The organism is Paenibacillus aurantiacus (assembly GCF_042431225.1).
GTDB classification, from domain to species: domain Bacteria; phylum Bacillota; class Bacilli; order Paenibacillales; family Paenibacillaceae; genus Paenibacillus_Z; species Paenibacillus_Z aurantiacus.
Map to the genome: position 1 here is coordinate 115,343 of NZ_JBHMDO010000033.1, position 453,579 is coordinate 568,921.

The window sequence follows — 453,579 nt, forward strand, 5'->3', positions numbered from 1 at the left end:
ATGCTTGTTGTTCTTCGTGATCGCGATCGCGTCCCAGCCGAGCGGGCTGCGCGGACCGTAGGTCGTCTTCGCCGGATCGACGCCCGGAGCGACCACCTTGTACGCGAACAGCTGACTTTCTTCACCGCCCGCTTTCTTGAGCGCCCCGTTGGCGTTGCCCAAATCCCAATACGCGGCCGGCGTCGAGAAGACAATGCCGTTGGCGATCTTTTGCTCCCACGTCTGCGTCTTGCTGACTGCCCATTCTTTGTCGATCAAGCCGTCGCGGTACAGCTTATTCATATATAGCATCATTTCGCGGTACTTCGGATCCTTGACGTCGAATCTCAGGGTGCCGTTGTCTTCGTAGTAGGTTTTCATGCCCCACATGCCTTTGAACGTGCCGAGTACCGCGCCCATATTCTCCCCGTTCAACGTAAGCGGAATCGACGTTTTGCCGTCCACCGTCGGATATTTCTCCTTGTAGCTCCGCAGCAGCGCTTCGAATTCCTCGGTCGTGAACGGCTGGCCGCCCTCGGCTTTGTCCGGCGCGAGCTCCTTCAGGATGTCCTTGCGCATTTGAACGCCGAACACCGGATCGTTGTCGAGGCCGTACCAGTTGGACAGATAGTAGTTTTTACCGTCCGTATGACGGGTTTGCTTCAAAATATCGCCGTACTGGCTCTTCACGTCCGGCCCGTATTGGTCGAGCAGCTCGTTCAGCGGAATGATCGCGCCAGCCGCGATGTACTTGTTCACGAGGTCGCCGCCGCGGCTCATCAGAATGATGTCCGGCAGATCGCCGCTTGCGAGCATCAGGTTCAGCTTCTCCGCCGGATTGCCGGTTGGCTGTTGGATTTCGACCTTTACGCCCGTCTTCTTCATAATTTCTTGGGCGACCGGATTCGTGAATGCTTCACCCGTATTCTGATCGAAGAACGTCAGCGTAATCGGCTCGGATGGCTTCGTGTCTTTGGCGCCGCCGTTGGCCGCTCCGTCACTGGCCGCACCATTATTTGCCGCGTTCGCGTTCCCTCCGTTCGTTCCCGCGTTATTGCCTGCATTATTGCCGCATGCCGCCAGCATTGAGCCGGCCAACGCCAGCGATACCACTGCGGATAGTACCCGTATTTTGGTCATGTGCGTGATCCCCCTTGTTCGTAATCGTGCAAAAGCCCACTTCAGGCGTTATAAAGGCATGATTCCTCTTCGATCTTCGATCATTCACGCTTATGGTCCGTCCGTTGGCCGCTCGGCCGGCATTCCCCCTCTCAACCATTTCGCGATGGTCACCGCCTCAGCTTTTCACGGCGCCGAGCGTCATGCCTTTCACGAAATAACGTTGGAGGAACGGATACACCAGCACGATTGGCAGCGTCGCCACCATTGTCGCCGCCATTCGGATCGTGTCGGACGAGACGGCCAGCCGCTTGGCGGAGTCCGCCATCTTCTGCGCGTCGGACACCATGCTGCCGGTCTGGTACTGATTCAGGATTTTGACGAGCACCGCCTGAAGCGTCTTTAGATCCGGGTTGTACGTGAACACATACGAGTCGAACCAGGCGTTCCAGTGGCCGATTGCCGTGAACAGCGCGATTGTCGCGAGTACCGGCATCGACAGCGGCAGGATAATCCGGAAGTAGATATGGAGGTCGTTCGCGCCGTCGATCTTGGCCGATTCGACCAGCTCGCCCGGCAGCCCTTCGATGAACGTCCGGATCAGAATCATATAGAAGACATTCATCAGTCCGGGCAGGATGAACACCCAGAACGTATCGATCAGGTTAAGCCCTTTGAGAATCATATAGTACGGAATGAGGCCGCCGCTGAAATACATCGTGAAGATGAAGTACAGCGTCACCGGCTTGCGCAGCACGAGCTCCCGGTTGCTGAGCGGATACGCCAGCAGGCTGATGACCAGCACCGTCAGCGGCGTCCCGACGAGCGTTCGGGCCACGGTCACGAAGACCGAATGCAGAATCTCGTGATCGGTCAAAATTTCGCGGTAACTGGTGAAAGACAGCTCCCTCGGCCAGAAATAGATCCCGCCCTTAATCGTATCGGACGCGCTGTTGACCGACAAGACCAGCACGTTCCAGAACGGGTAGAACGTGGCGAACAACACCGCGATCAAGAAGGCGTACACGATGCCGGCATACGCGGCATCCCCCCAGCTTCTGCTTCTCATGAACCTCTTCCTTTCGTTCGCGGGCCAGTCTTAGAAGAGCGACTGATCGTTGACTTTCTTCGCGATTTGGTTGACCGTCAGCACCAAGATGAAGGCGACGATCGATTTGAACAAGCCGACGGCCGATGCATAAGAGAACATGCTGTTCTGCAAGCCGTACCGGTACGTGTACGTGTCGATCACGTCCGAGTATTGGAGCACCAGGTCGTTCTGCAGCAGATACTGCTGGTCGAAGCCCGCGTTCAGCACCCCGCCGACCGCCAAGATGAGCAGGATAACGATCGTCGGCTTCAGCGCCGGCAGCGTGACGTAGAGCATCTGCTTCAAGCGGGAAGCCCCGTCGACTTTGGCCGCTTCGTACAGCTCGGGATTGATCGACGCGATCGCCGCCAAATACATGATCGCGTTGAAGCCCATGTCCTTCCAGGTGTTCGACGATGCGATGATCCACCAGAAGTAGTGGCCGTTTTGGAAGAAGGCGATCGGCTCGTCGGTCAGATGCAGCAGCATGAGCACCTTATTGACCAAGCCTTCCGAGGACAACAGCGTGATAATGATGTTCGCCGCGATGACCCAGGAAATGAAGTGAGGCAAATACGAGACGGTCTGGAACAGCTTCTTGAACGCCCCGCTCTTCACCTCGTTGATCGCCAGCGCCAGCAGAATCGGCGCCGGGAAGCCGAACAGCAAGCTGAGCAAGCTCTGCGCGAGCGTGTTGCGCATGATGATCCAGAAGTCGCCGTTCGTGAAGAAGTACTCGAACCATTGCAAGCCGACGAATTCGCTCCGGAAGAACGATTCCAAGAACGGACCGCCCGGCTGGTAATTGATGAAGGCCATGTACAGCCCGAACAGCGGACCGTACGAGAATAATAACGTGCAGACGAATGCGGGCAGGATCATCAGCCATAGCATTTTTTGCTGCCGCAGCCGCTTCCCGATTCCCCCGGCTTTGTCGCGCTTCGGCAGCTTCGCCTTCGCTCTTACCGCTGCTGTATTCATTGCCGCCCCTCCTGTGTGATGTATTTACGCTGGATTGATTCTCATTATAGGGGAGGCAAGAAGACGGCTTCTATGCAAACATCCGCCGAATCATGCTCCGATCCGCCGGAGTTTCGCGCCGGGCATTGTTGAAATACCGCACGCGCACTACAATAATAGAACAAACCAATACCTGATTACCGGCTGGAGGAGGCTGCATAAAGGATGTATACAATCTTGATCGTGGATGACGAGCGATTGGAATTGGAAGCGTTCTCGGAGAACGTACCGTGGGCGTCCATGGGCATTCGGGTCGTCGGAACGGCGAAGAACGGACGCGAGGCGCTCGAGCTGACGCAGCGGCTGAATCCGGATATTATTTTGACCGATGTCCGCATGCCGATCATGGACGGCCTCGAGTTCGCCAAGCGCGCCAAGCAGCATGACAAGAAGGTGAAGATCGTCTTCCTTAGCGGGCATGACGAATTCCAATATATTAAGACGGCGCTCGCGGTCGAAGCGTCTGGCTACCTGCTGAAGCCGATCGACATGGAGGAGCTAGCGCAATTGATGGAGAAGGTGAAAGCCAAATGCGAGGAAGCAAAGCTGACGGCGCAATCCGAGGAGCTGGCCAAAGACAAGCTGCTGCGGCTGCTTCTGACCGAGGATTCGCCGGAGCACCGCAGTAAGCTAGCTGAGCAGCTGCACCAACTGGAACGTGCCGGTCTGCCCCATTTCGCGAGCTACAGGGCCGCCTACCTATCCGTCAACAATTGCGGGGATTCCGACGAAGCGGGCGAACCGGTCAGCGATCCGATTCAGAGCAGCGTGCGCGAATCGCTCTATCGGTGTTTGCGCGCGCTCGGCTATACCGGACGCTGTCTGGATTGGGAGGCCGGTGCCTTCGCCGCGCTTTATCGGATCGAGCCTGGCGGCGATGATGAAGCCATGTGGGAACGGCTTCAACAGCTGCTCGCGGAGGATTTTCCGATTCGGCTCACGATCGGATTGTCCCGAATGGGCGAACGACTGGAGGACGCCTATGCCTTGTTCCGCGAAGCGCGGCTAGCCGGTGAACACGTCTTCTATGAAGGAAGCGGATCGCTGCTTGTTGCGGAACGTCTGCGCGAACCGGCTACCGGGGAGATCGACGCCGAAGAGACGAAAGCGCTCTTATGCAAGCTGATCGGGCATCAGCAATCCGAAGAGACGGAAGTCGCGATCTCCCGATTCTTCCAGAAGCTGCGCGAATGCCGCGCGCATCGGCATTTGGTCCGGACGGCTGCCGTCAGATTGGCGGCAGGCGTGCTGAAGCATTTCGGCGCGGCCATGAAGGAGCTCTCCCTTCCGCTTACGAACAGCGAATGGACGATCATGAACGATTGCCAGACGATGGCGGAGATCGAGGCTCACGTGCAGGACATCTGCCATCGACTTGTCATGGCGTTGTCGGAGAAGGATAAGGATCGGCATCAACATGTCGTGCGACATATCCGCTCGATTATTGAGGCATCGTTCCATAAGCCGCTCACCGTCGAGGATATCGCCCGCGAAGTCTACCTGTCGCCCAATTACATCCGAACCTTGTTCAAAGAGAAGACCGGGCAGACCATACTGGAGGTCATCACCCGCAAGCGGATGGAGCACGCCTCCGCCCTGCTTGCCGACAAGTCGCTCAAAATCCATGAGGTTGCCATCCGCGTCGGGTACGAGAACGTGTCGTACTTCTGCTCGATCTTCCAGAAGACGACCGGGCACACGCCGAATGGCTACCGCAAGCAAATTTGTTGATCCGGAGGGAACTCGCCGTGCCGCACGCCATCATCGCCGCCTTAACGAAACCTTTCCGGCATATGCGACTTCGGAACAAGCTGTTCGCGCTTCTTGGCCTGGTTTCGCTCGGACCGATCCTGCTGTTCGCCGCCTACTCGTATGAGACGATGCGAAGCGAACTAACGCGTCAGATGTATGATTCCATGGCCGGGACGACCGGTCAAGTGAGCGCGAATTTGAAGATGAAGCTGGACGCATACTCGAAGATCTCGTCCTCGCTTTATCTGGACCGGCGGCTCCAAACGATGCTGACGAACGATTACTCGAGCGGCAGCGGGTATTTGGAAGCCTACGAGTACATCAACAATACGTTCAACAATTTGCTCGCGACCAATTCCGACCTATCGAATGTCGTTATTTATTCGACCAATCCGACGCTACCGGCTGATCAGGTATTCATCCGGCGGGCCGATGACGTCATGAAACGGAACGCGTGGTATGCAGCGGTCGAGAAAGCCTACGGCTCCGTCACGTTCACCGTAATGGGCGAGACGAACCCGTCGAACGAAGCGGTCGCCCAAGGGATCGAGGAGCGCAAGCCGAACCGGATCGTGCTCGCCAGACAGCTCGATAACAACAGCCTGAATTATCCGTACGGCATCCTGACATTGGAGATCCCCGAAGCCGATATTTTCGCCCTGATGGAGAAGGAGAACGCGAACAAAGAGGTGTTCATTGTCGCGGCCGACGGCACGATTATCTCTGGCAAAGACAAAGCACTGCTGGGCCGTAATCTCTACGACGGGCTGCACGGCAATGATCAAGGGGATGAACGAACAGGAAGCTTCTTCGGCACGTATAACGGCGAGCGCGTCTATGTCGTCTATAACTCGATCGACAACGGCTGGAAGACCGTCTCCATCGTCTCCTATGACAGTTTGATGAGCAACGTGAAACGCGCCTTCTCCCGCATATCGGCAGTCGGACTCGTCACAGGTCTGATCGCTATTGTCCTCATCTACGCGATGGCCCGGATGTTCACCAAACGGATCGAGCGGCTGCTCCAGATGACGCGACGTATAGAACGGGAAGACTTCGACGTGCAGACGGGAAATCCGTCGCACGACGAGCTGGGACAGCTCTCCTTTGCCATGGGCAAGATGGCCGGCCGGATGAAGGCGCTCATCAATGAGGTGTATAAGAAAGAAATTTCCAAGAGAGAAGCCGAGATGAACATGCTGCAGGCGCAGATCAACCCCCATTTTCTGTACAACACGCTCGCCTCCATCTCGGCGCTGGCCATCCGCAGCCAGGATACGCGCATCCAAGACATGGTCGGCCATCTGGCCAAGTTCTACCGGATTTCGCTGAACAAAGGCAAACGCATCATTACGTTCGGGGAAGAGATACGCCTGACGAAATCGTACATCGCCATTCAGCAGCTCCGGTTCCAAGGATTGCTTCATATTCACGAACAGATCGATGAAGCGTCGTTCCCCTACCCCGTCGTCAAGCTGATGCTCCAGCCATTCATCGAGAACATTATTCATCATGCGATCTGGGACGACGAGGCCGGCATCAACATTATTTTGAAGGCGCGCATCGAGGACGAGGAGCTGGTCATTCACGTCATTGACGACGGCATGGGGATGCGGCCTGAGCAGCTCGCAATTCTCCAGCCCGAATGGGACGGCGAGAGCAGCTCCGGCTATGGCATCCGTAACGTCGACGCCCGCATCAAGCTGGCGTTCGGCGAATCGTACGGCATTCGGATCTTCAGCCGGTTCGGCATCGGAACGACGGTGCAGATCCGGATTCCGCTCAGCGGTCTGAAATAAATGGATTGGGGGCGTTCCGCGTGTCACGAGAGATGACGCCGGGACGCCTTTTTTATTCGAAACAAAAAAAGGCGTCCCATGATAGGAGGCTCCACACCATGCAACTAAGTAAATGACCTAATGCCGCTTCGACATTTACACCTAAGTCGAGAACTGCAAAAAGCGCTACAGGGTCGGTTCCTGTAACGCTGCGTTCTTCCACTATAGAAGTTCCTCTCATGCAACCTGCATGCAGAACCCCGTTCGTCTGCTCCTTCTCTTACTCCACCTTCCCCGTGTAGCCTAGCTTCTCCAGCAGCCGATCAAGCAGCACGGCCGTCTCCGCGCGCGTGGCGGCTTGCCGCGGGCGCAGCTCGCCTGCAGCGCTGCCCTGCAGGAGTCCGGCTTGCACGACGATCTGAATCGCTGGTATCGCCCATTCGGCTGCTTCATGGCCGTCCTTGTATTTGTTCAGCACCGCATCCGCTTCCATGGTCTCGAAGGCAGAAGGTTGGACGATCGTCAACGCCTTGACGAGCATGACCGCCATCTCCTGTCTCGTGATGTCGGCGTTCGGGCGGAATTGTCCTTCTGCCGTCCCTTGCGCGAGCCCGGCCGCAGCCGCCGTGTGGATGTCGGCAGCGAACCAAGCTTCAGTATCGACGTCCTTGAACAAGCCGTTCCCCGTCGAGAGACCCCCGACGCCAAGCGTCCGTACGAGCATCGAGACGAATTCCGCCCGCGTAATCGGCGCATTCGGCATGTAGTCATCAACTGTCTTCCCCTCCACGATGAGACGACCAGCCAACCGGTCGATCGCCTTCCCCGCCCAATGTCCAGCTGTGTCAGCGAAGCTCCTCGCCCCGCTAACAACGGCATACATACCTTCGCCTTGGTAAGGAAACGTCGCTTCATAGGCCCCATTCTCGCGCAAATGAAGCTTGCCGGGAATCGGAGACAACTCGCCGTTAGTTGTGAAGCGGACAATCGTGGCCGATTGGATCGGAACCAGGTTACCGTCCGCAGCGAACGAGTAAGTGACGAGGTGCTCGAACGACTGGCGAAGCTGATCCGCGTCAACGGCTTCCTCGGCCGCTCCGATGCGGATAACAGCCGATCCTTGCAGCTGATAATCCGACGGCAGCGCTTGCTTCAGAGAGGAGAGCGCATGTGCCTCCGGATTCCCAAAGCTAATCTGAATGCGATCCTTCTCGTCCGCCGCCGATTGCAGCTGGATGAACGGAATCGTGTACGCGCCGAAACGGCTCTCGAAGCGAATGGCGGCCTGCTTGCCAGCGGATTCGATCGCTTGCTCCGCTAGGTCTCGGTCCAACCGAATCGTAACGGCTGACGCATCGCCTGTATTGGGTAGTTGTATCGCAAACCTCGTGGTCCCCTTCGCCGACTGCTTGATCAGCGCGAGCGCTTGTTCCGTGTTGATATCAACGGCGGCCGTGCCGTCTTCCGCAGGCAGCAGCTTCGCTGCTGCGGAGAGATCTCCGTCCGTCGCCTGGCCCGTTGTCGCCGGCGGATTCGGCGCGGATACGCCTCCTCCGGGGGTAGGACCGGAATTCGATCCGCCATCCGCGGCCGGCGTCAACTTATACAATTTCGACTCGGCCGCGCCGAGCGCAGCGGTTAACGTACCTTTCACGCTCCATGATGCCCCGCTCCACAGCTCCGTTGCCTGATAGGTCTTGTTCTCGTCGAGACCTGCCCGCGCAAGCAAAATCCTCTTCTCGGCGCCTTCTCCCCCATAATTGAATACAGCCAGATAATACGTGCCGTCATCGTTCAGCACGAAGCCGTCCGCCGCCTTAGCGCCCGTGTTGCCTTCGATTGCGCGGAACGCTTTGCCTTTCTTCGCTACTGCAAGGACCGCTTCGTTCTTATAAAGCACCTCCATATACGCCTTCGCCTTTGAATCGTTCACGTCGTCGGACCCGAGGAATACCGTGCCCGAGATGACGGCCGAATTGACGCGGCTGCGCGCTTCTTCAAGCGTGCCTGCCCGCGCGAGCGCCATATGGTCCGGGTCCGTGTACGGGTAGATCGTACCGTTCTGCCACCAGCCGTAAGTTAACGCATTCAGCTGGTACTCGGTATCTCCGATGGTGCCGAACGTATCGGTCGCGATCCGTCGGCTGTGCGCATATTGGCTTGGGAACATCGGCGCGATCGAAGCGCTGACGAACATGGAGTCGCCTACGGCGTCCGTCACGTAGGCCATGCCTATATTGTACGCTTGCGTGCCCGTTTGCACCGCAGCATCGTAATGCTTGCCTTCGAGCGCCCCATGCGTAAGGAAATCCAGCTTGATATATTCGAACCCGAGACGCTTGAACTTGCCGAGGAAATAGTCCATCCGCTCTTGAGCGCCGGGATGCGTCGGGTCGACCGCGTAAGCCCCATCCAGCGTCGGGAGCAGATTGCCATCTTGATCGCGCAGCAAAATATCGCCGTACTCATACGAGGAACCGTCTACAGGCTGATCCATGTTATTGCCCCAGTAGACGAACGGTCCCCAGTAAATGCCGGCCTTCTGGCCGTTCGCGCGGATTGCGGCCACCGCGTCAGCCAGCTGCTGATCGGTCAAATTATCCCAGTACGAGTCCATATTGATATACGCGACACCCTCGTTATTCATCGCCGTCAGCTCGTTCTTGTAATAATTCGACGTATCGATGACATGCTGATAAGTGAGCGAGCTGCCGTGAGCGCCCCAGCTGTTCCATCCGACGGGGACGCCTTGCGGCACGCCGGAGGCGAACGCAAGCGGCGGCGCGATCACCGCGTTCGCCTTGCCGTAGGCCTCCAAACCATCTCGATAGTCGGCATAATAACCAACGAAGATGGTCGGAGACGACAGCGTCTGCCCCCTTACTATCCCGTGCGGCTGCGAATCATGCGTCTTCGCGGACGATGCGCCGCCGTACACGCGCAGCGAGTTCAACTTGTTCGCTTCGCCGATGAAATCGATGCCGGTCTTCCATGTATCGTGCGTGACCGAACCGAGAATCAGACCGTTCCTGGTCGCGTTGTCGTAGACGGTCGTCACCTCATAGCTCGTATCGGACGCATTCACCGGCACCGCTTGATATCGAACCCACATGTCGTTGTCATAAGGAACGGACAAGACACGGCCATCGCCATAGCTGCCGACGTCGACGCCGCCCCTCGTGTTCGTGACGACAGGGGCGAAGTAATTCGATGCAAGCTCCGCATCCCCCTTGGCCTCCGTATACGTCAGGAAGAATGGTTTACCAGCATATAAACGGTATACTTGATTGAGTGTAGGCTTACCTGTCTCCTGACTGCTGAAGGTAACTTGAATGCCGTCGCCGAAGCCGTCCGCAAGCGGCTTCGCCTGGTCCATATCGAAGCGATGCTCGGCATAGCAGCTGCTCGCCAACTCGCCGAACTTGCTGTAGACGCCTTTCGTCATGGATTTGCCGTTCCAGCTATAGGCTGCAAGGCCGCTATTCAAATCGTAAAGGATCGCGTAGTCGCCTTGCTCGATCAGAACGAAACTCGCATATTCCTTGACCGTGATCGCGCCGAACGTCTTCGATTTCAAGGGTTCGCCGCTTGGCGCTTGCGGATCGGCCGCGGCTTGCTCGCAGCCCGCGACGACTTCGCCGGCAAAAGGCTCTACCGTGATTTTGTCCAGGTCGGGCGCATAGCCGCCGCCGTCCGCGAACAGGATGCTGTTATCGCCAGCCTGCAGCGTCACGTTGATCTTCTGCGTGCCGACCGTGTCCCAGTCCGCCGTCTTTGCGAACAGGATGCTCTGCGCCGGACCTTCGTTCACGCTGACTGCGAACGACCGCGGATCGCCGGAAATATAATGCACGGTCATCTCGTAAGCCCCCGCTTCGGGGACGCGGATCCCGTTCACGCGAACGCTCGCGCCTTGATACAGGTTGCCGACCTTCTTGCCGTCCGAGCATGCGGCACAATCGTTGACGGAGGCATTGCCGGCGAGCGTGTTCGATGCGGCTTCGCCTTCATAGCTTTGGGCCGCCGGGACAATCGTGACGCGGTCGATATCTGGCGAGTATCCATTCCCGTCATCGAACGTGATCGCGTTCGCGCCTGCCGTCAGCTGCAGCATGACTGTCTGCGAACCGAGCGTGTTCCAGTCCGCCGTTTTCTTGAACTCCACATGCTTCGCAGCGCCGCCGTTCACGCTAATATCCGCGCTGCGCGGATCACCCGAGATATAGTCGACGATCGCGTAATAAGAGCCGGACTCCGCTACCTCGATTCCGTTCATCCGAAGCGTGCTGCCCTGGTACAAGCCGCCGACCTTCTTGCCGCCGGAGCAGGCAGCGCAGTCCGATACAGACGCGTTGCCGGTCATCGTATGGCCTGCGGCTTCCGCCTCATAGGCGGTTCCGGCGCCCACGGTTGCGGACGCGCCGACTTCGTCGCCGCTTGCAAGCGCAGCCTCGCCATCTGCCGTCGGCAAAGAGCCGCCGATGGTCTCGCCGGCACCCGCTTCGGCCGTCGGTTGAGCGCCGCCAGCGTTCTCGCCAGCCCCCACCCCGCCCAACTGCGCGGCCTCGAGAACGGACGCCGCCGCCGATGTCGCCTCTGCATAACCGGGCGTCGTTGTCGCGGCCGCGAGCAAGACCAGCAGCGCCACACATAAAGTAAGCGTTTTCCTCATCGGATTTCTCCTTTCGTTGATCGGGTTCTTCCCGCTACATGTCAAATGTAAGGGAGCGGCCCTTCCGCGGACAATCCAAGAATCCTCCGAATCATAACGCAAAATAAAGGAGTCTCGCTCCTTGAGCAAAACTCCTTCCATATCTCCTTATGTATGAGCTCGGCGAATGAGCCGAATTCCGCGCTATACGTTAAAGCGATATCCGACGCCCCAGATCGTCTCGATCATTTGCGGCTTGGACGGTTGACGTTCGATTTTCTCCCTAAGCTTGCTAATATGCACCGTAACCGTCGCGTTGTCGCCCATCGCGTCGAAGCCCCAGATCCGCTCGAACAGTTCATCCTTGCTGAACACCCGGTTCGGGTGCGTTACGAGGTAGAGCAGGAGATCGTACTCCTTGGTCGTGAGCGTCGCCTCGCGTTCGCGCACGAATACTTTGCGGGCCAGCTTGTCGATGGTCAGCCCGTTCAACCGCAGCTCGTCTTTCGGCTGGGGGGTGCCCGGGCCTGGCTGCATGGTTAGCCGTTCGAACCGGCTAATGTGGGCTTTCACCCGCGCGACTAATTCGCCGACGCTGAACGGCTTGCAGATGTAATCGTCCGCCCCGAGGCCAAGTCCTCGGATTTTGTCGATCTCCTCAATCTTCGCGGACACCATCAGGATCGGGATATGCTTCGTTCGCCGCACTTGCTTGCATATTTCGTAGCCGTCCACGCCGGGCAGCATCAAATCCAGCAAAATGAGATCGATCTCGCCTTCCAGCGCCTTCCGGAGACCGGATTCGCCCGTCGATGCAATCTCAACGGCAAAACCGCTTGCCTCCAAGTAGTCCTTCTGCACTTCGGCGATAACGGAATCATCCTCAATAATCAGAATCGTCTTCATTGCGCCCCTCCCGGCGTGTCCTTGGCATGGATGGGCAGCGAGAACGAAATCACGGTCCCCTCGCCCAAGCTGCTGTCTGCCCATACCCGCCCGCCATGCTCCTCGATGATTTGTTTGACAATGGCCAGTCCCAAGCCGCTCCCGCCGCGCTCCGAAGTACGAGCTTCATCCGCGCGATAGAAGCGCTCGAAGATGCGCGGCAGCGACTCTCGCTCGATGCCCGGGCCGTTGTCGGCGATACTGACCGTGACCATTCCGGCTTGATCCGCGCCTGATCGCGCGACCAGCTTGAAGGTCAGCTTCTTCTCCGGCTTCTCCATATGCTTCAAGCTGTTCTCCACGATATTCATGATCGCCCTGCCCAGCTTCTCCCTGTCCGCCATGATCTGAACGGTCTGTACGCCCGGATGCTCGAAGCCGATGTCGAGATCGCCTGCGCCAGACTCGGACTGCAGCCGCAATTCTTCGGCGCAGTCGCTCAGGAAAGCGGTCAAGTCTACAGGGGCAAAGTGGAATGGCAGCTTCTTCATGTCGAGCTTGGAGAACAGGAACAGCTCATCGATCATACGGTCCATGTCGGCCGCCTTCCGATGAATCATTTGGATATACTTGAGCTGTTTCTCAGGCGTGTCGGCGATGCCGTCCCGCATGATGTCGGCGCAGCCGGCAATGGCGGTGATCGGCGTCTTGAGATCGTGCGAGATGCTGGAGATTAACGCCTTGCGGTCCTCCTCGACTTGAAGCTGCACGCGAATCGAATCCTTCAGCCGCAGCCGCATTTCTTCGAAGGCGCTGCCCAACCGCCCGAGCTCGTCCCTGCGCTTCTTCATCTGGAGCGGATGCTCGAGATCGCCCTCCTTGATGTGCTCGGCCGCCTGCTTCAACGCCTTGATCGGTCGAAGAATGCTTCGCGACACGAGATACGTGAGCAATCCGTTCGTCAGCACGACGGCGCCGATCAACAGCAGCGCGACGATCGGGAAGAACGTGCGGACCATCTCGTTGGTAGCGGTAATATCGGCCATAAAAAATACCGAACCCTTCAGGCCATCTTGATAGGTGACGGCTTCTTGCGTGAACGTATAGTTGCGCCCGTCTAACGTAAATTCCGAATCCGACCACTCGTCGACCGGTTCGCTTTGAAGCTTGGTCGACAGCTCGGACATGTCTGCTCTCTCCATGAGCGGCGAGACGTACGTGAACGCCCCCCCTTTCTCCAGCACCATCGCGGCTTTGACCGCTTGAAGCTGATCGCCGGCTCGCTTCAGATAGGCGTCATCCTCCATCAAACCGGGTTCGTACTCGAACATATACGACAGTCCCGCCATCTGCCGATCCTGCTCTTCCTGCAGCGCATGGAAAGCCTTCATCCTCTCCACGGATTCCAGCTTGATCGGCGGATCGATGCCGACTTCGTCACTGTAAATCATCGCCAGCAGTCCCATCATGACCATGAGGAACAAGACGACCGGGACGATGATCATCGCGATATAAGAGAAGAGCAGTTTCAGACGGATCGACATGGCATTTCTACTCCTTCAGGCGCTTGCCTGCACCCGCGCAGCGCGCTTGATGGTTATTAGGCAGCAAATTAGCTTGGCGGTGTTGCCGAATCGGCCTTGGCGTCAGTACGATTGCTTCTCGAACCGGTACCAGCCAGCCGCATAGCTAATTATACCGTGCGCCAGCAAGAACAGGAACAACGTAATGGCGTGGCTAGCGGATGGGAGATTTCCAAGCCAAAGCCGATACCAATCGGATTGCGCGAACACGTTCCATGTCGTAGACGACGGGTAGACAAGCGGCAGCGCCTTCCCGACCAGATAGAGAAACAAGAGGAATAAGAAGGCACCGGTGCTGCTGCCGAACCATTGCACGACGAAAGCCGCAAGAGACGCGAACGCCATCATCGGGACGAAAGCGGCAAAATAGACGCCCATGCTGTGCAGTGCGCCAAGCGCGGACGCCCCGCTGCCCATGCCTGTGAACAGTTCGGTCAGCCAAGCCAGCAGCCACACTTCTCCGAGCATAAGCAGGCAGAGCGCCGCAGCCGCCGTCAGTTTGGAGGCATAGACCGCAGATCTTGCGATCGGCCTCGTCACGACGAGCTTCATCGTTCGCGCCGCCTTCTCGCCGGCGAATAATTCAGCTACCGTCATGAACAAGACCGGAGGCAGCCAGAACACGACCATCAAGTCCAACATAAGAAGGGGCAATCCGGCGGCCCCGCCAGCACCGATGAAGCTCACCCCCGTTCGGCCGTTCAAGCTGCCGAGCAGCACCCCCGCTATGATGGGTACGATCGCGGTAAGGAGGAGCACCATACGGATTTTGCGCATGGCCAGCAGCTTATCGATTTCGTTGCGCACGTTCGCGACATAGCTATGCATGAATCCTCGCCGCTCCTTTCGCTTGCCCATGAATCGCGTACAGATAAGCGTCTTCGAGCGTGATCCCGCCGCCGACCAAGTCGGTTATGCGCCCTTGGCTGATGAGTTCGCCGCCGCCGATGATGCAGGCATGCGTGCACACCTGTTCCATCTCTTGGATGCCGTGACTGGAGATGAGGAATGTCGTCCCTTCTTCCCGCGATAGCCGAGCGATCAGGCCGCGGAGCCAAAGAATGCCGTCGATGTCGAGCCCGTTGGTCGGTTCATCCAGGATGATCAGTTCCGGCCTTGCGAGCAGCGCCGCCGCAATGGCGAGCCGCTGCTTCATTCCAAGGGAGTAGCCGGACACTTTCTTACGCTTCTCGTTACTCAATCCTACGAGTTCCAGCACCTCGTCGATCCTTCCTTTCGGAAGATCCGGATAGTAGCGCGCCGCTAGCTTCAGATTTCGCTCGGCGCTCATATATTCGTAAGCGTCTGCTGTCTCGATCAGGCAGCTGACGCGCGACATCGCGGACGCATAGTGATCCTGGATGTCGATACCGAACAGCTTGACGGTGCCGCTATCCGCATGGATAAGACCGGTCAGGATTTTCAGCAGCGTCGTCTTGCCCGCTCCGTTCGGTCCGAACAGCCCCCATACTTCCCCCTTGCCGACTCGTATGCTCATATTCGCGATGACGCGGCCGCCCGGGTACCGCTTGACGACCTGTCTGACTTCCATGACCGGCTCCATGCCTGAATCGCCCCTTCCTTGTTCTTTCGTGACTCGTTACGTCAAATTACCAGCCGTGGCCATTCTTCTGGTCATCGTCCGGCTTGACGATCTCGACCTGCTTATTCGTCAAATCCACAGTGTCCGGCGCTACCTGATCCCGCTGCGTAACCTGCAGGTCCAGCTCTACCTTCAGCTCGTGGCGCTTACCCGCTGCATCTTGGCCCGATACGACGATCTCGGCCGATTGATCCTGGATCAAGTTGTTCGCATCGATCTCCGCGTCCAGATTGATCGCGGTTATGCGCACGTCGTCCACCAGATCGGGAAGCTCGACGTCTAACTCGCGAGGCATAGCGGAATCGGCCGACTTTTCACTCAGCTCGTCTTCGTGCTCCGAAGCGGCCGTGATCAAGAAGGAACCAATGGCTTGAACCGGAGCTGGAATTTGTGCGCTGTTCAGATGCAGCGCCACCTGCTTGCCACCGTCTTTGCCTTCGATCAACGTTACTTGGTTACGGAGCTGTCCCACCAGCGCGTCGATGACGTTCTCCGCTAGCTCCGCATGCTTACCGTTCATCGCATGACCTTCACGGCCGTCTTCCCAGTCCTTCCCGTCTCCCTCGTACACTTGATAGATGTCGCTGTCTCCCTTCTTCAGCACCGTGCGGCCGTCTTGATGGTAGACGTTCAATGACTTGCTCTCTTTGCCGTTCGTCAGTCGGACGCTCGCACTGCCCGCCTGTTTGTCGGTGTCGCCTTTGAAAGTTGTACTGGCGGCAAATAAGCTAGCCCCGTTATCCGTCACTTGGAACGACGCTTCACCCGCAATGCTGCTAATCGTGCCGGACTGCTTCCATGCTTCCTTGTATGCTTCATAACCCGAATTCCCCGCGCCTGCGGCTAGACCGCTCGCCACCAGCATGACGGCGCCGACGCCGATTCCCGTTCCGATCATCCATTTCTTCTTCATTAGTACCTTCCTCCTCGTTATTCGCATTCGCGGTACGTTCGCGTTATTTCCCTTGCTCCCGTCCGCTGATATCAGAATAACCGGCAGCTCTAAAGCGCCTCTAAGGAAAGTCTTAAAAAAGTATAAAATAGGAAATACAGCCGCAAGAAACGCCATTCGCCGCCCAACGCAAACAGCCTCGACGCAGACGTCGAGGCTGAGCTAGCATAACGCTATGGAGCACGGGAGTTAACCTGTATGTGTGAAGCTGAACGCGGACGTACCGCATGCAAGCGGCAGATGTTAGTTGGCAAGCAGTGCGGCCAGCGACTTGAGAAACAGAAGGAGGAGCTCTTCGTATTTCATGCTTTTAACCACCTTTGTTCGATTTTTGGACGGTAAGCCTTCGCTAGATTCGACTGGTATCGCTTGCAAAACAGCATTTGATAGTTGCCTCTATCGGTTGCGGATCGCTCCTTTCACCACGGCGCGCAAGATGCGGCCTTGTTGGCGTTTACATCTAATTTATATGCACCATAGGTCGTCCTCCTGACGAATTTCATGACAAAAAAACCGTTCGACGAACGCAAGGTTCGGATCGAACGGTTGTCATGTGCCCGCAAGGCGCGCTTAACACTCTTCCTCATTCATGTTGCGCTGCAGGAACTGCGCTTCGAATTGTTCGGCGTCCAGCGGGCGGCTGAACAGGAAGCCTTGAATCTCGTCGCATTCGAACTCGGCCAATTTCGCCAGCTGCTCCGGTGTCTCCACCCCTTCGGCCAACACCTTCATGTGCAAATTGCGCGATAACGCGATGATCGTCTTGACGATGGCCGCATCTCGCTCGTCTGTCGAAATATTTGTAATGAACGAACGGTCGATTTTCAGCTTATCGATCGATAAATCCTTGACGCAGCTGAGCGAGGAGTATCCCGTCCCGAAGTCGTCCATCGCGATCGACACCCCGATGGATTGCAGCTGTCGAAGCACGGCTTTCGTATGCGTCAAATCAATCAGCGCCGTGCTCTCCGTAATCTCCAGATGGAGCGACTGTGGCGCAAGGCGCGTTCCCTGCAAGACGCCGCTGACGCTCTCGACGAAATCGTAGCGTCCGAACTGCTGATACGATACGTTCACCGACATGACCAATTCCGGTTTATACCGGCTTTGCCATGCCACAAGCTGACGGCACGCGGTCTTGAGCACCCAATGTCCCAACTGGTCGATGAGACCGTATTCTTCCGCGACAGGGATGAACACGGAAGGCGCGATCGCTCCTCTGTCCGCGTGAAACCATCGAACGAGCGCCTCGGCGCCGATGAGCTTCTTGCTCTTGAGATCGAACAACGGCTGGTAAAACACCACAAGCTCTTCGTCGGCAATGGCTTTGCGCAGCTCGCCTACGAGCGCCCGCTTCTCCACCATCAAATCGCAGAACTCGCTGTTATAGAACTGAAAGCGATTTTTGCCGGCTTGTTTCGCTTTATACATCGCCATATCGGCATTCTTCAACAGCGCTTCTGATGTGTCGCCATCCTGCGGATAGATGCTGATGCCTGCGCTCACCGTAATATAATGCTCGGTTCCCATGACGTTGACGGGGTTCTCGAAGTAACGGATGATTCGCTTGGCCAACTCCTCGGCGGTCTTCGAGGTAGCGACCTGGATCAAGATCGCGAATTCGTCTCCACCGAACCGTGCCGCAATACCGCGATCATTCAGAATGTCCAACAAGTCGTGCGAGAATTGCTGCAGCAGCCGGTCGCCCGCGAAATGACCGAACGTATCGTTGATTTCCTTGAAATTATCCAGATCGAGGAACATGCAGGCGAACATACGGCCATCTGGATCGGGGTCTGTTAACAGCTCGTCCATCCGCTTATGCAGCAGCATGCGGTTCGGCAGATCCGTCAGCGTATCGTAATACGCCATATGCGTGATTCGCTTCTCCGCCTCTTTCCGAGCCGAAATATCCTTGGCAATACCGTAGACGCCGACGATCGCTTCGTTCACGACGATGGGAATGTTGATGATCATGAACGGAATGGCGATCCCGGTTCGATGAATCAATGTCGTCTCGAACGTATGCGGCTTACCCGAGTAGGCTTGCGAAATGCTGTGCTGCATTGGCGCCCGGTCCGAATCGACCAAAATCGCGTACAGCGACTTGACCTCGTGGTCGAGATAACCCAGGATTTCCTGGAACTTGCTGTTCTTCGTCAGGAAATCGCCGCCCGCGTTAATGGAGTATACGATGTCGGGATTGTACTCGACCAGCGATTTGTAACGCTGTTCCGACTCATCCAGGTAAGCATTCAGCTCGAACAATTCGTCCGTCGACACTTGCGCCAGATTAGACATCGCCTTCAAGACGTCCAGCTCCCCCCATTGCTGCGGGCGCTGCGCTTCCTCTGGCGGCGAGACGCGCGGCTGCGCGTTATCGCCCTCGGCAAGAATGAGCAGGGTCATCGAGTGATTCAGCACGACGTTGGACTTCTGATGATGATAGAATTCGCCGTTCGTGAATAATCCGGCGGTTGGCGCTAATTGCTGCAGCGGTTCGATTTCGTAGCCAATGGAATGGAAAATGAAATTCTTGCGCGCTTCGCAGGAATAGATGAAGATCGCCTCGGATGGTATATCCAGCAATTGCTCGACGAGACGCTTCGAACGATCGATAATAAGCTCGGGATCGCCGAAGCCGAACCGGACGACGTCTCCGTTCTCGATGTTTCCGGAAAGCGTAACGGATCCGTCATCATGCACGTCGATAATATCCCGGCAAATCTCAATACCATCTTTTTGCATGATCAGCGGGAAGTTTTTGCTCTTCTCCACAATATGCTCCGCAATGTTCTCGCCCAAATATTTGCGATAGAGCGGGATGACGTTCCGATTGTCGATCCGATAGAGACGTTTGCCTTCGGCATGCGTGACGGCAAACCGTTTGCCGATTTGATTCCAGCTAAGACTGTAAGCGTTCGCGGCGTGCAAGTTCTCGCCAGCCAGCGAGATGCCTACGGCGCCTGCTTTCATTAGCGACTGACCAAGGATAAGCGAGCGTCCGTCTTCAAGCCCAGCCGCGATGCCGCCGGCGAGGATCGCATCAGGGTGGACATCTCCGATTCCCTGCAAGAACGCATCCGAATTATCCATAGTACCGGTGAAGACGATCATCGCCTTCATGCCGGGCTGGCTCAACTTCGCGGCAAGCAGCTTCCCAGCCTCGTACTCGGTTACACCGGGCGTTAGTTCGAGTGAGGCGGACACGATGCTTGCTTGTTGGAATTCGACGATGGATATAATCGTAGACTGGGCTTGGACGCCCCCATCGATGATCTCCCCTGCCGAGGTGCAGCCGATTATAACGGCATTGGGCAAGAGCGATTGGACGAGGTCCGCGATCGTCTGGAGGCTAAGCGCCTGCGGTGTGGACGTGAACATTTGAACGAGCAGAGGGTTGGACGCATTGATGGATCGTTCCCGCAGCCACGCTCGAAGCTGCTCCTGATTGTGATAACTATGCTGATGGACGCGCACGTGGGGTACTCTCCCTTATCCTGAAGTTCTCGCCCGATGACAGGCGATTATTCTGGTTGTCTATATTGTAGATCACTTGAATTGCCGTAGTTGCGAGATCGCACTTACATGGACTCGGTTGCAGATGCGTTAGCCGGATACGATCGTTCGGTTTTTCCCCGACCTTTTCGCTTGATAGAGCGCCATGTCCGCTTGATGGAACAGCTCCTCCTTGCTCATGCCTGCTTCCAGGCGACGCAAGCCGATGCTGACCGTAATCGTTTCTCCGCTTAGTTTCTCGTGCGTCCGTTCGGCGATCGCCTCCCGGATCGTCTCCAGCTGCTCCGTTACTCTGGCCGTGTCTTTGCCGACGGTCAAGATGGCAAATTCTTCTCCCCCGTACCTCGATACGAAGTCATCCGGATCCTGTAAGGCTTGCAGCTGACCGGCCACGAATTGAATAACGGTGTCCCCCGCGGCATGTCCGTACGTATCGTTCACCCGCTTGAAATTGTCGATATCGAGCAGGACGAGATGAACCTGGAGGGAATTGACTTCGGCTATCGCCATAACATGCGTCAAATGCTCATGGAAGGAACGGTGATTATATAGCCCCGTCGCCGAATCGACGCGGCTCAGCTTCTCCATCAACACGTTCTTCGTTTGAAGATCCTGCTTCTCTTGCGTCACCGCCACCAACTCGCTGGATAACGCGAACGCATGCTTGCGCAAATTGTTGGCAATGAGGGCGGTCGCGACGAGCAGCGACACGAGCATAATTAATTCGGAGACGTCGAGATGCGCGCGGATGACCGGGGACAGCGCAGAGATCGCGACGACGCTGAACAATGCCTGCCCAAGCGCGAAAAGGATCAAGCGCCTGCTGTAGAAATACAAGGATAACAGCAGCGGAATGATCAAACTGTAGAATGCGATGGACAGCTCGTATAGCGAGAAGATGATGATGCAGATAAACAAATTGACGCCGATGATAAGCTGGTATTCCGCATACGGCCGCTCCTTCCGGAACAGCCAGCCCATGAACGCGTTCATGGCGGCCAGCTTCAAGGCGGGGAAGCATATCGCGTACCAGAAGAAATCCGAAGTATCATGTTCGGTAAAAAAAAGCTGCACGCCTGTACCTAACACATACAGACCCGTAATCAGCCAGCAGCTTCGCAAAATATCCGGATATAAACCTCGACGGTGTACCTCGTATGGGTTCATTCATTCTGCCTGCCTTCTCGTGCTTGTTCTGTGGTGTTCGTTCCTCGTTACCTGTCCGACAAATCGTTTATCTCATTAAAAATTCTCTGCTCCGATGGATTATCCTGCTTCCCTAACCTGTGAAGCCACTAGCAATATCAAACGCTTATGGTCAAAAATGGATCTGCTGCAGGCTACTCTTCGCGCAAAACGCATAACGTCAACTTTACCGCAAAATGGGTATAGTACAAGTAAACGATTGTCAAAATTGGAGGGTGATGAACGATGAAACGAAAACTGCTCGTCACTGGCGCTTCCGGTGTGATCGGCGCCCGGGTCACGGCAGGTCTTCGCGAGCTCGGCGCCTATGACATCGTCGCTGCGGATCTACATCCAGACGAAAGTCTCGGCGTCGTTCCGCTCGATGTTACGGATGCGCAGCGGCTGCTGGCGTTGACAGCCGGCATCGATACCGTGCTTCATTTCGCGTGGGCCAAGGACCAAGACGACTTTCTCGGCAAAGTGCTGCCGATCAATGTGACTGGCGCTTACCATCTATACGAGGCAGCTCGCCTTAACGGGGTGAAGCGCGTCATCTTCGCCAGCTCCAATCATGCAACCGGCTATTACAAAGTCGGCGAGCAGGTCGAGGCGCATTCCCCGTACCGCCCCGATAGCTTCTATGGGCTGAGCAAATGCTACATCGAACTTCTCGGGCGGCTGTATGCGGACAAGTACGGAATCTCGTCCATTAACATCCGCATCGGCAACTTCCCGAAAGACGACCGTCCGCATTCGGATCGCGCGGCGCACATCTGGATATCCGAGCGGGATATGGTGCAGCTGGCTGAGCGATGCATCGAGGCTGATCCGGCGATACCGTTCCTTTGCCTGTACGGCACGTCCGCCAACGCCGACAACTACTACGACATCGGCTACTTAAGCACCCTCATCGGATATAATCCGCAGGATGACGCCGCTCAGCTAATGGAAGAAGCCAGACGCGGCCATGTTTCAGTGAAGCATGACGAAACCGTCTATCAAGGCGGCGTGAAGGAGCTATAAGCGCAAATCAAACAGGGTGCCCGGAATCGGGCACCCTGTTGATTCGTTAATAAACATCGCGCCTCGTGAACGAGATGAACGACACGACGAGCGCAAGCGCGCCCCAAATGAACAGAACAAGCATCGAGAAGCCCAGCGACATGCCTTCGATCGGAGGCGCGGCGTCCTCCAAGTAGTCGATCAGCTCCAGATTGACCATGAACAGATATTTCGCCGTCTCCCAGGAGGAGACCATCGTCCGCAGAATCGTACCCGCAATCAGGCAAGCCAGCATAATCCCCATGACAGCCGCCGTCGTGCGCACGAGGACGGACAACATGAACGTAATCGTCGCCACGACGACCGACACGAACCAGGCGAGCCCGAGTTCCATGACAATGAACTGCCACTGCGGCACGATGCGCACGCCCGACGTATCGAGTTCGCCGTCGGTTACGGCGAAGCCGGTCAGTACCGGCGCATCCCAGCCCTGGTAGCCGAACACGAGCCCCGAGATAACCGCGGACAGCAGACCGAACAACGTAATAATGAGCGACACCGATAAGAGGAGCGCCAAATATTTGCTGAGCAAAATTCGCCAGCGCCGCACCGAACGGGTAAGCAGCACCTTGATCGTACCCGAGCTATGCTCAGAGGAGACCAAGTCGGCCGCGACGATCATCATCATGAGCGGCAGAAGCAGCGAGATGCCGTTCTCCACGAAGCTGCGTACGAACGTCGGCGCGCCTGGTTCGGCAGGGTTGACGTTCTGTTCCAAGTAGTATCGCTGCTGCGCGATGCGCAGTTCGAGCTCTCCTTCGTTGCCGCGTACGCTGCCGCTCGCAAGCCTCGCCTCCCAGCCGGCAATCCGCAGCTCCAGCGCGACACGCCAGTCGACGTCGCCGAACCGCTTGCGGTTCTCGGCCGCCTGCTGAGATTGGGCATAGGTGAAGAGCGCGATCAGAATGGCGATGATGAGCGTGATGACGAGCAGCCTGCGCTTACCGGTAATCTTGACCATTTCGTTGTACACGAGGTTAATCAATGCCTTCCCCTCCCGTCAGCTCCAGGAACAGATCCTCCAGCGAGGGCAGCCTGCGGCACATTTCGGTTACCATGACGCCTGTCTCGACAAGCGCTTGATTCCAACGCCCGATCTTATCCTCGTCATACGGGGTCAGCACCGAATCGCCAAGCCTCTCGGCTGATCCGGCAAGCTCTCGCAGCAGCGCCTCGCCTCTATCGATCGGGTCCAGCCGCCAGCTCACCCGCTCTTGCTGAAGCAGCAGATTGTCCACCGTATCTACGCGGACGACGCGTCCTTTCGAAATAATCGCAACTCGGTCGCACATGAGTTGAATCTCGCTCAACAGATGACTTGATACGAGTACCGTTAGCCCTTCCTTCTCGGCCAGGTAGCGTATGAATTCCCGCATCTCCCGAATACCCGAAGGATCGAGACCGTTCGTCGGCTCGTCGAGAATGAGCAGCTTCGGCTTGCCAAGCAGCGCTTGCGCGATGCCGAGCCGCTGGCGCATCCCGAGCGAATAGGTCTTCACCTTATCGTGAATGCGTGCAGATAACCCTACGAGCAAGACGACTTCGTTCATCCGCGCCTCGTCAATGCCAGGCATCATCCGCGCGAAATATTGTAAATTACCCCAGCCGCTCAAATAGCTGTATAGTTCCGGATTTTCGACGATGCAGCCCATGCTCCCTGTGGCCTCGGGGAATTGCCGGTGCAGATCGTAGCCGCAGATTCGAATCGTGCCCGCGGTCGGCTTGATCAGACCGACGAGCATCCGAATGGTCGTCGTTTTGCCCGCTCCGTTCGGACCGAGGAAACCGAATACCTCGCCGCGCTTCAGCTCGAAGTCGATGCCATGAATGACTTCCCGTTTCCCGATGACCTTGCGAAGGCCTTGAACGGATAACGTAATCTCTTCTTGCGCCGCTGCGCCAAACTTGCCGGTCATTCGCTCTCCTCCTCCCATCTGATAAGCGAAGCGACCCGCTCCCCGATCAACCGGTATCCCTCCTCGTTCGGATGGAACTGGTCCACCGCGAGGTAATCCTGCACCTTCAGCTGGAACAGGTCCAAGGTAGGCACGAGGACGGTGTCCGGGTATGCGGCCGCCGTCTCGGCCGCCTGATAGTTCCAATCTCGCACGATCTTGGTTGTCGTCTGCGTATTCTCCCTTGCAATGAACGGATTATAAAGCCCGATAAGGAATAGCTCCGCGGAAGCATTGAGCGTGCGCAGCTCCTTCAAAACACGACTCAGATCGGTCAGAAATGTTTCTTGGATGGAGGCAATGTTCACTGGATCCAAGTTGCCGAGCGTCTCTCCGCTGCGAAATAGATCGTTGCCGCCGATACTGACGACGACAGCATTCGCTGCCGCAAGCTCCGCGCGGACGGCCGGTTTCGCGAGCGACTCGGCTAGTTCAGGCGTTCGCATCCCGTCGACGCCATAGTTCTTGACAACAATCTCCTGATCCGCGGCCTTGGTCTTGAGCTCATCGGTCATGTAGCCGACATAACCTTTGCCGCTTGGATCGCCTGCCCCTCGTGTTAATGAATCGCCGAGCGCGACCACGCGGAATTTGCCGTCGTCTGCGACCGGCGGCGTCTCCTCCGCCACAGGCGTCGGAACTGCCGGCGTGCCGGATGCACTGGTGAAGTAATTCTGCATCGTCCAGCCCAAGCCGCCCAGCCAGATCAAGCCGGACAGCGCCGAGACCGCCATAAGTCCTTGCATCCATCTCCCGTTCATCGCGCACTCCTTCCTAATCCAGGCCATACCTATGGAATTTCCTGCAAAGCTAGTCCTATCCTACCAGTGAACATAGCATACGAAGCTGAAAGCCAGCTTAAAAAACGGTGTCAGCCGGCATGACATTATTCGCGCTGCCCGCTTCATAGACGTGGACTTTGGTTCGATAGAGATCCCGGCACGTCACGACGCGGATCGGCTGCCAGCCTGGCAGCGTGAAGAATACGCTGACAACTGGCGTACCCGGATGCAGCTGCTCCTTCAGAATCGTCCCCAGCCGCTTCATCGCCGCCGGATGCAAATAGCAGACGACCGCGTCCGCTTGCCCGTATGGATACCGATAAAGATCACCGCGCTCGAATCGGACCTTGTTGCGCAAAAGAGCGGGCAGCAAACGCCGAGCCAGCCTCGCGTAGCAGAGCGGCAGCGGAGAGTTCTCGATGCCGACAATTCGCCAATCCGGACATGACCGCAGCAGATGGAAGGCGAGCGTCCCCCATCCTGATCCGGCATCGACGAGCGTGCCGCCGGACTTAAGATTGCGGAGCTCCCGTGCGACCTCACGGCTTACAATGCCCGTAGTCGGCATAGGCGTGATACCGTTGCGCCAGCTTGTATACACGATCGACATCGTACCGCACAGCGCTGCGAAGACGAGCAATCCGCCGCCAATTTGCTCGAAATCCCCTATCGACATGCCCATCACCTCCGTTGCCGCGAGCAAGCTAGCGTTTGACCCGCCGTTACATTCGGGAATCTCTACGATGTCTACCGAAGCATTTACTAGTTATGAGGCAGCAATGTATACATAATCTCATGTTGTATTCTTGCCAATGTCAGGTGGACTATACCCATTCATGCTTAAGCGCCAAGAAGAGGAGTCTGCTCGGCAGGCTCCTCTTCTTGCATGGTCTATATGCGATTGCAGCGCATGAAGCAGGACCGTCATGCAATTAATTGAAGCAGATGAATATGATAAAAACAGCCGGTCAGATAACCAGCTGCTGATGCCTGCGATCGCAAGGACTGCGGCATGAATGCCTCTATGCCGGTCTGACTTGCACATAGATGTCAAACTCGCTCGTGTCGTCCTCGCCTCTGAAGCGTTCGTCGTACACTTCGAAGCATACGACGTCATACGGTTCGTACCCGTTCGATGTCAGCCAGCTAATTAACCGCTCGAACGTATCGTTGATTCGGCTGACGGGGCCACGATGCGTCAACGAGACATATTCGCCGGCAGGAATCGCATAAGCGAACATGCCTTCCGGTACTCTGCTCGAGAGTTCCGTCTCTACGCCTGCCAGATAACCGTGCTGGCTGCGCTTGATCAAGCCCAATGTCTCTCTCTCGTTGATCCGGCCCGTAAGCTCGCCCATACGGGTAAACAAAACGGGCCACACATCGCCAGGATTGACCGGCTCTCCTCCAATGCTTCCGACTCCGATTATTTGACGAGCCGGCAAATGAACGACTTGAGGCTGCATATTCTCATCCTTTCATCTTATGTAAACATTTGGTTATTTTAATTATGCCATAGCGAATCGACCAGTGGTCAAGCAGGATTTTGACGATTTGGACAAAGGAGGAAATCCAAACCCAAAAACGACCGACTCCCCCGAGGGAATCGGCCGTTCTTGTTCTGCTTGGTCGAGCCTACACTTTCACCAGACTCCACTTCTGCGCGCCCGAGCCGTTATCATTCCAAATTTGCACATTTACGCCGTCCGCCGTACCCGATCCGGACACATCGAGGGCCTTGCCGCTATTCACGTTAATGAGTTTGTAGGAACCGTCGGCGTTCTTAATGATATTCCACTTCTGCGCCCCGTTGCCCAGATCGTTCCAGATCTGCACGTTCGTGCCGTCCCCCGTCCCGGATCCGGCCACGTCCAGCGCATGGCCGCTATTGACGTTGATCAGCTTATAGGAACCGTCGGCGTTCTGGTACAGCGTCCACTTCTGCGCGCCCGAGCCGTTATCGCTCCAGATTTGCACGTTCGTGCCCGGCGCCGTTCCGGCGCTCGCCACGTCCAGCGCTTTGCCGCTGTTCACGTTGATCAATTTGTACGTGCCGCCGTTCACGATGCCGCTCGAAGGCGGCGGCGTCGCGCCGTCTTGATAGACGCGCACGTAGTCGACGTACATCTTCGCCGGGAATACCGTCGATCCGTCCGGGGATCCCGGCCAGTTGCCGCCGACGGCCATGTTGAGAAGCAGGAAATGATCCTTATGGAATTCTTCCGTGGAGTTGATATTGTTCGCGATGTTCGCTTCTCTGAATTGAACGCCGTCGATGAACCACTTGATGGCGCTGGACGTCCATTCGACCGAGTATACATGATATTGCGTCACGTCGACGGCTTGGCTGGCCCCGCCGTATTGCGCGTGCCCGTTCGCATCCCAATGGATGTAACCGTGCGTGTTGTTCTCGTTGTTGACGTGCTCCATAATGTCGATCTCGCCGCTCTTCGGCCAACCGATCGTACCGATGTCCGAACCGAGCGTCCAGAACGCTGGCCACAGCCCCTGACCTTTGGGCATCTTGATGCGCGCTTCGATCCGGCCGTACTTAAAGCTCTTCTTCCCTTGCGACTTCAGACGGGCTGACGTGTACGCCATCCCGCCGTAGTTTTCTTTCCTCGCTTCGATAACCAAATTGCCGTTCTCGATTCTCGCGTTCTCCGGACGATTGGTGTAATACTCGAGCTCGTTGTTGCCCCATCCGCCGCTGCCGTTCCCGATCTCGAAGCTCCAGTTATTCTGATCGATCGATGTGCCGTTGAATTCATCGCTCCAGACCAAATTGTACGCCGCATTCGCTTTCGTCATAGGCAATAAACTAACCAGAAGCGCGATTACGAGCGTGAAAATGTACAGCCGCTTGCCTTGCAGTGCCTGAATCATCAAAACCCTCCTCACGGAAATGGACTTCTACACGTACGCGTTACGACTAACGAATGACGACCTTAATTCCTTAGTGAAGCGCTTACATTACAAATGGCGAACGGTTGGCAACCTCCTCTCCCGAGAGATACATGTTTACGACGATCGGGAAATCATTTCCTGCGCCGCGCCAATATCTTATCAGGTAGGCGCCAGTACTTTAATAGCCAAATTTTTGTGATCGATGCCAATTTTTTGTGGGGTATTATTCCTTGAATCCGTAAATCATACTGCCATATCCGCCTTACGCAAAAAGAAGCCGCCCAAAGGCAGCTCCTTCCCGATTTGATATTCAGGCATAATGGTTATTTCACGATAAACTGGTTGACCATCGCACGAAGTTGGCTCGCCAAGTCGTTCAAATCCGAAGCCGCCTTCGAGATTTCTTCCATTGTCGCCAGTTGTTCTTCGGAAGCGGCCGACATGTCTTGCGTTCTGCCGGCAGCCGCCTTCGAGATTTGAACAATATTGTGCATGGATGCCGTTACTTCTTCCGTACCGGCCGACATCTGTTCGGAGGAGGACGTTATCTCCTGAATCTGTCCCGCAACCTGGTGAACCGATTCCGCGATGCGTCCGAATACGACGCCCGTCTCCTGAATGACCGCCGTTCCGGCCTCCACTTCCCGGTAACCGCCGTCCATCGCCGATACCGCTTCGCGTACGGACGCCTGAATCTGCGCGATGATGACCGCGATCTCGCCCGCCGAATGCTGTGACTGCTCGGCCAGCTTCTTCACTTCGCTGGCCACGACCGCAAAGCCTTTGCCGTGCTCGCCCGCCCGTGCGGCTTCAATTGAAGCATTCAGCGACAACAGATTCGTTTGCTGAGCAATGCCGCCGATAACCTCGATGATCGCTTCAACTTGCTTGGATTGCTCACCTAAGGAATGGATGACCTTCGCCGTCCGCTGGCTTGATTCGTGAATCGTGTTCATCTGTTGAACCGCCCGCTCGATCGCGCTGCTGCCCGTCATCGCTTCCCTCTCAGCCGCGACGGAATTCTCGGACACATCGGATGCATATTCCGCAATGCGTTGAATGCCGATCGCCATCTCCTCCATCGCGCGACCTGTTTCTTCCGCGCCGCTCAGCTGGGCTTCCGAGCCGGAAGCGACCTGTTGAATGGCGTCCGCGTTCTGCGCGCTCGCCGCAACGGTTTCTTCCGCCGCCGTCTTCAGCTGCTCGGAGGCCGATGTGACTTGTTCCGTCACTTGGGCAGTCGTAACAATCATCGATCTCATCGCCTGCGACATTTGGTTGAAGGATCCTGCCACGATCGACAGCTCATCCCTTGTATCCAGCTGCAGCTGCCCGGTAAGATCCCCGGAAGCCATCGCGGAAGCCGCTTGCGCGAGACTCGCTACCGAACGTTTGACCGATTGCGAGAACGCGACGAACAAATACGTAAGCACAAGCAGCGCCAAGACGAGTATCGTGCCGTATAGCTGCATTTGTCGGTTTAATTGTTCCGTTCGTTGATCGAATTGTTCCAGCAGCAGCTCAATTTGACCGTCCAGCAGGTTGAACGCCGCATCGATGGAAGCGGTCGTAATCTTCAAATACTCATCCGACGAAATCGTGATCTCGTCGCTCTTGAGCATACTCTCATCCAATCGGTTTAAGAATTGCTCCACCTGGGTATTCAATGCGTCTACCGTGCTCTGCAGCTGCGCATGATTGTCCGTGTTAATCCCCGATTTCTCCAAGTTTCCGTTCAAATTCTGGAGCGTTGCCCGAATCGTCCCTACCAATGGAAATAACTTCTCCTTCTCCCCCTGGGCGAACGAGCCGCGGGTGGCAGCAGCGAGCCCGATGCCGCGCGCCTGTCCGATGTTCTCCGACAGCTGCGGGATAATGTTCACGACATTATCGACCATGTAGAACATATTGAGTTTCGTGGCAAGCGTTAACTTGGACGCATCCGCGGCATTGGTAATGAAATTCTGAATATCATTAATCAATGTGACGTGCTTCTCATAGCTCTGCGGCGCTGTAAAGCGCTTCACGCCTTCTTTGATTTCCGTCCATTCCGTATTTAATTTCTCGAGCTCCTCCGGTTTGTACAAACCCGCGGCATAATCAGACGAGTCGGCTTCGATCGTCTTCATATACGCTTCGACTTCCGCTTGTTTGGCAGACAACTGCGATTCGGCTGCAGCATCCCCGCTGATCATCTTGGCGGCCAGCGCCCGATGCTGTTGAACGCCTTTCAAGTAACCCGCTACGTCTTGAATATACAGAAGACCGTTCGAGCGGTCCTTCGCATCTTGAACTTCGGACTGCATTTCGCTCAGCAGCAAATAGCCGAACGTCGATAGAGAAAGCAAAATAATCAATCCGATTAACACGAATTTTTGCGTATATTTCAACGCATTAAGCAATCGCGTTGCCGGCATTAGCAAAATCGCGATCCATTTTCTAGCCTTCACGACTTTTTCCTCCTATGTCAAATTCATTTCCTAGATAGTAATCTCGGATACGCGCCATCTTAATGTTAGCAAAAGCCGAGTGGTAACTAATGCCTGCACGATAAACGACTGCCATACTACATCTGCTCGCATGCGAAAAACCCTTGAAAGTTCTCGTGGCCGACCGATTGGTCCGCCCGAAGAACCCGCAAGGGAAATGGATTTTGTCTATAATCGTTATATTTTATCCTTTCATGGAACCCGCCAGCGCCCCCGAAATAAAGAAACGCTGCAGCAGCACGAACACGACGATAATCGGAATCGAGGCCACGACGACGCCGGTCAGCAGCATCGGATAATCCGTGACGAACTCGCCGCGGAACTGCAGCATGGCCAGCGGCAGCGTCAGCTTATCTTTGCCCGTTAGCAGCAGCATCGGGAAGAGCAGGTCATTCCATACGATGACGAACAGGAAGCAAGCGGTCGCGGCGAAATACGGCGCGGCCAGCGGCAGCGCGATCCGCGTCAGTAGACGCCACTCGCTCGCCCCGTCGATCGCGCCCGCCTCGAACAGCTCGCCCGGCAGCGTCCGCATGAAGCCGCCCAGCATGAAGACGGAGAGCGGCAGCAGCATGGCGATCGTGACGAGGGACAGCCCGATCAAGCTGTTCGACCACCCTAATTGGTGCACCAGCTGATAGATCGGAATCATGTTGACCTGAGTAGGCACCATCAGTCCGGCCGCGAACAGACCGAACATCCAACCGCCAGTCCGGCGCCCGGTGCGGATAATGCCATACGCGACCATACCCGCGACGAGCAGCTCGCCTGCGACGGTAGCCAGCGTGACGAAGACGCTGTTGCCGAAGTAGGTCCACATCGGCTGTTTGGCGAACAACGCCGCATAATTGGCCAGCGAGAATGAATCGGGCAGTCCAAGCGGATCTTGGATAAATTGCGGCGACGTCTTCAGCGAAGCCAATAATACAATCATGAGAGGCACGATGATGATCAGCGCGAATGCGACGACCAACGCGCCCCCTAACCCACGCAGCAGCACGCGAACACCTCTTTATGGATTCTAGTAAGTGACCCGATCCGCGCGAATGACGCGGAATTGGATGTACGTAATAATGGCTATCAGCGCCAGGAAGAATACCGAGGCGGCGGATGCCAGACCGAACGCGTAGTTCGTGAAGGCTGTATTATAGATGAAGGTGGATAATATTTCGGTCGAATAGACCGGTCCCCCGCCCGTCATCGTGAAGATCAGATCGAACGCCTTGAACGATTGAATCGTCGTGTACGAGACGACGAGCGCCGATGCCGGCGCAAGCAGCGGCCATGTGACGCGCCGGAAGATCTGCAGCGGGCCCGCGCCGTCCAGCCTTGCCGCTTCGATAAGCTCCTTCGGAATCGCCTGCAAGCCGGCGACGAACAAGATTACCATCTGCCCGATATGCGCCCATGCTTGCACGGCGGCTACCGAGAAGATGGCGAGCCCCGTATCGCCGAGCCAGTTCTGCGTCCAGGCGCCCAAGCCGATCTCGTTCAGGACGCCGTTCGCCAGACCTTGCGTCGGATCGAACATGAACGTCCAGATGAGCGCCACCGATACCGAGGAGAGCACCGCCGGAACGAAATACAGCGCCCGCAGCGCGACGTTCCGCTTCGAATTGCGCGTAAGGCGCAAGGCGAGCAGCAGCGAGAGCGCCGTCTGGACGAGCACCACGAACAGCATGAACTTGACGTTGTTGACGAGCGCCTTGCGGAAGACGATATGCTCCGTCAGCTCCCGATAATTGGCCAGGCCGACGAAATCATAGGACGGCGAGATGCCGTCCCAATTCGTCAAGGAATAATAGAAGCCGGTGATCGTCGGGTACAGGAACAGCGTCGCATACAACGTAGTTCCCGGGACGAAGAAGAGTGCGATTCGCTTCCCGGCCCTCATGCTATTTGCCCAGCTGCTGGTCGATGATCGCCTGCGCGTCTTCGGCCGCCTTCTTCGGATCCGTGCCGCCCAAGACCGCTTGGATCGAGCTGACGACCGCCTTCTGATTCTCGGCGTTGGTCAACGTGAATCGCGGCTGGAAGCGGGTTTTCCTGTTCGTCCATTCCGCGACTGCCTTGAGCTCCTCCGATTTGTAGGCGACGTCCTTGACGGTCACATTCTGTCCCGTGGCGTTCGCATATTCGCCCGCGATATCTTTGCCGCTCAAATATTCGACGAATGCCTTCGCCTCTTCCGGATGCTTGGATGCGCTGTTCACGCCAAGCATGAACGTCGTCGTATGAATGCCCTCGAACACGGCTTGATCGGCCGGAACGGTAATCGGCGCAAGCAACCCTTGGACGAGATCCGGGTTATTCTTCTTATTCTGTGCCAGCTGGTACGAGCCCGTGGCCAGAATTGCCGCTTTCTCTTGGGCGAACAGCGCGCCGGCGCCTTGGTCCTTCGTGCCAAGGGCGTCTTGCTGGAAGTAGCCCTTGTCGTTCAGTTCTTTGATTTGCGTCAGCGTCTTGACCCACCAGTCTTCCGTGACCTTCGCTTCTCCGGCTTCGACCTTGCGGAATATATCCGGATCCGGCGCGTTATTCATGACCATCGTGTTCATGAATTGACCCGGGCCGATATCCGCGCCCGGGAACGCGATCGGCACAAGCCCCTCCTGTTTCAGCTTCTCCGCCACGGCGAGGAATCCGTCCCAGTCTTTGGGCGGCGTCAGACCATATTTCTCGAACAGCTTCACGTTGTAGATCGGCATGTTATACACGAGCTGGTATGGTACGGCCAACTGCTTGCCGTCCTTTTGACCCGCCTCGATCAACATTGGCATGAAATTCGCGAGCCAAGCGGCGCCAGTCAGGTCGGCGTACAGCCCCGCCTTGGCGACCGCTTCGAATTGCGCCCCCGGGAAGGAGGCGAATACGTCGCCGGTTGCGCCGTCACGCAGCTTCTCCTGCGCGGTCTGCTGGTATTGATCGGATGGCAATACTTGCATCTCGACCTGCACGCCGGGATGAGACGCTTCGAATTTATCGATGATCGCCTCGAACGCCGCGTTATCCTCGCCCCGCCAGTGCAGGAAGCTAATGGTCACCGTATCCGCGCTTTCCCTTGAAGATCCGGCGTTCGCGGCCGGCGAGTTCGAATTCGCGGTCTCGGCGCCATTCGCGCCGCCGTTGCCGCATGCGGCCAGGAACAGCATGGCAGACGTCATGACGAAGAGCGGAATGCTTCGATTTCGTTGTTTGTTCATTGTACAAGTCCCCCTGAGTAGATTGAATGCGATCGATCGTTCATTTAGATGTCGATTCCTCTTGCCTTCAGCTTTTCTTTTAGAAGTGGAAGCAGCAGCCGGCCGGTTCTTTCGGCCTCTTCAAGATGCGGGTAACCCGAGAGTATGAAAGAACCGACGCCCGCGTCGATAAATTCCAGAATACGCTCGCTAACTTGCTGCGGCGTTCCGACGAACGCCACAGCGCCGCCGCCTCGGATGGCCGACAAACCCGACCATAGATTCGGTCCGATGACGAAGTCTTGTTCCCGCGAAGCTTCGAACAGCTCCATTTGGCGCTTCTGGTTCACGGCATCGGTCCGAGCGTGCAGCTTCTCGCGAGCGGCGACCAGCTCCTGGTCGGCCTTGCTGAGAATATGCCAGGCGGCCGCCCAGGCCTCCTCTTCCGTCTCGCGGATGACCAACTGCGCGCGAATGCCGTAACGCAGCTGTCTTCGGACGCCAGACGCGGCGCTTTGCTCATCCAGCAGCGCTTCCATCTCCGCGAGTTGTCCTTTGATCCAATCGAGCGGCTCCGTCCACATCAAGTAGACGTCCGCCGTCTCCGCCGCAGCCCGCTTGCCTGCCGGCGAACTGCCGCCGAAGTAGAGCGGCGGGCCCGGCTGCTGCACCGGAGCCGGCAAGCAGCGTCCGCCATCGATCTCGTAGTAGCGGCCTTTATAATGAAACCCTTCCGGTTTCGGCGCGGCAGCGTCCTGCCAGACGCCCTTCACCACATCGAGGAATTCCCGTGTTCGCGCATAACGCTCGTCATGGTTCTCGTGCAGCGAGTCACCGCTTGCCTTAAGATCGGCGGGATAATGGCCGGTCACCACGTTAACCAGCGCCCGTCCTTGCGACACGCGATCCAGCGTCGAAGCCATGCGGGCCGCGATCACCGGCGCCATCAAGCCGGGACGCATCGCCACGAGCGGCTTCAACGTGCGCGTATGGCCAGCAATCCACGATCCCACAACCCAGGCGTCCAGGCAGTCGCCGCCCGTAGGAATCAAGGCGAAGCTATAGCCGGCTCGTTCCGCAGCCTGCGCGACTTCAACCATATATTCCATCGTCGATTCCCGCTCGGGCGGCACTCCGATGTATGGACCATCTCCCGTCGTCGGGATAAACCATCCGAACTCAATCTTTCTTTCGCTCATTTCCCATTCTCCTCATCTGTCCTTTAGGCACAAAAAAAACGACAATGAAAGCTCGCGCCCACTGTCGCATCTCCAGTCGTCTGGTCGATGACAATAATCCGAGTTGTTTAGTTGGTTTAGTTGACGTAATTGATCATAACAGGCGGGCATTGGGGCAGGCAATGTCATTTCGTGGTTTGTTTCATTTGTCATTTTGTGTGCGGATAATATGGTAAGGCTTGCTAATTCAGTCCATCATACGTTAAGCTGGATTGCAAAAAGAAGGGAGGCGCCCGACTATGTACGAAGGGATGCGAGAGGATCATCACGAATGGCTGGACATTCATTTCCTGACGCCGACGGAGTTCGAGAAAGCCGGCGCCGCCTGGCCGATCCGGGTCGGCACCAATATTGCCAAGCCCCACTATCGCATCGGGCCGCGCATATCCCCCTATTATTATTTGATCTTCGTGCTCGAGGGCGAGGGCGAATTCCGTCAGAGCGGCGGCGCGTACTCGCTCGCGGCCGGCGATCTATTCTGTTTGTTCCCGCAGGTGACGCACGAATATTGGACGAATCCCCAGCGGCCGCTGCGCAAGCTGTTCTTCGCCTTCGAAGGCAAAGGCGCGCTCGCCCTGCTCGCCCGTGCCGGACTGACGCCTCAGCGACCGCACGCGAGCGGAGGCGCGACGCCCGAAGCGGCCGAGCTTACCGGGGAGCTGCGCCGGCTGGCCGCCGAATCCGGCGGAGGCTCGGACCTGCTGCGCCTAAGTTTGTTTCTGCGGGTCTTCGATGCCTTATCTACGAAGTCCCCTTCGTACCGCGCGTCCGCCGGCCAGGATTCCTGGCTGCAGAAAGGCCGGGCATATCTCGACATTCACTACGCCGAAGATATCGCGATCGAGAGCGTGTCGGCCGCGGTCGGCGTCGAGCGTTCCCATTTCACGAAGACGTTCCGCCAAGCTTACGGCATGCCGCCCATGCAGTATTTGCTGCAATTGCGCATGAATGAAGCCCGCCTGCTGCTGGAGCAGACCGATTATACGGTCGCGGAGATTGCCCGTTCCGTCGGCTACCCGGACCTCTTCACGTTCTCGAAGGCGTTCAAGAAGCATACGGGGGAATCGCCTAAAGCGTATCGTCACCGGGCCGCCGCTTCCGCTGCAGCCGGTCAAGGAAGCGCGGAGGAACAGCATTCTACAGCGAATACGGCGCGATTATGACTTATCCAACAAATTTCAATTCTGTTGTTCATGACAAACAGGCCTTTGCGTGATTCGCAAAGGCCTGTTCTGCACGTGTTAACAAACGGTGACCACCGCAGCATACAGCCGATGCTCTCTGAGGTTACTTCACCGCGAATACGCCGTCTTTATACGTAAGCGTATATAGGAGTCCTTGCTCGGTCGGCACGACCGACTCTACGCTGTCCGATACGAGTCTCGTATTCCGGCCGTCCGGCTCGACGCGGTAGATGCCGGGCTCATAGCCTTGCGACCAATAATAAATGCCGGTCTTGCCAGCGTTATACGATACGACGGATAGTTCGCTCAACCTCGTCTCTTTCTGATCCGTTAAGCTATAGCGGTACAAGACGCCGACGCCGAACACGTCGTTATCCGCATTGTCGGTAAAGTAGACCTCGCTGCCTTGAATCGATACATTCTGCGCCCTTCGCTTAACAAGCGTCTGCTTGTCGGTACCGTCAAGCTTGACGCTTTCCAGGTAACCGGTAGCCGCGTCCAAGTATAGGATCCGGTCGCCCTGCAGCCAGAAGCGGTGCGTCGGCGGGGTGACGCGCGCCTGCGTATTGTCGGCGGGGTTGATGCGATAGACGGCGCTTTCGTCGTTCGCAGCTTCATTATTATAGCCGAGCGTATACAGGTAGCCGTCCTTTACGTATAAAGCATCCACGCCCGACAAGCCGACGCCGCCTCCTTCCGTGACCGTCCGATTGATCCCGTAAGCGAATCCCGGTACGCCGAGCTTCGAAGATGTTCCTTTGGCAAGGTCGACCCGATACAAGTTGTCTGCTGCGCTGAACATTGGGGTGAAATCCGTCATGTAGAGGTAGTTACCGGACTTCACGTAGCTGATGTAGCTTTTGGCGGAGGACGCTTTCTTCAACGAACCCCCCTCGACCTTATATAAGGATTCGCTGCCCATCGTAAGATCGCCGACATGGAGCACGACATATAGTTCCCCGTCCAATTGCTTGATCCCCGTCACCCAGCCATCCGCTGGCTTCCAATCCGTGATTTTGGCGACTTGCCGGACGGTACCGTTCTTCAGGTGGTAGGCAGCCAATTCGACGCGGCTCTCGATTTCCCGGACGAAGTACAGCTCGCCGTCGATCGCTTTCGCGCTGCTCAGAACGGGACTACCGCCGAGCTTTACCTGCTTTTCTTTCCCGTCGCCGGTCTTACGGTACAGCTTCTCAACAAGCGGCGAGGCCGCGTAATCGTAACGGAAATAGAAGAGCGCATCGCCATTTGCGGCAAGCGGCGTAATTTGACGATCGACATGAACCGGTTTGCGTGAATCGGTCAATATCCGCTTGATGCTGTCCCTGACCGCTATCGTCTGTTGACTTTGCGTATCGAAAGGCTTCTTGCCGATGACGATAAGCCCGTTCAGCCAATCGATGCGTTGGCCGAACGCTTCCGCCGCGGTTCGCAAGGGCAGCATAATGCGGCCGTCCACTTCCTGCGGCGCGACCTGGATATCGCGCGATTCTCCGTTCACCGTCATCGTTTTGCTGTTCACCGTGAAGACGACTGTGCGCTTTAATTGCGAGTTGCGTACGGTGACGACGTTCGGTTGTTTGGCTTGCCAGATCGTCTCCCACCTGCCGTCCTCCGCACTCTGCGACGTTAGCGTCTCCAAGAGGCGGATCGGCACGAGCACTTGACCATTCCGCTGCGCGATACGATAACCCGAATCGTAGAGATCGACTTTCTTGCCGTTCATGAACGCCTTATTCTGAAAGTCGAATGGTATGATGACCGATTGATCGAATACCTCTGGCAACGACGGCACCGATGCTGCATTTGCAGGCGTGACTTGCAGCGCGCTGGCAGTCACGCTAATGCCGAGCAGCAATGCTAAGCTTAACTTTCGCATGAAGCACTCTCCTTTTGTAACGTAGTGGATTGACATGGCGAGCTACCTATTGGACGTTACAACCAAAGGAAAGGTTCCCATAATCTAGATAAAAAGTCGCCAGCTCGTGCAGCCGATTCAGATTTCATTTGGACGTATTGGCGAGACAAGTAAGCAATGGGACGATTACGACGATCGGCAGGAACCAAACAGTCAAGATGTTCCATTGGTGATGAGACGTAAGATGAAGTTGACTTGATAACAATCCACCTAATGTACCGCTAATTTTTCATGACAAATAACGGTTACTCTGAGCTGATAATGATGGATTTTTCCTTTACTTTGTGGCAAGTCAACATCAAATGCATTCAAGAAAACTCTGAGTAGGCAGCATCGAATTATTCAATTAAACATTTGTTAAAATAGTTCGTTCTAACCAAACAATTTTCTCTCCGAATTCAAATTTGGTTATTTAGAGATATGTAAAATTTGGTGTTTTACTGATACAGTTTGGTATAAGGATGCCGCAACGGCATCTTACAAATGAAGGAGGGATTCATGATGAAACTGTCTTTGAAAGTCGCCCTGTCCGCGACACTGTTGATGTCCGCTTTTGGAAGCGCTATCTATGCTGCTGATCCTTACGAAAATCCGATGAATGATACGCCGGGGACAGCCTATACCAAATCGCAGGGCCAGATCTTTGGCGGATACTTATGGGCGAATGACTATGATTGGTATCGTTTTTACACGGCCAAGACGGCAACCCAGAGCGTGCATTTCGCTCCTAACGACAATCAATCCTATCAGGTTCTCGTGTTCGATAACCCGAATTCCGGGACCGGTCCTATCGCAACTCTGAAAGTTTCGAACGGTGCCGGCGTTTATCATAGCCTTCAATTCCCCGCGGTTGCAGGCAAACAGTATTATGTTCTCGTTACTTCCGGGGGAGGGCTGAGCGGCACGCCTTTTTATTCGCTCTGGATCGATAACCAGTAAGGATTCGATGCGAAGGCAGATCATGAGGTCACTGGAAAGCGGATCATCCCTAATAGGACTCGCCTTCCCGAGCAGGACATCGAAGCCCGATTATTTATGGCATGATAATATAAATAGGGTCTCGGCATTGGCTGCCGAGACCCTTGCTGTATAGTGAATCGTTACCCATCCGCGCGTAACAGCTACTGTTCCTTCGCATCCGTAATGAAAATCTCGCCCTCATCAAAGAATACCTTCATCTTCAGCGACTCGCTGACGAATCGGACGGGCACGAGCGTGACGTTGTTGCGCGTGATCGCCGGCGAGTCGAGCTGGACGACTGCCCCGTTCGCGAAGGCTTGCTTCTTGTTAATCGTCAACTCGATCTTGCTGTCGTCTTTGGCGATCGTCACTTTGCCAACCTTCTTGTTCCAATCCACTTTCGCTCCGAACGCCTCGCTAATGAAGCGAAGCGGAACCATCGTGCGGCCGTCCAGCGAGAATGGCGCGACGTCGAGCTTCGCGCTTTTCTCGTCCACGGCCGCTTCCTTCGCGTTCAGCTTCAGGGAGATCGTCTTGAACGGGAACACGGTACTGTCTCTATGGATGGAATCTTTGTTCCCGAACTCCACCGGCTGCGAGATGACGGTGCCGAATTGCGTCTCGACTTCAATGACATAATGCTGCCCGTTCTTGATCGAACCGTTATTGTTCGCATAGAGATCCAAGGCTACGCTGCCGCGGAAGGAACCGACCGGCGCCGTAACGTCCTTGTTGAATTCAGGGTTGATGATCTTATTGCCTTGCACAAGCCCGAGCAGCCAACCTACGCCTGCGCGATTCGTACGCCAGATGCCGGCTGATACTTCCTTGCCGTCCTTGTCGGTCGGACGAAGAATAACGGAGAGCACTTTGGTCTTCTGCGCGAACGCCAGCTTAAGCTTGAAGTGGCCGTCTGGACTGCCGTCCTCGCCGAACGCGGCGCTGCCGATCTTGTCCTGCGTTAGGTCCGCCCAAGCGAATTCGCGAATGAGCACCGGCGCATAGGAGGTCTCAGCGTTGACATAAGGCCTTACGTCCGACTTAATGACGCCCGCGCTTGTCGTAATCTCTAAGTAGTAGTACTCGCCATCTTTCATGCTGTTATTGTCGGAGGCGTACAGGTCGAATTGATTGATCCCTTTGAACTGTCCGAGCGTTTGTTTGAACGTGGTGTTAATTGTCTTGCCGTCATGCTCGACGGCGAGCAGGTATTTGCCGATGTCGCTCGGCTCCTTCCACGTCGTCCAGATGCCATGGCCAGTATCGACGCCTTTGCTATCCGCCGTCTTCATGACGATGGATTTGATCTCCGCACCTTCGCCGGCATCAATCAGCAGGCTTAGGTGACCATCGCGCGTGCCGTCAGGCTCGCCCGTCTTCTCCAGCGAGATGCGGTCCAGCTCCTTGTCCAGATAGCGGAATTCCTTCACCTGCAGCGACGACGGGACGACATCCGCTCCGAACGCGGCCCCTCCGATCATCAGACTGTTCACGGCCATAGCGCCGATGGCGGCCGTCGTTAGCGTTCTGCGTAAACCCTTCATATCTTGCTCCTCCTCTAATGTCTGCCTGCACATATTCGAAATGCTTGCCATAGCCGTAAAAAGGCATTACCCGTTCGCGCTCTCCACTACGATGTCGAGGCCATTCTTTGGTCTGAGCGTCATGAGCGGTTCCATCTCGGTCGGCGGATGCCCGGGCGCCAGCCGGAGCCTGTAACGCTGACCGATCATGGTCAAGGCGATGACCATCTCGAGCATCGCGAAATGGTTGCCGATGCAGCCCCTTGGACCGCCGCCGAACGGCATGTAGGCGAACTGCGGGATACGCTTGAGCAGATCGTGCTCGAATCGTTCCGGGAGGAAGGATTGCGGGTCGGGAAAATACGTTGGATTCTGATGGATGGCAAAGGGGCTGAACAGCACGGACTGGCCTTTCTTCACGCGCAGCGGTCCAAGCTCCACGTCGCGGATGGCCGATCGTCCGGTGAAGAACGACGGCGCGCGAAGCCGCATCGCTTCCCAGATGACGTTCTGCGTATACGTGAGCTGCATGTAGGTCTCTGCGGTCGGCCGAGCCCCCTGCAGCACCCGGTCCCACTCCTCGTGCAGCTTCCGTTCGACTTCGGGCTGCCGCAGAATAAAGGAGAACGCCCATGACAGCGCGTTGGCCGACGTCTCATGTCCGGCGATGAACATGATCATCAGCTCGTCGCGCAGCTCCTGATCCGTCATGCCGTGTCCGTTCTCGTCTTTGGCCTCGATTAGCACAGACAGTAGATCGCCTGCGCCAAGTTCCGGATTCCGCTTGCGTTCTTGCAAGATCGCGTAGACCGATTGGTCCAGCGATTGGAGCGCCGCCTTGTAGGCCCGGTTCTTGGCGGTCGGCACGAACAGCGGCATCGCCGCAAGCTGCCGCATCCGTTCCGCGCACATCCGGTTAATGGTCTCGTACGGCTCGCGGATCGCCCGAGCATATTCGTCGCCATCTAAGCTGAAGAGCGTCTTGGCGATGATCGCGAACGTGATGTTCGAGATATCGTCAGTCAAGCTCCTACGCTGCCCAGGCGCCCAGCGATCCAGCTCGCGTTCGACGATGTCCGCCATTTGTCCCGCATAGGTTTGGATATGCGCTCGTGTAAAGTGGGGCTGTATTAACCGCCGCACGCGCTTGTGCTTCTCGCCCGTGCTCGTCGCCACGCCGTCGCCGACGAATAGCCTCGCTTCCTGAAAAGCCTTGAGCTTCACGAAATGCTCCTGCTTCGCAATTAGCAGTTCTTTAAGCAAATCCGGATCATAAATCACGTACATGCTTTGCGGACCCAGCCTAATTTTGGCCACTCCGCCGTAATTCTGCTGCAGATCGATCAAGAATTGCAGCGGGTCTTTCCGGTATGCCATCAAATTGCCGGCCAGCAAGGAGCCTTTGGGACCTTGAGGCACGAAATGCTCTCGTACGGTGTTCATGTTTATCTCCTCTATTCTTGGGCGCTTATGTTCACGGTGCTACCGAATTCAGCCGTGTCGTTTCATCCATGTGAACATATTAATCAAGGAGATGGCCGGGGTCGACGGACGATAAGTATCATTTGGTGCGCCAAAACAAAAAAAGAGCCGCACGAATGCGGCCTGATCTAGATGCCATCCATAAAAGACGATCGATATCGAAGCGGAAAATCGAACAGGCGCCTGGCACGAACAGCAGTAGATTGAGCGGGAGGCCAAGTCCAAGCCCGAATTTCAGCATACGGCGGCGAATCGATCGCGATGTACGCGGTTTGTCTGACGATCAAGCGAGTCTATCCAATCAATGTGCTTAAGCTTACTTCAACATCAAGTAAAGCGGTTGCTCCCGGAAGCGTTCGATATCCGCTTGATCAACGGCGAACTCCTCCGCCTCCTCCTCCTCGGAAATATGCAGCGCATCGAGCACGGTCTTCACCGTGGCTTCCTCGAGTAGTCCCTTCCCTCCTCGAAAGGACTGTCGTCGCTTACGGCCGTCAGATGACGATAATCGGGATAATACAAGTGCGCCTCGGTGACGTAGGTCATCGTCATATGCGCAGGTCGCCTCCTTGCATTGCGTTTTGTTCGTATCCAGTACCCTGCGATTGTAGCAGTTGCCATCAGCTTGATGAACGCATTCGATTGACTTTTGGAGTCGAAAAAGTTGACGCGATCGCACGCGCAAGCTCTATACTTGTATATGAACGATCGCCGTAACGATTCCGAAGGAGGCACACCGATCATGACGCAAGAACCCAAAATCGCACGCGGCGCGGCAAAGCTCAGAATTCGCGCGATAGTCGCTCCCGACGATCAGAACAACGCTGATTCGACTAAGAAGGTATTCGCCTCGAAAACGGGCTTTCAAATCGCGGACCCGCCAAACGTCCCCGAGAGCCAGCGTCCATCGATTCCCGATCACGACAACGTATAAAGCAGGTGGCATACAACGAATAAGCCCGCCTCTTCGCTCACGAGCGAGAAGAGACGGGCTTTGTTGTTTCGTTACGATTATAGGCCTTTCTTCTTCAAATCCTCCAAATGCCGCTCATACATAACCTTCTCGACATTCGCCGCGCCGACTTTATCCATCTGGGCAATGAAGTCATCATAGACGCTATTGAACTCCTCGTCCGACTTCGCCAGTACGAGCTTCGGAATCGTCTTGTTCCACAGATCCTTCACCTTCACGTTAATGACGCCTTCAGAGGTCGAACCTTCCGGCTCGAGGTTCTCCATACCAAGCGGGTAGACGTCGAAGTTGAATTTCTCCAGCAGCTTCTTCGCTTCGAATTGCTCCGGCTGGTCCTTCTTGAAATCCCGCGTAGCCGCGGCATCAATCGTCGTCCCGGAACGCCACAGCAGCGTGGAAGCGGTCAAGCCGTATTTGGCATACCAAGCATTGTTATCCTTCAGCATCAGATCTCGCACTTCCGGCTTGTATTGCGGCAGCCCGTCGACCATCTCATAGGTCTCGCCTTCTTTGCCGTACAAGAAATCGAGCTGTCCTTCATCCGACCACGCGTATTCGGCGAATCGGATGATACGCTCGGGATTTTTGGCTTTCTTCGTTATGAAGAAGCCCTGCCAGCCCATCAGACGGGACGCCGGATAGCGCGGCGACTGGCCGTTCGCCTTTATGCCGTCCAGAATGGTATACTTCCGATTCGCGCCGAGCGTGCTCTCGATCTTCGGATTGTAGCGGGTGTACATGCCATCCATGAATTGCGACGCCACCGCGTATTGCGCCCCGTACAGCTTCTCCTCGTACTGCTCCTGCTTGTAGATGAGCAGCTGCGGATCGAACAGTCCCTCGCGGCTAAGCGTATTCAAGTACCGGAACGCGTCGATGAAGCCTTTGTTGCGCATCGGATATTCGACGATTTTGGCGTCGTCCTTGATCCGCTCCTCCAGCAGCTGCGGGGCGAACGAGTAGATCAGGTAGTCCATGGACAAGCTGCCCTCGAAGCCGTTCTTCGCCACGTCGAAGAACTCGACGCCGACCGGGCTGACGTCCGGGAACTTCGCCTTGGCTTGCTTGAGCGCGGCGAGCAGATCGTCGGTCGTCTCGATCTTCGGACTGCCGATCGCCTCATAGATGTCTTTGCGAATGAACCACGGGCGAATCGGCGTAATCGGCACGCCGCTCGTCAGCCGGTCCTTCGTCTCGAAGTAGTTGGGCAGGTACCACAGCTTCCCGTCGACCGAATGGTATTTGACCATTTCCTGATCGAGCATTCCCTTCAAATCCGGCGCGTATTTCTCGATCAACTCGTCGATGGAATAGACCATGCCGTTCTTGATCAGCTTCGATACTGCCGGGTTGTTCCAATCCAGCATGATCGTGTCCGGCAGATCGCCGGAGGCAATCATCGTGTTGAGATAATCGTCGTCGCTGCCCGTGGCCAGCTTGCGGTCGATCGTGACGCCTGTCTTCTCCGTCACCAGCTTCATCGCGAACTGGTCTTTCCAGAGATAATTGGACGCCCAGTTGCCGTAGAAATACTGCGTGAACGTGAACGGCGATGTATCCTGCTTCCACGACGGGGCGCCGGCTTCCTGCGTCGTCCCTTCGGCAGCCCCGTTAGTCGCCCCCTTGCCGCCGCTATTCCCGGCATTCGCGACCTCGGGCGTCTTCGCCTTCGTGTTGGTGTTCGAATTCGTGTTCGAGCTGCAGCCCGCGAGGACGGCGAGCGCGACGGTCAAACAAGCTGCTTGCTTCCAATGTGTGCGGATCATGTGTTTACCTCCCCCATTTCGTTACCCCTGTCTTACTCCTGCAATGCGAACGGTCGATCAACCGCCGACAGCGGCGGTTATCCCTTAACGGAACCGATCATCACCCCTTGGACGAAGTATTTCTGCACGAACGGATACGTAAGCACGATCGGCACTGTCGTAATGACCATCGTCGCCAGCTTCAGGGATGCAGCCGTTACGCTCCCGAGGCCAAGATTGCTCGCGGCCAGGCTGACGTTGCTGTTCGAGCTAATGATCTGCATCAGAATTTGCTGGAGCGTCACGAGCTTCTCGCTGCCGAACAGCATCGCGTCATACCACGAATTCCAATGAAACACGGCGTTATAGAGCGCGACGGTAGCCAGCACCGGCTTGGAGACCGGCAGCACGAGCTGCCAGAATATACGAAGCTCATTCGCGCCGTCGATTTTGGCCGACTCCTCGATTTCCTTCGGCAGCCCCTTGAAGAACGTCAGCATGATAATGGCATTGAAGACGCTGAACAGATTCGGAATGATGTAAGCCAGGAAGCTTCCCTTCAGGTGCAGATACTTCGCGATGAGCAAGTAATACGGGATGATGCCACCGCTGAAATACATCGTGAAGATCGCCATCAGCAGGAACGCTTTGCGGCCCATCAGCTCGTTCTTGGACACGCCGAACGCGAAAGCCGCCGTGAACAGAACAGCCGTCGCCGTGCCGATCACGGTCCGGGCAATCGTGACGATGAATGCTCGAATGATCCCCTCGTCTTGGAACACCATCTTGTAATTGTCGATCGAGAATTGGCGCGGCCAGAGCGTAATTCCCCCGCGCGCCGCATCGGTCGGATCGTTGAACGATGTAATGACAATATTGTAGAACGGGTACAGCGTGATGACGCAAAGTACGATCATCAGCAGCGCGTTCAGCCAATCGAAGCTTCGCTCCCCGATGCTGCGGTTGTGCGCGAACATGATTGACGCGACCTCCTTCCTAGAACAAACTTTCCTTCGTGAGCTTCCGTGACCCGTAATTGGCCGCATACATCAGGATGAACGCGACGACCGATTGGAAGACGCCAACCGCCGTGCCATAGGAGAACCGGCCGAGCACGAGCCCCATTTCGTACGAGTAGACGGATAAGACGTTGGCCGCATCCTGCGTCATCGAATTCTGCATCAAGTACATTTGGTCGAAATTCGAATTGATCAAGCCGCCGATCGAGAGAATGAGCAGAATGACGATCGTCGGCTTGAGCGCAGGCAGCGTAATGTGCCAAATCCGCTGGAACCGGTTCGCGCCGTCCATGACGCCCGCCTCGTACAGCTGCGGATCGATGCCCGCAATGGCGGCGAGGTAAATAATCGAATTCCAGCCGATGCTCTTCCACACCTCCGTGAACACGACTAGCGGCAGGAAGGCCTTCGGATCGCCCATGAGCATCGTGTCCGGACCGATCATGCCGAGTGCTTCGAGAAGGCGGGTTACGACGCCCGTATCCGGATCGAGCAGCGTGTACATGAAGCCGACGACGAGCACCCAGGACACGAAATGCGGCAAATACGTGAGCGACTGCACGATCCGCTTGAACCGCTTGTAGACGAGCTCGTTCAGCAGCAGCGCCAGAATGATCGGTGCAGGGAATCCGAATACCAGCTTCGCGATGCTGATCTTGAACGTGTTGGTCAGCGATTGCGTGAAGGTCGGATCATTGAACAGCTCGCGAAAGTTCGCAAGGCCGATCCACGGACTGTGCAGAAAGCCTTGGAACGGGGTGTACTCCTGGAACGCAATCACGACGCCGTACATCGGGATATAGTTGAAGACGATCATCCAGACCACCGCCGGAAGCGTCAGGAGCATCAAATAACGCTGCAGCCAGAACCGTTTGGCGAACGAACGTCCGGATGCCGCTTGCAGGGAACGCATCGAATAGCCAGCTCCTTTCTTTCTGCACGCATTTCCACTAAAGGAAGAATGCGCTTTCAAATTGGTGATAGGCTCATTATAGAAGACCGCCGCGCCCCCCGATATGCCAAAATCCATCGCGAATGCCACGATTCCACGATCTTTGGCATACGCGCCTTTCAGCGCTTTGACAGCCGCTTGGCGTGCTGATGAGGAAGCTGCCCTGCCGCCGCCGCCAGCCTATTGGCTGTGGGACGGATTCCGCCCAACTCTTGCCGGTCATGGGCTGCTCGCCAGAGAATGGATGAGGCAAGTGTAGGAGTCGATGTCACAGTATTAGTGCGGCTCGCCCAGGATGGAAACGGCGGGGCCGGTCGGCATGCCATGCCGACCGGCCCCGCTTTTCACCTGCGACATGCGCGCATCTACCGGCATGAACTCCGAGCGGCTCCGCTCGATTGTTCACTCATCTCCGCTGCATCAGCTCCTGATATTCTCCAGGCGTCATCCCGTACGCCTGCTTGAATAGCGAGCAGAAGTATGACGTATTCGGAATTCCGACCTCGGCCGCGATCTGGGCAACCTTGCGTTTGCTGAGCCGCAGCTGCTCCTCGGCTTTCGTCATGCGAACCTCCGCAATGTATTCGTGAACCGTTTTCCCCGTCGCTTTTTTGAATACGACGCCCAGATGATTGGCCGACAGGAATGCCGCTTCGGCCAGCATCGTCACGCTAAGCTCGGTAGACCCGTATCTCGATTCCACGATCTCGCTGACCTTACGGATGACGAAATCGTCTTTGTTCAACCGTTTGTCTTCCATCTGCCGCATCCATTCGATCATGTAGCCACGAACGGCTTCTTCGATCTCCTTCAAGCTCGCATAAGCAAGCAGACGTTGAGGCCGAACCGGCTCCGGCAGCTCGTGCTCTCCTAATAGAAGACATAATTCCGTTAGGAGCGCGTTCACGATGGCGACCGTGAGTTCCCTTCCTGCGCCAGTCTCCGACTCGAACATCGCGAAGAGCTCGCCGGCGCGGTCCAGAGCTGCCTCCTGTCTGCATGCGGCGGCTTGAATCCGAATATCGCGCGCCGCCTCTTGGCAGGATCTCGCGAAGTCCGCTGCCCTCGGGGCGAAGGCCCGTTTGGCCTCCTCTTCCTCCGCCTCGCCGACATCGCCGTCAAGCCCGTAGAACAAAGCCCACTGGACGGACCGGCCTTGTTCCAGACTTTGTTGGCCCGCATGCTGCCTGCATTCCGCAACGACCTTCTCGACCGTCTTGCGCAGCTCGTCTTCCTCAATCGGCTTCAGCACATAATCCGATGCGCTGAAGCGGATAGCTTCCCGGGCAAAGCCGAAATCGTCGTACCCGGTCAGCACGATGATCCGCACGTCCGGCAGCTGCTCGCGTACCTGCTTCGCCATTTCAATTCCGTCCATGCCGGGCATGCGTATATCGGTGATAATAATGTCCGGCTCAACCGCCAACGCTTTCTCCAACCCGTCGATTCCGTCGACAGCGGTGTCCACCTTACTTATACCGAACATACTCCAATCCCAGAATTCGGCCAAGCCTTCCCGCTCCCAACGCTCATCCTCAACGATCAGCATTCGCAGCATGCCCATCCCCCTCTTCTTGCGGCATTCGAACCGTTACTACCGTACCGACACCCGGCCGGCTGTACAGCTCGAATCGGTGACGGTCCCCATAATAAGCCGACAGCCGCTGACGAATATTGCGGATCGCGTAGCCGCTTCCGCTTGATTCGAACGTCCCCCCGTTAATCGCTTGCAGACGTTCCGCGCTCATGCCGACGCCGTCGTCAATTACTTGAATGAACGGTTCCCCCGCTTCGAAACCCGTCTTGATGATCAAGGTGCCATGAGCGCGCTTCGGTTCGATCCCGTGCGCCAGCGCGTTCTCGACCAGCGGCTGCACGATGTTCTTGGCCGCCGGACAGGCGAACGTGCGCTCATCCAGCTCGTACACGACATCGAACCGGTCTTCGAAGCGGAATTTTTGAATTTGCAAATACGCCTTTACCATCTCGATCTCCCCGCCGATCGTCGACTCCGAACTGCCTTTATTCAGCACAAGCCGGTAAAATTTCGCCAACGCGTTCGAAATCCGCGTAATCTCCGGCGCTTCCGCCTTGCGGGCCGCCCACGAGATCGTCGCGAGCGTATTGTACAGAAAGTGCGGATTAATCTGCGATTCCAATGCCCGTAGCTCCGCTTCCTTCTCCATGATCTCGATCTTGTATACCTTCTCCACCAGCTCGTGGATGCGTCCGGTCATATGATTGAAGCTGATCGCCATCTGCGAGAATTCATCGTTCGACGTAACGGGCACGGAGACGTCAAGCGAGCCTTCTCTCACCTTCTTCATCGCGCGCAGCAGCAGCTTCATCCGGGCGAGCAGCTTCGTCGTCACGAAATAGACGAGCAGGCTCAGCAGCAGCAAGGCGAACAGCAGGATAAGGACCGTCGTTTTGATCGAGGAGATGACCTCGCCGTTGAAATAGCGGATCGGATAGACGCCGACAAGCCGCAGCGGGACGCCTTCGATCGGCTGCGAAATGACGATCGCGCGCTCGCCTCCCACTTCCCGGATTTCGCTCAACTTCCGATCGGACGGAAGCGCTCCGATGCCGAGACTGGCGAGATTTCTCTTGTACAACGCCGGTTCGTAGTTCGATACGATCATCCCTTGCGCGTCCGCCGCGAGCACGCGGCCGAACCCTTCGGAGACCGGCTCCTTCAACGCTTCGAAGAGCACGTCGCGCTTGACTTCGATCTCCAGCAGACCGGCCATGTTCACATAGCGGGAGGAGAACATTTTGCGATCGTACGCGAATACGTCTTCATTGCCCGCCACGCCGAACCGGGCGGACATCGTCTTCTCCTCCCGCAGCCCGCCCCAGTCGGTCTGCGCTTTGCGATCGCCAATGAAACCTTTATACTCCGGGTCGCCAGAGATTCGGGTCAAATGATAAAATCCGTCGTACAGCTCCGGGATCGTCTCGTTCGCCATGTAGATCCGTGCCGAGTGGATCGCGGCATTCTGGCGCATGATGTTCTCCAGAATCGGGAAGATCGTCGAGCGATAGTCCTCCAGCTGGAACGGCTCGTTCATGAAGACGCTGCCGAGGAAGGTTTGGATCCGGGTATCGAACGCGATAATCTGCGACAGATTCTCTACAAGCTGGATTTTCTCCTCGATGCTGGATTTGGTTTGCAGCAAATTTTGTTCCATGACGATCTGCGCCTGCTGGGTCGTGGAGCGCGTCGCCTGGACATACAGCAGGAAGCCGGTTACCACCAGCGATAAGGTCAATATCGACACGTAAATCGCGACGAATTTGGTCGTCACGCTGATGCCGTTCGTGAATCGTATAGGCCGCATGATGTCCTCCGCGCCTTTCGTAAGCGTTTTCTTCTCATTCTAGCATGGGGCCTTCGGACGAAGACAGCCTGCTTAATAGCGCATTTTTCAGGGGAGAACCAGTCTTTTTCGCAGAATCGGAAGGCGTTAGGAGGAGATGGAACGTGCAAAAAAAAAAAAAACCGCACGAGGCGGTTTTCGAACGACGTACGGATTCGCGTTACTTTCGTATCCATTCCCATCTGTCGCGAAGCGCGACCAGATCTTCCACGAATATCCGCATGAGATTGGGGCGACGCCTAACGGCTAACGGATGGTACGTAAATCCGATCGGCGTCCCCTGCCAATCTTGCCAGCTGCCGCGCAGTTCCTTGACCGTCGCGCCTTCTCGGTCCGGCAGCAGCGCTTCGGCCACGACATTCCCGAATCCGAACGCGATCAGCGGCTTTTTCTCCCCCTTCTGCATATGCAGATGCGGCGAACAGGCTTCCCGCGCGGCCGGCTTGTCGTAAGCGCGAATCGGTCTGCATTTCAGCAAATACGTGATATATACCGATGCCGTCTCGATTCCCGCTTCCCGCAATCCCCGCTGCAGCGTCTCGCGCGTCCCGCAGACGAAAGATTGACCTTCGCGATCCTCGCGCGCGCCCGGATTGTCCAAAATAAGCATGATCGGCGCGGACGGATTCCCTTCTCCCCATATCACTCGCGTCCGCTGCCCGGCCAGTTCGCAACGCGCGCACCGCCGTATATCGTGCGGCGCCGCTTCTTCCGGTAGTATTTCGAATTGTTCCGCCATAACGTCCGAATGCACATCCCTTCCTCTGCGTCAACAACCAGCATATCCTCTTACCGCCTTCCGTTAACCCTCTGAAGCGGCGAAAATCAAAAACGCCGTCCCCCCGGGGAAGGGAGACGGCGTGCGAGGCGGGATTTTGATCGGGGGGGCAGTCACGATTCGTCGGGGGGAACAAACGATACTGAACCGGGAGGAAGAGCAGTGCGACCGAACGTAAGAACAATAGCCATTCATCGGGAATATAGCGTGATGAGTCCTGGGCCGGATAACGATAACCCAGGTGTGCAACACCTCCTTAAATAACGAGCGGCATCATGAGACCGGCCCATGATGAACGAGCGTCTCGAACCAGGCGAGCGGGTCGCGCTCCTCGGTCCGCCATGCTTCGCCTTCCGCGAACAGACTCTTCTGCACCTTGATGATGCCGCTTCGATTGGCGAGCCGGTTCATTTGGTTATGCATCAGCTTGGAATTGCACAGCACGACGACCTGCTCGCAATGCGGAAGGAACCAGCGCTGCAGCTCCTCCCATTTGTCCGTAATTTCATGCTGGAACGCGATCGGCTGTCCGTTGATCATCATGCGCCGGTTGTCGACCAGCAGCTTGACTTTGCCGGGCGCAAGCCTCAGGCATTCCGCCTTCAAATCCACCGCAATTCGCTTGATCTCGTCCAGTCTCAGCGCCCCCGTGACCTGCCAAGCGATCAGGTTGTCCGCCGGGAGGACGCGGTAGTTGAACCGGTCTTGAATCGGCCGTTCCAGCTCGCTCTTCAGATGCGCGGAATGCAGCGAGAACCGTTCATGATCGAAAAAATAACTAATATCGATATCGAGCGTGTTGCAGAGAATCTCGATATTCTTGAGCGAAATATTGCGAACGCCCCGCTCCACCCCGCCGATATAGGTCCGGTCCAATCCGGAACGGGCGGCTAGCATATCCTGCGACATATTCGTGCGCAGCCGAAGCTCCTTCAGCCGCAAGCCGAAATCCTCCAAAATATTCATGGGGCAACATCCTTCTGTACGTGTTCTCCAAATCCGTATGTCCATCATAATCCGGACTGCCGAGCAAAGTCGACGGACTATGAGTATCATTTTTTCGGTGCGGACGACAAAGAAAGCTCGGCTATGTAAGGCGGCGAGTTGGAGGATCGCGAAGTGGCGGCGGATCGGTTGCGCGGAATAGGTTGCTGCGTCATAAGTCCCTCTCCTCTCGTTGGGAATGCAATTCCCCGCGCTGCTTGTCCGCTCAAAAGCAAAAAGCCGCGAAAATCGCGGCTTGGCTGCTCAGCATCGTACATGGTTATTCGCTTGTAGACTTGTATGGCGCTTAAGCCTCTTGAAGGGATTCCGCGTACTTCTTGAAGTTGTCCAAAATCGCCTGCCAGCCGGCTTGCTGCATGTCGGTCGGATTCGTGCCTTCCGCTTCGAACGATTCGATCACCTTGGTGGCATCGCCTTCCGGCACGAAGCTGATCTTTACTTGGCGGCCGTCGCCGATCGTATACGCGATCGTCTCGTGCAGGCTCACCTCGTCGTACGTGCCGCCGAAATCGAAGCCGAAGCTGCCGTCCTTCGCTTCCATGCGCGAGACGAACGTTCCGCCGACTCTGAGGTCGTTCTCTGCAATCGGCGTATGCCAGTCTTCGGACGCGTTGTTCCACTGCTTGATATGCACCGGCTCCGTCCATACTTTCCATACATGCGCGACTGGCTTGTTCACGATCGCTTCGACCGTAAGCGTGACCGGATTGCTAGTTCCCATAATATAGCCCCCTTAGGATAGTTGAGTGTCTATGATTGCTGCCATGCCGGCAGCAACCATTATTTACCTAAGTGATAGTATAGCATACAAGGAACGAGCAGATTTCTTTTCGTTTGCTAATTTTCGTTTAAGGTCGACGATTAGCGAGTGAACGCCATGCGTGCGTTCTCAATCCGATTGCTGTTTGATCGCGACCACGCGCAAGCGACTGATGTCGTTATACCATTGCCCTTCTATCTGGAGCGTGGCCGCCGCATCCGCTTCTATCGAACGATAGATGGACGCCTTATCCGACGGGGTGACATCGTGGAAGAAAATCGAGTCGAAACTCTCAAGCCACCGCTTAATGCCCTCCGGATGGTTGAACGGCCTAAGTCGGTTGAAATGCTGGGCCAGCGTGACGCGGAAGCCGTGGTGCTCCAGCAAACCTGCATATTCGCCGATGGTCGGCAAATACCATGGAATCCTGCCTTTTGGCGAATAGCCATGAGCGGTCAGCGCCCGTTCGATCGCGCCGGTCAACGCCGCCACATTGCCGCTTCCGGCGAATTCGGCCACGAACCGGCCGCCTGGTCGCAGCGCACCGCCAATGGCGCGAACAACGGCATCCGCATCTTGAATCCAATGGATCGCGGCATGGGAGAATACGGCATCGAAGGGCTCCTCAGCCTTGAATCGGCAAGCATCCGCCGTCTGAAACCGCAGCTGCGGATAGTTGAGCTTGGCCTTCTCGATCTGTCCTTCCGAGAAGTCGATGCCAAGCGTTATGGCGCCGGCTGCCGCGATGGCCGACGTTAACTTCCCGTTGCCGCAGCCTAAATCCAGGATTCGTTCCCCCTTTCGGGGGTGAAGCAAAGCAAGGATCGTCCCCTCGCCGGTGTCGCCGAAGTCCAGTTTTATCTCATTGTTCAATGTTCGCGTCTCCTTTGCAACCTCTCTGCACTTTAGGACGGCATTGAAGTTTGCGGTCACTTATTACAGACTTAATATGTCTATAATATCTCCATAAAGAACATCGCGTCAACCTTCATCGAGATTGTAGCCGAAATCCGCGCAGCAGCCGATCGAACGGCTTCACCGCGACAAGCCGGCGATAGATGACGTACCCCAACGCGCCGCCGAGGCTATTCGCAATCAAGTCGTTGATATCCGTCATTCTGCCGCTTCCGACGGCGACCCGGATCGCTAATTGACTAAGCTCGAAGACTAGACTGACCCAAAACGCGGCATATGCGACCTGCCCTATACTTCCGTTCGACCCGCGCAGCAGCGGCAGAGCAAGGCCGAACGGGACGAATAAGACCATGTTGAGCAGGAATGTCTTCGCGTCCATCGTTAGCAGCGGGATCCACTGAATCGTGCTGTACCACGGGGTTAGATTCGCATATTCCCCTATATTGACTTCGACCGGGAAGAAGACGAAATGAAGCGTTCCAATGGCATATGCGGCAAAAGCGGTCAGCAGCGCCGATTGCCGGATCGAATATCGTTTGGCAACGAACGTACGGGTCATAATGACGGCGAACATCACGATGGCCAAAGGCAGCAGGACATGCCAGGATTTTATTGTGAACATGACGGACATCGGTCGGACAGCTCCTTTGATTAATGAGCGCCGGGCAGCGAAGTTCACTTCGCCGCCCGGCTCTGCATTCGCGTATTGCTTTAGCGGACTGGCGTAAGCTCTACGCGAACCTCCAGGTCTTTCAAATATTGGTCGTCCTTGACGTCCTCTGCGAAGTCGTCCTTGATGACGAACGGCTTCAACGTTAAGAATGCAGTCGTTCCATGCGTCGAGGCGAATCGGCGATCATAAGTGATCTTGTTGCCCTCCAGGATGCCTTCCCCGTTCAGTGCGGCCAGTCTGCGGCCCTGGTCGTCGAAGACGGCAATGCCTATGCGAGTTAATCGTCGCTCTTCCTTTTGCGTCAACTCCGTCGTCTTTTTGAATTCGAGCGATGTCGAGATTCGAGTCGTAACCGGCGTCACGCCTACTTCCACAACCCGGAATTCGAATTCGTCATTCGCCGTTGCGAGATTTGGCGACACTTCGATGCCCGCTTGCACTGTTTTACGGAATGGAATATCGACAGTGAACTCATGGTCGATGCCGTCGAGCTTGATCGTCACCTTGCCTTGGAACGAATCGGGAGCATCGCTTGGTTTCGCGTACGGCAGCACTTGCTCGAAAACAAGCGTATTCGGATAGTCCTCGCCCGCCTCGCCAAAGAACAAGCCGCCCGCCTCGTTCAAGCTCGAAAATTCGCCCGCGCCGGATTCCCCCGTCAACACGACTTGTTCGATCGCGTTGCCGAGCTTCATCGTCTTTCGGCCATTATCGTAGACGCCCTCCTTTAAGTTCGGCGACTCGATGGTCAGCAGGAAAGCGGCGCGGGCGCCGTCATAGATCGTATCCGTCACCTTCAACTTTACGTTCTCATGCGTGACCTCCCGGTTGGCGGCAGCGAACAGCCCTTGTTCGCCTGCCGTACGAAGGCCCGAATCCCCCTGCAAGGTGCTGAATATACTGCCGATTACCGGAATGTCACGAATAGAGTCCGCGAGCGCCGGAGACGCGAAAGCGGTAGCGAATACTCCGATGCCGAGCACCGCCGCAGCCGCTGCGGAAGCCGTCGCCAATCGCAGCCGGGACCATTTCGACCGAGGCGCTCGCTCCGACTGCTTGCCGATTACCGCGTAAGTTTCGTCAAGTCGGGCCCGCACACTCGGCGACATCTTCATATGTCCCTTTTCCATCCCTTTCAATGCCTTCTCGATTTTAGATGTTTCCATAGCTCATCTTCCCCTCTCGAAATGTGGATAGTGAACGTTGAAGCGTATCTCTGGCCCGCAGCAATCGCATTTTTGCCGCGCTCTCCGAAATATCAAGGGCCAGCGCCACTTGGCGCAGCGGCATATCTTCGTAGTAATGGAGGATAACCGCGATCCGCTGAGGTTCATCCAACCGATCGACCGCTTCCCGCAAATCGACTTTCGCGTATTCGTCTTGCTGCGAGGCTGCGGGCGGCACTTCCGACACCACGTCCGCGCGCGAGCGCAGCGCCATCAGATTGTGACATTCGTTGATTAGAATCCGGAATATCCACGTTTTGAAAAACTTCGGCTCTCTCAGCGACGTTACGGATTTATACGCCTTCAAGATCGTTTCCTGCAGCGCATCCGCCACATCCTCGTCTTTGCTTACGATTGATTTGGCCATATAATGCAGAGAATTCTCCAGCTGCTTGACGAGGTCGATAAATGCGCCCGCATCGCCGTTTACCGCTTTGGCAGCCAGCTTGGTCATGTTCATTTGACGCGCTCCTTTCGCTTTGCTCTTTTGTATTGCTATTAATTAGACCGAACAGGTCTACAATCGGTCACTTTTATAAATAAAATCGTCTGCGCCTAGGATAACACAGGTACCTCCTCAGGTTAGTAAGCGTGCTTGTTCCAACATAAAAAAGCAGCCGAATGCCGGCTGCTGCACGTTAAGTCCCCTCCTATTTGACGGCGATATAAATGTCCACTTGGCTGTTCTTCGGATCTGCGGCACGATGGTCATATACCTCGAAATCCGCAGTGAACGCGCGCTCGTTGTCCTTGGACCATGCCCATATCGCCTGCCATGCTTCGACCACTACTTCCGGGATGGGTCCCGTGCGCGTCGTGAACACGACGTACTTCTGTTCAGGGATAACGAAGGTTTGCCAAGGGGCTGCTGCTTGCTTCTCGATCTCGGCCTTTGCCCCTAACGCGTAAGTATAAGCCCCTGACTCGTCCGATTCATAATCGGTGTACAGAGCCAAAATCGTATCATCCTTCCGATGTTCAATCTGTTGTAACACTTGATCTCGGAAGAAGCTCTCCCACTTCGCTCCAATAACACCCTGTCCGGACATTTCGGCCGCATTGGTCGTACGGGCAGACGTGCCGACGAACGTAAATCCGGATTGTTCGTTCACTTCGGCTTTTGATAACAAATTCGACATCATAGCAGCCTCCTAGCAAGATTCATAACTTCATGATTCTTATCTATGACGATGATCGCCTGCAAAATGTGACAGCGATATTTGCATTCCCGCTTCCACAGGTCAAAATTGCAAGTTCAACGCTTTAGCCCATCATCGATGATCATACCGCTCGCGGAGCTTGTACGCCAAATTCGCGACTTCGCCTTCAGGCGGCATAGGCAGAGGTGCTTCCACGCCGCCTAATCCGATCAGCACATCCTTCAACTCTCGAACAAAAGTTTCCGCATTTAGATTGGGGTCAACGGCCAACTCGGCGATGCTGGCCATACTAGCCGGGACGATCCGCGGATAATCCAGGCCCGTGTGCCCGCCGCCTGCGATCGCATAAAATCGCTCCGCTACGCCGGCCAGCTGCCGGCCGCTCCCGCCTGCGACAACGAACGCCTGCACATTGACGGCTCGTACTTGCCGCCGCTGCGCGATGCCGCAGAACTTGCGGCCGGCCACGGCGACATCGAATTCGCCGGGACAATAGGCGCCTGCGATCTCGCCGGCTTCCGCGTGGAGTTCCCAAGCGGATAGCGTCACGGACAGCAGCCGCACCATGCGAAGGAAGTCGGCCCGGTGTTCCATTCTGCCGTCTGAATTCGGCATCAGCAAGGTGACGTTCACGACGCCGTCGTCCAGCGGCACGAACGCGCCGCCCGAATTACGCACGCCGACGGACCATCCCTCATGCTCCAATTCCCGAATGGCGTCCTCCGCGTGCGGCAGTCTCCGGTCCCGTGTACCGAGCACAGCGCCGCGGCGATGCCGCCAAATGTGTACCCCAGGCCCCTGCTCGCCTCTCCCGATCTCCCTACCCAGCCATTCCTCGTATGCGAACGGCTTCAGCACGTCCCCCTCCATCGGCACGGCTGATCGGTCCCAAATGCGGAACGGCTGACCGGTTTTCGATAAATCGAAGATTCCATTCCTCTCCTGATGCTGCATCGCTTGGCTGTCCTTTCCGATCACGATCCGATCGTTTTGATTTGTAGTATCACTATAACCTTTTCTTCTGCCCTAGGACTAGCGCCAGACGGCGCCAGACAGGCAGAAAGGCGGAAAATCCGTGAAGTTCGGTTAAAATTCCGTGATCTTTCGGTTCAACCGACGCGTGCCTAATCGAATTTCTTATAATTAGGGTGCATAAAGTTTAAATGGCTGGAGGATCGCGGTATGTCCGAGATTACAAGAGTGTTGGCGAGGGCGCAGTTGGCCGAGGAGTACGAAGCCGAGGGCGAACGCGCCGCGCGAGTCGCAGCAACGCCGAGATCGTTAAGCGAGCAAGGGGCTTTGCTCGTCGTCGCTTGCTACAAGTGGGATCATCAGCTGTTTCTGTATTACGAATGCGTAGACGAACTGATTCCTCCTGAACGCGTCGTTCCCGAGCTAGCCGCATATTTGGAGGATTGGCCCGGAGAGGACAATAAACGCAAGTGGATACCGATGATCGACGTGTTTCATTTCAACGAACCGGCATCCCTTGCGCATTGGCAGCGCAATGCGCCAGTCGAACGACGCGTCGGGCGCGTCGCCCGCCTCCTGCCGGATATGGCGGCCAGCTACATTTACTTTCATTATCAGCTTCAAGAGGAACGCGCCTTCCTTGGTCCGAAGTATGAAATCATCGCGATGCACGAGAACGTGCTGTTCGGCTATCAAGAATTCCCCGCCGTCGTCGAGGAACCTGCGCTGCCGAAGAAACTGTTAACGAGCAGCACGCCTTCTAACTGGGAGGAGAGCCGAATGGACTTGCATTTCCAGCCATGGCCGGATGGCCACCTGTACTTTAAGCCGGCGCAGGAACTGTTCGCGCATACGTCGAAGGATTACGGCATGCAGCAAGACAATGAATGAGCGCCATCAGCTCATAGACAAAACCGCTACCAGCCCTGCCCTACTAATCGCCCTATAGGAGGTACATCCGATGTCCGTTGGAGTATTAGCTCATTTGTTCGGCTGTTTGCCTTACCGGGAGCTCGCCGAGAAGGTCGGCTCAGCCGGATTTCGCCACGTACAGCTCGCCTTGTGGAAAGCCGTTCGCGATGTCGACTTCTCGCAGCCCGGCAAGTTGAGCCCTGGATTGGCCGCATCGATTGCGGAGGAATTCGCGAAGCATGACGTGCGGATCTCCGTTTTGGGCTGTTACTTACACATGTTCGACCGCGACGAAGAACGCCGCCGCGTGAACATCGCTCGGTTTAAGGAGCTGCTTCGCTACGCGCCTTTGCTCGGCTGTCCGACCGTCGCCTTCGAGACGGGCGTTAACCCGGGAGGCGATTATACGGACCAGGACTGGACCGTTATGCGCCGGACGCTCGAAGAACTGGCCGAAGAAGCGGAACGCTGGGGTACGTTCATCGGCCTGGAGGCGGCTAATGGTCATCTCGTCGGGACGGCGCCGCAGCTCCACCGGATGCTCGAAGAAGTGCCATCCAGTTCGATAGGCGTCGTGCTTGACCCAGGCAATCTGTTGAACGACGATAATTTCAACCAGCAAGACGAAGTGATCGAAGAAGCTTTCCGCTTGCTAGGCAGCCGCATTATCGCCTGCCACGCGAAGGATCGCCTGCCTGGATCCGACGGTCGTATCGTCACTGCCGCCGCCGGATTCGGTCAGATGAACTATGCGCTGTACATGAAGCTGCTGCGTGCGTGCAAGCCAGGCGTCGACATCATTATGGAGGAAGCTTCCACGGCAGACATGGCTGCGGTGAAGCGATTCATCGAGAACGAGTACGAACAAGCAGACAGCCATCAATCGACGATGTAAGCAAATACGTTCAGAAGATACGCGTTCGCGATCGAAAAGGGGCAGCCTCGTCACCGTCAATGTTACTGACGGCGGAGGCTGCCCCTTCTTCATAATTTCAAGCCCATGACCAGACCGATGGATGGCATCTATAGCAGTAAGATCGTAGCTCCAATCATCGGCGTGATGACCATGCATGTCTTCAGCCACACGGCCGGCACCCGCTTCGTGAATTTCGCGCCGACATAAGAACCGGACATCGTGCCGACCACGACGGCGATCAGCAGCGGCACGTCCAAGAAGCCCATCGTGAAGTATCCTGCCCCTCCGGCTAACGCGATCGGAATGATGACGAGCATCGTCGTGCCTGCCGCATACCGCATCGGCAACCCGAGCAGCAGCATCAAGCCCAACTGAATGAATGGCGTGGAGCCGATCCCGAACAATCCAGACAACGCCCCTGTTACGCCCCCGACTATGACCGCGTTTATCCAGTACCCCCATGTCGGAACGATAACGGGCTTCCCGGTTTGGGCAGCTTTGTTCCGCATGAATGCCAGTCTGAACCAAAGCGCAAGTCCCGAGGCGAAGAGCATGCCGGATGTCATCCAGCCGAGCTTGTCTTCAGGAATGAGCGAGGACCAGCCGGAGCTGAACCAGGCCCCGAGCGCGCCGGCTGCGCCGACGACGATGCCCGTCTTGAACACCATGTTGCCTTCCCGGTAATGGCTGACCGATCCAGAGAATGACGAGAAGAACATTGCCGCGAGCGCCGTGCCGAGCGCCGTATGAATCGGATAACCGAATACGACGGTCAGGATAGCGATTATGAACCCCGACCCGCCCGCGCCGACGAAACCAAGGAGCAGCCCGAGCAAAATCATAACAAGAGAAATTTCGACTAGCTGCATGAGCGGACCCTCCATACTTGGTGTGGAACGCCCGCGCCGGCTGGCTCCGGCAGGTCCGTGCGCACGCGGCTTACGCGGTTGAATACCATCGTCGAGCGCTCCGAATCGTATACGGGCCAGGCTGGCAGCAGCGTCACGTTCGGATTGCCGGTCTTCGCGAAGGCAACCCAAGCCGCCCGCATGCCTCGCGCTAGCGGATAATCTTCGGGATCCACCCTATGCGGATCGTCGGGATTGATTGCCGAATCCGCATTTTGCGGGCCGTTAATTAGACTGCCTTCATAGCCATGGATCGCGCCAAGCGGGCCGCCGCATTGGAGCCGGTACATCCAGACCGAGGCGCCGGCATCGGCTGCCGCGGCCGCAAGCTGCATCGCGCCGATCGTGTAGAGATGCTCGGACAACGTTCGGCTCCACGCTTGGGCGGAAGGAAGAATGTCGTTATATTGAACGAAAGACTCCCATACGATTGGCGCGCTCGTGCCGAACAAGCGGCCGGCTATCTCCAATGATGGCGGCCAAAGAAGCGGGTCGCCTTGGATGAAACTCGCTGCTTCGTCTTCGTTCGTTCCGATCAGGAGCGGGGGCAGATGGCTGCGGGTGCCTAAGCTCCCTAGCGGTTCGGTCGGTATGACGCTTCCGTCCGCCACCGGCCCGAACATGTGCAGGCTGCGCGACGTATCGAAGCCGATTGCCGACTGCGCTTCGATTAGCCGCTCGGCTGGCAGCTCAAGCAGACGATGCGCCTGGGAACGCGTTATGCCTAACTCGTCCAGCAGCCTCATCGTAGTCGTGTTCGCGGTGTGCCGATCTCTTATCGATTGCGTGGCCCCGCTCTGCGCGATCACTCCGCGAAACAATCCCCGCGCAGCGTCCATCGCATACAGCGTTGCCGCGCATTTGGCGCCAGCCGAGTTGCCGATGACGGTCACCTGCGACGGATCGCCGCCGAAAGCCGCGATATTCCGCTGCACCCATTGCAAGGCGGCCACAATATCGAGCATGCCATTATTGCCCGATGTTCCATACTCTTCACCAAGCAGCTCGCCTAAATACAAAAAGCCGAGCGTCCCAAGACGATAATTAATCGAGACGAAGACGAATCCATCCTCTACCGCGTATCGCAGCCCGTCGCACTCCGCCCCTTTGCCTGAGACGAAGCCGCCACCGTGGATATAGACCATGACAGGCTTCAGCGCTGCGGAAGTCCCGCTCGTCCAGACGTTCAAATTCAAGCAATCCTCAGACTGCGCAAGTTCAGGCATGAAGCCGTTCGGCACGTTCTTCTGCGGCGCGATCGGTCCAAAACGGTCGCATGTCCGAATTCCCCGCCAAGCGCTGACCGGCATTGGCGCCTTGAATCGCTGCGATCCAATTGGCGGAGCGGCATAGGGGATGCCTCGGAATACGTATGCCCCGTCCAGGGCGATCCCCTGAACAAGCCCCGAGCAAGTTTGTACTAGCATGGTCATCTTCTCCTGTTGTCGGTTTGTGACCATTATAGCTTCCCTTTGCCATGTACCCTAATATATATTTATTTATGTCCGCCATAACATATAGGTTATATCCATACAAAGGGAGAACTCGCAATGGAACTGCTGCAATTGAAATACTTTCAGACTGCGGCGCGCCTGCAGCATATGACCAAGGCTGCACAGAGCCTCCATATCTCGCAGCCCGCGCTCAGCAAGATGATCGCGGCGCTCGAAGCCGAGCTTGGCGCGAAGCTGTTCGAACGAACGAACAAATCGATTCGCTTAAGCGAGCATGGAAAGTTATTCCTTCACCATGTGGACATCGCGCTGCAGTCGCTGGAAGACGGCAAGCTGCAGCTGCAGGATGCCGTGGGCGCTTCGTCCTCCTTCATCACGCTCGACGTACGCGTCTCGTCCCATCTGCTGCCGGATTTGCTGGCCGAGTTCCGCAAGGAATACCCGCAAGCGCAATTCCATCTGCTGCAGCACGCCGCGCTCTTGAAGGAAGGCATGCCGCAATCCGACTTATGCTTATCCGACGGCGCCGCCCCGCCTTCCGAATCGTCCGTCTCGCTGCTGGAAGAAGACATCGTCGTCGCCGTTCCCGCCGGTCATCCGCTTGCTAGCCGCGAACAGGTCAGCTTGAAGGAGCTGAAGCAGGAAAGCTTCATCACGCTACCGCCTGGCAAATCGCTTCGAGAGACCACTGACGCGTTCTGCCGTCTGGCCGGGTTCACGCCGCGCATCCGGTTCGAGAGCGACGATCCGGCTACTGTACGCGGTCTTATCCGCGCGGGACAAGGCGTCGCATTCCTGCCAGCCATCACATGGGGCGGCTCCACTGGCCCCGGCGTCGTCCAGCTGAAGCTTGCGGAAAGTTACTGCAAACGTTCGATTTCGCTATCGTGGCCGAGCGAGCGGTACATGACGCAGACAACTGCCAAGTTCCGGGATTTTACGATCCGGTACTTCGCCAAGCTCGCCGAAGCGTACAAGCAAGAGACATAAGCCGGAAGCGTAAAAGGCTCTCGCGGCTGCTCCTTACTAAACTTCGCTGCCAACGGATTCAGCCGTGATCTCCGCTTCCCGCTGAAACTTGCCCCATACAATGGTTATCACTTCCTCAAAACTCTGAACGGGTCTGTGACGATAAATCAACTACTAGCACTAGATCCGTACTTCAGAAGGAGAGAGAAGGATGATAACAAAGCTTAGAAGCTTGCGGTTCAAACTGACGCTCACGACCCTGCTGCTTACGTTGGTACCGCTCGTCAGTCTGGCGTCGATCCAAATGGGCCAGTTCAAAAGTCAGCTGACCGACAGCATTAACAAACAGGAAATCCAGCTCGCGGAGAGCAATGCGGCGGCGACCGATCGCTGGCTCAATACGAAGATCGGTGCGCTGCAGCAAGTGTTGAAGAGTGTCCCGAACTTCGGCGCAATGGATTTCGCGGGGAAATATAACACCCTGCAAAACGTTGCGAAGACCGATCCAGAGGTCGCGTTGGCAATTCTGACCGATGCCAACGGCTTGATCCCGGCCGCCGACGGAACGGTGACCAATGTATCGGACCGCGAATATTTCAAGAAGGCCAAAGAAACGAACAAACCGGCAGTCAGCGATTTGCTCACAATCAAGGGTACGGATGAAATGGGCGTATCGGTTGCGGTGCCTTACTTTAACACGAGCAATCAATTCCAAGGGGTACTAATTACGGTCGTAAGCGTGGAAACGCTGAAGAAACAATTCGAGCAAATTAAAGTCGAGGAAACGGGCTTTGGTTTATTATTGTCCGAAACCGGCGTGAACATGTATCATCCGTCCGAGGACGTCATCAACAAGACGTACAAAGAAACGCTCAAGAACGACAGCGCCATTCGCGTATTCGACCAGATCCTGACCGAACAGCGCGGCGTCACAACGTACCTGGGCAACGAAGGCGAGAACAAAATCGCCGCCTTCTCAACCGTATCGGCGACCGGCTGGAAAGTCATGGTCACCGTGCCGGAAAGCGAAGCCTACCATGATTTGCGCGCATCGATCAGTAATACGTTCCTGCTCATCGTAATTACAACGCTTGTGGTCGCGGGCATTTCGATCTTTGCCGCAGGTTTTATTTCGAATCCGATCAGACGCCTCTCCGGTCATGTGAACGTCATGGCTGATGCGGATTTCACGCATACGCTGCCTGACAAGCTGCTGAAGCGCACGGACGAAATCGGTCACTTAGCTCAATCGCTTGACAAAATGTCCGGATCGGTTCGCGAAGTGCTTGGGCAAGTCGTAGACGAGACGACGAGCGTCAAAGATAACATCACGCGCTCTTCGGCTAACATGAGCGCCTTGGCTTCCCAAGTCGAGGAAGTGTCCGCTACGACGGAGCAAATGTCGGCCGGCATGGAGGAGACTGCGGCGATGGCGCAGCAGATGAACGCGACTTCTACCCAAATCAAAGACGCTGTCACTACGATCGCCGTGAAGGCTCAGGACGGTTCCTCCCTGGCCGACGAAATCTCGGACCGCGCCGAACATTTGAAAGAGTCTGCGGTCGCTTCGCGCAATACCGCGCAACATATACACGGCGAAATCCAAGCCGATTCGATTGAAGCGAACGAACAAGCCAAGGCCGTCGAGCAGATCCACGTCTTAACGGACTCGATTCTCGAAATCACGGCTCAAACAAATCTGCTTGCGCTTAACGCGGCAATCGAAGCGGCACGCGCCGGCGAAGCGGGCAAAGGCTTCGCCGTCGTGGCTGACGAAATTCGGAAGCTGGCCGAGAACTCGGCGAAGACGGCTGGCGAGATCCAGCATGTGGCTAGCCAAGTCATGAGTTCGGTCAACGCCTTGACGAAGAGCTCGGAGAAAGCTTTGGCGTTCATCGATACGACGGTCATCCGGGATTATAACGCGATGGTGGCTAACGGCGAACAATATTACAAGGATGCGGAATCGATTCAATTCCTCGTCACGGATTTCAGCGCGACGGCGGAGCAGCTGCTCGCCTCGATCCAGAATGTGGCGCAATCGATCCAGGAAGTATCCGTCTCTAATAACGAGAATGCGGAAGGCACGCAGAATATCGCGGAGAAAACCTCTGAGATGATGGGGCAATCCGAGAAGCTGACCGATATGATGCGGCATACGGAATCAACCGCGGCAAAGCTGCTGCAGGCCGTCTCCAAATTCAAAATCTAGCGCTTGCTTGTTCCCGTTGAGCGCAGCACAAAAGGCATTTCGGCGAACGACGCCGAAATGCCTTTTTGGCGCTTTTATCACATCGTCGTTTCCTCTAACCGAGCATCCGCCCCCCTATCTAATGAAGGCCCGTTTCTTCGGTTGGATCCAGCCATATCCGGTTAAAATCGATCCAGCCGAGGGAGTTGAACCGCACGCCTTTCACAGCCGGGTGAATATAGGTCGTCAGCTTCTTGTGCAAGAGAAATAGAATATGCGCTTCTTCACGCAGACGCTGTTCAATTCCGGCAAGGACGCGGCTGCGCTCATCCTCATTCGGCTCGGATAAAGCCAAGTCGATTTGCTCGCTGACCCATGTCTTCATTCCTTGTTCCATATAAGCGGGTATGAAGCCGTTCGGCTGCTCATAGGTCTCGATGACGTCCGCTTCCCCATCCCCTAGCCCTACCCCGTACAGCAGACAACTCTCGTCCGCGGTCGCTCCCGGACGCCTGATCGATTGCCAGGTTTCGAGCCGGATATGAACCGGGAGACCCGCTTCCGCGCATCTCGCGCGTATCCACTCCGCATCCTTCTCATGAATACTGTACGTCACCAACGTGATCGGCTCCCCGGCATAACCCGCTTCCTTTAAGTAGCCTTCTGCCAACGCCGGGTCGTGCGCGTCGGCCGCTTGCTCGTCGATCCGCGGGACGCTGAACCCTGAGGCCGGAACGCCGCGTGGCACAGCGGCTAGCCGAAGCATGCCTTCGCGATCCAGCAGATGATCAACGGCTCTGCGGAACGCGGGATGCCGATGAGGACCTCTTGTACGCATATTCCACGCAAGCACCGTGCAGCCCATCCACAGCTTCTCCTTGCGCACCCACCCCGTCTCCGGCGGCTTCTCCACAAGCTCGTGGTCCATGAGCAGCTGTCCCCAATTGCGCGACCTGGCCGTAATCGGCAGATCATCCGGAAGCAGGATGAGCTCGACCAGATCCAGGTGCGGACGGCCTTCGAAGTATTCCGCGTGCGCTTCCAGCACGATCCGGTCGTCGCTCCAGACGGCGAGACGGAATGGCCCCGATCCGACTGGCATCCGCCAGAAATCCGGGTTCGACGAGATCAGCTCCCTCGGCACGATCGACATACTAGTCGAGCATAACAAGCGCGGCAGCATGAAATTCGACTTGCGCAGCCGGAACCGGACGATCCATGGCCCAACCTGCTCCACCCGGACTAAGCTGCGAAACAGCCAATTGTCTTGCCTTAACGCTCGCTGCCGCTCGATGGAGAACGCTACGTCATCCGAAGTCAGCTCGCGGCCGTGATGGAACCGAACGCCTTTACGCAGGAAGAACGTCCACGTCTTCCCGTCCTCATCGGCTTTCCAAGCATGCGCGATGCCCGGGACGATTCTGCCTGTCTCGATGTCGTAGCGGACAAGACGATCGAATACCTGACGAATCAGATGCGAATCGAAGACATAGAACGCATCGGCAGGATCGAGCGTGATGACCGACCGGTAGATGGGAAGCCGTAAGACATCTGTGCCTGCCGCTCCCCCGCCTTCCTGCCGGAAACCGAAGCGGCCGCTTAGCCATTCCATGAATCTGCGATTCGCTCCGGTATGGCGGCCGTTGTGCTCCAGCAGCTCGATCGCCGACTTATAGGCGCCAGCGGAAGCTAGTTTGACCGCCAGATCGAATACGTAACTCTCCAGCTCCATATGGAAGACGATCCGGGAACGATGCCCGCGTCCCAGCCCTGCCTGCCAGCGGATCAGCCCCTCGTCCTCCATTCTCCGGATGATGAGCTTGACGTTGCGCCTTGAGCAGCACCATAGACTCGCCAGATCGTCCAGCGTTATCTCGTGCTCCTCGCTCGAACCATGGTGATCGGTGCACCACTCGAACAATCGTATATACCGTTCTTCCTGAACCATATGCGCTCCCCCTGCTGCCATTGTCCGTATCATTAGCGCGCCGCGCTTTCTTTCATCAGTATACCGCGGACAACAAAAGGGGAAAACCGATTTTTCGCGTGGTGCGCCCTGCTCCTTTTAGACAAGCATCTTGATTGACTTCTGTACCGTACAATCGTCGTACACCTAAAAAAATGGGAAGAAACCCGTTGCATCCTAAAAAAATGACCCCATACAACTGAAGAATGTACAAGAAAATCCGAAATTTCAGACCTAGCACCTATCGCTTCATTGCTTTACAGTAGAAGCCAGAACTGGAATGATACATTTCGGATCATCCAGATCAACGAAATGAATCGAGGTGGTCGCCCCAAACGTACGCAAGCCCTATTCTCGAATAAAGGATGCGTCGCCGATGGAATTTTGCTGGAACTTGAACGGAGAAGCTTACCCCGACATTCTGGAGCAAACGAAGACCGCGGATGCGAACCAGTTCGACGCCGCGCTAATCGTCAGCCTGCAGCAGGCGATGGACCCCTGGATTCTGGCGACCCAGCTGGCAGCCTCAACGAACCGGCTGCGGTTCCTCGTCGCCCAGAACACGAATTCGGCGCAGCCCGCGCATACGGCGAAGGCGGTCAACACGCTCAATTCGATTGCCGGTAACCGCATCGATCTGAATATTGTCACGGGAAGCTCGCACTTTGAACTGCACAAGGAGGGAATTGTTGACCATCATCGCGACCGGTACCGGCGCACGGAGGAGTTCGTCCGCATACTCGGCCAAGCCGGCGAGGATTCGATTACGCACGAAGGCGAGTTCTATCGTCTTCGCCAATACCGCGTAAAGCCGCAAGCTCCGCCACCTCGGTTGTTCGTCGCCGGCAGCTCGCCGGAGGCGCTTGCGATCGCGGCTCGGCACGCGGATTTCAGCGTCGTCTACGCGGCCGACTTCGAATCGACGGGCCGCGCCTTCGCCAGCGCCAAGCGACAAGCGGCACAGCTCGGACGCCGAATTCGATGCGGCCTATTGATTGACGTCATTGCCAGACCGACGACTGAAGCCGCCTGGCAGGCTGCCGAGGCGCTTGGCGCAAGCTTCGGCCGCTCGGACAAGAAAATGAAAAGCCTGTTGTTGAAATCGATTGATTCCGTGGGCATCGCCGAACACCGAAGACTGCTCGCTTATCCGGATCATCGGGTAGACCGCCATCTGTGGTCGGGTATCGCGCAAGTCAGTACCGCACACGCCCTCTCTATCGTCGGCAGTTATCGCGACGTGATGGATACGATACAACGATACCACGAGCTGGGCGCCGATTATTTCCTGTTGTCGGGCATGGCCGGCGATCGGGAAATCGAACGCATCGGCCAGTACGTCCTGCCCGCGCTCAAGACATCCGATCAGGAGGTAGCGCCTTGACCCAAGAGGTGACATTCGCCAGACCGGAGCTGTACACGTCCGGTCGACACGTGCTCGATTGCACGGAATATTTGATCTGCTCTTCCATCCAATCGTCCGGGCTGCCATTCCATTGGCTATTCTCCGACAGCTGGGGATTCCATTACCGCTCTCTTCGCGACATTAGCGCGCTGGCGCCTAGCGAATCGCCCCCCTTCTGGACGAACCTGGAGAGACTCTACGGGATGCGCCGCATCGAGCATGAAGGCCGCACGCTCGAAGCGTTGGCCGAGGAAGTCGTGATTGGACGAGGTTCGACGATCGTGCTGACCGGCGATATTTGGCATATCCCGTGGTCGACGATCTGCTATCGGGAGACGCATAACAACCACGATATTCTGATTACCGGCTATAATCCGTCCTTGCGCGAGCTGTTCGTCGTCGATTTCGTGCCCGAGCATGCCGGCTGGGTCGCCTTCGACGTCATCGACGCCTTCTTCTCCGGCGGGATCCATCTCAATGGCCGCACTTATGCTTTCGAGATCACCGCCCCGTCGCTGCGCGCTGAGGAAGAGACGTTGATCCGGCAGCTCGGGATGGCGCGGACCAAGATGGACGCCGCCGTCTCGGGACTTGAGCGCATGTACGCCGATCTCGCCCTCGAGCAGGATTGCACGGGCCTGATCGAAGCCTGGTGGGATCCGATGAGACCGATCGTGGCCTACCGCGAGAGCTTCTTGGAATTCGTCCTATTCATGCAGCACCGCGCTCTCCCCGGCGCGTTGGTGCTTGCGCAAGCCGGCACGGCGGATACGCTCGCGAATCTGGCGAGCAAGTGGTTCTCGCTGCGCAACAATTTGAAGAAGCTGCAGATGAAAGGCGCCGTCAGTCCGCAGCACATCCTGTCAAGATTGGCGCAAATAATCCAGCTTGAGAAGCAAGCGCTCGCCGATCTGACGGAACTGCTCGGCCACCTGTCCGCCAAAGAGGCGACGCCATGACGACGATGAATGCCTACGCTGTTCGGCTTGTACCGTATTTCAACGCCAAAGGCGTCTCCTGGCCGGAGCAGAACATCTGGGGCTGCATGGAGCATACGAATACGAGTCTCCCCGGCCTGCATCTGCCCAATAATGAGACGATTCAGTGCCAGGGCATCCCGTTCTCATTCCCAAGAACGGATACGACGGAGGATGACCATATCAGCTGCGAAGGCCAGACGCTGCACGTCGGCGTCGAACGGCCGTACCGCCAGTTGGCGCTGCTCGGCGTATCGACCTGGGGCGATTACGAGGATGGGATAACGTTCGCTTATGCCGCTGGCGAGCGGACATTCCGGCAGACGCGCAAGCTTGGATTATCCGATCTGTGCAGACTGTGGGACTATCAGCAGCTGAGTTATGGCGAGCGGGTCGGCCTTCGCTTCCCTTTCTATTGGCAGGGCACCCGGGCGATACAGTTCCCTGTCGGCATCTGGCTGCAGACGCTGGAGCTGGATGCGCAAGCCGCCCTCCAAACCATCGAACTGCCGGATAATCCGTACATGTATATCTTCGCCATGACGCTGATCTAACCAAAGGAGGCGTACGGACGTATTCGGAGCATCCGCTAGAGGCATCTTCCGCCTAGGGCAGACCGCATGGCAGCGTGACGATGATCGTCCCCCTCCCGCTACTAATCAATTCGTGAGGAGCTGACCGCGATGAATGAAACCATGCTTGATACGATCGAAACCATTAAGCGCGTGCTCGCCGAAGTGCGCAGAAATCCTGAACTTGCCGCCGCGATGACGCCTGACACCGATATTATCAACGATATCGGACTCGACTCGCTGCAGATGATCACTTTTATTCTCAGCCTTGAGGACGCCTTCTCGCTGGAGATCGACTTCGAGGAGTTCGACTTCGACCATCTCGCCTCGATCCGCCGACTCGGCGATTACATCGCTGCCAGGATGGCGGTGGAGCATGTCTAACGCGGCGTCCGCGACGATTGCCGCCGGCACGTTCGATGCGGAGCGCTTCTGGCGCGATCCGAACGCAAGCCAACTTCCGTTCGTACCGGATAAGGAGCGCGCCTTCATCGCCGGCGCCATGGATGAGCTGCTCTTCCCGTTCTGCGGCGAAGGCGGCACGCTCTTGACGCGCTTTGGCATGCATAACGCACAGCACGATTATTTGCGCAAGCTCGGATTTCGTTTCGATGCCAATCATGCTCCGCTTGCTTCTTATGCTCATCACGAGGACTCGCCGCCTTCTGTCTTCGAGCTGGCATTAGCCGAGGAGGCTCGCGAGGTCATCGAGCGGATGCTTCCCCCCGGATCCAAGTTAAACGCGTATGCGGTCGCTCCCCAGCTGGACCGGTTCGTCGAGCGTTATGGACTCGATGCGGAGCTGCCGAACAACGATGTCGTTCGCAAGGTGAACTCGAAGATTTATTCGAATCATCTGTACGAGACGCTGGGACTTCGTCCCCCGGGAACCGTCGCGGACAGCGCGGAGCAGCTTGCGCGAATCGGCGAGCGAATGCTGAGCGAAGGGCCTTTCCTCATCAAAGATCCTTACGGCGTATCCGGCAAAGGCAATATGCTCGTTACCTCCGCCCCGCTGCTTCGGCGCATTGTCAAACACGTCGACGGTCAGGAACGGAGCGGACGCGCCACCTGCTTCCTGATGGAACCGTTCCTGCAGAAGGAGACGGACTTCTCCTGCCAGTTCACGGTCGGCGCGGACGGCGATTGGACGCTCGTCTCGGTGCAGATCATGCACAATAACGGGCTCGCCTATCTCGGTTCCGTCACGGCAGATCGTGATTTCATGGATCGCCTGGAAGCGCTCGGCTACTTCGAGGCGATGAAGCGAGTCGGATCGCAGCTCGCCAGGGAGGGCTATTACGGCAGCGTTTGTGTCGATTCCATGCTGCTGGCCGGCGGCCAACTCGTCCCGATCGTCGAAGTGAACGCCAGGCAATCGATGGGACTCATTAACGCCGGGCTCGACCGGCATTTGGCTAAGCGGAGTCTGCAAGGCGCGCTCACGTATTTATCCGTCGGATATGAACATGAGCTGGACTACGCCGCTTGGCTGGAGGAGCTGGAGCGCGCGGAGCTGTTGTTCGTGCCGGAACGCGAATACGGGGTGATTCCGTTGTCCGCCAATGCGTTCTGCTTCGCTTCGCGAATCGGCGCCCCGTCTGCAGCGGTAACAGCGGGCAAGTTGTTCAAAGGCCGCTGCTATGCGTCCATCGTGGCGAGCGATCCAGACGAACGTTCAAGGCTGATGGCACGATTCCGCGACCATCTGCAAGCGCGGCGATTCACGATCTACAATTGACCTGCATGGGAGGCGTCACTTGTGGCAAATACGATTACTTTGCTCTGCTCGGGCGTCGCGCTGGGCGTCTACATTCCGGCGGTCAAGCTCAATTACCAGCTGCGGCAGCGCGGTCTGAACACCGAAATCGACGTGCTGGAGCGTTACATCGAGGCAGAGAAACAAAGCAAGATCGGTTCGACCAAGCGCGAGTTCCACAACAGCTTCAAGTTCGCGCTGAAGGGACAGAAGCTTGCGCTCGCGACTGATTTCCGCAGCAGCCTGGACGAAGACGCCGTACGCGCGCTGCTTGCGAGATGGCATGCCGACGAGCGCCGCGCGTTCATGGTTTTCTCTGGCTTCTGGCTGCCGATTGTCGAACAATACAAGGCCGAGTACGGGCTTGCGGACGCGCGCGTCGATATCATCCACATTGATTCCGACTACTCGCCTTCCTTCCAGAATTATTTGGACTTGTGCCAGCGGAACAACAATATCTGGCTGATGCATGCCGCGAGCGGGCGATTGCTAAGCCGGATCCATGTCACCGACGACGAGCCCGTCCCCTTCGCCAAACGGCGCCGCGCCTGCCTCATTCATGGAGGCGGCTGGGGAATGGGCACGTATCAAAGCAAGATTCCCGAGCTGCGCGACGCCGGCATTATGCTAGACATCATGGCGTATTATCCCGAAGAAGCGGAGAACGGCCGCGAAGGCGAACGATTCTTCCTGGTTGATCCCGACTGGTCGCCCTGGCTAACCGATGAGCGCGGCGACTATACGTTCCCGCCGTTCGCGGAGATCGAACCCGGCCGGCAGCCGCGTTTCTTGAATAATCCGAGCTATCCATTGCTCTTCGATGTCACAAGGCAGGACATCGCCGTCATTAGCAAGCCGGGCGGCTCGACGCTCGTCGATTCGCTGGCGGCCGCCACGCCGATCGTGTTCCTCGAACCGTTCGGCCCGCATGAACAGAAGAACGCCGATCTTTGGATCCGGCACGGCTTCGGCATCGCCTACGACGATTGGCGCCGATCCGGCTTTTCCACTGCCATATTCGAGGAGTTGCATGCGAACTTAACCCGGGAACGGAACAAATTGCACGATTTGGGGAGGAATTATCATGCAGCCGAAAACAGAAGTACGGTTTGACCGCGAGTCGTTCGATCGGATCAAACGCACGGTCAAGAATATGTCGGTCGCCAGCCGCCAGAGGGAGATGAACCGAACGTTCGCAACCACGATTCCCGAGGAGATCGGCATCAAACTGAACAATGGCTGCAACCTGCGCTGCAAGCATTGCTTCGAATGGAACGCCGACGGCTTCCACCACGACATGGACCGCGCCGAGAAGAAGCGCGAAGTGGACATCGAGCTGGTCGAGAAAATTCTGATCGAGACGCGCCCCGTCAAGTCCAAAGTGTTCCTCTGGGGCGGCGAGCCGCTCTATTACAGCAAATTCGATCAGGTGTGCGATCTGCTCGAACAGGACCCGCGCTGGACGACGTGCTGCACGAACGCGATTCAGACGGAAGAGAAGATGGATTCGATTCTGAAGATCTCCGAGAATTTGGCCATGCTGCTCAGCTTGGAAGGGTTCGAGCAGGAGAACGACGCTATACGCGGCCGCGGCACGTTCCGGAAGGTCATGCACGCGACGCATCTTCTGCTCGATTTGCAGCGCAAAGGCATTTATAAAGGCAAAGTGTCCATCCACCTGACGATCAGCGACGCGATGGTGCCGAAGCTGTACGATTTCCTCGCCTTCTTCGAAGAGATCGGCGTCGATTCCGTCTACTTCACGTTCCCGTGGTACTTGCCGGACGACGTGTCGGATCGGATGGATACGTACGTGCACGAGAATTTCCAGTGGCTGTCCAACCGCATCAGCAGTCACAAAGCAAGCTGGCATTCGTTCAAGTACAACATCTCCCCTTCCATGATCGATCCGCTCATCGAGGAGATGAACCGCATCAACGCCCGCGCGTGGAAAATCCGCCCGCGCTACCAGCCGGCGCTCGAGACGCACGAGGTGCGCGACTTCGTGCTCGGGAAGGAAAAGCCGGCGCAAAACCGCACGCAGTGTCTGGCCATCTCCACGCGGATGGACGTCATGCCAAGCGGCGAGGTCAGCACGTGCAAGCTGTTCCCGGAGTTCGCCGTCGGGAATCTGTCGGAGAACAGTATCCAGGACGTGTGGCATAACGAAGGCTTCCAAGACGTTCGCGAGAAACTCAGCTGCGGGTTGATGCCTGTCTGCTCCAAGTGCGTGCTGCTGTATTTGAACGGCCGATAATCGAAGAAGGAGCCGCATCCGTCACGATGACTATTACCCCACTAACGATCGGACTGCTGGGATGCTCGCATATCGCGCCGGTATCGATCCTGCAGCCCGTCCAAGAAATCGATCATATGCAAGTGGCGGCCGTCGCGGGCCGGGATGAATCCCGAGCCCGCGCATATGCCGCCAAACACGGCATTCCCAACGCGTACGGCAGCTATGAAGAACTGCTGCGCGATCCGGCAATCGACATCGTCTACATCGCATTGGCCAACCACGCGCACCGGGATTGGGCGGTCCGTGCCGCCGAAGCGGGCAAGCATCTGCTAATCGAGAAGCCAATCTGCCTCACGGAAGCCGAACTCAAGGATATCCACCTTGCCTGTCGGGACAATCGCGTCCACTGTCACGAGGCGATCATGGTCCAGCATCACCCTTGGCAAAGCCGCGTGAGAGAAATCATCGAATCCGGCGCTTATGGCCGTCTGTTGGCGCTCAAGACGCGCATCTCCCATCCGATGCGCCATGCCGACAACTACCGCTTCTATCCTGAGCTGGGCGGCGGCGTGTTCCGCGACGAAGGGCCGTATTGGCTGCAGTTCGTTCAAGCCGTTGCCGGCCTTGCGCCCGTCTCGTTCGTGGGACGATCGGATTTCGGAGGGCCGCATGGCAGCGATTGGCGATTCGAAGCTTCCCTCTCGCTGCCGAGCGGCGTGCGCGCCTCGCTTCATGCTTCGTTCGACGAAGCGTATCAAGCGACGCATTGGATCGAGCTCGAGCAAGCCAAGATTCGCGTGAAGGATTTCTTCCGCGCCCGGCTCGGCCGCTTCAAGATCACGCTCGATATTCTGGACGATGCCGACAATCGCATAGACAAGATCGAGTTCGAGCCGCAGAACTATTACGTCAATCAATTAATGTTCTTCTCCGACGTCATCGCCGGATTACGTCCGGGCATTCCCGACGAGCAAGTCCAAGCACGCACCCGCCTCATCGAGGCGATCTACCAATCCGCTGCCCTCAAGGAGGCTTTATGATTGCCATCCAGGTCGATCAACTTTCGAAATCTTACGCCTACTACACCAAAGAAGCCGGATTGAAACATTCGCTTCGCAATCTGTTCCGCCGCGAACGGCTCGAGAAGGAAGCAGTCAAAGGCATCTCCTTCGCGATCGAAGAAGGCGAGATGGTCGGCTTCCTCGGTCCGAATGGAGCGGGCAAAACAACTACGCTGAAAATGCTCGCCGGCATTCTGCACCCCAGCTCCGGTTCGGCCACCGTGCTCGGCCATGTGCCATGGGAACGCAGCAAACGGCTGAAGATGCAGTTCTCCATCGTGATGGGGCAGAAGAACCAGCTGTGGTGGGATCTGCCAGCGAACGAATCCTTCCTGCTCAACCGCTACATGTACGAGATCGAGGAACACGCCTACCGCCGCACGCTCGACGAATTGACCGAACTGCTTGACGTGAAGGAGCTGCTGGGCGTACAGGTGCGCAAGCTGTCGCTCGGCGAACGAATGAAGATGGAGCTGATCGCGGCGCTGCTGCATCGGCCGAAGGTCGTATTTCTCGATGAGCCGACGATCGGACTCGACTTCATGTCGCAGAAGAAGATTCGCGATTTCCTGAAATATTACAACCAGGAGACGAACTTGACCGTCATCTTGACGAGCCATTACATGAACGATATCGAAGATTTGTGCAAGCGCTCGATCATCATCAATAACGGCCGCCTCGTCTATGACGGCGAGCTGCGCAGCGTGAACGAGATCGTCAGCGAGAAGAAGCTGCTCAAGCTGAAATTCCATCAGTCCGTCGCGCGCGAGCAGCTCGCCCGATTCGGCACTGTCAAGGAATACGAAGGCGTCCAGGGGACAATCGAAGTCGATCGCGAGCAATTGAAGACGAACACGGCCAAAATATTGGAGCAGCTGCCGGTGCTTGATCTGAATATCGAGGATATTCCGATCGAAGAAGGTATTGCGCGCTTGTATCGCAAAGGCGGGACCGAACATGAACGCGTGGGTTAAATATGCGAAGTCCTTCCAGATGGGGTTCCAGAATTCGCTCGAATACCGCCTTGACTTCATGCTCAGTCTCGTCAGCGCCGTCTTCCCGGTCGTCATTCAATACTTCCTGTGGACGGCGATCTACGAAAGCTCCGCTGAAGGTGTCGTCTATGGCTATACGTACAACCAGATGATTACGTACACGATTCTGGCCGCCGTCGTCACCAAGCTGATCGGCACAGGCTTCGAGTACGATGTGCTGGACGATATCAAGAACGGCGGCTTGAACAAATTTATCGTGAAGCCGATCGGCTACTTCTTCTACCGGGCGGCCTGCTTCTTCGGAAGCAAGCTGATGTTCTTCCTCATCTCCGGCGCGCTGATCGCCGTTGCGCTGACCGTCCTTCGGTTCAACATCGGGCTCGCCATCGGAGTGTCGAACGTGCTTTTATTCATGCTTGCTATCGTGTTCGCGCTTGCGCTCAACTTTCTGATCTTCTTCTGCATCGGCACCGTATCGTTCTGGCTGACGGACGTCTATCACCTGTTCGAAGCCGCACGCATCGTCGTCATCGTTGTAAGCGGAGGCATCTTCCCGACGGATATTCTGGGACCTGCGGTCGGCCGGGCGCTCGATTGGCTGCCCTTCGTCTATACGATTAATTTCCCCGTCGACGTGATGAACGGCAAACTCGGCTTCGAGGGCATCGTACAGGGAATCGCGCTGCAGCTCGTCTGGATCTTGATCCTGACGGTGATCGCGAATCTGCTGTGGCGGCGTGGCATGAAGTCGTATTCGGCGGTGGGAGGATGAGTATGAAGCAGTCGGAATGGCAGCGCGAGCTGCGCAAGCACGCGAAGATCTACGGACTTTTCATCAAGAACGGCCTCATCGCGCAGCTGGAATTTCGCGCCAACTTCGTAACCGGCATCCTCGTGGAATGCGGCTATTTGCTCGCGAAATTGCTCTATGTGCTCGTTGTCTACCGGACGGGCGTGACGATCAACGGCTTGAAGCCGGACTCGATCCTCATGTTCGTCGGCACCTATACGATGATGACCGGGCTGTTCGTCGGCTTGTTCATGACCAATTTCATGAATCTGTCCCAGCATGTCCGAACCGGATCGCTGGATTTTCTCATGACGAAGCCGGTGTCCTTGCAGTTCATCACGACGCTTCGCCATGTCGACATCGGCATGCCGCTGCCCAATCTGCTGGGCGGCGCCGTCATGGTCGGCATCGGCTGGCACCGAATGGGCATTCCGCTTGACATCGGCAGCTTGGCCAGCTTCGCCGGCTATATCGTCGGCGCGGTTGTATTGACATACTCGGTCTTCCTGCTCCCCGAGCTGCTAGCCTTCAAGTTCGTCAGCACGCGGGCGTTGACGGAGATCTCCCATGCGCTTTGGGACTTCAACAACATGCCGATGGGTATCTATCATACGTGGGTGAGACGGATTGGCGTGTTCGTCCTGCCGATCTTCCTGATTACGAACTTCTCCCCGCTCTTCGTGCTCGGTCAGCTGAGCCCTGGCTATATCGCGTGGGGCATCGCGGCGCCGATTCTATTCCTGGCGCTCAATCGCTATCTGTGGACGCGGGCCGTGAAGCAGTATGCAAGTGCGAGCAGTTAGCCGATATGTGGTACGAAGACGATCCAATCGCGAGTTGGACCGTCTTTTTGCCATTCCTGAGAATCGCATCCCCACCACCACGCTGAGCGCACAAAAAAACATGGCCTCTTGACGAAGCCATGCGTGTCGTTGGATCGTTCCGTGCCTAGCGGAGACTAACGAATGGGATAGGCTGATGGGAGGAACACAGCGAGAGCAGCCTCCAACTCCTCTTCCAATTCGGCATTCGCTTCCATACGTCCGCTGAGCTGCTGCAGCGCCCGATCCTCCTTCTTCGCGGCGCGGACGCCATAATGCTTGATCAGCAGTTTCTGTACGATATCCCATTCTGCTGTCAGCCGCTGACTGGTCGAATGAACCCGCTCCAGCTCGTGGCGGATGTCAGACTCGGGATCGCCCCCCAGGAGCAAAGCAGCTGTCTCGCTTAAGTAATGTCGCGCGTAATAGATCGTATCCAATCGCTGGAACAAAGGGCTGGCCCAGAAATCGAAGACGCCCTCGAACTCTTCCGCCAGGCTTCCCGCCTCCCGGATCGCAACGGCAATCTCATGGATGGCTTCGGCATTGCGGCTCTCCGAATATTTCGCGGCAATACGGCCCATCAGCTCGACGGGCTCCGGCACGCTCGGTTCATGCCGTTCCACGGTAATCAACCCGCCCCGATTCCCGTTCATGAAATGATCGAGCGGCAGACGTTCCGCCTTAACGCTGAAGGTCGGATCGATGCAGACAAGCGATACGCCGCCACCCGTCTCCGCTTCCAGACCGACCACGAGACAGATATGCTCGCTGTGTACTTGCTGATAAGCGGCCTTATTGCCCCATGGGTTCCAATAGGCGTCGAATTCGATGGCGACGGGCCGGCCGGCCTCCAGCTCCGACCGCAGCGCCGGATATGCGTCTGCCGCGTCAGCACAACGGAGCTGACGCAGCTCCATGCCCGCATAGCGGTACAACAAATCAAGCGACGTATATTTGTCGGTCCGGACAGACGCGCCAATCAAGCGCCCCGGCGCCGGTTCGTACCGGACGTTCAGCGACTCCGCGAAGACGAACGCGTGCTCCCGTTCCCAGTACGCCGCAACCGAAATGATCAAATCTTGAAAGCAAGTCGTGCTAATTCCTCTGATCGGAACGATCGGCATCATCATCATCATCTCTCCCCGCCTTTATTTGATTTGTTCCGTAAGCGTGTGCTCCCTCCCCCCTATTCCCAACGCTAATCATGCCCGAACTTCTGACTCGGCCAAATTTGTTAATTCGTGTCATTATTGCAAACTAATTATAGAACTCGCCCCTTCATCAAAGATAGAGGTTGTTTTTGTAGAACGTTGTCACGGTTCAGCGATATAGCGCCGAGCTCCGGCTATCTCCCCCACATCAGGGCAGCATGTCAAACACCCCCGTTTCATGATCGAAACGAGGGCTTGTCGCATCTATCTTATTGTTTCAGCTCGCGCAGTACATCCTGCAAAAATACCCATGACCGATCGACGGACGAAATCGACAGATGCTCTTGCGGCGTGTGGATTTCGTACAGATTCGGACCATACGAAACCGCATCGAGATTCGGCATCTTCTCGATCAGCACGCCGCATTCAAGTCCGGCATGGATTGCCTTGATCTCCAGCGGACGGCCGAACCGATGCTCGTAAGCCGCCTCGAAGACGGGGCGCAGCTTCGAATCCGCACGGTATGGCCAGCCCGGGAAATAGTCGTCCTGACGGAATTGGCATCCTGCCGTCTCGGCCAGCGTCGCCATCATTCTCAGCACGTCGTCGACCTGCGAACGAAGCGAGCTTCGCGCCAAGCTTTGCATAACGACGGTCTCTTCCGTGGTCGTCACGACGCCGAGGTTGGTCGACGTACGAACAAGGTTCGGAATCTCCTTATCCATGCTCAGCACGCCGCTCGGTATGAGCGACAGCAGCCGGATGACGGCAGCCTTCGTCTCGTCCGCGAACACGCGGATGGCGGACTGGCTGTCCGACGATCCTTCGAAGCCCTGCGCAAGCGTGACCGTTACGCCGCTATCGCTCGCTCGGAACTCGTCCTGCAAAATCTTGTTGAGCTCGGCGATGCGCGCTTCCGCTTTGCGTCTTGCTTCCGTATCGAAATAGACATGCGCTTCCGCTTCGCGCGGGATCGCGTTCACCTTCGCTCCGCCGTTCACGCCCGCGAGCGCGAAATCCGCGTGCCGGCGCAAGTCGTCCAGCACCCGTCCGAGCAGCTTGTTCGCATTGCCCCGCTCGTGAATGATATGGTCGCCGGAGTGGCCGCCCATCAGCCCGTGCACGCCGATCGTGAACGGTTCGCCAACTGCCGCGCCGGCCTCCCGCCATGCGACGGATACCGTATGATACGTGTTGACGCCACCGGCGCTGCTGACGAATAGGACGCCTTCGCGATCGGAGTCGAAGTTGATCATCATCCGGCCTTTCAGCGGCGATGCATCCAGATGAAAGGCGCCGCCCATGCTCGTCTCTTCTTCCGTCGTCAGCAGAATCTCCAGTTCCGGATGCGCCATGTCCGGCGTGTCAATGATCGCCATCGCCGTCGCGACCGCAATGCCGTTATCTCCGCCGAGCGTCGTTCCCTGCGCGTAGAGAAGATCGCCTTCCAGACGGAAGCGGATCGGATCGCGGGTGAAATCGTGCACCGTGCCTTTATTCTTCTCGCAGACCATATCCAAATGGCCTTGGAAAATAACCGGATCGGCTGATTCATAACCCGGCGCGGCAGGCTTGCGAATAATGAGATTGTAGCGGTCGTCCTGCAGCACCTCGCAATTCCGGGCGCGCGCGAAATCCGCGACGAAATCGCTGATCGCCTTCTCGTTGCCGGAGCCGCGCGGAATCGCCGATAATCTTTCGAAATGTCGCAGGACGAGGCTGTCCCCTGTATATACTGGTTGTTCGCTCATCGGTATAACCTCCTGGAAATGCATGAATGTGGTTGGAACAGTTAACAATCCGGGCGCAGCAGCAGCGCGCATGTCAAAGAAGACCGATCCCTAATGATCGATCTTCTGTTCGGATACGAGCTGAGCCAGCGTCTGGCCGCGCAGATGCGCTTCCATCTTGGCTTCCGCCTCGAGCACGACCCGCTGAACAAGGCATTCGGGCCCATGATCCAGGCTGCAATCGAACAAGGAAGCCGTTCCTTCGATCGCATGGATAATATCCAGGAACGAGATCTGCTCCCAATTGCGCCGCAGGCGATAGCCGCCGTTCGCGCCGGAAGCCGATTCGATCATGCCGGCTTTCACAAGCTTCGTCAAGATCTTGGACAGGTAGGTCGGGGAGACAGCCTGCCGCTCTGCCAGCTGCTGCACGCCGACGGGTTTATTCGGCGCGGCGGCCGCAAGGAAGAGCATGGTATGAAGCGCATAATTCGTCGCCTTCGAATATTTCATGGCGTGCATGTCACCTCGGGTAGAAAGACGTTGTCCATCGATCATAGCTTGGGTCGCCGGACACCGTCAAGCCAAGAGGCGGACAGTCGCTCGTTCCTTGTGACCTATGGCGCGGTCAATTCCAGCTCGGGCAGCACGATGTAATACGCGCTGATCAGGAACACGACGACGAACAGCACGTTTACGACGAGCGATTCGACGCGCGGATTGAACGCGTCCATTACTTTGCCTACCGCGGGAATCGCCCGCCCGGTTACCGCCCCCACGAGCATGAGGACGAAATAGACGACGTACACCGCCAATCCGCATATTAGCGATTGTCCGATTTCCAGCCAAGGAATCGCCATTCTCTCCACCTCCATCTGCCGTGCCGGCCGATATGGGCAATCCTTCCTAGTGTTGCCCGTCTTACCGACGTCCAACCTGATACGAGAGTGGCAAATAACGTGACTTCATCGGACTTTATCCTTTCAAAGAAACCAATTGAGGATGAGCATGATTAGTCCGAATACCGACGCGCCGCGCTTAACGCCTGCATTGAGCTTCGGCCGTAGCAGCAGGCTAACGACGAAACCAAGCGGGAGCGAAACCGAATTGATTGTGAACGAGAAGACGCCCAGCAGCCGCAATCGTTATGGAGGCAGCCCCCTTTATAAACGCACATGCTTCGTCGCGATGTTCGCACAGAATTCGCGGTCATGTTCGACGAACAGAATGGTCGGCTCGTGCTCGAGCAGCAGCTCTTCGATCTGCATCCGGGAGATGACGTCGATGAAGTTGAGCGGTTCATCCCATATGTGAAGGTGAGCAGGCTCGCACAAGCTTTTCGCCAGGAGCACCTTCTTCTTCTGTCCGCCGCTGAAGGAGGCGATGTCCTTCTCGAATTGGACGCGGGCGAAGTCGAGCTTGCGCAGGATCGCTTTGAACAAGCTCTCGTCGATCCCATGCTGACGGGCAAAGTCCTTCAGGTCGCCGTGCAGATGCGAAGTGTCCTGCGACACGTACGAGATTTTGAGCTGGCTTCCGACGCGGAAGGTGCCCGTATACGAAATCGGTTCGCCGCAGATCAGCTTGATCAGGCTCGACTTGCCGGAGCCGTTCTTGCCGGAGAGCGCGATGCGGTCGCCTTTCTCGATCGTGAAGCTGATGTCCTGGCATACCGTCCGGCCGCCGTAATCGATTGAGACGCGATCAAGCTCGACGAGCTGCTGCTTGTGGTAAGGCAGCTGCGCGATTTTCAGACTGTCCCCTTGCTCGATGTTCTTCAGCAATCTGGACTTCTCATCGATCGCCGTCTGCTGCCGCTGCTCAATCGATTTGGAGCGTTTCATCATCTTGGCGGCTTTGTGGCCGACGTAGCCCTTATCGATCTTGGAGCCCGAATTGCGCGTGCCGTTCTTCGACTTCTCCACTTCATCCGACCATCTGCTCGTGCGCTGCGCCGCTTCCGACAACCGCTTGATATCCTTCTTCAGCTTGTCGTTCTCGGCCAGCTCATAGTTGTCCTGCCGCTCCTTGTTCGCCCACCAGTCCGAGAAATTGCCGCGCTGGATGTCGATGTTCGTCCGGTTGATGGAGAGGATATGGTCCACGCAATTATCCAGGAAAGAGCGGTCGTGCGAGACGAGAATGTAGCCGCTCTTGGCGCGGAGATATTCACTGACGAGCTGGCGCGCTTCCATATCCAGATGGTTGGTCGGCTCGTCGATGAGCAGGAACCGGTTCTCCTTCAGGAATAATGCCGCCAGCAGCACCTTCGTCTGTTCCCCGTTGGACAACGATTCGAAAGGTCGGTACAGCACGTCTTCCTCCACGTTCAGCAGCGACAGTTCGCGCATAAGTTCCCAGTGCTGATAGTCCGGATAGATATCGCCGACCACGTCGATCGTGTTCTGCTCGGTGTCTGCGACCGGGAACGGGAAATATTCAAAACCAACGTTCGCGGAGATCGTGCCGTCATATTCGTATTTACCCAGCAGCAGGTTCAAAAACGTCGTCTTCCCTCTGCCGTTCCGGCCGGTAAAACCAAGTTTCCAATCAGTATCGATTTGAAAGCTGACGTTCTCGAATATTGAATCATAACTGCCTTCGTGCGCGAAGGACAGATTTCGTACATTAATCAAGGACATGCGTAATCCCCCCTAGAAAAATAAAAGAGCCGCAAGAAGGTTACGCTTCTCGCAGCTCAAATAGTTTCGGCAAGGTGAAACGGCTGGCGCAACTCAATAGAAGTCGCAACGCGTTTCAGTCCGGAGTCCAACCCGCGCAAAGACGGGTCATGGATGAGGATTACCGATGATTGAGCGGAACGAATGCGTAACTTTCTTGCCAATAACCGATAAAACATCGCGAACAGGCAAACGCCCGTTCTTGGCGGCGAGGCTTGTATCGCTCGAAGGAATACAACATGATGCATAAGCGCAACGCTTATTCATGCCTGCATTCTTAGCGAACAACGCAATCGCGCCGCTCTGCCGTGTCTTATCTCCTGTTATCGGTCGCAAGAAAGATTACTTCTTCATGTTCCGCTTCAACCCCAATCCTAAAAGTATCCATATCTTATCACAGCCTGTCGTCCGATTTCAACCCGCTACCGATCCCTTTTTTTGGAATCCATACACGGAAATCGGACTCGGCGCTTCTCTTCCGTTAGATTGTCGGCATGACGTTGCCGCCTGATACCGGAATATATGCACCTGTAATAAAACTTGCCAGATCGGAGGCGAGGAAAGCGACTGTATTGGCAATCTCTTGATCAGTCCCGCGCCGCTTCAATGGGACGGTGCTCTCATAGCTTTCGCTGCGTTCCGTACCCTTATCGCGGTCCCGGTCGCTGATCGTCCAGCCCGGCGCGACCTGGTTCACCGTAATGCCGTGCTCGCCGATCTCGCGCGCAAGCACCCGATAGACGCCGTCCATGCCGCGCTTGCCCGCCACGTACGCGGATTGATTCGCGAAATTCTGCATGGCGCACTCCGTATTAATGCCGATGAAGCGGCCGCCTTGTCCACGTTCAATCATGCCCGGCACGAAAGCTTTGGCCAAATATACACTCTGCATGACGCATGAATCGAACTGCCCTTGGTAATCCGCAGCCGGCTGCTCCAGCACGGACGTCCAGGAATACTGAATGACGGCGTTCGCGACGACGATATCGACGGAACCGAGCTGCTCCGCCGCCGTCTTCATCGATTCGATCGATGCTTGGTCCGTAATGTCCGCCTGTACGGTCAGCGCTCGGCGTCCCATGGCGCTAATCTCGTTCTTCAGTTCTTCCGCCTTTGCGGCGTTACTGTTGTAGTGAATGACGACATCCGCGCCGCAAGACGCGAGCGTGCGGACCATAACGCGACCGAGGTCGCCGCTTGCTCCTGTCACTAACGCGATTTTGCCGGTCAAATTCAATTCCATGCAGCTTCCCCTCTCCACTTCATACTAACTTACGGTTACCAGACTTGTAGAACAGCGGTCATCGCCGCCGCCACGATGAGACCGGGCAGCAGATTCGCGATCTTGATGCGCGTGATGCCGAGCAGATTCAGGCCGATACCGAGAATCATGATGCCGCCGGCCGCCGTCAGCTCCGTAATCATGGCGTCCATGATCGCATCTGGCACGAAACGCGTAATCTGCGTGGCGAACAAGGCGATTGCACCTTGATATAGCAGAATCGGGATGGCCGAGAACAGAACGCCGATGCCGAGCGTGGACGTCAGCACAATGGCGATGAACCCGTCCATGATCGATTTGGCGTACAGAATGTCATGATTCCCCTTCATCCCGCTGTCCAGCGCGCCGAGAATCGCCATCGCGCCGACGACGAACACGAGGCTGGAGGTGATGAAGCCTTGCGCGATCGCCCCCGGCTCCTGCGAACCGATCCGCTTCTCCAGCCATGTGCCGGCATTCGTGAACTTATCCTCAAGCTTGACGGCTTCTCCAATCAATGCCCCGATGACCAAACTAAGCAGCGCGATAAGAAAATTATCCGTCTTCAAGCCCATCTGCACGCCGAGCACGAGCAGCGCCAAGCCGATCGCGTTCATGACCGTGTTCTTCATGCTCTCCGGAATGCCCCGCAGCATGCGTCCCAACAGCGTGCCGACGATGATCGCCGCTCCGTTAACCAATGTACCTAACAATACCACTGTCTTCACCTGTCATTCCTATCTAGTTGGTTGCCTACTCAATTATAGGAGGAACAGGTGCATAAATAAATCCTCTTCATCAGCTACAGGCTTAATGGCTTCAAAATCCGAATTGCGATGCCGTGACTTCGATCGTCCTTACGTCCGGAACACCGGATCGTGATACGTTTCCCTTTCGCTCCTGGCGAGATCGGAAGTACGACGACGACTGGCGAACGAATTGCCAGCCGCTCGATCGTGATCTTCGTCCGTGCGCCCTCCCGCTTCTCATCCAAGATGACAAGGACAGCCGTAACCAATCCGGCATTCGCCATAGCCTTCACTGCGCGGCCCGCCTGCTCGCACGTGAGCGTAACGTCGTCTTGTTTCAGACGGCCTGCTTGCGTTGTCCGTCTAATCGACACTTGGATCGCGCTGTTATTCGAAGCATTAACCGCTCGAATATACCCCTAGACCGTTTCGGTCACGAGTTTGACGCCAGTGCCTTGGAACGCGTATTGGAACCAGTCGACGAAGCACGAAAGACAGCCACAAATTTCTGCAGTTGTCTTTCTGACCTATTGATGCTGCTCGGCGAGTTCGCATCCTCGGATGAGCAGGCTTTCGCCTGCTTCGAGATGAAGAGGGATGATGCGATTGCGGTATCTGAGCTTCGTTCGAAGCGGCGACTGGGCCAGTATGGTGGCTTCGGCAAGATTACCACCTTGCCAGTGGATGTCGACCCGGGCGTTGCCTTGAGCCTTAAGTCCGGTGATTTTGCCGGTTGGCCACTTCGCGGGAAGCGCGGGCAGGAGATGAATCTCGCCGGCATGGCTTTGCAGCAGCATCTCGATGATGGCTGCCGCTCCGCCATAGTTGCCGTCGGCGACGAAGATGTTCGACTCCGCTCCCGCGATGCCCGCCTTGGAGTAGGTGAGCATATTATCGAAGCACAGATCGCTGATCAGGTAAGCGACGTTCTCATAGGCTCGCTCGCCGTCGTGCAGCCGGGCGAAGCTTGCGGCGAACAGCGCCAGCGTGAACTCCACATCCTCGAAGCCGTCCTCGCGCTTGCGGGCGATCAGCGTTCGCCGCGCCGCTTCGCTGAACGCCGGCGTGCCGTCCGGCGTAATCTCGGCGCCGGGATAGAGGCCGTACAGATGCGCCAGATGGCGGTGATCCGGCTGTGCCTCCTCGTAATCTTCCAGCCATTCTTGCAGCTTGCCGTCCGCTCCGATCTGCAGCGGCGGAAGTAAGGCGATCGCTTCCTCCAGCCGCTGACGGAACGCCGGTTCGTCGCCGAGCTTCGCCGCCGTCGCCAAGCAGAAGCCGAATAGCTCGCGCACGAGCGACTGATCCATCGTCGGCCCCATGGACAGCGCATGGCTAATCCGATCGCCACCTCGCATGTAGAAGCTGTTCTCCGGGGAATTGGACGGTCCCGTCACGAGCCAGCCTTTCTCAGGATGAACGACCATGTAGTCTAGGAAGAAGCGAGCGGCTTCCTTGAGCACCGGGTAGGCTTGCTCCCGCAGGAACGTCTCGTCACGGCCATATTCGTAATGCATCCGTAGATGCATGGCCAGCCATAATCCGCCCGTCACATTCAGCCCCCATGTATAGTACCAGCCTGGAGCGGTAAACCCCCATGCATTGGAGAACACGTGCGCCGTCCAGCCTTGGCAGCCGTAGAAATCGGCCGCCGATGCACGCCCCGCCTCGGCTAGCTTCCCGATATATCTTAGCAGCGGCTCGTGACACTCCGCCAAATTCGCCGCCTCCGTCGCATAATAGTTCATCTGCGTGTTGACGTCGAGGTGATAGTCGCAGCTCCACGCCATTCGGTTCGCTTCCCCGTCGTTCCACAGTCCTTGCAAATGCAGCGGAAGCGGCGAATCCGAGCGCGATCCGGAGATCGTCAAATACCGGCCGTACTGAAGAAAGAGCGCAAACAGCTGCGGATCGTTCCCACCCCCGTCCCCATCTTTGCCGAGCAGGCGAATCCGTTCGTCGGTTGGCAGCGCCTCCCGCTCCGTACGTCCGAAGTCCGCTTCTACTCGCGCATACAAGGAACGGTACTCGCGCACATGAGCATCCAGAAGATCGCTATAAGCTTTGGCGGACGCTTGCTTGACTGCCCCTAGCGCCTCCTCCTGCCAAGCTTCGTCATCGCGGCTGTAATCCGTCGCTACGCCGATGTAGATCCATACCAGATTCGCCCCGCGAACTACCAGCTCGTCCCCGTATGCCTCCACAATCCCGCCATCGGCAACAATCTTGACCGCGCCGGAACACCGGACGCCGCAGGTCCCGTCGCTGTGCATCGTCTCGACTGCTTGACCGCTGAACCGAATGTACCCTTCCGGATCGGCCCATGCCGCGAATCGCTCCGTACGACCCTTCAGACGGAGCACGAAGGTGATTCCCCCCGGATGGTCGCTTCCGATTCGTGCCGCGAGTACGCCGTCCGGATGGCTCGCGAATAGTTCGAAGTCGCGCCCTGCTCCCGCACGTTCAACCGTTGCGCGATAGACCGCATTCTCCAGATCAAGCATCCGCTCGACCCGTCCTTCCCCGCCTTCGAACGTGATACGGACGTCGCACATCGATAGATGGGTGCCGAAGTTCCGCTTCTCCGCCTGCAGCAGCTGCTCCGCGAGCGCCTCGCCCTGCGTGTAATCTCCTTGAAAGAACAGTTCCCGCATGCGGTCAAGATCCACACGGCCACGTGAGATTGTCTGCGTACGCTCTTCCCGCCCAGACCAATACGTCGATTCCGTCAGACACCAGGTTTCTTCCTCCGCGCTGCTGATCAGAACTGCGCCGATCCGGCCGTTGCCGACCGGAAGACCTTGCTTCCAGCTGGCCGCCGCGGTGTTATAGGTTAATCGCATGCCATTCATTGTCATCCTCATCTCACCCGGTATTCATCAAAATAGTGCGGCAAAATATCCGTCGACGCGCCCGAGCGCTCCGGCAGCCGATACAAGCCGTTCATCAGGATGGCCGGCAGCGCCGCGCTGTAATAATAGCAGCCTGCTGTCCGGCCAAGAACAGCACGGCCGAGGCAATGTCATCAGGCTCCGCCAACCGGCAAAGCAGCCAGACGGCCGAATGTTTGCGTTGTGCGCTGCACTAGACGAATTACCTCCGCCTCTTGCGCGACGTCGCAACGGACGAACAGAGCTGACGGCATGCCACCATCCCGATTACCATATTGCCGATTGATCCGCTCGGCAGCTTGTTCGCCTACCGTCTCGCGCAGTTCAGCAATGACGACAGATCCACCTTCCGCGACGAACCGATGTGCGCAGGCTTCTCCGATGCCCCTGATCCCGGGCGCATCCGCTTCCTTTTCGCGTGGGCATATCGTATCATGATCCCTAGCGCAGCGTATTTGGTAGCGCATCCAAAAAGTTGACGCTTCATCCGGTAAATCCAGTCAATTGATTCATCTCGAGGGGAGAATAATGCAATGCGGACATTAGCCATGCTGACGCCGCACGTCGGCGATTCCATGCCCTACCTCTATGACGGCAGCTCCAATGAAGGCTTGCGCATATGCAGCGTCTTCGCGTTCCATTTGTTCACGGACGGACCCGGCGAGATGGAGATTGAAGGCGTCCGCTACCCGATCGAGAAGCGCACGCTGATCTTTCTCCGCCCCGGTCAGCCGCACGCCTTTCACGTTTCGCCCGCGCATCCGCTTGCCTCGCATAATTTATATTGCGACTTATGGGACAACAGGACGCCTGTCTCCCGCCACCGCACGTTCATTTACGCGCCGAACCCGTTTGGTCTGTCCGAAGTATCGGTCTCGCATCCCTGCCCGGAACTCGACGCGCTTCCTGGCGTCTTCTCCCTGCAACCTTATCCGCATCTCTATGAAGCTTTCTTGCATATCGTTCGCCAGTATAATGAAATAACGGATTACCGGACAGAGGCGGTCAACAGCTTGTTCTACGCATGGCTGCTCAGCTGGCATAATGTGTTTCATGCGAAGGTGCCTCGCGATTACCGCATTGTGCGGCTGATCCGGATGCTCGAGCTTCAGCCGGAGCGGCGCGAGTCCGTGGATCAATGGTGGCGGCAATGCGGCTTGAAGCGAACGCACTTCCATGAACTGTTCCTCCGGGAGACCGGCATGACGCCGAAAGCTTATCAGCATCGGCTGATCATGCGCCGGGCCGTCTATTTGATCCAGGAGAGCGAGCTCAGCATTACGGCGATTGCGGAGAAGCTCGGGTACCCGTCGATTCATCCGTTTACGAGGCATTTCAAGGCTTATTATGGCATCAGCCCGAAGCAATACCGCCTAGACCCGCGCGCTGGAGCGAGCTTGAGAGAACGGACATGAAAAGACGCGAGAACCCAATAGCTCGTCATGCCGGTCTGAGAAGGCGCTGACAACCCGAATAGCCCGTCATGCCGCTTTGATAAGCCGCGGAGCCCGTCATACCGCTCTGAGAAGCCACGAACAGACCCGAATAGCCCGTCATGCCGCTCTGGCTTGACGGGCTATTCAACTTGAAGGCAGTTTAGCAGACAGCCGCTAACCGGTTACCCGATTAGCCGATACCACGGCAGTCTGGCGAGCGGCGCTTCAACCTCGCGTGTGCATGGTCCTGATACTACGGAGCCGTCGTCGCCCTGCCACGTACCTGGCGGGAACGCGACGAGGCGGCTTCGCGCACCTTGCTCCAACACAGGCGCCGCGAGAATAGTATCGCCGAGCATGAACTGATCCGTCGTACGCTCGAATCCTTGGCCGGGGAACACATAAGCCATGTGCCGGATGATCGGCTCGCCCGTAAGCGCGGCATGCTTGGCAAGCGTGATAATCTCGCTGCCGAGCGCGCGGTGCAATTCGCCTGCCGCTACGCAGGCTGCCAAATGCTGATCATCCAGGACGCGCCATGGCGCGGCAGAGAACTGCATCATCGGGAAGAGCGCCGAACATTGCGCATACCGGACGAACAGCTCCTGTTCGACCTGACGGTCCGGCTGATTCTCGACGTCGGCGATCTGCCCGCCTCCGATCATATCCGGGCAAGCGAACGCGTACCCGGACAGTCCTTGCGCCAAGCCGTTCGGGACGAGCGATGCCAGTCCGTCCGCGCCCCAGCTGTGGTTCTTGTCCGCCAGACGCTGCACGAGCGGCCGGCCGGCGCTCTTCCAACATGCGCGGTACTCGTTCAATGCATAACGCAACCCGACTCGCGCCCACGCTTCGCAATGACCGTTCGGATGAACAGGCTCACAGCTCCGATCGTCGGCGCGATAAAATTGGGGATCGCCGGCATCGAGCTTGAAGCCGTCGATGCCATACTCGTCCATAAGACGCGCGAGTTCGCCGTGGAACCAGCCGACCGCCGCTTCGTTCGTGCAATCCAGCACGGCGCTATATCCATTCCACCAACGACGAATCGCAATTTCGCCTTTCGCGTCCCGAAGCAAGTAATCTTGGCGTTCCAGGAATCGAAAATTCGCCGCATTGTCGGGACTGACGAACGGACATGTCCATAGCATTACCTTGAATCCCATCTCGTGCAGTCTCCGGCACATCGCCTTCGGATCTGGGAACCGATCGCGGCGAAACGTCCAGACGCCGTAATCTTCCATCCAATTGTCGTCGATCATGAGAATTCCCGGCGGCAATCCATTGCTCAGCACGTCTTCGGCATACCGGAGCACCTTCTCCTGCGTCGGTTCGTACTGCAGCTCGATCCACAGATTATACTGCGGCGCCGTGAAGAATAGCGGATCCGGCATGTTGCCGTCCGGCGCGAAATGCGCGCTCGCGGCGGCGCGGAAGGCTTCCCGCAAGCTGCCGAAGCCTTCGCGAAGCTCCACGCGTCCCGTGTCGCATTCGACCTCGATGCGGCCTTGCTCGAAGACGTACCGAATCGGCTCCTCCGACCAAATATAACGGCCGCGGCTGGATAAGAGGAACGGCACCGCTTGATTGCTTCGCCCATCGCGAATCAAATCTCTGGCATGATTCTCCTCGCCGAGCGGCATCCGGATCCCGTCTTCGATATCCCCGCCCCACCAACACTCGCCATCTAGACGATCTACGATTATCCGCTTGTTACTCATCATCCACGCTCCCTCTTCTGACGCTATCCGCGCGAAAAATGGCTTTCCGTGACCTTAATGATAGGCTAGAATCAAAGTGGACGATACAGCCGTTCGTGCGCGATAGTTAAACAATCTTGCTGTTAAGGGAGGCGCAATCAACCACATGGCAGCTGAAGGGCATAACCAATACATGATGTTGTTAAGCGACCTCTATCCGTTCAATATGTTCGTGCCGGAGCCATCGGCAGGGACGCTCTTCCCGCCGCACTGGCACGAGGCTTGCATGGAGATGATCTACGTCACCGAAGGGACAGCAGAATTTCGGATCGGCGGACAGCAATACATCGTCATGCCGGGCGATCTTGTGTTCATCGCTGAAGGCACAATCCACAGCGGTTACTTGACGGACGGCATTCCGCAGTATTACACGATCTTGCTGGATCGTTCGCGCATGGTATACGCCGATACGGGCAATCTCGCCTATAGCGCGTTGTTAACCGGGCGATTGGATTTACCGGTAATCCTGCGATCCGGCGATCCCCATTATGAATCGTTGACATCCGTAGTCGCGACTGTCATTCACGAATTTACGCACCGCGAGCTCGGATTCGAGCATGCCGCGAAGTCGCAGCTGCACCTTCTGCTCGCTTATCTCGCCCGCTTCTATAGCGCTTCGTCCGCCCCGAGCGCACATGGGCAAATTGCCGCCAGCCGCCGAATCGAACGGATCAAATCGGTCATCGAGCACGTTGAGCGGCATTATTCGGAGCCCATTACCGTCGGCCAAGCCGCTGAGATCGCGGCGATGAGTCCGTATCACTTCTGCCGTGTATTCAAGGAGGCCGTCGGACGGACATTCAACGAATACGTGCAGCTCTTCCGCATCGCCAAGGCAGAGACGCTCATCCGCGACACCGACCTGCCGATCACCCTCATTGCGGATCGCTGCGGCTTCGGCTCCGTCCACTACTTCGACGAGCTGTTCAAGCGCTATCGCGGCCTGACTCCTAGCCAAGTCCGCAAGAACGCGCCATAAACCCCCGATTGCCGCAATCGGGGGTTCGTCCGTTTTTTGCTTCGCGCTTCTCACCCTTTCGTCCCGCCCTGAAGGCCGAAGCCCTTCGACATGAAGCGCTGGGACAACACGTACAGCACGATCGACGGTATTGCGTACATGACGGAGAACGCCGCCAGCTTGCCGTAATCGGCCATGCCGTATTGGCCGAAGAACTGATAGATTTTCAGCGAGGCAGGGAAGTTCTCCGGCGATTGGAGCAGGATGTACGGGACGAAGAAGTTGCCCCAGCTGCCCGAGAATGTGAAGATCGCGACCGTGCAAATGCCCGGAATCATGAGCGGCGCGACGACTTTGCGAATGCCCACGAACACCGACGCGCCGTCGATCCATGCCGCTTCTTCCAGCTCGGACGGCACGGAATCCATGAAGTTCTTCAGCATCCAGATGCCGTAAGGCATCGCCGAAGCGACGAAGAACAAGACGACGCCGAATATGTTGTTGTACAGCTTAAGCGTCAGAAACAGCTGATAGACCGGCACCATGACCGCCGTGATCGGCAGCGACGTCATGAATAGAATCGTCAGCATGAACGGCTTCTTGAACCGCAGTTGATACCGCGACAACGGATAGGACGCGAGCAGTCCCAGGATGACGACGATGACGGCTTGGCCGCCGGACATCAGCAGCCCGATGAGGAACGCCCGCTGGTTATCCGGATTCGTCAGCACGCTGACATAATTGTCCCCCGTCAGCCGGGTCGGCATCTTAAGCGACTGCATCGCATTCGAGTCGACGGAGGCGACGAGCACCCACAGCAAGGGGAGCACGAAACAGATGCCGATGAACGCCAGAATGACGTATGGCCAAATTCGAAAAACCCATTTTCGCTGGATCGCATTCATAACGGTCGTTCTCCTTGTCGGTTTACTCTTTCATCGAACGAATGTAGAACAGGCTTAGAATGACGCCGATCAGCAGCAGCAGCAAGGAAATCGCGGTGCCGTAACCGAGCTGATAGTTCACGAACGCCTGATTGTACATGAAGATCGGCAGCGTCGTCGTCGACGTCCCCGGACCGCCTCCGGTCATCGCGTAGATGAGCCCGAATACGCCGAGCGTCTGGAGCGTGACGAGCATCATGTTCGTCGTGATCGTATCCTTGATATAGGGGAGCGTGACGCGCGTCAAAATCTGCCATTTTGACGCGCCGTCCACGACAGCCGCCTCTTCAATCTCGCTTGGCACATCGTCGAGCGCGGCCTGGAACACGAGCATCGAGAACGCGGTCCCGTGCCAAATATTCGCCAGAATGACGGTGACCATCGGAATCGTATACAGCCATGTGACGGTCGAGAACCCGAACGATTGCAAGATCGCGTTCAACGTCCCCTCGTCCCCGAAGAAACTGTACAAGCACAGCGCGCAGACGATCTCCGGCGTCACCCAGCCCGCCAGCACGATCGTCCCGATGATGCGGCGAAACCACCGGTTCTTGTGTTTCATGAGCAGCGCGATCAGGAATCCGAGCACCTGCTGGCCGATGACGGCCGATCCGATCAAGAACACAAGCGTGTTCCATATGCTCGAACGCACCGTCGGATCCTCGAACATGCGCGCGTAGTTATCAAGGCCGACGAAGTTCAGCTCCTTGGCGGCTTCGCCGGTGAGCGCCAGATTGGTGAAGGAATAGAACACCGTCAGCAAGATCGGATAGATGAAGAACACCAGCATGATCGCGACCGACGGAAGCAAAAAATAAAGCCACGTCCACGTCTTCCTTCGTTTCGCGGGCGCGGCGGCGGCTATACTGCTCATCTCGCGCATCCTCCCTTCCGGCATCTGATACAAATAAGGCTTGCCCAAAGCGCCGCTTGCGGCAGCGCGTCAAGCAAGCCGGCCGTCTTACTTCTCCACGATTTTGTCCTCGCCGACGATGCGAGTCACGTCCTGCGCGTACTTCTTCGCGGCTGCTTCCGGCGACGTGCCTGTCGCGACGGATTCGACCATCGTCTGGATTTGCGTCGATACTTCCGGATATTTGTCCTGCGCGGGACGGAACTCCGCGTTCTGCAAGTACTCGGTTGCGATACCGTTGAACGGCATTTCCGTATAGCCAGGGTCCTTCGCTACGTCGGCGCGGACGGTAATGTTGCCGGCGGCGATGACGAGCTTCTGCGTATTTTCTTTGTTCAGCGCGTATTTGATGAAGTTCCACGCTTCGTCCTTGTTCTTCGCGTTGCTCGGAATGGACAGCGCCCAACCGCCCGCGAGCGTGATCGAGCCCGGCGCTTGGCCTTTGCTCGTCGGCATCGGCGCGAAGCCGAGCACATCCTTGTACTCCGGCCAAGGCGCCGCGCCGTTCTCCAAGTAGTTGCCGGTAATCCATGAACCGTCCAACTGGATCGCCAGCTTCCCTTGCGGCAAGTACTCGCGGGATGCCGTGTTGCCCGCTTGCCCGTTCAACACCTTCGACAGCGGCGGACCGAGCTTCTCCTTGTTGACGGTCTGAACGAAGCTGAGCGCGTCGATAATGCCTTGGCTCTTCGTAATCCATTTGCCGCTCGCGTCTTCGTACAGGCGCTCACCCGTGCCGTAGAGCAGCATCTCGTACGTCTGCATAGACGTCGCTTCCCCCGTCGCCTTGCCCATATTCATCCAGATCGGCACGACATCCGGCAGTTTCTCCTTGATCGTGCGGGCGGCGTCCAACACCTCGTCCCAATTTTTCGGCTGCCAATCCTCGGGAAGCCCCGCCTGCTTGAAGAGCGTCTTGTTGTACCAGAGACCGCGGGAATCGGTATTATACGGGACGCCGTATACTTTGCCATCGCTCGCGGTGACGCCTTTCTTCATCGCCTCGATGAACGAACCGTTCGACCAGTCCTCCCACTCTTTCAATCGGTCGTCCAGCGGCTCGAGGAAACCTGCGCTTGCATCCGAGTTCAGGATGAACGTATCTTCCGTGACGATATCCGGGGCGGTATCCTTGGACTTCAGCGCGAGCGCGATTTTGGCGAAATAATCGCCTTCGGACGCCTGGATCGGCGTCGGCTTGATCTCCACGCTCTTGTCCGGATAGCTCTCCGACACCGCCTTGATCCATTGGAACAGGACGCCTTTCTCGCCGATGCCATCGTCGCGGTATGTAATTGTAATGACCTTCTTGGCCGCATCGCCCTCCGTTCCGCCGTCTCCATTCGTTTTGCCCGCATTCTCGCCGCCTGCATTCCCCTTATTACCGCTCGTCCCCGAATTGTTCGTATTCGGCGACTTGCCGCCTTCGTTCCCCGCGCTGCCGGAATTGCCGCCATTGTTCGAACAGGCGAACAGCAGGGTTGTACACAAGACAAGCGAGGTTGTTACCGACCATAGTCTCTTGCCGTTCTTCATCGCGTGCCCTCCCTCTTTCTCTTCTACCAGTTACTTACATATATGCATCGAAAAACACGCCGTTTGAAGCGCTTACATCGCTGCATACTAAAAGATATTGAACGTTAACAGCGATTATTCGCGATAAATATACGACTTCGACTATGATTTCGCGCCATTGTACGCAAATGACTAGACACCGTGTTCTTGCGGGATTTACCGCAAAATAAAAAAAGCCGGAAGCATTGCGCTTCACGACCGTGTGTCTGCCTTGCGACTATTGTTCGATCGGCTGGATAACATACCTTCGCTATCCAGTCCGCACATTGGCTATATCGGGAACGCCTCGTCCTTCGACACGCGCACCATATCTGCGGGGAAACTCTTCTTGAAATATTTCTCGACGCGAACATGTATGTCCCCTTCATACCAATCCTCCAGCCCGTTCGCCTCAAACACTTCCGGCATGCCCAGCCGCCGCGAACGCCGGCCCATCGAGCCGTCGCCGATATTGAGCGTGTCGATCCAGATGCGGTCGACGATGCCTGCCAGTCGCTTCGGGAACTCCGGCGTAAATGGCAGTACCGGCGAAATCGCCGCTTGCGTCGCAATTCCCGCTTCATGCAGTTCTCGCAGCGCCTTCAGCCGCAAGGAGATGCCGGGCGCGTACGGAGCGAACAGCCGCTTCATGTCCTCCCGGTCCGTCTCAACCGTCATCGAGACGAGGACGCTGCACATGGCCTTCAATTGCACGAGAAGATCCATATCCCGCGTCACGAGCGGACTACGCGTCTGAAGCTGAATCAGGTCGGGCGGCGCTTCGAGCATCGCTTCCAGAATTCCCCTTGTGATCTGCGCCTTTCGTTCGATCGGCTGATAGGGGTCCGTCGCGGAGGACATGAAGAGACGGACCGGTTTATTTTTGCTTCGGAGGCGGCTGATTTCCTTGCGGTATAATTCGGCGGCATTGGTCTTGACCTCCACCCATTCTCCCCAAGGGATATCCTTGAAACGCTGGATCGGCATCTCTCGCACATAACAATAGGCACAGGAGAACGCGCAGCCGCTATACGGATTGAGCGAATGGGTGAATCCGACGTCGAGGTACCCGCTTGTCTGGCTCATAATGGTTTTGGACACGATTTCTTTGATGTCGGCGGCCATCGCTGCTTATCCCCCTTTCGCCATGGGTTCAGACATTCGTGCTTCGACCCTTATCATAACATGTTCGTGAATAGGAGTTGAAACGCGCTGTGCCCTCGACTCATCATGGGGAGTACTGCATATCCCGCACGACCCACGCTTCTCCTTCGGCTTTCGTGAGCGAGATTCGCACCTCAACGGTACGTAGACTCCCTCTCGCCTTCAAGTTGAACGCGGCTTCCCCGCTCCCGTTCGTGTAACTTACACTCCCCGTTGGCAGCAGCCCGAATGTGATCGGCTCTCCTGCCACTCGTTGAATCTCTGCTTGCTGGCGGATATAGTCGGTGGCAACCCGGTAGGAACTGTCTTGTTTCATAATGGTTATGACGGAGGCGAACATCGCGAACGCGACAAAGGCGAACGAAGCGACAACCGCCGCAATGATGCCCGTTACCGGCCGCTTCCTCTGAAGCGCGTACACATCGGTACGCATCAGGCGGTCTCCGATTTTCCGTTTGCTGCGAGACAGCAGCAGGAAGAACAGCTCGGCCGGCAAGAGGAACGTGAAAGCGTTGCGGAGGATCCGTCTCCCTGCCTTTGGCGGCTGCCCGCCTTCTTCCAATACGGCAAGCCCGAAGATGCGTTTGCCGACGCTTCTGCCCCCGACGATATCTTTGCAGAGATAAAGGATGAATGCCACGATCATGATCGGAGCGAAGGAAGCGGCGCCGAAAAAGCTCGTCTCCCCTTCTCCAAACAAGCCGAGCAGCAAAATCCCCACTCCCAACGCAACGACAAGAATAAGGAAATGATCCAACAAAAAAGCGCCGGCTCTCTTCCACAGCGGCGCTTGCGGCAAACGATGATCCATCGATAACAACCCTTCCTATATGTATACAGCTATCGTGCTTGCATATTACTGAAAATGCCGTTTCGTCTCCTGTACGCAGTCGGCGCAGATCAGCTTACCCTTGAACATCATCGCTTCGATGTTGCCGCAATAGAGACAGCCCGGACTATACTTCTTCAGAATAACTTGCGTGTCGTTGACGAACACTTCGACTGATTCGCCGATGTCCAGCGACATCGCGCGGCGGATCTCGATCGGAATGACAAGACGGCCCAGCTCGTCCACCTTACGTACAATGCCTGTCGGATTTTTCATGAGAGAATTCCCCTTCTTTCAATAGATAACTATTATTCCCATTATGCCTTTACTAGGGAGAGATGACAATATCAGATCGCAGGCGCATCCAAATTTCCGTTAAATTTTACTAGAGACCTCGAACAAAGCGGCGCAAAAAATAAAAAAGGCGCCCGAAACGCCATCTCGCCTAGCATTCGGGGCCTCTCCTATATTGCACTCTACAACACCTTGCTCAAGAACGCCTGCGTCCGTTCATGCTGCGGCGAATCGAAAATCGCTTCCGGCGCGCCTTCTTCGACGATATAGCCGCCGTCCATGAACAGCACGCGGTCGGCGACCTCGCGGGCGAAGCCCATCTCGTGCGTGACGACGATCATCGTAATGCCTTCATGCGCCAAGTCCTTCATGACCTGAAGCACCTCGCCGACCATCTCCGGGTCGAGCGCGGAGGTCGGCTCGTCGAACAGCATGACCCTCGGGTTCATCGCCATCGCCCGCGCGATCGCGACCCGCTGCTGCTGGCCGCCGGACAGCCGGTCCGGATATTCGTCCCGCTTCTCCGCCAAGCCCACCTTCGCCAGAAGTTCCAATGCCTGCTTCTCGTTCGCGGTCTTGTCCATCTTCTTGATATATTTCGGCGCGAGCATGATGTTCTCCAGCACCGTCAGGTGCGGGAACAAATTGAAGCGCTGGAACACCATGCCGACGTTCTCCCGCAGCTTATCGATGTTCGTCTTCGGATCGGTCACCTCGACGCCGGCGATGACGACGCTGCCGCTCGTCACGTTCTCGAGCAAGTTCAGACAGCGCAGGAACGTGCTTTTGCCGGAGCCGGACGGTCCGATGACGCAGACGACCTCCTTCTCCCGGATCGTCGTGGAGATATCCTTCAGGACGACGTTTGCGCCGAATTGTTTTTTCAAATTTTGCACGGTGATCATCGCAGGTTCAGTCTCCTTTCGAGCAGACGCGACAGTCGGCTAAGCGCCAGAATGAGCACGAAGTAGAAGACGCCGACCATGCCCCATATTTCGAACGATTTGAAGTTGGTGGAGATAATGATTTCACCGCTCTGCGTAAGCTCCCTAATGCCGATAACCGACAACAGCGAGGTGTCCTTGATGCTGATGACGAATTGGTTGACGAAAGCCGGAATCATGCGGCGCAGCGCCTGCGGCAGCACGATCAGCCGCATCGTATAGTAACGGTTCATCCCGAGAGAGCGGGCCGCCTCGACCTGACCTTTGTCCACGGAGTTAATGCCTGCGCGGACGACCTCCGCGATATACGCGCCGGCGTTCAAGCTGACGGCCGCGATACCGGCGATCTCCGGACCGATCCGGAAATCGAAAAATTCGGGCAGACCGAAATAAATGAAGAATACTTGCACGAGCAGCGGCGTGCCCCGGATAATATCGACGTAAATGCCCGCCAGCCCGCGGATGATCCAGCTGCGGGCCGTGCTCATCAAGCCGGCGATAAGGCCGATCACGAACGCGATCACGAGCGAGATGGCCGCAATCTTTAACGTGATCAGCAAGCCGTCTAACAGAACGGGCAGCGCGTCTGACATGATTTGAAGCGTGTCTGACATCGGTGAACAGCTCCTTTCCGAAGGGGTAGCTAGGATACATGCATGGATTGAACTAGAAGGCGCCGGCCCCTCCAGCCTCGCGTTGGGATATCCGCAAACGAGGGCTGAAGGCTGCCGGCGCAAGGCGAACCGTTACTTTGCAGCAGATCCCGTATAGGTATTCACGATCTCGTCGTACTTGCCGTTCTCCTTGAGCTTCTTCAAGCCGTCGTTCAGCTTCTGCAGCAGCTCGGCGTCGCCTTTATCCACCGCCATGCCGTAGAAGTCGCCATTCAGACGGTCGCCGACGATTTTCAGGTTGGAGTTCGGATCGACCGCGATTTTGTAGGAGATGACCGGGAAGTCCTCGATCGTGACGTCCGCGTTCTTATTCGATACCTCTTGGTACATGGCCGGGCTGTCGTCGAAATATTTCACTTCGGCGCCGAATTCTTTCGCCAGCTCCTCCGCTTTAATAGCGCCGGAAGTACCCTTCTTGATCGCGATCACTTTGCCCTTCAGATCCTCGGGGCTATCGATGTCGGCCGTATCCTTGTGCACGATCAGCGAGAGACCTGCTTCGTAGTAGGGCTCGGTGAAATCCACGACCTTCTTGCGTTCGTCGGTGATGCTGATGCCCGCGACCGCGCCGTCCAGTTGGCCGGATGTAATCCCCGGGATAATGCCCTTGAAATCCATCGGCTTAATATCGACCTCGAACCCCTCTTCGGCGGCGATCGCGTTCAGCAGATCGATATCGATGCCTACGTATTTGCCGTCCTTCTCGAATTCGAAAGGCGGATACGTCGCGTCCGTGCCGAACACGTATTTCTTGACGGCATCCCCGCCGCTAGCCGATGTCGCATTGTCCGCATTCTTGTCGCCGCAGGCGCTGAGCGTGAAAGCCATCATCGCGCAAGCCGCGATCAGTCCGATTTTCTTTTTCATGAGAAACCCACCTTTTCGTTAGTTTGAAGCAGCACCGCTTTCTTGGAAGCTATCGTAAACGGCGCACTACGAAAACCTACGCGATCCTATGCGATAGATCACAAAATGTGATATTAAACATGACACGATATTTTTATGTAATCGCTATCACTATCATCGACCGCCAACACACCTTCTATTTCGGTCCGAATTACGGTTACAAGGTCATAATACCTAACGTAAGTCTCGTTCATCTTCCAAATCAAACGACGCGGGGATCCCTGCCAAAGAAAATAAAAAAACCGTTCATGCAGGCATTCGCCTGACATCGGAACGGTTCCATTGCGCTTTATTCCATCTTCCCCAGCATCTCGACGTGCAGCACTTGCAGAAATTTCTTGATATTGACCTTGCTTTTGCCGTCTGGCTGCTCCTCCTCGATCGCCCTCATCTTCAATCGCACGTCTTGAAAGTCGAAATACAGCGGCGCGTAATATTCGAACTTCGGATTGCTGTAGTCCGTCAGACCGATCGACGCCATGTTCGACAGCGCCGCCGACACCGCCCGGCGCAGACGCTGCTCGATCGCTTTGCATTCCTTCTCGATCTCCTGCTCGCCCCGTCCGGCGCGGGCGGCCGCTTCGTACAGCTCCTTCAGCGCCGGGAACGCGTGGGGGTCCGGCTGCTTCGCCAAGTGCTCCATCATGGCCATAATATCCTTGCTGCCGCTTTCCCCCATGATGCCCAGGTCCATCAAGATCGGCTTGACCACTTCGCGAGGCTCGCGCGCCTTGCGCGGGAGCGCGGATTCAGCCAGCTCGAAGACGGAGAGCGACTGCTTCATCTGCTGAATATGCCGCTCGTATTTGAGCCGTTCCCTGACATTCCCCAGTACCGCTTCCACCTCGATGCGGTTAATCGGCTTATGGATATAAAATTCAACGCCGGCCTGATACGCCTCGCCGACCATCTCCTTGTTCTCGACCTGCGAGATCATGACGAATTTGCCCGTGAACCCGCGCTTCTTTAGCTCGCGTACCGTCTCGATCCCGTCCTGATCCGGCATGAGCAGGTCGACGAGCACGATATCCGGCCTTGCGCCAAGCACCGCTTGCACGCCCTGCTGGCCGCCATCCGCGGTTCCGGCTGTCTCGCCAAGTCCGCATTGCTCGATAATGCCCTGCAGCATCCGCCGGCTGACCGCGTCGTCATCGATAATTACGTACGATATTGCCACTTGTATCCGCCTCCCCCTTGCTGCTAAAGGATTGCCGCCTTCGCTAGACGCATGACGAAGGTTGTCCCGCCGCCTTCCTGCCGCTCCATGCCGACTTGACCGCCCAACGCTCCGGCGATCGCGCGCACGTGCGATAAGCCGATGCCGGTTGCGGCAATGCCATCTTCATTGAATTTCGTCGTGTATCCCGCTTCGAAAATAATGTCGCGGTCTTGTTCCGGTATGCCCCTGCCGGTATCGCGGACCATAAAGACGAAAGACTCGCCCGATTCGAACACCGAAATCGCGACCTTTCCTTCCCGCTCGATCGCTTCCACCGCGTTCGCCGCCAGATTATTCAAGGCCGTCAGCAGCGGGACATAGTGCGCCGTCACGAATCGCGTCTGTATGTCCGCGCGGAACGAAATCGTCTTGCCCAGCATCTGGCCGTACGCCTCGTTGCCCTTGACCACGTGATGGAGAAGCTCCTCGATCTCCATGTTCACGGCCATCTCGCTATCATACAGCTTCGACAATCCGGCGAGAATGCGCTGCGAATCTTTCTTCACCTCGTGGATGCGCTGGGCGATGCCGAGCGCCTGTCTGCCGAACGCGCGCTCGTTCGCGCCGCTAAGCTGCCGGTACAACGCGAAGCTGTCCGCCGTAATCCGCTCGATCTCCTCCATCGACTTCTTCAAATAGAACGTCTCGCCGTACAACCCGGACCCGATGTGGAGCATCTGCTCCATCCGCTTCTCCTGCTCCGCATGGAGCGCCCGCATTTGGCTGACCGAGATGCTGCTGTACAAACCGATCACGAAGAAACTCCGCACGAACGCGATCGCCAGCAGATTGAACCATTCCAGCAAATAGAAGGCCTCCGCGCCGATGAACAAGCCTCTGAGCAGCAGCTCCGCCTCGTTCGACGCGAAATCGACGATTGCGACGAAGCTCCCGAGCAGCAGCGGATGAAGCTTATCCGTCCTTTTCAAAATATGCAGCATGCCGTACGCGTACACCACGTAATAGATGCCGGCCGGCAAATTATGCCGCAGCGCATCCGTCACGGACAGCGATTCCGTCTGCAGCATCCACTCGGCCCCTTGGAAAATCACGCTGACGATGCCGGTGAATAAACCGGTCCACATATACGGAATATGGCGCATGAACAGCAAGAAGAGCAGGAAGACGCTAACGCCAAGACCGATGCGGAACGAATCCCCGGTGAATGGATAGATTTTGAATTCCGAGCCAATGCCTGCCGCGACGGCGATGACGGCGATTTGCAGCTTCTCCTTCTTGAAGAGATTCTTCATGTCCGCCCTCCCTTGTCGATGATCGTATTATAATCATTTTCATTCGACATGGGTAGAGCATGCCGCCAAAGCATCGTTCGCGTCGAGAGCGCGGCGGAATTGCGTATGTATGTAGAGGAAGCGCGCGCGGGCTCCGCACCCGCGGCAAAAAGCTTGCCGCCCGCAAGCGGGGGCAAGCTTTTTTTTGCCGATCTGTCAGGTGGCAGGTTAGGTTGGGATGTTGAACCGTGCGACGTACACTTCGAGACCGGACGGCACCGATTTTTGCGTAAGCTGATTGTTCGCTTCATCGAAGATTTTCAGCGTGTAGCCCACAGTTGTTAGCGTCGTGATGTTGTTGAAGCGAGCAACGCCGAAATCGTCGAATTCCGCTCTAATCGTCGTCGTGCCGCGCGTCAGCGTAGCTGTCCATCCTGGCGTGTCGTAAGGCAGGTTAGACGAGGTCTGTTGCACCGCGATAACATGGAACCGCTCCAATGTTTGCCGGATACGCCGTTTCTTGCGCACCACTGGTTTCTTCACGGCCGATTTTTTCACTGCCGCTTTCTTGATGACTGCTTTCTTCAAGCTCTTCTTGATTAGCACCAAATCTATCATTCCTTTCGTTTGAGGATACTTTAATAGATGCCGGACAGGCCTGAAAGGAAACGAGCAATCTACCTATTTTTGATAGATTGGATAGATTCGCCGCATGCGAACCACCGTCGGCGGATTCTCATAACATGTCGGATGAGAGGAGAACTGCCGCATGGGAACCGGACAAGAAAGACAGCGCAAGAAGCATCCTTCGCATAAAATGTGCCCGGCATTAATTCGAAGACGCCGGCAAATCCAAAGCCGTCAAAAGCCGGGAAGCAACTCGAAGCTGCGCGTTATCGTGAAATTGAAGCAACGCCTTACTCCGCTCGCGATCCGAATGCTTCGACGCGACCTCGGCCAGGAAGCATTGCCCATCCATCGGCAGCTTGCCTTCTTCTCGGCCTTCTCGACGATCGTATCGATCTCCTGTCTGGATAAATTGTGCAGGTGCAAAGGCGTCGAGAACGTGTATCTGGATCGTAAACGAACCGCCACGCTGTATGTCGCTTCTCCGTCGATCGGCGCAACGCAAGCGCGTAAGCAAAGAGGATTATCCGGCAAAGGCGTCAATATCGCCATCGTGGACACAGGCGTCTATCCGCATCCTGATCTCATTCGGCCATACAACCGCATCGTCGCGTTCAAAGACTTCGTGAACGGCCGCAAGCGTCCTTACGACGACAACGGCCATGGCACCCATCTAGCCGGCGACGCAGCCGGGAACGGGTGGGCGAGCAAAGGGAAGTATGTTGGAGCTGCTCCCGAGTCTGGAATCGTAGGCGTCAAAGTGCTGAACGCGAATGGAGATGGTTACGACTCTACCATTATCGAAGGCATCGCCTGGTGCATAGCCAATCGCAAGCGGTACGGCATTCGCATTATCTCGCTGTCGCTCGGCGGGCTGGCCATCGGCACCTGCCAAGACGACCTGCTCTGCCAAGCGGTCGAACGCGCGGTCCGCGCCGGCATCACGGTCGTCGTCGCCGCAGGCAATAACGGACCTGGCCGCGGCACGATCGAGTCGCCGGGCAATAGCCCATCGGCCATTACGGTCGGCGCCGTCGACGATCGCCGCACGATCGTACAGGCTGACGACCGCATCTCCTGGTTCTCGAGCCGAGGGCCGGCCAAGGGCGGGCTTCGGAAGCCCGACCTCGTCGCGCCTGGCGAAAGCATCACCTCGCTCCGCGCGCCTGGCTCCGTGCTCGACCGGGAGCTGGCGCATCAGCGCGTGGGTAAGCAGTACTTCTACTTGACCGGCACCAGCATCTCGACGCCGCTCGTGGCGGGCGCAGCCGCGCTGCTGCTGCAGCGATATCCGAAGTTGTCGCCTGGGCAGGTGAAGGCGTCCTTGAAGCGACGTGCGTTCCGGCTCGGCTATAGCAGAGGCGCGATCGGGAGCGGCGAGGTGAACGTCCGGTTCTTGATTGGGGTGGGCGGGAGCACGCCGGCAGCACGGAAGAGAGGCCAATCGGCAGCCTGCCGCCGATGCCAATGAATCACGGCAGCCGCATCTGCGCGGCTGCTTGCATACATACGATCAACCTAAAGGGAGCCTCCCGCTTCCTTCACCGCCGTCGATTTCTTCATACCCGCCAATCGAAGCTCATACAATAACCGATAATGCATTTTCTCGCATATCCAAGGGAGGTGATACCGGTGACGGTCCGAGCAATAACCCCGTGGGAGGAACATCGTTTCTGGGTGGAGATTTTGCAAGATCATGCTTATTTCGTACGCGATCATTTGTCCGTCGCGGAGCAAGCCGCGATCAGGAATGCACAATTCTACATCGATGCCTTCCAGTCGCTGTTCGCCAAATTGCATGCCCTGGATAAGAACGGCGGATACGACAATCCGGCCTACGTCACGTTCGCGAAAGAGGTTTGGCCCGTCGCGAGCGGCTACTTTCAGCTGGAAGGCAGCCTGCAGCGCGGGCGTATCGCCAATCAGGTCAATCTGAATCTTTCGCCCACGTACTTGAACGGCACGCTGAACGAGAATCAGGAGTATTTGCGCATGCTTGGCTATATGATTCAGGGTCAAACCCCGGCTCCTCTGCCGCTCGTCGAGCTGATGGACCTCTGGCTTGAAGACCAACTGGGACACGCGATCCTGCTCATCAATGTGCTCGACCCTGGCGAAGGGGGGATTCGCGCCCGCGCGGAACGATTCTTGGATGCATTCCGCCTCCTATTCAGCCAGAATGAAATCATTCGGGGCTATCTTCGTTTCTCCCCGCCCGGCATCCCCGTCCAGCTGCGGCTCGCCCGGGAGACGCTCGTCGCCGTGAACGGCTTCTATGATTTCGTGCTGGAGATCATCAAGCTGTACCGGACAACTGCGCTGCTGGAGAAGACGACGCTCCGGTTTTTGGAACACCATCTGCCCGAGACGTGTTATTTCATCCGCAAACTCGCCGATTTGGTTCCGGACATCTCTATCTCCGCGCATTGCTCGCTGACCAAACCTACCTTCTACGATAATGTGAAGCTGCCGACCCAACCTCCGGTTGTCTAGTCGCGCATCTTCCTGCCTTAGGCTGCCTCCTGCCTTCTTCGCGAATGACCTAAAGACCCTTGAACCCCGTCACGGGATTCAAGGGTCTTTAGGTTAAAACGTTAAGGCTGCAGCTGCCATAGAGCCGGCACGTTGGACGGCTCCCATCCAGCCAAGGAAGTATGAGCTTGGAGACACTTATATACGGCGCCGTTGTATGAGACCAGCGCACCTGCCGCGTAAGCGGTATTGGCCGCCCAAGGCGTCGCGCTTGGCGCTTGTGCCGTCGTCACGGTAACGGCATTGCTCGCCGCGGATGCGTTATTCGAAGGGTCGAAGGCGACGACGGTGAACGTATAAGACGTACTTGGCGTCAATCCGGTCACCAGCTTCTCGGTCGAGCTGCCCGCCACTGTTGCGATGAGCGTCGATCCCGAGTAGATGCGGTAGCCTGCAATGCCCGATTCATCCGACGAAGCGCTCCACATCAAGGTGAGCGAGTTGGAACCAGCCGTACCCATCACATGCAGTCCGCTAGGTGCCGTAGGCGGCGTGTTATCGACTGGCAGCGGGTCGGTCGTCACTTGAACGACGTTGCTTGCCGGCGATCGGTTGCCCGCGGCATCATACGCCTTGACGGACAAGGCATGGGTCGTGCCGGCGGCTAGATTCGTCAAATTGACGCTGAGCTGATTGGCCGGAACAGTAACGATCGTAGTCGGGTTCGAGCCGGCATATACTTCGTAGCCCGCTACGGCGATGTTATCGCTCGAAGCGCCCCAGTTCAGCGTCGCCGTCGTCGTGCCGACTGCTGTCGCGTTCAAGCCGGACGGAGCCGTAGGCGCGACGTTGTCCGCGGGACCGTTCCCGAATTGGACGTCGATGGCGTTGTACCACGCATTGCCCGTGTCCGCGATATCCCAGACAGCCAAAATAATGTGATAGCCGGTTCTCGCTGGCACGTTGCAGGAATGCGACAGCGTCGCAGGAGGCTGCTGGCCGTTGCCGTTGATCGTGCAGAACGGCGTCAGGTTAAGCTGATCGCGCGTCAGCGGCGCGTTCGGGTTCCAATTCTCTTTGGTGATGAAGTAGCGGTAGCTCGTCGTTGCGTGGCGAGCCGTGAATTTCCACGTGAATGTATTCGGTCCGCTGCTCATGTTCACTTTGTTCCAACGCGTGGCGGATTGCTCGTCGAGGGCCGAGAAACCGGCGAGACCCGCGCTCGCGATTTTACCGTCGGCCGGACCGGCAGCGGGGAACCCCTTCAACCCTTCCAAGCTTTGCGGCTCGTAGATGATTGGACCGCAGTTCGTGTTCAATCCATTCTTGCACTGAATCGCCCGGCTAGCCGGCGAGTCGACGTATCCGTGCGCGGAAGCCGACTGAGCGAACAGGAACGATAATGCGATCGCGAACAGCAAGCTGCCGCAGGCGATAATCGATGCTTTAAGATTCATGTCCATTCTTTGCGCTTTCATCATCCTATAACCTCCTGTGCATGCAATGCGCATGGTTTTTCTCCACCCTTCCTTGGGCTCTATTCTAGCGGTTCAGCCCTCCTTTCGCCGAATAAGACAAGCCTTTCCCGAACGGAAAGAATCTTCCCCCTCCTTTGCCTACGATTTATATAAACTCCGAAGAGCTTATACCGAGTTTGCGATCATAGCACAGGACCGTTGATCGAGACACGCGGAAGAGACGGGAACGTGAGTCGGGAACGTTGGAGCATCGCCCGCCCGAACAAGTCCGTTGGCGGTAAAAGAGGCGCAAGGTTTTCACGATTGGCCAGCTGCTTGTTTGCCGACATTTCTGTAAGTATTTAGTCATATTACTATTTAAATGCGGCATGTCTCGGTTTGATTACACCTATTTCACAAAAAGGGCTGCCTGCAACATCGCCTCTCGATTTCTCGGATAACCACCGTCAGCCGGCTCAGTCCGTCTTCATTCGAAACGCAAAGAACCTTCGGCCTAATACCGAAGGTTCCGCTTACAGACGACCTGCTCTCCTACGATTAATCGAACAAATCGCCGAGCACGTCAAGCACATTTTTCTTCTTCTTATACGGATACTTGCCGCCATGCCCGTGGCCGTAGCCGCCGGACGAATGACTGCCATAGTAGCCCTGTTGGCCATGCTGCGGCGGGTGATAGCTGCCGTCCTTCCCCTTATGTCCATGTTGCGATGAAGCCGAATGGGAGCCGTAGCCGCCTGATGACGGAGGAGGTGTATTGCCATAGCCCGGCTGTTGTCCATAGCTGCCCGATGAGCTGCCGTAACCGCCCTGCGAATTCGCGTATCCGCCAGGAGGCGGGCTGCCGTAACCGCCACCCGGCTGAGGCGTCCAAGAGGACGGCTGCGAGGGATTGACCGGCTGGCCGCGGGACGGCTTCGCATACTGGTCGAACAGCCCGCCAGCTTGCGGGTTGGAAGCCGGTTGGCTGCCATAATACTGCTGCTCCATCCGGGTATATTCGCTCTGCATCGTTCGTACGTCCCGAAGCAGCTTATCCAGCTCGCCGCGGTCAAGCCATACGCCTTTGCAATCCGGGCAAACGTCGATCAAGACGCCGTCCTTCTCCACTTCCCGCATGCGGACATCGGTACAAATCGGACATTTCATCACGCTTGCCTCCTAATATACGTTTTCAATAATCGTACCTTATACGCCGTTCGGGCAAAATAGTCGCAACTTTGCGCCGATAGTTAATGGTCCGAAATGGCGACTGGCGCCGGCTCGCGAAAATGTTCATGGTTCCCTTCCCGCTTCCTCTGGCGAACATCCTCCCGCGATCCAGGACTATTTTCTTCTATTTCACGCTGTTTATCTTATATTTACGACGCCCTCCTGCATCCTTTACGCTGGAATTAAGCGTTTACTTACTTGCTTGAGGAGGATAAGTCCTTGAAACTTGACAACCGCGAACGTAAGACGAAAAGCAAATTCTCTTATACGGCCCCAGCCAACGGTTATCCCGAGTGGAATAACAATCCCGATCTATTCGCGCTCAACCGCTTGCCCGCCCATGCGGCCCTTATGCCTTACGAAACCGTCGAGGAAGCGATCCAAGGCGACCGACGTACCTCGAGCAGTTACTTGTCGCTGAACGGCAAGTGGAAATTCAGCTTCGCGTCGAATCCCGCAGCCCGGATTACAGGCTTCGAGCAGGACGTGTTCGATTGCAGCGCATGGGCTGACATTCAAGTCCCGGGTCACTGGCAGCTTCAGGGCTATGACTATCCGCAGTACACGAACATCCGATACCCTTGGGAAGGCACGGAGGATCTTAAGCCGCCGTTTGCTCCCACTCAATACAATCCGGTAGGTTCCTACGCACGTCATTTCACCGTCCCCGCCGCTTGGGAGGGACAATCCGTCTACATCAGCTTCCAGGGCGTCGAATCCGCATTCTATGTCTGGGTGAATGGCGATCTCGTCGGCTATAGCGAGGATACGTTCACGCCGGCCGAATTCGATCTGACCCCCTACCTTCGCAAGGGCGAGAACAAACTCGCCGTCGAAGTGTACCGCTGGTGCGACGCGAGCTGGCTGGAGGATCAAGACTTTTGGCGGCTGAGCGGCATATTCCGTGACGTATACTTATATACCCGCAAACCCGTCCATATCTACGACTTCTTCGCCTTTCCCGAGTTGGACGAAGACATTCGCGACGCGCAGCTAACTATCCATGCGCAAATTACTAGCGAGTTCGAAGCTGGCCGCGCGCATGCCTACACACTGGAAGCGATGCTGTTCGACGAGGCGGGAACGCCCGTGCTGGATCAGCCTTTCGTACTGCCAACGAATGCCGCCTCGGGCGATTCAATCGTCGCGCAAGGCGCCATCCCGGTCGTGAATCCAGCGAGATGGAGCGCCGAGCAGCCGAACTTGTACACGCTCGTCCTCGTGCTGCGCGACGAGACCGGGGCGCTGTCGGAGACGGTCAGCTGCCGCGTCGGCTTCCGCCGCTTCGAGATTCGCGACGGACTCATGCAGATCAACGGCAAGCGCATCGTCTTCAAAGGCGTGAACCGGCATGAATTCTCCTGCGACCATGGCCGGGTGCCAAGCCGCGAGGAGATGCTGACCGACATCAAGCTGATGAAGTCGCACAATATTAACGCCGTGCGCACCTCCCACTATCCGAACGATTCGGCGTGGTACGAGCTGTGCGACGAATTCGGCCTATATGTGATCGACGAGACGAACCTGGAGACGCACGGCAGCTGGTCGTATAACCAGAGCGAGCTTGGCGACTTCACCGTTCCGGGCAGCAGACCGGAATGGACGGCCAACGTGCTCGACCGCGCCAATTCGATGTTCCAACGCGACAAGAATCATCCTTCCGTGCTCATTTGGTCGCTCGGGAACGAATCGTTCGGCGGCGACAACTTCATTCGCATGCATGACTTCTTGCGGGAAGCCGATCCGAGCCGGATTGTGCATTACGAAGGGGTCTTCCACTGGCGCGCGTCGGAGGATGCCTCCGATATCGAGAGCCACATGTACACCCGTCCGGACAAAGTGGAGCAATATGCGCAGAACAATCCGAGCAAACCGTTCATCCTGTGCGAATACGCTCACGCGATGGGCAATTCCGTCGGCGGCCTGGATCATTATACGAAGCTGTTCGACCAATATCCGGTCATTCAAGGCGGCTTCATTTGGGATTGGGTCGATCAGGCGATACGCCAATACACCGAAGACGGCAAGGCTTATATGGCCTACGGCGGCGATTTCGGAGAAAGTCCGCATGACGGCAACTTCTGCGGCAACGGCCTGCTGTTCGCCGATCGCTCCGTCACGCCGAAGCTGCTCGAGGTTCGCAAATGCTACCAGAACGTCGAGATCGGCGCCATCGATTCGGCGAACGGACGATTCTATATTTGGAACAAATCGCTCTTCACGAATCTGAATGCGTACGACATCCGCTGGCAGGTAACGGAGAACGGCGAAGCCGCCGGAGACGGCGCGTTGGTGCTATCTGTCGAACCGGACAGCAGAACGGAGTTCGAGATTCCGCTGCCGAATCGCCAAGATCCGTTCGCCGAAGCGGTCTTGACGATCAGCCTCCATCTCAAGGAGGCGACGGCTTGGGCGGATGCCGGCCACGAGATCGCGTTCGAGCAGTTCATTCTTCCGCTTTCGACTCGTACCGTACAAGTCGGTCCGACAGTTCCGCGCGGTGCCGTGACCCTCATGGATTCGGATGCTCGGCTTGTGATCGAGGGCAACGAATACCGGGCCGCATTCGACAAAACGACCGGCGCGTTTGTCTCCTGGGCGTCCGGCAATCGCGAAATGCTGCTTGCCCCGCTCGTCCCGAACTTCTGGCGAGCTTACACCGACAACGATCGCGGCAACAAGCACCACGAACGCTGCGCGACTTGGCGCGATGCCGGCCCAGACCGGCGGCTGCTCGCCCTGACGTGGGAGACGCTGCAAGACCGCGTGCTCATCCGTACGCTGTTCGAGCTTCCGACAACGAACGCCTCTACCTGTGCGATTCATTACGCGGTAATGGCTAGCGGCGAGATCGAGGTGTCCATGCAGCTATCTCCAGGCGCCGATCTGCCCGAAATTCCGGAGATCGGTCTCATGACGCAGCTGGCTCCTTCGTTCGACCGGTTAACTTGGTATGGCAAAGGTCCGCATGAATCGTATTGGGACCGCGAGAACAGCGCCAAGCTCGCCCGACATGACGGCCGCGTAGCCGAGCAATTCGTACCGTACTTACGTCCGCAGGAATGCGGCAATCACACGCAAGTACGCTGGGCGGAGATTACCGACGCCGCGGGCGAAGGACTTCGGATCGATGCCGATCTGCCGCTTGAATTCAATGCCCTTCCGTATACACCGCTCGAGCTGGAGTCGCACGACCACGTTCATCTGCTGCCGGCGATCACGAAGACGGTGCTGCGTATTAATCATAAGCAAATGGGAGTAGGCGGCGATGACAGCTGGGGCGCGAAGCCGCATCAGACCTACTGGCTGGAAGCGAACCGCGCGTATGCCTATTCGTTCCGCATGAAACTGATCTAATCGCTAGAGACCTCGGCGGCACGCGCCGCAGAGGTCTCTTTGTTCATCATCGGCGAGATCGACGCCGGCGGATGTTCAGCGTGGTACGTCGGATGTTCAGCGTGGTGCGTCGGATTCGGCAGTGGGCCCTGCGAGAGCGAGCATGGCGGTTTCCGGGTATGACGTGCAGCTTCGTTTGTCAGGCGGGACGAATCTCGCGCATCGCTTGGGACTCGATGATACGCGAATGATGCATTAAGAATGCCGAATTGGGCGAATCATGACCGTTTTACGGCAATAATTTCATTTGTCCGCATCCAATGTCCACCATACTGACCGACTTGTCTTCATACCCATTCCATGCGAGGCCTGACTAAATAGCTCCCTACTCCCTTCTTTTCGTTTGCAAGGTATGTTTAAATGTTTTTGTATGCCGAAACCTAGTTTCATTTGTTTTTAGCCTTATTACTATTTTTAGGTAAATTGGAGGTGAATCCAAGTTTCGTCCCTTCCCGGACTGCATGAGCGAACGCTTACGCCGACACCGGTGCTAACTCTCAACTCATTTTAAAGGAGGAATTGTTAATGAATCGTATCGCCAATGCCCGTCGCACGTTCAAGACAAGAACGATCGCTCTCGCCGCGAGCGTCATGCTCGTCAGCCTTATCCCCTCGCTCGTCTCGGCTTCGGCGCCTGCCGCGCTCGTCGACACGCAAGCGCCTACCGCGCCTGCGAATCTGAAATTCACGTCCGGCAACTCGACGAGCATCTCCATGAAATGGGACGCATCGTCCGACAATGTCGGCGTGGTCGCCTACGAGATTTACCGTACCAATTATGGGGTGCTCGCAGGCGTCGTTTCCGGATCTACGCTCAACTTTACCGACGTCGGCTTGACGCCGGGAACGCCCTATTCCTACTCGGTCAAGGCGGTAGATGCTGCCGGCAACAGATCAGCGTGGAGCAACCCGATCGGCATCACACTGCCGAACTCTTGATTCACTCCTATATACGAATGCGAAGCCGATAACTGTGGTCCGACCACGGATGTCGGCTTTTTTCGCCATGACAGAGATAGCCGCAGTTGGGTCGAGGGAGAATTGCTTCATGTACACGCCGACTTCAGGTACACTCGAACTAGACATCCGCGATCTGCCCCGAATCGACACGTGAAAGGAACCCTCCACTATGCCGTTTACGTTTGCGCACGCTGCCTATGCTTACCCTATTAAGCGAACAGCTCCTCGCTTATTCAGCCCAACTGGCCTTGTATTAGGAAGCATGGCTCCGGATTTCGAGTATTTCGTGAATCTCGAGCCGCACGTCACGATCGGTCATTCCGTCTGGGGCTTGCTGCTGCACGCCTTGCCGCTTAGCGTTCTGCTGGCTATCCTATTCCATCAGGTTGTCAAGCGACAGCTCGCCGTTCACTTGCCCGCTGCATTCGGACTCGATCAACGAGCCTATCAGTTGCTCGGGAAGACAGGGAAGTTAACATCAGGCACGACATGGCTCCTATTCCTCCCTTCTGTCGCCGCCGGCTTCCTCACCCATGTCGTTCTCGATGCGTTCACCCATCAATCCGGCTTTGCCGTGCTTCGCTGGCCGCAGCTGCAGGAGACGGCACTGCTTAGCCTTCCGCTATACAAATGTCTCCAACACGGCTTGTCCTTGTTCGGACTGCTGGTTATTGCCTACGTCATAGCAGCCGCTCTATGGCGGGCGAGCACGGAACGAGTAATCATGCCGGTCGTATCTGCGCGTCGTAAAATAAGCTACTGGCTGTTGGCGGTCGTCGTCGCAGCGCTCGTCACGGCTATCAAGCTCATCGCAGCGGATAGCGGGAACACGCTCGGCATTCTTGTTGTTGCGCCATTGTCCGGCTTCTGCCTCGGACTTGTATTGAGTTCCATTCTTTTCAAGCGACGGACGTGACTTGTACCCGAAATCCATTGTGCAACGTGCTCGTGATCTTCTAGCGAAGAGGATGTTAAATCAAACGTCATGGCATTGTTTCGCGCATCATCGAGCCTACACGGAACGAAAGGCCCTCTCCCGGCTATCCGCCAAGGAGAGGGCCTTTGAGCATTTCATCGCCAAGCGTTAATTGTAGTACGGCCAGCCGCTGGAATCCCAATACAAGTCGCTGATCAGCAGCTTCGGATTGCCGTTGTCGGCTGCGCTGTAAGCATGGCGGACGATGAGATTCGTGCTTGGAATGTCTTGGCCGCCCGGTCCGACCCAAGATGCATTGCCGCTATCGATCACAGTCGCGCCACCATTCAACATCGACGTGCCATCCTTCGCATAATACGGACCGAACACGCTCGTCGAACGGCCGACGGCCACCTTGTACGTGCTATTCGTACCTTGACAGCAGTTGCCGATGGAGACGAACAGATAGTAGTAGCCGGTGCTGCCGTTGTAAATCACGCTAGCGCCTTCGATACCGCCGGACTTGGTCGCGACACGGTAGGAATTGCCGGTCGGCTTCATCGTGTTCTTATCGATGGCCGTAATGTAGATGCCGGCGAACCAAGATCCGAACGCCATGTACAGATTGCCGTTCTTGTCGGCGAACAGGTTCGGATCGATCGCGTTATAGGAGGACGATGAAGTCGAGTTCACGACCATGCCTTGATCGACCCAGTCCCCCTTCGCGATCGAGGTGCACGTCACCAAGCCAATCGCAGAAGTGTTCGAGCCGAACGAAGAGATCGAATAGTAGAGATGATACTTCCCGTTATAGTAGTAAATATCCGGCGCCCAAACATCCAGTTTGGTGTGATTCGGAACATACTGACTCCACCAAGACGGCTCGCTTGCGAATATTTGGGTACCGCGGTTGAACGTCGTGCCGTTCGACGACCACAGAACTTGGATGCCTTGACCCGTGCTGAACACCCAGGTCGTGCCGTTCTCGACAATGTAGGCCGGATCATGGACGCCGATGTCGCCAGACAAATTCCGAGTGGAAGCGTTTACAGGAAAAGCTGCAATAAGCAACAGCAGGACGGATAATAACAACAGCGTTACATTCTTCTTATTTCCCTTAATCATGGTTACACGCTCCTTTGTGTACAATGGAATAACGGACAAGCAATTGCCGCTCCTCACCTCCCTAGCACCGCTTCTTGATGTTAGCGTTTACAATTTGCGGTAAAATCATATATTTCATCCCTCTTATTCATCCAACACCAAAAATCTATAAGAATGGCTGTATCGAATAAGAAGGAGATGAAATCGCCTTTAATAAAGTTAATGTTTTAATTAACGTTATAATAAATACATTCATTTTATATCCATAAAATAGACCAAATCTTCGCATTCGTCAATCTTTATTTTCTTTCGGGATGAAAATAAAAAATAGCGCCGCAGTCATAATGACGGCGACGCCAGCTTTCGCAGGCGGAACGGCAAATGCGACTCCGCTATGAAGCCGTTCTCCCTTTAGTCTTTCGGAATATAGTAATTATCCCCGCCGATCTGGATGCTGTCCATCGCGTTCTTCCCGTCGTCATCGTGCAGGAAGAACAACGCGCGTCGTACGCTGCCATCGCCGAAATAAAAATCGAGCGTGTTGCCCTTGATTCGATACATGCCGGCCGAATCGGAAGCACCCGAGGCGTTCGTCGAGCTCACGATCAAATCCAGCGAACCGAGCGAAATATCCGTGCTCTCGAACGTGCCGTCTTTTTTGAACGTAATATACGACGTATTCGAGCTGGAGAATGGCGTAATGCCAACTAGCCCGCTATAGCTGATATATTTGTACGTATTGTTCAGCTTGAGCCCTGCCGTCACCGGCTTGACCGGGAACAACACGACATCGTTAATGGTTAGATGGCCTTCCTTCGACTTCTTGATCGTGTAGGTTTCCCCGTCGCCAAGCGTCATCTTGCCGCCCTCGATCTTATAGCTCGCGCAGCCGTCGCGCTTGCAATCGATCGTCTCCGGGCCGCCGTGCGGCGGCGTTCCGACGAGCACCTGACTGCCAGGCATGAACGTATAGATATCCCAGCATGCGCCGCCGCATTCGTAGCCGCCGAAGTCGTCTCGGAAGCCGTAATACATGCCTTGGAGCTTGGCGAGATCTACCTTCTCGCTGCCAGGCTTATACGTGCCGCTGCCCTTGTACTTGTTCTCGACCTGGGCAGGGTCCGCTTGCTTCACCGGCTGTTGGCCGCTTGTCGCGTCTCCGCCGCCTTGCTCGCTCCCGCTTCCGGCCTCGCCTTCGTCAGTGCCGTCTCCTTCTCCACCCTGCGCAGGCTGCGCCGGCGGGTTGTCTGCCAGCGCTGCGAGCTTCTCCTGCAACTCCTCCTTCGTCAAGCCAAGCGACGTCCACAACGCTTCCGTCACAATCGTGATCTCCCGGTTCTTCGCATCCCAATGCACGATGGCGCCCGTCGCCTCGCCCACGAACCGCAGCGGGATGAGCACCGTCCCGTTCACGCTGAACGCGCCTGCGCTCAGCGCCGCCTGCTCGCCGTTCACCGTCGCGCTCGGCCGGTCGGTCGCTAGCGTGATGTTGAGTCCATCCTTGCTCCCCGATACGGTCTTCGTCCCTTCCTCCCAAGCCACCGTCATGCCCATCGCCTCGAACAACGCGCGGAATGGCACGAACATCGTCCCGCCGCGCACGACGACCTCTTGCTTGAATACGAGCTCGCTCGTATCGACGAATACGCGGATCGGACTCTCGCCCTGACCGCGCGCTACCGCCGGCCATATGGCGAACACCATCGCCGCGACTAACGCCATCCGCATCATCCGCTGCCAGCCCGTTTTCCCTGCGTGTAACATGGATTCCCTCCTTTGTCCTTACCTTCGCTTCAATCGAAATCATCGAAAGGTTTCCAGAACCATCCATCTTCTGCCAGGTCCCTAAGATCCGGCACATTAAGACTATGCGGCGAGCGGTTCCGGAGAGAACGGTTGGCCTGCAAGTTAGACAACGCCCGAGGGCGGCCAAGTCAAGTGACGTCGCGCCTGATAATCAAAAAAAAACAGCAAGCCTGCCGGATCACTCCGGTGGGCTTGCTGTTCTCGTCTCGGCCAATCGCCGAACGCGATTAACCTTATTTGGGTTGGATATAGCCTTCAGCCTTCAGCAGTTCGGCGATGAGCACCGCGCCGCCTGCCGCGCCGCGCAGCGTATTGTGCGACAGCCCGACGAATTTGAAGTCATACAGCGAATCTTCGCGAAGACGGCCGACCGACACGCCCATGCCGCGCTCGATGTCGCGGTCGAGCTTCGTCTGCGGACGATTCTCTTCTTCGAAGTACGTAATGAACTGCTTCGGCGCGCTTGGCAGCTCAAGCTCCTGCGGACGACCTTTGAAGTTCAGCCAACGCGCGAGAATTTCTTCCTTCGACGGCTTCTTCTCGAACGAAGCGAACACGGTCGCCAGGTGGCCGTCCGTGACCGGGACGCGGATGCACTGGGTCGTGATGAGCGGCGAGCTCGCCTTGACGATCTGTCCGCCTTCGACCGTACCCCAGATGCGAAGCGGCTCCTGCTCGCTCTTCTCTTCTTCGCCGCCGATGTACGGAATAACGTTATCGAGCATTTCCGGCCAGTCGGTGAAGTTCTTGCCTGCGCCGGAGATCGCTTGATACGTTGAAGCGACGACTTGGGTCGGCTTGAAATCAAGCAGCGCGTTAAGCGCCGGCACATAGCTTTGGATCGAGCAGTTCGGCTTCACGGCGATGAAGCCGGTCGACGTGCCCAGACGTTTGCGCTGCGCCGCGATCACTTCGATATGGCCTGGGTTGATCTCCGGAATGACCATCGGAATGTCCGGCGTCCAGCGGTGCGCGGAGTTGTTGGAGATAACCGGCGTGCCTGTTTTGGCATAGGCTTCTTCCAATGCTTTAATCTCGTCTTTCTTCATGTCTACCGCGCAGAAAATGAAATCAACGCCGCCTGCGACTTCTTCTACTTTGGAAGCGTCCTGCACGACGATCTGTTTGACCGCGTCCGGAATCGGCGTCGCCAGCTTCCATCGTCCTTGTACCGCTTCCTCATAAGTTTTGCCCGCGGAGCCCGCGCTCGCTGCGATCGAAGTGACCTCGAACCAAGGGTGTCCGTCCAACAGCTGCACGAAGCGCTGGCCGACCATGCCCGTTCCTCCGACAATACCAGCTTTCAATTTCTGAGACATATGCGATTCATCCTTTCGGGTAGTATAATTGGGAAGATGATGAAGGCAACCTACTAAAAACCTATTCAAACCGTCGAGATCGGTTACGCCAAACATTCGCGCGGATCCGATTCCCGGCGGCAAATAAAAAAATCCCACCCCCAAGACGCAAGTCTCAGGGACGAGATTGGAATACTCGTGGTACCACCCAGATTCGCCAAGGCGTCGCCGCCTACGGCCTCTTCAAGTACGGCACTGCAGCTGCAGATGCGTATACTTTAGCTCTATAACAGGAGCTCCTGTCGCGCCACCCCCCGCATCAATCGGGTTCCGGCACGCTGCTCGGAGTCTTTCTTCAATAAAGGTCGCTTTGCTCCTTCCCAGCATTCGGAGCTCTCTGTGAAAGTATCCCTTTACCTACTCGTCTCGTCATCACATTTGAATGTTGCGCTAATAATAACAGATAACCCCCCGCGAGGTAAATATCCTTTTTAGAAAATTCCGCGAAAATTTTGATACCAACGCAGCCTGCGAATACCAACGCGCTTTGGTGAGAACGGCTATAAGGACCGGAACGTCCGATCCACGCGGGCCAGCATCTCTTTGCGCACGTCATCCGTAACGGATGTCACGCCGCCGAACAGCAGGTGCTCAGCCACTTCAACGCCGCAAAATTCGAAAATGCCTTTGTCGGACGTTTGCTTCAGCGAGCTGGTCATGCCGGTCGATTCATAAACCTCTTCCGGCGTGCCGTATGTATTGACAATGACTCCCCTTTTGCCTGCGAACAGTTTGTCGATGCCCCCTTCGCTGTTGTACTGATAAGCGAAGCCGTACGAGAACGTACGATCCACGTAACCTTTCAAGATTGCCGGCAGCCCCGTCCACCAGATCGGATAGACAAATGCAATGACTTCGGCTTTAGCCAGAAGCTCTTGTTCGGTTCGAATGTCTTCCGGCGTATTGCCCGCGCGCATCGCCGCCGTATCCGCGCTGGAGAGTATTGGATTGAACTTCAGTTTATACAAGTCGCGAATTGTGACATCATGCCCGTTGGCTCGCAGCGCCTCCGAGGCTGTGTTCAGAATCGCCCGATTGAAGCTGTCTTCGTGTGGATGCGCGTAGACGATCAAAGTGTTCATTGTTATTTCCCTCCGTACGTTGTGCTGGAATATAGACATACCGGTTTATTTTAGCCAAGGGGTGTAGCAGCTATGCACGATATGGATATCGGCACAATGCGCAGGTGCGATGATAGTAACTTGAGGAGCGCTATTGTAGGCAGATTCGGTATCGCGAGACGCGATACCGACTTGTAGAGCGCTATTGCTGGCATATTCGACGCCGTGAGATGCGATAACGACTTGGAGAGCACTATTGCTTGCATATTCGGTATCGCGAGACGCGATACCGACTTGTAGATCGCTATTGCTGGCATATTCGACGCCGTGAGACGCGATAACGACTTGTAGAGCACTATTGCAGGCAAATTCGTCGCCGTGAGACGCGATAACGACTTGTAGAGCACTATTGCGAGCAATTCGACGTCGTGAGACGCGTTAACGACTTGTAGAGCACTATTGCGAGCAATTCGACGTCGTGAGACGCGTTAACGACTTGTAGAGCACTATTGCGAGCAATTCGACGTCGCGAGACGCTATAACGACTTGTAGTGCGCTATTGCACGCAGATTCGGTATCGCGAGACGCGATAACGACTTGGAGAGCACTATTGCGAGCAATTCGACGTCGTGAGACGCGTTAACGACTTGTAGAGCGCTACTGCAAGCAGATTCGACGCCGCGGGCGACAATAACTTTGCGGCGCCAATACAGTGACCGTGATTGGCTAGAAATTAATGTCGACCGATAGCTTCAATTCCACACGCTTATCCACCTTTAACACGCCAAGGAGCACTGTCTCCAGTGCTCCTTGGCGCTTCCGTTGTGCCTTCATATCAGTCCCAGCAAGCGGAATTAACGTTAATTGGACTTCGCCCCCCAGATGCTCAGCAGCTGATTGGCGAGCTCCGTCAACCGCAGCGCGGCAGCGTTCGACACCTTGTCTTTGCTTCCGCGCTTCTCCAACTGGGAGAGGAACTTCTCGATCGACTTGACCGCTTGGTCGTGCTGCCCTTTGTCATGATGCTGCTCGGCCTGCTTGAGCGAGGCATCAAGCTGCTTCGCGATCGGACCCGTCACCTCGTTCGCCGCCGCGAAGTCCGCCAGCTGCTTGTCGAGCAAGCTCAACAGACCCGGCATATCCGGCTTGCGGAGAGGTACTTTCGCCCAATTGATATCGGAGCCGAAATAGAAGCTTGTATACGACGGCTGGTTATATGTCGTGTTCTGTCTGGCGATCTCCGCCCGGTATTGCGGGTCATGCATCAGCGTGTACAGCTTGCGGTTCGTCAGCTCGGTGCTCGTATAGATGCGGATAGCCGAGCTATCCGCCGTGCGAACGAGCAGCTCTTCCCGCCAGTCGCCCCAGATATCTGCTACGAGGGAAGGATTGCCTTTCGTCCCGTTGTTCGTGCGCATCCCCTCCGCAGTCAGCAGCGTGCCGTGCTTCCAATCGTCGATGGTCGGCGTCACTTCCAGCGCGCCGCCTACGATCTGGGTCGTCATATCCGCCGCCCACTTGATGCTCATATTCGTCCCTGGCGCTTTGGTATCGATCTGGCTGCCGCCCGCATTCCAGAGCGCGCCAGCCGGCGACAGCGGAATCCCTGCCCACGATTCATAGCCGGGCCGCGACGGATCGACATCGCCGACCATGCCGCGTCCCGTATCTTTGCCGGTATAGCCGCCCCACAGCACTTCGCCCGTCTTGGCATCGCGCATCGCATATCCATAAGGCGCATAAGCACCGCCTTCATGGACCGTGAATATCTCCATACCCTCGCGCTGCGGATCGAGATCCGCGACATGCATCGCGTCGCCGTGTCCAAGACGCGCCGTCGTGCCAGGCGCTGCGCTCTCAGGCGGCATCTCATCCGTCGAGCTGTACAGCAGCGAGCCGTCGTCGTCGATCGTCGCGGACCCGTACACAATCTCTTGCTTGCCGTCGCCGTCCACGTCGGCAGCGCTCAAGGAATGAAAGCCTTGCGTCGTAAGCGAGCCATACTCCGGATCGGTACCGTCGCGGCCATGCGGACCGTCGTTGAATGGGTTCGTCATCGGCGTCCATCCGCTGTCTACGTACCAGTGCTCCTTCAATTCCCGCCCGTCCCAGCTGTACGAGACCAGCGTTGAGCGCGTATAGTAACCCCGCGCGAACACGGCGTACGGCTTCATGCCATCCAGGTATGCGACGCTCGCAAGGAAACGGTCGACGCGGTTGCCGGGCTCAATCCGAGCCATTGCGTAATCGCCCCACATCAAGCCGTCGTCGCCGCGGTCAGGCTTGTAAGGAATCGTCTGCAGCTCGCGGCCGTCCGCGCCGCCGAAGACGGTCAAATATTCTGGCCCGTCCAGAATGAAGCCTTCGAACGCTCTTAGGTTATTGCGCGTGCTGCGCTTGGGCGCGTAGTCGTCCATGAAGTAATCGGCGAGTTTGCTCGCGTCTGCCTTGGACAGTGGGTAGGTATACTGCTTCTCGAGGCCGAACGCTTCCTCCAGTGTCGCCGGCCAATGGCCGTTCGCCACTTCTTCGTGCTTGTGCCAGTTCATGAACATATCGACGACATGATCGTAATAGCCCTGCTTGCTAAGCCGATAGTCGTCCGTGTTCGAATAGCCTGCCTCCACGTCCGCCTTCGGCATGGTGATGTACGTTTCCGACTCGACACCGCCGTTCTTGCCGTATCGAATGATTTTCGTGCCTGGCGCCGTCTTGAACATCATCTCGGCCTTACCGTCGCCGTCGAAGTCGTACACCATGAACTGCGTGTAGTGCGCGCCTGCGCGGATGTTCACGCCGAGATCGATTCGGTACAGCAGCGTGCCGTCCATACGATAACAGTCGATGTAGACGTTGCCGGTGTAGCCGATCTGCGAGACGTCCTTCGCGTTGGATGGATCCCACTTCACGAAATATTCGTAAGTCCCATCCCCGTCAACGTCGCCCACGCTCATGTCGTTCGCCGAATAGGTGTAAGCTTCACCGGCCGGTGTCACGCCGTCAGCCGGCTTATTGAGCTTGAGATCGAAATAGGCGTTCTGCCAAGGCTTGACCGCATCGCTGAGGCCAACCTCGCGTCCACCGGCTACAGACGCGACTGTATACACCGCATCCACTGAGCCGGTTCGATCGAGAAAATTCGTACTGTCTTTGACGTCCGCGATCTTGACCCCGTTGCGATAAACGCGGAAGTCGGTACCAGTCAACCCTGTGGACGAACTGTCCGACGCTTCGCCGGCCAGCAGGCGCCAGCTTAAGAATACGCCTTCCGACGTCGACGCGGCCACGAGTCCACGGTCCAAATATTCCAGCTGCACCGCAGGTTTGCGCCCCGCGCTTCCTTGATCGGGCTTGCCTGCATCGGCTACGCCGCCTGTACCGGACAGCAGCGTCGCTACCGCCACGGATGTAATGAACGTGCTTCTCACGCGTTTGTTACGTTTGGCCATAAGGTCCCTCCTGGGTGGTGTAGTATGTGCATGCTCTTCGTCCGAGTTCTAGTTGGATGCGCTTACAAGAAAGATCGCGTTCAAGTCCTCCTCCCGCCTCTCAAATGCAAGACAGTTCCTATTATAGGAACTGCCCCCATCGTATCGTAGTGAATTTCCAGAGGTTATTTGGTTAAAAATCAGAGGTATTAAGCAAAAAGAGAGCGCGCCTGCGCCCTCTCCCGCTTCGACCTCGTTCCACATCCATTCGAGGAACGCGTCCATATGAAGTTAACCGCAAATACGGATTTCCGCTCTCGTTACGTCCCGCAATAAGTCCGGTACTTCCCTACGCCGCATGCGGCCATAGAAGCGTACTCTTCTTGCTCTGGCGCATACGCATAAGGATTCGCCAGCGCGGCGACAAGCCGATGCATCGGCTCCAGATCGCCTCTCTCCGACGCAGCTTCCAGCGCTTCTTCCACGCGATGGTTGCGCGGAATGACGGCCGGATTATTGGCGCGCATGAGCGCCCGCCAAACTTCTTCCGTCTGAGGCTGACGCCCTAGCCGCTCCTTCCACGACCGTTCCCATTCCTTGAACGACTCCGAACCGAACAGCTGGTTATCTTCCAACTCCCCGAGCGTCAGCGATCGGAACGTATTCGTATAGTCTGCCTGGTGCTCCTGCATAAGCTGCTGCAGCCGCCCGATCAACTCCTCGTCATCCGCTTCTTCGCCGAACATGCCGAGTTTCGCCCGCATGCCTGACAGCAAATGCGCATGGAACTGATCCATATAGCCCTCGATCGCCTTCTGAGCCAAGTTGACCGCTTCCTCTTCGTCCTCATGCAGCAGCGGAAGCAGCGTCTCAGCAAAACGGGCCAAATTCCACGCGCCGATCTTAGGCTGCTGGCCATAAGCATACCGGCCGTGGCTATCGATCGAGCTGAATACCGTCGCCGGGTCGTACGAATCCATGAAAGCGCATGGCCCGTAATCGATCGTCTCCCCGCTCAGCGCCATGTTGTCGGTATTCATGACGCCGTGTATGAACCCGACAAGCTGCCACTTCGCGATGAGCGATGCTTGGCGATTCGCGACACCCTCTAGCAGCGCAAGATAGCGGTTCGCCGAGCTTGCGGCTTCCGGATAATGCCGCTCGATCGTATAGTCGGCCAAGGCACCGAGGTGCTCGCCGGATAGCGCGCCCGCGGCATAGACGAAGGTGCCGACCCGGATATGGCTGGACGCGACGCGGGTGAGCACGGCGCCTGGCAATTCTTCTAGGCGGTGAATCAGCTCTCCGGTCGTCACGACAGCAAGACTGCGGGTCGTCGGAATGCCTAGACCATGCATTGCTTCACTGATAATATACTCACGCAGCATCGGACCGAGCGCCGCCCGGCCGTCGCCTCCTCGGGAGTACGGCGTGCGCCCCGAGCCTTTCAGCTGGATATCGAACCGTTCGCCGGACGGGGTGATTTGTTCGCCCAGCAGCAGCGCTCTTCCGTCGCCCAACATATTGAGATGGCCAAATTGATGTCCGGCGTACGCCTGCGCTAGCGGTTCGCTTCCTTCGGGAACACGATTGCCGGCGAACACCTCGATAGAAGCATCGCTGCGCAGCGCCTGCTCGTTCAAGCCGAGCGAAGCGGCAAGCGGGCCGTTCAAGACGACGAGCTCGGGAGCCTCGACCGGCTTCAATTCCTGCTTCGAGAAGAACGCGTCCGGCAAGCGAGCATAACTGTTGTCGAAATTCCAGCCGGGCGCTGAGGTTCCAGTAGTTGCTGTCATAGATTGCTCCTTTGGTCTTGCGGCAAGGATCGGACCGCCGCATAATGACGTTGCTTCGGCAAGGCGAATAACGTGTCTCTTCTGCCCATCATAGCTTTATTATACCCGTTCGCCCTGCCCGCGACCAATCCGGGATGCATCCGTCTAGAACAAAACAACGCCCGCAACCGCGGCGGCAAGAATGACTTTAACCGGATGCCACTTGTAACGAACCAGGCCATAGAAGGAGGTGGCCGCAATGAACAGCGTGGCCAATGTGGACCAGGACAAAGAGTTCGGCGCGGAATGGAAAGCGACGTATAGCGCGGAATAAATGATGAGTCCCGTCACGATAGGACGCAAACCGTAGAACAGCGTGCGAAACCACGGCTGACGAAACAGCTTCATACTGAAAGCGGCGGCCAGGGCAATGATAACCAGCGATGGGAGCACAATGCCCGCTGTAGCCGCGATAGCACCTGCAACGCCAGCCGTTCGATAGCCGATCATCGTTGCCGTGTTCGTCGCCATTGGACCCGGCGATAACCCCGCGACGGCAATCAGCTCCGCGAACTCCCCGGGACCGATCCATCCCCTCGTCATCGTCTCCTGTTCAATTATCGGCATGACGGAATAGCCGCCGCCGAAGGACAGCAGCCCCGTTTTCAAAAAAAGCACGAATAACGCCCACAGCGTCTCCATCGCCCTCACCTCGCAGCTAAATGTAATATTCGGGATAATAGGTCTCCCCGCGGCTTGCGGGCGGCGCCGTCTTCTCGGTCTGTACGCGCATGCCCAGTTTCTTCTTGGCGCGAACGATCGCGATGCCAGCGGCAACCCCTAGAACCATAAGCACTGCGGGATGAACCTTCAGCCAGATGAGCAGCAATAATGCGACAGCCGCGACGCCTGCGGTTGCTTTGTCGAACAACGATGTCTTGGCCATTTTATAAGCCGCCGCCGCGATCAGCGCGATGACCGCGCCGTGAATGCCCTGCAGCGCCGCCGCAACCTTGGCATGCTCCGCGAAGGCGGAATAGCCGATGCCGAGCAAGAAGACGATCAGGAAAGTCGGCAGCGTAATGCCGGCCACTGCCGCGATGGCGCCTAGGATGCCCGCGGTACGGTAGCCGATGAAGGCGGCCGCGTTGACTCCGACGCCTCCGGGCGCGGTTCCGGCGACCGTCAGCAGCTCGCCCAGCTCGGATTCCGGGAGCCACTGGCGTTTTGCGACCGCTTCCCGCTCAATGACCGGAATCATCGCGTAACCGCCGCCGAAAGCCACGGGGCCGATCCGGCAGAAGGTCCAGAATAGATCGAACAGCAAAGCGTTATTTTTTGAACGCAGCATCGCAGTTAACTCCTTTATTTGACCTTAGCTCGTAGTCGCTTTTTCTTTCATTATACCTTCTTTATTTCAAATTGGAATAAAGATTAGCGGATTAGGCTATAATTCATTCTTATTCAAAGCGATCAATTTCTTTATCCCTGTTATCCCTATCCACTTTAGTTCAACATGAATTTATTTCATCGTATCCCGATGCGTGTATCTCTAATTAAATATGCTTCCCCTCGCGGAAGGTTATGGCTCTTTCCCAACAATTCAGCTATGATGAGGGAAACTAGTAATCGCATCAACTTAAACGGGTAAGTAGGGATTATGATATGGACAATCAACTCAATCGCAAGAAACTGGTCTACCAGTCCATCGCCAAGCGGGGTATCGTGTCTAAGACCGACTTGCTCGGTCAGTTCGAGCTTTCGACCAGTACGATGAACCGCCTGTTAGAGGAGTTAACCGGAGAAGGGTTTATTGAAGAGGTGGGGTTCGGACCTTCCAGCGGCGGACGGAAACCAATTCTGTATCGAGCCGCCGCCTCGCGCGGTTACATCGTCGGCTTGGAAATTTCGAGGTTTTATTCCGCGCTAGGGCTGTTCGACCTGCATCTGAACGCGAAGACGCTCGTGCGTTGGCGGATGGATGAGGATATGACGCCGGAGACGTTCGTGGCGCATGCAGCCCGCCAAATAAACGCAATGCTGCACGATCATCAGTTAGAACGCGATCGCGTCATCGGGATCGGAATCGGCGCGGTCGGCCCGCTCGACCGGGAACGCGGCCGCATTTTGAACCCGTTGCACTTTCGAGCTCCGGGATGGACCGACGTGCCGATCTGCGAGTTAATGGAACGTGCAGCCGGGATCCCGGCCATGCTCGATAACGGGGCGAATACGGGGCTTATGGGCGAGCACTGGGCGATGCGCGACGAACGGCCGGAACTTAAGCACGCACTATACGTCCATGCAGGCATCAGTCTCCGCTCCTCGATGATGTCCAATGGCCAGATCGTGCACGGCAAAGTGGATATGGAAGGCTCTATCGGACAAATGATTATTCATGCGGGCGGAGATCGGCTCGGCCCGCACGGCAATTACGGCGCGCTTGAATCCTACGCCTCCGTTCGGGCACTCGAGAAGCTCGCCCAGACGGAAGCCAAAATCCGGCGCGACGAGCTGCTTCCGCTTCGCGAGGCAGCGCCCGATTCGATCGCATACGACCGTCTATTAAGCGAGCTGTCCCAGGATAACGGGCAAGTGCTGGAGTTGTTCCTTCGGACCGCCCGATATTTCGGCATCGGCCTTGCGAATGTGATCAATCTATTCCATCCCGAGCTAATCATTCTCGGCGGCCCGCTCGTCACGGCGCATGAGAGGTTCTATCAGACCGCCATTGAGGTCGCGCTTGCACATACGTATTACTATCCCGAATATGCGCCAGCTTTCTCCAAAGGGATCCTGCGTGAAGACGCCGTCGTGACCGGCGCCGCCTATATGGTGTGGAAAGCAATGGCCATGTAGCGCGCTATTCCGCAATCGATCCACATGAAGAAGCCGCCCTTGCACCCGGCAAGGACGGCTTCTTCAGTTACGATCTGCGCCACGCGCATCTTCCGGCGTGCGTTGCCATCTCGGCACGCGGTGCTCGGTCACACTTGGGCGGTCAACTTCGTGTTAGGATTTGGAGGCGATCCGGACAACGCCGAAAATAAATCCTCCGAGCAGCAGCACGCCGAACACGACCCACAATATGGTGGATCCGCTCATCGAAACACCTGCCGCTTCACCTGCTCCGGACGCCAATTGCTGTGCATCTGCGGTTTCGTCATCACCGTTACCGGCCGGCGATTGCGGCTGTTCCGTCCCCGACGGCGTTGAAGCGTTCGTACCCGCGGTATCGTTCGTCCCGGACGTTGGGACGGCGTCTTGTTCCGCTGTAGGAACTCCGTCTTCGGTGCCGCTTGTCGCCGCTCCAGCCGGTTGCTCAGTCCCCCCGCCGGCCCCAGGCGGCGCGTCGGCTGCCGTGGTATCTTCGGCTGGAGCCGCCGGCTGTTCCTCAGCTTGCCTTTCAACTTTGAACGCATATTCGCCATCGACATTATGGCTGTCCTCGCCGATTATCCGCCATTTGACGGTATAGTTCCCGTTCGTTAGCGGCTGTTCGAACACGGCTTTCATACTTTCCTTGCCGGTCTCGATTTGGACGGGAATTTTTTCGCCTGCCTCGTTCGCTACGGTTAACGCCGATAACGGTTCGATGACCGTATTAAAGGTGAGTTCAAGCTCCGAAAGCGACGTCGTCACGACATCTCCGTCTGCCGGATTGGATGACTTCAGCCCCGTATGGGCCAGCGCGCTCGTCGGCAGCAGGATCAGGACAACCGCGATGAGCAACAAGGTTAATAGAGATTTACGCAAATTCGATTCTTCCCCTTCGTTTCGTCGTTCGCCCCGAGTTTATCATAATGAAGCGGCATGGACATGACTCTTTAGGGCTATTATACTGCGATCAACGCCAAAAACCTCCGCCAGAACATGACGGAGGTTTTACGCTTGCGCAAGAATAGAACTTATGGAACGACGACTGTAATCGGGTCGCTCAGCGTCGCGCCGAACGGATTAATGAGCTCCACTTGGTACGTGTACGTGCCGGACGGACGTTTGAAGAACCAGGAGAACGACTGGCCGCTCGAAGTACCGATCTCTTCGAAGTAATTCAGAGCGACTTCATTCCCGTTCTCAACAATTCGGCCGGACGTAGCTTTGTTCCCGCTCCAAATGTTCCAGTTCACCGTGAACTCGCCTTTCGTGTACAAGTTGTTGTCATTCACGCTGATGCTTGGCTTGGCCGGCGCGCCCGTCGCAGAAGTCGCGACTTGATTGATCGTGTTCGACCATGTCGTGCCGCAGGCGTTCTTGGCGATAATGCCGAACGAGTAACCAATGTATCCGTTGCGCAGATTCGTAACGGTGAATTGATTCGCCTGCAGATTCGTCGCCGCGAACGGCGCTTTCGGCGAATAATAGACATCATAGGCATCGGCGCCTTCCGACGCTGTCCATGCAAGCGCCATGGACTGGTTGCCCGGGGCAGCCGTAAGCGTGAACGCTCCGGGTAACTCGCAAGGCGCAGTCTCGGCGCTCGCGATCCCGACGGCAGGCAAAGACAGTGCAAGAGATAAAGCAACAGCGGCAAACTTCTTATTCGATTTCATCATTTCACTCCTATTGTCGCATCGTTTGGTTGGATTGTAGGAGTACTCCATCATTAACCGGCAAGAACTGGACGTCCTTAGCCATTTTATCTACACCGTCTATTTCTGTCAATTATTAGTATTTTATGAAAAGTAGCCATATCGTCGCATGGCGGCGGGTCCAAAGCCTTATTTTAGGCTTTAGCCGCCATGACGACGATACGATTATCTGCGCCGGACGCGATAAAAGGGTTGGTAACCTTTACGCCCGCTTGAATGCCGCTTTTTCCTCTCGAACCTGTGTCATTAGGGTCTTCCGCCCTTTCTTGGCCGAAATCGTACGACATTCATGCACCGATCCCCCTGGATTTCCAGCGGTTCCAACGATTTCTTCGCACCACTGCTCTATGAGCCCAAAAATAGGCACGTGGCATGTATTTCTTCGATCTGAGCCAGAAGGCAGCGTCTAATTATGAACAAACCGAGAACTCCACCAAGGATATAGTCGTTCCTCTAGTTAAGTCGTCTCTGGCACAAGGCTGACAAGCCTCCCGGCTCCTATGCGATGTTAAATAATTCTGCCACAAGTCAACCAGCGAAAGGTTACCGGAAGGAAGCGAGCAACGTCCGGATCTCCTCCATTTGTCCGCTCGTTAACGGACCGTGAGCAACGGCGCCCGCCAACTCCTCCGCCTGCCGTTTCGTCTTGAATCCCGGAATCGGCACGGTTGCTTCGCTTCTCCCCCAGATCCAAGCAAGCGCGCCCTGTACCAATGTTCGCCCGCCGCTCTGCAATATTTCTCGCACCGCATCCAGCATATCCAAGTAAGCCGGGACCGGCTTGCCGTTCTTGAAGTAAGCGACCCAATCATGGCCGCTGCCGCGAACGTCGGAAGCCGTTAGCTGCGACCCGCTGTGGAACTTGCCGCTGAGCAATCCCATAGCAAGCGGCGAATTGTTGATGCTGGTGAGTCCACGAGACTCGCATAGCGCAATTAGATCCGGCGCGTCCTGCAGCACGTTCAGCGCATGCTGGATCGCCACCGCCCCCGGCTGCTCCGCGATCGCGGCCGCCCGCCCGACATCCCACGTGCTCCACCCGTAGCTGCGGATCAAGCCGTCTTCCCGCAATCGGTTCAGCTCGCCAATCGCGGAATCCCTCTCCTCTTCGTTAAGCAGGCCGACATGAATCTGATACAAGTCGATATAATCCGTGTCCAGACGCCGCAGGGAATTCTCGCATGCCTTACGAATGTACTCGGGCGTCACGTCATGGCGCAGATAGACTTCTTTGGCGGCGGGGTTGTTGGTGTACCCGAATTTCGTGGCGATGACAGCCTCGTCCCGCCTTCCTTTCAGCGCCTGACCGAGAATCGTCTCGCTGTGACCCGCGCCGTATGCGTCCGCCGTATCGAATAAGGTAACGCCTGCCGCAAGCGCAGCATGGATCGCCGCAATGGATTCGTTGTCATCGACCGCGCCCCAACCGTCCTCGATTCCGCCCAGCGTGAACGGGCCGCCAATTGCCCAGCACCCTAACCCAAGGGGACTAATCGCTAATTCGCTTCGACCTAAAGAACGTTTCATTCCATTTCCTCCCTATTCTGTCCGCTTCGACTTCAGTATAATGAGGATAATGGTTCTGAATAAGATCCAAATATTAACGAATTCAAAGAACCAATTGAGATGAGGGATATGCGGTGTACGGCATTCACATCGATCCAGCCAAGTCCGAATCAGCGATGAAGCAAATATGTGCGCAGCTTCGCGCCATGATTGACTCCGGCGTGCTGCCCTCCGGAACGCGGCTGCTGCCTACAAGACAGCTTGCCAAGGAATGGAATATCGCGCGCAACATCGTCATCGAAGTCTACGAACAGCTGACCGCCGAAGGTTATCTCGAAGGCCGCGTCGGCTCCGGCACGTACGTCGCGGACGGCATTCGGCTGCCGGGAGAACGCGCAACGCGCTCACCGGAGGAACATGCGCAACCAGGCTCCACGCCTTCCGGAGGGGGACCTGGCGGGATCATCGATTTCGCTGCCGGACTCCCTGACGTCGCTTCGTTCCCCCGCAAGCTCTGGGCCAAATATTTGAAGGAAGCGGCGGAACGCCAAGCAGAGCAATTGGCAGGTTACGGCCCACTGTTCGGCGATCTGCGACTGCGAGGCGAGATACGCGACTATCTGTTCCGTGCGAAGGGCATTCGCTGCGAAGCCCGACAGATCGTCATCGTGTCGGGCGCTTCGGAAGGCTTATTGCTTGCGGCCTCGGCCTTGCATTCACGCTACGATTCCATTTATCTCGAAGACCCGACCATCCCTTTTGCACGCGATATATTCGAACGGATGCATTACCGGATCGTTCCCGTCCCTGTCGACCGCTCTGGCATGAACCTCGATCCGTTGGATGAATTCCAACCCGATCACCTCGTGCTGGTCACGCCATCTCATCAATTCCCGATCGGCAGCCTGCTCTCCATTCAGCGCAGGAAGCGGGCGATCCGGATGGCGGAGCAAGCGGACACTTACATTCTGGAGGACGATTATGACAGCGAATTTCGGCTTAAAGGCATGCCCGTTCCGCCCCTTCATACGTTGGCGCCGGAGCGGGTCGTCTATATCGGCACCTTCAGCAAAACACTCTCCCCGAGCCTGCGAATCGGCTTCCTGCTCGTACCGCCTGCGCTCCTTGACTTATTCGCCGCGACGAAAGAAGCGCTTAATCTTTTTGCGCCGCAAGCCTCGCAGCAAGCTTTAGCCGGGTTTATCGCCGACGGCCATTTCGACCGTCATCTTCTTGCCATGAAGAAGCTCTACAGGAAGCGCCGCCAAGCGGTCATCGAACGGCTAGATCGGGATTTCGGACCCTCGATCGCAATTGACGGCGACGAAGCAGGCATGCATCTGCGAGTAAGTTTCCGGCACGAGGCGCTCGCGAAGCTCACATGGGAGAACACGGAGGCGTTCGGATTCAACGTGGAAACGTGCAGGGAGTACGCCATATCGGAACAGCATGCGCAGGATGGCATCGTGCTTGGATATGGTAACTTAAGCGCGCCGGAGATCGACGAAGGTATCACCCGGCTGTATAAGTATGCCGTGGCGCATGGGTACCCTTCCCGATAATCGCGCAGTCAGCGATGAATTGGGATATACTTGAAATTAGCACAGGATCAATATTCTTTAGAACAAGGAGCGTGCCGCAATGGCCAAACCTAGACCGCCCAGCTAACCTTCCGTCCCGTTAGCAAACTGTTCGCGCGCTCCGCCTCTCCGCGATGCAATTGCATCCCACTTTGAGAGGAGCATGAACGGTAAATATGAAGAGTAACGTACGCAAGCTATATCTCATCCGGTTTTTCGCAAGTCTCATTCCCGCATATGTCATTGAGCGGTTGTTCTGGGAATCGCGCGGCATGACGATCCAGATGGTGACGTCTACCGAAATCATCTACGCGGTCGCCATTGTCTTGCTGGAGGTTCCGTCAGGCATCCTGGCAGACAAGTGGAGCCGCAAACAGATGCTGCTGCTGTCCGCCTGCCTCTACGCGGCCGAACTGCTCATTCTCGTCTTCGCCCACACTTTCTGGCATTTCGCCGCGGCCATCCTGCTCGCTGGCGTCAGCCGGTCAGCCAGCAGCGGTGCGGAGAACGCGCTTCTGTACGATAGTTTGCTTGCCGAAGGACGCGCGGAGAATTACGAGAAGGTGCTGGGGCGCATGAACGCGCTGGATTTGACGTCCGCTTTGCTCGCCGCGCTTATTGGTGGTTGGCTGGCCGGGATCTTCAAGCTCGAGCTTCATTATTGGCTCTCCATCGGCAGCGTCCTGATCGTCGTCGGCGTCGCCGCGACCCTTACTGAAGTTCGCTCGGATGCTGCGGATGAAGATTGCGCCAAGCTGGCGCCGCTTGACTATTTGCGAGCGTCGATTCGCTTTTTTCGCGCGAATGCCGATGTCCGCTCGATTGTTTTTACCGGGATGGTGATCGGCTCTTCGGTCAGCTTCCTGTACGAATTCTGGCAAATCTATCTGTCGCGTCTTGCCGTCCCTACAGCTTATTTCGGGCTATTCTCTGCCTCGATCATGCTGCTTGGCATACCGGGCAATTTGCTGGCGCACCGCTTGCTCAGCCGTTACGGCGCAAGGCCGCTTCTTCTGGCCGCCACGCTGCTCGCTTCGGCCGGGTTCTTCTATGCGGCATTCGTACATCATGTAACCAGCCTTGGAGCGATGCTGCTTACAAGTCTCGCGGCGGGTATCGCCGAACCGGTCGCATCGGGGTATGTGCACCGAAGGATCGACTCCGACATGCGAGCAACGATCGATTCCTTCCAATCGCTTGGCCAGAACGCGGTGCTGGCTGCCGCCTCGTTCGGCTTCGGTCTCGCGTCGGCTCGCTTCGACGTATTCGGCGGGTACGGGTTTATCGGGGCATTGTGCGCGGGTTACTTTATCTGGCAGGTATCCGCTGCCCGCGGGAGGATCGAATAATGCTTCCGCTTCAAGCATGAATGAATTTATCGCTAGATCATTCACTATCGTCGCTCTTCTGCCGATATACAGGAGGAAGTCTGAATGCTATATGGGCAGAGGGGAAGGCGTTTGTATGAATACAAAGAAAGAAATAACCAGGAAGCTGGTCCTGTATCTCATCCGCAACATCATTCAAGGCCTGATCATAACCGTGATCGCGCTCGGGTTGACTTGGCTGTGCACGGGAGGCGACTTGGCGCTGTCCGAGAATATATGGATGCTGATCTGGGTTCCGATCGGCACGGCCGCGTTCGGGTTTACGAACTTCGCCGCTTACGCGAAGCCGTTCCGCGAGATCGAGACGTTCATCTCCACCATCGCCAAAGGCGACTTGACGCGCGACATCAATATGCGGAATCTCGGTCCGCTTAACCGGTTCGGCGTTCCGATGAATGACATGCGTCAAGGGCTGAACGAGCTGGTCGGCGAAGCGAAAGACGTATCCGAAGGCATTCGCGGCAACATCGGCGGCCTTCATAGCCAGATGGAGGAAACGCGCAGGGATTATCGCGATATGAACGATAATATACAGCTCTCCGCATCGTCGGCTGAGCGTCAATCGCAGTCGGCGGCGGAGTGCTCGCGTGCCGTGGAAGAGATGGCGCATGGCGTCGTTCGGATCGCCGAAGGGGCGGCCGAAGCTGCGGCGGTCTCGACTCAAGCGGCCGGAACCGCGTCGATGGCCCGCAGCGAGATGAGCGCGATGAAAGCGCAGATGGACCGCGTCAACGTTACGTTCACCGGGCTGTCCGCCATCATCGGCCAGTTCCTGGAAGGCAGCCGCCAAATCAGCCATTTCGTCCAAACCATCGGCACGATCGCCCAACAGACGAACCTGCTCGCCCTGAACGCGAGCATCGAGGCGGCGCGCGCCGGCGAACACGGTCGCGGCTTCGCGATCGTCGCCGGGGAAGTCCGCAATCTGGCCAACCAGACGAATCAGTCCGCGGAGCAGATTGGCGCGTTGATTGCCGGGATCGAACAAAACTCGACGCACGCCATCTCGGGGATGGAGCAATCCGAACTCGAAATCCACGCCAGTCTCGATCAATTGGCGGCCATGGAGCGCAACATGCTGCACCTCTTGGCCGACGTAGAAGGCATCAACGCGAAGCTCGGCGATATTTCGGCTGTAGGCCAACAGCTTGCGGCAGCCAGCGAGGAAGTATCCGCATCCGTGGACGACATGGCAGCCTCGGCCGGCAGCTCGAACGCCAGCACGCAGAATCTGTCCGCGCTGGCAAGCAATATGAACCGCGCGATCTCGGAGATCGCCGATCAAAGCGATGAGCTGCACAAGCTGAGCGAGCGCATGAACGCGCTTATGGACAAATTCACAGTCGTGAACTAATTACATCACGCGCAAGATCGCAACCTGATTCCGCTACACATCCCAAAAAGGCTGTCCGCTTCATATTAGCGGACAGCCTTTTTGGGATGTTCATGCGGGCGCCGTAATCGACAGCCATCTACCTATCAATATTCCACTAAATCTTTGGCCAAGAAATTGAGCAAGTAAATGCTAGCCTTGTCCTTAGCCGACGTCAGCGCCAGGAGCGATCGGACCGCATCCTTCAATCCTTGCGCCTCCTCGTCGTATTCCGGCTGCTTGTTCTCGATGCCGATGCCGTTGTCCGCGAATACCGGATCGACCGATTGGCTTTCCCAGTATCTCAAATCCGATTCAAGCTCTTTCACCAACGCATCGTATTTGGCCGCCTCTTGTCCGCTTGCCTGCTGTTTCATGCCAATATAGCGGAATATCCGATACCCGTAGATGCCATGCGTACGGCTGGCCATATGCATCCACATCGATCCGCCGCCATTGTAATAGTAGTCAATCGCCGACTTCGCCAGCAGAATGCGTTCCACCGCGTCCGCGATCCCTTCCGCATGCCGCTTCAGCCCCTCATCCTTCGCCGTCGCCGTCTCTGTTTCTTGGCGGAAGCAACCGCCGAGCTCGCCGTACATCATATCTTCATCCATCTCGGAGAAGGTCCAATCGGCATCCTTGCTCGAGCCGGTATAGGCTTGGGTATAAAGGTCGATAATGTCGCTTTCGTCATAATCGCCGCTCTTGGCTGCCACGCATAGGTTACGGAGACGCGCTTCATCCGGCATGGCCGCTCCGCCCGGCATGCGTGCATTCTTCTCCGATTGCTCGGCATGCCGGCCGCGCAAGAAAGCCATCACGTCCATAATCGTCGTAATATCTCCTGCGGCGAACAGCCGATCTTCCAGCTGGGTATCCGACACGAACCGTTTGCCCCGCTGCAGATAGATTGACGGAATCGTGACGTAATTCACGCCGCTTTCGCCCGCTTCCGGCCTGGCCTCATATTCCGCGAGCACGATCACGTCCCGCTGTCCGTTGCCGTCTACGTCCCGGAACGAAACGGCCGTGACTGTCCGCAGGCTTCGTCCCTGCGTGAGATCCGTTGCCGGGAATGCTTGCAGCAAGTTTCCGTTGCGCCCCTGAACCGACAATTGCAGCGAGGCGTATCCGCTTGGCTCCGTCCGCTTGGCCGCCACGAACCGTACTTTCCCCCAAGCTTCGAACTCCGTCTCGAACGACTGCCCGCCGATTTCTTCAATTATCGCCTGGCCGTTCTTCTCGCGCGTAGATTGCTCGAAGCTCAGTTCGGACTTCTTCCCGGAAGACGCAGGCTCGATCTCTTGTTTCGTCTTCGTCACGGGCAGCGCCTCGGCATCGAGCAAGACCGCCGGACTCGGCTCCGCGCAACCGGTGAGCATCGCGATCATTAAGCATGCTGCGATCCATTTGTTCATCATATGACTCCTTCAATCCATACCCTTTGCTTAGTGAAGTGCACGAATAATTTCCTTCATCCATTATAACGCATCCCAGCCGTATTCTCAGCCATTCTTTGGATGTCGAAGCAGGCGGCGCAAATTCGCGGATTGCGCATACTCGTCACCTAACAGGGAAAATCTAACCGGTAAAAACGACTGACGGAGGTGCCCCATGCTTGGACTTGTCTTCATGTGGACGGGACTGATTGTCCCTTGGCTGACGTTGTTCTTCCTGGATGGGCGGATCATTCGAAGGTATTTGCCCGCCGCGCTCGCCGTCTCGCTATTGAATACCGTCATTAGCCAGATCGCCTGGCATTACGACTGGTGGACGATTCAGCGGCCGATGTTTGTCTGGTCCAGCGCGATCGACTTTCCGCTCGTCTACGGCGCGTTCCTGATCGGCACAATTTGGATTTTGGCGTATTCGTTCCACAAATGGTGGGTGTACGCGATCGTTAATCTAGCGATCGATGCGTTCTTCTCGTTCGCGATGCCCGCCGTCCTTCGAGCCATGAAGCTAATCGATGTTCATATTAGCGGGTGGCAGCTCTACGGACTGCTGCTCTTGAGCGCCGTTTTGCTCTATCTGTTCCAACTCTGGTACGAAGGCGAAACCGCGGAAATCTCGATCGGCCGCGGTTCGCGAGCGGGCAGCCGCGCTTAACGCTTGACAACAACAATCGGCCATTGATCACATATGTAAAAAAAACGAAAACGCAAAAGCAGCCGGACTCGACCTCGACCGGCTGCTTTTGCGTATGCGTATCGTTGACCTACCGGTAAGCCGGCAGCCAATCTCCGTGCGCCTCGATCAAATCGTCGCAAAGCGCGACGATATCGTCGATCGACAGCTCAGCCGACGTGTGCGGATCCAATAGCGCGGCATGGTAGATATGCTCCTTCTTGCCCGTCAGCGCCGCTTCGATCGTCAGCAGCTGCGTATTGATGTTGGTCCGGTTCAACGCCGCCAGCTGCGGCGGCAAATCCCCGACGAACGTAGGCGTAACGCCGGAAGCGTCGACCAGACACGGCACCTCCACGCATGCTTCCTTCGGTAGATTGGTGATTAGACCGGTATTGAGCACGTTGCCGCCGATTTTGAACGGTACGTTCGTCTCCATCGCTTCCATAATGTACGAAGCATACTCATGCGAACGAGCGTGTTCCAAGTTCCCATTCGCCAATAGCGAATCGCGCATCTCCTTCCAGCCCCGGATTTGCTCCACGCAGCGGCGCGGATATTCGTCCAGCGGGATGTTGAACCGCTCGATCAGCTCCGGGTATTGACGCTTGATGAAGTACGGATGGTATTCGGCGTTATGCTCGGACGACTCGGTCACATAGTAGCCGAATCGAAGCATCAGCTCAAAGCGCACCATATCGTGGTGCTTCTCCTTCTGCTTCTGCGCCGCCCTGCGCTTGATCTCCGGATACAGATCAACGCCGTCCTTCTTCGCCTCGAGCAGCCAAGCCATATGGTTGATCCCGGCGATTCTCGTCTGCACCCCGCTTGCATCCATGCCGAGCGACCGGAACAAGTCGGGTACGCACACTTGCACGCTGTGGCACAGGCCAACCGCTTTGATGCCGCCCGCCCCGTTAAGCACGTTCGTCAAGACCGCCATCGGGTTCGTGTAATTCAGGAACCAGGCGTCCGGACAAACCTCTTGTATATCGCGCGCGAAGTCCAGCATGACGGGAATCGTGCGCAGATTGCGGAAGATGCCCCCGATGCCGATCGTATCGGCGATCGTCTGCCGCAGACCGTATTTCTTCGGCACCTCGAAATCCGTAATCGTGCAAGGGTCATACCCGCCTACCTGGATCGCGTTAATAACGTAGGATGCCCCTCGCAGCGCTTCCTTGCGGTCTGCGTAAGCTTTCACCGTGCAGCTGCTGCCCGACGTCTGGCGGATATTGTTCAACAGCACCTCGGATTCCCGCAGACGCTCGGGATCGATATCGAACAGAGCCAACTCGAATCCTTGAAGCGCCGGCGTGAGCATGACGTCGCCGAGGACGTTTTTGGCGAATACGGTGCTGCCCGCACCGAGGAACGTAATTTTGGACATCGTGGATAACCTCCTGGCATGATCGCGTTATAGGTTCACTATAGCGAGCGGCGGACGGGATGAACATGGAGGGAAACCTGTTCTTCCTGTCATAATGCCAGTTGTTAAGCGCTATCATCTATAAAAACCATCCGTTTTCCTGTTATAATACGGCATCGACACTTAGCGGCGGCAAGGAGCGTGGAGCGATGGAAGTTATTATGGACAACGGACATGGACCGGCAGGGCATGATCCTGTTACGCTGCGGCTGCTCTTCTACGGGCTCGAGCATTGTCCGCCCGGCCATGCATGGGGCCCGGGGCTGCGCGATGCTTTTATTGTGCATTACGTGCATCGCGGCCGCGGGCACGTTCACAGCAAAGGCCGGACTTACACTCTTGAAGCCGGAAGCGGATTCCTGATCGTGCCGGGGAAGCTGATTCATTACGAGGCCGACTCGTACGATCCTTGGACGTACGCCTGGATCGGCTTCAATGGACTGGAGGCGCACAGGATTCTAGCCCAGTCCGGAATGAGCGATGCGCATCCGGTGTTTCGGGCAGCAGCTCCCTCATATTTCGAAAACTTTTATGACGAGTGCCTATCGGCTTCCAGACAGCGCGGTGCCGACCTCCTTCTTCAGAGCATCCTGTACCGGTTTCTGGCTGAGCTGATAAACACAGCGGATGATGCGACCGACACGCGGCCTGTTGCGACCAAAGAAACGTATATCCGCCAAGCCGTGGAGTGGATCGGCCATCACTATAGCCAGCGAATCACGGTCGAAGAGATCGCGCGCAAGATCGGACTGAACCGGACCTATCTCTCCAGTCTGTTCCAAGAGCGGCTCGGCATGTCGCTGCAAGGCTACCTGCTCCACGTAAGGATGAAGCAGGCGGCCGAGCTTCTTCGCCAGCCGGAGCTGTCGGTCAGCGACGTGTCGCGTTCCGTCGGCTATCTGGACCCTTTCCTGTTCTCCAAAATGTTCAAGAAAACCGTCGGTCAATCGCCCAGTCAATACCGCAAGTTGCTGGATACCGATACGAAGCCGGATTCATTCCAACCGATTTAAGGACTTGCGCCAAATAATGGCCCCATGCTTATGATCTCCGTCGCCGTCTATTCCGGTCCAACGCTCACGGCATTGCGCCGTTCCTTGGACCGGTACAGCGCGCGGTCAGCTTCGATCAGAAGCTCCTTCATCTCCACTTCCAGATTGGGAAGCATCGAGGAGACGCCGATGCTGACCGTTACGACTTCGCTTACACTGGAGCTGCCGTGGGCAATACCGAGGGACTCGATGCCGGTTCGAATCGTCTCCGCTTGCCTCAACGCTTCTTCCCCGTCTAGTCCAGGCAGCACGATCGCGAATTCTTCACCGCCATAGCGGCTGATCAACCGCTCCGGCGCGGCGGCGAGCTCGCTTAGCTTCGCCGCCACTTGCTTCAAGCAGCGATCGCCCGCCTCGTGGCCGTACGTGTCGTTATACCGCTTGAAATAGTCGATATCCATGAGCAGCAGCGATAGCGGCTTCCTCTCCTCCGCCCCCTTCTCCCATTCGAGATGAAGCTTGAGGTCGAAAGCGCGGCGGTTCGCCAAGCCTGTCAGGCCGTCCAGGTACGAGTAACGCTGAAGCTCCTCGTTCAGCTGCTGCAGCTCAAGCTCCGCCATCTTACGGTCCGTAATGTTATGGAAATAGACGGACAAGCCTTCTTTGGACGGAAAAGCCCTCACTTCGAACCACTCCCCGAGCGGCTCGAAGTAAGTCTGCACGGATACGGGACGATCATGCTGCATCGCTTCTTGGTAAGCGTCATGGAACTTCGTGTGCATAACCCGCGGGAATTGCGTCCAGATGACGTGTCCGAGCAGCTCCTGCTTCGATCGTCCGAGCACGCGTTCCGCCTCGCGGTTCACATAGGTGAAGCGCCACTGCCGATCGACTGAGAAGAACGCGTCCGCGATACTCTCCAAAATATTCGACGTTCGCTCGTGCGCCTCGGCCAGCAGCCGCTCCTGCCGCTTTCGGCTCGTAATGTCCTTCACGACGACTAGCGAAGCCGATTGTTCGTTGTACTCGATCGAGATGCCCGTCACTTTCACGTCGATGATCTCGCCGTCGAGCCGAACGAACCGCTCCTCAATCGCCTCGGCGTGCTTGCGCTCCTCCATGATTTGGCGAAGACGTTCCTGCACGCGCGGCCTGTCTTCCGGATGAATGAATGGAAGGATCGGTTCTCCAAGCAGCTGACTGGGCGACGACGCCCCCATAAGCAAGGCGGCGAACGGGTTGCTGTACACGATGCGGCCCTGCGCGTGAATGAGGATGGCCGCGGGGACGTGCTCCAGCACCGTCCGGTTGAACGCTTCGCTCTGCGCGAGTTTGCTTGCCATCTCTTTCTTCGTCGTCAATACGTTGGAGAACCATTGCGCCATCAGGCCGGCAAGCGCTGATGTCATCCAGAAGCAGGTCAGAAGCAGCGGCAGCACCTTAGGGTCGACCAAGTAGATGAAGAGCAGCGTGACGGATCCGACGCTCACCGCATGCATGCCTACGAGCCGCTGCCAGCTTGGCCACCTTCGGATCGTTAGCCATGCGCAAATAAGGCCGGTCAAGAGCACGTTCGAACTGGAGATGACAGTAGCCGTCGAGAAGGGAAACATCGTAAGTCGCCCCGTGGCGATCAACAGCGAAGCCGTGATTACACCGGCAATCCCCCCGTATCGAGCGGCAAGCACAATAACGATATGACGAAGATCCATAATAATCGTGTCCGTTATCCGAACCGCGAACTGCATGAGAATAAGGCCATATGCCCCATTAATGAGGCCGACTAGAATACGCTTCCGTGTCGTTGCCGCATCACCGATCCATGTACCTTCGAGAATAAGATGAAGCACGAACAGAAATACGATAATCAAGGTGACGTCCGTGAACAATTCCTTAAACATGTTATGGCATCGCCTCCCAGTACCTATTTAGTCTTGCCATTCGTGGCTGAATCATCCTTATGCGCATCGCTGGCTTGGAACGAAAAAAAGAAAACGACCGTCCGAATACGACGGTCGTTCTCTATTGGGTTCGGCTGGCATCAACTGCTCACTGAGCGGAATAATTCCCAGCTTAAGTATAGGCGCAGAACAGCCACGGCGGTCCTCGTCGCGGACAAGTAGAACGCTCGCCGCAGCTTAACGGCTTAAGCGCCGAATAACACGGCGCAGCTGCCTTGGCGATCGCATCGTAATAGCCGCCCCCGAATGCCGAGCTGCTGAATAAGATGGATAACAAACACAAGCGAGACGACTAGGAGCAGCGAGTTTACACTACGCTATAGGAGCAAAGGTCTGCCGTGCTGCTCTCGCCGCATCGACCATGTTGCGAAGCGCGGCAAGCGTCTCTTCTTCCCCGCGCGTCTTCAGACCGCAGTCCGGATTAATCCAGAATAGCGCAGGGTCCAGCGTCTGCAGGGCACGGTCGATCATGGCGGTCATCTCTTCCGTCCGCGGAACCCGTGGGCTATGAATATCATAGACGCCGAGGCCGATCCCCAGCGGATAGGATTGTCGTTCAAAGTGGTGAATCAATTCGCCATGCGAACGGGAAGTCTCGATTGAAATAACATCCGCATCCATGGCTTCGATGGAGCCGAGCATATCGTGGAATTCGCAATAGCACATATGGGTATGAATTTGCGTAGTGTCGCGGACCGTGCACGTCGTCAAACGGAACGCTTTCACCGCCCATGCCAAATAATTCGCCTGCGCCTCCCGCTTGAGCGGAAGCCCTTCCCGGACGGCCGGCTCGTCGACTTGGATCAGCCCGATGCCGGCTGCTTCGAGCGCCTCGACTTCCTGCCGGAGCGCGTAAGCAAGCTGGTACGCGATCTGCTCGCGCGCGATGTCCTCGCGGACGAACGACCAGTTCATGATCGTGACCGGTCCCGTCAGCATGCCCTTCACCGGACGGGAGGTCTTCGACTGCGCGTAAGCGGTCTCTTCTACTGTCATCGCACCTTCGAATGCGACGTCGCCGAAGATGATTGGCGGCTTCACGCACCGGGAGCCGTATGACTGCACCCAGCCACCAAGGGTAAAAGCGAACCCGGCCAGCTTCTCGCCGAAGAATTCGACCATGTCCGTACGCTCGAACTCGCCGTGCACGAGTACATCGAGGCCGATTTCCTCCTGCAAGCTCACCCACTTGTCGATCTGCTCGCGGATGAAGCTGTCGTACCGCTCCTTGCTCCATTCGCCTTTGCGCCACTGCTGTCTTGCCTTGCGCACGTCGACCGTCTGCGGGAAGCTGCCGATCGTCGTCGTGGGCAGCAGCGGCAGCTGCCACTTCGCTTGCTGAAGCGGCTGGCGATCAGCGAACGGCAGATGGCGTCTTCCTTCTTGGAAAGCGACCGTCTGCACCGCGGCATGGACATCCGTGCGGTTGCGCGCTGCATGCTCGTTCAAAGCCCGCAGCGCCGCTTCGCTCTCGCCAGACTGCGCGGCGATCGCATCCGTACCGAGCTCGGCCGCTTTCGTAAGCAGCGAGATCTCCGCCAGCTTCTCGTCTGCGAACGCCAATGCCTGTCTAAGCACATCAGGCAGGCGATCCTCGCCGCGAACGGTCACCGGAACATGAAGCAGGCTGCAGGATGACTGCACGATTAGACGGTCGGATGGCACGAACTGCTTGAGTTCGTCCAGCAGCTTGCAGCCATTGGCCAACGATGCTCTCCATATCCCCCGCCCATCCACGACCCCTGCCCCGAGCACCTTGTCGGACGGGAACCCGTGCTGCCTGATCGCGGCAAGATTGCCGTCTCGGCCGTGCGCGAAATCAAGCCCGATCCCTTTCACGGGCAGTCCGATGATCGTCTCGTAATCGTCCGCCGATTCGAAATACGTCTGCAGCATGATGCTCAGATGCGGAGCGGCCGCCGCGAAGGCGCTATAGATCCGGTGCAGCCGGTCGCGGTCCTGACGATCCCCGGCCAGCACGAGCGAAGGTTCGTCGATCTGCATCCAAGTCGCGCCGGCCTGCTCCAATTCCCGCAGCACGCGCTCGTACAAGGGGATCAGCCGGTCCAGCCACGCATCCGTATCAGCCGGGTCATAGCCTTTCGATAGCCGAATGAACGTGAGCGGACCAAGCAGTACAGGCTTGCCTTCGATGCCAAGCGCCTCTTTGGCCTCCAGATAAGCGTGCAGCGGGCGATTCTCTGTTAGCGATGGTAACGCCCCGTCCAGCTCAGGCACGATGTAATGGTAGTTCGTATTGAACCACTTCGTCATCTCGCTGGCCGCCGCCTCTTTCGTGCCGCGCGCGATCCCGAAATAGACCGATGCCGGAACTTCGCCGCCTTCATATGCGAATCGCTTCGGGACCAAGCCGAACATCGCCGCCGTATCGAGTACGTGATCATATTCGCTGAAATCGCCGACCGGAATCAGATCGATCCCGGACGCTTGCAGCTTGCGCAGCCGCGCCAGCCGAATGTCCTTCATGCGTTCACGATATGTCGATTCGTCGCAGCGACCCGACCAATAGGCCTCGAGCGCTTGCTTCCATTCTCTCTTCTCGCCGATGCGCGGATACCCTAATACGCTGCTTCTTGCCATCTTGCAACTCTCCTCTGCCATTTGTTACTAGAAAGATAGCATGGATGGGAAGCAGGAGGGTAACTGGATAATCCTATATCTCGTTATAGCTTGAGGCTATAGCGGCCATGGTTGGATCGCGACTCCCTAGCTATGATGCTGCCTCACATGGAGAGATTCGTAGCGATTTCGTTCCTGCCAGCGCCAACGCAAATAACCAATCCGTGTTCCGCGAATTGGTTATTTGGCGTCTATGTATATTCGCAGGATGACTCAGTTGACGAGGCTTCCCAGCACTGCTTTGGCCAGCCGCTTCGGTGCGGCCAGCAGATACGCCGTGCGGATCAGGCCGGCAACTTCGTCCCAGTCCGGCTCGGCTGCCCGGTCCAGCGATACCCATCCGTGCTGGCCGATATACGGCGTCCGCACGTACCCGCCTTGCTGCAGCAGCAGATATTGCTGCTCCTTGTCCGATTTGATGGACAGGCCGGGCGTCTCCTCATTCGGATTCATCATGATGAACGTCTTGCCGCGTACCTTCATGACCGTATGTCCGAACCCGTCGACCGACTCTTCCGCTTCCGGCAGTCCGGCGCATGCGCGTCTGACATGGTCCAGCATCTCTTGGCCGTCGAACGAGGGCGTCATGCGCGAACGCCACTCTGGTCAAGCTCTCGTTCGCGATTGATGAAGGCGCGAAGCGCCGCGATCAACAAGTCGTGATCCTCTTGATCCGGAAGACCCGATACCGTAATCGTGCCGATCGGACCTGTCCCGCGAAGGACGAGCGGGAAGCCCCCGCCCGCGCCGACGTAGTCCGCCAGCGGCAGTCCGTAATCCGCCTCCAGCGTCTTGCCTTCATCGCGTACGCGCAGGGCGACGTGCCAGGAACTTTGGCCGAAATGATTCACGACGTTGTTTTTTCGCCGAATCCAATTCTCGTTCTCGGCGGATGTGCCGGTCATCGCATGGGCGAACAGGCGCTGACCTTCGCGGTAGATCTCGACCGTGATGCGCTTGTCCAGCCGCTTCGCTTCCTCGATAACCGCAAGCCCCAGCGCAAGCGCCGTCTCGTTCTCGAATCGGTCAAACTGAAGCTCGCGCTCCTCTTCTTCCATGGCGCGCAGCTGCTCGGCAAGTTGAGTCATGTTCGTCTCTCTCCTTTATCGATCGTCATAAGTGCGTTCGCAGTCAAGCGTATCATGACCGTACATCCAGGGCAATCGGCAATGCTGTCAGGTTAATCGCATCGAGACGGGTGAGAGAGCGGCCGAAAGAGTTGGTGCATCCAGCGAGGACGCCGCCTCGCGCCATGCCGCCGGTCCATTCACGATGCACGCCTATGCCGGACGCAAACAGACCAAGACCGTGGAGCTTGCTCCGTGAGGTCTTGGTCTTCGATCTCGCCAAAAATGCCGGATCCGCGTACAGTCGCTTCGCTACAGTGCTGCGCGCCAGCCGTCCACTATGGCTAACGTCTTGGTGTCCGTAAGCACATCGCCCGGCTTATTGCCTGTCCCGAGCGCATACCCCGCGAATTCTATGCCCACGAAATCGAAAATATGCCGAAATTGCTCCACGATCGGCAGCCCTTTGCGGCCGGGTTCGTCGTCTCCGACCGCTATCAAGTACGCGCGCTTGCCGCGGATCGCATCGAGGAACCCCTGCCGGTCTTCGCGGAGCGACTGGCTCCAGCGGTCGATGAACTGCTTCAGCGGCGCGGATATCCCGTACCAGTAGATCGGCGTCGCAATGACGAGCGTATCCGCTGCGAGCACGCCGGCGAGGGTAGAACGGTAATCGTCCTCCGGATAAGCGCCTGGCTGCGTATGGCGATAATCGATGATCGGCTCGATGCGGGACGACGACAAGTAGTAGCGCGCCGACTCCTTACCTTCAACTAGCCGGTCAGCCAGCAAATCAGAGTTTCCTCCTCGTCTCGAGCTTCCGTATAGAACGGCGATGCTCATCCTTCGCTCCCCCTTCACGTGCTTATTACGTACCTTGCGCGATCTTCAATTCTTCCTGCCGGTAATCGATCGCGATCGAATCGATGAGTCTTCGCGCCGCGTCCTTCGCCGCTTGCGGCCTATCCGCGGCGGTGATGACGTAGCCGAGCCGGTCATCCGAGCTGCGAGCGGTCACGACCCGGTCGCCGGGCTGAACCGTAATATTCGCGCGCACGAGATAAGGGCTGTCCGCCAGTTCCTCCACGCCTGCCACATGCTCGACGATCCCTTCGCGATCCGCCAGCAAATAAGCGATAGCCGCCGCGCGCTTCCGAATCGGCGCGAGCAGCGCCGGCTCGCCGAGATAGTACCGAACGGTCGCGCCGAAAACATCGATGCCGAACGCCTGCACGAGCAGATCCGAGGAGATCTGGTCGCCGCCCGGGCGGCCGTTCACCTCGATGATGCGCGGCCCCGTCTGCGACAGCTTCAGCTCGACATGGCTCGGTCCGCCCGTAATGCCGATCGCGGCGACGGCTTGCACCGCGGTCGCGATCAAGTCTGCTTCCCGATCTGCATGAACCGACGTCGGCAGCGTATGCAGCACTTCCACGAAGAACGGCAGCGGCGACGTCTGTTTCTCCGTCACGGCGGCGAAGGCCGGCCGGCCATCCTCCAGGAACAGCTCCACGCTGAATTCCTGACCGTCGATATATTCCTCGATCAAATATTCGTCCCGTACTTTGAAATCCATGTACGTGACTTTGAATTGGCGAAGCTCTTCGAACGCATCCCGCAGCTCCGCCTCCCCGTGAATGAAATAGACGCCCTGCGAGCTTGCGCAATTCGTCGGCTTCAACACGACCGGATAGCCGATCGTTGATGCCGCCCGAGACGCCTCCTCGAACGATCCGACTTTCTTATATTTCGCGCCGGGCACGCCATGCGCTTCGTAAGCTTGACGGGCCAGGTCCTTGTTCCGCGCCTTAAGCGCCGCTTCGTACGGGACGCCGCGAAGTCCCAGGCGCTCCGCCACGCGCGCGGTCAGATGGGACGCGTAATCCGTCGCCGGAATCAGCGCGTCCAACTTGCCGTAATAAGCGGAGCCGGCAATCGCGTCATAGATCGACTGTTCGTCGCGGATGTCCGCAACGAGCAAATCGTGATAGATCCCTTCATAACCGTACAGCGTCGGGTTGTCCACGGAGGACACAATGGCCACGACCTTGTGCCCTTGCGAATAAGCGGCTTTAGCGAAGCTGACGCCGTAGAAACTCGGTTCCACGAAAGCGACGATTTTAGAATTGCTCATCGTAACCTGACCTCCCTATTGTTATTGATCGAGCGTTGCGCCGACGCCGCTCTTCGCCCTGGACGGAAGATGAAGCAGCGCATACAGCGCGAGTCCCGCCACCATGAGCGCTCCGATACCCGCGAAGCCGGTCCCCGGCGAGAAACGGTCGAGCGCGAAGCCGAGCCCGGTCGCGGATGCGCACTGCAGCAGCAGCGAGATCGCGATCCAGACCGACATCGCGCGCCCCATATAAGCCTTCGACACAAGCTCCATGAGCCGCGTGTTCATCATGATGCGCAGCGAAGAATTGCTCAGACCGAGCACGGCGCTGCCCGCGAACAGCAGGATGGAAGATGCGCTGAACGCCCATGCGAAGAGCACGCCGGCACCCAGCAGGAAGAACAGCGGCACGGCGGCCGGCAGCGACAGCTTCCTGGCAACCGGCGCGGCCAGGAAGCCGGACAGCAGGCCGCCAATGCCGTAGAACATGTCGGCGAGACCGAATACGACGGAGTCGCCGCCGACGGGTCCGCTGACATAACCGGGCAGGACGACGTTGAAGATCATGACGGCGACGACGGGGATGATGGAGACGACGCCGAGCGCGAAGACGGCCGGCCGCTCCTTCAGATAACGCAGCCCGTCTTTGAAATTCGCCGCGAACGACTCGCCCTTGCTCTCGATGGCAAGCGGTGTATACCGGACTTTCGCAAGAAACAAGGAGCTGATGAGGAAGGCGGCGGCATTCAAAATCAAAATCCACTCGAATCCGGCATATTTGTAAAAAATACCAGAGGCAGCGCCAGCCATGAACATGCCGACCTGCAGCGAGATTTCGATGATCGAATTACCGTTAATTAGTTCCTTCTCGGGGAGCAGCTCTTGAATAAGGCTGCGCGAAGCCGACATGTACACCGTCCATCCGATCCCGTTAATAATCGTGAACGCGTACAAGTACCACGTATGATAGCCCGTCGACAGGAAAGCGGCGGCAAGCGCCGCGATCAGCAGCGCCCGCCCCCAGTTCGCGGCTTGGATGATGCGTTTGCGGTGGAACCGATCCGTCAGAATACCCGCGAGCGGCGATACGGCGAAGCCAGCCAGTACGTTGAGCGTCAGCATGAAGCCGACGGCGCCAAGCGAACCTGTCTGATCCATCAAGTACCAGTTCGCGCCGATCGTACTCATGCCGACGCCGAACCCGCTGATGACGTCGGAGATGGCGTACCGGCGGAATTGCTTCGACCTAAGCGCTCCGGTCATGGCGGCTTCCTCCCAGCTCGGCGATCTGCCGTCTCAATTCGTCCTCGCCGAAACCAAGGTACCGCAGCACATCTTCGTGGCTGCCTCCATAGATCGGCCAATCATGGCCGCAATCGTGCGAATAAACTTCTGCATCGGGCAGCAGCAGCGCCAAATACGAGGCAGTCCCGCCCGTGCCCCGATGCTCTTCAACGACGAGGAAACGATTCGAGACTGCCCTCAGCTCGGAGGCAATGCGCTTGAGCGATCCGCTGTCTACGTAGGCCAGATGCGCGTGGACGAGCGACTCGTCCTCCGCCGCGATCCGGGCGCAAATCTCGGTCGCTTGTTCCCCGACGGAGACCAGGCACAGTCGGGGATTCGCACGATCCTTCCCCTGGTACAAGACATCGCGCAGACTGCTCCCCGCTTCCCGCGGCAAGCTCTCGAACGCGTCGTTCCGGGCTAGACGGATGTAATACGGCTCCGGCGACGCGGCCGCTTCCCGGATTGCCAGGCGAGTCTCCTCTTCTCCGTGCGGGCAGACGATCCGAATATGCTGGAACGACTGAAGTACCGCGATATCCTCCAGGCAATGATGGGTCGTGCCGAACCACCCGCCGGAGACGCCGCCGTACGCCGCGGCGATCTTGATGTTTTTGCCCATGTAACCCATCGCCAGCTTGATGCTCTCCGACGCCCGCAACGCGGCGAATGAAGCGAACGTCGAGAAGAATGGCACGAAACCCGCTTCCGCTAGTCCTGCCGCAATGTCGATGCCGGCCGCTTCGGCAATGCCGATATTGAAGAAGCGGTCCGGATGCGCCGCCTGGAACGCGTGATTTTTGCCGCCGAGATCCGCCTCGAGGCATAGGATGCGGCCGTCCGAACGGGCCAGCTCCGTTAGTTCCAATTTGTAGGCTTCTCTACTGGAATGCGTCATGTGAGGCTCCTTTTCCATTTGTCCGCCGTCTTCGCCGGAATCTTCGCGTAGTGCGCCTCGGGGTTGCCCTCGATCGCGCGGACGCCTTTGCCTTTGGCGGTCCGGGCGAGCACCGCGAGCGGCTTGCCCGCGTCTTCTCCCGTCGCGGGAGAAGCGTCGATGGCGGCCAGGATCGCGGCGAAATCATGTCCGTCGGTCTCCCGGACGCGAAAGCCGAACGCCTCGAACCGCTCGCGGAGCAGCGGCAGCGGCGAAATATCCTGCACGAGACCGTCATTCTGGCCGCCGTTGCAATCGAGGACGTAGACGAAATTCGCGATGCCCTTCGCCTGCGCGATCTGCGCGGTCTCCCAGCACAGTCCCTCTTGCAGTTCGCCGTCGCCGCCGATGACGACGCCGGTGCCGCCAGTCCCTTTGAGCCGTTGCGCGAGCGCCCAGCCCGCCGCGTACGGCACGCCGTGGCCCAGACTTCCCGTGGCGAACGGAATGCCGGGCAGCTTATGGTTCGGGTGGCCGGTGAACAGCGATCCGTTCGCGCCGTACGATTCGGCGGGATTATCGGGAATGATGCCCTGCACGTACAACGCCGCGTACAGAGCAGCAGCCGAATGACCTTTGCTCAGGACAATCGCGCTGGCGGGATCGCTTCCGTAGACGGCGTAAGCCGCCAGCAGGAGATCGATGACCGACAGACTGCCGCCGATATGGCAGCCGGTCGGCGTCGCGGCCATGTCGATGATCAGCCTTCGGGCCTTGCGCGCTTGCGATTCCAATTCAGGGACAACGTCCTCCCTTCGTAAGGCTTCTGCTGTTCGCGCCGTCATCTATTCGCCTCCCTGCAGCCGGAACCACTCGTCCACCGCATCCTTAAGAATGCTTCTGGCGGACAGCGCCTCGGCGAAATGCAAATATTCGTGATCGGTATGATCCAGATTCGAGTCTCCAGGACCGTAAGCGACCATCGGCACGCCTTCCCAAGTCGTCGCCAGCGTATTCATGTCGCTCGTCCCCCGCTTCTTGAGGTAGTGCACCTGCTTGCCCGCTCGCGCGAAGGCGCGGACGAAGCTCTTCACGAGCGCATCGCTGCGCGGATTGGCATAGCCGGGCGTCGCCCGCAAGACGTTCACGCGCACGTCCTCGCCCAGATCGTCCAGCGCCACCTGTCCCTCATAGTGCTTGCCCGCCGCCGGGGAGATGCGGAAGTTGAGCGTTCCTTCGGCCGTGAGCACGCCTTGGTCATGCCGGTGCGCAATATCGATCAGCGAGGATAACGAATTGGGATCGATCGTTCTCACGCGTTCCCGGATCGTCTCCACAACCTGATACAGCTCGTCGATGACGCTAACGCTGTCCTTGGCCGCCGTATGCGTCTGTTTGCGGCTAACCGTGATGGCCAGCTTGAACAGGCCATAGTAGCCAAGCGTCAAATTGTCCTCTCCGCTCGGTTCGCCGATAATGACCGCATCGGCCGGGTAATGATCGCGCACGAAGAGCGCCCCTTTGGACGAGGACACCTCTTCCTCGACTGCGCCGACGACGAGCAGCGTGCCATGCTCGGGCACGTCGACCTCCTCCAGCATATGGACGAAATTGACGAAGCTGCCCTTGGCATCCACAACTCCGCGGCCGGTCAATCCCTCGCCGTCGTTCTTGGCTTGCCATTGGTAAGGAACGGTATCGATGTGGCCAAGCAGCAGCAGCGTATGCGGACCGTTTCCTTTGCGGAATACGATGTTGCCCGCCTCGTCAATCTGACCCTTCACGGACGGATACCGGATTTCGTCCAGCAGGAAGGAAGCGAGCTCCCGCTCATCATAGGAGGCCGACGCGATGCGCGTCACTTGGCTTAGCAGCTCCGTCCGGCGGTCGTCGCCCGGATGAGGGAAATTCCAGAACCATGTCTTCCCGCGGCCCTCGAGCGTGTGCGGTCCCGAGATCGCCACGTCGGCGGTTCCCTGCGCGAGCGCTACGCCGGCTGCGCGCACCTTCTGCTTCATCCGCCCCTTCACCCAAGGCAGATCGTCGCCCGGATAGACATGGCGCACCGTCGAGCCGGGATCGTCGACATCGGTCAGGATGCCCGGCGTCCCGGTCACGAAGCGCAGGTGCTGCGCGCCTAGGTCGGACGCAAGGTGCGCGGCAAGGACGTCGGCGTCGATGTTGATGTAGTCGCCTAATTCGGGATCATAGATAGGCGGAGACAGAATCACGACATCGTACGCATCCAATGCCGAACGGATAAACGCAGTGTGACTGCCTGCGTACCCGCCGAACAAGGAGTCGCGGACGATGACCGGCTTGCCGTCTCGTATCGCTTTCAGCGGCTTGGCTTTCGTCCCTTTGACGACGCCGTTATCGCCGCCGACCTGAGCGAAGACGCTTAGGCCGCGTGCCCGCAGCGCTGACGCCGCCTCCTCGAGAATGATCTCCCGATATGCGTCGCGGATAATCGGCATTTCCTCCGGCGAGCAGTAGCGTACCTCGTCGCCGCTCGGTAAGGTAAGGAACGGCATTTCCCTTCCCAGTCGTTCGTATTGACGCCGAATGCCTTCCGCGCCGCCGGCGACGACCAATACCCGAGACCCGCGCCCCACAAGTCCGCCGATCTCGGAGAATATGTCGGGTTGACCAAGTATCGTCCCGCTGCCCAGCTTGACGACGTGCAAATTATCCGCCATCACGGCCACGCTCCTTCCGCCGCCGGCGCAAGTGCCGTCTCCTCCGGAAAGCCGAAATACAAATTCGCGGCCTGCAGCGCCTGTCCCGCCGCGCCTTTGATCAGATTGTCGATGCTCGCGACCGAGACGCAGTTCTCGCCGTCCACGTACGCGGCGACCTCCGCATTGTTCGTTCCGAGCACCGTCTTGATCATCGGACCTTGCGGCCCGCTCTTGCCATGGAAGTAATGCACGAACGGCTTGGCGGCATAGGCGCCGTGGAACGCCTTCTTCACGTCCAGCTCGCCTACGCCCGGCTTCAACCGGGCGTAGGACGCCACCAGAATGCCGCGCGGCAGATCGAGGCTGAACGTGGAGAATTGCAGGTCGATGGTCCGGTTCTCGTGCAGCCTCAGCGCGTGCTCGATCTCCGGCTTGTGACGGTGTCCGTGCACCTTGTGCGGGCGATAGTTGTGGGCGCGCTCGGCATGCGTCTCCGCGCTGGCCTTGCCCGCCCCGCTCGAGCCCGTATTCGCGTTCGTGACGACGCGCGGTTCGATCAGATCGTGCGCGACGAGCGGATAGAGCGTATAGATGCTCGCCACCGCCATGCAGCCGGGCAGGTTGACGATCTTCGCGTCCCGGTTGACGTCGCTGAATTCGGGGATGAAATAGTGGCTGCCGCCCGGGATGTCGTGCTTCAACGTCTCGGGATAATGCTTGCTCAGCAAATCGGGATCGTTCACCCGATAATCGCCGCTGACGTTGAATATCCGGTCCGTATGGGCAGCGACATGCGCGATGTACGGCGGCAGGCTGCCGGTCGGCAAGCAGGAGAAGACAGCGTCGTAATGGCCTTCCAGCTCCGCGAGTTTCCTGAATTTAAGCGAGCTCGCGCTCTTCTTGCGCAGCGCGTGAACGAAGTAACGGTCGACGGGCACCCCAGCCTTGGATTCCGACGAGATGAACGCGACTTCAAAATGAGGATGCCGTCCGAGCAGCCGGTATAATTCCGATCCGGTGAAGCCGCTGCCGCCTAGTATCGCGACGCGGATCGGCTTGTTAGTCCCCGCCGCGCTCATCCTAATCTCGCATCCCGCTCATAGAGCACCTTAATTTCGCTCCGCTCGGCAAGCTCGCGAATCGCGTCCGAATTGGCGTCGATCTTGCGGAAGGCAAGGGCGTACGCCTGAATCCGCTCGTACTCGACCGGCGAACGCAGCTCGCGGCAGATCGTCAGGGTCGAGCGAAGCATCTTCAGCGTCACCGGGAAGTTCTCGAGCGCGTAGCCGAAATCACTACGCTCGGACAGCGAGAACGGATAACCGCCGCCGAAGCCGCGCCGGTTCTTGAACGGCAGATGTCCCGGAATCGGCACGTTCTGCCATTCCCTCGCCGGAACGCCTTCGCTTAGAATCAGCTCCTGGATTGCGTTCTTCACCTGGTAATCCGGCAGGTCGTCCAGCCCCAGCGCCGCCGGGTCGATGCTCACCCGGTACATGTTATAGCTGTGCTTGTACCCTTGCGGCACGTAAGGTCCGCGGAACAGCTTCGTATCCGCCAGCTGCTTGGTCAAGTAGTCGGCATTGCGGGCGCGGATCGCGTCATAATAGGGCAGGCGCTCCAGCTGGCTGATGCCGAAGGCGGCCGCAATCCACGACATCCGATAGTCGATGCCGGTCTCTTCCAGGAACGCAAGCGCCCGCTCGTAATCCTCCTGCTCGCGGAAGAACGCGATGCCGCCCTCCCCGCCAACCGGGAAGTTCTTGTCCGCCATCAAGCTCTGTCCGGCTCCGTCGCCGATCGAGCCGCATAGCTTCCCGTCAATGGACGCCGAATGGGCATGCGAAGCGTCTTCGACCAGACGCAGCGAGTAACGGTCCGCCAGTTCACGCAGACGGCCGAGATCGGCGGGAAGTCCGTGCACATGCACGGGCATGATCGCCTTCGTCTTCTTCGTAATCGCCCGTTCGGCTTGCTCCGGGTCAAGGCAATAGGTGACCGGATCGATGTCGACGAAGACCGGGATCGCCTTCGCCGCGACGACGGCCTGCGCCGTCGCGATGAACGTGAACGCCGGCACGATTACTTCGTCGCCCGGCTGCACGCCGACGCCGACGAGCGCCAAATGCAGACTGGACGTCCCGCTAGCCGTCGGGATCGCGTAATTCGCGCCGACGTACTTCCGGTACGCTTCGGCGAATTCCGCCACGACGCTCTCCTCGTCCTGCTGGATGGAGATCAGCATTTGCGTCAGATCTTCCTTGGTGATCGTCGGGAACACCGTTTTGCGCACGTCCTCGGGAATAATCGGGGGACCGCCCTTGTACGCGAGCGCCTCGCGAATCCAATCGTCGGATGGCAAGTCAAGCGGTCTGCGGATAAAATCAGTCTTCATGGCCGCGATTCCTCCTCAGGAGCGAAAGTTTGACGCACGCCGCAACGAGCGGGCTGAGCCGATAGTTGAACTGTGCAGCCGGCTCAAGATCCGGCTCGCTCTCTTCCTGCGTCCACATCGTCTGCAGGTCGAACGCGCCGAAGATCTTCAGCCGTTCCGCCTTCTTCCACGCCAGCTCGCTATCCACCGCGATCGCCGCGGCCGGACCGAAGCCGAGCGGCGTGAAGTCGAGCACTTGCACGGCCGCCTGTTCTCCGCTTGGTTCAAGCAGGCGCTCCAACTCGTTCAGATTGTTCCAGCCGACGGCCAAACGATTAAAGCCCAGCGGCACCGAAGAATCCTGCGTAATTTCCACCCCAAGCCACTTCGCGAATTTCCGCTCCTGCTCACTCGATTCTACTAATCTCGTCGTCGATCCGTGGACAATGTCTTGGCCCCAGAGGGCCGCATGAACGGCCCCCGTGTAGCTGTTAAACAACGATACGTACCGTTTGCCCGACAGTTTGGCTATGCTCTTCTCCAGTCCCTTCAACTCGCTATCGTTCTTCTCAATGCTCATGATCACGCCCGACGTGAGCACCCGTGAGAGCACGAACGACAGCGAGAAGAGATGCTCTTTCTCAATCGTCTTGTTCTTCATACTTCCTCCCAGCAGCTAAAGTAAATGTTTGATATAGACTTAATTTCCTCCCTGTTTACTGGGTTATAGAGGCGAGTTGATGACCGGATCGCGTGACGACTTGACGTTTCACGTACGTCGCGATTCGGTGCGCTACGTCCACGCCGTGGATTTTCCACGACTTGGCAAATTCGGGATTCTGATTCACTTCGCAAACCAAGTAACGCCGGTTCTTGTAATCGTAGAACAAGTCGACGCCGTAAATGCCTTCGCCCAACACGCTCGTCAGTCGACCGCATATCGCGCGGATCTCCGCATTGACCGCGATCGGCTCTATCTCCGCGCCCAGATGCGTATTCGTCTTCCAGTTATCCTCGGAGACGCGGCGGAAGGCGGCGATCGGTTCGTCGCCGACCACGACGACGCGGATGTCGTAATCGCCTTTGTCCACGTATTCCTGCAAGAGCACGGGCAGCGATTGGTGGCTTGGATCGACCGATTCGCGCGCCGCAATCCACGTGTCCAGGCAATCCTTACCGGTAATCCGCGCGATGCCCCGACCCCAAGAGGAGCTGGAAGGCTTCAGCACGTAGACGCCTCCGAACGCATCCAGCGCATCGTACAAGCTTGCCGGCGTAAACGCGACCTGATACCGGGGCTGCGGGATGCCCTGCTTCCCGAACACGATCGCTTGATGGATTTTGCTCGTGCAGACCGATATGGCATGGACGCTGTTAAGCGTCCGTATTCCCGTCAAACTAAGCAGCGTCGCCCGCGTCAAGGCATTACGCTGGGAGAGGCATCGGATAAGCGCGAGATCGGGCGGCTTCGCTGGCGATTCCGTCTCGATCGGCAGCGCCATCGAATCCAGATTGACCTGGACGCGTATGCCTTCGGCTGCCAGCTGCTCGGAGATCCGCTTCTCCTCTTCCCTCAACTTGGTGACGCAGAGCAGGACGCTTGGGTCATTTGCGCTCATGGCCGGATCACCTTACTCTCCCCAGGTTTCTTCGATTTCCGGCGCGAGCTCCACCGTGAATAGATTGCCCGCCGCATGAACTTCATGCTCTTGTCCGCAAGAAGCGCACTCCACGATCTCGCCGGTTGTCGCGCTTTGATCGACTGTTATTTCATCCTTGCACACGAGGCATAGCAGTTGACTCATTCTCGAACTCCACCTTCACTATTATTATTGTGTTACTCAAGTTGAATGGACACGTGATGTTATATTGGATACTATCACCCTCGGATTCCATCGTCTAATTGATAAAATCAATCGAAGCTTCAGGAAGTTTAATACAAATCCATTACAACTTCCGAGGGCAATCGCGGCCAGATCTGCGAAATTCGGCGTTCTACTTGAAGAACCGCCTAGAAGAGCTGAAAAATGACATATTGTTTTTCCCCTGTCCGCCCAAGTAAAATCGAGTCAAGCAAGCCCGATGGCTTGCAGCGATTCTGAGCCGTCGATCTTGTAATCGATTACAAAACGCGCTGTACATTCATCTGCGTACACTGTCGAACGTTGCAAGACCCTCGTCAGCAAAGAATTGTAATCGTTTACAGACTCGTAGGCACCCCGCATTTCATCGTTTATATGGAGGTGAATCCCGTTCGCTAGGCTTTTCTTAGCATTAGCAAGCAGGAATCCGAAGTTGACACGCATTTATTCCCGAGAGGAGCATGAATGATGAAAATTTGGAACGTCAAAGCCGTCTCGCTCGTCCTGGCCGCCGCCGTCGTCACGGTGTCCGGCTCCGTCGCAGGTCCGGTTGCGCAAGCCGCCGGCGAGCAAGTCGAGGTATGGATCTCCACCTCGGACCCGAATACCGAACCAGCTGTCGGTCTAAGCCCGAGCGCTCGCCTCTCCCGCATCGCGAACAAGAACTTCACGACCGCCGGAGACACCGCCGACTATACGATCACGGTCAACGAGGGAACCACGTATCAGCAGATGGACGGCTTCGGCGTCTCGCTCACCGATTCGTCCGCGTGGCTGCTGAATTACAAGCTCGACGCGAACAAGCGCGCGGAAGTGATGGAGAAGCTGTTCGGCCAATCGGGCATCGGCCTTAGCGTGCTGCGCCAGCCGCTCGGCAGCTCGGACTTCGCTTGGAGCGCTTACACCTATGCCGATACGGCGAACGATACCGCGCTGAACAACTTCACGATCGGCCGCGACCAGGCATACATCATCCCGATGGTGAAAGCCGCGCTCGCGAAGAACCCGAGTATCAAGGTATTCGCCTCCCCTTGGAGCGCTCCGGCCTGGATGAAATATTCGAACACGCTGAACGGCGGCAAGCTGAAAGCCGAGCATTACGGCACGTACGCGAACTATTTCAAGAAATACATTCAGGCGTACCAAGGCCAAGGCATCCCGATCTATGCGGTCACGGTGCAGAACGAACCGCTCTATGAGCCAACCCATTATCCGTCCATGGGTATGAACACGCAGGACGAGATCGGTTTCATCGGCGACTATCTCGGACCAACGCTGCGCAGCGCAGGCATCAATACGAAGATCATCGCATTCGACCACAACTTCCTGGACTGGAACTTCCCGAACACGGTTATCACGAATTTGAAAAACGCGGGCAAAGGCCAATATGTAAGCGGCAGCGCATTCCACCACTACGACAGCGGCGACGGATCGCAAATGACATCGTTGCATAACGCCCACCCGGACAAGGACGTCTGGTTCACCGAAGGCGGCTTCGGCAACTGGAACGACCCGCAGAATGGCACGTCGCAAGGCTTCGACAACATGATGAACGAGTTCATCAACATTACGCGCAACTGGTCGAAGTCGATCATCCTTTGGAATGCGGCGCTCGATCAGAAAGACGGTCCATCCTTGATCGGCGACAACAACTCGAACAAAGGCATGATTACGATCCAGAACTCCGACAACCGCAATGACGCGCCGGAGAACCAAGTAACCTACAAGAAACAATATTACCTGCTCGGCCACTTCAGCAAATTCGTCGTCCCGGGCGCCTACCGGATCGCATCTAACACCGGTTCCGAGATCAAGGACGTCGCGTTCCGCAATCCGGACGGCTCCAAGGTCGTCGTCGCTTACAACTCCAGCGCGTCCGCCCGTAAGGTGAAGATCCAGTGGGGCAGCCAGAATTTCACCGTGACGATTCCGGGCAAATCGGCCATGACGTATAAGTGGTACGGCACGGCATCGTAAAATTTGTATCTAGCCTTATGCCAAAAGCGCCATTGCCTGGCGCTTTTTGTTTTTGATATAAATAATTAAATAATCCTAACAAGACGCTTCGCTTCATACCGGACCTCAACCTATGGAGCGAGCCAACCTGCTCCTACGAAAGAATCGCCACTACGCCTCCCCTCTCTCGTCCCGCTCGGATCGAAATTCTCGATACTAGCCATTCGAAACCTGCCATAATTAGAAGCTGCATTCTATGCTACATTAGTCAAAAGAAACTTCTCAGGAGGCCATGCACATGTTGAGCGAGAACGATTTGCACGGAATATACGTTCCGGTTATTACCCCTTTCGATACGCAAGAGCGGCTGGACGTTGAGTCGTTCGAGCGTTATCTCACGTCGTTGATCCAACACGATATGGATGGCATCGTTCTCAACGGAACGACCGGCGAATCGCCAACGACCGCTTGGGATGAAGTCGGACGGCTAGCCGAAGCCGCACGAGCCTGTATGCGCTCGAAAGCGCTGCCTCTTGTCATCGGCAGCGGCACGAACAGTACCGCCGAATCGGTCCGGCGCACCGAAGCGGCCGGCCTTTGGGGAGCCGATGCGGTGCTTGCGGTCACGCCTTATTACAGCCGCCCTTCCGAGGAAGGCGTGATCGAGCACTTCCGGCGCATCGCCTCGGTCGGCTTTCCCGTCATCGCATACGAAGTCCCCTCCCGCACTGGCGTCACGCTCTCGGCCGAGACGATGAAGCGGATCCTCGATCTCGACGGTATCATCGGCCTGAAGGATGCTTCAGGCGGCACCAGCCTGGCGGAGAAGCTGCTGCCGAATTGTCAGAAGCCGATTCTGTGCGGCGAAGACGCGCACCTCCTCGAGATGCTTCAGCTGGGCGCCGCCGGCGGCATGCTTGCTTCGGCGAACGTGCACACAACTGCTTTCCTGGACGTCTATGCGCAGGCTGCCAGCGGCAATATGAGTCTCGCCGCTGCAACGTTCGATCGGCTGCTTCCCCTCATTCGCCTGCTGTTCCGGGAATCGAACCCCGCACCTCTCAAATGGCTGCTCGCCCGGCAAGGCCATATCGCATCCGACACGCTCCGCTGTCCGATGGCTCGGATTTCTGACGCCTTGCAAGAGGAGCTGTCCGCATTATCCGAGGTCATCGCCTAACGACCTATGTTCCCCCGCCTGCTTCGTCGCGTACGGCCGCAACATTCCTACGATCAGTTATTCATTTTCTTAAGCGTGATGCCTGACCTGTCCAATATCGCGAACAACCCTGCAGCCACTGATGGCTGCAGGGTTTCGTTTCGTTACGTTTCAGGGAGATGGTTTGCTTATCGGTAGGGCATTGGACTTCGATTTACGGCGTCGACGTAATGATGACATTCGCTACCTGTTTCTCCCACGAATCCGTCCCCGACAGCTCGATCTTCAAATATTTCGTCCCAGTCGGCAGCATCGGCACCGGCGTATACGATTTGCGGTACCAATTGCTCCCCGTATACGTTCCCGGCGTGCTGACATGCGCGATTCTCGTCCAGTTGACATTATCCTGCGACGTATAGAACGCCACCCCGTCCCAGACGCTCGCATGGTAGATCGTCGCGTTGAATCCGGTCATATTGTTGACGTTGTAGACGAAGCTCTCGGTCGTGCCCGCACTGCGCTTCACGCGCGACGTATCTCCGCCGAAATAGATGCTGTTGGAAGAGTCCAGCGTAAGGCCGCTTGTATGAGAGAACGTCTTCGTCCAGTTATTAAGCGGATCGTTCAACTGCGTCTCCGCCGGATCGGCGGTCGATCCGTTCTGACCGACGTACGTCACGACGCTCTTCGCCGGGATGATCGTTTGCAGCGAGCCGCCGCTTGCCTGCACGTTGCGTCCTTGCGCCATGTTCAGCGTGCTGTCCGTCGTGTACGGCGTCAGCTTGCCCAGCGTGAAGCCGCTCGGCACGAAATTCAGCTCGGCCGAGGCGTCGCTGTCGTTTACCGCGACGATCGTGATTTTGCCTGTCGCCGGATCCTTATATGCGGACGTATAGACGCCAGACACCGGATTTTCCGTCGCGCCGATTCGCACGTAACCTGGACGGATGTACTTGCTGTAGCTGCCGAATGTGTAATATCGCTTGGTAAGCGCGTACGTGCTGGTCGCTTTGTCGACGTTAATCAGCCCTTCGTCGTTGTTGCCCGGAATGGCGCCCGTCCAATACAACCAGGCGTTGACGTTCGCTTTGGTCATGAAGTTGTGAATTTGCTTGGCGAATTTCAGCCCTGAGCCAATGCCCGGATCATAAGAATCGACATCCGAAACTTCGGTCATCCATACTTTCTTGCCTTTGGCCGCAGCTGTCGCGAACGGCTCGGTCGGCATCGTCGAATTGATAATCGGAATCGGATAGTTATGTCCGCCGACGATGTCGATGCGCTCCGCCGAGGCTGGGTCGTTGAGCGAATCTTTGACGAGATCTTCCGACCACCACGACGACTCGCCGACGATCACCTTCGTTCCCTGCACGCCTTGATTGATCATCTCCGGCTTCAAATAATCTTTCAGGAACACCTGGAAGTTCGTCGAATTCCACTCGCTCGAATCCCATGTCAGGAACGTCATCGAGTTCGGTTCGTTAGCGACCGACACGCCATACAGATCAAGGTTGAATTGCGACTTGTATTCTTTAATGAACTTGGACATGAGGGCTGCGTACTCATCGTAGTTCTCGCTCTTGAGCGAACCGCCGTTCGTCGTCGAATTGTTCGTCTTCATCCAGGCCGGCGGACTCCAGGTCGTGGCCATCAATTTGTTGACGCCTCTTGCCTTGGCCTGCTGCATCACCCACACTTGATCCGGTCTGGCGTTGAAATTGTATTGGCCCGGTGCCGGATTGAATTGCGGGAAGATCGCGCCCCGGAGAATCGACGCGCCAATCCCGGTGTCCTGGCGGAACAGCAAGTCCATGATTTGGCTGCGCGCCGGCTCCTGCAGATCATAGATCGCATCCGACCAGCCGGCCTGCGATACGCCGAAACCGTCGATCTCTTGTTTGACGTCGTTCCAATTGATTGCGACATTCGACGCCGCGCTGGCGGTACCAGGTCCGAACACCGGGGCTAGCATTAACACGCTGACGCCAAGACCGGTCAAGCTAAGCTTCTTGAACAAATTTCCGATCACTTCAATCCACCGTCCCACGATTCGTATTGTGAATCCCCCAAGTTACGCAATCGCTGTCCCTTCGCGCCCCCTCCCCTATGACCTGACATGGTCTTCACAGAGAGTATAAGCGTCCGTATTCTTCCCCTGCTACTAGGATGATGACTTCCTACTACGACGATCGTGACCGTGTTCGGCCGATTCGCGAAAGCACAAGAACAAGCGCCGTCTTGCGGTATTCCTCTGATGTAAAGGTCGGATTGAGAGATGATTTTTTTATCCATTCTATTCCTTTTCGAACTTATTTTGTTCGATAGGCTAGAAGGAATACATCTGCTCAAAGAGGGGAGTTACGGATGGAGGAGAAGAAGATCGCATTCGATTCGGGTTTGATTCCGTCTGCGTTAAGATGGCGGCGTCGGCGACCGGCACTACGATCTGGCCTGGGAGCTCTGGTCGCTACAGCATAATTTGAAGACCGATGCGTACGCGGACCATTTTCTGAACGGATATGGGAGACGTCAAGTCCACGAAGATAGCTTGCGTTTCTTCAGAATTTGATCCGGTTTGATCAGATTGTTATCCGTCAGCGCGATCGTTACTCGGGAATGAGAGGCTTTTTCTTCGTTAGGATACTATAACGTATAACAAAAAACGATTGCCGCCCGTAGGCGACAACCGTTTATTCGTCATGCGCGGAAATGAAAAGATGATTACCAGCCCGTGCGCGGGCGTTGAATGGAATCCGTCGCTTTATCAATGTCGATCATCATTTCTTTGATTCGGTCCAAGCCTTGCTGAAGCTGCTTCTGATGCGCGTCCAGCCGGTGGGCAATCGCGCGGATTTGCTCCTGCGACGGCGCGTACTGCGCGTTCGACATCTCGATGAGTTCCTTCTCCAACGCGTCAATGCCGATTAGCCCCGTGCCGAGAATTTCGATGCCGAATTTCGCTTTGTCCGCGATATGGTCGATTTTCGAGGCTGTTTCTTTCGCTTGGTTGTTGCCCCATCCGGACATGTAGTTGCCTACTGGCGGCGTGTAATCGCTCATGCGAGTTGCCTCCTCAATGTTGGTCGTGATTGCGGGTCGTTATTTCTGGTACTTATCGGTAATCTCGTCGATTTTATTCGTCAGCTTGTCGATTTCGTCGGTCAAGCTGTCGATTTCGTTCGTCAGTTTGTCGACGTCTTTGATGTTCTTCTGGACTTCGTCGATGTTGCCCCCAGCCGCGACGACTTTGGACATGACTTCCTGCGCGATCGACGTCACGAGCACTTGCACGTGATCCGGAGCGTTCTGGCCGACTTGCGCCACGAGGCGGTCGATCAGCGGCTTGATTTGATTCAAGGTTGATGCGGCATTCGTCAGCTCTCGACCACAGGAGTTAAGTTCGGAGTCGATTTTATCGGATACACGGTCGATCTTGGACTGTGTAATTTGATCGATGTCGCGCACGACTTTATCGATATCATTCGCCATTTCACGGACTGCGCCTTTGCCTACTAACATAGTATTCTCCCCCAGTTGGTTGACAGATTCTTGAATTCTTATTAATTATAAGGTGAAAAGGTTGCTGCATCAATTAAAAAACAGTTAAATTCTTAAATTAACCGAAGAAGAAATCAAGCACATTGGAAGCATTCGAGGAACGCCGATTGTAGAACTCCGAATAGCCGCAGTTGTTACAGTAAACCACGATAAATTCGTTTTTTTGGATATCGAACATTTTCGACAGTCCCGTGCCCGTCATTGCGACTTCTTTCGTACTCGCGTCACGGCTTCCGCATTTCAAGCAGCCTTTTTCGCTCATGGCATCACCCCTCATTTTTTACAATTTACGGAACCTTCGCTGAAAAGGTTTCGGAAGCGGCTCAGAAAATAATCGTGACCTCGACATCCTGCCAATTCGTAAAGGAATTTTCACTTCATCAACAGCGCAAAGAAAATGACGACATCCTGCAGAAAATGGATCGTTAGCGCCCAAAAGAAACCTTTCGTCTCAATCATGGACTTCGCGAGCAGCCATCCGATATAACCGGCCATCAACACCCCCGGTATCCCGCCCGGCGTTCCGAAATAATGCACGATCCCGAAAGTCGCAGCTGCCAATCCTTGAGCAGCATATGGCGAATAACCGAACCGATGGACCACGGCCACGAACGAGAACCGGAAGATGACCTCTTCCGAGAATGCATTCATGAGCGCAAATACCGCGATCAGCGAAAGCCCCGGGAATAGGTCCAGGCTAACCCGCTCCCCGTGAATGACTTGGAAATATATCACGACCGCGGTTACCGATGTAATGACGACCGCCATGTTCCTCCCCACGTTCTTCCACGTATCGGAAGCGTTCGCTTTAAGCCCGATCCACGGTTCGGGGCGAATGCGTCCATCCCGATTGCTGAGGTTCAAATACGACATTCCGGCTTTCCCGGTCATCGCAGCCACAATCGCAATCAAAATAAGAACCATTAGGACCACCGTAATCTGATAACTAATTTCCAAATTGTAGGATTCTTGTTCAAATAGCGCTATCGTAAGAGGCGGATTCTTTCGAATCCATAAGAGAGTCGGCGCGATTACAATCACGATCAAAGTAATGACGAAAAGAGGAAGCAAGCGGAGAAATTTATTCATCATGATTATCCCGCCCCCTATCCGTTCGGCGTAATACGTCCAAGGCATGCTCGCACCATTCGATCGTCATGCGTAGATAGCGCTCGCCGTAGTCGAGCGTAAGCAGCCAAAGCCGCGATTGCTGACCATCCGTTTCCGTTATCATCGCTTTGATTCCGGCGAGCACGCCTAGGAAGTGAAGGCTCGTTGCGCGTTCCTCCTCCAGATAAGCGACCATGTTTGGAATATGGCCCTCATCGGAGACGAAGATTTTCATCAGCAATTCGTTCCGCATCACGGGCTCCCCGGGCGCCTGCGTCAGCCAGGCATCCAGCTGCTCGACCCCTTGCGGCGTAATATCGTACACCTTCTTCTGGCGTCCGGTCGTCGTCTCTTCAACGATCGAGACCGAACCTTCCCGCTCCAGTTGCTGCAGGCTTTTGTGGATATGCCCGTAGGATTCATTCCAGAACAGCCCAATGCTCTCTTTCGAAAACTTGACAAGCTCGTACGCGCTCATCGGCTTGATCCGCAGTAAGCCCAGAATGGCGAAATGGGTGGTATTGATTCTTTTCATAACTGCCTCCCCGCAACATAATATATCTTTGAGATACATGTTATGTTCAGGATAAACCATTTTGTTCCAAACGACAATCCATTTTCGCAATCCTCTCCATGCGTTTGAACGACAAAGAAGGGCGGCGCCTATTTAGGCCCGCCCTTCAATCTGTCGATATAGCCGTCCAAATCACGCTGCATTGCTGCCCGTCTTAAGCCTGCGCTTGCTTGTACTCGCGCTCCAATCGTTCCTTCAGCGCATCGTTGCTCCCTTGCATCATCAAGCGGAGCTCATCCCACTGCGCGGTCGCATTGCGAATCGCGCCCAAGTCTTCCTCCTGGGCGTACCGCCCGATGTCGTCCAGCAGCGTGAGCGTGAGCGCTTCTTTTGCGTTGACGAAGCTCGCCTCCACGTTCGACGTCGTCCGATACTGCTCGTAAAACCGCTTCATCCGCTCGATCAGCGTCTCGCCGGTTGTTCCCGTCAATGTTGCCATTCCATCCCCTCCTCATCAGCACGAAATCGCAGAATCGATACTAATTTGCGCCGATTCCGGCAATTTCATCCGGAGGCGATTACCGTCCGATCCTAATGAGACGATCCTTAGTCCCTATTAGCGTTCCAGCTTAGAATCACTTGCCGCGTGCACACCGTCGATTCTTGCTTTCTCCCTGTACTCCGAAGGCGTAAGCCCGGTTGTCCGCTTGAATACTTGGGTGAAATATTTCGGATCCTGATAACCGACTAAGGGCGCGATCTGATATACCTTGACTTCGGTGTGACGGAGAATGTATTTCGCTTTGTCCATCCGATATTGCGTCAAATATTCCAGAAACGTGTAACCGGTCAGGCTTTTGAACGTCGCGCAAAATTGGCTCGTGCTGAGGCCTGCGACCTGCGACACTTCTTCGATGCCTAGGTCGTTCGCATAGCGAGCCTCCATATAGCGGATCGCCTTCTCGGTCATGCTTTTGGCATCCTCCTTGGACGGCTTGCCAAGCCCGCTCTTCATCAGCTCCGCGAACGCATGCTTGAGCTGCCCGATCCAATCGCCCGGCGACTGCGCTTCCTGTAGACGGACCATCAGCTCATGGAGCGAAGCTCCTTCGGCCGCCGGTTCATGTTCGAAACGCCTATACAGTCCGGCAGCCAAGCCAGCCATCACGCCACCGGCTTGCGCCTTGGTCAGGGCGCTGCGCTCGAAATAATCCCGCAGCTCCACCAGACCTTCGGTGAAGCCATCCACGTCCAGCAGCTGCGCGCACCGGGCCAACTTGAGCTCCAGCTCCTTGGGATATAGAACCGGCTCGGCCGCGGAGCCGATCAGCTCCTCCTCCAGAAACACCCGCCGGGATTCCGCGAAGAACTTCCGGTTCAGCGCCATGGTCGCCGCTTCGTAAGCGAGGCTGAGGCGATCCAGCCCTGAGACCGTGCCGCTGATGCCGACATGACAGCTCAGCTTGGCGTATACGCCGACCACCTGCGTCAACTCGGCGCCAAGCTCCCGTTTGGCATCTGCGGATGCATCGGGGAACAATAGCACCCACTCCCCGCTATGAAAGGGGAAGACGACAAGGCCGCCGTAACGGTCCGACCATTCCTCGATAATATTTCGGACCGCGAACGCCCATAGCTGCCGCTCTTCCGGGGACCATCTTCGATAAGCGTTCACATTGGGATCCAGCTGGATGACGACCATAAAGTAGGGCTGCTCGAGTTCGCTGCTCTCCAGCCAATGAAGCTGGGTAAGCGGTCTCGGCGTACCTTCGATCAGTTCGGCCAGCATCCGCTCCCGAGCCAGCATCGACAGCGCTTGAACCGAATGCACCAGCCGATCGTTCTCAAGACGCGAACTTTGCTGACGATTCAGCTTGTCTATGGCCCTTACGATCATCCCCGTCAATTCTTCATGGTCGATCGGCTTGAGCAAATAGTCGAACGCCCCTTGCCGCAGCGCTTCCCTGGCGTACTCGAACTCCCCGTATCCGCTGACGAAGATGAAGATCGGCGCAAGTCCGCCATCGATGACCTGCTTCATCATCGCGATGCCATCAAGCGTCGGCATCCGAATATCGCTTATAACAAGGTGGGGCGCATGCTCGCGCGCAAGCAGCAGCGCCTCCTCTCCGTTGCGCGCTTCGCCGACAATCGCAAGTCCCAGCTCCTGCCAAGGGATCGCGGCTCGGAGACTGCGAAGAATAAGCGGTTCGTCGTCCGCGATCACAACCTTGTAACGCTGTTCGGCCATCATTCCTCCGCCTCCTCTTCCGCCATATCGGCCGGACTTGCCGTTCGTGAAGTTCCCCGTATCATCCGCCAATACTGTTCGGATGCCGCGTCCAACCGCCTAAGCGCCGCGTCGGGGGTAACCGCGCCTTCCATAAGCTGTGCCACGATTTGGAGAAAGGCGCTATTCACCTCTGGCGCGAGCACGTTATCATAAGCCAGAAAGTCAAGACCGTCCTGCTCCACCAGCTCCATAACCTGCGCGAATATCGGACCTGCGCGTTCGTTGTCCACCGGGATGCGCATCGCCGGGATTCGGTAACCTTCGTAGACGAGCCTGCTTTGAATTTGGGGCGTATACAATCCCCGCAGCAGCTCGATCGCCGCTTCCTTCTGCTTGCCGGTCAAATTCGACGATAACGCGATGCCGAGCGTATAGCCGCCGGCCAGATCCCCCTTGCCCCCCTCTTCCATCGACGGGAAAGGCAGCACGCCTACTTCATCGCGAAACGAATCCGGCACGTTTCCATCCTGGAGCAGCGTAATATCCCAACTGCCGTTCACGTACATCGCCGACTTCCCGCTTGTGAACAATTCGATCGCCGACTCGCCGGACAGTTTGTTTGTCGTGGATGGGAAAGCGCCGCCAAGCGTCCAAGCTTCGAGCTGGCGGAAAGCCTCGATATAAGCCGGATTCGCGAACGCGCTCCCTTCCCTGCCTTGCGCGAGCGCTTCGATGCGGTCCGAGCCAGCGTATCCGTCCATCAAGTAATGCGCGTAAATACCTGCCGGCCATCGGTCTTGATTGCCGAGCGCGAACGGAACATACCCTTCTTGCTTCAACTTCGCGATCGCCTCGTTCAATCGCTTGACCGTGGTCGGCTCCGAAAGTCCCAGCTCCCGAAAGATCCGTTTGTTGTAGAATAGCGGCTCGGCGTGTCCCTCCAGCGGCAGCCCGTATAGTCGTCCATCCCGCGAGAATTGGCTGGCGTCCTTGAATTGACCTGACCAGCCTGCCTCCCTCGCGATGTCGGTCAAATCCATAAGCCGGTTCGAGCGGATGTACGGAACGATCTCGGCCCCCCCGAACAGGACGAATATATCAGGCGGCGTCCCCGCGACCATTTCGCTCTTGAGCTTGTGCTCCCGATGGATCGTCTGATCAATCCCTTCGAAGTTGATTTTGACATCCGGGTGGGACAACTGATACGCAGCTACCGCATCCTCGAAGATCCGCAAGATCGGCCGGTCGTGCTCTTTGATCCAGAAATGCCGGAACGTCAGCTTGATCTTCTCCTGCGGCGCCTGCTCGATCGGCTCGGCCTTGGCGGACACGACGACCAGCACCGCGCCCGCCAGCACGAGCGAGTACAAGAGCATCCAGCTCCAAGCTTGCCACGATCTCATGCCCCTCCCTCCTTCAAGAACTCGTCTTTGGGAATGCGAATCCGGATTGTCGTGCCATCATGCGGCGACGTGCAGATGAGAATGCCGTAAGACCGACCGAAGCGGATACGGAGGCGCTCTTGAACGTTGCGCAAGCCGACCCCTTTATCCTTGTATTTCGCCCGGACGCCTGCCGTCTCGTCGTTCGGCTGCTCCAGCACGTTCGGATCGAATCCAGGGCCGTTATCCGCGATATAAATATAGAGGCAGTCGCGTCCCTCCTCGGCATGGATACGGATCCACCCTTTCTCGCGCATCGGCTCGATCGCGTGATACAATGCGTTCTCCACGATCGGCTGCACGATCAGCTTCTGAGTGAGCTGCGGCTTCAACGAATCCGGCAGCGCAATCTCGAATTCGAATTGATCCTCGAACCGGAGCTTCTGAATGTGCAGATAGTGGCGCACATGTTCGAATTCCATGGCCAGCGGGATCAGCTCCTGGCTCTCGCTTATCGAGATCCGCAGCAGTTTACCCAGCGAGACGACCATCCGGCTGATGTCCTTGTTGCCCTGGAGCACGGCCATCGAATTGATCGACTCGAGCGAGTTGTATATAAAATGCGGGTTGATCTGCGACATGAGCGCCTGCATCTCCGCTTCCTTCTTGCGCGCCTGCTCGGTCTCCACCTGCACGAGCAGCTCTTGGATCTGGGCGCTCATCCGGTTGAACCCTTCGATGAGGCGGCCCGCTTCGTCCGTCGTCCGAAGCGGCGGGCGAATCGGCTTGAAGATCCGCTGTTCGACGCGCTTCATGCCGTTCACCGCGCTGTTGATCATGCCGACCAGCGGGAGCACGAAGAAGCGGTCGAACATGAGCGCAGAGAGCAGTGAGAACGCTACCAAAATTAACGCCGTGTTGCGGATCGGCTCGGACTCGGACCGCAGCAGCGCAAGGGGCGTGACGGCGACCCACATCCACTGCGGATTATGGGACGGCAAATAGGTGATGAGCGATTTCTGGTCGTCATAATGGTCGATATAGTGGTTATCGGCGGGCTCGTAGGCTTCATCCGACAGGAATGGAAAGTCGGCTCGGGCCCCCGTCGCCTCCCCTGACCGATCGTAGACGATGACGCCATCCTTGTTCACCAGCAGCATATCCCCCTGCCTGAGTGTGGCCGCTTCCCAGAATACTTGCTCCAAAATATCCGGCTTCACGCCCATGACCAAGTAACCGATATCCTCTAGCGAATAATAATCTTTGACGACTCTGGCGTGAATAAGGACCGGCTTGCCGCCGAAGCTGGAACCGTTCTCGCCCGGCCCCGACCAGATCGGCTTCCCTTCGGCTGCCTTCATCCGGCCGAACCATGGCTGGTCGCGGAGTTCCCCGAATGCTGAACCATTGTAGCCGAGCACCTGTCCCTCGTTCGTGAACAAGCTGAACGACTCGATCATCGGATGATTGATCAGCAGATTGATAATTTCCTGCCGCCGTTCGTATCCGGGGTCTTGCCCGCTTTGCTTAAGCGCCTGTTGGATGACGGGTTGGGTGATTGCCGCGCCCGATACGGCCGCAATTTCGTTCAAAGCGAATTTCAGCTTGCGGTCCGACTCCAGCAAGGAAATGCCGTAGAAGCTGCTTGACTTCGACTCGATCGCCTTGGAGAACTGCATGTAGGAGATAACGCCCATCGCAAGCACGGGGATGAATATGAGCAGAATGATCGCGAGCAATATTTTGCGCCTAAGCTTCATCGGTGCGTATACCTCTTTCCGCTGCGGTTTCCCTCAACATTCTCCGTATTCCCGGACATTTCCTGCGCTTTCGTCATGTTTTGTTAACTTTTCACAGCGCCGCTCGTCAAGCCGGTGATGAACCAGCGGCTGAACAGCAGGAACACGATGAGCAGCGGCAGCGTCGCCATGAAGGTGGCGGACATGATCATTCCGTAATCGAGCCCGTCCCGAACGGTGAACAGCTGCTGCAGCGCGATCTGAATCGTGAAGTGCTCGCTGTTCTTCAGCACGACGAGCGGCCAGAAGAAATCGTTCCATGTGTTCAAGAACGTGAATATGCCGAGCGTCGCCATCGCCGGGGTAATGACCGGAACCGCGATGTTCCAGAATATGCGAAAATGGCCGCAGCCATCGATGCGTCCGGCCTCGATCAGCTCGGTATGCACGGCCGCAGAAATATATTGGCGCATCCAGAAAATACCGAACGCGTTGACCATCGCCGGCACGATCAGCGCCTTGTACGAATCGATCCATTGCAGCTTCGCCATGATGACGTACGTCGGCAGCACCCCTAGCTGCTGCGGGACGAACAACGTGCCGATGACGAAGAAGAACAGCGGCGTCTTGAATCGGAATTCGTACTTGGCGAACGCGTAGCCGGCCAGCGTGCAGAAGAACAGCACCGACGCGGTAACCGATATGGAGACGATCGCCGAATTGCTAAGCGCTTGGAAGAAATCCGACTGCGCAAGCGCCCGCTTGAAGTTCGCGACGAATTGATCGCTCGGCGTAAGCAGCGGCGGCACATGGAATGCGCCGCTCTTGTCGCGGGTCGCGATAACGAACATCCAATAGAACGGGAATACCGAGAACAACGCCCCGACAACGAGGACGAGGTGATAGAAGAACGATGCAATCAAGCCGGGCTTATCCGCATTGCGGTTCGTGATGGCGGCTTTCATCATACTTGCTAAGCCCTCCCTTCCGTGTCGCCGCCCAGACGGTTCGACACCCACATGTTAATAACCGAGAACAGAATCGTAATGAGGAACAGCATGACCGCCGTCGCCGCCGCCGTGCCGAAGAAGCTGTTGCGGAACGCCTCGCTGTACAAGTAAATAACCATCGTGATCCCTTCCTGCCGGGTAGATCCCGTGCCCGATTGGCCGAGGAACACGTACGGCTCCGTGAACAGCTGCAGGCTGCCGATCGTCGAGAGCAGCACCGTGAATAGAATGAACGGCTTGAGCAGCGGCAGCGTAATGAACGTCATTTGCTGGCTCCGGCTCGCGCCGTCGATCCGCGCCGCTTCGTACAGATCCGTCGGAATGCTCTGCAGACCGGACAGATAGATAATGGCGTTGTACCCGGTCCACCGCCAGATCACCATGCTGGCGATCGCGATTTTGACACCCCACCAGCCGGAGTTCCAGGCGATGTTATCGAAGCCAAGCGTATTGAGCAGCCAGTTCCCCATCCCGTGATTGCCGTAGAACGTGCTGAAGACGAGCGTGACGGCCACGATCGACGTGATGTTCGGCATGAAATACAACACGCGCAGCCCCTTCTTCATCCGGGTCAAACCCGAATTGAGCATGACTGCGAGCACGAGCGCGATTGCCAGCTGCGGCACCGTACCCATCGCGCTGATCAGCAGCGTGTTGCCGAACGAGATCCAGAAGGTCGGATCTTCGATCACCCACTTGTAATTTTGCATGCCGACATAGGTCATCGGGCCAAGCGCGTCCCATTTGAAGAAGGACAAATAGATCGTAAAGACGATCGGATATAAGCCGAATACGGCGAATAGCAAGAAGAACGGCGAAATAAACAGATAGGCGGTCAGCTGGCTGCGGCGGTTCTCCGTCATCCACGGCCGTCTCTGCGGCCGCGCCGGCGCAGCCTCGATTGATCTCTCCATGGCACCCTCCAAATCGAAATCATTCCATAAACAAGCAGGCAGAGAATCAGCGGCTAACGCTGCTTCCCTGCTTGCCCGGTTCATCTTCTGTATCCGTTAACTGCGCTCGGCTAGCTTCTTCGACTGTGCGATCGCGTTCTTCCATTCTTCTTCCGGATCGGACTTCTTCTCCAGCACGTTCTTCAAGCCTGCCTTGATGAACGAATCGGTCTGATCATGCAGCGGACCGTAGAACATCGGCTTGACGCGCTCGGCCGCCTTGCCATACTCTACCGCCGTCTTCTGGCCGCCGAAGAAGTCGTCGGCGAAGTCCTTGAACGCCGGATCGTCGTACAGCACCGGAATCGACGGCATCAAGCCTTTCGTCTTGAACGTCTCCAGCTGGCGCTCTTGACTATCCAGCCACGAGATGAATTCGAACGCCTCCTTCGGATGCTTGCCTTCCTTCGGCAGCGAGAGGAACGAGCCGCCCCAGTTGCCCGAGCCTTCCGGAAGCTGGGCGATCCGCCATTCGCCGGCGGAGTCCGGTCCGTTGCTCTTGATGTTGCCTGCCATCCACGCCGGTCCCGGCAGGATGAGGAAGTCGCCGTTGTTCGTCGCTTGCCCCCATTCCGGCGACCAGAGCGCCCAGTTGCCGACCCAGCCTTCCTGAATGCCTTTGACGGTGAAATCGTACGCCTTCTTGATCTGCGGATTCGTCTCCGCGATGAGCGATTTGTCAGCCTTGCTGAAATAGATCTCGCCGTCCGACTGGTCGCGCAGCGCATTGTAGATCAGGTCGGTGCCGTCCACGAACGGCTTGCCCGTCTTCTCCTTGAACTGCTTGGCGACCTGCGCGAATTTATCCCATGTATCGATCGCCGCGCTGAATTCGGCCGGGTCGGTCGGCAGCCCCGCCTGCTCGGCCAAGTCTGTCCGGTAATAGACGACCGTCGGCCCGATATCGGTCGGCAGGCCGATCACGAAGCTGCCGTCCGCGGACGCGCCCTGCTTCCACTTCCACTCCAGATAGTTCGGCTGCAGCTCCTTGGCGCCCAGGTCGTTCAAATTGTGGAATTTATCCGTAGCATTGATGAACCGCTCCATGAAGCCGATCTCCAGCTGGAAGATATCCGGCGCCCCGGATCCGGCCGACAGCGCCGTCGTCAGATTGTTGTGATGCGCCGTCTGGTCGCCCGTGTTCTGCACCTTTACCTGAATATCGGGATGCTCGGCGTTCCATACCTTGACCAGATCGTCATAGCCGGTATTGCCGAGCGTCCAGAACGACAGCTCGACCTTGCCGGAGGACGATTTGCTATTGCCGCCGTTCGCGCTTTGCGTATTACCACCATTGGTCTCGCTGCCGCCGTTATCGTTCGTACCGCTGCCTTCGTTGTTGCCCCCGCTGCATGCTGCCAGCGAGAAGGCGAGCGCCGCGCTCATGAGCGGCATCGCCCACTTTTTGCTTCCTGTCATCGTTCGTCTGACCCCTCTCAACAATTGGTAAGCTTACACCCATAACTGTAAAGGATCGCTATACGTTTGATGAGGAGGCATTCTTCCGATTTGAGGTTGAAATTGTTCCGGTCGGCGAGAGTTTAGCGTAAGTCTGAATAACAAAAAACACGCCTGCGAAAGGCGTGTTCGTGGACGATAATAGGGTATTGCAGCCAATCTCGTCCTCGGCTACCCATGGAGAGTTGCCGCAACCGTGAGCGAACTGACTATTGGTGCTGCGATATGCCGTCAGCGACTTGGCGTTTCGTTCGCGACCACAAAACGACCGGAATAAGCAGCAGCGCGAGACCGCCCCCCGCAAATGATAGAATGGCGTAGCTCGACTGGGCGACCACGATGCCGGACAATGCGCCGCCCGATGCTCCGGCCAACGCGATCAGCACGTCCAGCGTTCCTTGCACCTTGGCGCGGCCGGATGGTTCGGTCGCATCTACGATCAGAGCCGTTCCGCTAATGAACCCAATGTTCCAGCCGAGTCCAAGCAACGCAAGAGCAGCGATCAATAGCAGCATGGAATCGGCTGGCGCCAAAGCGGCCAGCAATCCTGCCAGCAGCAGCAACCCGCCCGCCGTCATCGACATGACCGTCCGGCCCAATTTGTCTACTAGCACTCCCGTCACCAGTGACGGGAGATACATGGAGCCGATATGGATACCGATGACCATTCCCACGTCTCCCAAGCTATGTCCATGATGCTTCATATGAATGGGTGTCATCGTCATGATGGCGACCATCACGACCTGGGTCAGCACCATGACGGACGATCCGACGACTAGCCCTCGATTGCCCGATGGCGAAGCTCCTTTCTCAGCTGCCTTCCGCCCTAGCGGCTCGAAAACATCTGCCATTTGCGCTGCCGCAAGCAGAGGGTCCGGGCGAAGGAAAATATACAAGACGCCGCCTGCCAACAAGAACGCGGCAGCGGCCAGCATAAATAGTCCCGTCATGGACGGCAATCCGGCCGCCGTCGCCCATCGGCCAGTCACATCCACGAGATTGGGACCCGCGACGGCGCCGAACGTGGTCGCCACCATCGCCATGCTGATCGACTTCGCCCGTTGATCCGCCCGGGCTAAGTCCGTTCCCGCGTATCGCGCCTGCAAGTTCGCCGCTGTTCCCGCTCCATAAATAAATAGTGAGACGAACAACAGGAAGGCATTATCGTATGCTGCGGACACGATAACCAAGATGGCGCCTATGCCGCCAACGAGAAATCCTCCGGCCAGTCCCAATCGGCGCCCGTAGCGCTGCGAGAATCGTCCCACCAGCAAGGATGCAAAGGCGGCGCCGATCGTAAGCAATGCGGATGGAAGACCTGCGAAGCTCTCCGTGCCAAGCATGTCTTGTGCCAGCAACGCGCCTACTGTGACGCCGGCTGCTAAGCCTGCGCCGCCAAAGAACTGCGCGATCACCACGATGAGCAACGATCGCTTATATAATCGCTGACGCAGCTTACGGACTTCGGCATCTCCTTGAGGAGTCTGTCGTTCATGCACCATGCGTGCATCACCTTCCATTTCCGCTCGAATAGAACAAGTCTAATATGACGACGAGCTTCTCATCAACGCCCCGGTCTCTTGAAGAGCTCGCGCGCGCGTTCGACCTTGCTTCTGATCACGCATTCTTCGGGATGATCATTAATAAGCCCCATCGATTGCATGAAGGCGTACATGGTGGTCGGCCCCACGAACTTCCAGCCTTGTTTCTTGAGAGCCTTCGACAGGGCGACCGATTCGGGCGAGGTCGTCACGGTCCGAGGCGGAGCAAGCTTGTCCTTGTCCGGTTCGAAACGCCAAATATAAGCGGCAAGCGAGCCATCCCGTTCGACAATGGCCTGTGCCAGCCGCGCGTTGTTCAGAACCGCTTCGATCTTGCCCCGATGCCGGATGATGCCTTCGTTCTGCAGCAGCCGTTCCACGTCGTGATCGGTATAGCGAGCGATCTTGTTGAAGTCGAAATGATCGAACGCCTCGCGGAAGTTGTCGCGCTTCACGAGGATCGTACGCCAGCTAAGCCCAGATTGGAAGCCTTCCAGACTTAATTTCTCGAACAGGCGGGAATCCTCTTGCACCGGGAACCCCCATTCGGTATCGTGATAGTCGAGCAGTTCCTGGCCGCCGGCGCACCAGCGGCAGCGTGGTTGTCCATCCGGACCCGTTACGATATCGCTCATCTCATTTCTCCTTGTATGCAAACTAATGATGCAAATATGCGAAGCTCGTATTCTCGTTGCAGGTTAGCACATACGTTCGCGTTTTGTCAAAAACATGTTACGAGATGTTCGCCACGAGAATTGCGATTCCTATGCTTGTCGCACTTTTACAATACAGTCAGCCTGTCCTCTGTTTTTCTAATAGGGAAACCTAATTTTCAAGGAGGCGTATGACATGCACAAATTTTCAATGGTCGCGAAATTCATTGCCAAACCCGGCGAAGCCGATAGACTGGCGCGCATCCTGCTGGACGCAAGCGCTTCGCTGCAAGCCATTCCGGCATGCGAAGCCTACATCATCCACCGTTCGGATACGGAAGCCGATACGCTGTGGGTGACCGAAATATGGACAAATGAGGAAGCGCATGCGGAATCGCTCGCGCAGCCTGAGACTCGAGCGGCAATCGCGGAGGCGATGCCGTATATCGAACGCGTCGAAGGTACGAAAATGCGGCCGCTTGGCGGCAAAGGGTTAATTTAATCGGGTTATTCGAATTGACGCCTAACCGGTCCCTCAGCGTGGCCGGCGTACAGGACGAATTCCTGTGCGTGGCGTTTACGTCCACCATTTTCCATGGAGCTGGAACGAGGGCTGTCGATCTTGCAATAGATTGTGTTCGTCGAACCGAATCAAGGCTTAGCTCCCTGCCGGGGAACCAAGCCTTGTTCACTTGCCGCATACAAGTAGCGTCATCCACCCGTTCATTCTTGCTTGCGCCGCGCAAAAAATTCGGACAGAAACTGATAGAACAACTGCTCTGCCGGAAGCAGCTTGCGCTGCGTCGGACAGATGACCCCGATGGTCCGGGTGACTTCGGGATCGACCAGCGGAATCTTCACCGTGGCATGCGGAATGTTATCTACCAAGGTTACCTCCGGCATAAGCGCGACTCCGAGGCCGGCCGATACCAGCCCTTTCAACGCATCGATATCATCGCCTTCGAATGCGATGTGCGGCGCAAACCCGATCTCGCCGCATGCGTTCCATACGATGTCACGGAAGATCGTGCCTTCCGGCAAGGTGACGAATGAATCCTCCCGCAGTTCCTCCAGCCGGATGCTTGTCCGATCGGCAAGCCGATGATGGATAGGCAAGAGCGCCACGATTCGTTCAGTGAACAGCAGCTTGGATTGAATCGCCTTCTCGCCGGTTGGCAGCGGGGCGATCAAAGCGAGGTTGAACTCGCCGCTTGCCACGCCTTCGATCAAATCGCGGTAGAGCCCCTGCCTCATCTGAAACTTAGCCTCTGGATACCGCTTGCGAAACGCATAGATCGCCGTCGGCAGCACATGCGCCGCCAAGCTGATCGGGAATGCGATGCGAACGACCCCCTTCTCCGGCTCCAAATATTCCTTCACTTCACGTTCAGCCTCATCGATCATGTTCATGATCTGCTCGACGCGCGCAAGCAAAATCTTCCCGATCGGCGTCAGCTTGACTCGACGTCCCGCACGGATGAAGAGATCGACCCCTAATTCGCTCTCCAGCTGAAAGAGCTGCCGGCTGACGGAAGACTGCGCGACATGCAGCGCATTCGCCGCATCCGTGACGTGTTCCCGCTTGGCAACCTCCATAAAGTATCGCATTTGCCTCACTTCCACCGGTATGATCCTCCACTTCATGCATTTAACGCATCAACTCGATGTTATCTGAATATTGAAGCGATCAATTCTTAAATACTAATATTAAACTACGATCGGAAAAAGAGGAACCGATATCTGCACCATCCACCACGAAGGAGTGTATTCATGCGTTTAGTAGAGGAAGCCGTACAAGCGAATTCGCAAGAGGCGCATCATTACGTCAATCGCGTATTCGAGACTGTGAAGAACCGTAATCCCCACGAAACGGAATTCCACCAGGCTGTAAAAGAAGTGTTTCTCTCGCTCATCCCCGCACTCGCCCACAATCCGGCTTATGTCGAGCATGCCATCCTCGACCGGCTGGTCGAGCCCGATCGGCTCATCTCGTTCCGTGTGCCTTGGGAGGACGACAACGGCCAGGTGCAGGTGAATCGCGGATACCGCGTCCAATTCAGCAATGCGATCGGGCCCTACAAAGGCGGCTTGCGCTTCCACCCGACCGTCAACTCCAGCATCGTCAAGTTTCTGGGATTCGAGCAAATCTTCAAGAACGCATTGACGGGGCAAGCGATCGGCGGCGGCAAAGGAGGCTCCGACTTCGATCCGAAGGGCAAATCGGATCGTGAAATTATGCGCTTCTGCCAAAGCTTCATGACCGAGCTGAGCAAGCATATCGGGGCGGATACGGATGTACCCGCAGGCGATATCGGCGTCGGCGCCCGGGAAATCGGTTATATGTTCGGACAGTACAAGAAGCTCGTCGGCGCCTATGAAGCGGGCGTGCTCACCGGCAAAGGCATCGGATACGGCGGAAGCCTCGGCCGCAAGGAAGCGACCGGCTACGGAGCCGTCTATTTCGTAGAGCATATGCTGAAGAACGCGGGCTATGAATTCAACGGAAGCACGGTGGTCGTGTCAGGGTCGGGGAACGTCTCGATCTACGCGATCGAGAAAGCGATGCAGCTAGGTGCCAAGGTCGTCGCGTGCAGCGACTCCGGCGGCTATATTTATCATGAAGCCGGCATTAATCTGGCGACGATCAAACGGTTGAAGGAAGTCGAGAACCGGCGCTGCCGGGATTACATCATCGACCATCCCGATGCGGTCTATGTCGAGGGCTGTTCCGGAATTTGGACGATACCGAGCGATATCGCGCTGCCTTGCGCGACGCAGAACGAGATCGATAAGGCGTCCGCCGAGCTGCTCGTTCGCAATGGCGTTAAAGCCGTCGGCGAAGGCGCCAACATGCCTTCTACCTTGGAAGCCATCGACGTCTTCCACGCCAATGACGTGCTGTTCGCCCCTGCCAAAGCCGCCAATGCGGGCGGCGTATCCGTCTCGGCGCTGGAGATGGCTCAGAATAGCGCGCGGCTGTCGTGGACGATGGACGAAGTCGACGTCAAACTGCGGCAGATCATGAGCAATATTTATAATGAATGCATGAACGCTTCCGAGAAATACGGCGTGCCGGGCAATCTCGTCATCGGCGCCAACATTGCCGGATTCGTCCGAGTGGCGGATGCCATGATCGCGCAAGGCGTCTAATCATTCATAACCAGTACCTCGTCGAATAAGGAGCATGCCGCCGCGGCTTGCTCCCTATTCTCTCTACATTGCCTGTACGCCTCTTCCAATCACGATATTCCCGTCCGATCCAACATCTAGCTATCGATTGCGTAATATCTTCGGAAGTGGGAAATTGTGGTTGAAATTTCTTGAACGATCACGTATGATGCTAGTAATAAGTTAAAGGCAATGCTACCTGAACAGGTACATCCTCGAAGCTACACGCCGGAGGATGTGCCTTTTTTGCATCTATAAAATGTTTAAATATTACACATCTGATATTTCCTTCAAGCAAAAGATGAAGGCAATGTTACCTGTTAAGGGTACATCCTCGGACGAATCCAAGGGTGTACCCTTATGTCCGTTTCTGCGAAGGAACGACGCTGATTCTGTGGCGAGATGCTAACCGCCGATACTTGTAAGCGGTTGCATTTTACGCATATTAACGAAAGGGGTTACAAAACGATGATGAAGAAAACAGGGGTTCTTCTCAGCGCCATGGCCATGACGATCGCGCTGAGCGCATGCTCGGGCGGAAGCACGGGGAATGGCAGCAATGGAGGAGGAAATGAAACCGCACCGACTACGGCGGAGCAGAACGCCGACGGGCAGTCGAACGCATCCGGTTCGGATGAGCTCTCACCCGAGCCTGGCGCTAAGCTGATCATCTGGGAAGCGAAGGAGCAGCAGGCGTTCCTCGAGGAAATGGGAAAGCAGTTCACGGCGAAGTACGGCGTCCCCGTTGAATTCCAAGAAGTCGGCGGCGGCGACCAGCGCAACCGGCTGACGACAGACGGGCCGGCAGGCATCGGCGCCGACATTCTCGCGATCCCCCACGATCAGCTCGTCGAAGCCGTTGCCGCCGGACTCTTCCTGCCGAACGACTTCTACGCCGAGGAGACGAAGAAGAACTTCCTGCCAGCGGCCGTTGATGCCGTGACGATCGACGGGGTCCTGTACGGCTACCCGCGGAATATGGAGACTTACCTGCTCTACTATAACAAATCGCTCGTGAAGCCTGAGGATCTGGCCAGCTGGGACAGCATCAAAGCCTTCTCGCAGAAATTCAACGAGCCGAAGAACAACAAGTTCGGCTTCATGTTCCTGGCCAACGACTTGTATTTCGTCAATGCGTTCGCGAATGGCTATGGCGGCTACATCTTCGGCCAGAACGGAACCGACCCGACAGATATCGGCATCAACAAACCTGAATTCGTGGAAGGGATGAAGTTCTACCAAAGCCTGCACGACATCCTCCCGATCAAAGCGACCGACGCGACGGCCGACGTCAAGACGAACCTGTTCCAGACCGGGAAGCTTGCGATCAACATGGACGGAATCTGGCAGCTGGGCAACTTCACGACCGAGAAACTCGGCTTCGAAGTCGGCGCCGCCACGCTCCCTCCGATGCCGAACGGCAAGAGCCCGCTTCCTTTCGCCGGCGTGAAGTCCTACTTCGTCAGCGCCTTCAGTCAATACCCGAACGCCGCCAAGCTGTTCATCCAGATGCTCACGTCGGAGGAAGCGTTGTCCAAGGAATTCGAGATGACCGGCATTATCCCCGCTCGCAACGGGATGGAAGACGACGCGGCAATTAACAAGAACGAAGTTGCGACAGCCTTCCTCGAGCAATTCAAAACCGCGCAGACAATGCCGGGCATTATCGAGATGCGCGCGGTGTGGACGCCGGTAACGGCCGCGCTCGAGCCGATCTGGAACGGCGCCGACGTGCAGAAGACGATGGACAAAGCCGCGGCGGATCTCAAAATCGCCATCGAACAGCAGGGTAAATAATCCGCCAAGAAAGGAGTAGCAAGCATGAGCGAAGTCAATACGAGCTCTATCCCTACCCTTCCTCCCGCCATGGACAGCCTCCCTCATGCGCGTAATTCCGCTGCGCTATCGGTTGTCGCGGCGGGGCTGGGCCAACTGTATAATCGCCAGTGGGGCAAGGGCTTTATCTTGCTGGCGATGTATGCGCTTGGCCTGTACTTCGCTATTACCCGCCTCGGACATGCGCTCTGGGGTCTGACTACGCTCGGGGAACAGAAGCAGCAGATGAAGCTCGTCGGCAAAGTATACCAGCCGATCGCCGGCGACCATTCGATCTTCCTCATGGTGCAGGGTCTTATCGTCCTCTTCGTCGTCTTCCTGCTTGTCTTGCTGTACGCGGCATCCATTCGCGATGCGTACCGAATCGGCAAGCTGCGGGAGCAAGGCATTGCGCCGAAGCCGTTCATCGAGACGCTGAAGTTCGTCAACGACAAGTGGTTCCCGTACATGATTCTGTCGGCGCCGCTGCTGTTCGTGCTGTTCTTCACGGTGCTGCCGATCGTCTTCTCCATCCTGATCGCCTTCACCGACTATTCATCGCCCAACCATCTTCCGCCGGCGAATCTCGTCAATTGGGTCGGCATCACGAACTTCTTGGACCTGTTCCAACTGAGCGCCTGGGCCAAAACCTTCTACGGGGTGTTCACGTGGACGATTACGTGGGCGGTGCTGTCGACGGTCACGACCTTCTTCGGCGGCTTCGCGATCGCGCTGCTCGTACAGCAGAAGTTCGTCCGGTTCAAATCGTTCTGGCGCACGCTGTACATGCTGCCGTTCGCCATTCCATCGTTCGTGTCGCTGCTCATCATGCGCAACTTTTTCAATACGCAATTCGGCCCGGTCAACCAATACTTGCGTTGGTTCGGCATTGAAGGTCCGGAGTGGCTGGCCGATCCGTTCTGGGCGAAAGTAACGGTGCTCATCGTCAATTTCTGGCTCGGCTTCCCCATCTCGATGCTGCTGATCATGGGGATTCTCACCACGATTCCAAGGGAGCAATACGAAGCGGCCGAGGTTGACGGCGCCTCTCCGATCCAGCGCTTCCGGATGATTACGTTCCCGAGCGTCATGTATTCGCTGGCCCCGATTCTGATCGGCACGTTCGCGGGCAACGTCAACAATTTCGGCGTTATCTTCCTGCTTACCGGCGGCAACCCGGCCAACAGCGAATACCAATTCGCGGGCGAGACCGATCTGCTCATCACGTGGTTGTATAAGCTGTCGATCACGAATGGCAAATATAATTTCGCCTCCGTCATCAGCATTATGATCTTCGTCATTATCGCCGGCCTGTCGATCTGGAATTTCCGCCGGACGAAGGCGTTCAAAGAGGAGGAGACGTACCGATGAGAACCGGCCATCGGCTGAGACAATCGTTGTGGATGGCCGTTAGTTACGTGCTGCTTGCCTTGATCGGCGTATTCGCCGTATTCCCTGCCCTATGGGTGGTGCTGTCCTCCTTCCGCCCGGGGACATCGTTATTCAGCGAGACGCTCATTCCCGTCAGCTGGACGGTGGCGCATTACAGCGAGCTGTTCACGCGTTTCCCGTTCGCAGCGTGGTATTGGAACACCCTGAAGATCGCGGTCGTGTCCACCATCTTCGGGACGATCTTCGTCCTGCTCACCGGCTATGCGTTCTCGCGGTTCCGGTTCTACGGCAAGAAAAATGTGATGAGCGTCCTGTTCGTCCTGGGCATGTTCCCTTCGTTCATGAGCTTGTTCGCCGTCTACATCCTGCTGCTTAATATGGACCTGCTCAATAAACATTCGGCCTTGATGCTCGTCTACACGGCCGGCGCGGCCATGGGCTATCTGGTCGTCAAAGGATACTACGACACGATTCCCAAGAGTCTGGAGGAAGCGGCACGGCTCGACGGGGCAAGTCACTGGGGCGTCTTCTTCCGTATCTTTCTTCCCTTGTCCCGCCCAATGATCGTGCTGCTCTCCGTCACCTCGTTCGCCGGCGCATTCAACGATTATATTTTCGCGCAGGTCGTGCTGCGGTCGACGGAGAAGCAGACGCTCGCGGTCGGACTGTTCAATATGGTCAGCGGCAATTTCGCGACGCAGTTCACGATCTTCGCGGCCGGCTGCGTGCTCGTTGCCCTGCCGATCACCGCGGTGTTCCTCATTTTCCAGCGTTATCTCGTCGAAGGGTTGACGTCCGGAGCGGATAAGGGCTAGCGGGTCGGGCAGCGGAACAAACATAACAACTGTGAAGGATGGTCATGATGGTGCAAACCGAAAAACTACTTCAACGACTCAATGCCATTGGCGAGTCCTTAAGCAAGACGGATGGCGCTTTAGGACTGCTCGGTCTTGGATCGGTCGGACTCGAGACGGATCGGCTGGATGAATACTCGGATCTGGATTTCTTCGTATTCGTTCGAGCCGGCGCGAAACCGCGCTTTCTGGAAAGTCTGGACTGGCTGGAGAATGCTCATGCGTTGGCCTATAGCTTCTTGAATACCGAGGTGGGCTACAAGATTCTGTTCGAAGACGGCATCTACGGCGAGTTCGCGATCTTCGAGGAGGAAGAGCTCGCCGTCATCTCGTATACCGGCGGTCGAATGGTGTGGCGATCACCCGATTGGCAGACGAATGTCCCTGCCACTTGGGGGCTGCCGGCCAAGGAACCTAAGACAGACCTGCATCATCCGCTCAATGAGGCGCTGACGAATCTGTATGTCGGCCTCAGCCGTTATGCCCGCGGCGAGCGTCTGTCGGCCTTGCGGTTCATCCAGAGCTATGCGATCGACAATCTGGTCTCCGTCTTGCATCTGCTGGAGCGGGAAGAGTCGTTCTTCCCGGATCCGTTCGGCTCGGAACGGCGGCTGGAACGCCGATTCCCGGCGTTCGCCGGCCAGCTGAGCGAGATGCTCCAAGGCTGCGACCGTTTGCCGGAATCTGCGCTGGCGATACTTGGTTATATCGAGCGGCATTATCCGGTTAATGAGCGGCTGAGCTGGGAGATTCGGCGGATGGCGCGGGAGTGCGGTGCGAGCAGGATTATCTAGCAAACTTCCCATGCAACGAAGTAGAGCCTCGGGCTGGTGCCCGAGGCTTTTCTACTTTCAACTAACCCAAGAAACTATTCGATTTGCAAGGTGCGTTCTTCTACTATTCATTAATAAAACTTCTTCAAGTCTTCCCAAGTCTCGAGTTTAGCTAAGTCGTCATAATGAATGATAATTTGGGGCTGTGACTTAAAAAATAACACAGTAGTGGCTTCATACTTTTTTACTTTTATCCAATGGATAATTTTGAGATACTTACTTACTTCCTCTTCAGATTCTGAAAAGTCTGCATGAAGTCTAATGTGGATCTTAGACAATGAATGTATTTCCTTACCCATATCTGAGTATAAGACATCGTCCCCATACTTATTAAGTAAATCTTCTCTTGCTTCGATTAGTAGTTCAGCTGTAGAGTACTCATTAAAGTTCTTTTGTACAAATGAGTTTATTTCGTTACTAACATCAAAACCTTTACTCGTAGCAAGATAGTTATCTTGGAATCCGTTCTCATATGTGGGAGCAACGTTAATTAATACTCCGGAGTCCGCAGCCCAAGAAGAATAAAAATTACTGTCGATTTTGCTATAGCTTACTCCGCGCAAAGTAAATTCTATAGTTGGGTACTTTGTTTTAAGATAATCATCAACCTTCTTTTCGTATCTCGCCTTCTCCCATGGAATACCATTGGTTGCCGTATAGAAAAATAATTCCCCACTACAAACCACGATCCCGAAAAAACAAACAATCTTTAGCACAATTCCTTTTCGTAATTCCAATTTAACTTTCCCCTACTCATCTCAGAATGCATTAGCTGCTTGCTTGTAAACTTCGACATTGACAATAGAGACCGATATTGCTTTCTTCGTGGTATGCCTCTCCTTCAATGAAGACGTAAGCAATACACTGCAAGAATATTCTATTATAATGCATTAAGACCTAATAGTACCAATTATCTGTAGTACCAGAACCGATTTTTCCAAGTGCGCGAAATTGATTTCAAACTATTTGCCTAATAGGAAATAGTTCCAGCCCTCTATTGGAATTGCTTTCACACCATTTTCACAAGTATATTTAGCACCCTCCGTATACTTATGATGTTTGTAAAAAACTATTGAACCTGCATTTGGGTTAATAACCCAAAAAATGAAATTATAGGTCTCATATGGTAAAGTAAGATACTGTTCATTGATTTGATTTTTTTCATCTTGTCCCTTTCTTATTACTTTTTCATTTTTTATCGCACATAATGCCTCTCAGGTCTCATCTCCGTTTTTCACTATTCTATATCCACTATTTTAATTTAATATACAGCTCCTAGACCATTGCTAAGTCCTGTAGAAGTTCTTCTTCCTTTATGGTCATCTTCTCTTTTTTAACTTATTGATCATGATAATAATGGCATCTTTAATTCCACCAAATAAATACCGCTTAATATTCGCTTCAGATTGGGCTTCCCATTTCTCACGGGGCATTCCAACATCAACCGTTATATATTTGTCTTTCCGATTGATTCTTAATTTCTGACATCCTACAAAATTCCACGCCCTTATGTCCCCATCTACACGCAATACATTAGCAAACTCCTTAATCTCAAGAGAATACTCTTTATTGCAATAAGTCTTAAATAGTTGCCTTAACTCAATCAATAGCTTCTGGACCACCTCAGCGGCATTTGTGTCTCCCATTTGTGAGCCGAAAGTAATTGTTGGTGATCGGAGTTCATGTTCACACACACATACTTTTTCTTTTTTAACCCATTTTTCTTTGTTCTCTGGACCAGTTTTTTCTCAACAAGTGCTCTTTCTTTTGTAAGCATCTCCTGCACGGAATGAAGTATTCTCTAGTTAAAATTAAAAAACCTGAATGGTCATAAACCATTCAAGTTTCATAGTCATACTATTCCTAACTTCTCTCTATACTCTTGATTTATTTTCCATAGTTCTTCAATGGGAACAATGGAACGCGCCCGTTTCTCTAATTCTTCTCCTTCAGCCCAAAGAAAAGGATAGATAAGAAACCCGGCGTCAGATTCAATTTGAAGTACATCCTCTTTCCAATTTCTCCACCGAAGTGACTCATAAAATTTGCATATGTCTCCAAAGAAAATCCAGTTGATAAAATCTGTATATGTCATACCTAGTGATTCCCACTCAAGGGTATCTGGCGCTAGATAATACACCTCTCCCTGATCTCCTGGGAAAGCTCCTCCATTTAATGCAAAGAACCCACCTAAGACATCATCGGCAATAGCTAATGCTTGGGATTGTCTGGTGCTTTGATCATTTTGGAAAAGGTTCCAGCTCACGATATCTCTTCTTAAACGGGGATGACCTGAACCATAAATCCTTATCCATCCATGGTCAACAAGTAACCCGCCAGTATTATAGGTTACCGTACCAAGAAATGATTTTGTTGCCACTTGAAGTTTCATTAGAATCCCATCCCTGTTACTGCTTGGGGATAAGACCTCCACGTGGTTAGTTGCTTTTTCTCGCCACTCTTGAAAGATCTCGTTTGTTGATCCATCTTGCGTTAATTCACGTGACGTTTTCAAGTTCCTACCGCCTTACGTTTATTTTACACACTATCTATTTCTTCGATTAAAGCTAAAAATGAATCCTGAAGCTCTCCGTCAGTAGCCACTGAATCTAATAGCAAAGTGGGTTCAATCGGGCATTCAGCTAAAGTCGAACTTCCATCTAGAATGCCAAGCATATTCGAAATGGTGTCGACCATGGTTTGTTCCACTATTTTCAATAGATGCTCTCTGTTCTCTACATTCAGGCTGTTATAGAGGTTTATTGCATTCTTCCAATACTCGTCTGTTTGAGGACCCACAATCGTTGTTTCGTACAAATTTCTGTAGAGAGGGTGAGATTTTCTTTTACGATTGATTCATATAGTGCTTTAACAAATGTCTCATTCATGTTTGCTTCATCCTCATTTATGGTTTTGACATCTACATACATCCGGAATCTCTGGGTCAAACCAAAAGTTTGCACAGACTTCTCTTTGTTAAGTCCTACTCAGTCCACTCCATTATTTTCCGCCAAAGTTGCGTCATTATGAAGAGGTAAATGCATTTGCCCACAAGGTAATAGCTAATTGAAATCTTTCATCTTTTGGGTGTAGTGTTTTTTATCAGTGAAAGCTACATAATCCAATCCCTGACAATAGTTTAGAATGCCATCATTAACTGTTGTCCCCATAAAGACAAAGTGCTTTAGTTGAGGGAGGTTCTTAATGAATTGAATGGATGGGATCTGACCATTATCTGTAAAAGTTAATTTTTCGAGTTTATTCAGATTATGAAGTTGATCTGCATCCTGTATATTTTTGCAAGACTCTATGGACAATTCTATAAGGTGACTCCCGTTTTCCCAATTTAATTGATTCACAGATTCAAGTTTGCTGCAATAATACAAACCTAACTTCGATATTTTGGAGAACGCACGAATGCCCTTTAAACTGGTTATTGTGGATTGAAAAATCTCCAGTTGTTCTAAGTTTATTAAATCTGATAGCAATGTTAGATCCTTGCTTTTCGGCTTGTACTTCCACATATTGAGGATTTTCAAAGATTTGCAATTCTCAATACCAATTACATTCTTGTTTATATCTACATACAAAGCTTCTAGATTCGAGAATTTTGATACGTCCACTTTTGTTATTGGGTCCCCTAAAAAGAGAACTTGCAGATTAACCAAACTGTTCAGTCCGGAATAATCCTCGATATTGGAACTAATAATATTTACTTTTTTCACATCCCCGCAATCCTTCAGAAAATCAAGCGTTGTTTTATCGTAGAATGAATCATTTATTGCAATTGAAGCTGTGTTATTCGTATTGATATAATTCACATATTCTTGAATTCGATCTCCTTCTAGTACAATATACTCGCTGTTAAGTCCATCCATAAATTTAAATCCATCTTTCTGAATAATCGCCACTGAACGATCCTCCTACTATTAAAGGTAGAGCAAGCAAGATAATTAATCGAATTTCAGCTCAGATAGATCGAGATCAATGGATTCTTCCATGTAGTCGTATTCAGGATTATTCAGAACTTCTGTTTCAACCTCATTTTGCAACACTCGAATCATTTCCTCAGGAATTTCATACTGACCAAACAGTGAAACGAGAGCATCAAAATAATAGCTAATATATCGACCTTTTTGATCAGAACTTTCTACGATTGCTTTATAGGGTAACCAAATGCCCCAGTTTAGTATCTGTTCTCTTCTGTTTAAATCTGGACCCTTCACTTCTGTTTTTACAGTTGAACAATTGGTGGAAACCATCAAGTTAAGGTACTTGATCTCTCTTTCAGTAATCTGCTCCAACTTTGATTTTAGGTTTTCATTTAGTATTCCCCTGATTTTGAGATCCACTTTGTGGCTTATCGAAAAATAGATATTAGGTTCGCTAAACAAACTGCTTGTAATAATCTCCATAGAATCTCCTATGTATTATTATTTTTCTAGCTTAGTCATCCTGTTTTCCCAGTGGCTACAGCGTTTTTTGCCACTTATCATCGCCCATAATTCTGTCTACGATATGTTCTACATCCCACACAGCTGCGATTTCAAGACCTTCGCACTCCGTTTGAGTGGACGCTCGAATTTCACCTTTGTAATAGATGGAACATTCACCATTTAAGTTATCCATTATACATTTCGGTGGCGGCCATGCTTCTTCTTCGTGAGTAAAGTGACGGTGATCTACAACAGGCCATTGGCCAGACTTTAGGACATCATCATATACACCGACGAAGAATTGGTAGTTTTCACCCGAAGGCAAATCCTCCATAGATTTACCTCTGTGATGATAAATAGCAATCCCAGCATCCTTAAATCTTCTGCCGAATGCAAACTGTCCATCTGGTAATGGGATTGCATAGACATCTCCAAGCTTAATTCGTTTGCGTTTAACAGCCATTTACTTACTCCTTTACCGCTGCGTTAAATCGGTTGTCTCTACTTGTTATCAGACCAGCTGTATCCTGTTTAAGTACTTTGCATCTCTGTTTCAATCGTACAGCACGATCGACAGATGAAGAAGTAAAGGAATGCCTCACCGAAAATGAATGAAAAGCCTTCTTGGATAAGTCCCTCAATGTCGTAATCCTCACTGCAAACTGTAGCGACATAATGCATCACCTCTTCACAATGTGAGCATTTCTTGTGAATACCTCCATTTGGGAATAGTGGAATGTCCATTAATCGACAGACGTACGCTGAACCGAATGCTGCGAATGCACGATCCATTTCATCTTCAGTAGCAGGAACGTCGACTTCATGCATATTCTCCAAAACCATAGCAACACACGGCAATGGATAGGGTAATCGATCTTCCGGTTCAGCCACCCATTTCTCCTCATCAACTTGCTTTAGAAGCGCGACTGACTTCGTTTCTGAATCCATTCGAAAAACTTGATTGGACCAATAGGAAGAACAATTGAGACAAGACACAAGTGGGATGCGATCGAGTTGGCCTGTCCGTAGAGAGGATAACTTTTCATCCTGGAGATCAAAATCGAAAAGTAGGTGTACGTTCGTGCCACAATTCGGACATTGTGGAGTTGACCAGGATTCTCCCCCGAAGGTGTGCACATAAACACCCTCCCCTCTAACTACTCGATAACCTTGGCTGCACATCGAGCTGCTCCTTTTCATTGAAATCCCGTTCTACACGCAAATTGTCCATCCGTGTGTTTCTGGCCTTCCTTTAATACATCCTGCACGAAGCTATCTATTCCTTTTATTTCCTTTTGTCTCATATTTAAGCCATACAAAACACACCCCCCCCCTGTCTCCAACCAGACAGAGGGTTCCACTCACTCAAAAACTACAGCAACAGCCGCACGCCCTATTCCACTACCAACTCAAAATCTGCCGCGCCATGATCGTCAAATCCACAATGTCAATCTTCCCGTCCGCGTTCAAATCGTGCTGCTTCATTGTCTCCCACTGCGTGTCCGCACTTGTTTTACCGTACGACTTCGCCATCAGCGCCAAGTCGCCGATCGTCAAACTGCCGTCGTTGTTTTTGTCGCCCGGCACGGTCGTGATGACAGAGGTTTGGAAGACTTTCAATGCCGCATCCAACGTCTGGATCGCCTGCTCCACCTGCGCACTGGTCGCGGCGTCGTTCGCAGCCACGGTCTTCGCTTCGTTGATTGCCGCTTGCAGCTTCGCCTTCGCCCCGGCAGGATATTGGCCGACCCGGCTGCCTTCTACGGCGGCGTCATGCGCTTGCTGCGCGCTGACGATTAACGCGTTCAGCGCCGCTTATCCGAGACGGCCGATATGCGGACCATGAATGATTGGCTCGGAAGCCGGGACTCCACGCCTTCGCCGTTCGCCGTGGTCAGCGCGAACGCAATCGTCTGATTGCCCTGTGTGGCGCTCGCTCTCGCCTTGAACGTCAGCTTGAGCAGCGTGCCGTTCGGATTCGTCTGCCCTTTGCCTACATGCACGCCGAGAATGCGCAGTTGACCGGGTTGCTTTACGGCGTGATCGACGACGACGAACTTCGACTCGTCTGCCGAATTGAAATCTACGAATTCGAGCTGATCCGCATCGAAGGTCAAGCGAATATCCTGCGCCAGGATGTCTTCTTCAACGGCAGCCATCCCGTACGCCAGGTCGAACGCCGCCCCGCCAGCCGTGACAGACGATGGTCCTTGCACTTGAATCGAAGGCGTGTTGTTGCTTGCCCTCCTTCGCATACCCATACTCCTGCTGCGTGTTTCCACTGGTCGCTTCTCGCAAGGATTCCCTCTACGCTGTATGCAGCCGCTTCTTCCGTCGTCAGCTGCTTCGTCCATTTCAACCTGCTCTTCGGATCAGCCCCAGGCCCATAGCTGGTAAACTCGCCGTAGCGCGCGGTCTTCTCGTTGTTCGGATTGCTCCAATTGTTCCAGCCTTCCGGCGCGCCGCAAGCGACGCTGTCCGGACAGCCTGCAATAGAAAAAGGCCGCTCTCCATAGAGCAGCCTGCTTCCCTATAACCTGTCGTTCGATGGTGATGAAGCCGCCGTTTGTCCGGCCTGTCCAGCTCGCTTCCTCGCCTATCCGCCGAGCCTCTACAAGTTCTCCGTGGCCAACGTGAACCCTTCGATCGCGACATCCTCGTCCACTTCGATCAACAGGCAACGTCTGCCTTGAAAATTCACCTGCTTCACATACTTCAAGTCCTGCGGGCTTACCGTGATCGTCGCGATCTTCGTATCGATCTTGATCGATTTGGACGTGAACTTCGGCACGACGCTGCTCGCTTTGATCTCGTAATTCCGGTCGTCGACAACCGTCTGGAACGCTTGCTCCACCTTCTCCGTCGTCACATCTTCCACGCCGCTTGCCATCAGCAGCCGCTCCACGTCTTTGAAATCAAGCGTCGGCGGCTCCTCCGTGTCGTGCGATTCGACGACCCGGTTGATCTCCTCGTACACGTAAGCGATCGTGCTCGAATCGAGCGTCTCGCCGGCCACTTCCTTTACGATATCTTCGAAAATAGTCCGCTCTTCCAGCGCCGTCACCGTCGGCTCGGCGTTGAGCACCTGCTCGACGAAATGCGAATTCGGCTCATTGGCTTTGCCCGAGCAATACAGCACGCGGTTCACGTCGGAATAGCCGTCCGTCACGCTCGGATAGAAGAATCCTTGCTCCGGCGTGCTCAATTTGATGATCGGATCGACGAAGACGTTGTACTTGAACTGTCGCTCGACATAATCGAACATCAGCGTCTTCCGCTGCGACTCGGTGGAATTCACGCTGCACAGGATGAACGGATGCGCGAACATCTCATCCTTGCCGGTCTCCTCGGCTGCATCGTTCCGGGACTTGGTTGGACGGAAGTATTGTCCGCGTATGAAGGTGACGACCATGTCCTTCTCATATTTGCGGTCCTTGATCATCTTCTCCACAAGATGAAGCATCAAGTCCTGCCACTCGTCCGGATCGCCAGTAATGAGCGCTTGATGGAGAAGCACCATCGTCGGCTCGCCCTCTTCCACGTTCTCGTGGAACTTCAGCTCGAACAGCTTCTGGCCCAGCTCGCCGGACAACAGCTTCTTGAAGTTGCCCATATGTAACTCCTGCTTCTCTCTATCCACCAGCGCGAAAGGCTGGCGCTCCCAATGATAGATCTCGCTGCTATCTTTCATAATGTACACGTTCAGAATGTCGTAATTATTGAGCAAATCGTGATCCAGCTTGAACTGCTTGCGAATGTGCGCGATTTCTTTTTTGATCATGGTCCGTCAGACAGCTCCTATTATGTGATATGGCTTTACCAGTATAAACGATGGAGCTGGCGAAGTGTAAGTAAAAAGAACGGGCGCACCGCTGTGTGGAGGCAAGCACAGAAAGGTGCTGCCATATAGAACGCTTCTCGCGGTGGAGTCGTCAAGCTCGAACGGGTTCGGCACGATCATTCCCTTGAGACGCTCCGGCCGCGAATTACAATAAAGTGCCCCAACGTCATCCACGACGACAATGGGGCACCTTGATCAAATAGGCAATCTCAAGCTTAGAGCGGCGCGGCCAAAACGATTTGGCCCCTTGGTTGCGTCCCGAGCGCGTCCGGTTCCAGCGTTATTGCAATCGTATCGTAATCTTGCGGTTTAAATGTATAGTACATCGCGCCATGACCTTGTTCCGACAAGAACGTGCCTGCGCTTACCTTGGCGTCTTCTTTGATCAACCATACCTGGTAAGCTTCCGTCCCCTGTAGCTCCGGTAAGTTCTCCGCCTGCACGACCAGATGAGTGCCCTTCTGATCAATTACGATCGTCGCCAATCCTTGAGCGACAATATCCGCCGCCGCCGGAGCCAGTTGAACGGCTTGCTCGACCCTCATCTGCGGGCTCGAGGCATCATGCTGATCAGCCAGTTCACCACGTAAATCCGCAATGGTTGCGAGCTGAGAGCCAGCGTAGGCGACAAACAGGATGACGGCTGCCGCGAATCCTGCCGCGAGCCACCGAATTTGCCGGTTGCGGGATTTCAACTTCCGCCCAAGCTCATCCATGTCCTCGCTGCCGCTGCGCTCTCGAACTGTAGGCACGGACACGGCGTTAGCCTTATAAGCAGCCTCGTCCTCCGTTCGTCCTTCGGTCGGCTGCGCTTTCCCAGCCTCGCTTCCCAGCACATGACTTAACACACGACGCTTCATGCCTGCGGGCACTGGCTGCTCCTCGACGGACAAAGGCAGCAGATCGATCACTTCCATCAAGGCTAACCGGCTGGCGCGGCAAGATTCGCAGCTGTTCAGATGAAGCTCGAACGCTTCCCTCTCCTCGTCTGCGAGTCCGCCCATCACATATAGCTCTAGAAGCTCGCATGGGTCCTTATCGATGTATGTCATGCGGTGTTTCCCTCCTTTCCGAACCGCCAAGCCGCGTTCTTAATTGCTTCAAGGCTAACCGCAGCCGGCTCTTCACCGTGCCAAGCGGTATGCCCTTCCCCGCCGAAATCTCTTGATGCGTCAGCCCTTGAAAATAAATCCAATCCAGCACATTCCGCTGCTCTTCGTTCAGCTCCTTGACCGCATCCTTCACGATTTCGGCCATCAAATTCTTCGAAGCTTCTTCTTCCGGGTTCATGCGCTCGTCGGGAATGGCGGCGAATAGCTCCGTATCCTCGGTCTGCTTGGCCGTCCGATTCTGCTTCCGCCGCAGCTGATCGATCGCAATATTGCGCGTGATCGCGAAGATCCACGTCGACAGTTTGCCTTGCGATGGATCAAACGGCTTGGCGTGATTCCATATCCGCATAAACAATTCCTGCACGATTTCCTCCGCCAGCATGGCGTCGCCGACGAAGCGATAAGCGAAGGAATAGACAGCTTGTTCATAGCGATCATACAGCCATTCAAGCGCCTTGGAGTCGCGCTCGGCGATCCGCCGCATGATCTGGACTTCATCAATTGGGTTGTCCACCAGAAGCCCCCTCTCGTTTTACCTATTATAATCCGATGCCGCATCTTCGAGGAGAGTCCAAAAAAAATCTCGTAAACCGGTGATCCGACTGCGCAAAACATACGAACCATTTTATGAACGGCTTTGAGCCCACTATCTTAAGGAGGAATTGGTACATGAAAGGAATACGCGCGAAACTATCGACGCTTCTGTTGACCCTGCTGTTGTTGGTGCCGACAATGGCCAACGCGCATACGGTCAGCACGACCGGCCCTTCCCCGGACCTTCGGTCAGCATTGGGCCGCCTGCTGGGCGAGCATGCGATTCTCGCCGTCGTCGCCATGCAAAAAGGGATCGACGGCGCGCCCGACTTTAGAAAGGCTGCCAATGCGCTGAATCAAAATACGGACGACCTGACGGTCGCCATCGCTTCCGTTTACGGTAAAGACGGCGCAGCGGCATTCAAGACGATCTGGAGCTCGCATATCGGTTATTTCGTCGACTATGTGAAGGCGACGGCCGCCAAAGATGAAGCCGGAACGAAAAAGGCGATTGCGGATCTGGAGGCATACCGGATGGAGCAGGCGAAGTTTTTCGCCGACGCCAATCCCTACTTCGACGAGAGCATCATCGCCAGCGAATTGAAACATCACATCGATCACCTTTTGTCCGCATTCAACAACTACGCTAACAAAAATTATACGGCGGCTTACAAGGATGCTCAGACCGCGTACACGCATATGTTCGCGACCGGCGATGCGCTGGCGGCAGGCATTGCGAAGCAATTTCCGAGCCAATATTCGGATGCGTCGTCCACGAACCCCGCCTCCGACCTTCGTTCCGCACTGGAACAGAAGCTTGGCGAACATGCCCTGCTGGCCGTCTTCGCGATGCAAAAGGGAATCGACGGCAAAGCGGATTTCGCCGACATCGCCGCATCGCTTAACCGCAATACCGACGACATCACGGCGGCCGTTGCCTCCATGTACGGCAAAGAAGCCGGCGAAGCCTTCAAGACGATCTGGTCGTCGCACATCGGTTATTTCGTCGATTATGTCAAAGCAATGGCTGCCAAAGATGAAGCAGCCGCGGCCAAAGCGGTTCATCAGCTTGAGCAATACCGGATGGAACAAGCGAAGTTCTTCGCCGGCGCCATTCCAAGCCTAAGCGAGCAAACGCTGGCCGAAGGCCTCAAGATGCACATCGGTCATTTGCTCGACGCCTTCAACGCATATGTCGCCAAGGATTACGCGAAGGCTTATGCCGATGTCCGCACAGCGTACAGCCATATGTTCCCTACGGGAGCGGCCCTTGCGGCAGGCATCGCGGCGCAATTCCCGGAGCAATTCCATACGGCCAACACATCATCGGTTCCATCCGTACAAAAAGTTTGGTTCCAGGTGAAGTCGAACCTATTGACTATTGACGGCAGCAAAACCACCATGGACACGATGCCGTTCGTCAACCAAGGCACGACCTATATCCCGCTTCGTTATCTTGCCGAAGGCATCGGCGCGAAGGTCGTCTGGGATGCTTCGGACGACTCCGTCTGGATCATTGCCGGCGAGAACAAAGCCGAATTCTGGCTGGGCGCCGATTTCATGGAGATGAATGGCCAACGAATCGAGATCGGTGACCCGATCATCATGAAGGATAACCGCACCCAAGTGCCGGTCCGCTTCATCGCGGCGCTGTTCGGTTGGGACGTCCGCTACAACACGACGGATTGGTCGATCACGCTGACTAAAGCCATGGCGATGGAAGCGAGCTCAAATCATCATTAATCACAAGCTTGACAATCACAGGATGGCAAAAAGCCCGCCGGACCATGAGATCCGGCGGGCTTCGCATTATTCGATCGTTGGCTTCGTCTTCGCTTGCAGCAGGCTATAGATCGCTTGAGCGGCTTGCGCGCGAGTCGCGTCCGCCGCAGGGACGAACTTACCAGCGCCCGTGCCCACGCACCTATTTGCATCTACGAATGATTCGCCTTGTTCATGTTCTTCGGCGGCTGATTACGGCGTCTTGGCGATAGAGACCGCCTCGACTTCCCCGTACTCCCCTTATCCTTCTGCATGACGATGAGCCGCTGGAACGCCATGAAGAGGAACAACAGGAAGCCGATGGCGATCTTCGTCCACCACGAGCTGAGCGTGCCCTGGAACATGATCAGCGTCTGAATAATGCCCGTGCACAACACCCCGAGCATCGGTCCGATCAAGTAACCGAAGCCGCCCGTGAGCAGTATGCCCCCGATCACGCAGGCCGCGATCGCATCCATCTCCATGCCGAGCAGGTGAAGCGAATAGCCGGACAGCGTGTAGAACGTGAACACGACGCCGCCGAGCGCGGACATGAAGCCGCTGAGCGCATACACCTTGACGAGCGTTCGCTCGACCGGGAGCCCCATGAGGCTTGAAGATTTCTCGCTCCCGCCTAGCGCGTAGACCGCTCTGCCGAACGCCGTATACTTCGCCGCCACGATCGCAATTACCACTACCAGCAGCGCGATGACGACGCTGATCGAGATGAAACCATCGCCGAACAAGCGGATTTTGTACTGGGACACCCGATTGAAGAACGGATCGCTGATGACGATGCTCTCGGTGCTGATGAGGTAACTGATCCCTCTCGCCAGGAACATGCCGGCCAGCGTCACAATCCACGGATGGAGCTTGAATTTGGCGATCAAATAGCCGTGGCCGATGCCGAGAATCGTACCGATGAGCAGCGATGCGGCGATGACGACGAAGGCGTTCGCCCCCTGATTGAGCAGCGCGCCCGACACCATGCTGACCAAGGCGACGACCGAGGCGACGGACAGATCGATGCCTCCCGAGATAATGACGAACGCCATACCTGTGGCGACGATGATGAGATAGGCGTTGTCGATAAACAAGTTCAAGAACACCTGCACGGAGAAAAATCCCGTATATTGCAGCGATCCGGCGCCGTAGAGCAGCGCCAACAGCAGCAGCGTGGCGAGAATAATAATGTTGTTATGGCTGATGCGACCGGCAAGCCCTTTCATTTGACCGCCACCTTCTTCCTCGCGAACGTCATCTTGGCGCGGAACACGTCCGATTGCAGCAGACAGACCAGAATGACGACGACCGCCTTCACGAGCAGGATGCTCTGCGGCGGAATACCGAGCGCGTAGATCGCCGTCGTCAGCGTCTGGATGAACAATGCGCCGACGACCGTACCGCCTAGATAGAAGCGCCCGCCCCGCATCGAAGTGCCGCCGATCACGACGGCGAGAATCGCGTCGAGCTCGATCCACAGGCCGGCATTATTCGAATCGGCGCTGCCCAAGTTGGCGCTGACGATAATGCCGCCGATAGCCGCGCACGCGCCTACAATCGTGTAGGCGATCATCAGGATCATGCGGGGCTTGATGCCCGCGTAGAGACTCGCCGTTTTGCTGCCGCCGGCCGCTTCGAGGAACAGGCCGAAGGCGGTTTTGGTTTTGAACAGATAGAGCAGCGCGAAGATGCCTGCCGCGATGAAGATCGGGAACGGCAGTCCGAGTAAGTACCCTTTGCCCAAGTACGTGTACGACGTCACGGAGGTAGACAGGATTTGCCCGCTCGTAATGAGCTGGGCGATGCCCCGGCCGATCGTTAGCAGGATCAGCGTGGCAACCATCGGTTGGATCTGCAGGAAAGCGACGAGCATGCCGTTCCACATGCCGCACAGCACGCCGACCGCGAGCGCGGCCAGCAGCGCGATCCACAGCGGATAACCATCCAGCAAGTAGATTCCCGCTGCGCCGGAGATGGCCAGCACAGAGCCAACGGAGATGTCGATGCCCTCCACCGCGATGACGAGCGTCATGCCGAGCGCGATAATGATGAGCGGCGCGCCGTTCTTCAAGATATCGATCAGATTGCCGTACAAGTGCCCGTCATGGAGCTCGATGCGGTAGAAGCTTGGCGTGATCGCCGCCAGGATGAGGAATAGAAGCGCCATCGCCAGCAGCGGCCGGCTGATCGGGCTGCGCATCCAGCTACGCGCCGATTCCGCCAGATTGGCCATGTCCGCCGCCTCCTTCCGCGATCATATGCATGATCCGATCCTCGGTCATGTCGGATCCGCTCAACTCGCCGATCGGACATTTGTCGCGCAGCACGACGACGCGGTCGCAGCACTGCACCATCTCTTCGAGCTCGGCCGAGATGAACAAGACGGAGATGCCCGTCTTCGCCAAGTCCAGAATGAGCTTGCGAATCTCGAGCTTGGATCCGACGTCGATGCCGCGCGTCGGTTCGTCCAGAATCAACAGCCGCGGTTTGGTCGCCAGCCACCTGGCCAGAATGACCTTCTGCTGGTTGCCGCCGCTCAAATTCTCGATGCGCTGCTCGCTGCCCGGCGTCTTGATACGAAGCAGCTCGATGTAATAATCCGCCAGCTCCTTCTGCTTCCGCAGCGGGATCGCCCTGAATATCCCTTGTCTCGCCTGAAGCGCAAGCGCGATATTCTCGCGGATCGACAGCTCCCCGATGATGCCGGCCACCTTCCGGTCTTCCGGCGTGAAGCCGAACCCCTTCCGAATCGCTTTGCCCGGATGCATCGCCGACATCGTCTCGTTATCGATGACGAATACGCCCTCGTCCGCCTTGTCGATGCCGAAGATGAGTTTGGCCACTTCCGTTCGGCCGGAACCGAGCAGGCCCGCAAGTCCGAGCACCTCGCCCTTGTGCAGCGTCAGGTCAATCGGCTCGATGCTTCCCCGCTTCGCGATCGCCGACGCCTTCATGAAAGGCTCGAAGCCGCCTTGTTGCTCCGCCTTCTGGCCGCCCGCTTCGGCAGGGTTCCATTCCCGGCCGATCATATGGGAGACGAGCTGCGTCCGAGGCAGTTTCTGCGTCTCGAATTCCCCGATCAGCCTGCCGTTGCGCAGCACCGTGATCCGGTCCGTAATCTCATACACCTGATCCAGGAAGTGCGTCACGAAAATAATGCCGAGCCCTTCGTCCCGCAGCTTGCGCATGACCGCGAATAGCTGCTTGACCTCGTTCGTATCAAGACTGGACGTCGGTTCGTCCAGAATGAGCACGCCTTTCGACAAATCAACCGCACGCGCGATCGCCACCATCTGCTGCACCGCGACCGAATAATGGGACAACGGCTGCTTCACGTCGATATGCATATCGAGCCTGGCCATGAGCTCCTTGCTTCGGCGGTTCATCGACTCCCAGTCAATCAGCATCCGCTTGCGCGGGTAGCGGCCGATGAAAATGTTCTCCGCCACCGTCAAGTTCGGACAAAGGTTCACCTCCTGATAGACGGTGCTAATCCCAAGCCGCTGCGCATGCTGCGGCGAGCGGGGATGGATCTCCTGCTTGTTCATCCAAGCTATGCCCGACTCCTTCTCGTACACACCGGTCAACACCTTGATGAGCGTCGACTTCCCCGCTCCGTTCTCCCCCATGAGCGCGTGTATTTCCCCCTTGCGCAGCACAAAATCCACGTCTGACAGCGCCTGGACGCCCGGGAAGGACTTGCTGATTCCCTGAGCCCTTAATAGTTGACCCGTGTCCATCTTACTCACCTCGCAAATTGTCGTCCTCTTCATTGTAGAAAGGACGCCGAAGCAAGTATTTAGAATTACAGGCTATTTTGTTAACTATTCGGTCATTCACGATCGGTTCCCGCTTATGCCGGCTCGATCTGTCATACCTCGTGTCCAACTATTCTCTCAGGAGGATGAGAACAATTATCCTAAAATAGAACCATTCCACATTTTTCTATTATTTGATAATCTGAGCTAATATGACAACGTCATGTACGGGTCGAGCCACGGTAGCGAGCAACCCATCTTCACGAAGCTGACCAATCTTTTTCTGGGGGAGGATCCCTATTCAATGAGTATAGAACTCACTCCGCAAGGACGTGATACCCTCTCTCGCACATCGGAACAACGTCCGCCTAACATTCTGAACAACTCCGCGATGAGAAGCGCATCGGGAGGGCCTACCCTCCATCCGTCGGCAATGAGCGTCCTTCAGCTCCAAAAGGCCGTTGGAAACCGCGCGGCACAACAACTCTTACTACCTCGCATGCAGCCGATCCAACGCTTAACGGCCTCCGCCTGTACTTCTGATTTATGCACGCCGGCGGTCTTACCAAGCACTAGCCCTTCCAAACCTGTGCAAATGGTGAGATATCCGCTCAAGGAAGGCGATGAGTCGAACAATCCGTATTCCATCCCTGAAACCGATCAAAGCCGCAATACTGCCAAAGAAATCGTAGCCGCGCTGCATCAAGCATTGGAAGAGCATAGAGAAGTGCTCAAAGCACCAAAACTGGAAAATGGCGAACGTAATACAGCGGCCAAAAAGAAAGATTGGGTAGAAGGGTACATGATCGGCGTTCTCATTACCTCAAGCAATAAAGTCTATATTACTTGCTCTGGCTCCCCGCCGGCAGACTTCAAATCAACGGTGTCGAAGTTCGGCATCGTCATTAACTCCAATATCCCGAAGGATAGTGCTGCCGCAATAATAGAAGGCGAACTGAACAACGCCCCTGGTGCGAGACCCGTGAAAGACAGCGCAAACCATATCCACCTAGAGCAGGATCATGAACATCAAGAGCATCCGGAAGTAGGCGCAGTCGCAGGCAAATGCGCGGCGCCTAAGCTAATTTGGCACTTAATCGAAGAGACAAAAGAGCAGCCGGTCGCCATGTCGGAAATCTTATTTGCCCCGGAGGGCAAACCAAACGTCAAAATCAATGATGCTCAAGGCGAGGAAAGGTCTTATGGGGACAATGACATTGTTCCTTCCTGCCTGACTTGCCAGTCTCTGGTTACCGGACTATTGAAACAATTGGAATCCTACCGCAAATTTCAAGCTGAAGCGGAAGCATGGGGTCGCAAGGATCGGGAGCAGCGGGAACAGCGGGAAAAGGAGTACGCCATTCAAGAAGAACTTGAGAAACAGCAAGCGGCCGCATATGTAAAGAAACGCGAGGCGGCCATGGCTGCAGAACGATTAAATACCGGACAAACCAAACTCGTCGCGCTCGTTTCGGAGATTACGGTCAAATTAAAGGACAAAAAATACAAGAAGAATAGTTTTGCAATGGAAGTACTAAAGGATGTTGAAGGATATTTGGCCTTGATCGATATCGAGGCCAAGAACATAAATGAAAGGGAAATTCTAGTCAATGCCGACCTGTTGGATCAATTGATCAAACAAGCCAAAAAAGAACAAGAAATTTAGATGAGGTGTTGTGACGCCTGCCTCTTGGTTCGGCAAGCATAAACAGCCGCGATATGCCAAACCCGCCATTCGCGCCAAAAAGCCGGCTTGCGCCGGCTTATACTGGTCCTGCCCTAGGTCAATACCATGCCCGGAATCTGAAAACGTCTGACGGTTATTCCCTCTCTCCAATCGATAGCATCGATTTCACGGTCCCGGTATTCCTGCATGATCGCCTTGAAAATTCTCGCGATCAACATGCAATCCCCGGAGGCATCATGACGCTGCAGATCGCGATGAGGCAAATCATAATAACGGATCAAAAAATCGGTCGAGATGATATTCGTGATCTCGGGATGGATGCAGACAAACAACGCCTTAATGTCTAAAATTGGATTCGTAAGCATCGGTGTCCCGTATTGGCGGCAATGGTTCCTCAATAGTGGAACATCATATTCGTAGCCCGCCTGGGTCACCAAAACGGTGTTCGCCGAGAATGCCTCGAATTGTTGATAAGCTTCCTGAAAGGAAGGGGCATTCCGCAATAGCTCGTCGTTTATCCCCGTCATTGCAGAGATAAATGGAGGAACCGCTTTCGGCGAATACACCAAAGTCGAAAACGATCGTTCGGCTTCCAACTCGCTCGTCAGGGTTACCGCACCGATTTGCGTAATATGCTCGGTGTTGAAATTGATCCCGGTTCCTTCCAAATCAAATACGCAAAAATGGGTCTCGGTTAGTCCATCGACGGCGATCCCTCTCACTTCGTAGGTTTCTTCGTCCAAGAAGCGGATATCCATGGCCTCCTCCTATTCGCCCAACGCTGATCTTGAGTAATATCATAGGCTTCTACCTTGACATTTAGTTCTCTAGTGAATGTTGAATCCCCTCGGTTATACTCCCACATCAGAGCGCTCAACGAGCAAAAAAAGCAGCGTAACGCGGCTGAAGCCCTCGTTACGCTGCATATTCGTCTTAGTCCCATCCTTTAGCGACAACCGATTTCTTTCGCTTTGACAGTAACCTGCCTATTGGACCCATTTCTTTTTTGTGCTTGAGCGTGCTCTTGACGCCCTCAATTAGAAGTTTTGACCTTCCTTCATTTTGGCGATCAAGCGTCTGCAGCTTCGTAATGAATTGCTTGTCCATGTTCAACATTCCTCCCACTATACTTAATAATCAGGAGTGTTCGATTCGAAAGAACTGGCTTCTATTATAACTCCCTGCATGTTTAAATGTTTGTCGCATTATAGAGGCGGCAAACAGAGGTATTGTCGATTTATGAGATCCTCTCTTCCCTCTCTACGATGAATACAATCTTGCTTAGCGCTGTATCCTAACTATAGAACATTTGTTCGTATAGATCAACTAATGATTCGCAAGGAGCCCTGTCCTCCCTAATCGGCCGCAAAAAAAATAAGACGGCTACCGAAAGATAGCCGTCCTCCTCTTGGTTAAGCGCAAGCTTGCAAGTAAATCATTCCCGAGACGCAACGTTCTTATGCATACAATTTCTAAGTTGCTGTACGTTCACGCTCACGATCGACACGCTGCCGCTCTTCGCCACGATGATCTAGTTGTTAACGCCTTCCTGACGCCGGGACTGCATCACGCTAACCCAAGCCTATCTGCCCCGATGGATCGTCTTCATTCCCCGCCTATTTGGCCGCGTTTCTTCGACTCTTCCAATACGTGCTTCGCGAACAACCGGATTAGGTCCTGCCAAGCGAGCAGCAGCACAAGGATTCCGATCCAGATGCTGGCAGCCCCTAGCCCATAGCATCCGCTTAAGTCCATCGCATACATGTCGGGACTATAAGAGCCTGCAGCCGCAGATTGGAACGCCGCAAAACCGAGCTTGGGGACCGCCTCTTCCGCCAGATGCGCGACGAACCGTAGAACAATTCCAAGCATGATGAAAATAAAAGCAAACGCCGTCGCCATGGTACGCATACGATCATGCCCTCCTTCCCGTCGTAACCCTCAATTCCAACTTACATAATCTGGATCTGGGACAAACGATTATACGCGCGTAATTGCCGCTTTGTTGCGCATGCCCCGTCTATCCTCCTCCAAAAAAACGCTTTGGGAACGGCTGGCGTCCCCAGGACGGCTATCCGTGCTAAACGCGTACGAAGGAGAAATAGGTACGGACGCTGCTTTAACCGGGGATTGTTGGACGCGGCGGTAGGTGTTAGCGTTGATCAACGGACGCGAAAAAACAGCGCACACTTGGATAGAGTACCGCTGAATTGATGCCGCAAGCGATCCGCAATCGAGGAGAAACCCCTGCTGCTTTTGTATGTTACGCTAGGGAAGCAATCCGCTCATAAAGGAGGAATTACGATGAAGATGGCACACGTACGTCTATTAGTTCCCCATGTCCCCGCCTGCTTTTCGTTCTACCGCGACATTATCGGACTCCAAGTACGACATGGTGATCCCACGACGCCATATGCAGAATTTCAGACCGGTGACATCAGCCTTGCGTTCGAACCTTTAAAGGATGGCGAGATCGTTCAGCAAACGAGCGCAGATCATGACCGGGTTGTGCTTATTTTCACCGTAGAGAATGTCGATGCGGCTTACGAGCGACTAAGGAGCAGCGGGGTTGCATTCGAGAAGGAGCCGCATGATACACCGGAATGGGGTCACCGCGTAGCCTACTTCCGAGATCCAGCCGGGAACTTGATCGAGCTAAATCAGGGTATTTGAAATTGGTATATTAGGTCATGATGCAGCAGCGGCAGCGGTAGATGAACGTATTCATCCACCGCTGCCGCCTTCAACCTTCGCTCGCCGGAGCTTAGGATGGCGTCACCTGCACCCCGTCAGGTACGCGCAGTTCGGCACGCCCATCCCGATACGAGAAGCGGAACTCTCCGATTGGCATGCGGAAGCGGAATTCAACCTCCTGCAGCGTGTCGGGCATCTTCGGAGAGAAATGGACTTTCGTCCACCCCGGTGCAGCTGGTTTAATTCCGAATACCTCTTCGATTACGACGGGGATCGGCGCGCTGGCCCACGGATGGCATAAGCTCGTATTCCATTTGAGATCCTTGGACCATGCTTCAAAGCACGTCGTCGCGCCTTCGCGGACCATCGTGCCCCAGGCATGCAAGTCATCCGACGTGATCAGCTCATAGATAAGCGCGTGTTCTTCGGCGACCGCCAACGCTTGGAGCACGAAATACGCCATGTATACGCCGCAGCTCAACCGCTTGTCGCGGATCAGCCGGACGATCGACGGGACTGCCTTAGCCGGCGCCAGACCGAACAGCAGCGGCAACACATTCGCATGAAGTGAAGCGTGCGAGGAGTCTTCCGCATCGACGAACAATTTCCGCTCGGAATCGTAAAATCTCCGCATAAAGGCGGTGCGAAAGCGGCTCGCCGGATCATCTGCGGATAGCGGCAGCTCAAGCGCTTGCCGGATATCCTGAACCGCTTGCTGCGCGCCATAATAATAGGCATTGATGACGTTATGGCAGCCCTGCATATGTCCATTCTCCAACGCAAAGTCGTATCCGTCTCGCAGATTGTCCGGCCAATCCACCAAATTCCACTTGTCGTTGACGGCATGCAGCAGCCCGTCCGGTCCTTCATAACATTGGAAATACATCATCAGCTGCTCCGCGATCGGATACATGCGATCAAGAAATTCGCGATCGCCGCTGAACCGGTAATAGCGCAGCAGCTGGATCGGCCACTGCAGCGAGAAATCGGCAATCTCCTGCATGTAGTGCCCTGGCGCAACGGCCATCAATCCGGGGCATACCCTTGCGGAGAGCAGCGCGAAGTCCTCCAGCGATTTTCGGAACATGCGCATATCCCCGGTTAGATAGGCATGCGCGTGCGTAATAATCGTGTTGTCGCCCAAGTATTGACCCTTCTCTCGCGAGGGGCAATCCACATAATTTTCTTGCGTGCCGTATTTCACCCCATTCTTGCAGATCGACCAGATTGCATTCAGGAGGGGATTGGACGATTCGAGATGGCACGCTTCTTCATCAAAGGGGTAGTGGCGCACAATGGCCGCGAAGCTCTCTGTATGGAGCTCCACATCCGCGTTTGCTAGCACCTCGACGTAACGAAAAGCTTTGTAATCAAAAAACTCCAGCTCGTCCTCTTCTCCCGAAAGCGTCCACGTATCCGAATAGGTGCAGTTGCACCTCATCTCGTAGCGAGCCCTGCCGCTCGGCAGCTGCTCTTCCGCGCAGCGGATTTCCACCTTCAACCCCGTCCGGCCTTTAGCGCGCATTGTGAATTGACCGGTCAGCTCGCTTCCGAAATCGAGCAAATACCCGCCTTCAATCGCCAGCACGCGTTGCGGCTTGACCGTGTACACGGAGAGATTCGGCGTCGGCTGCCGGAACAACCGATGATCATCCGCCAGGTGCTCCCAACAGGGCAGCCAAGCCGTATCGTCAAACCCGGCCAGCCTCCACCCTTTCTCGATCAACCGGCCGTCGATATGTTCTTGGAATTGCGTGTCGTACCCAATGATAGGCGAAGCGCCGTACTCGCGGGCTATCGCATTGGTCCACGTTCGATCCGTCTGCACAATACAGCCATCTTCAGAGACGAGCTCCGCGATTAGCCCCTGCCGGTAATCGCCGCTGTTATAAGAACGACTGATGAGGCCGTGGTAATACACATGGACCGCGATGACGTTCTCGCCTTGCCGAAGATATGCCCCGACGTCGAAGCGGTTGTAATAATAATGATAGTGGTTCCCTTGCGCAGGACCTTGGCCGACATATTCACCATTGATGTAAAGCTTGTAATAGTCGTCAGCCGTAATGTCCATATAGGCATTGCTTGGCGGTTCGGGAAGTACGAACGATTTTCGGACGAGCATATGGTGGTTGTGAAGCGCTGCCTTATGCTCATGCGCTCTCCCCTGTTCGTTTTCCTTATGATACACATCGATCGGCTTCAAGCCGTAGAAGCGCCGATCCGTAATCCATTTCGCCATCCATTTCTTGTCCATGAAGAGCACGATCCTTTCGCCGCAAGGAGAGATTGCCGTTATCATACACCAGCCATGCTCGCAAAACGTGGGCTTATTACCGGATTATAGGGGCGAATTGACGCCTTCGCTCTGTGCTTTTACAATGATGAACATGAACGATGGACCGGAGGTGTGCGAATGATCATCTATGCCAAGGAGCATTATCTGGAGAGCGAAGCTTTCCCGTTCGCCGTACTGCCATTCCTGACCTTGCCTACCCGGGCGCTGCGGCCGCATAGCCACGATTTTATCGAATTGGTGTACGTCGCGGACGGTAACGGCGAACATTTGTATAAAGGCCGTTCTTTCCCGATATCGAAAGGCGACTTCTTCGTCATCCCTCCGGGTATCGAACATGATTATCGCGTCATCGGGGATTCACCCTTGGACGTATACAATGTCATGTTTCTCCCTTCGCTGCTGATCGCCGAGCTCAAGACGCTGGCTTCGGTCAACTCCTTCATCGATTTCTTCTATCTGGAGCCCTTTCTTCGACAGAACGTGGACTTCAGTTCGCATCTCAAGCTGTCGCCAGTTGAAGGTTACGCGGTCAAGCAGCGCATTGAACGGCTTCATCAAGAATTTACCTCCAAGTCGCTGGGCTATCAAATCTCCATCAAGGCGCTGCTCATCGAGATGCTCGTCTATCTCAGCCGCTGTTACGAGAGCCGCTTCATCGAGCCCGTCTTCCACAGCAACGAATCCAAGGCTATCCAGCAGCTGTGCGAATTTCTCGCGCAGAACTACGAACAGCCGATCAGCTTGGATCACGTATGCCGAATGTGCGGGATGAGCCAGACGACCTTTACGAGCAAGTTCAAACAGGAGACGGGAAGAACGTTCACCGAGTACCGGAACGAGCTTCGCATTCACGCCTCGCTCAAGCCGCTTCGCGAGACCGAGGACAACATCGTCGCCATCTCGGAGAACGTAGGCATCCATGACTTGAGCCATTATCACAAACTGTTCAAGCACTATATGAAAATGACGCCAAGGCAGTATCGGATGCGCTGTCGGGAATAGGTAATATGCTTTAGGCTATAGACATGCAACGTTCGGGACCGATATGTGAGACGCTAGCGAGCAGATTCCCTCGGCGTCAGCCGGGTCGAATCGAAATCAATCAGCCTCGGCGATCGAACCCGCCCTCGATCGGCCAAATAAAAAAAGCCGCAGTTACGCGGCTTTCATCTTATAAGTTCAATTGACATCCAACTACTAGAATCCCCGAAGCCTCGGTCTACCCGACATTACGGCATGATGTATGTATGCATGAATTCGTTGCGCAGCTTGCCTGTCGGGTCGTACCGAAGCAGGAGCTGACGGAAATCCGGCAGCCGCTCATATAGCGCCTGCACCTTCCCCGGCTCCATGGTGAACAGCTTCCCCCAGTGCGGGCGAGCGCCGAACGGCGCAAGCTCCCGTTCGATAAGCGGGAGCACTTGGCGTACACGCTCCCAATCCGGCTTCCACGTAAAATGCAGACCGACGCTGTCCTGCCCGTAGCATGGGCTCATCCAGAAGGCGTCGGCGGCAATCGTGCGGACTTCGGAGATGAAGAGCAGCGGCGCGATTCGCTCGCGCAATCCGCTCAGCGCCTGCAGCGCCTCAAGCGCATGCCGTCTCGGCACGAAATATTCGCTTTGCAGCTCCTCGCCAGCGCTCGGCGTAAAGTCCATGCGGAAATGCGGGAGCCGCTCGTACCATGGACCTGGAATGCCCGACTGCTCGCTGCAGTTGACCGCGGACTGGCCGGGTACCGGATGCCGTTTGGCCGGAGCCTGCGAAGCCCCGAAGAAGTCGGACGCAGTTAGCGCCGCGGCATCGTCTCCCTCGCCCGTTACCTTCTGCTTGACCCAGACTTGATTGAAAGCAGGGCTTCTCCAGTCCGTGAACAAGCTCACGCTGTAGGCGGCCGAGAAAATATCGTCCAAGCCTCCATCCAACGCGGACAGCGGCAGCTGATCATACACGGTCTGACTCACCTGGAAGGCGGGCACTACGTCAAGCGTAAGCTTCGTCACGATACCTAGCCCGCCGAGTCCGACGACCGCTCCCTCGAAGTCGCGATCAATCCCGCGCTCAAGCACCGCAATCTCGCCGTCCGTCTTCACCAGCTCCAAGGCGCGGACCGCATCAGCCAATCCCGCGTTCCGGTCGCCTGATCCGTGCGTCGCCGTCGCGACTGCGCCGGCCACGCTAATGTGCGGCAGCGAAGCCAGATTGTGCAGCGCGAAGCCTTGCTCGTCCAAGTAGCGGCATAGCTCGCCATACCGGATGCCGCCTTCGACGGTAACCGTACGCCGGTCGCGATCGAGCTCGATGACCCGATTTAGTTGGCGAAGCGAGATCTGGCTGCCGCCAGTGTCGGCGATACCATTAAAGGAATGGCGCGAGCCGAGTACGCGAATCTTACTGCTGCGCTTGGCGATATCGCGTACCTCTTCCAGACTCTCCGGTTCAAGCAGCTCCGATGAGCCGTAACGGTAATTCCCGGCCCAGTTCATTTTGTCTTCCATCAGGTATGCACTCCTTCGCATCTGAGAGTTGGTCAAGCCAGGCCGGATAATCCGGCCCAGCTCCGCATGAACCGCAAATCAACTGCTGATCAACTGCTGTACATTTTACTTCACGCTGCTCAACCGGTACATTCTCGACTCATAGGGGCGAAGCGAATGCAACGGCAATTCGTCGTTGTAGTTCGCAATTAGCAATTCCTTCTCCCCTGATAGCGAGTCGGGAAGCGCGAGCGGTACGTGCTCGCCGTAGAAATTACACAAGACGAGAATCTTCACCCCTTCGAGCGAGCGCGTGTAGGCGAATAGTTGGCGATCCTCCGGGAACAGCAGCTCATAGTCCCCGTAGATGATCGATTCGTGCTCTTTGCGAAGCTGAATCAGCTTCTGGTAATAGTAGAAAATCGAGTCTTCATCGCGAAGCGCCTGCTCGGCATTGATATCGACATAGTTCGGATTAACGCGAATCCATGGCGTGCCGGTCGTGAATCCCGCCTCCGCCGTCGCCTCCCACTGCATCGGCGTGCGCGCGTTGTCGCGGCCTTTGGCATAGATCGAGGCCATGATGTCCGCATCCGGATAGCCTTGATCCGTCCGCTCCTTATGCAGATTGAGCAGCTCAATATCCCGATAGTCTTCGATCGGGTATTGGACGTTCGTCATCCCAAGCTCTTCGCCTTGGTAAATATACGGCGTGCCCTGCATGCCATGCAGCAAAGTCGCGAGCATCTTCGCCGACTCTACCCGGTACTCGCCGTCATTCCCCCAACGGGAGACGATTCGCGGCAGATCGTGGTTATTCCAGAACAAGCTGTTCCACGCGTCGCCCTTCAGCTCCGTCTGCCACTTGGAGAGCACTTCTTTCAGCTTCATGAAGTCCAGCGCGGCCAAATCCCACTTGCTCTTGCCCGGCTGCTCGTCCAGCCCGATATGCTCGAATTGGAACACCATCGAGAACTCGGAGCCGTCCGGATTGCTGAACAGCTTCGCGATCTCCGGCGTAGCGCCCCACGTCTCGCCGACCGTGAGCAGGTCTGCCCGCTGGAAGGTGCGCCGGCTGAGCTCCTGGATGTAGTCATGCAGCTTCGGTCCGTTCGCGGTAATCATTCGGTCCGGCTCCTTGGCGATTAGATCGATGACGTCCAGACGGAATCCGCCGACGCCGCGGTCGATCCACCAATTGATCATGGCGTAGATCTCTTCCCGGACTTTCGGATTCGCCCAGTTGAGATCCGGCTGCTTGACCGAGAACAGATGCAAGTAATATTGACCAAGCTCTGGCACATACTCCCACGCCGACCCGCCGAAGATGCTGCCAAGTTCATTCGGCGGCGTGCCCGGAACGCCATCGCGCCACACATAATAGTCGTAGTACGGATTGTCCTTCCCTTTCTTCGCCTCAACGAACCATGGATGTTCGTCCGAAGTATGATTCAAGACCAAATCCATAATGATTTTGATACTGCGCTTGGCCGCTTCTTGAATTAGCGCGTCCATGTCGTCCAGCGTGCCGAACATCGGGTCGATGTCCTGATAATCCGAGATATCGTAGCCATTGTCGTCCTGCGGGGATTTGCACACCGGGGACAGCCAGATCGCGCCGATCCCGAGCTTCTCCAAATAATCCAGCCTTGCCAGAATACCCTTCAGATCGCCGATGCCGTCGCCGTTGCTATCTTGAAAGCTGCGCGGATAAATTTGATACACAACGATTTCTTTCCACCACTTCTTGTTCTCCATCATCCAAAATCTCCTTGTGTCTCTCTAGTCGCAAGCATGCATATGTAAATATGCTACTCCCTAACTATACAAGGTTCAGCGAGAACTTGCATCGTCGGCGGCATCCAATTTCGAGCGGCATTCATCGTCTGGTCTGGCATGCTTTCGCTCTTCAAAGCTATAGCATCATATCCCCTTTGGTTTGCATCACCTTCATCCCCTCCAGGAACGTATCGATAAGCAGACGAAACGTGACGTCTAAGTCGAGCGGCATCCCGAATCCGCCCTGCTTCTCCAGCGAGGCGAATCCGTGCAGCAGGCTGCGCAGCCCCCGCACGGCGTGAATGGCGGCTTCTCCGCGAAGCCCATACGCTTCCATCACATTCACGGCCAGATCGACCACTTTCCCGGCTGCTTCTTCCAATACGTTGTCGCCCGGTTCGACCGCACGCTGCACCGCTTCATAGAGGCCAGGATGCGCCCGGGCAAACGACAGATACGCATGGCTGAAAGCCCGAATGGCTTCATCGCCGGATTGGTCAGCCAGCGCTTTGCCGAATAGCTCCGACATCAGCGTCAAGCCGGCTATTGTAAGATGGCGCCGCAAATCCGGCAATCCGTTCACGTGATTGTAGAGCGAAGGAGAACGAATCTGCAGCTTCTGCGCTAACGTGGCCAACGTCAAGGCTTCCAACCCGTGCGCGTCGGCGAGTTCGGTAGCGGCCCGGATGACGGTTGGCAAATCAAGGCCGATTCGCGGCATCGTGCTTGCTCCTTCCCGCGGCGGCACGCCCTTTACGATCGGCCGATTCGATCGCGCCGGCAATCGCAGTCTGCGGATTATCCATCATCGAACCATGACCGACGCAGAGCAGCGATGGCTGAAGCGCGTTCAATTGGCGCGCGGTTGCCAGTGACACGTCCTTATTCCAGGTTGCCATCGCCGGGAATGGGAACAAGGGACGCAGTTGACCGGATATCGCCAAGCCACCGCGCGTCTGCATCGCGTCTCCTGCGAGCAGCGCCCGGCTGCGCGTATCGAGGAACGCCATATGTCCAGGGGTGTGACCTGGCGCTGATACAGCAACCAAGGAGCCGACTCGGTCGCCGTCCTGCAGCAGCACGTCCGGCTTCGTCTTGATGGTGCTAGGCTTGGGTACGCCGCCGCGAATCGGCGTGCTCGGCTCGTTCTCGTCCAGCGACCGGTCGCCGGCGAGAAGCCTGGCATCGCGAGCCGAGATATAGACGGGCACCTGCGGCAGCGCGGCCTTGAGCGCATCGAGCGCGCCAATATGGTCGCCGTGCGCATGTGTCAAAGCGATCCGCGTAATCGGCTTGCCGATACGGTCCGCCGCTTGAAGGATACCCTTCACGCTGTAAGACAGCGCGGCATCGACGACGGTCAGGCCGTCTTCTTCTTCGACGAGATAGGCATTAACAGGGAAGAACCGCGGCATAAAAGTCAGCTGGTATACCGTTTGTCGTTTCAAAATTCGCATGGAGATCGCTCCTTCATTCGAAAACTAATGTGATTAGTTTTATAATAACTAATGACATTAGTTTTCACAAGAGGCAACCTGCAATTTTTTCACCGGCTACCCTCCATGCGTCCATTGTTACTTACGGCCGATGGGGGGGCGGTTCCATGAAGCCGGTGTCGCCCCCTTCAGCCCCTCTCGCTCAAACGCTTTTCGGATAATCCTTCAAATCCACCCCGTTGGCCGCTTTTTCAATCATTTTCGTAATCATCTTGAACATGGTCGTCATCAAGAAGGGGATTCGGAACATCCAGTCCTGCAGCGTGATTTTGAACTTGGAGCTGGCGACCATGCTTGCCGCCGCGGTTAGACCGATCTTCTGGTTCTTCTCTACATAAGGTCTCATCGCTTGTTCATAGTTGGCGAAAGCCTTCGGATAATCGCCAAGCGCGGACTTCAGCTCGCCGGCCAATATATAGGCGCCTACAAGCGCGAGGCTAGTGCCCTGCCCGGATAGCGGCGAAGGACCGTATGCGGCATCGCCTACGAGCGCAACTCGGCCTTTGGACCAAGCCGGCATATGGATTTGGCAGATTTCATCGAAGTAAAAATCGTCGGATGTCTTCATGGACTGAAGCAGGCGCTCGGTCTCCCAGCCGGTCGTGCTCCCGAATGCTTCGGCCACAAGCCGCTTCTGGCTGTCCGGATCGTGCCGGTCGTACTGCAATGGCGCCGATTTGAAGACGAACATGCCTTTCGCCTCGGCATTGTGACGCGCGCTGTACATTCCGACCGTTTTGCCCGGCATCGTATAGAGCTGTTGACAATAATCCAAGTTCAGATAGTTGCTTGTCGTAAACACGGAAATATAACAACCCAATGACCGCTTAAACTGCGACTCATCGCCAAAAGTCAGCTTGCGTACATGGGAGTGAAGTCCATCCGCCCCGATCACCGCGTCGAAGGTTTGCGGCGCATGATGCGCGAATTGGACGCGAACGCCTTCCTTCGTCTCTTGCATGTCGGTTATCGAATCTCCCCACACGTAACGGATCGTGTCTTTGGTCAAATTGTGCAGCATATCGGCGAGGTCGTCGCGCATTACCTCGATGTCAACGCCTTGTTCGTTCCCCATCCCGGCCTCGCTGATCTTTCCCCTAGTCTTGCCGCGCTCGTCAACGAAATAAACGCCGGTCATCCGCGTGTCGGCGGCGCGTACCTGCTCGAGAATGCCCATTCGCTCAAGAACCGTAATCGCCGCGCCGCGGATATCCACCCCGAACCCGCCTTTACGCAAGCCGGAAGCGCGTTCCACGATCGTCACCTCGAAGCCGTAACGATGCAGCCAATAAGCAAGCGCCGGTCCGGCAATGCTTGATCCGGAAATTAAAATTTTTCTCCCCTTCGTCATGAACTAATCCACACCCTTCGATTTTTAATTTACCGTTTATTATGTATACAGTATATGCTATACACAGTAAATGCGCAACAGAAATCATAATGGCAAAGCGACGGCTCAAGTCGCTGCGCCCCCGCTTCTCAAAGACCTCGTACAGCATATGCGCGACGCGGTGAGTCCATATCCGTCCGCCCGATGAAGTGAGCGTACAAAATAAAAAATGGCCCTCTGATGAGGGCCTTTAGTAGAATGGTTGACCAGACACTTCTATGCTATTTTTTCAATGACGATCGAAGCACTGACGGTTGGCGTTGAAACACCGCCACCACCGATGCTATTTTGCAAGATTACCGTTCCCGTTGGATCCATCCGATTCAAGGTTAAAATACCGCCAGCCGTCAAGTTGGTTACCACTTGCCCTTGGTAGGATTGATTCCCCGAGCCGGCGCCATAGTTACTGCAAAGTACGAGGGACGCAGGCGTTGGCCCTGCAGCATCCGGGTCATAGAACAGCCCGAACACCGTATTACCTTCAACCGGGAATACTTCCCAGCTAATATTATATAAGCCGGCTTGGTTAATGCTTATCGTCGTAGCTGTCGGGAATGTGATCGCGGTCGTATTGGTGATCGAATCGGTGAACGAAACAGCGCCGCCTTGACCGCCAGCCGTTTCGGCCGCAGCAATGGATTGTTGTGCAGTGCTGCATCGGAACGCGATTTGCCCTACTCCAGCTGGTCCTTGGGGACCTTCAGGTCCTTGTGGACCTGTTAGACCTTGCGGGCCTGTTAGTCCTTGGGGACCTTGGGGACCTGCGGGACCTTGTGGACCTGTTGCGCCTTGCGGACCTGTCGCGCCTTGCGGACCCGTTGCGCCTGTAAGTCCGATTGGTCCGATCGGCCCCGTATTCCCTTGCGGACCTTGGGGACCGACAGGACCAATTGGCCCCTGTGGACCAATAGGACCCACTACCGTTGGAGCCGTAACATTGACTTCCGGCGGAGGGCAGGATAAGTTAATTTTTTTGATAATGCGAATGATCTTTTTCTGTTTTCTTTTTTTCGGACGACATACGACGATCGTTTTCTTTACACACTTTTTTTTCTGACAACTCAATTCAACAGCACCTCCCTGATGTTTGATGTAGTTTACGCGCATAAGCTAGCGATTGATTGGACAAATATCATATGAATACTAGACTATAAACCAATATCTTAAAAAAATAGGCAAATTGGAAGGCTATCATCTATAGCAGAAATTGCTGCATAAACATAGATTAATAGCGACAACTCAAATCAACACCTATGTAAAAGGTAATCGTAGACGAAACGATTACCTTCTTTTTTTCTTTCTTTTCAATGGTTGCGGCCGAGGCTCTTCAATAGTCATTGCGAGTGCTTGCCAAAATTAACATTTGAGCAAGCAAAAAAGGCCATCCCCGGGAGGGGATAGCTCTAGTTCGCAAGAATGAACAACCCATTACGATTTTGACCGGTCTAGCAGGCGGCCCTTTACCAGCAAGTAATTCACGTGTTCACCGATCGCTTCGTTCTGAACACGCACGGTAATCGTGCCGTCTTTCTTGACGCTCGGTCTCTCCCGCTTCGGATCCAGGAATTGCACGCCGTGTTCGGTGAGCAGGTAGGAAGCGGCATCTCCTCTCCTTCTCCTTCTCGATTAAACGTTCCTCTTGCTAATTGGTCATACTGCTTCAGCCTGATAAACCATGCGTCCTTCCACCATCGTCCAAACGACGTTGTACTGCTCGTCGAGCAAGACCAGATCCGCGTCCGCTCTTTCTTCGATCCGCCCCTTGCCGGATAGTCCCAGTATGTCGGCAGGCGTTCTGGTCGCCATCGCGATGGCTTCGTGCAGGGGAATTCCTAATTCGACCGTATTGCGTAGCGCGACATTCATGGTGACCGTACTCGAAGCCAGCGTGCCATCTTGAAGCCGGGCTACTCCGTCGACAACCTCGGTCTCATGACCCCCGAATTGATAGCGGCCATCTCCCAGGCCCATAGCTTGCAGCGCATCGGTAATGAGGACGACGCCGTCCGGACCTTTGATGCGATGCATCAGTCTAACGATCGCCGGATGAAGATGGACGCCATCGACAATGGCTTGCAGGCTTACCTTCTCTTCTTCGAAGGCGGCTGCGATGAGGCCGGGGTCCCGATGATGGATGGGGCGCATGCCATTGAAGCAATGGGTAATATGACTGGCTCCGGTAGCGAAGGCTAACTTCGCTTCTTCATAAGTCGCATCGGAGTGGGCTACCGCGACGATGATGCCTCTCTTCGTCAAGTAAGCGATCATCTCCAGCGCACCTGGGAGTTCCGGCGCGAGCGTGACCATCTTCATCCGGTTGCCGGCGATTGCGAGTATCGACTGCAGCTCTGCCAAGTCCGGATGCCGGAGATAACGTTCGTTCTGCATCCCTTTCCGTTTGACATTCAGATAAGGCCCTTCCATATGAATGCCGGCGATACGAGCTCCCGCTTCTCGACCGGCTACCTTGGCGACATTCTGAACCATCTCGGTCAGCTGCTCGATCGTGGAACTGACGGACGTGGCCAAGAAGGACGTACAGCCGGTCTCGGCGCAGACGATCGATACTTCTTCGATGCTCCGGGTCGTGCCATCCATCATGTCGAACCCCCGCGCGCCGTGAATATGGACGTCGATCATGCCGGGAATCAGCAGCTTCCCTTGACCATCCCAATGCCCGGGCTGCAGATCGGTGTGGCTCCCCTTCTCTTCGCGCACGACCGCCGCGATTCGTCCTTCTTCGATGACGACGGATGCCTGTTCGATCATTTCGTCCCGCAGCGCCACTCGGACATTCGAAATGCGAGTTGTAGTCATTGTTCATCCTCCCCTGTACACTTACCAATTGCGATTTGCGATTTCATCGGCTTCATACTTCCATGCTACTTGGTAATGACGGACAGGTCGACGGACGATAAGTAGCGGTTAGTTTGCCGCGGAAGACCGGATCGTGGCCGCCAAAGATGTCGATACTGCCATGATAACGTGCCTGATGAAGGATGGTAAGGACTTTTGTCCAATTCGTATTCTGAACCTTGGCAGATGATGCCATGCGGTGGTGGTGAGCCGTGAATGCTATTGAGTTGTTCGGCTGCTTGCGTCAGCAGTTCTGGATCTTACTCTTCCTTCATCCGAAAATACCGATCGGCATCGAGCCGGAACGTCCATGGACCGCGAACAAGCACCTGCGGATCTTCGGCCTTGAGCTTAATCGATTTCTCGTTCCGTTCAATCCCCAACTCGATATACTCCATCGCGCCGGTTCGATCATTAAGCTTGGCGCCGAAACCTCTTCCTGCCAAGTTAAAGAAGTGAAGCAATCGCGCAGCTTCGGCATCCCCATGCAGGTCGGTATAAATACGCAGTAGATTGTCTCCGATCCGTACGGTGCGTGTAATCGTCACCGGGAATCCGGCAAGGTCAAACGTGATGTTCAACTGCTCGGCAGTCTCGGTCGGAACTGTGAAGCTGGCCGAATCCGAATACTTGACGTTAATCTCCGGGATCTCCAGCGTATACGCCCCATCCAGGGATGGGTTGAGGTCAAAGTAAAATACCCGGGTAGGCGCGGTCAGAGCAGGCTCCTTCTCCAATTCGTAAGACATCCCTTCCGGACCGATTAGCGATATTCTCCGGCCATCCGTTAATCCGCTCAGGCCATAATCAATGACGGACATCCCTTGGGGTACGGTGGATACGAGCGTAATCCGTCCTCTCGCGCCATCGTGAGCGGCGACCGCTGTTATCATGACGCCATTCCTCGTCATCGTCTCTCCCAATTCCGCGTAGCTTGCGGCACTCTCGGCTTTCGCAAGCGGAATCGCAATGTCCGGGTGATGAAGCGCTCCGAGCGTCAGCATGACGGTCTCCGCTCCGATATCGAGACTGCCTTCATGCCAATAATCGGCTACCCATTGGTGGGACGACCAGGTCGACATCCCTGTCTTGATCGTGTAGACCTCGCCGGCTTCATTCCTGACGGCAATGGTCTCCGGCTTCTGGCCCGGATTGTTGCCTGCCATCGAGATATAGACATTATTCTCCTCTACCAACATGCCGGTGATCGTGATTTCGTCATCTTCCAGACGTATGGTTACGGGATGCTCCAGTACATAGCGATCCCTCGCCTTGTCTTCCTCCTTCACGATTCCAAATCCCGGAATGAATTGGACGACTCTCGTCAACGCTGCTCGAACCGAAGGCTGAAGCGAAGCGAGTGCAAGGAGCAGAACAGCCACGCAAGCAGCTAAAGCTACGAATGCTCTTGACCGCCGCCGACTTCCGCCTGTCACTTCCCGAGACGTCTCGACCTGTACGGATTCATCCTCTATCTCCGCCTGCGCTTGCGCAATGCCACGCAAGCTTCGTTCCCGCAGCGACGAAGGCAGCGGAATGCTGTCGATATCACGCTTCCAATCATGGCTCATTCCGATCATCCTCCTTGATTTGCCGCCTCAGCTTGCCAAGCGCGCGATACAGCACTGTCTTGGCTGTGCCTAGCGGCATCTCAAGCAGATCCGCCAGTTCTTTGATCGTATGGTCATAATAGAAACGGAGGATGATGACGCTTTTCTCCTCCTCATCAAGCCCATCTATCATTTCTTGCACGAATAAGGATAAGGCTATATCTTGTTCATTGCCGCTCTCCGTTGGCACGGATTCCACCACATGCGACTTTATCGGGACAACGTTGCGCTTCCGCAGCAGATCGACCGAACAGCGGATTGCGATGCGAATAAGCCACGTTTTGAAGTACGACGGCTCCTTCAAGCTTGACAACGTGCGATACGATCGATATGCCGTTTCTTGAACGACATCCAGCGCATCCTCCTCGTGATGAACGTATACGTACGCGATCCGGTATATCTCGGCTTCATATTGGATGAACAATTCCGTAAAGGCGCGTGCGTCACCTTTCTGAGCTTGCTGGACTAACTGAATGATACGCCTCCACCTGCCTGACCGTAGTTTCTAGAAATTAGACGCACCGAAGGAAGGATTTGGCTTGCGGTTGCGTTGGATTTTTTTGAGAAGCACAAACAAGGAATAATTAAGTAAGCAGGGGATACCGAACTATCTCTATTTTCATCATCTGTGATATAAACCGTCATTGCGGTATAAAAAATATAAAAAGCCGCAACTGTGCGACTTTTTAGAACCGAAGGAACTTAATGAAAGACACGTTTTTTATTTTTGAAATACAGCATTAATTGAGCAACTAAGCACAAAAAAGTACAAATACAAAAAAGAATATAGGTAAACTGATACATCCAATATTTTTCGAGCGGCTCCTTCATATCATTCCCCAAGACGTATTTAGAAGTGAAAAAGTAACTTAAAAAATGTCCCAAAAAGAGTACAGTTACTGTTGCAATATATTCAACAAGAAAGAACTTCTTTTTCCCTTTCAAAGCAAGCGTATAATTAAACAGAACGAGTAAGATTGGCAAAACTAGAAAACTACCTACGGGAAATAACAAACTACTCCACCAATCAGGACTAATGCTTGACTGAACGAGTGACACCAACCAATATATCAAAATGAATAACAGGTTAGTTTTTATCAAGGCTTTCATTTCACACACCGCCTTTTAGAGCATATGAGTTATTTCTGCAATGAAATCACATATTCTCTCGGATTCTTAGCACTCTCATTACAGATCATGCATAGCATCCTAAGTTTAGCACAACTTGGGAGGTTTTCGTTCCGAAATCACAACGCAATCTCGTGACCATTTCGATGAAAAAGCGAATCCCGGGCACTCCTCCGAGTAAGAAACTTCCACTGTCAGGAGTGTAACAAAGCATTTTTGACTCATCGCTTTCTAGAAGGAGCCAAATTTAGTCTTATAGGTGCAAAACCAATCAAGAGTGTGGTCATCCGTCACATATTAAAAACATTGTTTGCATGACAAATAGGCAGCAGAGGTCCAGCTGCCCAAAATTGCTATTATCATCAATCGTTCAACCAATTGCTATTGGAATAATAATGGCTTATTTGCCTCAATTCCTTTAATCAGTTTCTCTCCAAATATTGTTATAGTGTTCTTCCAAGGGTGACCGAGTACTCCCCACTTGAAGTCCTTATCTAGAAAAAAATAGTAATCACCGTTTGGAAGAATCGGTATTAACCACTCACCAAATTCAGTTAAGTCAGGCTCTAACCGAGGATCGACCAAATAGCAATCATGTTGCCAATCTAATGCATAAATTTTTTCTCTCTCTAGCGTACAGTTAATAAACAGGCACCTCATTTTTTCGTGTAAATCAAGATAGTACTCCTCAAAATAAGGCTTACCATAAACCTCTGCTATGTCATAGGTTATAAAAGGCACAGGGGAAGCGAACGACCTAACACCATCAGTACGTCCGAAATTGAATTCCCTCTCAAATCTCGACCATACTTTTTGATATTCATCGCCAGATAGCTCAGTCCAGTTTCGTTTCAATTTATACCTCCGTATTTCATTATCCACATTAATTTATGTGTTCAAATGCGAAGTCAACTTTCTTTCAGTTTCTCATTGAAAATCCGATGATAAACCTCATATTTCCCCGGCATCCGTTCACGCAAGCGCATCCAAAACCACGCCTCGTCGAAATCGTCCGGTCTGTTCACGAGTAGATCCGGCAAGTTATGGAACAGGTCGGCCAGCGTGTTGATCTCGGCCCTGTCTTTGCGCGCCTGTACCCAAGAGACAGGGTTCCACCACTTCACGCCATGCGGATAGGAAGCGCTCCTAATATCTAGCAGCACACAATAGAATAAGTACGTATATGCCTTTTCATTTGGGCGATCCATCTCAACCACGCCCCTATGTAAGATGAAAATCTATGAACTGTTCAACGCCCGCTTCCGGTATATGGGCCGTCATGACGTACGGCTGAGCTTGATCCCATCCGTCCACCGGCAACACCTCCACTTCCCGTCCTGTCAACCTTTTATTACGCGCTGCTCGACTTCCGCCGATCTCCCACCCGCCACGAGCAAAGGGATACTCAGTACGAAAGCGCTTGTAGCGAGCCACATCGGCAGCCTCGGATCAAGGGAATACGCCCAGCCCCCGATAATACCCGACGGAGATACGGCAAGAAGCACGAGAACGGACAAGATCGCGAACATCTTCGCTCGTCGCTCGTCATCGATCGAGTTGGCGACAGCCGCCTCCAGATAAGGCGCGGTGATCATGGTCGCTCCGGCAGATAACACCGTGCTTGCGGCGATCCAACCCATTGCGCCCGTCGGCGTCAGCGCGAGCATCCCGTTCGCTACGGCTGACAGGACGAACCCCCACAGCATCGTGCGATTCGCAAGGCGTTCCGAGATTCGTGGCATGACCAGCCACAGCACGAGCAACATCACGACCGAAGAGACAGCCGGCACGATCGAGATCAATCCCTCCGACACGCCGAGGTCGTCTGCCAGATACAAGGAGAGATACGTACCTTTCACCGTCATTTGAAAATTGAACAGGATATAGACGCCGAACATGAGCAGCAAGTGCCGGTCCGCCAGCACGGCTTTCATCGTCGCGGCGTAATCCCGCAAGCTTGCGTTCAGCCCCAGCTCGGCGGCCTCCCGCTTCTTGCGCATCCCCATCTCCGTCTCGCGCGTCGTATAGTGGCGACCGAGGAATTGCGCCGTCATCAAGATGAAGGCAAGCACGTACATAATTCGGACGCCCGTTACCATGCCGTAGCGGTACACCAGCAGCCCGCCTAATGGAGCGAACAGTCCGCCGATGACCCCGATCACCTGCAGCAGCGTAAAGACATACGTCCGCTCCTTCGGCTCCGTGTCCTCGACAAGCAGACAATAGAACGCCGTATGCGGCACGCGCTGAAGTCCATTAATAAGAGCGGCTGCGATGAAAAACCATATGTTCTGCGAAACCGCCCACAAAAGCGTGCCTACGGACCAGCTGATCAGATCGAACGTGAGCAGAGCGGCCTTCCGCCCCATCCGGTCGGTCAAGTAGCCGCTCATAAACGACGAGAACACCTGGACGACTAACGTGAGCGTCGTCACCCATCCGATCTGCGTCTCGGTAAGACCAAGTTCATGCATATAGATGGCCGCATAAGTGGCGAACATGCTATAGGGAATGAGGAACAGCGGCTCGAATGCGAGGCATCCTCTGCTGTTGCCTTTCAATCGCGGGAATACTTGTGCCACAACGGTAATCCTCCTTTAGAATGCGCCGTTCTCATTCGGCGACTCCGCCGGGATGGGCTGTCCCACATCCCACAATTCGGCGATGCGCTCGTTCTCGAATCGGAAAATATGGACGATGGCTCTTCCGATATCTCCTTGCTCCAGTTGGATATGGGAATGAACGGCGACCATGTTTCCCTCTTCGATGGCATGCTTAATCTCGAGGCGTTTGTCGGGATACGCGGCGGCATTCTCGGCCATGGCGAGCATAAGCGATTCGACATCCCCGCGGAAATAAGGATTATGGTGGATGAAAGCCGGGCTTGCGTAATTCCGGTATGCTTCTCGTACCTCCCCCGACACGATCAGTCGTAAGAAGGACACCGCGTTTTCTTTATTTGCCGTCACGATGGAAATTCTCCTCTCTAATTGTCGTTGGATTCACGCCGCGCAACGCAACTCCTGTTCGGCTCCGCAGCTTTAGGTTTGGCCGATTGAAGCCTTATAGTCAGCTGCGTGAAATCCCGGTTTCGCGTGTTTACGCGTTTACGTGTTTAAGTGTTTACGTGTTTATGGAACCGGCCGCTCCTGCTTGCCCCGCCGATAATACAAAGGCACATAGCCGGTAACCTCCTTGAAGACGCGGCCGAAATGCGTCACGCTGCCGAATCCTACCCTCTTGGCGATCGCGCCGACCTTCAGCCCGGTATGCTCCAGCAGCTGCTTGGCTTCCTTCACGCGGACGCTGTTCACATACTCCACGAACGTGAATCCGGTAGCTTCCTTGAAGAACCGGCTCAAGTAATACGAACTGACGTAGAAGTGGTCGGCCACCCGCTGAAGCGATAGCGGCTGCATATAATGGCCGTTGATGTAACGGACGATCTCCGAGATGCGCTCGTGCATCGGACTTACCGATGCCGGCGGCTCCATGCCGCCTTGCGCGAACTGACGGCAGCAGCGAATGAGCAGCTGTTGGGCCAAGGCCGTGGCATATAGCTCGAACCCCGGCTTCTGCTCCTCGATCTCTCTTCGGATTCCGTCCGCCAGCGCGTCGATGAATAGACGTTCATGCAACGTCAGGCGGATGACGATATATTCCCGTTCGACCAGCGGCTGCAGCACGTCGGGAATCGAACCGTCCGTCATCCCCGCGCCGCTCGGGGAGATATTGACGATCAGCCGCTCATGCTCGGGCATGGCCGCGTTCGTCGTCCGATGCAGGACATGGGGGGAGACGATCACGACGTCTCCTTCGCTCATGACGATCGTCCGATCTTTAATGAAAAATTCTCGCTCGCCTGCTATCAAGTAGTAGACTTCGTAAGTCCCGTGAAAATGACTCGCCGGCATATGATGACTTTTCGCCTTCCGATAGGAAACGCCGAACGTCCCCGCGTTATTCTCGTAGTGAAGCGCGCCCATTCTTCGATCGCTCCCCCCTTTCCATCCTTCTTGACCTCATTATATATCCCTTCGCCTTGTTCGCAATATATAAGAAAAAAGCTTCCATATACGCAATTTATGTACATATTCTAGATGCTACGATAAAAGTATCTTAGGAAGGGGGAAGAAATGCCATGCAACCAAAATTATCCGAAACCGATGCTTCAACGCAGCAAAACCGGTCGCCAATCGAGTGGGCAGAGAAGGCTTGCGAGACGCTGATGGCCAAGTTCGAACCGGAGGAGCTTCCGCCGGAGCGATTCCATTATCATCAAGGCGTATTCCTGTCCGGGATGACGAAGTGCTGGCAGCAGACAGGCATCGACCGCTATTACGACTACATGAAACGCTGGGTAGATAGCCACGTGCAGGCGGACGGCATGATTGAGAAGTGCATGACCGACGAAGTAGACGACATCCAGCCGGGGGTGCTGCTGTTCCCGCTCTATGAGCGGACCGGCGACGAACGATACAAGAAGGCTTTGTACCGCCTCGTCCCGCTGCTGAAGGAATGGAAGACCAATCCGTCGGGCGGCTTCTGGCACAAAGAGCATTACCCGAATCAGATGTGGCTTGACGGTCTATACATGGCCGGACCGATCGCCGTACAATTCGGCAAGACGTTCGACGAGCCGGAGTATTTCGACCTGATGACCTATCAGGCGCTGCTAATGGCGAAACATACGAAGGACCCGGTCACCGGACTCCTGTACCATGGGTGGGACGAAACGAAGGAGGCGCAGTGGGCCGACCCGGCAACCGGACTTGCGCCAGAGTTCTGGGGACGCGCGATCGGCTGGTACCCGGTCGCGCTGCTGGAGATGTTCGAGCATCTGCCGGAGGATCATAAGGATAAACAAGCACTCACCGACATTGTCCGAGATCTGTTAATATCACTGGCGAACTACCAGGACGAGGCGACCGGCTTGTGGTACCAGATTGTCGACAAGGGAGACCGGCCGGACAATTGGCTAGAGAATTCCTGCACCTCCTTGTTCGTGCACGCCATCGCTAAAGCCGTCCGCCTTGGCTATCTGGACACCGCCTACATGGCGCATGCCTGGAAGGGCTATCAGGGCGTCCTCGATACGCTGGCGTTCGACGAGCAGGATCGGCTCGTCATCAGCCGGATCTGCATCGGCACCGGCATCGGCGACTACGATCATTATATCGCACGCCCGACGAGCGAGAACGACCTGCACGGCGCGGGCGCCTTCATTCTCATGTGCGCGGAGATGAATCTGGCGAAATCTTGATTCCAATCAGCGCATGCTTGATACGCAACAAGGTATACCGAAGCTTCCTGCTTAGCGGCTGCATTTGACCGGTAACGGCAATGGCGCCACAGGGATAAAACCCTGCGACGCCATTTTCTCACTCTATGGTAGAGTCTTCCTCCGCAAATCCTTCCCGCTCCAGCGCCGCCATCGCCTCCAGCAGCATGATGCCGCTCAGCTGGCCGCTTAGCTGCACGATCGGCTCCGGCTCCTCCATCCAAGATAAGCTGAACAAGCCGGATTCCGAACGCCCGCGCTGCCACAGCGTCTGTGCGTTATGGCGCAGCAGACGAACCCAAGGCTCCGCAAGCGCTGGTTGGATGCGAATGAGGTTAACGAGGTAGCGGACGAGAATGCCTTTGAACAAGCCGCAGTCGTCGTTGCCTTCCCGGGGCAGCATTCCGGTCTGCGGATCGACCAATTCGGCGACCGCGGCATGCGCGGTACGCTGCGCGTCCGCAAGATAACCGGCCTCGCCCGTGCAGCGGTATAGCTCGATGCCTGCGCCTAGGAATAAGCCTTGACAATACGTGTATTTCCAATCGTAATCGATCTTCCCGTCGCCCAGCCGGTTCATGCCGTCCCAGACGAAGCCGGTGTTCGGACAGACCAGCCGCTCCTGGTTGAACCGGTAGATGCGAAGCGCCCATTCGAGATCCTCCGCGCGGCCGTCCAGCTGGTACAGGCGTGAAGCGAGAATCGAAGCCGGCGCGTTCGCCGGGGTGTTTTTATAGTCGAGCTGATCCTTCTTCCACGCCATGCCGCCGCCCATGTGGTCGTTCCACGCGGTCTTGATATCGTCCCACAGTTGAAGCGCCCCTTGCTTATACACGGCTTGCCCCGTCGACTCATACGCCCGAAGCAAGGCGAGCGCCATCCACTCCATATCGTCGTAATAATTATGGAGCAGCGTGCCGCCGTTCCACCGAATCGTGTTGCGCAGCACCCGCTCCAGGAAGGCGTCCCGCTCCGAATTCCCGTCGCGCTCCAGCTCGTCGACGAGCACGTCGATCACGTGGGCATGCCACCAATAGATCCAATGTTCGTTGCAGGCGCCGTCGCACGGTACGGCCTGGTCCATGACGCCGCGCTCCTCATTCCAGAAGAGTCGCCGGAAATCCGCTTGCGCCTGCTCCGCCCGGCTTGCCCACGTTCCGCTAATCCCGGATGATCCTTGCGCGACCAAGTTTGCCCGCGACTCGCTCATCCCGGTCGCACCTCGCTCGGCGCTGCGACGAGCATACCGCTTCGCTCCAGCAGCGCAAGCTGTTCCAGCAGCATGATGCCGCTCAGCTGCGTGCTCAGGGTCACGCGATCGCCGGGCTTGCCGTTCCAGCTGGTGCCGAACACATCCCGCTCCGGATCGCGGCCCTCCTGCCACAGCGTGTCCGCCTGATGCGCGAGCAGCTGCACGGTTCGCGCATCCGCAGGAAAGGCGGCAAGCAGCTCGCCCAGGTACCGGACAAGAATTCCTTTGAACAAGCCGCCATCGCCATCCCCTTCATCCGGCAGCAGCCCCGTCTCGGGACTGACGAGCTCGGCGCGCACGGCTTCGGCCGTCCGAACAGCATCCGACAGATACGCTTCATTGCCCGTGCACCGGTACAGCTCGACGCCCGCACCGACGTACACGCCTTGGCAGTATGTGAACTTCCAATCCTTATCGATGCCCCCGTCGCCGGTACGATTCATGCCGTCCCAGACGAATCCGGTCGCCGGATCGACAAGATTGGTTCTCAGCCAAGCATAGATGCGAAGCGCCCATTGCAAATCTTCGTCCCGGCCGAATTCCCGGTACAGCCGCGCGGCCAGAATGACGGCAGGCGCGTTCGCCGGCGTATTCTTATAGTCCAGCTGCGACTTCTGCCAGGCGATGCCCCCGCCCATATGGTCGTTCCAGCCGGTCTGGATATCTTCCCATAGCTCGAGCGCGGCGTCCTTGTATCGGCTCTCGCCTGTCGCTTGATATGCGCGCAGCCACGCGATCGCCATCCATTCCATGTCGTCGTACAGCTCGTTCGGGAACGCCCCGCCATTGCGTGCGAGCAGGCCGTCGTAAATCGCAGCCAACCGCTCCTGATAAGTCGCGTCGCCCGTCCTTTCCAAGCCGTCGACTAGCGCATCGACCGCATGGGCCATCCACCAGTAATGAAAAATCGTGTTGCACGCGCCGTCTTCGCACGGAATTTCGATATCGTACAGCCGAATGGCCGGATTCCAATACAACTGCTCCAGCGCTTGCTGCGCCGCTTCGGCGCGGGATGCCCACATCATGCCCATATGCTTCACTCTCCGTATCCTATTATCTCTCGTCCATGGAACCGTTCTTCTCGAGCTTCGCCAGCTGCTCCAGCAGCATCATGCCGCTTAGCTGGGTGCTCAGCTGCACAACCGCATCCGGCGTCTGCGCCCACGAATTGCTGAACGAGGCGCTCTCGCTCGCCTTGCCATATTCCCACAGGCTGTCTCCGTTCGTCTTCAGCAGCTCGATAAGCTCCCCTTGATCAGGATCGGCTTCGATCAGCCCGCCGAGATAGCGCACGAGCACGCCTTTGAATAATCCGCCGTCGCCGTCACCTTCGGAAGGCAGCATGCCGGTCGCGGGCGACAAGAAATCCGCCTTCAGATTACCGGCCGTTCTACGGGCATCGTCCAGATAACGCGACTTGTTCGTTGCATGATACAACTCCACGCCCGCGCCGATATACACGCCCTGCCCGTAGGTGAATTTCCAATCCTTGTCGACGGCACCGTCACCCATTCTGTTGATCCCATCCCACACGAGACCCGTATTGGGATCCACGAGCGTCTTCGTCTGCCACTCATAAATCTTCTTTGCCCATGCCAAATCCTCGTCGCTGCCGAACTGACGGTACAGTCGCGCGGCTAGGATTACGGCTGGCGCATTCGCCGGCGTATTCTTATAATCCAGCTGTTCCTTGCGCCATGCGATGCCGCCGCCCATCTGCTCGTTCCATCCAGCCTTGATGTCGGCCCACAGATCGAGCGCAGCCTGTTTATAGCGCTCTTCCTTCGTGGCGTCGTACGCCCGAAGCCACGCGAGCGCCATCCACTCCATGTCGTCGTAATAATCGTTGATCATGACGCCTGCGTTGCGGTCAAGTATACCTTGGTACAGCTTCGCCAGCCGTTCCGTATACCCCGCGTCCCCGGTGCGTTCATAGCCATCCACCAGCACATCAACGGCATGCGCCAGCCACCAGTAGTTAAACGGATCGGTGCACAGCTGGGCGATGCACGGCGCCGCATTGTTGAACAGCCCCCGCTCCTCCTCCCAGAAGGACTTGGCAAGCTCCGCCTGCGCTTCGTCGGCCCGCTCCTGCCATACGGTAGGCGCAGGAGCGAATGCCTCCTTCACCCGATCCGCTTGCCAGACAGCGAGGACGATGCCGACGACCAAGACTGCCGCCGCAGCCATGCCGATCGCGCGATTTCGCTTCAATACCTTCACCACGCCTTCGGATGGTATCGGGCGACGACAGGCAGGTTCTTGCCGCATGACGTCACCCGCGTTACATGTTACAAGCCGTACATTCTATCGAGATTCAAATAATTGCCGTTCCCCTTGCTGCTGTCATAACCGACGATGATCGTGTTCTGACCAGCATTCAAGTTAACATTCAGCGTTACCGTGCCCCATGTCCCCCAGCTGCCCGTGCCGGGGAAGTTCAGGTTCGCGGCCACGACGGTCCCGTTCACGGACACGTACCGGCTCGCGTTGCCCGCGCCGCCCGCATAGCGCAGCGTAATGGTCCGCGTGCCGGCCGCGTTCTGATTGACGTAGAACGTCACGTTGGTCCCGGTCGCATTCCAGCCTGCAAGGTAACCTCGTCCCGAGTAACCGGCTTGCGACGACTCGGTACTGATGCCGCTAATCCGCGCATTCTCCGCTTCATAATTGCCGTTGCCCGCAATGTAGCCCGTGTAATTATCCGCAGGCGCAAGCTGCAGAATCGAAGCCCCCGCCGCTGCCGTGAGACTCTGCACGTAGCCCGAGCCCGTCGGCGCCGACCAGTCGCTGCCGATTACATTGTCCGACGTACGGCGATGATTGAACGCTTGCGTCGCGTTCTGCTGGAGGAAGTTCAAGTACGCGGCATTGCCCGTCGCGATCCGCAGCTTGTTGAGGTTGCGGGCGAAAATCATTTTGAACCCGGCGCCGTCATTCTCCCCTTCGTACATGAGCGTATTGGACAACGTGAGGTTGTTAATCACGTAATTCGCCGCGTTATTCGCGTCCGTCAAGTAGGTGCTGTTGCCCGTGGCTTGATAGAGCGCCAGCGCCGCCCCGAGGAACGTGCCGTAGTTATACGAGAACTCCCAGCCGACGACCGTACCGTTACCCGAGCCTTCGACATGGTCGCCCAGCTTGCTGCCGGAGAGCAGCCGCGATTTGATCCAGCTATATAGCCCTTCCGCCTTGGTTAGATAAGCATTGTTGCCGGTCGCGTTCTTTAGCTTGATTGCGGTCATAATCATCGGCGCGTTAGTCGCGATGTTCTTCTGCGGCGACGTGCCGTCACGCTTCCACCAGATGCCGCCGCCGTACGTGCTGTCTTGGAACGCATAGATCTGATCGAACAGGAAGGACGCCCGATTGCGGTACTCCGCCGTCCCTGTCAGCTCGTAAGCCCGCATGCACGCCAGCGCCCACCAGCCCAGATCATCGTTGAAGTCGTTATCCATCATGTTCGTGTATTTCGTATTGAAGCCGGTATAAATATCGTCGATCATCGTCCGGTACGTCTGGCTGCCGGTCCGATCATAGGCATCCATCACCGTCTCCCACAGCTGCGCCTCCCACCAGAAATCCGTATACAGGCCGCCGTTCGGACCGTGGGCATGCTCCGTGTGGACTTGATGGTCGCTGTTCGTGTAAAAATACTTCGCCGACGCGTCATAGAACGTATTGATCAATCCGTTCATGGCCGAATCCGCCTGCGCGGCGGTGAATGCCGACGCCTGCTGCGGCACGCCGATACCTGCGCCCAGCAGCGCCGCCGCTAGGGTCACGCCGATCATCCGTTTGCCTGCGGTCTGGAGAGAATGCTTCGTCTTCACTAATCGCTCGCCCTCTTCCCGTATCGAGATTTGCTTGCCGAAAGTCCGACTGCTTGCGCGAAAACGGCGTTCCCGCTTGCGGGGGCCGTTGTCGCCCGATGCGTGTCACCACCTCCTCTCGAGGAGCATGCGAAAAGCGCGGGACGAGCGTCAGCCCTTCGTACCGGTGAAGGCGATGCCCTGCACGAAATACTTCTGCAGCAGCAGGAACAAGATGAGGATCGGCAGAATCGCGATGAGCGCTCCCGCCATCATTGGTCCGTAGTCCGTCTGGTAGTTGTACGAGAACGCCTGCAAGCCCATCTGAATGGTCGCTTTGTCCGGATCGTTCAGGATGATCATCGGCCAGAGGAAGCTGTTCCAACCGGCCTGGAAGGTGAAGATGCTGAGCGTCGCAAGCGCCGGCTTCGTCAGGGGCAGATAGATGTTCCAGAAGATGCGGAATTCCGGACATCCCTCGATCCGCGCCATCTCCATCATGTCGGAGGGCAGCGTCAGGAAGAACTGGCGCATGAAGAACACCGCGAACGAACCGGATGCGCCGGGTAGAATAATGCCCCAGAACGAGTTCAGAAAGCCGTTGCCGCCGTCGCCCATCAGGTCGTTGCCCCCGATTAACGGGAAATGCTTCAGGACGTAGAAGCTCGGGATCATCGTGACGATGCCGGGAATCATCATCGCCGCGAGCAGAACGCGGAACAGCGGTTTATTGAGCTTGAAATCCAGCTTCGCGAATGCATAGCCGCTGATCGAGCCGAAGAACAGATTGCATAGCACGCCCGCCGCCGCCAGCACGAAAGAGTTGTAGAAATAAAGGCCGAACGGCACCGTTGTGAACGCCGCCTTATAGTGCTCGAACGTGATGCGGGACGGCAGCCAGCTGATCGGAACGGAGAAGATCTCCTCGCTCGGTTTGAAGGAGGTGATCAAACTCCAGAAGAAAGGCAGAAACATGCAGATCGCGATAACGATCGCGACGATATAGAACACCGCAGCGGCAAGCGTCCTCCTCACCGTGACGGAGGCCGGCCTGGTTCTGCTCGCAGCTGATGTGGATATGATTGGCTGAGCCATGTCCATTCCCCCTTACACGATAGGCTCTTCGGATTTGGAGATGCGCATATTGATAAGCGAGAAGATGAGAATCGCCAGCGCCAATACGAACGCCTGCGCGGAAGCGTAGCCCATCTGCAGTTGATTGAAGCCCTGCTGATAGATCAGGTATACCGGCGTCTTCGTCACGTTGCCCGGCCCGCCTTGCGTCAGGACGAACGCCTGATCGAACAGCTGAAGCGCCCCGATGATCGACATCGTGCTGACGAGGAACGTCGTCGGGCGAAGCTGCGGCCACGTAATATACCGGAAGCGGTCCAACGCGGTTGCCCCGTCCAGCTTCGCGGATTCGTACAGATAATCCGGCACCCCTTGCAGGCCCGCGATATAGATGACCATATTCGAGCCGACGGATTGCCACAGCGTCACGAGTATGATCGAGAGCATCGCCGTCTCCGTCTGCGCAAGCCACGCCGGACCCGTCACGCCAACGTAACCGAGCAGATTGTTGACGAGGCCGAATTCCGGATGCAGCAGCCAAATCCATACCGTCGCCGCGGCGACCGCGGAGGTCAGCGTCGGCAAATAGTTCATCGTCCGGAACAGCTTCACGCCGAATCGGCGGAAGTTCAGCAGCATGGCGAGTCCGAGCGAGATGAGAATGTTGAGCGGAATGAAGATGACCGCGTAGAGGGCGACGTTCTTGAACGTCGTCCAGAACAGATCGTCCTGCAGCAGCCGCTTGTAATTGTCCAGCTTGACGAAGTCCATTCGGCTAACCACGTCATAATTCGTAAAACTCAAGTAGAGCGCCATCACGACCGGAATGATCGTGAAGGCGACGAAGAGCAGCATGGTCGGCGTAATGAACAGATACGCCGTTCGGGCCTGATGTTTGTTCAATTTGCCCATTGAAGCCATCGGCGCGCCTCCTTCCTTTCTTCAATCGGTTGAAGCAACAGGGACGGACCAAGGTGAACGGCTCGCGGCATGTAGTTGAACATGGGGAGGGAGCTTCCTCCCTCCGCCGCGTTCGAGCATTGCGAGTCCGACCTACCCCGTCCAACTGCCTTGTTGCATTATTGCGCGTCTGCGTTGTCCTTCAGCAGCTGGTCGCCGCGCTGCTGCGACTTGCTCAGCGTATCCTTGATGCTCTGCTTCTTCTGTTGGAACAGCTGCAGATTCGGAATGAGCGCGTCGTTCTCCATGACGGAGTAGCCAGGATGCGCCGGTCGAATCTTCGCGAACTCGAGCGTGTCGAGGAATGGCTTCCAGAACGGATCGTCCTTGAAGAACGGATCTTCGAGCGCCGGCTTGTAGCCCGGAATGTTAAGACTGGTTTTGGCCCACAGCAGCGCGTTGTCCTTGTTCGCCGTCCACCACTTGATGAACTCCCACGCTTCCTGATGATGCTTGCCGCCCTCCGGAATGACGAGGCCGAAGCCGCCCATGACGCTGCCTTTGTCGCCATTCGGTCCAACCGGAGGCGGCACGATGCCGAAGTCGAGATCTTTGCCGTATTTCTTGTACGTGCTGAGCATCCAAGGGCCGGTGTACTGCATGGCCAGCTTGCCGGTCACGAACGCGTCCGTGCCTTCGCCCAAGCCTTGTTCGAACCCGGTTTTGTACACTTTATCTTCATTCAGCAGGCGATCCCAGAAGGAGAGCACCGACTTGCCCTGCTCATTGTTGAAGTTCGTCTTCGTGTTGTCCTCGTTCATCATGGAGCCGCCTGCCTGCTGCAGGTACATATTGAACAAACCCGGATCGCCGAGCGAGAAGCCCGCCACCTCGAGCTTGCTGCCGTTCCACTTCGTCGTCTTGATCGCCGCCTGCTCCAATTCGTCCCATGTCGTGGGCGGCTCTACGCCGGCGTCGGCAAGAATCTTCTTGTTATAGAACAAGGCGCGCGCGTCGACGGTCAGCGGAAGTCCGTACAGCTTGTCGCCGTAGGTCAACTCCTTGAGCGCCTCGCTGTAGAAGTCGTCCCGGCTCAAGCTATCGGCCGCCAGCATCTCATCGATCGGATGAAGGACGTTCTTCGGTGCGTAGAGCGAGGTGCGCCATCTGTCCCAGAACAGAATGTCCGGCGCGCCCCCAGACGTGGAAGCCGTCAGGAACTTCGTGATCATATCCTGCTGCAGCACGTATTTGACGCGAATTTTGTCCTGGGATTTGTTGAAGGCGTCGACCATCGTCTCGAATTGCTTCTGTCCTTCGCCGCCCCAATCGCCCCAGAAGGTCAGCTCCACCGGTTTGCCCGAGCTTGAATTGCTGCCTGCGTCTCCTTTGTCAGATACCTCGCTGTTATTCCCCTTCTCGCCCGAATTGCCATTGCTGCTGCAGCCTGTCGCCGCGCCGAGCAAGACCGCGCTCATTGTCATGACCGTCATCCATTTTTTCACGTTTCATGCCTCCCTTATATAGTTCGCCTCTATCGGATTCGAAAGAACAAGTTCATATGAAACCGTTTTACTTTGTGCGTACGGCAATCCCGCAATAATCGAGCAGCAGCTCCCCGAACATCATGTTCGCCCAAGAGAACCACGGCCGGGTAAATTGATGCGGGTCGTCGGCATGGAAGCCCTCGTGCATAAGCCCCGTACCCGCGGTCGTCGCCGCCAGCACTTCCAGCATTTGCGCTTGCTCCTGCTTGTCGGACGCTGTTAACCCCTGCATGGCGAGCGCAATGTGCCAAATATACCGATCGGGCGTATGCGGACTGCCGATCCCCGATGCCGCTTTGCCTTCGTAGAAGGTTGGATTGTCCCCGCTTAAGAGGAAGCGCCTCGTATTCTGGTAGATCGGATCGTCCTTGCCGGCATAGCCGAGATAAGGTATAGCCAGCAGGCTCGGAACATTGGCGTCATCCATCAGGTTGTAATTGCCCAAGCCATCCGTCTCGTAGGCGTACATCCGGCCGTACGCCGGATGATCGACGATGCCGTGCGTCTGAATGCCGCGATCGATCTCCGCGCTTAGTTTCGCCGCTTGTTCGGCAAGGCTGCGATCGCTAAGCACGACCGTCGCGATCTCCTCCACATAGCGGAGGACAACGACCGCGAACATATTGGACGGAATGAGATAGCCGTACGTACAGGCGTCGTCGCTCGGCCGGAAGCCGCTCCACGTCATGCCCGTGTACCCCGTAACCGAGCCCTTGCCGTCTCGTGGCAGCGTATCCGTCGGCGGGCAATCGAGCCGCTGGAACCGGTACGCCGACGCCGTCTCATGGTGCTGCTCCGTCTTCCACAGGTCGATGATCGCCGACGCCGCTTGGCGGAAGGTCTGGTCCAGATGCGAGGTGCGGCCCGTATTCTTCCAGAGCAGATAGCTCAACTGCAGCGGGTAGCACAGCGAATCGATCTCATATTTGCGTTCCCACAGCCACGGAGTCATCTCGGTCAAATCCTGCTGATGACCGCTTGCGCTCGGCGACGAGTTAAAGGCGTTGGCGTACGGATCGAGCAGCACGCAGGCGAGCTGCCTGCGGACCAACCCTTCGATCATATCCGCCAGCTCCGCGTCTTCTGCCGCCAGCACCAAATACGGTCGAACCTGCGCCGCCGAATCGCGCAGCCACATAGCTGGTATATCACCTGTTATAACAAATGTCGTGCCATCTGGCATACGCTTGATTGTCGTATGCAGCGTATTGCTGAAGCCGTTCTCGAATATTGCCGCGAGATGCTGCTGTTCCGGTTCCAGTATGGACTTGATGCGTTCGAGTAATCGCATGATGGATACCGGGTTTTGCGTTGATTGCGCCACGTCTTTCCGCCCTCCCTGTTCACTATTCGCGTGTAGTAAACCGCTTACATTTCATAAAGTTATTATATTGGCATGCATATGGTATGTCAATATGGATTTTCGGAAATAATATATTGTTTGTTATATCAATCAAGTGTCGGAATGTCATACGCTATTGTCGAGCGTCCAATCGAATCCTATTCTCGTCGTATTTAGACAAACAATAGAGCAATAAAAAAAGCCCCATGGCGGGGGCTTTCTAAATAAAGCGGCGTTCATGAGCTAAACGGGCTACGTGGGCTACATGGGCTACTTTTAGCTACATTAGCTACACGGATAAACCGGCAAAGTGGCCTATATGAACTGCACAGCGTATACGGGTTACACGGACTCCACGGAGTTGGCCGGGCCCGTGGAGTCGCTGACGATCAGCGAGGCGTCGAGCAGGATTTTGCTTGGGACCGATTGGCCTTCGCGCAGCTTCAAGACGTTCTCGAAGGCAAGCCTGCCCATCTCCGTCTGGTCTTGGCGCAGATGAGTGAACGGGAACTTGCCGTTCACCTCCGGACAGTCGAAGCAGACGATCGACAGGTCATCCGGCACGGAGCGTCCCAACCGCTGCACGGCCTGGACGGCCAGCTGCGCAATATTGTATTCGGTGGCGAATAGCGCCGTAATATGCGGATGCCGCTCCAGATGCGCCATGACCCGCCGAATGTCCTGCTCGCGGTTCTCTTCCGTATTCGCCTTGGGCAGCGTTGACATCAGCTCCAGCCACAGCTCGCGGTCGACGACGATCCCCTTCTCCGCATGAGCTTGGATGAAGCCTTCGATCCGCTCCTCGATCGCCGTCGTATCGACGGGCGGCGGCGTAAGGAACGCGATCGACTTATGCCCGAGCTCGAACAGATGATTCGCGCCTTCCTTCGCCGCGCCGGCGTTGTCGGTGGCGATCGAACCAGCTGAGATGCCCTTCAAGTGGCGGTCCACCAGGACGAACGGGAATTGATTGATGACCAGCTTCAGAATTTCCGCATTGAAATATTCGCCCTGCGCCGGGAAAATAATCAGCCCGTCCACCCCAAGCTCCAGCAATCCCTTGATCGCTTCTTCCTCATACGCCGGAATGCCGAACGTGCGGCGTAGCACGAGGTAGCAATTATGCTGGCGCGACGCCTCCTCCATACCATAGATCAAGCCAGTGCCGTAACTATCGGCGAAGTCCGTGATGACCAATCCGATCAGCAATCGGCCGTCTGCCTTGCGCGCTTGATGCGCGGCCCCGCCGCCGCCTGATGGTTTCGATCCTCCCGCCGGCTGTTCGGCGACGAAGGACCCGCGCCCTGGCTGTCGCACGATATAACCTTCGCTCGCCATCAGTTCCAGCGCCTTCTTGCTCGTGATTCGGCTGACATTATACATATCGCCAAGTTCCTTCTCGGAAGGAACACGATCTCCCGGCTCATACTTCCGCTCCAGAATTTCGTCTCGCAGCGCTTCGAAAATTTTCTCGTACATCGGCTTTGATGTTTCGTTCGACATGTTCGTCCCTCCGCTTCCCAACTACCGGATGTCGCAATTTTATACAATAATATATCATGATATATTCGTTTTGCCAAGTTGAGCTGACATATCAGGTGTACAACTAACATCCAAACTGTTCCGTGAAAATAAAGTTCTAGACTGAAAATCTTGATCAGACGTGTTTGAGGAGATTTAAAATCGTCAGACTTCGAAAATTAAGTAGTAGACTGACTATAAAAATGAAACAGCGGCGGACCAAGACGTGAAAAATAAAGTCTTAGACTGCCGCCTTCTGAGTTCAATTAACGTCTCCCGATAGAATTCCTTTAAAACGCACATTGAGAACGTTACCGTTTCACACCTGGTCATCGGCGTAGATATCGCCCAGGAAGATCATGTGGCTAGAATTGTCAGCTTTCGAGGGATTGCTCTAGGCGCTCCGTTCGAGTTCGGCAACCATCGCGAAGGGTTCAAGTTATTCGAGCGTTGGGTGCAGGATCTGCTCCAGATCCAGAGTCTGAGCTGGATCATCGTAGGCATGGAGCCGACCGGCCACTACTGGTTCAGCCTAGCACGTTGGCTCGTCGAGCTCGGAATTGAATCAATTCTGGTTAATTCACATCTCGTCAAAAGAACAAGGAAAACGGGGATAATACACCTTCTTTTAGCTTAATAAAAAAAGAGCAGCCGCCGCGATGGCTAACTGCTCCTGGCTGGCTCTGAACTAACGTTACCAGTTAGCTTAATGATACCTATGCACATCATTTGCCTTCTATGGAGTAATTTAAATAAACTCATCTTTATCAAAAACAAGACGACATTTGTCACATTTATACAATCGATTCATTTTAAACTTCTCCCCAATAGTTCCACCATTCATACTGCTAATCCATCCTTCACCGACATATTCTAAATCATGAACACGCTCAACTTTTTGATTACAAACTTTACACTTTCTTTGTTTAGCAATGAATTTCATTTCCTTAATGTGGTATTCAAATTCGATTGACTTGCTATACTTCGAGCCGAATTTATATTTCTTTGAGATATATATTAAAATTATCATAATGACGATAATAATTGGACTTAGACTTAACATTATTATACTCCTTTTTGAAATTGAGAAGTAAGTTACTTTCCCAACTCATAAACATTCATGAATTATTTTACTATGCAATTCACACCCTACATATAGATAATTATTTCCATTATACTCCCTTTAGTTCAATGACTCCCCAGTAAATGCTACCGGGCAAACCTCATTATCTTTGAATCTGAACTTCATTTGAACTAGAAAGATTATTTAGTCAAGGGCTTGGATAACCCATTCTCCATTTGATTGTTTTCTAATCCAGAGCATAAACTCTCTATACTCCTCGCCCTTACTATTTTTGCAATTTGCGTATGCTGTTGCGAATGTTCCCTCTTTAATTAAAGGTAAACTCAGCATCGGTGAAGGTTATCCCATCGCTTATCTCTTCCAAATACCTCCAATACTCACCCACAGCCTCTTTATCGGTAAACTTTTTGGAGAACTTAGTTATGTCATTCGACACGTAAGCATCAACTAATTCCTGGACAATCGAGTAGATTTCCTGATTTCGCTCATCATTCGGATATTTAACTTCTTTCATTTTAGATGCTTTATCAATATGTTTTGGCGCTAGCTGGGTATCACTATTCGCATGAGCACCTAAGCTGTAACTAATTACTAAGACTGAAATAATATTCCGAAAAAAAAACAACGGAAACACCACCACTTTTTATATCCTAATATTTCCAACATTTTTTGAATTATCCTGCCGTTAGTTGAGAAAACCGGCAGCCACGGAAAGCTGCCGGTTCTCTGTAATCGTTGAGCTATAGTTCCCAGTTAACGCAATGACTTAACACTTATCTTGGACATAATATGAGCTTCCCAGTGCAAGAATTCCTCCCATATCGTTACATCAAATACTGCTCTTTATCTAGTTATCAGCGCTCCCCTAGTTCTTTCCATTCCAAATAATCGGGGTTTTCACCAAAGAATGTTTTTATGAAGTTTTCGTTTGGTAATGAACGATTTTTATAGATGACCTGTATAATTTCCTCTACATATTCACCGATCAAGTGCATCAGATAAGGTGCTATCCATGAACACTCCGTTGCATTGGTGATCACATTCTTAACATTACGTGGGTTATCCCTCAATGGCTCGTATGTCGGCCTAATCGAGTTCCCGAACATCTTCGCCTCATCCTTTGTCCAAAGCAGCTCAATCGGATGAGCTGGCATGCCAAGTCATCAGCATCTCTTGAGCTTTTTTCGGATCGTCCATGAGTAGAATCCGATATTTCAGCATCTTGTTAAGGGTGTTCAGCATTTGGTCGTATTCTTCTTTCTTGCTTTCGATCTCCTTCTTCTTGCCGCGAATCCAATCCATAATCTGCAGGTTAGTTTGCACATTGGCGTCGTGGTCCTGCAGAACTTTCTTCAGTTCAGCCAGCGAACAACCGATGGACTGGAACTTCTTGATGAGCTTCAAACGCTCGATAGCCTCTTCCGAATAGTTACGATAATTGTTATTTTCTCGCCGGACATGCCGATCATCCAGCAAGCCTTCCTTTTCATAAAAGCGGATCGTATGGATCGTTAATCCCATCTTGTCCGCCAGCTCCTGAATTTTCAAGATCATTCCCCCTTTGTACCGCTTGCCCTAGAGTTTACTTCATAGTTTATGCTTAACATGATCAAGCAGTCAACTCTTGAAGGAGGGTATCATTATGCATGTTTTTGTTACAGGAGCAACAGGGTATATCGGTTCCGCGGTCGTGAGGGAATTGATCAGCGCAGGACATACCGTATCGGGTCTTTGCCGTTCTGAAGAGAAAGCCGCGGGATTAAAGGCGGCGGGAGCCGAGGTGGTGTATGGCACGCTGGACGATCTCGATACTCTGGGCAGCGCTGCCGCGGCTGCGGACGGCGTGATTCATCTGGCGTTCACCAACGATTTTTCCGACTTTGAAGGTGCGTTAGCGCTGGATTTGCGGGCCGTCGAAGTCATAGGAGCGGCGCTCGAAGGCTCCGGGAAGCCGTTCATTACCACGGCTCACGGAAATGGACAGGTTGTGGATCATGCAGTGCTCGCTATGGCAGAGCGGGGTATTCGGACATCAATCGTCCTGCTTGCACCATCCGTGCACGGCGAAGGCGATAAGGGCTTTGTACCAATGATGATCAACATCGCCCGGGCGAAGGGATTTGCCGCCTACATCGGCGACGGAACGAACCGCTGGCCGGCGGTTCACCGCCTGGATGCGGCTGTTCTGTATCGTCTGGCGCTGGAATCCGCCCCGGCGGGCTCACGGCTGCTTGGCGCCGGCGATGAAGGCATTCCGCTCCATGAGCTCGCCGCTGCCATCGGGCGGCAAATGAACATGCCGGCGGTCAGTATAACACCTGAAGAAGCGACCGCCCATTTCGGCTTTCTTGGCACCATTGCGACACTCGACATCACAAGCCTATACAACACTGCGGAAGCGAGTCAGGCAACACGGGAACTTCTGGGCTGGAAACCGGTGCAGCCTGGATTGATCACCGATCTCGAAAGTGGGCTTTATTTTGTATAAAAAGAAGAGCGTACCAAGGCCTTAAATGGCTACTTGGACACCCTCCTACAATTACTTTGACTTTAGCTAATCGTATCTGACGGACTACCGAGCGTGTAGCTGGCTGAATTGCGTAAAGGATAATCCTCAGTATAAAGAGACTTCCACTGTGAACTGCACCCCGTCAAGTAGACAATAGAAATTATAAAAATCCATTAAGCGGCCTTCGTCCTGAATTCCATTGGACCGAGGCCGTTTCGTTTAGCTTGTAGTCGTTTGTAATTGTAAAATTGGATGTACGCCTTAATGTCTTGTTCGAGCTCCTCATAGGTTCGGTGTGTATGCAAACAGTACTTCTCGCATTGTGGTTCCCCAGAAGGATTCCATGGGGCCGCTGTCCATGCCTCTTCCCAAGCGAGACATGCTCTGTACGATCTTGCCTATTTGAGCGAGGTGTATTGAAAGACTCGGTCACTATGCAACATCGGTCTGCTGCCGCGCACGGCAGAAGGGGAGGACGCCAGCTGTACGGAGAAAATAAAGTAGTAGACTGAAGGAATTGATATGACGCTGCTTTGAAAAATGCCAGACTTCGCCATAGACTGCTAGCGTCCAGCTTCGCGTTCCGGGGAAGGCGGAGCAGTAGGTTTAGCTGATTGCCGAGCTGCAAAGCGCGGCCGGCGCTCCGCTTGCTTGATGGTGAATCTGAAAATCTATTCTTGTTCAAACTATCTACAATTGTTACAATGTCCCAAGACCCAATTCAAAAAATACATTTCCTTCAGACCGGAGGTTACTGCCGTGCCAACCACCTGTATTATCGACCGGCCAGCCCGGATCGTCGAGATCGTATGGGCGTCTGCAGCGACGCCTGACGATTTTGACCGCATTACCGATGAAATCAAAGGATTTTCCGAGGAACTCGGCGGCAGCTTCGATGTGCTCGTCGATATGCGTACGGTCAAAGCGTTTAGACCGGAATCGCAGGCGAAGCTGGTGGAACACCAGAAGGCGCTGAAATCGTACGGGATGAAGCGCGCGGCGGTCGTTACCGCTGGCTCCATTGCCCGTCTACAACTATACCGCACGGCTAAGCAATCCGAACATACGACGGAAACGCAATGGGACGATTATGCGGAGGCGCTCGCGTTTTTGAAGCAGTAAGCCGGCACGGCTGGAAACTAGAGGGGCTGTCCCAAGGTCATCTGATGACACGGGAGAGCCCCTTTTCTGTTTCCATGTGGTAACTAAAAGCATGTACATCGGTAATAATTCCTTCTTTGTAATTTTACAGACCATCCAAAAAGGGAAGGACCAATTATGATCCTCCCCATTTAGTGATCTTCCGCCCGTAAGCGTAACGGCAACGGCCAGTCTACAACTATATTTTCACGGTCTAATGCTTTATTTTTCTTAGTTCGCCATCTGCAGCTTCACGACTTCTTTCCCTTTCAAATTGTCGTTCACGTACTGCATCGCCTCCGGAAATCCGGTCTTGTTCATCTGATCACGCAGGGCATTAATGACCTTCAGCGCCGCGTCGTCCGATTTGGCGAACACCGCCTCCTTCCAGACATCGCCCATTCGGTCCATCGACGGCTTAAGCGTCTCCCACTGCGGCGATTTGGCGATGACATCACCGGCATTGTAGGCGGAGATGACCTTGATCCCGTTCGGACGAAGAATCTTGCGCGCGTTATCCATCGCGGCGATCCGCTCCTGATCGGCCCAAATGTCGCCGCCGAGCGTATTCGTACGGTCTTGCCCGGTCAATGATTCGAAGCCGATGCCAATCCCCACGTTCTTCTTCTCCTTGCCGGTCGTATCGGCCGCGAACTTGTCGAAGAACTCCTTCTTCGCGACCGGCTTGCCGTCTACCCGCTCCCAATGCACGCCTTCCACACCGTAGTGCACGAGCAGGAAGCCTTCGTCGGAGGCGAGAAACTCAAGCAGCTTGAGCGCGGCGTCGACGTTCTGGCACGCCTTCGTGATGACCGTCACGTTATTGCCTTGAATGCCGAGATCGACGGGACGGTTTGGCTCGGCCCCTGCCCGCTCCAGCGGTCCGACCGCCACGAAATCGCTGCCCGGATGCGACTTCACGTATTCTTTCGTCGCGTCGTAGATGGCCGGGAAGTGCGCCGCCAGCACCGCAATGCGGCCTTGATTGATCTTCTCTTTCGCGATCGGGTCCGTCTGGGTGAACGTCTCAGGGTCGAGCAAGCCTTCCGCGATCAGGTTCCGGTAGTAGAGCGTGTAATCTTCGTAAGCTTTCGTGAAGAACGTGTGCTCCAAGGTGCCGTCGCCTTTATCCTGATAGTCGCTGCCGTAGAACATCGTGTTGCCGATCCCGACCGCCCAGCCGTTGCTGAAGCCACCGAGCGGCATGACCGGCATGCCGTTCTCTTCGAGCTTCGCGTCCTTGATCTTCTTCAGGAAGTTGTACAGATCTTCCTTCGTCTTCACCGACTGCGGATCGACGCCGACCTTCTGCGCGATATCCTTCCGCACATAGAAGCCGTACAGCCAATCCATCGCGTCCTTGTCGGTCGCCGGCTGGTTCTGGTACAGCAAATATTTCTGATCGCCGAATGCGCCGATGGCCTTATCGTACAGCGCCGGCGGGACATTCTCTTTGGCGATCGCCTTGGACAAATTCGGGTAGCTCGCAAGCTTCCCCGACAGATCGACCAGTTGATCTTCCTTGGCCGCCTTCACGATGCCATCCAGCTCGCCGCCCCACGCCGGTCCGGTATAGATATCCGGCAAATCCTGCGTCGCGAAGATGGTGTTCACTTTCTCCGTCTCGCTGCCCTTGGTGTAATCGAATTGAACGGTAATGCCGGTTTTCTCCCGGATGGCTTCGGCGATCGGGGTCATATCGACATCGCCGGCGCCCGAACCGTTCCAGTTATGAAGGATTTTGAGCGTCACGGCCTTCTCGGCGCCTGCGCCTCCGTTATTGCCGGCCGGCGCATTCGTAGTGCCGTCGCCGGTTCCACCGCCATTGCCGCCGCCGTTGTCGCTGCATCCGGCGAGCGCGGTCGTCATCAACGCTGCGGCCAGCAGCATCCGGGCGAACTTACTCTGCTTCTTCCTCATTCGAACCCCTCCATGAACGCGAGAATGGTATATGATAAAGCTCCACCTGACGATGGCGCAACTATCATCAGCCTTTAACCGAGCCGAGCATGACGCCTTTGACGAAATACCGCTGGAGAAACGGGTACACACACAAAATGGGAAATACGGTGATGACGAGCAGCGCCATTCGCAGCGATTCCGGGGTGGCGCCGGCCATATTCGCATTGACCGTCTGTCCCCCTTGCTGCGCAGCCCGCTGCATCGAGGACGAAAGCGCTTCCATTTCGGTCAACATTTGCTGAAGCAGCGTTTGAACGGGAAGCAGGTCTTTGTTCGACACATAGTAGGCGCCGGTGAACCAGTCGTTCCAGTGCGCGACGCCGATGAAGAGCGAGATCGTCGCCAGCACCGGACCGGATAGCGGCAGCACGACGCGCAGGAAGATCTGGAAATCGCCGTATCCGTCGATGCGGGCCGATTCCTCGAGCTCCTCGGGGATGCCCTGCAGGAACGTGCGGATGATGACGATGTGCATGAAATTGAAGAGCAGCGGGATGACGTAGACCCAGAAGCTGTTGATCAAGTGAAGCTTCTGCAAGGTGATGAAATACGGAATGAACCCGGCGCTGAAGATCGTCGGCAGGAAAATGTAGAAGGTGAAGAACGTCCTGCCCGGCAGCGTCTTCTTCGATAAGGCGTAGGCCATCATCGTGCATAGCGACACATGCAGGACGACGCCGAGCAGCGTGCGCGCAAGGGTGATTTTGTACGCCTGCCAAATCTTGTGGTTCTCGAACACCTGCGCGTAATTATCCAGCGTCACTTTGCGAGGCAGGAAATAGAGCGCCCCCATCATGGAGTCTTTGCCGTCGTTCAGCGAGTAGACGAGAATGTAGATGAATGGATAAATCATCGATAATCCGAACAAGGTCAGTAACACGTAGTTCAGCGCCTCGAACGGCGAGAAGCGCCGCTTGCTCATGCCGGATCACTCCTTTCGCGCGGATTAGAAGAGAGAGACATCGCTAACTTTGCGGGCGATACGGTTCACGGTCAGAATAAGCACCAGCGCGATAACGCTCTGGAACAACCCCACCGCCGCGGCGTAACTGAGCCTGCCTTGGCTGATGCCCGCGCCGATGACATGCACATCGAGCACGCTTCCGATCGCAGCCGTCGCCGGACCATTCAAGAGCAGCAGCTGCTCATAGCCCGCGCTCATCAGGCTGCCGGTCGCCAGAATGAAAAGGATGACCGCAATGTTGCGAATGCCGGGGAGCGTCACATGCCAGATTTGGCGAAACCGCCCGGCCCCGTCGATTTTGGCCGCTTCGTATAACTGCTGGTCGATCCCGGCCATCGCCGCCATGTAGATAATCGAGTTCCAGCCGATGTTCTTCCAGATGTCCGAGCCGACGATGATTTGGTAGAACCAGCTTGTGTTATTCAGGAACTGGATCGGCTCCTTCGCTAATCCGATCGAGGTAAGCAGGTCGTTCACCGGACCGCCATACGGCGTAAGCAGCCGCTGCATAAGCGTCACGACGACGACCCATGAGACGAAGTACGGCAAATAGGATAATGTCTGCACCGTTTTTTTGAACTTGACGTTGCGTACCTCATTGAGCAAGATGGCGAGCAGGATCGGCATCGCAAAACCGATGACTAGCTTCAAGGCGCTGATGAGGATCGTGTTGCGGATGAGCGCTTCGGACTGATAGTAGTCAAAGAATTGGCGGAAGTACTTCAAGCCCGCCCACGGACTGCCCGTAAAACCGCCCGAGAACGTGAAGTCTCGGAACGCGACTTGAATGCCGTAAAGCGGTACATACGAGAACAGAAAAAACCAGACGATTCCCGGCAGCATGAACAGGTAGAGCAGCTTATGCCGCCATATTCTCTTCCATAGCATCGACGCTCCCAATTACGGCGCCTCCTCTCTTTCTCGCGAGATCCGATCGGCTTGTGCAGTGTCCGCATAATGTGCAGTGTCCGCATCATGGGCGACACGCCGCGCAAGCCGTTGTCGGCATTAATGCCGGAATTCCGGCCGCTCCAGCCTCACGGTTACGATCTCGAATGGACCCATTGGCAAGGTAATCGCACCCTCTTCCACCTCGAGCGCCGCAAGCTTATCTTCCAGCAGATCGGTTAACCAAGCGCCGGAGAACGCGAAGCCCGCATGCAGCTTCGTGACCAGTCTTGTACCGGCTGTTTCGAATAACCGGATGATGAGGGCATCGTCATCCTCGGCGCGCTTGACCGCTTCGATCATCACATTCGGATGACTCGGCAGCAGGAAGGATCGGCCGGTCACATCTCCTTGTTCCGCGGTTGCCGAAAGCTCCGCCGATATCGGAGTGCGAGCGGACGGGATTGCGTCAACCGAAGCGTCTTCGCTTAGCTGAGCGGCCTGCCCGCCGGAGATTCGAAGCGGCACATTCAACGCATACCCTGCCCGGAACACTAGCGCCTCGACATGATTTCCCTCATGCGGATACAGCGAATACGTGAAGCTATGCCGAGCCCGGTCGGCTTCCGGATCGGGATAAGACGGACTGCGCAGCAAATTCAAATCCAGCTCGCCATCCTCTGCGCGATGTCCGTACTTGCAGTCGTTGAGCAGCGCGACGCCGTAATCCGGTTCGGAGAGATCGGCATACTGATGAGCGCATATTTCGTCCTTGGCATAGTCCCACATCGTGTTCCGATGCGTCGGCCGGCGCAAGTAGCCGAACTGGATGTCGCAGCTGACGCTATCGGCGCGAATTTGGAGCGGGAACGACGTCCGCAGCATGCGGCCCGACTCCTTCCAATCGACGTTCGTCACGAAATCGACCCGGCGGCTGCCCGACGTCAGCACGATGCGCTGGATCAATTCGGACGCACCGTAACCATAATGCAAGACGAAGCCCGCCGTCGGACCGTCCGAATAAGCTTCGGCCAGCCGCAGCGTGAGTCGCTCCCCGCCCGTTTGCCGGTAATCTTGGCGGAAATCCCACGCATCTCCGTCGTCCGTGTAGACGCGCAGCCGATTCAAAGAGAAGCCGGTCGGGACGAGCTCCCGCTCATGCTCTTTGTCAAGCAGCGAGACGATCTCGCCATTATCGCCGAGCGTAAGCACCAACAGCTCGTTCTCGATCGTCCGCTCACGCTCGGATACGCAGACTGCCGGAATCGATTCGGCCGCCTCGGGCAGCTTGGCGCAGCCCATCGCCGGCACCTGCACGTACCGCCAGCGTCCATCCTGCTTCAGCCACTCTTCCCGCCCCCACGGCAGCGAATTGAACACGACGGGCCCTTCCGCTCCGCGTGATGCCGCTTCATAGGAGGCGTCGATGAGCTGTTCTACTCGATCAAGAAGCCATGCATACCGTTCCAACGACTCGTCATATACCCGCTTGATGGAGGAGCCTGGTAGGATATCATGGAACTGGTACAGCAGCACTTCCTTCCAGATCTGTTCCAGCTCTTGGGCCGGATACGGAACGCCAGCCGTCAACTGCGCCAGCACGGCGGCATACTCCAATTCGCGCAGCGACTTCTCCAATTTCCGGTTGAACCGCTTGCTGCGCGCTTGGCTCGTCAGCGTGCCTTGGTGCTTCTCCAGATAAAGCTCCCCGCGCCAGACTTGGTAACGTTCGCGATGTTCGGCCAGAAGCTCGAAGAATCGGGCCGAGGTCTCCTGCTCGACCGGACTAAGCCCAAGCAAATTCTTCTCCCGCGCAAGACGCTCCAGATGCTCCTCTCCTGGCCCCCCGCCTCCATCGCCGATGCCGAACAGCATGAGCGCGCGATCCGATACGGCGCTGTCCAGATAGTCGTTCTCTGCCTTCGCGATCGAACGCGGCGCTGCGGGGCTGTTGTAGGTATCCTCCGGCGGCATGTGCGTCAGGATCTGCGAGCCGTCGATTCCTTCCCACATAAAGGTGTGATGCGGGTGCCGGTTATAGGTGCTCCACGACAGCTTCTGCGTCATCATGTAGTCGACTCGGGCCTTCTTCAGAATTTGCGGCAGACTCGCCGTATAGCCGAACACGTCCGGCATCCACAGCGACTTCATCTCCATCCCGAATTCTTGCTGGAAGTACCTTTTGCCGTACAAAATTTGACGGACGAGCGACTCCCCGCCAGGGACGTTCGTGTCCGATTCGACCCACATGGCCCCCTGCGGCTCCCAGCGCCCTTCTTGGACTCTCGCCTTCACCTGCTCGTACAACTTCGGATAATGCCGCTTCATCCATTCGTACAGTTGCGGCTGGCTCGCGCCGAACACGTAATCCGGATAACGTTCCATCATGCGGAGCGCCGTCGAGAACGTGCGGGCCCCTTTGCGGATCGTCTCCCGGATCGGCCACAACCATGCCAGATCGATATGCGCATGCCCGATCGCGCTGATGGTCAGCACCGGATCGCCGCCGCGCTTCGCCAGCTGCTCGCCGAGCATTCGCCGCGCCTTGGCCACCCGCTCATCCCCAAGGTCGGTGAGCAGAAGCGATACGTCATAGAGCACCTTGAAGATGCGTGCTCTCCGGGCCGAGCCTTCCGGCAGCCGTTCCGCCGTCTCGAGCAGCACCTCGGCATCGTAATACAGCTGCCGCACCTCTTCCCTGCATATCGCGACAACGGCCTCCTTCAGCGTGCCGCTCCGATAGCGGCCGAACAGATCGTTGCAGCCCGCATCGCCCCACAAGTCGATCGTCTCGGTTCCCGTTGCCGATTCGCTGACGGCTACGACCCGCTTGCCCGGTTTGCCAAGGGAATAGTCGAACTCGGAATTAATATTCGTCAGCCCTTGCACGGGTGTACCTTCTTCATCAACCAGACAGACTTCGCCGTTGACGTCGAGGAGAAGCACGACCTTCTTGCCAGCCGTGCTCGCCGGCACTTCGCCCGTGAAATGAAACCACGCGCAATCCCACAGCTGCCCCCAACGATCTCCCGGCGCAAGATCCAATCGACGACCCGACATACGCTCTTCGTACGAGACCGGCTCCGTCGTCACCCAAGCGGTCACGCGAAGCTCCGCAACTGGATCGTAGATGCGCGCCTGCAGCCGCTCCAGCATCGCTCTTAATTGCTCGGGGTTGATCCGTTCATATGGCATCGTATAACCGACTCCTTTTTCTCCCAGCTGGCTCAAAAAGAATATAATATAAATATTGTATATATTCAATATTAATTTTTCGGGTTATTTACATACTCTTATCAGCTAAAAGCCTCGCAATCCTATCCAATTATGCCCGATCGACTGTCAGAGGCAGGCAATCCGGATGACTTCTTACTACTAATGGCCACACAAAAAACCTCCGGCTTTCCATAAAGGATGCCGGAGGTTGCTTCGACACTGCGAACATTGCTCGCAACAGTCGGATCGTTAAGCTATGAACGTCTTGGAGGGCCTGAAGTTTGCCGAACCGCAAGTTCGGGCTCCAGGAGCGTCTTCGTAAATTTGCCGCTTGGCTTGCCGTCTTCCTGAATAATCTCGATCAGCTTCTCCGCTGCCCGGAAGCCGATCTCATACTCGAACTGCTTAATATGCGTGAACGAGCTGAATTCCTCGACGATCGAAGTCGGGTCGTCGAAGCTGACGATGGACACATCCCCCGGAACGTCGAGCCCGGCTTGCTTCGCCATCTGATAGATCTGCACGGCCAGCCGTCCGTTAAGCGTGATATAAGCGGTCGCCATCTGATTCGCAATGTATCGGTAGAGCGGATGCGACTTCATGTCTTGCAGATTGACGTTCTCGACCGTGAAGTCCGTAATCATATGCGCCGGATTAATCAGCGCCCCCTTCGTCTTGAGCGTGCTCATATACCCTTCGATTCGCTCCTGCACCGTGACGGTTTGGAGCGGCGAATCCGAACAGATCGCAATCTCCCGATGGCCAAGTTCCCACAGATGCTCGACCGCAAGGCTTGTGCCGAGCCGGCCGTCGGCCGCGATATAATGCGTCTCTACGCCGGGCAAGTAACGATCGATTAGCACGAATGGAAAGCCGGTGAATTTCATGGCGAGTATTTCTTCATTGTACTGCTCCTCGTCGACCGGGAAGATCAGCAGCCCTTCCGCCCCGATCGCTTTGAGCGTCTTAATCGCCTCTTTCTCCTTCTCCAGCACGCCGCCCGAGAGCAGAATCATGATGCGGTAGCCTTCTTCTTCAAGCGCTGTGCTGACGCCATCCAACAAGCGGATCGCGAAGAAGTCATAGATGGACGGCATGACAAGTCCGATAATCCCCGTGCGGCCGCCGCCTTCCGCCAAGGACTTCGATCCGCCGCCTGCCTGAGCGGACAAGGCGGAAGCAGCAGCCGCAGAGGACGATGCGCCGTGATCCGCAGCCTTCTTATCGCTGACGAAGCTGCCGCGACCGGGCACCCGGGTAATAATCTTCTCGTTCGCAAGGCCGGTGAGCGCGTTCACGACGGTAATCTTGCTGACGTTGAACCGTTCCATTAATTCCTTCTCCGTCGGGATGCGCTCGCCTTCCTTTAAGCCTTCGGTGTCAATCAGCTCGCGGATATAATCCTGAATTTTCTGATAGAGCGGTACCCGATCGTTCGTATTCATTCCCATCACCAATCTTCAGCGAGATATTTATATATATAATATATTCCACCCTGTCATTATGCAACTGTAGTTCAACCAGACCAGAAACAGGAGTAAAGCCTCATCATGCAAACGAAGAGAGCGGCGAACGGCGCAGTCTTCACGAGATTCTGTCATCGTAAATCAAATGAATTATCGTATTTATTGATAACTTTTGTCGAAGTACTTGAATTGTTTATGTAAAATATATTTAATATGCATCAAGGGAAGCGTTGTTTGGCAACTCCCCAAGAAATCCTACCCTCAAGGAGGTGAGGCAGAGGAGCATTCCCTGCTTTTCGATAGGAATAAGGAAGATCTTGTTTCACCATACCACGATAAATCGAGGTGTTCAATCGTGATTCGTAAGCTAACAGCCGTTAGTCTAGCAATCGTATGCACGTTGTCCTTCACGATGGGGGCAACAGCAGATTCCGGCGTTCAACAAGAGAGCAATAAGCACGGAAGCAGCATCTCGTGGCCGAAAGACCAGGCGCTCCCGACGTTCGCGAAAGCGAAGCGACTTGAGGTCGCGGACATCTACGACGCGCCCGGCGATGAGAAGATCTTGATGGCGACGCTGCAAGGGCTCGTGAACCGCAAGGAACCGCGCCTATATTTGATCGAGAACACGGAAGAAGGCAAACTCACCTGGCTTAATGACCTCGACGTTGCTTATCAGCTTCACGATGACTACTGGGATATCCTGAGCAAGTTCAAGTCGGAGCTGAAAGGGATCATCGTGTACGACCCCAACGTTCCCGACTCCATCAATGTCGCGACGACGCTCGCCGGTTTGAAGGACGCCGTCGTGGCCAGCCCTGCTCTGGCAGCCAAGCTGTCCGGCGCGCCATACCAATTAAAGGTGCTGGAGGATCTACGGGGCAAGTTCAAGAACCGAATGGACGCATACACCTGGCAATTCGAGAACCTGTGGAGCCAGACGACGCATCGGATGCTGGTCGGCCTTAGCCCCGATACTTCCGTTCGCATCCCGTCCGGGCTGCCGGAATCCTTTCGGACGATCGCGGAAGATACAACGCAAGAACGCGACGCCCGCAACCGGGACGTGTACGAACTCGATCTCGCTTCATTCCTTGGCGAATCCGACGTCTATCTCCGATTCGACGACGCGTTCACGCAGGATGGCTGGGGCAGCGCCGTGCACGAAGTCACGGTCAAAGCCGACGGCCAGACGATCGCTCACTTCATCCCGGGTACGCCGGAGGAAGAGCCATTCCTCTACGACCGTCAACAATCGCAAGTGTCGGCCGGCAGCGGCGGCCACCGCTTCGCCGATAACGGCCGATATTTCGTCTACCGCTTCACGCCGCCGGCCGGCACGAAGCAATTAACCGCATCGGTCGATATGTGGAACCAGTATAAGGTCTCAGCCGGCACCAAGCAGCCGCCATCCTCCGAGCAGAAAGAGCCATACGGCTATCTGCGCGACTATGCGGTGGCCAACAAAGCGATGGTGTTCTGGCTCGACTCGAATGTACCGGAGCAGCGCGCGCTGTTCGAACGCATCCTATCGGCCGTTGATCCGGGAACGCCATATTTGGGCTGGTTCAGCAACGATGTCGAAGGCGAATTCAACTCGGTCGAAATTACGTCGCGCCATAGCGTCTACGTTCTGGCTGCCGATTGGTTCAGCAACTTAACCGTCTTCTCCGCCGCGACGAAGAATGCCAAGCCTCCGAAGCCGACCAAGAAGCCGAAGCTTGAGAACAAAATCTATGTCACCTATACGTTCAGCGAAGGCGACAACTTCCAGTACAACCAGCATCGGATGCGGATTCTGTGGGATGATCCAAGCCGCGGCAAGGTACCGCTGAACTGGACGTCCAGCCCGCTCCTCTACGACGGCGCGCCTGCAATACTGAATCATTATCTTGAGACGGCAACGGACAACGACCTGCTGATCTCCGGTCCATCCGGCGCCGGGTACTTCTACGCCAATGCTTGGCCGGACAGCACGTTCGCGCCTTACTTGAAGCAGACGTACCATTATTTGAAGAAGACCGGGATGACCGTTCCGTACGTGCTGAACCGTATCGACGGCCAGAACGTGCCGCTTAGCGAGACTAAAGCGAAAGCCTATGCCGAAGAATACCGCGCGCAAGGCGTATTCCTCAGCTGGGAAGACCGCTCCGGCATCGAGATTTTGAACGGTAATCTTCCAGTGTCCACCATCCAAGGCATCAGCACCGCCAAAGACGGCAAAGCCGCGCTGGATAAGGCCAAAGCAAGCTGGGACGGCAAGTCGCCGCTGTTCGTCTCCCTCGGCCTGCTGGCTTGGAGCATGACGCCGTCGGATATCGTGGCGCTGCAGCAATCGCTCGGACCGGAATTTGAAGCTGTCCGCGCCGATCACTATTTCGCGCTCGTTCGCGAAGCGAACGGACTTCCGGTCAAGTAAACATCGATAGTGCGCCAGTGCAGATCTAGATCGAACAGCCCGCGTTATTGGACCAACGCATGCGAACCAAAGCCACCGGACTATCGCTATCGAAACGCCGCTATCGAACCTGCCCAGTGGACCATCGCTATTGAACCTACTCTAGTGGATCTACGCTACCGAACCTGTGCAATGTACCAACATTATCGAACCAACGCGACAATCGGACGGGGCAACCAGCCCCTTTCGATTGTTTTGCCTATTCCAAAGGAGTGATTAATCTTGTCAACCGCATTTCGCCCCGCATCCGTCCCGCTTATTACCGTCGATCCGTACTTTAGCGTATGGTCGCCGGCAGACCGCCTGACCGACACGGATACCGTCCATTGGACCGGCAAACGCAACAGCATGTGCGGGTTGATTCGAATCGACGATCGTGCCTATCGATTCATGGGAGGCTCGCCGCTTTCAGAGGGAGCTAAGGGTGAACCACCGCCTGCCATGGAGCAAACCGCCTTAACGGTAGAACCGCTCACGACCACCTACAAGTTCGAAGCTGACGGAATCGCGCTGGACATTCAATTTACGACGCCGCTTCTGCTTGAGGATCTGGATCTCTTGTCCCGGCCGGTCACATACATCACCGCCCGCATCCGTTCCGTCGATGGCGCTCCGCATCAGGTGAAGCTCTATCTCGATCTGTCCGGCGAACTGTGCATCCACACGACCGATCAGGTCGTCGGCTGGTCGCGCAGCAGCTTGAACGAGTCGATTACCGCACTTCGCATGGGCACGGAGGAACAGCCGATTTTGGCCAGGGTGGGCGATGATACGAGAATTGACTGGGGGTACGCGTATCTAGCGGTCCTTCAATCGGAGCATGTGGATGTGACAACCGTCATCAGCTCTAGCGAAGCAAGGGCGCAATTCGCGAAGTCCGGGACACTGCCGGCGCAGGATGATGCCGGAACGCCCCGCGCCGTCCATCCGAATTTGCCGGTTATGGCGGTGGCCATGGATTTTGGCCAGGTGGATACCGCGGCCAAATCCGCCTTCGCCGCAGCCGCCTACGACGACGTGTTATCGATCGAATATTTCGGCACGCCGCTCCCGGCCTACTGGCGCAGGAACGGAGAAACGTTCGAAAACATGCTCATCTCTGCCATGATGGAATACGACGAGGTTATGAACCGGTGCGAACGCTTTAACCGGAGCCTGATCGAGGCGAGCGCGCAAGCCGGAGGCGCCAAATACGCCGAGCTGCTCTCGCTGGCATACAGGCAGGCAATTGCTGCGCACAAACTCGTATGCGACGAGGAGGGAAATCCGTTATTTTTCTCCAAGGAGAACTTCAGCAACGGGTGTATCGCCACGGTCGATGTCAGCTATCCGTCGATCCCGCTATTCCTCCTCTATAACCCGGAGCTGGTCAAGGGGATGATGCGGCCGATCTTCCGCTATGCCGCGAGCGGCGAATGGAGCTTCGACTTCGCGCCGCACGATGTCGGCTGCTATCCGAAGGCGAACGGGCAAGTATACGGTGAGAACAAGCTGGAATACCAGATGCCGATTGAGGAATGCGGCAATATGCTCATCATGGCGGCGGCCGTATGCGCTTATGAACGGAATGCGGATTTTGCCCGCGAGCATTGGGAACTGCTGACCAAGTGGGCGGCATACTTGAAGACGAACGGTCTGGATCCGGACAATCAGCTGTGCACGGATGATTTCGCCGGGCACTTGGCGCACAATGCCAACCTGTCCGTCAAAGCGATCATCGGCCTCGGCGCTTATGCGCGGCTATGCGGCATGCTGGGCGATGACGGACGCGAAACGTATGCGCAGACCGCCAAGGAGATGGCTGCCCGGTGGGCGGATATGGCCGCGGCCGGCGATCATTATAAGCTGACCTTCGATAACTCATCCGACTCGTGGAGCTTGAAATACAATCTCGTATGGGATCGCCTACTCCGGCTCAAGCTGTTCCCGGCCTCCATCGCGGAAGCGGAAGTGGCGCATTACTTGGCTCAACAAAATCGGTACGGCACGCCGCTCGACAGCCGCAACACGTATACGAAGGCGGATTGGCTCGTCTGGAGCGCCACGCTGGCCGAATCGAAAGCTGATTTCGAGACAATGATTGCCCCGCTCTGGCTGGCGCAGCATGAGACGACCAGCCGCGTGCCGCTGAGCGACTGGTACGACACGGTGACCGGGAACCAGGTCGGCTTTCAGAACCGTTCGGTAGTCGGCGGGCTGTTCATCTCCCTGCTCGAGCCTGCCGGGCAGCCGTAACGACGCGGGGCATTAAACAGCAGAACCGGGCAAAAAAAAAGGATTACTCCACCAGAGCACGGCGGAGTAATCCTTTGATTGTTTGTTCGTTCGTTTTCGAAAATTCGCCATTTCGTCAATTCGGCAGGACATCCGTTCGCTCGGCTAAGCCTCTAGCCTCTCGTTATCGAATCGCCACCTGGGTCTCATAACGGCGGAAGACCGGATCTTCGCCGGCGACCATCATGCCCATTCCCCAATCGAAATGCGTCTCCGCTACAGGAGCATCCGCCGGGTCGCGATACTGGAAGAGTACGTTGCGGCGCGGTCTAGCGCTTCGGTTCACATCGGAACCATGAATGGTCAAATAGTTGAAGAACAGCACATCGCCGGCTTTCGCGGGCTGCGGTACGCCGAGCGCGATCGGGTATTCGCGATGATCGAGATAATGCCGGCCGACATGCGGCAGCGGCCCTTCCTTGTGCGAGCCCGGAATGACGCGCAGACAGCCATTCTCCTCGTCGGCATCATCAAGATGGACGCTTGCCGCAAGCATGGAGTGGTTCTCATGCGGGAAGTAAGGATAGTCCTGATGCATCGGGAACGCCGCACCTTTCTCTGGCGGCTTCACCAGCATTTTCGTATGATGGAGTTGAACGTTCGGTCCGATCAATTGTTGGAGCACGGCCACCATATTGGGATGCGCCACGGCTCGCGTGAAGCAGGCGTCGTGAAACTGAAGATCATGGAATCCTTTCAGGACGAGCTTCTTCAGCTCCTCGGCCGGGATAAAATCCCCCTGCCAGGCATGGTTGTCGTCGAACTTCGCCGCGGCGGCCTTGCGGATCGTTCGCTCCACCGCGCCGCGCATTTGCTCAACCTCCTCCGGGCTGAACACGCCTCGGACGAGCACATACCCATTTTCCTTGTACAATGCGGCATCTTGCGCAGATAACATAAGCCTCTCCCCTTCTTTGCTTGTTCGTCTTCCTTCCGCTTTCATCGTACTTGATTTGAAGTTATTCGTATTGTCACCAACCGAACATCGTTTTGTCGGATTCGGACATTTTGCGCGCAAGGAGTGCCTGCCATGGAATACGAGATTTTCGAACAAGCCGCCCATACCCTGCAGACAGCCGTGCAGACGGCGGCTGACGAGCAGTTGGCGTTCGTCGTCCATTATTGGGGTGCCGCGAAACAGCATCAGACGAACAGCCCGCATAAACATTCCTTCTACGAAGCCTGCTACGTCCTGGATGGCAGCGGCGAATACGAGGAGGGCGGGATTACGTTCCCCTTGAAGCAAGGGACACTGTTCCTCTCTCGTCCGCACGTCCCCCATCAAATCCGCAACGAGCGGATGGCGCTGCTCTGGGTTGGCTTTGAACTTCACCCGGCCGGTACTAGCCCGCAATGGCTGGATCGCTTCGATCGCTTGACGGCCTTCGGCCCACTGGTGCTCCATCATGCGGGCGAGAGCGCGCTTGTCCACATATGGCGAGCCCTATGCCAATCGACCGTGCAGGTGAGCGAAGCCGAGCAATTCCTTCTCGAGCGCATGACGCATGTCATGCTGGCGATGTTTCCGCAAACCTTCATCGGGAGTGATTCCCCTCCGATCGCCGGATCGCGCCGCGCTGGGTCCAAGATTTTGAAGCAGGCCGAGGCCTATATCCGGGACAATCTCGGGGAGCCGATTCAGCTGGAGCAGGTCGCCAACTATTTCTACCTGTCATCGCGTCATCTCGCCCGGTTGTTCCGGCAGGAACTCGGTACGACGTTCACCAGCTATGTCCAGACGCTCCGGCTTCAGGAGGCGGCCCGGCTGCTGCGGGAGTCCGAACTGTCCGTAAAACAAATCGCCGATGCGACGGGGTTCGGTACCGTCCATTACTTCACCCGGTTATTCCGCCAACATACCGGCACGCCGCCGGCGCTCTACCGGAGCCAGCAGGCAGGAGCGGATGTTAAACAAGGTCATACCAAAAAGCAGCCGTAGTCGGGCGTGTCCGAACTACGGCTGCTTCGAATAAGCGTTTGCGGTTGTTTGCGGGGCGATCCTTTACGCTATTGCAGTTTCAACCAGCTCCGGTTAGTATCTAGACTCTCAAGATTCCGCGGAAGCCTCTAGCCCCATAATAGGATTCGGCGCCATTGTGGTACATGAAGACCCGGTCATAGCGACGATCGCAAAAAATAGCGCCGCCAAGCTTGCGAATGTCTGCCGGCGTCTGCACCCAGCTTGAAGATTTCAGATCGAAGTTGCCCACCTCCTGAAGCTTCCGGTATTGCGCTTCAGTCAGAAGGTCAATCCTCATCTCTGCCGCCATCTCGACCGCGCTATGCTGCGGCTTATGCTCTTTCCGCGACTCCAGCGCCTCGCGATCGTAACATATACTTCTGCGCCCCTTCGGACTTTCCGCCGAACAATCGCAGAAGATGTATTCGCCCGTCTCTTCGTCAACCTCCACCACATCCGGTTCGCCGCCCGTGCGTTCCATTTCATGCAGCGACCATAACTTGTCCGGCTGAGCTTCGAGCTTGGCTCGGACGTTCGCCCATTCCAGCTCGGGATGTCGGGGCATGTTTTTATCGAAACGCGCTTTCAATGCTTTGAGCAGCCCTTCCAGCTGGTCCGGCGCCAGCTCCTTTTCACTTCCGATGGGACTCGTTGTCATGTGCGTATTCCCCTTTCAACTATGTATCATGCGTGGGCTGCCTTTAACTGCCCGGTAACGCGATAGTTCGATATATTCAAGGATACATTGATGTTAAATTGAAAATCAATCGTTTGGTCGTGAAAGGCGATAATACGTAACCACATATGGAGTTTCAATATAGAAAAGCGTGAGTCGCAATGTGCAGTTATCTTGCCATACAGCGTATGTAATCACTTCTTGAAGATGCATGGATAAATCTTTGTTAAATACATCCTTCGTCCGTGTTGGCTCTGCAAAATGAAACGGTAGAGTATTGTCTCTATCATCACCATAAAAAACTTGAAGTTCCAGCCGCTCTTCTTTCAAATGGAAAGTGATTTCCTTTAAGCCATGTGGATTGTCATGCATGACATAACGACTAGCCGAGATGAATGGCATCATGTCGGGTACAGGCTTGAGTGCCGGCACTTCGCAAGACAGATGAGATAGAAGCCGATGAAGCTCGGCATGTTGTTCGGGAACATGGGCGACCTTATCGTCTAATTTATCTATAATTAGGTCATAAATTAAATCAAGAAGCGTCTGCAACGGCTGCATATTCTTGAAGCTGGACGTTGCAACGATGACGATATTTTCATTGGGCGCGACGAAACATAATTGGCCAAAGCTGCCATCGCCCCTGTAACATCCACGCCGACACAAATGAATTTGGTACCCATACCCTTGCGCGGAATCGATTCTCTTCGCTCCATTGCGATTATCGCTTTGTTCTGTTGTCGCCAACTGAATGAATCGCTCAGAAACAATTCTCTTCCCTTCGAACGTTCCTCTATTCATGAGCAGCAGGCCAAATTTAGCGACGTCTTCGGTGGATAGGCTCAATCCCATGCCGCCTGCCGTAATACCCATTGGGCATGTTTCCCATAGCGGTTTTGTGATCGCCAACGGTTCAAATAACCTCGGCATTAGAAACTCAAACATATTTTGACCCGTCGCCCGCTTAATAATTGCAGACAGCATATAGGTGGAATGCGTGCTATAGCGATAGTGACTTCCCGGTTCGTATTCGACAGGTAAGGATAAATAGGTCTTGATCCAATCCTGTTCATTCGCTACTGCAGCGTAGATATTATCGTGGTGACCTGCATTCATCGATAACAAATGATGTACGGTCATTCTAGCTAAATTCGGCGAAACTATTTTCGGCAGTTTATCCGAAAAAAAAGAGATAACTTTATCATCTAAATCCAGCAATCCGTTATCCCAAGCGATTCCTACAGCGATAGCGGTAACGCTTTTGCTCAAAGAAAATAATAGTTGCGGACGCTCCTTCCGATAAGGCGGTCGCCAAAATTGGGCGGTTGCTTTTCCATCTTGCAGCAGCATAAAACTGTTAACGTTCAATTTCAGTTGCTCCATGCGCGTGAAAAAGTCCACTAATGCCTTCGACGATAATCGATGATTCTCTGGGATATCCGTTATGATTGCCATACTCTATGCCTCCTGCCTCATCGTTTTCGATTTCAGTTGATCATGATTTAGGTCGGCCACAGCTAACACACAACTTTGCACTGGGTGTTCGCAATGGCTTCCCGCAATATCGGCAAGGATCGCCAAATAAAGAGATAACGCCAACGCCACATCATTATCATGGATTGGTACTCCATATTCTCTTGTGAATTTTCAAAACATCCTGATTCCTAAACGTTTACTATTCCATTCCAAAAAGAAAAACCCTTCCAAAATAAGAAGGGTGTCAAGCAATACATTAGATTAGTCGTTACTCCACTAAACTAACGGCGCATTCCTCTAACGCCGCCTCCGCGCGACTGGGTAATTTGCGTGATTTTTTCTCCATTGACCGTAACGTCGCCGCCATTTAATTGCGCTATGCCATCAGCGTCAAAGGCGGAAGAAGCTTCTACCTTAATCGTTCCTCCATTAATATAAATATCGCCGTTCGAATCAAAAGCATCCGTATCGCCGCTGGCCACGCTTACCACAATCGTACCGCCGTTAACTTCAATCGCCGCATCGGCATTGACCTTCGGCGTAGCGTTGATGCCATCATTATTCGCATATAGTGTGATCTGGCCATCATTGACCTTGATATTGTTCGCCTCAATGCCTTCTTCAGAGGTCTCGATGTTCATGGTACCTCCGTCGATTTGAATAAGATTGTTGGCGGTGATGGCATCATCGGCAGCGTTGATCGTTAATGCGCCGCCTTCCATATAGATATTCCCAAGCGAAGCATCCTCTTCGTTTTCGCTATGCAGAGCATCTTTATCCGTGTCGATTGTAATCGTTCCATCATGAATAAGAATGGCGTCATTGGCCTCAATCGCATCAGCGGAAGAATGGATGGTATACACGCCGCCCGTAATTTTCAGATCATCCTTAGAGGAAATGCCATTACCTTGGTTCGACACAATAGCTAAGGTTCCCGTTCCATTCAGCGTCATATCTGCTTTCGAAAAAATGACAGCATCCACGTTCGTATCGCCAGCCGCCGTGTAGCTTCCGGTGACTTCCATGTGATTCTCGCTGTCCGTGGAAGTGACGAAAACTTTGTCCGCCGCTTTCACATAGATGGCGGGTGCATCTTCATTGGTTATACTTACGCCGTCCAGGACGATTTGAATTTTTGCGTCCTCGGCAGCCTCAACCACGACCGTCACGTTTTCAACCTCACCGCTTAAAACATAGACGCCTTCCTTACTCAGCGTTATATCTTGATTGCTTTCCATTTTAATTTGCGTCGCAGCTGCGATGTCCGTCGACTGTTCGAGATCCCGATCGCTGAATAATTCCGTAGTGTCGAGAACGGAAGCCGTCGTTCCTGTCGTTGCTGTCGTAGTTGTCTCTGCTGCTGCCGCTGTTGGCGTTGCCGTTGTTGATGAAGCGCTTGATGAAGCTGTCGAGCTTGCTGTTTGCGTGGTGGCAACAGTCCCCCCGCTATTGACTTGTGCAGTTGAGCATCCCACGGCAGTTACGCTTAGTAGCGCAGCCATTGCAATGGCGCTTATGTTTTTCATCTTGTTGGTTTTCATAAAATCAACACTCCTCGTATGATCAGTTGCAATCAGTTGTTTTTTTTCGAAAGCATTATTCCTTCATGCCTTAATTGAATCCTAATGCAGCAATCTTAAATCCAACTTAAATCATGAATAGGGCAAAAAGATACCGTAGATGTAACGGATAAGCGGTTTGCGGATATTGGTTGTGGTGGCGGTATTTATACTTAGGCGTTCATCAAGATGGGGTTTCCGAGGTAATTGGCGTAGATTTCTCGGAAGTGATGTTAAAGTATTACCGGGAGATGAAAATCAAATTAGAGGTTACTTTTTCGAACGTTTTCCCCGGATGCGGAGCTGCTAGAACTAGAATCTTACATAGGAGGGAAACTTAACGAAAGCCAAACGCCAATCATTGAAAAGGATTCGTGGACGATATGGTTCGCTATCAAAGCGTAACCTTCTAACCCTACTTCTCATGACGACAATAATTAGCGCAAAAAAGAGGGGCTAGCCACCCCTCTTTACGATTTCCGACGATGATCTACGTCTAAATAACCTACTCCTTCTTCCCAAGCAAGACCGAGAAGTCCATCGTGACTTCTAATTTATGCATCCCGAGAATTTGTTGGATCTGTTCCTGCGATGCTCCCCAAGACAAAGGGGTCATATGGACCAGCTGTCCCATATACTTTTGATCAATTGTTACACTGTATTGCACACGCTGGATGTCAACCACTTTAAACTTACGACTAAAAAGCTCCACTGTGTGCTCATTTGAATATACCATTTTATCGGTTGGACGGTAAAACATTCCTCTTAATTCTTGCAGATACTTCCTTTCGGGGATAACCTTTATCACCATTCCATCGTCCGCAAGCATTCGATGGAACTCCGAATAGTTGGATGGCGATAAAATATTCAATATGAAATCGAATTGATTATCCTTAAATGGACATTGTGCAAGATCCGCTACGCACCAGATTGCCCGGGATGACCTTCTTGAGGCAATACGGATTCCATCTTTAGAAATATCCATACCTAATCCCAGCAAGTTATGTTGCGATTGTTCATGTATCCTTTGCTGGATATCGGGCAAATGAGAACCTTCACCGCAGCCAGCATCTAGTATTTTGATGCATTCCATCGTTGACGTTGGCCCCAATTCGTCTACCATAATCTTACAAATCCGGGCAATCAACGGGTCGAATACGCCGTTTTGGCTAATTATTGCTCGAGATTCAAACAGTTTTCTATCGTATTTAGTTCTAAGTGGATGGGACAATAAGTTAACATATCCTTGCTTGGATATATCAAAACAATGATGATTGGAACAAATCAGACTCTTTAAATCCACTACCTTAACTGGATTTGAACATATTGGGCATATAAAAATGTCTTCATGCGCAGCCAGAAGACGTGCATTTGCCATTGTTCGATTGTTTTCGGATAAAAAAAACACCTCATTCATTCGTTTTAAGGAAATGAAAAAGGCACAGTTAAATAAACACATGTCTATTTTTCTAAAAAAATGACATGCGAATAATTAGACTGCGCCTTCCATTAACGTAAACGAATGAATTTGATGATCAAGAAAAACATCCCCTATCGAAATGATTAAAGAAGAGCGACAATGCTCCTTCTGTCAGTATAACAAGTATTGGTATGCCGGCAAAATAAGAAGCAACTTTCTTTGAACTATGTGCATCCTGCTAGAAAAGACAACATAAAAAGCCCCTCCTAAGAAGGGCTTAACACCGTACTTCTCCTATCATTTTTCATCCAAAACTAACAGTGAGCAGCACTTAATCCAAAGCAATGTCCTGTTTTGATAAAGCACGCAGCTCAAGCCTCGCGTCTTCGCATAAGTTCCCTTTCAAGACTCTCTCTTCCTCTAGCCATCGCCCAGAAGTGGTTCGAGGTAAAGATCGGTTTCATGATCGGCGAGAACAATTTGAGCAGGGGCTTCTCGGCGTTCACATACCAATCGAATTGTACATTCACGTATTCCCCGTCCTGCTCGAACCGCCACGTTCCGTGACCGACCAAATCTCCCGAAGACTTCAAGGAGATGGAGTGCGGCGCTTGCTCGGCCGTCTTGCATGACCTCCAACGTAGTTTGTACGGCAGCTTACCTCTTGAGAGAATGTCATAGACTTCGTTGCCCGTCTCCTCGTCCTTGCCTCCTGTTTGAATCTTCAAGTACACTTCGGGCCACCAACGTTGATAGTCCAAGAAGTCGGAGCAAATCTCGTAGATCTCCCAGATGTTTCCCTTCACCCGCCAATGGGTCGGCATGTAATATTCGTTCGCAGACATGGCTTAGTTCATCCCCTCTACCAAATGTTCGATTTCTGGACTTAACGAGATCGCTCGCAAGAGGATGGCCAAAGCTTCGGCTCGGGTAGCGCTCTTATTCGGGCTAAAAACGTTCTCGCTTATACCATTGATAATGCCGGCATTCGCGGCTAGCTGAATCTGATCCTTAGCCCACGTATGATCGATATCCTGAAAGTTCACCGTCTTCGCTTGCTTCACCGCAGCAAGATTCACAATTCTTGCAAGGATCGCAATCATCTCGGCACGACTAATATTGCGCTCCGCATGGAACGTGCCGTCCTCGTAGCCGCTGATGATCCCGTTGCTGGCCAGCGTAAGGACTGCATCCCTCGCCCAACTGTTCCCAAGATCGGTAAAGCCGGGCGTTGCCGCGGTGCCTTGGGTAAGCGGGAACAGCCTCACGAGCATCGAAGCGAATTCCCCTCGCGTGATGCTTGCGTCTGGCTTGAACGTCCCGTCACCGTAGCCTTGAACAATTCCGAGTCTTGCGAACAAGCGGATGCTGTCAGCCGCCCAGTGGTCTTTCGCATCCGGAAAGACGCGAACGTTCGCATTGCGGGGATCGTTGAATTTGTTGGTAAGAACCTCCATCATCGTATGGGTCGCTCCCGCATCGTTCACGTCAAACGGCGGTCGGCCGGGAATGACGTTGAGTACCGGGGGCTTCTCCGGCGCCTCCGTTGTCGGGTCAGTTGGCCTTGCAGGGCCCGTCGGCGTCGGCGGGTTCGTCGGTGTCGGCGGGTTCGTCGGCGTCGGCGGGTTCGTCGGCGTTGTTGGGTTCGTCGGCGTTGTCGGGTTCGTCGGCGTTGTCGGATTCGTCGGCGTTGTCGGATCCGTTGGCGTTGTCGGATCCGTTGGCGTTGTCGGGTTCGTTGGCGTTGTCGGATCCGTTGGCGTTGTCGGATCCGTTGGCGTTGTCGGATTCGTCGGCGTTGTCGGATCCGTTGGCGTTGTCGGGTTCGTTGGCGTTGTCGGATCCGTTGGCGTTGTCGGATCACCCCCGCCTGGTTGACGCTCGTAGATTGTGATCTCTTGGCTTCCGACGATCCCGGAACCATCCTTAGCCGTCGCCTGAACCGTTACGATGCCGGCATGTTCTGCCTTCAACAATCCATTCTCATCGATGACGGCAGTACCGGTACCATTTTGTATCGACCATGTTACCTGCTTGTTGGTGGCATCGTCCGGTCTCACGCTGGCGGTCATTTGCAGCGTGCCGCCTTCATAGACGGAGGGCTGCACGCTTGTCACCGTAATCTTGGAAATCGGGATCGTGACGACCGGAGCCGAAGCCCTCGTGATCGTAACATGATAAGTTTTGGTTGTACCGTCTTCCGCCTTTACGATTATCGTTATAGGGTTAGAACCCACATTCAGATTGACCTGTGCAGGCTGACCTGACTCAGCTATTTTCCCGTTGACGGTTACGATTGCCGCTTGATCGGATACTTCAGCAGCGATCGTGACGCTGCTCGTCGCATATCCGACGTCGGCGGTATAGCTGCTAATCCCGGATTGGAACCGTGGCTTCAAATCACCGCCGCTTAACGTCAAACCGGCTAAATCGGCATCCGAACTTGGATTCGGGAGTGGCAGCGGAGTTACCTGAATCGCTACCTTTGCCGGCCCCACACTCGATCCATCAAGGCTTGCTGATAGCTCTACCGTTGCCGTCTCGAATACATGCGGGGCCTTCCAACTGACATTGAAAGTACCATTCTCATCGGTCCTCACCGTTGCCTTGTCAGACTCCGTAAGGCTCCACATCCCTCCGTTCGAACTGCTCAAGTGAACAGTGACGTCCGGTTGGGGCGTATCGCCTTCATCATAAACCGTACCGGTAACCGATATTTCTCGACCGCTTACCACCACACTGCTGTTCGTGACCAGACTGACCGCGAGCTGCTTGCTCTCCCACTTGGCATACAAGGTCATGTCCCCGGCAACTGTATCCTGTCCGAAATTCCATTTCGTCCTAAAATCCGGATCCAAGTACCAACCGGCAAGTCTGTACCCCGCCCTGCTCGGTGCAGGCGTCGGCTCGTCGAGGAGAGCCCCCGCATTGGCGGTCGTCGCAGGAATGGCCGTTCCCCCGTTCATCTCATACGAAACGGAATAGGACACAGGCTCCCATACGGCATAGAGCTTTACAATTCCGCTGATAAGCTTGAATTCATAGCTTGTTCCTGCCTCATAGGAATCTCCGCTGCCATCCTTCTCTGTGTTCCATCCTTGGTAGATATATCCTGTTCTCTTCAAGCTCCCGCTCGGCTTAATAATGACCGACGATGAATAATAATCGTAATGCATATCGTCGACCGGCGCTTCCCCTTCGGTTTGCCCGTTGCCGTCATATTCGACGCGGATATCACTCGTTTCGAATGGGAACCCGTTCGACATTGCATAATTAACCAGTTCGCTGTTGCCATTGGCCGGGAAGATCAGCTTTACGCCACTCTGGGTCCCTCCGAACACGTTGTCCCCAAGCGTCAAGGTCGCAGGCAGGATCACTTGACCAAGCTTGTTATTGTTAAAGGCATCCGAATCCAAGTAAGCAGTCGTCTTTGGAAGGATGATAGAAGACAATTGATTATCGGAGAACGCGCCGACACCGATCTTTTGCAAGCCATCTTCGACGAACGTTACATTCTCCAGGAGATTGTTAGAGAACGCATAGTCATCCACCAGCGTGACGGTGCTTGGGATCGTAATCGAAGTTAACCGATTCGTCTCGAAAGCATAGTTCCCAATGCTTTTCAACGCTTTCGGCAGCGTCGCCGCTGTAAGCGAATTGTTCCTGAATGCGTACATGGCGATGTCCGTCACGGTATCCGGTATCGAGACGCTCGTCAGCTCTTTGTTCGCAAAAGCGCCCATTCCGATTTCCGTCACCACATAACCGTCTATCGTCTTGGGAATGACAACGTTCGATTCCGTTCCTCTGTACCTCGTTATCACGATTCCGCTATAGTCGTCATTCAGTTTGTAAGCATAATCCCCGCTGATTACGGTGTCAGCTCTACGCACAAAGATCAAATACGTCTGAGAATGGATCCTGTCCGCCGCGGTTACGACGATAACGATCAAGTTCACGCCGGGCTGCAACCGTACACTGGCGGTTGAACCGCTAATGGCAGGCTTATCGTTAATAGTCAGCGTCGACAGCTTGCTGGCTGTCGTTGCCGTCACCTCGATACTTGCTACGTCAAAGCCAACATCCGCCGCGGTATAATTGAGCGTGTCGCCGGAGAATTCTGGACTGATCGTGTTCGAGCCTAGCGACAGGCCGCTTAACAGGACATTTGACTTCTCAGACGGAACGATCTGAATCGTCTGGCTGTCCTTCATACCTGGCGTACCGTCTATGCTCGCCGTGATCAACACGGACCCAGGGTCCTCTACCGAAGGAGCCGTCCATTCGGCTGTAAACTCGCCGTTCGAATCCGTAGTCGCCGATATGTCCCCCTCGTCCGTCAGCTTCCACTTGCCCCGGTTGCTAGTCAAATGAACGACGGCGTTTGCAACAGGCAAGTCGTTCGTATCTCTCACCACGCCGGTTACCGTAAGGGTATCGCCGCTCATTACGTTCTGGCCAGGTGTCGCCAACGCTACGGAAGCGATTGTTACCGCTCCGTTCCAACTCCACTTCGCATACAGCGTTAGATCTTCGGTGACCGTATCGTTGTCAAAATCCCACGCGTCGGTATATCCGGAATCCGTATACCATCCCTCGAAGACGTAGTTCGTCCTCGAAGGTGCAGGAGGTTTGACCGCGAGTTTTCCGTGAAGGATCGTCTGTTGGTCGGGGCTTGTCGCGCCCCATCCCGAATCGAACGTGACTTGATAGGAATTTGCCTCCCAGTTGGCATACAGGGTAAAGGTCCAGTTCCGAATGCCATAAATAATCGGATAGTTGCCGCCAAAGTAATTCGTCCCGCTTCCATCTTGCATCGTGTTCCATCCTTTGAAGGTATAACCGTCCTTCGTTAACGAACCTTGATCCGGAACCGCGAACGTTTGATAGCAAACATAATGAGTCGTCGAGGGAGGGGTGCCCCCTGTGCTGCCATTGTCGGCATAGGTAATTTCATATCTGCAAGGAATCGTCATGATGCCGTATTTGCTGGTATGGTTTTGAACCGATACCCCTCCGGTTATCGGAACATAAATAGCTAGATTCGGATTATTATTGAATACGGGATACTCATCCCCGCTGCCCAGATTGACTTTCGGCGCTATCGCAACGTCACCCAATTGATTGTTCGCGAAAGCTCTGACGTAAATGGCGATTAGCGATTTGGGGAACTGAATCGTCGTTAACCGATTGTCGGCAAAGGCATAATCCAAGATATGGGTTAGTCCTTCCGCGAAGGATACGCGCGACAATTGGTTATGCTGAAATGCCCCTAACCCGATCGTGGTCAGACTGCCGGGAATCGTTATGCTCTCAAGCTGGTTGTTCTCGAAGGCATAATCACCCAAGTGCGTTAAGTTTCCGAGCGTAGCACTCTGCAAAAGGTTTTTTTGAAAAGCCGCTCTACCAATGTACGTAACGCCAGGAATCTCGATCGAGGTTAAACGATTGTCAGCGAATGCATAATCGTAAATCTCCGTAACGCTCGTTGGGATCGCGGCGCGAGATAATTGGTTGGTCCCGAAGGCATTGTCGCCAATGTACGTCACGCCATCTGGGATCGTGATAGCTGTTAGCAGATTGCGGTAGAAGGCGAAGCTCTCTATTCTCGTAATGCCAATCGGGATCGTAACGCTTGTAAGTCCGCTGTTGGCAAATGCGCTTCTTCCGATAACGGCGACCGGTTTGCCTTCGATCTCGCTCGGAATGACGACCTCCGTACTCATTCCCGTATAGCCCGTAATTGTGACCGTGTTGTCCGGTTGCAACACATAAGTAAAGTCGTTGTCCGAATCGTCCTCGGCAAGAACAGCCGGTAAGGGCCAACTGCCGCCAAGCAGGGCGAACAACATCAACAATGAAAAGATTCGACGCATAATTCTCCTCCAGATGTGAGTGATTCATTGTCTATTAATGTAGAATAATTGGTTATAATAAAAAATCCCCCGATTGGGGGGGATTTTGTAGAGAGCCTGTCGGCTATGGAATGATCTTCAATTCCTTGGCGCGCTGCAGCGCTTTCACGCGGTTATTGACGTCCAGCTTCCGGAAGACGTTCTTCAAGTGATACTTAACCGTCTCCGAAGTGATATGCAAGGACTCCGCGATTTGCCGATTGGATAACCCTTCCGCCATATATTGGACGATCCGAGTCTCCTGTCCAGTCAGCAAGCCGACTGCGGCCGTCTCCTCCTCGACAACAGAATCGCGATACTTCTCCTTGATCTTCTCCCAGGTTCGGGCTAGCCGTTGTTCCGTCACTGGCTTCATTAAGTAGTCTAATGCGCTCACTTCGAACGCTTGTACCGCATAATTGTCATAGCCTGTGACGAAGATTACAGATAAGGAAGGCTCACTTTCCAGCAATAACCGGGACAACGACATTCCGTCCACTTCCGGCATGGAGATATCCAGAAAAGCTACTTGAATCGGGTTCGCACGCACATACTCGTACGCCTCGCGCGGGGTCAGGAACGCCCCGCATATTTCAAGGCCCTCATATTCGGCAAGCAGATGCTGTAGCCGTCGCACCGACAAAGGTTCATCGTCCACGATGATGGCTCTTACCATCCAACTTCCTCCTGTCTGTCGGATTAGGGAGCTCGAAGAGCACCTTCGTTCCGATACCGACCGCGCTATTGACTTGCAAGCTTGCGTCGTACAGCAGCTTGATCCGTCGCGCGATATTCTTAAGCCCTATTCCTCGGTGCTCCGAATCCGGACCAAGGACCTCTTGCCGCTTCGCCTTACTCATTCCACATCCGTTATCCTCGACGCTGAACCGAAGCTTCTCGTCCAGTTCCCGAATCGAGATTTTGACGATACCGCCTCTTACGCTAGACATCAGACCGTGCTTGATCGCATTTTCGACTAATGGCTGCAAGATGAGCGGAGGAATGAGGCGATTCGGATCGGCATCAATGTCGTACTCGATTGCCAATCGGTCGCCGAAGCGCACCTTTTCGATATTGAGGTAAGCCTGGGTCAATTCCAACTCGTTCTCCAATGTCGTGAACGTATCCATCTGCTTGAAATTGAGTCCGCTTCTGAGATATTGGGAGAGGTCCAGCGTAAGCTGTTCCGCCTGCCGGGGATCCTCCACGCAGAGGGCGGCTATCGAATTCAGGGCATTGTTTAGAAAATGCGGCTGAATCTGCGAACGTAAAAAAGCGATTTCGGCATCTTTGGCTTCCGCCAGTCGCTGCTGATTTTTCTCGAGCGTCTCCTTAATCGTCTCATTCATCGCAACGAAGATCAGCACCACGGCCACCATAACCAAGGTGTAGAGCAGAATAGCGCCCAAGAATGTGGCGGATAAGCCAATAAAAAAGGCCATCGACACAAAACTGCAAACGCAATAACTAACCGTAAGACCTGTCGCGATCAGCAGCCTTTGGTTCTTTTTCGCTTGCAGGAATCGGGATTGGAAATACATGAAGATCGGGATGCACATGAATACGGCCAGCGTCGTCGCATAGAATCCGCTATCCATGCCAAGATAGGAGCGGTAGAGAAGAATAAGCAAAGATAGAAAAAGCGTTGTCTCGAACCCGCCGTAGAACGTCCCCAGAACCAAAGGAACGATACGGATGTCGATGGTTAATTGACCGGTAACGTGGACGGGAAAGGTCATGCAGAGTACAAGCGCGACTCCGAATAGAAGAGCCTGCGTCAGCCTGAAATACTTAGACCTTCCGACGCCGATCGAATTAAATAATTGTAAAGCGAAAATCAACGTAACGACGAACGCCACTTGCAGCAATAAGTCTTCGAGGATATTCATGATAATAGTCCTATATCTCCCCACCCATTTTATAATGCATATTGTAAGTACTTTTAGGCTGTTTTGTCTAACAGGAATGTTGGATGCAAAAAAATCCAGTCAGCGCTTGGCAATCCTTCACCAACGCGCACGGGTTGCATGAGATTGAGACGAATGCGGCAGCGCGGCTGGGACGAAAAAAGCAGGCCATTCGTCCGGAAATCCGGCGAAATTAGCCTGCTGCGTATTATAGCTATATGAATACGTAATGATAGTAACGAGAAAGTTAAGCAATATCTTCCGTCCGCCCGGCTCCCCCTATAGCAACCTCGAACTGTGCCGCCTCCACCCACCGGCCACCTTCGAAATCCCTTCCTTTCACGACGACACGATCGGCGTAGATATCCACGTACAAGCCTTGGCTGCCGACCTTATGCTCATCCTCGTCGGTCCACAAGTACCCGACCGAAGCGGCATTGAACATGGCAGGCGATGCGCCGTCACCGCCATGCATACAAGCTGGCGCTTCCAGCTCCCAATGCGTATGGCCGCTGAACATGATGATTTGCGGATAACGCCTTACGATTTCGCGAAGCTCCTGGTCTTGGATCACGCCGTGCCAACCCTGGCCTTCCAAGGAACCAGATACGGTATCTTTAAGCGGCTGGTGCAGGAAGACGAAAACAGGTTTGCCCGCTTCCGCTCCGCGCAGCTGCTCTTCCAGCCACGCCAACTGCTCAGTCGACAAATAGGCGAAATCTTTTTGATCCGGCTCATTCCGCTCTGAACCAAGGAACAAGAAGAGATATCCGCCGACCTCGTGCGCATGATATGGACCCGGCATCCCCGTGAAGCGTTGGAAACGGCCGAGCTGCTCCTCCGCCCCACCATAGAAGAGATCGTGATTGCCCTGCGCGAACCGGATCGGAACAGACAGTCCATGCGCTCGACATTGCGCCCATATCCGTACCATCTCTTCGTACTCGGCTTCCCAGCCATGATCCGTAATATCGCCGACGTGCATGATGCCCAGACTGTCCGGCTCGAGCGCCGCAATATCGAGCAGCGCCCGTTCGAAATTCAGGTTATGTACATGCTGCGCGTCCGTCGTCACATGGGTATCGGTCACCACTTGAAAACATGCCAGTCTGCCGTTCTGCTGCATACCTGCCACCTCGTCTCTTAATGTCCGCCTGCGCTCATGTTCAATCCGACGACCCCGGCGACGATAACGCCGACCCAAATCAGCGATGTCCATGGCAGCGGCTGCTTGAATAATACGAATCCTGCGAACGTAATCAGTACGATTCCGACGCCCGACCAAATCGCATAGGCGATGCTAACGTTGATCGTCTTCAGCGCAAAATTCAAACACGTGAAGCTCACGCCGTAGAACACAAACATGAGCACGGATGGCCACAGACGGGTGAAGCCGGCGGAATACTTCATCGCGAGCGTCCCCGACAGCTCGAGGCCGATCGCCAGCGCCAGATACATCCAGCCCCAGGCGGCGTCAGCTTTCATCGAATACTCCCCGTATGCTCAATTCACCATAACTTCCGATGACGTGATCGGCATCCGGTAATCGAGCCGCGACGTCGGCGAGCCCGCTTTCGTCCACGGAGGCGATGCCGATCGTGACGGCCGCCCCCGCCGCGCGTCCCATCCGCATGTCCGCATTCGTGTCTCCGATCATTGCGGCGCTGTCGCAATTGATTCCAATGCGCGTGCAAGCGAGCTCCATCAGATCGGGGAACGGCTTGCCGCGCTCGGCCAGATCGTTCCCGACGACCGTCTGGAAATAATGCCGGATTCCGAGCCAATCCAGATGTCTCTCCGCAGGCTCGGTATCGTCGGCCGTCACGACGGCCATCGGAATGCCGGCGGCTTTCGCCGCATCAAGCAGCGGAAGCAGCCCCGGGAGCGATCGTACCGGACGCGTGCTCGCCAACTGCCGCTCCGCTTCTTGCCGGCATGCCTCGACGAGCTCTTTCGCCTCCGCCCAAGACAAACCGGCTTGGTAGGCCTGCCACGACAGAATGCCGAATAACTCCGGCAGCGTCCCCATCGCGAGCGGACCGTTCCGGTCATAGTCGATGATCCGGCCGTCTGCCTGATGAACGGTACCCAGCAATCGCGGCAGGAAAGCAGGCGTCAAACCTAACGAAGAGACGCTTCCTGGCGCCGACTGCTCGAGCCGGCCGATATATTCGTGCAGCAGCCATTCGCACCAAGGTCCCCACATCGAGACGAAATCCAAAATCGTACCGTCTTTATCGAACAGCAAGCCGCTTACGGCATACGACTTTCCGTTCACGGTGATCATCCCCATCCGCATCGCTCCCCTTTCGTTCCACGAGCCTTTCTATCGTTCAATTATTATTGAATTTTATGGATTTAGCAAGATGAATTCTTAGTATTCTCGATAACATTCAATATTTCATGTACAATAAGAGCATCTATCATTACGGCACTGCGTCGGAATAGGAGTTTTGTCCATGAAGAGAGAAATCGGAGAGAAGGATACGCGACGCGAACAACTTCGCGGCACAGTGATCGATGCGATCGCCCAGACGATGGACTTATACGGCGCGAATTATTCGTTCGGTCAGCTGTATGGCATTATGTTTTTCGAAGATAAGCCCTTAACGCTTGAGGATATGATGGGCCATATGAACATGAGCAAGAGCAACATGAGCTACGCTATCCGTTCGCTATTAGAATCGAAGATGGTAACCAAGCTCGAGGAGAAAATCGACCGAAAGGATCAGTACGTCGCCGAAACCGACTTCTTCCAAGCGTTCCGAAGCTTCTTCACGATGAAGCTGCAGCGGGAGATCGACGTGATGACAGGCGCCATTCACGAGGTGCTGCCCGAGCTCTCCGAGCTCATCTTGTCCGAAGCGACGTCTGTGGAGGAACGCGAGCGTTGCCTGGCCGATCTTCATAAGCTGCGGCATGGGCTTCGTTACTACGAATGGCTGCAGCAATTCGTCGACCGGTTGGAGGCTGGCGAATTATTCTCTGATCAGAACGAAATCAAGCATGCGCCGTGAACATACAACAAAACCGGGCGTATCGCCAATAGCGGATAGACTCCGCATGACGCTTAACGCCCGGTTCAATGTGATATCAAACTATATCAAAACTTCTTTACGCCTTGTCCCAAGCCTCCTGCAGCAGCTCCATATTGATGCCTACCGCCGCGAGCGACCCCATCGCTGCCGCCATGACGGCTTGATATTTGATGGAAGCCGCATCTCCCGCACCGAATACGCCTGGAACATTGGTCCCGCCGAATTCGTTGATTACCAGACTCCCCGCTTCCGTCAGTTCACAGCCGAGCGATCTTGGAAGGTCCGAACCCGCCTGCAGTGTCGGCGCGAAGAAGATGCCGCTGCAAGCAACGCGCTGACCATCTTGAAGAACCACATGCTCGACGATCCCTTCCTTCGATTCGATCCGTTCGATAGGTGCATCGAATAGCGGGATATGACGCTTCGCCAACTCTTCTCGCTGCTCGTCCGTCAAGCCGTCCGGCCCATTCGTGCATATCGCATAACGAGAAGTCCAACCCGCAAGCGTCTTGGCCATATGCATCGCGCCTTCTCCGCTTACAATCACGACAAGCGGCTGATCCCGCAGTTCCCAACCATCACAGTATGGACAGACGAACGCGCTGCGTCCATAAACTTCGGCCAAGCCGTCAATGTTCAGCGGTCCGTCTTTCTTGCCGACGGCGAACAAGAGCTTCTTCGCTTCATATGCCTCCCCGCCTGCGGTGACGATCCGGAAAGCGCCATCGGCGCCGCTAACCTCGGTGGCTGTATCCGGGGCGAAGGTCACGGCAGGATACGCCCGTATTTGCTCAATGGCCACCGCTCTGAACTCGCCCGGGCTGATCCCATCCCGCGTCACAAAGCCATGCGTCTCCCGCGTGACCCGATTACGCGGCTTTCCTTCATCAATGACGACTACGCTTCTTCTAGCCCGCCCAAGCACCAATGCCGCGTTCAGTCCCGCCGGACCACCGCCTATAATGGCGACATCGAATCGTTTGACGTTATCCTTATCCACTACATCCCATCCTTTATAGATTAGTTATATCCTTGATTTAACGAACGAACCCAACAATTCTGTATTTGCCGACTTGCACCTTCGTGTTCCGTCCAGACACTCCATAGCGGCGATAACACGATGGCGTTCTCACGAAGGAAGCTGCCGTTCTCTCTAAACATGCGTTATCAGCATTCAATTACAGACTTATTATATCTACAATATCCTTTATAAGTCCATATTTATTTTCGGATTTTTACCATACACTTCTCGTGCATTTCCCACGCTTCCCCAAGGAATACAAGCCTGTCCGGATGACAATAATATATGCGCACTTCACTTGATGCAGATGCGCTTGTCCCGCGACACATGAAATCCGAATAACAACTTTCAGAGGAGTGAAACAACCACATGGCTACCGTCCTTTATATTACGGCCCATCCACATGACCATCAAGCATCGTTCAGCATGGCTGTCGGCAAAGCATTCATCGACGCTTATAAGGAATCCCATCCATCCGACAACATCGTTCACTTGGACCTCTATAACGAAAACATTCCGCAGCTTGATGCCGATGTTTTCAGCGGTTGGGGTAAACTACGCTCAGGTACTTCGCTCGATGAATTGCCTGCCGACGAGAAAGCGAAGGTCGCGCGACTGTCCGAGATCGTCGAGCAATACATTGCCGCCGACAAATACGTGTACGTCTCGCCGATGTGGAACTTCTCCTTCCCGCCTCTGCTGAAAGCCTACATCGATGCCGTCTGTATCGCGGGCAAAACGTTCAAATATACGGCGGAGGGGCCTGTCGGCCTGCTTGGAGACAAGAAGGCGATCCATATTCAGGCGTCAGGCGGCGTTTATTCGGAAGGTCCTGCCGCAGCATTCGAATCCGGCCATAGCTATCTGGGCAAAATCATGCAATTCCACGGCGTACCAAGCTTCGAGGGTATCTTCGTCGAGGGCATGGCCGCGATGCCTGACAAAGCGGACGAGATTAAAGCAAAAGCGATCGAGAAAGCCAAAGCCGCTGCCAAGACATTCTAAACATTCGCTTAAAACGCATGAAGGCCGCAGGAATCGGGTCTCCCGTTCCTGCGGCTTTATCTGATTTGCCCTTGGGACGCTTAGTGTTATTTGTTCAGAAACGCGTCGATACGTTTCTTCTGGCGCAAATGATGCCTCACGTGCATAACGATATGATGATACCATTCCTTCGCGTTAATGAATCCGAAATATGATGCTCCACTTTGCGGTCTAGCGAAGCGCCCTTCACAAGCGTAAGCGCTTCCTCCATCTGCCGACGCAGACTAGCCATGTTAACGATCAACTCCTGCTTGCTGGCTGGCACGCTTGCGGTCCCTTCCGCAGATTTTGGCACCTTCGCTTTGATGGGCGGAATACCGCCGATCAAGTAGACGATTTTGCCCACGATTGTCTTCTTCGCCGAAGGATTATCCGGCGCTTGCAGACTCGCGTGGAGCGATTGCATTTGGAGGAAGCCGGTATTGATAACATGACTGTACATCTCGCCGAGCGACCATGAATCCTTGGCCGGCTTGCGGTTGAATTCCTCCCATGTATACTTGTCCATCTCGCTTATGTAATGCTGCGACAAGGTTTGAAATCGGGCCAAAATGCGGTCGGGCTTCATATCTTCGATTCTCCTCTATTCCTCGGTCGATAGATGCTTGCTCCTCCCTAGTATATCACCGACTCCAACGCTTGTGCCGCTCACTTCACCGTGTTCACCGAACAGCGCGTTCGTGGCGACCTTCGGCGATCGGCGAATCGAATAGCCGTATTCCCATCTCCCAACTATCCCGCCAGATGCAACCTTTCATCGTCCGTGCTGCCGCCACGTCGCCCAAGCGCTCACCCCGTATACGGCCGAGCTGACATAGAATAACGCGTCGATCGTCAGGACATCGATCAGGTAGCCGCCGAACACAACCGCTAATCCGGATGCCACGGACGTCCAGAATTGGTAGTCCCCCATAACCTTGCCGCGATTCCCGTGCTCGGTGAAGTCCGCCAGCAGCGTCCGCTCGCTGATCTTCTGCATCGCGCCGCAGACGCCCATCAGAAGCTGTAACAGCAGCACGACGGCATAGCTCATCACCCAAGGAAATGCAGCCATGACCGCCATCATGCCTAGTGAACTTACGACGAGCATCCGTTGGCCTTGACGATCCACCAATCGCGCAAGCCACTGGGAAGCGACTGCCGAGCTAATCGTGAACACCGCGAAAGCCAAGCCGTATTTGGTGAAGCTGTTGCCGAGATTTTTGAGGAAGAGCAAGTAATACGGATAAATCATGCCCGCCGCCAGTGTCACCATCGATTGCGAACGGATCAGCCATTTGATGTTCATTGCCGCGCCTCCCCTCGATAATTCTCATAGAAGTAGTTGACGAACCGCGCCTGCGGATCGAACCGTTCCTTCGCACGGAAGAACATCCCCTGCCCTGGGTAAGCGGTACGGAACTGCTCCAGGCTCGGATATGCGGCGTAGGGCAAATAATACGTCCCCTTGTGTGCAAGGACGCGGTCGATTACCGATTGGATGGCCTTCTTCATATGCGCCTGCCCTTGGTCAGACAATGGGACGTTAAACAGGCAGACCAGCGCGAACATATCGTTGGTGGCATAGGAGAGCAACGCCTCCTCATCCCGGTTGACGTAACGAACGGTGATGTTCAGCAAGTTGAGCCGTTCTTGCATCAGGACGCTGCGGAATTCATCGATAAACCCGGCGAACTCATGCATAGGAATGAAGTATTCCTGCAGCAGGTCGTTGTTCGTCGCGCTTTGGTATTCCATGAAAGCCGATTCCGATCGCATCGCGTTGTTCCGGGAGATGAGCTTCCCCTCCTGCCTTTCGAACAGCGCCTTCTGCATGGACCACAGCGTGGTTTTTCCCCAGTCCGTTTGACGGCTGATGCCGAACATGATTTTGGCGGGCAGCACGCCCCGCTCGCGTACACGCAGCCGGTTATTCGCTTGCAGCGGCGCGGAGTCATCCTTGACGTAATTGATAGCGTACATATCGGTCAGAAAAGCGTCCGGCGCCACCGATATCCGCGCAAGATGCATGCGCACGTCCGGATTGCCGAGCACCTCCCGCTCGAAATATTCGCTGTACTCGTACACGTTCATCGTACCTGTCTTCATGCGGTACAGCTCATCATCCGTTAGTCGCAAAGTGACGTCCACGATGAGGCCGAATAAGCCATAACCGCCGATGACTAGCGGGAATAGCTCCGCGTTCTCGGTGCGGCTTACCTGGATCGTCTCGCCTTGCGCATTCATGAGGCGGAACGATTCGACGCTTGCGATCAGCGAACCGTTGCGAATATCCCGCCCGTGCGCGTTTACGCTGAGCGAGCCGCCGATCGTGAATACATTTTGCGATTGCATCGTCTTCACGGCCAGACCGTACGGGTTAATATAATCCTGGACGTCGCCCCATGTTGCTCCGGCTTGGACACGGATCGTGCGGCGGACGGGATCGAAATCCAGCACCCGATTGAATCCGGTCATATCGAGAACGATGCCGTCTTTGTAATAGGTGTGTCCGCCCTGACTGTGGCGCTGGCCTGCAATCGATATGGTTAGACCCTTATCCCGTGCCTCCTGCACCATGTGCCGCAGCTGCTCTTCTTCCTTGCCTGCGACGACGCGGTCGACTTTGACCGGATGAAGCCGGCTATAATCCGTAATCAAGTACGGGTCCTGATCGGGCGTTTGGTAGCGCACATAATTATGCAGGCACAGCGCCACCAGCAGCGCGAGGGCTAGTGCTTTCTTCATTTAGACCCTCCTTTGCAGATTGGCAGATGGTCCCATTATCCGTCGGTCTCAGGCGACTCACCTAGTACTAACTTTCTCTGGTACCCCTTGCGAGGCCAGCGTCCTTACGCGCACAAAAGCCTCCGCCCACGAAGGGGCAGAGGCTTTTTCAACGAGAAAAAACCGGACGCGCTTGGTGCACGTCCGGCATTGGTAGAAGCTGATCATATAGGAATCGGAATTATTTCGTTACCTTAACGGTGATCTTCGCGCTGCTCGTCGTTCCTCCCGCGTTGACCAATACCGCCTCATACTCATAGACGCCAATTGCTTTGCCGCTAATTGCGGTGACTGCACTCTGCGCGCCAGGCGTTGCAGCCGCAAGCGCCTTCGAGTCGACCAGCTGGCCGTTCTCGTACAACCGGTATTCAGTCGCGTTCGTGCCCCACCACATGTTCATGGCGATCTTGTAGCTGCCGTCGCCGTCCCAGTTATCGTGCGACAGGACCGGCTTGCCCGGCGCGGCATCCGTCACCTGCACGACCAGCGGTTCGCTGACCGTCGTGCCGTATTTGTTGCTGAGCTCTGCCGTATAGGTGTACGTGCCATTCCCCTTGCCCGACACATCGAACTTCGCGATTTGAGCAGATGGGGCCGCGTCCGTCAACGTTTGGGTATGAACGAGCACGCCGTTCTCGTACACATTCAAGCGCGTGCCATTCTGGCCCCACCACATGTTCATCGTCACCGTATAATTGCCGTCCTTCAACCCGGAATACCCGCTCGTGCTGGAGAGCACCGGCTTGCCCGGTTTGTCCGTGGATACCGTCGTGGACGACTTCACCAAGAACGATACGGAAGACTCGGTCTTATTGCCCGCGGCGTCGACGACCACATAATGAACCGTATGCTCCCCTTCGCCTAAGCTGGATGCTTGCACAGGTTGACCTTCCGCGATGACTGCGCCGTCAAGGAGCAGCGTCTCCGATGCTACACCGGACACCGCGTCCGTGCTTGCAAGGTCGAATTGAAGCGTATCGGTGTCCGGCACATCGCCCACGCTGCCGCCGGATTGGGTCAACACCGCGTTCGGCGCCGTCTTGTCCAGCTTCACTTGAATCGATTGCGACGCCTCTTGATTGCCTGCCGCGTCGGAGGAGGCGAAGGTCACCGTATTCACGCCTTCTTCGGCGATCGCAATCGGGCCTGTGTAGACGGCGGATGTGCCGCCGTTCACGGCATAATTGGTTGTAATAGGCGCGCTGCTGTCGTCAGTCGCCGTCAGGGTCAGCTTAACAGTCTCGTTATGCCACCCGTTCGCGTTGGCTGCCGGCGAGACGGAAGCCGTTGTTGCCGGAGCCGTCGTATCAGATGCAGCCGCCGTGAAATCGGCGATGCCGCGGGGCTTCAGCTGATAGACGCCTTTGAAAATCGCCGCGACGCCTTGAATGCTGACCTTCTGCCCAGCTTGGTAAGGGAACGTCGCCAGCGTCAAGCCCGTACGGCCGTCCACGCGCACATGCGTGCTCGCGTCGCCTTTAACTGCATCGAATTCGAAAGAGCCGGCTGGAGACGCCGTGATGATGTTCGCGATTGTCACATCGCGCAGCTCGACCAATTGGCCTTGGTTCGCGTCATTGACTGCTTCTACCGTCTTCACGGCAGGAAGAGCGGACGTGCCCGTCTTCTCGATCGCCACAGGGTCGACAAGCTCGAGCTCCGTGTTATACAACGCCGTAGGCGCCGTGATTTTGATTTTGTCCCCGGCATGGAAGCCGCTCAAGCTTTGGAATACATAAAGTCCGCCCGTCTCGTCCTGCAGATAGAAGGCTTGTCCGCCGAAAGCGCCCGGTTCTGTCGTAACGACGCCTTCGACCGTCACGACGGTGCCGACCGTCTTGGCTCGCGCTTCGGAGATCGCGATCGCAGCCGGAATCGGATTCTGCTCTTCCGGCAGCGGCTCCGCCGGTACATTGCCCAACGTCACGGCCGCTGTCTTCAGGTTCGTGCCGTTCTGGCGCAGACGCAGGTTCGCAGCTGCTGTCGTGCCCGGTTTGATGCGTACGGTCAGATCCTTATACGCATGTCCCTTCGAGTCTGAAGTCAGGCTGAAGGCCGTGCTGTAAGCTTCCGTCGTCGGCCATGTCCCGTCGGCATTCTGGAATTTGGCAATTTGCGAGCCGCCGCTCACCAGATAGATACCGGCCTGATAGCCCGACACCGTCGTGTTCGCAGGCAGGTTATCGATGACGATCCGGATTTGGAAATCCGCTGCGTTCGGCAGTACCGCCTGGTGCACGAAGCTGTACGTCGCGCTGGCTGTCGCAGTTGGTCCGCCAAACGAACCAGGCTTGAACGTGCTGCGATCGTACCATTTGTATCCCGCGTTCGGAGCCGCCCAAGGCTCGGCCTTCGGCTCGGTCGATGCGGCCGGCTCCTCGAACGGCAGCAGCGCCGTCGGCTGATCCAGCGTAAGACCAGCAACTTGGGAGAGCGCCGTGTAGCTTTCTTTCTTCGCCAGCCAATCGATCATGTTGACCAGCAGCTTGCCGTCGTCGACTTCTTTGAAACCGTCATACGTCGTTTTCTTCGCCCCTGTATCCTCGCGCAAATATTTCGGCGTCGCATCTTCGACAGGCGAGGAGTCGCCGATGAAAGCCGCCTTGCCCGCGCCCGACTTTGCGATGGCCACGTAGGGGCCTTCCGCGACGCCGCCGCCGTTGTAGACGCCTTGATCGACTGCGTTCGGCCACGCTTCGTTCGTCTCTGGCAAATAGACGATCCCCTTGGCCTTGTTCGGGTCGACGATGGCGAGCGTCGATCCCGCATGCATCGCCACGGCGTCTACGCCTTCCGTAATGCCGAACGCCTGCTCGGGCGGGACGACGTTCGTCGCGTTAATATCGCCGAGGGCATTATAGCGGAAGCGAATGCCGAAGTTATCCGCCAGCCAGTCGGAGCTGGCAACGCCCTGCATCGCGGCGGAAGCAGCTTCCTCGGCCTCCATGCCCTGGGCCGGATTCACCCAAGCGCCGCGACGATAGCCGTTGAACGCTTCGTTGCCGTCCCAGCGGTTCTTGTTCCGGTCGGCGTTGTAATGGTCGCCGATGAAGAAGATGCTGCCGCCGTTCTGCACGTATTGCAGCATGGCCGCCTGCTCGCTCGTCTTGTACGGAACGTTGGCTTCTGCGACGACGAAGACATCGTATCCGCTCAGATCCGCAAACGTGATCGGCGTCGTCTTGCGCAGTTCCTTCACATAATAGCCGTTATTCGCCAATGCATGACCGAAATCGGAGAAAGCCCCGTCGATGACCCAATCGGCCGCACCCGCCGTCTGCGCGTGCGTATTGTCGAACAGCACCTTCTTGCCCGCGTTGCCGTTCACGACCTTCGCTTCGATGAACGGCGCCGGGTCGGCCGGTCCCTCCGCATGGGCCGTCTGCAAGGTTCCGACCGCCAGGAATGGCGCTGGAACCGCAAGCGCGAAGGCGAGCGACGTCTTGAGCATGTTGGTTCTCCAAGCTGACTTGAATCCCATAATCATCCTCCTAGTATTGGTAGAAAACTACGAAACAAGTGTACCAGAAACTAGGCTATGACAATCTCTATGATTTTGTAAATGGAACCTAATCCTTATTTTGTCACTATGTAAATAGCTAATGCAGAAGCACTGGTCTTTGATAAGCCGCTGGGCCGCTCTTACGTTTCACAGGCGCGCAGCAAGACTTGGCCCCTGACACCGTTTTTTTGGCCGCTTTGGGAACGGGAGATGGGCTGCTTTTCTTGGACATTCGGTTGCCGGGACTGGCGGACTTTCGAGTTTCCCTTTTCGCCAGCGCATTAAGTTTTCTAACCATAGCCGGATTGTCCTTCATCAGTTTAGCGCCTGCCGCGGCATTCTCCGCAACGACTTTGCTTCGCCTCGCCACAATACATTGATCGCTGGTGATAAAAGGATTGTCTGAGGGAGCTGCCGGGAACATGAGATTTTGCGCGTTGTTGTTATGGTTGTTGCTCGGGTTCGACGGGTCACTGATCGTAAAAGAGGAGGAACTGCTGTTCAGGAAGCGTCCGAATAGGACATAGCCCGCTTCGTGCAGTAGCCATGCTAGTAAACTATTATTTTATGCCAATCGCGATTAATCGCTGCCGACGGTCGTGCGTGCACGCCCGCGCGAAGGATATTGGCCTGGCCAGAAATGCGGATAACCCCTATTTGCATAGGCTAAAAGTATCATCCGGGCGAGGTGCTGCTTATGCGAACATGGATACGGAGGCTGGAGCGCCTGCTGACGCTGGCCGCCATCTACTTCTTGCTTGTTCCCGCGATCGTATTCGCCTTCCTCGTTATCGGCATGACGGGAGAAGCGGATATCGGCAAGTCGATGCTCGTCACGCTCCTTCTTCTGCTTAGCGTGATCCTGCTGTACCGCCGGACGTACGCGCGTCCGCCTGGCCGCCGTGCCAAGACGATCGTCATCGATTTCGCGCCCGAGGACGACCCGCCTCCGCTGAGCGGCATCTATCGGGATCTATACGAGGAGCAGCGCGAGCTGGAGCGATTGAACGGCTGTTTCGCCAAGGAGGCGAACGCGCCTGGACCTGGCGTCGATGTTCAGCCGCGAGCAGCAACGAAATACGGTCAAGAGCCTCAAACGAAGTGACTGCCTGGGCGACCCGGAAATTCCCGCCTCCCTATTGCGCGCCGCCCGACCGCGAGTTCGCAACGTCCAAGACAAAAAGCCGACGTCCTCCTAAGAGAACATCGGCTCTCGCTGCCTTCTTTTATCCCGATTGCTCCGTCGTCGAGTCGATGACGCCCAAGCGGCGCGCGCGTTCCAGAATAGCCAAGAACGTCTGCGTGTCCGAAGGGAGCGTGTTATCGACCCGGTTCAACCGCTCCTGCAGCGACGCGATCACGCTGTCGCGCTCGGCCAGCTGAGCGCGAAGCGCATGGATCATTTGCTCCAATCCGCTCACCTGCGACTGGTGCTGCTCGGCCAGCTGAATGATGCCGGCCAGAAAAGCGCCCGCCGGCGCATCGTCGGCCGGCTCGAGCGCAGGCGCAGACGTCTTGAGCAGCTGGCGAAAATGCAGGACGGTATTCCGTCCGCGTCCGTTCAGCTGCTTGCGCGCCAGCTTCGCTTGCTTGATTTCCTCGGCGTATTGCTTGCGAACTTCGGAGTTCCACCGGAAGCCGCAGGCGGCCGAAGTGCGGCCAAGACGCTCGCCTACGGCGTCGAAAGCTCCCAGCTGCGTGCGTCCTTCGCGGATATATTCCAGCACGATGTCCGCTAGTATCGCGTCATCTTCTGGGGTCCATTGATCTTTTCGATTCAATTTCATCGGTTATCGCCTTCCTTGTCTCGTATGCTACATCTCTCATTATTGCCAAAGACTCGCGTTCGATAACAAGATTGGGCGAAACAATGCTATTTCTTTCTTCTGCTCATCAAGCCAGTCGCAGAACCACGATCGTAACGGAATAAGGGGGCAGCAGAATTTCCGCCTCGCCGCCCGTCCAATGCAAGACCGATTCACGCGGTACGATACGCTCTTCGCCTTTGCGGTTCACGTTCGGTATGTTCAGCAGCGCCTCGTCCCCGCACAGCGTAACGACTTTGCTTTCCGGCCGTATGTCGAGACCGCGCATCCGCAGTGTCGTCCCTTTCGGAGCCGCGTCCGGATTGACGAGTTTCATATAGACATGCTCGCGGTCCCGGGTCACGGAGCTGAATATCTCGTGATTGTACGCTTCCAGCTTGCAGTCGAGCACGCGGCTTGTATTCGCGCCGTCCGTGTAGGAGCACATTAGCCGCCCCCCCGAGCCTCCGCCATAATCGACGGTTACGGTGTACGGACGCCCAGGCATCATTGGCAGATCGCTGCAGGCGCGCAGATTTCCCGCCGACGTGCTGGACGAAAAATCGCCGAGCGTGTAGCCCTCGATGCCGCGCTTGAACACTTTCACGGCGGCGATATCGCCGCCAGCGCACCCGATTGCGTATTCGATGGCGTCTTTCCGGCCCGTCTCGACCACCGTCACGCCAACGCCGACATACAGTCCGTCCTCATCCGACAGCCTCGTCGCTTCCACCTCGACCTTGTAGTTCGTCCAGGCTTCGTTGTACAGATAGAGACCGTTGCGGCCGCCCGCCTGCGGCTGCAGCACAAGCCCGTCCTCCGCGTCGATCGCATAACCTGCGGAGCCCGGAATAACCGCCCAGTCCGGATGCAGCGGCTCGCGGAAATCCTGCTCCAGCAGTGCCGAGCCGTCCGCGTTCGACGTCACCTTGATACGTTTCACGCGAATTTCCGCGCCACCAGCCGCGATCTCGATGCCGCCGCGCGGGATTAGCGGCTTCAGCTCGCCGCCTTGGTACGAAGCGAACCGGGTCGGAACCGTCTCCGTCCCGAGATACTTCGCGAACAACTGCTGCACATAATAGTTCGGCGTATACCATACCGTCTCGTCGTCGAACCAGATACAATCCGGCGTCCAACGGTACGTGCCATCTGTCAGCACCTTGTTGAACAGCGGCGCCGTCGCGGCCAACCGCACGACGTCGGCGTTATTCTCGAAGCCGGTCATGACCGCGGCTTCGGCGATTGCGCCAGCCAGCGTGTTCTTGTCGGTTGATGCGTACTCGCCGACGAACACCTTCGAGGTCTCCCGCTCGTTCAGCGTCCCGTCCGGATTGTACGCGCGATAGTAGTAATTATAGCGGTCCGCATTGTTCAGCAAGTAATCGTTGGACCTGTAATAATGCTCGTCCGCGATCGTATCCATGTAATTCGGTTGTTTGCCATACCACGAGACGGTCTCTTCGGTATGCGTCTTGCCATCGGTGAACGTCACCGAAGCCGTGCCCGTCAAGCCGCCTGCGAGAAATTTCCATCCTTGCTGGTACGCGTCGTCGTCCGCCTGCGCCCCGACGGTTGAGATGATAGACAGCTCATAGCCTGGATACTGGCGCTCCATATAGGCATCGATCTCAGCCTTGAAATGCTCGAAGCTCGCGAAGAACTCCGTCCCCCAGTTCTCGTTGCCCACGCCCAGATAGTGCAGGTCGAACGGCGCTTCATGCCCCATCGACTTGCGCATGGCCGCCCATTCGTTCCCTTCGAAATCGGTGCTGATCGCAAAGTCGATCAGGTCCGTGAAGTTCTTCACGTAATAGTCGCGCAGCGCGCCGCCCGCCGGATGGACATAATCCGATCGCGCCTGGCACAGCACCCCGCACGCCATGACCGGCAGCGGCGTCGCATTCAAATCCTCGGCCAGCTGGAAATATTCCATGTAGCCGAGCCCCATCGTCATCATGTAGCCCCAGACGTTGAAATTCTCCTTGCGCCGCTCTACATCGCCGATGGAATCCTTCCAATCATAGACGTTGTCCCAGATAAAGGAGCCCTCGGAAATGCAGCCGCCGGGAAAACGAAGAAACGTCGGATGCAAATCCAGCAGCGCTTCGACCAAATCCCGACGCAGCCGATAATTCGGGTTGCCCGCGAAATTGGCGTGCGCAGTGGCAGAGCGCGCCTCTTCCGACGCTCCCCAGACGTCGGCGGGGATCAGGGATACCATATCGATCGAAATCTCGCCTTCGAATACGAGCGCAAGCTGACTAAGTCCGGTTGCCGATCCCATGAGCGCTATCGGCGCTTCTACGCCGTACTTCCGCCAGTTCCCGTCGCCTTCGACGCTGACGGCGGCATGCGTGCTGACCGGCCGATCGTCGGAATCGCGCAGCTCCACCCGGATCGTACCGGCGCGTTCGGCTTTGGCCCAGACCGTGAATAGGTAACGACTGCCTTGGCGGATGAACATGGCGCAATGAGCATTCGTGTCGGCGAATCCTCGATTGTACAGGGTTGCGCCATCATGGACGGTCACGTAATGCGAGTTCGTCTCCGTATCCGTAAGACCGAGATGCTCGTTCAGTCCGCCTTCATGACAGACGGTCACGAGGTCGAGATCGCCCGACCAAGCGTGCAGCGGCTTGCGATTGCGACCGGTCGAACAGCCGCATGCGCCGCTCGCGTGCGAATACGTATCGAACTCGAACGATTCGAAGGAGCGGTTCTGCACCAGCTCCGCGTAGATCCCGCCGTCGGCTGCATTGTTGATGTCTTCATAAAACAGACCGTACATGGTGGAGCTTACCGGCAATCCGGCGCGGTTGCCGTCCACGTCCAACGTGTATGGCGACAGATGACTCGGGACGAGCGTAATCCGGTAGGATTGCAGCACCGTATAAGATCCCCGGTTCAGCGCGGCTGTGAAGGTCACCTCCGTCGGCTCGCTGCATCGCACGAAACCGCCCGTTCCCGTAATTAAGCGCGGATGGCTGGAATTCCAGGCGACGTGCACTTTGCCGCCCATTAACGCGTTAGGCAGATCGATGTTGCCGGTTACGATCGAGCCCGGGAAGGAGAGATACCTGTCCCGAGCCAGATGAACGATCACCTCGTCGGTTAGCGATTCGCACATCGCGTCGATGACTTCGTCCTGCGTCAAGCCAGCCGCATAGATGCGAAAATCCGCGATCGATCCGCCAAAGTCGGCATCCGCCTCATATTGGGATTTGCCGATGAAGGCGTTCGCGTAATTACCGGCTTCCGCGAAGGTGGCGAACCATGCGCGCAGCTTCGCATACATCCCGCTTGACGTTTGGCTGATCGTGCCGTCTCCGATCGCTTCGCCGTTCACGTAGACGACCGGCCCCGCGCTGCTGCGCGTGCCGCCCTCGGTGCCGGTCACCGACATGGCGATATGGAGCCATTCGCCGGATGGATAAGCTTTGCCCCCGTCCGCGATCAAGTCGCCATCGGCATGGCAGACGCCGCGCAGATTGCGAGTCAAGAACATATACGGCCCCTCGGGCCCTTTGCCGAAATCGAAGATACGCTCCCATACGCCGCCTTTCCCAAGGTAGACCCAAGCGGTTACCGTAATTCCGGTCGCGTCGGCGATGCCCTCGAGTAGATCGTCCGGCAGCCGGAGATACGACGTGCCATTCGCGCCGCCGCCAAACGCCGCAGCCCAACGACCGCCTACCTGACGGATTGCCGGCGGATTCGAACCTTCCGCAACCGCGTCGCGCCCGCAGCCGGAGCTGTCCTTGCCAATCGCCTCAGCCTCGTCGAATTTGTAATGCGCGATCAAACGCTTGGAAGATGTTGATTGTCGGTTCATGACCTCGTTCTCCTTATGAGCTGAATAATGTGGACATGAGCATGTCTTTCGTTAAGTAATATATTTATTACTTAGTAAATATATTTATAATCTTTAATTATAATAGCCCCTCTTGCCCGTTTTATCAACCAAAAGTAAACAAAAAACGGCGAGCCGGGCTCACCGTTAGGTTAATAGAATTGTTATTTGGCAGGTCGTAAAGAAAACAACATGCTTGTTCTCCGCTAATTCTGTACGGATCTCATCGCTTCCGCCGGGGCTAGCCGAAGCGCCTTGCCCGCCGGTCCCCGATTAATGAGGATTGCCGCTAATAGCAGAATCGCCATGATCGGCACCAGCATGTCGGCCGGATAATGGATGGGCACCGGTTCGTCGCCTGCCCGCACGTCGGCGCTCAGGATGCGCATGAACCCATATGTGCCGCTCGATCCGATCAGCCACCCCGTAAGCAAGCCCGTTACGCCGATGAAGGCGCCTTCCAGCAAGAACAGCCAACCGATCTGCGCGCGGACAAGCCCTACGCATCGCAGCATGGAGATCTCCCTGCTCCTCTCTTGAACCGCCCGGTATTGGATGACGGACAATCCGATCAGCCCGATAAGCGCCGAGAACGAGGTGAACCCGATGAATCCGCGCAAAATTTGATCGTTCATCAGCTGTTCAGCCGCATTTTTCAAATAGGGAATCTGGACGCTCGTTACGCCTACGTCGGCCAACGCTTCGATCAGCGCATTCGCCTCCTTGGCGTCTTTTGGTTTCAGACCAAGCAGCACGAACCCGTGATAATGCTGGTTCGACCACCGGTAGCCGTATTCCCGCAGCTGCTCGTGCACAAGCGGGCTCACGTACGTCGTTTGGAATAAATAATCGGTCTGTACCTTCGAATCGGAATTATTCGCGGCGAATCCAGCGACGATGAACTCGCGCTGGCTAAGCGGCTTCTCATCGGGGGCGACCAGCGCGTCACCCTTGAAGAACCGCAGCGTGATTGACTCCCCTGCCTTCACCCGTCCGGCCGGAGCGGCGAAAGTCGACTCGCTGGCGCCGACGCGATACGAAGCGGGGAGGACGATGTAGTCGCCGCCATTGCGAACAGCCTCCCAGACGGCCTTATCGCTTGCGAACTCCGGCGCACGCTCCGTGAGCTTCAGCCCGCCGGCTTGGAGCAGCTCGGCTGTCACGGGCACGAACGATTGCGACCACTGCGCGTCCAATCGAAGCATATAAGGCTCCACGACGGTCATCCGCGTTACAAGTTCCCTGGCCGTTCCGTTCCGCTTCGCGGCTGCGAGGATCTGATCTCGTTCCTCGGCCGTCCGGTAGCCCGCGAAGCCCGGATAACCGAGCATCGTTTGGTTCGTGCGGGATGGATCGCTGTTGGTCTGAATGAGTGACCCGAGACTGACCGTGAAGGTCACGACCATCATAATAAGCGCGAATAATAGTGCAATCGTAAACGTTCGGCCCGCGTGACGGGCGGGATACTTGGTCGCGAGCAGCACGGATACGCGGGGAACGCGAATTTTGCACATGACATTGGCGAGCATAGGCGAGGCCAGCGACAGCAGCCTGAGCGCCAAGTAGACAGCCCCCAGGCAAGCCGCAAGCCAGCCGAGCAGCACGACCAGCAAGGATCGGCCCGATGGCAGCGTATTCCAGAACCATGCTTGGTAGACATGAAGGGCCATCATGACCAGGCTAGCCGCCACAGCCAACAGACTGCGAAGCTTGCGGCCTTCGCGCCGTTTGGAGCCGGGCACGCCGCGCAGCGCTTCGACGATATTCAGCTTCGCGGCCTTGCGGCCTGCCGAAAGCACGACCAATCCCTGAAAGAACAGGATGCCGGCAAACAGCGCCGCGATGCCGACAACCGGAACATGAGCTTCGATCGGAAGGCGGAATCCGCTCAAGAGCATCAGCTCCTCCGCATGGGCGCCGTAGAACAAGCGAATGATGCCGAAGCTGGCCCCAATCCCCGCTCCTACCCCGATACATACGCCTAAAGCGGAGATCAGCAGCGCTTCCGCCGCGAACACGGAGCGGATATGCGCGCGCGACAATCCGATCGCGCGCCATACGCCGTACAGCTCCCACCGGGCTTCGCCCATCATGAGGAGGATCTGCCGCAGCAGCACGAAGCTGGCCAGAACTGCCGCGCCGCATACCATGGACAGCATCAACGTTACGTCCAACCCCGATAACTTCTGCTCGGCCTCGAATTTGACGTTGGTTGATTTGAAGGGCGCTTGCTCCTCGTACTTCATCATGCCAACGTTGGAAGGCTGTTCGATCGTATTTGTGACGAAAAGGGCCGAGCTTCCCTTCGTTATCCCGGTTAACTGTTCCGCTGCCTTGAGACTTACGACGATCGTGCCGCTCGACGTTCCGTCAGGGCCGAGATAGCCGTTCAGCCCGGAAGCTACCGGCGTGCCTCTCACGGAAAACGGCCGTTTGGCGCCATCCGCCGAAGTTACCCATACCGCGTCCCCGGCTTCGATGCCAAGGGCATCGGCCATCTGGGGGTCGATGTAAGCTTCATCGTCCTTCAAGATGCCATCCGATTCATAATCCGGATCGAATTGCCGGGCTTGCGTTTCGTCGAATGCGAGCATTTGCACATTGCGCAGCAGCGGCTTCCCGGCTTCCGTCTGCTCTGAGGCCGCAACCGACAGCTGCCGGCTGATGACGGGAAGGAACCGGTATGGCGCCCCTCGCTCGAGATACAGCTTCAGTAAGTCTTCAAGCTCCGCCGTTCGAAACGAGTCCATGTTGTCCGCGGCAGGTTCGAGCACCATGTCGATCGGCCCCAGATGTGCCGCGATCCAATCGTCGCCGCTTTGCCGAACGGAGGCGTAATTGAGAAAAGAAACCGTGATCAACATCGCGCCGATCGAGCCCGCGGCGAGCGTCAGCAGCGTTTGGCGCAGCTGCTTGGCGATATTCTGCCACGCCATGCGCCACACGAGGGGAGATCGGATCATGACTCCTTCCCTCCCTCATGCAGCAGGCGCCCATTCACCATCCGCAGCGTTCGTTCCGCCCGCCGCGCCAGCCTCGGATCGTGCGTGACGATAACCAGCGTCGTGCCGAGATGGCGGTTCAGCATCTCCAGAAGCCCGACGATCTGCTCGGCCGTATCGGTATCCAGCGCTCCCGTCGGCTCGTCCGCCCACAGCAGCTCCGGCTTGCCGACGATCGCGCGGGCGATGGCGACCCGCTGATTCTGCCCGCCGGACAGCTGGCCAGGATAGTGGTTCGCCCAGTTCGCCAGTCCGACTTGGCCAAGCGCCTCGAGCGCGCGTTCTTTCGCTTCCTTCTGGCTAATCCCGGCGGCCAGCAGCGGGACGGCCGCGTTCTCCCATGCCCGCAGCACGGGGACGAGATGGTAAGATTGAAACACGAAACCCATTTTGCGCAGCCGCAGCTCGGAGAGCTTGTTCTCGCTAAGCTGGTGAATCGGCGAATCGCCAAGCCAGACCTCGCCCTCGTCCATCCGTTCGATACCTGCCAGGATATGAAGCAACGTCGTTTTCCCGCATCCGGAAGGCCCCGTGATGGCAACCGTCTCTCCTTGCGCGATTTCAAAGCTAATGCCTCTAAGCGCCCGGGTTGCGGCTTCGCCGCTGCCGAACGTTTTGCTTACTCCATTAACGCGTATCATACAGGCGCACGCTCCCTTTCGATTTCTTGTACGCCTCTAAGATTAACAAGGTCATATGCAGAGGTAATCGATAAAATATGCAGAACTGATGCAGACGGGCTAGGCGACTTCGTGCATGACGGGCAGCACGACCGAGAATGTCGTCCCCTCGCCCCACGTACTCCGGACTTCGGCCAAGCCGCCATGCGCTTCCGCGTATTGTTTGACAATGGCCAGCCCCAAGCCGAGCCCTCTCGGGGCCCCTTCCCTCGTTGCAGGCGTCATCTTCCCTCGATAGAAACGCTCGAATACGCGGGGAAGCTCCTCCTCCTCGATGCCCCATCCGTCATCCCGAATCTCGACCGTAATGAATCTTCCGGTCAATCGCGCGCTCACCTCGACGGCGCTTCTTGCATGATTCATCGCGTTGCCGGTCAAATTGACCAGGACCTGCCGGACCCGTTTCTCATCTGCATGGAGACGCAGCCTGGGCTCGCAAGCAAGCTCCAGCCGAATCCCTTCCTCCTCCGCCTGCACGCCCATCAGATCCACGATGCCGGAGAGGAAAGCGCCAACGTCGATCCACGTCTTCGCAAGCGGCAGCCTTCCCTCCTCCGCAAGCGTCAGCATCTGCATGTCCTGGGCCAGCTTGATCACGCGCAGCGTCTCTTCGTGGACCACCGCCAGCTGTGCCGGCGCCATCCCTTCGCCGGAAGCTAGCGCTTGTTCGAGGCGGGCGCGAACGACCGCAAGCGGCGTACGCAGCTCATGCGAAATATCAGCCACCATCGAACGCCGAACCGTCTCCAGGCGCACCATTTCCGCGCGTGCGTCTTCCAGCGATTGCTTCAGCCGCGCGAGATCTCGATCAAGGCTGGGACGGGACGGATGCTCATATATCGTACCGGCAGACCGCCGCTGCGCAAGCTCGGCTGCTTGAAGCAAGAGCTCGCCGAGCGCGTTCGCATTACGTCGATGATAACGCCCCATTAGGAGCATGACCGCGAACAGCGCGGCGGTTCCGGCTAGTCCCGCAATAGCCCAAGCATCCACGTCCATTAAAGGATGAGTCGAGCGGACGCCGGCGCGAACATAGGCGGCGACGTGGCCGTCCATGACGAGGGGCAGCGTCACCGTGTGATCATCCGCCCCCGCTTTCGTCGGACCTTGATAGGCAGCCACTTCCCGGCCGTTCGTATCCGTTATCGCAAGCTTGCCCTCCGCCAGCTTCGGATCGAAGGGCGCATCCTTAAGCAGCGCCTCTCGCAGCCCCTCGAATCCGCCATTGTCAGCCAAATGCTGGGCTGCATAACGCGACCAGAACAGCGCGAGCTGCCGAGCCTCTTCGTCTTCGTCTCTCGCCGTCGAAAGCACGATGCCGAAATATACGGTGACGACAGTGATGATCGCCGATAGAATCGCAGGCATGAGAACCGCGCGGTTCCCCTTGCCGCTCATCGACCCATCTCCTCATTGAATTTGTATCCTACGCCGTACACGGTAAGCACATAATCGGGATTCGACTGGTCGTCCTCCAGCTTCCGGCGCAAGTTTCGAATATGCGAATCGACCGTGCGCTCGAAGCCAAGGAAAGCCTCGCCCAGCGCTTCGTCCAGAAGCAAGGCGCGTGTGTATACGCGTCCGGGATGGGCCGCCAATTTCATGAGCAGCTTGAATTCCGTAGCCGTCAAGTCCAAAGGAACGCCTGATTTCTTGACCGCATGCCGACACGGGTAAATCGTCAGCTCCCCGCGGGACAGCACCGTTTCGACCGAAGGATCGCCTTCATCCCTTTCATCTGAATGCGAATATCGTTTCGTCCGGCGCAGAACAGCTTTCATGCGCGCATTCAGTTCGCGCAAGCCGAACGGCTTCTGGATATAATCGTCCGCCCCGATTTCCAGCGCCAGCACCTTATCGAATTCGTCCTCTTTCGCCGTGACCATAATGACCGGGATCCGCCAGCTGCGCTCATTATGCTTGCATAGATCCAATCCGGTCAGCTTGCCGTCCAGCATCCAATCGACGATCAGCAAATCGGGTTTGACCCTCTCGGCAAGCGCTACCGCTTCCGCATAAGATGGCGCGCTATGTACCGTGTATCCTTCGCTTTCCAAAAAAGGGACGCATCCTTCTAACAGTCGCCTCTCGTCCTCCGCCCATACAATGACCATCGTCTCTCCCCCTCATTCGGAATTACCCGCCAGTCCGGCTTCCTCGCCGTACCGAAGCAGCGCCTCGTACGGATCGCCGGCAAGACCGAGCGCGAGCGCAAACGCGGGCTCCGTCTTCATGCCCTGTCGTTTCAATTGCAATATTGTCTCCTTCAACCCGGGCCTAGCCGCGAGCAGCAGATGTTCGATCATCATATGGCGATAAGCATGCTGCGCCTTGACCTGGACGGGTTGACCGAACAACTCGAATTCGAACCCGTCGTATCGAAAGTTGGCCGTCACGGTTGGAACGTCTCTTACCTTGAGCTGCGCCGTCTTGAAATCCGACAGGTGGCCATATTCCCGGCAGACGATCGCTAGAAATCGTTCCGCGTCATGAACCTCCATGATGATATCCAAATCCGAGTCCTCGATATCGATACCGATGGGAATCGTGCCGCACAAGACGGGTCGATAATCGGACAGCCGTTCCAGGATGCCAAGTCGAGTGATGGCACCGTAAGTATCGATCTGCCTGGCCGTGCCCGCTCGCAAATATTCGATCGTCGTAAACATTTTGCTTCCTCCCAAGGTCTGCATCAAGGGCGATTGTTGCGTGGATCGCTCTCAAAATTTTCCTAGCCCAACAGGGATTTGTCAATCCCATGCCGAATGAATCGGAAACATCGTCACGAATCGTAAAGGATGGTAGTCATGACCTCGAAGACAGCTGCGACCCCGCACATGCAGGAGAGCGAGATTTGCCCGGCATGCGACAGCCGAATCCCGCATTATCCCCAATTTACGACTTGGTGCGAATGCGGATGGAACTTGCGTCCCTACCAGCCGGATGAAGGTACGAACCATTCCGCCAGAAAACAAGCCGCGGCCGGCAATCGCAAAGGCGAGCGCATGCTGCAGGAAATGAAAGACGTCACGTCCCGCTCCTTATCGGCGCCGGCCTGGAAGAACAAAATTGCGCTATATCTTTGCGCCTCCCTCATCCATCTCGCAACGCTTGCGATGCTCGGCATAGGCATTTGGCTAATCGTCGCAAACGTCTTCCATGCCCCGCTTCTGAGTGGGATTGGCGTGCTGCTGCTGGTGATTACGTTCCTGTCCTTCCCTTCGCTCGGCCGGATCGATCGCCGAACACTGCTCGATCGCGAACAATTCCCCGCGCTCTACGCCTTGGCGGATCGCATTGCCGATAGCCTTGGCGCCAAGCGCGTGCATGGCCTGCAAATTTCGGAAGCATTCAATGCCACATATACGGAGACGGGGTGGGGAAGGAAGAGCATCGTGACATTAGGCCTGCCCTTGATGACGATTCTCACGCCGGAAGAGAAGGTCGCGCTCATCGGCCACGAAATCGCCCACGGCGCGAACGGAGATTTAACGCGAGGCTTGTTCGTGAACACTGCATTCCGCGCGGCGGCGCAATGGTACCGATATTTGACTCCGGATCGGGACGGCGGCGGCATCTTGGCGCAGCTTACCGAGCTTACGATGCGCGGCTTGTCCCAAATTCCGTTCGCGCTTCTTCGTATCTTGTCAAGACTAAGCCACGACGATCAGCAGCGCAGCGAATATTACGCCGATGCGCTCGCTTCCCGGGCGAGCGGCGTGCAGGGGCAAGTTGGATTGACTCGCAAGCTGCATATCGCGGAATCGTTCTATAGCTGCGTGCAGCGTCATGTGCTGCAAAAGCAGGAAGGCGATTTGATGCGAATCTGGCAATCGTACGCGGAGCGAATTCCTGCCCGTGAATTCGACCGGCTGGACCGGGTTCAGCGCTTGACAGGCTCACGGCTGGATCATACGCATCCGCCAACCCCATATCGGCTGGAGCTGCTTCATGCGCTTCCCCCTTCATTGCCTGCTGTTACAGTTGGGCCAGAGGAGCACGACGCTATTTGCCTCGAACTGGCCGCGTTCCACGAGGCGGTCAATGCTCTATTGAAGGACGAGCTGATCAATCGTTTATATGCTTGATCGTCTAGGACCAATGATTAGAAAGAGCCGCATCCGCTGCGGCTCTTTCTAATTCTATGGTACGGCTCCATGCCGCTTTTCCCCTCCACAGCCAACATCTTCCGTAACCATGAACGAGCGATCTGCTGGCGATCGTGTGCGACAAAGCTTCGCATCTAAGACAAAAAAGCCGCACAATGGCGGCTTTCTAATCGTTAAGCTCGAAATAGACCTTCAGGCACGCGCGCTTCCCATTCAGCAGGCGCCTGCAGACCGAGCGCCTTCGCCACGACGGCGGCCGTATCCGTAATTTCAAACCGTTCATCAAGGTGGAACTCAGTCGCAATGCCGGGACCCGCGCAGCACCAGAAAATATGACGGTCCATCGGATGGTCGCTGCCATGATCGTTCGGATGCGCGCCGCCGCCCCCATGATCGCTGACCAGGATGATCAGGCAATCTTCCATTAACTCCTGCTCTGTTATCGCGTCCAAAATGATCCCGGTATGTTCGTCCGTCGATTCGATACTGCGCCAATGATGACCGGTATCATAACCTTCTTGATGGCCGGCCGAATCGGGCAGATCGAACTGAACGAACAATAACCTGAAATCCGGATGCGCCCGGATATAGGAGGCGGCGGTCAGCGCGATCTGACGATCTTTGCGGGTGATTCGCTGAATGCCCGCGGTCGTCGTCTCCGGCAGCCGGGCTGCTTCCTCCTCGCTCAGTTCCTCCGCCGCTGCCGTCGCTTTATGTATGCCGAGCCCCTCTTCGATAATGCCCGTATTAATCGGATCCCACGAGCTGATCGCAGCCAGCTTGGCATTCGGCTCCTGCTCCCGGATGACGCGAAAAATAGAAGGATAGGGCGAGTCGCCGGCATACGTTTTCTTTGCGGCGATGTCGTTCGTCAAGCGATGCTTCTCGGGCGCTACCCCGTGCAGCAATGAACCCCAGCACTGCGCGCTGATCGTCGGCATGACCGTCTGCGCCTCGTAACCGATAACTCCTCTGTCAGCGATTGCGTCCAACCTTGGCGTTCGCGCCTTCTGCACGAAATTGCCTGCACCATCCCATCCGATAATGACGACACGTTTACACGCTCCCATGAATGACGCCTCCCGTACGATTTATGGCTATCATACGCCCAGGCGAAGCTGATCGTCAACACAAAAACAACCAATAACACATTTCCATTTTGTCTGAAGTATGAGTATCCTCCGTTCAAGACAATGGCGACTAATCTATAAATCATTGATATTTCAAGTGATTTTCATTCCTGCCTTCCTGTTGAGACCTGTCCGATCTGGGGGGACTTCCACTCCCATGTTAAAATAAGTTGGTTTTAGTTGCTTTTATGTTGACTTTGTAAACGGACGGTTTTATGCTGAACGTACGCAATTCAGCATCGGAATCAACAAGGAGATGATCGCCGTGTTAGTCGCCATTTTGCTCGTACTTAGCTCCGGGCTTGCGCATGCCGTCTGGAATCTGTTCACCAAGAGAAGCCACAATAAGCAGGTGTTTCTCTGGCTTATCCATATTACATCCGCAATTATGCTGCTCCCTTTGTTCCTGATTGAGCTTACGCGCGCCTCTATCCCTACGGAAGGATGGCTGTTCATCGGTCTGTCCGCCCTGTTCCAGATCGGCTACGGCCTGCTGCTGCCGCAAACCTACCGTTTCGGCGACATGTCTCAGATGTATCCGATCATGCGCGGAACCGGCGCCCTCTTCGTGCCGATCCTCAGCGTGTGGATCTACCGGGAATCGCTGTCGTTCGCGGGCTGGCTGGGCGTCTGCTGCATCGTCGCCGGCTTGTTCGCGATCAGCGGCGTGACGCAGCGTCGCAACGCCGCTAACTCGGATTACCGGAAGCTGCTGCTCGCGCTCGCCGTCGGCTGCTGCATCACCGGATACGTGATGACCGACAAAATGGTGCTGAACTGGATTTCGCCCGTGTCGCTGATCGAGCTTAGCAACCTCGCTTATGTGCTCGCCCTGCTCCCCGCCGTGCTCAAGTCTCGCGGCATCCGCCGCGAATGGACCGCTAACCGGAGCACGATTTTGCTCGGTACGATTTTCTCGCCCGGCTCTTATCTGTTGTTCCTGCTGGCGATGACGCTGGCCCCGCTGTCGCATCTTGCGCCTATCCGCGAGATCGGAACCGTATTCGGCACATTATTCGGCATCTATTGGCTGAAAGAGAAAGCCGGTCGCTCCCGGATTCTCATGTCCGCCGTCATCACTGCCGGCATTCTCGTGATCGGAGTATGGGGCGGTTCATAGACCATGCCATCTGCGCCAAGCACTCTGGCTGCATTCTGTGGCCAGCCCAGGTTGAACGGTCTTAGCGCTTGAAGTCGAGAATTTATGTTGCGAAGCAAATAAGCGAACGAAAAAGCGGATCGGCCATGCTGGCCGGTCCGCTTCCTCGATCGGTATGCTTTTCGCCGCTAACGCGCACTTGCCAGCCGCTCAATCTCGCTAAGCATGTAAGCGGCAAAAGCGCGAAGCTGTTCTACGGTCGGCGTAATCGCTTCCGCCCCGTTGCTATCCGTATACGCGTTGACAAAATACCGCGCGATATCGCGCTGCTCATACGACAGCTGAGCAGACTCCCGCTCGCCGCCCGCCTTCTTCTACGGGACCGCGCCTTCCTCCAAATCGATGTGCACCGGCGCAGATTAAGCGTCAGTTAGAGCAGCAGACCATCCTGCTTCAGCTGATCGAACAACAGCTGGCTTGCCTGCGATACCCGTTCGCGGTCCGCGTAGGTCAACCAGACGATCTCCTCAATCTCCGAGGCGGGCTGCAGCTCGCCTTCCACGTCGGCGGCATAACACGTCAGTCTGACTTGCACGCCAGCTGGTTTGCCGTCGGCTTGTGCCTCGTACGTGCCGTAATACCGAATCGTCTCCGGCCGGATGCGCACGGTTAATTCTTCCTCGATTTCCCGGATCAACGCTTCGGCATCCGTTTCGCCCGGTTCTCTCTTCCCGCCCGGTATGTAATAGATCGCTTTCCCGATTGATCTCGCACCCAGCAGTCTGCCCTCCGATACACGAACCCAAGCAATTTTATCGATCAATGTTGTCACGCTTGCATCCTCCAGTCGCCAAATGTGATTCCATTATTATAACGCAAACGGGCAGCCCGGCCTAACGTGGCTGAGAAGCAGGGTTTTGCCATACAAGCAACCAGCGCCGGAAACTTTTTTTGAGACGACATCGCTTCACAATCGACAAATTTTGATATAATGAACGTAATCTTGAAGATCGATACTCTATGAGAGAAAACGAGGTTCCTCCGCCCATGTCGTTCTCCAATTATCTCACTCCCGAAGAGCTTCGCGCTTTGCTTATCGAAGAAGCTTCCGATCTTGTCAACGCGATGACTTCTTCCTCCCCTGCGCCAAGCGATGGCTATAGCGTTAGGCTAACCTTGTCGCAGCGCATCGAGAAGCTCGAAGGCGAGGTCGCCCGCTTGAACGAAATCTTGACCGCCCTTCAACAAGCGGCCGCAACCGAAGGCAGTCAGCCCTCCTCTCCTCCCGAAGATGATTGGGCAGCTGCCGCTATCGACTACGACGAATCGACATTGCAGGCGCAGCCGTCGCCTGCAGCTGTGTCACCAGAGTCCAACGCGGGAGCCGTGGAACTTGACACTGGTTCCGCGCAACAAGAGCGCGACCCGGAACTCGCTTTTATCATCCGGCAGGCTCTAACTCGAAGTACACCACCCGACGCTCTTGAATCCAGTCCGCTATCAGAGGACCCAACCAGCGTTCAGCCAGAGACGGAGCCGCTATCGGATGACTCGAACAGTGCTGAGCTCGAACTGGAGCTTCTCTCGGAGAATCAGACCGGCGCCCAACCCGAGCCAGAGCTTCTTGTAGAAGACCTGAGCGGCGTCAAGTTTGAATTGGAGCCGCTATCGGCGGACCCGAGCAGCACCCAGCCTGAATCTGAGCCATTCGCGGCGGACCTGAGCGGCGCCACGCCTGAGTCAAATCCGCTAACGGCTGACCTGCTCAGCGCCCCGACTGAATCGGACCCGGCGCTTCAGTCAGCAATGCAAGCAGAAGACGCCGCGAACGACTTGGAAGCTGAACAAGCCGACGAGGACCTTGCCGAACCGCATACGGAAGCCGAGGAAGCTTCCACAATGCCGACACAGACGATCGGAACGAACGACAGCGCCGAAACACTCTCGATATCCTGGCGCTACCGCGACAATGTTAGCCTCACGCCTCGCTCCCAGCGTCACCCGAAATCGCAATCCTGGCTAGCCAAGTTAGGATCCAGATGGAGACGCTCATAAGGAGCAGCCTCAGGGTAAGTTGAGACGGTCGAACGCCAATACGAATGGCCGCGCGGTTCATCCGCGCGGCCGTTTCGTCATCGTTCATTGTATCCTTCCGGAATATAGCTGTTCATCTTCTCGATCCAGATTTTCTCCCGCTTCGCCGCTGCCTTCCGGTAATCGCGGATTTTTTGCGTCGCAAGGTCCGGCGACTCGGCTTGAAAGACGTCTTTATAATCGAACGTTAATTTGTCCTTCGTCTCGATTCGCTCAAGCACTTCAAATTCGAAGGCACCTGGCCCGAATTCGTTCCAATCCGCTTGCAGGAGCTTGTTGCCGTGCAACCCTGTCTCAAGCCCGAACAGCTCGCGGTTCCAAGCGCCTTCCAAATTTGCCGATGCCCCGATCAACCGGCGCCCGTTCACTTTGTTGGTAATCGAGAATACGCCCATCTGCCGTTCTTTCTCCTGATAGCTCTGGATGAGCTGCTTGCGCTGTTCTTTCTTGTTCATAGCACCTGTTCCTTTCGCTTCTTATCCTTTCAGCCAATACGAGCTGCCATCGTCTGTCCGGTCCAAGTAACCATACTCGATCAAATAGCGCCGCAGCGTCACGTAATCCTCATCCCAGAACGGCTTCAGCCGCTCGTTGATTTCCTTCTCCGAATAACGGCGTCCCGCTTCGAATTTGGAGGAGAGATGGCGCAGAATCGCGATTTTCTTCTTCTCCTTGCGCGGGAACGATTCCAGCGGCCCGTCAGGCCCTTTCGGCAAATACTGCTTCAGCAGCTTCTCGTAGTCGTCCTCGGTAATCGCGTACCTCTCGTCCACCTGTGTCGCGGTCCTGTGGATCGGGACAAAACGCGGCGCTTCCGCGGAAACGCCAGTCTCCATTAATTCCATGACGGCCAGCAGCAGCTTCGCCTGCTTCGCCTTCTCCTTCAGGACGAAGCGGTGGTTGCGAATCGTCGAAGCGCTGCCGGAGCCCGCGCGTTTCACGATCTCGGCGTCCGACAAGCCGGAGGCGAAGTCGCGAATGAGCTCTTTCTGCAAATCCGTCAAGCCCGTCGCTTTCTTGTCCAGTCCAAGCAGATATGCGAGCATGGAACCATGAACGGCTTCGAGATGGTGCCGAGCCATTTTGCTCGCTTCGTACATGCGGTCGTCATGACCCGCCACCCGGTATACGACCCCCTCCTCGTACGTCTCCCCGCAGACAAGGCAGCTGTACGACCGCGTCGCTTCGTCAAATAAATATCCCCGCTTCAAATCCTCCAGACCGGCCGACCAAAAACGCTCATTCAGCTCCATATCTAAACACTCCAAATATTCGTTTGTTATTAATATAAACAATATACTATAACGTTTATAAAATTTCAATAACCCAACTGCAATTAACCCAGTTATTCCGCCATACGCCCATCACTCGAGACTTACGAAGCCAGCATCGCGACGATACCGCTGCTACCGAATAAAGCGATCGGCAGCAGCAGGCTCTTCAGAACGCTTAACCCGCCGAAACGGCCGCCGGCAGCGGCCAATCCCGTGTCCACGGCGAAGAAAATCGCCGCCGCCAGGAGACTTACCGTCCCGAGCACAATACCGAATATGAGATGCAGCGCTGCGCTGATACACAATCGCAGTGTCGAACTTCTACTTACCGAGCGAGGTACGATGCGTCTGCTGATCAGCTCGCTCACTATCGAAGAGAACGTGCCGTATATAAACACGGCCGGCCAGGCATACACAATAACGAATGTGATCCCAAACGCGAAATCACGCACATACGCCCCCTCCTCTTGCCGAGCATTTGCGTCCAGAAACGCAACCAGCATGACGAGCACGCACGATGAGATCGTTGCGCTGACCATTTTTCGCGAGATCAGTAATCCCCAAGCTCCCCTATCCATTAACATCCTCCTCATGCGAACTTCCTTCTCCATGAATATGAGTCGTTACCTGATGGAGCTCTCTCTCCACTTTAGTCCATTTCCCAATAACAAGAAACCCCATCCTCCTCTGGATGGGGTTCAATCAGACCTAAGCGTGCATTAGTTGAAGCTCAGCGTAATCCACATTCAAGTCCTTGGCGCACCAGTTCGGTACCGCGACGACCAGATCATGGTTCTGCCCGATGCTTGCAGCCTTTCGCGATCGAAGGCGCTACAGACTGATGAACAGAATAATGGCCGTTGCGACAAGCACTATCACAATGGTTAACAATAGTCCGGCGATGATGCCGCAGAGCAGCGACTTCCACACGCTGAACCGATGCGCTTCCGCAATGGAGAGAATCCCCAGTCCAATCATCCAAATGCTTAGCACGATGGACAGCCCCCCGAAGAGCAGACTGAGCAGGCTTCCTCCTGGAGTCATCAGATTAGGAATGCTCACGACGGCTGCCAATATCGCAGGCATATAGTTACCTCGCAGGATGGCCGTTCGGATCTCCCAGGATTGCCCTTGGCCACCGATCCAGCCGCCGACTTTGGCGATCAGCCAGCCGAAGAAATAGACGCCGATGATGCCGCCGATGCCGCCGGAGACCATGGCCGCGATGGCCAGCGCAACTGGCGGTATGTCTTGCAGCCGGGGGTTGGTCGAATACTCAATGATAGCGCTAATAATGCCCGCTACCATCGATAGCGGTACGAGATTGCGAAGCGGCTGGGGGGATTCAAGATAAGCGCGAATCGTCGCGCGCGGCCGGATCCAGATCGCAAGCCATGGGTTAAGCGTGCCCGTCCGCGGGCCTGAAGAATGTTGTTCCACGCGTCGTTCTCCTCACGATGATAGGTATAGTGACTCAGTCCATCTTAAACATTCCGAGTAAGATATGCAATCCGCTCTCGAAGAACTACGCGACGGAGCGCTTGCGGTTTCGGCTGTTAAGATGGAAATTTCTATCGAGAAGAAAGACGCGAGGCGGCAACAGGGAGCGAGCTTATGCGCGGTGCGGTCAGCAGAGCCGACAACGATTAATTGGCGACGGCTTTGAAATAACGATAGACCTTATCCAGCTTCTCCTTCTGTCTTCCCTTCGGACTTTCCATGCTGCCGAATTCGAAAAATTTGACCCGCTTCATCCCGACGAAGCCGAATAGCGCGCGCCGCATCAGCACTTTATGGGCATTGTTCAACCACAGCAGCGGATAATTCGCAGGGCCTTTCATCGTCGACACGCAGACGACTGATTTGCCTTTCAGCAACCCCTCGGGGAACAGTCCCTTCTTGTCGCGATAGGCGAAGCCCGAAGCGAACATCTGATCAATGAATCCGAGCAGCATCGCCGGCGGCCTTCCCCACCAAATCGGATAGATGAGCACGATTTTGTCCGCCCAGCGCAATTGTTCGCGATACTTTGCTAGCCTGGGGTCGGCATGCATATCCCGCCTGCGTTTCTCCTCGTTGAACACGAGCACGGGATCGAACTTGTCGGCGTACAAATCCGCCACTTGCACCTCGCGGATCGCCGGATTGTCGCCCATCCCCCTCAGTACCTGCTGCAGGAAAGCGTAGCTCAAACTCTGATGATTCGGATGCGTGAAAATAACGAGAACGTTCATGCTTCCACCCCTTTAGTTATCAAATGGTAACTAAAAGCTATCACGCCCTCTAATTAGTTGTCAATTGATAATTGTATCATGACAACAAATTTGCTACTGTGTTCATGAGGTGATCCGATTGCAGCAAGCATTATTCCAACTTATTGTGCAATTCGTAACGAACGTCCACCAAGCGTCGAACGATTTGTCCAGAGCGGTACAGCTCGAAGACGTCACGCCCGTCCAATATAAAATACTCGAATTCATTAAGGTAGGTCAGCCGGTTACGCTTAGTCAGATCAGCGACTGTCTGCAGATGTCCATGCCTAATACGAGCCGGGAACTCCGCAAATTAAGCGAGAAGGATCTGTGCGGCAAGGCCTCCGACGCCGAAGACCGCCGGAAGCAATGGATTCGTCTAACAACTAAAGGCGAAGCGATGATGAATCACGCGTTCGCCTGTATGGAAGCGAGCTTCGAGGATCGCATCCGCGAGTTGAGCGATGCCGAGCTGGGGGAAGTCGTCTCCGCGATCGAGCTGCTTCAAGCCAAGGTATTCGGCCCCAATTCGGCCAATTCGGATAATTCGCGCCAGTAGCCGGCATATCTCCATTGCGAAACACTTGGAACTGTCGCTCGCTGTTTCGCCCCTTTGCCTCCCCCCATATCGCTCTCCCTATTAACCCCTCTCTCGATAACGAACGGCGGTATCTAATCTGGATAGCATGCCGCCCGAACCATCCTATCTGTTGTCAGATCCGCCCCATGAAAAAACGCGAGATTTCGGCGTGCGCATTGAAATCTGTAATAAATAGTTAATTTGTATAAAATGTTGTAATTGTGGGAAGGCGTAAAGGTGAGCTATGATTATAGAGCAACAAATTGTATCAACCTTTCAACCATTTAGGAAGGGAGGTGAACATCTTCTAATTCATATTTGGAAGCGCTTACTGCTTGTCCAATCCAAATTACTAAGGAGGAAGATGGATGACGATTAGTTTGCCGAATCAATTATTTTGGAGAAGAATGGCTGTTGTAGGTGGAACAATGCTATTAATGGCGGTGCTCTCGCTTATTATGGTGCAGAAAGCTTCCGCGCATGGTTATGTCGACTCCCCTGCAAGCCGCGCCATTCAGTGCAAGAACGGCACGAACGTCGACTGCGGCTCCATCGTCTACGAGCCGCAGAGCTTGGAAGCGCCTAAGGGCTGGCCGAATGCCGGTCCGGCTGATGGCAAAATCGCGAGCGCGGGCGGCGCTTTCCCGAAACTCGACGAGCAATCGGCAACGCGCTGGAACAAAGTCAACATCCAAGCAGGTCCTAAGCAATTCACGTGGAAGCTGACCGCAGCCCACGCAACGGCAAGCTGGAAGTACTATATTACGAAAGACGGCTGGAACCAAAACGCCCCACTCACCCGCGACTCCTTCAACCTGACGCCATTCTGCACCGAGCTGAAGAATGGTACTCAGCCTCCATTCACGTACACGAGCAACTGCAACGTTCCTGCCAAATCCGGGTATCATGTCATTCTTGCCGTATGGGAAATCGCCGACACGGCCAATGCCTTCTACAACGTAATCGACGTTAACTTCACAGGCGGCACGACGCCAACGCTCGGCACGCCGACAGGCTTGACGGCTTCCGGCATCACGAACACAAGCGCTACGCTGTCTTGGAATGCCGTATCCGGCGCGACGGGCTACGAAATCTACCGTAACAACAGCCTGGTTGGCACTTCGACGACTACCTCCTTCACGAACACAGGTCTGTCATCGGGCACGACGTACGCCTATTCGGTCAGAGCGACCAATAGCAGCGGCGCCTCGAACTTATCAGCCGAGCTATCCGTCACCACGACCGGAACGTCAACCCCGACTTATCCGGCATGGAGTTCATCGACCGTCTATGTTGGCGGCAACAAAGTCAGCTATAACGGCAAAAATTACGAAGCCAAATGGTGGACCCAAGGCGAAACGCCAGGGGTAGCCGACGTTTGGAAGCTTATCCCTTAATTCGCGCATAGCCGAAAGACGGACCCGGAGGCAGCTCCGGGTCTTTTTCTGCATGCCCGTAAGGCGTGCTTCTACGAACCATCGCCCCGTTCTTGCTCGTCATGGGGCAAGGTTGCATTTGTGGCGAAAACATGTTTAAAAGGAAGGCCGATGCGGCAACTTAAGAGCAAACATGGTAAAGGAGCCGCCTGCACATGTCGAAATTCGTGTTCAAATGGTTGGTTAACGGCGCGATCGTCATCGCCCTGCTCATGTATTACACCGAGGCTACCTTAACGGAAGCCGCGCTTGCCGCGACCGGACTTACGGTAGTCGCCTATCTGATCGGCGATCAGCTCCTATTGCGCAAGACGAATAATACGATCGCGACCGTCGCCGATTTCGTTCTCGCCATGGCGTATCTCTACGTCGTCGCGGATTATCTGGACTGGAATCTCACGATGAGTGAAGCATTCTTTATTTCGCTCATGCTCGGGGCGTTCGAGTTTGTCTTTCACCGGTACATGCTTCGAGAAGAAGCCTACTAATACAACCGAATCGCGTGAGCGCGCATGCGAAAAGGGGAAGCCTCTCTGGCTTCCCCTTTCCACGTCTGCCGTTAGCCAAGCAGCGGAATGCCGCGTTCGCGGCAAATCCGGTTATTTCGTTCATCGCTTGGCTGCCGCCTCTTCCCGCAGCATGTCGACGAAAGCCGAGACGTCCAATGCGAAGCTGTCTTCCGAGCCGCGCTTGCGGATCGAGACCTCCCCCGAGGTCGCTTCTTGCTCGCCGACGATAACCAGGTAGGGCACCTTCTGCAGCCGTGCTTCGCGTATTTTGTATCCGAGCTTCTCGCCCCGGCCGTCGACCGCAGTCCGAACGCCTGCTTCCGATAGCGTTCGCTTGACGTGCTGCGCATAGTCCGCATACCGATCCGACACCGGCAAAATCTTGACCTGTACCGGCGCCAGCCACACCGGGAAGGCGCCTGCGTAATGCTCAGTCAGAATGCCGATGAACCGGTCGATCGAGCCGTAGACGGCGCGGTGGATAACGACGGGACGATGCTTGCCGTTATCCTCTCCGACATACGTAAGATCGAATTTCTCCGGCATCTGGAAGTCCAGCTGAATCGTGCCGCACTGCCAGCTACGCTTGAGCGCGTCTTGAATGTGGAAGTCGATCTTCGGGCCGTAGAACGCGCCGTCGCCTTCGTTCAACCGGTATGCGATGCCGCGGCTCTCGAGCACGTCGCGAAGCGATTGCTCAGCTTGCGCCCACAGCTCATCCGAGCCCATCGAATCGTCAGGCCGCGTCGACAGCTCGATCTCGTACGAGAAGCCGAATACGCCGTACATGTAATCAATCAAATCGATGACGCGGCCGATTTCCGCTTCGATCTGCTCCGGCAGGACGAACAAATGCGCGTCATCCTGGCAGAAAGTCCGAACCCTCGTCATGCCCCCGAGCGCGCCGGAGAATTCGTGTCGGTGCACCTGCCCGAACTCGGACAGCCGGATCGGCAGCTCCCGATAGGAATGCCGGCGGTCTTTGTAGATGAGCATATGCCCCGGGCAATTCATCGGCTTGAGCGCATATTTGGTGTCGTCCACGTTCGTGAAATACATGTTGTCCTTGTAATGGTCCCAATGTCCGGATTGCTCCCAAATCCGGTTGTTCATCATGAGCGGCGTGCGCACTTCCTCGTAATCCAGCTTCCGCTGCACCTCGCGGGCGAAATTCTCGAGCTCCGTACGGAGGGTCATGCCATTGGCCAGGTAGAAAGGCATACCAGGCGCTTCCTCCGAGAACATGAACAGCGCCAGTTCCTTGCCAAGCTTGCGGTGATCGCGCTTGCGTGCTTCCTCCAACATGCGCAGGTGGTCATCAAGCGCGGATTTCTTCGTGAACGCGGTGCCGTATACGCGCTGCAGCATGTTGTTTCTCGCATCGCCCCGCCAGTACGCGCCGGCTACGCTCATTAGCTTGAACGCCTTGATCCGGCCGGTCGAAGGCAGATGAGGCCCGCGGCATAGGTCCGTGAATTCGCCTTGCGTATACAGCGTGATCACCGCATCCTTGCTCAAACCATGAATGAGCTCGAGCTTATAAGGTTCGTCGCGTTCGGCGAACAGGCTTATTGCTTCCTCTCTGCTGACCGCACGGCGGTCGATCTGCAAATTCTCCTGCACGATTCGCTCCATCTCTTGCTCGATGCGAGACAGGTCGTCGGCTGAAAGCGGCTTCTCCAACTCTACGTCGTAATAAAAACCGTGCTCGATCACCGGACCGATCGCCAGCTTCACCGCCTGATCGCCATATAGCCGCTTGAGCGCCTGTGCCAACACGTGCGCGGCAGAGTGCCGATGAATCTCTTCCCCTTCCGGCGAATCCATCGTTATGATTTCCACAAGGCAATCCGGGGCAATCGTCTGGTTCAGATCCGTCAGCATGCCGTCGATTTTCCCTGCGATTGCCTGCTTGGCAAGTCCTGTGCCGATCGCCGCCGCGACTTGCGCTAGCGTGGTCGTTCGTTCAAACCCCCTGCTTGTTCCATCTGGCATCGTTACGTTGATCTTCTCCATGATTAAGCCTCCGTTTCCTTGATATTAGATGTGTGTGAACGCAAAAAAACGCATCTCGTCCGGAAAGGGACGAGATGCGCTTAAGCTCGTGGTTCCACCCTAATTCGACCTTCGGCGCGCTGACGGCGACGACTTGCATCGAGGCGGGCGGCTTCAGATCCTTCATTGGCATCCGGTAACGGGGACGAGTCGGCGGCTTATACTGCCGTATTCGTCTCGGCGACGAACCGGGTTCCAAGCTGCGGCTGCAAAGGGGTAACTCCGCACTCGGCACTGAAGAGGCTCGCAGCAATCGCCTCTCTCTCTGGGCAGCCCGGCATGGGAATCTTGTCTTTGGTCATTGCCTGATGAATATGGTCTTTATCTTACACAGCGGTTTTCACGAAAGTCAAGCGATTCCCAAAAATTCATTCTGGTTCCGCGTTTCGCAAGCGGCGGCCATGGCTGCGATATAGCGCTGCGATTGGCGCCATCAGCGCCGCGGAAGCAAGCAGCGATGCCCGGATCGTATATCGGCTGCCGATCCAGCCGACGATCGGTCCTCCTGCCGTCTGGCCGAGCGCATCCGACTGCCCCATCATCGAGAGCACGGTCGCGCGGGTACGGCTCTCCAGGAACCGATTCAGCCAGGCAGCGGAGATCGGACCAGACAACGTGCGCAGCGCATCATGGACGAGAATCGCCGCAATCGCCCATGCGTATCCTGGCGCTAACGCGAACAAGATGACAGCTCCAATTCGAACGACAGTCAACAACATCAGCGCTCGCACCGTCGCAGGACTATTCGCTATATCTAGGCGGTTCTCCGCATAACGAAGCAGCGGAATGGCCAATAAAGTCGAGAGCATGGCGAGAATCCCGACCCATGCAGCCTCCGGCCAACGGGCAGGCAAACCGATCTCGAGCATGAGATGCGCTTGCCATAGGCGGTCGTAACCCTCAGACGCGGCGCCGCTTAGCAGCGTGACGCCCAACATGGCCATCAGGACAGGCTGGCGTCGAACGATGCGCACTCCTGTCAGCCACGTTTCTCGTACGCCGAGCCAATAGGCATTATGACCTATCCGTCGATCCGGCTTGTCGAACCCCGTCTCGGGCATTCGAGCGAGGAGGAAGGCGCCAAGCAGCACGTAGAGCGCGCCTCCGGCCAAATACGGATAATTCGCGCCCGCCATCGAGAGAAGAACGCTAAACGGAATGCCGATCAGCGAACCGGCCAACCCGTACCGACCTGCGCGCAAGAACAAGGGGCCGGCGTTCGATTCGCCGACCTCGTCCGCGATCCACGCGGCGTCTGCGCCGCTAATGAAGGTAGCGCCGATGCCGTAGAACAATTGGCCGATAAGGAGCCAAACGAATGCGCTCATCCATGGATTCGCCTGGCCGAGCCAGATGGCGCTTCCTTCCAGCAGAAAACCGATACCCAGCACGAACATACCGGTTACGATAGATTTGCGACGTCCATGCAAATCCGCAAGCACGCCGGTTATGCCTTCGAATAGCAGCACGGTCAGCTCTAACACCATGCCGATGAGCAGCAGTTCAAGCGGCGAAAGACCTAAGGCCAGGACCTGGTATATGGCATAAGTCGTAAACATGATGGAATTCGCCAGCGCGGCGAAGAACGAGATGGCCAGAAAAACGCGTGAAGCAAAAATGTTACCCATAGGATGAATACCTCTCCTTTAATCAGGCGGCGGCATGCATCCCCTTCGCGAATGTCCAATTTCTATGATGCCGTTACATCGCGATATGGTTGGCTCTGCCGCTGACTTCAACGATTTGAATAAATGCGGGTGCGGCAAGCAGATTGGAATTGGACATGTGAATCAACCTCCTAGTTTGGTTACGCTCATTATAACCGCCAGCGGCAGCGTTCGGCTGGTAACGGACGGCTATAGTCAAACTCTCCAGGCCCGACGTCAAGTCAAAGTTTTGAATAGAAAAACGGCATGCTTCTTCTCGGCGTAATACCGGTACACCGGCTCTGCTTCCGGATCGCCCAATCGCGAATCGTCACGTGCATATCCGAGCTTCTCGTAATAGCGAATATTCGCCGGATTGCCCGTCATGAGCGAGATCAGCGTGCATCCTTTGCCGCTTGCAGACAGTTCGAAGGCCGCCAATAGCCGTGCGCCCGTGCCAGTCCTCCGATGCGACTCGCGAACGAAACTCTCCCATCCTTCCAGCTGATTGCGATAGTAAGATTATAGGGAAGACGGGGCGATTCGCCTAGTCGCGAAAGACACGAATTACGTTGCAGCCTGCACCTCCCGGAACTCAAAAAAAGCAGCGTCCTGTCGAAAAAGGACAACTGCTTTTGTTGGAGCGAAGCGGCGAAAGAAGCCTAATGGCCGCTCGCGATGACGGCTTCCTGGCCGCTCTTAATCTCGCTTTCCCAGATCTGCTCCATCGTCTCGTGGGAGATTTCTTTCTGAAAATCCTCCTCCGACGCATACGTAAAGACGATTACAGTCCTCCGGGAAGGACCGGTAAGCGGACTGATCCGATGCAGCGTCGTGTTGGCCTTCATCAAGTAGCAGTGGCCTTGCGGAATGTAGACGCGGTTCGTCTCGTGCGTATCGAGTATCTTTTGCACGCAATTCGCTTTGTCGTCGCGGTCCCATTCCGTCTTCGGAATGAACTCGACCCACGCGCCGTCACCTTCCGCCGGAGCTTCAACGATCCAGATCAGCGCGAACGTGTAATCGTCCCAATGCCAGCCGTGGGTGTCGCCCGTGGATTGCTGACTGTTGATAATATACTCCTCCGGCTCGTAAGGAACGGGGAGCAACGGATTGCCGGCATTGATCTCGGTCAAGAAACGCTTGATCGGCTCAGAGGCGAAGAATGCCGGAATATATCGGCCATGCTCGGCGATCGCTTGTCTGCCCGCGCTGCTGAAATAACGAGGCGTGTTGCCGGTTTCCTTGATATGGAGCTCGCGGCGCAACCCATGCTGCCCGAGCAGAAGAAGCGCCTCCTCCTGCATCGCATCGCGCAGATGATCCGGCAGCAGGCAGTCGAATATCACCATGTCCCGTTCGCCGAACAATCGCTGAAGCGCTTCCTTTTTCTGCGACTCAAGCCCGTTCAGATGGGCTTCCACGGCTTCGTCAAACGATTGTTGCATGTTCATCATATCCCTCTTTTCTCCAATGTATGTTCGTACAACTTCGCCATCCGTTTACCACCGGATTTTACGTTTCTGGTAAAGTTAACACCTACTTCCATCATCGATTTATTTCTACCAATTATTATGTTAATAGCTATTAGTTTACAGGTCAACCCAAAAAAAGAACCGGAAACAATCATCCCTTGTAGAGAACGACTGCTTGCGGTCTGCGGACCTATTAACGACATCGGCGTGATCAGAAAAGCACGTTAATCACGTATGTTTTGTTGTGTATTTTCGGCTAGTTCTCGTCTAATTACGTCAGCCAGGGCGAGCGCCTCATCATGAGAACGGACGAAAATGCCGCCGACGTCCTTCCGCCCGAAGCCGCCCAGCCTCGCCGCGATCTCGCCCAGATTTCGGGAGTCGAACGACTTCCAAGCGATATGGCCGATGTTGACCACATATGCATCGTTCTTGCGATAACTCTAGCCGCTGGACGACCTCCCGTTCTCCGCCGATCAACTACGCAAGCAGTGCAGCATGTTCGCGCAGCGCATGCTCCGACTCCAGAACCTGATGATCTCGTCGTCCATATTCCCCTGGCAAGCGCGAACGAGGCAGGACGTCAAGTCGCCGAAATTTCGCCGGATCGCGTCGATTTGCGAATCTTGCGCCTGCAGCGGGTGTCACAATCCGCGCGTTGAATGCCGCACGCTGACAACCGCCAACAGCGAAGAAGACCGCCCTGTCAGGCGATCTTCTGCTTGATCTTGATTTCGCTTACTCCGCTCCGGTCTGCGAAGCGGTTATCGGCACCCGCTCAACGTGCTCGTTCTTGGTGCGTTTCTCTACAAGCGCATCCGCTTTGGTCGGCGGTCCTTTCAGTTCCAGCACGCGGGTCGATTCGATCTTAGCCAACTCGGTTACCGCGAGCTTATTGGCGGAGGCCGACTTGCGGATCAGCTCGTAATCCGACCAATGCTGGCCGTCGAGCCAATTGACGACTGAATTGTATTCGTCGGTAAAGAGAAGGACGACGCGCCGGGCGATTCGCGACGCTTCCTTCAGCAGGCGCATGGCGAAGCGGCCGGGGAAAGCGCGAATGTAGTCCGTAATAATGACGGTATCGAATGCTTTGTCCTCAAAAGGCGTATGCATGCCCAGCAAATAATGCATGCGCACGCCGGGCAGCTTACGGCCAAGCGGACCGATGACGTTCGGATTTTGCAAGAAGACGTCGGTCACGCCTGCCCCTTCGATAAAATAGGCAAGATCAGAACCGATCAGCGCGGAACGTTGTTCGCCCAGAATCGTCTCCCGGAGCCCCTGCAGCAGCTCGCTGCTATATCCTGGCACGATTTCCATAAGCGACAACGAATGAAAGCGGGCGAGCACGTGATTATAATACGGGCCCGGATAAAGCTGGAAAAACTCCGTATCGAATTCGTACCGTTTTTGATGCTGCAGCATCAAGTTCTTGCCGTTGTTGATCCGTTTGTTGATGACCTCTTTCACAGATGCTTCCGTCGGGGTGAAATGCGGCAGATGCAGCGCCGGCGCTTCGCTGTCCGCGATAATCCGCGCGCCTAGCTTGTACAGTCTGTAAGAGAGATCGGTATCTTCCGCTCCCCAGCCGAGGAAAGCTTCGTCGAACCCGCCGGCTTCCTGCACGAATGCCCGGTTCACCGTATAGCAGCCGGACCAGCCGAGCGTCCAAGGAGCAGCGAGCTTGTTCAGATCATGATCCGCCAATTGGAACAAGCCTTCCCGGTTGTCGAGCCACTCCGGCAACTTCAGCAGCTGCTGCGTAATCTCGGCCATATTGTCCGGCGTCAACTCGTCCAAGATAGCTAGATCGTGTTTGCCCGGCTCCACCCACATGCCCATCATGTAATGATAAATATTCAGCTTGGGGTGAGCATGCTCGTCCATAAGACGGTACAAATTGCGGACGAAATGGCTTGGGATCAGCATGCTCGTATCCAGAAACATAACCATCTCGCCAATGCTCTCCGCAAGTCCGAGATTGCGGGCGCGCGAACGGCAAGAACGTTCGTCGCGCGCGCGATACACATACTTCAAGTGCCGGATGCGGCGGCGGTATGATTCATACACCGCCTTCGTTCCATCCTCCGAGCCGTCGTCGACGATAATCGTTTCGTACGTGTCCGGATCGACGTCCTTTTGCGCGGCAATGTAATCCAGCGTGATCGCAAGCAGTTTGTCCCGGTTATAGGCCGGGATAATAATCGAAAGTTTCATCATTCACCTCGTTTAGTTGATCATGCGCCTTGATCTTGCGCGTAGTACGATTCTTCGTCCTCCTCACATTTATGGTACGCCCTTCCTTATTTTACTGAAAAGAGGGGCGATAAACTACCCTTTATCCGTCGATTTTTGCTAGAATCTAGTATTTTTTTCAAGGACCGCATCGTTGGAAAGGACTAGTTATCTCATCTCTATTATGCTAGGATGGGAACATACATTCTCGATTCTCACTTAGGGAGATTACGATGCGAGATGAACGATGGATCACAGCACTTATTGAAGACGATCATTGGATGATGGACATCTTGAGAACGGTTCAATTACTGAACCTGCCTGACTGCTGGGTATGCGCAGGTTTTGTCCGGGCTAAAGTATGGGATGCGCTTCATGGATACGAGACGCGAACGCCGCTGCCGGATATCGACGTCGTCTATTTCGATTCAGCATGCCTGGAAGAGCAAGCGGAGAAACAACTAGAAGCCCGCCTGGCCGAGCTGCAACCTGGACAACCATGGTCAGTGAAGAACGAAGCGCGGATGCATTTGGTCGGCGGCCTGCCGCCCTATACGTCCACCGAAGACGCCGTTTCGAATTTCCCCGAGACCGCAACCGCGCTAGCCGTCCGGCTGAACGCGGAAGGCCGCGTCGTCTTGTCTGCTCCATGGGGCGTTCAAGATCTCCTCGATCTGAGCGTGCGTCCGACGCCTCTCGTTCGGTGGAGCGAGGAACGGCTGCGCGTCTTCGCAGAGCGCGTCGCCAAGAAGAATTGGAAGGCAGTATGGCCGCGAATTACGGTCGAAATTCCATTGTCGGCAGACAGGATACGTGCCGAGGACTGATATGTGCTCATGACGATACAAGCCCGCGGCTTCCGCCACGGGCTTGTCGTGTCGCGAGACCTTCGGGATGGGATGCCTTTATTTCACGGCTTCCTTATTTCCTGCATGGTCTTCGCTATAGAATTCAATGTTGAGGGTATTCGTCGACGTGGTTGCCTCGAATGGAACCGTATAGGTTTTCCATGCGCCGCCATTGACGCGGTAGTATGTCTGCTTGACGCCCGAACCGGACGCGGCGTCCTTGGCCGACAACGTCCACGTATATCCTTTGATATACTTGACTCCGGCTTTCGCTGCCCAGACCGGCGCGACTTTGTACGTCGTTGCCGGCGCAACCGTATCTACCTTCAGCGTGACGGACTTCGCGGCTTCCGCGTTGCCCGCGTTATCGCGGCTGTAGTAGACAATCTGATACGTCGATGAGCCGGTAAGGTTGAACGGTCCGGCATACTGCCGCTCCGTTCCGCCGTTCACCTTGTAATACGTGCCTGCAACGCCGGAACCGGATGTTTCGTCGATTGCATTCAACTTCACTTGAATCACGTTCGTGCGATACCATTCCGCAGCAGGGGCGCCATTGGCCAGCAATTCGGTGACCGGCGCCGTATAATCGGAATTTCCGATCGTGAATGAGAGCGCGCGCGTCAGCTCATTGCCTGCATGGTCGACGGCTACGAATTCGATCGAATGGTTGCCGTCCCCGCTGATTGTCGGAAGCTCATCTTCGTCGTCGGTGACAACGACGGCTTCATGGCCATCGATCGAGTAACTGACTTGGCGAACGCCGGCAGCGTCGTCCGTCGCTTCGAAGCTCGCTTGAACGGCTCCCGGATAGTTAGCGCCGTCTTGCGCGCCCTCGATCGTCAAGGTAGGCGGAGTCGCATCGGTTGGCGTCAAGCCAACGTCCAGATCCGTAACCGGAGGCGGAATGTCGACAACGCGGCTCGTGGTCGTCGCGAAGCCCGGACGGCTGACGACAACGCGGTACGAACCGGCGGCGGCATCCCATCCGTAACGGCCGTCCACACCCGTCACCTGCGGGTTCGTCACAGGCGAGAATTGGCCTGGATATGCTTCTTCGCTCATGTTGACCCATGTGCTTAGCAGAGGATCGTGATACTGGAGCGTAACCGTCGCACCTGGCAGCTTCCAATCCGTACCCTTGGCTTCGTTATAGATGAATCCGCTCGGGTCGATGAGCGTAATCGGGAATTCTAGCGACGGCCCGGTTGTATTGTCCGGGTAACGCGGCGTAATGGCGACCTTGAGCGGTGTTTCCCATAAGCCGACTTGGCTAGGCGTGAACGTATGCGTCCAATTCGTGCCGTTCTCGGTCGTCATCTCTGCTTCGTACACATCTCCGTCATTATCGACCACGTGCAGCAGCACGCCTGATGCTTGCGGGTTATCGAACACAGCCGAGATGGTCAGCGGACTAACCCGACCTGCAACCGGCGTTCCGTTGGACGTCGTGCCTTGGCTGCCGCCGATAATCACGTTCGGCGGTACGACCGGAGCCAGCGCTTCCACCTCGTATTCGGCCGTGGCGAACGGCTCGGCTGCGCCGTCCTCGATCGCGCGGACCGTTACGCTATACTTGCCAGCCGCCGACGCCTTCAGCTTCCAGTCCGTCTGAACCGTCTGCCCTGGCTCAACTTGACCGACCGCCTGCTCGGCGGAAGTTCCGTCCAGCACTAGACCGTCCTCCAGCTCGATTTGCAGGCGGACATTGTTCATCGCTTCACCCGTATTGTTCGAGAGATACGAGATCAGCTTGAATGGCGATGCCTGCCACTCGTCGTAGGACAGCGACTTCCGTCCGCTGAGCACGAGCGAGCTTGCGCCGCCGACGCCCGGTCGTCCGTAATACGTCGTAATGATCCGCTGCTCGCCCGGAGCAAGCGTATCCGGATTCCACCACATGCCTACCGCGCTGTCGCCGGTCTCCCGGCCTGCGGTAATCTCATAGTCCCAGAGCTTGTCGTCGATCGTGCTCCAACTGGCGATCGTGAAGCGGTCTGGCGGCGTCGCGTCACGGCCTTGCATGGAGTATTGCGCGCTATAACCCGGGATATTGAAATCATTGAAGACTTGCCAGAACGCCGGTACATCGCTTCCCAGATAATCCCGCTCGTAATTAACCGATTCCACACCGCTCGTGCCAGGCACCTTGAATGGCGCGGCATCATTGCCTGCTACCATCGTGTCAAGCATGAGGCGCAATCCTACGTCGTGCTCCGTCGTTCCAGTATTCGTGATGACGTATCGAATCTGCAGGGCGTCGGGAAGCCCTGTTGCCGGGTTAACGCCGGCGCTCAGTATTTGCCGAACCGTCACGTCTCCCGTTTTCCACACCGAGCTGTTCGCCGTCAGCGTCTCATTATTGGCCGGCGGTGCCAGAAATTCGCCAGCCGACGCATCGCCGTAGACCGTCTCTTGACCGTCTACTTTCAGCGACGTGAATGAGGTACCCGGATTGGACGGCCAATTGTAGACGATGTTGAACCAGCCGTCGGATTCGGTTTCATTCAGCGCCGCATTGAATCTGCCCGTACTGTCGACCTGCGCTTGGACGAACGCATTGCCGATATTATTATCGATGAACAGCGGCGGCTCCGCGAATGCGCGCAACTGTCCCGATGTGGACGGGAACGGCCTCTCCTTCGGCGCAGGCTCGCCGGTCTTGTCCGCGCCGAACGCGGCTCCGGGAATCATCGTCGAGCACGCCACCAGCAGCGCGAGCGCGCTTGACAATCGTTTCTTGGACATCGCTTGCATGGATCAATGGACCTCCTTTAGTGAACTTGGACTAACTTGCATGAACTTGGTTGTACGAGCTGTGCTGGCTCTCCCCGAACAACATCGACCTCCGCCCTACTGATTTCTCACGCCAGAAAATGGGATGGGTTTCCAAGGCAATACAGATTGTATCACTGGATATTGGGGCCGGCAATTACTTTAAGAGAAATTTATTATCTTCACCTATAGTTATCAATGAATCCACGCGGTTACGGAGTGAATTTAGTGAGTTTTCGTTAGAGAATAGTCTACGGTCCATCATTGAAAATAATAAATGTTTGATTTTGAATGGATACTATTTGTATCCCGTTTTACAAATAGATTGTCACTCTTCCTTCCCCTCGTTATACTAATCTCCAACTTCTTACATAGGAGGCGTAGACATGTCAATCGACTGTTTGGGATGTAGAATCGCGCTCGGCGTGGAGCCAGGCGTGCAGACCGTGTACGAGAATGAACTACTGGCGTGCGTGCTCGATATCGCGCCGTTCAATGAAGGGCATCTGCTTATCCTGCCGAAGCAGCATGTGCTCGACGTGGAAGAGATGGAGCCGGGCACGGCCGCTGCGGTTATGGAAGCCTCCCGCAGGCTTTCGACAGTCTTGAAGCGCGCATTCCACCCTGACGGCATTACAATTTGCCAGAATGGCGGGCGATTCAATGATCTTGGACACTATCACATGCACCTGATCCCGAGATACGTAGGCGACGGCTTCTCCTGGAGCGAACCGCTGAAGCCGCATGGAGCTGAGCAGCGGCTAGTCAAGACGAGACAGACGCTTCGCGCCGTGCTGCACGAACAAGGAGAAGCCTTCCAAACAGAGCCATGAGAACGGGATCGCAACCTGTCTGCAGATAATCTGATTTCGACATATTACCGGTAAAGGCCGCTTGTCGGTCGCTGCCTGGGCCGACGTCGGTCCATTCGGAACGCGATCGCAAGCGCGCATGAGCCCTGATAGCCTAATCCGTACGGAGCCTCTCGATTGTTCGGGCACGGCGAAATGACGCATGCGGGAGCATCGTCGGATATAGCAGCGCGAGCGAGCGGCTGCCAGCCGCATTCTCGCTATTGCCCGCACAATCAACCGCTTATATAATGACAACAGCTCAACATTTTCAATACGTATAGCTCTTGCCATTATCTAGCCCGAAGAGAGAGGTTCATCATGTTTGCGATTGCATCTGTAGTATTCATTCTTACCATCACGCTGGTCATCTGGCAGCCGCGCGGCCTCGGGATCGGATGGTCGGCTTCCGCCGGTGCCGCGGCCGCGCTGCTGCTGGGGGTCGTCGATTGGACCGACGTCTGGGACGTAACCCGCATTGTCTGGAACGCGACGCTCGTCTTCGTCGCAATTATTCTATTCTCGCTCATCCTCGACGAGATCGGATTCTTCGAATGGGCCGCTCTGCACATGGCGCGATTCGCCGGCGGCAGCGGTCGGCGTCTATTCGTGTACGTCATCTTGCTCGGGGCTGCGGTATCCGCGCTATTCGCCAATGACGGTGCCGCGCTCATCTTGACTCCGATCGTCCTCGCGATGGTAAGAGCGCTTAAGTTCGACGATCGCATGATTTTGCCGTACATCATGGCCAGCGGATTCATCTCGGATACGGCCTCCATTCCCCTGGTTATCAGTAATCTCGTTAATATCGTGTCGGCGGATTTCTTCGACATCTCGTTCGCCGAATACGCCGGCCGGATGATCGTACCTATGTTCTTCTCCGTCGGAGCAAGCCTGCTCGTTCTCTTCCTCTACTACCGGAAGCATATCCCCGCGGATTACGACGTGAACCAGCTTCGTACGCCAAGGGAGGCGGTCAAGGATGGACGTCTGTTCAAGCTGTCCTGGTACGTGCTTGGAACACTGCTGCTTGCGTATATGTTCAGCGAGACCGTACACATCCCGGTATCGTTCGTAGCCGGCGCAGCCGCGATCGTCTTCCTGCTGTTGGCTCGGAAGAGCGAGGCGGTGCCGACCTGGAAGCTCGTCAAAGGCGCGCCATGGACAGTTGTCGTGTTCTCGATCGGCATGTACGTCGTCGTCTACGGACTGCGTAACGTCGGACTGACGGACAGGCTCGGCGAGCTGTTCCAGGCCGTAGGTGAACAAGGCCTGTTCATCTCCACGGTGTCGACCGGTTTCATTACCGCGCTGCTGTCCTCTGTCATGAACAATTTGCCGACCGTCATGATCGGCGCGTTGGCCATTCACGGCACGCAGACCGAGGGCATCATCCGGGAGTCGCTCATCTATGCCAATGTGATCGGTTCGGATCTCGGGCCGAAAATGACGCCGATCGGATCGCTCGCGACCCTGCTGTGGCTGCACGTCCTGTCCGGCAAAGGCGTAAAAATCGGCTGGGGCTATTATTTTAGAACCGGCGTGCTGCTAACCATTCCAACCCTGTTCATCACGTTGGTCGGGCTCTATCTATGGCTGTCCATTATTGGCTAAAAAATGCATCGTCGACCCTATAGCTGGCAGATGGCTGGGGCTCCCTTACCAACATGAAGCCGGGCTTCTGTTCACCGCTATGGCGGAGGCAGAAGCCCGGCTTCGTCTTATCTGTGCCGTGGCAGGTATGTCATTCTATGTCGCCCTAGCGCAGCGCAGCAGCCTGAATGAATGCCCGAATAAGCGGATGCACCGCTCCCTTGAGCGCCGAGCGCTCCGGCTGGAACAGCATCCCGATCATGAACGGATGCGACGGCAGCTCCATAATTCGCGTCGTCCCTTCCCCATCGACACCAGCAATGCGCAGCCCCGCCGACTCCAATCGTTCGTTATAGACAGGATCTGGTCCGTAGTTGCAGGTCCCGTATTGCTCGACCGCTTCGTTCGCGCCATATACGGCAGCCGTCCGGGAATCTGGGATCAGATGAAACACGTTCGTCTGCTCGCTGACCGAACACGTAAGCGGCGCTACGAGCACGAGGGAAGCCTCCGGATTGATTTCGGCGTGATCGGCTTCCGCAAGGCCCGCAACGTTCCGTGCAAATTCGATGACCATGTGCTGGAATCCCCCGCATGTGCCGAGGAAAGGAATCCCGCGCTCCCGCGCGTAGCGAATGCCGTTCAACGCGCCTTGCATGCTCCGATATGGACTCGCAGGCACGCACCACAACCCGTCGTAGCGCGCCAGCTTGTCACCGGTTGCCTCCTCCAAGGACGGGGTAGGAAGCCATTCGGCGATAGCTTCCACGCCTAGCGCCTCGGCCGCCAGTCTGATTGCGGACGGTATGGCCCGGTGCGCCACGACCTCTTCGTTATAATCACCGATCAATCCGATTTTTGTCATTGCACTCGCACCTCTCCCGCGTTTGTTTGAAGGAATCATTTTCCATGAAAATTGTAGTATAGCGATCCTCCAGCTGCGTCGTCAACATAAAAAAAAGAACCCCTCATTAATTAGAGAGATTCGATCCATTTTCGCAGCCGGCTGCTGTCTCGTTCGGACATCCGTCCGTAGAGACCGCGTCCTTCGACCACAATTTCGTAATTCCGCTTATTCGGCGACACCCAGATCGCGAACGTCTCCCGCACGCCGGATACGGCGGGATCCGTGCTCGTTCCGACGAGCTTCAGATCAGGCGGCCGCGACATCGAGACTTCCGCGTTCTGCCAGCTTGCGTTCGTCATCCACGTCTTGACGCGCTGTACCACCTCTGCATCCATGATCCCCGCAACGGCTGGGTAACGGTCAGGATACGCGTCGTCCGGCTTGCAGAGCTCCAGCTTGTTAATCGCGGCCGCGTTCGTGCGGTCCAAGCTCGCCTTATTCTCGGCGTGTTCGTTTGGCATGGCTGCTGGAATTGCCGTCCCTCCGCCGCCGCACCCCATCGCCATCATACTTAGAAGAAGGAGCATGCACGCTCCGTTGATCGCTCTCATCCATTCGCCCTCCTTACAACCGTCCAAGTTCAGTTGTTGACCGTTATAGGAATGGACGTACGTCTGATCGCAAAAGTTACCACGCGAAACGCAATACGCAAAAAAAAACACAAAGGCCGCCTCTCTCCCGAGATCCGACGGAGGAAGCAGCCTTGCCCGCATGATAACCTTCCCTGACAAACTACTTATCCATTGACGGTTAATATCAATTCGAACGACACATCGGAGAGATATATCGTAATTAACATTCCGGATTGGATAAGCGGCAGCGCGGCGTTTCGGCTAATTTCTTGCGGCGACAATTCCAGCTCTATGCCGTGATTGGACATGGCAACCAAGAATAGTCCGTTGTGCAAGTTCAAAAATTCGCCAACCGACGCCTCGGCCATCTCGTCCGGCGCCGAGATCAATTCCTCCGCGTAGGCGGAAGCCAGCCGCAAAAACGACTGCTCGTTCATCGAGAATCCCGTCGTTATCCGGGTTTGTCCGGTGATCCGCTGAAGCACCAGCCAATCGCAGGAATAATCGCGCGGAATCGCGTTCACTTCCATGAACAGCTGATCGTCGATGAACCGGATGATATTTTTGGCCAGCAGCGCCAAATATTGCCGGTACCATTCATTCTCCTTCTTCTCGTCCAGCTTCAGCAGCGTCGAGACGAGCACATCGATATCGCCGTTCTTGATCGCTTCGAATTGCTCGTCGGAGAGGTAATGTTCGCGTTTGTACTGCGCGAGCGCCTCCTGGAATTGTTCGAGCGTTAGCGCACCCCGATCAATTAGCGCCTGTCCGAGCACAAGATGGCTCTCCTTCTGGGCAGATAGCAGCTGGCTTAGCTGCTCCTCGGTCAATAGCCCTTGCTTGATCGCGATTTCGCCGAATCGCTTGTCCATCGTGGCCTGCAGCTGATTGATTTCGTCCGCCTGCGCCGCGCTCATGTACCCGGCATTGACCGACAGCACGCCAAGCTTGACCCGCGTGGACTGCAGCTGCTCCAACGCCTCGTGCAACTGCGGCAAGGAAACGAGGTTCCGGTTCAACAGATAATGGCCGAAATATTGGGTAAACATGCTATTGCTCCCCCCTGCCCGTTGCCTTCTCCATGACGCGTTTGATGGCCTCGGCCGAGATCGGCTTTTGCACGAAATCGTAGGCCCCGAGCTTGATCGCTTCCTTCAAATTGGATTGCGTGCCGACCGAAGACGCCATGATGACCTTCGTCTCCGGCAGCGCCTCGCGGATCTCCCGCAGCGCTTCGATCCCCGTCTTGACCGGCATGACGATATCCATGAAGACGACGTCCGGGCGCTGCTCCCGGGCGATCGCGACGGCCTGCTCGCCATCCAGCGCTTCGTGAATGCGATCGTAGCCGAGCTCCTCCAGCAATCCGCGAAGCTTCTTGCGTATCAGTACGGAATCGTCGCATATGACGATAGTCACATCCAGGTTCATCTTGCTGCTCCCCTTTGCTACTCGTATGCACTATGCCATAGTTTACCGCAATCAGCTTCATTTCCATTCAACGAGTTACAGCAGGCTGGTAATTGCTTTGCCTCGATCATCCAAGTTACGCGCCGCTTCCCCAATGTTCTCGAAGTCGTCGGCCGCCTGACGGATGCGCGCCTGACTGTCCGCGACCGCTTCCTCCGTTCTTCGCGAGCCGGCTCCGATCTTGACGACGGAGGCCGAGACTTCTTCGACGTTCTGATGCACTTCCTGCGCGGCGTCCTGCACCTGCTTGGCCAGTGAACGCACCTCGCCCGCCACAATCGCGAAGCCTCGGCCATACTCCCCCGCGTGCGCCGCTTCAATGGCGGCATTCAGCGCGAGCATATTGGTCTGGGTGGCAAAATCGCGAATCGTCTGCACGATGCTGCGAATCGAATTCGCCTGCTTCTGCAGCGATTGCACGAGCAGGGCGTTCTCCGACGCCTCCGATGCGATCCGATCGACCGCCGACACCAGATCGCGGTTGCGCAAGATGCCGTCCTCCGCCCGCGCGCGAAGCTCCTCCGACAGTTGACGCAGCTGCCGGGTGAGCCCGGAAGCGTTGCTCTCCTGGCGAACCGTGATATCCGTCGCGACTTTAATCACCGCTTGCACGCGTCCGCCCTGAAACACGGGCATATAGGTCGCTTCAAGCCAAATAATCCGCCCGTCCTTGGTGACGCGCTGGATTTTCTCTTGTATCTTCTTCCCTTGTCTAAGCTGGTTCCACATCTCCGTGTACGCCCGGCTCTCCGCGAATTCCCGCGTGCAGAACTTTTTATGTGACATGCCGGTCAGCTCGCGAGCCTGGTAGCCGACCGCGCTGGCGAAGTTCTCGTTTGCCCAGAGCACCGTTCCTTGGAGATCGAATTCGATCATCGCCAGCGACTGTTCGAGCGCGGCTAAGATCGCTCCTTGTTCAAGCACCTGCGTGCTAACTCCCACTTTCTGCGAATCCGCCATTGGTCATCCTCCTTGTCCGTTCCAATTCCATTAATATTCATCAAGACCAAGCTAATAATTCCAAGCTGCCTGGGAGGGGTAGGGATTCGGTCACGCAGAAGTTAGGTGGCTGACTGACGGGCATGAGCGTCAATTGGCGGGGTGGTCAACATTGATTGGCGGGGCGGCAACAGTAGTGACGTACCGACATTGGCGACGTGCAATCATTAACCGACATACCGACTTTGGCGACGTGCCATCATTGACCGGCATGCCGACATTGGCGACGTGCAATCATTGACCGACATACCGACATTGGCGACGTGCAAAAAAACAGGCCACCGAAGTTCGATTCGGCAGCCTGCTTGTCCGTTCTTATCTTTCTTGTTCACTGGCCTGCTGAATTCCGCAGAGCAGCGAACCCTAACCTTGAGACACTCCAGCTTGCGCAACCGCATAACGGCGAAGATCCGCCAGCAGCTGCTCGCAAGCTTCGCGCTCGGTCGCCTTCATCGCGGCGAGCAATGCATTGATTTTCGTCAACGACGCGTTGTTGCGGCTGAAGAAGAACTTCAGCAGCATATTTCGCATTTTGAACGTGTCCTGCTCCAATCGGCGGAATGTTTCGAGATACGGGACCTCTTGCGGCACAACACCAAGTTCTCGCAAATAATCGATGCGGGCGAGCATCATTTTTTTGTGCTCCCACAGATTGTGCATCTGCCGGACGTCCAGATTGATCCGATCCTCGCTGAGCAGCGTATAATATTCGCCCAGCGCATCGTAGACGTCCAACCCCCAGCGGCCCGGCTCCGCATTCCGGTACAGACGAAGACGATCGCTGGAGTTGCGCGCATGGATATAATCGTCCAGCATGTCGGCCATCAGCTCTACGTCTAGATCGTACTTGCCGATCTTAAAGTCGTACTTGTAACTCGCATACTCTTCGGGCGCGACTTTGCGGCATACCGAGATCGCATTCTGTCTCGTATCCGCATGATAAGCCTCGTCGAAGACATCGAAGTCGAGCTCGCGCAGGGTAAACTGCCGGTTCCGGTCGAATACGGCGTAGTGGTAGACCCGTTTGGTTCGATCGTACCCGTAGATGAAAATATCGTGCGTGAAATGATGCTCGCCGTAGGCCAGCGTGAACGGAATATAGTATTCATCAACGTAAGAGAAGAAGTAGAACCCATTGTCGATCTGGCGCTGAATATAGGCATGAATGCTAATGTCGAACCGCTTCAATTCCGCTTTGTCCGTCTGGCGGTACTCCAGCCAAGGCACGTTGCCGAAGATGATAAGCAGATCGGGGTAGAAATCCAGCCGGTACTCGTTCAAGTCGATATAATGCTGCGAAATGTACATTTGCACGTAATTGGTATGAATCCAGGGCTTGCATTCCTCGTAATTCTGCAAAATCCCGAGCACGAACGCATGCCCGAGAAAGCCGTACACGTCCGGCTGGGTGAACGGCAGCACGCGTCTGTCGAGCGACTGCGCCGTTGTGACTGGCTGCGACATGAGCTTCCCCCTCTCTGACCTGCCGTGACCTTAGAACGATTCCGCGTCGGCGAACATCCGCGTGCAGCGATTGCACATTAACAAATTATCATGGCGAAGGTAATCCCGGAATGCTGTCGCACGCTCGCCTTCCCACATTTCGTGGAATGAATTCTCGTAGATATTCCCGTACTTATAGTCTGGCAAATCCACGCACGGATAGACGTCGCCTGTCCGCCGGATAACCATCTCGTGCCAGGGCGCCACGCATTTGGAACGCTCGAATACGTTCTCGATGTCGGTGAAATAGTCGTGAATATCGACAAAGTGAGACGTATCGATCCCCTCTTCCGTCCACAGCTCTTCGAGATCGCGCTTCAGCTCGAGCGTATCGATGCCGATATCCTCCTCTACGAAGCCCTGCCACGCTGGAGAGACGTCGCAGTTCAGGTGGTCCTTCATTTGCTGGGCATAGGCTTGTCCGCGCTCCGGCGTCGTGAAGAGCAGCGGCGCCAGATTGACCGACAGATCGCGGCGCTTCATCCATGGATTGCGAGAGTCGTGCAGCACGACCGACTCGTTCGGGAACCGCTCGCGCAGCGCCCGCATGAAATCTTTCACGGACTTGTAGTTGTACTTGGAGAGCACCATCGTAATGTTGATGAACGGGAACATCTTTTTCCGCCGGCGCTTCTCCTGAATGAGCGCGTCGATATTTTCGCAGATCGTCTTGAAGCTGCCTTTGCCCCGGATCGAATCATGGAATTCTTCCGGTCCGTCGATCGAGATGTTGAGCGCGACGATGTTCTCCATAATGAATTCAACGCGATTCTTGATCAGCGAGCCGTTCGTAAGCAGATACACATTCGCCTTGCGGCTGCGCAGATAGGTGACGAGTTCGGTGAAATGTTTGTACAGCATCGGCTCTCCGCCGGTAATGATGACGCCGAGATTCTTGTTGTTCTCGGTCACTTCGCCCAAGAACCGCTTCAGCACGTCGATATCGAGCTGTTCCCGAATCGCGCGCTGGGGCTCCTTGAGCGCCCAGCCGGTCTCGCCCCAAATATGGCAGAAGCTGCAGCGGTAATTGCACAGCTCCGACGGAAATAAGGTGAGCTGCTTGATTTGCGGTTTCAGCTGCTGTACGTGCTCCACAAGCGCGGTACCGCCTAATCGTCCTGCTTTCGTTAGCATATCGAACCCTCTCTCTATCGGATATTATGAACCGGATTGTTGGACATAGTTCAAAATGCTATTGACGCTTGAAAAATGTCGAAAATCGAGATCGTCGTCGTTCCACGTCAGGCCGAACTCCATCTCCGCGGCGATGACCAGCTTGATGAATGTGAGCGAATTGACGCCAAGCGCGGTCAACTCCGCGTCCGGATCAAGATCATCCAGCATGGACGGATCGTCCACGTTCTCGCGCAGCATCGTCACGATGCGCTCTCTAAGCTCCTCTTGCTCCTGAATTTCGGTCGTCATTATGAATTCCTCCTATATGGTCGTTTGGATCAAATACGTCTCCAGGCGGACAATCAGCTGCTCGCATAGCTGCCGCTCGGTCTCGGTCAACACGTCGACCCGGTCTGCGAGCTGCTGCATGGCTGTCGGCTGATAGACGGGGAGATAGAGGTAGCGGACCAGTCCTTTACGCACGGTATCCCATTGCTGTTGAACAGACGATGCAAGCACGGCAAGCGGGTCCTCGGCCCCGAACAATCGCGCGAGACGGTATTGCTCGACTTGCTTGGCCAGGATGATGTCGTTCAGCTGTTGAACAAGACCGTCCAACATGGCCTTCAGCGTCCCTTCGTCCGTAACGACGAGTCGGAATTCCACCGCATATCGACGCAGCGCATCCATGCTTTGCGCGAGTTGGTCTCGATGCGCAAGCTGACTCGAAGCGAACAGATGGCGCAGATGATCGGCCGATTGCACGGCCTCGTCCGGTTGAATGGCATAATCGCTCTCTGGCGCGTCCGTCCGGCGCATGACATAGTGCGTGACCCGATGCTCGTCCCGGTACAAGTAACGGTTCGCGAAGCCTTCCGCCGCCGCGGCCAAGTCCGAATACGGCAGCGTGCAATGGCGGTACGATAAATTCTCCCTGCGGTCATGTTCGACGATATGGAACAGTTCGCGTTCATCGTCATATCCGTAGACAAGCAGCGTATGGTCGATATGCTGCTTCAAATAAGCGTCTTTGCGGATGGACTCGTAGTAGCTGTCCACCCAGACGACAACCGGATGCCCCTGAGCCAGATGATGTCTCGCCTCGTTGACGAGGTTCGTGGAATCCGAATGCGGATCGGCCGCCAAATGCATGTCGCGAAGAACGTCCGCCATCGGCTGTACAGCTTCATAGTCGACTTCCAATCGGCGTCCGTCCGGCGTCTCCGCGATCCGGTAAAGAAGCAAATCATTGAGCAAGAATGGCAGGATGCTGCCGCCTAAGCGGCGTACGGCCGGGAACATCGAATTATACAAGCAGCTGCGGTAATATAACTCGTTGAACGGCTCAATGCCGGAGAGGATGACAGCAGTTGAAGCGGTGCTACCGGGTTCGTTCCTTCCCGTCCGCTCCAAGTCTGGCATCGCCGCCATGTCCTCGACCGCTCGAGCCGTCGCGCTCGTTGGCTGGCACGCTTCATTGGAATGGGATGCGTGCTTCGCTGCCGATTGCTGTATAAGCCCTTCTGCCGGCCTTGCGCCATCCGCTGCCGAATGCATATAATGCCGGTCGGCCGAGCATGCGTGATCCGCTTCATGTTCCGGTCCGTTGCTTTTAGCTTCCACCGCCTGCGGGCCGTCGTTCAGACTGACTTCCGCCGGTTCGCCAGCCGCGATGTAAGCGGCCGATTTGCGCAGCGTCCGATTGTCGTTCAGCGCGTCCGTCGTGAGACGCCAGCCATATTTCTCCGCCTCGACCTCCAACCGGATCGCGAGAATCGAATTGCCGCCCAAGTCGTAGAAGTCGTCGTCCACATGGAGCGCATCATGGCCGAGCAAGCTGGCCCATAAGCCGCCGAGCCTTTGTTCGGCATTCGTGTATGCGCCATCCTCCTTCCCGGTTAGTACAACCGGAACAAGGGTAGGAGGCGGGTCTGCGCGCATCGTCGAAGCCGCCGGACTCTCGTTCCCCCCCTGTGCCGACAGCGCAGGAGCGATCCAGCATCTCGAACGCTGGAACGGATATCGCGGCACTCGTGCTTTGCTTATTCGCTCGTTCTCGTAGAGCCGTTCCCAATCCGGTTCGAGCCCTTGCGTGAATTGCTTGGCAGCCCAATCCCATTGGCCGCCAAGCTGCATGCCCCTCGTCGTCTCTGCTTGCTGCGCGGCTCTATCTGCGTCGCCGAGCGTCGACGGAGAGAACGCGGCCGGTGCCGGAATGTCAGACACCGCCTGGGAGTCTCCATAAGGTTGCGACCTCGGTCTCCCGAAACGATCGCCGAAATAAATTCCTTCTTCGGGATAGCTCGCAAGCCCTTGCTCCAGCAGCTTCTTCAGCTTGCCGCGGAGCTCATTCTTGTCCTTGGCCACAATGGCGACGCGCGTCGCATGCCGACCGCGCCCCGTATTCGCCGTGTAACAAATTTGACGGAGCGTGGCCGGATTGACGGTCAGATCGGTCACATATCGACCGATCAGCGCTTGAAGCGCAATAGGTCCCCGTGCCGATATCGTGAGCAGTTCGGCGTCCTCCGCTTCTCCCGGCTCGGCTTCCCGGATAACAGGCGCTTCCTCCACGACCAAATGGCAGTTCGTGCCGCTGAACCCGAACGAACTGACGCCGCATCGTCTTGGCCCCTCGCTCTCCCAGGACTCCAGCTTCTCGCTGACGTACAGCGGCGATGATTCGAAGGCAATGTTGCGGTTCGGCGACGTGAAATGAAGCGTTGGCGGAATGGCCTTGTTCTTCAACGCGGCGACCGCTTTCGCAAGCCCCGCGGCGCCGGAGGCCGCATCGAGATGACCGATATTCGATTTGGCTGAACCAATCGCGCAGAATTGATTTCTGTCCGTAGACCGTCTGAAGGCCCGCGTCAAGCCATCTGCTTCGATGGGATCGCCTAGCCGGGTGCCGGTGCCGTGCGCTTCCACGTACGAGATCGTCGCCGGATCGATCCCTGCATCCTTCCAAGCCTGGGTCAGCAAGCGTTCTTGCGCGGCTGCGTTGGGTGCCGTGATGCCCGCGGAAGCGCCATCATTGTTTATGGCGCTTCCCTTGATGACCGCGTGAATGGCATCCCCGTCACTTAACGCCTGCTCCAGCGGCTTCAACAAGTAGACCGCCGTCCCTTCGCCCCAGACGGTGCCGTCCGCGCGATCGTCGAACGCGCGCGTCGTCCGGGCGGCCGATTCGATGCCGATCTCGAATACGCCGTCTACCGGCATAAGGCACAGTTTGACGCCGCCGGCGATTGCCATGTCGCATTCTCCCCTGCGGATCGCCATGCAGGCTAGATGAATCGCGACGAGCGAGGAGGAGCAAGCCGTGTCGACCAGGAAAGCCGGTCCTTGCAAATCGAGCATATAGGAGATCCGGCTGGCCATGATGGAAGGCGTATTGCCGATGCTCGCGGTCCCGATGTCGCCCGGTTGATATTTGGATATATACTGACCATAGACCGGCCAATCGGCATATCCGAGATAGACGCCGGTCCGCGTACCCTCGATTCGGCTGCCGCCATAACCGGCATCCTCGATCGCCTCCCAAGCCGCTTCGAGGAACAGCCGTTGATTCGGGTCCATCAAGGCCGCTTCCTTGGGCGACAGCTGGAACAACCCATAGTCGAATTGATCCACCGTATCCAAATAGCCGCCGTGGCTGAACGCGATGTCTTCCGTCCGCAGCGCGGTGAACGCCTGTACGAACGGAAGGCTGTCTGCTTGACGCGCGGATGGCAGCGGCCGAATCGCGTCATTGCCTTCGGCAAGTGTCGCCCACAGCTCGTCAATATCGTTCGCGCCTGGAAGCTTGACGGCCATGCCGATGATGGCGATGTCCTTGACTTGATCCGATTCTTCCCGCTTCAGCGTCTTCAGGAGCGCAAGCCCGTCTTCTTTGGACACGCGTCCGCTTGCGACTTGTTCGAGAATGAGGCGCGCCAGATTATCCATTTGCCACCTCCAGCGCGTGAAATTGGTTCAGCGCGTCGTCCACGGTAAGGCTGCCTTGCTCAAGCTGATCGAATAACGCCAGAATGGCGTCATCGAACCCCGTATCCGAAGCATGCGGCGCGACACGTGCCTTACGCCCGTCTGGCTCGGCCCGATCCCTCGAATCCGTCAGATAACGGGACAGTTTGGCAATTGTCGGGTACGTGAACAGGTCCGCCATTGCAAGCTGACTTGGGAAATGAGTCTCCAAATGCGCATGCACCTTCGCAATGGAAATCGAATCGCCGCCGATATCAAAGAAGTTCGCGTCGACCTCCGGTTCCTCGTACCCGAGCACGCGGCGCCACGCGTCGGAGACGGCGGTCTCGACTGCTTGGTACGAAAGTGGCCCCTCCCCGAATGGCTGGGCATGCTGCCTAGCGTTCTTCGGGCTGCCGCTTGCGACTTTGGATATTCGCTGACGAACTTCGACCGTCTCCCCATAGGGGTCCGATAGCTTGAACGGCAGTCGGCTCCCAAGCGCGAATAGTTCACTTTGCTTATTCAAGCGCCCGACCACGATATGAGGATCGGGCACCGCTAACGCCTGCGTGAATGCTTGGGCGCCCTCTTCCGCCCGCAGCACAGCCAGCAGCTCTTTCTTCTCGTCAATGTCCGCCCCTTCCGATAGTCCCGTCTCCAGCCATGAAGGCCAGCCGATAGACAACGTTCGCCTGCCTGTTCTTGCCCGCCTGGCCGCATACCCGTCCAGATACGCATTGGCTGCCGTGTAAGGCCCCGATCCGACGCCTCCAACCAGCGTGATCGCCGATGAGAAGAGAACGAAGAAATCCGGCTCGTCCTGCGCCGTCAAGCGATCCAGCAGCAGCGCGCCTCGCAGCTTCGGCGCAAGCACCCGCTCGAGCATGCCTTCATCGAGATCGCCGATCCGGTTCCCCTCTGCGACACCTGCCGCATGCACGACCCCTGCGATGCGCCCATGCCGCTGGCGAAGCATCCGAATCGCCTCCTCCAGCTGCCGCTCATCCGCCACGTCAGCTCGGACGATGTTCACGGTCGCGCCATGGCGCTCCAAATCCATGACGACCTGCATCGCCTTATGGCGTTCGTCTCCGCCATGAACATCCAGCGTGTCCGGCCAATCCGCCCGCGGCGGCAGTCCGCTTCTGGATAGCAGCGCAAGCTTCATCCCTGCCGCCGATTGCCGCGCCAGCTGCATGGCGATCCGTAGGCCGATACCTCCTAGCCCGCCCGTGATCAGGTACACGCCTTCATTCGAAATCGGCGCCGTTCCTTCGTCGCCGTTGCTCGGCTGCAGCGGGACGAGCTGTTGAACGTAACGGACCCCGCTCCTATACGCGACCGCGAATTCGCGTGCTGGCGATTGGAGCTCCTGCCATACGCACATTGCGCCATCGGAATACGGTTCTGCATCGATGCAGCGAACCGTAAGCCACGGATATTCCCAAATGGCCGCCTTGCAGAAGCCAATTAGCGCGGCATATTCCGGATGAATCTCGCGTTGATTGGCTGTGACGTCGTACGCCCGGTCAGTTACAACGGTAAGTTCGAGCGTGGTTTTCCACTCGACTGCCGCCAGCGCCTTGATTAGCATAAATACGCTGCGAAGCCCTCTTGCCAGTCGGCGCTCAGCCGCTATCGTCTCGCTCGCCTCCGTCCCATTCGAGAACGCGCCGGCGTGTACGATGCGGTCGACGCCAGCGCTGTCCAGCGACCGAATCAATTCTATATAATCCGATTCCTGCTGGCCGACCGTATAGAGCCGATCGCTCCATCTTTCGAACGACAGCCCGAACTCTACCTCCGTCACGCGCGTAGCAGACTCCCGATACAATGCCGCGAGCGACGCAGACGCGCCGCGATCATCTTTGAACAGCAGCACATGCGTTGGCCGAACGGCAGTCGCGCTCCTCGTGCTTTGTTTGCTGCGTTCCCATTCCAGTTTGTGGAACAAGCCATCCGAAGGCTCGCTATCCGAAGTAGACGACGCGACTGGCGCAGCTGGGATGTTCAGCCAACACCGATGCGGATCGAACGGGTAGAGCGGCAATCGAATGCGGTTTCGTTTCTCGCGCCGGTACAGACGGTTCCAATCTAAGTCAGAGCCACGAACATACGCATGCGCCAGCGCTGCAAGGGAAATCAGGTCCTCCTTCCCGGAATGAAGGAAGCGTTCGAGCGTTTCATTGAGCTCAACGGACGACGTGCCTGGCCTCCGATCATCTTCAGCGGCAGCTGGGTCTGTCTCGCCGCGCGAAAACTTACTTGTCGCCCATCGTTCGTGCGCAACCACGGGCTGTTGTTCGTCCACCTCGTCCATCGCCTTTTGTAATATCTGGACCAGCTCGGCCGCACTTCCGACTACGGCGGCGAGGCGGTGTACATAGTGACCTCTACCCACGCATGCCGTGTAGCACAAGTCATCCAGATTCACCTGAGAATGGCGCTCCAAAAAGTCGAGGTAATGTGCGATCAGCTTTCGAAATGCCGATTCGGAATTCGCCGACAGCACGAATAGTCGCGGCAGGGGAGCGTGGTCGCCGCTATCCGTGTATACAGCATGAGCGTGATCTGCATCATTACGCGCCGATACATAACCATCGCCCAGCCACGTTCCATGGGCAGCCAGACCTGTCGCATCCAAGAAACCGCCTTCGCTCGACCTCCCCGCGTCCTCCGCTTCTTCCAGAATGACATGGCAGTTCGTACCGCTAATCCCGAACGAGCTGACCCCGCATCTGCGCTTCTCCCCGTCGTCATGCCAGTCGGTCAGCCGGTCGACGATATAGACGGGCGAATCCGCGAACGGAATATTCCGGTTCGGTCGGTCGACGTGCAGCGTCGGGACGAGTGTCCGATGCCGCAGCGACAGCGCGGCTTTGATCAGACCCGCAATGCCTGCCGTGCTGTCCAGATGGCCGATGCCGCTCTTCAATGCCCCAATCCCGCAAAATTGCCTGCGGTCCGTGTACCGCGCGAAGGCACGCGAGATACCGTCGACTTCGATCGGATCGCCGAGCTTCGTACCGGTGCCGTGCGCTTCCAGATAGCCGATCGTCCGCGGATCGATGCCTGCGCGTTCCCATGCATCCACGATGACCTGCTCCTGCGCCTGGGCATTCGGAGCGGTCAATCCGGCAGAGCGGCCGTCATGATTCACCGCGCTTGATCGAATGACCGCGTAGACGGCGTCGCGGTCCTCCTTCGCCTTCGCGTAAGATTTGAGCACGATGACGGCTGCGCCTTCCCCGGTCCCCGTGCCATCCGCCGCGTCATCGAACGTCCTTGCCCGCGCGGTAGACGATTCGATGCCGACCTCCGCTTCGCGAACCGGCAGCAGATGAAGCTGGATGCCGCCGGCGAGGGCAATCTCGCATTCGCCGCCCCGGATCGCCGCGCACGCCAGATGGACGGCCACGAGCGACGAGGAGCAGGTCGTGTCGACAACCATGCTCGGTCCTCTCAGGTTGAGCAAATACGACAGGCGGCTTGCGATAATCGGCCGGACGTTGCCCGCCACGGCAAGCGATAAGGAATCAGGCTCCACGGCGTGAATCATCGATTTGTAGTCCGCATCCGAGCCGTATCCGAGATAGACGCCCGTGCGACTGCCCGCAAGCGCCGTCCCGCCGTATCCCGCATCTTCGAGCGCATGCCAAGCCGTCTGCAGAAACACCCGTTGATTCGGATCCATCAGGCTGGCTTCCTTCGGCGACAGCTTGAAGAACGAGTAGTCGAATTTGTCGATATCTTCGACGTATGCCGCCTCGCCATAGGGCACCTCATCCGGATGCTTGCCCATGAACGAGAAATACCGGTCGATATCCATCTTCCGTCCTGGAGGCAGCGGCCGAACGGCATCGGTACCCGCGCATAGCTGATCCCAAAATTGCTCGACCGTCTCCGCAAGCGGAAGCTTAAGCGCGATGCCAATGATGGCGATGTCGTCGTCTGCCCGTTCCTCGAACGCGATTCCGGTATCTAGATCGAGCTCGAAACGATCCAGGTTCAAAGACTGAAAGTCCACGCATCTCCCCCCTTTCTTGCCCAGCCGGAACTCAAGCGCCTGGATTCCAATAGTCCGGGAACAACGCTTCGGTGCGCGTATCCGACACGATGTCGCGCAGACGTCTTAGCTGCTCTTGCTCTGGCACGAGCTTCGTATCCAAGATCCGCTTCAGCAGGGCAAGCGCCCGCCGCATTTGCGCTTCCGTGGGCTGCGCGCCTTCCCCTAACGAATCCAACTGCTCCTGCATCGCGGCAATTTCGCGATATGGCTCCAGCACCCCGCGTTCATATTCCGCGTTATCCCAATTCCGGTTCCGCGTGCTGACCGCGGCCGTCAAGCATTTCGTCACGACGTTGCGCACCGCCCGTTTGCCCTTCTCGTCAGCGATCTCCGCGGCCAACTCCCGCCGAAGCCGCTCCAGTTGGTCCATGGAATCGAACGGGAACGCCCGGATCGATCCCGCACAAGCCGGCATGAGATGCGTAAGCACCGTCTTCGCTCCGATCTCCGCTGTTAGCGAGACGCCGGATGACTCAAGATAGCGCATCGCATCTAACCACCGAACAGGCGCCGTCAATTGAGTCGTCAGCAGCTCGAGCGCATCTTGCGGCTGCCGATAAGGCTCGCCCGTCACGTTGGAGAGGACCGGCCACTTGAACGAACCGAACGAGCAGGCGGCCAATTCCTCGCGGAATCGCTCCGCAGCCGGCTGCATGAGCGGGCTGTGGAACGGCGCGCTCACGCGAAGGAACGTCGTGCGCGTCCCTTGATCCGCTAGTAAGCCGGACGCGTGCTCGACCGCTTGGCGGTAGCCCGACAGCACAAGCTGGTCCGCCGAGTTGTAATTAGAGACGACGACCTGCAGACCGGTTGCGGCAGCCGCCGCCCGGCACGCTTCGTCCGCCTGTTCCGGACTAGCCCCTATCGCCGCGCACATCGCGCCTACGCCTTCGGCGGCAGCCTCCTGCATGAGGCGGCCGCGGGTCTGAACAAGACGCAGCGCGTCGCGAAGCGACAACGCGCCGGACGCCGCCAGCGCCGAGAACTCCCCGAGACTGTGTCCGGCCGCGTAAGCCGGCGGTACGCCGATCTCCTCCATGTAGACGGCGAACGCGGCATAGCTCGCGGTAAGCAAAGCCGGCTGCGTGAATTCCGTCTTCGCCAGCTGCTCTTCCGCACCCTCGAAGACGAGCGCGGCCATATCGTAGCCTAGCGTGTCGCCGGCTTCTGCGAAGACAACCCTCGCCGAAGCGTAGTTATCGTGAAGCCATCGGCCCATGCCGACATATTGGGAGCCTTGTCCCGGGAACAATACCGCAAGTTTTCGCATGTCGGCGCTCCTTTCACGATCTTACTTTCTCTTGGCATAATTGCTGGATTAATACGAGATAGCTCTTCATGAACAGGCTCATTCGGCCGTGCAGCAGTCTTCTGTCATTAAACGTGAAGCTGCCGGCAATCCGCTCATCCGAATCATCATCTTCCAGTACGAGCAGCGCGTCGACAACACCTTGCAGACCGGCAGCTCTTCCACGCAACGGAATCGGACTCGCTAGAATTAGCGCTGCTTCTCCTGCGGGATGGCCTGCGCGCTTCGGCAGCTCTTCGATCGGCACGGAGGTCTGATCGAGGCATCCCCGCTGCTGACTCACGATCACATATAGCTGCTCGAATGCGGTCATTCCATTCAAGTCCACCGTAATTGGACAAGCGAAGCGCTCGTCCTCCGTCATGCTGTACAGCATCGCACAGTTCTGTCCGCTTGCCTCGCCAAGCAAGTACGTCAATGCTCCAATTAGAATATCGTAGCGCGAGACGCCGCTCGCCGACGCGAGTCTCGTCAGACCCTCGCGCGAGGCGCCTTGAAGCTGGAAGCGGATCAAGCTCGAACCGTTCGCCTGCGGGCTGCGGCCGAAGTAAGCCGCAGGCAATCGTTGACGCAATAACGGTTCCGTGCGGGTGATGTCCTGTCGGTGATCGTCAATCCATGCCGCTTGCTTCGCGATCGTCGCATGGGTGAATAGGTCCGTAATGCGCATGCCGCCGCCGAACGTTTTCTCCAATTTGGCATGCAGCTGCATAAGTTGAATGGAGTCGCCGCCGCTCTCCATGAATGGTTCGTCCAGCCCGATGGAATCTGCGCCAAGCACTTGTTGCCATAGGTCGCGAACCGTCGATTCGGTATCGCTTGCCATGCGGAATGCGGATTCGCTTACCGTCAGCGGCTGCGCGAGCCGCCGCAGCGCTTCTTTGTCGGTCTTCCCGTTCGCCGTTCTTGGCACGCCTTCGATCCGGTAATAGATTGACGGAATAATCGGCGCAGGCAGCCGCTCCGCCAAGTGAGCGCGCAGCTCCCCTGCAGTCAGGCTCGCGGTCAGCTTCACATAAGCGGCCAGACTCTTCTGTCCGGAACTCGTCTCGATCGGCATGATGATGGCTTCCTCGACGTCCGGATGGTCCTGCAGATGGTGCTCGACTTCCCCCGGCTCGATCCGGTATCCGCGAATTTTGAGCTGGTTGTCGTTCCGGCCGAGGAAGAGCAGGTTCCCATCCGGGAGCCAGCTTCCGACGTCGCCCGTCCTGTACATCCGCTCCCCCGCCGCGAACGGATCCTTCACGAATCGTTCGCCGTTCAGCTCGGTCTGGTTCAAGTAGCCTCGCGCCACGCCGGCGCCAGCGATGCAGATTTCGCCCGGAGCGCCGACCGGGGCCAGATGGCCGGCTTCATCCACGACATATACCCGATAATGCTGAATCGGCTTGCCGATCGGGACGGGGCCGTCCTCTTCCCCTTCGTACCGGTAATAAGTAGCGCACACAGTCGTTTCGGTCGGTCCGTACGTGTTATAGACCGCCGCGTGCTGCTTCAGATTGGAGATGTAAGATGGCTTCATAACGTCGCCTCCGCTAATGAAGACGCGCACCTTCCGCATGCCACCCAGCTTGTTCAGCTCGTTCAAGAGCAGCGCCGACGCGGAGACGAAGGTGATGCCCTCCTGTTCGATCAGCTGGACAAGGCCGGATGTATCCAACACGTCCATCCGCTGCGCCATGACGACACGGCCGCCTGCCGCCAATACCGGGAACACCTCTTCGACGAATTGATCGAAAGCGCATGAAGATTGCTGCAAATAGACATCTTCCGGCGTCAGACCGAACTCCTGCTGAAAGGCTTCGATATACGCGATCAAGTTGCCGTGCTCCAGCACGACGCCTTTCGGATTCCCAGTCGAGCCGGATGTATAGAGCACGAATGCGCTATGACCGGGCAGCGTGACCGAATCTGGATTCATAACCTGTTGCGAGAAGGAACGCTCGTCGTCGATTCGGATTGCGTCGCATTCGAAAGCAGCTCCGGTTGCAGCATCGTCCGTAATAAGCAGTATTGAACCGCTGTCTTTCAGCATATAGGCGACTCGGCTTGGCGCATATTCGTGGTCGATCGGCACATAAGCGGCGCCCGACTTCAGCACGGCCAGCACGGCGATCAAGAATCGTTCGGAGCGCGCCAAAAGAATGGCGACAACATGCTCGGGCTGCACGCCCATCTCCCTCAATCGCCACGCAAGCCGGTTCGCCCGTTCGTTCAGTTCGCGGTACGTGAACGCGCGCCCCTCGTGCACGAGCGCCACTTCGTCCGGCCTCCGTTCTGCCTGCCGCTCGAACAGGACATGAAACGGCGTCTCATCCGGCTTTGGCGCCGGAATATATCCGGCTTCAATATCTGCCGGAAGATCGGCACGCTCGCCGACTGATCTTCGCAGAGCATTGAATTCGGTCAGAATCTGCTCGCGCTGGCCGTCCGGCATCAGCCCGATGTCGCGCAGCAGGCCGCCCGGGCGGGTAATGAGTTGGTCAATCACGAAGCGATATTGCGCTGCAAGCCTTGCGGCCCATTCGTCAGCGTACCGGCTCGGATCGTACGCGAGCTCGATCTCTATGCCATTGAACATCGCGATGCCGAGCGTGAGCCCATAATGCGTGTTCTCCTGCATCTCGTAGCTCTCGATACGTATTGCGCCGCTGCCGCCCATATTAAGCTGAAGCGGGTAATTCTCCACGACGACGATCGAATCGAACAGCGGCTGCCCCGCCCCCAACCCGCTGCAGGCAGTGATGTCGGGGAGCGGCGCTTGCTCGAACGCCTCCCGCTCTCGCAATTGCCCGGCAAGCGCGTGCAGCCATTCGGAGACGGTCGCATCCGGATCGATGTTCATCCGCAGCGGAACGGTGTTGATGAATAAGCCAACCATTTCTTCGACGCCATGGATGTCCGGCACTCGTCCAGATACGGTCGTGCCGAACAACACGTCAACCGACCTGCTGTAACGGCCGAGCACGATCCCCCAGGCGCCGTAGAACAGCACGGCCGGCTGCAGCTGGAGCGCACGCGCGCACGCATAGAGCCGATTTGTATCCGACTGGTCCATCGCGATCACGTATCTGCCGGTTGCTGTAGAGGTCGCCGATCGCTCGGCGCGCGTCTCTGCCGGTAGCGGCGTCCTCGCTTCAAAGCCCGACAAGGCTTGCCGCCAATATGTCTGCTGCTGGTCTTTGCTCTGAGCTAGCCGCCACTTGAGAAACTGTTTGAATCCGGTCTTGGAACGCCAGGCCAATCGGCCTCCGGCCTGCAGCGTCTCGTATGCTTCGAGGAATTCATGCATGATCACGCCGTTGCTCCAGCCGTCATACAGAATATGATGCCAGCTGACGAGCATATCGCCGGCTTGCCCGCTTCGCTTGCAGACCGCGATCCGGAAGGGACGCGTCCGCAGGTCGAAGGGCAGCTCTCGCTGCCTATCGAGAAAATCGCCCGACAGCCGCTCACCGTCGCGGGGCGTCTCGTCGCCGTAATCCTGCATCTTGATCGGGACGGCGATCTTCTTCAGCACCAGCTGTACCGGACGCTCCAGTCCCCCCCAACGAAACACGGTACGCAGCATTTCATTCGCCGCGATTACGTGCGACCACGCTTGTTCGATTGCCTGCAGCGACAGATCGCCGGATAACCGCAAGGTCAGATGCTGGGCATAATGGCGGTCGTCGCCGGTCATGGCGTGATACAGCAGTCCTTCCTGCAGCGGCGTCAGGCCAAGAATATCTTCCACGTTCGATTTGTCGAGCTTCGTAGATTCGGCGTTCATCGTTCTTGTCCTTTCCCCTTGTTACTTATCAACAAGCTGCGTCCCTGTGTCCGCTAGTCCCTCGTTCGCTACCTTAACGCCGCGTTAAGTCCCGGTTGGTAGACAGGCGTACTGCTTTCGGCGATTTGCCCCATGTCCATCTTGATCACGCGGTCAGCCAAGTGGAAAAACCGGTCGTCGTGCGTGATCGCGATAACGCATTTGCCTTTTGCCTTCAGCTCAGGCAGCAAATGCTCATAGAAGAACGCGCGGTATTCGGGATCTTGATCGGCTGCCCATTCATCGAACAGATAGATCGGGCGATCTTCCAAATAACTTTGCATCAAGGCCAGTCGCTTGCGCTGACCGGTCGAGAGCTTGACCGTCGTGAACGCGCCGCCCTGCACTTGGACCTTATCCTCCAGATGAAGCAGCTTCAGGAAAGCTTCGATCTCCTTCTCCTTGCCATCGAGCGGGATGCCGTACAGCTTGCCGAACAGATGGAAATCGGCGAAGATCGCGCAGAAGCGCTGGGCAAGCTGCTGCGGGCTGACCGCCTGACCATCTACCAGAATCTCTCCTTGATCCGGGGCATACAAGCCGGTGAGCATCTTCGCCAGCGTCGATTTGCCGCTGCCGTTGCCGCCGGTGATAAAGACGATCTCGCCGGAGCGGAACGTATAGCTGATCGGCCCGACCGCGAACTGCTCGCCTTCCTTATTCGCATAATGATAAGCAGCCGACCGCATCTCCACCTTGACTCCGCCAGACGCAGCAATCCGGGATTCCGGCCGAAGCGGATCGACCTGCACGGCGTCGAGCTGGCTGGACAGCTGATTGAGCCGGTTCCAGCTGACGCGCACGCGGAATAAATTCGGAATCGTGCCGAGGATGCCATGCACGGGACCGGTCATATACAAGAGCACGAATACGTAATTGCGCCAAGCGCCGACCTGCAAGTCCTTGAACAGCAGCGGGAACAGGAAGGCCACCGTGCCGACGACGAAGGTGAAGAGCAACTCGCCCACGACGTTCACGTTGGCGAAACGCAGATCGCTCTCGATCCGCTTGTCGCGGTACGTGCCGATGCTCGACTGCATGTCCGCTTGGAAGTCGCCCCTCTTGGCGCGGCTAAGGCTCAGTTCCTTGAAGCCGGTCCGCAAATCATGAATGAATTTGAAGAACCGGTTCTGGATATCGCGCGTCTGCTCCAGCAGCTGATTCGCTTTGGACCCCATCAAGAAATGCATGCCCGCCGCGAACGCGATGACCGCAACGGCGACCAGCATACCCGGGAAGCTGATGATGCCCATGTACACGAAGCAGCAGATGAGCGTCACGAGGCTTGTCGCTCCCGTGATGATAATATTGGATACATCGCTGATCGTCTCCGTGTCGTTGTTGAGCGCCGCCTCGATCGCGCCTTCCTCCAGCTTCTCGACGTTCTGGTAGGACGTATGCAATAGCTTATCGAGCAGCTCGGTCCGCTTCTGATACACCATTCGGTTCGCGATGCGAACGAGCCGCAGCCGCACCAGCCGCTGACCGACGATATACAGCCCCATGCCGAGGAGGAAATACAGCAGCAGGCCGTCCTGGAATACCTCTTGATCGCGTGCGAGCGTCTCGTTCACGGTGAAAATAATGACCGCGTTCCCCAGGCCGCTCACGATGCTGAGCAGCGTCAGCATGAACAGCGGTTTCTCGTCGGGCTTAGGGTACAAGCTCGTGACGATATAATAGAATCCGAACAAGAGGACGGTCGCCAACAGAGCGACAATCGCATAAATCAGCGTCTCCGGCGCCCAGACGCGAACGAACGACCAGTTCAGCCCCCAGTAAATGACATCCGGAATTTGGTACAGGCAGTAACCAAGGCCAGCCACGAAGACGAGCAAGCTGGCGACGTTCATCGCAGCGGATGCCGGCGTTCCCGCGAATCGTCTTCGTCCTCGCGCCGCTTGCACGCTCGCCTTGCCGCCGAACCAAAGCGTTAGCAGCATGACCGGCGTGAGCATCGCAAGCGCCACGGAAGCTGTATTATCCAACCCTTCATACATGTCGTCGACTGGCTTCGGAAGTTCCTTGCCGACCAGAATATTCATGATCCCTTGGCCGAGGATTCCCGTATCCGGCGTATTCATGTTCGCCAGTACCGCTACGCCTAAGCCTTCCTCCGGGCGCAGCACCAACTGCGAAGAGAAGTTCGGATTGCTGCCGCCGTGCGAAATTTCGCCGCCGCCGCTCTGGAAGATGCTCCATCCTGCCGCATACGAGGAACCATCCGATCCCGGCGGCACCGACCGGTCGGGCTCATGCGAGGCCGCGATCAGCTCGCCGAACGGATCGGGTACGGGCGTGCGGCCGAGCTGAATTTGCAGCCAGCGGGCCATATCGGACGCGCTCGTGATGTAATAGCCGGCCGGTGTGTTGCCCCTATACGCCGGCGCGTCGTACGCAACCGGCCGCAGCAGCTTGAACTTGTAGCCCGCGGCACTCGAAGCGGCTGGCGCATCCCCGCGGAACAGATACGTATGCTTCAGGCCGAGCGGCAGCAGGACGTTCTCCCTCATGAAGGTCTCATAAGGCTGGCCGGTCACGGTCTGCATAATCAAGCCGAGCACGTCGTAATTAATCGTCGCGTACAAGTACTCCTCGCCGGGCGCATGGTCGAGCTCCCGTCCGACGAGCGTTCGCACCGTTCGCTCCAGTCCATCGTCCGCTTCCGTGGCGGGAATGCGCCCGATCGAATCGAACGGTACGCCGCTCGTATGGTGGAGCAATTGACCGAGTGTAATTTCCGCCGGTTTGCCCTTGTAGGTCATATGGAACCACGGCAAGTATCTGGTAACGGGATCATCCCGCTGCAATAGACCTTGCTTCTCTAGCAATAGGAAGCCTAATCCGGTGAACGCCTTGCTCGTCGATCCGAGCTCGAACAGCGTATCTTGCGAGACCGCGCGCTTCGCTTCGATGTCAGCTTTGCCGTATCCCTTTAGCCATACCGTCTGGCTGCCCTGCACGATCGCCACCGCCATGCCCGGCGTATCCGACTTGGACACAACGCGCTCGATATACGCTTCGATTTCGGCTTGCTTGCCGAGCAGCGGCTCTTCAGCGGCTTGGGCCGGCCACGGTACCGAGAGCGCGAACATAATGGCGAGTAAGGCGGCTCCAATGCGTTTAAATAGATTCATGTGCAACCCTCTGCTCCGTGTAATGAATGATGGTTCGCACCGCCATATCCAAGCCGCCCGTCTCCAGGAAGGAATCGCGAATGCGCGCGCTGGCATGACGGTAAGCCGGATCGTTCAGCACCTTCCATACCGCCTCGCGCAGCGACGCCTGCGTGAATGCGGCACTCTCCAACCGGATTCCCGCTCCGGCACGTTCGACCATCATGGCGCCCATGAATTCGTCGAAAACTTGCGGCGCGACGACCATCGGCACGCTTGCGCACAGACTCTCGTAGATGCTGTTCGCGCCGCCGTGGGTGACGAAAGCGTCCGCCCGCTCCAGCAATTCCAGCTGCGGAACGTACGGCATGACGAGGAAGTTATCCGGCACGTCGGTCAATCGTTCAATCGGGAAATGCCTGCCGACCGACATCACCACCTGCACGTCTTCGCCACGAAGCGCATCCATGCAGACCTCGATTAAAGCGCCCAAGTCATGCAGGATCGTGCCAAATGCGATATACACGAGCCGGCGACCGTCTAGACGGTCCATCGGGAACGGATCCGCATCCGCGCGGGGGTCGGCCGCATAACCCGCGAAGAGGTAACTCCCGTCGAACGCCTCCTCGTACAGTTGGAACGCCCGCGAAGAGAACACGAGATTCAGCGGCTGCTTGCTCCCGAACACATCGTTGATTACGTTGACTTCGCCAAGGCCGTGTCGGCGAGCGATCATGCGCGATACCTTGTCGATCAAGTTACGGTACATATTTTCCTGGCCTTTGTATTTCTTGTAGAGCGGATCGTCGGCAGCCCGCAGCACCTGTTCCATGAAGAAGCGGGGGTCTGACTCCGCCATCTCGTGAATGAACGGGAAGTTGGCGAATACCGACACGCCAGGGACGCCAAGACGAGCGGCCAGCTCCTTACCCCAATAGGCGAAGGCGTCATGAATGATGCAATCAGGACTCAAGCGCGATACTTCGTCGTTCAGCCGATCCGCCAGCAATCTTCCCTTCTTCAGGATGAAATCCGCGAAGATGAGAAACGTATCGATGCCCGAGCCATCATGCATGCTGAAATTGAGCAATCCTTGATAGCTGCGGAATTCGGCGCCTGTTCGTTCGATCTTCCCGCGAAATTCGTCGCTGCAATAATAGACAACCTTCTCCCCGCGCTCGACCAGCCTGCGAATCAAACCGAGCGTCGGATTGACGTGACCGTGAAGGTCGACGCCAAAGTATACGACGTTAGCCATCGAAAGCTCCTCTCCTTAGCAGCGGGCTTAGTATAACAGATGGTCCAGATCGGCTTGGGATAATGCCGCCGTCTCGAAATCGGAAGGCGTGAATTCAGCGTCCCGACCCGCGCAATGCCGGAGTATAGCCCGTAGCGCTTCGGCATAACCCGAGGCCAGCCGCCTGATCGTCTCGTCCGCATATCGGTTGCGGCTGAACGTCACCCCGATTTCAAGTTGGCCGCCGATAATCAAGGCATTCCACTCCAACCGGAACGTGAGCGGATTCGCCGGCCCTGACTCTGCGCCTGACGGCAACCCGGAATAGGCGATCCATTCATTGTCGATCGACGTATCGAAATCACCCAGAAAGTTAAAGCGAACGGGCTTGTGACGCGCGTATGCCGGGAAGGCGTTCCGATGCTCGGCCAGCTCGCCGAATCCGACGCCGCCTCTTGGTACTCGCCTCAGCGTCTCCTTCGTTTCTTTGATCCGACCGGCCATGTCGTCTATGCTCCGCGGCAGCCGCACCGGATACAGCGCCGTGAACCAGCCGACGGTCCGGACGACGTCCGCTTCTTCGTCGATGCCCAGCCGCCCATGCCCTTCAAGCTCCACGACGGGTTCGACAGCCGGGAACGCGGTACCCAGCGCCTCCGCAAGCGCGGCGGTCATAAGCTCGAGCGGCTTCGTGCCGTATGCGGTGTTGGCGTCGCCAATCAATGTGATCGTCTCGGACTCCGAGAAATGAATGTACTCCGTATGAGCGCTCCCCCATACGTCTTCGCCGAAATCGCGGTCTTCCGGCCAATCTGCGATCTGGCTTGCTGTCTCCTGCCAGTAGGCTAGTTCAGCTTCTGCCTCTCCGGCATGATTCTCCAGCTTGTGCGCATAGTCCTGATACGAGTCGGAGGTTGGCGGGAGCGCAATCTCTTCACCTTGCCGAACGGCTTCCGCCGCGATCGTGAAATCCTCAAGCAGAATGCGCCACGAGACGCCGTCTACCACCGCATGATGCGCCGCGAGCAGCAAGTGCTGCCCGTCCACGCCCAAGTCGAACAAGCACGCTTTGAAGAGGATGTCTTCATGAAGGTCGAATTCCGATTTGAACTGCTCGCCCAGCTCCGCCAGCATGTCCCGCCGCTCCAGCCCGGATAACGAGGTCAAGTCATAGCATCTCACTGCATAGGCGCTGTCCGCGTCCGTTCGTTCCTTGTAGAACCATGTGTTCGTCCCGCGTTTGAGATTCAAGCGCAGTGCGTCGTGATGGCCGATAAGCGCCCGCATAATCTGTCCGATCTGCCGATGCGTCAGCGGCTGCTTCAGGCGAAGAAGCACCGATTGATGATAATGGCCTGGCTGCGCGAGCTTCCGGTTCATGAACCAGGATAGAATCGGCGTCGGCGTAAGCTCTCCGGCGCTCGGCTCCTTCCGGCCGCTCATCCTCTCCGTCCGAAATTGTATCGACCGTGCCATATCCGCGACGACCGGTCGGCCCAGCATATCGCGTACCTTGATCGTCCCGCCTGCCTGCGACAAGCGGGAAGCGACTTGTATCGCCTTGATCGAATCGCCGCCGAGATGATAGAAGTTGTCGCTCAGCCCGATCGGCGCAAGATCGAGTACCGATTCGAGCGCATCCACGAGCAGTTGCTCCGCCTTCGTGGCGGGGGCGACGTACTCCTTCTTGGCGGAACGGCGCTCCGGCTCCGGCAGACGCGGTCGATCCACCTTCCCGTTAACGTTCAGTGGAATATGATCCATCCGGACATAGGAAGCCGGCACCATGTAATCCGGGAGCGTCCTGCTCAGCCGCGACGCCAAATCGTCATCCGCCCATTGCTGATCCGCGACATAGTAAGCGCATAAATATCGTTCTTGCCCTTCTTGTTCGCGGTCGATGACGACGCAATCGCGAACGCCGTCCAGGCTCAGTAGACAAGCTTCGATCTCGGGCAGCTCCACCCGGTGGCTGCGGATTTTCACCTGATGGTCGATGCGTCCTCCGTATTCCAGCTTGCCCGAGGGCAGGAATCGCGCGAGGTCGCCGGTTCGGTACATGCGCTCCCCCGGCCGGAACGGGTTATTCACGAACCTCTCGCGCGTCAACTCGTCTCGGTTCAGATACCCTCTCGCGACGCCGTCTCCCGCTACATACAGCTCCCCGAGCGTTCCCGGCGGCAGCGGCTGCAGCTGCTCGCCGAGCACGTACAGCTGCACGTTATGCGCCGGTATGCCGATCGGCACCGAGGCTCTGCGGTCCTCGCCTGGATCGAATTTGTGAATCATACAGCCGACGACGGTCTCCGTCGGGCCGTATTCGTTATAGATGTCAATGTCCCCTCCAAATCGATTCGTAATGGCTTGCGCTAAACTGGTTTTAAGATCCTCCCCTCCTACGATGAAACGTTTGACCGACGAATCCCGATAATCCGCATCTTTCAGCAAAGACAAGTGTGCGGGCGTCAGCTTGACCACCGTCGCCTCGTTGTCGCGCATGATTCGATACAGACTGAACTCGTCATCGTCCCGATAGATTTGAATGCGGCCGCCGCTGACGAGCGGCGTGAAGATCGACGTCACCGTCAAGTCGAACGCGAGCGACGTATAGAGCGGGAACACTTCGCCGCTGCCCCGCGTGTAGATCTGCTTCGCCCACCAGATATAATTCGTCAATCCCCGGTGCTCGATCATCGCGCCCTTCGGCTTCCCCGTCGACCCCGACGTGTAGATCACGTAAGCTAACTGCTCTGGCTTCACGCGGTCCAGTGAGAGCGGAGCTTCCTCATTGTCCGTATATAACGCGGTATCCCGCACGTTCAGGCGCATGGTCCTGTACTGAGCCGCACCCTCATGCGTGTCGTCATCCGTCAATAGCAGCATCGAGCCGGAATCGCCAAGCATGAACGCGACCCGATCGGCCGGATAGTCAGGATCGATCGGCAGATACGCGCCGCCGGCCTTCATTACGGCCAGCATCGCGACGACGGATTCAGCCGAATGCCGAGTCAGCAGGCCGACGATCGATTCCTGGCGGACGCCTCTGCCGATTAACACGCCGGCAAGCTTGCTGCTTCGTTCATCCAATTCCCGGTAGGTCATTGCCGCTTCGCCGTCTTGAAGCGCGGTCCAATGCGGATGCCGGCGAGCCTCTTCGGCGAATAAGTCGCATACCGTACGATCGTGCGGATAGTCGGCGGCCGTGTCGTTGAATTCGAGCAGCTGGCGCGTCCTCTCTGCTTCCGTCACGACGTCCAATTGCGCGACTGGTAAGTCCGTCCCTGTCAAAATGTGCGCATTCAACGTCCGAATCACATTCAGCATTTGCTGGATATGGCTCTCGCCGTGATCGGACAGCTTGTAATCGGCATCGAGCGTCAAGCCGCCGGCATCTGACCACTCCTTAATGACGAGCTGAAGGGAATACCACTGATGCCCGCTATAAAATTCGACGTTCTCGACAGCCGCCTGATTGATCGTGGAAGCCAGCTTCGTGTTATAGTAGTTGATACACGTATCGAACAATTGCCCCCCGCTGCCATGTGCGGCGTCCAAATCCCGCAATAGCAGATCGTAAGGATAACGCTGATGAAAGTAACAGGAGGCAAGCTCCCGCTGAATGTCCGTCAGCAGATCGGAAGCATTCATTGTGCCCTCCATGCGCAGACGAAGCGGCATCGTGCTTGTGAACATGCCGAAGATCGACTTCTCCTTGGTGCCGGAACGATTCGCGACCGGCGTCCCGATCGTGATGATATTCTGGCCGGTCGTGCGGTAGAGATATAGGGCGTATAGCATGACGAAGTAAGCGTTCAATGAGGCATTGGCTTGTGCAGCAAAAGCTTTCATGCGGAGTGTGAGTTCTGGCTGGAAAGTGACGGTCATGCGGCTGCCGTCGGTAGGCGCGAGTTGATAGCCCTCATTCGCAATAGCCGGACGAGCGGCGAACTTCTCGTTCCAAAACCGCTTGTTGCGCGCCATGCGAGGCGAGTTCAGGTAGTGCTGTTCTTGCAGAATATAATCGACGTAAGATGAAGTCCCTTCGTTCTCCGGTATCATGCGGCCTTCGGCGAGGATCGCGTAGTTATCCGCGATCTGCTTGGTCATGATCGCGTTGGACCAGCCATCTGCGATGATATGATGGCAGCGGAATAAATAGCCAGCGTCGTCCACTCCGATGCGAAATAGTGTAAACTCGTACAGCGGCTGTTCATCCAACAATTGGAACGGCTTGCCCGCCTGCTCGTCCACCCACTGGCGGAATGCAACTTCCGGAAGGGGCGAACCGGAGAAATCGCGCCGGCCGACCCATGGCGTACCTGCGCTGCCGAAGTATTGATAGGGTTGTCCTTCCCGCTCGCCGATCCGAATCCGCAGCGCGTCATGTTTGCGGACGAAAGCGAGTATGGACTCCTCCAGCATATCTAAGTCGATGAAGCCCTTCATACGAACCGGACCCCCGATATTGTGCAGCGGCGAGCCGGGAAAGATTTGCTCGATGACCCAAATGCGCCGCTGCGGATGTGTCAGCGGGTACTCGGGTTCCCGGGAAAGCGGGCTTGCCACCGAACCGGTCATGATTACGCCTCCAATGCCTGATAGAATCGGGCTGTGACACCCTGATATAGTAGCTAAAAGATACCAAAAGAGGCCAAAAAAAGTCAATCGCCGATTGATTTTGCAATCATTTTCTTCTGTTTTTCTGTCATTATTTTTAGGGATTTCTTCAAGATTCTCATGTGTATTCAACGAAAATACGATTGATATCTTCAATAAATCATTGATTACTCACCTTGCAAGAACACTTATATAGGTCGAATGGCAGATTTTATTTAAACGTTGCGTGAATAGGGTTCGAGGCAGATTGAAAGGTAGGTGGAGCGCGATGATCGAGGTGTTCTACGCGCAATCCGGCAGTCACGAATGGCTGCTGGACGAACGCGCGGCGGCGGATATGCTGACAGAAGAAGAGATCGAACGATACCGGGCATATCGGACGAATGTGAAGCGTAAGGAATTTTTGCTTGGACGGATGATGATGAAGCAGCTGCTCGGACGGAAGTACGGACAATCGCCGCAAGCCGTGAAGCTTGGCAAGAACGCTTACGGCAAGCCAACCTATCCAGGCGAATGGCAGTTCAATCTCTCGCACGCGAACGGCACTGTCGCCTTCGCCCTTGCCAGGCACCGGCGGATCGGCATCGACCTGGAGTTTATGGAGCCCTCCAATCTCAATCTGGTCCACCATATTTGCTCGGCGGAAGAACGGGATTACTTGCAGGCGAAGACAGGCGCGGAGCTCCATGCTTTCTATGAGATTTGGACCAAAAAAGAAGCGTTGATCAAAGCAGCCGGAACGGGCTTCGCGATGGATCCGAAGGAAATCCGGGTGGCGCTCGGCGCGCAGCAGGGCCAACGGGACGGCTGGCTGTTCCTGGAGCCATGTCAACTCCTCTCCTCCTATCAGCTCGCGGTCGCTGTGGAGCGACTCGAACCCGATACCGACGCGCAGGTGCGGATGACGGTCGAGGAGTGGGACGTCCCTCTCCTCTGACACAAAAAGAGGCATATCAACAACATAACTCCTATTCTTCGGCCGCCGGCATCGGCGGCCTCTTCCCCTGCCGGAGCTCCCGGATCGATAAGCCGAAATCCATCTGCAGATGCGGATAATCCGGGAACCCCTTCCAGTCGCCGCCCCAGCTGAAGCCAAGCCCCTTGGCCAGTGTGACGATCTCCATCCAATCTGCTTGTCCGTTGCCATTGCCGTCGTATTCCAAATCCCAAATAATCTCGCCATCCGCCATCTCGAGGGCGAAGTCGACGGCAAGACCGTAGTTATGATAGGAATGACCGCCTTTCACGTTCGTCACGATCGATCCCGGCTCCGACCTTCCCTTTCGGTACAGCGCATCCTGCTCGGCGGCGGAGCGAAAATCATCCGTGATCCGGATGGCGATTCCTCGCTGCTTGCCCGCCTCCTTCAACTGATAGGCCTTAGCGGCGACTTCGGGGTGCAGCCCGGTGACCGGTTTGGGGTGCCGCACGGTTTCGATTGGCATCAATTCAAGGACCGCGGCAGTCAGCAGCGTGAGAAATGTCAGCCATAACAATATACGGAAGGTCGAGCGTTTCTTCTTGGGCTTGCGAGGGTGGATATAGTGCGGTATAGGTTTCATGAGTCCAACTCTTTCTACTTGCGGAATGGGATATTTGGAAAGGCGGGGATGGAGACCGATGGTCGCATCCTTGCGATTACCTATTGTGATAACGAGCGAAACGCGCAAAAAGCTGATACGAACACAGCAAAAAAACCGCAGAGATCGCGGTTTTTCGCAGTTCTATTTAGAGGCGAACCTTGTCAAGGCTCCCGCCTTTGGCGAATAGACGCATTACCCGCTTCTCCACGTCCGGATCCGGCACGAGCGGCGGCGCATGATGCGGTTTTAGCCGGGCGTCGATGATGAGATTGTCGCAGCCCCAATGCTTATGCTCGTAGCGGGCATTCACGCCGTGGATATCGTGCGACGGATTGCTGCGGGTAAACGCGGCCCATAGGAAATTGTCGAACTTCGCGGTCATGAAGTCGCTGTCATCGCAGATAACGATCAGCGGACATTCCGGCAGCGCCCCTCGCTCGCGAATCGCTTCGCCGAGCAGACCGAGCTCCCGTTCCGCTTCCGCATAGCTCGCGAATGCCGGTCCTTGCAGCGCAACGGCCCCCGGCATGATCAGACGCGCCTGCGGGAAGCCGCGCAGCTCCCGAAGAGCCGCCGGCACCTCCGAGCACAATTCGCGCTTCTTCTCTCCGTATGCCGCGAACACAACCTTGCTTCCGCTATTGAGCCCCGTCCCGGAATAGTCAAGCGTATCGATCGTCGTATTCGTGTGAAAATGCACGTCGCGGCCCAAATCCATCCGCTCCAGCATGTAGCCCATGAATTCAGCCTCTCGGTGCGTCGTTACCGGGACGTCGTCCTCGGCCGTGATGAACAAGTATTTCGCCAAGCTGAGCTGTCCCGTCCCGAGGATGCGGCTGGCCAGCGTCAACAGCTCGGTCGGCTGCTTCACCTGCTGGTAAGGCGTATACCGTTCGCTGCCCAGCGCTAGCAGCAGCGGGTGCACGCCGGCGGCATCAACCGCATGCACCTCTTCGACGCCGGGAATTTCCTGCTTGATCGCATCGCCGGTGAGCTCATGGATAAGCGCGCCGAAGCTCGTATCTTCTTGCGGTGGGCGGCCGACGACCGTGAACGGCCATATGGCGTTCGGCTTGGCGTATACTTTATGAACATGCAAATAAGGGAACGGGTGCGTCAAGCTATAATAGCCCAAATGATCGCCGAACGGCCCTTCTGGCTTCGTCTCGTTCGGACGCAGTTCGCCCGTGATGACGAAGTCCGCGTCATGACTGATGCAGTAGCCGTCCTCATATCCGTAGCGGAAGCGCCGTCCGGCCAATAACCCGGCGAATGTCATCTCGCTCAATCCTTCGGGCAGCGGCATGACCGCCGAGAGCGTATGCGCAGGCGGCCCGCCGATGAAGATGCTCACCTTGAGCGGCTCGCCCCGTTTGCTCGCCTTTTGTTGATGGACGCCAATCCCCCGATGAATCTGGTAATGGACGCCGACCTCTCCGTTCAAGGCGTACTCGTTGCCCGTCAGCTGAATGCGGTACATGCCCAAGTTCGCGTTCATGATGCCCGGCTTGGCGGGATCTTCGGAATACACCTGAGGCAGCGTGACGAACGCGCCGCCGTCCATCGGCCAGCTTTGAATCAGCGGAAGATCGGAGATCCGAATCTCTTGCGATAATGAGGAGCCCCTGCCGTTCTTCTTGGCCGGGAGCGCCTTGGTAGCCGCGATTCCCGTGGCAAGGTGACCGAACGGCCGCTTGAGCGCCTTCATCGGATCCCCGCGCAAATCCATTACACGGCGCACGCCATCGAGCGTGTCGCGGAACATGAACTTGCTCCGCTCAAGCGTCCCGAACAAGTTCGATACCGCCCGGTACTTCGAGCCTTTCACGTTCTCGAACAGCAGCGCCGGCCCCCCGGCTTCATATACCTTCAGATGGATCGACGCCATCTCGAGGTAAGGATCGACTTCCTCCTTGATCCGCACCAAGTGACCATGACGCTCCAAATCCGCAACGCATTCTTCCATATTCCTATACATCCCCATGCCCCAATCCTTGAAAAATAGTAGTTCTTCTAACTGTAGCATCAGGGATTGTCCTCGTCAAAAGCCGACGGATTACGCCAGGATGAAACGGCGTTCGCCTTGACTGACGCAGAGGTGATTTCCGAGCGGAGAAGAATAGCCAAACAACCAGCACGGCAGGGCCTAACCGGTTGTTCGCGTTTCCTTTCCGCGTAATGGATGAACGTTGTGCCGCTTTTGACCAGTTTGCACTCGGAATCCCGGAATGCCAGGGACGGAATTAGCGGTAAAGCGAATTCTCCATGCGCATCCACTTGGTCACGCCAATAGATTTGGCAACCCGGAATGGCGTGTCCCCGGTTCGCTTCGACGTTTCCGCTCGCAATCGCTTTGTCGAGCGGCGTCGAAGTACCGTAAGCCTTCGCGAGCTTCGCGTTCGGATCGACGCCTTTACGCAATATTGTCCCGATCTGGACAGCTTCGCCATTCATGGCCGCCAGAAACAACGCTTTCTGCGTGGCAGTCGGCGAACTCAGGCGGCATCATGAATAAGAGCCACAGTCTCCTGCGGCCCTCTCTGTTGCCCCGGATAGGCGGCTAGCATCGCATTAAATTTTCGTAATCGGCCGATACGTGAAATCCTTCGTTATTCGCAGCACCTTCAGCAGCCGGATTCCTTTGGGCTCCGGATTCGGCACCTTGAACTCCATGTACGGGCTAATCGACTTCAGTTCCGCATCCACATCATACACTTCTTTGAACAGCTGGACGTAATCGCCAACCGTCGCTTGCTTGCCCTTATCCAGGAACATCGCATGCTGCTCGTTCTTTACCTCGTAATAATCGACAGCTTCGACGGTGACATAATATTTGTCCTTCGTAACCGTGCTATCGGTCTCCTTGATAAATTCTTTGGTCATCGCATCGTTTCCCCTTTGTGCGCATCGGTGTTGCCACGGATCGGCATGTAGTAGACGTCTTGTAAGCCCTGCCTATTACAATATCCAAATTATCCAAACCGATACATGCCACAACGGCAACGAAAGGCGATGACCGGAGCGAACTTAGCCACGGTTGCCGACGGCTCCTGCCCTCACAGGATAATCGCTCCTATACGCTGGATTCATTGCCAACCGCTTTGTACCTGCCTGCCGTTACTTGGACCGCCCCTCTCGACATTCACATTCCGGAACACTGTGCCCAAGCCACCATTATTCTTGGTATTCATTGGTATTCAATCGTGATTCGTCAAATAATTTTCGCCCTAATTCGGATAATTTTACCTCTGGCTAATCTATCAGAATTATCCGACAATATTAGACGATCCTGGTCAACTAGGGATCGAGTTACAAGGGGAGGTGTGCGATTCAGAGACAAGGTCTTCTGCAAGACGGACCACACTGAAAGCCAGCAGATCTTTAAACGATGACTGAGGAGGAGTTTGATGAGAACGTCTTCACCGCATCCGATCACGGCCCGAAAACTATTGTCGCTCGTCTTGATTGCCGCCCTTCTTATTATGTGCATTCCCGCCATTGCCTCAGCTGCAGACCGCGGCGCCTGGGCGCCCAATGTCGCCTACACCGTGAGCGATACCGTCACCTACGGTGGCAAGACTTACAGCTGCAGACAATCTCACACTTCGCTTGTCGGCTGGGAACCTTCCAACGTTCCCGCGCTCTGGCTCGAGACGACCGGCGGCGGCACGAGCGATACGCAAGCACCAGCCGCCCCGGCTAACCTGCGCGTCACCGCCACCACCTCAACCAGCGTCGCATTAGCGTGGAATGCCTCCACGGATAACGTCGGCGTCACCGGATACGACGTCTACCGCGGCGCTTCGCTCGTGGGCAGCACGTCCGGTTCCACACTCACGTACACGAACACGGGCCTTGCCGCTGGCACGGCTTACTCGTTCACGGTCAAAGCCAAAGACGCGGCCGGCAACGTCTCCGCTGCAAGCGCTTCCGTAAGCGTAACGACGCCGGGCACCGGCGGCAGCGACACGCAAGCGCCTACCGCTCCAACCAATCTGGCGGTTACCGGCACCACGTCCTCCAGCGTCTCGCTCTCTTGGAGTGCTTCGACCGATAACGTCGGCGTGGCCAACTACCAGGTGCTAAGCGGAGCGACCGTCGTGCTGACGGTGACGGGCACGACCGCGACGGTAACCGGTCTTAGCGCTTCCACCGCGTATACGTTCACGGTGAAAGCGAAGGACGCGGCTGGCAATACGTCGACGGCTAGCAACGCGGTTAACGCGACGACCCCGGGTACAGGAACAGGCGGCGGGTCGATTCCGAAGCACACGCTGACCGGATATTGGCAGAACTTCGTGAACGGGGCTACGAATCTGAAGCTTAGCGCCGTGCCGAGCCAATACGATATTATCGTCGTCTCTTTCGCGGAGATGGATGCGAGCAAACCCGGCGGCGTCACGTTCAACGTCGATTCCTCGCTCGCAAGCGCGCTTGGCGGATACACGAACGCCAATCTGATCGCCGACATCGCCGCCAAGAAAGCCCAAGGCAAGAAGGTCGTTCTCGCGATCGGCGGCGAGAAAGGCAATGTGAACTTGAACGCAGCTTCGCCGAACATTAGCAATTTCGTCAATAGCATGTACAGCCTTATCACGCAATTCGGCTTCGACGGCATCGATATCGACCTCGAGAACGGCATGAACGCAGCCAACGTCGCGACGGCCGTGCGCCAGCTTCAGCAGAAGGTCGGCTCCGGCTTCGTGCTGACGATGGCGCCGCAGACGATCGACATGCAGAATGAGAACACCGCCTACATGCAGTTGTACAAGAGCGTGAAAGATATTACGACCGTCATTAATGTCCAGTACTACAACTCTGGCTGTATGCTTGGCCGTGACGGCAAATGCTATTCGCAAGGAACGGTCGACTTCCTGACCGCGCTCACCGATCTGACGCTGCAATGGGTCGCGCCAAGCCAGCTTGGTCTCGGACTGCCAGCTACGACGTCCGCAGCAGGCGGCGGCTACGTAAGCCCGTCCGTAGTTAACAATGCGCTCGGCTGCTTGACGAGCGGCACGAATTGCGGCAGCTACAAGCCGGTTGCCAAATATCCGGATCTGCGCGGCGCGATGACATGGTCGATCAACTGGGATGCTTCCAGCGGATACGCGTACGCCAATACGGTGAAGCCTTATCTGACGAATTTGCCCTAATTTCTCTCCTTCCTGAACGAGAACCCGGGACCTCATTGGTCCCGGGTCTTCTGTAATGTCTATCTAGCGCCAGCGCCCGCCCTATCGCGCTGTCGAACATCCCCATATAGTAGGCGCGGATGCGAACAACCATGGACGATAACCGGTACCGTATGGACAAACGTCGTTAAGCGTCTTGCGGGGCGTCCTTGGCAAATTAACGACAAAGCGTGCCCGTTCCGAGCACGCTCCCAACAGACGCGACTAGCAGGAGTCCTCCCGTGACGCCGTACCAGTGCGGCTTCGATTCGCGAAGCCATGCCAACGAGATATCCCTCGCCAATCTCAGCCAGTCCCGCGCCGAACAAGATCATGGCCGATGGCATGACGTTTCTTCGTCTTTTCAACTAAGGGATCAGTAGAATTTTGCCCGAACTTGCCCGACTCTCGATTAGCCGGTGCGCCTTCGCTCCCTCTCCGAGCGCGAAGCACGCCGGAGGCGCAAGCTTCAGCGTCCCCGCTCTCAGCGCGCCGAACAAGGCTTCGCTTCGCTCGATACGCTCTGCCCGGGTCGTCAGATGGTTCCACAAATCGCCGCCTGTGAGCGTCTTCGACTCATCCATCAGCATGCGGGGATCGATCGGCTGCGGATCGCCGCCCGCCATGCCGAAGAAGACGACCGTCCCGCGTGTGCGCACTGCGCGAAAACTATCAATCAGTGTGACGCCTACGGAATCGTAAGCCGCATGGACGCCGTGCCCGCCGCTCGACCACGCCTTGGCCGCATCCGCCCAATGACCGCTTTCCCCGTAGAGCAGCACTTCGTCCGCGCCGGCTTCTAGCGCTTTCTCCCGTTTACTCTCGCTCGACGTCAAGCCGATCACGCGCGCGCCGCGGCCTTTGGCTAGCTGGCAAAGCAGTTGACCGACCCCGCCTGCGGCCGCATGGACCAGAACTTCGTCTCCCGGGCGCACACGATAACTGTCGTGAACCAAATAATGAGCTGTCAATCCTTGCAGAAGCACAGACGCCGCTTGTTCGAATGTAATATCCGGCGGCAGCGGAATCGCCTTCTCCATCGGGACGGCAACCAGCTCCGCGTTCGCGTGGGGCACGTCACAGAACGCGACCCGGTCGCCTGGCTGCAAGCCGCCCGAATCCCCTTCCACCCGCTCCACGACGCCGGCGCCTTCGTATCCGAGAATGTAAGGCGCTTCGCCAACCAAATGATAATGCCCTTTGCGCCGATACACGTCGGCGAAATTAAGGCCGATCGCTTTCATCCGGACGAGTATCTGTCCGTCTTGGGGCCGCGGCTCCGGAATCTCCCGCAGCGTCAACACTTCCGGTTCGCCGAACCGGTCGAATACCAAAGCTTTCATACTTTATCCCTCTTGTCTGTATTAATCGTCTTCCCTTGTTAGGCGCGTACAGGCACTTTGAAGTACCTATAGTACTTCAAAGTACGTACTGGTCTCCGCCACGCATTCCATTCATAATAACATTCACCGGCCGGTGACAACAGAGGAAGCGGAGTGAGAGAACATGGCGCTTGATGCCAAACGCGCCGCATGGGCGCTGCTCGCCTTGGCGATAAGCGCCTTTGCGATCGGAACGACGGAATTTATTAGCGTAGGGCTGCTGCCCTTAATCGCAGATGACTTGAACATATCGGTGGCCACCGCAGGCTTAACCGTGACTTTATACGCGCTCGGCGTGACGTTCGGCGCGCCGGTACTGACCTCGCTCGCTTCGGGCGTCGGTCGCAAGACGCTGCTGATCTGGATTATGGTCGTCTTCATCGCGGGCAACTCGCTAGCCGCGATGTCCGGAGGAATCGCGATGCTGCTGATCGCGCGGATCATATCCGCTCTATCTCATGGCATCTTCATGTCCATCGGCTCGACGATCGCAGCCGAGCTGGTTCCGGAGAACCGCCGGGCGAGCGCGATCGCCACTATGTTCTCGGGCTTAACCGTCGCGACGGTGACAGGCGTTCCGCTCGGCACGTTCGTCGGCCAGCAACTCGGCTGGCGGGCCGCGTTCGTGGCGATCGCCGTTATTGGCGCCCTGGCATTGCTCGCGAATTTGATCATGGTACCCGCCGCGCTTCGCAAGGGCGGCAAGACGCCAGTCCGCGAACAGCTGCGGCTCGTCACGAACGGCCGTCTTGCGCTCGCTTTCCTTATTACGGCGCTCGGCTACGGGGGCACCTTCGTCGTCTTCACGTATTTGTCGCCGCTGCTGCATGACATCACGGGATTTCAACCCTCCACGGTTGCGCTCATTCTGCTGGTGTACGGCATCGCGATCGCGATCGGCAATCTTATTGGAGGCAAGGCCGCTAATCGCAACCCGCTTAACGCGCTGTTCTATATGTTCCTGGTGCAAGCCGTCGTCTTGCTCGTGCTGACATTCACCGCTCCCATCAAAATAGCGGCGCTCATCACGCTGTTCGCCATGGGCTTGCTGGCCTTCATGAACGTGCCGGGTCTTCAGGTGTACGTCGTGAATCTCGCCGAGCAATACGCCCCCAAAGCCGTCGATGTCGCGTCGGCCGTCAACATAGCAGCCTTTAATGCCGGCATCGCGCTCGGTGCATATTTGGGCGGCATCGTGGCAGAACGCATGGGGCTCGTCCATACCGCTTGGGTCGGCGCCGTCATGGTCGCATTAGCAGCCATCTTAACGGCTTGGAGCCGGCTGCTGGCACGCCGAGACCAAGTGCCAGCGACAATAATGAAAGCCGGTTAATTAATCGACATCATCTCTATTTCCATCTCAAACCTACATCTATTCATTCAGGAGGAACATGCAAATGACACAATCGATTCAAAGCCGCACGACGCTAAATAACGGCATCGCAATGCCTTGGTTTGGCCTTGGCGTATTCAAAGTCGAGGAAGGCGAGGAATTGGTTCAAGCGATCCGCTCGGCGGTGAAGCGCGGATACCGCAGCATTGACACGGCCGCGATCTATGGCAATGAAGCAAGCGTCGGTCAAGGCATTCGGGAAGCTTTAGCCGAGAGCGGCTTAACCAGAGATCAGCTGTTCATTACCTCGAAAGTGTGGACGGCTGATATGGGCTACGAGGAGACGCTGGCTGCGTATGAAACCAGCTTGGCGAAGCTCGGTCTCGATTATCTCGACCTCTACCTCATCCATTGGCCGGTTGCAGGTAAGATCAACGACACATGGCGCGCCATGGAGAAGCTGTACCAGGATGGACGGGTCAAAGCGATCGGGGTCAGCAATTTCCAGGTTCATCATCTCGAAAGCTTAATGGAGACGGCTGAAATCAAACCGGTCGTCAACCAGGTCGAATTCCACCCGCTGCTCGTACAGGAGGAGCTGCGTGCATTCGCGAAGGCGCAAGACATCCAGCTCGAAGCATGGTCTCCGCTTATGCAAGGGATGCTGCTCGATCACCCGGTACTGCAGACAATCGCGGAGTCGCACGGCAAATCGGTGGCGCAAATCATCCTACGCTGGGATTTGCAGCATGGCGTAATCACGATTCCCAAATCGACAAAGGATCACCGGATCGCGGAGAATGCCGATGTGTTCGATTTCGCCCTGTCGGACGAAGACATGCGTCGCATTGACGCCTTGAACGAGAACCGCCGCGTCGGCCCGGACCCGGACAACTTTGATTTCTAATCCGCTCTGGATATGACGAAAGGGCGCTCCCAACAGCCGGTAAACCGACTGATGGGAGCGCCCTTTCCTTATCCCTAACTAAGCTGCGGTGATTATGCGCAAGGGCCGTATCCCAGCTACACGCGGAACTTGCCGATCGTATCTTTGAGCGCACCTGCCATATTACGAAGCTGCTCGGCGAATCCGGCCACTTCCTGCATGGACGCTAGCTGCTCCTCCGATGCCGCCGCGACGCGCGCGGAGTCCATCGAAGAATTCGACGCAATGCGTTCGACGTTGTTCAAGGAGACGGCGACGTGCTCGCTGCCCGCCGACATTTGCTCAGACGCGGCGGATACTTCGCCGACTTGCTCCGACACTTGGCGGATCGATTCGACGATCGCCCGGAATGTCTCGCCAGCCTTGTTGGCGACGATCGTGCCTGTCTGCGCTTCGGCCATCGATTGCTCCAGCGAATCGACGGCTTCGCCGGTCCGTTCACTGATGCCTTGGAGAATATCCGCGATCTGTTCGGACGATGTCTTCGAACGCTCCGCCAGCTTGCGGATTTCTTGGGCGACGACGGCGAAGCCTCTGCCATGCTCGCCGGCCCGCGCCGCTTCAATGGAAGCATTGAGCGCTAGCAGATTCGTCTGGTTCGCCACTTCGCCGATCAATGCGATCATCTCGCCGATCCGGTTGCTAAGTTGTCTCAGCTCATGCATGGTGCCGACCGATTTGTGCAAGTTTTGTTCGATCGCTTGCATTTGAACGACTGTCGATTCCATGTCCGCTTGGCCGAGATTCGCGCTGCCGGACGAGTCGGCCGCAAGCTCCGAGACGATAGACGACGATTCCGCGATGCGGCCGATACCGATGATCATCTCGTCCATGGCACGCTGCGAGTTGCGGAAATGCTGGAGCTGCTCGTCAAGCCCGGCTGCGATACTCTGAATCGCGTTTGTGATTTCTTCCGTCGCGTGAGCTGTTTGCTGGGCGCTCTCCTGCAGATTGACCGAAGCGTCGGACACTTCGCCGGATGTGTGGCGGATGCTGTTCGTCAATTGGCGCAGACTTCTCACCATATCATTGAAGGCATTCGTCGCTCTGCCGATCTCGTTATTGGACCCGGTCGGAATTTCGACGGTGAGATCGCCCTGCGCCGCGATGTTCGAGACTTCTGCCAAGCGCTTGAGCGGACGTACGGCAATGCGCACCATGATAATGGAAATCGCGATCGCAACGAGCGTGAACAGAAGACCAACCACGATATTCGTCCACAGAATACGGTTGAGCGAAGCTTTCACCATACCGTAATCGAAATCGATGCCGAACAACGCGACCGCTTTGCCGCTGTCGTCTTTAATTGGCGCCAAATACGAAATGTACGTCCCGAAATCGTCCGTATAATCGTCGGTCAACGCGAACCCCTTAGCCATCGCCTCGTCGTAGCCCTTTTCGAAAATACCGGTCATTACATACTCCGTGCCTATGAAATTTTCTGCTCCGTCGGCTGGATTGTGCGCATATTGGGAATTATACAAATACGTTTTGCCGTCTTGTTCGATCTTATCCGCTGTCAAGATATACGCGCCGGCGACGATTTCGTTATTCACCATGGCGTTCTGATCGGCCAGCAATTCGTCGAACGCATGTCCGGTCAGCGGCTGTTTCTCGTTAATAGCTTTCGTCGTCTCCGCCACTAGGTCGCTTTTGGCTTGCGTAAGTGCCGTGAAGACGGTGCCGTATTCCTCGAACTGCTCGAAATAGGCGGCTTTCTGATCCCGAATGGAAAGCGTGATCATCGATCCGATCACGACAATGAACAGGATGGATAGTACAAGCGAGCTTGTCAACGCCAAACTCTTGGATTTCAACAATTTGAACACAGGTAGCCTCCTCATGATGTGACCTATCTGATTTATCGGAATTTCCCCCTTGAAAATACAGCCCTAACCAACATTTTCTTTTCACCCCAACATTCTAATATTCTCGCGACGACAACCAACAACAAAAATAGGCCAACCAGAAATCTCCGATTGACCAAATAATATGGTGCCGCTGCCGGCTCCTTGCGTGTCTTCGCGTACGGTTAAGGCTGCGCGGCATCCGGGTCCTGCGCCGCATTCATATCCATGTAGAACACTTCCCATAAATGATGGTCCACGTCTTGGAAGCTCCATTGGTACATAAAACCGTGGTCGGCCTTGTCGCTCGACGGCTTGCCGCCTGCGGCCAGCGCCTGGCTCACGACGGCGTCGACCTCTTCCCGGCTGTCGACCGATAACGCGAATATCGCCTCGGCCGTTGCCTCGGCATTCGCAATATCTTTGGCGACGAACGTACGGAAATAATCTTCGACTAACAGCATCGCGTACATATTCTCGCCGATCGCCATACAAGCCGCGTTGTCGTCCGTGAAATTCATATCGAATTCGAACCCGATTTCGCCGAAAAACGCCATCGACCGCTTCAAATCTTTCACCGGCAAATTTATGAAAATCTGCTGTGCGCGAAATGCCATATCAAGCTCACCTCATCATCGAATTTGCCCGGGTGCGGGCTGCAAATCAAGCTTACCATGCAAGAGCAGGCCGGGGTTTCTTCTCGATTGCGCACTTGGCGAGCATCCAATGATATGACGAAGAGGCTTGCTGCGCGCAAGCCTCTTGCAGATGGCGGACCGTTAATCGCATCCGCTCTCCGATATGAGGTTATCAGAGCTTGTCCCGCCCCTACTCCTCGAACGCCACGTTATGATAGACTTGCTGGACGTCTTCCAGGTCCTCGAGCGCGTCGATCATTTTCTCGAACTTGACCAAGCCGTCCTCAGGCAGCGTCACGTCGTTCTGAGCGAGCATCGTCAGCTCCGCGACCGAGAATTCGGTAATTCCGGCATTCTTGAACGCTTCTTGCACCGCGTGGAATTGATCCGGTTCGGCGTACACGATAACCGTCTCGTCTTCTTCGACGATATCGCGCACATCCACGTCGGCTTCGAGCATCAGCTCCATCACTTCATCCAGCGACTTGCCTTCAACGCCAATCAGCGCCGTCGCGTCGAACATATAAGCGACGGATCCGCTGACGCCCATGTTGCCGCCGTTCTTCGTGAACGCCGCGCGTACGGCCGATGCGGTGCGGTTCACATTGTTCGTGAGCGCGTCGACGATGACCATCGAACCGTTCGGGCCGAAGCCTTCATAGCGAAGTTCTTCATAAATTTCGTCGGAGCTGCCCTTGGCCTTCTCGATCGCGCGGTCGATGATCGCCTTCGGCACGTTGTACGTTTTGGCCCGCTCGAGCACGACCCGCAAGGAACGGTTCGATTCCGGATCCGGCTCGCCCTTCTTCGCGGCTACGTAGATTTCAAGGCCGAATTTAGCATAAATGCGGCTTGTATTAGCGTCTTTGGATGCTTTTTTTTCTTTGATGTTGTTCCACTTGCGACCCATGATGTTCCCACTTTCTTCAAAGATTTATTCTCATTATAACCGATTTTCGCGCAGAATGGACTCCCCCTCATACCGGAATTCTGACCAGATCGTTCAAAAGTTCAATTTTTGGCCACCGTCGCTGCTTTGCCAAGATTCTGATCAATTATCAAGTACGCTATTCATTCCGACACCTGTCTTTCAACTTCAAGATAATAATGGACTTCCCCCGCTTCATAGGTATAGTGGGACGTTATTTCGATCAATGCTCTAGCATCCATCGGCACAAGGAGGTGAATCTCATTCCGCTCATTACTCGGGCAACGTTCAACGCCACCGGCGCGATCACGTTCACCGGCAATACGCTGGGCCTAAGCCGATCCGAGACGGCAGGCGTTCCAGGAACGCAAGACAGCATCGGCGCGTTCACGACGACGAATTCGACCGGCGCCTACGGATCCTATCCGAGCGGCACGACTAGCGCGTACGCAGGCAACAGTTCATCCGCAATTCTTACGCTGCCCGCCGGCAGTACCGTGTTATATGCCGAGTTAATTTGGGGCGGCTCCTATATTAACGGCAACGTAGATTTGAGCGCATTCATTAACAATGCCGTCACGTTCACGACGCCCGCCGGCACGTTCTCCATCTCCCCGGATTCGGCGACCAGCAATACGGTCAATCTCGGCAACGGCGCGTTCGCCTATACACGCTCAGCCATCGTGACAACACAGGTACAGCAAGCCGGAGCCGGTACATACACGACCGGCAACGTCGTCGGCACGATCGTTATCAACAACGATTCGACGGCCAATCACGCCGGGTGGACGCTTGGCGTCATCTACAACAATCCGAGTCTGCCCTTCCGCAACATGTCGCTGCGCGCCGGCGCCGTCCTCGTTCAGTCCACGTCCGCCTCGGTATCCACGACGCTGACCGGCTTCGCAACGCCGCTCTCGGGTACGTTGGGCGGAAGAGCCTTATTCAGCGCTCAGGAAGGCGACGCCAACAGAACGGGGGATCAGGCGCTATTCGGTCCTACCGCCGCAACGGCCGTCGCGTTGTCTGGGCCGAATAACTTCGCCACCAACTTCTTCGCCTCCCAGATCAACGGTGATACCGGCACGCTGAGTACGACAGGCACCTTCGGTACGCGCAACCAAACGAACGGTACGCCGGGCACGAATATCGTCGGAGGCCGCCAAGGCTGGGATATTACGAACGTCGATGTGTCCGCCCGGTTGGTGAACAATCAATCTTCGGCCGTACTTATTCTGACGACCTCCGGCGATGCGTACGTCCTGAATGCGAACGCCATTCAGATCAACATCAACGCACCGAACGTCACGCTCGCCAAGAGCGCGAACGTCTCTGGAGCCATCGTAGGCGACGTGATCACCTACACCGCAACGGTCCGGAACACGGGAACCGCGAACGCTTCCAGCGTCGTACTTACCGATCCGCTTCCGGCCGGCCTGACTTTCGTCACAGGCAGCGTGACGGTCGAAGGCGTATCCCGGCCGACTTACGATGTATTGGCCGGCGTTCCGGTCGGGACGCTTGCGATCAACGGCGCCGTGACCGTCACGTACCGCGCGACCGTTACCTCGAATCCTGCGCAGGTCGCGAACACCGCGAGCGCCGCTTTCTCGTTTCAGAGCGTGGCCGGCGGCCCGACGATCACAGGTGTCATTCCTTCGAACACGGTCACGACGCCGATCTATGCGCCGGTCATGTCGATCGTCAAGAGCGCGAACCGTGCAAGCGCCACGGTCGGCAGCACGGTGACGTATACGCTCGCGGTCCGGAATACGGGCAATATCGGCGCGGCGACGACCGTTACGGACAATATCCCTGCGGGCAGCTCGTTCATTGCCGGCACGTTCCGCGTGAACGGCACCGTCGTACCCGGCGCGAATCCGGCATCGGGGGTGGCCATCGGAACGGTCGCGGCGACCACGACGGTAACCGTCACCTTTGACGTACAGGTTAATTCGGTGCCGTCTCCGCCTCAGTTCGTCGATCAGGCCACGGCGCAGTATACCTTCTCTCCTCCGGATGGCAGAACGGTGTCTGGAAGCGCGTCGTCCAACAGCATCACCTTGCCGGTCTCGCTACCGAACGTGATCGTCGCCAAAACCGCCAGTCTGAGCAGCGTCACGGTCGGCGATTCGATTACGTATACCTCGGTTGTTAGCAACAACGGAACCGAAGCCGTCACGAACGTGATCCTGAGCGACGTCCTTCCCGCCGGCACTCAATTCATCAGCGGGAGCGTCACGGTCGGCGGCGCGCCGGTGCCTGACGCCAATCCGGCAAGCGGCATCGCGATGGGAACGCTGGACGCAAGCAGCTCTGTTAGCGTGACGCTCCAGGCGCTGGTCGTCTCCGTGCCGGCAAGCGGTCAGCTACTGAACCGTTCGAGCGTTTCGTACTCGTCCGGGACGCTTGCCGCTGGCTCGACGTCGAACACGACGACGACGATTGTATCCCGGCCGGTCATCAACATCGCCAAATCGGCCAATACGAGCGCGGCCTCGGTCGGCGATACGATCACGTATACGCTTGTAACGACGAATACCGGCAATATCAGCGCGGCTGTCACGATCAGCGACAATATCCCGGTCGGGTCGGCGTTCGTCCCGAACAGTGTAACGATCAACGGTGCCGCAAGTCCGGGACTATCGCCTTCAGCCGGATTCAGTATTGGCACGCTCAATCCGGGTGGAGGCGTGACGGTCACCTTCCAGACCGTCGTCAATGCGCTGCCGTCCCCTGCCGTTCTAACGGATCAGGGAACGGCGAGCTTCACGTTCACGTTGGCAGACGGCAGGACGATTTCAGGCGCAAGCAGCTCCAATACGCTGACAATTCCCGTATCCGCGCCGAACGTCACGCTTACGAATAGCGCCAGCGATACCGCGGCGGCTGTGGGCGAGCTGTTGACCTATAGTATCACGGTGACGAATAAAGGCGTTTCGCCCGTAAGCAATGTCGTCTTATCGGATCCGGTTCCAGCCGGGGCGGCATTCGTGGCGGGCAGCGTGATCGTCAATGGAATCGCTGCCCCTGACGCAAATCCCGGATCGGGCATCGCGCTGCTCACGCTCAATCCCGGTGGCGTCGCATCGGTATCCTTTCAAATCCGGGTGACCGGCATACCGGCAACCGGACAATTATCGAATGCCGCGAACGCAACTTTCACGTCCGGCGCGTTCTCCGGCACCTCGATCTCGAACACAGTCGCAACGCCCATCGCTCAGGCCGTCATCACGCTCGCGAAGAGCGCAAGCTTAGCTAACGCAACGGTAGGCGACACGTTCACCTATTCCTTCGCGATTACGAACAGCGGGAACGCAGCCGCCAACGTCACGCTGACGGACCAAGTCCCCGAAGCGTGCGTCTTTATCACCAACAGCGTGCTCGTAGACGGTTCCCCGCTGCCGGGCACAAGCCCGGTAACCGGCATCCCAGTAGAGAACGTCCCTCCCGGAGGGACGGTCATCGTTAGTTATGTCGTCACGATCGATTCCTATCCGAGCTCGCGTCAGCTTGTTAACCGAGCGCAAGCCGCCTTCTCCTTCAATCTCCCGAACGGAAGAACCGTCACGCGTACAGCCAGCTCGAATACCGTCATTGTCAAGGTGGCGCTGCCGAGCGTGTCGATCGTCAAGAGCGTCAACCGCACCGCGGCCATTGTAGGCGATTCGCTGCAATTCACCTCTCTGCTGACCAATAACGGAGGACCCGCCATCCATGGCGTCATCATCCGGGACATCCTCGCGGCGAACGTCGCTTTCGTCCCGGGAAGCGTCATGGTGGACGGCGCTTCGCGACCAGCAGCATCGCCGGCCGACGGCATATCAATCGGTTCACTGGCTCCTGGAAGGGCCGTAACCGTTACATTCGAGGTGAGCGTAATTATGGCAATCCCGTCTCAAGTTACGAACCAATCCACGGCAAGCTTTACGTCGGGCACGTTCTCGGCGACCTCTTCGTCCAACGTGACCACGACGCCGGTCACGCAGCCCCAAATCGCGCTGGTCAAATCATCCAGCACAAGCAATGCCACATTGGGCGATTCGATTACGTATACGATCGTCGTCTCGAATACGGGCAATCTGCCAGCGAATGTGACGGTCACGGACACGATTCCGGCGGGGACGACCTACACGGAGAATAGCGTCATCGTCGACGGCTTTCCGCTTCCCGGCCTATCGCCCGTAACCGGTATAGCCCTCGGACCGCTGGCTCCCGGCGTTTCAGCCACCATCACCTTCGGCGTTGTCGTCACGTCATTGCCTTCTCCGCAGCAGCTGTCCAACGTCGCGTCGTCTACGTTTACGTATACGCCGCCGGACGGAAGAACCATTACGGGAAGCGCACAGTCCAATACCGTCTCCTTCCCTGTCTCGGCGCCGAACGTCGGCTTAATCCTTAGCACCCCATCTACGGCACTCACGGTCGGCGATACGGTGACATATTCTGCCGTCATTACGAACAGCGGCATTGAACCGGTAACACTGGTCCAATTCACGACGCTCTTGCCGCCAGGCACATCCTTCGTTCCGGGGTCGGTAACCGTGGGCGGCACGCCTGTTGCCGGCGCAAGTCCGATCAGCGGCGTGCCGATCGGCACGATCCCGGCCGGCAATTCCGTAACCGTAACCTACAGCTTGCTCGTCCAATCCGTACCGACGCCGGCGCAGATCGATGCCACTGGTTCGGCTACCTTTACCACTGGCGCTTTCCATAGTGTGTCATACTCCAATACGGTGAGTACGCCGATCTACCAGCCCGTCATCGGCACCGTCAAGAGAGCCAGCTCGGATCACGTCACGCTCGGCAACACGGTCACCTATACGCTCACGGTTTCCAATACGGGCAACTATCCGGCGACCATCACATTGACCGACCCCATCCCGACCGGCGCATCATTCGTTGCGAACAGCGTGCTGGTGAACGGCGCGCCTCTGGCAGGCGCTGATCCCGTGACGGGCATTAGCGCAGGCGTGGTCGCACCAGGCGCATCGCTATCGGTGTCGTTCTCTATCGTAATCGAGACACTGCCGAACCCGCAGCAGATCGTCAATCAAGGCACCGCCGCGTTCGGGTACACGCTGCCTGACGGCCGATCGTTCAACCAATCTTCCGTCTCGAACCCCGTCGTGATCCCCGTATCCGCGCCGAATGTCGCAGTCGCGAAAAGTACGCCGTCCACAGCGCTTGCAGTCGGCGATACCATAACGTACACGACGACGGTGACGAACAGCGGCGTTGATACGGTCAATAATGTTCAGTTTACCGACCCGCTTCCGACCGGTACCGCGCTGGTTCCCGGATCGGTGACCGTGGATGGCGTCGTGCGGCAGGACGGCAATCCCGCAACCGGGATCATTATTGGCAGCTTGACGACAGGACAGACGGTCGTAATCGCCTTCAATGCAACGGTCGCGACACTGCCAAGTCCTGCGGTGCTTAATAACCAGTCTTCCGTTACCTTCACGTCTGGCGTCTTCTCAGGCGTGACGTTCTCCAATATCACGACGACGCCGGTGTACCAGCCAATACTAAGCGCAGTCAAAAGCGGCGGAACAACCGCCGCCACCGTCGGCGACACGGTCACCTATACGATCAACCTGTCTAACGCGGGCAACTATGGCGCCACCGTCACGTTAACGGATACGATTCCGACCGGTACCGTCTTCCTGCCGAACAGCGTGCTCGTAGGCGGCCAGCCCGTACCAGGGGCAGATCCGTCCACGGGCATTCCGCTTGGCGTCGTGGCGGATAGAGCGACCGTCTCTTTCTCCGTCGTCGTGGAGAGCTTGCCGCCCAATCAGCTTCTGACGAACCAAGCATCGGCCACGTTCTCTTTCACGCTTCCGGACGGACGAACGCTTGGCGGCTCGCTGACCTCCAATACGGTGACGATTCCGGTATCCGCGCCGAATGTTGCCGTCGTCAAGTCGACCTCCGCGACCGATGCCGTCGTCGGTGATACGATATCCTATTCCATTGCGGTAACGAATAGCGGGATTGAAAACATTGGCAGCGTGGTGCTGACCGACGCGATCCCGGCCGGCGCAGCGTTCGTGCCGGATTCCGTGACGGTCGACGGCTTGCCGCGTCGAGGCGCCATCCCGAGCAACGGGGTCTCTCTGGGCACGATCGCGCCAGGCGGCACCGTTACGGTTGCGTTCAACACGACGGTGACAAGTCTGCCGACGCCGCCTGCTCTCGGCAACCGGGCATCCGTTACGTTCACGTCCGGCTCTTTCTCGGGCAGCACGTTATCGAATCCGGTCGTCACGCCCGTCTACCAGCCAATCATCGCCGTACTCAAAAGCGCAAATACGACGAATGCAACGGTCGGCGATACCATCAACTATCTGTTGTTCGTCACCAATTCCGGCAATTTGCCCGCAACTGCAACGCTTACCGACCAGATCCCGGCGGGCGGGGCGTTCGTGCCGAATAGCGTGCTCGTCAACGGCGTACCGCAGCCCGGCGCGAACCCGACAGCGGGCATTCCCGTTGGCGTCGTGAACCCAGGGGAGACGGTAAGCGTGAGAGTATCGCTGGAAGTGACCGTCGAGACGCTCCCGGCGGGTCAACAACTGGTGAACCAAGCCGCTGCCACTTTCACCTACTCGCCGCCGGACGGCCGCGTTCTTACGGGCAGCGCGGCTTCGAACACGCTTGTCATTCCGGTATCTTCGCCGGATGTCTCCGTTGCGAAGAGCACGAGCGCGATCGATGCCGTCGTCGGTGATATCATCACGTACAGCATTCTCATTACGAATAATGGCAACAGTCCCGTCAATAACGTCGTCCTTGTCGACCCTGATCCGGCCGGGACGGTATTCATTCCGGGAAGTGTTATCGTTGCCGGTACCGGCCGTCCGACCGCCAATCCGAATACCGGCATCGTGGTCAACACAATCGCCAGCGGCGATTCAGTCACGATTGCCTTCCAAGTGCGGGTCGTCACGATATGACGGCCGATGGACCGCGCGAATTCTCCGTTCAGAATCAGACGCACGTCCGTTTCCGGAACGGCTCGTACGAAGGCGTCGCGTATTCCAACACGGTCAGTACGCCGCTCGTCGGTCCACTGCTGCAAGTAGCCAAAAGCGTAAGCGTAACGCGTGCAGCCATCAATCAGATCGTCACGTATTCGGTCGCGCTTACGAACACCGGGAATCGCGCCGCCGAGGTGACGGTCGTCGATCCATTGCCGGCGGGCCTATCGTTTATTGCCAACAGTGTCCTCATTGGAGGCGTCCCGTTAACGGGCGTCTCCCCTTCGAGAGGGATTCCGGTCGGCAGCGTGGACATCGGCGCTACTGTCAAGCTCACCTTCCAGGCTATCGTCGTCAGCATCCCGCCTGGCTTGCAGTTCGCCAATCAGGCGCGGGCTGATTATGCCTTCACCGCGCAATCCGGCAGAACTGTGCGCGGGTCGATTCTCTCGAACACCGCCGCTTTCGGCGTGATCCCTTATCGGCTGTCCGTCTCGGCCAGTTCGAGCACGAACGTTACTTTTGCCGGTGATGTCGTCTCTTACGAAATCGTGCTGACCAATGAGGGAGGTGAAGCGCTCGAGAACGTCCTGATCACGATTCCGCTGCCGGATGACTTCGGCTTCGTTCCGGGGAGCGTAGTGATCGGCGGCGTGTTTATGCCCGGCATCGAACCGGGCAGCGGCATTCCGATCGGCCTTCTTCAACCCGGGCAGACTGTACGGGCTACCGTTGGCTTGCGCGTCGCCGGCGTTACCTCTGGCGAACAGGCTGTCGTACAAGGTCGCATCGATTACACCGTCGGCGGGGTCGCAGCAAGTCTTCTCGCCAACCCGCTCGTCTTCACGGTCGTCAAGCCCAAAGTCACTGTGCAGCTGCAGGTAAACCGTACTCGGGCGAGCGTTAACGATACGCTGCAGTACGCAGCTGTCGTCCGTAATGACAGCAGCTTCGCACTCGATGCCCGGCTAACCGGCATCATCCCGCCCGGCACGGCGTTCATCCCAGGCAGCGTGACCCTCGACGGCCAGCAGCAGTCCGTAACCCGGATCGAGAGCGGGATTCCGCTCGGCACGCTGCGCGCCAATTCGAACGCGGTCATCCGTTATCGCGTCAAGGTGCTGCCGTCTGCGATCGTTCAAGGGCTCCCGCCTATCCTCGAAGGCGCGCTCGCCTCGTTCACGTTCCGGCTCGCGGACGGGAGGGTCGTGAGCATGACAGCGGCCGCCAATACTGTGAAGACGGATCTGTATGCGCCGCTCATTAGTGTCACGGCTGTCTCACAGCCACAATACGTTGAACCGGGCGAGTCCGTCGGCATCAGCGCGGTCATACGCAATAGCGGTAACCTGAGAGCGGAAGTCACGCTTCTGCGGACCGACCATCCCCCCGAATATTTCATACGCGACGTTCGGATCGGCGGCCGAAGCGTGCCGGGCTTCCCGCTCGCAGAAGGACTTTACGTGGGTGATATTCCGCCGGGCGAATCGATACGGGTCGCCTACATTGGCGTGATCGGCGACTACTACGATGTGGCCTTGCCCGATATTGTCGGCAGCTTCACGGCGAGATTCGCCTATCGGTTCGAGGACCAGATCAACATCGGCGAGAGCCGCTCGAACGAATACGTCATTGTCGTCGACCAAACGAACGAGTAACGATCCGCTTGCAAAAAGGCTGTCCCGCGCAGCAATCGCTCGCGCAAGGGCAGCCCCCCTCTCTCTCCATTCTGCTTCCCCTTCGTCTCCGCTAGAACGCCTGCGATAATCGGCAATCGCCCGCTGGAATGTCGCGATCTACTATATGGATTACCAGCCTCTCGACTCTGCTTGAATAGGCAGCTTGAGCTGTGCCGCCGCCTCCCGCAAAAAATGATCCCCAGCAAAATCGCGTCGCAAATGCCTCCAATCATCGGGGAGCGCGAAGGGTTGCCGGTAAGCGTTCATGCCGTGCAAGGAGGCCAGATCCTCCGCATAAACCGCAGCCTCCCAGCGAATCGACGCGATGACGCGAAGGACGATGTCGAACGGAAAGCCGGTCGCGCGGCTAATGAATCCCGCTGCCATGGCCGGCTGCTCGCGCAGGCACTGATGCGCCTTCAAATGCGCGCGCAAATAAGCGAAGACGAACGTTTCCCGCCCGGATAACCATTTCTCGTTCACGACGATTCCGGTCAAATAGTCCGCATCGCAGCCTTCGAATGGCAGCAACCGGCCCAGCCCGTAGGTTCGCGCCATCGTGGCGTAGGGCTCGCATACCGCCCAGGCGTCCGACGACGCCTGCAACATATCGTCGAAATTGCGGTCCGAATCCTGATCGACGATCACCGCATCCGTTGCGCTTGCGAAATCAAGCGATCGGCTAAGCCGATGCCACGAACTGGAGTGGCGCAGCGTCTTGATCGTCCGCTTCGACAGCTTGCTTAAATCGCGGATACCCGATCCGTCCTGCACGACGCACGACATGCCGCTTCCGGCCGCGCTCTTCCCGTCGAAGGCGAGCAATCTCGCCTTGAACGAAGGGAACAGTTCGCTGATTCGGTACAAATTCATCATGGGCAGATCGCCTAACGATGCGATGTGAAGCCGGCCGGCAACCATTTCCTCCAGCTGTCTGGGCCCATTCAAATCCACCCACCGGTACCGAGGCGTTCCGCTACCTGCTGTCCCTCCCATCTCTCGAAGCTCGGCATCCAGAAGGCCAAGCTCCCGGATCAAGACGGAGCCCCACATATGCGCATTTCGGCTTTGACAGCCGATGACGATGATGCCCCCATCGCCGTCCTCCTGTTGCCCGCGGGCGGCGACCAGCTCCGCATGGGCGCGAATCCAGACGTCCATCCGGTTCCGGTCGACATAGACGTCCCTGGCAATCTTGATTGTCGGGAAGCCGCGATCCTTGCGCCATCGGTTGATGGTCGAACGGCTGACCTGCAAATAATCCGCCGCCTCCTGCAATGAAATCAATTTCAATTCGATAGTCATTCGACCCTCCCATAAAATGGAACTCGAGCGCAATGGCGATCATTCGCGCGTCACTGCGATTCATCCTCTTGGCCGCTTTTCCGCGGTATGCTACTTTAATATCAAAGTAATCCAGTGGGATTTATATGTCAATCTTAGGAGGCACAAAAATGGTCCGAAGCGATTCGATTGCAATAACAGCCGACGTGCTCGTTCTCGGCGGCGGGCCCGCCGGTACTTGGGCAGCCTATATGGCCGCACGGGCAGGATGCAAAGTCGTGCTTGCCGATAAAGGATATTGCGGCAGCAGCGGAGCCACGGCTGCATCCGGCACCAATCTGTGGCAGCTGCACGCGCAGCCGGAGCAGCGGGAAGCGGAGATTGCCAAATTCTTAGCCCGCGGCAGCTCGCTTGCCAAACGGGAATGGCTGCAAGCCGTCCAGGCCCATACCGATCACGGTACGCTTGAGCTTATCCGGCTTGGCTATCCTTTCCCTAAGGATCTTAACGGGCAGCCGATCCGCCAAAGCTTGCAAGGTCCCGAATACATGCGGCTCATGCGCAAGACGATTCAGCAAGCCGGCGTGCGCATTCTCGATCACGCTCCCGCGACCCGGCTGCTGCGGGACGCGGATGGCGCCGGCGGCGCGGAAGGACTGCTTGTTCAAAGCGAGGGGGCGTGGCGCGTGGTTGCCCGATCGGTCGTCGTCGCCACAGGCGGCTGCGCCTTCCTAAGCGGCGCGCTCGGGACCAACGTGCTCACCGGCGACGGCCTGCTCATGGCCGCCGAGGCCGGCGCCGCGTTGTCCGGCATGGAATTCTCCAACGAGTACGGTCTCGCAAGCGGCTTCTCGTCCGTGACGAAGAACTTCTTCTTCCTTTGGGCGACCTTCACGACGGAGGACGGCACCGTGCTGGAGAAGCGCGACAAGCGGTCGATCGCGCGGTTGCTCTCCCGTCAACCCGTCTATGCCGTGTTGGACAAAGCCGATCCTTCCATTCAACGTGCGATGCGCGCGACCCAGCCGATCTTCTTCCTTCCCTTCGACCGGATGAGCATCGATCCGTTCACGCAGCGTTTCCCGATCGCCTTGCGGCTGGAAGGCACCGTGCGCGGCAACGGGGGCATTCATCTCACCGGGGCCGATTGCGCCACGACCGTTCCCGGGCTGTACGCGGCCGGCGATGCGGCGACGCGCGAGCTGGTCGCCGGCGCGACGACGGGCGGCGGCAGCATCAATGCCTCTTGGGCGATGACGTCGGGGCGGATCGCGGGTCAAGCCGCCGCCTCTTACGCCCTGGGCCTTTCACCGCGTCGCCAAGCGATGCATCCAGCAGCCGAGGCGCTCGAAGACCACGATCATACGCTCGATGCTGCCGCAGTCGAAAGGTTGATCGCGGACGTGCAAGCCGAGGTTATCCCCTTCGAACGCAATCTGTTCCGCACGGTACCCGGCTTGCACGATTCGCTCGGACGGCTTCATGCCTTGTGGCGCACGACCAGCCGGGCGGCGAGCGCAAGTCCCCTCGCGCGCGACCGTCTTCGATTGCGGGAGGCCGCGGCCATGGCCGCCACGGCGCGCTGGATGTACGCGTCCGCCCTGCAGCGCAAGGAAAGCCGCGGCATGCACGTCCTAGAGGATTTTCCCACGGAACGGCCCGAACTGGCGAACCGATTGCTCGTCAGCGGACTGGACGAGTTCGCGTTTCGGTACGAAGAGCAATCGCAACACGACAAGAAAGAGGTGAGCCGCTAGATGATCGAACTACTCAGCAGCGAGCGGTGCATCGATTGCTATCAATGCATCCGGGTGTGTCCCACGAACGTCTTCGACAAGGACGAGCGCCAGCACGCCGTCATCGCGCGCCAATCGGATTGCCAAACCTGCTTTATTTGCGAGGTGTATTGCCCTGCGGATGCGCTGTTCGTGTCTCCGATGCTAGCAGAAAGGCAAGCCATAACCGAGCATGACGTCGCCGCTTCGGGCTTGCTTGGCAGCTATCGGGAAATCGTCGGCTGGGGCAAAGGACGACGGTCGACCGCCTCGCAGGACCGTCACCACGAGTTGGCTGCGTCCTTAAGCGGGGGCGAGCCTCGCCACTATCATTCGGAAAGGAATGGAACACATGAATAAACGACGAATATACGGGCGTGTCGCGACATTGGCCTTCTTCATCTTGTTGGTGGCGGTGGCAACCGCCGGCTGCGGCGGACAGGAGACATCAGGTCCGCAAGCGGTAAGTGGCGCAGAGCCTGCAGCAGCGTCGAGCCCCCAGCCGGAGGAAACATCCAAATCAAACGACGGGACCGTCATTCGGATCGGCATACAAGGCAAAAGCGGCATTTTCAATTACGCGCAGGAGACCAAATGGTTCGAGCGGGCGTTCGAGCCAGATGGCGTCAAAGTGGAATGGGTGGAATTCACGAGCGGTCCGCCGCACTTCGAGGCGATCGCCTCGAACCGGCTCGACTTCGGCTGGGTCGGCGGCACGCCCGTCATCGCGGGCCAGACGGGCGGTATCGATTTCAAGGCGATCGCGGTCGTGGACGACGGCAAGAGCAACGGAATCGTCGTGCCGAAAGGCAGCGCGATCAAGAAGCTGGAAGACCTCAAGGGCAAGACGGTCGCCGTCGCCAAAGGCAGCAGCGCTTACAACTTCCTGTTCCAGGCGCTAAGCAAGGCCGGCTTGACCGGCGACGACATCCGGATGATCCAGCTGCAGCCCGACGAAGCCAGGGCGGCGTTCGATACCGGCGGCGTCGACGCCTGGGCAATCTGGGAATCGTATTTGACGACCGCCGTCATCCAGTCGGAAGCGACCGTGCTCGCCCGCGGCAGCGATCTGGGCATCGTCGCCCCAAGCTTCCTGATTGCCCGCACCGCGTTCGGGCAGGAGCATGCCGACCTCACCGTTCGATTCCTGGAAGCCTACCGGGATCTGAACCAATACATCAAAGATCATCTTGACGAGGTTGCCGAGACGATCGCGACCTCGCAAGGGCTCGATCTGACGATCATTCGCCCCGTCCTGCAGCAGACGCCGTTCCTGTTCTCGCCCATCACGCCGGATTATGCCAAAGCCCATCAGGCGCAGGCGGACTTCCTCTTCAAGGCCGGAGCAATCAAAAAACAGCTGGACACCTCGGTCGTCATCGATAATTCGTTCATCGAGCGTCTGCAGCCTTAATTTTTGGAGCGGGCTGGCGGATTCGCCTTCCGCAAGGAAACGAAAGAGAATACAGATGCTTATGCGACATGTACCTCGCAACAACCAAAGACCCGTTCCCCAAAACAAGGGAGAACGGGTCTTTGCATACAGCTTATCAATGCATAAATTATTTCTTCACGATTTCCTGATTGCCCGCGTTGTCCACGCCGTAGAATTCGACATTCACCGAGCCGTTCGCGGACGTCGGTACGAACGGAGCCGTATACGTCGTCCAGGCGCCGCCGTTGACGCGGTACTTGATCTCTTTCACGCCTGAGCCGGCCGCATTGTCGGTCGCGCTAAGCGTCCAAGTGTACCCTTTAATGTACTTCACGCCGCTCTTGGTCGCCCAGACCGGCGATACGCTGTACTTCGTGACCGGCGCGACCGTATCGACTTTGAGCGTGACGGATTTCTCCTGCTCGACATTGCCCGCTCCGTCGCGACTGTAGTAGGTCACTGTGTAAGAGACAGCTCCGGTCAGTTGGAACGGCGCCGTATATTCGGCTTCGCTGCCGCCGTTGATCCGATAGTACGTCTTCGCCACGCCCGAGCCGCCTTCGTTATCGGATGCGTTCAGGGAGATGGCAATATGATCCGCCTTGTACCATGCAGCCGCAGCCGCACCGTTCGCCAGCAGTTCCGTCGCCGGCGCGATCGTATCCAATGGCTGCGAAGGCGCTTGGTACGTCACGGCTTGGCTTGCCGCGGATACCTCAGCAATCGCTTCGCCGTCTTTGCGAATCGACAGCAGGTGGAATTTGTACGTTTGCTCCGGCGTGAGGCCAGTCAAGGCGAAGCTGGCATCCGTCGTATACCCGACATATACATCGTCGCGGAAGATTTCGTAACCTGCCGCGCCGGCTGCCGGTTCCCACGTCAGCGAGGCGCCTTCGATCTTCACCCCTGTCGGCGGCTGCAGCTCGCTTGCGTTGATCTGACCGCCATAACGCAAATCTTTCGCGAGCTGAGTCGACAGCGTGTCGTTCATGTCGCCACTGCTATCCCAGCTCATGACGCCGGCGAGATCCAGCGTCTTCACGAGCGAGCTCGTGTACATCATCGTCGTTTCATCATTGTAGCCGATCCACAGTTTGGTATCCGGGTTATACACGTAAGCTACTTTGGATTTCTCATTCCAATAACGGGTATACCCGTTCTTGTCGACGTAATTGTTCTGAATATCATAGTAGTCGTACAGGCCTGATTCCCACGTGCCTTCGCCCATGCCTTCGCACGTTTGGTATTGACCTTGCGGCGGACATCCCGTCCAGCCTTTGCCATAGAACGGTACGCCCAGCACCAGCTTGTAAGCGGGCAGTCCCGCGTTCAGATGGCCAAGGGCGCCGCCTCTAACCGTGCTGCGCGGACGCTTGTAAGGATGATTGTCGTCATAGTACACCGGCGAGTTGTGATGCGCCAGCTTCTCCCAGCTGCCGCTGAAATCGTACGTCATGATGTTGACGAAATCCAAATACTGCGTCGAGTTCGGGAAATCCGCATTCACCGGGAAGCTGTCCGATTGCGAGGAGGCGATTGTCAGCAAATAATATTTGCCATCTTCTGAGCCTGCCGCGTCGAGCGCCTCGCGCACCGTTCTCATGAGCAGCGTGAAGTTCTTCGGATCATCCGGGGAATGGATGTTGCCGTCCGCTCCGCCCGACACCGGGTATTCCCAGTCGATATCCAAGCCGTCGAAATCATACGCGCGCAGCACCTTCACGGCCGTATTCGCGAAATTGCGGCGCGTCTCTTCCGAGGCCGCCATCAACGAGAAATTCTTCGACCATGACCAGCCGCCGACCGTGGCGATCATGTTCAGCTGCGGGTTCGCCGCTTTCACCGCTTCGAACTCGCTGAAGTTGGCCAAGTCGAAAGACGGATCGCCCAGCACGATGCCGCCATCGAAGACATAATCTTTCTGCAGCGGCAGATCCGCGTTTTGGCACAGGTCGCCGGATGTATCTTTGCCCGACCAACAGAAATCAAGGAACGCATAGTTAATGTGCGTATAGTTGGATGCAGCCAGATCAGCCGGCACGTAATTGCGGCCCGTCTCGCTTCTTGCCCAAGACGTGTAATACGTTACCAAGTTGTAGTCGCTGCCCGGTACCGCGCGGATCGGCGCGCTCGCCTCCGACGTCCAAGACTCGTTCTTCGCTACAACGGAGAAGTTATAAGCTTGACCTTCGGTCAGCCCGGTCGCCGCGAAACGATTGGATGTGCTCGTACCCACAAGGGTTGCATCTTGATAGATCTCATACGACGTCGCGCCTTGTACCGGACCCCAGCCAAGCGCGACGGAGGATTGGTTGGCGGATACGATCTTCACGCCTTGCGGCGCGGAGAGCTGTCCTAACGTCAATGTCACGCGATTGCTCATCGCCGAAATCAGGCGAAGCGAGTCCTGCGCGCGGATGCGGAAGTTGACGGTGTCGCCGTCCTTCAAACCCAACTCTTCCAAGTTGATCGACGTCGACGTCGTCTCCCCGCCTTCGATCCAACGGAACCACGATTCGCCGCGATAAATCTCGTAGCCGACAGCTCTCGGGCTTGGCGTCCAGCTCAGCTGCAGCTCGCTGCCGACAAGGCTGCTTACCCGCAAATATTGCGGCGGCGTCAGCGGAGCCGGAGGGAGCTCGGTTGGATCGGCTTTCGGCGTCGTAATCGTTACGATGTTGCTCGGCTTGCTCTGTTTGCCGATCTCCGGCACTTGCGTGACGTAGAAAGAATACGTCTTCTCCGCATCAAGGCCGACGATCAGCTTCGGCGAGAAGCCGGACCAGGCTTTCCAGCCCCAGCCGCCGCTTTCGCCGACTTTCATATAGATTTGGTAGCCCAAGTTCGAATCGTTGCCGGGAACGGGGTCCCAGTTCAGTACGACTGAATCGGCTTTGACGTCCGTCGCATGAAGATTCTGAGGAATCGGGTAATCGGCTGGTTCAGCTGCGGAAGCGAGAGAGGCGCCAAATAAACTGAAAACGATTGCAAAACATAATACATAGGCCATTGTGCTTTTAGGTTTTCGTGCGCTGCGCGTATACAATAGTGTCACCTCGGCTATTTCGTTTTAGTGAATGAATTTGCTTGGCTTTCATTCGTACCTTGTGCCTAGTTAGCCTCTTGCGCCTCCCTTCCGTTCAACCTGCTGAGCCTACATTCCCTTCGATTGACCCATCTTTCGCTTACGTTAAGGAATTGTATACCTTTCTTCATAATGATACATTTCGTATCGTGATGAAAAGGGGGACATTTCTCTTGCAATAGGGATACTATTTTGCAAAATTACTAGAATTGTTAATTTGTGCGATTTATACGACTATATTCGACACCAGCGGCACATGCTGCATTCGCCAGTAACTGAAACATCCTACCATGGAAAGAAGGACTATTCGTCAATTTTTCCGGCTCTATTCCCATGGTGTCAAGGTACTGCGGCAGGATCTAGCGCAAGCGTCTGGAGCACTCGCCAAGTTGGCTAAAGGGGAGTATCCCGACGAAATGATGACGTAAACGGCAAAAAGGCCCGGATAACAAGATCCGAGCCTTCTGCGTCATATCGATTTGGCGGCGATGCGCCACGCTTGCCACATTTCAATTGCGGTGACGAGGCGTGCTCTCCCCTGTCTGGAACGGCTGTAAGAATGACTTAGGGATATCCGTCTCGAACCGCATCGATTCACCCGACGTCGGATGCACGAATGCCAGCACTCGCGCATGAAGGCCGAGACGATTCAGCAGCTTCAATCTCGCCCCGTACTTCTTGTCGCCGACAATCGGATGCCCGATATCTTCCATATGCACCCGGATTTGATTCTTCCGTCCGGTCTCCAGCCGCACTTCCAGCAGACTAACCGTCTTGTTCGTCTCCAGTGTCTTGTAATGCGTCACGGCATGTTGACCGTCGTTCGGGTAGGGACTCGAATACATCTTGAGCGTCTTGCTCTCCTTCAGCCAGGAGGTCACCGTCCCTTCGGACTTCTTCACCCAGCCTTCCACCAGCGCGATGTACGAACGCTCCGTTACCGCGTTCTGCCAGTCGTTCTGCAGCTGCTGTTGAACGTACTCGCTCTTGGCGAACATCATGACCCCGGACGTATCCCGGTCCAGCCGGTGCACAACGAATATCCGGCTTGCGGGATCGGCCTCGCGTACATGCGCCGTCAATTGCCGGTATGCCGTCAGCTCGTTCTCTTTGTCGGATGCGATCGACAGCAGCCCGGAATCCTTGTGAACGACGATGAGATCGTCGTCTTCGTGCAGGATTCTCAGGCCGATCAACGGCGCTCGTTCCACGATCAACCCGTGGCTGACTGCTACCGTTGCGCCTGGCTGAAGCAGATGATTGTACAGCTTGACGACTTCACCGTTCACGGCAATTTGACCGCGAGCCAACATTGATTTGACGGCGTTTCGCCCTTTGTCCTTGAGGTGGAGCAGCAGGAAAGGAAGGAGCTCCGACTGCTCAAGGACGGCATATTGCCGCTCTTGATTGCGCTTCTTCTCCGGTCTAGCGGATGACTCTCGCTCGCCTCGCCGTTCGTTCCGCCGTTCACCGGGCCGCGGGGCTGCGACTCCTCGGCCGCCTTTACTTGCCGCGCGCGGACTCATGCCCTGCGACGATGACCTCGGCGTACGCTTGTCCGATCCCACATCCCCTTCGTGCCGTCTGCGGCGTTCTCTATCTCGATCTTGCGCCATGCTCATGCTCGCTCCGTTTCCTCGTTCAGATTCATTCACTATACCACATGCGAATGGTCCCGAGAAAGCCGCCGCATGAACAGCTACTCTTCTGTATTGGACGCGGACGAACCGTGCTTACCGCTGCTGGACGGTTGGGTGTCCGCCGCTTCGCCCGTCCCGTTACCGGAATCATGACGATCGGAAGCGCCTGGATTAGCAGATTGCTGGTCAGCGTCTGCGTCTGCGTTTGCGACTTCGTCTGCGTTTGCGTCTGGGTCTGCGCCCTGGTTCGGCCTCTGACCTCCTGCGTTCACGCCTTGCTCCTTGCTTTGCGCGTTCGCTTGCACCCATGGCGGGTCGCCGTACTGATGCAGCCGCAGGTTGATGAAATAGATGAGATAGGGGATCAACCCGGATAGCAGCGCGCAGAAGAAAGACGAGCCTGACGGCATATTGCCCACGATCTGCTTCCACATGGCGATCATTCCCTTTCGCTTTGGTTAATGTTCCCCAGCCGGCGGATATTCACTTCCGCTTTCACCTCGACGTCGGCTTCGGTGAACAGCTGCTTCCCTTCCTCCCAGTTCTCGCTCATTTCTTTCCAGGACATCATCTTATTCTGATACAGGTAAAGCCCAAGTCCGATGGCATCCTTCTTGTATTTCTTTTGCAGCGTTTGGAGCGTCTTCTTGCTTAGTTTGACGATCTCTTTGGCGAACAATTGCTCCATCTCGCGGATCGCCGATAACTTCGTCACGTCGAGCTTCTGGATCGACTTTCCGATCGTTCCTTCCGCTTTGATGCTGACCGTAAACTTGTAGTGTCCATTCTCCCGTCTGGCTTTAATTTTTCTCGTCGCGTGCTCGATATCCAGATCGATGATTTGATCGTCCAAGTTCGTTTCGACGACACCGCCTTTCACTTCGCCCTTTAGGAAGTTCAGCCCTCCCGTCTCCGTTCCGCTCAAGAACCCAACAAACCGGTGGTCACTATCGAACAGTGCCGCGCCGGTTAGCGAAATGCCGTCTGCGTAACTGCTGATCTTCTGTATCGTGAAGCTTACGTTCTTCAAGATTTGTTCGTGAACATAGCCGATCCGGGATTCCGGGCGCATGTAGCTCGTTTTCTTATAGTTGTTGAGTGTGGAGTCTATATAGGCCACGGGATAGGATTCGTTCATCGACTTCACGGACAACAGGGCATTTGCGCTGCCATCCGCGATCAGAACGTTAATATCTCGACGCATCTCATTGTTGCGAAGGAAAAAATCGAGAATGTCGGCAAAATCGGTCTGGTTACCTTGAACGGCTTCATTCGATATGATGATCACTTGCAAATGCTCAAAATACGGCGTTCGACTTGTCTTCGCGGACATTCGGGCAGTGAGCGCCATCATGGATCGTTCGGTTACGCTCAAATTAAAATAAGCCGCTCCGGGCTTACCGGCATCCTTGTTCCCGCTGCGCAGCCCTGAAGGAATCAACATTTGGTAAGTCCCAACTAACTCCGGCGCCTTGCCTAGTTTCTGAGAAGTCTCTTCCTTCCGGTTCGACTTGTCGATCGCGACGCCCGCGACGAACCCCCGCTGGTCGATCTCCACCCTGTCCCAACATGCGCTAAGCAAGACGGGAAGGAGCAGAAACAGCAGCGCGATGACAAAACCTCGCCAATGTCTCATTTGCCCATCCCCTTCGCTTTGGCGATCACGAACAGAACTAACACCATGCCGATGATCAGAAATCCCATGTAGCTGATGATTTCGCCAAAATGCGCGAATTCGATCACGTTTTTCGGGAACATGCTGATCAAATATACGAACGGGCACATGACGGCGACCAATTGCAGACGGTTACCTTTGCCCACAATGGAATGCGCGGTATGAACGGCGATGTCGAGCGCCATCGAGGCGGTATTGAATATCGTCATGATCCATATCGTGAAAAAAATCGACTCCGTCCGTTCAAAAAACTCGCCGGGGATTTTCACTTCTTTCGCAAGCTCGATCGCCGGATAGCCGATCTCCCGCAGCGCCCACGGTGTAAACGTACCCACACAGATGAGATAAACAAGCATATACAGCAGCACCGGTATCGCCACGCCGATGACGGCGGCACGCGGCGCCTCTTTCGGACGTTTCATCATCGTCGTGTAGAACAAAATGATCTCGAAGCCCAGCATCGAAAAAACGGAATCCTTAGCCCCGAGTGTCAAGTGCTTCAGATCGGTAACGAAAAATGGCTTGAGATCCTCCCAGTGCACGATGCTATTGCTAAAGAAAAGCAGCATAAGCGTTACGATGATGACGATCGGGAAGAACATCGTATTGAGACGAAGAAGTCCGATGCGCGTCCCCGATACCGCATAGGCTACGATAAGCAGGAAAACAAGCGAGATATATTCGGTCGGCGTCTGGTCGAATAGATAGGTCTTGGATATATTCGCGATAGCCCGAACTTCGTAGGAAACGAATGAGACGAAATAGACGGACATCATGGCGGTAATGACGATCGCGACCGGCTTCGTGACGAGCGAACGGACATATTCGAAGAAGGTGCCGCCAGCGTACATCCCGGCGAATTTGGCCAACAGATAGGCGATCAGCGCAGTCGCTCCCCCCGCCATCAGTATGGAAATCCATCCGTCGGACGAAGTTGTCGTGCCCGCCAGTATCCGCGGAAGCGTCAAGATGCCGACGCCGATGATCATAGAAGAAATCGTGATCGCCACTTCTTTCGTTTCGACTTTGTTGTCGTCATACTCCCAGTGATTCATGCAGATCACCACTATTCCGTATTCAATCGTTTCTTATCCTTGGTTTGCATCATGCGCGGCCGATCCTTCAAATAACTGATAGGCGCCCTCAGGATGACATCCTTCCAATCTTGCAAGTATAACGGCGCGAACGGCGTCGAGTACGGAATGCCGAAGCTTCTCAAATTCACGAAATGGATGTTGATCATGATGTACCCGAGAATGATCCCGTACAAGCCGAATATCGAAGCAGCCACCATCATCGCGAAACGAAGAATGCGAAGCGCGATCGCGAACGAATAAGACGGGAACGAGAATGACGCAATCGCGGTTACCGCCACGACGATGACCATGATCGGACTGACGATGCCGGCCGCGACGGCCGCCTCTCCGATAACAAGACCGCCTACGATGCCGATCGTCTGTCCGATCGGCTTCGGCAGCCGTATCCCCGCTTCTCGCAGCAATTCAAGCGTCGTCTCCATAATGAACGCTTCGATCACCGCCGGGAACGGCACGCCTTCCCTTGCACCGGCAATCGAGAATGCCAGCCTCGAGGGGATCAGGCCGTGATGAAACTCCAGCAGCGCGATGTAGAGGGCAGGCAGGAACGTCGCGATAGCGGCGGCCAATAGCCGAAGGATCCGAGTTAACGTCGCAAGCAGCCAGTTCTGATAGAAGTCCTCCGGCGATTGCAAATTCGAAGAGAACGTAATGGGCATCACGAGCGCGAACGGATCGCCGTCCACCATGACCGATAATCGGCCTTGCTGTAGAGCACCCGTCACTTTATCCGGCCTCTCCGTGCTGGAGATTAGCGGGAACGGGCTCATGAAGCTGTCGGACATCCACTGCTCAACCGTCCCCGAGCCTTCCACATCGTCGATATCCAAACTTTCGATCCGGCGAATGGCTTCCTGCACGATGCCGCGATTGGCTACGCCTTCGATATAGAGCATGACGACATTCTTCTTCGACCGTCTACCCATCCTAAACGATAAAATGCGCAGGTCCGGAACGCGGATTCGCCGTCTAATCAGCGATACGTTCGTACGCACATCTTCGACGAACCCCTCGCGCGAGCCGCGTATGATCGATTCCGTCAACGGCTCTTCGACGCCCCGGCTTTTCCAGCCAGCGCTGCCGACGGCGATCGCCTGCCTGCTGCCGCTCAGGAAGAGCACCGTGTCGCCGCCGAGAATCGTATTCACGACCTCTTCTTGCGTCTCGAGCACCTCGACATCGACAGAAGTCAACACTTCGCGGACGACGAGATGGATCGCTTGCTGCTGCGAATCGTTCGCGTCCTCATACTGCTGCAGCAGCGGTTTCATCACCTGGCTTTGCACCAAGTCTTTGTCGACCAAACTGTCGAAAAAAATCAGCGCGCAGGGAAGCTGATTGGCGCCAATCGTAAAATGACGGACGATCAAGTCGTCCGGAGATCTCAAAATCGCCAGGATGCATTCGAGATTCAATCTCAGCTCCGTACGCAGCGGCAGCGGTTCGCTGTTCGGCTCCCGCCCAGCCGCACGCTGGATTCTGGCGCCAGCTAGTTTCATCCGATTCAACATGGCATAGTCCTTCCTTTTACTCCATGTGCTTCCTCTTACTATTCGCCAGCGCCGTCCGCTTTATTCCAGCGTCAGCCAGTCCGAACGTCCCGCGTTCTTCGTTAGACTCAGCTAACGCCACTTATTGGGCGCTTAGTAAGCTAGTCTCAGCCGCTTGTTCGGTTCGTCAATTCTTCACAGCGCTTTACAGCATTCATGCATGGCTATTGTCTCTGGCTTGCTTACGAGCGCTGACTTTCGACGATTGTCCGCTTCATTCGCCGCCTTCGCACATCCTCGGATGCAGGCAGGCACGACTATATACAAACGCTTACATTATCCTAATAATTAGTTTGGAAAACAAATTTTCTGTTATAAAGGAGAGATCCTATGCGTGAATGGAAAGGTCCTATATCGAGCAGATTCGTTCACCGCGCGATCATGATGGCGCTTGGTGCAACGCTTCTGATCTCCCCGCTTGCGGCATCTGCCGCCGGACAATCTGTCCCGGCATCGGCAAGCAGCAGCCATCTCCAACAAACGAACCAAGGCAGTTCGCTGTTAGTGGGCGAGAACCGGGTGTTAAGCAAGAAAGAAGTTCGAAGGGAATGGGACGGCATTGATGAGGAATACAGCTCGGCCCAAGCGGTTAATACCGTCAAAGCGCTGCTGCCCGTGGAAGACTTCGAGGCATTGTTCCCTTACCGTCTAGGATCGCCGCAGTGGTTCACCGCCGCGCAAGGCAAGGAGTATTACAAGGCGAATCAAACGGACTACTTCTCGTATGATAATCTCATTGCGGCCGTCACCGAAGTCGCCAACTTGAAATTAAAGATTAACACCCGAGTCGGCTCGAACGCGCAGGAAATCTTGCGTCTGGACAAAGAAGCCAAAGTGGAGACGCTCGTCTCCCGAGCGGACGACTTCAATTCAGCCTCAAATAAGAAGCTCGCCATCCGTACGGAAATCGTCGATTTCGGCACCTTTCTGAAAGAGGGCTTCAAGAAAGACCGCAAGCGGGAGCTGGCCGCCTTCCTGGCCAACCTCTCCCATGAAACCGGCGGCGGTTGGGATGCCGCTCCAGGCGGTCCGCTGCGCTGGGGCTTATTCTGGAATGAGAATATTGCCGGCCGAACCGGCAAAAACATGGATCCGTTCGTGGACAAAAACAGCAGCGCGCTCTACCCTGGCTTCGAAGGCAAGCGTTACTACGGGCGCGGACCGATAATGCTGAGCTGGAATTTCAACTACGGGCTGTTCAGTTCGATTATCTACGGGGACAAAAACGTGCTTCTGCGCAATCCGGAGATCGTCGCCGCCGACGGGAAGGTCGGTTATATGACGGCGATACTATTCTGGATGACGCCGCAAACACCCAAACCGTCCGCACATGACGTGATGGCAGGCAAATGGAAGCCGACCCCGGAGCAAAAAGCCAAAGGACTCGGACAGCCCGGCTTCGGCGTATCGATCATGGTGCTCAACGGCCTCGAAGCGAATTTGGGGGAAGTGGAGGGAAGCCCTGTCAAACGGCGGGCAGGCCATTACAGGGAGATCTCGGCAAAGATGGGGGTAGACGTAGCGGGCGAGAAAATCGACACCCTCGGCATGCAGCCCTTCTAACGATAAACGGGTATACGCTCTCAGACGACGCCCGGGCAGCGAACTGGCCGGGCTAATCGTCCGCCTGCGCTACCTGCGGCCGCGCTCCATGCTGCGCAAGAAGCGCTGCATAAGCAAAGGAAGCGAAATGAGAATCGGCGGATCGTCCAGCCTCGGCTCGTATAGCGTCACATCTTGATATGGCACTTCGCTTCCCGGCTCGACGACGATGGGAATTCGCGTGCGGGAACGCAGCGTCGCACGAGGCAGGAGCGCTTCCTTCGCACCCATCTCCCAAGCAACCGCTGTCGCCATCAAATAATAAACGCCCGGCTTCACGTCGGTAATTCGGAATGCACCCAGCGATGGTATAAGGGTACCGAATATCGGCAGCCCTTCCGGGATCGGCTTGGCGAACAGACCGATGAGGACGACCCCGTCGAATGACGCATCAGCGGCGATTCGGCCTTCAATTCGATGCCTGCCGTTCTGAACGGAATCGGGCATTCTCCAATCCCTCAGCCTTTGCAGAAGGCGCAGACTGCCATCCGCCTCTTCGCCGCTCGCTCGAAATTGGGCCGGGGTCATTCCTACCCGTTCGGTGAACCGGGAGGTGAACGTCCCCAAGCTTTGCTGCCCGATCTCAAGTCCGATGTCGCGGATGCTCAAATTCGTACTCAGCAGCAGCTCCTTCGCGCGGCTAAGCCGATGCGACGATACGTAGTACAGCGGGGGGAGCCCCACCCTCTCTTTGAATATGCGCGTAAAATGGTACGGGCTGTACGCCGCCACGCGGGCAAGCCTCTCGAGCGGGAGCGGTTCGTCGATGTGTTTATGGATATAAGCAACAACCTCTTCGATTTCCGGAAACCGGTCCAGCACGTTGGAACCACCTCTTCGCCAAACCTATGCGCTTCAAGCACGCATGGCACGCCCCTCACGGAACAAACGTTCTCATCCGTTAATCTACCATATTTTTCATAAATACGGAAGTGGTCTGACAGAACTAATTTGCGCTTCAGAATGCCGCCACGCTTGCCCAATCAAAAAAAGCCGCTCTAGTGAGCGGCCGTCGTCCATTCCGATTTGCTGCTTTGGTAGCGATGAAGCGTGATGCGGATATTGTCCCGAAGCAGCTCGTGCTCGCGTTCCAGCCGATCTGGAACGATACGCACCTCGTCGACCCCCTCCAAATTAATGGCGTGTACATCGGCTTCCGAGATTAACGCCGTCAGCAGCGATTGATTCCTGCTTGCCGTGAGATAGCGGATGTTTCTTAGATCCATCTGGTCAATGACGAGAACTTTTCCTTCTTGATCCACATGATCACCCCTCGCAGAGTTTTCTACCATCCTGCTTCTCTTTAGTTCTCCGCCCGTCTTGTTTTTCCCTGCAACAGACTGGGTATATTCGGAAAATTTATCGCTTGACAACACGGCTGAATCCACCGCAAAAACCCATGAAAACCAGTGGTTTCCATGGGCCATAATCATAGCGTGATTTAGAACACCTTCGTCGTCCAGGACTCGCAGTTCCACGTATCCGTCACCACGTCGCGGTAAAATTCCGGTTCGTGGGAGATGAGCAGAATGCTGCCCTTGTAGGCTTTAAGCGCGCGCTTCAGCTCGTCTTTCGCGTCAACGTCCAAGTGGTTCGTCGGCTCATCGAGCACGAGCAGATTCGTCTCGCGGTTGATCAGCTTGCAAAGGCGAACCTTGGCTTTCTCGCCGCCGCTCAATACGGCGACTTTACTCTCGATGTGTTTGGTCGTAAGACCGCATTTGGCGAGCGCCGCGCGAACTTCGAACTGGTTCAACGACGGGAACTCGTTCCAGATCTCGTCGATGCACGTGTTGTAGTTCGCTTCCTTCATCTCCTGTTGGAAGTAACCGATATGCAGCGTTTCGCCAAGTTGAACCGAGCCCGACAGCGCCGGTATTTCGCCCAGGATGCTGCGCAGCAGCGTCGTCTTGCCAATGCCGTTCGCACCGACGAGCGCAATCTTCTGTCCACGTTCCATGCGCAAGTCCAGCGGTCTCGACAACGGGCTGTCGTATCCGATCACGAGCTCCTTCGTCTCGAAGATCAGCTTGCCGCTCGTGCGGGCGTCCTTGAAGTTGAATTGCGGCTTCGGCTTCTCCTTCGCCAGCTCGATGACGTCCATCTTGTCGAGCTTCTTCTGACGGGACATCGCCATGTTGCGGGTTGCCACGCTTGCCTTGTTGCGCGCGACGAAATCCTTCAGATCCGCGATTTCCTGCTGTTGGCGCTTGTAGGCGGACTCGAGCTGCTGTTTCTTCATTTCGTGTACTTTCAGGAAGTGGTCGTAATCGCCGACGTATCGGTTCAGCTCCTGATTCTCCATATGGTAGATCAGGTTGATGACGCTGTTCAGGAACGGAATATCGTGGGAAATGAGGATAAACGCGTTCTCGTACTCCTGCAAATAGCGCTTCAGCCACTCAATATGCACTTCATCCAAATAGTTCGTCGGCTCGTCAAGCAGCAGAATATCCGGCTTCTCGAGCAGCAGCTTCGCCAAGAGCACCTTCGTCCGCTGGCCGCCGCTTAGATCGTGCACGTCCTTGTCCAGGCCGATATCGGTCAAGCCCAGACCGCGGGCCGTCTCTTCGACTTTGGAATCGATCATGTAGAAATCCTGGGTCGTCAGCGTATCTTGGATCGTGCCGACGTCCTCCAGCAGCCGTTCCAGCTCATCCGGGTCAACCTCGCCCATCCGGCCGTACATGTCGTTCATCTCTTGTTCCATATCGAACAAATATTGGAAGGCGCCCTTCAACACGTCGCGGATCGTCATGCCTTTGCTCAAGACGGCATGCTGGTCCAGATAACCGACGCGCATCCGCTTCGACCATTCGACCTTCCCGTCGTCCGGCTGCAGTTTACCCGTAATAATGTTCATGAATGTGGATTTGCCTTCGCCGTTCGCGCCGACCAAGCCGATATGCTCGCCCTTCAGCAGGCGGAACGAAACGTCGTTAAAAATCGCGCGGTCGCCGAAGCCGTGGCTTAGCCGCTCTACGTTCAATATGCTCATGTATGACACCTTTTCTTTTAGTCTGTTTTCTCGCCTTATTATACTAGCTAGGCTGCGGCAACTCAATGCGCGAAATCGATTTTGGACAGCGGCAGAGAGCTTATTCTTCGTTTCGATGCTCCACCGCTGGACGCAGCGCCACCGCCATTCGCTCCAGCCTCGTGCGCAGCGCTACAAGATCCGGATAAGCGGCCGAGGCGGCCCGGGATAGCTGGCTGGCTATCCTCGATCTTGCTGAAGATGCGGTATCCATGTCGTCTATGGCGGCGGCCGAACTAGCCTGAAGGCCGATCCACCTCGAGATTGCCCGTCCGTCTCCCATGAGATCTGCCGCTTGCGCGACGTCTTGCCTGTCAAGGAAACGGAGCGCGCCTTTTAGCGGATTGCTGACGCGAAGCTCCTCCAGTTGAGCTGCATATGCTCCGAATTCCTCTTGCGTCATTCCCAAGCCGCCATAATTAGCGTCGTCGCTTTCCAGCAGCGTGCGAAGCCGTCCCGCGATGTCCTCAAGCGTATACAACGTCTCCGAAGGGTCTACTCCTATATCCGTGTCAAGCTCCATTAGCCAATCGGACCCTTGCACAGTGCCCGTTATCTCGCGATAGGCACGCCGGCGCTCGATGACCGCTTCCGCACGCAGCGGCGGCTGCTTCCCGCTTGCCTCCAGCTGCTGCAGCAATACTTTCAGCTTGCGGTCCGCGCGGCCGGCATATTCGTTCCCGGACGATTCGATTCGGTATGAACGCTTACCGGCGTCCCAGGACGTCAACATGCCTGCAACCGTAAGGCGTTCCGCTGATTCTTCCACACGGGCAAAATAGGCGAGCACGTCTTGAACGCGTTCCTCCGTCAATTCGGCCAGCACGAATTCGCCGTTCGGGGACGCGAGAGAAACGCGAAGCCCTCCCTGGTTCGCCGCTCCCGCCAACCAGGCCCCGAATGCCAAGACAGTCTGCTCCGGCAGTAATGCAGCCGCCCGACGCAACTCGTCCAAATCGCGTGAAGCCGAGATAAGCCGGACGAATGCTTTGGCTGCCGGAGCGGCCGGCGTCGTGCCGAATAAATCCGCGGCGCAATCGGAGGCCAGCACCAGCTCACCGCCAGACGCGCGGATCGTCCGCCATTCGTTATCTTGCCGGATCTTCGAAGAAGGTTTGCGCGAATTCGCATCCCAACGCGGATCAAGCAAGGCAAGCAGTGCGAGAAGCGCTCTCTGTGGTTGTTCCTCCGTCTGTTCCGCCGGCTGATCGGACAGCCGCTCTGTTCCCGTCATGTGAATCGTGAGCAGCTCTCGTTGGCGCTCTTCCGCCTCTCGAATTGCTGCCTCGATGCTCTCCGATATCATCTGTTCACCACCTCGGCTAATAGGGCCGCCGCACTGCAGCAGACCTGCCCCAACATTGTATATCCCATGCTTGCAGCTTGCTTCATGGGTTGGCGGACCCGGCATAGGCACTTCCTCGTGCTGTCAGGTGCGCAAATAAGCGTCTGCCGGCAGCAGACGCTCTCTATCGGTTCAGGCAGACGCCTGGTCTATCGCATCAAAGTAACTGGCCAGCGAGTGTTCGATAATGCGGTCGACGAAAGCCGGCTCGGCATCCGGCAGCAGCTTAAGCGCATACGCCCAAGCATTCTCTTCAATTAACAGCGCGGTATGAGCGGTCTCGACGGCTGCCATATTTTCTTCGAGTCTGCGGGCTAATTCCGGCAGGTTGGAATCTTCGGCGTGGCCGAGTTCATGGGCAAACACGACCTCGAAATAGTCGGCTAATTGTAAATCTGAGCCGAACAGCTGCATGCACTGGCTGGCGATTTCCGAAATATACATCGTGATGGTATGCGTCGATAAGCTGTATTTGCCCCCGATCATCCGCCCCCCGGGAAAGCTGTCTTCCAGCACAACGCGGACGCTGCTCCCGGACGACTCCAGCAGGCGCCGAACGAGGCGTTCCGCAATCGCCTTATCCAATTCCTTCACCTGTCTTTTCCTTGAAGATGTCATCTATTATATACGATGACGATGCGTTGTGGTAGTAGATCCGCGCCTCCACAGTAGCGATGACTCTTTCAATCCATCGTGCCCATGGTCCTAGGAGAATCTTACCATTTGATTCCCAATACGTTTGACCGGGACGGACAAGGGTAATGAGAACATGTAGCAAGTTCACAAAACCCGATAAGGAGTGATTCGTAATGGCAAACAACGACAAAATGAGCCGTGAAGAAGCAGGACGTATGGGTGGTGAAGAAACAGCGCGCAGCCATGACAAAGAATTCTATCAAGAAATCGGCCGCAAGGGCGGCGAGGAAACAGCCCGCACGCACGACAAAGAGTTCTACCAGGAGATTGGCGAGAAAGGCGGAGAAGCGACTTCTCGCAATCACGACAAGGAATTCTATCAGGAGATCGGTCGCAAAGGCGGCGAGTCCCGCAGCGACGACAATCGCGGCCGGAATAGCGATGACGGACAAGATGGCAAAATGAGCCGGGAAGAAGCCGGCAGAAAAGGCGGAGAAGCAAGAGCCCGCAATAACGACTAACATATATGACGTTCGTACTGCTATTTTGATCAAGCAAACGTCTTCACACACACGAAAGAAAGAAGAGCGGCCGAGTGGGCCGCTCTTCTTTCTTATGTCTCGAATTAATGATGGCGGACATGCAGAAGGCGATCCTTCGCCATATTCGGCGCCAGGATCGCCCCCTGTTACTTCCGCGTATTGCCCGTCGTCACCGTACCGCTCGAACTTCCGTAAGATTCCAATCGGTCCCAGGCGCCGGCGTCATCGAATCGGGCCGCTTGCTTTATCCGCTCATCATCCGCATTCAATTGCGACGCCGACGGGGTGGCGTCCGCTCCGCTCCCATCCGACGGACCATCCATGTCCTTGGCATGCGCGATGCATCGCGTCGTGGCTGGCAGCGCTTCGAGACGTTCGTATCGAATCGGCTTCCGGCATATCTCGCACAAGCCGTATTCCCCGCTATTCAAGCGATCAAGCGCGGCCTCGTTCTCCTCCAGCTTCAAGCGAAAATTATCGTCGATGGCCATATCCCGCTCACGTTCGAACGTCTCCGTACCCATATCGCCCGGATGATTGTCGTAAGCGGACAATTCGCCGACCGATTCGGTCGCAGACAATCCCCGCAAGCCATCTTCCGTTGTTTCTTCTTCAAAATGAGCATTCAACCGCTTCCGTTCGTCTTCGAGCAAGCGGCGCAATGTCTGGAGCTGTCCTACATTCAATTCCGTATTTGGCATCCGGCTTCCCTCCCTGGTCAAATATGGACATATTTACCCGTTCGTCGAAACGATTGAAGCAGATACGAACGAAGTATTGTCCATCGATGGTTCTCACATATAAAATGGGAGCGCCTTGCTGCCGATAATAATCATGGTGTCGTTTCAAGTAACCTGTACTTAACTGCGTACACACATTCATCCAGAAAGAAGGTCATGACTTCCATGCAAGCCGATTCGCAACCGCAAGGCAAGCGCGACGCCTTCTACACTTCGCAAGAGCGGGATATGATTCGCCGCAACAAGGTCGTGTTCGTCGCCCTCCTGATCGTCGCTCTCCTATCTCTCATGTCCGTGTTCGCGCTGGGTTCGATCACCGCGACCAGCATGATCCCGATCGGCTTATCGATCGTGAATACGACGATATTCGGCATTCTGCACTTCATGCGCAAAGGCATTCGGGTCATCGGCTATTACGCGATCGCGGGTACGCTGGTCAGTTCCACCTATTTGATGGTGGCCACGCCGGATTTGAATAACGTCTTCCTGATCTATTACGCCATCATGATGTCTCTCATCTACATGCGCCTTCCTCTCACTGCCGGTGTTAGTCTATGGGGGCTTGGCCTCCTTATCTTCCTGATTTCCAAAACCGACGATAGCAGCGCCGCAAGCGCTTATGTTATCTATTACTTGCTTCTGAACATCCTGTTCTTCTCGCTGCTGCGGGTGTCGAATTACGTCATGAAGGAGATCGAAGCTTCTCGGGCTGAGACGGAGCAGCTGCTCGCGGCGCAGCAGGCACAGAAAGAAGAGCTGATCGGCTTCGTGCGCAAACTATCGCACAATATGAGCGACATCTCGTCGAACAGCAGCCAGAATATGACTTCGTTCCAAGAGATGTCCCACGCCTTCCAACAGATTGCGGCCGGTTCGTCCGTCCAGATGGGAGCAACAGTCGAGATCGATGACAAAGTGAGCGAACTAGCCGGTATGACGCGTTCGATCGCCGAATCGAGCGCCACGCTCCGTCAAGAGGCACTGAACACGGGCGAGCTGTCCAAGTCCGGACAAACGCAGATGGAGCAGCTTATCGAGACGTTGACCCGCTTCAAGACCGACACGGACGCCATGACGGCCGAGTTCGGCGAATTGATTCGTCAGCTCGCGCAGACGAGCCAGTTCAGCGAGACGATCAAAGAGATCGCAAGCCAGACCAATCTGCTCTCGCTTAACGCGAGCATTGAAGCGGCACGCGCAGGCGAACACGGACAAGGATTCGCCGTCGTGGCAGCGGAGATCCGCAAGCTGGCGGATATGGCCGGCGGCGCCGCGGACGAAATCTCAAGCCGGTTGAATGCCTTCTCCCAACAGTCGAACGCGACGCTCGGCCGGATGGAACAGGTATCCGTACAAATGGAGCAAAGCTACGCCATGTCGAGCAATACCAAATCGGCATTCGAGAGCATCGATCGCGCCATCGTCAACTTGAGCCGCATCTCCGATGGATACGGCGACCATATGGCGCGAATGACGGATTCAGTCGATGCGATCAAATCGTCGACCGGCCACCTGGCCGCCGCCGCCGAACAAGCGAGCGCCTCCCTGCAGGAGCTGCTTGCAACGGTCGAGAATCTGCTGCATGGCAATGAACGCACAACCGGCAGCATCAGCGAGGTCGATCGCACGCTGCAAAATATCGGTTAAACCACAAAGAACCTTTTGCCCGGATGACTTGCGCGAATCTGGCAAAAGGTTTTTTTGACGTGGTGATCACTATTCCGACAGCTCGTCTTGTTTCCATGTTCAACCCGCAGGGCTTATGTTACGATGAGTGCATTGTCGTCCAAGCTTCTTCTGACTCGACTGCGTAAATACACAAGATAGTCCCACGCTAGACATGGTATCGGGCTGACTGCGCCCTATCTCACCTCCCAACGCCACTTCCCTTCTCGTTTTTCCATTTTAATAATAATTAACAATTATTACACTTTTCTATTATTTCTGTCACTTATACGTTATTTTGTCATTTTCCTCGTTGATGTCGATTACTGATGTGATACGATTATGGCGCAACGCCGAAATGCCACTTCGCACAATCCGGTTATTCGTACCACGCATGCTTTGGATGTGAGCTCTGTTGACTGAACAACGGCACCAAGACGGCATGAACCGGTATGATCGATCCCTGTGTCCGCCCCATTCCTGCCGTTTATGCCCAATCGCCGATCGTTTCGCCATCACTCTCCCAACTAACTTCCTGTACGCGTAACCTCCGTGCCAGCAAAGGAGGTGATTCATTTATGGTTTCAACGCTCCCGAAGTGGAGCGCGATGTACGCACACGTCAAATGGTTCATCGACGACTTCTCGTGGGCTCCTCAGCCGATGACGAAAGTGCTGACGGAAGGGTTCATGTATTGGTTCGGATTGACGATCGCGGGTCTGCTTCTCTGCTCCGTCTTGGCGGGACCGCTTGACCGGGTGCCGGCTATACGAAGCTTACATTCGTTTTTGAACCGATTCGTTCCTTACAAAATGGGGATTCTACGTGTCGGTCTCGGCATCGGGCTTGTGCTGCAGCTGCTCACCGGCACGTATTTGGCACCGGAATTCCCGCTTGACTCCTGGTGGATGTATACCCTGTTGATCGCGGCCGCCGCCGGTCTTGTCCACAAGAAGCTCCTCCCGATCAGCGGTGCGGCATTAGCCGTTCTCTACATCCGCACGGTTGCCGTCTATGGTCTATTCCACAGTCTGGACTACATGTTCTATGTCGGCATCATCTATTGTCTCATCACCGCAGGCACCAAGTGGAATCGCTCCGGTACCCATGTCATGTACATCTTCACCGGTCTATCGCTCGCTTGGCTGGCCATGGAGAAACTGACGCTTGCCAAACTCGCCTGCACCGTCATGCATAATTACGGACTGCCGACGATGGGATTCACGGTCGAAGATTTCGTGCTGATCTCCGCATTCGTCGAGCTCGGCCTTGCCTGGGCGTTCATCGTCGGCCTAATGAACCGCTTTACGGCGCTGCTCGTCACCGGCATATTCTTGTTTACCGCTTCGGTCTTCGGGGAGACCGAGGTGGTCGGCCATACGATTTTGCACACCCTCTTCCTGCTCTTCATAATCGAGGGAAGCGGCAGCTGGCAGACGCTGTTCAACCTTCACCGCTCGCTCGCCATGCGATGCCTGTTCGTCGCCGTCAACTTTTGCTTCCTGCTTTTCGCCATGATGGCGATTTATATTTGGATGGGACAGCCCGGCAATATTTTCAATGTGTGACGCTCGCCGCATTCGCCAGCTAACACAAAAAAAGCGGCTTCGCAGGTTGTGCCTGCAAAGCCGCTTCACTTCTTATATAGGATGATCGCTATGAAGCGAATACCGAGATGCCGTTCTTGCCGTTGCGCTTAACGCGGTACAGCGCCTCATCCGCGCTTCGCAGCAGATCGGTCAACGACAGGCCGTCCGACGGATAAGCGCTAACGCCGGCACTGTACGATATCGGAATCTTTTCTTGTCCGATCAAGAACGGATGTTGTCCAAGAGGTCCTAGACGATTAGTGATATCGCCCAGCAGCTCTTCTGTCCGAACCGGCTCGGGGATCAGTATGATGAACTCGTCACCGCCAAGCCTTCCCAGCACGTCGTCCGGTCTGGATGCCCGCCGCAAACAGGAGGAAATATGAATGAGGAAATCGTCCCCGGCCACATGACCGAACGTATCGTTGATCCATTTGAAGTTGTCCAGGTCGATCAATACGATCGCGAACCGCTGTCCGCGCTTCATCATGACGTCCGCTTGCTCGTTGACCGCCATTCGGTTGCACAGCCCCGTCAACGTATCATGATGGGCCAGATGCCGGTAGCGCTGCTCGGATTCTGCCAATCGGCGTTCCGCTTCCTTCAGCCTCGTTACGTCCGTCAAGTGAAGCACCAGCAGTTCCTCCTCGATACTGGGCAGCGCATCCGCTTGAACAAGAAATTCTGCACGCCCTCCCTCGGAAGCTGCGACATGCAGCTCGCCATCGATCCGAGGACGCTTGCCCGGCCTGCGTTCTTGCAGACGCTCGCGCAGCGTCGTGCCGTCGTCGAAGCAGAGGCAGCTCGTGGGGTCCATCGATGCTCCGCCGGATTCGAACACCATGGCCGCACGCGGATTCATCTCTTTGACCGCACCTTGCTTGTCCAGCAGAATGATAGCGTTCGGCCCCGATTCGAACAACGTATGGAACAGCTCCCGATAATCGGGAAGGAAATCGTATTTGTTAACGATCGTTCGCAGCGCGAGCACCCACAACAGGCAGCCCGAGAAGTATAGCGCCATCGATTCCGGACTCGTCGTGATCTCTGACTGGAGCAGCACCGTCACGAGCATGAACCATCCGAACATTGCCAGCAAGCTAAGGAGCAGTAATTGCAGTACCTTACGCTGCCGCGGATTGCGCGAACGACGCCAGCCAGCCGCCAATATGACAACGGAGGATAAAATATAACCGCCGACGAACGTGACCGCCAGTACCAGCATAATCGGATGGAGCGGAGTGACGCCGCCGGTGACCTCGGGGTTATAAAGCGACCGATCGTTAAATGTGATGAGCAGTATCGCATACAGCGAGAACGGAAGTCCGTATACGGCCGGGGTTATCCATCTCGCCAGCTTGCCCAGCGCTCCGCTAATGAGCAGGCATAGATGGATGAGCAGGCTGATCGTTAACAGCAGCATGGGCACGTTCCAGTAAAGGACGATCGGCACCTCGTACATGTTGTACAAGGTTGATTTGATATATTCCCCCATAAAATAGGAGAGCAACGTAAGCATAAGAAGCGACGCCACGCGGTTGTGCGGGCTTTTGCGATTACGGACGTACAGCGTGATCGCCATATAAAAGTAAACATAAGATGGAAGCAGTATCGTCAAAAAATCGAGCGATATTTCATTCATAATGCGCAGCCCTCGTCGCTGTCATGGATTGAACTAGGCGTTCATAGGTATTCCGAACTACCCAAAGCTATCGGTTAATTCTAACATGTTCCGTCATTCTCTTACAAAAAAAATATTCATAGTCATCTGTTTTTAAGTTTTTTTCGACTTTGTTCGACATGTCACTATCCATATTAACGTAATTGATCCTGCTGAAGTTGCATAAAACAAGAAAAAGCGCCAGATGGCGCTTTTGTAAGTTTAGCTAGATGAAGCTGTCAGTTATGCTTGCCTGCGCACTTCCAGTCTCCGCGCCGCGAGCGACAATGCGTAGTTAACGGCGAAGTACAGCGCCGCCACGAGCAGCAGCGTCGGCATGACCACGTTGATATCCTGCCCCATGATGATATTAGCGTTATGCGTCAACTCGGCCAGGCTGATAATGACCGTGAGCGAAGTATCTTTCAACAGCGAGATGAACTGGCTCACGAGAGGCGGTACCATGCGCCGTAAGCCGATTGGAAGCACAATATGCCGCAGCGTCTGCACGGCGCCTAGTCCGGAAGCCCGCGCCGCTTCCACTAGCCCCCGATCCACGGAGCGAAGACCGCTTCGCACGATCTCGGCGATCATCGCCGCTTCGAAGACGGTGAGCGCTAAGATAGCGGCCCAGAATAAGCTTAGCTGAATGCCGACCTCGGGCAAGCCATAGCGAGCAAAAAATATAATCAGCAGCAGCGGCAAATTGCGCACAATCTCCACGAGCAGGCCCAGCAGCTTAGAGACGACGGGGATGCGCGCATAACAAAGAATGCCGACCAGCAAACCAATAATAAAGCTGAGCACGATGGCGACCAAGGCGAGGCGAAGCGTCATACCCAAGCCTTCGAGCAGAAACAATAAGTTGTCGATCGAATAAGCCTGCTTGAAATCCACCTTCGTCCCTCCTTATCCGCCGCGTGTCAGTCTGCGCTCGAGCAGCCGGGACATATACGCGAGCGGCAGCGTCAGCACCAAATAGAACATGGCGACGAACATATACGTATCCACGGTGTCGTACGTCTCCAGGTTAATGATATCGCCGTAATACATCAGGTCCATGCCGGCGATTACGCCGAGGACGGAGGAATTTTTGACCAGGTTGAGGAACTGATTCGTCATCGGCGGGATGACAATCCGCACCGCCTGGGGCAGCACGATATGCCGCATCGCCTGCGCATACGTTAGCCCCGAGGACCTCGCCGCCTCCATTTGCCCTCTGGGCACGGCTAGGATACCGGCCCGGATCGCTTCGGCGATGAATGCGGACGTATAGACGATGAGCCCGAGCGTGCCGGAGACGAATCCATTCAGTGCAATGCCCAATGCCGGCAGGCCAAGGAAAAAGACATAGACGACGAGCAGCAGCGGGATATTGCGAAACACCTCCACGTACAACGTGCCAAGGAAGCGCATCGCGCGCCAATGCGAGATCCGCATGACGGCGATCAGCGTGCCGGCCGCGAAACTGCCGGCAAGCGCCAAGAGGCTGGCCAGCAGCGTGTTGCGCAGTCCGAGCAGGAACGTCTCCCAGTGATCGGTCAACACGGAGAAGTCCGGCATAAGCGCCCCCTATTCCCCGGGCGGCTTCTCGCCGATCCACTTCTCGTAGATGGCGGCATATTCGCCGCTATCTTGCAGCGATTTGATCGTCTCGTTCACGAGGGCGACCAGCGCGGATTCGCCCTTCTTCATCGCAATGCCATAGGGTTCGTCGGTGAACGTCCCGCCAACGACCTCGTAATTCTCGTCCTGCTTAGTCATCCCGTACAGAATCGCATTGTCCGTCGTGAGCGCCTCTCCCTTGCCGGCCCTCAGCGCGGTGAACGCCTCCTGGTAATTCTCGTACTGCTGTACCTTAAGTCCCGGTATCTTCTCTTCGATGTTCTTGATCGAGGTCGCGCCTTTAACGCCCAGCACCTTCGTGTCCTTCGTCACGTCCGCAATGCCCTTGATTGCACTGCCCTTCTTCACGAGCAGCGATTGACCCGCCTTGAAATAGACGTCGGAGAAATCCACCTCTTTCTTCCGTTCCTCCGTAATCGTCATGGTCGCAATGATCATGTCAATCTCGCCGTTGTTCAGCATCGGGATGCGCGTCTTCGACGTGACCTCCTTCAGTTCCAGCTTCGATTCGTCGCCCAGCACCTTCTTGGCCAATTGCTTGGCGATATCCACATCGAAGCCTTCCACTTCGCCGCTCGCGGGATCCTTCAAGCCGAACAGCTTCGTATCGAATTTGACGCCGACGACGAGTTTGCCCCGTTCTTTGATCGACTTGAGCACGCCTTCGTCCGCGGATGCCCCCGCATTCGTCCCGCCACCGCCGGCATTGCCGCCTCCTTCGCCGCCTGCTGAGTTATCGTTCTTCGTTCCGCAAGCGGACGCGACGAGCATAACCGCGACGAGCATGGCGCCGAGCATTTTGATGCTTCTCCATTTCAACATGATTGGAACCCCCTGTCGTTAGTCGCGAGCGCGAACGTCATCTGCTATTAATGATTCAGGACCCTGCTCAAGAACAGCTTCGCCCGTTCCGCTTTCGGCTGGCCGAAGAACGTCGCCGGCTCCGCCTCCTCGACGATCCGCCCTTCGTCCATGAAAATCACTCTTCCCGCTACCTCGCGGGCAAACCCCATCTCATGCGTCACGACTACCATCGTCATGCCCTCCTTCGCCAGCTGCTTCATAACCGCCAGCACTTCGCCGATCATCTCCGGATCCAGCGCCGAGGTCGGTTCGTCGAACAGCATGATCTTGGGCTTCATCGCGAGACCTCTGGCGATCGCGACGCGCTGCTGCTGACCGCCCGACAGCTGCGACGGGAGAGCATTCGCTTTCTCGGGAATGCCTACCTTGGCAAGCAAATGCCGGGCATGCGCTTCCGCTTCCGTCTTCGGCTGCCTCAACACCTGAACGGGTGCTAGCGTAATATTGTCCAGTACGGTCAGATGCGGGTAAAGATTGAAATGCTGAAAGACCATGCCAATGTCGCGGCGCAGCCGGTTGACGTCGGCTCCCCGTCCGCCAAGCGGCATATCCAGCACATTCAGCTCGCCGCCGGAAATCGTCTCCAGCTTGTTGATGCAGCGCAGCAGCGTGCTCTTGCCGGAGCCGGATGGGCCGATAATCACGACGACTTCGCCCGGCTCGACGTGCAAATCGATGTCCTTCAAGACGTGCAAGCCGCCAAAATGCTTATTCACCCCTCTAAACGTTATCAGGTGGCATCCCTCCTTCGTAGGCTGCGGCTGTCTGAACGGAGTATAGGAGCAAGTATATTAGCGAATATCGCCTTTCATGTCCTTTTTCCGGCTGCATAACATTGCGAGCAACTTACACACTAGCGAACAAAACGCAAAAAAGCCGCGCTAGGCGCGGCTTCTGCTTGCTCTATCGAGATGTGCCGTTAAACTTGTCCGACGTCGTGCAGGCCGAGAATGAGCGTGGCAGGCTTCAAAATAACGGTGCCTGTCACTGGGTCGGTCCGCATGTCATATTCAATGCGCTCGACTTCGAAGTGTTCCACCTCATCCGTGCGCGTATCGTATACGACGTCGAATTCCTTCAGGCCGATTTTGGGGACGATGGCGACGCCTCCGATTTGGAATGCGCTGGCGACAGTTCCGTACATGAATTCAACGATGCGGATCGGTTCATTGTTCATATCTTTAATTTCGATCTGTTGAACGACTTTATAGGCCATGCTGTGCATACATCCCTTCCACATAATGCTTCTATTTTACATGATTCGACAAAAGGTAGCGAGTCCTAATTATCCAATGGGACCATTGTAATAATTGCTAACGACAATCAGTATTTGCATAAAGGCGCGAACTATGCACGACGGCCAGAATAATGGTAAAGCAAGCTTAGTTGAAATCGAAAAAGCAAGAGCATCGAATGACGCTCCTGCCTGCCTCGCATGATATTCAGTGTGTGCGACTACGCCTCATCCCACAATCTTCTCACGTTCGCTAGCCCGATCGACGTGCCCTGCTTGCACTCCTCAAGTCCTTCGAACTCCAAGGAAATATAACCCGCATAACCGCTTTGTTTAATAATGCGCAAACTCTCAGCCAAGTTCAGGTCGCCATGTCCGGCTATCGCCCCGCGCAGGTAGTTCCCGTTCGCGCTGCGGAACCAGCCTTCGCCCGGATTCCAAGTTGATGGTCTGCGGTAGAAATCCTTGACGTGTACCATGGAGGCGTACGGCAAATTGTTGCGGACCGCCGCCACAGGATCTTCGTCTACGCAGACGAAATTGCCAACATCGAGCGTCGTTCGGTAATTCGGCCGGTTCACGGCCTGGATGAGCGCCTGTACCCGGTCGCTGGCCTGCACGAAATAACCGTGGTTCTCGACGCTCGTCGTAATGCCATACCCGGCTGCATAATCCGCGATCTCGCCGCATGCCTCCGCGAGCCTGCCCAAGATCCGGTTAAAATGCCCGATCGACGTATCTTCGCTGCTAGCCACGTCATGCCGCATTAATTTGACCCCAAGGCGGGCTGCCAGATCGACCTCCGACTTGACGCGTTCAATCTCCGTTCGGAACGCTTCCTCCGTCTCAACCGCGAAATTCGCGCCGATGGCGTAGTTGGAGACGGCAATCCCTCTTGCCGCCGCTTTCTCGCGAATCGCGTCCGCAAGCTCCGGATTCCCGGCAAGCTGAAACCCTACCGGCACGATCTCGATATGCTCGGCCCCTTGTTCCGCCACCCAGTCGATGACGCCAAGGATGTCCATCTCGCCGGATGCCAGCGCCTGATACAAGCTATAAGAGCTGATGCCTAGCCGCATGTCCTCTTCTCCTCCCGTTGCTAGGGTCGTATTACAGCCGCACTTCTTTGCCGGTCCGCGCCGACTCGTAGATGCCGCATAACATGCGCATAACAGCCACGCCGTCTTCCACCGGACTAATCGGGCGACTGCCGGTGCGCGCGCTTTCGACGAAATGCCGAACCTCGTTCAAGAACGCATCTTCGATATGAATCGACTTGTTGTCCGTCTGCGGCGCAATATTGAGGATGGCGTTATGCTTCTCCGTCACGATCGCCAGCTCCGGCTCGATCTCAACGCCGCCCTGCTCGCCATACAGCCTGACCGCGAACTCGTCCTTCTTCGCATGAAGCGTGAAGCTAACATCGACGAGCAGCGATGCGCCGTTCTCGAACCGGATGAGCGCGTTGGCCATGTCTTCGACGCCGTTGACGTTCGGATCGTAGTCCGCCGCTTGGTAGAAGGACAGATGTTGAATATGCGAACGGTTGCCCAGTTTCTTGTACGTATTGCCAGTCACCGATACCGGCTTCGGCCGCCCCATCAAATACCAGCACAGGTCGATAATGTGGACGCCCAGGTCGATTAACGGACCGCCGCCGGAGCGCTCTGGATCGGCGAACCAGCCGCCGGGGTTGCCAAGACGACGGATGAATGAGGCTTTGGCATAGTAGATGCCGCCTAGATCGCCGTTGTCAATGAACTGCTTGACCAGCTGCGCATTCGCGTCGTAGCGCCTGACGAAGCCGACCTGCAGCGTCTTGCCGGATTCGCGCACGGCTTCTTCGATGCGCTCGGCCTCCTCCACCGTCTTGCAAAGCGGCTTCTCGACCAGCACGTGCTTACCGGCATGAAGCGCGGCAATGCTGATCTCCGCGTGGGAATTATTCCACGTACAGATGCTGACCGCATCCACTTCCGGATCGGCCAAGAGTTCGCGGTAATCGGTATAAACTTTGCCGATGCCGTATTTGGCCGCTTTCTCCGCAGCGCGCGATTCGTTCAGATCGCAGCCGGCCACCAGTCGAACGCCTTCTAATCTCCGGTAAGCCTGCAGATGCATATCCGAGATCGAGCCCAATCCGATAATGCCTACATTCAACGTCGTTGCTGTCATATGCGCTGCCTCCCCATGAATAGTTGCGAATAACCGCATTCGCATTATACAATCAGGCTAACATATCCATCGCACGAGGGAGAATAACCGTTATGACCACATTCATGGACTATACGATCAGCAAGCTGCCCATCCGGATCGTCGACCGAATGATCGATCCCGGCACGCTTAGCGTCAAATCGCTCTCCTTGATTACGGCCGGGCATCTGCCGAACCGCACCTTGTTCAGACGGTCGGCGTCTTTTAACCACCATGCGATCGTCTACATCGCGGACGGCTCCGGCACGTATCAGGTGAACGGAGGCGAGCGCCAGCCGGTCGGCAAAGGCAGCTTCTTCCTCTTCTATCCGGGGGCTGTGTTCGACTACGGACCGGGTCCGAACGAAACATGGGATGAGTTTTATTTCACGGTGGAGGGCTCAAGGGTCGAGGAATGGTTCGCAACCTGGCTCGTCGAACCGGACCGGGTGAAGCAAGCGTGGAATCTCGATACGCAGCGCGGGAAGATCGAGCGTATCTTCGCGCTGATGGACAGCGGAGATGCGGGCAATTTGGACCGGGCGGCGCTGCTGCTTGAGACGTTCCTCTTCGAGCTGATGCAGTGCAGCAAGCCGCCGGGCAAGGCGCCTTCCGTAAGTCCGACGGCCGCGCTGCTCGAGGCGATCCAAGCTGGAATCGCGGAGCCGTTCGACGCGCCTTCGCTCTGCGAGCGTCATCACCTCTCAATGTCGACGCTGCGGCGCGCCATCCATAAGGCCACCGGATATTCCTTACATGAGTATGTGCATCGACTGAAAATATCCGAAGCGAAGAACATTCTGCTCAACACGAATCAGTCCGTGAAGGAAACGGCGCTTGCGCTCGGGTTCAAGGACGTCTTCTACTTCTCCCGGCTGTTCAAGAAAATCGTCGGCGTGTCGCCGCAGCATTATCGCAATCATGTCTAATGGCGCCAATCATAATTTGACTTAATTTTTACAATTTTCTGACTATTGTTTACGTGGAATTAATAATAATCGCTTATGCTGAAGTTAAGCAAGACTTCAGGGAGGCGATCGCATGAATATGAATGTAGTAGTTTTGGCAGGCGCAATTGTTGCAGTTGCACTCTTGATCGTTGTTCTTCGTGTTAAAATCGAGCGAGCCCGCAACGGTTCAGGCTCCCCTTATGGGAGAAGCAACCTACATCGCGGCGGCCATGTTTCTGCCCGAGGCCGCAATTCAGCAAAGAGACGCAGTGACAATGACGCGTTCTGGTTCGGGGGCAGTGTGTCGGATGCCGGCTCCGGCAGCTACGGATCAGATAGCGGTGGATGCAGCGGCGGCTCCGATGGCGGGGGCGGATCGAGCTGCGGCGGTGGCTGCGGGGGCGGTGGCGACTGAATATGCCTCTGCCCCTTTAGCCGTGCGCGCCCCCTCAGCGTACCATCTAGAACTCTGTCATGATACTGTCGATAGTTGACTCACGTAAGCCCGAATGCCGTCTGCCACACTCTGCGCGACGCGATCTTGGAATTCCTCCGTAAAGATGATGCGTTCCTCCTCTTGATTCGAGATGAATCCGACTTCCAGCAATGCTGCCGGCATCGTCGTCTCCCTCAGCACTTGGAAGCTGTTCTTCTTCACCTTCCGGTCCTTAAAGCCCGTCGCCCCGATCAAGTATTGATGCATCATATCTGCGAAAGCCTTGCTGTTGTCGTGATAATAGAACGATTCGGTTCCTCTGACATCCGGCTTATTCTTCACCGAGTTCGCATGGACCGACAAGAACAGGTCCGCGCCCAATTTGTTCGCGAGCTGCGCGCGCTCCGATAACGTCGGGTATGTATCGTCCATTCGAGTCATCACGATCTGAATATTGGGATCGTTCTGGAACAGACGCTCTACCTTCAGCGCGAGCGCCAGCGTGAACGCCTTCTCCTGAGTCTTGGAATAACCGATTGTGCCCGGGTCGCTGCCGCCATGACCGGCATCCAGCACAACGACCCGCTTGCCTGAAAGCACCGGCTGATCCGCCGGGAGGCTAGGTTCAACCGGATTACCAGGCACAGACGGTATCGGTTCTCCCAATGCTCCATTCAAATCAATCGTCCACACCTTCGCGTCGCCTTCACCCTCGCTGTAGACCGAATAAGCATGCTTCGCTTTCAGATCCATCACGATGCGCACTTTGGGCGGAGTTTCGCTGAATAGCGAGTAGCGGACTTTGCTCACGTCAGGTTCGTCCGGCAGCTCGATGGCGCCGCTTTGTTTGCCGAATTCCCCTTGCGCGAGCGAGAAGCCTTCTCCGAATCCGGTCTGCGCCAGATCGACCACGATGCGATCCGGACCCGTCAGCACGGACACTTCCGGCATCGCGCCGCCCGTGACGGCAAGCGACAATCGGTTATCGGTGAAACGGATGTCCTGCACGCGTCCGGTATGCGCGCCTCCAACGTTTGGCGTCTGCACCTCCGTGCTGCCTTGCCCCGCTTCCCCTTCGCCCGTCGTCGTACCGTCCTGCGGTGAAGTCGTCCCCGGCTCCGCACCGGGCTCAGGCTGCTGCTGCGTGACTGGCTCGGTTAGCACGACCTGCTGCTTCTTCCCGTCCCATCCAACCGTAAGCCCCATATTCTCCCCGACGAACCGCAGCGGAACAAGTGTCGTGGACGCCTGCACGATCGGCGCTGCGATCAGCGGCTGCGGGTTGCCATTCACAAGCGCGGAAGCGCTGCCGATCGTCAGGTCAATCAGCCTGTCGTCCTTGGCGATCTTCACCCTGCTGTCTTCTTTGTGCCAATCCACTTGGAATCCGAGCTTCTCCACGATAACCCGGATCGGCACCATGACGCTGTTGTTGGATACTTGCAGCTTCAAGGCTGGCGGCAGCTCCAACTGTTGGTCGTTTAGCACAATCTGTAATTTGCCGGATGCGGCAGCCGCGGTTTGTCCGTTCGCCTGGAATGCAAAGGCGAACAAGAGCGCTACCGCGAACGCGAGCAGCGTCTGAACACGTTTCTTCATAAATTCCTCTCATCCCATCCTTCTTTTATTGACTTGCGGCCGAACCCATGAAAGCCCGTAACCATTAGACGAGCTTGCCGGCGTTTTGTTGCAGATTATTCTAAATTTTTCCTTTGCCTTACTTCGCTCGACAGCGCACGACACAGCCAACATGTCGAAAGCCAATATTCATCCTTTCTTCGCCAGCGCAAAAAAGCCCCGCGCGTGGTGCGCGGGGCCCTCGAGGTCAAGCTCTTATTTGCGAGCGTAGAAGCCGATCAGTTCTTTCGTCTCCGGATGAATCACGACAACGAGCGGTCCGAGCAGCGCATCTTGGTCCGTCGAATACGTCACCGTAATCAGCTTGCCTTCCTTCGCCACTAAGTCGGCCAAAGCTTGCTTCTGCTTCTCGGTTGTCGTCATGACGCCCGCCGCCTTCGCAGGCGCGACCGACACAAGCGCTTCATCTTTCTTCGTCACGAGATGCGACTGCTGCTCTTTTGGTACGAAGGACCAGCCAAGCTCACGGAATTCAGCGGCATTCTCCGGCTGCTCGTCGAGGACGACGAGCACGTGAAGCGGGCTAATCGGCGGCAGGCTCTTCGTCATGATCGGACCGTAATACGCGCGAACTTTCGTGCCCGGCTTCACTTGCGACCACTCGACGGGTTGGCCTTCCGAATTGATGACGAGCGTCTCCTTGCCAGCGTTCAACGTCAGTTCCGGCTTCTCTTGGCCGAATTGAATTTGCCAGCCATCCGTCGTATTGCCCGACGAGAGTACCGTTTCTTCTTTGACCAGCGTCTGCTGGCCGACCGTTATCGTAGCCGCGTGCGATTGACCCGGGTAGCTGAGCGCGATGATCGGACCGTATTCCGCCGTCACCTGCATGCCTTCTTTCAGATCCTTCACGGCAACCGTTTTGCCCTGCGAATCCTTGATGACCGTCTCTTTGTCCGCCGTCAGGATGATCCATTTGTTCGTACCGCGTCCGAGCACTTCGAGCCGTACGCTGCCGTCTTCAAGCGGTGTAGCCTTCGCGATGACGCCGGAGATCAGAATGTAGTCCGCTTCTTCTTCCTGCTGCTGGTCGCCATCGCCTTGCAGTTTGATTTCTTTGCCGTTCCAGCTCAACTCATACCCGAGTGCGCTTGCCGTATCGCGTGCGGGCAAATACGCTTTGCCGTTAATGTAGACCGGATGCAAGCCCGTGCTCTCTCCATTGACCGATACTTGAATGTCGCTGCGCAGCAAGCCCTGTACTTTCTCGATGAATCCGCCTGCTCCGGCCACCGCCGTTGTCGACAATACCCCTGCCGCCGTTACCGCAATAATCCAAGATTTCTTATTCATCCTCATTCGCTCCTCTGTAATCATGTAGGTATAATATCGCTTGTTTGTTGCTGTTTGATATCTCAGACGGAGCCAAAAGCGAAAAGGTTACACAAGAAAATATTCCCATTTTGCGCATGCATAGAAAAACGCCCCATTCGAAAATGGAGCGTGCATGCTTGTAGATTAGAAACGAGATTATTTGGTTTTGAACTTCATCACCATGTCTTGCAGCTCGGTCGCCAGCTGGCTTAGCGATTCGGAAGAAGCGGCGATCTCCTGCATGTTCCGGTACTGCTCGGCCGTTGAAGACCGCGCGGTCATCAGCTCGCCGAGCGAATCTTTAGAAATGCCGAGAATCTCGTTCATGGACGCCGCGATCTCCTCGGAGCTGGCCGACATTTGTTCAGACGCCGCGGACACCTCCTGAATTTGCGCGGTCACGCCGCCCACCGCCTCGACGATGCGATCGAAAATGCTGCCAAGCTCCTCGACCTGCTCGACTCCGTGCTGCACGACTTGGATGCCTTCCGTAATCGCCTGCGACGTTTCCGCCGTCGAACGCTGAATTTCGAGCAATATCTTCGCTACCGAACCTGTCGCTTTCGTCGTCTGCTCAGCGAGCTTCTTTACCTCGTCGGCCACAACTGCGAATCCTCGGCCGTGCTCACCCGCGCGGGCTGCTTCAATTGCCGCATTCAGCGACAACAGATTTGTCTGCGCCGCAATCTCGGATATAAACGACACGATTTGATTCACTTCCTGCGATTTGCCCTCCAGCGTCTGTACCGACTGCACGGAACGGCCGACCACTTCGTTCGCGTTCACGATTTCGGTTACGGCGTTCTTCACCGCGATACTGCCGAGTCTCACCTGCTCATTCATGCCCTGAGCCATCTCATAGACGTTGGTCGAAGATTCCGCCACGCGCTGAATGCCCATCGCCATCTCTTCCATGGCCGTGGACGATTGCTCGGAGCCTTCGAATTGGACGCGCGCGCCGTTTGCCATTTGATCCACCGATTTGGCCATTTTCTCGGCAGCGTCGGAGGAGCTTGCCGCAATGGCGGACAACTGCTCCGAAGAAGCCGCGGTGTGCTGGACGGAATCGGACATTTTGCTCAAGGTGCCGCTGAACGCGTCGAGCATATGGTTGAGATTGAGTTTCATCTGCTGCATTTCGTCGTTGCCGTTAACTTTAAGGCGTGGCGTCAAGTCTCCCGTCGCAACGACCTTCATCGCCGCAATCGTCGCGAAGATCGGCTTCAGCATGAACGCGGAGAACAAGTAAGCCAGAATCGTAACCACTACGGCGCCTGCAAGTATCGTTATCCAAGTCATGAGCTGAACTTCGCGGACCGAACTTAACAATTCGGATTCATCTCCGGCTACGACGACGCGCCATCCGGTTTCTTCGATAACCGCGTAAGCTGCAAGCTCCCGCACGCCTGATGCTGACGTGTATTCGACATTGCCTTCGTTCTTGGCCAATACTTCATTCCCGAACAGCTGAACCGTCGCTTCGCTCTCGACATCCTTTAGCGATTTCGTCGCGAGCGACGTGTCTTTATGCGATTGATACACGCCAGCCTGGGAAAGGATATACGCATATCCGCTTTCACCCATTTGGATGTTCTCCAAGTCCTCGATCAAACTCTCCGGGCTGACCATACACTGCAGAAGACCGGCAAATTCGCCGCTTTCGGTCAATATCGGCACATCGATCATGACGCTTTTTTGGCCCGTTGTATCCGTTACTTTAATATCGGAGATGCCGACCGTCTTCTCAGCCTTGATTCGCTTGAAGTTGTTATAGACGGAAATGTCGGACGATGAGCCATCGCTATTGAGTGATTGGCCGGCCGCATTCGCGTAACCATAGAAATAAATATCCGGATTAGCCGCTTTCAACACTTGAATGATGGTGGAAATTTCCGTTCTGTCTTCACTCAGAAAAGCTTCTTTGTTCGCCTCGACGACACCTTCCATGGCCTCGACTTTCGCATGCAAAAACGCGTTCAATGCCTGCGCGTTCGCTTTCGCATATAGCAGCTCTTTCTCGTTGACCTCGCTTCGCGTCATATTTCCGAAGACCGAACCCATGATTAGCAGTGACACCAGCAGCGGGATGATTGCTAATACCAACACGAAGAATGTAACTTTCAATTTGAACGAACCGGTCCACCTACGCATCGTTATTTCTCCTCTCATCTTTCAGCCGATTCCGGGCTTATCAGCAAATAAATTGACGCCCTTTCGACATCCTTCCATTTATTTCGACATGAATAGACATTTTATTTATAGAGATGTCAGGTATTTCGGTGCACACAAAAAAGCGGCATATCTCTTAAGGAGAAATGCCGCTTATTGAACTGCTATTCGATTAGGTTCCTGATTAGTCTTCCGTCAGCGACTTCACGAAGCGAAGCGCGAAGAGGACGATGTTGACCAGATCCAGGTAAATGTTAACGACCATCAGCGGGATTTCGCTCTCGTCGAATCCTTCTTTGGCCATGCGGTTGAAGTCATACAGCGTATAGCCCATGAAGATGAGCAAGCCGAAGCCCGCGTAGAACGTCTCCATTGCGCCATCGAACGGGAAGATGAACTGCATCAGACCGATCAGGATAAGACCGATCAGCGAAGCGAACAAGAAGCCGTGCAGGAAGCGGAAATCTTCTTTCGTGCGCGAGGCGTAAATCGCCAGACCCGCATACACCAATACCGCTACGCCGACCGTCTGGATAACGATGGCGCTGCCCATCGAAGCGATGTAATAGCTTAGCGTAAATTGTAGCGTAGCGCCCGATACGAGCATGAACGCGTACATGAGCGGATAACCGATCGTCGTTCTTCTGCGCAGGAACATCATCCCGATAAGCAATGCGAGCTCCAAAATAATAAGCGGGATGCGAGCCGCCGGCGGCAGCATCGTGCCGATGAACATGCCGACGCCCGATACGATCAAGGCAAAGAAAAACGTCAGCATTAATTTGGCCATCGGATTGCCGTACGAGCCAGAAGTCGTATTGTAGTTCATATTCTGTTAACTCCCCTTACAAAATAGTGGTGATTGTCTTCTTGTACGCACGAAAACCCGATCCGTTTCAACGCGAACCCAAAATCAGTTTGACCCCTTCGATCTTAAGCTGGTCCATGCGGATGACCCATTCCCGGAACGTTGCATATTCCTCGTCGGAATAGCCGAACAACTGCTTCAGCTCGCCCACTACTAGCTTCTCTTCGTCATTGTAATCACCATCCGCGAACATCAGCAGCAGCACTTCCGCGAAGAAAATGTTCTTCACCTGCTCATTATCGAGCGAGCCGACGATATCGGCCAGTTGGCGGTCCTTCTTCACAGCGTACGGTTCACGCCAGTCCAGCTCGGCCATGATGCCGCTAATAAAGCCCTGCTCCTTGCGGTTCACGCAGCCATCGGCCTCTGCGACCAGATGCGCTACATCCAGGAACGCTTCCTTGTCCGTTTTGGATTGTAAAAAATGCAGAAACACGCGCTGTCCACTCCCCTGGTTCAACTTCATATTAGGTTTTGAGCTAGTACTTTCGACACGACTCCCTAAATTCCTACCGCTTACGCAAAACTTAATGTTGTGGCATCCGCTTGATCGATCGGTCAAGATTTGGGATGTTCGCGAAGCCATTGAAGCATCTCATCCAACGTTCGGACCGGCACGATGTTAAGCGTCGACGAACCTAATCTGGCCTCTGCCTGCTGCTCGAAGGGGACGAAAAACACGTCAGCGCCTGCCCGCGCGACTACGTACGCCTTCTGCTCGATGCCGCCGATCAGACCGACCGCGCCGTCGCCGTCGATCGTACCCGTGGCGGCCACGCGATTCCCATAGGTGACGCCGCCATCGGTCAATTGGTCCATTAATGTCAACGCAAGCACGGCCCCGTGCGAGGGTCCGCCCTGATAAACCAGGTAAGATCGAAAATCAACCTGCTTCGTGACATCCGCCCGCGCATGGTCTTCGACTTGTATGCCGAATACAGCACGGTCGGGATCATCCTTACTAGCTTGTGTCGGGACGGTCACCACCTGCTCGCTTCCATCGCGCGTCAGCGTCACTGTCACGCTAGACAAAGGCGAGACACTCTTCATCGCTTCGGCGAGCTCGACCACGGTGGTTACAGTCTTCCCGTTAAGCTTGGTCAGCAGATCGCCGGACGCGAGCTTCCCCTCCGCTGCGCTGCCAGCCGTGACGAGCAAGACGCGCACGCCATCGCTTGTCACGCCTTGTCCCAATCCCAGCTTATGAAGCGCGACTGCGGCCGCGATCTCGTTCGCTCCGGCACGCTGCGAATGCGCCGCGGACAACTGCTCGCCAATCGACTGGCTGACGTCGCGCTTGTTCATATCTATATGTGGGAACAGCCGGATGTACAACCAATCGATCGGGAAAGCCGGACGGTCGATGACGAGCACGCCTGAAATCGAACCTTTGCCCGCGCCGCCCTCGATCCGGGCGTAACGGTTCATATCGAACGTGAATCCAGGCATCGTCACCTCATACGCCGTTGGCCAGAACAGCAGCCAGGCCGCGATGCTTATCACGGCGATGCGGATCACGAGCGCGCGCAGCCATCTCAAGCCGCTTCGGTAGTCCGCCCAGGTCAGATCGATCAGCGTAAGCAGCCATCCGGCCGCAAGCAGCATTCCGGTTATCGTGAGATTGCGGGAAGGCAGCACGATGTATCCAACCGTTAGCCCGCTGACGACCATAATGGCGGCCTTCACCGCCCGATCAATTGTACTGCCGTGCGATCGGCTGCTCCAACCACGAATCGCGCCAACGATCCATAGCAGCGGCACGACGGCCAGCAGCCAAAATAGCAATTCGATCGCATCGATCCAATAATAACGCCCGATTCGGATTGGATCGCCGAACCATATGAGCTCTCCCGCCGCCGACAGAACGCCTGCGGCGATATACCCGGCTAACGTCCACCTTTTGCCCGTCTTCACTATATTCCTCCCAGCCTGTCGCATGCGCAAAGCTCGCACCCATCATTTTACAACTGTTGCGAGCAAAAAGACAGCGGCGGGAAAGCCGGCTGGCGATAGGCGCGAGAACGCAAAGAGCCGGCTGCTTAAAGGCGCCGGCCAGCTCTAATCCCGTACGTTTAGTACATGAATTCAATATTGGTTGCCTGCCAATCGTGAGAAGCAGCGCGCAGCTTGTCTGAATTGTCTTCCGGTGTTATTTTCCCTTTATAAATGACCTTACCGTTTGATCCATCCAAAGCGACGATCAAGTTCCCCGAAGATCGGGGATCCAATAGGAGCAGATAAATCCGGTCAGCTACGATCCGAATCATCTGAAGGGATGATGCACCAAGTGATTCAAATTTAAGTTCGAAGTCCGACTGCCGTTTAGTCACGAGATCATGACGGACAACCTCTATGCTTTGTTTGTCGTTATCGACCCTCGCAACATAAAGGGCGTCATTCTCTACCTGATGAACATATTGAAATTCCTGATTATATAGCTTTTCGCGGCGGGCTTCGCCTATTGCCGTGATCTGACCGGTTTCGTAGCGGAAAACGAAGGTGCGGTAAATCAACCGGGGGTTGCCATTCGCATCTAAATCGGACGCATCGTGTTCTTCAGACCAAAAACCGGCGTAATGCTTCGCCTCCGCTTCCCCGTTTCCGCCCATGAACCGAACTTCGAATTTTGGTTTACTCGATTTGAAATCAAGCGGTACATCTCGCATGTAACTGCCTTCCAGATCGAACACATGGTCAACATACATTAACGCCATTTCACCCCCGTTACCTACTCTTTTTTGCACCAAAACATGAAGTTCCTTCCCGACTACCTGTACATCGCATACGACCGCCCAATCGTTCGTATCGGGCGTTGGCATCTCCATCTCCTTATGGATCGTCCGCCCGCTCTCGCGGTCCAGCAGATCGAGGAGGATGGAATAGGATGTTGCCCGATTTGACCGGGTGACCACGTCGGCATAGACTAGCCGCTGTTCATCCGCATACATATTGCTCTCCACCCATTTCTTCCGCATGAAGCCGCGATGATCCTCCAGCAGCTGACGGTAGAACGGATAGTCCATCCACAGTGGATGAGGCCGATCTAGCAATCCTTCATCCGGGAGGTAACGGCTGCCTGTCGCTGTAATCTGGAAGATGTTGGCCTTTATCCGATTCGCGAAATTGCCCGTTATCCGAATCGGAGCCGCCGCTTCCGGATCTCCCTCCATGGTCTCCAGTTTGAAGGCTGGCGGTTCTTCGGACGCGCCAACAACGTAATAGCCCGCAATTCCGCTTATGCCAAACAACGCGAGAAATATCGATAACCAATAGCGTCTCATGCCAATCCCCTTTTACACGGTTATTTTGCGACGCAGGAGCCGGCAACCCAGCCATACCGATAACCCCGCGATGACGAATAAAATTGCCAGCTCAATGCTCACGATCTCTTCTTTATATAAGTAAGCGCCCTCCCTGTACATTCCCATCCAAAGAATAGGAATTACCGCCGCAGCCGTGCAAGCCAGCAGATACCCTAAAGCATATGCGATCCCCGGCCAGCGATAGCTTCGCTCGATTATGATGGCCGTGAAGACGACCAGCACGGCAACGATGCCAAGACCGTAGTTGAGCGCGAAATCCGCCAACTTCTTCGGCATAAGGTACTCAAGTACCCGCGTGGCGTCGACGATGTCCACGAAATACGAGTCCGCCTGGCGATCGCCCGGCACGACGGCGCCGAAGATGAGGCTGCCAATCGCAAGCGCAAGTGCCTGGAAAGCTAACGCAGCAAAGACGAACACAAGAAACGCCGACAATTTCGACAGGTAAATGGAACTTCTGGCGGAAGGCAGGATAAGGAGCCGGTAAATGAACGTATTGCGGCCAAGCCAATCACGGTACCAGATGAACAGAATATAGATGCCAAGCGAGCAGATAACCGCAATCACGGGAGTGCTGTAGAAAAATTGCGCGCGGTAGATCGCTTCGGCGTAAGAGATTCTGTGATCCGCCAACGCCGTGTGAAATCCGGTATTGTACTTCTCGAACTCACCTAATTGCGCCAACATTGTCCGCGCGCTCCAAACTAACGCCCCCCACTGCACAAGCACGACAAAGCCCAACAGCGCCGCCAAAATATACCTAAACCGGTGAATCTCCATATGGACGAGCTTCAAATAACGATTCATGCCAAGTACGCCTCCCTCATCACGTCCACGACGGATTTGCCTTCCGCGTCGCGCATCGCCTCGCATTTGAAATCACGCAGCACGACGCCGTCCGCGAGGAGCACCGCTTGATCGATCAGATGTTCCATCTCGCCGATCTCGTGGGTCGTGAGGAGTACGCCGCGTCCTTCGATCAAGTCGCTGGCGAATACGTCCGCGATCATCTCCCGACTGAACATATCGATGCCCGAGAACGGTTCGTCCATGAGCACATAGTCCGAATCGAGCGCAAGACCGGTCACTAAGTTGAACTTGGCGGCCGTCCCCTTCGATAAATTGCCGATGCGGTCGGTTGCGGACAACCGGAAGAACTTCATCAGCTCCGCCGCTTTCTCTCCGTTCCAGTTCGCATAGAAGTCCGCCATGAACCGCAAGCCTTCCCAAAGCTTCATAGACGGCGGCAGCGTCAGATGGTCCGGTATGAACGAGACACGTTCATAGACAGCCGGGCCGATCGGATGCCCATCGATCAGAATACGCCCAGACGTCAATGGAGTCAGCCCCATGATCGCTTTCATCAATGTGGACTTGCCCGCTCCGTTGAGACCGATCAAACAAGTGACCGCGCCCTTCTCCGCCTTGAAGGAGACGCCTTGCAATATCGTTCGACGCCAATACCGCTTGCGCGCCTCGATGACCTCAATCATCCCGCTCCGCCTCCCGCTGTGAAGGAATGGCCTGCTCTTGCATCTGCTGTTCGAACTTGCGCTTCACTAGCTCCGACAGCTCGTCCGCGGATATCTCGATCGACTTCACCGAGGTCAAGAAGACCTCGATGGCGCTCTCCAGCAATTCCGAGCGGATCGCCCGCAGCACGTCCGCATTCGTCGTAATGCGGCTGGGTGAATTCCCTTCGGTCGTAATCAACTTCTGTTCCTCCATCTCTTTGTAGGCGCGCTGCGCCGTATTCGGATTAATCTTCAGAAGGGATCCGAGCTCCCTTCGCGAAGGAATCGCCTGACCCGCCATCAGCAAGCCGGCGGCGATCCGTTCCTTGAAATGCCTGACGACCTGCAAATAGACCGGATCGCGGTTGTTGAATTGAAGTTCTGTCCATGTCTCGCCTGATTTCATTGCCCAACCTCGCATTCCTCCGAAGTGTGTGTACTAAGTAGTTCATACACTTTAACTGTATTATGGCCTTCATACACAGGATCGTCAACCCTTATTTGGATTTGACTGGAACTTTCGGCTCGTCATAAGCGTCTTATATGGTGGCATTGACATATTCTCAAGCTGACCTCCCAGTATTTGACTTGCTTCGAACGGTTCATTACTATGGTAAAGATGTGTAACCATGATAGATTATGAGTTTGCTAGCAAACTCCACCTGGTCTCACTATGATTCGTAAGCGGAGGTTAATTGTTCCATGTCATCCCTTAAAACCAATGTCGAGCATCCTGCGTCCCTGCGCGATTACGGCGTCCTTCGTCTGCTCTTCGTCCAGCTGCGTCCGAAGCAATGGAGCAAGAACGCGCTGCTCTTCGCGGCGCTGCTCTTCTCGTTCGAACGGCTATCCGTAGCCTCGTTCTTGAATACGCTGGCTGCGTTCCTGCTGTTCTGTCTCATATCGGGCTGCGTCTATATTCTGAATGATTACGTCGACCGCGAGGCAGACCGCAATCACCCGCAGAAGAAACACCGGCCTATGGCGTCCGGTCAGCTGAATCCCCAGCTCGCGCTGGCGTTCGGAGGACTACTGCTGCTGCTTTCCTTCGCCTGTGGATACGCGCTGCATCCGTTATTCGCCTTGGTGCTGACCGTCTATTTCGCGCTCAACGTCTCGTATTCGTTCAAATTGAAGCATGTCGTGATCATCGATATTCTCGTCATCGCCGCCGGCTTCGTACTGCGCGCTATAGCGGGCGGTATCGTCATCCGGGTCACGTTCACGCCGTGGTTCCTGCTCTGCACGATGCTGCTCTCGCTCTTCCTCGCCATTGGCAAACGGCGCCATGAATTGACGCTTCTCTCCGAGGGCAGAGGCGAGCACCGGAAGGTACTTGCCAAATATTCGGTCGCGCTGCTCGATCAGATGAACAGCATCGTCACGACGGCAACGGTCATCAGTTATTCGTTATTCACGTTCACATCGGGCCGGACCATTCATTTGATGTGGACGATTCCGTTCGTGCTGTACGGCATTTTCCGTTACCTGTATTTGATTCACGTGGAGAAGAAAGGCGGCGCGCCGGATCGGATATTGTTCGAGGACAAGCCGATCTTAATCACCGTCGTATTGTACGTCGTTAGCGTTATCGCGATCTTGGCGATATTCGAGTAATATCAGCATTCGCCAGAAGGAGACATGAACGTTGCATCCAGTCGCCCTATTCGATATTGATCACACCCTTATTAGGCGGGATTCCATGCTGTTGTTCGTCCGATACGGCTTGGCCAAGAAACCGTCAACGGTCGTCCACTTGGCGGCCATGGGCTTCTTCACCGCCTTGAGCAAATTGAAGCTCGTCCCGCTCGAGCGTGCGAAATCCGCGTTTTTCCAGGCAATCCGCCATATGGACGAGGATGATTTGGCCGCATTCTATACGCAGCACCTGGAACCTGCGATATACCTCGAAGCACGCGAAGAGATGCGCCGGCGCAAAGCGGAAGGCTGCCATATCCTGCTCGTTACCGCGTCACCAGATGCATACATGAAGTATTTCGAACGATTGCCCGAGGTCGATGGCGTCATCGGCACAAGACTGGCCCGGAGAGGAACACGTTATCTGAACCGAATCGAAGGTCGGAATTGCAAAGGGGAAGAGAAGGTGCTGCGCATACGCGAATATTGCGGCAGCAAAGGCATCGCGATCGATCCGGACCGATCTTATGCCTATTCCGATTCACTCTCGGATCTGCCGATGTTCGACCTCGTCCGCCATCGGTATTGGATTAACGGCCGCGGCAGCCATCCTCTGGTGGAGGTGCTGCAATGGCGAAACTGACCGGCAAACATACGGGCAAATGGCTGATGATGGTATCCGCGTTCATGACCGCCACGGGGCAGTTATTTTGGAAGTGGGGCACCTCCGACTTTCTTTATCTGGGCTTAGGATTCCTCTGCTACGGCATCGGCGCCGTGCTCATGCTGAAGGCGTTCGCGCTGGAGAAACTGTCCGTCGCCTACCCGCTTATGTGCATCAGCTACGCCGTCGCGCTCGTATACGGGGACCTCTTCCTCGGCGAAGACTTGACTTGGAAGAAAACAGCGGCGATCGCGCTGCTTGGGGTGGGGGTGACGTTGACCTCATATGACGACTAGCCTTCATTTCCTGCTGTTAATCGCCATGACCGTGTTCGGCTCGTTCGGCGGCGCATTCTTCAAACGATACTCGGCGCGCAAGCAATTCATGATGCTGTCCGCGGGCGGCGCGTGCTACGGGACCGGCGCACTGCTCAATATTTATTTGTTGACCAAGCTTCCGTATACGCTCGTCCTGCCGGCCAACTCGCTCACGTTCGTCTGGACGCTGCTGCTGGCCAAATGGTGGTTTGGCGAGAAGATCGGCAAATTCAAGATCGCGGGGACGCTCGTTATTATGAGCGGACTTGTATTGCTAGTCCTATAACCATGCATGAAGATTACGAGATAGGTGGTAAAGAATGAAGTTTCTAGCTTCTTGGTTCACGAGCAAGCGGGATGCGGCCGTTGGCGCCCTGATCGCGCTCTTGGTCGCACTGTATTGCATCATGTTGAATTTGCCGTTCATACGTTTCATGGATGAACAAGCGTCGCTGCTTGCAGAGCATAGCCCTTTCTACGGCGCGCCGTTCACGTTGAACTTGTTCAACTTCGATCCCTCGCTCTATTACGGGTTCGATAACGCCACGATCATTCACCCGCTCTTCAACGTGATCAAAGGCGCGCTGGCCTACATAGCCGTCCATCTTGGCGGTAACTTGTTCTTCCTGGTCCTTCAAGCTTGCCTGAATGCGCTCAGCGCCGTCATGATCTATGTCTATCTGCGCAAAAGCAGCCCAGGATCGGGCATCGTCGTTCCTGCCGCCTACGGTCTGCTGTTCGGGATGAGTTCCTACAGTCTGTTCTCTTCCCTCGTGCCGGATTCCTATCCGTACGCGCAGTGCTTCCTGCTGTTGTCCGTCTTGTACCTGCAGTACAGCCGCCAGCGGGGGCAGATCTCGCCACTGCCGACGGCAGCTTACGCGCTCGGGCATTTCGCGGTCACATCGACCAATGTCGTCCCGTTCGCCGCATCGGCGTTCGTCACGCTGTTCCGCAAGCCGTATAAGACTTCCATCAAGAAGCTATTGTCCGCAGCAGGCTTGCTGCTCGTCCTAATTGCCATCGGCACGCTTGTGCAAGGGCTCCTCTTCGACGGCCATTCCTGGGCGAGCGACTGGCGGAACAATCTGAGCAGCGGCGGCTATTCCTATGTTGCGCCCTTCTCGCTGCCCCACCATTGGAAAACGGTCTATATGCTCTTTATTTCACCCGTCCTCACGCCGACGATTCGGCTGCTGGACCCCGGCATCGTCGCCTTTGTCACCGACCTGTCGGCGATGTACCCGCTCTACGTGACAGTTGGCGGAGGATTCCTGCTGCTGCTCGCCGTGCTGGGGTTCGCACGATTGATCCGCAGTTATGAGGCTTGGATGCTTGGCTCCTACATAGGGTTCGCGCTCGCACTGCATATCGGGGTCGGCTATGGCCTGGCTACCTTTCAATATGATCTCTATCTGTATGCCGGCCATTATATGTTCGCCCTCTTGCTGCTCGGCGGCCGCTTCCTCATCGAATTGAAGCCGGGGACAATGCGAGCGATCTTGACCGGCGTGCTGCTGCTCCTGGTCGTCGTGACCGCCGGCAACAATATCGTCAAGCACGCGGATGCGCTTGACGTCATCCGGCAAGGCTATTCGGACATGCAGTCGCAAGCCGGCGAAGCGAAGCTCAAGTAATTATTGAAGTCATCGAATTAAGCCTCCGAATCATTGGAAGCGTCAGCTTGTCATCGCACGTGGTCTCCCTCATAAGATGAGGGCATGTGATGCAGCGCGTGTCCGCTTTCCGATCTGGAGGCTATTCGTGATTCCGAATGCGCGCGAACGTCGCGTCGTTGCAAATGACGAACAACCTCGCCTGACGCGGCAGCGGCTCGTCCAGCTTGCGGATGATGCTCAAATCTTTGCGGTCCGCAATCAGATTAGCCCCTTCCCGCTTCAGCGCCTCGAAAGCTTCGCCATAGGTCTGCCACTCGCCGCGCGGCGCGATCTCGCGCAAATCCTCGCCGTATGAATCGCTCAGCAGCTGCATGAATAGCTGGGATGCCCCTTTATGCAGCGAGGATTTGGCCATCATGTGCGAGGTGGACTGCTGCGACAGTATGAATTCATCGACGTTGGCATACGCGAAATTCCGCTCATGCGCGGCCTTGACGATTTCCACGATCGTATAGATATCCCGGCCGTCCGCATTCGCGCTTCGTCCGTAGTGCTCAATCGAGGTCGCGATCATAAGCGTCTGGCCGTCCGCCTTCAGCGGGTCCGTCTCATCTACCGGCGCGAACACGATCACGCTGCTGCAGCGCTCCACGCGCGCTTGAGCTAACGTCTCAGGCATCGTCGGATCGCCTTGCACATAGTGGAACCGCACATGACTGAATGGAGCATGCGCCAGCCGATCGATCAGCACGACGTCGCGTTTCGGATCGGATTGCAGCAGCTCTTCCACCGTAGCCCGGCTCTTCTCCTCCGACCAGCCGATCAGCACGTAATGATCCTCCTTCGTATATGGCAAACGCCCTTCCTCCTTGCTCCGTTTTACTTTCAGAATTTGTTCCGTAATTCTTCCCACGATAGCGCCAATCAAGAACAAGCCGGTGAAAATAACGAAGATGCCGAGCGCCATGCCCGGCACGGTTACCGGATAATAGTCTCCGTAACCGACCGTCGCCGCCGTGACGACCGTCCACCAGAATCCTTTAAACACCGTTGGGAATCGATCCGGCTCGAGCACGTGAATCATGCAAGAGCTGAATAGAAAGAAAATAAAGCTCGAGGCAGCCAGCGCTTTGCCGTTAAGCCGAGAGGCGGCAGTATAGATTTTGAGGAGCAAATGCAAGACGCGCGACCTCCCCTGAGCAATGGTGGCAAACTGAACTATATGCTAGTATTTATCCCGTCTTACAATTTATCCTAATCATCTCCGACATGTGCCCGGATGAACGGAAGAAGACCGTGGTCTCCCCACGGTCTTCTCACTCTTGCTTGCTGCCTCGGTTACTGCTGAAATCCGGTATAAATGTGGATCGCGTCGCGCAAAAACTCGGCCATGCCCGGCTGCGCCGCATCATAATACGCTTTGAAGCGTTCGTCGTCCACGTACATTTGGGCCACGCCGGCATGCGCTTCTTTCGTGTATTCGCTCCAATAGAAGCTGATCCATTGACGGTGTAGATCCGCTGCCTTTTGCGCCAGCGATCCCGCCGGATCGCCCGTGGTCAGCGCCTGCGCCAGTGTCTCCTTCACTTCTTCCGCAAGACGCGTCAGCGCCTCGTGTTCATCCTGCGTCATATTTTTTAGTTTCGTGTTGCTCTTGTTGAACACGTCATCGCCGTATTTCTCCCGGATTTCCTGTCCATATGCGGCCTCGTTGTCGTCGATTAATTTCTGCTTAAACCCTTCGAATTTCTCCTGGTCGCTCATCGTCGTTCTCCCTTCGTGGACGGCAATCGTCTTCTCAACGTTCAGAATCAATTGGTCCAGCTGTTTTCGTCGGTCCAGCAGCTGTTCGCGATGCGCTAGAAGCGCTTTGGTTCCGTCGAATGACGGCGCATTGACGATCGTCTTGATCTGCTCCAGGCCAAAACCAAGCTCGCGGTAAAATAATATCTGCTGCAATCGATCCACCTCGTCCTGACCGTAGATTCGATAGCCTGACGAGTTGATTCTGGCCGGCTTCAGCATGCCGATCTCGTCGTAATACCGAAGCGTTCTGGTGCTGATACCCGCCAGCTTACCAAGCTTCTGCACCGTGTATTCCATTGTTCTCGCCTCCCGACACCTTTACTGTACAGGTTTACGCTGCGTGAAGGTCAATCCTTTTTTTGTCGTCCAATATCCGGTATTATTATGGCTGATCCAGCAACAGGTAATAGCGATTACGAAACGTCGGCACACTAAGCCCATATCAAATGAAAACGAAGCAGGTGATCAATATGAGCCAGGAAACACCCGAATTCACGCTGGCCGAGACGTTGGGCGGCAAATGGCGTAAGCTGGGGCCGGGCGTTCGCGCCGGCACGCTGCTGGTCGAGATGGGCGACGCCGCGCTCGTCAGCTTGCACATCAGCTCCCAGCGGCTGGACATTATGCTGAAGGACGAGCAGGGCGTGTTTCAATACGCCGGCGATTTGACGTTCGAGGATTTGGATACGGAGGGCAAACTGCATCTTCATAGCTGGGCGATCGAGCATATTCATATGAACAACCGGCACATTCTGATCGACAACCCACATAATGATCTGACAAGCCTGTTCGTCAAAATCAGTCTGGCTAAGCGGCGCGAGGCCGAGCAGCGCTTCTTGCGACAGGACGATGAGTAACCGTATCCGGACTGCAATCCAAAAGTCGCCGCATGCTGCACACCCTTTAAGTAGCGGTAATCCTCCCAGCCTCGTCCACATATACTGTTCCATCAGGGATCGACGGAGGAACGCATGGAACAATATTTGGTGCTGTCGGGGCTGTCCGCGGCGGGAACGATCGCCGGAAGCTTGCCCGCGCTTCTCATTCGCAATCTCTCTCACAGAAGTAAAGATATTTTGCTCGCTTACAGCGCCGGCGTCATGGTCGCCGCTTCGACGTACGGTCTCATTCCTTCCGCGCTCAAGTTGTCCAACCTTTACGTCCTGACGTTTGGCATATTGCTCGGCACGATTTTGCTCACGCTGCTGGAGCGATACATCCCGCATACCGATCCCGTCCATGACGCGGACACTGCCGCCGTCTCAACTGCTTCCCGCATGCTGCTGATTATGTCAATGACGCTTCATAATTTGCCCGAAGGATTGTCTACGGGCATCAGTCTCGCGGACCCTGAGCCGCATCTGGGGGCAATCGTCTCGTTCGCGATCGGCGTACAGAACTTGCCCGAAGGCTTCCTGATCGCCTTGGTTTTCGCCACGGCGCAGAGCCGGATGTTAAAGCCGATCCTCTACGTATGCGGCGTGACGGCAGCGGAGTGGCTCGCGTCGCTGCTCGGTTACAATTTCGGCAGCGAGCTGCGGTTCCTCATCCCATACGGGCTGGCTTTCGCCGGCGGCGCGATGCTGTATATCGTCTATAAAGAATTGATTCCCGAGAGCCACGGCGATGGCAACGAGACGCCTGCCACCTTCGCCTTCATCATCGGCACGCTGACGATGATCGCGCTGACGCATGGGTTGGATTAAGGGATAGAAAGAAAGGAGAAGCCGCCCCGAGTCTCAGGACGGCTTCAAGTAGTTAGCGCTGCATTCGGAAATCGTCCGGCGACTGCCGGATCACTTTTGCCAAACGCGCGATCAAGTTGTCCGCGGCAACAGCCGTCAGCCGCTCGTATGCATCGGCGAAAAACTTCCTCAACGCGTCGTCCCCATCTAAATCCTCGCGTTGAACGGCATGAATCTCGGTTAACGACTTTGGATGGCCGCGTCGGCCAAGCTCGGTCTCGATATCCGACAATAAGGCGTCGAATGCCGGCGCGCCGAGCGCTATCGTCTTCGCCCGCAACGACTCCCACCTGCCTTGTGCCATGAAATAGGCGCTCCACCAGTATGTCTCGACGGCCGATTCAAGCACATGCACCAAATAGGAATAACTGATAAACAATGCCTGTTGATTGGACGTGAGCCGACGAAAAAACCGCGACACATCCCCGTTGGCCGCGCTCACTTCCTTGTAGTCCGCAAGCAGCGGACGAAAACATTTCAGCACCAGCTCTTCATCGTTCATCCCGCGCATTGAATACGACGCTACATTTTCTGGCAACTTCCCATCACTCCTTCATAGCGATTGTAGCCTCGCGACAATGGAAATTCAAGGGAATTATAGACGATTAATATCGTCTTCTGATCTCGTATTCAACTTGAACTGCAGCATGGATTTCAGCATGATCTGTTCATCGGCCTTTAGCCACGTTCAGCATAAATGCGAAGCAAAGTTCGCTCCTTATCCGCATCGAGCCCGGCTCTCCATTCGCCCTCAGGCCGACTGTCGCGGCACCAGTCGAGCGTGGCCGCAACCGTCTCGCTCAATGGACGGCAAGCAAGTCCCGCCTGCATCGCACGGTCGACGTTGACCGCCATGAAGCCGGGCCAATTCATCTTCGCCGACACCCAGAGCGGCAGTTCCACCCACTCCGTCACGCCGTGCTCATGCAAGAACGTCTCCTCCACCCATATTGGATTCGACTCCGCGGCCGACGCTTGCCGGCAAGCTTGAACTAGAGCGCCCGTCGTTACTCGGCCTGCAGGCTGCGTCGCATTGAACGTTCCGCCCGTTCCTGCCTCCACCAAACGCAGCGTCCATTCGGCCAAATCCCGCACGTCGATGAATTGTATGCTTTTCGCGGGCACGCCTGGCACGATCACATCGCCTCCGGTCATGAATCGCCAAGGCCAGTAGGCGAACCGGTCGGTTGGATCGTCCGGTCCGACGATGAGTCCCGGACGGATGACCAACGCGCGTTCGCCGAACGCCTCGCGCACCTCTTCTTCGCACCCCGCTTTCAAGGCGCCATAGTGGGCGGCTACGTTCTCCTCGGCCGGATCTTCAAGCGCAAGGAGCGGCGCATCCTCGTCCAAGTTCAGCACCGAGAAATCCGCATACACGGAGACGGATGAAATAAACACATATTGATCGGCGCAGCCCGCAAGCAATTGCGCCGATTGCCGAACGACTCGCGGCACGTATCCGCTCGTATCGACGACGACGTCCCATTTCCTGCCTGCCAGCGCGTCCAGACCGCCATCGCGATCGCCGTGAATATGTTCCGAATCCGGGAACAATCCCGGATTCGTCATTCCTCGATGAAACAACGTCACGCGATGCCCGTGGCGCAGCGCGACTTCGACGATATGTTTGCCCAGAAATTTCGTACCCCCGAGAATAAGCAAATCCATCCTATTACCTCCTTCGATCCGTTACTAGCTAAACGAATCACCCTGCCGCAAAGATACGAGTCCGTTCAAAATGTTCGCCGGCTTGGGCGCATTGGAACGCACGGTTCCACTTTAAGACTTACGCCGCCCCCTCCTATTCCAGACATGCCAAAAAGACGCGCAGCCATCGCCACGCGTCTTCTTCGTTGTCCGCTCTACTCGCCCTCCACGTGAATGTAGCTCATCTCCCGCTTCGCATCGTATAAAATCTGCAGATCGCGGTTGTCCAAATACCACAGTTGGTCCTCCAGCATGTAGAACTCGACACCCGCCTCCACGGCGGACATCCGCGGCGAATCGGACGGCTTCTTCACGATGCCAAGCGACAAGCCCGGCTGGACGCTGCCGCATCCGCCAAGATAGACGAATAGTTGAAGCTGCTCCCCGTCGCTTACTGCCAGTTCTTCCTTATACCAGCGCGCGGCCATGGGGTCCACGAATATTTTCATGATCACACTCTTCCTCTCTCTAGTTGCATCCTTGCCTTATTGTACATCAAAATCGAAATATCGTTTGGGGAACGGTTCCTTCGTCAGCGTATAATGCCACCATTCTTTGCTGTAGGCCGTAAAGCCGCGCCGTTCCATCGCCGCCTTCAGCAACGCCCGGTTCGCCCGCTGAGCGGCCGTCACGAGCTTGGACCCATGACTGGACTCGAGACCGAGCCGATCGAACGGACTGCCCATATCGACTTCGCGTCCGGCGTACGTGTTCACTATTGTCAAATCCACCGTGCTGCCGCGCGAGTGGCCGGAACGTTTGGCCAAATATCCGTCGAACAAGTCAGCCTTGTCCACTTCGGGGTAGAACACCTGCTTCATTGTCGTATCGTCAGGATCTTTCGCCCACCGGATAAAATGCGCCACCGCTTTGGCCGGCCGATACGCGTCGTAGATTCTCAGCATATAGCCTTTCTTCGCGAGATCGGCGCTGACGAGTTGGAGCGCATTCGCGGCTTCTTTGGTTAGAATCGCCAGCGGCGCTTCATAGCCATCGATCCGAGCGCCAACGAAGTTATAATCGGTATAATAGCGAATATCATACTGCGCCTTCGGAATGACTTCATCCACATACACGAATCCTGCCGGGAGCTTGCGTTTTTTCTCGATGCCGTCAAAAGTGTCGTACACCTGCGTGGACGCCTTAGCGGTCGTCGAGGCTGCAGCCGTCATCGGAACCGTTGTCGATAAGGAACGTGCGCCCAAGCCCGAGGCATTCTGGGCAAGTGCCGACGACGACGCGGTCGGCATGACGATGGCCCCGGCCAGCAGCCCAGCCGATGCGATGCCCGCGATGAGGCGGTTCAGCCCGCCGATCGCACGGCTTGCTTTAATCCGCATGACGCACCGGGTAGTCGATGACGACGACATCGTCCAGAATGCCGTCCAGCAGCGCGACGAATCGCTGATGCGCCGGATGCGGCCCATACTGCCGCAGTGCCTCCTGGGTCTCGAACGTCACGCGCAGCCCGAGCGTATAGCCGCGGATGTTGTCCGTCTCTTCCGTCTTGTTCGCTCCCGCCGTCAGCTCGAGTATGCCCGGAATGTCGCCCTTCATGGCGTATAACGCGTCCAGCAATTCACGTTCCTTCGCTTCGCCAAGCGGCGCCCTGAATTTGAACGCGACCAAATGCTCCACCATAGTCTTGCCTCCTCTTCCCCGTTGTTCTTTATTCACAGTACCTTTTTCCAGAAGTCAGTACAAGTCCGAGGCTTATTTGTCCTTGCATTGTCACATTCCACAAGGCCGAATGTCCTGTCTGCTAGAGATCTCTCGCTGAACCAGCAGAAGCCAAAAAGCCGTTCTCCATATGAAGAACGGCTTCCGCTACCTAATCGAGCTTCGCTCGTCAGGTCGTCCCGATTCGCACGCCCATCCCGTTAATCCATCGCCGGTAGGCGACGGACAAGCGGTCGGCCTTGTGATTCAGTTCGGTCTGCAGATCGAGCGGCAGCAGCTCCGGTTTCTGCGTTTCGATAATCCATTTGTCCTGCTCGAAGACGGTATCCTGAAACTCCATGAACTGCCGATCGTCCACGTCATGCGCGTAATTGCGGGACACCGGCATGTAGACGACGCATCGCTTCTCCGAGACGGGCAGTACCGTCAGCATGATCCACAGCGTCTGGCCGGTAGCGGCGTCGCGCTTGGAGAGACGTCCGGCGAGCGGCCGGAAAATCTCCTTGACGTAGACGTAGGTCGTGCCTTCGCGGTGATCCGAGCCGGAATGCGCGACCGGCTGGAAAATCGGCACGTCGCCGGTATAGACGCGGTCTTCTTCCTTGAACACTTCGAACTCCGGCAGCTCCGCATAATCCGGATGGCCCAGCAGCCCCCCGTGAACGTACATGAGATGGGCGAAATCCGTGAAGTTCTCGATGACGCGCGTGCCCGCCGCTTCCACGACGTAGGGGCCGCAGACGAGCGGCCGGTATGCGGGGTCTTCGAACTCCTTGAAATCCGGCAGCGGCGCACGGGGCTCGCCGAGGCATACCCAGACGATGCCGTATTTCTCTTGGCAATGGTACTTCGTCGCCTTCGCGCGAGGCGGGATGCGGTCGTCGCTGCCTTGCGCCGGAATACAAACGCATTGGCCCCCGTCGTCGTATTGCCAGCCGTGGTAGGGGCAGACGAGCCGCTCGTTTTGCACCCATCCCTTGGACAGCATCGCGCCGCGGTGAATGCACAGATCGCGCAGGGCATGAACGCCTTTGCGATTGCGGAAGATCGCGACCCGTTCTTCGAGGATGGTCACCGAGACCGGTTGGTCGGTCACCTCGCGGGATGCGCACGCCGGGTGCCACTCGTTCTCCAATACAGAATCGCGCAAATGGGTCGGAACGCCCGTGGAGATTGTCGTCTCATTCATTTTCCCATCGCCTCCATTTGGTTATCGTTATGATGCGGCCTGCGCCGCTTGCATTCGTTCAGCCGTTTATTCGTTCTTCATTGCAAGCGTGCCGTCCGTCATCGCCTTCACCGTCGCGTCGATCTTGTCTTTGACCTCTTGGGACATGGTCGCGTCGAAACCGTGATAAGGAGCTAGATACACCGCGCCTTCTTTGACCCCGAGCGTCTGCGCCTCCGGCTTCATCGTGCCGTCCATGATGCTTTTCACGACGACGGCCATTGCCTTCGGATAATCCTGGATGACGCTCGTCACGACGGTATCCGGCGCGTTCGGATTCTGATCCTGGTTCGAGCCGATCGCAAGCACGCCCTTCTGCTTCGCCGCTTCGATGCCGCCCGTGCCGGCTTGGTTGGCGTTGGTCATGACGACGTCCGCGCCTTTCTCGATTAGCGAGATGGCCGTTTCCTTCGCCTTGGCGATGTCGTCGTTGGAGCCGGTCATCGTCGTGAGCACCTCGATGGACGGCACGGTCGCCTTCGCGCCCTCCTCGAAGCCCTTCACCGAATTCGTCATTGGCGGAATATCCGTGCCGCCGATCGCCGCCACCGTTCCCGACTTCGACATGAGCGCTGCCACCGTCCCCATCAGGTAGCCCTGCTCGCGGTTGTTGATGCTGATCGACGCGACGTTCGGACTTTGGCTGACGCTGGCGCTCGTGACGAGAAACCACGTATCCGGGAAGTCTTGGGCCACAGCCTTCATCGGGTCCGCGAACTCGAAGCCGTGCCCGATAATGACGTTGTAGCCGTCGGTCGCGTAGCCGCGAATGAACTCGGTCATGTCCGAAGGCGTCACTTTCTCGGAATATTGCGTTTGCGCCCCAAGCTCGTCCTTGATCTTCGTTAAACCGTTGTAGGCGATCGCGTTCCATCCGTTATCGTTCACCGGTCCCGGCGTCAACAGCGCGACCTTGAAGTCGCCGCCGCCCTCGGTCTTGTCAGAGGTTCCGCCCGAAGCTTCCTTCGCGTTGCCGCCGCAGGCGGTGAGCGCGAGCGCCAGCACCATGACGGCCGTCAGCCACAATCCCGATTTCAAACGGTTGCTCGTCTTCCTCTTCATCTTGAATTCCCCCTGCAATCGTATTGGATTAAAGCCCAGCCATGCGTAAACCGATCCGCTCGGCGTCCGCGTCCGCGCGGTCGACGATGTCGACGATCCTCCCTTTGTACATAACGGCTATTCGGTCGGCCAGCGCCAAGATCTCTTCGAGTTCAGTCGAGATCAGCAGAATGCCGCAGCCCCGCTCCCGTTCCTCCAGCAGACGGCGATGCACGTATTCCGCGGCGCCTACATCCATCCCCCGCGTCGGCTGCATCGCCAGCAGAATATCCGGCCGAAGCATCAGCTCTCTGGCCAGCACCACCTTCTGCTGATTGCCGCCAGACAGCTTGCCCGCCGGGTGGTCGACGGCCGGCGTCCGGATGTCGAACGCCTGAACTGCCCGCGACGCCGCATCGCGTATTCCCTTGCGGCTAAGCATTCGGTATCGGCTGAACGGCGCCTGCCGGTACTGCTTGGCGATCAAATTCTCGCCGATGCTCATCGGCAGCATCAGTCCTTCGCGGTGACGGTCCTCCGGAATGTAGCCAACGCCGCTTCCCATCATCGCCTTCGGACTCGGCTGCTTGATCATCCGTCCGCGGACAGCGATGGAGCCGGCATGTTTGGTGCCGAGGCCAAGCAGCGCTTCGCACAACTCCCGCTGGCCATTGCCGTCAACGCCTGCAATGCCGAGAATCTCGCCTTCGCGCAGGTCGAAGTTCGCGTCATGGATCACTTGGACGCCGTTCTGCCAGGCAGACAAATTCGCGACCTCCAACAGCTTCTCACCGTCTTCACGCGGCTTCCGATCCGCTGGAGGCTGAATATCGCGGCCGACCATCAGCCTCGCCAGTTCCCCCGGATTCGTGTCCCGCATCGGCATGGACGCGATATGTTTGCCAAGTCTCAGTACGGTGACACGGTCGCAGAGCGCCTCGACTTCCTGCAGCTTGTGGCTGATGAAGACAATCGTCTTGCCCTGTTCCCGAAGCGCGTGAAGAACACGGAATAGATCCTCTACCTCCGGCGGCGTGAGCACTGCCGTCGGTTCGTCCATAATGATGAAATCCGCGCCGCGGTACAGCGTCTTCATAATCTCGACCCGCTGCTGCTGGCCGACGGACAGTTCGCCCACCCGCTTGCGGGGATCGACGTCCAGACCGAACCGTTCCGACAGCCGTTCGATCTCCGCGCACGCTTGGGACAGCCGAAACCAAGGGGTGCGCCGCTTCATTCCCAGCACGACATTCTCGGCCACGGTCAGAGCGGGGACAAGCATGAAATGCTGATGGACCATGCCGATTCCTATCTCCATCGCAGCCCGAGGCGATGCGAACGACACCTGGCTTCCGTCATAGAAGATGTCCCCTTCATCCGGCGTTAGCAGTCCGGAGAGCATATTCATCAGCGTGCTTTTGCCGGCGCCGTTCTCGCCCAGAATGGCATGAATCTCGCCTTTATAGATTGTCAGATTCAAGCTATCGTTGGCGATGAAAGCGCCGAATCGTTTCACGAGGCCGCGCGTCTCCATGATCGGCATTTTCGTTTGCGGCAACCCGTTTTCTTTTGCTGCTTGAGCCGTAATCGCCATTTGACCGCTCCTCTCCCCGCTTCATCTATCCGTTTCGGTTCGCCGCGCTCTTATACGGAACGCCCGTTGCCGCGGGCTGCTTCGTTCTGCCCGAGAACCACGCAAGCGCGATCATGGTGAGCAGATACGGGAACATGAGCATGAATTGATATGGAATCTCGATGCCCATCGACTGGAAACGCATTTGGAGCGCATCCGCCCCGCCGAACAGCAGCGAACCAAGCAGCGTGCCGGACGGCGTCCATCGCCCAAAGATAACCGCAGACAACGCGATGAACCCGCGGCCAGCTGCCATGTTCTCGGTGAATTGGTTCAAAATGCCAAGCGACAGCGCGCTGCCGGCGAACCCGGCCAGCGTCCCGCCGATCCAACAGCAGGCGTAGCGAACGCGATGCACCTTCACTCCGAGCGTATCCGCGGCCAACGGGTTCTCCCCGACCGCGCGTACTCGCAATCCCCACGGCGTCCGGTACAGAAGGAAGCCAGCGAGCGGAACGAGGAGGAATGCCCCGTATGTGATCGCATTCTGCTCGAACAACACCGGTCCGACCCCTGGTAGATCGGCCAGCAGCGGAATACGGATGACGGGGAAACCGCTAACCTGCACCGCTTCCGTCCCCATGCCGAGCAAGCTTCGTCCGAAGACGGTCGTTAATCCGAGTCCAAGCAGATTCATTGCCGTGCCGATGATGACTTGGTCCGCGCCCGTCGTGATGACAAGGAACCCGAACAACAAGCCAAACAATCCGCAGACGATCGCCGCCGTCGCAAGTCCCATCCAGACGCTGCCGGTATAATAGGCGCCGAGAACGCCCGCAAGCGAACCGATCAGCATCATCCCTTCCATGCCGATATTCAAAATACCGCTGCGGGACATGAACAGAATGCCGAGCGCCGCGAGCAGCAGCGGCACCGACAGCCGAATGGCGGAGGCCGCGTAACTGATCCACATCTCTTCTCCCATAGCGCTCCCCCTCCTCCTACTCGGTCAGATTAAGCCGCGCGTTCGTCCCGGCGACGCTCGTCTTGCGAGCGCCTCGCGTCAGCCTGGCGATAAGCGTCTTCTTGTATCCGCCCAGCCAGTACTTGTTGCACAGCATCATCATGATCATGATGGCTTGAATGACGTACACGAGCGAGGTGGACGCGCCCGTGACGCGCTGCATCGCGTTGGCACCGCTGCGCATGCCGCCGAAGAGCAGGGCCGCGCCGATGTTGCCGATCGGACTCGCGCCGCCCAGCAGGGCGACGGCAATCCCGTCATAGCCGTAGCCCGGCGAGAAGTTCTGCATCAGCCGATGTTGGATACCGGCAATCTCCACATATCCCCCGAGACCGGCAAGTCCCCCGCTGACCATCATGACGATCAGCAGATTGCGCTTCACCGGGAAGCCCATGACCTCTGCCGCCCTGCGGTTCAAGCCTGCCGAGCGTATTTCATAGCCCCAGGTCGTCCGGTTCAGCAGCCAGTGGAGCGCCATCGCCGTCACGATTGCTAGCGCGAAGCCGTAGTGCAGTCTCGATCCGAACAGCTGCGGCAGGATCGCGGTCGCCGGCAGCGGCGCCGATTGCGGCAGGCTGCCGCCCGCTTCCTTGAGCGGACCCGTCACGACGTAGCTGATCAGGTAAATCGCCGCATAGTTCAGCATGATCGTATTGATAATTTCGCTGGCTCCGCGGCCGACCTTCAGCGCGCCCGCAATCCCGCCCCATAAAGCACCCCCGATGATCCCGCACAGCAGCGCGAGCGGGAGTTGGAGCGCCATCGGAAGCGGAGGCAGCAGCAGCGCGGCCATCGTGCCCGTCATGGCCCCGAGGTATAGCTGGCCTTCCGCGCCAATATTGAACAGCCCGCACCGGTAAGCGAAGCTGTAGCTAAGCCCCGCGAATAGCAGCGGCGTCGCCTTCACGAGCGTCTCCTGCACGCTGCTTGCGCTGCCGGCAGCGCCTTGCCAGATCAACGCGTACGCCTGCCAGGGCGAGACGCCGGCCGCGGCCATAATCAGAGCGCCGGCGAGCAGCGCGAGCGCGATCGTCAGCGCGAAGAACAATGCCTCGACCGTCCAAGCGACCGCTTTGGCAGAAGTATCCTTGTTCGCCATTCCCTTTCCCCCTCAGCAGCGTTTAGTCCCTCGCGCCGAATACGGCATACGCGCCGGCAAGCTTCTCCCGAAGTTCGTCGACCCGGCGCTGGGCGCGCCGGATAATCTCATCCTCGTCGACCCGCGTGCAGCGGCCTTTCTCGACGACCAGGCTCCCGTTCACGATCACGGTGTGCACGTCGTTGCCGTTCGCGTTGTACACCAGCGCGGATGAATAACGGTGGACGGGCGCGATATGCGCCTTCCGCAGATCCACGATCGCAAGGTCGGCTTTCTTGCCCGGTGCAAGTGTCCCGAGATCCACCTCCCTGCCCAGCGCCCGGGCGCCGCCGCGCGTGCCCATCTCCAGCACCTCCATTGCGGGCAGCAGCGTCGAATCAAGACGCTCCACCTTGTGCAGGCAGGCGGTGAACTTGAGCACTTCCAGATTATCCTGACAGTTGTTGCTGCCCGGTCCGTCCGTGCCGAGCGCAACGTTGATGCCTTTCTTCAACATCTCCGGCACGCGGGCGACGCCTGAAGCCAAGTACATATTGGAGACGGGACAATGGATGACGGAAGCCCCCCGTTTGGCAAGCAGCTCGAGTTCGCCGTCGTCTAACCAGATGCCATGCACGACTTGCGTGCGCGGGCTTAGCATCCCTACCGCTTCCACCAGCTCCAAGTTGCGCAGGCCGAACCGGCCGAGCGTATTCTCGATCTGGTCGCTCGTCTCCGCCACGTGAATATGGGTAATGAGACCGCGTTCTTCGCTGAAGCGAGCCGCCTTCTCCAAGAAGCCCCGCGAGCAACCGTACAAATTGAGCGGCCCCATCGCGATCTCGATTCGTCCGGAAGCCGCGCCGCTCCACCGGTCGAGCAGCGAATCGGTACGGGCGAAGATGGCCGCTTCGTCCTCCCTTAACCGCGGTTCGTAGCTGAGATCGACGCCGCCTCTAGCCAGATAGCCGCGGATGCCGGTCTCCTCCATCGCCCGCAGCACGCCATCGGTGTTCGCTTCGGCGGTGTGGACATAATGATGATCCATGACCGTCGTCGCGCCGGATTTCAAATTCTCGATGCAGCCGATCAGCGCGGCCAGATGGAAGTCCCCGGGCTCCATCGCGAGCGATCCGGGCCAGATCACCTGGCGCAGCCAATCCGACAGCTTATAGTCGTCCGATACGCCGCGCAGGAATGTCTGAAACAAATGCGTATGTCCGTTGATCAGCCCCGGAATGACTGCCATACCGCTCGCGTCAATCGTCCGTTCGGTTTCGGAACGCCACCGTTCCACGCGTTCTCCCGTCATGCCCCCTACATCGACGATACGATCCCGCTCGATATACACGTACCCGGGATCATACACCGTTCGTTCCTCGTTCATAGTCAATACAGCCCCGTTTTGAATCAAAATCCGGCTCATTGCGATCGCCTCACAAATGTAAGATAAGATAACACGTATTTGATGTTTCTCATCATAAAGGATTGAATAACGTCCTGTCATTGGCTATAGTAGACTAATATCGGTAGCGATTTCAGTCAAAATAACCAAACTCGGCAATCAAATCAAACCTTAACCTAACATACAACGTCACGCCAAGGAGGACGACTCGCATGTTACTGGCCGATTTGTTGGAAACCCCTATGCTGAAGAACACCCGCATCGTCGCGGGAGGCGGCGCTCTACAGCGCCTCGTCTTGTCCGTTAACATGATGGACTCCCCGGATATTTTCGACTATCTCAAGCCGCACGAGCTGCTGCTTACGACCGCCTACGCCATTAAGGACGAGCCGGATATTTTGGTGAAGCTGGTGCGGGAGATGTCCTCGCTCGGGTGCGCCGGTCTCGCCATTAAGACGAAGCGGTATTTGGACGAAATCCCGGCCGCCGTGAAGGCGGAAGCCGACCGGCTCGACTTCCCGCTGCTGGAGCTGTCGCTCGACTGCTCGCTCGCCGAGGCGCTTCATCAGATGCTAAGCCGGATCTTGGAGCATCGAACAGAGGAAATGCGCTGCGCGCTGGAGCGCCATCGCAAGTTCTCGGATATCATTCTGGAGGGCAAAGGGCTGCAGGATATGATTGACGCGCTGGCGGGACTGCTCGGAACGCCGGTGCTGCTCGTCTCTTCGAATGCGGAAGCCATCGCGCGTTCGGGGCATTTCGATCAGGAGATGTATAAGCTCGCGGCAGACGGTCTTCAAGATCGGCTCCCCGCGGCATCGCCTGCCGCGAAGCCGGTCGCGATTGACCTTTCGTATCCGGCATCGCGGTGGATTTGTTACCCGATCGTCACCGATCAGCCGCAAGGCTATCTGCTTACGCTGGCAGGGCGGGAAGACGAATCGGACGCGCTCGCCTCGCTCACGGCAGAGCAGGCGGTGAACGTCATCCGCTTCGAGCTCATGAAGCGCCAGGCGGTCAAGGAACGCTCGCGCCGATATAAATCTGATTTCTTCTCCGACGTCGTGGATGGCCAGATCACCTCCGAACAAGAGCTGCTGCACCGGGGCAGCAAATACGGAGTTAGACGGGATACCGTCTATTTGTGCGTCAGTATTGCGCAGGACCTGATGCGAACGGACGATACGGCGCGAGGCGGCAAGCTGGCCAATGTCGATAAGGATCGGTTATATGGATGGGTGAAGAGCGGAGCGAAAGCCCAGGGGTTGTCGTTCATCTTGTTCGACAAGCATGACGGTCTGGTCATGCTCATCCCGTTGCGGAAGGACGCGCTGCAGGACCCGCTGGAAGAAGAATATGCATTAAGCGAGCGGTTGAAACGAATCACGGAAGAGGTGTTCGCGTGCAGCGGCGCATCCATCTCATTCGGCGTTGGCAACGCGGCTGACACGGTGCTTAAATTACCGCGGGCATACCAAGAATCCGTCGAAGCGCTTCACGCCGGCCGACGCGGCCAAGCACGTCGATTCGTCCAGTTCTACCGCGTGAAAGAACTGAACGATCTGCTCCGCATGCTGCCGCAGGCCGACATGGCGGAATTCGTCGGCGATACATTTCGCCGCCTGAACCAGTTGGAGGTTAAGGAACGAGCCGAACTCCTCCGCACGCTCCGGGCTTATTACGATAACCACTGCCATATCGCGGATACGGCGAAGCAGCTGTTCGTTCATCGCAATACCGTCATTTACAGACTCGACAAATGCGAGCAGCTAACAGGAAGGTCCCTCCTTTCGGTGGCCGACAGCTTGCGCTTTCGGGTCGCCTTCCAAATGGAGGACGTCATAGGCGCGGCACCGCCGAGAACATCGCAAGATCATGTATAGCATGATGCGCACCCCTGCTTAATCAGCAGCCCCTCCGGCATTCGACGCCTAGAGAATGACCTGTAGCAAGGAGTGGATATTACCTGCCAATATCGTAATAATAACTATGGAGATGATTCATTCCTTTGACTGCCAGCCGCGGGCCGCTTGACGAATTCGGCTTCGGGTGCAAAAATAGCAAAAGTACATGGAGCGGTATTCGCGGCGCAATCCGGCAAGGAACGCCGCAGGCATTAGGAGGTGCGGTCATGATCAAATACAACATTCCGGTCGAAGCCTCGCTGGAAGTCATCGGCGGCAAATGGAAAGTCGTCATTCTCTGTTATCTGACCAAAGGGACCCGGCGCACGGGCGAGTTGAAGCGGCTCATGCCCGGCATTACCCAGAAGATGCTGACCCAACAGCTTCGCGAGCTGGAAGATGACGGCGTCGTCACCCGCGAAATCTACAATCAGGTTCCACCCAAGGTCGAGTATTCCTTGACTCCATATGGATGGTCGCTCAAGCCGATCCTGGACGCGCTGTGCGCCTGGGGCGAGCACCATATTGAGAAGAATTACCCCGATAAGTCGGCAGTGCTGCTCGATACCGAGGAGCTAGAGAAGCAGTTAAGCATGCAAGCTTAGACCCTCTCATACGCGGCGGCTGTGCTCGCCAAATATATAAAGCCTGGAGGACGACGCAAGCGAACTTGCGCGGGCACCCAGGCTTTATTGTCGTGCAATGGCAGAGACTCAAATTGACCAGGACTTGCGGGTCAACTACGCTGCCGTTTCTGAATTTCATTCATCCCGAGGATGACGGCCACCCACTCGTAGGCGTCCACGGAAGTTGGTGCGCAGCTCAGCCGGTAGGCGGATGAAGAGAACCAGCCGCTTACTTTCTCGAACGTCGCAGCCAGCTGTCCCTGCTCATCTCGAATTTCATATTCGCTCGAGAATGCCTCGGCGCGAATTTCGTAAACACCTCTGCCATACGCCTCGTATTCGAACTTCTTCGAGAAGAACGCTATGCGGTCCCGCAAACGCCCGCACGCCGTTCCATCCGCGCCCGTAATGGTCCATTTGCCCGAGAAGAACGGGAACTCTCCGCTGTAGAGTGCGCCGCCCGCCCCGTCGAACACTTCCAGCGACGATCCGAACGAGCTCAGCAAATCGACCTCGCCGATCTTCTCTTGATCCCCGCTCAGAATATCGGTCGTCCCGGAGTTGAAAAAATTGTCCCGAAAGTACAATTCCATATCGCCCGCACCTCCTGCTTCATTCCGCTACGCGCGATTGGGGTTAGTCTCGCACGCCGATCCGAATCGTTCGCACAGCGCTTCGATGTCGCCTAGCCGCGCGAGCCCATTCACCCAATGCTCCGGGATCGCCGAAGCGCCATACAGAATACCGGCCAAGCCGCCCGCAACCGCGCCCGTCGTATCCGTGTCTTCGCCGAGATTGATCGCGGCGAGCACCGCCTCCTCGTAGGAAGACGAGCGGAGCAGACACCAAAGGCTGGCTTCCAACGTATGCACGACATACCCGCCGGAATGGATTTCATCCCGAGGGATGTCCGTAATGCCGCCAATCAGAATGCGATCGAATCGCCGAAGCTCGGTCTCGCTGCCGAATGCCGCCCTGATGGTATCTGACGCGCTTGCGATACTGCTTGGCAGCGATAATCCGTCCAGTAGGCCCATTGCGATCTCTACGTAAATCGCGCACGCGATCACGGATACCGCATGTCCGTGCGTGATGGACGATACTTGCCGGATGACCGTCATCCGCTCCTCGAGCGGCGCGCTTCTCAGCCAATAGGCAAGCGGAAGGATTCGCATGAGCGAGCCGTTGCCGTTGCTGTTCTCGCTGCGACCGCCCGCCAGATCGGGCCGTATGATGTCGTCGTTCAGCCTTTCGATGGCACGAGCGGTCGCGATGCCGACGTCGAACACGCGGCCGTGCGGCGTCCAGCGTGATTTGTACAACCAGCCGGTGAATTTGTCCGCGATGTCGTATAGATCGACTTCGCCACAATCGGCCACGCTCTCCATGAGTGCGAACGTCAGCGAGCTGTCGTCCGACCACGTCCCCGGCGGCTGATTATGCGACTGGTAGCCGATCATGTCCGTAATCGGCGAAGCATCCATCTCGTGGCGGGACCGGAACTCGGCCGGCACGCCGAGCGCGTCGCCCACGCACAGCCCGAGAATTCCATCTCGAATCTTACTCATCCTATCGCTCCTTATTTCACGACCGTAATGCCTTGCTCCCGTCCGAACGCCTCCAGCGCCGAACGTACCCGTTCCAGCTCCGACTCGTCGCCCTTATACCGGTACACGCGCTCCACCGGATTGCCGATGTTCAAGTGGATCTCTGCCGACTTGCCGTTTAACCGGACCTGCTTCACGTCCGAGGGCCGGATCAACGCGCCATCCATTCGCAATTCCATCCGATCGACCCGCACATCGGCAAGCTTCCGCTGTTCCTTCACCGCTAACGCCAGCAATGCTCCCAACCCTGCGATCAAAAGGAGCTGCAAGCCAACCATCCACCACGTCCAACCATCGAGTGCAATGCTCATGGAGGTCGTCACGGGTATAAGCGCAACGAGGGACGTCATGAACAGAAAATATCGATTATAGGTTTTGCCTGCCTTAAAAGTAACTTGCGACTCGCTTGTCAATTGAGCTGCCCCCTCTTATGCGTCGCGCACCCGCGAGTACACTTGCCCCCGCCGGAGTTCCTATTCGAACCGAATGCGTCCGCCGTGGAACGCCAGCGAGAAAATAACCCGCCCTTCGTACCGGATCGACTCCTCGCCGCGAAACCATTGCTCATCGCCATCCCAGCTGCATGAATATACGAATCGATCCGAGCTTACGGTAGCAGGCCCGCGGTATGGCGCCTCGACCGGCACCTGCTTCAAGCAATCGAGCAGAAAGCCGGGAAAACCTTCGATCGGCTCATGGGTGAAGCCGTAATAATTCATCCCCCAGACAGGCCGCCCTTGATGCCATACTTTCTCCTCGCCGATGAAGTCAAGCTCGCCTGTATAGCAATCCTTGTAACGATATGCCTCGCGCTCATAGGCGATTTCTTTCGTTCCGTCTTCCGTTGTCCGCACCGCAATGCCTGTACCGGATGCATAGGCATTGCGTTTGGCTTCCGTCAAGAATTGCCGGAATTCGGTTGTTTCGCTGGCCATATTCTCGCACCTCCCATTATTCTACTTTCGACCTTTGGAAAGCGTAATCCTACAATTGCGTCCGCAGCGCGTGACTGCCCGCCTCTCCCTCATCTTTGTACGGATAGTACGGGTAGTCCATCATACGGCCAGCCTCCTTCGCAGCCGCTGCCCCATACAGCGACTCTACGACGAACAGCCCCAGATCGATGGAAGCCGACACGCCGCCTCCCGTGAAGACTTGGCCATCCCGCACATATCGCTCGTACGCCACTTCCCCGCAGTAAGGGGCAAGCAGATCGTACGCCGACTTATTCGTCGTCGCCCGCTTGCCGCTCAGCCAGCCCGCCGCGCCCATGAGCAGCCCTCCCGTGCAGACGGACACCTTCCAGGGGACGCCGCTTGCCGTGCGCAGCCAAGCAAGGAACGCTTCGTCATGCCGCAGCTGCCTGGTCGCCATGCCGCCCGGCACGAATACGAGGTCGTAATCAGACAAGTTCTCCGATACGGAGTTCGCCCTCATCGCAAGCCCCCGGTCGTCCACGATCGACTCGGTCATCGCACAGAACCGCCAGGATACGCCGCCCGTGCCGGGAATCCGGTTGAGCTGCGTCATCGCATCGAAAAACCCCGAGAAATCAAGCGTCGTCATCCCGTCGAACAATACAATTGCCATTTTCATTACGTATCCCTCGCCTTCTTAGACAATAAAAAAAGCATTTGACCGCAAGATCAAATACTTCGCCCAGGCGTACGGCTTCAAGCGGCATGCTTCCTCATGGTTCTCCATGTTTACGCCAGTCGCATGCGCCTTTGATTTTCTTCAGTTTACACCCATAATCAGGAAACGGCAACCGATTTTTCCACGGTCGGCCGGGCTCCTTCCCAGTTCACGAGAAAGATGCCAACTCCGGTGCATAAGCCGCCGATGGCCGCGTTCCAGGCGAGCGGTTCGCCGAGCAGCAGCCAGCTTCCCAGCACGCCGAAGATCGGCACGAGGAAGAGGAATGCGCTCGTCTTCGCCGGATCGCCTGCTTGCAGCAGCCTGAACCATAGGATGAGTTGAATGATCGAACAGAAGATTACGAGACAGGTCATGATCACGAACGAGCGACCGGATACCGTGAACGTCGGTTTTTCGGCGACTAGACTCATGATGAGCAGCCCAATACCCCCGAGCAGCATCTGGTACGCCACCAGCACATAGACGTTAAAGCGTCCGCCCCACCGTTTGATAAGCAGCGTCGAGCAGGCGAACATCAGCGCGCCGCCAAGACCTGCGACCGTCCCCGGACCGAAGCCGAGCTGAACGCCGAACGCGATCGCCACGCCTCCGAAGCCGATCAGGACGCCCACCCATTGGCGCGGCCGATATCGCGCGCCGAGCAGCAGCGTTCCCAGGATGATCACGAAGAGCGGATTGGTGAACGTCAAGATCGAGGATTCTGCCGAGCTGATCCAATGCATGCTGTAATAGGCGCAGCCCATGACGGCCCCTGTCTGCACGAGCCCAATTGTTGCTACCCTCAGCCATTCGCCACCTTTGGGCACAGGAGCTCTCCCGGCCATACCAATGGCGAGCAAACCGCCTGCCAGCGTATAACGAATGCCCATTAACAGGAATGGCGGCGCATAGGCAAGACCGAGCTTCCCAATCGGGAACGCGATGCCCATCAAGAACGTTGTGATCAATATAAGCAGCGTATACTTCATCCGCGTCATGTGCATAACCTCCGAATTGTTTGTCGTGGTCTTATTGTATCGGAGGCTTGCATTTCTGTATAATGAAGGATAACGATATCCGCCATCATTTCTGGTGATACCAGATTCAAGGAGGGAACGCCCGTGGAGAGCGGCGATTTGCGCATCTTCCAAGCGGTAGCTCGCGAAGGCTCCGTCACGAAAGCCGCCCGGACGCTCGGTTATGTCCAATCCAATATAACCGCGCGCATCCGGCAGTTGGAGACCGAGCTCGGCACGACACTATTTACCCGGCACAACCGGGGCATGGACCTATCCGGCAGCGGCCGGCTGCTGCTTCAATATGCCGACAAGGTTATCGGCCTTCTCGATGAAGCGGCGCTTGCGCTGTCCGCTTCCGACGCGCCAGGCGGCGCGCTGCGGATCGGTTCGACGCAGACGGCCGCCGCGGTAAGACTGCCCGGCTTGCTAACGGACTACTATAGCCGTTATCCGAACGTATCCTTATCGATCGCGACCGGGCACACGCAATTCCTCATCGATCAGGTGCTCCGGTACGAACTGGACGGGGCGTTCATCGGCAGCGCCACGGACCATCCGGATTTACAGGCCATGCCGACTTTCGAAGAAGAGCTCGTCGTCGTAACCTCCCCTGCCATTCCTGATTTGGAAGCCGCGCTCGCCAGACCGATTCTCGTCTTCACGGCTGGCTGCTCCTACCGCGACATCCTGCAGGCATGGGTCAAATCCAAGGGGCTCGCTCATTCGGTCATGATGGAATTCGGCACGTTGGACGCCATTCTGGGCGGTGTAACGGCTGGACTTGGCATCTCGCTCTTGCCGCTTGCCGTGATCCGCAGGCAGATCGACGAGGGCATGCTTCGCGCCTATCCGCTGCCTGAATTTTATGGCCGGATGACGACCCATTTCATTACGCGCAAAGATTCGTTCGTTAGCAGCGCCCTCCGCGAATTCATTACCCTGATTCCCGAAAGTCTCCCGGCGGCGCGGTAGAGATCCGATAATCTTATTTTGTGGATTCGGACAGGAACTTCTTCTTCACATCTTGCAATTCCGGATACGTCCGGAATAGATCCGAGCCGGATTGCTTGCCCTTCAATTGGCGGTCGAAGAAATCTGCCACCACGTCATCGATCAACTGGGCTGAACGGGCGGCCTTCAAGCTGCCCGTCATGCCAGTCTTCGGCAGAAGAGGCGACAGACGCGGCGCATCCGTGAAGTTGTAGTGCTCCGCGCCCTCAATGATCAGCATTTCGCCTTTCCGCTCCATCAGTTGATGAATGTGCGCCAGCTCAGCTTTTGCCAGCTTGAGCATCGCCTCGTATTGTTCCGGCGTCCCGCCGAACCCGTCTAATTTTCCGCCCGACTCATCATTGAACCGCAATACCTTCTCGTACATGGCATAGGTCGAAGATGTGCTTAACCACATAAACGGCTTATCCACCGCTTCGCGCCCTTCGAAATCCACCAAAGTGCCGTCCATGTCGATTGCCGCTTTGATGCGGTCGTCGCCGCTCGCCAGATATGAAGTCGCCCCGCCGAACGAATGTCCGAATACGCCCACTCGCTTCGTATCGATGACGCCCGCGAAATTGCGGTTCTCCCCCTTGCCCGCGTTCAACCGCTCCATGTAATCGATCGTGAATAAGATGTCGCTTGCCCACTGCCGTCCGATCTGGTTGCGATACTCGGCCGACGCGTCGAATTGCTCGCTATCGATCCGGTACTCCGCCACGCGGCCGTCCGGGAACAACGTCGCCATATTGCCATACGTGTGATCGATCGCCGCCACGATGTATCCGCGGCTGGCCAGCGCCTCTGCCTGCTCGACGTGAAGCAGCCTTGTCGTGCCGTAGCCGTGATTCAGAATCAGCAGCGGATAATTTGGTTCTTCGCGGGATACCGCAGCCGCTTCCGAAGAGCGACTTGCGACATATCGGAGGTAATCCAGCGTCACCTCTGACAGGTTCAATCGATCCGCGAACGCTTGAAGCTGCTGTCGTCCGCCCGGAATGAGCGGTATAGGTTTGCCGCCTGCTGCTTTCTCCGCCGGATACCACACTTGAATCACGAGCTCTCGCTTCGTCCCTTTTTTACTTGCCAACAGATCCTCCCGACTCTCGTCTACCGCATGGATGATCCGGGTGCCCACCGCGTACGGGCCAGGCAGCTCAGGCAGCTTGAAGACAGGAATAAGCTGCGCAGCGGCGCCGGAGAGCAGCAATAACAGAAGTGAACAGCTGGCGACAAGCTTCACGAGCACGCGCCTTCCTTTCGTCCCCTGCTTGCGGCTTGCCCCCCAAGCGGCCAGCAGCAGACCGACTGCCAAATAGCCGGCAAACAACTGGAACCGATACCCTTCCAACGCCAAATGAACGAGCAAAGTCCCCGATCCAAGCCCAACTGCAGTCAAAGCGAGGTTCCGCATGACTTTCGAATGTCCGCCAATGATCAGCAGCACGGCCAGCGCCAGATTGGACGCCAGCAGCGCGATCTCCCACAATCGCATCTTATCTCCTCCATTGCCTGATCTCGATTATCCCTTACATGGTAACCAAGATTAGGAAACGGATGAACCGTCCGGGGGACCAACTCCTCCCCGTCTGGAGACGTACGTCCGTTTGACCGACTACATGCGCGCAAGCCAAAAAGAGAGACCCCCGCATATGGCGGAACGTCTCTCTTCGATTGTTCATGTTCAGTTTGGGAGAAGACAGAGCCGAACGAAGGTTAGTCGGCCGCTTCTTCCTCATCGGCAGCCTCGTCAGCCGCCTCCTCCGAATCTTCCGATTCTTCCGATGCCGCAACTTCCTCCTCAGCCGACGCTTCTGAATCCGCTTCCAAGCTTTCGTCCGCAGCTTCCTCTTCCGCCGCTTCTTCGGCTTCCGATTCGTCCGATGCCTCTTCGGCCGCTTCTTCTACCGCGACTTCCTCTTCGGCAGCTGCACTTTCCTCTTCCGCTGCTTCAACTTCGGATGCGACGACTTCTTCTTGTTCGAACTCGCTCATGGATAATCCCTCCCGTTATCGCCTAGCTCCCTAAGCGTAGCTTCAGTATAACAGCTTCTATTTGCATTTTTTGTTGTTTCTTGGCGAGGACAAGATTACAATTTGGTTACAGCCGAATGCGGGGCACTTGACAGTTGATTGTCGCCTTGCAAGCCTGAGAATGGACATTGCTCGATCGTCATTGACGCCCGAATAATACCGTTGGTTTGATATTCGGGCGATGGAGTTTGAAAAGCGTACACTTCTATGTTTTCATTGTCTCCCTTCACAATTCACGCCAACGTTCAGGACGTGAAATAACAGGATGGGGTACAGCCTATCCTCCGGCGGGCGAGCACAACGTCTGCTGAGTTCGCGAATGTACGCGTTGAATTCGTATCCGCTTTCATTGCCGAGTGATATCGTCGGGATGATCGCGGATTTGTTTGTATTATTTTGATACAATCCCTGCCGTTTGCTCCCTGCGACCTGGTTGAAGGCCTTCTGACCGTCAACATGCATGCCATCGGAACTGGCATAGCTTCTCACCTTGGCAAATGCTTGAATTCTCGGCCAGTCCGACCGTCGTTGGCGGCATTCTGAATGCGCTGGCAAGAAGGCTAATCACCCCCATCGTCCATTCTCGATCCCCCGCCCGCTTTAACACAATACAGCAATTTAGCGTTAAATCGCGAACTTGCATCGCTTCTTCCGCATGGTATAGAATCCATCTTAACTTGCTGCACATCTTCGCAAAGGCGATGATGGAGAGAGTAAGCGGGCATCATTTCGCAAGACAGGGACGGAACGCCGCCGACTGAGAGCGTCCGAGCGAAATCGCCTGCCGAAGTTCACTCCGAAGCCTGCACCTGAACGAACGCGTTGGCGTCATGGTCGCGTTCTAAGTAGGACTGCACGTACTCCCTGCGTTAAAGGGTTTGAGTGAGCATTCCCGCCTGAATACCGTTTCGGGCCGCGGGTTGCTAATTAGGGTGGTACCACGACTTCTCGTCCCTTGCGGAGGAGAAGTCTTTTTTATTTTATACACATAAGGAGAGACGCAAGATGAACGAGACACGATTGGAGAAACTGCGTCGCCAATTGGACGGCGTCAATCAGGCTCTGCTGACGATGCTGAGCGAACGCGCGGCGATCGCGCTGGAGATCGGAGCCGAGAAAGAAAGACAAGGCGTACCCAAATACGATCCGGTACGCGAGCAGCTGATGCTCAAGGAATTGGTCGCGAAGAACAACGGTCCGTTCGACGATGAGACGATCCGCCACCTGTTCAAGCAGATATTCCAAGCGTCGCTTAAAATCCAGCAGGAGGATCACGGGAAACATCTGCTCGTCAGCCGTAAACGTCAAGAGCGCAATACCGTCGTTACGCTGGGGGAAGTTGCGATCGGCGGCGGCAAGCCTGTCATGATCGCCGGTCCCTGCTCGGTCGAAAGCTACGAGCAGGTCCGCGAAGTCGCCGCGCACCTGAAGGCATCCGGCATTACGGTCATGCGGGGCGGCGCCTTCAAACCGCGTACATCGCCGTACGATTTTCAAGGCCTGGGCGTTGAAGGGCTGCGTATCCTCAAAGAAGTTGCGGACGAATTCGGCCTGAAGACGATCAGCGAAATCGTCGATCCCGCCCACGTCGAGCTCGCCTGCGAGTACATCGACGTCATCCAAATCGGAGCACGCAACATGCAGAACTTCGAGCTGCTGAAGGCGGCCGGCGACGTACGCAAGCCAATCCTTCTCAAACGCGGGCTTGCCGCGACAATCGACGAGCTGCTGCATGCGGCGGAATATATCGTCTCGCGCGGCAATACGCAAGTGATGCTTATCGAGCGCGGCATCCGCACGTACGAGAAGGCAACCCGCAATACGCTCGATATTTCCGCGGTGCCGATTCTGAAGCGGGAGAGCCACCTGCCGGTGCTCGTCGACGTGACGCACTCCACGGGACGCAAAGATATATTGGCCCCATGCGCCAAAGCAGCGCTGGCCGCAGGCGCAGACGGCGTCATGGTCGAGGTGCACCCGAACCCGGCAATCGCGTTGTCCGATGCCGCTCAGCAGCTAGATTTTTCTGAATTCACCGACTTTTACGACGACGTGCTTCGTTCCGGCTTGATGAAATAACCGGATAGGATCTCCCGCGGTGTGGTATAATGCTCGCATCGCTTGCAGCAGGAGGTCATGATCATGAAAATTTACGTGGTGCTTGCGTTCTCCGAAGACGGCATGGAGAACGTCTATGTCGGGAACGACGAGGAGCGGGCGCTCGCCATGACGCTCGACGACGCGGAAGGCGCCGACGCGCTGTTCGTGGAAATTTGGGAAGATGGCGAGAAGACGGACGACTATCGCCTTGTATAGCGCGGCGACAAGAACGGCAGCGGTTGTTGGGGTAATCCCCGTCAATCGCTGCCGTTCTGCGTTTTGATGAGGGATGATATGAAGGCTAATACGGCAAAAGGGAGCGCACGTCAGGTCTCCCTGCCGTCGCTGCCTCTGTAGGCGATTACCACTTCAAGTTCGCGCCGAACACGAGCGCGTTGCTCAACGCGCGGCCCGGCGTCGTGACCGTCTTGCCGCCGGTTAGGAGCCCCGAAGAAGCGCCGCCGTCCAAATTCATCGCCTGCGCAGCGCCAAGCTGCTGCATAATGAGCGCCCACTGCTTCATCGTCGCACCGGGTACGGTGGCCAGCATGACCGAGCCGTTCTTCAGAATGGCTATCCCGCTGCGGGCGCCGCCGCCGGTAAGAATTTTGGGATCCTTGAACCCTTCCGCCGCCGGATCGACCGCAATCTTGCCATCCTTCACCAGCCGCGGACCTGCTCCGATCGCCGTATGCACATCGGACCAGTCCAATTCCTTGCCCGCATCGTTGCGGTACGTGAATGTATAGTCCACCTTCGCGCCGACCTGGAAACGATCCGCCTGTCCGCTCTCCTTGCCTGCGAATACAATGACGAACCCATCCGCCGGAATCGCCGCGTTCTCGCCGCGTGCAATGCGGACGACCGCGCCGCTGCGCACGATGATCGCCTTCTCCGCCGCGAAGCCGATCCTGCTGCCGCGCGCCGGCGTGAATAATGTGGCCGTCGTATCCGAGACCGGCGTCCGGTTAAGGAAATACGCGTACCAGCTCCGAGGTCCCTTCTCGTTCGCAACCGATCCCGCGATGCCTAAGCGAAGCGTATCCATGACTGCCGTTCCGTCCCATCGGAACCCGACCGTCGTGCCGGTATTGCCGATATGTGCCGGAATGCCGTTGCTGATCACATTGCCGTACGGGTCCGGAGTGCCGTTATACGCCTCGAAGAATGTACCGTTGATTGCCGTATCCGCCCGATATGCGGCCGCGATGGCCGTCAAACTTTGCGCGCTGCCGACCTGTCTGGACGCAAGTCCCGCCGTCACCGGCGTTCCTTTGGGCACCGTGACGGTGTGAACCGTGAACGTGCGACCGCCGGCGTTCACCCTGCGGCTCGCGTACGTTGCCTTCCCCGCCAACGGTTTCGCCGCGGTAACGACGACTGGTAGCGACATGCTGGATGCTCCCTCATCTGTGAACGCCTTGACGGTGATCGTCGTCCGCCCCGGCGCCACGGGCAGCAGAACGCCTTTCTCGTTTACCTTCGCGACAGCCGGGTTGCCCGTCGTATACGCAATGACGGCGGATGCCGGCGCGATCAGCCGATCCGCGAGCGGTACGCGGTTATTCGCCGCCGTGGTGACCGTCCCCGCAGGATACGAGAGCTGTGTCACAGATGTTGCCGCATCGACCTCCGCGCGAGGCATCCCGATGCCCGTTCCGGCAGCTCCGCCGCCTGCCAGCAGTACGGTCGCGCCCAGGATCAGCAAACCGCTCCGCCAATGATTGTGCTTCTTCATGCCTAATAACTCCTTCATCTGCCATAAATAGTCCTCCTCTTATTCGTCGGTTTCTGGCGGCCGAAAATGAATAATCTCCAATGAAAAAGAGGCCTCATCCGGGCCTCTTCCGCTTCTTCGCTATTTCTCGCTATTTGTAGTACCCTTCGTTCTCGATCTTTACTTCGCCGTCCGCCAGCTGCTGCACGCCGTCGCTTGTTCCGGCGTTGTAGGCGTCCTCGAATTGTTCGCGCGTCAGCTCGGTACCTTCCAGTTGATTCGGCGCGTTATTCTTCTTGCTCATCGCCTGCCGTCTCCTTTCCAACGTTGGAATGCGATTACTCGCCCGGTTTAGCATTCCACCGTTTGCCGTTTTCTTATCGCGCGGCGCAAAAGAAATGTGCGCAGGAGCAGCAGTTCTCGCATCATAGCTCGCGAATGAACAAATACACAATGAGGCCGAGAATCGGGAAAAACAAGATCGCCAGCAGCACGAGCAGCGCGAACTCCGGGCTTCTGCCCCTGCGGCGCGCATCCTTGAATGCCCAGACGCACAGCATAATATGAACGATAAACAGGAGGAAACTTACGAAAAAGAGGCCCAGTCCGAATAGCCCAAAACCTTCCATTACCATCACCTCGCGTCAGCAGTAGTAAGAATTACTACGCAGCCGAAGCATCGCGGTGCCCCGGATTCCCCAAAATCCGCTCGAATCCCGAGTCGGCTCGGCCCATAGATACCGTTTACTCCCTTGATTGTTCCCGCAACGGTCTGGCTTCAAGCGGAATTTCGTGCGGATCCATCCGGACGAATGCCGCTTGGAAAGTTCCATTATACCGGAATACCGGGCCGAAAATCGGACTTGCCACCTGCACACTGATCCTAAAACAGCTCAACTCGTCGTCATACCATTCGCACACATCGGCGATACCCGTCAATGCTCTGGGGAACGGAAACCGAATCCATCTTTCGTAGAAACGCTGATCAGCGGATTGGATGCGGACGCCTCCGTTCGGTGCAACCGCCAATTCCAAATCCACCGCTAAATGCTGTTTGCTGCCCAAATAGTCGACAATACGCGAGCGCTTCTCGCTGTAAATCATCGTCGCATCGAACTTGCGGATCGTTCGAGGAAATCGGAAGGCACGCAGCCAAGTGACCGTTTCACGGCCAAAGCCATCCCGGTAAGCGTAATTAGAGATTTGAAACGGGATGTCGCGTCCTCCCTGCGGAAACATAATAGATCTGGACGCGCCAACCATCAAAGGAGCGAAAGCCCACTTGGCATACCAAATACGGTCCATCGTCCCACGGCCGATCGAAGCGATTCGGTCAATGCTGTCGAACCCGAAACGCTCTTGGATTCGGGGATGCAGCTTGCGAAATTCCGCACCGAGCGCTTGTTCATAGATCGAAGCCATGACGGGTCGCCTTCCTCTCGGTTCGTCCAGCCGGTTTGCGCACGCACCGGATCGCCCGAGGCAAGTCATCCACGGTACGCGACGCGATCCAGTTCAGTCCAATCATCGGCACGCTGAGTGTTAGCGGGTTAAAAGGAGCGGCAAGCAGCTCCGGGTTGGCTACGAAGGCCGCTGCCGCAAGCAGTACGAGCAGCACAGCTTGCGCCGCGAACAGCCGCTTCGAGCGATGGAAGGCGATCGTAGCTATCGAAATACCGAGCTCGGCAATTCCTAGCCAAGCCAGCATGCTTGCTTCCTGATCAGGGAACAAACCGGTTTGCTTGAGAAGCGCCAATTCGCCGCCTTCCGGGAACAACAGCTTCGGGACTACCCCTTCGTAGGCCCATAACAAGGCGAGCAGCAGCACGCAGCCATAATGAATAAGCGCGCGTCCGATCGTGGCGGCTGGCGCGGAGCCTTTCTCCAGCCATAATCGAAGGGCATCGAAGCTCCATGCCGTCGCGAAGCCCATAAGCGGACGAAAGAGGAACTTGTCGAATACCCTTCCCGCAAGGCCGAAACGGGTTACATAGTCATATTGGGTCGAGAAAACGATATACCCATCTTGCGGTACATATTTCCAGTATCCTCTACCCTCTCGAATAAGCGACAAGCGCTGATCCGAACCGAATCGAAGCGTCGATATACGCTCGCCCGTCCTGATGTCGGTTCGCTCTCTCGTTTCGCCCGTCCCTTCGATGCGAACGCCGAAGCCGATGCGCGTCATGTAGCGAAAACGCTGCACGCCCCGCTTCGATTGCGGCATGTAGCGAATTCCCGTAAAACGCACGTCCCACTGCTCGTGCTTATCGGGCTGCTGCGTATGCGCCCAAAGTCGATCCATATCCGTCTTGATCCTGATCTCAACGTAAATCGGCCTCGCCCTCTTCATCGAGCTCATCCACTCCCTCTTCCGCCAGCGCGAACCGGCCCACAATATCCGGCGTAGGAAGCAGACAGACTTCACTCCGCCCGAACAGCCGGTAGCGGCTGCCGGCGATGCGGTCGTATACCCAATCCCGGATGAATTTCGGTACGACCAAGCAAAGCGATAACAACCGCCAACCGCCGCCGAGCTTGCGCAGCACGCGCAGCGCCGCCGCGGATTTCACATAAGCCCGTCCGCCGTCGATGAGCACGAATGTATCCATATCGCCTACCGGCAGTCCGTGCCGCTTCAACAGCCGAATGCCGACGGGCGATTGGAGCGCAACGAAGCGAAATCTTGTTGCGCGATCGCGTTCGATTACGAATCGCGTAATGCCGTGACACAGCGCGCATTCGCCATCGATAAGCATTATGTCCGGATAGTCCGCCGTATCGTCAGGTTTACCGCGTGCGTTCATCGCTGTCTGCCTCCTCTTCTGAGTGTATTGTAAGCCTATATGGTTCCGCGCGGGAGTTCCAACTTACGTGGGAGCATATGAAGAAGGGTACTACAAGTCGTAGTACCCCCTACACAATTCGAGTTCCCTGATACTTACGAATTGTATGACACTTATTTATATGTACATAGTCCATTGCTGTTTGCGGATCGCCACCCCCGCTCACGGCTTCTCGATTCTCGCGATCACGCGCGCAATCGACGAGTCTGCCCGGATGCGCAGCGGAAGTGCTGTAATTTCGAACGCCGCCGCCCCGACGAGCTTCTCCACGTTAGCCAGATTTTCCAGGATGAGCACGTCGTTCGCAAACAAGCTCCGGTGCACCTCGAACGGATAGCGATCAGGCGATGGCGTGTCGAGCCCGACGATCTTTACCCGTTTGCGTGCGAGCAGCTGTGCGAAAGGGACGGTCAGCACCGGATACTCTTCGAAGTAGCCCGGCTTTCCGAATAGGCGGCCATGACCGGTATGGACGACCACGATCGATTCCTCGGGAATGAGCGCCTCATATTCGGGTCTATAGTCGATTTCCCGCTCGAAGGCGGCGTCGATCAAACAGCCCTTCCCGACGAAACGATCAACCGGATAATCGTTCAAATACGTCGTCGAGTCGGTCAGATGCATCGGTCCGTCCATATGGGTGCCGGCATGCATATTGATCGTCAGCAGGTGGTTATTGTAATGGTCCCGGTGCAGCTGGCGGTCATGGACGAGCGTCGTCTCTGCATCGCCCGGATAGACCGGCAATCCGTGTTCGACCAGATGCGTCAAATCAATGATCATGTCTCGAATCCCCCTCTCCCGGCTTCGGCCCAAGCCCTTTCTTGCGAACGAGCTCGACCGCTTCCCGGCTGCTCTTCGCGCCGAGCTTCTTGAGCATTTTGTTAATCTGGTTCTTCAGCGTGCTCTCTGCCTTGAACAGCTTCTTCCCGATCTGCGGCTGCGTATAGCCATCCTCGATCAGCTCGAATACTTCGCGCTCCGCGATCGTCAGCTCCTTCAGCTGTTCTTCCCGCTTGAGCCGGCTGAACTCCTTGAGCAGCGCCTCCATCGGGGCAGCATGATGATAGGCCTTGCGGATCGCTTGCGGAAGCTCCTGGAATCGCGTCTTCTCGATATAATCGATCGCGCCCGCGGTGAACGATTGCGTCATCGCGCGTTCGTCGCGGACAGAGGTGAGCATCACGATTTTGGCCGGATGAGTCGCATGGATGTCCATCGCCGCATGAATGCCTTCATACTCCTTGTCCGACAGCTGAATATCCATAAGCACAACATCGAATGCGAGTTCCTTGGCCAGCCTGACGGCTTCTTCCGCCGTGGTTGCCGATCCGACGACGAGCAGATCCGCCTCCCGATTCAAAAATGCAGTGACCGCCTTGATCCAATCCGGATCATCTTCCACCATCATCACCCGTATATGAGTCATGGACGCATCGCTCCTCCCTCTCCGGCGGAGACTATCTTCTTGAGCGGCAGTAGAAGCGTGGCCTTGGTCCCCTGCCCCGGTTCGCCGCTTATTTCTACCCGGCCGCCGCTTCGCGTCATGACGTTATAGACATAGGACAGCCCCAAGCCATAATTGTCATGCCCCCTCTTCGTCGAGTAGAACGGCTCGAATACACGGGCAGACGCTTCTCGGGTTATGCCGGCCCCTGTGTCAACCACCGTGACCCGAATGTGCTTCTTGTCCGATTCGAGCACGATCGTGACGGCGCCGCCTGTTGGCATAGCCTCCGCGGCATTGCGGATCAGATTGCCCAACGCTTCCTTGATATGCACGGCGTCGCAGATGACGATCGGCCGAGTTCGGTATTCGATGTCCAGCGAGATTTCCCGCGACACTAGCATGCTCGCATACCCGTCCGCGCTGGATTGGACCAGCCCCGCCAGCGCGCATGGCTTCTCCTGCAGCACGATCTCCCGCGTCTGTGCGTGGATCCGCGATACCATGTCCATCATATGCGACGATGCATTCGCGATAATCCGCAGATGATCTTCGGCATCACGCTCCCCCTCCTGGCCGGGCGTTAACTCGGCTCGAAGATTCTCGGTGCTGATGGCGATTTTGCCGAGCTCGTTCTTCAGGGCGTGATTAAGCATGGCCGTACCCGACGTGACTGATTTCATTGCCGTATCCAGCGGATCGCGCTCGAACGTCAGTTTGACGCCGAGCACGCCATACAGGAATGACCCCAGCAGCGCCACGCCGAACGAATAGATGAAAAATAAAGAAATATACCGCATGAAAGCAAACTCCGGCCATATCGCCCGTGCCCCGTAAATAAAAACGACAACCGCCAATAGAGTTGGCACCATGATTATCGCAAGGATTAACCGGCTTCGCTTCAGCTGCGGCGTCTCCGCCCGCCATACCGCGCGAAGGAGAAGACCGCATGCCGCTGCATAATACGGTCCCGCCCACGCGAGCAGCCAACCATAATGAATGCCGCTTGTATTGAACCAGATCTCCGTCACGAAAGCCGCGCTGACCGGGAGAAACAACAGCCACCCAGCCCATTTTACCGCTCGCCGCGAGTGCCTCGTGGCCGTATATACGATCACGAACAACAGGACCGTATATGGCGTCAGGACCAGGTTCGCCACCTGTACGACGCGCGCGAGCCACGGGAGACTCGTGTCCGCAACTACGCCTTCCAACCCTCCCAAAGACGCGCTGATCAGAAAGACCGACGCCGCTCGATTCACGGGATGACGTAGGTTGCGAACGAGCAGGATTGCGGCCGCCGTGAGCAGAGCCGCTGTATAATAGATCATCTGGCATCACTCCGCTTAAGCCAAGACCGCTTCGATGAACACCGTCGTATGGACGGCCAGATCGATCTCCTTGACCTCCATCTCGTCTTTCTCTCCTTTGGCGACCCGAATGACCGGACGGCCCGGCAATCCGCGGTGCTGTCTGACCACGACACCCGTTTCTTTCGTGGACAGACGGACAGCCATGCCATTCGGGTAGACGGAGACGATCCGCGTGAATTGAATCAGCACGTCTCGATCGAGCGCCTCGCCGGACAGCGACATAAGCTTCTCGCATGCGTCATGCGGCAGCAGCCCTTCGCCATCGTAAACATTAATCAGATTATCGTACAAATTCGCGACAGCCACGATCTTCGCATAGAGATGAATGTCCGGCGCCGTTAGGCCGCGCGGAATGCCCTTGCCGTCCAGCCTCTCGTGATGCTGCAGCGCGACGTGGGCAATAAGCAGATTGAACTCGTGCTTGCTTTTCAACAACTCGTAGCCTCGCCACGTATGATGCTGTTTCAGATCGAGCGCCGGATCCGACTTCGCGCCCGGCAGCGTCTTGCCGACGTCGTGCAGCAGCGCGCCAATCGCCAAGTCCTTGAGCTGTAACGCGTTCAATCCCATGTTCATGCCGATCAGCGTGGACATCATGCAGACGTTCAGCGAATGGACGTAACGGGCGTTGTCTTTGGTCCGGATGTCCGTCAGCTGCACGAGCACTTCCTTGTTGTTCATGACGTCTTCCATGATTTGGCTGACGCTGGCGCCGATCTTCTTCGTGCTCCATTCCTTGCCGGAACGAACGGCCTCGAATGTGTCGTTCATCTCCCGGATGACGGCCTGCTTCGTCCGCTCGCTCAATACGTCCTCCGTCTCCACGTCCACAAGCGTCGGATCCTGGATGTAGATCATGGTGACGCCGATCCGATTGAGCGTGTTGATCATAAACACGGTGAGCTGTACGCCTGCCGACAGCATGACCGTGCCATTGGCCGAGTAGACCGTCTTCCCCAAATATTGACCCGGTTCCACCTGCTCAATACTGATATATCTCATCTTGCGTCCTCCGTTCAGTCTTGGCCGTGCTTGGCTTGACCGGCATGGCGTCTTATCCATACCTCTTTATAGTTGACTTTGCCCCAGGCGTTGAGCGTAATTCCTCGAAGCGACGGATCGTAATCCGCCGTCTGGACGCTATGGTACAGGAACAGCAGGCTGCAGGAGCGCTTCAACCGCTCTTCGATCGCGGCAAGCCCCCTCATCCTACCTTCGATATTTCGTTCTTTCAGGCAGTCGGCAATTTGCGCGTCCACCGCCTGGCGGTCGGCTTCTGCCAGCAATGGCCTGATGAAGCTTCGTGACGACGTGTATACGCCAATCAGCGTCAAATCAGGCTGCTCACCCATCACTTCTCCCGCCACGATCAGGTCGGCGCCGAGCATGACGCCCGGTTCGGCCAATCGTTCGATCGGCAACGCAATGACTTCGGCTTGCACGCCAATGACGCCGCATGCGCGCTGTATCCATGCCGCGTTCTGCTCGTTGCTGGCCATGGCATACGTGAAGATACGAATCGTCTCTCCGCGATAGTCCGATTGCTTGATTGTTTCGGCCGCAAGCGAGAGATCGGCATCCTCGCCGGTCTCGCCGAACGGCAGCTGATCGGGAAGCAGGAAGCCTTCCGCCACCGAATGCCGAAGTCCCCCCAACTCCTCGATCATACGCCGGCGGTCTAGACCGTGCCGAATCCCCCGCCGAAACCGTTCGTCGCGCATAGCGCCTTGCTTCGCCTGATTAAAGACGAGGTAGACGCTGCCCGCCTCCACTTGAGCTAAGGAAGGAAGAGACCTGCTCGCGCCGCTTGCTTCGAAATAGAGAAGTTGCGCGTCGTGCTGAGGAATCTGCGATGTGTCGATCCCCGCATAGCCCGGCCATACCCACATTTCGATCCGGTCGATATGCGGCCGGCCTTCAGAGTAGTGCTCGTTCGCCTCCAGGACAAGCATCGACTCGTCGTTGCGGATGACCTGGAAGGGCCCAGTACCGACCGGCAATCGCGCGAAGCCGTCTGCATCGGAGAGAAGATCCGCATCTTCCGGCACAATAGCAAATTGCTCCGTGCAGAGCGCTTCCAGAAGGCAGGAGACCGGCGCGCTTAGGTCGATCCGGAAGCTAAGTGTGTCCATAACCTCGACTTTATGAATATAGCCGGCCAGCCAATGCGCAGCGTTCAATCGAAACACGCGATCGATCGAATAAACTGCGTCGCGGGCCGTCAGCAATTTTCCGTTGTGAAAGCGGATGCCTTTGCGCAAGAAAAACGTCCAGCTACGCCCATCGTCTCCAACCTCCCAATAGTGGGCAAGCTTCGGCTGCACGCTGCGGTCGATCGTCCTAAATGCGACGAGCGTATCGAAAATTTGTTCGACCAAGTGCGCCTCCGTCCGGCGTATGACAAGCGGCGGATCAAGCGCCGGCACGGTCCGGTAGAAAGGAAAACGCAGGACGTCTTCCTCTTCCGGGTTACGGCTGATCCCCAGTTGTCCGGCGAGCCATTGCGAGAATGCGTACGTTAACCTGCTGTCCGCATATTCTTCGATCAGACGGCGGGCTTCCGCCAATCGGCCGGTCTCCACCAGCTTCGCCGCCTTCTCCAGCGCAAGCTCCCCGTAATCGCGCAGCATAACGAGTCGTGAACGATGGCCTCTGCCCCTGCCTGCGCGCCAGTCGATGAACCCGCCATCCATCAGTCGTCTGAGAATAAACTGCGCGTTGCGCCGCGTGCAGCCGAACAGGTCTGTCAACTCGTCCATCGAGACGTCGAACGGCTGCTGTACCTGCGGATCGACGAACCTTTTGCGCAGCAGCAAATAATAATCTTCTGTCTCCATGCTAACCGGCTCCGTTCCACGCAAAAGGCGAAACAACCCCGTGTCCCCTTCGCTTTTTCTTCTTCTTTTAGAAAAGTATACTGGGGATCATAACCATCGTAAAGAGGGGAACGCCATGAATTCTGTCCTTTCGACAGTACGACAATTCCGATCTACGACGTCCTATGTTGTCCGATGTCGTGTTCAATAGGACCGCCGGCATGGTCAATTAGACGGTGCTCTTCATCGCCAAAGACGTGCTTCGAATCGCGAACGCGGCATGGAGATTGGCATTGGCATTATCTGCTGCCGGCGCGGGCGGTTTGGCTGGCAGATTCATGATCGGTCCGCTGAGGAGACGTTATCGAATTGGGGCGTCATTCTCGCCGTGACGACGCTGCTTACCGGCATTTGCTATTGTTTCCTGCCGCTTACGCATCATGCGGCCAGCTTGGCCTCCTTTCTCTCCGCGGACGGATGACTGCGATTAACACCGTTGCGCCAGACAAAGAAGGGGGCCGTCTCAAAAGGGTTGAAGTAAGTGACTCCTAACTTGCGAATGGCCTCCAATTGCACAAAAAATGGCGTTACAGGGTCTTATCCCTGTGACACCATTTGCCATTTTCGGTCCACTGCGGCTTTTTTCTGCAAATTATGGGCAAGCGAAAGCCACCCGACCTCCAGGCTCACTTTTGGCAAGCCCCGAAGTAAGAATCTTCGGAATCCCCGGTTGTTCTTCATCTGTCCAAATACGCTTTCGGGTTCATGCAT

At 56.2% G+C, this 453,579-nt stretch carries 379 protein-coding genes, 3 pseudogenes and 1 riboswitch (1 of these 383 running past the window's edge); of the genes and pseudogenes, 92 read left to right on the forward strand and 290 right to left on the reverse strand.

The window, feature by feature from the left end; translation table 11 throughout:
* From ACFFSY_RS19490 to ACFFSY_RS19500, 3 genes are all read right to left on the reverse strand, one after another.
* A protein-coding gene (locus ACFFSY_RS19490; RefSeq protein WP_377497110.1) for an extracellular solute-binding protein crosses the window boundary here: on the reverse strand, positions 1-1,119 show its 5' portion. The gene continues 537 nt to the left of window position 1, outside the view; only the first 1,119 of its 1,656 coding nucleotides appear in the window; it begins with the start codon at positions 1,117-1,119; its stop codon lies beyond the left edge, outside the window.
* A gap of 157 nt (positions 1,120-1,276) precedes the next feature.
* Positions 1,277-2,167 (reverse strand): carbohydrate ABC transporter permease, encoded by an 891-nt coding sequence (locus ACFFSY_RS19495; protein ID WP_377497112.1) that lies wholly within the window; start codon positions 2,165-2,167, stop codon positions 1,277-1,279.
* A gap of 30 nt (positions 2,168-2,197) precedes the next feature.
* Complete coding sequence (locus ACFFSY_RS19500; protein ID WP_377497844.1) at positions 2,198-3,082, reverse strand: ABC transporter permease; 885 nt, start codon at positions 3,080-3,082, stop codon at positions 2,198-2,200.
* A gap of 291 nt (positions 3,083-3,373) precedes the next feature.
* Here ACFFSY_RS19500 and ACFFSY_RS19505 point away from each other — a divergent pair, with 291 nt between their 5' ends.
* Positions 3,374-4,939, forward strand: a complete 1,566-nt coding sequence (locus tag ACFFSY_RS19505) for a response regulator (protein ID WP_377497114.1) — start codon at positions 3,374-3,376, stop codon at positions 4,937-4,939.
* Positions 4,940-4,956: 17 nt separating this feature from the next.
* On the forward strand, positions 4,957-6,759 hold the full coding sequence (locus ACFFSY_RS19510; protein ID WP_377497117.1) for a sensor histidine kinase: 1,803 nt from the start codon (positions 4,957-4,959) through the stop codon (positions 6,757-6,759).
* A 259-nt stretch (positions 6,760-7,018) separates the two neighbouring features.
* Here ACFFSY_RS19510 and ACFFSY_RS19515 read toward each other — a convergent pair whose 3' ends face one another.
* The 8 genes from ACFFSY_RS19515 to ACFFSY_RS19550 all read right to left on the reverse strand — a co-directional run bounded on the left by ACFFSY_RS19515 (position 7,019) and on the right by ACFFSY_RS19550 (position 21,098).
* Positions 7,019-11,410: an S-layer homology domain-containing protein gene (locus tag ACFFSY_RS19515; RefSeq protein ID WP_377497119.1), complete on the reverse strand. Its 4,392-nt coding sequence runs from the start codon at positions 11,408-11,410 to the stop codon at positions 7,019-7,021.
* 183 nt (positions 11,411-11,593) lie between these two features.
* On the reverse strand, positions 11,594-12,295 hold the full coding sequence (locus ACFFSY_RS19520) for a response regulator transcription factor (protein WP_377497121.1): 702 nt from the start codon (positions 12,293-12,295) through the stop codon (positions 11,594-11,596).
* A complete protein-coding gene (locus tag ACFFSY_RS19525) occupies positions 12,292-13,818 on the reverse strand; it encodes a sensor histidine kinase (protein WP_377497123.1) in 1,527 nt (508 codons plus the stop codon). Before ACFFSY_RS19525 ends, ACFFSY_RS19520 begins: the two co-directional genes overlap by 4 nt.
* A 102-nt stretch (positions 13,819-13,920) precedes the next feature.
* A complete protein-coding gene (locus tag ACFFSY_RS19530) occupies positions 13,921-14,685 on the reverse strand; it encodes a DUF2705 family protein (protein WP_377497125.1) in 765 nt (254 codons plus the stop codon).
* Entirely contained in the window at positions 14,678-15,421 is a 744-nt protein-coding gene (locus ACFFSY_RS19535) for an ABC transporter ATP-binding protein (protein WP_377497127.1), read from the reverse strand. Before ACFFSY_RS19535 ends, ACFFSY_RS19530 begins: the two co-directional genes overlap by 8 nt.
* Before the next feature lie 46 nt (positions 15,422-15,467).
* Positions 15,468-16,373: a hypothetical protein gene (locus ACFFSY_RS19540; RefSeq protein ID WP_377497129.1), complete on the reverse strand. Its 906-nt coding sequence runs from the start codon at positions 16,371-16,373 to the stop codon at positions 15,468-15,470.
* 609 nt (positions 16,374-16,982) lie between these two features.
* Complete coding sequence (locus ACFFSY_RS19545; protein ID WP_377497131.1) at positions 16,983-19,892, reverse strand: bifunctional diguanylate cyclase/phosphodiesterase; 2,910 nt, start codon at positions 19,890-19,892, stop codon at positions 16,983-16,985.
* Between the two features lie 129 nt (positions 19,893-20,021).
* On the reverse strand, positions 20,022-21,098 hold the full coding sequence (locus tag ACFFSY_RS19550; protein ID WP_377497133.1) for a GGDEF domain-containing protein: 1,077 nt from the start codon (positions 21,096-21,098) through the stop codon (positions 20,022-20,024).
* Between the two features lie 264 nt (positions 21,099-21,362).
* On the opposite strand from ACFFSY_RS19550, the gene ACFFSY_RS19555 reads away from it, so the two are divergent.
* Positions 21,363-22,142, forward strand: a complete 780-nt coding sequence (locus ACFFSY_RS19555) for an NAD-dependent epimerase/dehydratase family protein (RefSeq protein WP_377497135.1) — start codon at positions 21,363-21,365, stop codon at positions 22,140-22,142.
* A gap of 46 nt (positions 22,143-22,188) precedes the next feature.
* Here the strand turns inward: ACFFSY_RS19555 and ACFFSY_RS19560 are convergent, their stop codons facing one another.
* From ACFFSY_RS19560 to ACFFSY_RS19610, 11 genes are all read right to left on the reverse strand, one after another.
* Positions 22,189-23,166 (reverse strand): ABC transporter permease, encoded by a 978-nt coding sequence (locus ACFFSY_RS19560; protein WP_377497137.1) that lies wholly within the window; start codon positions 23,164-23,166, stop codon positions 22,189-22,191.
* Positions 23,159-24,097, reverse strand: a complete 939-nt coding sequence (locus ACFFSY_RS19565) for an ABC transporter ATP-binding protein (RefSeq protein WP_377497139.1) — start codon at positions 24,095-24,097, stop codon at positions 23,159-23,161. Before ACFFSY_RS19565 ends, ACFFSY_RS19560 begins: the two co-directional genes overlap by 8 nt.
* Positions 24,094-24,897 (reverse strand): GDSL-type esterase/lipase family protein, encoded by an 804-nt coding sequence (locus tag ACFFSY_RS19570; protein WP_377497141.1) that lies wholly within the window; start codon positions 24,895-24,897, stop codon positions 24,094-24,096. The genes ACFFSY_RS19565 and ACFFSY_RS19570 overlap by 4 nt, the downstream gene beginning before the upstream one ends.
* Before the next feature lie 97 nt (positions 24,898-24,994).
* A complete protein-coding gene (locus ACFFSY_RS19575) occupies positions 24,995-25,594 on the reverse strand; it encodes a class I SAM-dependent methyltransferase (protein WP_377497144.1) in 600 nt (199 codons plus the stop codon).
* Between the two features lie 346 nt (positions 25,595-25,940).
* The gene (locus tag ACFFSY_RS19580; RefSeq protein WP_377497146.1) at positions 25,941-26,384 is read right to left on the reverse strand and encodes a GyrI-like domain-containing protein; all 444 of its coding nucleotides are present in this window, start codon (positions 26,382-26,384) and stop codon (positions 25,941-25,943) included.
* A gap of 169 nt (positions 26,385-26,553) precedes the next feature.
* Positions 26,554-27,804: an RICIN domain-containing protein gene (locus ACFFSY_RS19585; protein ID WP_377497148.1), complete on the reverse strand. Its 1,251-nt coding sequence runs from the start codon at positions 27,802-27,804 to the stop codon at positions 26,554-26,556.
* A 344-nt stretch (positions 27,805-28,148) separates the two neighbouring features.
* Positions 28,149-30,275: a methyl-accepting chemotaxis protein gene (locus tag ACFFSY_RS19590; protein WP_377497150.1), complete on the reverse strand. Its 2,127-nt coding sequence runs from the start codon at positions 30,273-30,275 to the stop codon at positions 28,149-28,151.
* A gap of 223 nt (positions 30,276-30,498) precedes the next feature.
* Positions 30,499-31,314, reverse strand: coding sequence for a carbohydrate ABC transporter permease (locus tag ACFFSY_RS19595; protein WP_377497151.1), 816 nt, complete (start codon positions 31,312-31,314; stop codon positions 30,499-30,501).
* A gap of 21 nt (positions 31,315-31,335) precedes the next feature.
* Positions 31,336-32,208, reverse strand: coding sequence for a carbohydrate ABC transporter permease (locus tag ACFFSY_RS19600; RefSeq protein WP_377497153.1), 873 nt, complete (start codon positions 32,206-32,208; stop codon positions 31,336-31,338).
* A 1-nt stretch (position 32,209) separates the two neighbouring features.
* Positions 32,210-33,517 (reverse strand): ABC transporter substrate-binding protein, encoded by a 1,308-nt coding sequence (locus ACFFSY_RS19605; protein WP_377497155.1) that lies wholly within the window; start codon positions 33,515-33,517, stop codon positions 32,210-32,212.
* A 44-nt stretch (positions 33,518-33,561) separates the two neighbouring features.
* Entirely contained in the window at positions 33,562-34,695 is a 1,134-nt protein-coding gene (locus tag ACFFSY_RS19610) for an LLM class flavin-dependent oxidoreductase (protein WP_377497157.1), read from the reverse strand.
* Positions 34,696-34,973: 278 nt separating this feature from the next.
* Here ACFFSY_RS19610 and ACFFSY_RS19615 point away from each other — a divergent pair, with 278 nt between their 5' ends.
* Positions 34,974-35,897: a helix-turn-helix transcriptional regulator gene (locus ACFFSY_RS19615; RefSeq protein ID WP_377497159.1), complete on the forward strand. Its 924-nt coding sequence runs from the start codon at positions 34,974-34,976 to the stop codon at positions 35,895-35,897.
* Between the two features lie 124 nt (positions 35,898-36,021).
* Here the strand turns inward: ACFFSY_RS19615 and ACFFSY_RS19620 are convergent, their stop codons facing one another.
* Positions 36,022-37,797 (reverse strand): DUF5050 domain-containing protein, encoded by a 1,776-nt coding sequence (locus ACFFSY_RS19620; RefSeq protein WP_377497161.1) that lies wholly within the window; start codon positions 37,795-37,797, stop codon positions 36,022-36,024.
* A gap of 537 nt (positions 37,798-38,334) precedes the next feature.
* Here ACFFSY_RS19620 and ACFFSY_RS19625 point away from each other — a divergent pair.
* Complete coding sequence (locus tag ACFFSY_RS19625) at positions 38,335-38,775, forward strand: hypothetical protein (protein ID WP_377497162.1); 441 nt, start codon at positions 38,335-38,337, stop codon at positions 38,773-38,775.
* Positions 38,776-38,957: 182 nt separating this feature from the next.
* Here ACFFSY_RS19625 and ACFFSY_RS19630 read toward each other — a convergent pair whose 3' ends face one another.
* Together ACFFSY_RS19630 and ACFFSY_RS19635 are read right to left on the reverse strand one after the other, a co-directional pair.
* Positions 38,958-40,340: a copper amine oxidase N-terminal domain-containing protein gene (locus ACFFSY_RS19630; protein ID WP_377497164.1), complete on the reverse strand. Its 1,383-nt coding sequence runs from the start codon at positions 40,338-40,340 to the stop codon at positions 38,958-38,960.
* A gap of 66 nt (positions 40,341-40,406) precedes the next feature.
* The gene (locus tag ACFFSY_RS19635; RefSeq protein ID WP_377497166.1) at positions 40,407-41,762 is read right to left on the reverse strand and encodes a cytochrome P450; all 1,356 of its coding nucleotides are present in this window, start codon (positions 41,760-41,762) and stop codon (positions 40,407-40,409) included.
* Between the two features lie 781 nt (positions 41,763-42,543).
* Between ACFFSY_RS19635 and ACFFSY_RS19640 the strand changes: the two genes are divergently transcribed.
* A complete protein-coding gene (locus ACFFSY_RS19640; RefSeq protein WP_377497169.1) occupies positions 42,544-42,735 on the forward strand; it encodes a hypothetical protein in 192 nt (63 codons plus the stop codon).
* Between the two features lie 77 nt (positions 42,736-42,812).
* Here the strand turns inward: ACFFSY_RS19640 and ACFFSY_RS19645 are convergent, their stop codons facing one another.
* The 15 genes from ACFFSY_RS19645 to ACFFSY_RS19715 all read right to left on the reverse strand — a co-directional run bounded on the left by ACFFSY_RS19645 (position 42,813) and on the right by ACFFSY_RS19715 (position 57,344).
* Positions 42,813-44,540 (reverse strand): extracellular solute-binding protein, encoded by a 1,728-nt coding sequence (locus tag ACFFSY_RS19645; RefSeq protein WP_377497171.1) that lies wholly within the window; start codon positions 44,538-44,540, stop codon positions 42,813-42,815.
* Between the two features lie 77 nt (positions 44,541-44,617).
* Positions 44,618-45,496 carry a carbohydrate ABC transporter permease gene (locus ACFFSY_RS19650; protein WP_377497173.1) on the reverse strand — a complete coding sequence of 293 codons (879 nt, stop codon included), beginning with the start codon at positions 45,494-45,496 and terminating at the stop codon, positions 44,618-44,620.
* Positions 45,497-45,515: 19 nt separating this feature from the next.
* Positions 45,516-46,451 carry an ABC transporter permease gene (locus ACFFSY_RS19655; RefSeq protein ID WP_377497175.1) on the reverse strand — a complete coding sequence of 312 codons (936 nt, stop codon included), beginning with the start codon at positions 46,449-46,451 and terminating at the stop codon, positions 45,516-45,518.
* 445 nt (positions 46,452-46,896) lie between these two features.
* Positions 46,897-48,048 carry a response regulator transcription factor gene (locus ACFFSY_RS19660; protein ID WP_377497177.1) on the reverse strand — a complete coding sequence of 384 codons (1,152 nt, stop codon included), beginning with the start codon at positions 48,046-48,048 and terminating at the stop codon, positions 46,897-46,899.
* On the reverse strand, positions 48,026-49,834 hold the full coding sequence (locus ACFFSY_RS19665; RefSeq protein ID WP_377497179.1) for a cache domain-containing sensor histidine kinase: 1,809 nt from the start codon (positions 49,832-49,834) through the stop codon (positions 48,026-48,028). The genes ACFFSY_RS19660 and ACFFSY_RS19665 overlap by 23 nt, the downstream gene beginning before the upstream one ends.
* A 199-nt stretch (positions 49,835-50,033) precedes the next feature.
* Entirely contained in the window at positions 50,034-50,519 is a 486-nt protein-coding gene (locus ACFFSY_RS19670; protein ID WP_377497181.1) for a uracil-DNA glycosylase, read from the reverse strand.
* On the reverse strand, positions 50,516-50,656 hold the full coding sequence (locus ACFFSY_RS19675; protein WP_377497183.1) for a hypothetical protein: 141 nt from the start codon (positions 50,654-50,656) through the stop codon (positions 50,516-50,518). Before ACFFSY_RS19675 ends, ACFFSY_RS19670 begins: the two co-directional genes overlap by 4 nt.
* 268 nt (positions 50,657-50,924) lie before the next feature.
* Positions 50,925-51,617, reverse strand: a complete 693-nt coding sequence (locus ACFFSY_RS19680; RefSeq protein WP_377497185.1) for a helix-turn-helix domain-containing protein — start codon at positions 51,615-51,617, stop codon at positions 50,925-50,927.
* 325 nt (positions 51,618-51,942) lie between these two features.
* On the reverse strand, positions 51,943-52,377 hold the full coding sequence (locus ACFFSY_RS19685) for an SRPBCC family protein (protein ID WP_377497187.1): 435 nt from the start codon (positions 52,375-52,377) through the stop codon (positions 51,943-51,945).
* Positions 52,378-52,545: 168 nt separating this feature from the next.
* Positions 52,546-53,289 (reverse strand): class I SAM-dependent methyltransferase, encoded by a 744-nt coding sequence (locus ACFFSY_RS19690; RefSeq protein ID WP_377497189.1) that lies wholly within the window; start codon positions 53,287-53,289, stop codon positions 52,546-52,548.
* Between the two features lie 115 nt (positions 53,290-53,404).
* A complete protein-coding gene (locus ACFFSY_RS19695) occupies positions 53,405-53,962 on the reverse strand; it encodes a VanZ family protein (protein ID WP_377497191.1) in 558 nt (185 codons plus the stop codon).
* Between the two features lie 80 nt (positions 53,963-54,042).
* Positions 54,043-55,170: a DUF4179 domain-containing protein gene (locus ACFFSY_RS19700; RefSeq protein ID WP_377497193.1), complete on the reverse strand. Its 1,128-nt coding sequence runs from the start codon at positions 55,168-55,170 to the stop codon at positions 54,043-54,045.
* Positions 55,157-55,690, reverse strand: coding sequence for a sigma-70 family RNA polymerase sigma factor (locus ACFFSY_RS19705; protein ID WP_377497195.1), 534 nt, complete (start codon positions 55,688-55,690; stop codon positions 55,157-55,159). Before ACFFSY_RS19705 ends, ACFFSY_RS19700 begins: the two co-directional genes overlap by 14 nt.
* Positions 55,691-55,880: 190 nt before the next feature.
* Positions 55,881-56,372 carry a GyrI-like domain-containing protein gene (locus tag ACFFSY_RS19710; RefSeq protein ID WP_377497197.1) on the reverse strand — a complete coding sequence of 164 codons (492 nt, stop codon included), beginning with the start codon at positions 56,370-56,372 and terminating at the stop codon, positions 55,881-55,883.
* A 129-nt stretch (positions 56,373-56,501) separates the two neighbouring features.
* On the reverse strand, positions 56,502-57,344 hold the full coding sequence (locus ACFFSY_RS19715) for a lipoate--protein ligase family protein (RefSeq protein WP_377497199.1): 843 nt from the start codon (positions 57,342-57,344) through the stop codon (positions 56,502-56,504).
* A 228-nt stretch (positions 57,345-57,572) separates the two neighbouring features.
* Here ACFFSY_RS19715 and ACFFSY_RS19720 point away from each other — a divergent pair, with 228 nt between their 5' ends.
* Both ACFFSY_RS19720 and ACFFSY_RS19725 read left to right on the forward strand, forming a co-directional pair.
* A complete protein-coding gene (locus ACFFSY_RS19720; protein WP_377497201.1) occupies positions 57,573-58,253 on the forward strand; it encodes a hypothetical protein in 681 nt (226 codons plus the stop codon).
* A gap of 70 nt (positions 58,254-58,323) precedes the next feature.
* Complete coding sequence (locus tag ACFFSY_RS19725) at positions 58,324-59,169, forward strand: sugar phosphate isomerase/epimerase family protein (protein ID WP_377497203.1); 846 nt, start codon at positions 58,324-58,326, stop codon at positions 59,167-59,169.
* A 128-nt stretch (positions 59,170-59,297) separates the two neighbouring features.
* Here the strand turns inward: ACFFSY_RS19725 and ACFFSY_RS19730 are convergent, their stop codons facing one another.
* Together ACFFSY_RS19730 and ACFFSY_RS19735 are read right to left on the reverse strand one after the other, a co-directional pair.
* A complete protein-coding gene (locus ACFFSY_RS19730) occupies positions 59,298-60,059 on the reverse strand; it encodes a sulfite exporter TauE/SafE family protein (protein WP_377497205.1) in 762 nt (253 codons plus the stop codon).
* Positions 60,050-61,525, reverse strand: coding sequence for a carboxylesterase/lipase family protein (locus tag ACFFSY_RS19735; protein WP_377497207.1), 1,476 nt, complete (start codon positions 61,523-61,525; stop codon positions 60,050-60,052). The genes ACFFSY_RS19730 and ACFFSY_RS19735 overlap by 10 nt, the downstream gene beginning before the upstream one ends.
* Before the next feature lie 123 nt (positions 61,526-61,648).
* Here ACFFSY_RS19735 and ACFFSY_RS19740 point away from each other — a divergent pair, with 123 nt between their 5' ends.
* Positions 61,649-62,542 carry a LysR substrate-binding domain-containing protein gene (locus tag ACFFSY_RS19740; protein ID WP_377497209.1) on the forward strand — a complete coding sequence of 298 codons (894 nt, stop codon included), beginning with the start codon at positions 61,649-61,651 and terminating at the stop codon, positions 62,540-62,542.
* A 190-nt stretch (positions 62,543-62,732) separates the two neighbouring features.
* Positions 62,733-64,733 carry a methyl-accepting chemotaxis protein gene (locus ACFFSY_RS19745; protein WP_377497211.1) on the forward strand — a complete coding sequence of 667 codons (2,001 nt, stop codon included), beginning with the start codon at positions 62,733-62,735 and terminating at the stop codon, positions 64,731-64,733.
* Positions 64,734-64,851: 118 nt separating this feature from the next.
* Here ACFFSY_RS19745 and ACFFSY_RS19750 read toward each other — a convergent pair whose 3' ends face one another.
* Positions 64,852-66,660: an ABC transporter substrate-binding protein gene (locus ACFFSY_RS19750; protein WP_377497213.1), complete on the reverse strand. Its 1,809-nt coding sequence runs from the start codon at positions 66,658-66,660 to the stop codon at positions 64,852-64,854.
* Between the two features lie 394 nt (positions 66,661-67,054).
* Between ACFFSY_RS19750 and ACFFSY_RS19755 the strand changes: the two genes are divergently transcribed.
* The 11 genes from ACFFSY_RS19755 (at position 67,055) to ACFFSY_RS19805 (ending at position 77,279) form a co-directional block, all read left to right on the forward strand.
* On the forward strand, positions 67,055-68,062 hold the full coding sequence (locus ACFFSY_RS19755; protein WP_377497215.1) for an LLM class flavin-dependent oxidoreductase: 1,008 nt from the start codon (positions 67,055-67,057) through the stop codon (positions 68,060-68,062).
* Positions 68,059-69,042 carry a cysteine peptidase family C39 domain-containing protein gene (locus ACFFSY_RS19760; protein WP_377497217.1) on the forward strand — a complete coding sequence of 328 codons (984 nt, stop codon included), beginning with the start codon at positions 68,059-68,061 and terminating at the stop codon, positions 69,040-69,042. The genes ACFFSY_RS19755 and ACFFSY_RS19760 overlap by 4 nt, the downstream gene beginning before the upstream one ends.
* The gene (locus tag ACFFSY_RS19765) at positions 69,039-69,614 is read left to right on the forward strand and encodes a beta-sandwich domain-containing protein (protein ID WP_377497219.1); all 576 of its coding nucleotides are present in this window, start codon (positions 69,039-69,041) and stop codon (positions 69,612-69,614) included. Before ACFFSY_RS19760 ends, ACFFSY_RS19765 begins: the two co-directional genes overlap by 4 nt.
* A 129-nt stretch (positions 69,615-69,743) precedes the next feature.
* Complete coding sequence (locus ACFFSY_RS19770) at positions 69,744-70,016, forward strand: acyl carrier protein (RefSeq protein ID WP_377497221.1); 273 nt, start codon at positions 69,744-69,746, stop codon at positions 70,014-70,016.
* Positions 70,009-71,373: an ATP-grasp domain-containing protein gene (locus tag ACFFSY_RS19775; protein WP_377497223.1), complete on the forward strand. Its 1,365-nt coding sequence runs from the start codon at positions 70,009-70,011 to the stop codon at positions 71,371-71,373. The genes ACFFSY_RS19770 and ACFFSY_RS19775 overlap by 8 nt, the downstream gene beginning before the upstream one ends.
* A 21-nt stretch (positions 71,374-71,394) precedes the next feature.
* Entirely contained in the window at positions 71,395-72,504 is a 1,110-nt protein-coding gene (locus ACFFSY_RS19780) for a hypothetical protein (protein WP_377497225.1), read from the forward strand.
* Complete coding sequence (locus tag ACFFSY_RS19785) at positions 72,476-73,648, forward strand: radical SAM protein (protein WP_377497227.1); 1,173 nt, start codon at positions 72,476-72,478, stop codon at positions 73,646-73,648. Before ACFFSY_RS19780 ends, ACFFSY_RS19785 begins: the two co-directional genes overlap by 29 nt.
* A gap of 26 nt (positions 73,649-73,674) precedes the next feature.
* Complete coding sequence (locus ACFFSY_RS19790; RefSeq protein WP_377497230.1) at positions 73,675-74,670, forward strand: Gfo/Idh/MocA family protein; 996 nt, start codon at positions 73,675-73,677, stop codon at positions 74,668-74,670.
* A complete protein-coding gene (locus ACFFSY_RS19795) occupies positions 74,667-75,665 on the forward strand; it encodes an ABC transporter ATP-binding protein (protein WP_377497231.1) in 999 nt (332 codons plus the stop codon). Before ACFFSY_RS19790 ends, ACFFSY_RS19795 begins: the two co-directional genes overlap by 4 nt.
* On the forward strand, positions 75,649-76,458 hold the full coding sequence (locus ACFFSY_RS19800; protein ID WP_377497233.1) for an ABC transporter permease: 810 nt from the start codon (positions 75,649-75,651) through the stop codon (positions 76,456-76,458). The genes ACFFSY_RS19795 and ACFFSY_RS19800 overlap by 17 nt, the downstream gene beginning before the upstream one ends.
* Before the next feature lie 2 nt (positions 76,459-76,460).
* The gene (locus ACFFSY_RS19805; protein ID WP_377497235.1) at positions 76,461-77,279 is read left to right on the forward strand and encodes an ABC transporter permease; all 819 of its coding nucleotides are present in this window, start codon (positions 76,461-76,463) and stop codon (positions 77,277-77,279) included.
* Between the two features lie 155 nt (positions 77,280-77,434).
* Here ACFFSY_RS19805 and ACFFSY_RS19810 read toward each other — a convergent pair whose 3' ends face one another.
* From ACFFSY_RS19810 to ACFFSY_RS19855, 10 genes are all read right to left on the reverse strand, one after another.
* Positions 77,435-78,436: a cysteine peptidase family C39 domain-containing protein gene (locus tag ACFFSY_RS19810; RefSeq protein ID WP_377497237.1), complete on the reverse strand. Its 1,002-nt coding sequence runs from the start codon at positions 78,434-78,436 to the stop codon at positions 77,435-77,437.
* A gap of 284 nt (positions 78,437-78,720) precedes the next feature.
* Positions 78,721-80,202 carry an aminoacyl-histidine dipeptidase gene (locus tag ACFFSY_RS19815; RefSeq protein WP_377497239.1) on the reverse strand — a complete coding sequence of 494 codons (1,482 nt, stop codon included), beginning with the start codon at positions 80,200-80,202 and terminating at the stop codon, positions 78,721-78,723.
* A gap of 90 nt (positions 80,203-80,292) precedes the next feature.
* Positions 80,293-80,694, reverse strand: coding sequence for an Rrf2 family transcriptional regulator (locus ACFFSY_RS19820; RefSeq protein ID WP_377497240.1), 402 nt, complete (start codon positions 80,692-80,694; stop codon positions 80,293-80,295).
* 104 nt (positions 80,695-80,798) lie between these two features.
* Positions 80,799-81,041 (reverse strand): hypothetical protein, encoded by a 243-nt coding sequence (locus ACFFSY_RS19825; protein ID WP_377497242.1) that lies wholly within the window; start codon positions 81,039-81,041, stop codon positions 80,799-80,801.
* Between the two features lie 303 nt (positions 81,042-81,344).
* A complete protein-coding gene (locus ACFFSY_RS19830; protein ID WP_377497244.1) occupies positions 81,345-82,823 on the reverse strand; it encodes an Lsa family ABC-F type ribosomal protection protein in 1,479 nt (492 codons plus the stop codon).
* Between the two features lie 520 nt (positions 82,824-83,343).
* Positions 83,344-84,105 carry an SDR family NAD(P)-dependent oxidoreductase gene (locus ACFFSY_RS19835; RefSeq protein WP_377497246.1) on the reverse strand — a complete coding sequence of 254 codons (762 nt, stop codon included), beginning with the start codon at positions 84,103-84,105 and terminating at the stop codon, positions 83,344-83,346.
* 35 nt (positions 84,106-84,140) lie between these two features.
* Positions 84,141-84,842 carry a DUF554 domain-containing protein gene (locus ACFFSY_RS19840; RefSeq protein WP_377497846.1) on the reverse strand — a complete coding sequence of 234 codons (702 nt, stop codon included), beginning with the start codon at positions 84,840-84,842 and terminating at the stop codon, positions 84,141-84,143.
* Positions 84,843-84,925: 83 nt separating this feature from the next.
* Positions 84,926-85,246: a hypothetical protein gene (locus tag ACFFSY_RS19845; protein WP_377497247.1), complete on the reverse strand. Its 321-nt coding sequence runs from the start codon at positions 85,244-85,246 to the stop codon at positions 84,926-84,928.
* A 153-nt stretch (positions 85,247-85,399) separates the two neighbouring features.
* Positions 85,400-87,730, reverse strand: a complete 2,331-nt coding sequence (locus tag ACFFSY_RS19850; RefSeq protein WP_377497249.1) for a glycoside hydrolase family 95 protein — start codon at positions 87,728-87,730, stop codon at positions 85,400-85,402.
* A gap of 167 nt (positions 87,731-87,897) precedes the next feature.
* Positions 87,898-88,230, reverse strand: a complete 333-nt coding sequence (locus ACFFSY_RS19855; protein WP_377497251.1) for an SDR family oxidoreductase — start codon at positions 88,228-88,230, stop codon at positions 87,898-87,900.
* 66 nt (positions 88,231-88,296) lie between these two features.
* On the opposite strand from ACFFSY_RS19855, the gene ACFFSY_RS19860 reads away from it, so the two are divergent.
* The gene (locus tag ACFFSY_RS19860) at positions 88,297-89,178 is read left to right on the forward strand and encodes a helix-turn-helix transcriptional regulator (protein WP_377497253.1); all 882 of its coding nucleotides are present in this window, start codon (positions 88,297-88,299) and stop codon (positions 89,176-89,178) included.
* A 203-nt stretch (positions 89,179-89,381) separates the two neighbouring features.
* On the opposite strand, the gene ACFFSY_RS19865 is transcribed toward ACFFSY_RS19860, so the two are convergent.
* Positions 89,382-90,923: a glycoside hydrolase family 31 protein gene (locus tag ACFFSY_RS19865; protein WP_377497255.1), complete on the reverse strand. Its 1,542-nt coding sequence runs from the start codon at positions 90,921-90,923 to the stop codon at positions 89,382-89,384.
* 142 nt (positions 90,924-91,065) lie between these two features.
* On the opposite strand from ACFFSY_RS19865, the gene ACFFSY_RS19870 reads away from it, so the two are divergent.
* Positions 91,066-91,938, forward strand: a complete 873-nt coding sequence (locus ACFFSY_RS19870) for a helix-turn-helix domain-containing protein (RefSeq protein WP_377497257.1) — start codon at positions 91,066-91,068, stop codon at positions 91,936-91,938.
* Between the two features lie 50 nt (positions 91,939-91,988).
* Here ACFFSY_RS19870 and ACFFSY_RS19875 read toward each other — a convergent pair whose 3' ends face one another.
* From ACFFSY_RS19875 to ACFFSY_RS19930, 12 genes are all read right to left on the reverse strand, one after another.
* The gene (locus tag ACFFSY_RS19875; protein ID WP_377497259.1) at positions 91,989-92,822 is read right to left on the reverse strand and encodes a carbohydrate ABC transporter permease; all 834 of its coding nucleotides are present in this window, start codon (positions 92,820-92,822) and stop codon (positions 91,989-91,991) included.
* Positions 92,823-92,844: 22 nt separating this feature from the next.
* On the reverse strand, positions 92,845-93,735 hold the full coding sequence (locus ACFFSY_RS19880; protein WP_377497261.1) for a carbohydrate ABC transporter permease: 891 nt from the start codon (positions 93,733-93,735) through the stop codon (positions 92,845-92,847).
* 87 nt (positions 93,736-93,822) lie between these two features.
* Positions 93,823-95,310, reverse strand: coding sequence for an ABC transporter substrate-binding protein (locus tag ACFFSY_RS19885; RefSeq protein ID WP_377497264.1), 1,488 nt, complete (start codon positions 95,308-95,310; stop codon positions 93,823-93,825).
* A gap of 309 nt (positions 95,311-95,619) precedes the next feature.
* Positions 95,620-96,453 carry an SPL family radical SAM protein gene (locus ACFFSY_RS19890; protein ID WP_377497266.1) on the reverse strand — a complete coding sequence of 278 codons (834 nt, stop codon included), beginning with the start codon at positions 96,451-96,453 and terminating at the stop codon, positions 95,620-95,622.
* A 103-nt stretch (positions 96,454-96,556) separates the two neighbouring features.
* Entirely contained in the window at positions 96,557-97,303 is a 747-nt protein-coding gene (locus ACFFSY_RS19895; protein WP_377497267.1) for an RDD family protein, read from the reverse strand.
* Between the two features lie 45 nt (positions 97,304-97,348).
* Entirely contained in the window at positions 97,349-97,597 is a 249-nt protein-coding gene (locus ACFFSY_RS19900; protein WP_377497269.1) for an AbrB/MazE/SpoVT family DNA-binding domain-containing protein, read from the reverse strand.
* 200 nt (positions 97,598-97,797) lie between these two features.
* The gene (locus tag ACFFSY_RS19905; RefSeq protein WP_377497271.1) at positions 97,798-98,520 is read right to left on the reverse strand and encodes an amino acid ABC transporter ATP-binding protein; all 723 of its coding nucleotides are present in this window, start codon (positions 98,518-98,520) and stop codon (positions 97,798-97,800) included.
* Positions 98,517-99,173 carry an amino acid ABC transporter permease gene (locus tag ACFFSY_RS19910; protein WP_377497273.1) on the reverse strand — a complete coding sequence of 219 codons (657 nt, stop codon included), beginning with the start codon at positions 99,171-99,173 and terminating at the stop codon, positions 98,517-98,519. The genes ACFFSY_RS19905 and ACFFSY_RS19910 overlap by 4 nt, the downstream gene beginning before the upstream one ends.
* Before the next feature lie 132 nt (positions 99,174-99,305).
* Positions 99,306-100,100: a transporter substrate-binding domain-containing protein gene (locus ACFFSY_RS19915; RefSeq protein ID WP_377497276.1), complete on the reverse strand. Its 795-nt coding sequence runs from the start codon at positions 100,098-100,100 to the stop codon at positions 99,306-99,308.
* Positions 100,101-100,428: 328 nt separating this feature from the next.
* Positions 100,429-101,316: a DNA-binding domain-containing protein gene (locus ACFFSY_RS19920; RefSeq protein ID WP_377497278.1), complete on the reverse strand. Its 888-nt coding sequence runs from the start codon at positions 101,314-101,316 to the stop codon at positions 100,429-100,431.
* Between the two features lie 23 nt (positions 101,317-101,339).
* Positions 101,340-102,611, reverse strand: coding sequence for a sensor histidine kinase (locus ACFFSY_RS19925; RefSeq protein WP_377497280.1), 1,272 nt, complete (start codon positions 102,609-102,611; stop codon positions 101,340-101,342).
* A 207-nt stretch (positions 102,612-102,818) separates the two neighbouring features.
* Positions 102,819-103,196 (reverse strand): hypothetical protein, encoded by a 378-nt coding sequence (locus tag ACFFSY_RS19930; protein WP_377497282.1) that lies wholly within the window; start codon positions 103,194-103,196, stop codon positions 102,819-102,821.
* 163 nt (positions 103,197-103,359) lie between these two features.
* On the opposite strand from ACFFSY_RS19930, the gene ACFFSY_RS19935 reads away from it, so the two are divergent.
* Entirely contained in the window at positions 103,360-104,688 is a 1,329-nt protein-coding gene (locus ACFFSY_RS19935) for a S8 family peptidase (RefSeq protein WP_377497284.1), read from the forward strand.
* A 161-nt stretch (positions 104,689-104,849) separates the two neighbouring features.
* Positions 104,850-105,710 (forward strand): DUF2935 domain-containing protein, encoded by an 861-nt coding sequence (locus ACFFSY_RS19940; RefSeq protein WP_377497286.1) that lies wholly within the window; start codon positions 104,850-104,852, stop codon positions 105,708-105,710.
* Between the two features lie 101 nt (positions 105,711-105,811).
* Here the strand turns inward: ACFFSY_RS19940 and ACFFSY_RS19945 are convergent, their stop codons facing one another.
* Together ACFFSY_RS19945 and ACFFSY_RS19950 are read right to left on the reverse strand one after the other, a co-directional pair.
* Complete coding sequence (locus ACFFSY_RS19945) at positions 105,812-107,167, reverse strand: lytic polysaccharide monooxygenase (protein WP_377497848.1); 1,356 nt, start codon at positions 107,165-107,167, stop codon at positions 105,812-105,814.
* Between the two features lie 1,010 nt (positions 107,168-108,177).
* Positions 108,178-108,313, reverse strand: a pseudogene (locus ACFFSY_RS19950) (TFIIB-type zinc ribbon-containing protein); the annotation flags it as partial.
* Between the two features lie 282 nt (positions 108,314-108,595).
* On the opposite strand from ACFFSY_RS19950, the gene lacZ reads away from it, so the two are divergent.
* The 3 genes from lacZ to ACFFSY_RS19965 all read left to right on the forward strand — a co-directional run bounded on the left by lacZ (position 108,596) and on the right by ACFFSY_RS19965 (position 113,648).
* Positions 108,596-111,733: a beta-galactosidase, LacZ type gene (gene lacZ, locus ACFFSY_RS19955; protein WP_377497288.1), complete on the forward strand. Its 3,138-nt coding sequence runs from the start codon at positions 108,596-108,598 to the stop codon at positions 111,731-111,733.
* A 564-nt stretch (positions 111,734-112,297) separates the two neighbouring features.
* Positions 112,298-112,711: a fibronectin type III domain-containing protein gene (locus tag ACFFSY_RS19960; RefSeq protein WP_377497290.1), complete on the forward strand. Its 414-nt coding sequence runs from the start codon at positions 112,298-112,300 to the stop codon at positions 112,709-112,711.
* 190 nt (positions 112,712-112,901) lie between these two features.
* Entirely contained in the window at positions 112,902-113,648 is a 747-nt protein-coding gene (locus ACFFSY_RS19965) for a DUF4184 family protein (protein ID WP_377497292.1), read from the forward strand.
* Positions 113,649-113,816: 168 nt separating this feature from the next.
* Here the strand turns inward: ACFFSY_RS19965 and ACFFSY_RS19970 are convergent, their stop codons facing one another.
* The 8 genes from ACFFSY_RS19970 to ACFFSY_RS20005 form a co-directional block, all read right to left on the reverse strand.
* Positions 113,817-114,773 (reverse strand): glycoside hydrolase family 43 protein, encoded by a 957-nt coding sequence (locus ACFFSY_RS19970; protein WP_377497294.1) that lies wholly within the window; start codon positions 114,771-114,773, stop codon positions 113,817-113,819.
* A 390-nt stretch (positions 114,774-115,163) separates the two neighbouring features.
* Positions 115,164-116,516, reverse strand: a complete 1,353-nt coding sequence (locus ACFFSY_RS19975; protein ID WP_377497296.1) for a copper amine oxidase N-terminal domain-containing protein — start codon at positions 116,514-116,516, stop codon at positions 115,164-115,166.
* A gap of 275 nt (positions 116,517-116,791) precedes the next feature.
* A complete protein-coding gene (gene asd, locus ACFFSY_RS19980) occupies positions 116,792-117,877 on the reverse strand; it encodes an aspartate-semialdehyde dehydrogenase (RefSeq protein WP_377497298.1) in 1,086 nt (361 codons plus the stop codon).
* A gap of 539 nt (positions 117,878-118,416) precedes the next feature.
* Positions 118,417-118,998 (reverse strand): NAD(P)H-dependent oxidoreductase, encoded by a 582-nt coding sequence (locus ACFFSY_RS19985; RefSeq protein ID WP_377497300.1) that lies wholly within the window; start codon positions 118,996-118,998, stop codon positions 118,417-118,419.
* A gap of 839 nt (positions 118,999-119,837) precedes the next feature.
* A complete protein-coding gene (locus ACFFSY_RS19990; protein WP_377497302.1) occupies positions 119,838-122,426 on the reverse strand; it encodes a rhamnogalacturonan lyase in 2,589 nt (862 codons plus the stop codon).
* A 299-nt stretch (positions 122,427-122,725) separates the two neighbouring features.
* Complete coding sequence (locus ACFFSY_RS19995) at positions 122,726-124,201, reverse strand: protein adenylyltransferase SelO (protein WP_377497304.1); 1,476 nt, start codon at positions 124,199-124,201, stop codon at positions 122,726-122,728.
* Positions 124,202-124,345: 144 nt separating this feature from the next.
* Positions 124,346-124,882, reverse strand: coding sequence for a chromate transporter (locus ACFFSY_RS20000; protein WP_377497306.1), 537 nt, complete (start codon positions 124,880-124,882; stop codon positions 124,346-124,348).
* Positions 124,883-124,898: 16 nt separating this feature from the next.
* The gene (locus ACFFSY_RS20005) at positions 124,899-125,531 is read right to left on the reverse strand and encodes a chromate transporter (protein WP_377497308.1); all 633 of its coding nucleotides are present in this window, start codon (positions 125,529-125,531) and stop codon (positions 124,899-124,901) included.
* A 314-nt stretch (positions 125,532-125,845) separates the two neighbouring features.
* Between ACFFSY_RS20005 and ACFFSY_RS20010 the strand changes: the two genes are divergently transcribed.
* Complete coding sequence (locus tag ACFFSY_RS20010; RefSeq protein ID WP_377497310.1) at positions 125,846-127,039, forward strand: ROK family protein; 1,194 nt, start codon at positions 125,846-125,848, stop codon at positions 127,037-127,039.
* Between the two features lie 153 nt (positions 127,040-127,192).
* On the opposite strand, the gene ACFFSY_RS20015 is transcribed toward ACFFSY_RS20010, so the two are convergent.
* The 4 genes from ACFFSY_RS20015 to ACFFSY_RS20030 all read right to left on the reverse strand — a co-directional run bounded on the left by ACFFSY_RS20015 (position 127,193) and on the right by ACFFSY_RS20030 (position 130,299).
* Positions 127,193-127,936, reverse strand: a complete 744-nt coding sequence (locus tag ACFFSY_RS20015) for a copper resistance protein CopC (RefSeq protein ID WP_377497312.1) — start codon at positions 127,934-127,936, stop codon at positions 127,193-127,195.
* 152 nt (positions 127,937-128,088) lie between these two features.
* Entirely contained in the window at positions 128,089-128,736 is a 648-nt protein-coding gene (locus tag ACFFSY_RS20020; protein ID WP_377497314.1) for a chitinase N-terminal domain-containing protein, read from the reverse strand.
* 170 nt (positions 128,737-128,906) lie between these two features.
* A complete protein-coding gene (locus ACFFSY_RS20025) occupies positions 128,907-129,059 on the reverse strand; it encodes a hypothetical protein (RefSeq protein ID WP_377497316.1) in 153 nt (50 codons plus the stop codon).
* A 256-nt stretch (positions 129,060-129,315) separates the two neighbouring features.
* A complete protein-coding gene (locus ACFFSY_RS20030; protein ID WP_377497318.1) occupies positions 129,316-130,299 on the reverse strand; it encodes an aldo/keto reductase in 984 nt (327 codons plus the stop codon).
* A 113-nt stretch (positions 130,300-130,412) separates the two neighbouring features.
* Here ACFFSY_RS20030 and pdxR point away from each other — a divergent pair, with 113 nt between their 5' ends.
* From pdxR to ACFFSY_RS20045, 3 genes are all read left to right on the forward strand, one after another.
* On the forward strand, positions 130,413-131,840 hold the full coding sequence (gene pdxR, locus ACFFSY_RS20035) for a MocR-like pyridoxine biosynthesis transcription factor PdxR (protein ID WP_377497320.1): 1,428 nt from the start codon (positions 130,413-130,415) through the stop codon (positions 131,838-131,840).
* Between the two features lie 194 nt (positions 131,841-132,034).
* Positions 132,035-133,207: an MFS transporter gene (locus ACFFSY_RS20040; protein WP_377497322.1), complete on the forward strand. Its 1,173-nt coding sequence runs from the start codon at positions 132,035-132,037 to the stop codon at positions 133,205-133,207.
* Positions 133,208-133,322: 115 nt separating this feature from the next.
* Entirely contained in the window at positions 133,323-134,600 is a 1,278-nt protein-coding gene (locus tag ACFFSY_RS20045; protein WP_377497324.1) for a methyl-accepting chemotaxis protein, read from the forward strand.
* A 125-nt stretch (positions 134,601-134,725) separates the two neighbouring features.
* Here the strand turns inward: ACFFSY_RS20045 and ACFFSY_RS20050 are convergent, their stop codons facing one another.
* Positions 134,726-136,039, reverse strand: a complete 1,314-nt coding sequence (locus tag ACFFSY_RS20050) for a hypothetical protein (protein ID WP_377497326.1) — start codon at positions 136,037-136,039, stop codon at positions 134,726-134,728.
* A gap of 196 nt (positions 136,040-136,235) precedes the next feature.
* On the opposite strand from ACFFSY_RS20050, the gene ACFFSY_RS20055 reads away from it, so the two are divergent.
* On the forward strand, positions 136,236-136,730 hold the full coding sequence (locus tag ACFFSY_RS20055) for a hypothetical protein (protein ID WP_377497328.1): 495 nt from the start codon (positions 136,236-136,238) through the stop codon (positions 136,728-136,730).
* A 109-nt stretch (positions 136,731-136,839) separates the two neighbouring features.
* Here ACFFSY_RS20055 and ACFFSY_RS20060 read toward each other — a convergent pair whose 3' ends face one another.
* On the reverse strand, positions 136,840-138,138 hold the full coding sequence (locus ACFFSY_RS20060) for an alpha-glucosidase/alpha-galactosidase (RefSeq protein ID WP_377497330.1): 1,299 nt from the start codon (positions 138,136-138,138) through the stop codon (positions 136,840-136,842).
* Positions 138,139-138,326: 188 nt separating this feature from the next.
* Between ACFFSY_RS20060 and ACFFSY_RS20065 the strand changes: the two genes are divergently transcribed.
* Positions 138,327-139,190, forward strand: coding sequence for an AraC family transcriptional regulator (locus tag ACFFSY_RS20065; protein WP_377497332.1), 864 nt, complete (start codon positions 138,327-138,329; stop codon positions 139,188-139,190).
* A gap of 47 nt (positions 139,191-139,237) precedes the next feature.
* Here the strand turns inward: ACFFSY_RS20065 and ACFFSY_RS20070 are convergent, their stop codons facing one another.
* The 15 genes from ACFFSY_RS20070 to ACFFSY_RS20140 form a co-directional block, all read right to left on the reverse strand.
* Positions 139,238-141,070, reverse strand: a complete 1,833-nt coding sequence (locus ACFFSY_RS20070; RefSeq protein WP_377497334.1) for a diguanylate cyclase — start codon at positions 141,068-141,070, stop codon at positions 139,238-139,240.
* 372 nt (positions 141,071-141,442) lie between these two features.
* On the reverse strand, positions 141,443-143,731 hold the full coding sequence (gene metE, locus ACFFSY_RS20075) for a 5-methyltetrahydropteroyltriglutamate--homocysteine S-methyltransferase (RefSeq protein ID WP_377497336.1): 2,289 nt from the start codon (positions 143,729-143,731) through the stop codon (positions 141,443-141,445).
* A gap of 252 nt (positions 143,732-143,983) precedes the next feature.
* Positions 143,984-144,358 (reverse strand): MmcQ/YjbR family DNA-binding protein, encoded by a 375-nt coding sequence (locus ACFFSY_RS20080; RefSeq protein ID WP_377497338.1) that lies wholly within the window; start codon positions 144,356-144,358, stop codon positions 143,984-143,986.
* Positions 144,355-144,858, reverse strand: a complete 504-nt coding sequence (locus tag ACFFSY_RS20085; protein ID WP_377497340.1) for a heme-degrading domain-containing protein — start codon at positions 144,856-144,858, stop codon at positions 144,355-144,357. Before ACFFSY_RS20085 ends, ACFFSY_RS20080 begins: the two co-directional genes overlap by 4 nt.
* 291 nt (positions 144,859-145,149) lie before the next feature.
* The gene (locus ACFFSY_RS20090) at positions 145,150-145,680 is read right to left on the reverse strand and encodes a flavodoxin family protein (protein WP_377497342.1); all 531 of its coding nucleotides are present in this window, start codon (positions 145,678-145,680) and stop codon (positions 145,150-145,152) included.
* A gap of 25 nt (positions 145,681-145,705) precedes the next feature.
* Positions 145,706-146,971, reverse strand: coding sequence for an ATP-grasp domain-containing protein (locus tag ACFFSY_RS20095; RefSeq protein ID WP_377497344.1), 1,266 nt, complete (start codon positions 146,969-146,971; stop codon positions 145,706-145,708).
* A gap of 21 nt (positions 146,972-146,992) precedes the next feature.
* Positions 146,993-148,216, reverse strand: coding sequence for an MFS transporter (locus ACFFSY_RS20100; protein ID WP_377497346.1), 1,224 nt, complete (start codon positions 148,214-148,216; stop codon positions 146,993-146,995).
* Entirely contained in the window at positions 148,200-149,138 is a 939-nt protein-coding gene (locus ACFFSY_RS20105) for a transketolase family protein (protein ID WP_377497348.1), read from the reverse strand. Before ACFFSY_RS20105 ends, ACFFSY_RS20100 begins: the two co-directional genes overlap by 17 nt.
* Entirely contained in the window at positions 149,135-149,962 is an 828-nt protein-coding gene (locus ACFFSY_RS20110; protein WP_377497350.1) for a thiamine pyrophosphate-binding protein, read from the reverse strand. The genes ACFFSY_RS20105 and ACFFSY_RS20110 overlap by 4 nt, the downstream gene beginning before the upstream one ends.
* Positions 149,963-151,816 carry a M20/M25/M40 family metallo-hydrolase gene (locus tag ACFFSY_RS20115; RefSeq protein ID WP_377497352.1) on the reverse strand — a complete coding sequence of 618 codons (1,854 nt, stop codon included), beginning with the start codon at positions 151,814-151,816 and terminating at the stop codon, positions 149,963-149,965.
* Positions 151,816-152,877, reverse strand: coding sequence for an N-acetyl-gamma-glutamyl-phosphate reductase (gene argC, locus ACFFSY_RS20120; RefSeq protein WP_377497354.1), 1,062 nt, complete (start codon positions 152,875-152,877; stop codon positions 151,816-151,818). Before argC ends, ACFFSY_RS20115 begins: the two co-directional genes overlap by 1 nt.
* Positions 152,874-154,193, reverse strand: coding sequence for a DegT/DnrJ/EryC1/StrS aminotransferase family protein (locus ACFFSY_RS20125; protein ID WP_377497356.1), 1,320 nt, complete (start codon positions 154,191-154,193; stop codon positions 152,874-152,876). The genes argC and ACFFSY_RS20125 overlap by 4 nt, the downstream gene beginning before the upstream one ends.
* On the reverse strand, positions 154,183-154,833 hold the full coding sequence (locus ACFFSY_RS20130) for a degT/DnrJ/EryC1/StrS aminotransferase (protein ID WP_377497358.1): 651 nt from the start codon (positions 154,831-154,833) through the stop codon (positions 154,183-154,185). Before ACFFSY_RS20130 ends, ACFFSY_RS20125 begins: the two co-directional genes overlap by 11 nt.
* A gap of 55 nt (positions 154,834-154,888) precedes the next feature.
* Positions 154,889-155,791 (reverse strand): RimK family alpha-L-glutamate ligase, encoded by a 903-nt coding sequence (locus ACFFSY_RS20135; protein WP_377497360.1) that lies wholly within the window; start codon positions 155,789-155,791, stop codon positions 154,889-154,891.
* A 12-nt stretch (positions 155,792-155,803) separates the two neighbouring features.
* Positions 155,804-155,977: a lysine biosynthesis protein LysW gene (locus ACFFSY_RS20140; protein WP_377497362.1), complete on the reverse strand. Its 174-nt coding sequence runs from the start codon at positions 155,975-155,977 to the stop codon at positions 155,804-155,806.
* A 522-nt stretch (positions 155,978-156,499) separates the two neighbouring features.
* Here ACFFSY_RS20140 and ACFFSY_RS20145 point away from each other — a divergent pair.
* The gene (locus ACFFSY_RS20145; RefSeq protein WP_377497364.1) at positions 156,500-158,011 is read left to right on the forward strand and encodes a glycoside hydrolase family 30 protein; all 1,512 of its coding nucleotides are present in this window, start codon (positions 156,500-156,502) and stop codon (positions 158,009-158,011) included.
* 277 nt (positions 158,012-158,288) lie between these two features.
* Positions 158,289-159,170 (forward strand): 4-hydroxy-tetrahydrodipicolinate synthase, encoded by an 882-nt coding sequence (gene dapA / locus ACFFSY_RS20150; protein ID WP_377497366.1) that lies wholly within the window; start codon positions 158,289-158,291, stop codon positions 159,168-159,170.
* Between the two features lie 193 nt (positions 159,171-159,363).
* Here the strand turns inward: dapA and ACFFSY_RS20155 are convergent, their stop codons facing one another.
* From ACFFSY_RS20155 to ACFFSY_RS20225, 15 genes are all read right to left on the reverse strand, one after another.
* Positions 159,364-161,178 carry a glycoside hydrolase family 30 protein gene (locus tag ACFFSY_RS20155; RefSeq protein ID WP_377497368.1) on the reverse strand — a complete coding sequence of 605 codons (1,815 nt, stop codon included), beginning with the start codon at positions 161,176-161,178 and terminating at the stop codon, positions 159,364-159,366.
* A gap of 692 nt (positions 161,179-161,870) precedes the next feature.
* Positions 161,871-162,209, reverse strand: coding sequence for a hypothetical protein (locus tag ACFFSY_RS20160; RefSeq protein WP_377497370.1), 339 nt, complete (start codon positions 162,207-162,209; stop codon positions 161,871-161,873).
* Positions 162,210-162,248: 39 nt separating this feature from the next.
* On the reverse strand, positions 162,249-162,668 hold the full coding sequence (locus ACFFSY_RS20165) for a hypothetical protein (RefSeq protein ID WP_377497372.1): 420 nt from the start codon (positions 162,666-162,668) through the stop codon (positions 162,249-162,251).
* Positions 162,669-162,765: 97 nt separating this feature from the next.
* Entirely contained in the window at positions 162,766-162,969 is a 204-nt protein-coding gene (locus tag ACFFSY_RS20170; protein WP_377497374.1) for a zinc ribbon domain-containing protein, read from the reverse strand.
* 110 nt (positions 162,970-163,079) lie between these two features.
* Positions 163,080-163,631 carry a CPBP family intramembrane glutamic endopeptidase gene (locus ACFFSY_RS20175; protein WP_377497377.1) on the reverse strand — a complete coding sequence of 184 codons (552 nt, stop codon included), beginning with the start codon at positions 163,629-163,631 and terminating at the stop codon, positions 163,080-163,082.
* 157 nt (positions 163,632-163,788) lie between these two features.
* Positions 163,789-164,352 (reverse strand): PadR family transcriptional regulator, encoded by a 564-nt coding sequence (locus ACFFSY_RS20180; RefSeq protein ID WP_377497379.1) that lies wholly within the window; start codon positions 164,350-164,352, stop codon positions 163,789-163,791.
* Between the two features lie 193 nt (positions 164,353-164,545).
* Entirely contained in the window at positions 164,546-164,830 is a 285-nt protein-coding gene (locus ACFFSY_RS20185) for a hypothetical protein (protein WP_377497381.1), read from the reverse strand.
* A 117-nt stretch (positions 164,831-164,947) separates the two neighbouring features.
* Positions 164,948-166,585, reverse strand: coding sequence for a response regulator (locus tag ACFFSY_RS20190; RefSeq protein ID WP_377497383.1), 1,638 nt, complete (start codon positions 166,583-166,585; stop codon positions 164,948-164,950).
* The gene (locus ACFFSY_RS20195) at positions 166,582-167,967 is read right to left on the reverse strand and encodes an extracellular solute-binding protein (RefSeq protein WP_377497385.1); all 1,386 of its coding nucleotides are present in this window, start codon (positions 167,965-167,967) and stop codon (positions 166,582-166,584) included. Before ACFFSY_RS20195 ends, ACFFSY_RS20190 begins: the two co-directional genes overlap by 4 nt.
* The gene (locus ACFFSY_RS20200) at positions 167,964-169,706 is read right to left on the reverse strand and encodes a sensor histidine kinase family protein (protein ID WP_377497387.1); all 1,743 of its coding nucleotides are present in this window, start codon (positions 169,704-169,706) and stop codon (positions 167,964-167,966) included. The genes ACFFSY_RS20195 and ACFFSY_RS20200 overlap by 4 nt, the downstream gene beginning before the upstream one ends.
* Positions 169,707-169,789: 83 nt before the next feature.
* Positions 169,790-170,653 carry a carbohydrate ABC transporter permease gene (locus ACFFSY_RS20205; protein ID WP_377497389.1) on the reverse strand — a complete coding sequence of 288 codons (864 nt, stop codon included), beginning with the start codon at positions 170,651-170,653 and terminating at the stop codon, positions 169,790-169,792.
* A gap of 5 nt (positions 170,654-170,658) precedes the next feature.
* Positions 170,659-171,609, reverse strand: coding sequence for a carbohydrate ABC transporter permease (locus ACFFSY_RS20210; RefSeq protein WP_377497391.1), 951 nt, complete (start codon positions 171,607-171,609; stop codon positions 170,659-170,661).
* A gap of 96 nt (positions 171,610-171,705) precedes the next feature.
* On the reverse strand, positions 171,706-173,067 hold the full coding sequence (locus ACFFSY_RS20215) for an ABC transporter substrate-binding protein (protein ID WP_377497393.1): 1,362 nt from the start codon (positions 173,065-173,067) through the stop codon (positions 171,706-171,708).
* 248 nt (positions 173,068-173,315) lie between these two features.
* Positions 173,316-174,608, reverse strand: coding sequence for an MFS transporter (locus ACFFSY_RS20220; protein WP_377497395.1), 1,293 nt, complete (start codon positions 174,606-174,608; stop codon positions 173,316-173,318).
* Positions 174,609-174,670: 62 nt separating this feature from the next.
* The gene (locus ACFFSY_RS20225) at positions 174,671-175,282 is read right to left on the reverse strand and encodes a DNA-3-methyladenine glycosylase I (RefSeq protein WP_377497397.1); all 612 of its coding nucleotides are present in this window, start codon (positions 175,280-175,282) and stop codon (positions 174,671-174,673) included.
* 214 nt (positions 175,283-175,496) lie between these two features.
* Here ACFFSY_RS20225 and ACFFSY_RS20230 point away from each other — a divergent pair, with 214 nt between their 5' ends.
* Positions 175,497-175,802 carry a putative quinol monooxygenase gene (locus ACFFSY_RS20230; protein ID WP_377497399.1) on the forward strand — a complete coding sequence of 102 codons (306 nt, stop codon included), beginning with the start codon at positions 175,497-175,499 and terminating at the stop codon, positions 175,800-175,802.
* A gap of 221 nt (positions 175,803-176,023) precedes the next feature.
* Here ACFFSY_RS20230 and gltC read toward each other — a convergent pair whose 3' ends face one another.
* Positions 176,024-176,923 carry a glutamate biosynthesis transcriptional regulator GltC gene (gene gltC / locus ACFFSY_RS20235; RefSeq protein ID WP_377497401.1) on the reverse strand — a complete coding sequence of 300 codons (900 nt, stop codon included), beginning with the start codon at positions 176,921-176,923 and terminating at the stop codon, positions 176,024-176,026.
* Between the two features lie 147 nt (positions 176,924-177,070).
* Here gltC and gdhA point away from each other — a divergent pair, with 147 nt between their 5' ends.
* From gdhA to ACFFSY_RS20260, 5 genes are all read left to right on the forward strand, one after another.
* Positions 177,071-178,450 carry an NADP-specific glutamate dehydrogenase gene (gdhA, locus tag ACFFSY_RS20240; protein WP_377497403.1) on the forward strand — a complete coding sequence of 460 codons (1,380 nt, stop codon included), beginning with the start codon at positions 177,071-177,073 and terminating at the stop codon, positions 178,448-178,450.
* 486 nt (positions 178,451-178,936) lie between these two features.
* Positions 178,937-180,265 (forward strand): sugar ABC transporter substrate-binding protein, encoded by a 1,329-nt coding sequence (locus ACFFSY_RS20245; protein ID WP_377497405.1) that lies wholly within the window; start codon positions 178,937-178,939, stop codon positions 180,263-180,265.
* Positions 180,266-180,289: 24 nt separating this feature from the next.
* On the forward strand, positions 180,290-181,654 hold the full coding sequence (locus ACFFSY_RS20250) for a carbohydrate ABC transporter permease (RefSeq protein ID WP_377497407.1): 1,365 nt from the start codon (positions 180,290-180,292) through the stop codon (positions 181,652-181,654).
* A gap of 239 nt (positions 181,655-181,893) precedes the next feature.
* Entirely contained in the window at positions 181,894-182,490 is a 597-nt protein-coding gene (locus ACFFSY_RS20255) for a sugar ABC transporter permease (RefSeq protein ID WP_377497849.1), read from the forward strand.
* Positions 182,491-182,537: 47 nt separating this feature from the next.
* Complete coding sequence (locus tag ACFFSY_RS20260) at positions 182,538-183,323, forward strand: hypothetical protein (RefSeq protein ID WP_377497409.1); 786 nt, start codon at positions 182,538-182,540, stop codon at positions 183,321-183,323.
* 110 nt (positions 183,324-183,433) lie between these two features.
* On the opposite strand, the gene ACFFSY_RS20265 is transcribed toward ACFFSY_RS20260, so the two are convergent.
* The 13 genes and pseudogenes from ACFFSY_RS20265 to ACFFSY_RS20325 form a co-directional block, all read right to left on the reverse strand.
* Entirely contained in the window at positions 183,434-184,099 is a 666-nt protein-coding gene (locus ACFFSY_RS20265) for a hypothetical protein (protein ID WP_377497411.1), read from the reverse strand.
* Between the two features lie 582 nt (positions 184,100-184,681).
* The gene (locus tag ACFFSY_RS20270) at positions 184,682-185,008 is read right to left on the reverse strand and encodes an Imm44 family immunity protein (protein WP_512699696.1); all 327 of its coding nucleotides are present in this window, start codon (positions 185,006-185,008) and stop codon (positions 184,682-184,684) included.
* Positions 185,009-185,214: 206 nt separating this feature from the next.
* Positions 185,215-185,877, reverse strand: coding sequence for a DUF2625 family protein (locus ACFFSY_RS20275; protein WP_377497415.1), 663 nt, complete (start codon positions 185,875-185,877; stop codon positions 185,215-185,217).
* 547 nt (positions 185,878-186,424) lie between these two features.
* Positions 186,425-187,273 carry a hypothetical protein gene (locus tag ACFFSY_RS20280; RefSeq protein WP_377497417.1) on the reverse strand — a complete coding sequence of 283 codons (849 nt, stop codon included), beginning with the start codon at positions 187,271-187,273 and terminating at the stop codon, positions 186,425-186,427.
* A gap of 42 nt (positions 187,274-187,315) precedes the next feature.
* Complete coding sequence (locus tag ACFFSY_RS20285) at positions 187,316-187,777, reverse strand: hypothetical protein (RefSeq protein ID WP_377497418.1); 462 nt, start codon at positions 187,775-187,777, stop codon at positions 187,316-187,318.
* Between the two features lie 55 nt (positions 187,778-187,832).
* On the reverse strand, positions 187,833-188,261 hold the full coding sequence (locus ACFFSY_RS20290) for an Imm26 family immunity protein (protein ID WP_377497421.1): 429 nt from the start codon (positions 188,259-188,261) through the stop codon (positions 187,833-187,835).
* A gap of 68 nt (positions 188,262-188,329) precedes the next feature.
* The gene (locus tag ACFFSY_RS20295; protein ID WP_377497423.1) at positions 188,330-188,689 is read right to left on the reverse strand and encodes a hypothetical protein; all 360 of its coding nucleotides are present in this window, start codon (positions 188,687-188,689) and stop codon (positions 188,330-188,332) included.
* A gap of 510 nt (positions 188,690-189,199) precedes the next feature.
* Positions 189,200-189,607 (reverse strand): dockerin type I domain-containing protein, encoded by a 408-nt coding sequence (locus ACFFSY_RS20300; RefSeq protein ID WP_377497851.1) that lies wholly within the window; start codon positions 189,605-189,607, stop codon positions 189,200-189,202.
* Positions 189,604-190,053, reverse strand: a complete 450-nt coding sequence (locus ACFFSY_RS20305; RefSeq protein ID WP_377497425.1) for a cohesin domain-containing protein — start codon at positions 190,051-190,053, stop codon at positions 189,604-189,606. The genes ACFFSY_RS20300 and ACFFSY_RS20305 overlap by 4 nt, the downstream gene beginning before the upstream one ends.
* A 53-nt stretch (positions 190,054-190,106) precedes the next feature.
* Positions 190,107-190,319: pseudogene (locus ACFFSY_RS20310) on the reverse strand (pectinesterase family protein); the annotation flags it as partial.
* 90 nt (positions 190,320-190,409) lie between these two features.
* Positions 190,410-191,579 carry a DUF4317 domain-containing protein gene (locus tag ACFFSY_RS20315; protein ID WP_377497426.1) on the reverse strand — a complete coding sequence of 390 codons (1,170 nt, stop codon included), beginning with the start codon at positions 191,577-191,579 and terminating at the stop codon, positions 190,410-190,412.
* 275 nt (positions 191,580-191,854) lie between these two features.
* Positions 191,855-192,691 carry an anti-sigma factor gene (locus tag ACFFSY_RS20320; RefSeq protein WP_377497428.1) on the reverse strand — a complete coding sequence of 279 codons (837 nt, stop codon included), beginning with the start codon at positions 192,689-192,691 and terminating at the stop codon, positions 191,855-191,857.
* Positions 192,675-193,265: an RNA polymerase sigma factor gene (locus ACFFSY_RS20325; protein ID WP_377497430.1), complete on the reverse strand. Its 591-nt coding sequence runs from the start codon at positions 193,263-193,265 to the stop codon at positions 192,675-192,677. The genes ACFFSY_RS20320 and ACFFSY_RS20325 overlap by 17 nt, the downstream gene beginning before the upstream one ends.
* 155 nt (positions 193,266-193,420) lie before the next feature.
* Between ACFFSY_RS20325 and ACFFSY_RS20330 the strand changes: the two genes are divergently transcribed.
* Complete coding sequence (locus ACFFSY_RS20330) at positions 193,421-195,028, forward strand: copper amine oxidase N-terminal domain-containing protein (protein WP_377497432.1); 1,608 nt, start codon at positions 193,421-193,423, stop codon at positions 195,026-195,028.
* Between the two features lie 191 nt (positions 195,029-195,219).
* Here ACFFSY_RS20330 and yjfF read toward each other — a convergent pair whose 3' ends face one another.
* Genes yjfF through ACFFSY_RS20345 form a run of 3 tightly spaced genes read right to left on the reverse strand, consistent with a single transcriptional unit; the run spans position 195,220 to position 198,789 of the window.
* On the reverse strand, positions 195,220-196,275 hold the full coding sequence (yjfF, locus tag ACFFSY_RS20335) for a galactofuranose ABC transporter, permease protein YjfF (RefSeq protein ID WP_377497434.1): 1,056 nt from the start codon (positions 196,273-196,275) through the stop codon (positions 195,220-195,222).
* Positions 196,272-197,282 carry an ABC transporter permease gene (locus ACFFSY_RS20340; RefSeq protein ID WP_377497436.1) on the reverse strand — a complete coding sequence of 337 codons (1,011 nt, stop codon included), beginning with the start codon at positions 197,280-197,282 and terminating at the stop codon, positions 196,272-196,274. Before ACFFSY_RS20340 ends, yjfF begins: the two co-directional genes overlap by 4 nt.
* The gene (locus ACFFSY_RS20345; protein WP_377497438.1) at positions 197,254-198,789 is read right to left on the reverse strand and encodes a sugar ABC transporter ATP-binding protein; all 1,536 of its coding nucleotides are present in this window, start codon (positions 198,787-198,789) and stop codon (positions 197,254-197,256) included. Before ACFFSY_RS20345 ends, ACFFSY_RS20340 begins: the two co-directional genes overlap by 29 nt.
* Positions 198,790-199,111: 322 nt before the next feature.
* Here ACFFSY_RS20345 and ACFFSY_RS20350 point away from each other — a divergent pair, with 322 nt between their 5' ends.
* The gene (locus ACFFSY_RS20350) at positions 199,112-200,473 is read left to right on the forward strand and encodes a hypothetical protein (protein ID WP_377497440.1); all 1,362 of its coding nucleotides are present in this window, start codon (positions 199,112-199,114) and stop codon (positions 200,471-200,473) included.
* 113 nt (positions 200,474-200,586) lie between these two features.
* On the opposite strand, the gene ACFFSY_RS20355 is transcribed toward ACFFSY_RS20350, so the two are convergent.
* From ACFFSY_RS20355 to ACFFSY_RS20365, 3 genes are all read right to left on the reverse strand, one after another.
* Entirely contained in the window at positions 200,587-201,252 is a 666-nt protein-coding gene (locus ACFFSY_RS20355) for a 3'-5' exonuclease (RefSeq protein ID WP_377497442.1), read from the reverse strand.
* 175 nt (positions 201,253-201,427) lie between these two features.
* The gene (locus ACFFSY_RS20360) at positions 201,428-201,601 is read right to left on the reverse strand and encodes a hypothetical protein (protein WP_377497444.1); all 174 of its coding nucleotides are present in this window, start codon (positions 201,599-201,601) and stop codon (positions 201,428-201,430) included.
* 498 nt (positions 201,602-202,099) lie between these two features.
* Complete coding sequence (locus ACFFSY_RS20365) at positions 202,100-202,405, reverse strand: hypothetical protein (RefSeq protein WP_377497446.1); 306 nt, start codon at positions 202,403-202,405, stop codon at positions 202,100-202,102.
* A gap of 393 nt (positions 202,406-202,798) precedes the next feature.
* Here ACFFSY_RS20365 and ACFFSY_RS20370 point away from each other — a divergent pair, with 393 nt between their 5' ends.
* Positions 202,799-203,167, forward strand: a complete 369-nt coding sequence (locus ACFFSY_RS20370) for a VOC family protein (protein WP_377497448.1) — start codon at positions 202,799-202,801, stop codon at positions 203,165-203,167.
* A gap of 91 nt (positions 203,168-203,258) precedes the next feature.
* Here the strand turns inward: ACFFSY_RS20370 and ACFFSY_RS20375 are convergent, their stop codons facing one another.
* Positions 203,259-205,445, reverse strand: a complete 2,187-nt coding sequence (locus tag ACFFSY_RS20375) for a family 78 glycoside hydrolase catalytic domain (protein WP_377497450.1) — start codon at positions 205,443-205,445, stop codon at positions 203,259-203,261.
* Between the two features lie 159 nt (positions 205,446-205,604).
* Here ACFFSY_RS20375 and ACFFSY_RS20380 point away from each other — a divergent pair, with 159 nt between their 5' ends.
* Positions 205,605-206,489, forward strand: coding sequence for an AraC family transcriptional regulator (locus ACFFSY_RS20380; protein ID WP_377497452.1), 885 nt, complete (start codon positions 205,605-205,607; stop codon positions 206,487-206,489).
* A 227-nt stretch (positions 206,490-206,716) separates the two neighbouring features.
* On the opposite strand, the gene ACFFSY_RS20385 is transcribed toward ACFFSY_RS20380, so the two are convergent.
* From ACFFSY_RS20385 to ACFFSY_RS20450, 14 genes are all read right to left on the reverse strand, one after another.
* Positions 206,717-207,985, reverse strand: coding sequence for an FAD-binding protein (locus tag ACFFSY_RS20385; protein ID WP_377497454.1), 1,269 nt, complete (start codon positions 207,983-207,985; stop codon positions 206,717-206,719).
* Positions 207,986-208,090: 105 nt separating this feature from the next.
* On the reverse strand, positions 208,091-209,722 hold the full coding sequence (locus ACFFSY_RS20390) for a glycoside hydrolase family 13 protein (RefSeq protein ID WP_377497853.1): 1,632 nt from the start codon (positions 209,720-209,722) through the stop codon (positions 208,091-208,093).
* A gap of 157 nt (positions 209,723-209,879) precedes the next feature.
* Positions 209,880-210,464 carry a TetR/AcrR family transcriptional regulator gene (locus tag ACFFSY_RS20395; protein WP_377497456.1) on the reverse strand — a complete coding sequence of 195 codons (585 nt, stop codon included), beginning with the start codon at positions 210,462-210,464 and terminating at the stop codon, positions 209,880-209,882.
* On the reverse strand, positions 210,445-211,200 hold the full coding sequence (locus ACFFSY_RS20400) for an MBL fold metallo-hydrolase (protein ID WP_377497458.1): 756 nt from the start codon (positions 211,198-211,200) through the stop codon (positions 210,445-210,447). Before ACFFSY_RS20400 ends, ACFFSY_RS20395 begins: the two co-directional genes overlap by 20 nt.
* A 181-nt stretch (positions 211,201-211,381) precedes the next feature.
* Positions 211,382-212,590 (reverse strand): FAD-dependent monooxygenase, encoded by a 1,209-nt coding sequence (locus ACFFSY_RS20405; RefSeq protein WP_377497460.1) that lies wholly within the window; start codon positions 212,588-212,590, stop codon positions 211,382-211,384.
* 255 nt (positions 212,591-212,845) lie between these two features.
* Positions 212,846-213,694: a collagen-like protein gene (locus ACFFSY_RS20410; RefSeq protein ID WP_377497462.1), complete on the reverse strand. Its 849-nt coding sequence runs from the start codon at positions 213,692-213,694 to the stop codon at positions 212,846-212,848.
* A 585-nt stretch (positions 213,695-214,279) separates the two neighbouring features.
* Positions 214,280-215,446, reverse strand: coding sequence for an N-acetylglucosamine-6-phosphate deacetylase (nagA, locus tag ACFFSY_RS20415; RefSeq protein WP_377497464.1), 1,167 nt, complete (start codon positions 215,444-215,446; stop codon positions 214,280-214,282).
* Between the two features lie 299 nt (positions 215,447-215,745).
* Entirely contained in the window at positions 215,746-217,056 is a 1,311-nt protein-coding gene (locus tag ACFFSY_RS20420) for a hypothetical protein (protein ID WP_377497466.1), read from the reverse strand.
* A complete protein-coding gene (locus ACFFSY_RS20425; RefSeq protein ID WP_377497467.1) occupies positions 217,046-217,519 on the reverse strand; it encodes a sigma-70 family RNA polymerase sigma factor in 474 nt (157 codons plus the stop codon). The genes ACFFSY_RS20420 and ACFFSY_RS20425 overlap by 11 nt, the downstream gene beginning before the upstream one ends.
* A gap of 1,085 nt (positions 217,520-218,604) precedes the next feature.
* Positions 218,605-219,078, reverse strand: a complete 474-nt coding sequence (locus ACFFSY_RS20430) for a DUF2716 domain-containing protein (protein ID WP_377497468.1) — start codon at positions 219,076-219,078, stop codon at positions 218,605-218,607.
* 53 nt (positions 219,079-219,131) lie between these two features.
* The gene (locus ACFFSY_RS20435; protein ID WP_377497470.1) at positions 219,132-219,431 is read right to left on the reverse strand and encodes a hypothetical protein; all 300 of its coding nucleotides are present in this window, start codon (positions 219,429-219,431) and stop codon (positions 219,132-219,134) included.
* 132 nt (positions 219,432-219,563) lie between these two features.
* Complete coding sequence (locus tag ACFFSY_RS20440) at positions 219,564-220,805, reverse strand: MFS transporter (protein WP_377497472.1); 1,242 nt, start codon at positions 220,803-220,805, stop codon at positions 219,564-219,566.
* A gap of 15 nt (positions 220,806-220,820) precedes the next feature.
* Positions 220,821-221,195, reverse strand: a complete 375-nt coding sequence (locus ACFFSY_RS20445) for a nuclear transport factor 2 family protein (RefSeq protein WP_377497855.1) — start codon at positions 221,193-221,195, stop codon at positions 220,821-220,823.
* A 159-nt stretch (positions 221,196-221,354) separates the two neighbouring features.
* Positions 221,355-222,209: a helix-turn-helix transcriptional regulator gene (locus ACFFSY_RS20450; protein WP_377497474.1), complete on the reverse strand. Its 855-nt coding sequence runs from the start codon at positions 222,207-222,209 to the stop codon at positions 221,355-221,357.
* A 155-nt stretch (positions 222,210-222,364) separates the two neighbouring features.
* Here ACFFSY_RS20450 and ACFFSY_RS20455 point away from each other — a divergent pair, with 155 nt between their 5' ends.
* Positions 222,365-223,486 carry a glycoside hydrolase family 88/105 protein gene (locus tag ACFFSY_RS20455; protein WP_377497476.1) on the forward strand — a complete coding sequence of 374 codons (1,122 nt, stop codon included), beginning with the start codon at positions 222,365-222,367 and terminating at the stop codon, positions 223,484-223,486.
* A gap of 118 nt (positions 223,487-223,604) precedes the next feature.
* On the opposite strand, the gene ACFFSY_RS20460 is transcribed toward ACFFSY_RS20455, so the two are convergent.
* The 9 genes from ACFFSY_RS20460 to ACFFSY_RS20500 all read right to left on the reverse strand — a co-directional run bounded on the left by ACFFSY_RS20460 (position 223,605) and on the right by ACFFSY_RS20500 (position 234,934).
* Entirely contained in the window at positions 223,605-224,714 is a 1,110-nt protein-coding gene (locus ACFFSY_RS20460) for a glycoside hydrolase family 76 protein (protein ID WP_377497478.1), read from the reverse strand.
* Positions 224,711-225,781: a glycoside hydrolase family 76 protein gene (locus ACFFSY_RS20465; RefSeq protein ID WP_377497857.1), complete on the reverse strand. Its 1,071-nt coding sequence runs from the start codon at positions 225,779-225,781 to the stop codon at positions 224,711-224,713. The genes ACFFSY_RS20460 and ACFFSY_RS20465 overlap by 4 nt, the downstream gene beginning before the upstream one ends.
* A 28-nt stretch (positions 225,782-225,809) precedes the next feature.
* Entirely contained in the window at positions 225,810-226,970 is a 1,161-nt protein-coding gene (locus ACFFSY_RS20470) for a glycoside hydrolase family 76 protein (RefSeq protein WP_377497480.1), read from the reverse strand.
* 77 nt (positions 226,971-227,047) lie between these two features.
* Positions 227,048-228,589 (reverse strand): glycoside hydrolase family 76 protein, encoded by a 1,542-nt coding sequence (locus tag ACFFSY_RS20475; RefSeq protein WP_377497482.1) that lies wholly within the window; start codon positions 228,587-228,589, stop codon positions 227,048-227,050.
* Between the two features lie 150 nt (positions 228,590-228,739).
* Entirely contained in the window at positions 228,740-229,663 is a 924-nt protein-coding gene (locus tag ACFFSY_RS20480; RefSeq protein ID WP_377497484.1) for a carbohydrate ABC transporter permease, read from the reverse strand.
* A 12-nt stretch (positions 229,664-229,675) separates the two neighbouring features.
* Positions 229,676-230,563, reverse strand: coding sequence for a carbohydrate ABC transporter permease (locus ACFFSY_RS20485; protein ID WP_377497486.1), 888 nt, complete (start codon positions 230,561-230,563; stop codon positions 229,676-229,678).
* A 158-nt stretch (positions 230,564-230,721) separates the two neighbouring features.
* Complete coding sequence (locus tag ACFFSY_RS20490; RefSeq protein WP_377497488.1) at positions 230,722-232,047, reverse strand: ABC transporter substrate-binding protein; 1,326 nt, start codon at positions 232,045-232,047, stop codon at positions 230,722-230,724.
* A gap of 67 nt (positions 232,048-232,114) precedes the next feature.
* The gene (locus ACFFSY_RS20495) at positions 232,115-233,380 is read right to left on the reverse strand and encodes a glycoside hydrolase family 125 protein (protein ID WP_377497859.1); all 1,266 of its coding nucleotides are present in this window, start codon (positions 233,378-233,380) and stop codon (positions 232,115-232,117) included.
* A gap of 393 nt (positions 233,381-233,773) precedes the next feature.
* Positions 233,774-234,934: a GntR family transcriptional regulator gene (locus tag ACFFSY_RS20500; RefSeq protein ID WP_377497490.1), complete on the reverse strand. Its 1,161-nt coding sequence runs from the start codon at positions 234,932-234,934 to the stop codon at positions 233,774-233,776.
* 379 nt (positions 234,935-235,313) lie between these two features.
* Here ACFFSY_RS20500 and ACFFSY_RS20505 point away from each other — a divergent pair, with 379 nt between their 5' ends.
* Complete coding sequence (locus ACFFSY_RS20505) at positions 235,314-235,589, forward strand: hypothetical protein (RefSeq protein WP_377497493.1); 276 nt, start codon at positions 235,314-235,316, stop codon at positions 235,587-235,589.
* Positions 235,590-235,700: 111 nt separating this feature from the next.
* Here the strand turns inward: ACFFSY_RS20505 and ACFFSY_RS20510 are convergent, their stop codons facing one another.
* The 3 genes from ACFFSY_RS20510 to ACFFSY_RS20520 all read right to left on the reverse strand — a co-directional run bounded on the left by ACFFSY_RS20510 (position 235,701) and on the right by ACFFSY_RS20520 (position 237,590).
* A complete protein-coding gene (locus tag ACFFSY_RS20510) occupies positions 235,701-236,015 on the reverse strand; it encodes a hypothetical protein (RefSeq protein WP_377497495.1) in 315 nt (104 codons plus the stop codon).
* A gap of 328 nt (positions 236,016-236,343) precedes the next feature.
* Positions 236,344-236,673 carry a hypothetical protein gene (locus ACFFSY_RS20515; protein ID WP_377497497.1) on the reverse strand — a complete coding sequence of 110 codons (330 nt, stop codon included), beginning with the start codon at positions 236,671-236,673 and terminating at the stop codon, positions 236,344-236,346.
* Between the two features lie 497 nt (positions 236,674-237,170).
* Positions 237,171-237,590, reverse strand: coding sequence for a MerR family transcriptional regulator (locus ACFFSY_RS20520; protein WP_377497499.1), 420 nt, complete (start codon positions 237,588-237,590; stop codon positions 237,171-237,173).
* An 88-nt stretch (positions 237,591-237,678) separates the two neighbouring features.
* Here ACFFSY_RS20520 and ACFFSY_RS20525 point away from each other — a divergent pair, with 88 nt between their 5' ends.
* A complete protein-coding gene (locus ACFFSY_RS20525; protein WP_377497501.1) occupies positions 237,679-238,524 on the forward strand; it encodes an SDR family oxidoreductase in 846 nt (281 codons plus the stop codon).
* Between the two features lie 194 nt (positions 238,525-238,718).
* Here ACFFSY_RS20525 and ACFFSY_RS20530 read toward each other — a convergent pair whose 3' ends face one another.
* Positions 238,719-238,850 (reverse strand): IS3 family transposase, encoded by a 132-nt coding sequence (locus tag ACFFSY_RS20530; protein ID WP_377497503.1) that lies wholly within the window; start codon positions 238,848-238,850, stop codon positions 238,719-238,721.
* Positions 238,851-239,304: 454 nt separating this feature from the next.
* Here ACFFSY_RS20530 and ACFFSY_RS20535 point away from each other — a divergent pair, with 454 nt between their 5' ends.
* Positions 239,305-239,667 carry a SpoIIAA family protein gene (locus ACFFSY_RS20535; RefSeq protein ID WP_377497505.1) on the forward strand — a complete coding sequence of 121 codons (363 nt, stop codon included), beginning with the start codon at positions 239,305-239,307 and terminating at the stop codon, positions 239,665-239,667.
* 249 nt (positions 239,668-239,916) lie between these two features.
* Here the strand turns inward: ACFFSY_RS20535 and ACFFSY_RS20540 are convergent, their stop codons facing one another.
* The 5 genes from ACFFSY_RS20540 to ACFFSY_RS20560 form a co-directional block, all read right to left on the reverse strand.
* Positions 239,917-241,605, reverse strand: coding sequence for an extracellular solute-binding protein (locus tag ACFFSY_RS20540; RefSeq protein WP_377497507.1), 1,689 nt, complete (start codon positions 241,603-241,605; stop codon positions 239,917-239,919).
* Between the two features lie 67 nt (positions 241,606-241,672).
* The gene (locus ACFFSY_RS20545; RefSeq protein WP_377497509.1) at positions 241,673-242,569 is read right to left on the reverse strand and encodes a carbohydrate ABC transporter permease; all 897 of its coding nucleotides are present in this window, start codon (positions 242,567-242,569) and stop codon (positions 241,673-241,675) included.
* A 24-nt stretch (positions 242,570-242,593) separates the two neighbouring features.
* Positions 242,594-243,511 carry an ABC transporter permease gene (locus ACFFSY_RS20550; RefSeq protein ID WP_377497511.1) on the reverse strand — a complete coding sequence of 306 codons (918 nt, stop codon included), beginning with the start codon at positions 243,509-243,511 and terminating at the stop codon, positions 242,594-242,596.
* A gap of 108 nt (positions 243,512-243,619) precedes the next feature.
* Positions 243,620-246,694 carry an alpha-mannosidase gene (locus ACFFSY_RS20555; RefSeq protein WP_377497513.1) on the reverse strand — a complete coding sequence of 1,025 codons (3,075 nt, stop codon included), beginning with the start codon at positions 246,692-246,694 and terminating at the stop codon, positions 243,620-243,622.
* Between the two features lie 275 nt (positions 246,695-246,969).
* The gene (locus tag ACFFSY_RS20560; RefSeq protein WP_377497515.1) at positions 246,970-248,160 is read right to left on the reverse strand and encodes a GntR family transcriptional regulator; all 1,191 of its coding nucleotides are present in this window, start codon (positions 248,158-248,160) and stop codon (positions 246,970-246,972) included.
* Between the two features lie 376 nt (positions 248,161-248,536).
* Between ACFFSY_RS20560 and ACFFSY_RS20565 the strand changes: the two genes are divergently transcribed.
* Both ACFFSY_RS20565 and ACFFSY_RS20570 read left to right on the forward strand, forming a co-directional pair.
* Positions 248,537-250,600 carry a GxGYxYP domain-containing protein gene (locus tag ACFFSY_RS20565; protein WP_377497517.1) on the forward strand — a complete coding sequence of 688 codons (2,064 nt, stop codon included), beginning with the start codon at positions 248,537-248,539 and terminating at the stop codon, positions 250,598-250,600.
* Between the two features lie 261 nt (positions 250,601-250,861).
* On the forward strand, positions 250,862-252,874 hold the full coding sequence (locus ACFFSY_RS20570; RefSeq protein ID WP_377497519.1) for a glutaminase family protein: 2,013 nt from the start codon (positions 250,862-250,864) through the stop codon (positions 252,872-252,874).
* A gap of 163 nt (positions 252,875-253,037) precedes the next feature.
* On the opposite strand, the gene ACFFSY_RS20575 is transcribed toward ACFFSY_RS20570, so the two are convergent.
* Positions 253,038-253,811: a phytanoyl-CoA dioxygenase family protein gene (locus ACFFSY_RS20575; protein ID WP_377497522.1), complete on the reverse strand. Its 774-nt coding sequence runs from the start codon at positions 253,809-253,811 to the stop codon at positions 253,038-253,040.
* 132 nt (positions 253,812-253,943) lie between these two features.
* On the opposite strand from ACFFSY_RS20575, the gene ACFFSY_RS20580 reads away from it, so the two are divergent.
* The gene (locus tag ACFFSY_RS20580; protein ID WP_377497525.1) at positions 253,944-254,852 is read left to right on the forward strand and encodes a helix-turn-helix domain-containing protein; all 909 of its coding nucleotides are present in this window, start codon (positions 253,944-253,946) and stop codon (positions 254,850-254,852) included.
* Positions 254,853-254,952: 100 nt separating this feature from the next.
* Here the strand turns inward: ACFFSY_RS20580 and ACFFSY_RS20585 are convergent, their stop codons facing one another.
* From ACFFSY_RS20585 to ACFFSY_RS20635, 11 genes are all read right to left on the reverse strand, one after another.
* Entirely contained in the window at positions 254,953-255,531 is a 579-nt protein-coding gene (locus ACFFSY_RS20585) for a DUF4256 domain-containing protein (protein WP_377497527.1), read from the reverse strand.
* A 105-nt stretch (positions 255,532-255,636) separates the two neighbouring features.
* Complete coding sequence (locus ACFFSY_RS20590) at positions 255,637-257,004, reverse strand: serine hydrolase domain-containing protein (protein WP_377497529.1); 1,368 nt, start codon at positions 257,002-257,004, stop codon at positions 255,637-255,639.
* A 302-nt stretch (positions 257,005-257,306) separates the two neighbouring features.
* Positions 257,307-258,566 carry a carbohydrate-binding domain-containing protein gene (locus tag ACFFSY_RS20595; protein ID WP_377497531.1) on the reverse strand — a complete coding sequence of 420 codons (1,260 nt, stop codon included), beginning with the start codon at positions 258,564-258,566 and terminating at the stop codon, positions 257,307-257,309.
* A gap of 523 nt (positions 258,567-259,089) precedes the next feature.
* Entirely contained in the window at positions 259,090-260,043 is a 954-nt protein-coding gene (locus ACFFSY_RS20600; protein ID WP_377497533.1) for a putative RNA methyltransferase, read from the reverse strand.
* 332 nt (positions 260,044-260,375) lie between these two features.
* Entirely contained in the window at positions 260,376-260,849 is a 474-nt protein-coding gene (locus ACFFSY_RS20605) for an SRPBCC family protein (RefSeq protein WP_377497535.1), read from the reverse strand.
* A gap of 3 nt (positions 260,850-260,852) precedes the next feature.
* Positions 260,853-265,880 carry a leucine-rich repeat protein gene (locus ACFFSY_RS20610; protein ID WP_377497537.1) on the reverse strand — a complete coding sequence of 1,676 codons (5,028 nt, stop codon included), beginning with the start codon at positions 265,878-265,880 and terminating at the stop codon, positions 260,853-260,855.
* A 103-nt stretch (positions 265,881-265,983) separates the two neighbouring features.
* Complete coding sequence (locus ACFFSY_RS20615) at positions 265,984-266,574, reverse strand: response regulator (protein WP_377497539.1); 591 nt, start codon at positions 266,572-266,574, stop codon at positions 265,984-265,986.
* Complete coding sequence (locus ACFFSY_RS20620) at positions 266,546-267,787, reverse strand: sensor histidine kinase (protein ID WP_377497541.1); 1,242 nt, start codon at positions 267,785-267,787, stop codon at positions 266,546-266,548. Before ACFFSY_RS20620 ends, ACFFSY_RS20615 begins: the two co-directional genes overlap by 29 nt.
* Positions 267,788-268,052: 265 nt before the next feature.
* A complete protein-coding gene (locus ACFFSY_RS20625) occupies positions 268,053-268,931 on the reverse strand; it encodes a metallophosphoesterase family protein (RefSeq protein ID WP_377497543.1) in 879 nt (292 codons plus the stop codon).
* Between the two features lie 17 nt (positions 268,932-268,948).
* Entirely contained in the window at positions 268,949-269,290 is a 342-nt protein-coding gene (locus ACFFSY_RS20630) for a DMT family transporter (protein WP_377497545.1), read from the reverse strand.
* The gene (locus tag ACFFSY_RS20635; RefSeq protein ID WP_377497547.1) at positions 269,280-270,098 is read right to left on the reverse strand and encodes an HAD family hydrolase; all 819 of its coding nucleotides are present in this window, start codon (positions 270,096-270,098) and stop codon (positions 269,280-269,282) included. Before ACFFSY_RS20635 ends, ACFFSY_RS20630 begins: the two co-directional genes overlap by 11 nt.
* A gap of 166 nt (positions 270,099-270,264) precedes the next feature.
* Here ACFFSY_RS20635 and ACFFSY_RS20640 point away from each other — a divergent pair, with 166 nt between their 5' ends.
* Positions 270,265-270,822 (forward strand): GbsR/MarR family transcriptional regulator, encoded by a 558-nt coding sequence (locus ACFFSY_RS20640; protein WP_377497549.1) that lies wholly within the window; start codon positions 270,265-270,267, stop codon positions 270,820-270,822.
* A gap of 97 nt (positions 270,823-270,919) precedes the next feature.
* Here the strand turns inward: ACFFSY_RS20640 and ACFFSY_RS20645 are convergent, their stop codons facing one another.
* Positions 270,920-271,843 carry an NAD(P)/FAD-dependent oxidoreductase gene (locus ACFFSY_RS20645; protein ID WP_377497551.1) on the reverse strand — a complete coding sequence of 308 codons (924 nt, stop codon included), beginning with the start codon at positions 271,841-271,843 and terminating at the stop codon, positions 270,920-270,922.
* Positions 271,844-272,233: 390 nt separating this feature from the next.
* Here ACFFSY_RS20645 and ACFFSY_RS20650 point away from each other — a divergent pair, with 390 nt between their 5' ends.
* Positions 272,234-272,869, forward strand: coding sequence for an FMN-dependent NADH-azoreductase (locus ACFFSY_RS20650; protein WP_377497553.1), 636 nt, complete (start codon positions 272,234-272,236; stop codon positions 272,867-272,869).
* A 136-nt stretch (positions 272,870-273,005) separates the two neighbouring features.
* Here the strand turns inward: ACFFSY_RS20650 and ACFFSY_RS20655 are convergent, their stop codons facing one another.
* The 4 genes from ACFFSY_RS20655 to ACFFSY_RS20670 all read right to left on the reverse strand — a co-directional run bounded on the left by ACFFSY_RS20655 (position 273,006) and on the right by ACFFSY_RS20670 (position 279,155).
* Positions 273,006-273,476 carry a DinB family protein gene (locus ACFFSY_RS20655; RefSeq protein ID WP_377497555.1) on the reverse strand — a complete coding sequence of 157 codons (471 nt, stop codon included), beginning with the start codon at positions 273,474-273,476 and terminating at the stop codon, positions 273,006-273,008.
* Between the two features lie 186 nt (positions 273,477-273,662).
* Positions 273,663-274,196 (reverse strand): MFS transporter, encoded by a 534-nt coding sequence (locus ACFFSY_RS20660; protein WP_377497557.1) that lies wholly within the window; start codon positions 274,194-274,196, stop codon positions 273,663-273,665.
* Positions 274,193-275,635: an FAD-binding oxidoreductase gene (locus tag ACFFSY_RS20665; RefSeq protein WP_377497558.1), complete on the reverse strand. Its 1,443-nt coding sequence runs from the start codon at positions 275,633-275,635 to the stop codon at positions 274,193-274,195. Before ACFFSY_RS20665 ends, ACFFSY_RS20660 begins: the two co-directional genes overlap by 4 nt.
* A gap of 220 nt (positions 275,636-275,855) precedes the next feature.
* Positions 275,856-279,155 (reverse strand): OmpL47-type beta-barrel domain-containing protein, encoded by a 3,300-nt coding sequence (locus tag ACFFSY_RS20670; protein WP_377497560.1) that lies wholly within the window; start codon positions 279,153-279,155, stop codon positions 275,856-275,858.
* A gap of 718 nt (positions 279,156-279,873) precedes the next feature.
* Here ACFFSY_RS20670 and ACFFSY_RS20675 point away from each other — a divergent pair.
* Positions 279,874-280,281: a hypothetical protein gene (locus tag ACFFSY_RS20675; RefSeq protein WP_377497562.1), complete on the forward strand. Its 408-nt coding sequence runs from the start codon at positions 279,874-279,876 to the stop codon at positions 280,279-280,281.
* 121 nt (positions 280,282-280,402) lie between these two features.
* Here the strand turns inward: ACFFSY_RS20675 and ACFFSY_RS20680 are convergent, their stop codons facing one another.
* From ACFFSY_RS20680 to ACFFSY_RS20710, 7 genes are all read right to left on the reverse strand, one after another.
* The gene (locus tag ACFFSY_RS20680; RefSeq protein WP_377497564.1) at positions 280,403-280,963 is read right to left on the reverse strand and encodes a hypothetical protein; all 561 of its coding nucleotides are present in this window, start codon (positions 280,961-280,963) and stop codon (positions 280,403-280,405) included.
* A gap of 106 nt (positions 280,964-281,069) precedes the next feature.
* A complete protein-coding gene (locus ACFFSY_RS20685; protein WP_377497566.1) occupies positions 281,070-284,816 on the reverse strand; it encodes an alpha-L-arabinofuranosidase family protein in 3,747 nt (1,248 codons plus the stop codon).
* A 224-nt stretch (positions 284,817-285,040) separates the two neighbouring features.
* Complete coding sequence (locus tag ACFFSY_RS20690) at positions 285,041-287,797, reverse strand: ABC transporter permease (RefSeq protein ID WP_377497568.1); 2,757 nt, start codon at positions 287,795-287,797, stop codon at positions 285,041-285,043.
* Complete coding sequence (locus tag ACFFSY_RS20695) at positions 287,794-288,477, reverse strand: ABC transporter ATP-binding protein (protein ID WP_377497570.1); 684 nt, start codon at positions 288,475-288,477, stop codon at positions 287,794-287,796. Before ACFFSY_RS20695 ends, ACFFSY_RS20690 begins: the two co-directional genes overlap by 4 nt.
* 99 nt (positions 288,478-288,576) lie before the next feature.
* Complete coding sequence (locus tag ACFFSY_RS20700) at positions 288,577-289,914, reverse strand: sensor histidine kinase (RefSeq protein WP_377497572.1); 1,338 nt, start codon at positions 289,912-289,914, stop codon at positions 288,577-288,579.
* Positions 289,911-290,630 carry a winged helix-turn-helix domain-containing protein gene (locus ACFFSY_RS20705; RefSeq protein ID WP_377497574.1) on the reverse strand — a complete coding sequence of 240 codons (720 nt, stop codon included), beginning with the start codon at positions 290,628-290,630 and terminating at the stop codon, positions 289,911-289,913. Before ACFFSY_RS20705 ends, ACFFSY_RS20700 begins: the two co-directional genes overlap by 4 nt.
* A gap of 12 nt (positions 290,631-290,642) precedes the next feature.
* Positions 290,643-291,185: a DUF4269 domain-containing protein gene (locus ACFFSY_RS20710; RefSeq protein WP_377497576.1), complete on the reverse strand. Its 543-nt coding sequence runs from the start codon at positions 291,183-291,185 to the stop codon at positions 290,643-290,645.
* A gap of 138 nt (positions 291,186-291,323) precedes the next feature.
* Here ACFFSY_RS20710 and ACFFSY_RS20715 point away from each other — a divergent pair, with 138 nt between their 5' ends.
* On the forward strand, positions 291,324-292,604 hold the full coding sequence (locus ACFFSY_RS20715) for a M48 family metallopeptidase (RefSeq protein ID WP_377497578.1): 1,281 nt from the start codon (positions 291,324-291,326) through the stop codon (positions 292,602-292,604).
* 194 nt (positions 292,605-292,798) lie between these two features.
* On the opposite strand, the gene ACFFSY_RS20720 is transcribed toward ACFFSY_RS20715, so the two are convergent.
* Positions 292,799-293,695 carry an alkaline phosphatase family protein gene (locus ACFFSY_RS20720; RefSeq protein ID WP_377497580.1) on the reverse strand — a complete coding sequence of 299 codons (897 nt, stop codon included), beginning with the start codon at positions 293,693-293,695 and terminating at the stop codon, positions 292,799-292,801.
* Positions 293,696-294,020: 325 nt separating this feature from the next.
* Here ACFFSY_RS20720 and ACFFSY_RS20725 point away from each other — a divergent pair, with 325 nt between their 5' ends.
* Complete coding sequence (locus ACFFSY_RS20725; RefSeq protein ID WP_377497582.1) at positions 294,021-294,875, forward strand: EamA family transporter; 855 nt, start codon at positions 294,021-294,023, stop codon at positions 294,873-294,875.
* 409 nt (positions 294,876-295,284) lie between these two features.
* Here the strand turns inward: ACFFSY_RS20725 and ACFFSY_RS20730 are convergent, their stop codons facing one another.
* On the reverse strand, positions 295,285-295,686 hold the full coding sequence (locus ACFFSY_RS20730; RefSeq protein WP_377497584.1) for an NUDIX hydrolase: 402 nt from the start codon (positions 295,684-295,686) through the stop codon (positions 295,285-295,287).
* 215 nt (positions 295,687-295,901) lie between these two features.
* Here ACFFSY_RS20730 and ACFFSY_RS20735 point away from each other — a divergent pair, with 215 nt between their 5' ends.
* Complete coding sequence (locus ACFFSY_RS20735) at positions 295,902-296,909, forward strand: hypothetical protein (protein WP_377497586.1); 1,008 nt, start codon at positions 295,902-295,904, stop codon at positions 296,907-296,909.
* 77 nt (positions 296,910-296,986) lie between these two features.
* Here ACFFSY_RS20735 and ACFFSY_RS20740 read toward each other — a convergent pair whose 3' ends face one another.
* From ACFFSY_RS20740 to ACFFSY_RS20760, 5 genes are all read right to left on the reverse strand, one after another.
* Positions 296,987-297,403, reverse strand: a complete 417-nt coding sequence (locus ACFFSY_RS20740; protein WP_377497588.1) for a GIY-YIG nuclease family protein — start codon at positions 297,401-297,403, stop codon at positions 296,987-296,989.
* Between the two features lie 21 nt (positions 297,404-297,424).
* Positions 297,425-298,201 carry a DUF2087 domain-containing protein gene (locus ACFFSY_RS20745; protein ID WP_377497591.1) on the reverse strand — a complete coding sequence of 259 codons (777 nt, stop codon included), beginning with the start codon at positions 298,199-298,201 and terminating at the stop codon, positions 297,425-297,427.
* 122 nt (positions 298,202-298,323) lie between these two features.
* Positions 298,324-298,800, reverse strand: a complete 477-nt coding sequence (locus tag ACFFSY_RS20750) for a hypothetical protein (RefSeq protein ID WP_377497593.1) — start codon at positions 298,798-298,800, stop codon at positions 298,324-298,326.
* A gap of 253 nt (positions 298,801-299,053) precedes the next feature.
* On the reverse strand, positions 299,054-299,662 hold the full coding sequence (locus ACFFSY_RS20755) for a YIP1 family protein (RefSeq protein ID WP_377497595.1): 609 nt from the start codon (positions 299,660-299,662) through the stop codon (positions 299,054-299,056).
* Between the two features lie 206 nt (positions 299,663-299,868).
* Positions 299,869-300,456 (reverse strand): NAD(P)H-dependent oxidoreductase, encoded by a 588-nt coding sequence (locus ACFFSY_RS20760; protein WP_377497597.1) that lies wholly within the window; start codon positions 300,454-300,456, stop codon positions 299,869-299,871.
* A gap of 118 nt (positions 300,457-300,574) precedes the next feature.
* On the opposite strand from ACFFSY_RS20760, the gene ACFFSY_RS20765 reads away from it, so the two are divergent.
* The 3 genes from ACFFSY_RS20765 (at position 300,575) to ACFFSY_RS20775 (ending at position 302,978) form a co-directional block, all read left to right on the forward strand.
* Complete coding sequence (locus ACFFSY_RS20765) at positions 300,575-301,033, forward strand: MarR family winged helix-turn-helix transcriptional regulator (RefSeq protein WP_377497599.1); 459 nt, start codon at positions 300,575-300,577, stop codon at positions 301,031-301,033.
* A gap of 389 nt (positions 301,034-301,422) precedes the next feature.
* Positions 301,423-302,451, forward strand: a complete 1,029-nt coding sequence (locus ACFFSY_RS20770; RefSeq protein ID WP_377497602.1) for a lytic polysaccharide monooxygenase — start codon at positions 301,423-301,425, stop codon at positions 302,449-302,451.
* A gap of 194 nt (positions 302,452-302,645) precedes the next feature.
* Positions 302,646-302,978 (forward strand): DUF2512 family protein, encoded by a 333-nt coding sequence (locus tag ACFFSY_RS20775; RefSeq protein WP_377497604.1) that lies wholly within the window; start codon positions 302,646-302,648, stop codon positions 302,976-302,978.
* Positions 302,979-303,098: 120 nt separating this feature from the next.
* Here the strand turns inward: ACFFSY_RS20775 and thrS are convergent, their stop codons facing one another.
* The 5 genes from thrS to ACFFSY_RS20800 all read right to left on the reverse strand — a co-directional run bounded on the left by thrS (position 303,099) and on the right by ACFFSY_RS20800 (position 310,395).
* Positions 303,099-305,015 carry a threonine--tRNA ligase gene (gene thrS, locus ACFFSY_RS20780; protein WP_377497606.1) on the reverse strand — a complete coding sequence of 639 codons (1,917 nt, stop codon included), beginning with the start codon at positions 305,013-305,015 and terminating at the stop codon, positions 303,099-303,101.
* 407 nt (positions 305,016-305,422) lie between these two features.
* Complete coding sequence (locus ACFFSY_RS20785; RefSeq protein WP_377497608.1) at positions 305,423-306,682, reverse strand: MFS transporter; 1,260 nt, start codon at positions 306,680-306,682, stop codon at positions 305,423-305,425.
* A gap of 255 nt (positions 306,683-306,937) precedes the next feature.
* A complete protein-coding gene (locus ACFFSY_RS20790) occupies positions 306,938-307,204 on the reverse strand; it encodes a GNAT family N-acetyltransferase (protein WP_377497861.1) in 267 nt (88 codons plus the stop codon).
* A gap of 158 nt (positions 307,205-307,362) precedes the next feature.
* Entirely contained in the window at positions 307,363-308,157 is a 795-nt protein-coding gene (locus tag ACFFSY_RS20795; protein WP_377497610.1) for a HalD/BesD family halogenase, read from the reverse strand.
* A gap of 756 nt (positions 308,158-308,913) precedes the next feature.
* On the reverse strand, positions 308,914-310,395 hold the full coding sequence (locus ACFFSY_RS20800; protein WP_377497612.1) for a glycosyltransferase family 2 protein: 1,482 nt from the start codon (positions 310,393-310,395) through the stop codon (positions 308,914-308,916).
* 251 nt (positions 310,396-310,646) lie between these two features.
* Here ACFFSY_RS20800 and ACFFSY_RS20805 point away from each other — a divergent pair, with 251 nt between their 5' ends.
* Positions 310,647-311,240: a nucleotidyltransferase family protein gene (locus tag ACFFSY_RS20805; RefSeq protein WP_377497614.1), complete on the forward strand. Its 594-nt coding sequence runs from the start codon at positions 310,647-310,649 to the stop codon at positions 311,238-311,240.
* 78 nt (positions 311,241-311,318) lie between these two features.
* Here the strand turns inward: ACFFSY_RS20805 and ACFFSY_RS20810 are convergent, their stop codons facing one another.
* Positions 311,319-314,018, reverse strand: a complete 2,700-nt coding sequence (locus ACFFSY_RS20810) for an OmpL47-type beta-barrel domain-containing protein (RefSeq protein ID WP_377497616.1) — start codon at positions 314,016-314,018, stop codon at positions 311,319-311,321.
* 404 nt (positions 314,019-314,422) lie between these two features.
* Here ACFFSY_RS20810 and ACFFSY_RS20815 point away from each other — a divergent pair, with 404 nt between their 5' ends.
* Both ACFFSY_RS20815 and ACFFSY_RS20820 read left to right on the forward strand, forming a co-directional pair.
* Entirely contained in the window at positions 314,423-314,869 is a 447-nt protein-coding gene (locus tag ACFFSY_RS20815; protein WP_377497618.1) for an HIT family protein, read from the forward strand.
* A 339-nt stretch (positions 314,870-315,208) separates the two neighbouring features.
* Positions 315,209-316,501, forward strand: coding sequence for an arsenic transporter (locus ACFFSY_RS20820; RefSeq protein ID WP_377497620.1), 1,293 nt, complete (start codon positions 315,209-315,211; stop codon positions 316,499-316,501).
* A 145-nt stretch (positions 316,502-316,646) separates the two neighbouring features.
* Here the strand turns inward: ACFFSY_RS20820 and ACFFSY_RS20825 are convergent, their stop codons facing one another.
* The 15 genes from ACFFSY_RS20825 to ACFFSY_RS20895 all read right to left on the reverse strand — a co-directional run bounded on the left by ACFFSY_RS20825 (position 316,647) and on the right by ACFFSY_RS20895 (position 345,139).
* On the reverse strand, positions 316,647-317,345 hold the full coding sequence (locus tag ACFFSY_RS20825) for a CTP synthase C-terminal region-related (seleno)protein (RefSeq protein WP_377497622.1): 699 nt from the start codon (positions 317,343-317,345) through the stop codon (positions 316,647-316,649).
* A gap of 110 nt (positions 317,346-317,455) precedes the next feature.
* Positions 317,456-317,938, reverse strand: coding sequence for a hypothetical protein (locus ACFFSY_RS20830; RefSeq protein ID WP_377497624.1), 483 nt, complete (start codon positions 317,936-317,938; stop codon positions 317,456-317,458).
* Between the two features lie 185 nt (positions 317,939-318,123).
* Positions 318,124-319,008, reverse strand: coding sequence for a cyclic di-GMP-binding domain-containing protein, MshE-related (locus ACFFSY_RS20835; RefSeq protein ID WP_377497626.1), 885 nt, complete (start codon positions 319,006-319,008; stop codon positions 318,124-318,126).
* Position 319,009: 1 nt separating this feature from the next.
* Positions 319,010-319,390, reverse strand: coding sequence for a response regulator (locus ACFFSY_RS20840; RefSeq protein ID WP_377497628.1), 381 nt, complete (start codon positions 319,388-319,390; stop codon positions 319,010-319,012).
* Between the two features lie 75 nt (positions 319,391-319,465).
* Entirely contained in the window at positions 319,466-320,389 is a 924-nt protein-coding gene (locus ACFFSY_RS20845; protein WP_377497630.1) for a methyl-accepting chemotaxis protein, read from the reverse strand.
* A 402-nt stretch (positions 320,390-320,791) separates the two neighbouring features.
* Entirely contained in the window at positions 320,792-321,892 is a 1,101-nt protein-coding gene (locus ACFFSY_RS20850) for a cysteine peptidase family C39 domain-containing protein (RefSeq protein ID WP_377497632.1), read from the reverse strand.
* 30 nt (positions 321,893-321,922) lie between these two features.
* On the reverse strand, positions 321,923-323,065 hold the full coding sequence (locus ACFFSY_RS20855) for a radical SAM protein (protein WP_377497634.1): 1,143 nt from the start codon (positions 323,063-323,065) through the stop codon (positions 321,923-321,925).
* Positions 323,066-323,089: 24 nt separating this feature from the next.
* The gene (locus tag ACFFSY_RS20860) at positions 323,090-323,356 is read right to left on the reverse strand and encodes an acyl carrier protein (protein WP_377497636.1); all 267 of its coding nucleotides are present in this window, start codon (positions 323,354-323,356) and stop codon (positions 323,090-323,092) included.
* 12 nt (positions 323,357-323,368) lie between these two features.
* On the reverse strand, positions 323,369-326,995 hold the full coding sequence (locus ACFFSY_RS20865) for a beta-ketoacyl synthase N-terminal-like domain-containing protein (RefSeq protein WP_377497638.1): 3,627 nt from the start codon (positions 326,993-326,995) through the stop codon (positions 323,369-323,371).
* Positions 326,988-331,043, reverse strand: a complete 4,056-nt coding sequence (locus ACFFSY_RS20870) for a type I polyketide synthase (protein WP_377497640.1) — start codon at positions 331,041-331,043, stop codon at positions 326,988-326,990. The genes ACFFSY_RS20865 and ACFFSY_RS20870 overlap by 8 nt, the downstream gene beginning before the upstream one ends.
* Before the next feature lie 31 nt (positions 331,044-331,074).
* The gene (fabD, locus tag ACFFSY_RS20875) at positions 331,075-332,355 is read right to left on the reverse strand and encodes an ACP S-malonyltransferase (protein WP_377497642.1); all 1,281 of its coding nucleotides are present in this window, start codon (positions 332,353-332,355) and stop codon (positions 331,075-331,077) included.
* A 13-nt stretch (positions 332,356-332,368) separates the two neighbouring features.
* On the reverse strand, positions 332,369-336,169 hold the full coding sequence (locus ACFFSY_RS20880) for a non-ribosomal peptide synthetase (RefSeq protein ID WP_377497644.1): 3,801 nt from the start codon (positions 336,167-336,169) through the stop codon (positions 332,369-332,371).
* A gap of 68 nt (positions 336,170-336,237) precedes the next feature.
* Entirely contained in the window at positions 336,238-339,345 is a 3,108-nt protein-coding gene (locus ACFFSY_RS20885) for a cyclic peptide export ABC transporter (RefSeq protein ID WP_377497646.1), read from the reverse strand.
* Positions 339,332-340,582 (reverse strand): macrolide family glycosyltransferase, encoded by a 1,251-nt coding sequence (locus tag ACFFSY_RS20890; protein ID WP_377497648.1) that lies wholly within the window; start codon positions 340,580-340,582, stop codon positions 339,332-339,334. Before ACFFSY_RS20890 ends, ACFFSY_RS20885 begins: the two co-directional genes overlap by 14 nt.
* Before the next feature lie 27 nt (positions 340,583-340,609).
* Complete coding sequence (locus ACFFSY_RS20895; RefSeq protein ID WP_377497650.1) at positions 340,610-345,139, reverse strand: non-ribosomal peptide synthetase; 4,530 nt, start codon at positions 345,137-345,139, stop codon at positions 340,610-340,612.
* Positions 345,140-345,446: 307 nt separating this feature from the next.
* Between ACFFSY_RS20895 and ACFFSY_RS20900 the strand changes: the two genes are divergently transcribed.
* A complete protein-coding gene (locus tag ACFFSY_RS20900) occupies positions 345,447-346,115 on the forward strand; it encodes a 4'-phosphopantetheinyl transferase family protein (protein ID WP_377497652.1) in 669 nt (222 codons plus the stop codon).
* A 31-nt stretch (positions 346,116-346,146) separates the two neighbouring features.
* Here ACFFSY_RS20900 and ACFFSY_RS20905 read toward each other — a convergent pair whose 3' ends face one another.
* The 4 genes from ACFFSY_RS20905 to ACFFSY_RS20920 form a co-directional block, all read right to left on the reverse strand.
* A complete protein-coding gene (locus ACFFSY_RS20905; RefSeq protein WP_377497654.1) occupies positions 346,147-346,740 on the reverse strand; it encodes a M15 family metallopeptidase in 594 nt (197 codons plus the stop codon).
* A gap of 166 nt (positions 346,741-346,906) precedes the next feature.
* Positions 346,907-348,739, reverse strand: a complete 1,833-nt coding sequence (locus tag ACFFSY_RS20910; RefSeq protein ID WP_377497863.1) for a UbiD family decarboxylase — start codon at positions 348,737-348,739, stop codon at positions 346,907-346,909.
* A 47-nt stretch (positions 348,740-348,786) separates the two neighbouring features.
* Positions 348,787-349,230 carry a hypothetical protein gene (locus ACFFSY_RS20915; RefSeq protein ID WP_377497656.1) on the reverse strand — a complete coding sequence of 148 codons (444 nt, stop codon included), beginning with the start codon at positions 349,228-349,230 and terminating at the stop codon, positions 348,787-348,789.
* 102 nt (positions 349,231-349,332) lie between these two features.
* Entirely contained in the window at positions 349,333-349,644 is a 312-nt protein-coding gene (locus tag ACFFSY_RS20920; protein WP_377497658.1) for a hypothetical protein, read from the reverse strand.
* A gap of 524 nt (positions 349,645-350,168) precedes the next feature.
* Between ACFFSY_RS20920 and ACFFSY_RS20925 the strand changes: the two genes are divergently transcribed.
* Entirely contained in the window at positions 350,169-351,917 is a 1,749-nt protein-coding gene (locus ACFFSY_RS20925; protein ID WP_377497661.1) for a fibronectin type III domain-containing protein, read from the forward strand.
* 241 nt (positions 351,918-352,158) lie between these two features.
* Here ACFFSY_RS20925 and ACFFSY_RS35115 read toward each other — a convergent pair.
* Together ACFFSY_RS35115 and ACFFSY_RS20930 are read right to left on the reverse strand one after the other, a co-directional pair.
* A pseudogene (locus ACFFSY_RS35115) lies at positions 352,159-352,282 on the reverse strand (YnfA family protein); the annotation flags it as partial.
* A 21-nt stretch (positions 352,283-352,303) separates the two neighbouring features.
* Positions 352,304-353,278 (reverse strand): quinone oxidoreductase family protein, encoded by a 975-nt coding sequence (locus ACFFSY_RS20930; protein WP_377497663.1) that lies wholly within the window; start codon positions 353,276-353,278, stop codon positions 352,304-352,306.
* Positions 353,279-353,441: 163 nt separating this feature from the next.
* On the opposite strand from ACFFSY_RS20930, the gene ACFFSY_RS20935 reads away from it, so the two are divergent.
* Both ACFFSY_RS20935 and ACFFSY_RS20940 read left to right on the forward strand, forming a co-directional pair.
* A complete protein-coding gene (locus ACFFSY_RS20935) occupies positions 353,442-354,650 on the forward strand; it encodes an MFS transporter (protein ID WP_377497665.1) in 1,209 nt (402 codons plus the stop codon).
* Positions 354,651-354,714: 64 nt separating this feature from the next.
* Positions 354,715-355,557, forward strand: coding sequence for an aldo/keto reductase (locus ACFFSY_RS20940; RefSeq protein ID WP_377497667.1), 843 nt, complete (start codon positions 354,715-354,717; stop codon positions 355,555-355,557).
* A 116-nt stretch (positions 355,558-355,673) separates the two neighbouring features.
* On the opposite strand, the gene ACFFSY_RS20945 is transcribed toward ACFFSY_RS20940, so the two are convergent.
* The 3 genes from ACFFSY_RS20945 to ACFFSY_RS20955 form a co-directional block, all read right to left on the reverse strand.
* Positions 355,674-357,425 (reverse strand): methyl-accepting chemotaxis protein, encoded by a 1,752-nt coding sequence (locus ACFFSY_RS20945; RefSeq protein ID WP_377497669.1) that lies wholly within the window; start codon positions 357,423-357,425, stop codon positions 355,674-355,676.
* Positions 357,426-357,628: 203 nt separating this feature from the next.
* Entirely contained in the window at positions 357,629-358,060 is a 432-nt protein-coding gene (locus tag ACFFSY_RS20950; RefSeq protein ID WP_377497671.1) for a VOC family protein, read from the reverse strand.
* A gap of 211 nt (positions 358,061-358,271) precedes the next feature.
* Complete coding sequence (locus ACFFSY_RS20955) at positions 358,272-358,991, reverse strand: YebC/PmpR family DNA-binding transcriptional regulator (RefSeq protein ID WP_377497673.1); 720 nt, start codon at positions 358,989-358,991, stop codon at positions 358,272-358,274.
* A gap of 272 nt (positions 358,992-359,263) precedes the next feature.
* Between ACFFSY_RS20955 and ACFFSY_RS20960 the strand changes: the two genes are divergently transcribed.
* On the forward strand, positions 359,264-365,971 hold the full coding sequence (locus ACFFSY_RS20960; protein ID WP_377497675.1) for a CLIPPER-2 domain-containing protein: 6,708 nt from the start codon (positions 359,264-359,266) through the stop codon (positions 365,969-365,971).
* Positions 365,968-367,653, forward strand: coding sequence for a hypothetical protein (locus ACFFSY_RS20965; protein ID WP_377497679.1), 1,686 nt, complete (start codon positions 365,968-365,970; stop codon positions 367,651-367,653). Before ACFFSY_RS20960 ends, ACFFSY_RS20965 begins: the two co-directional genes overlap by 4 nt.
* Positions 367,654-367,803: 150 nt before the next feature.
* On the opposite strand, the gene ACFFSY_RS20970 is transcribed toward ACFFSY_RS20965, so the two are convergent.
* Positions 367,804-368,979 (reverse strand): helix-turn-helix domain-containing protein, encoded by a 1,176-nt coding sequence (locus ACFFSY_RS20970; protein WP_377497681.1) that lies wholly within the window; start codon positions 368,977-368,979, stop codon positions 367,804-367,806.
* Positions 368,980-369,128: 149 nt separating this feature from the next.
* On the opposite strand from ACFFSY_RS20970, the gene ACFFSY_RS20975 reads away from it, so the two are divergent.
* The 3 genes from ACFFSY_RS20975 to ACFFSY_RS20985 are packed head-to-tail and all read left to right on the forward strand — an operon-like array spanning position 369,129 to position 372,147.
* Positions 369,129-370,715 carry an FAD-dependent oxidoreductase gene (locus tag ACFFSY_RS20975; RefSeq protein ID WP_377497683.1) on the forward strand — a complete coding sequence of 529 codons (1,587 nt, stop codon included), beginning with the start codon at positions 369,129-369,131 and terminating at the stop codon, positions 370,713-370,715.
* Positions 370,716-371,093, forward strand: a complete 378-nt coding sequence (locus ACFFSY_RS20980) for a 4Fe-4S dicluster domain-containing protein (RefSeq protein ID WP_377497685.1) — start codon at positions 370,716-370,718, stop codon at positions 371,091-371,093. It begins immediately after the preceding gene.
* Positions 371,086-372,147 (forward strand): aliphatic sulfonate ABC transporter substrate-binding protein, encoded by a 1,062-nt coding sequence (locus ACFFSY_RS20985; RefSeq protein ID WP_377497687.1) that lies wholly within the window; start codon positions 371,086-371,088, stop codon positions 372,145-372,147. Before ACFFSY_RS20980 ends, ACFFSY_RS20985 begins: the two co-directional genes overlap by 8 nt.
* Before the next feature lie 148 nt (positions 372,148-372,295).
* Here ACFFSY_RS20985 and ACFFSY_RS20990 read toward each other — a convergent pair whose 3' ends face one another.
* The 6 genes from ACFFSY_RS20990 to ACFFSY_RS21015 all read right to left on the reverse strand — a co-directional run bounded on the left by ACFFSY_RS20990 (position 372,296) and on the right by ACFFSY_RS21015 (position 381,176).
* The gene (locus tag ACFFSY_RS20990; protein ID WP_377497689.1) at positions 372,296-375,178 is read right to left on the reverse strand and encodes a glycosyl hydrolase family 18 protein; all 2,883 of its coding nucleotides are present in this window, start codon (positions 375,176-375,178) and stop codon (positions 372,296-372,298) included.
* A gap of 584 nt (positions 375,179-375,762) precedes the next feature.
* Complete coding sequence (locus tag ACFFSY_RS20995; protein WP_377497865.1) at positions 375,763-376,779, reverse strand: RluA family pseudouridine synthase; 1,017 nt, start codon at positions 376,777-376,779, stop codon at positions 375,763-375,765.
* Between the two features lie 173 nt (positions 376,780-376,952).
* Entirely contained in the window at positions 376,953-377,327 is a 375-nt protein-coding gene (locus ACFFSY_RS21000) for a hypothetical protein (protein ID WP_377497691.1), read from the reverse strand.
* 5 nt (positions 377,328-377,332) lie between these two features.
* On the reverse strand, positions 377,333-378,529 hold the full coding sequence (locus ACFFSY_RS21005) for a Ger(x)C family spore germination protein (RefSeq protein WP_377497693.1): 1,197 nt from the start codon (positions 378,527-378,529) through the stop codon (positions 377,333-377,335).
* The gene (locus ACFFSY_RS21010) at positions 378,526-379,623 is read right to left on the reverse strand and encodes a GerAB/ArcD/ProY family transporter (RefSeq protein WP_377497695.1); all 1,098 of its coding nucleotides are present in this window, start codon (positions 379,621-379,623) and stop codon (positions 378,526-378,528) included. Before ACFFSY_RS21010 ends, ACFFSY_RS21005 begins: the two co-directional genes overlap by 4 nt.
* Positions 379,624-379,634: 11 nt before the next feature.
* Positions 379,635-381,176 carry a spore germination protein gene (locus ACFFSY_RS21015; RefSeq protein WP_377497697.1) on the reverse strand — a complete coding sequence of 514 codons (1,542 nt, stop codon included), beginning with the start codon at positions 381,174-381,176 and terminating at the stop codon, positions 379,635-379,637.
* Positions 381,177-381,545: 369 nt separating this feature from the next.
* Between ACFFSY_RS21015 and ACFFSY_RS21020 the strand changes: the two genes are divergently transcribed.
* Positions 381,546-382,778, forward strand: a complete 1,233-nt coding sequence (locus tag ACFFSY_RS21020) for a chitinase (RefSeq protein WP_377497699.1) — start codon at positions 381,546-381,548, stop codon at positions 382,776-382,778.
* Between the two features lie 69 nt (positions 382,779-382,847).
* Here ACFFSY_RS21020 and ACFFSY_RS21025 read toward each other — a convergent pair whose 3' ends face one another.
* From ACFFSY_RS21025 to ACFFSY_RS21045, 5 genes are all read right to left on the reverse strand, one after another.
* Entirely contained in the window at positions 382,848-383,639 is a 792-nt protein-coding gene (locus tag ACFFSY_RS21025) for a helix-turn-helix domain-containing protein (protein WP_377497701.1), read from the reverse strand.
* A gap of 176 nt (positions 383,640-383,815) precedes the next feature.
* Positions 383,816-384,079, reverse strand: a complete 264-nt coding sequence (locus ACFFSY_RS21030; protein ID WP_377497703.1) for a hypothetical protein — start codon at positions 384,077-384,079, stop codon at positions 383,816-383,818.
* Positions 384,080-384,258: 179 nt separating this feature from the next.
* Positions 384,259-385,815 carry an ABC-F family ATP-binding cassette domain-containing protein gene (locus ACFFSY_RS21035; RefSeq protein WP_377497704.1) on the reverse strand — a complete coding sequence of 519 codons (1,557 nt, stop codon included), beginning with the start codon at positions 385,813-385,815 and terminating at the stop codon, positions 384,259-384,261.
* Positions 385,816-385,915: 100 nt separating this feature from the next.
* Entirely contained in the window at positions 385,916-387,160 is a 1,245-nt protein-coding gene (locus ACFFSY_RS21040) for a hypothetical protein (RefSeq protein WP_377497706.1), read from the reverse strand.
* Positions 387,161-387,331: 171 nt separating this feature from the next.
* Positions 387,332-387,793 carry a hypothetical protein gene (locus ACFFSY_RS21045; RefSeq protein WP_377497708.1) on the reverse strand — a complete coding sequence of 154 codons (462 nt, stop codon included), beginning with the start codon at positions 387,791-387,793 and terminating at the stop codon, positions 387,332-387,334.
* A gap of 215 nt (positions 387,794-388,008) precedes the next feature.
* Here ACFFSY_RS21045 and ACFFSY_RS21050 point away from each other — a divergent pair, with 215 nt between their 5' ends.
* Positions 388,009-388,356: a KGG domain-containing protein gene (locus ACFFSY_RS21050; RefSeq protein WP_377497710.1), complete on the forward strand. Its 348-nt coding sequence runs from the start codon at positions 388,009-388,011 to the stop codon at positions 388,354-388,356.
* Between the two features lie 167 nt (positions 388,357-388,523).
* Here ACFFSY_RS21050 and ACFFSY_RS21055 read toward each other — a convergent pair whose 3' ends face one another.
* On the reverse strand, positions 388,524-389,078 hold the full coding sequence (locus ACFFSY_RS21055; protein ID WP_377497712.1) for a TraR/DksA C4-type zinc finger protein: 555 nt from the start codon (positions 389,076-389,078) through the stop codon (positions 388,524-388,526).
* A gap of 204 nt (positions 389,079-389,282) precedes the next feature.
* On the opposite strand from ACFFSY_RS21055, the gene ACFFSY_RS21060 reads away from it, so the two are divergent.
* Both ACFFSY_RS21060 and ACFFSY_RS21065 read left to right on the forward strand, forming a co-directional pair.
* Positions 389,283-390,764 carry a methyl-accepting chemotaxis protein gene (locus ACFFSY_RS21060; protein ID WP_377497714.1) on the forward strand — a complete coding sequence of 494 codons (1,482 nt, stop codon included), beginning with the start codon at positions 389,283-389,285 and terminating at the stop codon, positions 390,762-390,764.
* A 596-nt stretch (positions 390,765-391,360) separates the two neighbouring features.
* A complete protein-coding gene (locus ACFFSY_RS21065; RefSeq protein WP_377497716.1) occupies positions 391,361-392,350 on the forward strand; it encodes a hypothetical protein in 990 nt (329 codons plus the stop codon).
* 88 nt (positions 392,351-392,438) lie between these two features.
* Here ACFFSY_RS21065 and ACFFSY_RS21070 read toward each other — a convergent pair whose 3' ends face one another.
* The 8 genes from ACFFSY_RS21070 to ACFFSY_RS21105 all read right to left on the reverse strand — a co-directional run bounded on the left by ACFFSY_RS21070 (position 392,439) and on the right by ACFFSY_RS21105 (position 399,930).
* Entirely contained in the window at positions 392,439-394,013 is a 1,575-nt protein-coding gene (locus ACFFSY_RS21070) for a sensor domain-containing diguanylate cyclase (protein WP_377497718.1), read from the reverse strand.
* Between the two features lie 261 nt (positions 394,014-394,274).
* A complete protein-coding gene (locus tag ACFFSY_RS21075) occupies positions 394,275-394,928 on the reverse strand; it encodes an amino acid ABC transporter permease (RefSeq protein ID WP_377497720.1) in 654 nt (217 codons plus the stop codon).
* A gap of 12 nt (positions 394,929-394,940) precedes the next feature.
* The gene (locus ACFFSY_RS21080) at positions 394,941-395,594 is read right to left on the reverse strand and encodes an amino acid ABC transporter permease (protein ID WP_377497723.1); all 654 of its coding nucleotides are present in this window, start codon (positions 395,592-395,594) and stop codon (positions 394,941-394,943) included.
* A 9-nt stretch (positions 395,595-395,603) separates the two neighbouring features.
* Positions 395,604-396,479, reverse strand: a complete 876-nt coding sequence (locus tag ACFFSY_RS21085) for a transporter substrate-binding domain-containing protein (RefSeq protein ID WP_377497725.1) — start codon at positions 396,477-396,479, stop codon at positions 395,604-395,606.
* 47 nt (positions 396,480-396,526) lie between these two features.
* Entirely contained in the window at positions 396,527-397,255 is a 729-nt protein-coding gene (locus ACFFSY_RS21090; protein WP_377497867.1) for an amino acid ABC transporter ATP-binding protein, read from the reverse strand.
* Positions 397,256-397,440: 185 nt separating this feature from the next.
* On the reverse strand, positions 397,441-397,737 hold the full coding sequence (locus ACFFSY_RS21095; protein WP_377497727.1) for a hypothetical protein: 297 nt from the start codon (positions 397,735-397,737) through the stop codon (positions 397,441-397,443).
* Between the two features lie 239 nt (positions 397,738-397,976).
* Positions 397,977-398,834 carry a sugar phosphate isomerase/epimerase family protein gene (locus ACFFSY_RS21100; protein WP_377497729.1) on the reverse strand — a complete coding sequence of 286 codons (858 nt, stop codon included), beginning with the start codon at positions 398,832-398,834 and terminating at the stop codon, positions 397,977-397,979.
* 31 nt (positions 398,835-398,865) lie between these two features.
* Positions 398,866-399,930 (reverse strand): Gfo/Idh/MocA family protein, encoded by a 1,065-nt coding sequence (locus ACFFSY_RS21105; RefSeq protein WP_377497731.1) that lies wholly within the window; start codon positions 399,928-399,930, stop codon positions 398,866-398,868.
* A gap of 92 nt (positions 399,931-400,022) precedes the next feature.
* Here ACFFSY_RS21105 and ACFFSY_RS21110 point away from each other — a divergent pair, with 92 nt between their 5' ends.
* Positions 400,023-400,877 carry an AraC family transcriptional regulator gene (locus ACFFSY_RS21110; protein WP_377497732.1) on the forward strand — a complete coding sequence of 285 codons (855 nt, stop codon included), beginning with the start codon at positions 400,023-400,025 and terminating at the stop codon, positions 400,875-400,877.
* Between the two features lie 493 nt (positions 400,878-401,370).
* On the opposite strand, the gene ACFFSY_RS21115 is transcribed toward ACFFSY_RS21110, so the two are convergent.
* From ACFFSY_RS21115 to ACFFSY_RS21160, 10 genes are all read right to left on the reverse strand, one after another.
* Complete coding sequence (locus ACFFSY_RS21115; RefSeq protein ID WP_377497734.1) at positions 401,371-402,933, reverse strand: N-acetylmuramoyl-L-alanine amidase family protein; 1,563 nt, start codon at positions 402,931-402,933, stop codon at positions 401,371-401,373.
* A gap of 234 nt (positions 402,934-403,167) precedes the next feature.
* The gene (locus ACFFSY_RS21120; protein ID WP_377497736.1) at positions 403,168-404,265 is read right to left on the reverse strand and encodes a stalk domain-containing protein; all 1,098 of its coding nucleotides are present in this window, start codon (positions 404,263-404,265) and stop codon (positions 403,168-403,170) included.
* A gap of 177 nt (positions 404,266-404,442) precedes the next feature.
* Positions 404,443-406,437 carry a methyl-accepting chemotaxis protein gene (locus ACFFSY_RS21125; protein ID WP_377497738.1) on the reverse strand — a complete coding sequence of 665 codons (1,995 nt, stop codon included), beginning with the start codon at positions 406,435-406,437 and terminating at the stop codon, positions 404,443-404,445.
* 202 nt (positions 406,438-406,639) lie between these two features.
* On the reverse strand, positions 406,640-407,284 hold the full coding sequence (locus tag ACFFSY_RS21130) for a Bax inhibitor-1/YccA family protein (protein ID WP_377497740.1): 645 nt from the start codon (positions 407,282-407,284) through the stop codon (positions 406,640-406,642).
* A gap of 67 nt (positions 407,285-407,351) precedes the next feature.
* Positions 407,352-407,759 carry a TerB family tellurite resistance protein gene (locus ACFFSY_RS21135; protein ID WP_377497742.1) on the reverse strand — a complete coding sequence of 136 codons (408 nt, stop codon included), beginning with the start codon at positions 407,757-407,759 and terminating at the stop codon, positions 407,352-407,354.
* A 122-nt stretch (positions 407,760-407,881) separates the two neighbouring features.
* A complete protein-coding gene (locus ACFFSY_RS21140) occupies positions 407,882-409,237 on the reverse strand; it encodes a PDZ domain-containing protein (protein ID WP_377497743.1) in 1,356 nt (451 codons plus the stop codon).
* A 158-nt stretch (positions 409,238-409,395) separates the two neighbouring features.
* On the reverse strand, positions 409,396-410,604 hold the full coding sequence (locus tag ACFFSY_RS21145) for a hypothetical protein (protein WP_377497746.1): 1,209 nt from the start codon (positions 410,602-410,604) through the stop codon (positions 409,396-409,398).
* Positions 410,605-410,616: 12 nt separating this feature from the next.
* Complete coding sequence (locus ACFFSY_RS21150; RefSeq protein WP_377497748.1) at positions 410,617-411,453, reverse strand: hypothetical protein; 837 nt, start codon at positions 411,451-411,453, stop codon at positions 410,617-410,619.
* Positions 411,450-412,139, reverse strand: a complete 690-nt coding sequence (locus tag ACFFSY_RS21155) for an ABC transporter ATP-binding protein (RefSeq protein WP_377497750.1) — start codon at positions 412,137-412,139, stop codon at positions 411,450-411,452. The genes ACFFSY_RS21150 and ACFFSY_RS21155 overlap by 4 nt, the downstream gene beginning before the upstream one ends.
* Positions 412,132-412,566 carry a GntR family transcriptional regulator gene (locus ACFFSY_RS21160; protein WP_377497752.1) on the reverse strand — a complete coding sequence of 145 codons (435 nt, stop codon included), beginning with the start codon at positions 412,564-412,566 and terminating at the stop codon, positions 412,132-412,134. The genes ACFFSY_RS21155 and ACFFSY_RS21160 overlap by 8 nt, the downstream gene beginning before the upstream one ends.
* Positions 412,567-412,862: 296 nt before the next feature.
* On the opposite strand from ACFFSY_RS21160, the gene ACFFSY_RS21165 reads away from it, so the two are divergent.
* Genes ACFFSY_RS21165 through ACFFSY_RS21185 form a run of 5 tightly spaced genes read left to right on the forward strand, consistent with a single transcriptional unit; the run spans position 412,863 to position 416,416 of the window.
* Positions 412,863-413,777, forward strand: coding sequence for a decaprenyl-phosphate phosphoribosyltransferase (locus ACFFSY_RS21165; protein WP_377497754.1), 915 nt, complete (start codon positions 412,863-412,865; stop codon positions 413,775-413,777).
* 31 nt (positions 413,778-413,808) lie between these two features.
* Positions 413,809-414,441 carry an HAD-IB family hydrolase gene (locus ACFFSY_RS21170; protein WP_377497756.1) on the forward strand — a complete coding sequence of 211 codons (633 nt, stop codon included), beginning with the start codon at positions 413,809-413,811 and terminating at the stop codon, positions 414,439-414,441.
* Positions 414,429-414,758 carry an EamA family transporter gene (locus ACFFSY_RS21175; RefSeq protein WP_377497758.1) on the forward strand — a complete coding sequence of 110 codons (330 nt, stop codon included), beginning with the start codon at positions 414,429-414,431 and terminating at the stop codon, positions 414,756-414,758. The genes ACFFSY_RS21170 and ACFFSY_RS21175 overlap by 13 nt, the downstream gene beginning before the upstream one ends.
* Entirely contained in the window at positions 414,748-415,065 is a 318-nt protein-coding gene (locus ACFFSY_RS21180; protein ID WP_377497760.1) for an EamA family transporter, read from the forward strand. Before ACFFSY_RS21175 ends, ACFFSY_RS21180 begins: the two co-directional genes overlap by 11 nt.
* A 34-nt stretch (positions 415,066-415,099) precedes the next feature.
* Complete coding sequence (locus ACFFSY_RS21185; RefSeq protein ID WP_377497762.1) at positions 415,100-416,416, forward strand: DUF6080 domain-containing protein; 1,317 nt, start codon at positions 415,100-415,102, stop codon at positions 416,414-416,416.
* Between the two features lie 121 nt (positions 416,417-416,537).
* Here ACFFSY_RS21185 and ACFFSY_RS21190 read toward each other — a convergent pair whose 3' ends face one another.
* Positions 416,538-417,578 carry a potassium channel family protein gene (locus tag ACFFSY_RS21190; protein ID WP_377497764.1) on the reverse strand — a complete coding sequence of 347 codons (1,041 nt, stop codon included), beginning with the start codon at positions 417,576-417,578 and terminating at the stop codon, positions 416,538-416,540.
* Between the two features lie 158 nt (positions 417,579-417,736).
* A complete protein-coding gene (locus tag ACFFSY_RS21195; RefSeq protein WP_377497766.1) occupies positions 417,737-418,501 on the reverse strand; it encodes a MerR family transcriptional regulator in 765 nt (254 codons plus the stop codon).
* Between the two features lie 173 nt (positions 418,502-418,674).
* Between ACFFSY_RS21195 and ACFFSY_RS21200 the strand changes: the two genes are divergently transcribed.
* Positions 418,675-419,061 (forward strand): hypothetical protein, encoded by a 387-nt coding sequence (locus ACFFSY_RS21200; protein WP_377497767.1) that lies wholly within the window; start codon positions 418,675-418,677, stop codon positions 419,059-419,061.
* 114 nt (positions 419,062-419,175) lie between these two features.
* The gene (locus ACFFSY_RS21205) at positions 419,176-419,910 is read left to right on the forward strand and encodes a ZIP family metal transporter (protein ID WP_377497769.1); all 735 of its coding nucleotides are present in this window, start codon (positions 419,176-419,178) and stop codon (positions 419,908-419,910) included.
* A gap of 52 nt (positions 419,911-419,962) precedes the next feature.
* Here ACFFSY_RS21205 and ACFFSY_RS21210 read toward each other — a convergent pair whose 3' ends face one another.
* The 11 genes from ACFFSY_RS21210 to ACFFSY_RS21260 form a co-directional block, all read right to left on the reverse strand.
* A complete protein-coding gene (locus ACFFSY_RS21210; protein WP_377497770.1) occupies positions 419,963-420,487 on the reverse strand; it encodes a hypothetical protein in 525 nt (174 codons plus the stop codon).
* A 140-nt stretch (positions 420,488-420,627) separates the two neighbouring features.
* Positions 420,628-421,620: an NAD-dependent epimerase/dehydratase family protein gene (locus tag ACFFSY_RS21215; RefSeq protein ID WP_377497772.1), complete on the reverse strand. Its 993-nt coding sequence runs from the start codon at positions 421,618-421,620 to the stop codon at positions 420,628-420,630.
* Between the two features lie 194 nt (positions 421,621-421,814).
* Entirely contained in the window at positions 421,815-422,108 is a 294-nt protein-coding gene (locus ACFFSY_RS21220) for a HesB/YadR/YfhF family protein (protein ID WP_377497775.1), read from the reverse strand.
* A gap of 36 nt (positions 422,109-422,144) precedes the next feature.
* The gene (locus ACFFSY_RS21225; RefSeq protein WP_377497777.1) at positions 422,145-423,086 is read right to left on the reverse strand and encodes a M15 family metallopeptidase; all 942 of its coding nucleotides are present in this window, start codon (positions 423,084-423,086) and stop codon (positions 422,145-422,147) included.
* Positions 422,989-423,300 (reverse strand): Dabb family protein, encoded by a 312-nt coding sequence (locus ACFFSY_RS21230; RefSeq protein WP_377497779.1) that lies wholly within the window; start codon positions 423,298-423,300, stop codon positions 422,989-422,991. The genes ACFFSY_RS21225 and ACFFSY_RS21230 overlap by 98 nt, the downstream gene beginning before the upstream one ends.
* 208 nt (positions 423,301-423,508) lie before the next feature.
* Positions 423,509-424,528 (reverse strand): aromatic ring-hydroxylating dioxygenase subunit alpha, encoded by a 1,020-nt coding sequence (locus ACFFSY_RS21235; protein WP_377497781.1) that lies wholly within the window; start codon positions 424,526-424,528, stop codon positions 423,509-423,511.
* Between the two features lie 66 nt (positions 424,529-424,594).
* Positions 424,595-425,629, reverse strand: a complete 1,035-nt coding sequence (locus ACFFSY_RS21240) for a BMP family protein (protein WP_377497783.1) — start codon at positions 425,627-425,629, stop codon at positions 424,595-424,597.
* 28 nt (positions 425,630-425,657) lie between these two features.
* The gene (locus ACFFSY_RS21245; RefSeq protein ID WP_377497785.1) at positions 425,658-427,202 is read right to left on the reverse strand and encodes an ABC transporter ATP-binding protein; all 1,545 of its coding nucleotides are present in this window, start codon (positions 427,200-427,202) and stop codon (positions 425,658-425,660) included.
* A 25-nt stretch (positions 427,203-427,227) separates the two neighbouring features.
* Positions 427,228-428,166 (reverse strand): ABC transporter permease, encoded by a 939-nt coding sequence (locus ACFFSY_RS21250; RefSeq protein WP_377497787.1) that lies wholly within the window; start codon positions 428,164-428,166, stop codon positions 427,228-427,230.
* Between the two features lie 16 nt (positions 428,167-428,182).
* Positions 428,183-429,304, reverse strand: coding sequence for an ABC transporter permease (locus ACFFSY_RS21255; protein WP_377497789.1), 1,122 nt, complete (start codon positions 429,302-429,304; stop codon positions 428,183-428,185).
* Between the two features lie 22 nt (positions 429,305-429,326).
* Positions 429,327-430,670: an amidohydrolase family protein gene (locus ACFFSY_RS21260; RefSeq protein ID WP_377497791.1), complete on the reverse strand. Its 1,344-nt coding sequence runs from the start codon at positions 430,668-430,670 to the stop codon at positions 429,327-429,329.
* A 230-nt stretch (positions 430,671-430,900) separates the two neighbouring features.
* Here ACFFSY_RS21260 and ACFFSY_RS21265 point away from each other — a divergent pair, with 230 nt between their 5' ends.
* Entirely contained in the window at positions 430,901-432,571 is a 1,671-nt protein-coding gene (locus tag ACFFSY_RS21265) for a PucR family transcriptional regulator (protein ID WP_377497793.1), read from the forward strand.
* A 248-nt stretch (positions 432,572-432,819) separates the two neighbouring features.
* The gene (locus ACFFSY_RS21270) at positions 432,820-433,197 is read left to right on the forward strand and encodes a winged helix-turn-helix transcriptional regulator (protein ID WP_377497795.1); all 378 of its coding nucleotides are present in this window, start codon (positions 432,820-432,822) and stop codon (positions 433,195-433,197) included.
* A 131-nt stretch (positions 433,198-433,328) separates the two neighbouring features.
* On the opposite strand, the gene ACFFSY_RS21275 is transcribed toward ACFFSY_RS21270, so the two are convergent.
* The 6 genes from ACFFSY_RS21275 to ACFFSY_RS21300 all read right to left on the reverse strand — a co-directional run bounded on the left by ACFFSY_RS21275 (position 433,329) and on the right by ACFFSY_RS21300 (position 437,461).
* Complete coding sequence (locus ACFFSY_RS21275; RefSeq protein ID WP_377497797.1) at positions 433,329-433,811, reverse strand: LURP-one-related family protein; 483 nt, start codon at positions 433,809-433,811, stop codon at positions 433,329-433,331.
* Between the two features lie 27 nt (positions 433,812-433,838).
* Entirely contained in the window at positions 433,839-434,786 is a 948-nt protein-coding gene (locus tag ACFFSY_RS21280; RefSeq protein ID WP_377497799.1) for an ADP-ribosylglycohydrolase family protein, read from the reverse strand.
* 11 nt (positions 434,787-434,797) lie between these two features.
* Entirely contained in the window at positions 434,798-435,238 is a 441-nt protein-coding gene (locus tag ACFFSY_RS21285; protein WP_377497801.1) for a hypothetical protein, read from the reverse strand.
* Positions 435,239-435,298: 60 nt separating this feature from the next.
* A complete protein-coding gene (locus ACFFSY_RS21290) occupies positions 435,299-435,760 on the reverse strand; it encodes a DUF5680 domain-containing protein (protein ID WP_377497803.1) in 462 nt (153 codons plus the stop codon).
* A 49-nt stretch (positions 435,761-435,809) separates the two neighbouring features.
* A complete protein-coding gene (locus tag ACFFSY_RS21295) occupies positions 435,810-436,421 on the reverse strand; it encodes a DJ-1/PfpI family protein (protein ID WP_377497805.1) in 612 nt (203 codons plus the stop codon).
* A gap of 54 nt (positions 436,422-436,475) precedes the next feature.
* Positions 436,476-436,554, reverse strand: a riboswitch (ZMP/ZTP riboswitch).
* A 25-nt stretch (positions 436,555-436,579) separates the two neighbouring features.
* Entirely contained in the window at positions 436,580-437,461 is an 882-nt protein-coding gene (locus ACFFSY_RS21300; RefSeq protein ID WP_377497807.1) for a DMT family transporter, read from the reverse strand.
* Between the two features lie 123 nt (positions 437,462-437,584).
* Here ACFFSY_RS21300 and ACFFSY_RS21305 point away from each other — a divergent pair, with 123 nt between their 5' ends.
* Positions 437,585-438,454, forward strand: coding sequence for a LysR family transcriptional regulator (locus ACFFSY_RS21305; RefSeq protein ID WP_377497809.1), 870 nt, complete (start codon positions 437,585-437,587; stop codon positions 438,452-438,454).
* 13 nt (positions 438,455-438,467) lie between these two features.
* Here the strand turns inward: ACFFSY_RS21305 and ACFFSY_RS21310 are convergent, their stop codons facing one another.
* Positions 438,468-439,970, reverse strand: coding sequence for an alpha/beta hydrolase family protein (locus ACFFSY_RS21310; RefSeq protein ID WP_377497811.1), 1,503 nt, complete (start codon positions 439,968-439,970; stop codon positions 438,468-438,470).
* A 221-nt stretch (positions 439,971-440,191) separates the two neighbouring features.
* Positions 440,192-440,470, reverse strand: a complete 279-nt coding sequence (locus tag ACFFSY_RS21315) for a hypothetical protein (RefSeq protein ID WP_377497813.1) — start codon at positions 440,468-440,470, stop codon at positions 440,192-440,194.
* Positions 440,471-441,514: 1,044 nt separating this feature from the next.
* On the opposite strand from ACFFSY_RS21315, the gene ACFFSY_RS21320 reads away from it, so the two are divergent.
* Together ACFFSY_RS21320 and ACFFSY_RS21325 are read left to right on the forward strand one after the other, a co-directional pair.
* Entirely contained in the window at positions 441,515-442,588 is a 1,074-nt protein-coding gene (locus ACFFSY_RS21320; RefSeq protein WP_377497815.1) for a bifunctional 3-deoxy-7-phosphoheptulonate synthase/chorismate mutase, read from the forward strand.
* Between the two features lie 63 nt (positions 442,589-442,651).
* Positions 442,652-442,825, forward strand: coding sequence for a hypothetical protein (locus tag ACFFSY_RS21325; RefSeq protein ID WP_377497817.1), 174 nt, complete (start codon positions 442,652-442,654; stop codon positions 442,823-442,825).
* A 145-nt stretch (positions 442,826-442,970) separates the two neighbouring features.
* Here ACFFSY_RS21325 and ACFFSY_RS21330 read toward each other — a convergent pair whose 3' ends face one another.
* The 11 genes from ACFFSY_RS21330 to ACFFSY_RS21380 all read right to left on the reverse strand — a co-directional run bounded on the left by ACFFSY_RS21330 (position 442,971) and on the right by ACFFSY_RS21380 (position 452,829).
* Positions 442,971-444,365: a phosphodiester glycosidase family protein gene (locus ACFFSY_RS21330; protein ID WP_377497819.1), complete on the reverse strand. Its 1,395-nt coding sequence runs from the start codon at positions 444,363-444,365 to the stop codon at positions 442,971-442,973.
* A gap of 112 nt (positions 444,366-444,477) precedes the next feature.
* Positions 444,478-444,630 carry a hypothetical protein gene (locus ACFFSY_RS21335; RefSeq protein ID WP_377497821.1) on the reverse strand — a complete coding sequence of 51 codons (153 nt, stop codon included), beginning with the start codon at positions 444,628-444,630 and terminating at the stop codon, positions 444,478-444,480.
* Between the two features lie 121 nt (positions 444,631-444,751).
* The gene (locus ACFFSY_RS21340; protein ID WP_377497822.1) at positions 444,752-444,961 is read right to left on the reverse strand and encodes a PLDc N-terminal domain-containing protein; all 210 of its coding nucleotides are present in this window, start codon (positions 444,959-444,961) and stop codon (positions 444,752-444,754) included.
* A gap of 109 nt (positions 444,962-445,070) precedes the next feature.
* Positions 445,071-445,748 carry a DUF4166 domain-containing protein gene (locus ACFFSY_RS21345; protein ID WP_377497824.1) on the reverse strand — a complete coding sequence of 226 codons (678 nt, stop codon included), beginning with the start codon at positions 445,746-445,748 and terminating at the stop codon, positions 445,071-445,073.
* Positions 445,732-446,631, reverse strand: a complete 900-nt coding sequence (locus ACFFSY_RS21350) for a DoxX-like family protein (protein ID WP_377497826.1) — start codon at positions 446,629-446,631, stop codon at positions 445,732-445,734. The genes ACFFSY_RS21345 and ACFFSY_RS21350 overlap by 17 nt, the downstream gene beginning before the upstream one ends.
* Positions 446,632-446,650: 19 nt before the next feature.
* Positions 446,651-447,133: a thiol-disulfide oxidoreductase DCC family protein gene (locus ACFFSY_RS21355; RefSeq protein ID WP_377497828.1), complete on the reverse strand. Its 483-nt coding sequence runs from the start codon at positions 447,131-447,133 to the stop codon at positions 446,651-446,653.
* 201 nt (positions 447,134-447,334) lie between these two features.
* A complete protein-coding gene (locus tag ACFFSY_RS21360) occupies positions 447,335-447,955 on the reverse strand; it encodes a cyclase family protein (protein ID WP_377497829.1) in 621 nt (206 codons plus the stop codon).
* Positions 447,945-448,601: a response regulator gene (locus tag ACFFSY_RS21365; protein WP_377497831.1), complete on the reverse strand. Its 657-nt coding sequence runs from the start codon at positions 448,599-448,601 to the stop codon at positions 447,945-447,947. Before ACFFSY_RS21365 ends, ACFFSY_RS21360 begins: the two co-directional genes overlap by 11 nt.
* Positions 448,598-449,950 carry a sensor histidine kinase gene (locus tag ACFFSY_RS21370; RefSeq protein ID WP_377497833.1) on the reverse strand — a complete coding sequence of 451 codons (1,353 nt, stop codon included), beginning with the start codon at positions 449,948-449,950 and terminating at the stop codon, positions 448,598-448,600. Before ACFFSY_RS21370 ends, ACFFSY_RS21365 begins: the two co-directional genes overlap by 4 nt.
* Before the next feature lie 15 nt (positions 449,951-449,965).
* A complete protein-coding gene (locus ACFFSY_RS21375) occupies positions 449,966-450,994 on the reverse strand; it encodes an HD-GYP domain-containing protein (RefSeq protein ID WP_377497835.1) in 1,029 nt (342 codons plus the stop codon).
* Between the two features lie 14 nt (positions 450,995-451,008).
* Positions 451,009-452,829 carry an ABC transporter substrate-binding protein gene (locus ACFFSY_RS21380; protein ID WP_377497837.1) on the reverse strand — a complete coding sequence of 607 codons (1,821 nt, stop codon included), beginning with the start codon at positions 452,827-452,829 and terminating at the stop codon, positions 451,009-451,011.
* Between the two features lie 259 nt (positions 452,830-453,088).
* On the opposite strand from ACFFSY_RS21380, the gene ACFFSY_RS21385 reads away from it, so the two are divergent.
* A complete protein-coding gene (locus tag ACFFSY_RS21385; protein WP_377497838.1) occupies positions 453,089-453,289 on the forward strand; it encodes a hypothetical protein in 201 nt (66 codons plus the stop codon).
* A 116-nt stretch (positions 453,290-453,405) separates the two neighbouring features.
* Here the strand turns inward: ACFFSY_RS21385 and ACFFSY_RS21390 are convergent.
* The coding region (locus tag ACFFSY_RS21390) for a transposase (RefSeq protein ID WP_377497869.1) at positions 453,406-453,579 on the reverse strand (174 nt) is incomplete at its 5' end.

Coding starts and splice junctions, on each gene's coding strand:
- ACFFSY_RS20920 (WP_377497658.1), bottom strand. CDS start 349,644: ATGACCAAAGAATTTATCAAGGAGACCGATAGCACGGTTACGAAGGAC.
- ACFFSY_RS21180 (WP_377497760.1), top strand. CDS start 414,748: ATGACGACTAGCCTTCATTTCCTGCTGTTAATCGCCATGACCGTGTTC.
- ACFFSY_RS20070 (WP_377497334.1), bottom strand. CDS start 141,070: ATGTTTAAGGAATTGTTCACGGACGTCACCTTGATTATCGTATTTCTG.
- ACFFSY_RS20770 (WP_377497602.1), top strand. CDS start 301,423: ATGACGATTAGTTTGCCGAATCAATTATTTTGGAGAAGAATGGCTGTT.
- ACFFSY_RS20525 (WP_377497501.1), top strand. CDS start 237,679: ATGCATGTTTTTGTTACAGGAGCAACAGGGTATATCGGTTCCGCGGTC.
- ACFFSY_RS21010 (WP_377497695.1), bottom strand. CDS start 379,623: ATGAATCACTGGGAGTATGACGACAACAAAGTCGAAACGAAAGAAGTG.
- ACFFSY_RS21345 (WP_377497824.1), bottom strand. CDS start 445,748: ATGGCTTCGATCTATGAACAAGCGCTCGGTGCGGAATTTCGCAAGCTG.
- ACFFSY_RS19745 (WP_377497211.1), top strand. CDS start 62,733: ATGATAACAAAGCTTAGAAGCTTGCGGTTCAAACTGACGCTCACGACC.
- ACFFSY_RS20590 (WP_377497529.1), bottom strand. CDS start 257,004: ATGGCAATCATAACGGATATCCCAGAGAATCATCGATTATCGTCGAAG.
- ACFFSY_RS20800 (WP_377497612.1), bottom strand. CDS start 310,395: ATGAAACTTTCGATTATTATCCCGGCCTATAACCGGGACAAACTGCTT.
- ACFFSY_RS19705 (WP_377497195.1), bottom strand. CDS start 55,690: ATGAACATGACCAAGCTGGCTGCCAAAGCGGTAAACGGCGATGCGGGC.
- ACFFSY_RS20670 (WP_377497560.1), bottom strand. CDS start 279,155: ATGGGATTCAAGTCAGCTTGGAGAACCAACATGCTCAAGACGTCGCTC.
- ACFFSY_RS21105 (WP_377497731.1), bottom strand. CDS start 399,930: ATGACAGCAACGACGTTGAATGTAGGCATTATCGGATTGGGCTCGATC.
- ACFFSY_RS20890 (WP_377497648.1), bottom strand. CDS start 340,582: ATGGCTAACGTCGTATACTTTGGCGTCGACCTTCACGGTCACGTCAAT.
- ACFFSY_RS21215 (WP_377497772.1), bottom strand. CDS start 421,620: ATGGATTTGCTTATTCTCGGGGGTACGAAATTTCTGGGCAAACATATC.
- ACFFSY_RS20775 (WP_377497604.1), top strand. CDS start 302,646: ATGTCGAAATTCGTGTTCAAATGGTTGGTTAACGGCGCGATCGTCATC.
- ACFFSY_RS20485 (WP_377497486.1), bottom strand. CDS start 230,563: ATGGCTTCAATGGGCAAATTGAACAAACATCAGGCCCGAACGGCGTAT.
- ACFFSY_RS20360 (WP_377497444.1), bottom strand. CDS start 201,601: ATGGACAAGCAATTCATTACGAAGCTGCAGACGCTTGATCGCCAAAAT.
- ACFFSY_RS19635 (WP_377497166.1), bottom strand. CDS start 41,762: ATGAACACCGTACGAGAGCATTTCGTGCCTCAAGGTCCCAAAGGCTCC.
- ACFFSY_RS20170 (WP_377497374.1), bottom strand. CDS start 162,969: ATGAGCGAAAAAGGCTGCTTGAAATGCGGAAGCCGTGACGCGAGTACG.
- ACFFSY_RS20605 (WP_377497535.1), bottom strand. CDS start 260,849: ATGTCTGCGAACGAATATTACATGCCGACCCATTGGCGGGTGAAGGGA.
- ACFFSY_RS19805 (WP_377497235.1), top strand. CDS start 76,461: ATGAAGCAGTCGGAATGGCAGCGCGAGCTGCGCAAGCACGCGAAGATC.
- ACFFSY_RS21165 (WP_377497754.1), top strand. CDS start 412,863: ATGTCATCCCTTAAAACCAATGTCGAGCATCCTGCGTCCCTGCGCGAT.
- nagA (WP_377497464.1), bottom strand. CDS start 215,446: ATGACTACAACTCGCATTTCGAATGTCCGAGTGGCGCTGCGGGACGAA.
- ACFFSY_RS19830 (WP_377497244.1), bottom strand. CDS start 82,823: ATGTCCTTGATTAATGTACGAAATCTGTCCTTCGCGCACGAAGGCAGT.
- ACFFSY_RS20795 (WP_377497610.1), bottom strand. CDS start 308,157: ATGATGAACATGCAACAATCGTTTGACGAAGCCGTGGAAGCCCATCTG.
- ACFFSY_RS21360 (WP_377497829.1), bottom strand. CDS start 447,955: ATGATCATTGATTTGACGCATCTGGTCGAACACGGATTGCCGGTCTAT.
- ACFFSY_RS19755 (WP_377497215.1), top strand. CDS start 67,055: ATGGAATTTTGCTGGAACTTGAACGGAGAAGCTTACCCCGACATTCTG.
- ACFFSY_RS20365 (WP_377497446.1), bottom strand. CDS start 202,405: ATGCGTACCATGGCGACGGCGTTTGCTTTTATTTTCATCATGCTTGGA.
- ACFFSY_RS19525 (WP_377497123.1), bottom strand. CDS start 13,818: ATGTCGATCCGTCTGAAACTGCTCTTCTCTTATATCGCGATGATCATC.
- ACFFSY_RS19640 (WP_377497169.1), top strand. CDS start 42,544: ATGACGCAAGAACCCAAAATCGCACGCGGCGCGGCAAAGCTCAGAATT.
- ACFFSY_RS20375 (WP_377497450.1), bottom strand. CDS start 205,445: ATGGACAAGAAATGGATGGCGAAATGGATTACGGATCGGCGCTTCTAC.
- ACFFSY_RS21385 (WP_377497838.1), top strand. CDS start 453,089: ATGGAGATTGGCATTGGCATTATCTGCTGCCGGCGCGGGCGGTTTGGC.
- ACFFSY_RS20450 (WP_377497474.1), bottom strand. CDS start 222,209: ATGGGCGCGCTTCACTACGAGAATAACGCGGGGACGTTCGGCGTTTCC.
- ACFFSY_RS20135 (WP_377497360.1), bottom strand. CDS start 155,791: ATGAGCGCAAATGACCCAAGCGTCCTGCTCTGCGTCACCAAGTTGAGG.
- ACFFSY_RS20655 (WP_377497555.1), bottom strand. CDS start 273,476: ATGAAGCCCGACCGCATTTTGGCCCGATTTCAAACCTTGTCGCAGCAT.
- ACFFSY_RS20105 (WP_377497348.1), bottom strand. CDS start 149,138: ATGACGCATTCCAGTAGAGAAGCCTACAAATTGGAACTAACGGAGCTG.
- ACFFSY_RS19790 (WP_377497230.1), top strand. CDS start 73,675: ATGACTATTACCCCACTAACGATCGGACTGCTGGGATGCTCGCATATC.
- ACFFSY_RS20940 (WP_377497667.1), top strand. CDS start 354,715: ATGACACAATCGATTCAAAGCCGCACGACGCTAAATAACGGCATCGCA.
- ACFFSY_RS21265 (WP_377497793.1), top strand. CDS start 430,901: ATGTTACTGGCCGATTTGTTGGAAACCCCTATGCTGAAGAACACCCGC.
- ACFFSY_RS20005 (WP_377497308.1), bottom strand. CDS start 125,531: ATGCTGCGTTCAAAAAATAACGCTTTGCTGTTCGATCTATTCTGGACC.
- ACFFSY_RS20810 (WP_377497616.1), bottom strand. CDS start 314,018: ATGCAAGCGATGTCCAAGAAACGATTGTCAAGCGCGCTCGCGCTGCTG.
- ACFFSY_RS21315 (WP_377497813.1), bottom strand. CDS start 440,470: ATGAGCGAGTTCGAACAAGAAGAAGTCGTCGCATCCGAAGTTGAAGCA.
- ACFFSY_RS21175 (WP_377497758.1), top strand. CDS start 414,429: ATGGCGAAACTGACCGGCAAACATACGGGCAAATGGCTGATGATGGTA.
- ACFFSY_RS20195 (WP_377497385.1), bottom strand. CDS start 167,967: ATGAGATCGTGGCAAGCTTGGAGCTGGATGCTCTTGTACTCGCTCGTG.
- ACFFSY_RS21050 (WP_377497710.1), top strand. CDS start 388,009: ATGGCAAACAACGACAAAATGAGCCGTGAAGAAGCAGGACGTATGGGT.
- ACFFSY_RS19665 (WP_377497179.1), bottom strand. CDS start 49,834: ATGCGGCCTATACGATTCACGAACGGCATCAGCGTGACGACCAAATTC.
- ACFFSY_RS19520 (WP_377497121.1), bottom strand. CDS start 12,295: ATGAAGACGATTCTGATTATTGAGGATGATTCCGTTATCGCCGAAGTG.
- ACFFSY_RS20350 (WP_377497440.1), top strand. CDS start 199,112: ATGAGTATAGAACTCACTCCGCAAGGACGTGATACCCTCTCTCGCACA.
- ACFFSY_RS21225 (WP_377497777.1), bottom strand. CDS start 423,086: ATGGGCCGCATCCGGCGCATCAGCGATTCGTCGCGCTGCTGGACGGCA.
- ACFFSY_RS19650 (WP_377497173.1), bottom strand. CDS start 45,496: ATGTTCGCGCACAACCGCAGCATCGGGGAGCGAAGCTTCGATTGGCTG.
- ACFFSY_RS20735 (WP_377497586.1), top strand. CDS start 295,902: ATGTCGTTCTCCAATTATCTCACTCCCGAAGAGCTTCGCGCTTTGCTT.
- ACFFSY_RS20205 (WP_377497389.1), bottom strand. CDS start 170,653: ATGATGAAAGCCGCCATCACGAACCGCAATGCGGATAAGCCCGGCTTG.
- ACFFSY_RS21130 (WP_377497740.1), bottom strand. CDS start 407,284: ATGAACTACAATACGACTTCTGGCTCGTACGGCAATCCGATGGCCAAA.
- ACFFSY_RS20540 (WP_377497507.1), bottom strand. CDS start 241,605: ATGAGGAAGAAGCAGAGTAAGTTCGCCCGGATGCTGCTGGCCGCAGCG.
- fabD (WP_377497642.1), bottom strand. CDS start 332,355: ATGCGAAAACTTGCGGTATTGTTCCCGGGACAAGGCTCCCAATATGTC.
- ACFFSY_RS20345 (WP_377497438.1), bottom strand. CDS start 198,789: ATGGACACGGGTCAACTATTAAGGGCTCAGGGAATCAGCAAGTCCTTC.
- ACFFSY_RS20685 (WP_377497566.1), bottom strand. CDS start 284,816: ATGAACCGACAATCAACATCTTCCAAGCGTTTGATCGCGCATTACAAA.
- ACFFSY_RS20990 (WP_377497689.1), bottom strand. CDS start 375,178: ATGGCCTATGTATTATGTTTTGCAATCGTTTTCAGTTTATTTGGCGCC.
- ACFFSY_RS21035 (WP_377497704.1), bottom strand. CDS start 385,815: ATGAGCATATTGAACGTAGAGCGGCTAAGCCACGGCTTCGGCGACCGC.
- thrS (WP_377497606.1), bottom strand. CDS start 305,015: ATGGAGAAGATCAACGTAACGATGCCAGATGGAACAAGCAGGGGGTTT.
- ACFFSY_RS20165 (WP_377497372.1), bottom strand. CDS start 162,668: ATGTTAGTAGGCAAAGGCGCAGTCCGTGAAATGGCGAATGATATCGAT.
- ACFFSY_RS20510 (WP_377497495.1), bottom strand. CDS start 236,015: ATGTTAAGTCTAAGTCCAATTATTATCGTCATTATGATAATTTTAATA.
- ACFFSY_RS20700 (WP_377497572.1), bottom strand. CDS start 289,914: ATGAGCGGCAAGGGGAACCGCGCGGTTCTCATGCCTGCGATTCTATCG.
- ACFFSY_RS19905 (WP_377497271.1), bottom strand. CDS start 98,520: ATGATCACCGTGCAAAATTTGAAAAAACAATTCGGCGCAAACGTCGTC.
- ACFFSY_RS19815 (WP_377497239.1), bottom strand. CDS start 80,202: ATGAGCGAACAACCAGTATATACAGGGGACAGCCTCGTCCTGCGACAT.
- ACFFSY_RS19835 (WP_377497246.1), bottom strand. CDS start 84,105: ATGGAATTGAATTTGACCGGCAAAATCGCGTTAGTGACAGGAGCAAGC.
- ACFFSY_RS20315 (WP_377497426.1), bottom strand. CDS start 191,579: ATGATCAAAAAAGAAATCGCGCACATTCGCAAGCAGTTCAAGCTGGAT.
- ACFFSY_RS20405 (WP_377497460.1), bottom strand. CDS start 212,590: ATGACGAAGGGGAGAAAAATTTTAATTTCCGGATCAAGCATTGCCGGA.
- ACFFSY_RS19970 (WP_377497294.1), bottom strand. CDS start 114,773: ATGATTAAGGGAAATAAGAAGAATGTAACGCTGTTGTTATTATCCGTC.
- ACFFSY_RS19730 (WP_377497205.1), bottom strand. CDS start 60,059: ATGCAGCTAGTCGAAATTTCTCTTGTTATGATTTTGCTCGGGCTGCTC.
- ACFFSY_RS19570 (WP_377497141.1), bottom strand. CDS start 24,897: ATGAACGGGAGATGGATGCAAGGACTTATGGCGGTCTCGGCGCTGTCC.
- ACFFSY_RS19700 (WP_377497193.1), bottom strand. CDS start 55,170: ATGGAAACATCTAAAATCGAGAAGGCATTGAAAGGGATGGAAAAGGGA.
- ACFFSY_RS20665 (WP_377497558.1), bottom strand. CDS start 275,635: ATGAAGAAAGCACTAGCCCTCGCGCTGCTGGTGGCGCTGTGCCTGCAT.
- ACFFSY_RS20575 (WP_377497522.1), bottom strand. CDS start 253,811: ATGTTATCTGCGCAAGATGCCGCATTGTACAAGGAAAATGGGTATGTG.
- ACFFSY_RS21245 (WP_377497785.1), bottom strand. CDS start 427,202: ATGGCGATTACGGCTCAAGCAGCAAAAGAAAACGGGTTGCCGCAAACG.
- ACFFSY_RS20110 (WP_377497350.1), bottom strand. CDS start 149,962: ATGACGGCGCGAACAGCAGAAGCCTTACGAAGGGAGGACGTTGTCCCT.
- ACFFSY_RS20585 (WP_377497527.1), bottom strand. CDS start 255,531: ATGACAACGAGTCCCATCGGAAGTGAAAAGGAGCTGGCGCCGGACCAG.
- ACFFSY_RS21255 (WP_377497789.1), bottom strand. CDS start 429,304: ATGGCGAACAAGGATACTTCTGCCAAAGCGGTCGCTTGGACGGTCGAG.
- ACFFSY_RS20030 (WP_377497318.1), bottom strand. CDS start 130,299: ATGAAACGTTCTTTAGGTCGAAGCGAATTAGCGATTAGTCCCCTTGGG.
- ACFFSY_RS19770 (WP_377497221.1), top strand. CDS start 69,744: ATGAATGAAACCATGCTTGATACGATCGAAACCATTAAGCGCGTGCTC.
- ACFFSY_RS20390 (WP_377497853.1), bottom strand. CDS start 209,722: ATGGAGAACAAGAAGTGGTGGAAAGAAATCGTTGTGTATCAAATTTAT.
- ACFFSY_RS20065 (WP_377497332.1), top strand. CDS start 138,327: ATGGAAGTTATTATGGACAACGGACATGGACCGGCAGGGCATGATCCT.
- ACFFSY_RS20395 (WP_377497456.1), bottom strand. CDS start 210,464: ATGCCGCGAATCGGCCTTGATTTGCCAACCGTCATCCGGGCCGCTACC.
- ACFFSY_RS20580 (WP_377497525.1), top strand. CDS start 253,944: ATGGAATACGAGATTTTCGAACAAGCCGCCCATACCCTGCAGACAGCC.
- ACFFSY_RS20020 (WP_377497314.1), bottom strand. CDS start 128,736: ATGATGAAATCGAATAAGAAGTTTGCCGCTGTTGCTTTATCTCTTGCA.
- ACFFSY_RS20100 (WP_377497346.1), bottom strand. CDS start 148,216: ATGACCGGAGCGCTTAGGTCGAAGCAATTCCGCCGGTACGCCATCTCC.
- ACFFSY_RS20125 (WP_377497356.1), bottom strand. CDS start 154,193: ATGAAGACTGATTTTATCCGCAGACCGCTTGACTTGCCATCCGACGAT.
- ACFFSY_RS19975 (WP_377497296.1), bottom strand. CDS start 116,516: ATGTTACACGCAGGGAAAACGGGCTGGCAGCGGATGATGCGGATGGCG.
- ACFFSY_RS20985 (WP_377497687.1), top strand. CDS start 371,086: ATGAATAAACGACGAATATACGGGCGTGTCGCGACATTGGCCTTCTTC.
- ACFFSY_RS21240 (WP_377497783.1), bottom strand. CDS start 425,629: ATGAAGAGGAAGACGAGCAACCGTTTGAAATCGGGATTGTGGCTGACG.
- dapA (WP_377497366.1), top strand. CDS start 158,289: ATGTTGAGCGAGAACGATTTGCACGGAATATACGTTCCGGTTATTACC.
- ACFFSY_RS20610 (WP_377497537.1), bottom strand. CDS start 265,880: ATGCGTCGAATCTTTTCATTGTTGATGTTGTTCGCCCTGCTTGGCGGC.
- ACFFSY_RS20545 (WP_377497509.1), bottom strand. CDS start 242,569: ATGAGCAAGCGGCGCTTCTCGCCGTTCGAGGCGCTGAACTACGTGTTA.
- yjfF (WP_377497434.1), bottom strand. CDS start 196,275: ATGAAAGGGCTTGCCGGTCGCATCAGCCATAACAACATTATTATTCTC.
- ACFFSY_RS20710 (WP_377497576.1), bottom strand. CDS start 291,185: ATGTTTACGACGATCGAATATTTGCGAGCGGGCACGGCCAGGCAGATC.
- ACFFSY_RS20900 (WP_377497652.1), top strand. CDS start 345,447: ATGATCGAGGTGTTCTACGCGCAATCCGGCAGTCACGAATGGCTGCTG.
- ACFFSY_RS20095 (WP_377497344.1), bottom strand. CDS start 146,971: ATGAGCAATTCTAAAATCGTCGCTTTCGTGGAACCGAGTTTCTACGGC.
- ACFFSY_RS21005 (WP_377497693.1), bottom strand. CDS start 378,529: ATGAGACATTGGCGAGGTTTTGTCATCGCGCTGCTGTTTCTGCTCCTT.
- ACFFSY_RS20885 (WP_377497646.1), bottom strand. CDS start 339,345: ATGAATCTATTTAAACGCATTGGAGCCGCCTTACTCGCCATTATGTTC.
- ACFFSY_RS19945 (WP_377497848.1), bottom strand. CDS start 107,167: ATGAAAGCGCAAAGAATGGACATGAATCTTAAAGCATCGATTATCGCC.
- ACFFSY_RS19535 (WP_377497127.1), bottom strand. CDS start 15,421: ATGGAGCCGGTCATGGAAGTCAGACAGGTCGTCAAGCGGTACCCGGGC.
- ACFFSY_RS19655 (WP_377497175.1), bottom strand. CDS start 46,451: ATGCGTTCCCTGCAAGCGGCATCCGGACGTTCGTTCGCCAAACGGTTC.
- gdhA (WP_377497403.1), top strand. CDS start 177,071: ATGCGTTTAGTAGAGGAAGCCGTACAAGCGAATTCGCAAGAGGCGCAT.
- ACFFSY_RS21270 (WP_377497795.1), top strand. CDS start 432,820: ATGATCAAATACAACATTCCGGTCGAAGCCTCGCTGGAAGTCATCGGC.
- ACFFSY_RS19645 (WP_377497171.1), bottom strand. CDS start 44,540: ATGATCCGCACACATTGGAAGCAAGCAGCTTGTTTGACCGTCGCGCTC.
- ACFFSY_RS19630 (WP_377497164.1), bottom strand. CDS start 40,340: ATGAAGGGTTTACGCAGAACGCTAACGACGGCCGCCATCGGCGCTATG.
- ACFFSY_RS19820 (WP_377497240.1), bottom strand. CDS start 80,694: ATGAAATATTCGAAGGCGACGAATTATGCGCTTCATACCATGCTCTTC.
- ACFFSY_RS20285 (WP_377497418.1), bottom strand. CDS start 187,777: ATGGAGATTATTACAAGCAGTTTGTTTAGCGAACCTAATATCTATTTT.
- ACFFSY_RS19565 (WP_377497139.1), bottom strand. CDS start 24,097: ATGACCGGCAAGTTTGGCGCAGCGGCGCAAGAAGAGATTACGTTATCC.
- ACFFSY_RS21020 (WP_377497699.1), top strand. CDS start 381,546: ATGCGTGAATGGAAAGGTCCTATATCGAGCAGATTCGTTCACCGCGCG.
- ACFFSY_RS20690 (WP_377497568.1), bottom strand. CDS start 287,797: ATGATCCGATCTCCCCTCGTGTGGCGCATGGCGTGGCAGAATATCGCC.
- ACFFSY_RS20720 (WP_377497580.1), bottom strand. CDS start 293,695: ATGGGAGCGTGTAAACGTGTCGTCATTATCGGATGGGATGGTGCAGGC.
- ACFFSY_RS20480 (WP_377497484.1), bottom strand. CDS start 229,663: ATGGCTCAGCCAATCATATCCACATCAGCTGCGAGCAGAACCAGGCCG.
- ACFFSY_RS20130 (WP_377497358.1), bottom strand. CDS start 154,833: ATGAAGAACAAGACGATTGAGAAAGAGCATCTCTTCTCGCTGTCGTTC.
- ACFFSY_RS19505 (WP_377497114.1), top strand. CDS start 3,374: ATGTATACAATCTTGATCGTGGATGACGAGCGATTGGAATTGGAAGCG.
- ACFFSY_RS21380 (WP_377497837.1), bottom strand. CDS start 452,829: ATGGAGACAGAAGATTATTATTTGCTGCTGCGCAAAAGGTTCGTCGAT.
- ACFFSY_RS19870 (WP_377497257.1), top strand. CDS start 91,066: ATGGCAGCTGAAGGGCATAACCAATACATGATGTTGTTAAGCGACCTC.
- ACFFSY_RS21070 (WP_377497718.1), bottom strand. CDS start 394,013: ATGAATGAAATATCGCTCGATTTTTTGACGATACTGCTTCCATCTTAT.
- ACFFSY_RS20140 (WP_377497362.1), bottom strand. CDS start 155,977: ATGAGTCAACTGCTATGCCTCGTGTGCAAGGATGAAATAACAGTCGAT.
- ACFFSY_RS20910 (WP_377497863.1), bottom strand. CDS start 348,739: ATGTATAGGAATATGGAAGAATGCGTTGCGGATTTGGAGCGTCATGGT.
- ACFFSY_RS19530 (WP_377497125.1), bottom strand. CDS start 14,685: ATGCATAGCTATGTCGCGAACGTGCGCAACGAAATCGATAAGCTGCTG.
- ACFFSY_RS20630 (WP_377497545.1), bottom strand. CDS start 269,290: ATGAAAGCTGACGCCGCCTGGGGCTGGATGTATCTGGCGCTGGCGATC.
- ACFFSY_RS20705 (WP_377497574.1), bottom strand. CDS start 290,630: ATGGTCATTGTATGGGCGGAGGACGAGAGGCGACTGTTAGAAGGATGC.
- ACFFSY_RS19715 (WP_377497199.1), bottom strand. CDS start 57,344: ATGCAGCATCAGGAGAGGAATGGAATCTTCGATTTATCGAAAACCGGT.
- ACFFSY_RS20975 (WP_377497683.1), top strand. CDS start 369,129: ATGGTCCGAAGCGATTCGATTGCAATAACAGCCGACGTGCTCGTTCTC.
- ACFFSY_RS19585 (WP_377497148.1), bottom strand. CDS start 27,804: ATGATTCAGGCACTGCAAGGCAAGCGGCTGTACATTTTCACGCTCGTA.
- ACFFSY_RS20680 (WP_377497564.1), bottom strand. CDS start 280,963: ATGAAATTGAATCGAAAAGATCAATGGACCCCAGAAGATGACGCGATA.
- ACFFSY_RS21275 (WP_377497797.1), bottom strand. CDS start 433,811: ATGGAATTGTACTTTCGGGACAATTTTTTCAACTCCGGGACGACCGAT.
- ACFFSY_RS19865 (WP_377497255.1), bottom strand. CDS start 90,923: ATGATGAGTAACAAGCGGATAATCGTAGATCGTCTAGATGGCGAGTGT.
- ACFFSY_RS20675 (WP_377497562.1), top strand. CDS start 279,874: ATGCGAACATGGATACGGAGGCTGGAGCGCCTGCTGACGCTGGCCGCC.
- ACFFSY_RS20970 (WP_377497681.1), bottom strand. CDS start 368,979: ATGACTATCGAATTGAAATTGATTTCATTGCAGGAGGCGGCGGATTAT.
- ACFFSY_RS19785 (WP_377497227.1), top strand. CDS start 72,476: ATGCAGCCGAAAACAGAAGTACGGTTTGACCGCGAGTCGTTCGATCGG.
- ACFFSY_RS20560 (WP_377497515.1), bottom strand. CDS start 248,160: ATGAATACGAACGATCGGGTACCGCTCTATCAGAAAATTCAGGATTAT.
- ACFFSY_RS20595 (WP_377497531.1), bottom strand. CDS start 258,566: ATGAAAACCAACAAGATGAAAAACATAAGCGCCATTGCAATGGCTGCG.
- ACFFSY_RS20370 (WP_377497448.1), top strand. CDS start 202,799: ATGAAGATGGCACACGTACGTCTATTAGTTCCCCATGTCCCCGCCTGC.
- ACFFSY_RS20520 (WP_377497499.1), bottom strand. CDS start 237,590: ATGATCTTGAAAATTCAGGAGCTGGCGGACAAGATGGGATTAACGATC.
- ACFFSY_RS21200 (WP_377497767.1), top strand. CDS start 418,675: ATGAGCCAGGAAACACCCGAATTCACGCTGGCCGAGACGTTGGGCGGC.
- ACFFSY_RS20465 (WP_377497857.1), bottom strand. CDS start 225,781: ATGATGTGGGCATCCCGCGCCGAAGCGGCGCAGCAAGCGCTGGAGCAG.
- ACFFSY_RS19890 (WP_377497266.1), bottom strand. CDS start 96,453: ATGGCCGCCGACATCAAAGAAATCGTGTCCAAAACCATTATGAGCCAG.
- ACFFSY_RS20495 (WP_377497859.1), bottom strand. CDS start 233,380: ATGCGATTACTCGAACGCATCAAGTCCATACTGGAACCGGAACAGCAG.
- ACFFSY_RS21235 (WP_377497781.1), bottom strand. CDS start 424,528: ATGAATGAGACGACAATCTCCACGGGCGTTCCGACCCATTTGCGCGAT.
- ACFFSY_RS19775 (WP_377497223.1), top strand. CDS start 70,009: ATGTCTAACGCGGCGTCCGCGACGATTGCCGCCGGCACGTTCGATGCG.
- ACFFSY_RS21350 (WP_377497826.1), bottom strand. CDS start 446,631: ATGGATCGACTTTGGGCGCATACGCAGCAGCCCGATAAGCACGAGCAG.
- ACFFSY_RS19720 (WP_377497201.1), top strand. CDS start 57,573: ATGTCCGAGATTACAAGAGTGTTGGCGAGGGCGCAGTTGGCCGAGGAG.
- ACFFSY_RS20935 (WP_377497665.1), top strand. CDS start 353,442: ATGGCGCTTGATGCCAAACGCGCCGCATGGGCGCTGCTCGCCTTGGCG.
- ACFFSY_RS20115 (WP_377497352.1), bottom strand. CDS start 151,816: ATGGCGGATAATTTGCACGTCGTCAAGCTGGGCAGCGGGACGATACTT.
- ACFFSY_RS21205 (WP_377497769.1), top strand. CDS start 419,176: ATGGAACAATATTTGGTGCTGTCGGGGCTGTCCGCGGCGGGAACGATC.
- ACFFSY_RS21250 (WP_377497787.1), bottom strand. CDS start 428,166: ATGGGAGAAGAGATGTGGATCAGTTACGCGGCCTCCGCCATTCGGCTG.
- ACFFSY_RS19915 (WP_377497276.1), bottom strand. CDS start 100,100: ATGAAAAAGAAAATCGGACTGATCGCGGCTTGCGCGATGATGGCTTTC.
- ACFFSY_RS20715 (WP_377497578.1), top strand. CDS start 291,324: ATGACCTCGAAGACAGCTGCGACCCCGCACATGCAGGAGAGCGAGATT.
- ACFFSY_RS19825 (WP_377497242.1), bottom strand. CDS start 81,041: ATGGCGATTCCTTGGCTGGAAATCGGACAATCGCTAATATGCGGATTG.
- ACFFSY_RS20050 (WP_377497326.1), bottom strand. CDS start 136,039: ATGAACAAATGGATCGCAGCATGCTTAATGATCGCGATGCTCACCGGT.
- ACFFSY_RS20250 (WP_377497407.1), top strand. CDS start 180,290: ATGAGCGAAGTCAATACGAGCTCTATCCCTACCCTTCCTCCCGCCATG.
- ACFFSY_RS20850 (WP_377497632.1), bottom strand. CDS start 321,892: ATGTCGCAGCCAGTCACAACGGCGCAGTCGCTCGACAGACGCGTGCTG.
- ACFFSY_RS19695 (WP_377497191.1), bottom strand. CDS start 53,962: ATGTCCGTCATGTTCACAATAAAATCCTGGCATGTCCTGCTGCCTTTG.
- ACFFSY_RS20200 (WP_377497387.1), bottom strand. CDS start 169,706: ATGAAGCTTAGGCGCAAAATATTGCTCGCGATCATTCTGCTCATATTC.
- ACFFSY_RS19850 (WP_377497249.1), bottom strand. CDS start 87,730: ATGACAATGAATGGCATGCGATTAACCTATAACACCGCGGCGGCCAGC.
- ACFFSY_RS20820 (WP_377497620.1), top strand. CDS start 315,209: ATGTTTGCGATTGCATCTGTAGTATTCATTCTTACCATCACGCTGGTC.
- ACFFSY_RS20500 (WP_377497490.1), bottom strand. CDS start 234,934: ATGTCGAACGAAACATCAAAGCCGATGTACGAGAAAATTTTCGAAGCG.
- ACFFSY_RS20625 (WP_377497543.1), bottom strand. CDS start 268,931: ATGCAGCAGAACGGCAGACTGGCATGTTTTCAAGTGGTGACCGATACC.
- ACFFSY_RS19620 (WP_377497161.1), bottom strand. CDS start 37,797: ATGCGAAAGTTAAGCTTAGCATTGCTGCTCGGCATTAGCGTGACTGCC.
- ACFFSY_RS19575 (WP_377497144.1), bottom strand. CDS start 25,594: ATGTCGATAGGGGATTTCGAGCAAATTGGCGGCGGATTGCTCGTCTTC.
- ACFFSY_RS20995 (WP_377497865.1), bottom strand. CDS start 376,779: ATGAGTCCGCGCGCGGCAAGTAAAGGCGGCCGAGGAGTCGCAGCCCCG.
- ACFFSY_RS19810 (WP_377497237.1), bottom strand. CDS start 78,436: ATGATGATGATGATGCCGATCGTTCCGATCAGAGGAATTAGCACGACT.
- ACFFSY_RS20045 (WP_377497324.1), top strand. CDS start 133,323: ATGAATACAAAGAAAGAAATAACCAGGAAGCTGGTCCTGTATCTCATC.
- ACFFSY_RS21095 (WP_377497727.1), bottom strand. CDS start 397,737: ATGGCCTATAAAGTCGTTCAACAGATCGAAATTAAAGATATGAACAAT.
- ACFFSY_RS20895 (WP_377497650.1), bottom strand. CDS start 345,139: ATGACCGGTTCGGTGGCAAGCCCGCTTTCCCGGGAACCCGAGTACCCG.
- ACFFSY_RS21160 (WP_377497752.1), bottom strand. CDS start 412,566: ATGAAATCAGGCGAGACATGGACAGAACTTCAATTCAACAACCGCGAT.
- ACFFSY_RS20420 (WP_377497466.1), bottom strand. CDS start 217,056: ATGAGCCATGATTGGAAGCGTGATATCGACAGCATTCCGCTGCCTTCG.
- ACFFSY_RS19615 (WP_377497159.1), top strand. CDS start 34,974: ATGTACGAAGGGATGCGAGAGGATCATCACGAATGGCTGGACATTCAT.
- ACFFSY_RS19935 (WP_377497284.1), top strand. CDS start 103,360: ATGGGAACCGGACAAGAAAGACAGCGCAAGAAGCATCCTTCGCATAAA.
- ACFFSY_RS19795 (WP_377497231.1), top strand. CDS start 74,667: ATGATTGCCATCCAGGTCGATCAACTTTCGAAATCTTACGCCTACTAC.
- ACFFSY_RS19625 (WP_377497162.1), top strand. CDS start 38,335: ATGATGAAACTGTCTTTGAAAGTCGCCCTGTCCGCGACACTGTTGATG.
- ACFFSY_RS20435 (WP_377497470.1), bottom strand. CDS start 219,431: ATGGATCGCCCAAATGAAAAGGCATATACGTACTTATTCTATTGTGTG.
- ACFFSY_RS19660 (WP_377497177.1), bottom strand. CDS start 48,048: ATGCTGCGAATGCTGATCGTTGAGGATGAGCGTTGGGAGCGGGAAGGC.
- ACFFSY_RS20385 (WP_377497454.1), bottom strand. CDS start 207,985: ATGGAAGACAAAATGAACTGGGCCGGGAATTACCGTTACGGCTCATCG.
- ACFFSY_RS20980 (WP_377497685.1), top strand. CDS start 370,716: ATGATCGAACTACTCAGCAGCGAGCGGTGCATCGATTGCTATCAATGC.
- ACFFSY_RS21120 (WP_377497736.1), bottom strand. CDS start 404,265: ATGAATAAGAAATCTTGGATTATTGCGGTAACGGCGGCAGGGGTATTG.
- ACFFSY_RS21365 (WP_377497831.1), bottom strand. CDS start 448,601: ATGACTCATATACGGGTGATGATGGTGGAAGATGATCCGGATTGGATC.
- ACFFSY_RS20185 (WP_377497381.1), bottom strand. CDS start 164,830: ATGGCAACATTGACGGGAACAACCGGCGAGACGCTGATCGAGCGGATG.
- ACFFSY_RS19550 (WP_377497133.1), bottom strand. CDS start 21,098: ATGAACCCATACGAGGTACACCGTCGAGGTTTATATCCGGATATTTTG.
- ACFFSY_RS20210 (WP_377497391.1), bottom strand. CDS start 171,609: ATGGAGAGATCAATCGAGGCTGCGCCGGCGCGGCCGCAGAGACGGCCG.
- ACFFSY_RS19735 (WP_377497207.1), bottom strand. CDS start 61,525: ATGCTAGTACAAACTTGCTCGGGGCTTGTTCAGGGGATCGCCCTGGAC.
- ACFFSY_RS20650 (WP_377497553.1), top strand. CDS start 272,234: ATGGCTACCGTCCTTTATATTACGGCCCATCCACATGACCATCAAGCA.
- ACFFSY_RS19960 (WP_377497290.1), top strand. CDS start 112,298: ATGAATCGTATCGCCAATGCCCGTCGCACGTTCAAGACAAGAACGATC.
- ACFFSY_RS19740 (WP_377497209.1), top strand. CDS start 61,649: ATGGAACTGCTGCAATTGAAATACTTTCAGACTGCGGCGCGCCTGCAG.
- ACFFSY_RS19990 (WP_377497302.1), bottom strand. CDS start 122,426: ATGGCCAAACGTAACAAACGCGTGAGAAGCACGTTCATTACATCCGTG.
- ACFFSY_RS20330 (WP_377497432.1), top strand. CDS start 193,421: ATGAAAGGAATACGCGCGAAACTATCGACGCTTCTGTTGACCCTGCTG.
- ACFFSY_RS19900 (WP_377497269.1), bottom strand. CDS start 97,597: ATGAAAAATCCGACAGGCATTGTACGTAAGGTGGACGAGCTGGGCCGT.
- ACFFSY_RS21310 (WP_377497811.1), bottom strand. CDS start 439,970: ATGCGATTGTGGGAGATCGCGCTGCTGGCGTCCAATCTGGCGCTGGCC.
- ACFFSY_RS20055 (WP_377497328.1), top strand. CDS start 136,236: ATGCTTGGACTTGTCTTCATGTGGACGGGACTGATTGTCCCTTGGCTG.
- ACFFSY_RS19885 (WP_377497264.1), bottom strand. CDS start 95,310: ATGAAGAACGGCAAGAGACTATGGTCGGTAACAACCTCGCTTGTCTTG.
- ACFFSY_RS20695 (WP_377497570.1), bottom strand. CDS start 288,477: ATGATACGCGTTAATGGAGTAAGCAAAACGTTCGGCAGCGGCGAAGCC.
- ACFFSY_RS19685 (WP_377497187.1), bottom strand. CDS start 52,377: ATGGGAACTAGCAATCCGGTCACGCTTACGGTCGAAGCGATCGTGAAC.
- ACFFSY_RS20660 (WP_377497557.1), bottom strand. CDS start 274,196: ATGAACATCAAATGGCTGATCCGTTCGCAATCGATGGTGACACTGGCG.
- ACFFSY_RS19500 (WP_377497844.1), bottom strand. CDS start 3,082: ATGCTATGGCTGATGATCCTGCCCGCATTCGTCTGCACGTTATTATTC.
- ACFFSY_RS19765 (WP_377497219.1), top strand. CDS start 69,039: ATGACGACGATGAATGCCTACGCTGTTCGGCTTGTACCGTATTTCAAC.
- ACFFSY_RS21220 (WP_377497775.1), bottom strand. CDS start 422,108: ATGAAAATATTCGTGGACCCCATGGCCGCGCGCTGGTATAAGGAAGAA.
- ACFFSY_RS20835 (WP_377497626.1), bottom strand. CDS start 319,008: ATGTTTACCCAATATTTCGGCCATTATCTGTTGAACCGGAACCTCGTT.
- ACFFSY_RS20025 (WP_377497316.1), bottom strand. CDS start 129,059: ATGTCGTACGATTTCGGCCAAGAAAGGGCGGAAGACCCTAATGACACA.
- ACFFSY_RS20805 (WP_377497614.1), top strand. CDS start 310,647: ATGCGAGATGAACGATGGATCACAGCACTTATTGAAGACGATCATTGG.
- ACFFSY_RS20040 (WP_377497322.1), top strand. CDS start 132,035: ATGAAGAGTAACGTACGCAAGCTATATCTCATCCGGTTTTTCGCAAGT.
- ACFFSY_RS19880 (WP_377497261.1), bottom strand. CDS start 93,735: ATGAGCAGTATAGCCGCCGCCGCGCCCGCGAAACGAAGGAAGACGTGG.
- ACFFSY_RS20000 (WP_377497306.1), bottom strand. CDS start 124,882: ATGGAGACGCTGTGGGCGTTATTCGTGCTTTTTTTGAAAACGGGGCTG.
- ACFFSY_RS21085 (WP_377497725.1), bottom strand. CDS start 396,479: ATGTTGAAATGGAGAAGCATCAAAATGCTCGGCGCCATGCTCGTCGCG.
- argC (WP_377497354.1), bottom strand. CDS start 152,877: ATGAGCGCGGCGGGGACTAACAAGCCGATCCGCGTCGCGATACTAGGC.
- ACFFSY_RS21115 (WP_377497734.1), bottom strand. CDS start 402,933: ATGAAGAAACGTGTTCAGACGCTGCTCGCGTTCGCGGTAGCGCTCTTG.
- ACFFSY_RS21195 (WP_377497766.1), bottom strand. CDS start 418,501: ATGGAATACACGGTGCAGAAGCTTGGTAAGCTGGCGGGTATCAGCACC.
- ACFFSY_RS20145 (WP_377497364.1), top strand. CDS start 156,500: ATGATGAAAATTTGGAACGTCAAAGCCGTCTCGCTCGTCCTGGCCGCC.
- ACFFSY_RS21065 (WP_377497716.1), top strand. CDS start 391,361: ATGGTTTCAACGCTCCCGAAGTGGAGCGCGATGTACGCACACGTCAAA.
- ACFFSY_RS21260 (WP_377497791.1), bottom strand. CDS start 430,670: ATGAACGAGGAACGAACGGTGTATGATCCCGGGTACGTGTATATCGAG.
- ACFFSY_RS20320 (WP_377497428.1), bottom strand. CDS start 192,691: ATGACATACATCGATAAGGACCCATGCGAGCTTCTAGAGCTATATGTG.
- ACFFSY_RS20860 (WP_377497636.1), bottom strand. CDS start 323,356: ATGACGACCGAAATTCAGGAGCAAGAGGAGCTTAGAGAGCGCATCGTG.
- ACFFSY_RS20340 (WP_377497436.1), bottom strand. CDS start 197,282: ATGGCCAATCTGGCGGAATCGGCGCGTAGCTGGATGCGCAGCCCGATC.
- ACFFSY_RS20950 (WP_377497671.1), bottom strand. CDS start 358,060: ATGGCATTTCGCGCACAGCAGATTTTCATAAATTTGCCGGTGAAAGAT.
- ACFFSY_RS20225 (WP_377497397.1), bottom strand. CDS start 175,282: ATGAGCGATATCGTAACGGGTCCGGATGGACAACCACGCTGCCGCTGG.
- ACFFSY_RS19985 (WP_377497300.1), bottom strand. CDS start 118,998: ATGAACACTTTGATCGTCTACGCGCATCCACACGAAGACAGCTTCAAT.
- asd (WP_377497298.1), bottom strand. CDS start 117,877: ATGTCTCAGAAATTGAAAGCTGGTATTGTCGGAGGAACGGGCATGGTC.
- ACFFSY_RS20640 (WP_377497549.1), top strand. CDS start 270,265: ATGAAGAGAGAAATCGGAGAGAAGGATACGCGACGCGAACAACTTCGC.
- ACFFSY_RS20830 (WP_377497624.1), bottom strand. CDS start 317,938: ATGAGAGCGATCAACGGAGCGTGCATGCTCCTTCTTCTAAGTATGATG.
- ACFFSY_RS20760 (WP_377497597.1), bottom strand. CDS start 300,456: ATGAACGTTCTCGTTATTTTCACGCATCCGAATCATCAGAGTTTGAGC.
- ACFFSY_RS21300 (WP_377497807.1), bottom strand. CDS start 437,461: ATGACGCGGATGAAGTATACGCTGCTTATATTGATCACAACGTTCTTG.
- ACFFSY_RS21280 (WP_377497799.1), bottom strand. CDS start 434,786: ATGAGTAAGATTCGAGATGGAATTCTCGGGCTGTGCGTGGGCGACGCG.
- ACFFSY_RS20930 (WP_377497663.1), bottom strand. CDS start 353,278: ATGAAAGCTTTGGTATTCGACCGGTTCGGCGAACCGGAAGTGTTGACG.
- ACFFSY_RS19610 (WP_377497157.1), bottom strand. CDS start 34,695: ATGAGCGAAAGAAAGATTGAGTTCGGATGGTTTATCCCGACGACGGGA.
- ACFFSY_RS21290 (WP_377497803.1), bottom strand. CDS start 435,760: ATGGCCAGCGAAACAACCGAATTCCGGCAATTCTTGACGGAAGCCAAA.
- ACFFSY_RS21355 (WP_377497828.1), bottom strand. CDS start 447,133: ATGAACGCACGCGGTAAACCTGACGATACGGCGGACTATCCGGACATA.
- ACFFSY_RS19515 (WP_377497119.1), bottom strand. CDS start 11,410: ATGAGGAAAACGCTTACTTTATGTGTGGCGCTGCTGGTCTTGCTCGCG.
- ACFFSY_RS19600 (WP_377497153.1), bottom strand. CDS start 32,208: ATGAGGGCCGGGAAGCGAATCGCACTCTTCTTCGTCCCGGGAACTACG.
- ACFFSY_RS20215 (WP_377497393.1), bottom strand. CDS start 173,067: ATGACAGGAAGCAAAAAGTGGGCGATGCCGCTCATGAGCGCGGCGCTC.
- ACFFSY_RS20635 (WP_377497547.1), bottom strand. CDS start 270,098: ATGGGGATGATCACCGTGAACGGAAAGTCGTATGCCGTAAGCGGCTTG.
- ACFFSY_RS21185 (WP_377497762.1), top strand. CDS start 415,100: ATGAAGTTTCTAGCTTCTTGGTTCACGAGCAAGCGGGATGCGGCCGTT.
- ACFFSY_RS20400 (WP_377497458.1), bottom strand. CDS start 211,200: ATGCGAATTTTGAAACGACAAACGGTATACCAGCTGACTTTTATGCCG.
- ACFFSY_RS21330 (WP_377497819.1), bottom strand. CDS start 444,365: ATGAAGGAGTTATTAGGCATGAAGAAGCACAATCATTGGCGGAGCGGT.
- ACFFSY_RS21230 (WP_377497779.1), bottom strand. CDS start 423,300: ATGGTGGAGCATTTGGTCGCGTTCAAATTCAGGGCGCCGCTTGGCGAA.
- ACFFSY_RS20905 (WP_377497654.1), bottom strand. CDS start 346,740: ATGAAACCTATACCGCACTATATCCACCCTCGCAAGCCCAAGAAGAAA.
- ACFFSY_RS19675 (WP_377497183.1), bottom strand. CDS start 50,656: ATGCTGGTTGTTGACGCAGAGGAAGGGATGTGCATTCGGACGTTATGG.
- ACFFSY_RS19725 (WP_377497203.1), top strand. CDS start 58,324: ATGTCCGTTGGAGTATTAGCTCATTTGTTCGGCTGTTTGCCTTACCGG.
- ACFFSY_RS19540 (WP_377497129.1), bottom strand. CDS start 16,373: ATGAAGAAGAAATGGATGATCGGAACGGGAATCGGCGTCGGCGCCGTC.
- ACFFSY_RS20455 (WP_377497476.1), top strand. CDS start 222,365: ATGCAACCAAAATTATCCGAAACCGATGCTTCAACGCAGCAAAACCGG.
- ACFFSY_RS20740 (WP_377497588.1), bottom strand. CDS start 297,403: ATGAACAAGAAAGAACAGCGCAAGCAGCTCATCCAGAGCTATCAGGAG.
- ACFFSY_RS20080 (WP_377497338.1), bottom strand. CDS start 144,358: ATGACGCCCTCGTTCGACGGCCAAGAGATGCTGGACCATGTCAGACGC.
- ACFFSY_RS19710 (WP_377497197.1), bottom strand. CDS start 56,372: ATGATGTCGAATTTGTTATCAAAAGCCGAAGTGAACGAACAATCCGGA.
- ACFFSY_RS20160 (WP_377497370.1), bottom strand. CDS start 162,209: ATGAGCGATTACACGCCGCCAGTAGGCAACTACATGTCCGGATGGGGC.
- ACFFSY_RS20955 (WP_377497673.1), bottom strand. CDS start 358,991: ATGGGTCGCAAGTGGAACAACATCAAAGAAAAAAAAGCATCCAAAGAC.
- ACFFSY_RS20620 (WP_377497541.1), bottom strand. CDS start 267,787: ATGAATATCCTCGAAGACTTATTGCTGCAAGTGGCGTTCGTCGTTACG.
- ACFFSY_RS19800 (WP_377497233.1), top strand. CDS start 75,649: ATGAACGCGTGGGTTAAATATGCGAAGTCCTTCCAGATGGGGTTCCAG.
- ACFFSY_RS20865 (WP_377497638.1), bottom strand. CDS start 326,995: ATGGATAATCTGGCGCGCCTCATTCTCGAACAAGTCGCAAGCGGACGC.
- ACFFSY_RS19895 (WP_377497267.1), bottom strand. CDS start 97,303: ATGGATCATCGTTTGCCGCAAGCGCCGCTGTGGAAGAGAGCCGGCGCT.
- ACFFSY_RS21040 (WP_377497706.1), bottom strand. CDS start 387,160: ATGATATCGGAGAGCATCGAGGCAGCAATTCGAGAGGCGGAAGAGCGC.
- ACFFSY_RS19750 (WP_377497213.1), bottom strand. CDS start 66,660: ATGGTTCAGGAAGAACGGTATATACGATTGTTCGAGTGGTGCACCGAT.
- ACFFSY_RS20825 (WP_377497622.1), bottom strand. CDS start 317,345: ATGACAAAAATCGGATTGATCGGTGATTATAACGAAGAGGTCGTGGCG.
- ACFFSY_RS20180 (WP_377497379.1), bottom strand. CDS start 164,352: ATGAAAAGAATCAATACCACCCATTTCGCCATTCTGGGCTTACTGCGG.
- ACFFSY_RS21155 (WP_377497750.1), bottom strand. CDS start 412,139: ATGATTGAGGTCATCGAGGCGCGCAAGCGGTATTGGCGTCGAACGATA.
- ACFFSY_RS21375 (WP_377497835.1), bottom strand. CDS start 450,994: ATGAGATATATCAGTATTGAGCAGGTGGAACCGGGTCAATATTTGGGG.
- ACFFSY_RS21325 (WP_377497817.1), top strand. CDS start 442,652: ATGAAAATTTACGTGGTGCTTGCGTTCTCCGAAGACGGCATGGAGAAC.
- ACFFSY_RS21295 (WP_377497805.1), bottom strand. CDS start 436,421: ATGAAAATGGCAATTGTATTGTTCGACGGGATGACGACGCTTGATTTC.
- ACFFSY_RS20880 (WP_377497644.1), bottom strand. CDS start 336,169: ATGAACGCCGAATCTACGAAGCTCGACAAATCGAACGTGGAAGATATT.
- ACFFSY_RS20925 (WP_377497661.1), top strand. CDS start 350,169: ATGAGAACGTCTTCACCGCATCCGATCACGGCCCGAAAACTATTGTCG.
- ACFFSY_RS19925 (WP_377497280.1), bottom strand. CDS start 102,611: ATGAAGAATCTCTTCAAGAAGGAGAAGCTGCAAATCGCCGTCATCGCC.
- ACFFSY_RS19580 (WP_377497146.1), bottom strand. CDS start 26,384: ATGCAGCCTCAAGTCGTTCATTTGCCGGCTCGTCAAATAATCGGAGTC.
- ACFFSY_RS20840 (WP_377497628.1), bottom strand. CDS start 319,390: ATGAACCTGGATGTGACTATCGTCATATGCGACGATTCCGTACTGATA.
- ACFFSY_RS20965 (WP_377497679.1), top strand. CDS start 365,968: ATGACGGCCGATGGACCGCGCGAATTCTCCGTTCAGAATCAGACGCAC.
- ACFFSY_RS21125 (WP_377497738.1), bottom strand. CDS start 406,437: ATGCGTAGGTGGACCGGTTCGTTCAAATTGAAAGTTACATTCTTCGTG.
- ACFFSY_RS20060 (WP_377497330.1), bottom strand. CDS start 138,138: ATGTCCAAAATTACGTTCCTCGGTGCGGGCAGCACCGTATTCGCCAAA.
- ACFFSY_RS19860 (WP_377497253.1), top strand. CDS start 88,297: ATGCGGACATTAGCCATGCTGACGCCGCACGTCGGCGATTCCATGCCC.
- ACFFSY_RS20615 (WP_377497539.1), bottom strand. CDS start 266,574: ATGGTAAGAGCCATCATCGTGGACGATGAACCTTTGTCGGTGCGACGG.
- ACFFSY_RS20305 (WP_377497425.1), bottom strand. CDS start 190,053: ATGCGAAGGAGGGCAAGCAACAACACGCCTTCGATTCAAGTGCAAGGA.
- ACFFSY_RS20010 (WP_377497310.1), top strand. CDS start 125,846: ATGGACAATCAACTCAATCGCAAGAAACTGGTCTACCAGTCCATCGCC.
- ACFFSY_RS20270 (WP_512699696.1), bottom strand. CDS start 185,008: ATGGGAGACACAAATGCCGCTGAGGTGGTCCAGAAGCTATTGATTGAG.
- ACFFSY_RS20190 (WP_377497383.1), bottom strand. CDS start 166,585: ATGATGGCCGAACAGCGTTACAAGGTTGTGATCGCGGACGACGAACCG.
- ACFFSY_RS21145 (WP_377497746.1), bottom strand. CDS start 410,604: ATGAGACGCTATTGGTTATCGATATTTCTCGCGTTGTTTGGCATAAGC.
- ACFFSY_RS21335 (WP_377497821.1), bottom strand. CDS start 444,630: ATGAGCAAGAAGAATAACGCGCCGAATCAACTGGAAGGTACCGAGCTG.
- ACFFSY_RS21370 (WP_377497833.1), bottom strand. CDS start 449,950: ATGATCTATTATACAGCGGCTCTGCTCACGGCGGCCGCAATCCTGCTC.
- ACFFSY_RS21060 (WP_377497714.1), top strand. CDS start 389,283: ATGCAAGCCGATTCGCAACCGCAAGGCAAGCGCGACGCCTTCTACACT.
- ACFFSY_RS21150 (WP_377497748.1), bottom strand. CDS start 411,453: ATGAATCGTTATTTGAAGCTCGTCCATATGGAGATTCACCGGTTTAGG.
- ACFFSY_RS20085 (WP_377497340.1), bottom strand. CDS start 144,858: ATGACTCAACTTGCCGAGCAGCTGCGCGCCATGGAAGAAGAGGAGCGC.
- ACFFSY_RS21110 (WP_377497732.1), top strand. CDS start 400,023: ATGACCACATTCATGGACTATACGATCAGCAAGCTGCCCATCCGGATC.
- ACFFSY_RS21100 (WP_377497729.1), bottom strand. CDS start 398,834: ATGCGGCTAGGCATCAGCTCTTATAGCTTGTATCAGGCGCTGGCATCC.
- ACFFSY_RS19875 (WP_377497259.1), bottom strand. CDS start 92,822: ATGAATGCGATCCAGCGAAAATGGGTTTTTCGAATTTGGCCATACGTC.
- ACFFSY_RS20845 (WP_377497630.1), bottom strand. CDS start 320,389: ATGGCGGATTCGCAGAAAGTGGGAGTTAGCACGCAGGTGCTTGAACAA.
- metE (WP_377497336.1), bottom strand. CDS start 143,731: ATGGCAAGAAGCAGCGTATTAGGGTATCCGCGCATCGGCGAGAAGAGA.
- ACFFSY_RS20380 (WP_377497452.1), top strand. CDS start 205,605: ATGATCATCTATGCCAAGGAGCATTATCTGGAGAGCGAAGCTTTCCCG.
- ACFFSY_RS20855 (WP_377497634.1), bottom strand. CDS start 323,065: ATGCTAACGAAAGCAGGACGATTAGGCGGTACCGCGCTTGTGGAGCAC.
- ACFFSY_RS20230 (WP_377497399.1), top strand. CDS start 175,497: ATGCACAAATTTTCAATGGTCGCGAAATTCATTGCCAAACCCGGCGAA.
- ACFFSY_RS19605 (WP_377497155.1), bottom strand. CDS start 33,517: ATGAACAAACAACGAAATCGAAGCATTCCGCTCTTCGTCATGACGTCT.
- ACFFSY_RS21015 (WP_377497697.1), bottom strand. CDS start 381,176: ATGTTGAATCGGATGAAACTAGCTGGCGCCAGAATCCAGCGTGCGGCT.
- ACFFSY_RS19680 (WP_377497185.1), bottom strand. CDS start 51,617: ATGAATATTTTGGAGGATTTCGGCTTGCGGCTGAAGGAGCTTCGGCTG.
- ACFFSY_RS20555 (WP_377497513.1), bottom strand. CDS start 246,694: ATGCCATATGAACGGATCAACCCCGAGCAATTAAGAGCGATGCTGGAG.
- ACFFSY_RS20290 (WP_377497421.1), bottom strand. CDS start 188,261: ATGGCTGTTAAACGCAAACGAATTAAGCTTGGAGATGTCTATGCAATC.
- ACFFSY_RS21340 (WP_377497822.1), bottom strand. CDS start 444,961: ATGGTAATGGAAGGTTTTGGGCTATTCGGACTGGGCCTCTTTTTCGTA.
- ACFFSY_RS21000 (WP_377497691.1), bottom strand. CDS start 377,327: ATGTGGAAGCAGATCGTGGGCAATATGCCGTCAGGCTCGTCTTTCTTC.
- ACFFSY_RS21055 (WP_377497712.1), bottom strand. CDS start 389,078: ATGCCAAATACGGAATTGAATGTAGGACAGCTCCAGACATTGCGCCGC.
- ACFFSY_RS20815 (WP_377497618.1), top strand. CDS start 314,423: ATGTCAATCGACTGTTTGGGATGTAGAATCGCGCTCGGCGTGGAGCCA.
- ACFFSY_RS20260 (WP_377497409.1), top strand. CDS start 182,538: ATGGTGCAAACCGAAAAACTACTTCAACGACTCAATGCCATTGGCGAG.
- ACFFSY_RS21320 (WP_377497815.1), top strand. CDS start 441,515: ATGAACGAGACACGATTGGAGAAACTGCGTCGCCAATTGGACGGCGTC.
- ACFFSY_RS20600 (WP_377497533.1), bottom strand. CDS start 260,043: ATGTGTTTATTTAACTGTGCCTTTTTCATTTCCTTAAAACGAATGAAT.
- ACFFSY_RS20245 (WP_377497405.1), top strand. CDS start 178,937: ATGATGAAGAAAACAGGGGTTCTTCTCAGCGCCATGGCCATGACGATC.
- ACFFSY_RS20460 (WP_377497478.1), bottom strand. CDS start 224,714: ATGAGCGAGTCGCGGGCAAACTTGGTCGCGCAAGGATCATCCGGGATT.
- ACFFSY_RS20785 (WP_377497608.1), bottom strand. CDS start 306,682: ATGGGTAACATTTTTGCTTCACGCGTTTTTCTGGCCATCTCGTTCTTC.
- ACFFSY_RS19495 (WP_377497112.1), bottom strand. CDS start 2,167: ATGAGAAGCAGAAGCTGGGGGGATGCCGCGTATGCCGGCATCGTGTAC.
- ACFFSY_RS20220 (WP_377497395.1), bottom strand. CDS start 174,608: ATGGTGCATGAACGACAGACTCCTCAAGGAGATGCCGAAGTCCGTAAG.
- ACFFSY_RS20090 (WP_377497342.1), bottom strand. CDS start 145,680: ATGAGCATCGCCGTTCTATACGGAAGCTCGAGACGAGGAGGAAACTCT.
- ACFFSY_RS20750 (WP_377497593.1), bottom strand. CDS start 298,800: ATGGATAGGGGAGCTTGGGGATTACTGATCTCGCGAAAAATGGTCAGC.
- ACFFSY_RS19910 (WP_377497273.1), bottom strand. CDS start 99,173: ATGTCAGACACGCTTCAAATCATGTCAGACGCGCTGCCCGTTCTGTTA.
- ACFFSY_RS19995 (WP_377497304.1), bottom strand. CDS start 124,201: ATGACAGCAACTACTGGAACCTCAGCGCCCGGCTGGAATTTCGACAAC.
- ACFFSY_RS19855 (WP_377497251.1), bottom strand. CDS start 88,230: ATGCGCTACCAAATACGCTGCGCTAGGGATCATGATACGATATGCCCA.
- ACFFSY_RS19965 (WP_377497292.1), top strand. CDS start 112,902: ATGCCGTTTACGTTTGCGCACGCTGCCTATGCTTACCCTATTAAGCGA.
- ACFFSY_RS19555 (WP_377497135.1), top strand. CDS start 21,363: ATGAAACGAAAACTGCTCGTCACTGGCGCTTCCGGTGTGATCGGCGCC.
- ACFFSY_RS20745 (WP_377497591.1), bottom strand. CDS start 298,201: ATGGAGCTGAATGAGCGTTTTTGGTCGGCCGGTCTGGAGGATTTGAAG.
- ACFFSY_RS20355 (WP_377497442.1), bottom strand. CDS start 201,252: ATGGATATCCGCTTCTTGGACGAAGAAACCTACGAAGTGAGAGGGATC.
- ACFFSY_RS20175 (WP_377497377.1), bottom strand. CDS start 163,631: ATGGTTCTTATTTTGATTGCGATTGTGGCTGCGATGACCGGGAAAGCC.
- ACFFSY_RS21080 (WP_377497723.1), bottom strand. CDS start 395,594: ATGCCGGACTTCTCCGTGTTGACCGATCACTGGGAGACGTTCCTGCTC.